Origin of the sequence: Bradyrhizobium sp. 191 (genome assembly GCF_023100985.1) — a bacterium.
Classification (GTDB): Bacteria; Pseudomonadota; Alphaproteobacteria; order Rhizobiales; family Xanthobacteraceae; genus Bradyrhizobium; species Bradyrhizobium diversitatis.
Genome location: NZ_CP064692.1, coordinates 840,444 through 1,301,816, shown reverse-complemented (window position 1 = coordinate 1,301,816; position 461,373 = coordinate 840,444). Strand labels below are relative to the sequence as shown.

394 protein-coding genes, 1 tRNA gene and 4 pseudogenes (2 of these 399 running past the window's edge) are annotated in these 461,373 nt (G+C 63.6%); 253 read left to right on the top strand and 146 right to left on the bottom strand.

Features of this window, described 5'->3' with window-relative positions:
• The 8 genes from IVB23_RS06065 to IVB23_RS06030 form a co-directional block, all read right to left on the bottom strand.
• Positions 1-1,654, bottom strand: the 5' portion of a protein-coding gene (locus tag IVB23_RS06065; RefSeq protein WP_197965522.1) for a flotillin family protein. It extends 1,259 nt beyond the left edge of the window; only the first 1,654 of its 2,913 coding nucleotides appear in the window; the start codon lies at positions 1,652-1,654; its stop codon lies beyond the left edge, outside the window.
• Between the two features lie 25 nt (positions 1,655-1,679).
• Complete coding sequence (locus IVB23_RS06060; protein ID WP_061882133.1) at positions 1,680-2,513, bottom strand: phosphoenolpyruvate hydrolase family protein; 834 nt, start codon at positions 2,511-2,513, stop codon at positions 1,680-1,682.
• A gap of 3 nt (positions 2,514-2,516) precedes the next feature.
• Positions 2,517-4,727, bottom strand: coding sequence for an ABC transporter permease (locus IVB23_RS06055; protein ID WP_061882134.1), 2,211 nt, complete (start codon positions 4,725-4,727; stop codon positions 2,517-2,519).
• Positions 4,720-5,502: an ABC transporter ATP-binding protein gene (locus IVB23_RS06050; RefSeq protein ID WP_061882135.1), complete on the bottom strand. Its 783-nt coding sequence runs from the start codon at positions 5,500-5,502 to the stop codon at positions 4,720-4,722. Before IVB23_RS06050 ends, IVB23_RS06055 begins: the two co-directional genes overlap by 8 nt.
• Positions 5,495-6,577, bottom strand: a complete 1,083-nt coding sequence (locus IVB23_RS06045) for a branched-chain amino acid ABC transporter permease (RefSeq protein WP_247802936.1) — start codon at positions 6,575-6,577, stop codon at positions 5,495-5,497. Before IVB23_RS06045 ends, IVB23_RS06050 begins: the two co-directional genes overlap by 8 nt.
• A gap of 1 nt (position 6,578) precedes the next feature.
• Complete coding sequence (locus IVB23_RS06040) at positions 6,579-7,589, bottom strand: branched-chain amino acid ABC transporter permease (RefSeq protein ID WP_061882137.1); 1,011 nt, start codon at positions 7,587-7,589, stop codon at positions 6,579-6,581.
• A gap of 457 nt (positions 7,590-8,046) precedes the next feature.
• Complete coding sequence (locus IVB23_RS06035; RefSeq protein WP_197965525.1) at positions 8,047-8,874, bottom strand: AraC family transcriptional regulator; 828 nt, start codon at positions 8,872-8,874, stop codon at positions 8,047-8,049.
• A gap of 124 nt (positions 8,875-8,998) precedes the next feature.
• Entirely contained in the window at positions 8,999-10,249 is a 1,251-nt protein-coding gene (locus IVB23_RS06030) for an ABC transporter substrate-binding protein (protein ID WP_247802935.1), read from the bottom strand.
• 47 nt (positions 10,250-10,296) lie between these two features.
• Here IVB23_RS06030 and IVB23_RS06025 point away from each other — a divergent pair, with 47 nt between their 5' ends.
• The gene (locus IVB23_RS06025; RefSeq protein ID WP_247802934.1) at positions 10,297-10,581 is read left to right on the top strand and encodes a hypothetical protein; all 285 of its coding nucleotides are present in this window, start codon (positions 10,297-10,299) and stop codon (positions 10,579-10,581) included.
• Positions 10,582-10,795: 214 nt separating this feature from the next.
• Here IVB23_RS06025 and IVB23_RS06020 read toward each other — a convergent pair whose 3' ends face one another.
• The 4 genes from IVB23_RS06020 to IVB23_RS06005 form a co-directional block, all read right to left on the bottom strand.
• Positions 10,796-12,235 (bottom strand): undecaprenyl-phosphate glucose phosphotransferase, encoded by a 1,440-nt coding sequence (locus IVB23_RS06020; RefSeq protein ID WP_197965527.1) that lies wholly within the window; start codon positions 12,233-12,235, stop codon positions 10,796-10,798.
• Positions 12,236-12,396: 161 nt separating this feature from the next.
• Positions 12,397-13,284 carry a hypothetical protein gene (locus tag IVB23_RS06015; RefSeq protein ID WP_197965528.1) on the bottom strand — a complete coding sequence of 296 codons (888 nt, stop codon included), beginning with the start codon at positions 13,282-13,284 and terminating at the stop codon, positions 12,397-12,399.
• Between the two features lie 192 nt (positions 13,285-13,476).
• Positions 13,477-14,496, bottom strand: a complete 1,020-nt coding sequence (locus IVB23_RS06010; RefSeq protein ID WP_247802933.1) for a hypothetical protein — start codon at positions 14,494-14,496, stop codon at positions 13,477-13,479.
• A complete protein-coding gene (locus IVB23_RS06005; protein WP_247802932.1) occupies positions 14,497-15,738 on the bottom strand; it encodes an O-antigen ligase family protein in 1,242 nt (413 codons plus the stop codon). It lies immediately after the preceding gene.
• Between the two features lie 118 nt (positions 15,739-15,856).
• Between IVB23_RS06005 and IVB23_RS06000 the strand changes: the two genes are divergently transcribed.
• The 3 genes from IVB23_RS06000 to IVB23_RS05990 all read left to right on the top strand — a co-directional run bounded on the left by IVB23_RS06000 (position 15,857) and on the right by IVB23_RS05990 (position 19,278).
• Positions 15,857-17,485: a hypothetical protein gene (locus IVB23_RS06000; protein ID WP_247802931.1), complete on the top strand. Its 1,629-nt coding sequence runs from the start codon at positions 15,857-15,859 to the stop codon at positions 17,483-17,485.
• Positions 17,486-17,563: 78 nt separating this feature from the next.
• The gene (locus tag IVB23_RS05995) at positions 17,564-18,481 is read left to right on the top strand and encodes a glycosyltransferase family 2 protein (RefSeq protein WP_061882144.1); all 918 of its coding nucleotides are present in this window, start codon (positions 17,564-17,566) and stop codon (positions 18,479-18,481) included.
• Positions 18,482-18,558: 77 nt separating this feature from the next.
• Entirely contained in the window at positions 18,559-19,278 is a 720-nt protein-coding gene (locus IVB23_RS05990) for an FkbM family methyltransferase (RefSeq protein ID WP_247802930.1), read from the top strand.
• 45 nt (positions 19,279-19,323) lie between these two features.
• Here the strand turns inward: IVB23_RS05990 and IVB23_RS05985 are convergent, their stop codons facing one another.
• The 4 genes from IVB23_RS05985 to IVB23_RS05970 all read right to left on the bottom strand — a co-directional run bounded on the left by IVB23_RS05985 (position 19,324) and on the right by IVB23_RS05970 (position 25,762).
• The gene (locus IVB23_RS05985) at positions 19,324-20,610 is read right to left on the bottom strand and encodes a polysaccharide biosynthesis protein (protein ID WP_247802929.1); all 1,287 of its coding nucleotides are present in this window, start codon (positions 20,608-20,610) and stop codon (positions 19,324-19,326) included.
• A gap of 223 nt (positions 20,611-20,833) precedes the next feature.
• On the bottom strand, positions 20,834-21,889 hold the full coding sequence (locus tag IVB23_RS05980; protein WP_247802928.1) for a glycosyltransferase family A protein: 1,056 nt from the start codon (positions 21,887-21,889) through the stop codon (positions 20,834-20,836).
• A 362-nt stretch (positions 21,890-22,251) separates the two neighbouring features.
• Positions 22,252-24,741, bottom strand: coding sequence for an Ig-like domain-containing protein (locus tag IVB23_RS05975; RefSeq protein ID WP_247802927.1), 2,490 nt, complete (start codon positions 24,739-24,741; stop codon positions 22,252-22,254).
• A gap of 700 nt (positions 24,742-25,441) precedes the next feature.
• Positions 25,442-25,762: a hypothetical protein gene (locus IVB23_RS05970; protein WP_247802926.1), complete on the bottom strand. Its 321-nt coding sequence runs from the start codon at positions 25,760-25,762 to the stop codon at positions 25,442-25,444.
• A 462-nt stretch (positions 25,763-26,224) separates the two neighbouring features.
• On the opposite strand from IVB23_RS05970, the gene rfbF reads away from it, so the two are divergent.
• The 4 genes from rfbF to IVB23_RS05950 all read left to right on the top strand — a co-directional run bounded on the left by rfbF (position 26,225) and on the right by IVB23_RS05950 (position 30,564).
• Entirely contained in the window at positions 26,225-27,067 is an 843-nt protein-coding gene (rfbF, locus tag IVB23_RS05965; protein ID WP_197965534.1) for a glucose-1-phosphate cytidylyltransferase, read from the top strand.
• Entirely contained in the window at positions 27,027-28,139 is a 1,113-nt protein-coding gene (locus tag IVB23_RS05960) for an SDR family oxidoreductase (protein ID WP_246515244.1), read from the top strand. Before rfbF ends, IVB23_RS05960 begins: the two co-directional genes overlap by 41 nt.
• 253 nt (positions 28,140-28,392) lie before the next feature.
• Positions 28,393-29,163 carry a response regulator transcription factor gene (locus IVB23_RS05955; RefSeq protein WP_061882153.1) on the top strand — a complete coding sequence of 257 codons (771 nt, stop codon included), beginning with the start codon at positions 28,393-28,395 and terminating at the stop codon, positions 29,161-29,163.
• Between the two features lie 735 nt (positions 29,164-29,898).
• Positions 29,899-30,564, top strand: a complete 666-nt coding sequence (locus IVB23_RS05950) for a helix-turn-helix domain-containing protein (RefSeq protein ID WP_197965536.1) — start codon at positions 29,899-29,901, stop codon at positions 30,562-30,564.
• 242 nt (positions 30,565-30,806) lie between these two features.
• Here the strand turns inward: IVB23_RS05950 and IVB23_RS05945 are convergent, their stop codons facing one another.
• Positions 30,807-32,216 carry a glutamate-1-semialdehyde 2,1-aminomutase gene (locus tag IVB23_RS05945; RefSeq protein WP_247802925.1) on the bottom strand — a complete coding sequence of 470 codons (1,410 nt, stop codon included), beginning with the start codon at positions 32,214-32,216 and terminating at the stop codon, positions 30,807-30,809.
• 360 nt (positions 32,217-32,576) lie between these two features.
• Here IVB23_RS05945 and IVB23_RS05940 point away from each other — a divergent pair, with 360 nt between their 5' ends.
• The 4 genes from IVB23_RS05940 (at position 32,577) to IVB23_RS05925 (ending at position 36,169) form a co-directional block, all read left to right on the top strand.
• Positions 32,577-32,759: a hypothetical protein gene (locus tag IVB23_RS05940; protein ID WP_061882154.1), complete on the top strand. Its 183-nt coding sequence runs from the start codon at positions 32,577-32,579 to the stop codon at positions 32,757-32,759.
• A gap of 24 nt (positions 32,760-32,783) precedes the next feature.
• Positions 32,784-33,365, top strand: a complete 582-nt coding sequence (gene rfbC / locus IVB23_RS05935; RefSeq protein WP_247802924.1) for a dTDP-4-dehydrorhamnose 3,5-epimerase — start codon at positions 32,784-32,786, stop codon at positions 33,363-33,365.
• Between the two features lie 233 nt (positions 33,366-33,598).
• Positions 33,599-34,771 carry a class I SAM-dependent methyltransferase gene (locus tag IVB23_RS05930; RefSeq protein WP_245312183.1) on the top strand — a complete coding sequence of 391 codons (1,173 nt, stop codon included), beginning with the start codon at positions 33,599-33,601 and terminating at the stop codon, positions 34,769-34,771.
• Positions 34,772-34,798: 27 nt separating this feature from the next.
• The gene (locus tag IVB23_RS05925; protein WP_247802923.1) at positions 34,799-36,169 is read left to right on the top strand and encodes a DUF4910 domain-containing protein; all 1,371 of its coding nucleotides are present in this window, start codon (positions 34,799-34,801) and stop codon (positions 36,167-36,169) included.
• A gap of 414 nt (positions 36,170-36,583) precedes the next feature.
• On the opposite strand, the gene IVB23_RS05920 is transcribed toward IVB23_RS05925, so the two are convergent.
• Positions 36,584-38,617, bottom strand: a complete 2,034-nt coding sequence (locus tag IVB23_RS05920) for an HlyD family type I secretion periplasmic adaptor subunit (protein WP_247802922.1) — start codon at positions 38,615-38,617, stop codon at positions 36,584-36,586.
• A 69-nt stretch (positions 38,618-38,686) separates the two neighbouring features.
• A complete protein-coding gene (locus IVB23_RS05915; RefSeq protein WP_061882157.1) occupies positions 38,687-40,828 on the bottom strand; it encodes a type I secretion system permease/ATPase in 2,142 nt (713 codons plus the stop codon).
• A 346-nt stretch (positions 40,829-41,174) separates the two neighbouring features.
• On the opposite strand from IVB23_RS05915, the gene IVB23_RS05910 reads away from it, so the two are divergent.
• The 4 genes from IVB23_RS05910 (at position 41,175) to IVB23_RS05895 (ending at position 46,050) form a co-directional block, all read left to right on the top strand.
• Complete coding sequence (locus tag IVB23_RS05910; RefSeq protein ID WP_247802921.1) at positions 41,175-42,530, top strand: glycosyltransferase family 4 protein; 1,356 nt, start codon at positions 41,175-41,177, stop codon at positions 42,528-42,530.
• A 1-nt stretch (position 42,531) separates the two neighbouring features.
• On the top strand, positions 42,532-43,665 hold the full coding sequence (locus IVB23_RS05905) for a radical SAM protein (RefSeq protein ID WP_061882159.1): 1,134 nt from the start codon (positions 42,532-42,534) through the stop codon (positions 43,663-43,665).
• Between the two features lie 17 nt (positions 43,666-43,682).
• Positions 43,683-44,891 carry a glycosyltransferase family 4 protein gene (locus IVB23_RS05900; RefSeq protein ID WP_247802920.1) on the top strand — a complete coding sequence of 403 codons (1,209 nt, stop codon included), beginning with the start codon at positions 43,683-43,685 and terminating at the stop codon, positions 44,889-44,891.
• Positions 44,892-45,282: 391 nt separating this feature from the next.
• A complete protein-coding gene (locus tag IVB23_RS05895; RefSeq protein WP_247802919.1) occupies positions 45,283-46,050 on the top strand; it encodes a hypothetical protein in 768 nt (255 codons plus the stop codon).
• Between the two features lie 39 nt (positions 46,051-46,089).
• Here IVB23_RS05895 and IVB23_RS05890 read toward each other — a convergent pair whose 3' ends face one another.
• Positions 46,090-46,317: a cold-shock protein gene (locus IVB23_RS05890; protein ID WP_247802918.1), complete on the bottom strand. Its 228-nt coding sequence runs from the start codon at positions 46,315-46,317 to the stop codon at positions 46,090-46,092.
• 1,319 nt (positions 46,318-47,636) lie between these two features.
• On the opposite strand from IVB23_RS05890, the gene IVB23_RS05885 reads away from it, so the two are divergent.
• The 8 genes from IVB23_RS05885 to IVB23_RS05850 all read left to right on the top strand — a co-directional run bounded on the left by IVB23_RS05885 (position 47,637) and on the right by IVB23_RS05850 (position 57,177).
• Positions 47,637-48,986 (top strand): extracellular solute-binding protein, encoded by a 1,350-nt coding sequence (locus IVB23_RS05885; protein ID WP_247802917.1) that lies wholly within the window; start codon positions 47,637-47,639, stop codon positions 48,984-48,986.
• Between the two features lie 82 nt (positions 48,987-49,068).
• The gene (locus IVB23_RS05880; protein ID WP_247802916.1) at positions 49,069-49,947 is read left to right on the top strand and encodes an ABC transporter permease; all 879 of its coding nucleotides are present in this window, start codon (positions 49,069-49,071) and stop codon (positions 49,945-49,947) included.
• Positions 49,944-50,849 carry an ABC transporter permease gene (locus IVB23_RS05875; RefSeq protein WP_061882164.1) on the top strand — a complete coding sequence of 302 codons (906 nt, stop codon included), beginning with the start codon at positions 49,944-49,946 and terminating at the stop codon, positions 50,847-50,849. The genes IVB23_RS05880 and IVB23_RS05875 overlap by 4 nt, the downstream gene beginning before the upstream one ends.
• A gap of 2 nt (positions 50,850-50,851) precedes the next feature.
• Entirely contained in the window at positions 50,852-51,958 is a 1,107-nt protein-coding gene (locus IVB23_RS05870; RefSeq protein ID WP_061882165.1) for an ABC transporter ATP-binding protein, read from the top strand.
• A 21-nt stretch (positions 51,959-51,979) separates the two neighbouring features.
• The gene (locus IVB23_RS05865) at positions 51,980-52,471 is read left to right on the top strand and encodes a (2Fe-2S)-binding protein (protein WP_197488783.1); all 492 of its coding nucleotides are present in this window, start codon (positions 51,980-51,982) and stop codon (positions 52,469-52,471) included.
• Positions 52,472-52,473: 2 nt separating this feature from the next.
• On the top strand, positions 52,474-54,861 hold the full coding sequence (locus IVB23_RS05860; RefSeq protein ID WP_061882166.1) for a xanthine dehydrogenase family protein molybdopterin-binding subunit: 2,388 nt from the start codon (positions 52,474-52,476) through the stop codon (positions 54,859-54,861).
• Between the two features lie 11 nt (positions 54,862-54,872).
• On the top strand, positions 54,873-55,670 hold the full coding sequence (locus IVB23_RS05855) for a xanthine dehydrogenase family protein subunit M (RefSeq protein WP_247802915.1): 798 nt from the start codon (positions 54,873-54,875) through the stop codon (positions 55,668-55,670).
• A gap of 16 nt (positions 55,671-55,686) precedes the next feature.
• Complete coding sequence (locus tag IVB23_RS05850) at positions 55,687-57,177, top strand: amidase (protein ID WP_247802914.1); 1,491 nt, start codon at positions 55,687-55,689, stop codon at positions 57,175-57,177.
• 165 nt (positions 57,178-57,342) lie between these two features.
• On the opposite strand, the gene IVB23_RS05845 is transcribed toward IVB23_RS05850, so the two are convergent.
• Both IVB23_RS05845 and IVB23_RS05840 read right to left on the bottom strand, forming a co-directional pair.
• Entirely contained in the window at positions 57,343-58,236 is an 894-nt protein-coding gene (locus tag IVB23_RS05845; RefSeq protein WP_247802913.1) for a LysR substrate-binding domain-containing protein, read from the bottom strand.
• A gap of 136 nt (positions 58,237-58,372) precedes the next feature.
• Positions 58,373-58,807, bottom strand: a complete 435-nt coding sequence (locus IVB23_RS05840) for a MarR family transcriptional regulator (RefSeq protein WP_247802912.1) — start codon at positions 58,805-58,807, stop codon at positions 58,373-58,375.
• 246 nt (positions 58,808-59,053) lie between these two features.
• Between IVB23_RS05840 and IVB23_RS05835 the strand changes: the two genes are divergently transcribed.
• The 24 genes from IVB23_RS05835 to fhuB all read left to right on the top strand — a co-directional run bounded on the left by IVB23_RS05835 (position 59,054) and on the right by fhuB (position 113,900).
• Positions 59,054-60,103, top strand: a complete 1,050-nt coding sequence (locus tag IVB23_RS05835) for a substrate-binding domain-containing protein (protein WP_247802911.1) — start codon at positions 59,054-59,056, stop codon at positions 60,101-60,103.
• A gap of 67 nt (positions 60,104-60,170) precedes the next feature.
• Positions 60,171-61,409, top strand: coding sequence for an ABC transporter substrate-binding protein (locus IVB23_RS05830; RefSeq protein ID WP_197965549.1), 1,239 nt, complete (start codon positions 60,171-60,173; stop codon positions 61,407-61,409).
• 62 nt (positions 61,410-61,471) lie between these two features.
• The gene (locus tag IVB23_RS05825) at positions 61,472-62,338 is read left to right on the top strand and encodes a branched-chain amino acid ABC transporter permease (RefSeq protein ID WP_247802910.1); all 867 of its coding nucleotides are present in this window, start codon (positions 61,472-61,474) and stop codon (positions 62,336-62,338) included.
• Positions 62,338-63,402: a branched-chain amino acid ABC transporter permease gene (locus IVB23_RS05820; RefSeq protein WP_247802909.1), complete on the top strand. Its 1,065-nt coding sequence runs from the start codon at positions 62,338-62,340 to the stop codon at positions 63,400-63,402. Before IVB23_RS05825 ends, IVB23_RS05820 begins: the two co-directional genes overlap by 1 nt.
• Before the next feature lie 2 nt (positions 63,403-63,404).
• Positions 63,405-64,133 carry an ATP-binding cassette domain-containing protein gene (locus IVB23_RS05815; RefSeq protein WP_061882174.1) on the top strand — a complete coding sequence of 243 codons (729 nt, stop codon included), beginning with the start codon at positions 63,405-63,407 and terminating at the stop codon, positions 64,131-64,133.
• Entirely contained in the window at positions 64,130-64,831 is a 702-nt protein-coding gene (locus tag IVB23_RS05810; protein WP_247802908.1) for an ATP-binding cassette domain-containing protein, read from the top strand. The genes IVB23_RS05815 and IVB23_RS05810 overlap by 4 nt, the downstream gene beginning before the upstream one ends.
• An 84-nt stretch (positions 64,832-64,915) precedes the next feature.
• A complete protein-coding gene (locus IVB23_RS05805; protein ID WP_247802907.1) occupies positions 64,916-66,430 on the top strand; it encodes an amidase in 1,515 nt (504 codons plus the stop codon).
• Complete coding sequence (locus IVB23_RS05800) at positions 66,430-66,732, top strand: antibiotic biosynthesis monooxygenase (protein ID WP_061882177.1); 303 nt, start codon at positions 66,430-66,432, stop codon at positions 66,730-66,732. The genes IVB23_RS05805 and IVB23_RS05800 overlap by 1 nt, the downstream gene beginning before the upstream one ends.
• A gap of 33 nt (positions 66,733-66,765) precedes the next feature.
• The gene (gene ureE / locus IVB23_RS05795; protein ID WP_061882178.1) at positions 66,766-67,218 is read left to right on the top strand and encodes an urease accessory protein UreE; all 453 of its coding nucleotides are present in this window, start codon (positions 66,766-66,768) and stop codon (positions 67,216-67,218) included.
• Positions 67,208-67,888 (top strand): urease accessory UreF family protein, encoded by a 681-nt coding sequence (locus IVB23_RS05790; protein ID WP_247802906.1) that lies wholly within the window; start codon positions 67,208-67,210, stop codon positions 67,886-67,888. The genes ureE and IVB23_RS05790 overlap by 11 nt, the downstream gene beginning before the upstream one ends.
• The gene (gene ureB / locus IVB23_RS05785; RefSeq protein WP_247802905.1) at positions 67,851-68,603 is read left to right on the top strand and encodes an urease subunit beta; all 753 of its coding nucleotides are present in this window, start codon (positions 67,851-67,853) and stop codon (positions 68,601-68,603) included. The genes IVB23_RS05790 and ureB overlap by 38 nt, the downstream gene beginning before the upstream one ends.
• 2 nt (positions 68,604-68,605) lie before the next feature.
• Entirely contained in the window at positions 68,606-70,312 is a 1,707-nt protein-coding gene (gene ureC / locus IVB23_RS05780; protein ID WP_247802904.1) for an urease subunit alpha, read from the top strand.
• Positions 70,309-70,959, top strand: a complete 651-nt coding sequence (gene ureG / locus IVB23_RS05775) for an urease accessory protein UreG (protein ID WP_247804776.1) — start codon at positions 70,309-70,311, stop codon at positions 70,957-70,959. The genes ureC and ureG overlap by 4 nt, the downstream gene beginning before the upstream one ends.
• A complete protein-coding gene (locus IVB23_RS05770) occupies positions 70,956-71,885 on the top strand; it encodes an urease accessory protein UreD (RefSeq protein WP_063816706.1) in 930 nt (309 codons plus the stop codon). Before ureG ends, IVB23_RS05770 begins: the two co-directional genes overlap by 4 nt.
• A gap of 538 nt (positions 71,886-72,423) precedes the next feature.
• Positions 72,424-74,799 (top strand): TonB-dependent receptor, encoded by a 2,376-nt coding sequence (locus IVB23_RS05765; protein WP_061882182.1) that lies wholly within the window; start codon positions 72,424-72,426, stop codon positions 74,797-74,799.
• Between the two features lie 355 nt (positions 74,800-75,154).
• Positions 75,155-75,382: an MbtH family protein gene (locus IVB23_RS05760; protein ID WP_061882183.1), complete on the top strand. Its 228-nt coding sequence runs from the start codon at positions 75,155-75,157 to the stop codon at positions 75,380-75,382.
• Positions 75,383-75,403: 21 nt separating this feature from the next.
• Positions 75,404-76,159 carry an alpha/beta fold hydrolase gene (locus tag IVB23_RS05755; RefSeq protein WP_082822200.1) on the top strand — a complete coding sequence of 252 codons (756 nt, stop codon included), beginning with the start codon at positions 75,404-75,406 and terminating at the stop codon, positions 76,157-76,159.
• Complete coding sequence (locus tag IVB23_RS05750; RefSeq protein WP_247802902.1) at positions 76,128-77,096, top strand: TauD/TfdA family dioxygenase; 969 nt, start codon at positions 76,128-76,130, stop codon at positions 77,094-77,096. The genes IVB23_RS05755 and IVB23_RS05750 overlap by 32 nt, the downstream gene beginning before the upstream one ends.
• A 57-nt stretch (positions 77,097-77,153) precedes the next feature.
• On the top strand, positions 77,154-86,900 hold the full coding sequence (locus IVB23_RS05745; protein ID WP_247802900.1) for a non-ribosomal peptide synthetase: 9,747 nt from the start codon (positions 77,154-77,156) through the stop codon (positions 86,898-86,900).
• Between the two features lie 2 nt (positions 86,901-86,902).
• Positions 86,903-93,472 (top strand): non-ribosomal peptide synthetase, encoded by a 6,570-nt coding sequence (locus IVB23_RS05740; RefSeq protein ID WP_247802898.1) that lies wholly within the window; start codon positions 86,903-86,905, stop codon positions 93,470-93,472.
• Positions 93,465-109,907: a non-ribosomal peptide synthase/polyketide synthase gene (locus tag IVB23_RS05735; RefSeq protein WP_247802896.1), complete on the top strand. Its 16,443-nt coding sequence runs from the start codon at positions 93,465-93,467 to the stop codon at positions 109,905-109,907. Before IVB23_RS05740 ends, IVB23_RS05735 begins: the two co-directional genes overlap by 8 nt.
• Before the next feature lie 4 nt (positions 109,908-109,911).
• Complete coding sequence (locus tag IVB23_RS05730; RefSeq protein ID WP_247802894.1) at positions 109,912-110,892, top strand: alpha/beta hydrolase; 981 nt, start codon at positions 109,912-109,914, stop codon at positions 110,890-110,892.
• A 178-nt stretch (positions 110,893-111,070) separates the two neighbouring features.
• The gene (locus IVB23_RS05725; RefSeq protein WP_247802892.1) at positions 111,071-111,907 is read left to right on the top strand and encodes an ABC transporter substrate-binding protein; all 837 of its coding nucleotides are present in this window, start codon (positions 111,071-111,073) and stop codon (positions 111,905-111,907) included.
• On the top strand, positions 111,894-113,900 hold the full coding sequence (gene fhuB, locus IVB23_RS05720; RefSeq protein WP_197488784.1) for a Fe(3+)-hydroxamate ABC transporter permease FhuB: 2,007 nt from the start codon (positions 111,894-111,896) through the stop codon (positions 113,898-113,900). Before IVB23_RS05725 ends, fhuB begins: the two co-directional genes overlap by 14 nt.
• A gap of 21 nt (positions 113,901-113,921) precedes the next feature.
• Here fhuB and IVB23_RS05715 read toward each other — a convergent pair whose 3' ends face one another.
• Both IVB23_RS05715 and IVB23_RS05710 read right to left on the bottom strand, forming a co-directional pair.
• On the bottom strand, positions 113,922-114,776 hold the full coding sequence (locus IVB23_RS05715) for an ATP-binding cassette domain-containing protein (RefSeq protein WP_247802890.1): 855 nt from the start codon (positions 114,774-114,776) through the stop codon (positions 113,922-113,924).
• Complete coding sequence (locus tag IVB23_RS05710) at positions 114,773-115,834, bottom strand: siderophore-interacting protein (protein ID WP_247802888.1); 1,062 nt, start codon at positions 115,832-115,834, stop codon at positions 114,773-114,775. The genes IVB23_RS05715 and IVB23_RS05710 overlap by 4 nt, the downstream gene beginning before the upstream one ends.
• A 25-nt stretch (positions 115,835-115,859) precedes the next feature.
• Here IVB23_RS05710 and IVB23_RS05705 point away from each other — a divergent pair, with 25 nt between their 5' ends.
• From IVB23_RS05705 to IVB23_RS05690, 4 genes are all read left to right on the top strand, one after another.
• Positions 115,860-117,836 carry a cyclic peptide export ABC transporter gene (locus IVB23_RS05705; RefSeq protein WP_346659136.1) on the top strand — a complete coding sequence of 659 codons (1,977 nt, stop codon included), beginning with the start codon at positions 115,860-115,862 and terminating at the stop codon, positions 117,834-117,836.
• 179 nt (positions 117,837-118,015) lie between these two features.
• Positions 118,016-119,077 (top strand): GNAT family N-acetyltransferase, encoded by a 1,062-nt coding sequence (locus tag IVB23_RS05700; RefSeq protein ID WP_247802886.1) that lies wholly within the window; start codon positions 118,016-118,018, stop codon positions 119,075-119,077.
• Positions 119,078-119,099: 22 nt separating this feature from the next.
• On the top strand, positions 119,100-120,398 hold the full coding sequence (locus tag IVB23_RS05695) for a lysine N(6)-hydroxylase/L-ornithine N(5)-oxygenase family protein (RefSeq protein WP_247802884.1): 1,299 nt from the start codon (positions 119,100-119,102) through the stop codon (positions 120,396-120,398).
• 355 nt (positions 120,399-120,753) lie between these two features.
• A complete protein-coding gene (locus IVB23_RS05690) occupies positions 120,754-121,128 on the top strand; it encodes a hypothetical protein (protein WP_063816713.1) in 375 nt (124 codons plus the stop codon).
• 118 nt (positions 121,129-121,246) lie between these two features.
• Here the strand turns inward: IVB23_RS05690 and IVB23_RS05685 are convergent.
• Positions 121,247-121,354 (bottom strand): annotated as a pseudogene (locus IVB23_RS05685) (aldehyde dehydrogenase family protein); the annotation flags it as partial.
• A 50-nt stretch (positions 121,355-121,404) separates the two neighbouring features.
• Here IVB23_RS05685 and IVB23_RS39420 point away from each other — a divergent pair.
• Positions 121,405-121,584: pseudogene (locus tag IVB23_RS39420) on the top strand (FAD-dependent oxidoreductase); the annotation flags it as partial.
• Between the two features lie 563 nt (positions 121,585-122,147).
• On the opposite strand, the gene IVB23_RS05675 reads toward IVB23_RS39420, so the two are convergent.
• The 6 genes from IVB23_RS05675 to IVB23_RS05650 all read right to left on the bottom strand — a co-directional run bounded on the left by IVB23_RS05675 (position 122,148) and on the right by IVB23_RS05650 (position 127,747).
• Positions 122,148-122,984: a transporter substrate-binding domain-containing protein gene (locus IVB23_RS05675; RefSeq protein ID WP_247802882.1), complete on the bottom strand. Its 837-nt coding sequence runs from the start codon at positions 122,982-122,984 to the stop codon at positions 122,148-122,150.
• Positions 122,985-123,055: 71 nt separating this feature from the next.
• Positions 123,056-123,538 (bottom strand): MaoC family dehydratase, encoded by a 483-nt coding sequence (locus IVB23_RS05670; RefSeq protein ID WP_247802879.1) that lies wholly within the window; start codon positions 123,536-123,538, stop codon positions 123,056-123,058.
• Between the two features lie 9 nt (positions 123,539-123,547).
• Positions 123,548-125,131, bottom strand: coding sequence for a CoA-transferase (locus IVB23_RS05665; protein ID WP_247802876.1), 1,584 nt, complete (start codon positions 125,129-125,131; stop codon positions 123,548-123,550).
• A 4-nt stretch (positions 125,132-125,135) separates the two neighbouring features.
• Positions 125,136-126,278 (bottom strand): acyl-CoA dehydrogenase family protein, encoded by a 1,143-nt coding sequence (locus IVB23_RS05660; protein WP_247802873.1) that lies wholly within the window; start codon positions 126,276-126,278, stop codon positions 125,136-125,138.
• An 11-nt stretch (positions 126,279-126,289) separates the two neighbouring features.
• Positions 126,290-126,658: a tautomerase family protein gene (locus tag IVB23_RS05655; RefSeq protein ID WP_061882201.1), complete on the bottom strand. Its 369-nt coding sequence runs from the start codon at positions 126,656-126,658 to the stop codon at positions 126,290-126,292.
• A gap of 3 nt (positions 126,659-126,661) precedes the next feature.
• Positions 126,662-127,747, bottom strand: a complete 1,086-nt coding sequence (locus IVB23_RS05650; protein ID WP_247802871.1) for a LacI family DNA-binding transcriptional regulator — start codon at positions 127,745-127,747, stop codon at positions 126,662-126,664.
• A 187-nt stretch (positions 127,748-127,934) separates the two neighbouring features.
• Here IVB23_RS05650 and dapA point away from each other — a divergent pair, with 187 nt between their 5' ends.
• Positions 127,935-128,843, top strand: a complete 909-nt coding sequence (gene dapA, locus IVB23_RS05645) for a 4-hydroxy-tetrahydrodipicolinate synthase (protein ID WP_247802869.1) — start codon at positions 127,935-127,937, stop codon at positions 128,841-128,843.
• A 5-nt stretch (positions 128,844-128,848) separates the two neighbouring features.
• On the opposite strand, the gene IVB23_RS05640 is transcribed toward dapA, so the two are convergent.
• Positions 128,849-129,751: a LysR family transcriptional regulator gene (locus tag IVB23_RS05640; protein WP_247802865.1), complete on the bottom strand. Its 903-nt coding sequence runs from the start codon at positions 129,749-129,751 to the stop codon at positions 128,849-128,851.
• A gap of 192 nt (positions 129,752-129,943) precedes the next feature.
• Between IVB23_RS05640 and IVB23_RS05635 the strand changes: the two genes are divergently transcribed.
• From IVB23_RS05635 to IVB23_RS05590, 10 genes are all read left to right on the top strand, one after another.
• Positions 129,944-131,134, top strand: a complete 1,191-nt coding sequence (locus IVB23_RS05635; protein ID WP_247802862.1) for a CoA transferase — start codon at positions 129,944-129,946, stop codon at positions 131,132-131,134.
• Positions 131,131-132,294 (top strand): acyl-CoA dehydrogenase family protein, encoded by a 1,164-nt coding sequence (locus IVB23_RS05630; RefSeq protein WP_247802860.1) that lies wholly within the window; start codon positions 131,131-131,133, stop codon positions 132,292-132,294. Before IVB23_RS05635 ends, IVB23_RS05630 begins: the two co-directional genes overlap by 4 nt.
• Positions 132,295-132,304: 10 nt before the next feature.
• Positions 132,305-132,712 carry a MaoC/PaaZ C-terminal domain-containing protein gene (locus IVB23_RS05625; protein WP_061882207.1) on the top strand — a complete coding sequence of 136 codons (408 nt, stop codon included), beginning with the start codon at positions 132,305-132,307 and terminating at the stop codon, positions 132,710-132,712.
• A 3-nt stretch (positions 132,713-132,715) separates the two neighbouring features.
• Positions 132,716-133,147 (top strand): MaoC/PaaZ C-terminal domain-containing protein, encoded by a 432-nt coding sequence (locus tag IVB23_RS05620; RefSeq protein ID WP_247802858.1) that lies wholly within the window; start codon positions 132,716-132,718, stop codon positions 133,145-133,147.
• On the top strand, positions 133,144-134,094 hold the full coding sequence (locus IVB23_RS05615; RefSeq protein WP_247802855.1) for a dihydrodipicolinate synthase family protein: 951 nt from the start codon (positions 133,144-133,146) through the stop codon (positions 134,092-134,094). The genes IVB23_RS05620 and IVB23_RS05615 overlap by 4 nt, the downstream gene beginning before the upstream one ends.
• A gap of 16 nt (positions 134,095-134,110) precedes the next feature.
• Positions 134,111-134,413: a DUF4286 family protein gene (locus IVB23_RS05610; RefSeq protein WP_245312173.1), complete on the top strand. Its 303-nt coding sequence runs from the start codon at positions 134,111-134,113 to the stop codon at positions 134,411-134,413.
• A 121-nt stretch (positions 134,414-134,534) separates the two neighbouring features.
• Entirely contained in the window at positions 134,535-135,371 is an 837-nt protein-coding gene (locus IVB23_RS05605; protein ID WP_061882211.1) for an ABC transporter substrate-binding protein, read from the top strand.
• Positions 135,372-135,390: 19 nt separating this feature from the next.
• The gene (locus IVB23_RS05600) at positions 135,391-136,122 is read left to right on the top strand and encodes an amino acid ABC transporter permease (RefSeq protein ID WP_061882212.1); all 732 of its coding nucleotides are present in this window, start codon (positions 135,391-135,393) and stop codon (positions 136,120-136,122) included.
• Complete coding sequence (locus tag IVB23_RS05595) at positions 136,119-136,910, top strand: amino acid ABC transporter ATP-binding protein (protein ID WP_061882213.1); 792 nt, start codon at positions 136,119-136,121, stop codon at positions 136,908-136,910. Before IVB23_RS05600 ends, IVB23_RS05595 begins: the two co-directional genes overlap by 4 nt.
• An 18-nt stretch (positions 136,911-136,928) precedes the next feature.
• Entirely contained in the window at positions 136,929-137,858 is a 930-nt protein-coding gene (locus tag IVB23_RS05590; RefSeq protein ID WP_061882319.1) for a dihydrodipicolinate synthase family protein, read from the top strand.
• Here IVB23_RS05590 and IVB23_RS05585 read toward each other — a convergent pair.
• The 6 genes from IVB23_RS05585 to IVB23_RS05560 are packed head-to-tail and all read right to left on the bottom strand — an operon-like array spanning position 137,855 to position 143,440.
• On the bottom strand, positions 137,855-139,159 hold the full coding sequence (locus tag IVB23_RS05585; protein WP_061882214.1) for an LLM class flavin-dependent oxidoreductase: 1,305 nt from the start codon (positions 139,157-139,159) through the stop codon (positions 137,855-137,857). The genes IVB23_RS05590 and IVB23_RS05585 overlap by 4 nt on opposite strands.
• A 16-nt stretch (positions 139,160-139,175) precedes the next feature.
• On the bottom strand, positions 139,176-139,934 hold the full coding sequence (locus IVB23_RS05580) for an ABC transporter permease subunit (protein ID WP_061882215.1): 759 nt from the start codon (positions 139,932-139,934) through the stop codon (positions 139,176-139,178).
• Complete coding sequence (locus IVB23_RS05575; RefSeq protein WP_197965583.1) at positions 139,931-140,746, bottom strand: ABC transporter permease; 816 nt, start codon at positions 140,744-140,746, stop codon at positions 139,931-139,933. The genes IVB23_RS05580 and IVB23_RS05575 overlap by 4 nt, the downstream gene beginning before the upstream one ends.
• Positions 140,743-141,759, bottom strand: coding sequence for an ABC transporter substrate-binding protein (locus IVB23_RS05570; protein WP_247802852.1), 1,017 nt, complete (start codon positions 141,757-141,759; stop codon positions 140,743-140,745). Before IVB23_RS05570 ends, IVB23_RS05575 begins: the two co-directional genes overlap by 4 nt.
• Before the next feature lie 23 nt (positions 141,760-141,782).
• Entirely contained in the window at positions 141,783-142,574 is a 792-nt protein-coding gene (locus IVB23_RS05565) for a class II aldolase/adducin family protein (RefSeq protein ID WP_247802851.1), read from the bottom strand.
• The gene (locus IVB23_RS05560; protein WP_247802850.1) at positions 142,571-143,440 is read right to left on the bottom strand and encodes an ABC transporter ATP-binding protein; all 870 of its coding nucleotides are present in this window, start codon (positions 143,438-143,440) and stop codon (positions 142,571-142,573) included. The genes IVB23_RS05565 and IVB23_RS05560 overlap by 4 nt, the downstream gene beginning before the upstream one ends.
• A 220-nt stretch (positions 143,441-143,660) precedes the next feature.
• Between IVB23_RS05560 and IVB23_RS05555 the strand changes: the two genes are divergently transcribed.
• From IVB23_RS05555 to IVB23_RS05530, 6 genes are all read left to right on the top strand, one after another.
• Entirely contained in the window at positions 143,661-144,374 is a 714-nt protein-coding gene (locus IVB23_RS05555; protein WP_247802848.1) for a GntR family transcriptional regulator, read from the top strand.
• Positions 144,375-144,440: 66 nt separating this feature from the next.
• Complete coding sequence (locus IVB23_RS05550; RefSeq protein ID WP_247802845.1) at positions 144,441-145,220, top strand: SDR family oxidoreductase; 780 nt, start codon at positions 144,441-144,443, stop codon at positions 145,218-145,220.
• A gap of 7 nt (positions 145,221-145,227) precedes the next feature.
• Positions 145,228-146,373, top strand: a complete 1,146-nt coding sequence (locus IVB23_RS05545; RefSeq protein ID WP_247802842.1) for a pyridoxal phosphate-dependent aminotransferase — start codon at positions 145,228-145,230, stop codon at positions 146,371-146,373.
• Between the two features lie 11 nt (positions 146,374-146,384).
• A complete protein-coding gene (locus tag IVB23_RS05540) occupies positions 146,385-147,266 on the top strand; it encodes an alpha/beta hydrolase (RefSeq protein ID WP_247802840.1) in 882 nt (293 codons plus the stop codon).
• A 3-nt stretch (positions 147,267-147,269) separates the two neighbouring features.
• Positions 147,270-148,523, top strand: coding sequence for a Zn-dependent hydrolase (locus tag IVB23_RS05535; RefSeq protein ID WP_247802837.1), 1,254 nt, complete (start codon positions 147,270-147,272; stop codon positions 148,521-148,523).
• A gap of 8 nt (positions 148,524-148,531) precedes the next feature.
• Entirely contained in the window at positions 148,532-149,062 is a 531-nt protein-coding gene (locus IVB23_RS05530; RefSeq protein WP_247802835.1) for a flavin reductase, read from the top strand.
• Between the two features lie 226 nt (positions 149,063-149,288).
• Here IVB23_RS05530 and IVB23_RS05525 read toward each other — a convergent pair whose 3' ends face one another.
• Positions 149,289-150,680 (bottom strand): FAD-binding oxidoreductase, encoded by a 1,392-nt coding sequence (locus tag IVB23_RS05525; RefSeq protein ID WP_247802832.1) that lies wholly within the window; start codon positions 150,678-150,680, stop codon positions 149,289-149,291.
• Positions 150,677-151,090 (bottom strand): nuclear transport factor 2 family protein, encoded by a 414-nt coding sequence (locus IVB23_RS05520; RefSeq protein WP_197965592.1) that lies wholly within the window; start codon positions 151,088-151,090, stop codon positions 150,677-150,679. Before IVB23_RS05520 ends, IVB23_RS05525 begins: the two co-directional genes overlap by 4 nt.
• Positions 151,091-151,296: 206 nt before the next feature.
• Between IVB23_RS05520 and IVB23_RS05515 the strand changes: the two genes are divergently transcribed.
• The gene (locus tag IVB23_RS05515; protein WP_245312174.1) at positions 151,297-152,091 is read left to right on the top strand and encodes a sulfite exporter TauE/SafE family protein; all 795 of its coding nucleotides are present in this window, start codon (positions 151,297-151,299) and stop codon (positions 152,089-152,091) included.
• On the opposite strand, the gene IVB23_RS05510 is transcribed toward IVB23_RS05515, so the two are convergent.
• On the bottom strand, positions 152,088-153,614 hold the full coding sequence (locus tag IVB23_RS05510) for a PLP-dependent aminotransferase family protein (protein WP_247802830.1): 1,527 nt from the start codon (positions 153,612-153,614) through the stop codon (positions 152,088-152,090). The two genes, IVB23_RS05515 and IVB23_RS05510, sit on opposite strands and share 4 nt — an antisense overlap.
• Before the next feature lie 175 nt (positions 153,615-153,789).
• Here IVB23_RS05510 and IVB23_RS05505 point away from each other — a divergent pair, with 175 nt between their 5' ends.
• The 7 genes from IVB23_RS05505 (at position 153,790) to IVB23_RS05475 (ending at position 162,008) form a co-directional block, all read left to right on the top strand.
• Positions 153,790-155,433: an amidohydrolase gene (locus tag IVB23_RS05505; protein ID WP_247802829.1), complete on the top strand. Its 1,644-nt coding sequence runs from the start codon at positions 153,790-153,792 to the stop codon at positions 155,431-155,433.
• Positions 155,430-156,377 (top strand): CobW family GTP-binding protein, encoded by a 948-nt coding sequence (locus IVB23_RS05500; RefSeq protein WP_247802826.1) that lies wholly within the window; start codon positions 155,430-155,432, stop codon positions 156,375-156,377. The genes IVB23_RS05505 and IVB23_RS05500 overlap by 4 nt, the downstream gene beginning before the upstream one ends.
• A gap of 70 nt (positions 156,378-156,447) precedes the next feature.
• Positions 156,448-158,043, top strand: coding sequence for an ABC transporter substrate-binding protein (locus IVB23_RS05495; protein ID WP_247802825.1), 1,596 nt, complete (start codon positions 156,448-156,450; stop codon positions 158,041-158,043).
• Between the two features lie 59 nt (positions 158,044-158,102).
• Positions 158,103-159,083 (top strand): ABC transporter permease, encoded by a 981-nt coding sequence (locus tag IVB23_RS05490; RefSeq protein ID WP_247802823.1) that lies wholly within the window; start codon positions 158,103-158,105, stop codon positions 159,081-159,083.
• Positions 159,080-159,985, top strand: a complete 906-nt coding sequence (locus IVB23_RS05485) for an ABC transporter permease (protein ID WP_247802820.1) — start codon at positions 159,080-159,082, stop codon at positions 159,983-159,985. Before IVB23_RS05490 ends, IVB23_RS05485 begins: the two co-directional genes overlap by 4 nt.
• On the top strand, positions 159,985-160,980 hold the full coding sequence (locus IVB23_RS05480; RefSeq protein WP_061882229.1) for an ABC transporter ATP-binding protein: 996 nt from the start codon (positions 159,985-159,987) through the stop codon (positions 160,978-160,980). Before IVB23_RS05485 ends, IVB23_RS05480 begins: the two co-directional genes overlap by 1 nt.
• On the top strand, positions 160,977-162,008 hold the full coding sequence (locus tag IVB23_RS05475; protein WP_247802818.1) for an ABC transporter ATP-binding protein: 1,032 nt from the start codon (positions 160,977-160,979) through the stop codon (positions 162,006-162,008). Before IVB23_RS05480 ends, IVB23_RS05475 begins: the two co-directional genes overlap by 4 nt.
• A gap of 745 nt (positions 162,009-162,753) precedes the next feature.
• On the opposite strand, the pseudogene IVB23_RS05470 reads toward IVB23_RS05475, so the two are convergent.
• Positions 162,754-163,182 (bottom strand): annotated as a pseudogene (locus IVB23_RS05470) (acyl-CoA synthetase); the annotation flags it as partial.
• A gap of 330 nt (positions 163,183-163,512) precedes the next feature.
• On the opposite strand from IVB23_RS05470, the gene IVB23_RS05465 reads away from it, so the two are divergent.
• Both IVB23_RS05465 and IVB23_RS05460 read left to right on the top strand, forming a co-directional pair.
• Positions 163,513-165,471: a primary-amine oxidase gene (locus IVB23_RS05465; RefSeq protein WP_247802816.1), complete on the top strand. Its 1,959-nt coding sequence runs from the start codon at positions 163,513-163,515 to the stop codon at positions 165,469-165,471.
• The gene (locus tag IVB23_RS05460) at positions 165,452-166,696 is read left to right on the top strand and encodes an MFS transporter (protein ID WP_247802813.1); all 1,245 of its coding nucleotides are present in this window, start codon (positions 165,452-165,454) and stop codon (positions 166,694-166,696) included. The genes IVB23_RS05465 and IVB23_RS05460 overlap by 20 nt, the downstream gene beginning before the upstream one ends.
• A 17-nt stretch (positions 166,697-166,713) precedes the next feature.
• On the opposite strand, the gene IVB23_RS05455 is transcribed toward IVB23_RS05460, so the two are convergent.
• Positions 166,714-167,751 (bottom strand): LuxR C-terminal-related transcriptional regulator, encoded by a 1,038-nt coding sequence (locus IVB23_RS05455; RefSeq protein ID WP_247802811.1) that lies wholly within the window; start codon positions 167,749-167,751, stop codon positions 166,714-166,716.
• Between the two features lie 608 nt (positions 167,752-168,359).
• Here IVB23_RS05455 and IVB23_RS05450 point away from each other — a divergent pair.
• The 16 genes from IVB23_RS05450 (at position 168,360) to IVB23_RS05375 (ending at position 187,422) form a co-directional block, all read left to right on the top strand.
• The gene (locus IVB23_RS05450) at positions 168,360-169,643 is read left to right on the top strand and encodes an ABC transporter substrate-binding protein (protein ID WP_247802810.1); all 1,284 of its coding nucleotides are present in this window, start codon (positions 168,360-168,362) and stop codon (positions 169,641-169,643) included.
• Positions 169,643-170,419: an ATP-binding cassette domain-containing protein gene (locus IVB23_RS05445; protein WP_247802808.1), complete on the top strand. Its 777-nt coding sequence runs from the start codon at positions 169,643-169,645 to the stop codon at positions 170,417-170,419. Before IVB23_RS05450 ends, IVB23_RS05445 begins: the two co-directional genes overlap by 1 nt.
• Positions 170,416-171,180, top strand: a complete 765-nt coding sequence (locus IVB23_RS05440; RefSeq protein WP_247802806.1) for an ATP-binding cassette domain-containing protein — start codon at positions 170,416-170,418, stop codon at positions 171,178-171,180. Before IVB23_RS05445 ends, IVB23_RS05440 begins: the two co-directional genes overlap by 4 nt.
• Positions 171,181-171,183: 3 nt before the next feature.
• Positions 171,184-172,065 (top strand): branched-chain amino acid ABC transporter permease, encoded by an 882-nt coding sequence (locus tag IVB23_RS05435; protein ID WP_247802803.1) that lies wholly within the window; start codon positions 171,184-171,186, stop codon positions 172,063-172,065.
• Between the two features lie 3 nt (positions 172,066-172,068).
• Positions 172,069-173,718, top strand: coding sequence for a branched-chain amino acid ABC transporter permease (locus IVB23_RS05430; protein ID WP_247802801.1), 1,650 nt, complete (start codon positions 172,069-172,071; stop codon positions 173,716-173,718).
• 25 nt (positions 173,719-173,743) lie between these two features.
• Entirely contained in the window at positions 173,744-176,122 is a 2,379-nt protein-coding gene (locus tag IVB23_RS05425; protein WP_247802800.1) for a LamG domain-containing protein, read from the top strand.
• A gap of 82 nt (positions 176,123-176,204) precedes the next feature.
• Positions 176,205-176,570 (top strand): hypothetical protein, encoded by a 366-nt coding sequence (locus IVB23_RS05420; protein ID WP_247802798.1) that lies wholly within the window; start codon positions 176,205-176,207, stop codon positions 176,568-176,570.
• A 167-nt stretch (positions 176,571-176,737) separates the two neighbouring features.
• Positions 176,738-179,077, top strand: coding sequence for a LamG domain-containing protein (locus IVB23_RS05415; RefSeq protein ID WP_247802795.1), 2,340 nt, complete (start codon positions 176,738-176,740; stop codon positions 179,075-179,077).
• Between the two features lie 1,084 nt (positions 179,078-180,161).
• Entirely contained in the window at positions 180,162-180,446 is a 285-nt protein-coding gene (locus IVB23_RS05410; protein WP_247802794.1) for a hypothetical protein, read from the top strand.
• A 315-nt stretch (positions 180,447-180,761) separates the two neighbouring features.
• On the top strand, positions 180,762-182,021 hold the full coding sequence (locus IVB23_RS05405) for an aromatic ring-hydroxylating dioxygenase subunit alpha (RefSeq protein ID WP_247802793.1): 1,260 nt from the start codon (positions 180,762-180,764) through the stop codon (positions 182,019-182,021).
• Positions 182,021-182,515 carry an aromatic-ring-hydroxylating dioxygenase subunit beta gene (locus tag IVB23_RS05400; protein ID WP_247802791.1) on the top strand — a complete coding sequence of 165 codons (495 nt, stop codon included), beginning with the start codon at positions 182,021-182,023 and terminating at the stop codon, positions 182,513-182,515. The genes IVB23_RS05405 and IVB23_RS05400 overlap by 1 nt, the downstream gene beginning before the upstream one ends.
• Positions 182,516-182,530: 15 nt before the next feature.
• Positions 182,531-183,325 (top strand): enoyl-CoA hydratase-related protein, encoded by a 795-nt coding sequence (locus tag IVB23_RS05395; RefSeq protein WP_247802790.1) that lies wholly within the window; start codon positions 182,531-182,533, stop codon positions 183,323-183,325.
• A gap of 3 nt (positions 183,326-183,328) precedes the next feature.
• Complete coding sequence (locus tag IVB23_RS05390) at positions 183,329-184,081, top strand: SDR family oxidoreductase (protein WP_247802788.1); 753 nt, start codon at positions 183,329-183,331, stop codon at positions 184,079-184,081.
• 1 nt (position 184,082) lies between these two features.
• The gene (locus IVB23_RS05385; RefSeq protein ID WP_247802787.1) at positions 184,083-185,018 is read left to right on the top strand and encodes an alpha/beta hydrolase; all 936 of its coding nucleotides are present in this window, start codon (positions 184,083-184,085) and stop codon (positions 185,016-185,018) included.
• Complete coding sequence (locus IVB23_RS05380; protein WP_247802785.1) at positions 185,015-186,208, top strand: acyl-CoA dehydrogenase family protein; 1,194 nt, start codon at positions 185,015-185,017, stop codon at positions 186,206-186,208. The genes IVB23_RS05385 and IVB23_RS05380 overlap by 4 nt, the downstream gene beginning before the upstream one ends.
• Before the next feature lie 29 nt (positions 186,209-186,237).
• A complete protein-coding gene (locus IVB23_RS05375) occupies positions 186,238-187,422 on the top strand; it encodes an enoyl-CoA hydratase-related protein (RefSeq protein WP_346659135.1) in 1,185 nt (394 codons plus the stop codon).
• A gap of 33 nt (positions 187,423-187,455) precedes the next feature.
• Here the strand turns inward: IVB23_RS05375 and IVB23_RS05370 are convergent, their stop codons facing one another.
• The 7 genes from IVB23_RS05370 to IVB23_RS05340 are packed head-to-tail and all read right to left on the bottom strand — an operon-like array spanning position 187,456 to position 195,471.
• Positions 187,456-188,601, bottom strand: a complete 1,146-nt coding sequence (locus IVB23_RS05370) for an ABC transporter substrate-binding protein (protein WP_247802784.1) — start codon at positions 188,599-188,601, stop codon at positions 187,456-187,458.
• A gap of 49 nt (positions 188,602-188,650) precedes the next feature.
• Entirely contained in the window at positions 188,651-189,697 is a 1,047-nt protein-coding gene (locus tag IVB23_RS05365) for a branched-chain amino acid ABC transporter permease (protein WP_247802783.1), read from the bottom strand.
• Positions 189,698-189,701: 4 nt separating this feature from the next.
• Positions 189,702-190,574, bottom strand: a complete 873-nt coding sequence (locus IVB23_RS05360; protein WP_247802781.1) for a branched-chain amino acid ABC transporter permease — start codon at positions 190,572-190,574, stop codon at positions 189,702-189,704.
• Positions 190,575-192,509, bottom strand: a complete 1,935-nt coding sequence (locus IVB23_RS05355) for an AMP-binding protein (protein ID WP_247802780.1) — start codon at positions 192,507-192,509, stop codon at positions 190,575-190,577.
• Positions 192,509-193,303 (bottom strand): ABC transporter ATP-binding protein, encoded by a 795-nt coding sequence (locus IVB23_RS05350; RefSeq protein ID WP_247802778.1) that lies wholly within the window; start codon positions 193,301-193,303, stop codon positions 192,509-192,511. The genes IVB23_RS05355 and IVB23_RS05350 overlap by 1 nt, the downstream gene beginning before the upstream one ends.
• Entirely contained in the window at positions 193,300-194,154 is an 855-nt protein-coding gene (locus IVB23_RS05345) for an ABC transporter ATP-binding protein (RefSeq protein ID WP_247802777.1), read from the bottom strand. Before IVB23_RS05345 ends, IVB23_RS05350 begins: the two co-directional genes overlap by 4 nt.
• A gap of 3 nt (positions 194,155-194,157) precedes the next feature.
• Positions 194,158-195,471 carry an FAD-dependent oxidoreductase gene (locus IVB23_RS05340; protein ID WP_247802774.1) on the bottom strand — a complete coding sequence of 438 codons (1,314 nt, stop codon included), beginning with the start codon at positions 195,469-195,471 and terminating at the stop codon, positions 194,158-194,160.
• 245 nt (positions 195,472-195,716) lie between these two features.
• Between IVB23_RS05340 and IVB23_RS05335 the strand changes: the two genes are divergently transcribed.
• The gene (locus IVB23_RS05335) at positions 195,717-196,355 is read left to right on the top strand and encodes a TetR/AcrR family transcriptional regulator (protein WP_247802772.1); all 639 of its coding nucleotides are present in this window, start codon (positions 195,717-195,719) and stop codon (positions 196,353-196,355) included.
• Between the two features lie 296 nt (positions 196,356-196,651).
• On the opposite strand, the gene IVB23_RS05330 is transcribed toward IVB23_RS05335, so the two are convergent.
• The 3 genes from IVB23_RS05330 to IVB23_RS05320 form a co-directional block, all read right to left on the bottom strand.
• Positions 196,652-197,206 carry a zinc-binding dehydrogenase gene (locus IVB23_RS05330; RefSeq protein WP_247802769.1) on the bottom strand — a complete coding sequence of 185 codons (555 nt, stop codon included), beginning with the start codon at positions 197,204-197,206 and terminating at the stop codon, positions 196,652-196,654.
• A gap of 2 nt (positions 197,207-197,208) precedes the next feature.
• On the bottom strand, positions 197,209-197,637 hold the full coding sequence (locus IVB23_RS05325; protein ID WP_247802767.1) for an alcohol dehydrogenase catalytic domain-containing protein: 429 nt from the start codon (positions 197,635-197,637) through the stop codon (positions 197,209-197,211).
• Between the two features lie 297 nt (positions 197,638-197,934).
• On the bottom strand, positions 197,935-199,074 hold the full coding sequence (locus tag IVB23_RS05320) for an acyl-CoA dehydrogenase family protein (protein ID WP_247802765.1): 1,140 nt from the start codon (positions 199,072-199,074) through the stop codon (positions 197,935-197,937).
• On the opposite strand from IVB23_RS05320, the gene IVB23_RS05315 reads away from it, so the two are divergent.
• The 5 genes from IVB23_RS05315 to IVB23_RS05295 all read left to right on the top strand — a co-directional run bounded on the left by IVB23_RS05315 (position 199,012) and on the right by IVB23_RS05295 (position 205,358).
• Positions 199,012-200,019 carry a GntR family transcriptional regulator gene (locus tag IVB23_RS05315; RefSeq protein WP_247802763.1) on the top strand — a complete coding sequence of 336 codons (1,008 nt, stop codon included), beginning with the start codon at positions 199,012-199,014 and terminating at the stop codon, positions 200,017-200,019. The genes IVB23_RS05320 and IVB23_RS05315 overlap by 63 nt on opposite strands.
• 6 nt (positions 200,020-200,025) lie before the next feature.
• Positions 200,026-200,886: an enoyl-CoA hydratase-related protein gene (locus tag IVB23_RS05310; protein ID WP_247802761.1), complete on the top strand. Its 861-nt coding sequence runs from the start codon at positions 200,026-200,028 to the stop codon at positions 200,884-200,886.
• Positions 200,887-200,895: 9 nt separating this feature from the next.
• Entirely contained in the window at positions 200,896-203,115 is a 2,220-nt protein-coding gene (locus IVB23_RS05305) for an acyl-CoA dehydrogenase (protein WP_247802758.1), read from the top strand.
• Positions 203,116-203,139: 24 nt separating this feature from the next.
• On the top strand, positions 203,140-204,324 hold the full coding sequence (locus IVB23_RS05300) for a CoA transferase (RefSeq protein WP_247802755.1): 1,185 nt from the start codon (positions 203,140-203,142) through the stop codon (positions 204,322-204,324).
• 65 nt (positions 204,325-204,389) lie between these two features.
• Positions 204,390-205,358: a tripartite tricarboxylate transporter substrate binding protein gene (locus IVB23_RS05295; protein ID WP_247802754.1), complete on the top strand. Its 969-nt coding sequence runs from the start codon at positions 204,390-204,392 to the stop codon at positions 205,356-205,358.
• Between the two features lie 9 nt (positions 205,359-205,367).
• On the opposite strand, the gene IVB23_RS05290 is transcribed toward IVB23_RS05295, so the two are convergent.
• Together IVB23_RS05290 and IVB23_RS05285 are read right to left on the bottom strand one after the other, a co-directional pair.
• Complete coding sequence (locus tag IVB23_RS05290) at positions 205,368-206,321, bottom strand: tripartite tricarboxylate transporter substrate binding protein (RefSeq protein WP_247802752.1); 954 nt, start codon at positions 206,319-206,321, stop codon at positions 205,368-205,370.
• Positions 206,322-206,449: 128 nt separating this feature from the next.
• Positions 206,450-206,938, bottom strand: coding sequence for a MarR family winged helix-turn-helix transcriptional regulator (locus IVB23_RS05285; RefSeq protein ID WP_247802750.1), 489 nt, complete (start codon positions 206,936-206,938; stop codon positions 206,450-206,452).
• 180 nt (positions 206,939-207,118) lie between these two features.
• Between IVB23_RS05285 and IVB23_RS05280 the strand changes: the two genes are divergently transcribed.
• The 6 genes from IVB23_RS05280 to IVB23_RS05255 are packed head-to-tail and all read left to right on the top strand — an operon-like array spanning position 207,119 to position 212,702.
• Positions 207,119-207,442, top strand: a complete 324-nt coding sequence (locus IVB23_RS05280) for a hypothetical protein (protein ID WP_247802748.1) — start codon at positions 207,119-207,121, stop codon at positions 207,440-207,442.
• 22 nt (positions 207,443-207,464) lie between these two features.
• Positions 207,465-208,784 carry a Rieske 2Fe-2S domain-containing protein gene (locus IVB23_RS05275; RefSeq protein ID WP_247802746.1) on the top strand — a complete coding sequence of 440 codons (1,320 nt, stop codon included), beginning with the start codon at positions 207,465-207,467 and terminating at the stop codon, positions 208,782-208,784.
• A 10-nt stretch (positions 208,785-208,794) separates the two neighbouring features.
• Positions 208,795-209,751 carry a PDR/VanB family oxidoreductase gene (locus tag IVB23_RS05270; RefSeq protein WP_247802744.1) on the top strand — a complete coding sequence of 319 codons (957 nt, stop codon included), beginning with the start codon at positions 208,795-208,797 and terminating at the stop codon, positions 209,749-209,751.
• Positions 209,752-209,788: 37 nt separating this feature from the next.
• Positions 209,789-211,057: a CoA transferase gene (locus IVB23_RS05265; RefSeq protein ID WP_247802743.1), complete on the top strand. Its 1,269-nt coding sequence runs from the start codon at positions 209,789-209,791 to the stop codon at positions 211,055-211,057.
• Complete coding sequence (locus IVB23_RS05260; protein WP_247802742.1) at positions 211,054-212,250, top strand: acetyl-CoA acetyltransferase; 1,197 nt, start codon at positions 211,054-211,056, stop codon at positions 212,248-212,250. Before IVB23_RS05265 ends, IVB23_RS05260 begins: the two co-directional genes overlap by 4 nt.
• On the top strand, positions 212,247-212,702 hold the full coding sequence (locus IVB23_RS05255) for a zinc ribbon domain-containing protein (protein ID WP_247802741.1): 456 nt from the start codon (positions 212,247-212,249) through the stop codon (positions 212,700-212,702). The genes IVB23_RS05260 and IVB23_RS05255 overlap by 4 nt, the downstream gene beginning before the upstream one ends.
• 26 nt (positions 212,703-212,728) lie before the next feature.
• Here the strand turns inward: IVB23_RS05255 and IVB23_RS05250 are convergent, their stop codons facing one another.
• The 4 genes from IVB23_RS05250 to IVB23_RS05235 form a co-directional block, all read right to left on the bottom strand.
• Positions 212,729-213,580, bottom strand: a complete 852-nt coding sequence (locus IVB23_RS05250; RefSeq protein ID WP_247802739.1) for a GntR family transcriptional regulator — start codon at positions 213,578-213,580, stop codon at positions 212,729-212,731.
• A gap of 71 nt (positions 213,581-213,651) precedes the next feature.
• Positions 213,652-214,419: an SDR family oxidoreductase gene (locus tag IVB23_RS05245; RefSeq protein ID WP_247802736.1), complete on the bottom strand. Its 768-nt coding sequence runs from the start codon at positions 214,417-214,419 to the stop codon at positions 213,652-213,654.
• Between the two features lie 19 nt (positions 214,420-214,438).
• On the bottom strand, positions 214,439-214,819 hold the full coding sequence (locus tag IVB23_RS05240) for an OB-fold domain-containing protein (protein WP_247802734.1): 381 nt from the start codon (positions 214,817-214,819) through the stop codon (positions 214,439-214,441).
• 5 nt (positions 214,820-214,824) lie between these two features.
• A complete protein-coding gene (locus tag IVB23_RS05235; protein ID WP_247802731.1) occupies positions 214,825-215,985 on the bottom strand; it encodes a thiolase domain-containing protein in 1,161 nt (386 codons plus the stop codon).
• Positions 215,986-216,082: 97 nt separating this feature from the next.
• Between IVB23_RS05235 and IVB23_RS05230 the strand changes: the two genes are divergently transcribed.
• From IVB23_RS05230 to IVB23_RS05220, 3 genes are read left to right on the top strand one after another with little or no spacing between them, the layout of a single operon-like run.
• Positions 216,083-217,597: an acyl-CoA synthetase gene (locus IVB23_RS05230; RefSeq protein ID WP_247802730.1), complete on the top strand. Its 1,515-nt coding sequence runs from the start codon at positions 216,083-216,085 to the stop codon at positions 217,595-217,597.
• Positions 217,598-217,626: 29 nt separating this feature from the next.
• Positions 217,627-218,565: a tripartite tricarboxylate transporter substrate binding protein gene (locus tag IVB23_RS05225; RefSeq protein ID WP_247802728.1), complete on the top strand. Its 939-nt coding sequence runs from the start codon at positions 217,627-217,629 to the stop codon at positions 218,563-218,565.
• A 9-nt stretch (positions 218,566-218,574) separates the two neighbouring features.
• A complete protein-coding gene (locus tag IVB23_RS05220; RefSeq protein ID WP_247802727.1) occupies positions 218,575-219,435 on the top strand; it encodes a MaoC/PaaZ C-terminal domain-containing protein in 861 nt (286 codons plus the stop codon).
• A 42-nt stretch (positions 219,436-219,477) separates the two neighbouring features.
• On the opposite strand, the gene IVB23_RS05215 is transcribed toward IVB23_RS05220, so the two are convergent.
• Entirely contained in the window at positions 219,478-220,125 is a 648-nt protein-coding gene (locus IVB23_RS05215) for a TetR/AcrR family transcriptional regulator (RefSeq protein WP_247802725.1), read from the bottom strand.
• Between the two features lie 278 nt (positions 220,126-220,403).
• Here IVB23_RS05215 and IVB23_RS05210 point away from each other — a divergent pair, with 278 nt between their 5' ends.
• Positions 220,404-221,834 (top strand): aldehyde dehydrogenase family protein, encoded by a 1,431-nt coding sequence (locus IVB23_RS05210; protein ID WP_247804770.1) that lies wholly within the window; start codon positions 220,404-220,406, stop codon positions 221,832-221,834.
• A 118-nt stretch (positions 221,835-221,952) separates the two neighbouring features.
• Here IVB23_RS05210 and IVB23_RS05205 read toward each other — a convergent pair whose 3' ends face one another.
• The gene (locus IVB23_RS05205) at positions 221,953-223,122 is read right to left on the bottom strand and encodes a saccharopine dehydrogenase NADP-binding domain-containing protein (protein WP_247802723.1); all 1,170 of its coding nucleotides are present in this window, start codon (positions 223,120-223,122) and stop codon (positions 221,953-221,955) included.
• A 144-nt stretch (positions 223,123-223,266) separates the two neighbouring features.
• Entirely contained in the window at positions 223,267-223,914 is a 648-nt protein-coding gene (locus IVB23_RS05200; protein WP_247802722.1) for an XRE family transcriptional regulator, read from the bottom strand.
• Between the two features lie 110 nt (positions 223,915-224,024).
• On the opposite strand from IVB23_RS05200, the gene IVB23_RS05195 reads away from it, so the two are divergent.
• From IVB23_RS05195 to IVB23_RS05185, 3 genes are read left to right on the top strand one after another with little or no spacing between them, the layout of a single operon-like run.
• The gene (locus IVB23_RS05195) at positions 224,025-226,058 is read left to right on the top strand and encodes a hydantoinase/oxoprolinase family protein (protein WP_247802720.1); all 2,034 of its coding nucleotides are present in this window, start codon (positions 224,025-224,027) and stop codon (positions 226,056-226,058) included.
• A 3-nt stretch (positions 226,059-226,061) separates the two neighbouring features.
• On the top strand, positions 226,062-227,720 hold the full coding sequence (locus tag IVB23_RS05190; protein ID WP_247802719.1) for a hydantoinase B/oxoprolinase family protein: 1,659 nt from the start codon (positions 226,062-226,064) through the stop codon (positions 227,718-227,720).
• A gap of 38 nt (positions 227,721-227,758) precedes the next feature.
• On the top strand, positions 227,759-228,967 hold the full coding sequence (locus IVB23_RS05185; protein ID WP_247802717.1) for an ABC transporter substrate-binding protein: 1,209 nt from the start codon (positions 227,759-227,761) through the stop codon (positions 228,965-228,967).
• Between the two features lie 1,083 nt (positions 228,968-230,050).
• Here IVB23_RS05185 and IVB23_RS05180 read toward each other — a convergent pair.
• The 3 genes from IVB23_RS05180 to IVB23_RS05170 all read right to left on the bottom strand — a co-directional run bounded on the left by IVB23_RS05180 (position 230,051) and on the right by IVB23_RS05170 (position 231,844).
• The gene (locus IVB23_RS05180) at positions 230,051-230,506 is read right to left on the bottom strand and encodes an acyl-CoA dehydrogenase family protein (RefSeq protein ID WP_247802715.1); all 456 of its coding nucleotides are present in this window, start codon (positions 230,504-230,506) and stop codon (positions 230,051-230,053) included.
• Between the two features lie 347 nt (positions 230,507-230,853).
• Positions 230,854-230,967, bottom strand: a complete 114-nt coding sequence (locus IVB23_RS05175) for a tyrosine-type recombinase/integrase (protein ID WP_247804768.1) — start codon at positions 230,965-230,967, stop codon at positions 230,854-230,856.
• Positions 230,968-231,016: 49 nt separating this feature from the next.
• Entirely contained in the window at positions 231,017-231,844 is an 828-nt protein-coding gene (locus IVB23_RS05170; protein ID WP_247802713.1) for a hypothetical protein, read from the bottom strand.
• 169 nt (positions 231,845-232,013) lie between these two features.
• Between IVB23_RS05170 and dusA the strand changes: the two genes are divergently transcribed.
• Positions 232,014-232,970 (top strand): tRNA dihydrouridine(20/20a) synthase DusA, encoded by a 957-nt coding sequence (gene dusA, locus IVB23_RS05165; protein WP_247804766.1) that lies wholly within the window; start codon positions 232,014-232,016, stop codon positions 232,968-232,970.
• 5 nt (positions 232,971-232,975) lie between these two features.
• Here the strand turns inward: dusA and IVB23_RS05160 are convergent, their stop codons facing one another.
• The 5 genes from IVB23_RS05160 to IVB23_RS05140 all read right to left on the bottom strand — a co-directional run bounded on the left by IVB23_RS05160 (position 232,976) and on the right by IVB23_RS05140 (position 238,064).
• Positions 232,976-233,530 carry a TIGR02281 family clan AA aspartic protease gene (locus tag IVB23_RS05160; protein WP_197969591.1) on the bottom strand — a complete coding sequence of 185 codons (555 nt, stop codon included), beginning with the start codon at positions 233,528-233,530 and terminating at the stop codon, positions 232,976-232,978.
• A 28-nt stretch (positions 233,531-233,558) separates the two neighbouring features.
• Complete coding sequence (locus tag IVB23_RS05155; protein ID WP_027571622.1) at positions 233,559-233,762, bottom strand: DUF1289 domain-containing protein; 204 nt, start codon at positions 233,760-233,762, stop codon at positions 233,559-233,561.
• A 44-nt stretch (positions 233,763-233,806) separates the two neighbouring features.
• The gene (locus tag IVB23_RS05150; protein WP_247802711.1) at positions 233,807-235,402 is read right to left on the bottom strand and encodes a HAMP domain-containing sensor histidine kinase; all 1,596 of its coding nucleotides are present in this window, start codon (positions 235,400-235,402) and stop codon (positions 233,807-233,809) included.
• A gap of 161 nt (positions 235,403-235,563) precedes the next feature.
• Entirely contained in the window at positions 235,564-236,937 is a 1,374-nt protein-coding gene (locus IVB23_RS05145) for a sodium:proton antiporter (protein WP_247804764.1), read from the bottom strand.
• A gap of 254 nt (positions 236,938-237,191) precedes the next feature.
• The gene (locus tag IVB23_RS05140) at positions 237,192-238,064 is read right to left on the bottom strand and encodes an NAD(P)-dependent oxidoreductase (RefSeq protein ID WP_061882291.1); all 873 of its coding nucleotides are present in this window, start codon (positions 238,062-238,064) and stop codon (positions 237,192-237,194) included.
• A gap of 184 nt (positions 238,065-238,248) precedes the next feature.
• Between IVB23_RS05140 and IVB23_RS05135 the strand changes: the two genes are divergently transcribed.
• The 5 genes from IVB23_RS05135 (at position 238,249) to IVB23_RS05115 (ending at position 243,090) form a co-directional block, all read left to right on the top strand.
• Positions 238,249-238,686, top strand: coding sequence for a VOC family protein (locus tag IVB23_RS05135; protein ID WP_028179674.1), 438 nt, complete (start codon positions 238,249-238,251; stop codon positions 238,684-238,686).
• A gap of 108 nt (positions 238,687-238,794) precedes the next feature.
• Positions 238,795-239,931: an Mrp/NBP35 family ATP-binding protein gene (locus IVB23_RS05130; RefSeq protein WP_061882292.1), complete on the top strand. Its 1,137-nt coding sequence runs from the start codon at positions 238,795-238,797 to the stop codon at positions 239,929-239,931.
• A 205-nt stretch (positions 239,932-240,136) separates the two neighbouring features.
• The gene (locus IVB23_RS05125; RefSeq protein ID WP_197969589.1) at positions 240,137-241,225 is read left to right on the top strand and encodes a TRAP transporter substrate-binding protein; all 1,089 of its coding nucleotides are present in this window, start codon (positions 240,137-240,139) and stop codon (positions 241,223-241,225) included.
• Between the two features lie 165 nt (positions 241,226-241,390).
• Entirely contained in the window at positions 241,391-242,479 is a 1,089-nt protein-coding gene (locus tag IVB23_RS05120) for a TRAP transporter substrate-binding protein (protein ID WP_061882294.1), read from the top strand.
• A gap of 260 nt (positions 242,480-242,739) precedes the next feature.
• The gene (locus IVB23_RS05115; RefSeq protein ID WP_061882295.1) at positions 242,740-243,090 is read left to right on the top strand and encodes a hypothetical protein; all 351 of its coding nucleotides are present in this window, start codon (positions 242,740-242,742) and stop codon (positions 243,088-243,090) included.
• A 170-nt stretch (positions 243,091-243,260) separates the two neighbouring features.
• Here the strand turns inward: IVB23_RS05115 and IVB23_RS05110 are convergent, their stop codons facing one another.
• Positions 243,261-244,814: a winged helix-turn-helix domain-containing tetratricopeptide repeat protein gene (locus tag IVB23_RS05110; protein ID WP_247802709.1), complete on the bottom strand. Its 1,554-nt coding sequence runs from the start codon at positions 244,812-244,814 to the stop codon at positions 243,261-243,263.
• A gap of 149 nt (positions 244,815-244,963) precedes the next feature.
• On the opposite strand from IVB23_RS05110, the gene IVB23_RS05105 reads away from it, so the two are divergent.
• From IVB23_RS05105 to IVB23_RS05090, 4 genes are all read left to right on the top strand, one after another.
• Complete coding sequence (locus tag IVB23_RS05105) at positions 244,964-245,701, top strand: hypothetical protein (protein ID WP_245312181.1); 738 nt, start codon at positions 244,964-244,966, stop codon at positions 245,699-245,701.
• 101 nt (positions 245,702-245,802) lie between these two features.
• Positions 245,803-246,153, top strand: a complete 351-nt coding sequence (locus tag IVB23_RS05100) for a hypothetical protein (protein WP_061882297.1) — start codon at positions 245,803-245,805, stop codon at positions 246,151-246,153.
• A gap of 172 nt (positions 246,154-246,325) precedes the next feature.
• A complete protein-coding gene (locus tag IVB23_RS05095; RefSeq protein ID WP_061882332.1) occupies positions 246,326-247,138 on the top strand; it encodes an aminoglycoside phosphotransferase family protein in 813 nt (270 codons plus the stop codon).
• A 342-nt stretch (positions 247,139-247,480) separates the two neighbouring features.
• Positions 247,481-247,867, top strand: coding sequence for a DUF5413 family protein (locus IVB23_RS05090; RefSeq protein ID WP_061882298.1), 387 nt, complete (start codon positions 247,481-247,483; stop codon positions 247,865-247,867).
• 357 nt (positions 247,868-248,224) lie between these two features.
• Here the strand turns inward: IVB23_RS05090 and IVB23_RS05085 are convergent, their stop codons facing one another.
• On the bottom strand, positions 248,225-248,434 hold the full coding sequence (locus IVB23_RS05085; protein WP_197965829.1) for a hypothetical protein: 210 nt from the start codon (positions 248,432-248,434) through the stop codon (positions 248,225-248,227).
• Positions 248,435-249,047: 613 nt separating this feature from the next.
• Here IVB23_RS05085 and IVB23_RS05080 point away from each other — a divergent pair.
• The 6 genes from IVB23_RS05080 (at position 249,048) to IVB23_RS05055 (ending at position 257,563) form a co-directional block, all read left to right on the top strand.
• The gene (locus tag IVB23_RS05080; RefSeq protein ID WP_061877740.1) at positions 249,048-250,274 is read left to right on the top strand and encodes a CHAT domain-containing protein; all 1,227 of its coding nucleotides are present in this window, start codon (positions 249,048-249,050) and stop codon (positions 250,272-250,274) included.
• Between the two features lie 13 nt (positions 250,275-250,287).
• Complete coding sequence (locus tag IVB23_RS05075) at positions 250,288-251,907, top strand: hypothetical protein (protein WP_247802707.1); 1,620 nt, start codon at positions 250,288-250,290, stop codon at positions 251,905-251,907.
• 85 nt (positions 251,908-251,992) lie between these two features.
• A complete protein-coding gene (locus tag IVB23_RS05070; RefSeq protein WP_247802705.1) occupies positions 251,993-255,334 on the top strand; it encodes a CHAT domain-containing protein in 3,342 nt (1,113 codons plus the stop codon).
• 12 nt (positions 255,335-255,346) lie between these two features.
• The gene (locus IVB23_RS05065) at positions 255,347-255,550 is read left to right on the top strand and encodes a hypothetical protein (RefSeq protein ID WP_247802703.1); all 204 of its coding nucleotides are present in this window, start codon (positions 255,347-255,349) and stop codon (positions 255,548-255,550) included.
• Positions 255,538-256,212 carry a response regulator transcription factor gene (locus IVB23_RS05060; RefSeq protein ID WP_247802702.1) on the top strand — a complete coding sequence of 225 codons (675 nt, stop codon included), beginning with the start codon at positions 255,538-255,540 and terminating at the stop codon, positions 256,210-256,212. Before IVB23_RS05065 ends, IVB23_RS05060 begins: the two co-directional genes overlap by 13 nt.
• A 1-nt stretch (position 256,213) precedes the next feature.
• The gene (locus IVB23_RS05055; protein WP_247802701.1) at positions 256,214-257,563 is read left to right on the top strand and encodes an ATP-binding protein; all 1,350 of its coding nucleotides are present in this window, start codon (positions 256,214-256,216) and stop codon (positions 257,561-257,563) included.
• Positions 257,564-257,605: 42 nt separating this feature from the next.
• Here the strand turns inward: IVB23_RS05055 and IVB23_RS05050 are convergent, their stop codons facing one another.
• The 5 genes from IVB23_RS05050 to IVB23_RS05030 form a co-directional block, all read right to left on the bottom strand.
• Entirely contained in the window at positions 257,606-259,261 is a 1,656-nt protein-coding gene (locus tag IVB23_RS05050) for a TRAP transporter large permease subunit (protein ID WP_061877735.1), read from the bottom strand.
• Positions 259,262-259,287: 26 nt separating this feature from the next.
• Positions 259,288-259,869 carry a TRAP transporter small permease subunit gene (locus tag IVB23_RS05045; protein ID WP_061877734.1) on the bottom strand — a complete coding sequence of 194 codons (582 nt, stop codon included), beginning with the start codon at positions 259,867-259,869 and terminating at the stop codon, positions 259,288-259,290.
• Between the two features lie 171 nt (positions 259,870-260,040).
• Positions 260,041-261,075, bottom strand: a complete 1,035-nt coding sequence (gene moaA, locus IVB23_RS05040) for a GTP 3',8-cyclase MoaA (protein ID WP_197965835.1) — start codon at positions 261,073-261,075, stop codon at positions 260,041-260,043.
• Between the two features lie 108 nt (positions 261,076-261,183).
• Positions 261,184-261,654 carry a hypothetical protein gene (locus tag IVB23_RS05035; protein ID WP_247802699.1) on the bottom strand — a complete coding sequence of 157 codons (471 nt, stop codon included), beginning with the start codon at positions 261,652-261,654 and terminating at the stop codon, positions 261,184-261,186.
• 139 nt (positions 261,655-261,793) lie between these two features.
• Complete coding sequence (locus IVB23_RS05030) at positions 261,794-262,501, bottom strand: HAD family hydrolase (RefSeq protein WP_247802698.1); 708 nt, start codon at positions 262,499-262,501, stop codon at positions 261,794-261,796.
• Between the two features lie 155 nt (positions 262,502-262,656).
• Between IVB23_RS05030 and rpiA the strand changes: the two genes are divergently transcribed.
• From rpiA to gor, 3 genes are read left to right on the top strand one after another with little or no spacing between them, the layout of a single operon-like run.
• Positions 262,657-263,376 (top strand): ribose-5-phosphate isomerase RpiA, encoded by a 720-nt coding sequence (gene rpiA / locus IVB23_RS05025; RefSeq protein ID WP_247802696.1) that lies wholly within the window; start codon positions 262,657-262,659, stop codon positions 263,374-263,376.
• Complete coding sequence (locus tag IVB23_RS05020) at positions 263,373-263,921, top strand: DUF2059 domain-containing protein (RefSeq protein ID WP_061877729.1); 549 nt, start codon at positions 263,373-263,375, stop codon at positions 263,919-263,921. The genes rpiA and IVB23_RS05020 overlap by 4 nt, the downstream gene beginning before the upstream one ends.
• 46 nt (positions 263,922-263,967) lie before the next feature.
• Positions 263,968-265,356 (top strand): glutathione-disulfide reductase, encoded by a 1,389-nt coding sequence (gor, locus tag IVB23_RS05015; protein WP_061877728.1) that lies wholly within the window; start codon positions 263,968-263,970, stop codon positions 265,354-265,356.
• A 160-nt stretch (positions 265,357-265,516) separates the two neighbouring features.
• Here the strand turns inward: gor and IVB23_RS05010 are convergent, their stop codons facing one another.
• The 4 genes from IVB23_RS05010 to IVB23_RS04995 form a co-directional block, all read right to left on the bottom strand.
• A complete protein-coding gene (locus IVB23_RS05010; protein WP_247802695.1) occupies positions 265,517-266,656 on the bottom strand; it encodes a glucuronate isomerase in 1,140 nt (379 codons plus the stop codon).
• A 351-nt stretch (positions 266,657-267,007) separates the two neighbouring features.
• Entirely contained in the window at positions 267,008-267,193 is a 186-nt protein-coding gene (locus IVB23_RS05005) for a hypothetical protein (RefSeq protein ID WP_247802693.1), read from the bottom strand.
• Between the two features lie 162 nt (positions 267,194-267,355).
• A complete protein-coding gene (locus tag IVB23_RS05000; RefSeq protein WP_247802692.1) occupies positions 267,356-267,943 on the bottom strand; it encodes a redoxin domain-containing protein in 588 nt (195 codons plus the stop codon).
• Between the two features lie 30 nt (positions 267,944-267,973).
• Positions 267,974-269,722, bottom strand: a complete 1,749-nt coding sequence (locus IVB23_RS04995; protein ID WP_247802690.1) for an MOSC and FAD-binding oxidoreductase domain-containing protein — start codon at positions 269,720-269,722, stop codon at positions 267,974-267,976.
• Positions 269,723-269,908: 186 nt separating this feature from the next.
• On the opposite strand from IVB23_RS04995, the gene IVB23_RS04990 reads away from it, so the two are divergent.
• The 5 genes from IVB23_RS04990 to IVB23_RS04970 all read left to right on the top strand — a co-directional run bounded on the left by IVB23_RS04990 (position 269,909) and on the right by IVB23_RS04970 (position 272,962).
• The gene (locus IVB23_RS04990) at positions 269,909-270,289 is read left to right on the top strand and encodes a nuclear transport factor 2 family protein (RefSeq protein ID WP_247802689.1); all 381 of its coding nucleotides are present in this window, start codon (positions 269,909-269,911) and stop codon (positions 270,287-270,289) included.
• A 583-nt stretch (positions 270,290-270,872) separates the two neighbouring features.
• Positions 270,873-271,346 (top strand): TerB family tellurite resistance protein, encoded by a 474-nt coding sequence (locus IVB23_RS04985; RefSeq protein WP_247802687.1) that lies wholly within the window; start codon positions 270,873-270,875, stop codon positions 271,344-271,346.
• A gap of 2 nt (positions 271,347-271,348) precedes the next feature.
• Positions 271,349-271,711: a hypothetical protein gene (locus IVB23_RS04980; protein WP_028181516.1), complete on the top strand. Its 363-nt coding sequence runs from the start codon at positions 271,349-271,351 to the stop codon at positions 271,709-271,711.
• Positions 271,708-272,346 carry a TerC family protein gene (locus tag IVB23_RS04975; RefSeq protein ID WP_061877726.1) on the top strand — a complete coding sequence of 213 codons (639 nt, stop codon included), beginning with the start codon at positions 271,708-271,710 and terminating at the stop codon, positions 272,344-272,346. Before IVB23_RS04980 ends, IVB23_RS04975 begins: the two co-directional genes overlap by 4 nt.
• Positions 272,347-272,377: 31 nt before the next feature.
• The gene (locus IVB23_RS04970; protein ID WP_247802686.1) at positions 272,378-272,962 is read left to right on the top strand and encodes a TIGR00645 family protein; all 585 of its coding nucleotides are present in this window, start codon (positions 272,378-272,380) and stop codon (positions 272,960-272,962) included.
• 232 nt (positions 272,963-273,194) lie between these two features.
• Here the strand turns inward: IVB23_RS04970 and IVB23_RS04965 are convergent, their stop codons facing one another.
• From IVB23_RS04965 to IVB23_RS04945, 5 genes are read right to left on the bottom strand one after another with little or no spacing between them, the layout of a single operon-like run.
• A complete protein-coding gene (locus IVB23_RS04965) occupies positions 273,195-274,472 on the bottom strand; it encodes an MFS transporter (RefSeq protein ID WP_247802685.1) in 1,278 nt (425 codons plus the stop codon).
• A 40-nt stretch (positions 274,473-274,512) separates the two neighbouring features.
• Positions 274,513-274,956, bottom strand: a complete 444-nt coding sequence (locus IVB23_RS04960) for a cupin domain-containing protein (RefSeq protein WP_247802683.1) — start codon at positions 274,954-274,956, stop codon at positions 274,513-274,515.
• Positions 274,957-274,977: 21 nt separating this feature from the next.
• Positions 274,978-275,778, bottom strand: a complete 801-nt coding sequence (locus tag IVB23_RS04955) for an alpha/beta hydrolase (protein WP_061877723.1) — start codon at positions 275,776-275,778, stop codon at positions 274,978-274,980.
• Between the two features lie 54 nt (positions 275,779-275,832).
• Entirely contained in the window at positions 275,833-276,381 is a 549-nt protein-coding gene (locus tag IVB23_RS04950) for an NAD(P)H-dependent oxidoreductase (RefSeq protein ID WP_247802682.1), read from the bottom strand.
• A gap of 17 nt (positions 276,382-276,398) precedes the next feature.
• On the bottom strand, positions 276,399-277,631 hold the full coding sequence (locus IVB23_RS04945) for an acyl-CoA dehydrogenase family protein (RefSeq protein WP_247802681.1): 1,233 nt from the start codon (positions 277,629-277,631) through the stop codon (positions 276,399-276,401).
• Between the two features lie 387 nt (positions 277,632-278,018).
• Here IVB23_RS04945 and IVB23_RS04940 point away from each other — a divergent pair, with 387 nt between their 5' ends.
• Both IVB23_RS04940 and IVB23_RS04935 read left to right on the top strand, forming a co-directional pair.
• Positions 278,019-278,783: a LuxR C-terminal-related transcriptional regulator gene (locus IVB23_RS04940; protein ID WP_247802679.1), complete on the top strand. Its 765-nt coding sequence runs from the start codon at positions 278,019-278,021 to the stop codon at positions 278,781-278,783.
• Between the two features lie 155 nt (positions 278,784-278,938).
• Positions 278,939-279,202 carry a hypothetical protein gene (locus IVB23_RS04935; protein WP_197965845.1) on the top strand — a complete coding sequence of 88 codons (264 nt, stop codon included), beginning with the start codon at positions 278,939-278,941 and terminating at the stop codon, positions 279,200-279,202.
• Positions 279,203-279,312: 110 nt separating this feature from the next.
• Here the strand turns inward: IVB23_RS04935 and IVB23_RS04930 are convergent.
• A pseudogene (locus IVB23_RS04930) lies at positions 279,313-279,402 on the bottom strand (alpha/beta hydrolase); the annotation flags it as partial.
• Between the two features lie 181 nt (positions 279,403-279,583).
• Between IVB23_RS04930 and IVB23_RS04925 the strand changes: the two are divergent.
• From IVB23_RS04925 to IVB23_RS04915, 3 genes are read left to right on the top strand one after another with little or no spacing between them, the layout of a single operon-like run.
• Complete coding sequence (locus tag IVB23_RS04925) at positions 279,584-280,972, top strand: 3-deoxy-7-phosphoheptulonate synthase class II (protein WP_247802677.1); 1,389 nt, start codon at positions 279,584-279,586, stop codon at positions 280,970-280,972.
• Positions 280,973-280,976: 4 nt separating this feature from the next.
• Positions 280,977-281,330 carry a diacylglycerol kinase gene (locus IVB23_RS04920; RefSeq protein WP_028179961.1) on the top strand — a complete coding sequence of 118 codons (354 nt, stop codon included), beginning with the start codon at positions 280,977-280,979 and terminating at the stop codon, positions 281,328-281,330.
• Between the two features lie 18 nt (positions 281,331-281,348).
• On the top strand, positions 281,349-283,106 hold the full coding sequence (locus tag IVB23_RS04915; RefSeq protein WP_247802675.1) for an NAD+ synthase: 1,758 nt from the start codon (positions 281,349-281,351) through the stop codon (positions 283,104-283,106).
• A 22-nt stretch (positions 283,107-283,128) separates the two neighbouring features.
• Here IVB23_RS04915 and IVB23_RS04910 read toward each other — a convergent pair whose 3' ends face one another.
• The 5 genes from IVB23_RS04910 to IVB23_RS04890 form a co-directional block, all read right to left on the bottom strand.
• A complete protein-coding gene (locus IVB23_RS04910; protein ID WP_197965847.1) occupies positions 283,129-283,515 on the bottom strand; it encodes a cytochrome C oxidase subunit IV family protein in 387 nt (128 codons plus the stop codon).
• A gap of 9 nt (positions 283,516-283,524) precedes the next feature.
• Complete coding sequence (locus IVB23_RS04905) at positions 283,525-284,247, bottom strand: heme-copper oxidase subunit III family protein (RefSeq protein ID WP_197965848.1); 723 nt, start codon at positions 284,245-284,247, stop codon at positions 283,525-283,527.
• A gap of 14 nt (positions 284,248-284,261) precedes the next feature.
• Positions 284,262-284,966: a cytochrome c oxidase subunit 3 gene (locus IVB23_RS04900; protein WP_061877715.1), complete on the bottom strand. Its 705-nt coding sequence runs from the start codon at positions 284,964-284,966 to the stop codon at positions 284,262-284,264.
• The gene (locus tag IVB23_RS04895) at positions 284,963-286,741 is read right to left on the bottom strand and encodes a cbb3-type cytochrome c oxidase subunit I (RefSeq protein ID WP_247802674.1); all 1,779 of its coding nucleotides are present in this window, start codon (positions 286,739-286,741) and stop codon (positions 284,963-284,965) included. The genes IVB23_RS04900 and IVB23_RS04895 overlap by 4 nt, the downstream gene beginning before the upstream one ends.
• Before the next feature lie 75 nt (positions 286,742-286,816).
• Positions 286,817-287,650 carry a cytochrome c oxidase subunit II gene (locus IVB23_RS04890; protein WP_061877713.1) on the bottom strand — a complete coding sequence of 278 codons (834 nt, stop codon included), beginning with the start codon at positions 287,648-287,650 and terminating at the stop codon, positions 286,817-286,819.
• Between the two features lie 538 nt (positions 287,651-288,188).
• Between IVB23_RS04890 and IVB23_RS04885 the strand changes: the two genes are divergently transcribed.
• Complete coding sequence (locus IVB23_RS04885; protein ID WP_061877712.1) at positions 288,189-289,094, top strand: DUF2189 domain-containing protein; 906 nt, start codon at positions 288,189-288,191, stop codon at positions 289,092-289,094.
• 52 nt (positions 289,095-289,146) lie between these two features.
• On the opposite strand, the gene IVB23_RS04880 is transcribed toward IVB23_RS04885, so the two are convergent.
• Entirely contained in the window at positions 289,147-290,337 is a 1,191-nt protein-coding gene (locus IVB23_RS04880; protein WP_247802671.1) for a DUF2865 domain-containing protein, read from the bottom strand.
• Between the two features lie 142 nt (positions 290,338-290,479).
• Entirely contained in the window at positions 290,480-290,785 is a 306-nt protein-coding gene (locus IVB23_RS04875) for a hypothetical protein (RefSeq protein WP_247802670.1), read from the bottom strand.
• A 290-nt stretch (positions 290,786-291,075) separates the two neighbouring features.
• Between IVB23_RS04875 and cysS the strand changes: the two genes are divergently transcribed.
• The 4 genes from cysS (at position 291,076) to IVB23_RS04855 (ending at position 295,395) form a co-directional block, all read left to right on the top strand.
• On the top strand, positions 291,076-292,524 hold the full coding sequence (cysS, locus tag IVB23_RS04870) for a cysteine--tRNA ligase (RefSeq protein WP_247802669.1): 1,449 nt from the start codon (positions 291,076-291,078) through the stop codon (positions 292,522-292,524).
• A gap of 115 nt (positions 292,525-292,639) precedes the next feature.
• Positions 292,640-293,131, top strand: a complete 492-nt coding sequence (locus IVB23_RS04865; RefSeq protein ID WP_061877748.1) for a GNAT family N-acetyltransferase — start codon at positions 292,640-292,642, stop codon at positions 293,129-293,131.
• Positions 293,132-293,309: 178 nt separating this feature from the next.
• The gene (gene cimA, locus IVB23_RS04860; protein WP_247802667.1) at positions 293,310-294,917 is read left to right on the top strand and encodes a citramalate synthase; all 1,608 of its coding nucleotides are present in this window, start codon (positions 293,310-293,312) and stop codon (positions 294,915-294,917) included.
• Between the two features lie 100 nt (positions 294,918-295,017).
• The gene (locus IVB23_RS04855) at positions 295,018-295,395 is read left to right on the top strand and encodes a VOC family protein (protein ID WP_247802666.1); all 378 of its coding nucleotides are present in this window, start codon (positions 295,018-295,020) and stop codon (positions 295,393-295,395) included.
• Positions 295,396-295,403: 8 nt separating this feature from the next.
• Here the strand turns inward: IVB23_RS04855 and IVB23_RS04850 are convergent, their stop codons facing one another.
• Complete coding sequence (locus IVB23_RS04850) at positions 295,404-296,009, bottom strand: TIGR00730 family Rossman fold protein (RefSeq protein WP_247802663.1); 606 nt, start codon at positions 296,007-296,009, stop codon at positions 295,404-295,406.
• 201 nt (positions 296,010-296,210) lie between these two features.
• Here IVB23_RS04850 and IVB23_RS04845 point away from each other — a divergent pair, with 201 nt between their 5' ends.
• The 4 genes from IVB23_RS04845 to IVB23_RS04830 all read left to right on the top strand — a co-directional run bounded on the left by IVB23_RS04845 (position 296,211) and on the right by IVB23_RS04830 (position 300,753).
• Positions 296,211-298,169 (top strand): ABC transporter ATP-binding protein/permease, encoded by a 1,959-nt coding sequence (locus IVB23_RS04845; RefSeq protein ID WP_247802661.1) that lies wholly within the window; start codon positions 296,211-296,213, stop codon positions 298,167-298,169.
• Positions 298,170-298,247: 78 nt separating this feature from the next.
• Positions 298,248-298,946 carry a phosphatidylserine decarboxylase gene (locus IVB23_RS04840; RefSeq protein WP_061877704.1) on the top strand — a complete coding sequence of 233 codons (699 nt, stop codon included), beginning with the start codon at positions 298,248-298,250 and terminating at the stop codon, positions 298,944-298,946.
• Positions 298,947-299,025: 79 nt separating this feature from the next.
• Positions 299,026-299,910, top strand: a complete 885-nt coding sequence (locus tag IVB23_RS04835) for a phosphatidylcholine/phosphatidylserine synthase (protein WP_247802660.1) — start codon at positions 299,026-299,028, stop codon at positions 299,908-299,910.
• A 123-nt stretch (positions 299,911-300,033) separates the two neighbouring features.
• A complete protein-coding gene (locus IVB23_RS04830; RefSeq protein WP_247802659.1) occupies positions 300,034-300,753 on the top strand; it encodes an RraA family protein in 720 nt (239 codons plus the stop codon).
• 16 nt (positions 300,754-300,769) lie between these two features.
• Here IVB23_RS04830 and IVB23_RS04825 read toward each other — a convergent pair whose 3' ends face one another.
• Complete coding sequence (locus tag IVB23_RS04825) at positions 300,770-301,060, bottom strand: hypothetical protein (RefSeq protein ID WP_028179974.1); 291 nt, start codon at positions 301,058-301,060, stop codon at positions 300,770-300,772.
• Here IVB23_RS04825 and IVB23_RS04820 point away from each other — a divergent pair.
• The 10 genes from IVB23_RS04820 to IVB23_RS04775 all read left to right on the top strand — a co-directional run bounded on the left by IVB23_RS04820 (position 301,059) and on the right by IVB23_RS04775 (position 310,617).
• Positions 301,059-301,256, top strand: coding sequence for a hypothetical protein (locus IVB23_RS04820; protein WP_247802658.1), 198 nt, complete (start codon positions 301,059-301,061; stop codon positions 301,254-301,256). The genes IVB23_RS04825 and IVB23_RS04820 overlap by 2 nt on opposite strands.
• A 106-nt stretch (positions 301,257-301,362) precedes the next feature.
• Positions 301,363-302,136, top strand: a complete 774-nt coding sequence (locus IVB23_RS04815) for a MotA/TolQ/ExbB proton channel family protein (RefSeq protein WP_061877700.1) — start codon at positions 301,363-301,365, stop codon at positions 302,134-302,136.
• Positions 302,137-302,159: 23 nt separating this feature from the next.
• Positions 302,160-302,990, top strand: coding sequence for a flagellar motor protein MotB (locus IVB23_RS04810; RefSeq protein ID WP_061877699.1), 831 nt, complete (start codon positions 302,160-302,162; stop codon positions 302,988-302,990).
• 174 nt (positions 302,991-303,164) lie between these two features.
• Positions 303,165-305,066 carry a potassium transporter Kup gene (locus IVB23_RS04805; protein WP_061877698.1) on the top strand — a complete coding sequence of 634 codons (1,902 nt, stop codon included), beginning with the start codon at positions 303,165-303,167 and terminating at the stop codon, positions 305,064-305,066.
• A 140-nt stretch (positions 305,067-305,206) separates the two neighbouring features.
• Positions 305,207-307,135 (top strand): potassium transporter Kup, encoded by a 1,929-nt coding sequence (locus IVB23_RS04800; protein WP_247802656.1) that lies wholly within the window; start codon positions 305,207-305,209, stop codon positions 307,133-307,135.
• Between the two features lie 157 nt (positions 307,136-307,292).
• The gene (locus IVB23_RS04795; RefSeq protein ID WP_061877747.1) at positions 307,293-307,619 is read left to right on the top strand and encodes a rhodanese-like domain-containing protein; all 327 of its coding nucleotides are present in this window, start codon (positions 307,293-307,295) and stop codon (positions 307,617-307,619) included.
• A gap of 21 nt (positions 307,620-307,640) precedes the next feature.
• Entirely contained in the window at positions 307,641-308,819 is a 1,179-nt protein-coding gene (locus IVB23_RS04790; protein WP_247804762.1) for an aminotransferase, read from the top strand.
• Between the two features lie 2 nt (positions 308,820-308,821).
• Complete coding sequence (locus IVB23_RS04785; protein WP_247802654.1) at positions 308,822-309,949, top strand: polyamine ABC transporter substrate-binding protein; 1,128 nt, start codon at positions 308,822-308,824, stop codon at positions 309,947-309,949.
• A 79-nt stretch (positions 309,950-310,028) separates the two neighbouring features.
• Entirely contained in the window at positions 310,029-310,259 is a 231-nt protein-coding gene (locus IVB23_RS04780) for a DUF433 domain-containing protein (protein WP_197965861.1), read from the top strand.
• 1 nt (position 310,260) lies between these two features.
• A complete protein-coding gene (locus IVB23_RS04775) occupies positions 310,261-310,617 on the top strand; it encodes a DUF5615 family PIN-like protein (RefSeq protein WP_247802653.1) in 357 nt (118 codons plus the stop codon).
• 7 nt (positions 310,618-310,624) lie between these two features.
• Here IVB23_RS04775 and IVB23_RS04770 read toward each other — a convergent pair whose 3' ends face one another.
• From IVB23_RS04770 to IVB23_RS04745, 6 genes are all read right to left on the bottom strand, one after another.
• Positions 310,625-311,557 carry a lipid A biosynthesis lauroyl acyltransferase gene (locus IVB23_RS04770; protein ID WP_197965863.1) on the bottom strand — a complete coding sequence of 311 codons (933 nt, stop codon included), beginning with the start codon at positions 311,555-311,557 and terminating at the stop codon, positions 310,625-310,627.
• Positions 311,558-311,565: 8 nt separating this feature from the next.
• Positions 311,566-312,843 carry a beta-ketoacyl-ACP synthase gene (locus IVB23_RS04765; protein ID WP_197965864.1) on the bottom strand — a complete coding sequence of 426 codons (1,278 nt, stop codon included), beginning with the start codon at positions 312,841-312,843 and terminating at the stop codon, positions 311,566-311,568.
• A gap of 21 nt (positions 312,844-312,864) precedes the next feature.
• On the bottom strand, positions 312,865-314,070 hold the full coding sequence (locus IVB23_RS04760) for a beta-ketoacyl-ACP synthase (protein WP_247802651.1): 1,206 nt from the start codon (positions 314,068-314,070) through the stop codon (positions 312,865-312,867).
• Entirely contained in the window at positions 314,067-314,537 is a 471-nt protein-coding gene (locus IVB23_RS04755; protein WP_061877689.1) for a 3-hydroxyacyl-ACP dehydratase FabZ family protein, read from the bottom strand. Before IVB23_RS04755 ends, IVB23_RS04760 begins: the two co-directional genes overlap by 4 nt.
• A 10-nt stretch (positions 314,538-314,547) precedes the next feature.
• Complete coding sequence (locus IVB23_RS04750) at positions 314,548-314,835, bottom strand: acyl carrier protein (RefSeq protein ID WP_007592476.1); 288 nt, start codon at positions 314,833-314,835, stop codon at positions 314,548-314,550.
• Between the two features lie 234 nt (positions 314,836-315,069).
• Entirely contained in the window at positions 315,070-315,411 is a 342-nt protein-coding gene (locus IVB23_RS04745; RefSeq protein WP_061877688.1) for a hypothetical protein, read from the bottom strand.
• 318 nt (positions 315,412-315,729) lie between these two features.
• Between IVB23_RS04745 and IVB23_RS04740 the strand changes: the two genes are divergently transcribed.
• The 3 genes from IVB23_RS04740 to IVB23_RS04730 all read left to right on the top strand — a co-directional run bounded on the left by IVB23_RS04740 (position 315,730) and on the right by IVB23_RS04730 (position 316,949).
• Positions 315,730-316,350, top strand: coding sequence for a ParB-like protein (locus tag IVB23_RS04740; protein ID WP_197965865.1), 621 nt, complete (start codon positions 315,730-315,732; stop codon positions 316,348-316,350).
• A 138-nt stretch (positions 316,351-316,488) separates the two neighbouring features.
• Positions 316,489-316,632, top strand: a complete 144-nt coding sequence (locus tag IVB23_RS04735) for a hypothetical protein (protein ID WP_165936396.1) — start codon at positions 316,489-316,491, stop codon at positions 316,630-316,632.
• A 149-nt stretch (positions 316,633-316,781) separates the two neighbouring features.
• Positions 316,782-316,949 carry a hypothetical protein gene (locus IVB23_RS04730; RefSeq protein ID WP_165936397.1) on the top strand — a complete coding sequence of 56 codons (168 nt, stop codon included), beginning with the start codon at positions 316,782-316,784 and terminating at the stop codon, positions 316,947-316,949.
• Between the two features lie 121 nt (positions 316,950-317,070).
• Here IVB23_RS04730 and IVB23_RS04725 read toward each other — a convergent pair whose 3' ends face one another.
• The 3 genes from IVB23_RS04725 to IVB23_RS04715 all read right to left on the bottom strand — a co-directional run bounded on the left by IVB23_RS04725 (position 317,071) and on the right by IVB23_RS04715 (position 320,038).
• Complete coding sequence (locus IVB23_RS04725; RefSeq protein ID WP_247802649.1) at positions 317,071-317,574, bottom strand: MgtC/SapB family protein; 504 nt, start codon at positions 317,572-317,574, stop codon at positions 317,071-317,073.
• Positions 317,575-317,584: 10 nt separating this feature from the next.
• A complete protein-coding gene (locus IVB23_RS04720; protein WP_247802648.1) occupies positions 317,585-318,163 on the bottom strand; it encodes a peroxidase-related enzyme in 579 nt (192 codons plus the stop codon).
• Between the two features lie 135 nt (positions 318,164-318,298).
• Positions 318,299-320,038 carry a DUF87 domain-containing protein gene (locus tag IVB23_RS04715; RefSeq protein WP_028178555.1) on the bottom strand — a complete coding sequence of 580 codons (1,740 nt, stop codon included), beginning with the start codon at positions 320,036-320,038 and terminating at the stop codon, positions 318,299-318,301.
• Positions 320,039-320,471: 433 nt separating this feature from the next.
• On the opposite strand from IVB23_RS04715, the gene IVB23_RS04710 reads away from it, so the two are divergent.
• Positions 320,472-321,440: a catechol 2,3-dioxygenase gene (locus tag IVB23_RS04710; RefSeq protein WP_247802646.1), complete on the top strand. Its 969-nt coding sequence runs from the start codon at positions 320,472-320,474 to the stop codon at positions 321,438-321,440.
• 150 nt (positions 321,441-321,590) lie between these two features.
• On the opposite strand, the gene IVB23_RS04705 is transcribed toward IVB23_RS04710, so the two are convergent.
• Together IVB23_RS04705 and IVB23_RS04700 are read right to left on the bottom strand one after the other, a co-directional pair.
• On the bottom strand, positions 321,591-325,121 hold the full coding sequence (locus tag IVB23_RS04705) for a molybdopterin cofactor-binding domain-containing protein (protein WP_247802644.1): 3,531 nt from the start codon (positions 325,119-325,121) through the stop codon (positions 321,591-321,593).
• Positions 325,121-325,603, bottom strand: coding sequence for a (2Fe-2S)-binding protein (locus IVB23_RS04700; RefSeq protein ID WP_061877682.1), 483 nt, complete (start codon positions 325,601-325,603; stop codon positions 325,121-325,123). The genes IVB23_RS04705 and IVB23_RS04700 overlap by 1 nt, the downstream gene beginning before the upstream one ends.
• A 240-nt stretch (positions 325,604-325,843) precedes the next feature.
• Between IVB23_RS04700 and IVB23_RS04695 the strand changes: the two genes are divergently transcribed.
• The 8 genes from IVB23_RS04695 to IVB23_RS04660 all read left to right on the top strand — a co-directional run bounded on the left by IVB23_RS04695 (position 325,844) and on the right by IVB23_RS04660 (position 334,176).
• Complete coding sequence (locus IVB23_RS04695) at positions 325,844-327,301, top strand: hypothetical protein (RefSeq protein ID WP_061877745.1); 1,458 nt, start codon at positions 325,844-325,846, stop codon at positions 327,299-327,301.
• Positions 327,298-328,194 carry a UPF0280 family protein gene (locus IVB23_RS04690; RefSeq protein ID WP_247802643.1) on the top strand — a complete coding sequence of 299 codons (897 nt, stop codon included), beginning with the start codon at positions 327,298-327,300 and terminating at the stop codon, positions 328,192-328,194. Before IVB23_RS04695 ends, IVB23_RS04690 begins: the two co-directional genes overlap by 4 nt.
• 26 nt (positions 328,195-328,220) lie before the next feature.
• Positions 328,221-328,805, top strand: a complete 585-nt coding sequence (locus IVB23_RS04685; RefSeq protein WP_061877681.1) for an amino acid synthesis family protein — start codon at positions 328,221-328,223, stop codon at positions 328,803-328,805.
• Between the two features lie 80 nt (positions 328,806-328,885).
• Positions 328,886-330,088 (top strand): ABC transporter substrate-binding protein, encoded by a 1,203-nt coding sequence (locus IVB23_RS04680; protein ID WP_247802641.1) that lies wholly within the window; start codon positions 328,886-328,888, stop codon positions 330,086-330,088.
• Positions 330,089-330,305: 217 nt separating this feature from the next.
• Positions 330,306-332,195 (top strand): ABC transporter permease, encoded by a 1,890-nt coding sequence (locus IVB23_RS04675; RefSeq protein WP_247802639.1) that lies wholly within the window; start codon positions 330,306-330,308, stop codon positions 332,193-332,195.
• Positions 332,192-332,983, top strand: a complete 792-nt coding sequence (locus IVB23_RS04670; protein ID WP_061877678.1) for an ABC transporter ATP-binding protein — start codon at positions 332,192-332,194, stop codon at positions 332,981-332,983. The genes IVB23_RS04675 and IVB23_RS04670 overlap by 4 nt, the downstream gene beginning before the upstream one ends.
• Positions 332,980-333,684, top strand: a complete 705-nt coding sequence (locus tag IVB23_RS04665) for an ABC transporter ATP-binding protein (protein WP_027571698.1) — start codon at positions 332,980-332,982, stop codon at positions 333,682-333,684. The genes IVB23_RS04670 and IVB23_RS04665 overlap by 4 nt, the downstream gene beginning before the upstream one ends.
• A gap of 24 nt (positions 333,685-333,708) precedes the next feature.
• Positions 333,709-334,176, top strand: coding sequence for a MarR family transcriptional regulator (locus tag IVB23_RS04660; protein WP_061877677.1), 468 nt, complete (start codon positions 333,709-333,711; stop codon positions 334,174-334,176).
• A 55-nt stretch (positions 334,177-334,231) separates the two neighbouring features.
• On the opposite strand, the gene IVB23_RS04655 is transcribed toward IVB23_RS04660, so the two are convergent.
• Positions 334,232-335,428 (bottom strand): amidohydrolase family protein, encoded by a 1,197-nt coding sequence (locus IVB23_RS04655; RefSeq protein ID WP_197965871.1) that lies wholly within the window; start codon positions 335,426-335,428, stop codon positions 334,232-334,234.
• Positions 335,429-335,584: 156 nt separating this feature from the next.
• On the opposite strand from IVB23_RS04655, the gene IVB23_RS04650 reads away from it, so the two are divergent.
• From IVB23_RS04650 to IVB23_RS04625, 6 genes are all read left to right on the top strand, one after another.
• Positions 335,585-336,358, top strand: a complete 774-nt coding sequence (locus IVB23_RS04650) for a ferredoxin--NADP reductase (protein ID WP_247802626.1) — start codon at positions 335,585-335,587, stop codon at positions 336,356-336,358.
• Positions 336,359-336,464: 106 nt separating this feature from the next.
• A complete protein-coding gene (locus IVB23_RS04645) occupies positions 336,465-336,788 on the top strand; it encodes a hypothetical protein (RefSeq protein WP_247802625.1) in 324 nt (107 codons plus the stop codon).
• A 92-nt stretch (positions 336,789-336,880) separates the two neighbouring features.
• Complete coding sequence (locus tag IVB23_RS04640; RefSeq protein WP_247802623.1) at positions 336,881-338,146, top strand: cytochrome P450; 1,266 nt, start codon at positions 336,881-336,883, stop codon at positions 338,144-338,146.
• A 136-nt stretch (positions 338,147-338,282) separates the two neighbouring features.
• Entirely contained in the window at positions 338,283-338,468 is a 186-nt protein-coding gene (locus IVB23_RS04635) for a hypothetical protein (RefSeq protein WP_061877672.1), read from the top strand.
• A 15-nt stretch (positions 338,469-338,483) separates the two neighbouring features.
• Positions 338,484-338,684: a hypothetical protein gene (locus IVB23_RS04630; RefSeq protein ID WP_247802621.1), complete on the top strand. Its 201-nt coding sequence runs from the start codon at positions 338,484-338,486 to the stop codon at positions 338,682-338,684.
• A gap of 148 nt (positions 338,685-338,832) precedes the next feature.
• A complete protein-coding gene (locus tag IVB23_RS04625) occupies positions 338,833-339,075 on the top strand; it encodes a hypothetical protein (RefSeq protein ID WP_061877670.1) in 243 nt (80 codons plus the stop codon).
• A gap of 33 nt (positions 339,076-339,108) precedes the next feature.
• Here the strand turns inward: IVB23_RS04625 and IVB23_RS04620 are convergent, their stop codons facing one another.
• Positions 339,109-340,359 (bottom strand): DUF763 domain-containing protein, encoded by a 1,251-nt coding sequence (locus IVB23_RS04620; RefSeq protein WP_247802619.1) that lies wholly within the window; start codon positions 340,357-340,359, stop codon positions 339,109-339,111.
• Positions 340,360-340,486: 127 nt separating this feature from the next.
• Here IVB23_RS04620 and IVB23_RS04615 point away from each other — a divergent pair, with 127 nt between their 5' ends.
• Positions 340,487-341,629 carry a mechanosensitive ion channel domain-containing protein gene (locus IVB23_RS04615; RefSeq protein WP_247802617.1) on the top strand — a complete coding sequence of 381 codons (1,143 nt, stop codon included), beginning with the start codon at positions 340,487-340,489 and terminating at the stop codon, positions 341,627-341,629.
• Positions 341,630-341,855: 226 nt separating this feature from the next.
• On the opposite strand, the gene IVB23_RS04610 is transcribed toward IVB23_RS04615, so the two are convergent.
• Positions 341,856-342,833 (bottom strand): tripartite tricarboxylate transporter substrate binding protein, encoded by a 978-nt coding sequence (locus IVB23_RS04610; protein WP_247802615.1) that lies wholly within the window; start codon positions 342,831-342,833, stop codon positions 341,856-341,858.
• A 117-nt stretch (positions 342,834-342,950) separates the two neighbouring features.
• On the opposite strand from IVB23_RS04610, the gene IVB23_RS04605 reads away from it, so the two are divergent.
• From IVB23_RS04605 to IVB23_RS04580, 6 genes are all read left to right on the top strand, one after another.
• Positions 342,951-343,661 carry a TetR/AcrR family transcriptional regulator gene (locus tag IVB23_RS04605; RefSeq protein WP_197965876.1) on the top strand — a complete coding sequence of 237 codons (711 nt, stop codon included), beginning with the start codon at positions 342,951-342,953 and terminating at the stop codon, positions 343,659-343,661.
• Between the two features lie 32 nt (positions 343,662-343,693).
• Positions 343,694-344,578 (top strand): amidohydrolase family protein, encoded by an 885-nt coding sequence (locus tag IVB23_RS04600; RefSeq protein ID WP_247802613.1) that lies wholly within the window; start codon positions 343,694-343,696, stop codon positions 344,576-344,578.
• Positions 344,579-344,629: 51 nt separating this feature from the next.
• Positions 344,630-345,343 (top strand): PIG-L deacetylase family protein, encoded by a 714-nt coding sequence (locus IVB23_RS04595; RefSeq protein ID WP_061877664.1) that lies wholly within the window; start codon positions 344,630-344,632, stop codon positions 345,341-345,343.
• Complete coding sequence (locus IVB23_RS04590) at positions 345,340-346,023, top strand: 4-carboxy-4-hydroxy-2-oxoadipate aldolase/oxaloacetate decarboxylase (protein WP_061877663.1); 684 nt, start codon at positions 345,340-345,342, stop codon at positions 346,021-346,023. The genes IVB23_RS04595 and IVB23_RS04590 overlap by 4 nt, the downstream gene beginning before the upstream one ends.
• Before the next feature lie 84 nt (positions 346,024-346,107).
• Positions 346,108-346,977 (top strand): hypothetical protein, encoded by an 870-nt coding sequence (locus IVB23_RS04585; protein ID WP_247802611.1) that lies wholly within the window; start codon positions 346,108-346,110, stop codon positions 346,975-346,977.
• Positions 346,977-347,900, top strand: a complete 924-nt coding sequence (locus IVB23_RS04580; RefSeq protein ID WP_247802610.1) for a DUF1932 domain-containing protein — start codon at positions 346,977-346,979, stop codon at positions 347,898-347,900. The genes IVB23_RS04585 and IVB23_RS04580 overlap by 1 nt, the downstream gene beginning before the upstream one ends.
• Positions 347,901-347,975: 75 nt before the next feature.
• Here the strand turns inward: IVB23_RS04580 and IVB23_RS04575 are convergent, their stop codons facing one another.
• Positions 347,976-349,217, bottom strand: a complete 1,242-nt coding sequence (locus IVB23_RS04575; protein WP_247802608.1) for an amidohydrolase family protein — start codon at positions 349,215-349,217, stop codon at positions 347,976-347,978.
• Positions 349,218-349,365: 148 nt separating this feature from the next.
• Here IVB23_RS04575 and IVB23_RS04570 point away from each other — a divergent pair, with 148 nt between their 5' ends.
• Positions 349,366-349,782, top strand: a complete 417-nt coding sequence (locus IVB23_RS04570; RefSeq protein ID WP_247802607.1) for a nuclear transport factor 2 family protein — start codon at positions 349,366-349,368, stop codon at positions 349,780-349,782.
• On the opposite strand, the gene IVB23_RS04565 is transcribed toward IVB23_RS04570, so the two are convergent.
• Positions 349,779-350,537, bottom strand: coding sequence for a GntR family transcriptional regulator (locus tag IVB23_RS04565; protein ID WP_247802606.1), 759 nt, complete (start codon positions 350,535-350,537; stop codon positions 349,779-349,781). The two genes, IVB23_RS04570 and IVB23_RS04565, sit on opposite strands and share 4 nt — an antisense overlap.
• 196 nt (positions 350,538-350,733) lie before the next feature.
• On the opposite strand from IVB23_RS04565, the gene IVB23_RS04560 reads away from it, so the two are divergent.
• The 5 genes from IVB23_RS04560 (at position 350,734) to IVB23_RS04540 (ending at position 355,928) form a co-directional block, all read left to right on the top strand.
• Positions 350,734-351,591, top strand: coding sequence for an ABC transporter ATP-binding protein (locus IVB23_RS04560; protein WP_247802604.1), 858 nt, complete (start codon positions 350,734-350,736; stop codon positions 351,589-351,591).
• Positions 351,591-352,367, top strand: a complete 777-nt coding sequence (locus tag IVB23_RS04555) for an ABC transporter permease (RefSeq protein WP_247802602.1) — start codon at positions 351,591-351,593, stop codon at positions 352,365-352,367. The genes IVB23_RS04560 and IVB23_RS04555 overlap by 1 nt, the downstream gene beginning before the upstream one ends.
• Before the next feature lie 39 nt (positions 352,368-352,406).
• Positions 352,407-353,432: an ABC transporter substrate-binding protein gene (locus IVB23_RS04550; protein ID WP_247802600.1), complete on the top strand. Its 1,026-nt coding sequence runs from the start codon at positions 352,407-352,409 to the stop codon at positions 353,430-353,432.
• Positions 353,433-353,448: 16 nt separating this feature from the next.
• A complete protein-coding gene (locus IVB23_RS04545) occupies positions 353,449-354,882 on the top strand; it encodes an amidohydrolase family protein (RefSeq protein WP_247802598.1) in 1,434 nt (477 codons plus the stop codon).
• Between the two features lie 137 nt (positions 354,883-355,019).
• The gene (locus IVB23_RS04540; protein WP_247802597.1) at positions 355,020-355,928 is read left to right on the top strand and encodes an amino acid ABC transporter substrate-binding protein; all 909 of its coding nucleotides are present in this window, start codon (positions 355,020-355,022) and stop codon (positions 355,926-355,928) included.
• A gap of 141 nt (positions 355,929-356,069) precedes the next feature.
• Here the strand turns inward: IVB23_RS04540 and IVB23_RS04535 are convergent, their stop codons facing one another.
• From IVB23_RS04535 to IVB23_RS04525, 3 genes are all read right to left on the bottom strand, one after another.
• Positions 356,070-357,368: an IS4 family transposase gene (locus IVB23_RS04535; RefSeq protein ID WP_247802595.1), complete on the bottom strand. Its 1,299-nt coding sequence runs from the start codon at positions 357,366-357,368 to the stop codon at positions 356,070-356,072.
• 203 nt (positions 357,369-357,571) lie between these two features.
• A complete protein-coding gene (locus tag IVB23_RS04530) occupies positions 357,572-358,783 on the bottom strand; it encodes an acyl-CoA dehydrogenase family protein (protein WP_247802594.1) in 1,212 nt (403 codons plus the stop codon).
• Positions 358,784-358,837: 54 nt separating this feature from the next.
• On the bottom strand, positions 358,838-360,463 hold the full coding sequence (locus IVB23_RS04525) for a long-chain fatty acid--CoA ligase (RefSeq protein ID WP_061877742.1): 1,626 nt from the start codon (positions 360,461-360,463) through the stop codon (positions 358,838-358,840).
• A gap of 179 nt (positions 360,464-360,642) precedes the next feature.
• Here IVB23_RS04525 and IVB23_RS04520 point away from each other — a divergent pair, with 179 nt between their 5' ends.
• The 6 genes from IVB23_RS04520 (at position 360,643) to IVB23_RS04495 (ending at position 365,631) form a co-directional block, all read left to right on the top strand.
• The gene (locus IVB23_RS04520) at positions 360,643-362,496 is read left to right on the top strand and encodes an NAD(P)/FAD-dependent oxidoreductase (RefSeq protein ID WP_247802592.1); all 1,854 of its coding nucleotides are present in this window, start codon (positions 360,643-360,645) and stop codon (positions 362,494-362,496) included.
• Between the two features lie 36 nt (positions 362,497-362,532).
• Positions 362,533-363,351, top strand: a complete 819-nt coding sequence (locus IVB23_RS04515; RefSeq protein ID WP_061877652.1) for a lytic murein transglycosylase — start codon at positions 362,533-362,535, stop codon at positions 363,349-363,351.
• A gap of 201 nt (positions 363,352-363,552) precedes the next feature.
• Positions 363,553-363,774, top strand: coding sequence for a hypothetical protein (locus tag IVB23_RS04510; protein WP_007592399.1), 222 nt, complete (start codon positions 363,553-363,555; stop codon positions 363,772-363,774).
• Between the two features lie 12 nt (positions 363,775-363,786).
• Complete coding sequence (locus IVB23_RS04505; protein WP_061877651.1) at positions 363,787-364,209, top strand: hypothetical protein; 423 nt, start codon at positions 363,787-363,789, stop codon at positions 364,207-364,209.
• A gap of 387 nt (positions 364,210-364,596) precedes the next feature.
• On the top strand, positions 364,597-365,043 hold the full coding sequence (locus tag IVB23_RS04500) for a MaoC family dehydratase (RefSeq protein ID WP_061877650.1): 447 nt from the start codon (positions 364,597-364,599) through the stop codon (positions 365,041-365,043).
• Between the two features lie 93 nt (positions 365,044-365,136).
• A complete protein-coding gene (locus IVB23_RS04495; protein ID WP_247802591.1) occupies positions 365,137-365,631 on the top strand; it encodes a hypothetical protein in 495 nt (164 codons plus the stop codon).
• Positions 365,632-365,682: 51 nt separating this feature from the next.
• On the opposite strand, the gene IVB23_RS04490 is transcribed toward IVB23_RS04495, so the two are convergent.
• Both IVB23_RS04490 and IVB23_RS04485 read right to left on the bottom strand, forming a co-directional pair.
• Positions 365,683-368,871 carry a multidrug efflux RND transporter permease subunit gene (locus IVB23_RS04490; RefSeq protein WP_197965889.1) on the bottom strand — a complete coding sequence of 1,063 codons (3,189 nt, stop codon included), beginning with the start codon at positions 368,869-368,871 and terminating at the stop codon, positions 365,683-365,685.
• Positions 368,872-369,035: 164 nt separating this feature from the next.
• A complete protein-coding gene (locus tag IVB23_RS04485) occupies positions 369,036-370,280 on the bottom strand; it encodes an efflux RND transporter periplasmic adaptor subunit (protein WP_247802589.1) in 1,245 nt (414 codons plus the stop codon).
• A gap of 200 nt (positions 370,281-370,480) precedes the next feature.
• Between IVB23_RS04485 and IVB23_RS04480 the strand changes: the two genes are divergently transcribed.
• A complete protein-coding gene (locus IVB23_RS04480; protein WP_247802587.1) occupies positions 370,481-371,086 on the top strand; it encodes a TetR/AcrR family transcriptional regulator in 606 nt (201 codons plus the stop codon).
• Between the two features lie 188 nt (positions 371,087-371,274).
• On the opposite strand, the gene IVB23_RS04475 is transcribed toward IVB23_RS04480, so the two are convergent.
• From IVB23_RS04475 to IVB23_RS04465, 3 genes are all read right to left on the bottom strand, one after another.
• A complete protein-coding gene (locus tag IVB23_RS04475) occupies positions 371,275-372,642 on the bottom strand; it encodes an MFS transporter (protein ID WP_197965892.1) in 1,368 nt (455 codons plus the stop codon).
• Positions 372,643-372,716: 74 nt separating this feature from the next.
• On the bottom strand, positions 372,717-374,246 hold the full coding sequence (locus tag IVB23_RS04470; RefSeq protein WP_247802585.1) for an aldehyde dehydrogenase: 1,530 nt from the start codon (positions 374,244-374,246) through the stop codon (positions 372,717-372,719).
• Positions 374,243-374,893 (bottom strand): GntR family transcriptional regulator, encoded by a 651-nt coding sequence (locus IVB23_RS04465; protein WP_247802583.1) that lies wholly within the window; start codon positions 374,891-374,893, stop codon positions 374,243-374,245. Before IVB23_RS04465 ends, IVB23_RS04470 begins: the two co-directional genes overlap by 4 nt.
• A 155-nt stretch (positions 374,894-375,048) precedes the next feature.
• On the opposite strand from IVB23_RS04465, the gene IVB23_RS04460 reads away from it, so the two are divergent.
• The 7 genes from IVB23_RS04460 to IVB23_RS04430 all read left to right on the top strand — a co-directional run bounded on the left by IVB23_RS04460 (position 375,049) and on the right by IVB23_RS04430 (position 381,612).
• Positions 375,049-375,822 (top strand): alpha/beta fold hydrolase, encoded by a 774-nt coding sequence (locus IVB23_RS04460; RefSeq protein WP_247802582.1) that lies wholly within the window; start codon positions 375,049-375,051, stop codon positions 375,820-375,822.
• 396 nt (positions 375,823-376,218) lie between these two features.
• Entirely contained in the window at positions 376,219-377,436 is a 1,218-nt protein-coding gene (locus tag IVB23_RS04455) for a multidrug effflux MFS transporter (RefSeq protein WP_247802580.1), read from the top strand.
• A gap of 14 nt (positions 377,437-377,450) precedes the next feature.
• On the top strand, positions 377,451-378,848 hold the full coding sequence (gene guaD, locus IVB23_RS04450) for a guanine deaminase (RefSeq protein WP_247802579.1): 1,398 nt from the start codon (positions 377,451-377,453) through the stop codon (positions 378,846-378,848).
• A 15-nt stretch (positions 378,849-378,863) separates the two neighbouring features.
• Positions 378,864-379,847: an antibiotic biosynthesis monooxygenase gene (locus IVB23_RS04445; protein WP_247802578.1), complete on the top strand. Its 984-nt coding sequence runs from the start codon at positions 378,864-378,866 to the stop codon at positions 379,845-379,847.
• Positions 379,848-379,895: 48 nt separating this feature from the next.
• On the top strand, positions 379,896-380,798 hold the full coding sequence (gene rnz / locus IVB23_RS04440; protein ID WP_247802577.1) for a ribonuclease Z: 903 nt from the start codon (positions 379,896-379,898) through the stop codon (positions 380,796-380,798).
• Positions 380,799-381,006: 208 nt separating this feature from the next.
• Positions 381,007-381,080 (top strand) — tRNA-Gln (locus tag IVB23_RS04435).
• Positions 381,081-381,249: 169 nt separating this feature from the next.
• On the top strand, positions 381,250-381,612 hold the full coding sequence (locus IVB23_RS04430; protein ID WP_197965899.1) for a DUF1428 family protein: 363 nt from the start codon (positions 381,250-381,252) through the stop codon (positions 381,610-381,612).
• Between the two features lie 10 nt (positions 381,613-381,622).
• Here the strand turns inward: IVB23_RS04430 and IVB23_RS04425 are convergent, their stop codons facing one another.
• The 3 genes from IVB23_RS04425 to IVB23_RS04415 all read right to left on the bottom strand — a co-directional run bounded on the left by IVB23_RS04425 (position 381,623) and on the right by IVB23_RS04415 (position 386,563).
• Entirely contained in the window at positions 381,623-382,189 is a 567-nt protein-coding gene (locus IVB23_RS04425; RefSeq protein ID WP_061876823.1) for an invasion associated locus B family protein, read from the bottom strand.
• Positions 382,190-382,253: 64 nt separating this feature from the next.
• Entirely contained in the window at positions 382,254-385,400 is a 3,147-nt protein-coding gene (locus IVB23_RS04420) for a multidrug efflux RND transporter permease subunit (RefSeq protein WP_247802576.1), read from the bottom strand.
• Positions 385,397-386,563, bottom strand: a complete 1,167-nt coding sequence (locus tag IVB23_RS04415; protein ID WP_247802574.1) for an efflux RND transporter periplasmic adaptor subunit — start codon at positions 386,561-386,563, stop codon at positions 385,397-385,399. The genes IVB23_RS04420 and IVB23_RS04415 overlap by 4 nt, the downstream gene beginning before the upstream one ends.
• 379 nt (positions 386,564-386,942) lie before the next feature.
• Here IVB23_RS04415 and IVB23_RS04410 point away from each other — a divergent pair, with 379 nt between their 5' ends.
• From IVB23_RS04410 to IVB23_RS04385, 6 genes are all read left to right on the top strand, one after another.
• Positions 386,943-387,182 carry a hypothetical protein gene (locus IVB23_RS04410; RefSeq protein ID WP_027571757.1) on the top strand — a complete coding sequence of 80 codons (240 nt, stop codon included), beginning with the start codon at positions 386,943-386,945 and terminating at the stop codon, positions 387,180-387,182.
• Between the two features lie 205 nt (positions 387,183-387,387).
• Positions 387,388-389,787 carry a TonB-dependent receptor gene (locus IVB23_RS04405; protein WP_247804760.1) on the top strand — a complete coding sequence of 800 codons (2,400 nt, stop codon included), beginning with the start codon at positions 387,388-387,390 and terminating at the stop codon, positions 389,785-389,787.
• Between the two features lie 2 nt (positions 389,788-389,789).
• On the top strand, positions 389,790-390,479 hold the full coding sequence (locus IVB23_RS04400; protein ID WP_061876819.1) for a Fe2+-dependent dioxygenase: 690 nt from the start codon (positions 389,790-389,792) through the stop codon (positions 390,477-390,479).
• Positions 390,476-391,441 (top strand): tonB-system energizer ExbB, encoded by a 966-nt coding sequence (exbB, locus tag IVB23_RS04395; RefSeq protein WP_247802573.1) that lies wholly within the window; start codon positions 390,476-390,478, stop codon positions 391,439-391,441. Before IVB23_RS04400 ends, exbB begins: the two co-directional genes overlap by 4 nt.
• Positions 391,442-391,444: 3 nt before the next feature.
• A complete protein-coding gene (gene exbD, locus IVB23_RS04390) occupies positions 391,445-391,903 on the top strand; it encodes a TonB system transport protein ExbD (RefSeq protein ID WP_061876817.1) in 459 nt (152 codons plus the stop codon).
• Between the two features lie 11 nt (positions 391,904-391,914).
• On the top strand, positions 391,915-392,727 hold the full coding sequence (locus IVB23_RS04385; RefSeq protein WP_197965902.1) for an energy transducer TonB: 813 nt from the start codon (positions 391,915-391,917) through the stop codon (positions 392,725-392,727).
• Here the strand turns inward: IVB23_RS04385 and IVB23_RS04380 are convergent.
• The 3 genes from IVB23_RS04380 to IVB23_RS04370 all read right to left on the bottom strand — a co-directional run bounded on the left by IVB23_RS04380 (position 392,715) and on the right by IVB23_RS04370 (position 394,818).
• A complete protein-coding gene (locus IVB23_RS04380) occupies positions 392,715-393,137 on the bottom strand; it encodes a hypothetical protein (protein WP_061876815.1) in 423 nt (140 codons plus the stop codon). The genes IVB23_RS04385 and IVB23_RS04380 overlap by 13 nt on opposite strands.
• Before the next feature lie 58 nt (positions 393,138-393,195).
• Positions 393,196-393,876 (bottom strand): site-2 protease family protein, encoded by a 681-nt coding sequence (locus IVB23_RS04375; protein WP_061876814.1) that lies wholly within the window; start codon positions 393,874-393,876, stop codon positions 393,196-393,198.
• 75 nt (positions 393,877-393,951) lie between these two features.
• On the bottom strand, positions 393,952-394,818 hold the full coding sequence (locus tag IVB23_RS04370) for a LysR family transcriptional regulator (protein ID WP_247802572.1): 867 nt from the start codon (positions 394,816-394,818) through the stop codon (positions 393,952-393,954).
• A gap of 86 nt (positions 394,819-394,904) precedes the next feature.
• Between IVB23_RS04370 and IVB23_RS04365 the strand changes: the two genes are divergently transcribed.
• A complete protein-coding gene (locus IVB23_RS04365; RefSeq protein ID WP_247802570.1) occupies positions 394,905-395,795 on the top strand; it encodes a DMT family transporter in 891 nt (296 codons plus the stop codon).
• Positions 395,796-395,800: 5 nt separating this feature from the next.
• On the opposite strand, the gene IVB23_RS04360 is transcribed toward IVB23_RS04365, so the two are convergent.
• The 5 genes from IVB23_RS04360 to IVB23_RS04340 form a co-directional block, all read right to left on the bottom strand.
• Positions 395,801-396,067, bottom strand: coding sequence for a hypothetical protein (locus IVB23_RS04360; protein WP_247802569.1), 267 nt, complete (start codon positions 396,065-396,067; stop codon positions 395,801-395,803).
• A 99-nt stretch (positions 396,068-396,166) separates the two neighbouring features.
• Positions 396,167-396,913, bottom strand: a complete 747-nt coding sequence (locus IVB23_RS04355; protein ID WP_247802567.1) for an SDR family NAD(P)-dependent oxidoreductase — start codon at positions 396,911-396,913, stop codon at positions 396,167-396,169.
• 18 nt (positions 396,914-396,931) lie between these two features.
• The gene (locus tag IVB23_RS04350; protein ID WP_247802565.1) at positions 396,932-397,663 is read right to left on the bottom strand and encodes an SDR family oxidoreductase; all 732 of its coding nucleotides are present in this window, start codon (positions 397,661-397,663) and stop codon (positions 396,932-396,934) included.
• A 132-nt stretch (positions 397,664-397,795) separates the two neighbouring features.
• Positions 397,796-399,625: an IlvD/Edd family dehydratase gene (locus IVB23_RS04345; protein WP_061876809.1), complete on the bottom strand. Its 1,830-nt coding sequence runs from the start codon at positions 399,623-399,625 to the stop codon at positions 397,796-397,798.
• A 124-nt stretch (positions 399,626-399,749) separates the two neighbouring features.
• On the bottom strand, positions 399,750-400,850 hold the full coding sequence (locus IVB23_RS04340; RefSeq protein WP_061876808.1) for a LacI family DNA-binding transcriptional regulator: 1,101 nt from the start codon (positions 400,848-400,850) through the stop codon (positions 399,750-399,752).
• A gap of 201 nt (positions 400,851-401,051) precedes the next feature.
• Here IVB23_RS04340 and ugpC point away from each other — a divergent pair, with 201 nt between their 5' ends.
• The 14 genes from ugpC (at position 401,052) to IVB23_RS04270 (ending at position 414,013) form a co-directional block, all read left to right on the top strand.
• Positions 401,052-402,119 (top strand): sn-glycerol-3-phosphate ABC transporter ATP-binding protein UgpC, encoded by a 1,068-nt coding sequence (gene ugpC / locus IVB23_RS04335; RefSeq protein ID WP_061876807.1) that lies wholly within the window; start codon positions 401,052-401,054, stop codon positions 402,117-402,119.
• 54 nt (positions 402,120-402,173) lie between these two features.
• Positions 402,174-403,493, top strand: coding sequence for an ABC transporter substrate-binding protein (locus IVB23_RS04330; RefSeq protein WP_247802563.1), 1,320 nt, complete (start codon positions 402,174-402,176; stop codon positions 403,491-403,493).
• A gap of 64 nt (positions 403,494-403,557) precedes the next feature.
• Positions 403,558-404,511: a sugar ABC transporter permease gene (locus IVB23_RS04325; protein WP_247802561.1), complete on the top strand. Its 954-nt coding sequence runs from the start codon at positions 403,558-403,560 to the stop codon at positions 404,509-404,511.
• Complete coding sequence (locus IVB23_RS04320) at positions 404,504-405,427, top strand: carbohydrate ABC transporter permease (protein WP_061876804.1); 924 nt, start codon at positions 404,504-404,506, stop codon at positions 405,425-405,427. Before IVB23_RS04325 ends, IVB23_RS04320 begins: the two co-directional genes overlap by 8 nt.
• A gap of 64 nt (positions 405,428-405,491) precedes the next feature.
• Positions 405,492-406,478: a D-erythronate dehydrogenase gene (gene denD, locus IVB23_RS04315; RefSeq protein WP_247802559.1), complete on the top strand. Its 987-nt coding sequence runs from the start codon at positions 405,492-405,494 to the stop codon at positions 406,476-406,478.
• Positions 406,479-406,504: 26 nt separating this feature from the next.
• Positions 406,505-407,473 (top strand): sugar kinase, encoded by a 969-nt coding sequence (locus IVB23_RS04310; protein ID WP_247802557.1) that lies wholly within the window; start codon positions 406,505-406,507, stop codon positions 407,471-407,473.
• Between the two features lie 25 nt (positions 407,474-407,498).
• Complete coding sequence (gene eda / locus IVB23_RS04305) at positions 407,499-408,149, top strand: bifunctional 4-hydroxy-2-oxoglutarate aldolase/2-dehydro-3-deoxy-phosphogluconate aldolase (RefSeq protein WP_061876801.1); 651 nt, start codon at positions 407,499-407,501, stop codon at positions 408,147-408,149.
• 59 nt (positions 408,150-408,208) lie between these two features.
• The gene (locus IVB23_RS04300) at positions 408,209-409,378 is read left to right on the top strand and encodes an acetyl-CoA acetyltransferase (protein WP_247802556.1); all 1,170 of its coding nucleotides are present in this window, start codon (positions 408,209-408,211) and stop codon (positions 409,376-409,378) included.
• A gap of 122 nt (positions 409,379-409,500) precedes the next feature.
• A complete protein-coding gene (locus tag IVB23_RS04295) occupies positions 409,501-409,707 on the top strand; it encodes a hypothetical protein (protein ID WP_061876799.1) in 207 nt (68 codons plus the stop codon).
• A 130-nt stretch (positions 409,708-409,837) separates the two neighbouring features.
• A complete protein-coding gene (locus tag IVB23_RS04290) occupies positions 409,838-411,037 on the top strand; it encodes a CoA transferase (RefSeq protein ID WP_247802555.1) in 1,200 nt (399 codons plus the stop codon).
• Between the two features lie 146 nt (positions 411,038-411,183).
• The gene (locus tag IVB23_RS04285) at positions 411,184-412,320 is read left to right on the top strand and encodes a thiolase family protein (RefSeq protein ID WP_247802553.1); all 1,137 of its coding nucleotides are present in this window, start codon (positions 411,184-411,186) and stop codon (positions 412,318-412,320) included.
• Complete coding sequence (locus IVB23_RS04280) at positions 412,317-412,676, top strand: OB-fold domain-containing protein (RefSeq protein ID WP_061876796.1); 360 nt, start codon at positions 412,317-412,319, stop codon at positions 412,674-412,676. Before IVB23_RS04285 ends, IVB23_RS04280 begins: the two co-directional genes overlap by 4 nt.
• Before the next feature lie 480 nt (positions 412,677-413,156).
• Positions 413,157-413,684 carry a carboxymuconolactone decarboxylase family protein gene (locus IVB23_RS04275; protein WP_197965910.1) on the top strand — a complete coding sequence of 176 codons (528 nt, stop codon included), beginning with the start codon at positions 413,157-413,159 and terminating at the stop codon, positions 413,682-413,684.
• A 26-nt stretch (positions 413,685-413,710) separates the two neighbouring features.
• Positions 413,711-414,013, top strand: coding sequence for a nucleoside triphosphate pyrophosphohydrolase family protein (locus tag IVB23_RS04270; protein WP_061876794.1), 303 nt, complete (start codon positions 413,711-413,713; stop codon positions 414,011-414,013).
• A gap of 151 nt (positions 414,014-414,164) precedes the next feature.
• Here IVB23_RS04270 and glsA read toward each other — a convergent pair whose 3' ends face one another.
• From glsA to IVB23_RS04250, 4 genes are all read right to left on the bottom strand, one after another.
• Positions 414,165-416,012, bottom strand: a complete 1,848-nt coding sequence (gene glsA / locus IVB23_RS04265) for a glutaminase A (RefSeq protein WP_197965911.1) — start codon at positions 416,010-416,012, stop codon at positions 414,165-414,167.
• A 21-nt stretch (positions 416,013-416,033) separates the two neighbouring features.
• Positions 416,034-418,109 carry a TRAP transporter permease gene (locus IVB23_RS04260; protein WP_247802551.1) on the bottom strand — a complete coding sequence of 692 codons (2,076 nt, stop codon included), beginning with the start codon at positions 418,107-418,109 and terminating at the stop codon, positions 416,034-416,036.
• Positions 418,110-418,341: 232 nt separating this feature from the next.
• Entirely contained in the window at positions 418,342-419,508 is a 1,167-nt protein-coding gene (locus IVB23_RS04255) for a TAXI family TRAP transporter solute-binding subunit (protein ID WP_247802549.1), read from the bottom strand.
• 166 nt (positions 419,509-419,674) lie between these two features.
• Positions 419,675-419,896 carry an acetyl-CoA carboxylase biotin carboxyl carrier protein subunit gene (locus tag IVB23_RS04250; protein ID WP_028181345.1) on the bottom strand — a complete coding sequence of 74 codons (222 nt, stop codon included), beginning with the start codon at positions 419,894-419,896 and terminating at the stop codon, positions 419,675-419,677.
• A gap of 95 nt (positions 419,897-419,991) precedes the next feature.
• Here IVB23_RS04250 and IVB23_RS04245 point away from each other — a divergent pair, with 95 nt between their 5' ends.
• The 7 genes from IVB23_RS04245 (at position 419,992) to IVB23_RS04215 (ending at position 428,424) form a co-directional block, all read left to right on the top strand.
• Positions 419,992-420,966 carry a helix-turn-helix domain-containing protein gene (locus tag IVB23_RS04245; RefSeq protein ID WP_061876790.1) on the top strand — a complete coding sequence of 325 codons (975 nt, stop codon included), beginning with the start codon at positions 419,992-419,994 and terminating at the stop codon, positions 420,964-420,966.
• A complete protein-coding gene (locus IVB23_RS04240; protein WP_061876789.1) occupies positions 420,896-422,455 on the top strand; it encodes a carboxyl transferase domain-containing protein in 1,560 nt (519 codons plus the stop codon). The genes IVB23_RS04245 and IVB23_RS04240 overlap by 71 nt, the downstream gene beginning before the upstream one ends.
• A gap of 251 nt (positions 422,456-422,706) precedes the next feature.
• A complete protein-coding gene (locus tag IVB23_RS04235; protein ID WP_247802547.1) occupies positions 422,707-424,404 on the top strand; it encodes a GMC oxidoreductase in 1,698 nt (565 codons plus the stop codon).
• 250 nt (positions 424,405-424,654) lie between these two features.
• Positions 424,655-425,248 (top strand): hypothetical protein, encoded by a 594-nt coding sequence (locus tag IVB23_RS04230; RefSeq protein ID WP_082821892.1) that lies wholly within the window; start codon positions 424,655-424,657, stop codon positions 425,246-425,248.
• A gap of 546 nt (positions 425,249-425,794) precedes the next feature.
• Positions 425,795-427,204: a pilus assembly protein TadG-related protein gene (locus tag IVB23_RS04225; RefSeq protein ID WP_247802545.1), complete on the top strand. Its 1,410-nt coding sequence runs from the start codon at positions 425,795-425,797 to the stop codon at positions 427,202-427,204.
• A 12-nt stretch (positions 427,205-427,216) separates the two neighbouring features.
• Entirely contained in the window at positions 427,217-427,774 is a 558-nt protein-coding gene (locus tag IVB23_RS04220; RefSeq protein ID WP_247802544.1) for a TadE/TadG family type IV pilus assembly protein, read from the top strand.
• Positions 427,771-428,424: a TadE/TadG family type IV pilus assembly protein gene (locus IVB23_RS04215; protein WP_197965972.1), complete on the top strand. Its 654-nt coding sequence runs from the start codon at positions 427,771-427,773 to the stop codon at positions 428,422-428,424. Before IVB23_RS04220 ends, IVB23_RS04215 begins: the two co-directional genes overlap by 4 nt.
• Positions 428,425-428,431: 7 nt before the next feature.
• Here IVB23_RS04215 and IVB23_RS04210 read toward each other — a convergent pair whose 3' ends face one another.
• Complete coding sequence (locus IVB23_RS04210; RefSeq protein ID WP_247802542.1) at positions 428,432-429,901, bottom strand: FAD-binding oxidoreductase; 1,470 nt, start codon at positions 429,899-429,901, stop codon at positions 428,432-428,434.
• A gap of 155 nt (positions 429,902-430,056) precedes the next feature.
• On the opposite strand from IVB23_RS04210, the gene IVB23_RS04205 reads away from it, so the two are divergent.
• Positions 430,057-430,551, top strand: coding sequence for a hypothetical protein (locus tag IVB23_RS04205; protein ID WP_247802540.1), 495 nt, complete (start codon positions 430,057-430,059; stop codon positions 430,549-430,551).
• Positions 430,552-430,683: 132 nt separating this feature from the next.
• Here the strand turns inward: IVB23_RS04205 and IVB23_RS04200 are convergent, their stop codons facing one another.
• The 3 genes from IVB23_RS04200 to IVB23_RS04190 form a co-directional block, all read right to left on the bottom strand.
• Positions 430,684-431,973 carry an MFS transporter gene (locus tag IVB23_RS04200; RefSeq protein WP_061876782.1) on the bottom strand — a complete coding sequence of 430 codons (1,290 nt, stop codon included), beginning with the start codon at positions 431,971-431,973 and terminating at the stop codon, positions 430,684-430,686.
• Positions 431,974-432,090: 117 nt separating this feature from the next.
• Entirely contained in the window at positions 432,091-433,287 is a 1,197-nt protein-coding gene (locus IVB23_RS04195) for an acetyl-CoA C-acyltransferase (RefSeq protein WP_247802539.1), read from the bottom strand.
• A gap of 263 nt (positions 433,288-433,550) precedes the next feature.
• Positions 433,551-434,321: an enoyl-CoA hydratase gene (locus IVB23_RS04190; RefSeq protein WP_247802538.1), complete on the bottom strand. Its 771-nt coding sequence runs from the start codon at positions 434,319-434,321 to the stop codon at positions 433,551-433,553.
• A gap of 157 nt (positions 434,322-434,478) precedes the next feature.
• Here IVB23_RS04190 and IVB23_RS04185 point away from each other — a divergent pair, with 157 nt between their 5' ends.
• Positions 434,479-435,006, top strand: coding sequence for a PaaI family thioesterase (locus IVB23_RS04185; RefSeq protein ID WP_061876779.1), 528 nt, complete (start codon positions 434,479-434,481; stop codon positions 435,004-435,006).
• Positions 435,007-435,075: 69 nt separating this feature from the next.
• Positions 435,076-435,696: a TetR/AcrR family transcriptional regulator gene (locus tag IVB23_RS04180; protein ID WP_247802536.1), complete on the top strand. Its 621-nt coding sequence runs from the start codon at positions 435,076-435,078 to the stop codon at positions 435,694-435,696.
• A gap of 112 nt (positions 435,697-435,808) precedes the next feature.
• On the opposite strand, the gene IVB23_RS04175 is transcribed toward IVB23_RS04180, so the two are convergent.
• On the bottom strand, positions 435,809-436,717 hold the full coding sequence (locus tag IVB23_RS04175) for a LysR family transcriptional regulator (protein WP_061876777.1): 909 nt from the start codon (positions 436,715-436,717) through the stop codon (positions 435,809-435,811).
• A 101-nt stretch (positions 436,718-436,818) separates the two neighbouring features.
• Between IVB23_RS04175 and IVB23_RS04170 the strand changes: the two genes are divergently transcribed.
• The 8 genes from IVB23_RS04170 to IVB23_RS04135 all read left to right on the top strand — a co-directional run bounded on the left by IVB23_RS04170 (position 436,819) and on the right by IVB23_RS04135 (position 446,471).
• On the top strand, positions 436,819-438,315 hold the full coding sequence (locus tag IVB23_RS04170; protein WP_061026429.1) for a CoA-acylating methylmalonate-semialdehyde dehydrogenase: 1,497 nt from the start codon (positions 436,819-436,821) through the stop codon (positions 438,313-438,315).
• A gap of 160 nt (positions 438,316-438,475) precedes the next feature.
• A complete protein-coding gene (locus IVB23_RS04165; RefSeq protein ID WP_197965921.1) occupies positions 438,476-439,621 on the top strand; it encodes an isobutyryl-CoA dehydrogenase in 1,146 nt (381 codons plus the stop codon).
• A complete protein-coding gene (locus IVB23_RS04160) occupies positions 439,618-440,682 on the top strand; it encodes an enoyl-CoA hydratase/isomerase family protein (RefSeq protein WP_247802535.1) in 1,065 nt (354 codons plus the stop codon). The genes IVB23_RS04165 and IVB23_RS04160 overlap by 4 nt, the downstream gene beginning before the upstream one ends.
• Positions 440,683-440,707: 25 nt before the next feature.
• Positions 440,708-441,598 carry a 3-hydroxyisobutyrate dehydrogenase gene (gene mmsB / locus IVB23_RS04155; RefSeq protein WP_061876773.1) on the top strand — a complete coding sequence of 297 codons (891 nt, stop codon included), beginning with the start codon at positions 440,708-440,710 and terminating at the stop codon, positions 441,596-441,598.
• Complete coding sequence (locus IVB23_RS04150; RefSeq protein ID WP_061876772.1) at positions 441,598-443,316, top strand: AMP-binding protein; 1,719 nt, start codon at positions 441,598-441,600, stop codon at positions 443,314-443,316. The genes mmsB and IVB23_RS04150 overlap by 1 nt, the downstream gene beginning before the upstream one ends.
• A 151-nt stretch (positions 443,317-443,467) precedes the next feature.
• Complete coding sequence (locus IVB23_RS04145; RefSeq protein ID WP_247802534.1) at positions 443,468-443,947, top strand: MaoC family dehydratase; 480 nt, start codon at positions 443,468-443,470, stop codon at positions 443,945-443,947.
• A 220-nt stretch (positions 443,948-444,167) separates the two neighbouring features.
• A complete protein-coding gene (locus tag IVB23_RS04140) occupies positions 444,168-445,085 on the top strand; it encodes an SDR family NAD(P)-dependent oxidoreductase (protein WP_247802533.1) in 918 nt (305 codons plus the stop codon).
• 207 nt (positions 445,086-445,292) lie between these two features.
• Complete coding sequence (locus IVB23_RS04135) at positions 445,293-446,471, top strand: TIGR03862 family flavoprotein (protein ID WP_247804758.1); 1,179 nt, start codon at positions 445,293-445,295, stop codon at positions 446,469-446,471.
• Between the two features lie 186 nt (positions 446,472-446,657).
• Here the strand turns inward: IVB23_RS04135 and IVB23_RS04130 are convergent, their stop codons facing one another.
• From IVB23_RS04130 to IVB23_RS04120, 3 genes are read right to left on the bottom strand one after another with little or no spacing between them, the layout of a single operon-like run.
• Positions 446,658-447,737 carry a D-TA family PLP-dependent enzyme gene (locus tag IVB23_RS04130; RefSeq protein ID WP_247802532.1) on the bottom strand — a complete coding sequence of 360 codons (1,080 nt, stop codon included), beginning with the start codon at positions 447,735-447,737 and terminating at the stop codon, positions 446,658-446,660.
• Between the two features lie 3 nt (positions 447,738-447,740).
• On the bottom strand, positions 447,741-449,552 hold the full coding sequence (locus IVB23_RS04125) for an ATP-binding cassette domain-containing protein (RefSeq protein ID WP_247804757.1): 1,812 nt from the start codon (positions 449,550-449,552) through the stop codon (positions 447,741-447,743).
• A gap of 2 nt (positions 449,553-449,554) precedes the next feature.
• Positions 449,555-450,046 carry a YaiI/YqxD family protein gene (locus IVB23_RS04120; RefSeq protein WP_247802531.1) on the bottom strand — a complete coding sequence of 164 codons (492 nt, stop codon included), beginning with the start codon at positions 450,044-450,046 and terminating at the stop codon, positions 449,555-449,557.
• 105 nt (positions 450,047-450,151) lie between these two features.
• Between IVB23_RS04120 and IVB23_RS04115 the strand changes: the two genes are divergently transcribed.
• Complete coding sequence (locus IVB23_RS04115) at positions 450,152-450,952, top strand: hypothetical protein (RefSeq protein WP_247802530.1); 801 nt, start codon at positions 450,152-450,154, stop codon at positions 450,950-450,952.
• Between the two features lie 166 nt (positions 450,953-451,118).
• Here IVB23_RS04115 and IVB23_RS04110 read toward each other — a convergent pair whose 3' ends face one another.
• The gene (locus IVB23_RS04110; protein WP_247802529.1) at positions 451,119-453,491 is read right to left on the bottom strand and encodes a xanthine dehydrogenase family protein molybdopterin-binding subunit; all 2,373 of its coding nucleotides are present in this window, start codon (positions 453,489-453,491) and stop codon (positions 451,119-451,121) included.
• Positions 453,492-453,700: 209 nt separating this feature from the next.
• Between IVB23_RS04110 and IVB23_RS04105 the strand changes: the two genes are divergently transcribed.
• A complete protein-coding gene (locus IVB23_RS04105) occupies positions 453,701-454,786 on the top strand; it encodes a Ppx/GppA phosphatase family protein (protein ID WP_247802528.1) in 1,086 nt (361 codons plus the stop codon).
• Between the two features lie 2 nt (positions 454,787-454,788).
• A complete protein-coding gene (locus IVB23_RS04100; protein WP_247802527.1) occupies positions 454,789-455,487 on the top strand; it encodes an RlmE family RNA methyltransferase in 699 nt (232 codons plus the stop codon).
• A 105-nt stretch (positions 455,488-455,592) separates the two neighbouring features.
• Here the strand turns inward: IVB23_RS04100 and IVB23_RS04095 are convergent, their stop codons facing one another.
• Positions 455,593-457,083, bottom strand: a complete 1,491-nt coding sequence (locus IVB23_RS04095) for an MFS transporter (protein WP_061876761.1) — start codon at positions 457,081-457,083, stop codon at positions 455,593-455,595.
• 510 nt (positions 457,084-457,593) lie between these two features.
• Between IVB23_RS04095 and guaB the strand changes: the two genes are divergently transcribed.
• The 3 genes from guaB to IVB23_RS04080 all read left to right on the top strand — a co-directional run bounded on the left by guaB (position 457,594) and on the right by IVB23_RS04080 (position 460,820).
• The gene (gene guaB, locus IVB23_RS04090; RefSeq protein ID WP_247802526.1) at positions 457,594-459,087 is read left to right on the top strand and encodes an IMP dehydrogenase; all 1,494 of its coding nucleotides are present in this window, start codon (positions 457,594-457,596) and stop codon (positions 459,085-459,087) included.
• A 263-nt stretch (positions 459,088-459,350) separates the two neighbouring features.
• A complete protein-coding gene (locus IVB23_RS04085) occupies positions 459,351-460,373 on the top strand; it encodes an NADP-dependent oxidoreductase (protein ID WP_247802525.1) in 1,023 nt (340 codons plus the stop codon).
• Between the two features lie 150 nt (positions 460,374-460,523).
• A complete protein-coding gene (locus IVB23_RS04080; RefSeq protein ID WP_247802524.1) occupies positions 460,524-460,820 on the top strand; it encodes a hypothetical protein in 297 nt (98 codons plus the stop codon).
• 14 nt (positions 460,821-460,834) lie between these two features.
• Here IVB23_RS04080 and IVB23_RS04075 read toward each other — a convergent pair whose 3' ends face one another.
• A protein-coding gene (locus tag IVB23_RS04075) for a metallophosphoesterase (protein WP_247802523.1) crosses the window boundary here: on the bottom strand, positions 460,835-461,373 show its 3' portion. Its footprint extends 304 nt past the window's final position; only the last 539 of its 843 coding nucleotides appear in the window; its start codon lies beyond the right edge, outside the window; it ends in the stop codon at positions 460,835-460,837.

The following is a 461,373-nucleotide window of genomic DNA, read 5'->3' as shown; positions in this document are numbered from 1 at the left end:
CCTGGGCGATGCGGGCCGCCTCGATCGCCTCGCGCGAGGCGATGTCGGCTTCCTCGACGGCGCGGTTGCGGGCGATCTCCAGCGAGCGCACGCGCTCCTCCTGCGCGATACGCGAGGCTTCCGTGGTCTCGCGCGCGGCAATGCCGGCGACGTCGAGCGCCTGGTTGCGCTCGATCTCCAGCTGCCGCGTGTTCTGCTCGGCGGCGATGCGTTCGGCGGCGAGCGTCCGCTCGCGGGCGATGCGGGCGGCCTCGACCGCGCGCTGGGCCTCGATCTCGGCCTCCTGGATGGTCCGCACTTGCTGGATCTCCAGGGCGCGGGTGCGCTCGTCGGAGGAGATGCGCTCGACATTGACGATCAGCGTCTGCGCGATGCGGGCCTTTTCAGTGGCCTCGCGGGCGGCGATCTCGGCCTCGTCCACGGCGCGGGTACGCTCGATCTCGCGGCGGCGCGTCTCTTCTTCGTTGGCGATGCGGGCGTCGGTGACGACGCGGTCCTGCTGGATGCGCGCTTTTTCGATCGCTTCGCGGGCCGCGATCTCGGCTTCCTCCACCGTGCGCATGCGCTCGATCTCGCGCTGGCGCACCTCGCGCTCGGAGGCAATGCGGGTGGTGTCGATCGAGCGCTGGTTGGCGATCCTCGTCTTCTCGATCTCCTCGCGCGCCAGCAGCTCCTTTTCCTCGATGGTGCGGGTCCGCTCGATCTCCCTCTGGCGGGTCTCGCGCTCGGAGGCGATGCGGGCTTCCGCAATCGCCTGGTCATTGGCGATGCGGGCGCGCTCGATCGCCTCGCGAGCGGAAATCTGCGCCTGTTCGGCCTCGGTTTCGCGCAGCGCCCGTTCGCGGGCAACCTCGGTGCGCTGGAGCGCGCGGCGCATCTCGATGTCGCGTTCCTGCTCCAGGCGCGCGGTCTCGCTCTCGCGCTCGATCTCCAGCGCCTGCCGCTCGGCCTCCAGATTGCGGGCGCGGATCTTGATCATCGAGTCCTGCTCGATGTCGTTGCGCAGCTTCCGCTTGGCCTCGATGTCCTGCATTAACTGGGTCAGACCTTCGGCGTCGAACCGGTTCGAGGGATTGAAGAATTCGAGATCGGTCTGGTCGAGATCGGTGATGGCGACCGATTCCAGTTCGAGGCCGTTCTGGGCAAGGGCTTCCGCCGCTTCGGTCTTGACGCGCGCGACATAGTCGCCGCGCCGCTCGTGCATCTCCTCCATGGTCATTTCGGAGGCGACCGAGCGAATCGCAGAGATGAACTTGCCGGCGAGCAGCGCATGAAGTTGCTCCGGCGCCATGGTGCGGCGGCCGAGCGTCGCCGCGGCGATCGAGACCGCTTCGCGGGTCGGCTGCACCCGGACGTAGAAGTCGGCCTCGATGTCGACCCGCATGCGGTCGCGGGTGATCACGGCATCCTGTCTGGAGCGGACGACCCCCATCGGCAACACGTTCATGTTGACCGGCGTGTAATCGTGGATGAATGGCAGCACGAAGGCGCCGCCATTGATCACCACGCGTTCGCCGAGGAAACCCGTCCGGACGAACGACGTCTCCTTGGAGGAGCGATGATAGAGCCAGTTCACGATGTAGACGCCAACCACGATCACGATGATCGCGACGATCAGCCAGAGGATCAATTCACCGACCAGATTGCCCGACATCCTTCCCTCCCTCGTCCTTTCGGCGTTACCGCGCGCCGATCGCCTTGAATTGACGTACCTGCTCCGTCAGCGCCCGCTCAACCGGCAGTCGCTCCATCGAGGAGGCGCCGTAGAAGCCATGGCAGTGGCGGGTGTTCTTCATAATGAAATCGGCGTCGGCGGGATCCGCGATCGGACCGCCATGCGCGAGTACCAGGATGTCTGGATTGACACTGAGCGCTGCGGAAGCCCAGGTGTCGATACGCGCGGGGCAGTCCCCGAGCTTTGGCGCGGTGTGCGCACCGATCGTGCCGCCGGTCGTCAGGCCCATGTGGCAGACGATGATGTCGGCGCCGGCGATCGCCATCGCGGCGGCTTCCTTCTCGCTGAACACGTAGGGCGTGGTCAGCATGTCCTTGTCGTGCGCCTTTGCGATCATGTCGATCTCGAGCGCATAGGACATGCCGGTCTCCTCGAGATTGGCGCGGAAGGTGCCGTCGATCAGCCCGACGGTCGGAAAGTTCTGGACGCCTGCGAAACCAAGCGCCTTCAGCTGGTCGAGGAAGACATCCATGTCGCGGAAGGGATCGGTGCCGTTGACGCCCGCCAGCACGGGGGTCTGGTCGACCACAGGGAGCACTTCGCAGGCCATCTCCAGCACGATGGCATTGGCGTCGCCGTAGGCCATCAGGCCAGCGAGCGAGCCGCGGCCGGCCATGCGATAGCGGCCGGAATTGTAGATGACGATGAGATCGACGCCGCCAGCTTCCTCGCATTTGGCCGACAGCCCGGTGCCAGCACCTCCACCAACGATCGGCACGCCGCGCCTCGCCATGTCGCGAAACTTCTTCAGGAGGGCTGCGCGTTCAAATCTGGCCATCGCTCACCTCGCTAGCCTCCGCCGCGCGCCGGTGCGGCCGAACAGGGTTCGGAACGCACTGACGATGGCGGCGGCGAAATCGGGATCGTTGATGTTCTTGGGCGTGCGAACGAGCTGGCGGTTGCCGGTCTGCCGCACGGTCCGCTCCAGCGTGCGAAACAGTGCGGCGTCGGCATCCGGATCCCAGAACGGCTGGCCGCGCGCGTCGAGGGCTGAGACGCCACCCTCGGGGAGGAAGAAACGCACAGGGCCGTCCATCTGGTTGAGCCGATCGGCGATCCAGCGGCCCATGCGCTCGTTCTCCTCGGCGGTCGTCCGCATCAGCGTCACTTGCGGATTGTGGACGTGGAACTTGCGGCCACGATAGCGTTCGGGAATGGTATCCGGCGCACCGAAATTGACCATGTCGAGTGCGCCGACCGAGCCCACATAGGGCAGGCGGCTGCGGATGATCGCCCCGAAGCGGTCATCGATCGCCGGAAACACGCCGCCCATCAAGAGATCGCAGATCTCGGTCGTGGTGAGGTCGATCACGCCGGCGAGCTGGCCGGACTCGACGAGCTTCTCCATCGAGCGTCCGCCGACGCCGGTGGCGTGGAACACCAGGCATTCGAAGTCGTCGCGTAGGTCGGCGGTGATCTTCTGCACGGCCGGCGTCGTCACGCCGAACATGGTGATGCCGATTGCGGGCAGCCCGCCGGCCTCGCGCGCCGTTGCGGCACGCGTGTCGAGCCGCGCCTTAACCATGCCGGCGAGCGCATGGGCCCCGTTGGCGAGCACCGCGCGCGAGATCGAGTTCAGCCCCTGCACGTCGGTGACCGAGTACATCATGGTGATATCGGCGGGGCCGACATAGGGCCCGACATCGCCTGATGCGACGGAGGAGATGATCAGCTTGGGCACGCCGATGGGCAGCGTGCGCATGCCCGGGGCGACCAGCGAGGCCGCGCCCGAGCCGCCGGCCGAGATCACGCCGGCGACATTGCCCTGGCGTCGCATCCAATTGGTAAATGCATCCGCCATCGCGGTGACGGCGGCACCACGGTCCGTGCCGAACACGGCGGAGCCGCCGCGACCGTGGTTCAGGGCGATCTCCTGCGCGGAGACATCGCAGGATGAATGCCTGCCACTGGTCGAGACGTCGACCAGCCGCGTGCGCAGGCCGCTTTCGGCGATGATGTCGCGGATGAAGCGCAGCTCCTGGCCCTTGGTGTCGAGCGTGCCGACGACCAGCACCACCGGTGGGCCCGAGGCTTGCGCCGCCGCCGGCTCGCGCTTGCGCCGCGCCGTCTCGTCGAGCCGTGCGACCTGGGTGGAGAGTGTCCGCGCCGCTGCCTCGATGCGAGCGATCGGCACCGGTTGCGACCATCGCGTCGGCAGCGTCGGGTTGGAAACGTAGATGCGGACCGGCCCGTCGCGGCGTGGTGCCGGCGCGGGCTTCGCCTCGGGGCCGGACGCGGGGATGTCGATATCGGGCTCGAGCTCGGCGTGAAGCCCGACGCCGAGCAGCCGCTGCTGCAGCTCGCGGTCGGCGGCAAGGCGCGCGGAGTCGATGATGCGGTTGATGCGGCCGTTGACCATGATCGCGACGTTGCGCGAGATCGCGGTGGCGACGCCGATGTTCTGCTCGATCACGAGCACGGCCATGTCGCCGTCGTCACCGAGCCGCAGCAACATCTCCTCGACTTGCGCGACGATGACGGGCGCGAGGCCTTCGGTCGGCTCGTCCATGATGAGCAGATGCGGATTGGTGAGCAGCGCGCGCGATATCGCCAGCATCTGCTGCTCGCCGCCGGAGAGCTGGCCGCCGCCATGGCCCTTGCGCTCGGCGAGGCGCGGGAATGTGTCGTAGATGCGCTCGACGGTCCAGACGCCCGGCCGCAGCCCGCCGGAGAGTCGCAAATGCTCGTCGACGCTGAGCGATCGCCAGAGCCGACGGCCCTGCGGCACGTAGCCGACGCCGAGCCGCGCGATCTGGGCCGGCGGCCGCCGGGTGACATCCTCGCCGCGGACGCGGATCGAGCCGCCGCTCACGCCGACGAGGCCCATGATCGCCTTGCACAGCGTGGTCTTGCCCATGCCGTTGCGGCCGACGACGGAGAACACGCCGCTCTCCAGCGTGAGGTCGACGCCTTGCAGCGCGTGGGAGTGGCCATAATAGACGTCGAGGCCGCGGACCTCGAGCGCGGCGCTGGAGCGGCGGGCCTCATTCATGGCCGCCTCCGAGATAGAGCTCCTGCACTTCAGGATCGGACTGGATCTCCTGCGGCAGGCCCTCCTTGAAGACGCGGCCGTTGTGCATCATCGTGACGCTCTCGACGACGCGCAGCGCCACGTCCATGTCGTGCTCGATGATGATGTAGCCGATATGCGCCGGCAGCGAGGTCAGGATCTCGATCAGCTCGGCGCGTTCGGTCGGCGACAGGCCCGCTGCCGGCTCATCGAACAGGACGAAGCGCGGCGCGCCGGCGAGCGCGAGCGCGATCTCGAGCTGGCGCTGCTGGCCGTGGGCGAGCTCGGCCACGCGCTGGTCCTTCACGGCGGATAGATGCACGGCCTGGACCAGATTATCGGCCGCATGCATCAGCGCATCGTTCTGTCCCGGTCGCAGGAACGAGAAGCGCCCGCGCGAGACCCCGCGGCAGGCGAGATAGACGTTGTCCTGCACGGTGAGGCCGGGGAACAGCGCGGAGATCTGGTAGGTCCGGCGCAGCCCGCGCCGGATGCGCTCATAGGGCGGGAAATGCGTGACGTCCTCGCCGAAGAAGCGGATGGTTCCGGACGAGGGCGGGAAGTCGCCGGTGATGCAGTTGAACAGCGTGGTCTTGCCGGCACCGTTGGAGCCGAGCACGGCGCGCCGCTCGCCGGGTCGTACGGTGATGGTGACGTCGGTCAGCGCCGCCAGCGCGCCGAACATGCGCGTCACGCCGCGCAGCTCCAGCGCTGCGCCGGCGCCGACGGCGGAGAGGCGCCGGGCAACGCTATCCATGGCTGCGCCTTCCACCGGTTGAGTCGGCGCCGCGACGCTGTCGCTGGCGCCAGCGCTGCCACAGGCCGATCACGCCGTCCGAGGACCAGAACACGATGGCGAGGAAGCCGAGCCCGATCAGGAGGCGGAAGCGGTTGCCGTCGAGGCCGAGCCGGACCAGGAAGTCGAGTGCGAAGGTGCGCAGCAGCACGAAGATCAGCGCGCCGATAAAAGGGCCGATCGGGCGCGTGATGCCGCCGACGACCGCGATGATCAGCACGTCGATGCAGGCGCCGACGCTGACCGAGCCCGGCGAGATCTGGCGGTAGTTCCAGACCTGGAGCACACCAGCGAGTGCGGCCACGAAGGAGGCAAACGCATAGGCTGCGACGCGGTGGGCGTTGACGTTGAAGCCGAGCGCGGCCATGCGCCTCGGATTGTCGCGCACGCCCTGGAGGGCCAAGCCGAAGGGCGCGCGCGAGAGGTATTCGACGGCGAAATAGCAGAGCGCGGCGACCGCGAGCACGATGTAATAGAAGGGGATGTCGGCGCGCCAGTTCACGCCCCAGAAGTGCGGCGTGGCCACGGTATTGATGCCGGTATGGCCGTTGAAGATCGCCCAGTTCTGGTTGGTGAAATAATAGAAGGCAGCGCCGATCGCGAGCGTGATCATGATGGTGTAGATGCCTTCGGTGCGCACCGCGAGCGCGCCGCCGAGCGTGCCGAAGGCGGTCGCCAGCGCCAGCGCCATCGGCACCGCGAGCCACCACGGCCAGCCCAGGCTGATATTGGCGTTGCCGCTGACGCCGAACACGGCGACCATATAGGCCGAGAAGCCCGCGATGGTGAGCTGCATCAGGCTGACCATGCCGCCGTACCCGGCGAGGAACATCAGGCTCAGCGCGATGGTGCCGAGGATCAAGGTGGAGGCGAAGATCTCGATCAGGAAGAAGCCGTTGGCGATCAGCGGCATGATCAGGAGAATGGCCGCGACGATCCAGGCGGCGGGATTGTTGACTTCCGGCCATGTCCGCGTCGGGCGTTGCGCCACGGCGGCGGGTCGAACGGCAATCTGAGCATCGTGGGCGAGCGACATCTCAGCGCCTCGCCAACAGGCCTTGCGGCCGGATCGCCAGCACCAGCACCATGATCAGGAAGGTCACGACGATGGCGTAGGTCGGGATGTAGACCGAGCCGAGCTGCTCGGCGAGCCCGATGATCAACGCGCCGAGTGCAGCGCCTGGGATCGAGCCCATGCCGCCGACGATCACGACGACGAGGGAGGCCAGCAGGAAGCGGATGTCCTCGCCTGGTGACAACGACTGGAAGGTGCCGCCGACCACGCCGGCAATGCCCGCAAGTCCTGCGCCAAAGGCGAAGACGGCGACGAAGACGAGCTGGATGCGCACGCCGGTCGCGGCGAGGATATCGCGGTCGTCGACGCCGGCGCGGACGATCATGCCGATCCGGGTGCGATTGAGCGCGAGCCACATCGCGACGCCGATGACCACGGACGCGGCGAAGATCACGAGCCGCACCGAGGGATATCTGAGATAGACCGGCTCGCCTGAGGATTTGATCGCCGTGACCAGCGGCAGCTCGACGGGACCGATCAGCCAGTTCGGGGTCTGGATCTGGTAAAAATCGCCGCCGCACGCCCAGAGCATGAGGTCGGCGAACACGATCGACAGCCCGATCGTCACCATGGTCTGCCTGAGATCCTGGCCCTCCATGCGGCGGAAGACGATGACCTGGAGCAGCACGCCGACGAGGGCAGTCAGGATGAAGGCGACGATGAAGCTGAGGATCCATGACCCCGTCGAGGAACTGATGGCGTAGCCGACATAGCCGCCGAACAGATAGAGCGAGCCGTGCGCGAGGTTGACGTTGCGCATCAGGCCGAAGATCAGCGTGAAGCCGCTGGCGACGAGGAAATAGAGGCCGCCGAGCGTGATGCCGTTGAACAGGGCGTTGAGAAAGACGCGTTTGCGGCCGATCGCCTGTTCGAGGCCCGGCGGCCAGACCGCGAAGATCAGCCAGAGCATGACGGCAACGGCAATGATCGAGATCAGCGCCCAGGCGGGATGGCGTTCGACAAAGCGGCTCATGCTGTCGCCTCGCTTCGCTTGCTGCAGGGCAATCGCACGTAAAATGCGGATTCTCCGCAGCCCATCCTTCGAGACGCCCGCTTTGGTGGGCTCCTCAGGATGAGGGCGGAGTATGCGGCAGCAGTTTCAACGAGGCCGATGCCGATGAGCCTCATCCTGAGGAGACAGCGGAGCGGTCGTCTCGAAGGACGAGGCGCTTGCTCAGGTCGTTCCAGGCAATCGTGTGTGATGGCGTTCGCGCGTGCGCAGAGAGGTCGCGCCGGAGGCGCCGGTTCACACCAACCCTCTCCCTGCAAGTGGGGCGAGGGGGCATGCAAGCCGTTGCCGGCTGCTGGCCCTGCCATGGACGAACGTCCTCCCTGGACTCAGCGATCCTCTTTCCGGGATCGCGTTGCCGGCATCCTAGCCAGGCGGCGAGGGCGGCGTTTGATCGTGAGTATCTTTTCGTGGCCCGCGATCAGGCGCGCAAAACCTTGGCTGCGCGACGATAATCGGTCGGGGCCATCCCGACATTGGCGGCGAAGAAGCGGGTGAAACCGCTTTGCGAGGAGAAGCCGAGGTCGAAGCCGATATCGGCGATCGGTGCCTCGCTCGCCACCAGCGCTTCGAGCGCCTGTTCCATGATCAGCGTATTGAGATAGAGGTTCGGGGTGACACCGGTCTGCACGCGGAACAGCCGGTAGAAATGCGGCCGCGACAGGCCGGATTCGCGCGCGATGGTGTCGAGCTCGATCTCGGCGCCGGGACTTTCCGACATCATCTTGATGCACTTGCGCACGCGAAAATCGGTGACGGAGCCGCTTGCGCGCGGATCGCGCGCGACCACGGCCTGCTGCCAGCTTTCGTCGTAGCAGATGTCGATCAGCCTCCTCAGCTCGGCATCGAGGCTGGAGAGCGATGGTGCGCCGCACACGAGCGCGGCGGTCCGCCTGATATGCTTGTCGAGTGCAGGAGTACGCCTGAACTGGGTGCGGCCGAAGCGCAGACGGTCGCTGCCCGAGGCATCGGGCGCAAACCATTCGGCGTTGACGTAGAGTACGAAAAAGATGGCGCCGCCATCGAGATCGGCCGGCAGGAAGTTGTGCGGCTCCCAGGGATTGACGGCGACGACGGACGATTCGGTGAGATCATAGTGCCCGTTGGAGACATCGATGCACGCCGGCATGCCGCCGACATGGAAGATCAGATGACCTTCACGATGGGCGTGGATATTGAAAGGGCGGTTCAACTGATAAACCGTCGCCCGGCCGAAGCGGCCGTGGAAGACGGCGAGCGCACGGCTCATGCCTTCCCCTCCCGGATGTTCTTGTCTTTTCAGCCAGCGTTCAACAACGCCGCCGAGATTGCAAGAGCGGAGAGCGACCGCGTCAGCAAGTCGCTCTCCGCTTGCACTGTGCAGGCGTGATGCGTCAGTATTTCTTACATTCCGGAACGGTGCGGCTCGGCAGCCCGATCTTGGAGAAGACGGCCGGATCGTAGCCGAGTGTCTGGTTCACGTTCGGAATCACCTTCACGACCTTGCTGAACAGCGCGCCCTTGCCGTCGTCGACGACCTCGGTGACGAAGTTGGTGCCAATCGCCTGGCGGTTGGAGTCGAGCTTGATCTTGCCGTTCGGCGCATCGAGCTCGATCTTCGCCAGCGCTTCCTTGAATTTAGCCTGGTTGTTGGAGAGATCACCGTTGACCTGACGCAGCGCGAGGATCAGCGCCATGGTTGAATCATAATAGTTGGTCGCCAGCAGCGAGGGGCTCGGGAAGCGCTTGTTGGGCGGGAAGGCGTCCTGATAGGCCTTCACGAACTTCTGCCAGCCCGGATCCTCCCAGGTATCGGCCTGGCCGCTCGCCGCAATGGTGCCGATGAGGGCGTTCTTGGCGTTGCCCTTGGACGACAGGATGGTCTGGTCGATCATGATGGAACCACCCATCAGATGCGCCTTGCCGCCGGCCTGCTGATACTGATTGAGGAAGTTGACGGCATCCGCGCCGCCGAGCCCGAGATAGATGGCGTCGACGTCGTCGGGCAGGGCGGCGATGACGGAGGCGAAGTCCTTCGTTCCCAGCGGCACCCATTGTCGGTTGGTGACTTGCCCGCCCATTCCGCAGAACTCGAGCACCAGCCCGAACACCTGGGTGTAGATGAAGGAATAGTCTTCGCCGACGGTTGCGATCTTGCGGTACTTCTTGTCCTCATAGGCGTATTTGCCGAGGCCGACCTGCCACTGGGCGCCGTCCATATTGTAGCGGAAGAAGTTCGGGGCAGGGTCGACATAGGTCGTTTCCTGCGCGCCGGAGGCCGCATTGATGAAGGTCAGCTCGGGATGGGTCTTGGCAAAGTTCTTCACCGCGATGCCCTCGTCGCCAGAGAGAGGCGACAGCAGGATCTGGACCTTGTCCTGCTCGATCAGCTTGCGCACAGCGCGCACGGCCGAGTCCGGCGTTGCGTCGGTCGAGGCGACGATGAATTCGAGTTCCTTATCGCCGATCTTCTTGCCCAGCACATTGAGTGCCGTCTGATGGCCGCGCATCCCATCCTCGCCAAGCACGGTGTAAGTGCCTTCGAGGGTTGCGGTCACGCCCACCTTGATCTTTTCCTGGGCGATTGCTGCGCCTGAAAGAAACAGGCTGCTCAACGTGAGCAGTCCCATGCTGCATTTCGACATGTGCTCCTCCCCTGTGTCGTCGTTTTGTTGCCGCGCCGACCTGCGCGATGCTCGTGGCTCTCGAAGGCCGCGGCTTTAGAGGGAAGCTAGCCGAAGTCGAATGCGGTGCACGCATCGGTGTCTCGTTCGGTTTGACTGGCAGTCTCATTTTTGAATGTTGCGGCGCAAGTCGTTTCGCGGTGCAGCAGGCGATCGCGCCGCAAAAATCCTGTCGCAGCCGACCTGAACAATCGCATCCGCCGATGATCGTGATGCAGATCCGCGACGGGACTGCCGAGCGCAACGCGTCGCGAACCAACCCGATCGACCCCTCACCACCGCCTGTCGCGTGACGGTACGTTGGCAACCCTGCGCCAAATTGGCGGGAAGGACCTGCGCCTGGTCATCTCCAGGAGAACGAACGACGCCGTGACCGCCCTGAAGATGAAAAACAAAGGCGAGAACGGGTAGCCGGCGCTGACTAGTGTATGCGGTCCGCCTCGGTTCCCAGCATTCGAGCGGGGCAGACATCGAGCTGGCGTAGGCGAGCCTACGATCACCAGTAGCTCAATAAACGTCCTGACCGGAGAGCGTTACTACGGTCCGGATCATGATGCGAATGTCCAACCAAATGCTCCAATTGGTGACATACCAGACGTCGTACTCAACGCGTTTCTTCATCAGCTCGATGGTCGGTGTCTCGCCGCGGAGACCGTTCACCTGAGCCCAGCCCGTAAGGCCCGGTTTGACGTGACGACGACAGGCATAGTTGCCAATCATCTGATCGTAGTAGTTGTCATGCGCAAGAGCGTGCGGCCGCGGACCCACCAGCGACATTTCTCCGCGCAGCACGTTCCACAGCTGAGGCAATTCGTCGATGCTGGTCTTGCGCAGGATCCGCCCGACCCGCGTAACCCGCGCATCCTGTTTGCTGGCCTGCTTGATCTCGGAGCCATTCTCCGACACCGTCATGCTGCGGAACTTCCAGATGTCAAATAACTCGCCGTTGAAGCCCCGGCGTGTCTGACGGAAAATGATGCTGCCTGGCGAATCGAGCCTGACCAGGAGTGCCGTCATGACGAGTAGAGGTGCGAGGCATAGAAGGCCGAGCGAGGCAAGACAGATATCGACGCTGCGCTTCAAGGCTCGTTCGCCGACCGAGAGAGGCGCTCTCTGGACTTCGATCACCACCGAGTCGCCTACGGGCGTGAACGGCCGCGACACAAGGTCGGCGATCTCAAGATCTGGCAGGAGGCGAACCGGATTTGGTACCTGGCGCAGAGATTGGCTGAGGCGCTGAAACAGCGCCAGATCGCGCCAATTGAAGGCCAGAAGGAATTCGTCGACGCCAGCTCCGCGCGAGTTTCGAATGATGGTGGCCAGCTCGCGCTCCATTGCTGCGTCGTCGGACTTCAACGTAGCGTCCAGAACGAAGTGGCGTACCACCTGAAAACCGTTCCTACGCAAATCCTTGAAGCGGACTGAGGTAAAGTCGAGCGGCTCTCCGCTTATCAACACGACCCTTCGTTTGACGGAGTGTCTTCGCGCGAAAGATGAGACCAGAGCGAATCGCCAGATCACGCGATGCGCGCCGAGACCAGCAAGGCCGATCACTGCGAACAGAACGATGGTGATACGGGACAGCTCGGCGGTCGATCTCAGTAGGAAAGCAGAGAATACAAGAATCGCAAGCGAGAGAAGCCAGACGGATGAGGCCTTCCGCAACTGCCAGTTCGTATTGGCCAGGTTGTGGTTATCGTAGCATCCCCTGAAAAAGGCGATCGCCACGAATGCGGTCGCCACAAGCAACGCGACGCCGACGGAAAGTTCTCGCTCGGCCAGTGTCGTCATGAACTTGCGGTGAACCAGGTTTGCGGCGACATAGCTGAGCAAAATGAGCAGGAAGTCGCCTGCCATAATGGCAAATTGAACCGGTCTCTGTAGTGAGACACCGCGTCGTACCAACATCGAAGATGAGGACTTCGAACCGTATGTGGTCAATGACATGAAATGCCTCATTCCAAAAGACGTCACGTGGCAATGCATTGGCTAAAGCAAGGGTGCGTTCAAAAGCCTGGATCGAGAGGTTACAGGTCCGATGATATCGGTGTAGCTCCTCGCGACATTTCGAAGACGGCAATCGCAAATATCAACTTTGCCTAGTGTACCTATCGCGGCGCCAAGGTCCGCAGACACGGCGAGGGTCCGGCCGCAGTGCGCCGCGTGCTGGTGGCTGTAACAGGGAGCGGAGACTCAGCCAGGGGTGGGGGTGGGTCTGCGACGAACTGCGCTGTGCTGCCCGAAAAGAAGTAGAGTGTTGACCAATCTGGGGAGAGCTCGACCCAGTTGCTGCTGCCGGCTGCTCGATTGTTAGCGCCGTTATGCGGCGAGTCCGAAGAACGCCACCAGTCGGCTCCAACGTTGGCAACCACTTTCATTTCGGGGTCGGTCGTCTTCATCTCTATCTGGACGTAGACAGAATCGACAGCTCCGGCGGCGAAGCCGCCGCGTCTCACGAGCCACATCAGGTCGTTGCGGCCGGGAGGGGGACTGTCAACAAGGGTAGTTCCATCCGTCCGAACTTCGATCTTCATCTCGACAGCAGCATTCTTGGGAGCCATTACGTCAAAATGGGCCCCGACGATCTCGTTCTCTGCCTGATCTTGTACCAGTATCCATTCCTTCGTGCTGCGAAGGCGCACATAGGTCTTTCCGTTGGCGACGAGGATCTTGCCGTCCTTGTTCGGTGTGGGCGCCCCAAACTTTGGAAATATTGATGCCATTCCTGTAACGGCAGTGAAGTCGGCGGGAGGTTCGCCGTTCTCGGGCTTTGAGGCACCGTTGCACCAGGAAGAAGTCTTGGGGACGCCTGCTGGATATGCCTGGCTGTAACCAATAGTGTTTTGCTCGATGACACTAGAGGCGAGACCGACGGAGGTGACGGCGTCCGGTCTCCCACTGGCCGCATCGGCATTCTTCGGAGAGACGGCCAGAATTCCAATGAGACCGAGTGGCAGGAGCCAGCCCGAGACGGATCGCTCGAGGGCGTAAATCATACGCGCAATAGCAGCGGGCGGCGAGCAGGACGGGATCAAATGGGAGGTACCAGACATAGACCGACCCATAACCAGTTAAGAGTCTTTTCATATCGTAGGCATTGGACGCGCGTCAGAGTTGACGAACGTCAAGAATGGGCACGCGATTTGGGAGGCCGATAGATCGGTGCACGCCTGGGCCCGTAGTGCTCGTCACGCCCGGTCTATACGTTTGCGACTCTGCAGGTTGCTCCAGCGGACCTTGGCCAGTGCTCCCATGGTCAGGGCGAAAGCCAAAAGGCAGTCGTTCGACAAGGCTTGGACTGCTGTGATTGGATAGGAAAGCATGGCGCGTGAACCGGAGTTGATCGGCTGAAGCCAGATCTCTTCCGTGAGTGGAGATTTGACGGTTCCGTTTGCGGTGGCGTGTTTCTGCTCTCTCGAGGTGGAGGCAGGTCCACCCGGTTCATTCGGGATGAAGTTCTCGCCGCTCCGCGTTGGTGTGGAAGGGCGTGCGGGCGGTGTCTCCCTCACCAAGTCGCGCAGCGGCGGAGCCGGGTTCGCGCGAAAGTCCTCAGCGCTCATGGAATAGAACCCGATCGTCTTCCACTGGGTCGATAGCTCGATCCAGTTACTGCCGCCCACGCCCGGATTATTGCTGTGATCCTCGAGATAGGGCGCTCGCGCGTCGCGCCACCAGTCGGCGCCGACCATGGCGACGAGACTTAGGTTCGGATCGGTAACCCTCATCTCCATCTGAACGTAGACGGCGTCCACAGTGTCGGCCGCGTAAGTTCCGCGCGCCTTGTACCAAAAATGGTTGTTGTAGCCAGCCGGAGGCACATCGAAGGCGATCGTCGCGCCGGCCAGAGGGGTAGCCTTCATGGGAATGGCGACATTGCCAGCGAAATCCGGGACGAAATGTCCCCCGGTCAACTGCGTTCCCGACTGGTCTTGGACTAACGTCCATTCGCCGGCTTGCTTCATGCGAACGTAGGTCTTGGCGTTGGCGACCTCGACCGTCGCGCTCGGATTTGAATACGACGGTGCTCCCACCTTCGGATAGACTTGTCCCCAGCCCTCAACCGCGGTGAAATCTTCGGGTGGCGACCACAGTCCGCCGTCATTCCATCCGTGATACCAATTGTAGCTTGACGGTACTCCTGCCGGAAAGCCTTCGCTGTTTCCGGGAGTGTTTTGCTTGATGAGTTCGGAGAGTGAGAACTCCATCAATTATGCTCTCTTGCTCGCGCCGGACGAGTTGCGTTCCAGCCATTTCGGAGACGTAAACCGGCCCGCGTAAGAAAAGAACAGCGCCATCGACGTGAAATTGTCGATGAGGTTTTCGGATAGAAAGTAGATGAGAAGCACTGTGTACATCGTCTTGGCAGCCCGATCCTTCAGTGAAAACACAATGCTGAAGACGAAGATGACGAAAACAATGCAATTCAGAAGTCCATACTCTGCCAAGACGCGCAAATAGTCATTGTGCGGCGGTAGCGGCAAGACGGTAAGGATGCCGGTCTGACTCGCACCATATCCGAACAATATTCCGCCGAGCCCCAGCGACGAGTATATCTGCCAGATGTTCGTCCAATGGCTGATGCGGAAGAACGCGGACATGTCCGTCGTTCCGGTCAAATCGATCAATTGCTTCGTCGTCATTCTGGCGACGGTGCTGGGGTCGAGGCTCCAGATGACTGAGATTGCGTTCAAGCCTGTCATCAGTCGATCGAGTGCGCCCACGGCGTAGGCGGCGACGCTGGCGCACGCCAACAGGATGATCACGACGAAGACTTGTGGTCGCAACGGAAAAAAGGACCAGAGGCCGATCGAGATGATGGTCGCCAGGGCGGGCCCGACACGGTTCATGATCGCGGCATTTACGAACTGGGCGATCAAGACCTTATTTCCGAACCAGGGGGAAAGGGCAAACAGTAGGGCCGAGAAGTAGAGCGCTGCCGTATTTGTGTTCGGAAAGTAGGAGAACACGTCGGGATATTCGATGCCGGTGTAGACTTGAGTCTGGCCGATCGCCTTGAACAGGAGCGGCAGTGCCGCAAGCACGTAGATGCAACGCTTCTCGGCTGGCCGTATCTGCTCGGCCATGCCGCGGCCGGCGACGTAGAACGAGTAGATTGAGACGAGCTTCAACCCATCGGACAGCTCAAAGGAGCCAAAGTTCACCAGGTAGCTGGCACCTGTGAAGATGCAGGCGAGCGCCAAGAGAAGATTGTAGAAATAGCTTCTCTCGCTGGCGATCAGCACGTGGCGCGCAGACCACAGGATCAGAAGCAGGCTCGTCGAATTGCTCAGGACGTTGAATATGGTCGATCCGGTGAAGTGATAGAGAAAGGTCAGGAAATTCAGGAACACGAGGCCAAAGCAGGTCACTACGAAGAAGCGACCGTGCATGGTCAGCGAACCGGAAGCGAGGTGCGGTGTACCCTGTCTTCCCAGAGCCAGATCGTTCACGGCAGGCGTACTCCGCGCTTCTGAAGGTTTCGGTTCCGCGGCGCCACTCCGGGCGGGAGCGACCTGCCGGGGACCGATCGGTCGGCCCAAGTTGTCGGGAATTGCCAAGGCTGAGTTGATGGTCGTCAATACCTGCCCGGACGCTTCGGTAGACCCTAAGCCGTCAAAAGAAGTGGAGCCGGCGGTGGAACGTAACGCGAGCAGTGTATTCGCCAGAGCATTCGGTCTGCTATGGCGGCGGCAATGGGTCATATATCTGTGCCTATTGCTGACGTCCGGCGCGGCCTTTCTCTACTACGCAGCCGTTGGAGACCGTTACGAGGCATACGTCTTGCTCCGGGCGGGGCAGGGGATCAAGGAACGATCTTCGAGCAACGCAGCCTCGCCATTCGGGGAAGGCGTTGACCTCCAAAGTCGAATGGAATCCCTGTCGCGCATCGCCAAGATCGATCTGGTCATCTTGGAGGCGGCGAAGAACGTCGGCTACGAGAGGCTATCGTCGGACGCAAATCCAACGCTTCTGGCCAGGTTCATGGCCTGGGGTAAGGAGATCGATCTTCGGGACGTGTTCGCTAGGGAATCCGCAGAACCGAAGGAGCGGGCGAAGCCTGTCGACGAGACCGAAGAAGATATCGAGCGTAACCAGGCGGGGATTCTCAGCTTGCGAGACCGCGTGAATGCGAAGCAGGAGGGGCGCTCCGATCTATTGAGGATAACGTTCCGTCACAAAAATCCGGTGGTCGCCGCGAGCTATCTGAACGAGCTCGCGAGCGCGTTGGTCACGGTGCAAAGCCTGGACGTGCAAATGCCAGGTGCACAGGAATTCTTCCAGCAACAAACGAAGCGGCTGGAGGAGGAGGCCGAGATCGCAGCCGCGGATCTGAAGCGCTTCTCCGTCGAAGCCTCAATCTATGCCGTCGATGACCAGCGGCAGCTGCTGCTCAAGCGCGCCAGTGATCTGTCTGCGCTGATTGCCACGACGCGAGGAGCGATCGAGGACAAGAAGGGACAGAAGCTGTCGGTCGCCGATCAGTTGGCGATATTGCGGCCTGTTGCCCAGAACAAGGCCGTGAGTCGGATGGTGACCACGCTCGGAGGGCAAGATAACCGTAAGAGTCTTGACCCGGTCGCCAAGCCGCCTGAGCATTTCGAGGAGCAGCCGCCGTTGCTCTTGATCAAGGTTTACCAGGACAACATGGCAACACTGATGAAGCTGAATGCCGAACTCAATGGGCAGACGGAGCTCCTGAATCAACTCGGCATGGAGCTCGAGAAGGTGAACGCGGAGCTGGCCTCGCTTTCCGCGAAGGAAGCGGAGTACGGAAGATTGAAACGAGTTCTCACAACCGCATCGTCTGCCGCCGCACAGTATGCAGCTCGTATTCTCGAGGAGCAGATAAGCTCCGAGGTCGCCAAGAAGAGCCAGCTCTCCAGCCTTAGAGTGGTGCAGAAGGCCATAACGCCAACAGCGCCGGTGTTTCCGCAAGTCTCGCATCTGATCGCGTTGGCGGCCGCTGGCGGAGTTCTGCTCGGCTTAGGTGCCATCTTCGGTCCCGCGCTTGCCAAGACCACCATGCATCCGGCGTCGAGCTCGGTCACCGGCGCCGAAGATCACGATCCTATCAAGAGCTTGTTGATGGCTGCCCAAAGAGGAGATGGCGTGAGGTCGCTACATGCTGCCGGGCGGGCCGACTACGAGGAAGGCGGTGTCGGGAGTGATGCACGATCATCCAGAGTGCCTCGCTAAGGAGGTGAGAACAGTGGTGTCATGCGTGCGTCATGTGAGGCGTCGGTAGCCGCCGCCGCTACCAAGGGCAATCCCGACATGAAGATATTCAGCATTTGTTGTGTTCGAGACGAGAACGACATTGTCGGCGAGACGCTGAAAGCGGCTCTCGAATGGAGTGATCGGATCTTCGTTTTCGACAACGGAAGCACCGATGGAACCTGGGAAACGCTTCAGGACCTCGCGAAGTGCTATCCCAAGATCGAGCTCGTTGGCCACGACGATCGCACGTTCACCGATGAACTCCGCGGAGAAATATTCGAGGCCCGACGGTACGTAGCGTCGCCGGGGGACTGGTGGTGCAGGCTCGATGCCGACGAGTTCTTCATCGATGACCCGGCACAGTTTCTTGGGAACGTGCCCCAAAGCTATGGCTTCGTCTTTTCGGCCTCAATGAACTTCTATTTTACGGATGTCGATTTGAGGAACTACGAGGAGAATCCGGCGGCGTGGCTCGCCCGTCCCGTGCACGAACGGCTCAGATACTATCAGAACAATTGGAGCGAGCCGCGTTTCGTTCGCCATAGAAGTGATCTGCGTTGGGGTGGACTGATCTGGCCGCACAACCGCGGACGGACATTGCCATCGCGGATACGTTTGAAGCATTTCCCATATCGGTCGCCGGCGCAGATATCCAAGCGACTGGCAATACGCCAACAGCAGCCGGGATTGTTCAAGCACGAGGCGAACCGAGCGCTCGCGAAGGGTACGCAGTCTGACTGGATAGATAAGGGCCCGATGCCCGTGCATGAGCTGGCCTCCTGGCGCGATCGTGTGAGGGAGGCCGCCGAATGTGACGTTGATCGGGGCGATGGAATGTTCCTCACGCGCGAGGACCTGATGCCTCCACTTCCATCGCCGGCCTTGGACCTGGTGAAGGTCGGCCTGCGGCGGACGGAGGTGGGGAGAGCAATGCTGTCAACGCTCGTGAGATGGCGTCGAAGTCAGTTCGGCTAGCGGTGAGCCATTTGGCCCACCGGCGCGCAAGATCAACGGCCCGGCCGAGTCGGGCTGAAATTGATAGGAGCGGAGAGATGATGGTGAAAGAGCGACTGAAATCGTTTGTGAGGTCAACAGGTTACGAAATTCGCCGTCATCACCCGAATTTGGCGGAGTTCCTCCAATCTCGTTCCGTGGGCCTTGTTCTGGATGTCGGCGCGAACGAAGGCCAGTTCGTGGACGATCTGAGATCGCAGGGATACACGGGGCGGATCGTCTCCTTCGAGCCCGTGCTTGACGTCTTCAAAAGGCTCGAGAAGAGGTGCGAGGCCGATCAGAAATGGGATTGCCGAAATATCGCATTGGGAGATGTCAATGGGGTCATCCAGATCAATGTGAGCAAGAACACGGCCATGAGTTCTATCGTCAACCAGACCGAGATCGGTCGGAACAGCATCTACGAATCCGAAGTAGTTCGCGTCGACAAGGTCCAGATCGCCACGCTCGATTCGATATTTAAGGAGTTTTCCGGAGAGCGTGTGTTCCTGAAGGTCGATACGCAGGGATTCGAGCAAAGCGTCCTGCGCGGTGGTGTCAACGCGCTTCATACCCTGCTTGGCGTTCAACTCGAATTGCCCCTGATCCATCTCTATGAGGATACCTGGAAGTTCGATGAAGCAGTCCGATTCATGCGGGAGGCTGGTTTCACGCTGAGCCAGTTGCGGCCGGTGACCTACTACTCCAGGGATCCCGCTTCGCTACTCGAGGTGGATTGCTTGTTTAGACGAACTGACTACGCCAATGGTTTTAGCTAAGACTAGTCGTCGCTGAACATTCTTGAGAGCGCTCTCGATCTGCAGCTAGGCGCCCACTCTGCGGGAATAGGCGTTCGAGCTCGGCAAGCCGAACAGCAACCAGTAGCGCCATAGTGCGATGATAAGCGATGTCAACAGGATTGCTGCTCCGGCGCCATGGAGCCCGGCGAGCGGCAGCAGCATCAATTGTGCTACCACTAGGATGCCTACCGAGGCCAGGTTCGTGACCGTCGTCAGACGGTCTAGATGCGCCGTGAACAGGCCCAAGGCGCCGAAATCGGCCATATAGCGCATCGCCAGCCCAGCTACGATCAACCAGAATGCCGACCACTGGGTGACGAGCCCGGGTTGAGCCACCCATGGCAGAAGAAGCTGGAAAGTAAATCCGATTACCGTGCTGAGCGCAGCAGTCGCGAGTGCGGTCGTCTGCAGGAAGCGCCAGGCCAGCAGGCGGTGCGCAGAGGGGCCGCTGGTCCGATAGGCGCTGATCAGCGATGGTCGTTGCTTTTGTTGTAGGACGAGGGCCAGGAATGTGGTTGCAGAATTGCCGACCGTCCAGAAGAGGAAGTAGATGCCGGCGACTTTCAAACCGAGGAACAGTGTGATCAGGTAGCGGTCGATATACTGGCTCGTGATAAAGCCGAGGTCGCTCAACAGCATGAGGAAGGATTTCTGAATCGCGTCGGTGATCACTCCAAGCCTGAACGGCCGAGAGAAGGATGCCAGCCATGGCCATGACCTGCTGAGGGCAACGAACAGCCCCACCGAAGCGACACCTCCCACCAACCAGAAGCCGAACAGATGCGAAAGCGATCTGAAGCTGGGGTCCCAGATAGCGAGCGGAATATAGATCAGAATCCAGGCCGCGCCGCGGATGAAGCCGATGGCGTTTGCCCAGACGTGGTGCTGCAGGCTGGAAAGGAGATAAAAAATGTCATTGCCAACGTGCTCGAACATGATCACGGCAACGACGAGGATCCAGAGAGGCGAAGTGCCGACGAGGACGGTGAAGAGCGTCGTGATCGTCAGAAGGACCGCGTACGCAAAGGCTACGAAGCCCCAATAGTGGCGCATGCTGTCGATCATTTCGCTGGTGGCGGCTGTTACGGCGTCGCGCATCAGCAGGTGGTTCATGCCAAGATTGACCACGATCGGAACGGCTGCGATCGCGCCGGCGGCGAGGCCATAAAGACCCAGCGACGACAGGTCGAGATAGCGGGCAATGAACAGGGCGAGACCGAATTTGCAGCCCATGACGCTCGCCCGCATGGCCATGACCATGAGATCGACGAGGAGGCGGCTGGGTGGGCCGGGCAGAGCTGGTGTGCTCATGATGCAGGCAGTGAATTAGGCATAACGTCACCATCGCCTTGATCTCGCGTTCGGACCGCTTGATCGGAAAACCAGTGAATCTTGGGTCAGCCTATGGGTGCAGGAGCCGGACGAATTTGAGGGCTATCAATAACGGTTCAAGCCGATAAATTGTGGCCGACCGTGTTGCACTTGGTATCGGAATCGTGTGCGGGGAAACCGACCATAGCTCGTGCCGTTGCCGTTAAGCGAGTCGTTCCGGGGTGCCGCGTCTCAGACGACGCAGGCGAGCGGCGAGAAGCGGCGGACAAAGGGCGACAACAGCGAAGCGAAGGACAGCTTGCACGCTCACACCGTGGAGATCGCGGCGGAAGTGCCAGGCCATGCTCAACATATCGAGCATGCTTGCTCCGTTCTTGCGAACGTCCGTCAGCGCGATCAGCCCGCGACGTGCGAAGCAACGCCAAGCCTGGAGCTGAATGGTCTTGCGGAGCTGTGTGTCCTGAACACAAGTCTCCGCAGTGTACGCTATCAAATCGGCTACCTTGCGTCCGTCGTGCAGAAGCCGTTCCACCCCCAATCGAGCCGTCTCGGAATCGTCGTGATAGGTGTAGGTTGCGCAGGCCTCGTTGACGAGACCGGCCTTGCCGAGAAGCAGCAGCGGCGCCCATGCAGCGACGTCGGCAGTGTGCGGCAGATCGAGCGGAATTCCGCCCCGTTCGCGCAGAAGGGCGGTGCGCATCACCACGCCGCACATATTGACGGTGATCTGGTCAGTGAGGAACGCATTCAGAATCGCGGTACCGTCCCGAATGCCGGTATCGAGAGTCCGGCTGACGCGCGGGGAGCGCGTTTGACCGAGTGAGGCCGCGTGTAGATTGCTTAGGGTAATGACGATCGGAAGTTGCGGGTGTTGGCGAATGAGTGTCACGCATCGCTCGAGCAGCGTCGGCATGATCCTGTCGTCATCGGATACGAAGACGACGTAGTCGCCTCGGGCATTCGCGAGACACGCATTCCAATTCGGGAGCAGGCCGATATTCGTTTCCTGGGTGATGACGCGCAATCGCGGGTCGCTAAACTCGCCCAAGATCTGTGCCGTATCGTCCGGCGAAGCGTTGTTCGAGACGAGAACCTCGAAATGAGGGTAGGTCTGCGCCAAGGCAGATGCGATGCATCCTCTCAACAGCGCCGCCCTGTTGTACGTAGGAATTGCAATCGTTACGTAGGGACAGTCAGTCTTTGCCGAAAGCGCGCTGTTCACGGCTCTGCTAGCAGAGCTCTCGGGCGGACACTCCATGATATTTCCCGAATGTGTCATGGATTTCGATTGTCAGTTCTGTCGTCGCGGCAATCGCCATGAGAGGCTCGACCCGGGATTCCTTGGTTTCCGATCGGAAGTGGACTTGCTGTAGTGCATGGCCGGCTCCTTCCATGTGCGATATCGTAAAGGGTCATGGACGGCGAACGGCAATATTCTGGGCGCGCCCGGCATCATCTAAGCTGAACCAGGCATGTCCGAGTTGACGGCTATCAATTCCGCGAGGCTGATCGTAGAGCGGCGGCTGCTGGCTGGAAGGCGCTCCTTCGAGCGCTCGCAACGCAAACCGCGGGGGCCGTAAATCGGCGCCCCGCGATTTGACTATAGCCTATGGCCAGGAACTAGTGTTGTGCCGGCAACGAGAGCGTCTGCGAGAGCAAAGTGGTCGTATCGGTTGCAAGGGGACCACTCGTCACCGCACCGGTCGTGATCGCATCGGTCGCGGTGTATTGGTTCATCAGCGCGACTGCCTGGCTTGCACTGCTCAGCATGGACGCCGAGGCAGGGTTTGCCTGCTTAGCAACCAGGGACACATTGTCATAGAGCGCACCGAGCCCGTCACCACCCTGGTTCGCAACCTCGCGGAATGTCAGGCGGTCTTGTCCGCCTGTCCCGGTCACCGTGAAATCATAGTTCTTCCAGTCGGCGTCTGGCGGAACTACCCCAACGACCGAGCCATTCCAGAGGACTTCGACCGAACATGTCGAGTCGGAGAACCCCGGCCGTGAGCGCGCGTCGAAGGAAAGCGCATATTGCTGACCGGCGACCGTTTTCACATCCTGGTAAAGTCCATCACGGGCTCCGAGATAGTCCAGTTCGCCGTAATTGCCGCCGTCACTTGCTGTCACGCCGTTCAGATTATTCCAGAGCTCGATGGTTCCGCCACTAATGGCGTGCCAGCCGGGAATGGCATCGAAGCCCGCCCAGCCGCCGGGCGCCAGTGATGATGACTCGAAAGACCCGTTCGTCAGGAGATTCTTATCCCCGATCTCCGGCAGCGGAGTGGTTGGCGCCGCTGTGGCGGCGGTGAGCTCGATATTGTCATAGAGGGCACCCAAACCATCGCTACCTTGGCTGGCCACTTCGCGGAAGGTCAGGCGATCGTTGCTGCCAGTGCCCACGACATTGAAGTCATAGTTGGTCCAGTTGCTGCCGGGTGGAACGGTCGCGATGACCGAGTCATTCCACAACACCTCGATCGAGCAGGTTGCACCGGTGAAACCGGGGCGCGAGCGTGCATCGAAGGACAGTTGATAAACCTGTCCCGCGACGGTCTTTACGTCCTGATAGAATCCATCCCGGGCACCGAGATAGTCGAGCTCGCCAAAATTACCGCCATCGCTCGCCCTGACTCCGTTGAGATTGTTCCAGAGCTCTATGGTGCCGCCGGAGATCGCGGTCCAGCCCGAAATCGACTTGTAAGCTCCCCAGCGGCCCTCACCGAGGGGCGACGAGTCCGTCGTCTCGAACGACCCGTTGACCAGCAGGTTCTTTCCGTTTGCCGGGGGTGAGATGAGGGGCTCACTCACCGTCACATTCAGGGCATTAGATTTCGTGCCGACGTTGCCCGCGGCATCGGTGGCCATCGCAGTAAACGCGTGGTTCCCGACGGCCAACTGGGCTGTCGTCAGGCTCCAGGCGCCGGCTGCGTTAGCTTGAGTTGTGCCCAAGACGGACGTTCCCTCAAGGACCTTGACCGTGCTGCCTGCTTCCGCTGTGCCCGTCAGCGTCAATTGGCTGACGTTGGTCACCTTGTCCCCGACGGTACCAGTATCCGGTGTGAATGCGGTGATGCTGGGTGCCACCGGCGCGAGCGTGTCAACCCGCATGGCGAGAGAGGCCGATTGTGGACTGACGTTGCCTGCAGCGTTTGTGGCGGTCGCGGTGAAGGTGTGGTTCCCATCTGCCAACTGGGCGGTGGTCAGGCTCCAGGTGCCACTCGCATTGGCCTTGGCCGTACCAATTACGGTCGAGCCCTCAAAGACCTTGATGGTGCTGCCCGCTTCTGCCGTTCCGCTCAGCGTCAATTGTTTGGCATTGGTGACCTGGTCTCCGACGGTACCCGCATCCGGCGTGATTGCGACGATCTTGGGCGATGCCGGTGCTACCGTGTCAGGAGCCTCTACTGGAGGCGGTTGAGTGGATCCAAGCAGAGGCGGAGGCAAGTTTGCCTGGAACGCCGCAGTGCTCATGGAATAGTAACCGATCGTCTTCCATTGCGTCGATAGCTCAACCCAGTTGCTGCCTCCGACACCTGGATTGTTGCTGTGGTCGTCAAGATACGGAGCTGACGCGTTGCGCCACCAGTCCACGCCAACCATACCCACCAGATTCGCGTTGGGGTCGGTCTGCCTCATGTCCATCTGGACGTAAACGCCGTCGACCGTACCAGCCGCATAAGTCCCACGCGCTCCGTACCAGAAATGATCGTTGTATCCGGTCGAAGGCGCATCAAAGCTCACCGCTCCGCTTGCCAGGGTTGTCACTTGCATCGGGTAACCTGAGTTACCGCTGAAATCAGTGACGAAATGTCCGCCTGCGATTCCAAGCTGTGACTGGTCCTGAACCAGCAACCACTGGCCGGTCTCCTTGATATGGACGTAGGTCTTTGCGTTCGCGACTTCGACGTTTGTATTTGGGGACGCAGGAGCCCCTTCTTCCGTATAGACTTGCGCCCAACCTTCGACCGCGGTGAAGTCGGCAGGCGGGGTCAATAGTCCATCAGGATTCCAACCCTTGTACCAATTGTAGCTGTGCGGAACACCGTCTGGATAACCCTCGCTCTGCCCAAGCGTGTTTTGTTTGATCAGCTCTGATAACGAAATCCCCATTTCACCTTTCCTAGTCGTTCGAATTTGTGATGTGCGATGACTGTGTTGTGCGGCATACGTTCGACGCCGACCGCGAAGGCGGACAGCCAGAACGCATGCTCGACCTCACGCCGCTCGCCTGCTGCTTCTGCTGATACTCGAGAATTGCAAGAGCTGGGGCCGGACGCCCTGCGGCCATCTCTTGCACCACCGAATCGGACTTACCGAATCACTTTGAGCCTTCCCCATAAGCATGAACCAAGCCAGAAAAAGTTCAACCGACCATGTCGCGGCCGAACTCTTCGCAGCTTCTGTGACTGCACTCATTTCGAGCAACTGGTCGTCAGAGAGACGACCTGCAAATGTATTCCGGCGCATTTCGCGATTTCACGCTTGCAACAGAATCTGTCGTCAATGTGATTGATTTGTTGCCGAATGGGGTGTCAGTGAGGCGCTCTTCTATCGTTGCCGTCATATGGCCGCCTTTGCCTCTCGAGGCAGCGGGAGCCGATGGACCGCAAGCTCTGCTATCGCGTGGAAATATCGGCCGTTCTTGTCTTTCGCGCACTGTGTGGGGGGGCGCACATTGAGCGCGTTGCGTCTAATTGTCCCGCCCCGGCGAGGCGCATGCCGCATCTGACATTTGAGACTTCGGGCATCGGAGTGCGGTGGCCAGAATCGGTGCGACGAGAGGTTGTCGCGTCCGCTACCATTGCGCTGCTCACCATTGAGAATCGTCAACTCGATCGGAAACGTTGGAGCCAAGTGAGAAGAATGGCCTCTCTTTGAACGGTAAATACGTAAGGTAGATGCCATGCGCAATCGGCCGCCGAGCGACAAGTCCGACATTGAAATTGAGCAGTCCGAGATACACCGTGAGATAGCTGACGAAGAGTGCGGCCAGATCCTCTCTGTTGCGGTTCGAGGCGAGCACGGAAGCAACGAAGTCGACAAAGCTGAGCAGAAGCAGCCGGTGCGAAAAAGCGATCCGGGTTCGATTGAGCAACAGCGCCACTCCGCACAGGAAGGCGAGAACCAGCATACGGAGTCCGCTGAGGGAAGAAAGCGGGGACGACAAGCCGGACAACGGGCTTCGGTACGCCATCATAGAACGATTGTTCGGCGGGCAGACAGCAGCTGACTGTCGCTGAGTGACAGAGGATGACGGCGACCGCCAATGAGACGCGCAGGGAGATCGAATCCTGCGGGTCGTCCCTTCGCCGCTTCCTACTTGTCACCAATCGATGTCGTCGCGTGCCCGCCAGGTTAGTAGGTGTTCGCCTCGAACTTCGAACATTGGCAACTCGGATCGGCAAGTTGACGAACGTCAGGTCGTCATGTGCGCGAACGCTTGTGATGACAAGGGGGACCGTATCGACCGGCGCCGCTTTGCCGAGTTGACGGTCATCAACTCGGTCGTGCCGCAGCCAAGTACGGTCCGGGCTACGCCATCCGAAGATGCATCCGCGCATGTTCGGTGGGGAACCCAGGATAGGAGATCCCTATGAAGGTTGTTATTCTCGCCGGTGGCTACGGTACGAGATTGAGCGAGCACACTTCGGTAGTCCCGAAGCCGCTGGTTGAAATCGGTGGTCGTCCGATCCTGTGGCATATCATGAAGCTGTATTCCCACCACGGCCTGAACGAGTTCGTCATTTGCTGTGGCTACAAGGGTACGGTGATCAAAGACTATTTCATGAGCTATTTGTCCCATCAGGGAGACTTCACGATCGACCTTCAGCGGAACCGCGTCGAAATGCATCGAAACGGATCGGAGCCCTGGCAGGTTACGCTGGTCGATACCGGAGAGAAGACGATGACCGGGGGACGCATCAAGCGAGTGCGCGAGCATCTGGGGAATTCGACCTTCTGCATGACATACGGCGATGGCGTCGGCGACGTCGATATCCGTGCGCTAATCAAATTCCACCATCAGCAGGGTGCCCTGGCGACCGTCACCGCGGTCCAGTTGCCCGGCCGCTTTGGCGCGATCAATCTCTCGTCTGACCGCCCCCGCGCGGCCGGCTTCCGCGAGAAGTCTGCGAGCGACGGTCAGGTCATCAACGGCGGGTTCTTCGTCGTCGAACCTCAGGCCCTCGATCTCATCGACGACGATAGCACGAGCTGGGAAAACGAGCCTCTTGCCCGTCTAACCGAGCAGGACCAACTCGCTGTCTACAGGCACCGCGGCTACTGGCAGAATATGGATACCCTGCGCGACAAGGCCATTCTGCAGGATCTCTGGGATAGCGGAGATCCACCCTGGTGCGTCTGGAATAAGGACGCCGTCGCCAACGGAAGCACCAATGTACAACACGCCGCAATCCCGGATCGGGCGATCCTTTGAGGAGATGAATCAAATGCGCGTTCTCTTCACTGGAGCTGACGGATATATCGGGGCGGTGCTCGGCCCGAGACTGCTTGATCAGGGTTACGATGCGATCGGGATCGACACGGGTCTCTACCGCCGCGGCTGGCTGTTCGATGACGGCAGGACTCGTCCAATGGTCATGTCGCGCGACACGCGGCAGCTGTCGCCGTCTGATTTGGAGGGCTTTGACGCCGTGGTTCACCTGGCGGAGCTCTCTAATGATCCGCTGGGGGAGAATGATCCTGCGATCACGATGGAGATCAACCATCGTGGCTCCGTCGAGTTTGCCCGCAAGTGCAAGCAGGCGGGCATCGGCCGATTCATCTATGCGTCCTCATGCAGCATCTATGGCGCGGCCGGCAGCGAGATGAAATCCGAGACGTCCTCTTGCGAACCTCAGACGGCCTATGCGCGATGCAAAGTGCTCGTCGAGCGCGATCTCGTCGAACTGACCGACTCCCGGTTCACGCCCGTGTTTCTACGTAACGCGACCGCGTTCGGAGCGTCTCCCCGACAGCGCTTCGATCTCGTCCTGAACAACCTTGCAGGGTGGGCGTTCACAACGGGGAAGATTCGCGTCATGAGCGACGGCACGCCCTGTCGCCCGTTGGTCCACATCGAGGACATCTGCCAGGCGATCCTGTGCGCTTTGAACGCACCGCGCGAGGCGGTTTGCGCCGAGGCGTTCAATGTCGGCGATGAAAGTCAGAACTATACGGTGCGAGAGATCGCGGAGATCGTGAACGACACTTTCACCGGCTGCGAACTTTCCTTTGGCCCGAGTGGCCCAGACAATCGCAGCTATCGGGTCTCCTTTGCGAAGATCAAGGCCCACATGCCGAGTTTCCGTTGCCAGTGGAATGCGCAACGTGGTGCACGACAGTTAAGGGGGGTATTCCAGCGCATCCAGCTGGACGAAGCCACCTTCAATGCCGCGCCATTTACGCGCCTGTCAGAGCTTCGCCACCTGCAGCACACCGAGCAGTTGGATCCTCACTTGCGATGGACGCCAATTCCCGAATTCCTTCCGGCGATTGCGCGCACTTAGTGTCCTCCGCGCCGAAAAGGTTCACTCATCTGCCGACGCCGATGGAACCATGTGGGGCCATCGGCGCGGCAACGTCTGTAAAGGATATTTATAATCAGTTGACTCTTTTCCAACAAATCATAATATTTTCCGCAATGCAGAAGGGAAGGAACGCCGAGCAGAGTATCGAAGTCATATTGCCGTTTCATTGGTTCAGACTGCCAACGATGTGAGAGTCCCGGGTAAGAGTACGGGATTGTTCGGAGATTGCGCAGTGGCTGTTATTCTGATTGTTGATCAGCATAGTGTTTATCGCAGTGGCCTCCGAGATGTGATCGAGGCCCGTTTTAAGAAGTCCCGTGTCGTAGACGCGTCACAGCTCGAGAATTGCGAGCTTGAGACAAGCATCGATTTGATCCTGATCGATCTAGGTAGTCTCAACCAACGTTCGCTCGCGGTCCTCTCGGAAATCGTCGACTTGAGACCCGCAACTCGTATCGCGGTGATGTCGGCTTCGAGCAGCCGCACGGATGTGTTGAAATGTCTTTCGGCCGGCTTTCACGGGTTCCTGCCCAAGCTTCAGGCGGATGAGGAATTGCTGTCGGCAGTCGGCGATCTGCTGTCTGGGCGCATTTATGTTCCGCGATGGTTGGCGGATGATGATGTGAGCCGACCAGAGCCGCCTCAGACCGTCAACTTCGATTTGGAAGCTCTGCGATTGACGCGCCGGCAACGCGAAATTCTTCCGCTGCTGGCTCAGGGAATGTCGAACAAAGAGATTGCGCGCGAGCTGAGCATCGCGGAAGGCACCAGCAAGATCCACACAGCGGCGCTCCTGCGCGCGCTCTGTGCGCGTAATCGGACGGAAGCGGCCTTTATCGCGGCGAAGTTGGTCGGTCCCAAGGACAGGCTGGCTCGTAAAATGACAAGCAAGAGGTTCTCGATGGACCAGGGCAATGGCTCAGGTCCTGGCTCAGAGTTCATCGTTGGCGATCGATGGGCGCAGTCCACGGACAGGTTTGCTTTTCGAAGACCAGCCGGGTGATCGGCGCATTCCCTGGCCTTTGCGTGCTCAGCAATAGAGTTGCGTTCGGCGGCGGCCTACTGGAGATGGGCCCATGGAGGCCGCGTCTTCGGTGATGGCGTAAAGCTCGGTGCAGCAAAGCCGTTTCCAACAGCCTGAGATCCCGTCGTTGCGGTTCGGCTGCGTTGTGGTGGACACTGGAGAGTCACCAGTAGGATCGGGTTGCCATGCGCCAGCGCAACCGAGGAGCCGCCGGTGATCCGCAGTATCATGCAGCTCCCCAAGCGTGCGGACGACGAGATCAGAACCTTGTCGTCCGGTCGAGGCGCGACTGGCTGCATCGGTGGATCGACGTCACATCGGTGAAAGGCGCTTCGCCAGGGATGCATCGTCAGGCCTGGCCAGCGTTGCCGCGCCACCTCCAGAGCATTGCGCCGGCGGCTGGCGACGAGGGTATTTGTAGAAACCTCGCGTGAGGCTCGTTCTCAAGTGTAACTCTTCCCAAAATCGACCCAGGGAAGGGCGCTATTGAGTTGGACAAAGGTGGCGCACGCGTGAGCACTTCTTCCGCGAAGTAGCACGAGCTTTTTGCGCTTTTGAATGCCGCATAGGCAGCGAATAGTTTTCCCGACTAAACGGACTAGGCCCATCGGACTATGTGGAACCCGTATAATCCTAACGCTTTAGCCTGAATATCCCTCGAATTTAGGACGTCTACACTTCAGGGTATTGGATTACGTGCTGAGGTGATTTCAAATGCTTACAGAATCCACTTTTCTCCAGAACGGAAAACCCCCTTCACACCTTCATGGATCGAACAAACTTCCCGATTTCCGACGCCCGTCTACGTCCTTCGTACCTCGCTGCAGAGCTCTTTTTTGGGAGGGAGAGGAAGAAGCTCAGAAGATCGAGATCGTCGAGGGCGTCGTACGGGCAGTCCGCCTTCTGGAGAACGGAAATCGTCAGATCCTCGCTTTCTACTGGCCCGGCGACGTCGTCATGCCGACCCATTCGACCCATCAGCAGTTCACTGCGGAAGCCGTGACAGATTGTCGCGTCATCCGATCAAGGACTTCTGGAGTTTGCCGGAGCGATGAGCCCTGTGGTGCCCACCAGGTCCTGGCAGATACCCTCACCTTGGTGATGACCATGAGCCAGAAGAATTGTGTGGCGCGCATCGCCTGGCTGTTGCTGCGCATTCGGCCACACTTGCCTGCAGACCCCAAGCGGCCTGGTGCACTCCGACTTCAGTTGCCCCGGGCCGATATCGCAGACCACGTTGGAACGTCGCTCGAAACGGTTTGTCGCACGCTGGCCGAGTTCAAGGCGAAGAAGGTCATCGACCTTCCAAATCGCAAGACGATCAAGTTCACCGATATCGAGGGGCTCGCGAGGATTTCCAACGGGCGAGCAGTTGACTAAGCGCGATGCGATCAGGATGAACCGTCATCGCGCTTTCGATTGTTGTTCAAGCATGATCTTTTCGGAAAACCGTTACGCACTTCTCTGGATCATGCTTTAGACCGATTCATGTCTCGAGCATCCCGCAGCGAACCGTTCCTCGTGTTCGTGGCGGGTGCTCCGGATGGCGGCGTGATCAGAGTTCGGCTACCCCGATACAACCCGCCGGGTGCCGGATTTTGCGCGTACCGGACTTTGATCGACTAGCTGGCTTTCGCTTTCCTTGGACCGCGAGCTTTCGTTCTCGGTGTTACGGCCGAAGTCGAATTGGCTCGTCGGCGGAACACCGGCGCCACCGGTCGGCCGATCAGATGGGTTTCCGGCCCGTCCTCCAACGCCTTCTGATATACGGTGAATGCGCCATCGATGGCCTCGATGGTTCGGTCGATATCATCGTCGGTGTGCGAATAGCTTGTGACCAGGGAGGGCGCCAGCACGCCACGGCGGATTGTCTCCTGCAGAAACAATGTGCGGAAGGTCTGTGACGGCACTCCGTCACGATCACAACAGGCATAGACCATATTGGACGTCCGGCCGGCGAGCCTGAAATGGCGGGCTAGTCCGCGGCGCTGCACCGAGCTTTCGATGCCGGCCTTCAGGCGACTTCCCTGGCGGTGTAACGTCTCGATGACCGGCTCGTCCCGATAGGTGTTCATGACCGCCAGGGCTGCCGCCAAAGCGTGCGTCTCGGCACCATGTGTCGTCGAAAGCAGGAAGACGCGATCGCGATCATGGTCGAGGCCGCCCAGCTCCATGATCTCGCGTCTGCCGAGCAGCGCAGAGATTGCGATGCCGTTGCCCATCGCCTTGCCGAAGGTCGATAGGTCGGCCTCAATTCCATGGTGACGTTGGGCGGAGCACTCCGGCCATCGAAAGCCCGTGATCATCTCGTCCAGGATCAAGAGAGCGCCGTTCCGATGACAGAGTTCACGCAGCCCGGCGAGATATCCCGGCGCCGGTGGAACCTCTTTTTCGGCTTCGAGGATCAGGGCTGCTACCCGACCCGGATGCTGCGCAAAGAGCGCCTCCGCCGAGGACAGGTCATTGTACCGAAATCCCTGTGTCAGCTGTGCCACGGCCTGGGGAATGCCGGCGTTCATCGGTGTCGTGCAGATCGCCCAGTCGTCGTAGGAGAAGAAGGGGTGATCGGAGCAAAGCGCTATCATGTCCCGACCCGTGTAGGCTCGGGCAAGCCGGATTGCAGCCGTCGTGGCCGTCGATCCGTCCTTGGTGAACTTCGCCATGTCGGCGCCCGGGACAAGCTCGATCAGGCGCTCCGCGCATTCGACCTCGAGTGCCGAAGGCCGTGTAAAGTTCGTGCCTCGGGACAGTTGCTCAACCGCGGCTTTCACGACAGCTGGAAAGCCATGGCCCAGCGACACCGCGCGCAGTCCCATTCCGTATTCGATAAACTCGTTGCCGTCGACGTCCCATACATGGCAGCCCGAGCCTCTCGAGATGAAGCCTGGCGCGAGGAGCGGGTACTGATCGTCGCCCTTCGCGTAGGTATGCGCTCCGCCTGGGATCGCAGCCCGCGCTCGAAGCCGCAGCTCTCCTGACCTTGCGAAGTTGTCCGGATTCTCTATGGAGAAAAAATGCGACCGAATGTTCATTATCAAATCCCTCTCAACGCGTGATTGATGAAGAATGCCGTTACGCGCCGCCCGCGTCGCATTTGAGAGGCAAGAAGGTTCCCGTATTTGAGGAATCTCAACTTCTGGTATCGGCGGAAGCAGGATTCCGGCAATCTTTCCGATTGCTGCAGGTGCGTTCGGGCGACGCACAAGGATACTCGACCTTTTGACGAGCGCCTGGCGGGACGGACGCATCCGGCCGAGGAGGGGCCTCACCCACTGCCCACAGCATCGTTTGGATGCCACCGTCGCATAGCGGGCCGTTATTGAGCTTCGTCAGATTTTCGGGCCCCGGTCTGGCTAAGGTGTCGTGAGGTCACGTCACGGATTGAGCGGGCAATGTCTGAATTCGATCAACTCAGGACCGCAAGCTATGCAACCCAGTTCAGGGCCACGAAAGCGGCGAGCCGGGCTCTCGATTGGCCCGTCCTCGGTATCGCGGTTGCGCTGGTCAGCGTCGTTGCGTGGGACCTGGCCCTGCTGTGGCTTGCCGTCAAACTTTGTTGGATCGTGTTCCTATAGCTGCCCAGCAGTCTCATTCATCGCATGATATTTTCCGAAACAATCCTCGCGGGCGCCTACACCGTGGAGATAGACAGGCATCAGGATAACCGAGGATACTTCGCTCGGGTGTTTTGCGCCGACACGTTCCTGGCGCACGGTCTCAAGCCTGCCGTCGCGCAGGCAAGTATCAGCTACAACGCAAAACGCGGTACCCTGCGGGGTCTGCATTTTCAGTATCCGCCCGCGGCGGAAAACAAGTACGTCCGATGCACCAAGGGGGCGGTGGCCGACGTGATCGTCGACCTGCGGCCGGAATCGCCGACCTACCTGCGACATGTCATCGTCAATCTCTCCGCGGACAATGGCCGCGGGCTCTACATACCGGAGCGTTTCGCACACGGCTTCATCACGCTCACTGACGATACGGAGTTGATCTACCTGATCAGCAACTACTACACGCCGGGCGCGGAGGGCGGGTTGCCGCATGATGATCCGTCGCTTGGGATATCCTGGCCGGCCGAGGTGCGCGTGCTCTCGGATCGTGACAAGGCGTGGAAGCCTCACAGCAACATCGCGGACGAGTTGAAGGGCCGCATGAACATCCCAGTCCACAAGAGGTCGTAGGGTGAGGACTCCACGTTCGCAAAAGCCAGACGTGACTTGACGGTCGTCAATTGCCCCGGCCCGACCAACGTTAACGTGTCGGTGACATCACGGATTGCCACGGCAGGAGCCATAGAATGCTGAAGGAAGTGACATCCACCCTCGACGTCAAGGCACCAACTGCGCATGCAACCGAGTCGAGCTGCTGTCGTTTCTGCAGTGCGCCCCTTGAACGTGTGTTTATCGATCTCGGAATGTCTCCGTTGGCAAATTCCTATCTTCGGAACGAGAAAGCCAAGCAGGACGAGCGTTTCTTTCCATTGCGGGCCTACGTCTGCGGCGAGTGCTTCCTTGTCCAGCTCGAGGAGTTCGAGGCGCCGGAGAATATCTTCGGAGACTATGCCTACTTCTCATCCTACAGCGATTCATGGCTGCAGCATGTCAAGTCCTACGTCACTCGGGTGATCGACAGGTTCGGTATCGGGGCGAACAGCAAGGTCGTCGAGATCGCAAGCAACGACGGCTACCTGCTGCAGTACTTTGTCGAGGCCGACGTGCCCGTTCTGGGCATCGAGCCGGCTCAGAACGTCGCTGCCGTGGCGCGCGCGAAGGGCATTCCGACGCGTGTGGAATTTTTCGGCGAACGCGCAGCCCGTACCTTGCGACGCGAGGGGCTGCGCGCTGATCTGTTGATTGGAAACAACGTCCTGGCTCACGTGCCGAACTTGAACGACTTCGTCAAAGGCATGAGCCTTCTTCTCGCTGATGCGGGGGTTATCACGATGGAATTCCCCCATCTGATGCGCCTGTTCGACGAGTGTCAGATCGACACCATCTATCACGAGCATTTTTCATACTTCTCGTTCATCGCCGTCGAGAAGATCTTTGCGGCACATGGCCTGACGCTGTTTGATGTCGAAGAGCTGCCGACCCACGGTGGTTCGTTGCGTATCTATGCTCAGCACGCCAACAAGGGATGGCATCCGATCTCCCACCGGGTCCTGGACCTCAGGCGTCGCGAAATCGACGCCGGATATGCCAATCTTGATCACTACGACGCGTTCGAGGAGCGCGCCTTGGAAACCAGGCAAAAGCTTCTGTCGTTCCTTGAAGAGGCAAAGCGACAGGGCAAGCGCGTCGTCGGGTATGGTGCCCCTGCCAAGGGCAACACTCTCTTGAACTACTGCGGCATTACCACGGATCTCATTGAGTATACGGTCGACCGGAACCCGCACAAGCAGGGGTCGTTACTGCCGGGATCTCACATTCCAATCTTCGAGCCTGAACGCATCAACGTGACGAAGCCGGACTACATACTCATTCTACCCTGGAACCTGAAGCGGGAGATCGTCAGCCAGCTTTCGTTCGCCCGGAGTTGGGGAGCTCAGTTCGTGGTGCCGATACCCGAGCCCAGGATCGTGGATTGAACCCATTGGATCCGAGGGAGAGGGCGCATGGATGATATCGCAAGGCATGCAGACCTCGCGGATCTCAGGGAGAGTGACGCAGCCGTCGACCTGTCGGCGGACAAGACCGGACGTGCACTCCACGAGTTCATTGCAGATATGTATCCCATCTCCCGCAGCATAACGGGAGAGGGGACCCGAAGAACGATCGATCTCATCCGGAATTATATCCCGCTGACCACCTGCGAAGTACCGTCCGGCCTGCAGGTATTTGATTGGACCGTTCCACCGGAGTGGAACGTGCGTGATGCATACGTCAAGAATAGCGCCGGCGAGCGCGTGATCGACTTCAAGAAGTCGAACCTGCACCTTCTTGGCTACAGCGTCCCGGTGAGGGCGCGCATGACGCTCGACCAGCTCAGGCCTCACCTCTACTCGGACCCGGACAAGCCGGACTGGGTCCCCTATCGGACAAGCTACTACCAGAAGACCTGGGGCTTCTGTCTTCCGCACAATCAACTATTGGCAATGCCCGACGGCGAATACGAGGTCTGTGTCGATGCGGATCTTGCCGCAGGCCATCTGACCTACGGGGATTTGAGATTGCTCGGCCGTACCTCGGACGAGGTGCTGATCTCCTGCCATATCTGCCATCCGTCGCTCTGCAATGACAACCTGTCCGGGATCGCAGTCGCAACCGCGCTGGCGCAGTACCTGCGGAGGATGGAGCTGAGGTATACGTATCGCTTCGTCTTCATCCCCGGCACGATCGGAGCGATCACCTGGTTGGCGCTCAACGAGGCCCATGTCGGGCGGGTGAAGCACGGATTTGTGCTGACCTGCGCCGGCGATTCCGGCGCGATGACCTACAAAAAGAGCCGTCGCGGCAACGCAGAGATTGATCGAGCCTGGTCCTACGTGCTTGAGCAGAGTGGCGAGCCGTACGAAATTCAGGAGTTCTCACCTTACGGCTACGACGAGCGGCAATATTGCTCGCCTGGCTTCAACCTGCCGGTTGGGACCGTGATGCGGACGCCCTTCGGTAGGTTCGCGGAGTATCACAGCTCTGCCGATAATCTGGATTTCGTTCGCCCTGCCGCGCTGTACGATACTCTGACGAAGGCGATAGCAGCGATCGATGTCATCGAGAACAACGCCTGCTTTCGGAATGAAAAGCCATTCTGCGAGCCCAAATTGGGCAATTATGGCCTCTACGGTGGATTGGGCGGGCTCGCGGCCGGAGACTTCCAGATGGCGCTGCTGTGGGTCCTGAACATGTCGGACGGCGATCATTCACTCCTCGACATCGCTGAACGATCCAAATTGCCCTGGGAAGTGATAAAGAAAGCGGCCGCCGCGCTGAGCCGGGCTGGTCTCATCAAGCAAGCCGAGCCGGATCTGCTGACAGCTAAAGCGTGACGGGATGCTTGATTGCTGCGTCGACAGCGGCGCACTCCCTCTCCCGCTTGCGCAAGCGGGCTGGGGAGAAGGTGTATCCCGAATGGACAGTCCCCGAGAGGAGCAAGCTCTCTCCCGGCGCACGGGACGAAGCTTCGCTTCGCTCGAACGCGCCGACCGCGAGCGGGCGAGGTGAACGGCCCGTGGCGATCCGATTGAACCTAAAGCCGCTTTAGTTTCGTCAGGGCGGGTGGTGTTTCGTCGCCGATGGAGGTCAAGACTGCTGAAGGGATGACGAGCTGATGGTGTCCGCTGGAAGTCGCTCGCCAGCAGGTCGAACTTGAGCATTCCCGGACCAGCGAGAGAAACTCGTGATCCAAAGGGCGGCGGTCATTGCCGGGTTGGCAGCGAGTGCGCTTTCATAGTGCTCAAACGCTACCGTTCCCGCAGGCTTTCCTGCTTGTACCGCATGATCGGTGACAAGAGATAGCTGATGACACTGCGCGATCCGGACTTGATCTCGATGGTGGCAGCCATGCCGGGAGAAAGGCTGACACGCTTGTTCTCGATGTTCATGTAACTGCGGTCGAGCGACACCCGCGCCGCGTAGACAAGCTCCTGTCCGATGGGTTCGCTGCTTGTTGTCCCGGCACCGAAAGACTTCGAGTTACCGTTCTCCGGTGGCTTGTTGCGCGGAATGGCATCCTGGGAGATGCTGAGGACCTTGCCATGCAGCAGTCCGTACCGGGTAAAATTGAAGGTATCGATCTTTATGGCGGCGTCCTGGCCCGCCTCGACGAAGCCGATATCCTGATTCGAGATCATAGCCTCGACTTCGAGATTGCTATCGGTTGGAACGATCATCATGATTGGTTGTGCCGGAGTGACCACACCCCCAACCGTGTGAACGGCGAGTTGCTGTACTATGCCGTCGATCGGTGCCGTCAAATTTTGCAGGCCGGTGTGCCGTTCGGCCTTGATGACGTCCTGGCTCAGGCCGGCAGCCTTCTGTTCCGCCTTTGCGAGCTCCTCGAACAATGCGCGTTCGTACTCGGCAATGGTTTTGTTGCGAGTCTCCACCAGGACCGCGATCGCGGCATCCGCTTCGCTGAAGCGGCTTTGCTGAACGAGTATTTCCTGCCGTTGGCCGACCAGCTCCTGGTACTCCGTCAAATACTGCAGCTTGGATCCGAGTTCCTTCTGGTACAGCTGCTCGCGTATCTCGACGCGCTGCTGGAGCGGGCCGATTGTCGCCTTCAGCTTGTCGATCGACGCCTTCGAAGTGGCTCGTTCAGCTTCCCTTTGCGAGATTTGGCGGTCAATCGCGGCAATCTTGGCGGCCTGCTCGGTGTTCTGGCTGACGAGAAAGCGACGATGCATCTCGGTCAGGGCAGGTGTGGTCGACGGTGGCGGGCTAAACGCAGAAGCTGGATCGGTCTTGTTCGACAGCAACGCCGTCAAACGGGCGGCGTCGAGCTGCGCACTCGTCAGGTCGCTCTTGAGGCGGTTCAGTTCTGCGGCCGTCATGGTCGCATCCAGATCGATCAAGCGCTCACCGGCTCTGACGGTTTGGCCATCCTGAACGTAGATTGCTCGCACAACGGCGGTCTCGAATGGCTGGATGGTCTTGGTTCGATCGCTCGGAATGATCTTGCCGGGAGCGATAGCGACAATGTCGATGGTGCCAAGGCTGGCCCAGAGCAAGGCGACGACGAAGCCGGCCGTGATGCTGATGACGATGGTACGTCCAACCGGCGAAGGAGGGCTCTCGACGATTTCGAGTGCTGCCGGGAGGAATGCGAGTGCTTCGCTCGGATGAGTCCCGCGAGAAGGCGTTAGCCCCGCGACGGCACGTCCGAGCTTGCGTGCGTGATCCGCGAATACAATGACGGCGCTCCCGCTGTTCGAGTTCTGGGGAGGCTCCGCCGGCGCGGCTGGCCGCTGCTTGAACATTGCTGGCGAGCGATCGGCAAGAGACGAAAGCATACCGGCCAGTCGTGCCCAGACGATCACGGAGCGTTGCTTTGAACGCCGGATGAACTCCAGGCAGTATCGCGAGAGGCGCAGGAGCCGAACGGTGAGGGCGCGTCGTTGTGCGACCGCGACCAGTCGCCCGTCCCAATTCGCCTCGAGATCGTGTCTGGAAATGATGGACGGCCTCTCGGCGCCAGATGTCATCACCACAGCCTCGTGGCCATGCACCCTTCCGAGCAAGAGAAAGCCTCCGCCGCGAATCGGCAGGATGCCGGGTAAGGTCGATGCCGACAGTCCATCCCAATCGGTCTGGACACAGCTTGCAGAAAGATCAAGCTCCCTCGCGTAAGCGAGCATCTCCGGGACATCGATAGGCGCATGATTGAAGCGCTGGCGAATATGGTCGAGGCTGCTGTCGACACCACGCAGTCGGAGCAGGAGGTCGAGCACAAACAACCCCGGATCGTCGAACGTTCTTGCGGTTGTCTGTTTCATGCGGCCTCGTCGATGCTGACGTGAGCTCGACCGTCTCGCCTGTTGGTATCGGCGCTCGCGAAATGCGGACTATGTAAGGTCATGGAAGCCCGACTGTAGGCGGTAAAGCTTTGAATAACGTCCTCCGCTCTTGACCAGCTGCTGATGAGGACCATCCTCGACCAGGCGGCCATCTTCAATCGTGATGATCCGGTCGGCCATTCGTAAGGCCGATAGCCGATGCGCGATGATAAGTACGGTGCGGCCCTGTACGATTTTTGCCATGTTCTGTTGAACGATGTGCTCACTCTCATAGTCGAGTGCGCTGGTCGCCTCGTCAAAGATCAGGATCCGGGGATCGGTCACGAGTGCGCGTGCGATCGCGATGCGCTGACGCTGTCCGCCCGACAGGCTGCTCCCGCGTTCGCCGACGACGGTGTCGTATCCGTTCGGCAGCTGTAGAATGAAATTGTGTGCACCGGCCATCGTGGCGGCTTCAATTACACGCTCGGTCGATGTCCCGGGATCTGCGAAAGCGATATTTTCCCTGATCGAACAGTTGAAGAGGACGCTGTCCTGGAGAACGACACCGATCTGTCGGCGTAACCAGGCGGGGTCGACCTGAGTCACGTCGATCCCGTCGACCAGAACCCGGCCTCGCTCCGGGATATACAGGCGCTGCACCAGTTTGGCCAAGGTGCTCTTTCCCGATCCCGAGGAGCCCACTATTCCAAGGACCTGCCTTGCCGGAATGTGCAGCTGCACGTCCCGAAGAATCTCCGGCCCATCGATGCGGTAGCGAAAGGTCACCTGTTCGAACGCAATGTCGCCTCGGATGGTACTCAGGGCCATTTTTCCGGGGCTGTAAACCGGTTCCGGCTCTGTATTCAGGATGTCGCCGAGGCGCGCGATCGAGAGCCTGGCTTGGTGAAAATCCTGCCAAGTCTGGGCCAATCGAAGGACCGGAGCGCTGATGCGACCGGAGATCAGATTGAAAGCAACCAGCTCGCCGACGGTAAGATCGCCGGCCATGACGAACCGGGCACCGAAATAGAGGATGGCCACGCTGACCAGCTTGTTCACGAGTTGGACCGATTGGCTGGATACGTTCGCCAGGCTGATGACACGAAAGCTCGCCGCGACGTACCCGGCCAGCTGTTGCTCCCAGCGGCGTTGCATCTGAGGCTCCACGGCCATCGCCTTGAGCGTTTCCATGGCGGTGACGCTCTCAACGAGAAACGCCTGGTTTTCCGCGCCCAGCTGAAATTTTTCGTCGAGCCGTCGCTGAAACAAAGGCGTCGCTCCGGCAGAAATCGCGACATAGACCGGAAGCGAGGCGAGAACGATCAAGGCTAGCGTCGGTGAGTAGAAGACCAGAACGGCAATGAAGACAACCGAAAAGGACAGGTCGATGATCAAGGTCAGAGCCGAGCTCGTCAGGAAATTGCGGATATTTTCGAGTTCCCTGACCCGCGCGACGGAGTCACCCACCCGCCGCGCCTGGAAGTAGCCGATCGGCAACGCCAACAGGTGACGGAACAGCCGAGCGCCGAGTTCGACATCGATGCGGTTGGTCGTATGAGAGAAAAGGTAGGTACGCAGAATCCCAAGGATCGTTTCGAACAACGCGGTCGCTAAGAGGCCGATCGCGAGTACGTCCAGCGTGCTCATGCTGCGATGCACGAGAACCTTGTCGATAACCACCTGGAAGAAGAGCGGTGATACGAGGGCAAACAGCTGAAGGCAGAACGATGCCGCAAGGACTTCGAGGAGCAATCGTCGGTATTTTCGAATTGCGCCGAGAAACCACGTTATGTCGAAACGCCGCGCAAGATCGGAAAGAGAAGCTCGACGCGTCATCAGAATGACCGCGCCGTCCCAGATGGCTTCGAGTTCCATCCGCGACATCATGACCGGTTGTGGGCGACCCGGCTCCAGCGCGATGACCCGCTCGTCGGTAGCCTTTCCGAAGATGAGAAATCTGTCCTCACGAAGGATGGCGAGCGCGGGCATCGGTAGACGGGTAAGCCTAGACCAATTGGTCCTGACGACGCGGGCCTTCAACCCAAGCTCCTTCGCACAGCGGAGAATCTCGGCGGCTCTGATAATAGTCCCGAATTGATGACGGATGCGCTCGGGATCCACGGCATGGCCGTTAAATCGGAGCATCATGACCAACGCGATCAACCCCTGATCGGGGGTTGCGTCAGTTGGCTCAAGGTGCTCGGGCATCCTCGCTCCGCATTGTATCGCGCAGTTGCGCTCCGGCAGTCACGGTGCAGTTCTCGCTGATTATGAAGATATGTCGTTCTGACGCTCGAGCGCGTCCTAGACGCAGCCGGTATCCGCAGAATTGGGCAGCATTCCGACTCGAAAAGGGCCATCTCCATCCTAGGCCACGCAGCGGTACCAAGTTGACGGCCGTCAATACCGGCGCATAGCGGCCGCCTATCATGCTGCCGATGGTTGTAGTTGCGACGAGATCAGCCTTGCACCGCCCGATCGAACACCATTCTGCAGGCGTTGGTGTCCACCTTGCAGCGCGGCCTGTTTCGATCTCCAGACGAGGACCGCGGCGATGACGGAGCCTTCGTTCGATCTCAGCGAAGATGTCGCTGTTTCGGTGGCGCGCTCAAGGCGGGGTCCGGTGACGGAAGTTCCGTCTCGGAGACGAGAGCGGCCTGCCGGATCGGATCGACGCGCTCTGAAAGTGCTGTTTGCGAACAAGTTCTTCTTTCGTAACGGCGGCTCCGAAGTCGTGATGTTCGACGAGATGGAGTTGATGCGCAGGCGGAATGTCGACGTCGTCGAGTTCTCCATGAATGACGATCGAAACATTCCATCACGCTTCCAATCGTATTTCGTTTCGCAGAAGTCGTATCGCGCATCATCCAGGCGCGAAAAGCTGAGATCGGCGCTGTCCTTCATTCATTCATCCGAAGCTGTCTCGCAGATCAGGCGCCTCATCCAAGATCAGAAGCCGGACGTACTGCACTGTCACAACATCTATCACCAACTGACCCCCTCGATCGTCACGGCGGCCGCGGATATGGGGGTTCCCGTCGTTCTCACACTTCACGACTACAAACCGGTGTGCCCCGTGTACACGCAGCTCAGCAACGGGCAGGTGTGTACGAGATGCGGGGACGGCGCGTTCGAGACGATTCTCGCGCGCCGCTGCGCCGACGGTTCTCTTGGGCGCAGCGCTCTGCTTTGGGCGGAGGCGCGCTATCACGCGCTGCTCGGAAGCTATCATCGCGTCGAAAAATTCATTGCGCCGAGCAGGTTCATGTATGAAGCCATCGTCCGCAGGTTCGGTGCGGCCAAGGTGGTTCATATTCCGAATGGAATAGATGCATCGCGTATCGATACGGCCGTCGGCGACGAGGAATACGCGCTGTATCTTGGTCGCCTGTCACCCGAGAAAGGCGTCGAGGATCTCCTTAAAGCCCATGCCGCAGCTCAGGGCGCCTGGCGGCTGGTGGTCGCCGGCACTGGACCGCTCCTTGATGAGTTTCGGCGGAAGTACCCGGCGGTGGAGTTCAGGGGGCACCTAACGGGCAGCGACCTTGAACGAACGATCAGCGAAGCCGGGGTGATCGTGGTGCCTTCGGTCTGGCACGAGAACAGCCCGCTCTCGATCCTCGAGGCGATGGCGCACGGTAAGCCGATCATTGCTTCGCGCATTGGCGGAATTCCCGAGATGGTCAGGGAAGGGACGACAGGTCTGCTGTTCGACCCTGGCAATGCGTCTCAACTCGCCGAAAAAGTCAGAGATCTTCTGCTCGATCGCAGCCGGCGCGAAGCGTTCGGTCGCAACGCACGGAGAATCGTCGAGGACGAGTACTCGCTCGAGGATCATGGCTCGGCATTGTTCTCGTTGTACGAGAATCTGATTGCAACAGCTGGCTTACATAGGAAAGTTGGATCATAAAATGGACCTTACCGTCATTTCCACGTTCCGCTGCAACTCCAAGTGTCAGATGTGCTACATCTGGCAGAATCCAACCGAGCCGAAGGAAGAGGTGTCGCTGGCCACGCTGTCGAAGCTTCCGTCCGGCTTCGACAATTTGAACGTGTCAGGTGGAGAGCCGACGCTTCGCAAGGACCTCGGAGAGATCATCGATCTTCTCTATCCGAAGGCAAGAGTGACGGAGATATCGTCGAACGGGCTGCATCCCGAGCGCCTGGTTCCGATCATCAAGAAGCACCCCAACATCAAGGTACGTTTCTCGCTCGAAGGTGATCAGGAGACGAGCGACAGAATTCGCGGCGAGAAGGACGGTTACTACACCAAGATCGCCGGGCTTCGTATGCTGCGCGAGGCAGGAGGCACCGACCTTGGCTTCGCCATGGTCATTCAGGACGAAAACGTCGATCAGCTCGTCAATGTCTACGAGTTCGCCCGCAAGGAGGGATTCGAGCTGGCGACGTCGACGCTCCACAATGCGTGGCAGTTCTACAAGAACGACAATTACTTCTACGACCGGAAGGCAGTCGCCCGGAAGGTCGAGGGGCTCATCTCGGCGATGCTGCGTAGTCCGAAGCCAAAGAACTGGTTTCGGGCCTACCTGAACCTTGGCCTGATCGAGAAGATCCTTGGTCATGATCGGCTGATCCCATGCAGCGCAGGCAAGGATTTCGCTTTTATCGACCCCTGGTCGGACGTCTGGGCCTGCAACGTTCGCTCGGATTTGCCGATGGGAAATCTTGCGCGGGAGTCATGGGACGAGATCATGAACAGCGAGACCGCTCAGCAGACACGCAAGAAGGTCGCGGGCTGTGAGCAGAACTGCTGGATGGTGACCACCGCGCGGACCGCGATGCGATCCAACCTGGTCCCTCAGCTTCCGAAGAGCGAGCCGCTGCTGTGGGTCCTCAAGAACAAGCTCAAGGTCTCGATGGGCAAGAGCATATGCTTTGATAGCTACATCAATTATTCCGACGTGCGCCCGTCGCCGCACGTCGAGCGAACGTCGTTCCTGAACAAGACTGTCAAGGCCCGGCTGGTCAAGGGCCGCGTGACGCCGGACGAGCATTACCCGTTGCGTACCTTTATGAACAATTAGATTGGAAGGAAGTCCAGATGAGCAGGCGTGAGATCTACATGTTCGGCTTCCGTGGCTTCCCTCAAATTCAGGGTGGTATCGAGACACACGCAGAGAATCTCGCACCAAGGGTGGTGGAGCTCGGCAGACGGGTTACCGTCTGCATGCGGTCGCCCTATGTTGCGTCGGATGTTCCCAAGGTGTGGAGGGGCGTGCGGGTCCTGCGGCTGTGGACTCTGAGCAACAAGTACCTCGAGACTCTGCTCCATTCCGTGGTCTGCGCCATTGTTGCAATGGTGCGGCGCCCGGCACTGGTCCATATCCATGGCATAGGTCCTGCAATCGTGACGCCATTGCTTCGTGCCGTCGGCCTGCGGGTCGTCGTCACGCATCATGGCGAGGACTACAACAGAGAGAAATGGGGCTGGGCGGCGCGCACGGTGCTGAGGACCGGCGAGGCGCTCGGAATGCGCTACGCCAGCAAGCGCATCGCGGTCAGCCGCAGCATCGGCGAGCTTGTCATGTCCAAATATGGCAAACCTTGCGAGGTGGTGCCGAATGGCGTGGTATTCTCGGACATGCCACAGCAAAGCGAGAAGGTGGTCGAGCTGGGATTGGAGCCGGGACGATACGTATTGACGGTCGGCCGGCTCGTTCCCGAGAAGCGACAGCTCGATCTGTTGCGCGCATTCCTGGCGACCGCGCTGCCGGGATGGAAGCTCGCCATAGTTGGAAAGATCGACCATCGGAACGAGTACGCGGATCAGCTGGCTAGAGAAGCGGAAGGCCACCAGAACGTCGTCATGGCCGGGTTCCAGACCGGCGACGGCTTGCGACAACTCTACGCCCACGCCGCGCTGTTCGTCCTGCCGTCGTCGCATGAGGGGCTGCCGATCGTGCTGCTCGAAGCGCTCAGCTATGGATTGCCAGTGCTGGTAAGTGATATCGCACCCAACCTGGAGGTGGTCGCTGATCCCGAGCACATCTTCCATGTCGGTGATTGCGAGGAATTGGGTGCGAAGCTGCAGGCGCTGACGAAGACGCGTCCGAGCGCAGCCGAGCGCGAAACCGTACGCCGCGAGAGCGCCGTGCGGTACGATTGGTCCGATATCGCATTGCGCACGCTGGAGATCTACGATGACCTGCTCGGCCGCAAGCGGCAGCAGGGCAATCTGTCGCGCGCTGGCTGGGCCAGCAGCAGCGCAAGGTCGCGACAATCGGTATACGGCAGGCCCGCCAACAATTGAGCTCCCGCCAGCGGCCTCTCCGGCAAAGTCTGGCAGCATACTGGTGCGCGCCTTGCGTGATCCGGCTGACGTGACGCCGCGCCCGGGCTGGCGGCGCAGAGGATTGTGGCGGCTGCTCGGAGCCTGATTTCAGGCCGGGCGGCCTCGTTCTCATTGCTGAGATCCCGGCTTTTTGTTGTCGTCCCCAACTTTTGGCGATAGCGCCGGTCGCGATCGATGCGCCGGCGTCCAAAGTCCGCTGCCCGCGATCGAAATCCTGGCGAGCCACCAGGTCTGCGACCGGATCCGATCGCTCGACCGGTCCCCGGCACGAGCTGGATTTCTTCCATTGCCCAAATAATAGACATAGATTGGGGCTTCCGAAAGCCGTTGGACCCTGAGAGGCTCCGCGTTGGGGATTCGCAGGCCCGATGATGCTGGCCAGGTGTCGAAGCGCCGGGCGTTGCTGGAATATGTGAAAATGAACAGGGTGGATGGGCTAACGCCCGGTGAGATTGACGAACGGATCGTTTCGATCATCGAACTGGCCGGTGAAGAGCTGATGCGCCAGTCCGATCCGTCGTTCGAATTCGTGCCCGAGCGGATGAGAAGGGGGATATTGACCGTTCATCAGCGCCTGAAAGCGGAGCTTGCAGCGCTCATCAATCTGCGGACCGTATATGGCGATCTGATCGTTTGTCGCGTTGTTGCCGGCGACTATCCCTGGATCCACAACCAGTTGTCGCCGTATCAACATTTGAGGCTCGCGTGGCTTCAGCTCACGCAGCTGAGCAGCATGTTCGATCGTTCCTGGACCGAGCTTGATCGCCTTCACAACGAAACGTTAGAGTTGCTTTCTATCGACGTCGAAAGGGACGTTGCTGATGGCTCGCCTCAAGCGGTTGAGCGGAGCGCGCGGGCAGATCGCTGGTTCGAAGTCATGCCGCAACCTGGAGCGTCAGCGTCGGCGACCATGAGGATTGCAAGCGAGTTGTCGACTGACGTAGTCGTTGCGGAGTATTGCGACGCTGCGCGGCGCGATCTCTTGGAACAGATCGACGCGACCATACGAATCGTTGGTTCCAGCATTGCTTGTTTCTTGTCGCGCCACGGGGCCGAGCTGGTAGACCTCATTGATCGTTACAACGACATGATCGAGAACATCCAGCCCCGAAAGTGACACGAAGAGCTCGAACTTGAGATAGTACGAAAGCTCCATTCATCCGTCAGATTTGGCTTCATGGGCTCCGACCCGCAGGCGACTGGCAGTTACCCTGTCCGCGATGGAAACGAGTTCGTAGCTCACTCTTTGCCCTTCGATGAGCGTTGGCAGCCCAGCTTCTTCGACTGCGGACATATGAACGAATATGTCCTTGCCTCCGCCGTCGGGCCTTATGAAGCCGTAGCCCTTGAACTTGTTGAACCAGACTACGAATCCGTTAGCCATACGTCGAGCCTAGACCTCTGCTTGCGTCAACCGCTGCTACGCCTTGGTCGGGGGAGGGGTTGAGCTTCGTTCATCCAGATTGAGCCGGTGCTGCAAAATGCCGCGCACAACCGGAACTCTGCGTTGAAATCTCGTTTCCTCACATTCTCAATATGCGGAGTCCTGCCGTGCGAATATCCCGCGTTGATGCGCAGCGCGCCTTCTGGCTTGCCTACGCTGTAGGCGCAAGCGCCTCAATACATTGCGTCGGCCGATGAACCCAGAGGGCTACCCCGCATCTCGCTCTGGATGCAAACTCATTGAAAATTGATTGCGTTCCAATAGGTCAGGTAAATTCAAAAGAGAATATGGGGGCCTCTCAGCACACCTCACCGGGGCAACTGGCGGGGCGAGGGCGGTCCGCAAGTGTGCGCGTGAAAGAAGACGTCAGTCAGTGCCGGACATTGAGACAGAAATCAGCTCATGAGATGAAGAGATCGGAGCGGGAGCTTCAGCCTGCTGGCAATTTTTCTCACCGCTTGTGGCGTTCGTCCAAGTCGTCGCGAAACAGCGTGCAAGCTCTTCCCTTCCAAAATGAGCAACCGTACCTGCTCGATCTCGTGATGGCTCCATGGCGGAGCAAGCTTCTGCTTGTTGGTCTGCAGGGACGACACTGTCTCGCTCCTTTTCAGGCGGTTGAGAGGGCGTCTGCCGAAGGGGCAGCGCAGCAGATCTAGGTTGCGCAACTCCTCGCGGCTGCGTTTGCTGTTTGCTCCGGCTGCCCAGGACGTGCTCTCGCACGATCCCCGATGCTCCCGGACTGCCTTGCACGAAGGAAGCTATCGGAACAAGGCAGTGCGGAATCTGATCACCGTCAAGTTGCAGGATGACCGCCGGCGTCGATGGCCTCCCCACCTTGTTCCACGTGCGATGATGGCGCTGCGAGGGCAATGTCGACTTCACGATGGGCGAGAGCGGCAGGCGTCGACGGTGCAGACGAATTCGTATCGACGCATCTTGCGCTGCTCGCCGCGAGTGCGCTCGCCTTCAAGTAGATGAATCCGGTGGTGGCGACGATCACTCGCGCGCTGAAGGACCTGGATGGTCCCGCGAGATGACAGCCGAACGGGCTCGACGCGGTATAGCGGCCTGCCGCCTTCGTAAGCTGCGTGCTGGAATGAAATGCAGAGAGTTGAGCCATTAGGCGCGCTTATGTCGCGAATATTTACTTCCAATTTTACTTCGCGAAATCCCGTCAATAGCCTCAAGCGCAATTGATCACATCCGCAGGGATCGCTGAAGATCGTTGCGGTCGCTCATCGTAACCAACGAGGGTTGCCATGCTTGACAGGAACAAGGGGAATGTTGGTGCCAACCAGGCCGAAGCGGAGCCGGCGGAAGTAAGAAAACTGAGCCGCCGCAGGCTGTTGAAGAGTGCTGCAGCGGTCGCAGGTGCGGCCGTCGGCTCGGACGCGATCCGCGGCTTCCCGACCATCTGGGCGCAGGAGATCAAGGACATCGAGCTCCGCCACGTCGGCGTCTCCTATTCGGTGGTGAAGGCGGTCGGCGACCAGGCCGCCAAGGATCTCGGCTTCAAGGTGACGATGCAGAACCTCGATACCTCCGCCGCCATCAACCGCTTCATTAGCCAGCCTAATACGGTCGACATCGCCGACCTCGAGGGCTGGCAGGCCAAGCTCGCGGCCAAGCGCGGCGTGATCCAGGGCATTCAGGTCAAGAAGATCAAGGAGTTCGACAACATCCTGCCGATCTTCACCAAGGGCGAGATCGATGGCCACAAGATCCCGCGCCAGGGCATCTCGCCCTATGAGGCCATGTACATCGCCAAGCCCGATTCCACCGATCTGCACGACGGCGTCACCGAGTGGGCGACCTTCCTGCCGCAAGTCTACAATGCCGATTCCATCGGCTATCGTCCCGATCTCGTCGGCCACGAGGTGACCGAGTGGAAGGACCTGATCGATCCCAAGTTCAAGGGCAAGGCCGCGATCCTCGACGTGCCCGCGATCGGCATCATGGACGCCGCGCTCTGCTTCGAAAGTGCCGGCCTGATCAAGTACGGCAACAAGGGCAACATGACCAAGGAGGAGATCGACTTCACCTGCAACAAGCTGATCGAGCTGAAGAAGCAGGGCCAGTTCCGTGCGACCTGGACCACCTTCGACCAGTCGGTGCAGCTCATGGCTGCGGGGGAAGTGGTCATCCAGTCGATGTGGTCGCCGGCGGTGGCCGCCGTCCGCGTCAAGGAAATTCCCTGCGTCTACGCGCCGGTCAACGTCAAGAACGGCAAGGAAGGCTATCGGGGCTGGTGCAACGGCATGGGCCTGATGAAGCATCTCTCCGGCAAGAAGCTCGATGCGGCCTATGAATATCTCAACTGGTACCTGTCGGGTTGGCAGGGCGGCTTCGTCGCGCGCTACGGCTATTACAGCCCGGTGCCCTCGACCGCGAAGAAATTCCTGACACCGGCCGAATGGGCGTTCTGGTACGAGGGGCAGCCGGCGCCGGAGGTGGTCAACGATCCCTACGGCGTGCCGATGGAGAAGGCCGGCACCAAGCGTGACGGCGGCTCGTTCCTCGATCGCGTCAAGAACATCTCTTGCTGGAACACGCTGATGGACGAGGCGGCGTACATGAACAAGCGCTGGAATGACTTCAAGGTGGCCTGAAACCTGCTTTCCCTGACCTGAAGCGATGCACCGGCGCCGTCACGCGCCGGTGCGAGAAGACCGACTCGAGGCGTTTGCCGCTATGCAGTCCAGTCAAACTCCGCCACGCGCAAATCTCGCCGGCTGGCTCTATGTCGCGCCGCTGGTCCTGGTGCTCATGCCGTTCTTCGTGGCGCCGATTCTGGTGGTGCTGGCGGCGAGCTTCTTCGCCACCGACGGCTTTGGCGGGCTGACGCCGGGCTTCACGCTGGCAAGCTACGTCGAGGTCCTGCATTCGGCGCTGACGCTGAAGCTGTATCTGGCGACGATCAAGTTCACGGTCCTGACCTGGATCTTCACGTTGGTCATCGGCTTCTTCGTCGCTTACTTCCTGGTGTTCCACGTCCGCAACCAGCTGCTCGCGATCGGCCTATTTCTCTTGTGCACAGTGCCGTTCTGGACCTCGAACATCATTCGGATGATTTCCTGGATTCCGCTCCTGGGCAAGGAAGGCCTGATCAACCAGGCGCTGCTTGGAATGGGCGTGATCCGTCAGCCGCTGGAAGTGCTGCTGTTCTCCGATCTCGCGGTGGTGATCGCCTATGTCCATCAGCTCACGATCTTCATGATCGTGCCGATCTTCAATTCCATGGCGCGGATCGACAAGAAGCTGATCGAGGCCGCGATCGACGCCGGCGCCAGCCGCTTCGACATCATGCGCTTGGTCGTGGTGCCGATGTCCAGGAGCGGCATCGCGCTCGGCACCATCTTCGTGGTCTCGATCGTGATGGGCGACTTCTTCGTGGTCAAGGTGATGTCCGGCGGCGGATCGGCGTCGGTGGTCAGCGCCTTCTACGAGGACGTCGGCGTGCTGCAATATCCGACCGCGGCGGCCAGTGCCGTGCTGCTGACGCTCGTGCTGGTTGCGATCGTCTCGCTGATCCTCCGCACCGTGGATATCCGGCAGGAGATCACGCGATGAGCGCGGTTCTCGCCGACATGCCAAAGTCCGACGTGTCGAAGACGGTCGCGCCCGCGACGACCAAGGCGATCGCGCCGAGCAAGGGCGGCCGGCCCTGGACGTTCTACGTGCTGGCGACGCTGTTTGCCTTCTATGTCATCGCGCTCTACGGCCCGATGTTCTGCATCTACATCCTGTCGTTCCAGGACATCCGTGGCGGACTTGTGTTTCCGATGAAGGGTCATTCGCTGCACTGGTTCGTCGATCTTTTCACGCAGGTGCGGACCGGCGACGTCATGGGGTCTTTCGACCGCTCGATCAAGCTTGCGGTCATCGTCACCATCATCACTGTGGTGGTGTCCTTCCTCGCCGGCCTCGGCTTTCGCAAGCGATTTCGCGGCGACACCTTTGTCTTCTACATGATGATCGGCAGCCTGGTCGCGCCCGGCCTCGTGCTCGGTCTCGGGACGGGACTTTTGTTCCAGGCGCTCGGGCTGAATGCGAGCTGGTACACGTCGGCACTGGGCGCGCAGCTGTCCTGGACGTTGCCGTTCGGCGTGCTCGTGATGTTCGCGGTGATGTCGCGCTTCAACCACGTCTGGGAGGAGGCGGCGTACGATCTCGGCGCCAGCCGTTGGCAGTCGATCCGGATGGTGATGATCCCGGTGCTGGCGCCCGGTCTCGTCGCGGTTGCGCTGTTCGGCTTCACGCTGTCCTACGACGAGTTTGCGCGCAGCCTGCAGACGGCAGGCTCGCTGAACACGCTGCCGCTGGAAATCTGGAGCATGACGCTGAACGTCACCTCGCCCTCGCTCTACGCGCTCGGCACGGTGACCACCATCGTCTCCTTCGTCGTCATCGGTGCGAGCCTCGGCACCATCGTGCTGATCCAGAAAAGGCGCGGCAGCGCGACAAAGGGTTAGGAATGAAGAGCGATCGCGGCGATATCGAACTGGCGGGCGTCTGCAAGAGCTTTGACGGCGCGACCTACGTGGTCGATGGCGTCAATCTGAAGATCGAGGACGGCGCCTATTGCTGCTTCATCGGCCCGTCCGGTTGTGGCAAGACCACGATCCTGCGCATGATCGCAGGCCATGACGACCCGACCGCCGGCGAGATCGTGATCGGCGGCCAGAACGTCGTCGGTCTTGCGCCGGTACAACGGCGCACCGCGATGATGTTTCAGTCTTACGCGCTGTTCCCGCATCTGACCGTGCGGGAGAACATCGCCTTTGCGCTTCGCGTGCGCGGCCAGTCCAAGTCCGATCGGCTGCGCGCGGCGGATGCCATGATTGAGAAGGTCAGGCTGACGCAATTTGCCGACCGCTTGCCGGCCCAGCTTTCCGGCGGCCAGCAGCAGCGTGTGGCGTTGGCGCGGGCCGCGATCACCGAGCCGCGCGTGCTGCTGCTCGACGAGCCGCTGTCCGCGCTCGACGAGCAGCTCCGCGTCCAGATGCGCCAGGAGCTGCGGCGGATGCAGCAGGAGCTCGGCATCACCTTCATCCACGTCACCCATACCCAGCTCGAGGCGATTGCGCTGGCCGACCTCGTCGTCGTGATGGAGCAGGGCAAGATCAAGCAGGCGGGCCCGGCGCGCGACGTCTACGCGCATCCGCACGATCGCTATGTCGCCGAGTTCATGGGCGGTCAGAACGTGTTGTCGGGCCGCGTCGAGAAGGTCAACGGCGCGAGCTTCACGCTCGCGCAGGCAGCGCCTGATGGCATCGAGGTGCCGCTGCGGCCACGCTCGGCCGTCAGCGTCGGCGACAAGGTCGATATAGCGGTGCGCCGCGACGACGTCGCGCTGGTCCGGCCCGGCAGAGACTTGCCTCCGGGTTGCACAACCTCGCTGCCGAGCCGCGTGCTCGCGATCGAATACCAGGGCTATTTCGTCAAGGTCATGCTCGACACGGTGCCGGACGACGAGTTCGTCGCCTACGTGCCGGAAAAGACCTTCTTCGCAGATCCCTTCGCCGTAGGCGATGTCGTGATGGCCACATGGGCCGCCGGCAGCGCGTTGCCACTCGCCTGAAGACCCGTCGCGCACAGGAGCATGACCGTGCAGATATCCTTTACACTCAACGGCCGCCCCACCACCGTGGATGTCGAACCGGCGACCCTCGTCGCCGAGCTGCTGCGCGAGCAGCTCAACCTGACCGGCACCCATATCGGCTGTGACACCAGCCAATGTGGCGCCTGCGTGGTGCATCTCGACGGCCTGCCGGTGAAGAGCTGCACGCTGCTGGCGCCCGCGCTCGATGGCGCGACGCTGCTGACCATCGAAGGCCTGCAAGGCGCGCCGGGCTCGAACCTGATGCATCCGATGCAGGAGGCGTTTCGCGAGCATCACGGCCTGCAATGCGGCTTCTGTACGCCGGGCATGCTGATGACGGCGGTAGCGCTGGCTGCCGAGAAGCCCGATTTGACCGAGGCCGACGTCCGTCACGGCCTCGAAGGCAACATCTGCCGCTGCACCGGCTATCAGAACATCGTGGTTTCCGTGATGGCCGGCGCCGCCGCCATGAACGCCGCCAAGGGAGAGTGACCATGGGCAATGTGATCGGCATTGGCGCCGCGCCGAAGCGGAAAGAGGACCAGCGCTTTCTCACTGGCCGCGGCAATTACGTCTCCGACATCAAGCGCCCCGGCATGGCCGCAGGCGTGTTCGTGCGCTCGCCGCACGGGCATGCGGTGCTGCGTGGCATCGACAAGAGCGCGGCGCTGGCTGCGCCCGGGGTCATCGCCGTGCTGACCGGCGAGGACGTCAAGGCCGATGGGCTCGGCTCGTTGCCCTGCGGTTGGGGCATCTCGGATGCCAAGGGCGTTCCGATGAAGGAGCCGCCGTTCCCGATGCTGGCGCAGGGCAAGGTGCGCTTCGTCGGCGACATGGTGGCCTTCGTCGTCGCCGAGACGCCGGAGCAAGCGAATGTCGGGGCCGAGCTGTTGAAGATCGACTACGAGGTGTTGCCCTCAGTGGTCGGCCTGCTGGAAGCTGTCAGGCCGAATGCGCCGCAGCTTTTCGACGATGTTCCGAACAACATCTGTTGCGACTGGGAGCTCGGCGACAAGGCCGCGGTCGAGACCGCGTTCAGGAAGGCTGCGCATGTTGCCAAGCTCAGCCTGGTCAATAACCGCCTGATCGGCAACCCCATGGAACCGCGCGCGGCGATCGCCGAATACGAGCCGGGCACCGATCGCTTCACGCTGTGGACCACGAGCCAGTTCCCGCACGTCGTGCGCTTCCTGATGGGCGCCTTGGTGCTGAACATCCCGCAGCACAAGCTGCGGGTGGTGGCGCCCGATGTCGGCGGCGGGTTCGGTGTCAAGCAGTTCCACTACGGCGAGGAGGCCGTGATCACCTGGGCTGCGAAGCGCGTCAGGCGGCCGGTGAAATGGGTGGCGAGCCGCTCGGAGGGCTATGTTTCCGACCGTCACGGCCGCGACCATGTCACGGAGGCCGAGCTCGCGCTCGACGAGACCGGAAAATTCCTCGCATTCCGCGTCAACACGCTTGCCAATATGGGCGGCTATCTCTCGACCTTCGGGCCCAACATCCCGACCAATCTCTATGGGCCGCTTCTTGGCGGCGTCTACACCACGCCCGCGATCTACTGCAACGTGAAGGTGGTCTTCACCAACACGGTCCCTGTGGACGCCTATCGCGGCGCGGGACGGCCAGAGGCGACGTTCGTGCTGGAACGCATCGTCGATGTCGCAGCCAGCGAGATGGGGATCGACCGTGTCGAGATCCGCCGCCGCAACATGATCCCGAAGGAGGCCTATCCCTACCAGACGCCGGTATTGGTGCAGTACGATTCCGGCGATCCCATGGGCTGCCTCGACGGCGCGCTGGTTGCCGCCGACGTCAAGAATTTCGGCATCCGCAAGGCGGCTTCGGCCAGCAAGGGCAAGTTCCGCGGACTCGGTTACTCGACTTATGTCGAGGCCTGCGGCCTTGCGCCGTCGCGCTTCGCAGGGAGGCTCGGCGCGCGCGGCGGCCTCTACGAGAGCGCCACGGTGCGCGTGCATCCGACCGGCCAGGTCACGGTCATGATCGGCACCCACAATCACGGCCAGGGGCACGAGACGACCTTCGCGCAGATCGTCTCGGAGAAGCTCGGCGTCGCCTTCGAGAATGTCGACATCGTGTTCGGCGACACCGATCGGGTGCAGTTCGGCATGGGCACCTATGGCTCGCGCTCCCTCGTGGTCGGCGGCGCCGCGTTGTCGAAGGCGACCGACAAGGTGATCGCCAAGGGCAAGAAGATCGCGTCCCATCTGCTCGAGGCGGCCGAGGTCGATATCCAGTTCGAGGCAGGAAAGTTCTCGGTGGCGGGCACGGACCGCAGCAAGACCTTCGAGGAGATCGCCGGCGCGGCCTATGTGCCGCACAATTATCCGCTGGAAGTGCTGGAGCCGGGGCTGGAGGAGCAGGCCTACTACGATCCCGTCAACTTCACCTATCCCGGCGGCTGCCACATCGCCGAGGTCGAGGTCGATCCGGAGACGGGGACGGTGACGCTGGTCAACTATACCGCGGTGGACGACGTCGGCACGGTGATCAATCCGATGATCGTCGAGGGGCAGTTGCACGGCGGCATCGTGCAGGGCGTCGGCCAGGCGCTGTTCGAGAACGCCGTCTATGACGAAGGATCAGGGCAATTGCTGTCAGGCTCGCTGATGGACTACTGCATGCCGCGCGCCGATCATCTGCCGATGATGAAGGTGGAGACCCATTCCACCCTGTGCACGCATACGCCGATGGGCGTGAAGGGTTGCGGTGAGGTCGGCACCATCGGATCGCCGGCGGCGGTCATCAACGCGGTCGTCGACGCGCTCTCGCATCTCGGCGTCACCCATGTCGACATGCCGGCCACGCCGAACCGGATCTGGCGCCTATTGCAGAACGCGTCGCTGCCGGTCGCCGCGGAATAGGGAGGACAACAATGAAGCCGTTTGCCTATCACCAGCCTGACCAGATTCCCGATGCGGCCAAGCTTCTGACCTCGATCGAGGACAGCAAACTCGTTGCCGGCGGCATGACGCTGATTCCGACGCTGAAGCAGCGGCTGGCCAATCCGCCTGCGCTGGTCGATCTGTCGAAGCTCGGGTCGCTGAAGGGCATCACCGATGGCGGCGCGACGATCACGATTGGCGCAATGACTCCGCATGCGGTGGTCGCCGCCTCCAAGCTGGTCCAGACGAAAATCCCGGGGCTCGCCGCGCTGGCCTCGATGATAGGCGATCCCGCGGTGCGCAGCCGCGGCACCATCGGCGGCTCGGTCGCCAACAACGATCCCGCGGCTGACTATCCCGCCGGCGTGCTCGGACTCGGCGCCACCATCATCACCAGCGCGCGCGAGATCGCGGCCGACAAGTTCTTCCTCGGCCTCTTCGAAACCGCGCTCGGGCCCGGCGAGATCATCACGGCGATCCGTTTTCCGATGCCGTTGAAGGCCGGCTACACCAAGTTCAAGGCGCCGGCCTCCCGCTATGCGCTGGTCGGCGTGTTCGTCGCCAAATTCGCCGAAGGTGTCCGCGTCGCCGTGACCGGCGCCGGTCCAGGCGTTTTTCGCGTGCCGCCGATGGAGGCCGCGCTGTCGTCCAATTTCGATCCCTCGGCCATCGCGGCGATCAAGATCGATACGGACGGTCTGACCTCCGACATTCATGCCGAAGCCGATTACCGGGCGCATCTCGTCACGGTCATGGCCAAGCGCGCCGTCGACGCGGCGCTCAGCTAATTCTTTGGGATTGATGATGACTGATGGTTCCGGCCGAACGGCCTTCCCGCCGGCGCCGACTGGCCTTGGTGCGCTCTCTGTTGCCGAGATCGTGGCCGGCTACCGGCGCAAGGCGTTCACCCCGCGCGATGTGGTCGACGACACCATTGCTGCGCTTCAGGCGACGAACGAGGCCTGCAATGCGGTGGTGACGCCGATGTACGAGCAGGCGAGGGCCGAGGCCGACCGGCTCACCAGGGAGATGAGTGCGGGCGAGGCCAAGGGGCCACTTGCCGGCGTGCCAGTTACGATCAAGGATCTCGTCTTCGTCGCGGACGTGCCGGCCTATGCCGGCTCGCCGATGAACAAGGCGTTCGTGCCCAACGTCGATGCCGCCGTGGTCTCGGCGCTGAAGGCGTCCGGCGCGATCATCACCTGCAAGACCACCACCTGCGAGTCCGGCTACAAATTGACGGCCGACAGCCCGGTCACCGGCACGACGCGGAATCCCTGGAATCCCGGCCGCACCAGCGGCGGGTCGAGCGGCGGCGCAGCAGCCGGTGTTGCCGCCGGCTGCGGGCCGATCGCGATCGGCACCGATGGCGTCGGCTCGATCCGCGTGCCGTCGTCCTTCTGTGGCGTGTTCGGACTGAAGCCAACCTTCGGCCTGGTGCCGCGCTCGCCGGGCTTCTCGCCGCCGTCCTGGGCTTCGCTCGCCCATACCGGGCCGATCACGCGCACCGTCGCGGATGCCGCGCTCACCTTGGAGATCATCGCTGCTTACGATCTGCGCGACCCCGCGAGCCTGCCGGTGTCGCCACGCCGCTTCGACACCAACGCGGCGCCGTTGAACGGCATTCGCATCGGCGCCAGCGCCGATCTCGGCTACGCCGCTGTCAGCCCCGATGTGCGGGCCGCGTTCAGCAAAGCGCTGGCCGTTCTCGACGGCTGCGGCGCGCAGATCACCCTGGACGGCCCTGGCCTCGATCCCGGCATTTTGGAGCACACGCTGAAGCCGATCGCCTTCACCGAGCAGGCGGCGGCGGTGGCGACCAGGACCGCTGCCGATCTCGCAAGCTCGGAGGCTGACTATCGTGATGTCGTCACGGCCGGCCGGCGTTTCAGCGGCACGGACTACATCGAGGCCGGCTACCGCCGAGGCCAGGCACGCAATGCGTTCGTAAAGCTGTTCGAGCGTGTCGATGCGCTGGTGACGCCGACGGTCGCGGTGACCGCGTTCGAGGCCGGGCGGATCGGTGTCGATACGATCGACGGCCGCGAGGTCGACCCGCATCTCGGCTGGTCGCCCTTCACCTGGCCGATCAACCTTGCCGGCCTGCCGGCGGCGACGCTGCCCTGCGGTTTCGACCGCGACGGCCTGCCGGTCGGTCTCCAGATCGTCGCGCCCTGGCTCGACGAACCCACGATCTTCCGCATCGCGGCCACCTTCGAGCAGGCGCAACCCTGGGCCAAGTTCTGGCCGCCGCTGGTTTTACGTGAATCGGACCGAGCACGTACCAAGGCGTGACGGGCGATGGTGGGATCCTGCTGCTGTTTTGCCCGACATGTCAAACCACGCTGCCGCCAGGGCATGTCCGCGTAAGTCCTTGATCCGACTAGCTCCGTCTACTGTGCATGGGGTTGTTTTCCCACTTTTTGTGGGAGAGCGCGGGACGGGCGCAATCTTGTCGTCTCAGGACAGCTCGATCCCCCTGCCGCTGAGCTCTTCGTCCAGGCGCAGATAGTGCGCGAGGTAGTCGTGCAGGGCGGTTGCTGCTTTCGAGGTCGCGCCGCTCGACTTGTAGAGCAGCAGTTCGATCTTCGGCAGCGGTGGAAGGCCTTCGTTCGGCCCGATCTCGCGCATCGCCGGCACCAGCGCGCTGCGCCCGAGCACGGTAACCGCCATGCCTGCGAAGGCCGCGGCCTGAAGGCCGCCGACGCTTTCGCTGACACAGGCGATGCGCCAGCGCAGGTTTGCGCGTTCCAGCGTATCGATGGCGTAGTCGCGATAGATGTTGCCCGGCGGCAATAGCGCGAGCGGGATCGGACGTTCCTGATGCGCGGCGGATTGTTCGCCGGTCATCCAAACCAGTTGCTCTCGGCGAACCACCTGGCCGCCGGTGAAATCGTTCATGCGGGTGACGAGCGCGATGTCGACATCGCCGCGCTTGACGAGGCCGACCAGCGGCGTCGAAAGCGCGCAGTTGAGCTCCACCTGCACGCGCGGAAAGGATTTCCGGAACACGCTGAGGATCTGCGGCAGCATGAACGCGGCGTAGAGATCGGGCGTGCCGAGCACGACCTGGCCCTCGATCTCCTGTGACGCCAGCTGCGAAATCAGCTCGTCATGCAACCTCAGGATGGATTTGGCGTAGGTGAGGACGGTGGTGCCGTCGTCGGTCAGCGTCAACCTGCGGCCGCCATGCTCGAACAGCTGCTTGCCGGTCAGCTCCTCCAGCCGCTGCAATTGGAGGGTGATCGCAGGCTGGGTGCGGCCAAGCCGTCGCGCGGTCTCGGTGATGCTGCCGGTTTCGACCACCGAGATCAGCGACCGGAGCATGCGGATGTCGAGACTGATGAGATTCATGCGGCGTCCATGTCGCCCAGAATTTATGCAAGTTCCGTGCTACCTCTCGCGAGCTCGTCGATGACTGTCTTGTCGGAGTGCGCCGGCGTACTAAGTAGCCCGCGGGCGAAGGCCATCAATCGTGGATCAGTGATTCTTATCCGCGAACCGGGTATGAATGCGCGGAGGCACGGTCGCTAAGCAACTCCGAGAGCAGGCCCGTCAGGACTGTGGCATCTGATGCGCCCAGCCTGTTCAAAAGGTTCTGTTGAATGGATTTGATGATTGGGCCGATGTCCTTGAATTGCTCCGCCCCTCGCTGCGAGAGGAAAATCAGGACCCTGCGCCGGTCATGTGGATCGGGAGCGCGATAGACCTGCGCCGACTCGACCATTCTGTCGATGATCTTTGTGAGCGTTGGACCGTCGACCAAGAGGCGGGTTGCCAGATCGCCCATCGGCAGCCCGTTTCCTTCGGTCAGCGCCTCGAGCACGCGGTACTGGTGAAGGGATAGGCTTCGTGGCTTGAGCTTCGCTTCCAGCATCTGCTCAAGCCGGCGATTCACACCTCGGATGAGTTCGGGGAGGTCCACGTTGCACCCTTAGCGAATTATTTGATATTTCAATATTTGCATTGGAACGTAATGAGGAGCAAGCGAAAAGCAGGTTTGCGCGCGACTGCCTAGGGAAGGGGCGAATGCATCGGCTGGCGCCGTGAAAAAGGGCATGTTCCCTTCAGGATCGAGTGTTCTCGTCGTCAAACGGGCCGTAGCGGCACAGGATTGCCGTTGGCACGATTCGTGAGTGTTCTGTGCACGGAAAGTGCGGAGACACCATCGTTGCGTAGCGTCCGGATATGTCTGCTCATCCCGCAGAGCGGCGCTGCGGGGCTTTGGGCCCCGTCAGCCGAGGCGTGCGGACGCTTGGCCGTCGACGAGATTAACGCCATGTCCGGTGTCCTGCGCTGTCCCGTCGAATTGCACGTCGTGAACGCCGGAGAAACCGGCTCGAGTGCGGGATGGGCCGCGCGCGATGCAATTGACATCGATCGTGTCGACGGCATCGTCGGAATGTTGCCGAGCTTCGCGCGCGATTTCGTGGCGCGCGCGGCCCGTGGTCGCGTTCCGTTTATATATACGCCGCAGTTCGAAGGCCGCTCATCGACGCTGGACGTCATGGCGACCGGTGAGACCGCAGAAGAGCTGCTTTCTCCCGCGATTCAATGGCTTTCGGAGACGAGGCGTGCGCGCCGATATTTTCTTTGCGGCAATGACTACGTATGGCCTCGCTCATCCCTTCAGATTGCGCGCAGATTGATTGCCCGCTTCGGCGGCACGGTGACGGGTGAATACTATCTGCCGGTCGGCCAGCACGACTTCGACGAGGTGCTGGACCGGATCAAGGCAACGCGCTCGGACGTCGTTCTTCCGTATTTCCTGGGCTCTGATTGCATCGCATTCAATCGCGCCTTCTGTGCGGCCGGGTTGAGTTCGCGCACGCTGCGGTTTTCCTCGGCGATCGACGAGACCGTGGCATACGGCCTCAACGCAGATGAAACCGAGAACCTCTACGCCGCTTCGAGTTACTACGGGTCGATCCGCTCACGTAACAATGGCGCGTTTCTGGAGCGTTATCATACGGCGTTCGGCGATAGTCCGCCTCCCGTGAATGCCTTTGGTGAGTCCTGCTACGAAGGCATTTACTCGCTCGCGTCCCTGATCGAGGAGGCCGCCAGTCTCGACGCGCGCAAGTTGACGCGCCTGTACGGAAGGACGTTCCAGCGACGCACGGCACGAGGCGACCTGGCGCAATCGGTGGTCGGCGGCCGCCATCCGATCTATCTGGCTCAGCTCGATGGGTACGATTTCTCCATCATCGCGCGGCGATAAAAGAGCTTGCCTTTTCAAATATTGTATTAATAATATTTTCCATCTCAAAGATTGATGGGGACAATTTATGACTTTCTCCCGCCGTCGCTTCCTGCAGCGCTCAGCAATTGCAACGACGACGTTGATTGCTGCACCTGCAGTCTTCCGCTCCGGCGCCTTTGGCGCCGAGAACCCGATCGTCGTCGGCAGCCTTCATGACCAGTCTGGTCCGATCGCAGCGTCCGGCACGCCCATGGTCTACGCGCTCCAGCTTGCCGTGGATGAGATCAATGCCGGCGGCGGATTGTTGGGGCGGCCGCTGAAGGTCATCCACTACGACACGCAGTCGAACATTCAGATGTACTCGCAATTCGCGCAGCAACTTGCGGTGAAAGACAAGGTGGATGTCGTTCATGGCGGCATCACTTCGGCCTCGCGCGAGGCGGTGCGTCCGACCTTCGATCGCTTCAAGGTGCTGTACTTCTACAACGTCCTCTACGAGGGAGGTGTCTGCGATCGTAACACCTTCTGCACCGGTACCACGCCCGCGCAGACCGTGGAAAAGCTGGTGCCGAGCGCGATGAAGAAGGCCGGCAAGAAGGCCTACATCATTGCCGCCGACTATAATTACGGTCAGATCACCGCGAAGTGGATGACGAAGTACGTCAAGGACAATGGCGGCGAGGTGCTGGCGACCGACTTCTTCCCGCTCGACGTCACCAATTTCGGTACGACGATCTCGAAGATTCAGGCGGCAAAGCCCGACCTCATCCTGTCGGCACTGGTCGGCGGCAATCATACGGCCTTCTACCGGCAATGGACCTCGGCCGGCATGAAGGGTAAGATTCCGATCGCGTCGACCACTTTCGGTCTCGTCAACGAGCCGACCACACTCGATGCGGCTGAAAGCGATTCCATTCTCGGCGCCTACGGCTATTTCGAGGAGCTTACCACTCCGGCCTCGAAGAGCTTCGTCGAGAAGATCAAGAAGGCCCATCCCGACTCACCCTATGTCAGCGAGCTGGCTGCCTGCACCTATGAGGGTGTCATGCTCTGGGCTGCCGGCGTGAAGAAGGCCGCCAGCATCGATCGCATGAAGGTGATTGCCGCGCTGGAGGACGGGATCGCTTTCGATGGCCCGAGCGGCAAGGTTGCGTTGGACAAGCCGACCCATCACACGACCCGCAATGCGTTTCTCGCGGAGGTGAAGGACCGCAAATGGTCGGTGCTGGAGAGTTACTCCGACGTCAAGCCGGCCGATACTGCCAGTGTCTGCGATCTCGTCAAGAATCCGAACGACACCAAGCAGTACATCATCAATCTTTGATGTTAGCCGGGCCTCGCCACCGGCGGGGCCCGTGACTTCGAGGGGACCGAAAGAATCCAAGAATGGCGATCTACCTCATCGTCGCGCTCGACGTCCTGAATGGGATATCGTCGCTGTTCCTGTTGTGCCTCGGACTGGCGATCATCTTCGGCATGATGAAGATCATCAATCTAGCCCATGGCGAGTTCATCATGCTCGGCGCGTATGCGACTGTCATATCGGCCAATGCAGGCGTGAATATCTGGATCGCGATGCTGGTCGTTGCTCCGCTCTTCGTCGGTCTCGTCGGTCTGGTCATCGAGCGGTGCCTTATTCGCTTTCTCTACGGTCGCCTCGTCGATTCGATGCTCGCGACCTGGGGGTTAAGCCTTCTCATCATCGGGATCGTCACTACGATCTACGGCAACACGCAGCAGGGCGTGCCGACCCCTCTCGGCGGCTTCTCCATCGGTTCGTATCAGTCGAGCTATTACACGCTGTTCCTGGCCGGAATGGCGGTGGTCATGATGGCCGTGGTCTACGTCGTGATGAGCTACACCCGCTTCGGCCTGATCGCCCGCGCAACGATGCAGAACCCGGCGATGGCGGCCACGCTGGGCGTCAATCCGGCGCGGGTCTACATGAGCACGTTCGCGGTCGGAGCGGCCATCACAGGTCTCGCCGGAGGCCTGCTGGCTCCGGTTTCGGGCATCACGCCCGGCATGGGCGGCGCCTACGTCGCCAAGGCCTTCATGACGGTCGTCGGGGGAGGCGCCGCCATTCTGTCGGGGACGATGTCGGCGGCGAGCCTGTTCGGTGCTGTCAATCAGGTCGGCGCCTTCTTCACCACGCCGGTCTATGGCGAGGTCCTGGTGTTCACGGCGGCGATCGTGCTGATCCGCCTGCTGCCGCAGGGAATTTCCGGCCGCTTCTTCAAGGGGAATCTGTAATGACCATCCGCTTTCGCCTTGTGGCCCAGGCGGTTGCCGTCCTCATCGCGATCATCGCGATCGTGCTGATCCCGAGCGTCATCGAGCTGTTCGCAATGATGCAGTTGACGTTGTTCGCGGCAATGGCGGTGCTGGCGCTCAGCCTCGCCTTCATCTGGGGCTTTGGCGGCATCCTGTCCTTCGGACAGACGGCTTTCTTCGGCCTCGGCGGCTATGCCTACGCGATATCAGCGATCAATTTTCAGGATTCCACGCCCTCGATCCTGCTCGCCATTATCATTCCCGCGTTGTTCGCCGCGATCCTCGGCTATTTCATCTTCTTCGGCCGTATCTCCGACGTCTATCTCGGTGTGATCACGCTCACCGTGACTCTGATCCTGTTCAACTGCGTCAACTCGACCTCGGGCGACGAGTACAGGATTGGCAAGGCATTGCTCGGCGGCTTCAATGGCATTCCGGCGGTGCCGACCTTCAACGTTCCATTCTATCCGGACCAAATCCTGTCGCCCGAACAATCCTGGTGGGTGACGGGTGGGACCTTGCTCGGGATATTCCTGCTGCTGCGGCTGCTGCTGTCCCTTCCGGCTGGACGTGTCATCGTGGCGGTGCGCGAGAACGAGGTACGTGCCTCGCTGCTCGGTTACGACCCGCGGAAAGTCAAGCTGCTCACTTTCGTTCTGAGCGGCGCGATTGCGGGCCTTGCCGGTGCGCTCTACGTGAACTGGGGCGCGTTCGTCGGGCCGACCATCTTCAGCCTCTCGTTGTCGGCGGAGATCATCATCTGGATCACGGTGGGCGGGTTGGGCACTTTGCTGGGTCCCATTGTTGGCTGCGTGCTCATCGAATACATCGTCGCCTATATCGGCTCGCAGCAGGCTCTGAACTCCAACCTCGTGCTGGGCGCCGTGCTTGTCGTCTTCGTGCTGCTGCTTCCGAAGGGACTCGTGCCGACGGCGCGCGACCTGCTGATGCGGCTCGTGCCCGCACCGAAACCGAAGGCGCAACTCGCAGACGAGCAGTTACCGCCGTCGGTGGCGGCGTCCCACATGGCCGGAGCCGAATGACCATGGCGGACCTCGTACCCCTCCTCAAGGCTGAGCACCTCACGATGCGTTTTGGCGGTGTCGTCGCCAATGACGACATCACCTTCACATTGGAAGAGATGGAGCTGCGCTGCCTGATCGGGCCCAATGGCGCGGGCAAGAGCACTTTCTTCAAGACGCTGACTGGACAGCTTGTGCCGACGTCGGGTGCGATTGCGTTTCGCGGTCAGCCGATCGCCGGCAAGCTGTCGCACGAGATCGCCCGCATGGGAATCGGCATCAAGACCCAGGTGCCGAACGTCTTCAACGGCCTCTCGGTGCGAGAGAACATCTGGCTCGCCGTTCGGCGGAAAGCGACGCCGCGCGCCCAGGGGCCCGCGGTCGATGCGGTATTGCAGATGATCCGGTTGACGGATCATGCCGATCGCATCGTGGCGACGCTGTCACACGGCCAACGACAATGGGTCGAAATCGGCATGGTGCTTGCGGCTGAGCCGGAATTGATCCTGCTCGATGAGCCGGCCGCCGGGATGACCGACGAGGAGACACTGCACACGGCCGCCATCATCCGCGAGATCAACCAGACCCGCGCCATCATCGTCGTCGAGCACGACATGGAGTTCATCAAGCAGATCGCAAAGAAGGTGACGGTCTTTCATCAGGGGCGCGTGTTGGTCGAAGACACCGTGGACAAGGTCTTGGCGGATCAGCGCGTGCGCGACGTCTATCTCGGCAAGAAGGTGGCGGCATGAGCGCGCTTCTCGAGGTCCGGGATCTACGATCGGGCTACGGCCGTATCCCAATCCTGTTTGGTCTCGACATGACGGTTCAGGATGGCGAGTATCTCGGTATTCTCGGCCACAACGGCATGGGCAAGACCACGACGCTGCGTGCGCTGATGGGGCATTTGCCAACGACGGGGGGCACCGTCACGTTCGCCGGCAAGCCGATCACCCATCTCAAGCCGCACGAGCGGTCGAGGCTTGGCATTGGGCTTGTGCCGCAAGGACGAGAGATATTTCCCGACCTGAGCGTCCTTGAGAACCTGCGAATGGGCCTGGCGGCGGCGCCGAAGGAGGATCGATCGGTCATCGACGCGGTGCTTCAGGACTTTCCGCGCCTGGTGCGACTGCTCGACCGACGCGGTGGGGCCCTGTCGGGCGGTGAACAGCAATTGCTGGCATTGGCGCGCTGTCTCTGCACGAAGCCCCGACTGATCCTCCTGGACGAGCCGACCGAGGGTATCCAGCCATCGATCATCGAAGAGATCGTCGAGACGCTGCTCGCACTGAAGAAGCAGTGGAACATGTCGCTGATCGTCGTCGAGCAGAACCTCGACTTCATCACCTCACTGTCGGACCGGATTCTCAATATCCAGAAGGGGCGCATCACCGGAGAGCTCGACCGCGAGAACCTTCTGGCTCGGGACGGCGCGATGCATCCAAACTAAGTTCAATCTCCGGCGCGGCTGCGCCGGTCGTTACGATCGCTGGTTCTCTTGCTGCCGGCTTGTCCTCAGAAGAAAGGATGACTCATGTCTATCAAACGCCCGACTGCCGAAGACGTTGCCGAGCTCGCCGCGAGCCTGCACATGAACATGACCGTCGAAGAAGCCGGAAGCTATCTTGCCCTCATGGGCGGGATGTTCGACGCCTACGACGTCATCGACGAATTGCCGAACCCGCTGCCGCCGGTCAAATATCCGCGCATGCCGGGCTCCAAGCCGATGCCGAAGGACAACAAGTATGGCGCGTGGGCGATCAAGACCGAGGTCAAGGGCGCAGCCACCGGCAAGCTCGGGGGTCGTACCATCGTGCTGAAGGACAACGTCGCCTTGGCCGGCGTCCCCATGATGAACGGCTCGACCACGCTCGAGGGCTTTATTCCCGCCGCCGACGCAACGATCGTGACCCGCATACTCGATGCCGGCGGCACCATCGTCGGCAAGGCCGTGTGCGAGCATTTCTGCCTGTCCGGCGGCAGCCACACCTCCAATCCTGCACCGGTTCACAATCCCCTCAAGATGGGGTATTCGGCCGGTGGCTCCTCGTCGGGAAGTGCCGCGCTGGTCGCAGCCGGCGAGGTCGACATGGCGATCGGCGGCGATCAAGGCGGCTCGATCCGGATCCCGGCATCCTATTGCGGCATCTACGGCATGAAGGCGACGCACGGGCTCGTGCCGTATACGGGCGTGATGCCGATCGAATCGACCATCGACCACACCGGCCCGATGACGGCCAACGTCGCCGACAACGCGCTGTTGCTGGAGGTGCTGGCCGGCGCCGACGGGCTAGATCCGCGCCAATATGCGCCGAAGGTCACGAGCTACACCGAGATGCTCCGCAAGGGCGTCAAGGGCATGAAGATCGGCATCCTCAAGGAGGGATTTGCCGTTGCGAACATGCAGGAAGGCGTTGCGTCCAAGGTGAAGGCCGGCGCAGAGCGGTTCGCGAAGCTCGGCGCCAGCGTGTCGGAAGTTTCGATTCCTGAACATCTTCATGCACTCGCGGCCTGGAACCCGATCACGCTGGAAGGATTCCTGGTCCAGATGATGATCGGCAACGGCATGGGCTTCAACTGGAAGGGCCTCTATGACGTGGGCCTGCTCGACGCCCATTCGGGTTGGCGTAGCCGTGCCGACGACCTGTCGGAAACGCTCAAGCTCACAATGCTGGTCGGGCAGTGGGGCGTCAGCCACTATCGCGGTCGTTACTATGCCAAGTCACGCAACATCGCGATCGCTGCCAAGGCGGCCTATGATGCGGTATTCGGCTCTTACGATCTGCTGCTGATGCCGACCTTGCCCTGTGTCGCCACGCCGATCCCGGCCAAGGATGCGCCGCTCGCCGAGATTGTCCAGCGTGCCTTTGAAATGACGGCCACGACCAGTCCGTTCGACGTAACCGGCCATCCCGCGATGACCATTCCCTGCGGCCTGTCGGACGGCCTTCCGGTCGGCCTGATGCTGATCGCCAAGGACTATAACGAGGCGACCATCTACCAGGCGGCGAGCGCCTTCGAAGCCGACGGTGATTGGAAGAAATTCTGATGATCACCATCACCGCCGTCATCAGGGCAAAGTCCGGGCATGAGACCACGATGCGTGACGCGTTGATGGCCGTCGCCGAAAATGTCGCGGCCAACGAGCCTGATACGATCGGATTCTTCATCTCGCAGAGCGAGGAGGACCCGTGTGTGTTCACGACGTATGAGCGATTTGCCGACAAGGCCGCGATGGATCGCCACAACAGCTCGGCGGTCGTCGCGACCTTCTTCGGAATTGCCAAGCCCATCCTGGATGGCGAGGTCACTTTGGTGACCTCAAGGGAGGTGTCGGCAACGATGCGCTGAGCCGGGTCCATTTGCAGTTCGCGGGAGGGTATCGTGACGTTACGGCTTCACGGCATCATCGGACGATCCGACGACGCGGCCTATGCAGGCCGTCTCCATCACGTCGAACATCATGGCGGGATCGAACTCCTGTTCGTGCCGCCGTCCGATGTCGGCCGCAAGCGCTTTCGCTTGACGACCGATCGCGGAACCGATTGCGCCGTCAGCCTGGACCGGGACGAGGACCTGGTCGACGGGGCATTGCTGTTTCTCGCACATGATCGCGCCATCATCGTCCGCTTCGGTGAGCAGGAATGCTGGCGATTGAAACCCGTCAACCAGGCTGCCGCGCTGAAGCTCGGCTGGAATGCCGGAAATCTGCATTGGCGGGTCCGTTTCGAGGGCGATCTCCTTGTTGTCCTGCTGGATGGGCCGCTCGACGCTTATCGGGCACGGATCAGGCCGCTGCTCGACGCGGGCGAGATCGTGGAGAGCGATGCTGTTTGACAGATTGCAGACGCTGGCCTTGTTGCAGCTCGGGGACAGTGCTTACCCGGCCGGCGGCTTTGCATTCTCCTGGGGGCTGGAAGGCCTTGCTGCGGACGGCATGCTTGCCAATCGCAGCGAACTCGATCGGATCATCGCGGACCAGCTCGAGCGGCGCTGGGCAAGCATGGACCGTGTTTTGCTGCGCCAGGCATTTCGGGCAGAGGATTGTGTGGTCATTGCGCGCGTGGATCGCCTGGCCGAGGCGGCAACGCCTTCGGCCGAAATGCGGGAAGGGTCGCGCCGCGCGGGCAGGGCGCTACTCGGGGTATGGTTCAAGCTCGATGGACCGCTATCGGTCGCCTACCGTGGCCTGGTGGCGTCGGACACGAGGCTAGGCCATCTGGCCGTTGTGCAGGCCGTCGTCGGCCGGGACGCGGGGCTCAGCCTGGAGGCAGCAGAACTGGTCTCGGGCTGGACGCTCGTGACCGGCCTTGTCAGCGCAGCCGTAAGGCTCGGGATCATCGGCCACATCGAGGCGCAGCGCAGCCAGGACGCCGCACGCATGTTGCTGGCGCGACTGCTCGAGGAAACCCCGCCGACCGATGCGCTGCCTGCGAGCTTTACGCCGTTCATCGACATCGCGGTTTCGCGTGGACCGCTGCGACATGTCCGCATGTTCACGACTTGAGAGAGGATGCTCTTCCATGATGAACCTTTCACCGACCGAGATGGATCGCCTCGTCATCTTCAATGCCGCGCAAATGGCGCGCCGCAATCGGTCGCTTGGAATCCGGCTGAGCCATCCGGAGGCGGTCGCCTACATCACAGACGAGGTCATGACCGCGGCGCGCCGTAACCTGCCTTACGCAGAGATCCGCGACATGGCAGGCCGATTGTTGACATGGGACGATGTCGAGCCTGGCGTCGGGCAGATGATTCCGATGCTCTATATCGAATGCATGTTCGCGGAAGGGACCAAGGTGATGGCGCTTTTCGAACCGGTCGGTCCCAGTGACACATCGGTCGTGGACGATATCGTGCCCGGTGAGATCATCCCGGGTGACGGAGACATTGAGAGCTTCGCAACCTTGGCTGCGATCACCATCGATGTCACGAATACCGGCGACCGTGACGTTCAGGTTCGCAGCCACACCCATTTCTTCGAGGTCAATCGCGCCTTGCTCTTCGATCGCGCGGCGGCCTGGGGCAGGAAAGTCGACCGCCCCGCAGGGGCCGGTATCCGTTTCGAGCCGGGGGTCACCAAGTCCGTGCGGCTGGTCCCGATCTCGGGTGATCGCGTCGTGCATGGGCAGGCGGGGCTCGTCAACGGTTCGTTGGATGCGCCGTCGGCGAGGGATGTTGCGCTTCAGCGGGCTCGCGCCCGCGGCTATCTGGGAGCCTGACCATGGCCACACTGTCACGCAGGGCCTACGGCGAACTCTACGGGCCCACCAAGGGCGACCTCGTGCGACTGGCCGACACCAGTCTGCTCGCCGAGATCGAGCACGACTACACCACCTACGGGCACGAACTGCTGGTTGGTGCGGGAAAGAACCTGCGCGATGGTGAAGGCGTCAACGCCTACAGGACTGCCTCGCACAAGGCCCTTGACGTTGTCATCAAAAACGCCACCATCGTCGACGCAGTTGCCGGCATCGTGAAGGCCGACATCGGCATCCGTGACGGGCGCATCGTTGGCATCGGCAAGGCCGGCAATCCCGACGTGATGCCTGACGTGCATCCCGACATGGTCGTGGGTCACACGACGGCGCCGATTGCTGGCGGTCCTTTCATCGTCACCGCCGGCGCCATTGAGTCGCACGCGCACCTGATCTCGCCCGAGCAATCCGACCATGCGCTTTCCGGCGGGACGACCACCCTGGTCGGGAACGGATCAGGACCGGTTTTTGACGTCGGCAGCGGGGCCGCTTCGACCTTCGCGCGCTTCCTGCAGGCGATCGAATTCTCCCCGCTCAATTTTGCCTTGTTCGGACGTGCGGGGTCCAACCCCGAGGCGATCGAGGAAGCGGTTGCGGCCGGCGGCATGTCCGTGAAGATTCACGAGGATTTCGGCGCCGCCCCCGCGGTGATTGACCAGAGCCTCATTGCGGCAGATCGCAATGATTTCGCGGTTCACCTCCACACCGACTCGATCAACGAATACGGTTTTTGCGAGGATACGATGGCGGCCGTCGAGGGGCGCACCATCCATATGTATCACGTGGAGGGCGCCGGCGGCGGGCACGCCCCGGACCTGCTCAAGGTCGTGTCGTGGGACAACGTTATTCCCTCGTCGACCAATCCGACCAATCCTTACACGTCCTACGGCATGGAAGAGGGCGTGCCGATGACGATGATCTGTCATCAGCTCAATTACAATGCGCCCGAGGACGTGACGTTCGGCGAGGCGCGGGTGCGCGCCCAGTCGATGGCGGCGGAAGACTTTCTGCACGACATGGGGGCGATCTCGATATTCGGCACGGATACGCAAGGCATGGGGCGCCTGGCCGAGAACGTCGCGAAGTGCTGGCAGCTCGCGAGCGTCATGAAGGACCGGATCGGCCGCCTGCCCGAGGAAAGGACGGCACGTGCGGACAATGAGCGCATCAAGCGCTACATTGCCAAGCTGACCATCAATCCCGCCATTGCGGTGGGCATCGATCACCTCGTCGGCTCGATCGAGCCCGGCAAGATGGCCGATCTCGTTCTCTGGCCCCGCGCTTCCTTCGGCATCAAGCCCTATATGGTGATCAAGAACGGTTTTGTCGTCTGGGCAGCCATGGGCGACGGCAACGGTAGCCTCGGTCTGTCGGAACCGATGATCCAGAAGCGGATGTGGGGGGCGCTCGGTGCCGCACCGCAAAGGCTGGGCGTCAACTTCATGTCGAAGCTCGCCATGGATGCCGATGTGACCCGCAAGCTCGGCCTTGAGCGCGCCCCCGTCCAGATCAAGAATGTACGGAAGTTGCGGAAGGCAGACATGTTGCGCAACACCGCGACACCGCATGTCGAGGTCGACCCGCAAACGTTCGAGGTTCGGGCTGACGGAAAGCTTCTGATGTGCCCGCCGGCGACGAAGGTGCCGTTGGCAAGACGGTATATGCTCCGATGAGCCGGCTCTCGCTCAACAATGGATTGGCGCAGCCACGGATCGCGGCCGCACGGGTTGGAATCGGAGGACCGGTCGGTTCAGGCAAGACTGCATTGGTGGAATGCCTGATTCCGGCACTCACGGCGCGGGGCATCGATATCGCCGTCATCACCAACGATCTCGTCACGGCCGAGGACGCCGAGCGGATCAGGCGTTCCGGGCTGATCGATCCGGCACGGGTGTCGGCGGTCGAGGCGGGCGCGTGTCCGCACACCGTCATTCGCGAGGATCCCACACTCAACATTGAAGCCGCGGATGAGCTCGAACGCCGTTTCCCGGGAGTCGAGCTGATCCTGCTCGAAAGTGGTGGTGACAATCTCGCCTCGACGTTCTCGCGCGATCTGACGGACTTTTGGATGTTCGTGATCGATGTCGCCGGAGGCGACGATATTCCGCGCAAGCGCGGTCCGGGTGTCATTCGCGCCGATCTTCTCGTCATCAACAAGGTCGATCTTGCGCCTCACGTTGGCGTAAATTTGGAGTGCATGCATCGAGACGCATTGAACGTCCGAGGAGATCGCCCGGTACTGCTCACCAATTGTCGCCGCGGTGACGGTATCGAATCGATCGTCGGTCTCCTCGAGCGCGAAGTGTTGTTCAAGACATGAACAATGCAACGGCGAGCGACGCAGCGCGGCTCGACCTTAGCTTCGTTCGGCGTGCCAACCGTACTGTGATCGACCGACGGAACTTCGCTTGGCCATTCGTGTTGACGCGCAGCTTTCACGTCGATCCGGACCGGCCGGATCGGCTCAGTGTGATTGTGCAGACGGCAAGCGGGGCGATTCACGGAGAGGACTGCCTTGCCCAACGCCTCGTGCTAGGTCCCGGGACGGCCGTTTGCCTGACCACTCAGGGCGCGACGTCGGTTCATCGCGCCGACCCCGCCGCGCGCGCTGTCGAGACGGTGGAGCTTGATGTCGCGAGCAAGGCCAGTCTCGAATACCTGCCGGAGCCTCGCATCCTGTTTCCCGAGGCGGCATTGTCGCAGACGATCGAGCTTGACTGCGCGCCCGACGCCTATGCGCTGATCGTCGATGCATTCACGATGCACGACCCCTGTGGCGGAGCGCGCTACTTCCGCGAGCTGGAGTCGACGTTCTGCCTGCGAAGATCGGGTGGCGAGCCGCTGCTGATGGAGCGGACGCGTCTATCTCGCCCAGACCGAAGCCTCTTTCATGGCTACGGGGCCTTCGGATCGGCATTCATTGTGCTGCCCCCTGCACATGATCTGGGAAAGCTGCAAGGGAAGTTGGCAGCAGCGCTAGAGCGAATCAAAGGGCTCTATGGCGCAGTGAGCGCGTCCCCGGCACAGGCTGGGCTCTCGATCCGTCTCGCCGCCCTGGACCTAAGATATATCCGTCAAGCGTTTGAGAAGATCAGACTAATCTACCGCGAAACGCTCTCGGAATGGATTGACGGAATTCGTTCTGAGAACTTGTCCATCACCGAGACAGATGCAGGTCACGATGCGAGGCTTGAAGAGCCGGCGTCAGTATCGCACCGGAGCGCGGCGAGCTGTGAGCGACGCTGAGAACAGCGACCGACGCGATGATGGAGCGAGCCCATCTGGAAGCAGAAGCCTTGATTCGGGATGTGGTTTCCGATCAGGGGTGAAAGTGGACATCGCCTATGGCGACGTGTTCGATCATTGCGCAAATGATGTCCGTACCGCTTGCCCATCTTGGAAGCGCACAAGAGTTGGAAAGAGGTGCGACATCCTGCGCATGGCCCTCCACTGCGCGGGTCTGAGGACTTCGAGTGTCTTGATGCGCGATCCAAGGCGGCAAAGGTCTTTCTGGGAACGGGCGATACGCAACCTGCTCGGAACGGTCGGAAATCCGAGACGGAGCAACGGAGTCTCGCCGAGATGCTGCATGCGGACCAAGATTAGAACGGTTTGAAAATAGAAACATTCAAAGATTGAGCGGCGTCATTCGAGGTCGGCAACGATCGTCCAATCGCGACGGCTTGTCGTGCAACCTTAGATAACTTCTAGTTCTCCATCCCTTCTCGGAGCACCCGCGTATGTTAGGAAGCGCGGGGACCTGTAGTGGAATTGGGGTGCAGGAATGACGCGTGAACTCTCGGCCAGGAAAATTGTGCGTACGCTCTCGCTTGGAGCGGTGAGCTATCTCGCGCTGTCGCTGGAATCGTCGGGTGACCTTCAGCAAGCGTTTGCGCAAACGAACCTGCCGCCGGTGACCGTCGATGCACCCAAGCCGAGAGCACGACAGTCGGTTCAAAGATCCCAGTCGACGCGTGCATCGCGGGGACAGAGATCCGTCGCCGCGGCGGCTCCGCGCCAGGCCGCGCCCGTTCCCTATGTCGTACCGTCGACCGGCACGATCGGCACCGTCCCGCCGGCCTATGCAGGCGGCCAGGTCGCGACCGGCGGCAGTCTCGGTCTTCTCGGCAATCGCGGTGTGATGAACACGCCGTTCAATCAGACAAGCTACACGGCAGAGCTGATACAGAACCAGCAGGCACGTACGATCCGTGACGTTCTCGCCAACGATCCCTCCGTCAGGGTCATTCAAGCGGCGGGCGGTGGTGCGGATAGTCTCTTCATTCGCGGCTTCTACTATGACAGCGGCGACTATGGGCTGAATGGTCTGTACGGAATCGCTCCATATTATTCCACGGGAGCTAATTTCGTTGAGCGCGTCGAGGTGCTGAAGGGGCCGAGCGCGCTGCTCAACGGCATGACGGCCGGCGGCACCGGTGTCGCGAGCGGCGGTGCGGTCGGCGGCAGCGTCAATCTGATTACCAAGCATGCGCCCGACGTCGACATTACGCAGCTCACGGCAACCTACGTTTCAAGATCGCAGTTTGGTGAAAACATCGATGTCAGCCGTCGCTACGGTGAACACAAGGAGTGGGGTGTTCGGCTCAACAGCACCTACTCGAACGGCAGCACGCCCTGGAATCGTCAAACCGACGAGTTCGGTAACGTGGTTCTGGGCGTAGATTATCGGGGGGAGCGTGTGCGCGCGGCAGTCGATGTCGGCTACCAAGCCGACAATCTGAATCCGCCGCTGCGCTTCTTCAATGTCCCGACCACGACGACGTCCATTCCTTCACCACCGAAGGCCGGGCTGAACTTCCAGGTCCCGTGGGCCTACTATGCCCCGACCGACTTTTTCACGACCGCCAGAGGCGAAGTGGATGTCACCGATTGGTTAACCGCGTATGGGGCGTTCGGCTATCACGACAGCAACATTAACTACGCCTATCCATCGCCCAACATCTCCAACGCCGCGGCGGGTGCCTTGACGTCTCCGCCTGGCGTCTCCCAGTTGGGAGGTTTGTGGTCGCGGCCCTTTAGTGGCAAGGAAACGTTCGAGACGCTCGCGGGTGAGGCTGGTGTTCGGGCCACGGTGAATACGGGTCCCGTTAACCATGCAGTGAATGTCAACTACTCAGTCAACGATCGGACATACAATCAGAAAATCTTGACGCGCTCGAACAATGCTCTTGCGGATCTGATTTTCTGGAACCTGTATACTGAGCCGACAAACATAGCGAAACCCAACTTCTCGGCGGTTTCTGCCAACCAGACGACGGGTGTTTCCCTGTCAAGCGTTGGCGTGTCCGACACGATGTCGATCCTCGACAAGCGCGTTCAGCTTACGCTTGGCGTTCGCCGTCAGACGGCCGGAACCGAAGTGACGAACTTCCTAACACCAGCATCGAGCCGGCCGGAACAAGACACCTCCGTCTGGAGTCCCGCATACGCCGTTCTCGTCAAGCCGGTGGAAAACGTCGCGCTCTATGCGAACTACATCGAAGGCCTGCAGACCCCCGTTGTGGTCAGCGGCGCCTTTACAAACGTTGGAACCGTGTTTCCGCCGGCGCAGACGAAGCAGGCTGAGGTGGGCATGAAGATCGACGCAGGTCGATTCACGACGACGTTGAGCGTATTCGACATCAGTCAACCGAGCATCATTTCGGTGGGGGCGGGCGTTACCGCGACCCAGCAACTCAACGGAAGGCAGCGCAATCGGGGTGCGGAGCTCAACGTGTTCGGCGAGATCACTCCCGACATCCGTGTTCTCGGCGGCGTCGCCCTGATTGATGGTGTGCAGGAGAAAACGCAGGGCGGAATCAACGACGGAAAGAGTGCGGTCGGCGTGCCCGTGGTCAACGTCAATATGGGCGCGGAATGGGATACACCGTTCGTGCGGGGTCTTACGCTCACGGGCAGGGTAATCTATACGGGCTCGCAATACGTCAACGTCACGAATACGCTGACGTTGCCCGAATGGACGCGTGTCGACATCGGGGCGCGCTACACCTTTACGTCCCCCTGGAACGGAAAGCCGATCGTCGTGCGCGCCAATATCGAGAACGTCGGCAACAAGGCCTACTGGGCCTCGGCATATAGCGGGGTTATCACGCTTGGTGCGCCTCGGACCTATCTGGTGTCTACCACGTTCAATTTCTGAATTGCTGTCTTGGAGTCGGAATTCATGCCGCCGCGGACGATCCGCGGCGGCATTGTTTCGACACAACCAGCGCAATTGATGACAATGCGATGAAGGATCGCCCGCGACAGAACGCGCGATCATGCCGCATCCGAAAAGTTCCTGCTTGTCCAGTTAGAATTGCAGCAAACTGCGACGTGTCCTGAAATCTCGGTATTTTCCCGCGCGTTGGCGCGCAAGCGCGGAGGTTGCATTGTGTCCGTGCGTCGCCAGTTTTGAGGTCTTAAAAAAAGTCGCGTCGATATTGTTTTGACCATCGTCTGCTTCTGACCTAGTCAAACGTCTCTACTTTCGCTTGCTGAAAGGGGATCGCGCCATGATGGTGTTCGACAGAGACGACGTCACCTTCACCGTCGTCATCAATCACGAAGAGCAATACTCCATCTGGCCGACGTTCAAGACGATTCCGGCGGGCTGGAAGGCGGTGGGGAAGACCGGCAGCAAAAAGGAATGCCTCGACCACATTGAGCAGGTGTGGACCGACATGCGCCCGCTCAGCCTGCGCAAGTTCATGGACGACGCAACGCCTCAACGGTCGGCGTAGTCGGCGGAGCCTGGTCTTCCGATGCGGCTTCTTTGTCTGCCTTATTCCGGCGGCAGCGCCATGTTCTACGCGCGGTGGCGCAGGCTGCTGCCATCGTGGATCGACGTGAGGCCGGTGGAGTGGCCCGGGCGCGGCGCGCGCATGGATGAACCTTTGGCTACCGATCCGCATGTATTGGCCGCGAAGCTCGCTAGCGAGCTCGGCGGCCAGCTCGACGGGCCTTACGCGTTGTTCGGGCACAGCCTCGGTGCCGTGATCGCATTCGAGCTCGCGCACGGCCTGCTCGATCGCGGCGCGGCGGCGCCGGCCGTTCTCTTCGCCTCGGGTGCGGAAGCGCCTGCGGTTCGGGACGGCAGCAGGTGGCGCGAGCCGCTGAGCGACGATGCGCTGATGCAGGAGCTGCGCAATCTGCAGGGCACGCCCGATGAGGCGCTGTCGAACGCAGAGCTGATGCGATCTGCGTTGCCGGTGCTCCGCGCCGATTTCCTGATGTGCGGGGCCTATGTCTATCGACCGCGTCGTGCCTTGCCGTGCCCCGTGCACGTCTTTGCCGGAGCGGACGACGAGACCGACCGCGAAGCGCTCGAGACCTGGCGGCGGGAGACCTCCGCGTCATTCACGCTCGATGTGCTGCCCGGCCATCACTTCTTCATTCACACGCAGCAGGCCGAGTTGATCGAGCGGATCGGTGCGGCGCTGGCCCGGCGATCGGGGCGATCGATTGATCTGCATCGGAGCGAGGATCATGAGCACGTTCTCCGTCCAGCCACTCATTGAGGGCAGAACGCTTCCTCTGCTGCTCAAGGCCGGTGAGGCCGGGCAGCCGCTCGGCAAAGCACTTCCCATGCTGCGCGAGACGATCGACATGCACCTGATCGAAACTGGCGGCATTGTGTTCCGCGATTTCTCACTCGATGGCCCCGATGCGTTTCAGGCGTTCGCGGCCGATTTTGGTCACCCGCTGCTCACATACGAGTTCGGATCGACGCCGCGTTCGCAGGTGACCTCCGGGGTCTACACCTCCACGGAATACCCGCCGCACCAGCATATTCCGCTGCACAACGAGCAGGCCTATACCCGCGATTGGCCGATGAAGATCTGGTTCTATTGCATGCAACCGGCGCTGGAGGGCGGGGAGACGCCGATCGCCGACAGCCGAGCCATCTATCGAGACATGCCGCCAGCCATTCGCGAACGGTTTGCCGACAAGGGCGTGATGTATGTGCGGAACTACGGCAACGGCCTCGATGTCGGTTGGCAACAGGTGTTCGGCACGGACTCCAGATCGGAGGTGGAGGCTTACTGCGCTCGCCACGACATAGAATGCGAATGGAAGGAGGATGGCGAGCTCCGTACGCGCCAGATCTGTCAGGGGACGGCGCAGCATCCCGTTACGGGTGAATGGGTCTGGTTCAACCAGGCACATTTGTTCCACGTCTCCAATCTCGAGCCTGAGGTCCGCGAGAGTCTGCTCGATGTGGTCGATGACGAAGCCGATCTGCCACGCAACGTCTTCTACGGCGATGGTTCGGCCATCGACGATGAGACGCTGTCATCGGTCCGGGCCGTTCTCGAGAAGCACAAGATCAGCTTTCCCTGGCAAGCCGGCGACGTCGTGATGCTTGACAACATGCTCACCGCGCATGCGCGTGCGCCATTCAAGGGACCACGCAAGGTGATTGTCGCCATGGCCGAGGCCCATCGGCAGGGGTGATCGGCGGCAATCGTCGGTGGTGATTTCCGGCTCGCGGCCGGACAGGGATTCGAGAACATGGACAGAGCCAACCTCGTCGAACGCTTGCGGGAGCACGCCACCCTGCGACCGGAGAAGGTGGCGTTGCGGTTCCTGGAAGGCGACGACGTCGCCGATGAGCTGACGTTTGCCGCGCTCGATGGTCGGATCAGGGCGCTTGCGGCGTGGTTGCAGCAGATGGGTGGTGCAGGCGAGCGGGCGGTCATCCTGCTTCCGAGCGGGATCAACTATGCCGTGGCGTTCTATGCCTGCCTGTATGCGGGCGTGATCGCCGTTCCGGCCTATCCGCCGGAGGGTGGCCCGCAGCGCTATGCAGGACGTCTCGATGGCATCCTGCGGGATGCGGCGCCGCGCTTCATATTGGGCGAGACGGCCGTGCATGATCTCATCGAAGCAACGCTGCCCGCATTGGGCGACGTGCACATCGTCAGGGTGGATACCATCCCCTCCGAACTCGCAGCGGACTGGCGCGAGACAAGGCCCGCGGCCGATGCGATCGCGTTCCTCCAGTATACGTCGGGGTCGACCTCACGGCCAAAGGGGGTTTGTGTCTCCCATGGCAATCTGGTTGCCAACGAGCGAGCCATTGAAGCGGTTGCCGGTGGCGCGCCGGGCGACGTTTTTGTGAGCTGGCTGCCCCTTTATCACGATATGGGATTGATCGGCGGGCTCCTGAACCCACTGTTCACCGGGTTTACCGGCGTCCTGATGTCACCGCGGAACTTCCTGGAGCGGCCGCGCCGTTGGCTCGAGGCGATCGATCGTCACGGCGGCACGTTGAGTGGCGGTCCCGACTTCGCGTACTCGCTCTGCGCCGACCGCATCTCGGATGAGACCATCAGTCGGCTGGACCTAAGCCGGTGGAGATTCGCGTTCTCGGGGTCGGAGTTTGTCCGCCGGACCACCCTCGAGAAGTTCGGTGACCGGTTCGCGCGGGCTGGCTTCAATCGACGGGCGTTGACCGCTTGCTATGGCCTCGCCGAAGCGACGCTGCTGGTCACGGCCGGCGACATCACCGCTGACACCATTAGCTATACGCTCGACACCGCGGAGCTCGCCGCAGGTCGTATCGCAAGCGCCGGCACAGGCACCGATCTCGTGGCGTGCGGTCGAACCGCCGCAGGCCACGACACACGCATCATGCGTGTTGACGGATCGGCCGTGGCCGAGGCGAACGAGGTGGGTGAGATCTGGGTCGCGGGTCCCAGCGTAGCGCTCGGTTACTGGAATAATCCCGAGGCCACCCACCAGGCCTTCGTCGAGCGTGACGACGCGCGCTGGCTGCGGACCGGCGACATCGGCTTCATTCGCGATGGCGCGCTGGTCGTGGCCGGGCGCCTCAAGGACCTGCTGATCGTTCGCGGACAGAACGTCTATCCGACGGACGTCGAGCAGGCGATCGAAGCCGATGTCGAGACTGTCCGCAGCGGGCGGGTTGCCGTCTTTCCGGTCGAAATGGACGGGCGTGAAGCCATCGGCGTGGCGGCGGAGTTCAGCCGCGCCGTGCTCAGGCTCAGCGATCCGGAAGCGCTCGCACACGCGATCGGCGAAGCGGTCCTCCGGCAGGCGCAGGAATATCCGGCCGTGGTCGCTCTGCTGAACCCGCAAGCGATGCCGCTGACCACGAGCGGCAAGCTGCAACGCTCGGCCTGCGCCGCACGCCTCGCCGACAATACGCTCGACAGCTTCATGGTGTTCGAAAGGGGGCGTCGCCGCGGCGGCGCATCCTTGACGAAGCCCACGACCGATACCGAACGCGCCGTCGCCTCGATCTGGTGCGATGCGCTTGGCGTCGCGGCAGTGCATCGCGAGGACGATTTCTTCGTGCTTGGCGGAAATTCGATCGCAGCCGGCCAGGTTGCCGCGGCGATCCGCGACCGCCTAAGCGTGGAGGTCGAGCTGCGCACCTTCTTCGACGCGCCGACGCTCGCGGCCTTCGCCGGCCGGATCGATGCCCTGGTGGGTGCTGGTGCCGGCCGGACGCTGCCGCCGATCCCGTGGGCCGCCGCGGCCGATCGTGCGATGCTGTCGCACGCGCAGGAGCGGCTCTGGTTCCTCTGGAACATGGACCCGGCCGGGACCGCCTACACCGTGGCAAGTACAATCCGTCTGAAGGGGCGGCTCGATCATGCCGTCCTGTCGCGCGCGCTCGGCGAGATCGTCCGCCGTCACGAGATATTGCGCACCACGTTCAGAGCCAGCGACGGCCGCGGAACGCAGCTCATCCACGATGTCATGAGCATCGGCATTCGGGACGAGGATCTTCGTTCCCATTCTGTAGGGGAACGCGCCGAGCGCGCGGAGAACCTCAAGCGATCGGAGCTCGCCAAGCCGTTCGATCTCGTGAACGGTCCGCTGTTGCGCGCGGTGTTGCTTCGGCTCGCGGACGATGCGCACGAGCTGCTGTTGCTCGCCCATCATATCATCGTCGATGGCAGGTCGCTCGACGTGCTGCTCGACGAACTGGCCGCGCTCTATCGCAGCGGTATTGGTCAGGGCGGTGGCGCGCCGCCGATTCCGGCGATTCAATACGCCGACTTTGCGGCTTGGCAGCGAAACTGGCTCTCGGCAGGCGAGGCCGAGCGGCAGCTCGCGTATTGGCGCGCGAAGCTCGGCGATGTTCATCCCGCCCTGGCGTTACCGCATGATCGGCCGCGCCCGGCCGTCCAGAGCCATGCCGGCGAGACGATCGGTCTTATCATCGACGACGCGCTTGCATCCCGCCTCCGGGGGATCGCTGTCAAGCAGCGCGTCAGCGTCTTCATGCTACTGCTCGGCGCATATCAGGTACTGCTCCATCGCTACACTGGACAGAGTGATCTGCGCGTCGGTGTGCCGATCGCAGGACGCCGGCACAGGCAGCTCGATGGCTTGATCGGATGTTTCGTCAATACGCTGGTGCTGCGGGCTGAGATTGCGGGCGACGCGAGCTTCCCGAGCCTGCTGCAGCAGGTCAGGGAATCGGTGGTCGAGGCACTGTCGCACCAGGACCTTCCTTTCGAAATGCTCGTTGAAGCGCTCAGGCCGGAACGCAGCGGGAGCAACAATCCGCTGTTCCAGGCAAAGTTCAACTACATGACTGCGCCGGGCGGGTTTGCCGGCATCGAAGGGCTCACTGCCGAAATCGACATCGCCGATCTCGCGGGTTCGCATTTCGATCTCGCGCTCGACGTCATCGATAGCGCCGGCGGCATGAAGGTGATGTTTAACTACGCCACCGATCTGTTCGATCGTCCGACCATCGGGCGGCTGGCGGCGCAGTTCGGCTCGAACCTACGCCAGATTGCCGACAATGCCGGGCGGCGGATATCGGACTTTGCCATTGACGATGGGCACCGGCAGGCCGTTCCAAGTGAGACCGCCGCATTCGGCTTCACCGATGTCCTCAGCCTTCACCGTGCGGCGACCGCAGATCGATCAACCGCCACGGCCATCCGATGCGGCCGGGAGCGATTGAGCTTTGCGGAACTCGAGCGCAGGTCGAACCGTATCGCGCAGGTGCTCAGCGCCAGGGGCTTGGCGCGGGAGACGCTGGTCGCGCTGTGGATCGAGCGCTCGCCGGCTTTTGTCGTCGCCTTGCTCGGTGTGCTCAAGGCCGGCTGCGCTTACGTCCCGTTGGACCCGAAATGGCCGATGGAGCGCGTCCGCCGCATCCTGGCGGACGGTGGCATCGACATCTTGCTGGCGGCGGGTGAGAGACTCGAGGATGCGCGTGGGCTCGATTGCCTGGTGCTCGATGCAGAAGCCGAAGCCGCGCGCGGGGAGGTCCCGAGCCTGCCGGTCGACACGATCATTCGTCCGGAGCAGACCGCCTATGTCATCTATACATCGGGATCGACCGGCGCGCCGAAGGGCGTCAGCATCTCGCATGGCGCCTTGGCCAATTACGTTCAGGCCCTGCTGCTACGCCTGAAGCCGCGTCCGTCAGCGAACATGGCGATGGTGTCGACGGTGGCGGCCGATCTCGGCCATACCGTCCTGTTCGGCGCGCTGGCGTCCGGCGGGACGCTGCATCTGCTGTCTCCAGACGCCGTGATCGACGCGGATGCGTTCGCGCAAGCGATGCGCGAAGGCGAGGTCGACATTCTCAAGATCGTGCCGAGCCATCTGCGAGGGCTGTTGAAGGCCTCGCGGTCGGCCGATCTTCTGCCCCGCGAGGCGCTCATTCTGGGCGGAGAGTCTTGCGACCGGGCGCTGCTGGACGAAGTCCGTCGCTTGCGTCCGGAATGCCGGATTCTCAATCACTACGGGCCTACGGAAACGACCGTCGGTGCGATAACGCATGAATGCGCGGCCGAGCGCGAGAGCAACGCGGTTCCGATCGGTCTGCCTCTTGCCAATCTGAGCGCCCATGTCCTGGATGACGCGCTGAACGAAGTACCGATCGGCGTTACCGGCGAACTCTATATCGGCGGCGCCGGCTTGGCGCGCGGCTATCGCGGCGCGGCCGGACTGACTGCGGAACGTTTCGTCCCGGATCCGTTCGGGGCAGGAGGCGAGCGCCTCTATCGAACCGGGGACCGTGTCCGCTGCGATGGCGCGGGCCGGCTGATATTCCTGGGCCGCACCGATGATCAGATCAAGTTGCGTGGCTATCGTATCGAGCTTGGAGAGATAGGGCGCGTCATCAGGACACTGCCGGGCATCGATGATGCGGTGGTGCTTCCGCGCGCGATCGGGGCGAATGCCGATCGCAAGGAGCTGGTTGCCTATTGTGTACCATCGCGCGATGCCAGTCCGCGGGCAGATACGATCAAGCAACAGCTTCTTGCGATCGTGCCGGACTATATGGTGCCGTCACACGTCGTCATGCTGGCGCGATTGCCGCTGACGCCCAATGGAAAGGTCGATCGTCGCGCCTTGCCCGAACCGGCGGACGACGGGGTGTACGCCGGCCATGCCGCACCCGCGGGAGATATTGAAGTCGCGATCGCGGAGGTATGGTGCGAGGTGCTAGGTCGTGAGCGTGTGGGCCGCAATGACAATTTCTTCGAGCTCGGTGGCGATTCCATCCTCAGCCTGCAGATCATCGCCCGCCTGCGCAAGCGCGGCATCCGGCTGACGCCGAAGCAGATTTTCAGCCAGCAGACGATTGCCGGATTGGCGACCGTCGCCGTCATATCGACGGGGACGAGCGCGAAGAAAGAGAAGCCGGATGCGAAGACGTCTGCCGGCGGCAATGCCGATCCCGGCATGCGTCATCTGATGCCGATCCAGATGCGTTTCTTCGACGAGGATATCGGCAACCGGGATCACTGGAATCAGGCGGTTCTGCTGCTGCCACACATGCAGATCGATTGGGACGTGCTGCGGCGTGCGCTCACTGCCATCGTAGAGCATCACGATGCGCTGCGTCTGCGGTTCAGGCAGGTGGATGGCGTCTGGCGGGGGGAGCAGGGGCCGCCGCCGGCGTCCACCGAACTATTGTGGATTCACCCGCACGTCGGCGGCCCGACGGAGATCGCCGGGCTCGCCCGCGCCGCGCAGGAGAGCCTCTCACCGTCTTCGGGATCGCTGCTGCGCGCGGTCGGCATGAACCTCGCGGACGGCAGTCAACGACTGCTGCTTGCGATTCATCATCTCGTCGTCGACGGCGTGTCCTGGCGCATCCTGCTCGAAGACCTCGCGTCGGCCTATGACCAGCTGCAGCATGGCGGTCCCGTCACGCTGCCCCCGAAGAGCGAGTCTTACGGCTCGTGGAGCGAGCGGCTGCGTGCCTATGCGGCGACCGCGGAGCTCGCGGCCGAACTGCCCTATTGGCTTGATTGCGGTGCCGGTGCGCACTTGCCATGTGACGACGACCATGGCGGCATCGATCGCGTCGGTGACGGCGACGAAGTGTCATTGGTGTTCGATGCCGAGTTGACGGCGCGGCTGCTCGAACAGGCGCCCGCCGCCTATCGGACCCAGGTCAACGACCTGTTGCTGGCCGGTCTCGCGCGAGCGGTGTCGCGCTGGAGCCAGCACGACGAGGTGGTGGTAGAGCTCGAGGGCCACGGCCGCGAGGATATTTTTCCTGGCGCGGATATATCCCGTACCGTCGGCTGGTTTACGACGGCATTTCCGGTGCGGCTGAGAGATGCCGGCCTCGACGAGGCGTCACTGATCAAGGAGGTGAAGGAGAGGCTGCGCGCGATTCCAAATCGCGGGCTCGGTCATGGCGTGCTGCGATATCTCGGTTCCGAGCAGCAACGTCATGCCCTCGCGCAACTGGCGGAGCCGCAGATCGTCTTCAATTACCTGGGCCGGTTTGACGCGAGCGTTGGCGCCGCACATCGCTTCTCCTTTGCACCCGAGAGCGCGGGTCCTTCGCGCAGCACCGCGGCGCCCATGCGCGGATGGCTGAACATCAATGCCCTCGTGCGCGAGGGCCGGCTTGAAGTGTCTTTCAGCTACGGACGCAAGCGCTACCGGCACGACAGGATCGAGCGACTGGCGGCGCATTATCAAGATGCGTTGCGCGAACTGATCGCGCACTGCTGCAACGGAGCGGTCGGCCTCACGCCATCGGACGTTCCATTGTCCGGACTCGCACAGGCCGACCTCGATCGGCTAGCCACGACCTTGAACCTTCGCGATGTCGAGGACATCTATCCGCTCTCGCCGATGCAGCAGGGCATGTTGTTCCATACGCTGCGTGACGATGCCAACGACTCCTATGTGAACCAGCTCGGCATCGAGCTGTTCGGTGTCGATGCCGGCAAGCTGCGGGCTGCGTGGCAGGCGATCAGCGACCGGCATGCCGCCTTGCGGACCGGGTTTGTCTGGCAGAACCTGTCAGGCGCGTCGCAACAGGTGGTGCATCGCCATGTGACCGTACCGTTCGTCGAGGAGGACTGCCGCGACAGCCCACCTGCGGAGCTGGATGCAGCGCTCGCCGAGATATCCCGACACGACCGGGAGAAGGGCTTTGACATTCTGCAGCCGCCGCTCCAGCGCATTCGCCTGATACGGCTCGACGAGAACCGTCACTGGCTGATCTGGACCCATCATCACATCTTCGTCGACGGTTGGAGCTCGGCCCGGCTGGTTGCGGAGGTGTTGCAGCAGGCGAGCGGTGAACCGCTGCCGGCCGTGCAGGGCAGCTATCGTGACTACATTGCATGGCAAAGGAGCCGCGATCACGAAAGCTCCGAGAGATTCTGGCGCGAGGTGCTGGCGGGGCTCGCAACGCCGACGCTGCTCGCGAGTACGCTGGTGGCCACCAAGACCTCCCGCGCCGAAGGCCACGCCAGCATCGGCCTTGCCGTGGATGCGGCGCTGACCGAACGGCTGAAGTCGTTCGCGAAACACGAACGGGTGACGCTCAATACGCTCATACAGGGCGCGTGGGCACAGTTGCTGCGCAGACATTCGGGGCAGTCCGCCGTCTGCTTCGGTGTGACCATCTCGGGTCGTCCAACCGAATTGCCCGGCTCGGAGGAGATGGTGGGCCTCTTCATCAACACGCTGCCCATCGTCGACGCGCCGAACCCAGAGGCGATCGTCGGCGATTGGCTGCGCACCTTGCAGGAACAGAACCTGGCGCTGCGCGAGCACGGCTGGACGCCGCTCTACGAGGTTCAGCGTCTCGCCGGCCATGCCGGCCAGCCGCTGTTCGACAGCATTCTGGTGTTTGAGAATTATCCGATCGACCAGGGACTGCTGCGGGGCGGCGAGGGCGGCCCTCGGATTGGTCGTGTGGCGCATGTGACGCCGACGAACTATGCGCTGGCGGTGGCGGTGTTTGCCGTAGGCGACAGGCTGAATATCGAGTTCAATTATGACGCGCGGCAATTCGACGAGGCGGATATCCTGCGTCTTCGCGACATTCTGCAAGATCTGCTGGTGCGGATCGTGGCGAACGCGGAGCGCGTGCTCGGTGACCTCCGATCGGCGTCTGATGAAGACGCTCGACGAATTCTCGATTGGAGCGGCGCAGCGCAGCTGACCTCGGTACCTTCCTGTGCCGACGTCGTGACGCATATCGAAGTGCAGGCCGCGCAAGCGCCGTCCGCGGTGGCCATCGTCTGGGGCGACCAGCGCATCGCCTATGGCGAGCTGAACGGGCGTGCCAACGCGCTTGCGCGGCGGCTTCGCCTCTGGAACGTCGGTCCGGATCGGCTGGTCGGCATTGCGCTGACCCGAAGCCCGGACATGATTGTTGCGCTGCTCGCGATTCTGAAGGCCGGCGGCGCTTACTTGCCGCTCGATCCGGATTATCCGTCCGACCGGCTTGCCTACATGTTGCGTGACAGCGGCACGACGTTGGTTCTGACGCAAGGCATGCTGCTAGAGCCCCTCGCGCCGGTGCTGCGCGAAGCCGGAGTCGAAGCGCTCTGCATTGATGAGCCATTGCCATCCATTGACAGCGACAGCGGCAATCTCGACATCGAAGTCCATCCCGAGAGCCTGGCCTATGTCATCTACACCTCGGGATCGACCGGAATGCCGAAAGGGGTAGCTGTCGCGCGCGGACCGCTTGCGATGCATTGCGAAGCAATCGGCCGGCTGTACCGGATGACCTCCCGCGACCGCGAGTTCCAGACGGCGTCGATCAGTTTCGATATCGCCCATGAGCGCTGGCTGGTGCCGCTGATGACGGGTGGGTCGCTGGTCCTGCCCTCGAAGCCCGGCCTCTTGGTCGACGGCCTCGTCGGCGAGCTCGCGCGCCATGCGGTGACCTCGATCTTTCTTCCGCCGGCCTATGCGGATCAATTGAGCGCGGCGTTGCGGCAGGAGGGGCGAAAGCTCGCGATCAGGGCCTGTATCGTTGGCGGCGAGGCCTGGTCGGATATCGGGATCAAGGCCTTGCGTGGTGCTGCCGATGTCGACCTTCTGGTCAACGCCTATGGTCCGACCGAGACAGTGATCGCCCCGACCGCATGGATCGTCGACGACACGACGTTGAAGCCTGGTCAGCCCGCACCGATCGGACGGCCAGTCGGCGTGAGATCGGCGCACATCCTCGATTCCGATCTCAACATCGTTCCCGTTGGCGTAGCCGGCGAGCTGTTCATCGGCGGGGCGGGCCTGGCTCGTGGCTATCTGAACCGGGGTGCATTGACCGCAGAGCGGTTCGTCCCCGATCCGTTCGGGGGTAGCGGCATGCGCCTCTATCGCACCGGCGATCTCGCGCGCTGGCGCGACGATGGCGTGATCGAATATGTCGGCCGTGCCGACCAGCAGGTGAAGATCCGCGGCTTCCGCATCGAGCTCGGGGAAATCGAGGCGCGCCTGCTCGAGCAGCGCGGCGTGCGTGCGGCGGCCGTGGTGGCCGGCGAGGGCAGGACCGGACGCCAGTTGTTTGCCTATGCCAGCGGTGACCCCACGCTCGATGGTCGCGATTTACGTGATGCATTGTCCGCCATTCTGCCGGATTACATGGTGCCGTCGACGGTCACGGTGCTGGAGCAACTGCCGCTCACCCCGAATGGGAAGATCGATCGACGGGCGCTGCCCGCGGCGGGCGAGGATGCACTGACGCGCCACCCCTATGAAGAGCCCGAGGATGAGATCGAGTTCGCACTGGCCAGGATCTGGGCGGAGTTGCTCGATGTCGACCGGATCGGACGTAACGATCACTTCTTCGAGCTTGGCGGGCATTCCTTGCTCGCAGTGCGGGTGCTCAGCCGCGTCTCGCAGGAGATCGGCATATCGATCGCGGTCTCGGATCTATTCGCTCATCCCGATCTGGCATCGTTTGCGCGGGTCGTGTCGATCAGGCTGATCGAACAGGAATTCGACGTCGAAGAGCTCCGGGAATTGGTTGGGGCGGAGCGGTGAGCATGACCGACACGGCAAAGCCGAGCTTGCGAGAGATGGATCCGGCTCAGATGAGGAGGCTGGTCTCGCTGGCCCGGGAACGCGGCCGAAATGCCGACAGGGGCGGCGCAAACGCGATTCCCGTGGTGGCGCGTGGCGGCTCACTGGAGATGTCCTTTGCGCAGCAACGGCTTTGGCTGCTGGCACAACTCGACGGTACCAATTCCAGCTATCACATTCGAGGAGCATTGCGGCTCTCCGGCGAGCTCGATGTCGATGCGTTGCGTCGGAGCATCGACCGGTTGTTCGCGCGGCATGAGGCACTGCGTAGCGTCTTTCGCGTGATCGACGAACAGCCGCGCGTGGTGCTGCTGCCCGCCGATGAACGTGTCCCGCTGCTTGAACAGGATCTGCGCGGCCGGGACGATTGCGAGCAGGAGCTCGCGCGCCTCTGTCGCGAGGAGGCTGCGACGCCGTTCGATCTCGCCAAAGGACCATTGATCCGCGGTCGGTTGATCCGAACGGCGGAGAGGGAATATCTCTTCCTGCTCACCCAGCATCACATCGTCTCCGACGGCTGGTCGATCGGCGTGCTCGTGCGTGAGCTGGGTGCCCTCTATCGGGCTTTCGTCGCCGGAAAAGACGATCCCTTGCCGCCATTGGCGATCCAGTATCCGGACTATGCTGCTTGGCAGCGACAATGGCTGACGGGCGAGCGATCGCAGCGGCAGGTAGATTATTGGCGTCAGGCGCTCGCGGATGCTCCTGCCGTGCTCGAATTGCCGACGGATCGCCCGCGTCCGCCGGTCAGGACCCTTACCGGGGCGTCCTTGCCGATCGAGATCGATGCGGAGCTCGCATCCGGCATCCGGCGACGGAGCCAGTCCCATCGCGCCAGCCCGTTCATGATCGTGCTGGCGGCTTGGGCGGTTGTGCTGTCGAGGCTTTCCGGGCAGACGGATATCGTCATCGGAACGCCGACGGCCAATCGAAACAGGCCCGAGATCGAGGGCCTGATCGGATTTTTCGTCAACATGCTGGCTGTCCGCATCGATCTTTCGGCCGAGCCCAGCGTCGCCGAACTGCTCCGTCGCGTGCGTACTGCCGCGCTTGCTGCGCAGGATCATCAGGATCTGCCATTCGAGCAGGTCGTCGAAATCACCCAGCCGCTGCGGGGACGGGAGCATACGCCGGTCTTTCAGGTCGCGTTCGCCTGGCAGAGCAACGAGATGGGGACTCTCGAGCTGTCGGGGCTCAAGGCCGAGACCGCCGATATCCCGCTCCAACAGGTCAGGTTCGATCTGGAGCTTGATCTGGGCGAGTTGGGCGGACGTATCGTCGGTTCCCTGAACTATGCGACTGCGTTGTTCGACGAAGCGACGATCAGGCGCCACCGAGACTATTTGCTGTCCTTCCTGCGTGCGATGGTTGCGGATGCGGACCAAGCGGTCGATCGCATCGATATCATTGGTGCCGCGGAGCGTGGACGCGTTCTCGACATATGGAATGAGACCACCGCGCCATTTCCCTCGGAAAGCTGCATTCATGAATTGTTTGCGGAGCAAGTGAGAAGGACGCCGGAGGCCGTCGCCCTGGTGTATGATGACGTCCGCTTGAGCTATGGTGAGCTCGATGCCAAAGCGGGCCAGCTTGCGCGGCACCTGATGGCCTTAGGCGTGGTGCCGGATCAGCCAGTCGCAATCTGCCTGCCGCGCGGCATCGCCATGGTCGTGAGCCTGTTGGCCGTGCTGAAGGCGGGCGGGGCCTATCTGCCGCTCGATCCCGCCTATCCAGCAGAGCGGCTGCGTGAGATCGTCGACGATGCCGAGCCGCGCGTGCTGATAGCCGACGAGGAGGGAAGGGCGATATTCCCGGATGGGGCCTTTGAGATCGTCGATCCCGAGGCGAATGCCTCCGCCGTCACAACGCAGGCGCCATGCGATCCGGGTGGCCTTGTCGAAGGACTGACGTCGCGTAGCGTCGCCTACATCATCTACACCTCCGGCTCGACTGGCCGGCCGAAAGGGGTGATGGTCGAGCATCGCGGCCTGGTGAATCTGGCGTTGGCGCAACGGGCACTGTTCGAGGTCAGTACGCGCAGCCGCATCGTGCAGTTTGCCTCGTTCAGCTTCGATGCTAGCATCTGGGAAATCGTCATGGCGCTGTGCTCGGGCGCCTCGTTGTTTCTGGCTGGCCCGCTCGAGCATCAGGACACCTCGGAATTGTTCGGCTATCTCACGGACAACGCGATCACGCATGCGACCCTGCCGCCGGCGATGCTGCACGGGCGCACCGATCTCGACCGCTTGGCCTCGCTGCGGGTTCTTGTTCTTGCCGGTGAATTGCCCAAGACCGAGCTGATCAAGGGATTACCTCCTGGCATCGCCGTCTTCAATGGTTACGGGCCGACGGAAGCAACGGTCTGCGCCACGAGCTGGTTGCGGCCACCGAGTTTTGATGGTGATGCAGCCCCGATCGGTCGTCCGCTGCCGAATGCGCGGATCTATCTTCTGGACCGGTTTGGGGCGCCCGTTCCACTCGGCGCGGTGGGTGAAATTTACATTGGTGGAATCGGTGTTGCGCGCGGCTATCTCAATCGCGCTGACCTGACGGCCGAACGCTTCTTGCGCGATCCCTTCCACGGCGATCCGGATGCGCGCATGTATCGCACCGGTGATCTCGGGCGTTATCTGCCGGACGGCAATGTCGCGTTTGTTGGTCGCAATGATCAGCAGGTCAAGATCCGCGGCTTTCGCGTCGAGCTCGGCGAGATCGAGTTTCGGCTCAACGAGCACGCCGACGTGGCCGATTCCGTCGTGCTGCCTCAGCGTGATCGTGGCGGCGACATGCGGCTGATTGCCTATGTGGCCGCGCGTCGCGGTAACCGCGCGGGGCTCGACGCCGGTGAATTTGCCGGCGCGATGCGCGATCACCTGCGTACGTGCTTGCCGGATTACATGTTGCCGTCAGCCTTCGTGCGCCTCGATGCACTGCCGCTCACGCCAAATGGCAAGGTCGACCGCAAGGCGCTGCCCGCGCCGGAGGACGATGCGTTTGCGCGGCGCCGTTTCGAACCGCCGCGGGGCGATGTTGAGCAGATCGTCGCGAATATTTGGGCCGAGCTCCTGGGCGTCGATCGCGTGGGACGCGGCGACCACTTCTTCGAACTCGGCGGCCACTCGCTGCTCGCCGTCCGCATGCTGGAGCGGTTGCTGCGGCACGGGCTGAGAGCGGACGCGCGCGCGCTGTTCGCAAAGCCGATGCTGGCAGACTTTGCTGCCGGTCTCGGGGGCGACGGAGCCGTCGACGTTCCCGTCAACCGGATTACCCGGCAGACGAAGGCGATCACGCCCGAATTGTTGCCGCTGATCGCGTTGACGCAATCCGACATCGACAGCATCGTGGCCGGCGTTCCCGGCGGCGTTGCCAACATCCAGGACATCTACGGCCTGTCGCCGCTTCAGGATGGTATCCTCTTTCACCATCTGCTGTCGAAAGAGGGCGATCCATATCTGCTAGTCGGCCGGATGGCATTTGCAAGCCGCGACCTGCTCGATCGTTATCTCGACGCTGTCCGCAAGGTAGTCGACCGCCACGACATTCTGCGAACGTCCATCGTGTGGAACGGCTTGTCCACGCCGGCACAGGTGGTTTGGCGGCAGGCTCCGCTGGTTGTCAGCGAGGTCGTGCTGGATGGCGAAGGTCCCGCGGTTGAGCAGCTCGTGCGACGATTCGACCCGCGTCTCCATCGGATCGATCTCGGTCAGCCACCGCTGCTGCGATTTGCAATTGCCGCCGATCCCGAGGGCGGGCGCTGGCTGCTCTTGGTGCTGCTGCACCACTTGATCGGCGACCACTCCACGCTGGAGGTGATGCACGACGAGGTCGGGAAGATCTTGTCGGGACGGAGTCACGAGTTGCCGCGGCCATATCCGTTCCGCAATCTGGCGGCGCAGTCACGCGGCTCGGTGGCGACCGCGGAGCACGGGCGTTTCTTCCGCGGCATGCTCGCCGACATCGATGAGCCGACCGCGCCATTTGGACTTGAGCAGGTGCACGAGGACGGCGGTGGCGTTGCGGAAGCCCGGCGGATGCTGCCCGAACAGCTGAGCGCAAGGCTTCGTGCTCAGGCGCGGCGGCTGGGTGTCAGCCTGGCCAGCCTTTGTCATCTCGCCTGGGGGCAGGTGGTGGCACGAACCACCGGGCGCGAGCGCGTCGTGTTCGGGACGGTCCTGTTCGGTCGCATGCAGGCCGGCGCCGGCGGCGATCGCACCATGGGCCTTTTCATCAACACATTGCCGCTGCGGCTCGATCTCGATGATAGGGCGGTCGAGGATAGTGTTCGTGATGCACATGATCGGCTGACCGAGCTGATGGGGCACGAGCACGCCTCGCTGGCGCTCGCGCAAAGATGTAGCGGAGTCGCGGCGCCAGCGCCCCTGTTCAGCTCGATCCTGAACTATCGACACAACGCAATGCCGGCCGATTTGGCCGGCGATAGGGACGGCGCCGGAATCGAATGGCTTGGTGGCGAGGAGCGCACGAATTATCCCTTGATGCTGGCTGTCGAGGACTATGGTCAGGCGCTCGGGCTGACGGCTCAGATCGTCCGTCCGCTCTCGCCTGACCGCATCTGCGCCTTGATGCAGCAGGCGCTCGATCGATTGGCCGAGGCACTGGAACGCTCGCCGCGCGCGCCGGTCCGAGAGCTCGACATTCTGCCTGCAGAGGAGCGTCGGCTCTTGCTGGAGGCGTGGAATCGGAGTCGAGCGCATTATCCGCTAGACCAGTCGTTCGTCGCACAATTCGAGGCGCAGGTCCGGACGTTGCCGGAAGCGATCGCGCTGGTGTTCGGCGAGACGGAGCTGAGTTACGCCGCGCTGAATGCGCGTGCCAACCGGCTGGCGCGGCGATTGCGCGATCGCGGCGTCGGGACCGACGTGGTGGTCGGGCTGGCGCTCGACCGGGGCGTCGAGATGCTGGTCGCGCTGCTCGCCGTGTTGAAGGCCGGTGGGGCCTATCTGCCGCTCGATCCGGACTATCCGTCGGAGCGGTTGGCGCACATGCTGCGCGACAGCGGCGCGGCGCTGGTGCTGACGCAGACGGACTTGCACGATCAGTTCGCCGCCGTGCTGGCGGAGACCGGTGCCGAGGCCTGGCTGCTCGACGGGCAGGACGGCGGGGCCGGAGATGCCGGCAATCTCGATGTCGTAGTTCACGGCGAGAGCCTTGCCTATGTGATCTACACCTCGGGCTCGACCGGCCTGCCCAAGGGGGTGATGGTCCGCCACGACGCCGTGACGAACTTTCTGGCGACCATGGCGGAGCAGCCCGGCATGACGGCGAGCGACCGGGTATTGGGACTGACCTCACTGTCCTTCGACATCGCGGTCCTGGAGCTGTGGCTGCCGCTGACGATCGGCGCCTGCGTGGTGCTGGCCGATCGTGCGGCGGCGCATGATCCTGCGCGGCTCAAGGCGATCGTGGAGCGACACGGCGTGTCCCTGATCCAGGCCACGCCGTCGACCTGGCGGATGCTGCTCGATCATGACGGTCCTGCGCTGCCGGCGAACTGCCGGGTGCTGTGCGGCGGCGAGGCGCTGCCGCCGGATCTGGCGCGGCGGCTGGTGGCCCAGGCCGGCGAGGTCTGGAACCTGTACGGCCCGACCGAGACCACGGTGTGGTCGGCGCGCCATCGGCTCGATGCGGCGGACGATCGTCCGCTGCTGGGCGGCCCGATCGGCAACACCACGCTGCACATTCTCGACGGTGATCTCAACCTGGCGCCGGTCGGCGTTGCCGGCGAGCTCTACATCGGGGGCGCCGGGCTGGCCCGCGGCTATTGGCGGCGCGGCGGCCTGACGGCGGAGCGCTTCACCCCCGACCCGTTCGGCCCACCCGGCGCACGGCTGTATCGCACCGGCGACGTGGCGCGGTGGCGGTCCGACGGCGTGCTCGACTATGTCGGCCGTGCCGACCACCAGGTGAAGATCCGCGGCTTCCGCATCGAACTCGGCGAGATCGAGGCGCGGCTACAGGCACAGCAGGGCGTGCGCGCGGCCGTGGTGGTGGCGCGCGAGGCCGGCGCCGGCCGCCAGCTGGTCGGCTATGTCAGCGGCGAGGCACTGGACGGAGCCGCCCTCAAGACGGCCTTGTCCTCGGTGTTGCCGGACTACATGGTTCCGGCGCGGATCGTGGTGCTGGAGCGCCTGCCGCTTACGCCGAACGGCAAGATCGATCGCAAGGCGCTGCCGGCACCGGATCAGCTCGCATCTTCCGCCGAGCACGTCGCGCCGCGCACGCCGGCCGAGGCAGCGCTGGCTGCGATCTGGGCCGATCTGCTGCGCCAGCCCAACATCGGTGTCACCGACAATTTCTTCGAGCTCGGAGGGGATTCCCTGATCGCCGTTCAGCTCGTCAGCCGCATCAAGCGTGATCTCGGCTACGACCTGCCGCTCAACCGTCTGTTCGAAATGACGACTGTTGAAGCCATGGCGGCTGCGTTGGGCCTGGAGGACGAAACCGCCAAGCGGGGCGACGACATCGCCGCGATGCTCGACATGTTGAAGGAAGTCGAACTGTCCGATGAGTGACACGGCAACCACGCAAAAGCAGCAGCTGCGCGACATTTCACAGCGCCTGATGCGCCTCGATGCCGGCAAGCAGCACGCGTTCCTCTCTCAGCTTGCGGCGAAGGGCGTCAACCTCGCCATGCTGCCGATCGTGCGCCAGGAACGCAAGCGGGCTCCATTGTCCTTTGCGCAATCGCGTCTCTGGTTCCTGTGGCGGATGGATCCGGGCAGCGCCGCTTACAACATCTCGGCGACGGTGCGCGTGCGCGGCAAGCTGCAACCAGGCGTGCTGCAGCAGGCGTTCGATGCGCTCGTCGCCCGCCACACCGCACTTCGCACGGTGTTTCGGCAGGAAGGCGAGATCGCCGAGCAATGCATATGCGACCCGCGGCCCGTCGTAATGCGGCAGGTGTCGCTCGACGGCGATGACCGCGAGGGGCAGGCGCGTTCGCTGGCGCGGCGAGAAGCTTCGCTGCCGTTCGATCTCGAAGCCGGCCCGCTTATGCGTGCGGCATTGCTGACGTTGGACGAGAGCGACCATTTCCTCGTCGTCAGTCTGCACCATATCGTCACCGACGGCTGGTCGATGGGCGTGCTGGTCGACGAATTCTGGAAGCTGTACGCGGCATTCGCACACGGTGAAACGCCCGCTCTACCGGAGCCGGAGATCGATTGTGCCGACTATGCCGAATGGCAGCGGCTCTGGATGAGTGCGGTCGACGGCACGCGGCAGGCCGATTACTGGACCAGGCGTCTTGCCGATTCGGCCGTGCTCCAGCTGCCGATCGACCGGGCGCGACCGGCGGTCCCCGATCTTGCGGGAGCAGCACGGCACATTCCGCTCGATCCGGTATTGGCCGATGGCTTGCGCGCTCTGGCGTGGCGACGCCGTACGACACTGTTTGTTGTCATGCTGGCGAGCTTCAAGCTGCTGTTCTATCGCTACACCGGCCAGTCCGATATCAACATCGGTGTACCCGTCGCCAACAGGCACCGCGACGAAACGCGCGGCGTGATCGGCTTGTTCGTCAACACCCTGGTGATTCGTACGCAGATCGACGGCCGCGCGGCGATTGCCGACTTCATCGGGGCGGTCCACTCGGCCACGGTAGAGGCACAGGAGAACCAGGACCTTCCGTTCGAGCGGCTGCTCGAGATCCTCCAGCCAACGCGCAGCCTGAGCCAGAATCCGCTCTTTCAGGTCCTCTACAATCACCAGCACCGTCGGGCGTCGGGCAATCCACCGGATCGGACCGGCCTTCAGATCGAAAAGATCGACGCCGACGTTGACACGGTCAAGTTCGATCTCGCGCTCGATACCGAAGAGGGGCCGTCGGGCGAAATCCGCGCGATCTTCACCTACGCGAAGGCACTGTTCGAGACCTCCACGATCGAGCGCCTTGCCACGCATTGGACCACGATACTGAAGGCGATGGCTGCCGACGACATGCAATCGATCGCCGAAGTGGCGCTGCTTTCCGAACAGGAAATGGAGAGGCTGCGCCAGTGGAACGATGGGGTTGATGGAACGACCGGTACGCCGTTCATGCCGGTTCACCGGATTGTCGCACGGCTGGCGACCGAGACGCCCGATGCGCCAGCGCTGGTCTTCGGCGAGGATGAAATCACCTATGCCGAGCTCAACCGGCGTGCTAATCGCCTCGCGCACCACCTGATGCGCCTGGGCGTCGGGCGCTCCGACCTCGTCGGCATCTCGGCGCGACGCTCACCACATCTCGTCGTGGCCCTGCTCGCAATCTTGAAGACGGGGGCCGCCTATCTGCCGCTCGATCCCGAGCATCCAGCGAGGCGGCAGGTCGGCACCATGCGCGATGCCGGCGCGCGTATCGTGCTGATCGACGCGGATGGTTCGGCGCTCACGCCGTCGCCGCCCGGCATCGAGGTCGTTCACCTCGGTGGGATCGACCTCGCGGGGGAAAGCGAAAGCGATCCGGAGATTGCGCTGGCTGCGACCAGCCTTGCCTATGTGATCTACACCTCGGGCTCCACCGGTATCCCGAAAGGCGTCGCGGTCGAGCACGGCCCGTTCGCGATGCATTGTGAGGTGACGGCCCGGCTCTACGACATGGACCGGCACTCGCGCGAGCTGCACTTCCTGTCCTTCACCTTCGATGGAGCACATGAGCGGCTTTGGACCGCACTGACCTGCGGCGCCGCACTGGTGATGCGCGACGCAGATTTGTGGTCGGCCGAGCAAACCCTCGATGTCCTGCACCGGCAACGTGTCACCAATGCCGGTTTCCCGCCCGCCTATCTACAACAGCTCGCCGAATTCGCGATGTGGCGTGGCGATCCACCACCGGTGGAACTCTACTCGTTCGGCGGCGAGGCGATGCCCAAGGCCGGATTCGATAAGGTCAAGCACGCGCTCAAGCCGCGCACGTTAATCAACGGTTATGGCCCAACCGAAACCGTGGTGACGCCGCTGGTCTGGAAAGTCGATGCCAGCGAGGAGATTGACGGCAATTACGCGCCGATCGGTCGTCCGGTGGGGCGCCGCTCAGCCTATATTCTGGACAATGATCTCAATATCGTGCCGGTCGGCGTGATCGGCGAGCTGTTCATCGGCGGCGAGGGACTGGCGCGCGGCTACTGGCGGCGTGCCGAGCTGACGGCTGAACGCTTCGTCCCAGATCCGTTCGGTACGCCGGGCGCACGGCTTTATCGCACCGGAGATTTGGCGCGGTGGCGCGCCGACGGTGTGATCGAATATGTCGGCCGTTCCGACCACCAGGTGAAGATCCGCGGCTTCAGGATCGAGCTCGGCGAGATCGAAGCATGGCTGATGCGGCAAGCCGGGGTGCAGTCGGCTGTCGTCGTTGCCCGCGAAGCCGGCGTCAGCCGTCAGTTGGTCGGCTATGTCGCGGGCGATGGACCGTTCGACGAGGCGGCGATGCGCGCGGCACTTGCGGACGAGCTGCCTGACTACATGGTGCCTTCCCGCATTATGCGGCTCGAACGGCTGCCGCTCACCGCCCACGGCAAGGTCGATCGCGACGCTCTGCCGGCGCCAGAGATGCTCCCGGCGACCGCCGCATACGCGGCGCCGCGCTCGACGGCCGAGACGGTGCTCGCTGCGATCTGGGCTGAGCTGCTCGGCCAGCCCCTCATCGGTGTCGAAGACAATTTCTTCGAGCTCGGCGGCGATTCCATCATCTCGTTGCAACTGGTCGGCCGCGCCCGCCAGGCGGGGCTGCTGATCGAGCCGCGTGATGTCTTCCGACACCAGACCTTGCAGGATCTGGCGCGCGTCGCGCGGCGTGAAAGCAAGGCGGAAGATGTCGTCGTCGAAGGCGATATCGAGGGCCGCGAGCATCCGCTGCTACCGATCCAGCTGCGGTTCTTCGGCGAGGATGCAGGGGACCGCCACCACTGGAACCAGGCTGTCCTGTTGAGACCGAAGTCGCGGCTCGATTGGCTATTTGTCGAGCGCACGGTCGGCGCTCTCGTCGCTCATCACGCGGCCTTGCGCCTACGCTTCGAGAACATGGGTGGCACCTGGCGTGCGATCTATGGCGCAACGCCGCCAATGTCGGAGCTGCTGTGGATTCGCAACGACATCCGCGACGCTGCCGCAGTCACAAAAGTCGCCTCTGAAGCCCAGGCCAGCCTCTCGCTGGCCGGACCGTTGTTGCGCGTGGTCGGTATGGACCTCGCGGACGGCAGCCAGCGACTTCTGGTGGTGGTGCATCACCTCGTCATCGATGGCGTGTCATGGCGCGTGCTGCTCGAGGATTTTGCGGCTGCGTACGATCAGCTTCGGCAAGGCGTGGCCTCGGTCGCGCTGGCGAGGAGCGAGCTTTATGCATCTTGGGGTGCGCGGTTGCACGCCTATGCCACGATCGACGAGCTGGTCGCCGAGTTCGGCTATTGGCTTGATCGAGGAGCGCATGCCGCGGTTCCCTGCGACGATGATCATGGCGGTGTCGACCGGGTTGCGGACGGTGAGGAAGTCCTGCTGACGTTCGACGCAGAACTGACGACGCGGCTCCTGAAGGAGGCGCCATCCGCCTATCGCACCCAGGTCAATGATCTCCTGCTGGCGGCGCTTGCGCGGGCAGTCTCGCGCTGGGGCGCGATTGATGATGTTGTCGTCGAGCTCGAAGGGCACGGCCGGGAGGACATCTTCGCAGGCATGGACGTGTCCCGCACCATTGGCTGGTTCACCACAGCGTTTCCGGTGCGCTTGCGGACCGGATCGGGTGACGACGCTGCGCTGATAAAGTCGGTCAAGGAGGAGCTTCGCGCCGTTCCCAACCGCGGGCTGGGCTATGGCGTCCTGCGCCATCTCGGCACGAAGGCGCAGCGCAGCGCGCTTGAGGCATTGCCTGAGCCGCGCATCGTCTTCAACTATCTCGGCCAGTTCGATTCGAGCATGGGAGAGAACGCGCCATTCCGCCTTGCGCCCGAGAGCTCCGGGCCGATGCGCAGCGATAGCGCACCGCTTGGCCGCTGGGTCAGCATCAACGGCCAGGTCGGTGAAGGACAATTGCGCCTGTCGTTCAGCTATGGCCGCAGGCGCTATCGGAGGCCGACGATCGAACGTCTCGCAGAGCATTATGCTGCGGCCTTACGCGAACTCGTCGCGCATTGCACGGGTGGCGCGCGCGGCGTGACGCCGTCGGACTTCCCGTTGTCGGACTTGAGCCAGGCTGATCTCGACGTGCTGGTCGCAACGATCGACTGTCGAGAGGTCGAGGACATCTATCCGCTGTCGCCGATGCAGCAGGGCATGCTGTTCCACGCCCTGCGTGACGGCGAAAGTGGCAATTACGTCAACCAGATCGGCCTGGAGATCCGGGGCCTCGATTCCAGCAGGCTGCGCGCAGCCTGGCACGAGGTCAGCTTACGGCATGCGGTGTTGCGAACTGGATTTGCGTGGCGTGAGCTGTCGGGGGCGGCACAGCAGGTGGTCTATCGCTCTGCGGATTTGCCGTTCGAGGAGGAGGACTGGCGCACGCAGGCGGCCGCCCTGGACGATGAAGAGCTCCGGGCCGCGTTGGCGCGCGCCGCGCAGGCAGAGCGCGCCAGAGCATTCGACTTGTCGCAGGCGCCGCTGCAGCGGGTGCGGCTGATCAGGCTTGACGAGACACGCCACTGGCTGATCTGGACACATCACCATATCCTGCTCGACGGCTGGAGCGCGGCGCGTCTGATGGCCGAGATCTTGCAGCACGAGCGCGGCGAGCGGCTGCCTGCTGTGCGGGGCCGCTACCGCGACTATATCCAGTGGCTGCAGAAGCAGGACCGCGAGTCGTCGTCATCGTTCTGGCGCACCGCGCTGGCAGAATTGGATGAGCCCAGTGTCCTCGCGGCCACGCTGGGAGGACCTGCAATCAAGGGCGCTTCCGGCCATGGCTCGCTGGATCTACTTCTCACGACGGAGCTGACGGCAAGCTTGCAAGCGTTCGCGAGGCGCGAGCGCGTCACGCTGAACACGTTGGTGCAAGGCGCGTGGGCGCAGCTGCTGCGTCGTCACACCGGCCAGCGCGCGGTCTGTTTCGGCGCGACGGTCTCCGGCCGACCCGCCGAGATCAGTGGCGTCGAGGACATGGTCGGCCTGTTCATCAACACGCTGCCCATCGTCGATCAGGCCAACCCGCAAGAGGAGGTGGGGGCGTGGCTACGCGAGCTCCAGGCGCGCAACATGGATCTGCGCGATTACGGCTGGATGCCGCTTTATGAAATTCAACGTCTTGCCGGGCGCTCCGGGCGAGCGCTGTTCGACAATATCCTCGTGTTCGAGAACTACCCGATCGATCAGGTGCTGCGAGACGAGAGCGAGAGCGGCAGCCGGTTCAGCCGGGTCGAGCAGGTCTCGATCACCAATTATGCGTTGACGGTGGCGGTGTTCGCCAAGTCCGACGGCATCAATCTGGGCTTTCGCTACGACCGCAGCCGCTTTGACGACGATCAGATAAGGCATCTGCAAGCCTCGCTGTCGCAGCTGCTGGTCAGGATCGTGGAGGACGGGTCTCGTCCGCTTGGCGTGCTCGAGAGCCTCGATGCCAACGAGACCCAGAAGGTGCTCGGTTGGAGCGGCTGCGTTGAGCGGGCTCCGAAGCCTGGTGAGAGTATCGTCGCGCAGATTGAAGCACGGGCCGAGGCCTCGCCGTCGTCGGTCGCGTTGGTTTTCGGCGACCGCGAGATCAGTTATGGCGCGCTGAATGCGCGCGCCAATCGCCTGGCGTGGCGGCTGCGAGATCATGGGATCGGCCGCGACCGGCCCGTCGGCTTGGCGCTCGAGCGAAGCATCGAGCTGGTCGTCGGCGTCCTGGCCGTTCTGAAGGCCGGCGGCGCCTATCTGCCGCTCGATCCAGACTATCCATCCGATCGCCTTCTTCACATGCTGCGTGACAGCGGAACAACGTTGGTGCTGACCCAGGAGCGGCTCTTGACGCATCTGGCGCCTGTGATCGCGGATGCGAATGCCGAATCCTGGACCATCGTTGGAGAGGACGAAGCTCGCATCGACGACTGCGCTGGCAATCCCGATGCAGCACTCCATCCGGACAGTCTGGCCTATCTGATGTACACGTCGGGATCGACCGGCGTGCCGAAGGGCGTGGCCTGTTCTCATCGCGCGCTTGCAGCGCGGCTTGGCTGGATGCAGGCGGAGTATCGCGTCGATGCCGGCGAGACCTTCCTGCACAAGACGCCATTCAGCTTCGATGTCTCGGTCTGGGAAATCCTGTGGCCGCTTGCGGCCGGCGCGCGGCTTGCGATCGCGGCTCCGGGGGCGCATCGCGAGCCGCGGCGCCTCGTGGAGGCCGTCATCGCCCATGACGTGACGACGCTGCATTTCGTGCCTCAGATGCTCGAGCATTTCGTGGCCGAGCCCGACGCAGCGCGCTGCACCTCGCTCAAGCGCCTGTTCGCGGGCGGCGAAGCGCTGTCGCTCGACCTGATGACGCGCGTGCTCGCGACGTTCCCCGGCGTCCGGTTCGACAATCGCTACGGTCCGACTGAAGCCTCGATCAACGCGACCTACTGGACCTGTCGTGATGAGGGCGCGGCGCGCGTGCCGATCGGACGGCCCATTCCCGGCGTGACGATCCGTATCCTCGACACTGATCTGAACCTGGTGCCGGCGGGCGTGACCGGCGAGCTGTTCATAGGCGGGGCGGGTTTGGCGCGGGGCTATTGGCGGCGCGCAAGCCTGACGGCGGAGCGGTTCATTCCCGATCCCTTCGGCGAAGCGGGCGAGCGGCTCTATCGGTCGGGCGATCTGGCGCGCTGGCGGGCCGATGGTGCGATCGACTATGTCGGGCGTGCGGATCACCAGATCAAGATACGTGGCTTCCGCATCGAGCTCGGTGAGATCGAGGCGCGGCTGCTCGAACAGCCCGGCGTCCGCTCCGCGATTGTGGTGGCGCGAGAGATCGGCGCCGGCCGCCAACTGGTCGGCTACGTCGCCGGCACGGGTGAACTGGAAGAGGCCGGGCTGCGGACGGCGCTGTCGGCCGTCCTGCCTGATTACATGGTGCCGCCGAGAATTGCGGTGCTGGAGCGGCTGCCCTTGATGCCGAGCGGCAAGGTGGATCGCCATGCGCTGCCGGCGCTCGACATGGTTCATGGGAATGCGGAGCACCAGGCGCCACGCACGCCGGCCGAGATCGCCTTTGCGGCGATCTGGGCCGAGCTGCTCGGCCAGCCAGCCGTCAGCCTCCGCGACAATTTCTTCGAGCTCGGCGGCGATTCCATTATCTCGCTCCAGATGGTGAGCCGCGCCCGGCGCGCCGGCTACCTGATCGAACCACGCGACGTGTTTCGGCATCAGACGCTGGAGGCGCTCGCGCTCGCGGCGCGGATCGAGCAGCCAGCGGAGACGCTCGCCGATCAAGGGCCGGTCACCGGCCCGCATCCGCTCTTGCCGATTCAGTCCCGCTTCTTTGCGGAGGACATGGAAAATCGGGATCATTGGAACCAGGCGGTGCTGCTGCGGCCGAGAGACCGTCTCGACTGGGACGTAATGCGGCGTGCACTCAGCGCCGTGGTCGATCATCACGACGCGCTGCGCCTCCGCTTCGAAGAGAGACAAGAAGGCTGGCGTGCCGAGCACGGTGTTCCCCAAGCCGCGGACGGACTGCTCTGGGTCCGGCACGCGGCCGACCGCGATGCTGTGACTGCGCTGGCATCGTCGGCGCAGGCAAGCCTGTCGATCTCCAGCGGAGTGCTGTTGCGAGCGGTCGGCATCTATGTCGCCGATGGCAGCCAGCGTTTTCTGATCGTGATCCACCATCTGCTGGTCGACGGCGTATCATGGCGAATTCTGCTGGAGGACATCGCCTCTGCGTACACCCAGCTTGCGCAAGGTGATGCCACGTTCGCGCTTCCGCCTAAGACCCACGCTTACGCGCTGTGGGGACAGCGCTTGCGAGCCTACGCAGCATCGCCTCAATTGGCGAGCGAACTATCCTATTGGACCGGCCGCGATGCGGGTGCGGACATTCCTTGCGACGACGATCATGACGGCGTCGACCGCATTGCAGATGCCGATGAGGTCCTGCTGACGTTCGAAAGCGAATGGACGCGGCGGCTGCTCGCGGAAGCTCCGCCGGCTTATCGCACGCAGGTCAATGATCTCCTTCTCGCTGGCCTTGCACGCGCCGTTTGGCGGTGGTGCGGACAGGACGACGTCCTCGTCGAGCTGGAAGGTCATGGCCGCGAGCACCTGTCCGGCGATCTCGACCTCTCGCGCACGGTCGGCTGGTTCACGACAGCTTTTCCGGTGCGATTGGCCGGTGGTTCGCAAGAGTCCTCGCTGTTGATCAAGTCGGTGAAGGAGGAGCTTCGTGGCATTCCCGGCCGCGGGCTCGGCTACGGCGTGTTGCGCTATCTCGGCTCGGAGGAGCAACGCACGGCGCTGTCGCATGTTGCCGAGCCGAAGATTGCCTTCAACTATTTGGGCCAGATCGACGGCGGCGACGCTGAAGCGGTGCTGTTCGCGATGGCGGCGGAAAGTGCTGGTCCATCCCGCGACGCATTGAGCCCGCTGAGACGCTGGCTGAGTGTGAACGGCACGGTCCGCGATGGCCGGCTACGGCTGTCGTTCGGCTTCGGCCGCAAGCGCTATCGGCGCGAGACGGTCAAGCGATTGGCCGCGTTGTACGAGGCTGCATTGCATGAGCTGGTCGAACACTGTACCGGTGGCGCCTGCGGCCTGACGCCATCCGACGTGCCATTGTCGGGACTTGCTCAGGCCGAGATCGACGGACTCGCGCTCGATTGGCGTGACATCGAGGACATCTATCCATTGTCGCCGATGCAGCAGGGCATGTTGTTCCATGCGATGCATGACGGCGAGAGGGGGCTCTACGTCAATCAGGTCGCGGCGGAGATCCGCGGCCTGGATACCGGAAAACTGCGTCGCGCCTGGCAGGCAGCCAGCGATCGTCATGCGGTGCTGCGGACCGGATTCGTTTGGCGTGACCTGTCCGGAGCGCCGCAACAGGTCGTTTATCGTCGCGCCGATGTGCCCTTTGTTGAAGACGACTGGCGCGAGCGAATTGAAGGGTGGGACCAGACACGGTTGGACGCGGCGCTCGTCGACGTCTCGCGGCAGGAGCAGGCCGCGGGGTTCGACTTGTCGCGACCGCCCTTGCAGCGCGTCCGGCTGATCCGGCTCGGCGAAGACCGGCATTGGCTGATCTGGACGCATCATCACATCCTGCTCGACGGGTGGAGCTCGGCGCGGCTGATCGCCGAGGTGATGCAGCATAACGTCGAGGGACGTCTCCCGGCGTTGCAGCATCGTTACCGCGACTACATCGCGTGGCTGAAGGGCCGTGACAGCGACGCACCGGCAAGGTTCTGGCGCGATGCGACGGCCGGGCTGGACGAGCCAAGTTTCCTGAGTGAAAGCCTAGCCGAACGCACAGAACCGCAGTCGCCGGACCACGGCTCGCTTGCGCTGGAGCTGGATCCCGCGTTGACTGGACGGTTGCTGGAATTTGCGGTGCGCGAGCGGATCACGATGAATACGCTGGTGCAGGCGGCATGGGCGCAGTTGCTGCGACAGCATACCGGGCAGAGGACGGTTTGCTTCGGTGTCACGGTGTCGGGCAGGCCGCCTGAGCTTGCCGGCGCTGAAGAAATGGTCGGCCTGTTCATCAACACGTTGCCGGTCATCGACGGCGTCAGCCCGCAGCAGGCCGTCGGCGCATGGCTCCGCGAATTGCAGGATCGCAATCTGGCCTTGCGCGAATTCGGCGCGACGCCGCTCTATGAGATCCAGCGGCTGGCAGGGCGCCCGGGACGGCCGCTGTTCGACAGCATCCTGGTGTTCGAGAATTACCCGGTCGACCGCGCGCTGATCGGGCAGAACCGGCAGATCCAGGTCGGCGAAACCCGGATCGTCGAGACCAGCAATTATCCTTTGTTCGCCAGCATCGGCGTCGATGAGCGCCTGCGTCTCGTCTTCAATTATCAGCGCAAATATTTCGACGAGGCCCGAATCGCACGGCTGCAGCGAACCTTTGTGCGGCTGATCGAGGCGCTGAGCATGGATGCCGATCGATCGGTTGGCATGATCGCGGCCCGCGATCCCGCGGATGACGTCCTGCTTGCACGGGCGAACGATACGCGCCGGGATGAACCGCGCGAGGGGATCATTGCGCAGTTCGAGGCACAGGTCCGGACGTTGCCGGAGGCGATCGCGCTGGTGTTTGGCGAGACGGAGCTGAGTTACGCCGCGCTGAATGCGCGTGCCAACCGGCTGGCGCGGCGATTGCGCGATCGCGGCGTCGGGACCGACGTGGTGGTCGGGCTGGCGCTCGACCGGGGCGTCGAGATGCTGGTCGCGCTGCTCGCCGTGTTGAAGGCAGGTGGGGCCTATCTGCCGCTCGATCCGGATTACCCGCCGGAGCGGCTGGCGCACATGCTGCGCGACAGCGGTGCGGCGCTGGTGCTGACGCAGACGGACTTGCACGAACAGTTCGCCGCCGTGCTGGCGGAGACCGGTGCCGAGGCCTGGCTGCTCGACGGGCAGGACGGCGGGGCCGGAGATGCCGGCAATCTCGATGTCGCCGTTCACGGCGAGAGCCTAGCCTATGTGATCTACACCTCGGGCTCGACCGGCCTGCCCAAGGGCGTGATGGTCCGCCACGATGCCGTGACGAACTTTCTGGCGACCATGGCGGAGCAGCCCGGCATGACCGCGAGCGAGCGGATACTGGGACTGACCTCACTGTCCTTCGATATCGCGGTCCTGGAGCTGTGGCTGCCGCTGACGATCGGCGCCTGCGTGGTGCTGGCCGATCGTGCGGCCGCGCATGATCCTGCGCGGCTCAAGGCGATCGTGGAGCGACACGGCGTGTCCCTGATCCAGGCCACGCCGTCGACCTGGCGGATGCTGCTCGATCATGACGGTCCTGCGCTGCCGGCGAACTGCCGGGTGCTGTGCGGCGGCGAGGCGCTGCCGCCGGATCTGGCGCGGCGGCTGGTGGAGCAGGCCGGCGAGGTCTGGAACCTGTACGGCCCGACCGAGACCACGGTGTGGTCGGCGCGCCATCGGCTCGATGCGATGGACGATCGTCCGCTGCTGGGCGGCCCGATCGGCAACACCACGCTGCACATTCTCGACGGTGATCTCAATCTGGCGCCGGTCGGCGTTGCCGGCGAACTCTACATCGGTGGCGTCGGGCTGGCGCGCGGCTATTGGCGACGCGGCGCGCTGACGGCCGAGCGCTTCATCCCCGACCCGTTCGGTCCGCCGGGCGCGCGGCTGTACCGGACCGGCGACGTGGCGCGGTGGCGCTCCGACGGCGTACTCGACTATGTCGGTCGCGCCGACCACCAGGTGAAGATCCGCGGCTTCCGCATCGAGCTTGGCGAGATCGAGGCGCGGCTGCAGGCGCAGCAGGGCGTCCGCGCGGCCGTGGTGGTGGCGCGCGAGGCCGGCGCCGGCCGCCAGCTGGTTGGCTATGTCAGTGGCGACGCACTGGACGGAGCCGCTCTCAAGACGGCCTTGTCCTCGGTGTTGCCGGATTACATGGTCCCGGCGCGGATCGTGGTGCTGGAGCGCCTGCCGCTGACGCCGAACGGCAAGATCGATCGCAAGGCGCTGCCGGCACCGGATCAGCTCGCATCTTCCGCCGAGCACGTCGCGCCGCGCACGCCGGCCGAGGCAGCGCTGGCTGCGATCTGGGCCGATCTGCTGCGCCAGCCCGACATCGGTGTCACCGACAATTTCTTCGAGCTCGGCGGCGATTCCATCATCTCGCTGCAAATGGTGAGCCGTGCGCGCCGCGAAGGCGTGCGGATCGAGCCACGCGACGTGTTCCGGCATCAGACCATCGAGGCGCTGATTGCGTCGTGCCGCGATGTCGGTCCCGGCAAAGGCGCCGCGGCATCGGAGCGCGGCTCGCTTGCGGGGCTCTCGGTCGAGCAGCTCGAACGGCTCGGTCTCCACTGGGACCGCATCGAGGACGTCTATCCGCTGTCGCCGATGCAGCAGGGCATGCTGTTTCACAGCTTGCGCGACGCCGGCAGCGGCGTCTATGTCAACCAGGTCAGCGTCGAGATCCGAGGCCTCGATCCGGAACGGCTCGGCAGAGCGTGGCGCGAGGTCAGCGCGCGCCATCAGATGCTTCGGACCGGATTCCTGTGGCGGGAGCTCTCCGGCTCTCCCCTGCAAGTCGTCTATCGCGATGCCATCGCTCCGTTCGAGCAGGACGACTGGCGTGGGCAGGCGGTCAGTGATGAACGGATTGCGGCTGCCCTTGCCGATGAGCGCGCCGCCGAGTTCGATCTCCAGGCGCCGCCGCTCCAGCGGGTGCGGCTGCTCCGGCTCCAGGACGACCTGTATCGGTTGATCTGGACCTATCATCACATCCTGATGGATGGGTGGAGCTCGGCGAGGTTCGTCGGAGACGTCCTGGAATGTTATTACGGCGGGACCCCCGCCGCGAATGCGACGCGCTACCGCGACTACATCGACTGGCTGCTGGCTCAGGATACAAAGGCAGCCGAAACGTTCTGGCGCGAGCAGCTCAAGAGCTTCGACCAGCCGACGCAGCTCGCCGACGCCTTCGGCCCGCGCCGCCATCAGGCATCCGGCCACGAACGCTGTTACACGCGTCTCGGAGAGGCCGCGACCGCGGAGCTGAAGGCGTTCGCGCGGCGCGAACGGATCACGCTGAACACCGTCGTCCAGGGCGTGTGGGCACTGCTGCTGCAACGCTATACGGGCCAGAACTCCGTGACGTTCGGCGTAACCGTGGCCGGTCGTCCGGCCAGTCTCGACGGATCGCAGCAGATGCTCGGGCTCTTCATCAATACGCTGCCCGTGATCGAAACGCTTGCGCCCGCCAGCACCATCGGAGAATGGCTGCGCGCGCTCCAGGACCGAAACTCGGCGATCCGGGACTACGAGCACACGCCGCTCTACGACATCCAGGGCTGGGCCGGCCGCGCCGGCCAGACGATGTTCGACAGCATCATCGTCTTCGAGAACTATCCGATCGAACGCAGCATGCATCGCAGCGACGGCGCTCTACAATTCAGCGGTCTGAAGAATGTCGACGTGACGAACTATCCGATGGATCTGTCGGTGCTCGTCGAAGATACGCTGCAGGTCGAATACACCTATATGCCGAGCCATTTCACGGCCGGACAGGCGGCGCAGATCAAGGCGCAGTTCGAGCATTTGCTAACGGCTCTGACTCGGGACGCAATGGCTCTGCTCGGCAACCTTGATCCTGTCACGGAGATCGACTCCGCACTGGCAGATCGCTGCAATCGGAGTGCCGCGGCGAGTGCTCCGCTGTCGCTGGTGCATGAGGCGATCAGCAGTCACGCGCAGCGTCATCCGGAGCGGACGGCGTTGACCATAGGCAGCACGGTGCTCTCGTTCGGGGACCTCGAACGCAGGGCCAACCGCCTCGCCCATCATCTGATCGCCCGCGGGCTCAAACCCGAGCAACGCATCGGCGTGGTCGTCGAGCGAACCGAATCCACGATGATCGCACTGCTGGCTGTCCTCAAGGCCGGCGGAGCTTACGTTCCGATCGATCCCGAGCTGCCATCGGAGCGGCGTGCGTTCGTCATGCGTGATGCGGAGATCGCGTTCCTGTTGACGGCACAGCTCAGCATCGAGGACAGCCAGGATGGCGTCGAACGGATCTCGCTGTCCACGTTCGATTTCGGCACAGGGCCCGACCATCCGCCGCAACGTGACCTTTATCCTGAAAACCTTGCCTATCTGATCTATACCTCGGGCTCGACGGGGACACCAAAGGGTGTCGCCGTCGCCCATGGGCCGCTGGCGATGCACTGTCACGTCACGGGCGGTCTCTACGAGATCGACGAAAGCTCGTGCGAGCTGCATTTCCTATCGCTGGCCTTCGATGGCGCTCATGAGCGCTGGCTGACGGTTCTGTCGCACGGCGCGCGGCTGCTGATGCGTGACGCCGAGTTGTGGACGCCGGAGCAGACGGTCGAAAACCTGCATGCCCATTGCGTCAGCCATATCGGATTGCCGCCGGCCTACCTCCAGCAGGTCGCGGAATGCGTCGAGCGGAACGGCAACCCGCCGCCGGTCAAGCTCTATTCGTTCGGCGGCGAGGCAATGCCGAAGGCTGGGTTCGACAAGGTCAGGCGCGTTCTCAAGCCCCGTATCCTGATCAATGGCTACGGCCCGACCGAAACCGTGGTCACGCCGCTGGTCTGGAAGGTCGACGGGGCGGGTGAATGCGACACGCCCTATGCGCCGATCGGCGTTCCGGTCGGTGACCGCCGCGCTTACATTCTCGATGGCGCACTCGACATCATTCCTGCGGGTGTTGCCGGCGAACTCTATTTGGGCGGCTTCGGGCTGGCGCGCGGCTATCACGCTAGGGCTGGCATGACCGCGGAGCGCTTCGTGCCTGACCCGTTCTCGACGGTGCCGGGCGCCCGGCTGTACCGCACCGGCGATCTGGCGCGATGGCGCGATGACGGGACCGTCGAATATCTCGGGCGCAGCGATGATCAGGTCAAGGTCAACGGCTTCCGGATCGAGCTCGGAGAGATCCAGACCTCGCTGCTGCGCTACGACGCGATCGCGCAGGCGGCGGTGGTGGCAGTTCCAAACGCGGCCGGAAACCAGCTCATCGCCTATGTCGCGCCGAAGGTGGCACGCGACGCCGCGCCAGGTGCGGCCGAGGCGCTGGTCGAGCTCTTGACCGACTTCCTGAGGCGGATCCTGCCGGCCTATATGGTGCCGGCTCGCATCATGGTGCTGGAGCGGCTGCCGACATTGTCGAGCGGCAAGATCGACCGTCGTGCGTTGCCGGCTCCCGATGCGTCGATACGCAGCTTCGTTGCGCCGCAGGGCCCGGCAGAGACAGCGATGGCCGACCTGTGGTCGGACATTCTGCAAGTGCCGCAGGTCGGCGTCACCGACAATTTCTTCGAACTCGGCGGCAATTCGATCCTGTGTCTCAAGGTCGTGGCGCGGCTCCGCCAGGACAAGGCGTTCGGGATCGAGATCAAGCTGCGCGATCTGCTTCAGAAGCCGACGATCCGTGCGTTGCTCGCCGGCAGCGCTTCTACGGGCTCTGCCGTCGCTGCGGCACCGTCGGCGCTGCTGCCGCTGAATGCCGCGGTTTGCGGCGTGAACCCGGTATTCTCTGTGCATGGCGGCTTTGGCACCGTCTTCGACTATGGGCCGCTGGCGCGCCGCCTGGAAGGGCACCGGCAGGTGATCGGGCTGCAATCGAGAATGCTGGTTGATCCCTCGTGGACCGACGCCTCCCTCGAAGCCATGGCCGTGGACTACGCGGCTGAGATCCGGCGTATGCAGCCGCGCGGTCCCTACAGCCTGGTCGGCTGGTCCTTGGGAGGACTGCTGGTCGGCCTCGTCGCGGTCGAGCTCGAACGCGGCGGTGAGCGCGTCGATCGTCTTGCGCTGGTCGACAGCTTCGTGCCGCGACAGCCGGACGGATCGAGCGCGCAGGAGGCGATTGCCCACTGGACCGACGATCTCGCCGGATTGCTATCGGCGGTTCTTCCGAACGCTGCGGCCTCTCGCATCAAGGCGCAGGTCGAGGCAGCGAAACGTGCTGATCTGCCGGAGACGCCGGAGCACATTCGCGACCTCGTTGCTTTTGTTGTGGAGCAGGGCAGGAGCGTGAGAGCGGACGACGCCTCGCTCGGCGCGGATGATCTGTCCGCTGCGTTCGCAGTCGGTCGGCATCTCAACAGGCTGGCGCAGAACGCAGCGCTGCCGCGGGGCCTCGAAGCCACGCCGCTCTGCTGGTGGACCTCGGCCCGTCTGGCACAGCGTGATCGGTTGGAATTGCAGTTGCCGAAGGCGGTTGATCGCGGCTTCGTCGGCGACAACCATTTCACGATCCTGAGGGATGCCGGCCTGCTCGATGAGATCTGCGGTCTGCTCGTGCCGGCGGCGGCGTCGACGATCGCGCGAGATACGGTCCCGGAGCCGGCGGAGTAGGCCCTTGAGTCTTGATCCAGATATCGCAGCATTGCTCGAGATGGTGCAGGCCGGCACCGAAAGCGGCGCGCGAACTCCGTTTCCGCAATTGACCGCCGCGCAGGCGCGAGCCGATTTCGATGCGTCCTCACCGCTGCTTGATGTCGATCCGCCGGCGTCGGCCTACGAGCGGGGTTTGTCGCTGCCGGCTCGGGATGGCGCGACGATCGAGGCGCGGCTCTATGCGAGCGCGCAGCCGAGCGAGCGTACCCCCAGTCCGGTTCTTCTTTACATGCACGGCGGCGGCTTCGTCGTCGGCAGCCTCGATTCGCATCAGCCATTGTGCCGCGGCCTCGCCATGGACAGCGGTGCGGCGGTGCTCTCGGTCGGCTACAGGCTCGCGCCGGAGCACAAGTTTCCGACGGCCTTCGAGGATGCAGTCGATGCGTTGGCCTGGATCGGTCGGGAAGGCCGCGCGATCGGGCTCGATCCGCACCGCATTGCCGTCGGCGGCGACAGTGCCGGCGGAACGCTTGCCGCCGCGCTCGCGATCGAAGCGAGGACAAAGACGGGCCTTCCGCAGCCGGTGCTCCAGGTTCTCGCTTATCCCGGTCTCAGCTCCCGACAAACCTCCGCATCCTACGAGCGCTACGGTACCGGCCATCTCCTGGAGCGTAGCACTGTCGATTGGTTCTTCCGGCAATATCTCCGCGATGAGTCGGATCGCGACGATTGGCGTTTCGCGCCGCTCGCAGCGGATGATTTGTCGGGCCTCGCTCCCGCTTGCATCGTCCTCGCCGAGTTCGATCCCTTGGTGGACGAGGGGCGCAATTATGCGGCGCGGTTAGCCGCGGCCGGCGTTCCCGTCGATCTGCACGTTTATCCCGGCATGATCCATGAATTCCTGCGCATGGGGAATATCGTGGCCGATGCCTTGCAGGCGAGGGCCACCATCGGGCGGGCGCTCGCCAAGGCCTTTCTCGCCGCTGGCGAAAAGGCGGCCTGATATGGCAATGCGGCGTGAACGAGAGTATGTCATGATCATCATCTCTCGCGGCCCCTCTGCGAGAGGCGCCTGAACGGATCCCATGAGCACGTCTATTCCAGACCATAGGCTGTCCCGCCGTGCGCTCCTCGGCGCGGGCGCGGCGATCGGAGGCACGGCCCTTGCGGGTAGATGGCCCATGGCGTTTGCTCAAACCGCCGGATCGCAATCCGGCCTCCGGGTCGCTGCGCTCGGCTGGGCCTGTGCCCAGACGATACTGGCGCTTGGTGTCGTGCCGCTGGTGATTCCGGAGATCGAGCGCTATGGCCGGCTGGTCGTCGAGCCGGCTGTCCCGTCCGCCGTTCAGGAGATCGGTCTGCGTTCGGAGCCAAATCTCGAACTGCTGCAGAGCTTCGCGCCCGACATCATCATCATCGATCCCAGCATTGCGGCCGCCATACCGCGGCTCAAGCTGATCGCGCCGGTCGAGACGTTCACGATCTTCAGACCCGGCGGGCATCCTCTCGACACGGCGCGTCGTTCGACGCTGGAGCTTGCCAAACGCCTCGAGGTGCAGTCGGCGTGCGAAGCCTATTTCGCCCGTTTCGACGTCGCCATGGCCGGCTATCGTGAGCGGCTCCGGGGTCGCAGCGGCAAGCCGCTCTATCTCGTCAGCGAGATCGCGCGCAACCGCGCGCTCGTGTTCGGTCCGAACAGCCTCTATCAGGAGGTGCTCGATCAGTGCGGATTGAGGAATGCCTGGACCGGACAGAGCGGCCCATGGGGCTATACCAGTGTTGGGCTCGAAGTGCTCGCCGCGGTTCCGGACGCGCGGCTGGTCTTGATGACCTCGCGGGTCACGGATGTCGAGGCGCTGCTGAAGGCGAGCCCTGTGCTTCACACCCTGCCGTCACTTCGATCGCACCGGCTGACGGTCCTGGGTAATCAGTTCTTCTATGGCGGCGTGCCGGCGGCCGAACGTTTTGCCCGCCTTCTCGCCGAACGTCTGCCGCGGGAAAGCCATGAGCAAGGTTGAGGCACTGCCGGCCCGGTCCGGCCTGGAGATGCATCCGGCGGTGCTGATCGGCTTGCTGCTGGCAGCCGCGGCCGCGCTGACTTGGCGCAACCTGTCCGGATATCTGCCCGCCGGCGCCTGGCTGCCGGTGTTGTGGCGGCCTGAGGTCACCGATCCCCAGCAGATGCTCGTGCACTACACCGTGTTTCCGCGCATTGCGGTGGCGTTGCTGGCCGGCGCGGCCCTCGGTCTTGCCGGCACGGTCTCTCAGCAGGTGTTGCGCAATCCGCTTGCGGAGCCGAGCACCATCGGCGTCCTGAACGGCGCCTATCTTGCGCTGGCCGTGACGACCCTATGGGCGCCGTCGCTGCTCGCCTTCGGCCGCGAGTGGATTGCGCTGTGCGGCGGGTTCGCTGCGTTCCTGTGTGTGTTCGGGCTGACCTGGAAGCGTGCGCTGTCGCCCGTCGTCCTGGTGCTCGCCGGATTGATCGTCAGTTATTACTGCGCCGTGACCACCCAGGCGCTGGTACTGCTCAACCACGAATATCTGATCGGGCTGTTCATCTGGGGGGCGGGCTTCCTCAATCAGCAGGACTGGAGCAACGTGACGTTCCTGGCGCCGCGGCTCCTGATATCGGTCGTCCTGATCGCGGTGATGGTTCGTCCGCTGACCCTGCTCGGTTTCGACGACGAGACCGCGCGCAATCTGGGCCTTGGATTGACGCGAGCGCGGATCTTCGCGCTCGTCATTGCGATCGCGCTCAGCGCTTCGGTCGTCAGCGTGGTCGGCGTCATGGGATTCGTCGGCTTGTCCGCGCCGGCCATCGTCATGCTGTCGGGCGCGCGTCGCTTTCGCGACCGGCTGATCTGGGCGCCTCTTTGCGGCGCCCTGCTGCTGTGGCTGACGGATCAGCTCGTGCTGTTGATTCCGCCCGGCTATCGCGAAATGCCGGCCGGCGCGGTGACGGCCCTGATCGGCGCGCCGATGTTGCTCCTGCTGCTGCCGCGGCTGCGGGCTACCATGCCGATGGGAAATCTGACGCCATCCGCTCCGCAGCGTCTCGATCACCCCTGGCGCGTGATCCTGTTCGCTCTTGTCTTGCTGCTGCTCGTGGTCTGGATCGCACTCGCGCTGGGGGTCGGCTCGGACGGCTGGCACTGGAGCGGTCCGTCCGGCTTGCAGGAGTTCTGGCCGTGGCGCGGGCCGCGCATGGTGTCGGCGCTGGCCGCGGGCGCGACGCTGGCGGTCGCCGGCACGCTGCTGCAGCGGATGACCGGAAACCCGATGGCCGCGCCGGAGGTCATGGGCATCAGCTATGGCGCGGCGATGGGCGTGATCGTTCTGCTCTATCTCTTTCCCCCGCACACGCGGCTGGCGCAGATTGCGGCAGCTGGCATCGGCGCCTTCATCGTGCTGGCGCTAGTGTTGCTGTTCAGCCGGCGGTCCGAGTTCAGTCCGGAGCGCGTGCTCCTGGCCGGGGTCGCCATGAGCGCGGCGTTCGGCGCGATCATCGCCATGGCGCTGGCGACGGGCGATCCGCGGATCGGTACGCTGCTGTCATTGCTGACCGGGTCGCTTTACCAGATCGGTCCGGCCGAGGCCGCGGTCCTCGCTGCGGCGGCGCTCGTTCTGCTGATCATGGTGCCGCTGCTGTCGCGCTGGCTCGACATCCTGCCGCTCGGAGCGACGGCCGCGCGTTCGGTCGGCATCTCGCTGGCGAGAAGCCGCATCATCATCATGCTGCTCACGGCATTGTTGACCGCGACGGCGACGCTGATGGTGGGCCTTCTGAGTCTGGTTGGATTCATTGCTCCGCACATGGCGCGGATGATGGGCGCGCAGCGCGCGTTGCATCAGGCGGCGCTGGCCGCGTTGATCGGGGCGATCCTGATGGTCACGGCAGATTGGGCCGGACGCATGGTGATCTTTCCGTTCCAGATGCCCGCCGGTATCTTCGCCATGATGCTCGCCGGACCCTACCTCATCTGGCTGCTGCGGCCGCAGCGGCGATGACTGCGGCCCAAGCGATGCCGCTTACCGCGCGAAGCTGATGAGATGGCCGTGATCCGGCGACGGCATCACGCCCATCGGGATGCCGTAGATGGTTTCGAGCTCGGCGGGCGTCATGATCTCTTCCGGCCTGCCGCGGGCAATCAGCTTCCCGGAGTGGAGCGCGATGATCTCGTCGCAGAAGCGGGCGGCCATGTTGACGTCGTGAAGCACGACGACCACGCCGAGATTGCGCTCGCGGGCGAGCTGCCTGACCAGCGACAGCACCTCGATCTGATGGGCGATGTCCAGCGCCGAGGTCGGCTCGTCGAGCAACAGGCACTCGGCATCCTGCGCCACCAGCATGCCGATCCAGGCCCGCTGGCGCTCGCCGCCGGACAACGTATCGACCAGGCGGTCCGCAAATGGCTCGATATGGGTCAACGCCATGGCGCTTTCGACCTTCTTGCGGTCGATCTCGCTGAACCGGCCGAGCGCGCCGTGCCAGGGATAGCGGCCGAGTGCGACCAGCTCCTTGACCAGCATGCCGGCGGCGGGCGGCGTCTGCTGCGGCAGGTAGGCGACCTTGCGGGCATAGTCCCGATCGCTCCAGGCGCGCAGTGCGCGGCCTTCGAAAAGAATCGTTCCTGACGTGCTCGGCTGCTGGCGCGACAACAATTTCAGCAAGGTTGACTTGCCGGAGCCGTTATGCCCGATCAGTCCGACGACGCTGCGCGCGGGAAGGGACAAGGTGAGCGGTTCGAGCAGCGCGCGCCCAGCCACCGCGAAGCCGACCTGGTCGAGCTCGAACAACGAGGTGGGTACATTTTGTAAGGCCTGCGTGGTGCTGGTCGGCGCGGCGAGCGTGCTTTTGTCCGTCTGCGCGTTTTGGAAAGTCATGGTTGGCGCAGGCTCCAATAGGCGACGGCCAGATGCTGATCGCGGGAGAGCCTTCGCTCGTCGCGCAAATGGTTTCGCAGGGTCTTCAGCGCCTGCGCCTCACACGCGACCCAGGCGAAGACATCGCCATGGTCGGGCCATTGCACGGCCTTGACGGCGTCGACCAGGAGCTGCGTCGTTCCGGCGGGACGGCCCGCGCGATGCAGCCAGCGGATCGCTACGCCGCTCGGCGCGACCAGCGGAACTTCCTCGCTTCGATCGGCAACCTCGATGAAGGCCTCACCCGTTGCCGTTGCCGGCAGCGTCTCGAGAATTCGCGCGATGGCGGGGAGGGCGGTTTCGTCGCCCACGAGAAGCAACCAGCGTGCCGGACGAATGCCGCGGCCGAGCGGACCGGCCATGCCGCAGACTGCGCCGGCCTTTGCGTTGACGGCGAAGGCCGAGCCCGGTCCGGCATGATCATGAATCACGAAATCGATATCGATCTCGCGGGTCTGCAAGTCGATGCGGCGGATTGTGTAGTAGCGGGTCACGGGCCTGCGGTCGGGCTCCGGCCAAAGGATACGTCCGTCCGGCGCCGGCCACGGCCATTCTGGCTTGGCGAGGCCTTCGGGCGGGAAGTACAGCCGCACGTGCAACTCGTCGTCGTTCACGAAACGGGCGATGTCTTCGCCGGTGAAGGTCAGCCGCCGCATGTGCGGCGTCAGGGTGATCGCGGCCTTCAGCCGCACCTCGCGGAAGTTGGCCAGCGTGCCGCCGTTGGACTCATGACCCGACCAAACGATGGTCGGGGCGATGTCGCCCGCGAATTCGATCACATGCGAGGCGACGACCGCGCGCAGCATCTCCAGATTGCCCTTGTCGTCGGCCTCGACGCGGATCTTGAGCACTTCGGCCTCGACGGCGAGGGAACTGGTTCCAAACGGCAATGTCGCCACCATGAGGCCGCCGCGGTCCTCGAAAGCGATGTCATGCTCGGCCAGATGATCGATCATCCGCGCAGCGAGGCCGGCGGCATCGGGAAGCACGATGCGGGTTTCGGAGATAAGCGGGTCCAAAGTCATTCTCCATCGGGCCTGTCCGATGCTGGCCTTCAAGTGCTTCGATGTCCGGATGTCGCAGCCCGGCACGGCGCCGGATCAAAATCCTGCTCGCTCGCCGGCTGCGCTGCAAAAGCGGTACTACCCGCATCATATTAAAGGCATCGGGGATCCCAAATTAGAATCCATCGAAAGAGCCGACGAAATAAGCGCTGGAAGAGCGGTGCTGCCATCATGTATTCGCATCACATCGGCACGGCTTGTTCTGATCGTGACGGACCGTATAGGCTCGCTTCAGGTCTTCTCCAGCGCGGCTCTCATCATGAACTCACGAAGCGGCCTGATGGCGCAGATTCTGCACCTCCTGCGGCCTTACTGGCCGCTCGTGCTCGGCGGCATCGTTCTGGGTCTGGTTGGCGGCGCCAGCGTCGCGGCGTTGCTCGCGGTCGTCAATCACGGGCTCTATGCCACGCAGGCCGACGTCATCACGCTGCTGCTGGCGTTTGCCGGCCTGTGCCTCCTGATTCTGATCGGGTCCATCGGCGCCGATGTCAGCGCCAACTATGTCGGACAGCGGATCATCGCCGAGCTTCGCAAGTCGCTGGCCGCCAAAATCCTGGCCGCGCCCATCGATCAGCTCGAAATCTACCGGACCCATCGCCTGATCCCGGTCCTCACGCAGGACGTCGACACGATCAGCGATTTCGCGTTCTTCTTTTCGTCCTTTTTCGTCTCGCTCGTGATCGCGCTCGGCTGCATGGTTTACCTGGCGGTGCTGTCGTGGCCGTTGTTCCTGATCACGGGAGCCGTCATCGTTCTGGGGTCGCTGGCGCATGGCTATGCAAGAACCAGAGGCGTCCACGGCTTCAACGTGGCGCGCGATGCGGAGGATCAGCTGCACAAGCAGTATCGCGCGATCGCCGAGGGCGCCAAGGAGCTGCGTCTCAATCGCGTCCGCCGTTGGCGCGTCTATGCGGAGCAACTTCAGCAGACCGTCGACCGGATCAGCTCGGTGCAGATCAGGTCGATCAATCTGTTCGTGACGGCGCGGGCGTTCGGCACGATGCTGTTTTTTGTCGTGATCGGCGTGGCGCTGACCTTGCGTCCGTTCCTTTGGCCCGACAGCCCTGCCGCAGTGTCCAGTGGCTTCGTGCTGGTCCTGCTCTACATGCGCGGACCCATTGATCAGGTCATCGGTATCCTGCCGGCGCTTGGCCGCGCCCAGGTCGCGATGCGGCGCATTGCGGAACTCTCGGAGCAGTTCTCGACCCCCGAGCATAATCTTCTGGCCACTGCTCCCGCTCCGCCGGGCAAGACGACGATCGAATCGATCGAGCTCCGTGGCGTAACCTATGCCTTTCGTGCCGTGCCGGGCAGTGCCCCCTTCGTCCTTGGGCCGGTTGATCTGGTTGTCCGGCAGGGAGAAATCGTTTTCATCGTGGGGCAGAATGGAAGCGGAAAGACGACTCTCATCAAGCTGTTGCTGGGTCTATACGCTCCTCATGGCGGCATCGTGCTTCGCGACGGCTCGCCCGTCCTGACGGAGACGCGGGACGATTACCGCCAGCTCTTCACGACCATTTTCTCCGACTACTATCTGTTCGAGGATCTCATACGCGGAGAGGGCGTGGTTCCCGATGTCGCGGAGCGCTACCTCCGGAGGTTGGAGGTCGCGCACAAGGTCTCCGTCGAGAACGGCGTGTTCACGACGACGGACCTGTCGACCGGACAGCGCAAGCGATTGGCCCTGATGAATGCGTGGCTGGAGGAAAGACCCGTTCTCGTGTTCGACGAGTGGGCCGCGGATCAGGATCCGGCCTTCCGGCACATCTTCTACACGGAGCTGCTCCCGGATCTGAAGCGTCTCGGAAAGACCATCATCGTGATTTCACACGATGATCGCTATTTCGGGATTGCGGATCATCTGGTGCGGCTGCGCGACGGCAAGATCGTCGCAAGTGAGGCAAGGGTCAGCAACGTCGCTGGGGCTTCTGCAGTTCCAACCGATGCGCCGCTTTAGACATATTGTAGCGAGCCGCTGGTGCTATTTGTCGCACGCAAACGACAGGATGCGATCCCGTTTTGCGACAGGCCGTCAGATTTGTAGAGAATCTAATCTGCGTGTGCGCGCATTCCTTGTCAGCCTGTAGGCGAGTGATCTACACCACGCGTCAGCGATGATCGAGATGCGAGGGCCGGATGAACAAGGCTTCGGATTCCGGGACCGGACCTCGTGCGTTCCCGGTCGGCCCATATTCCGCTCAGACCGTTTTCCAGGAGGGCGATCGCCTTCGCGTCGTCGCTGCCGATGTGACCGCATTGGACCTGCGTCTGCGCGAGCGCGTCGATCACGTCGAGATCCTGAATGCCTCGGACGACCGCGAGGTTGCGGCACGGGCGGTGTCGGCGTCCGCCGAGGCGCTGTTTGCCTGGCGACCTGGCGGCGATCGGCTCGTTCTGGACTTCGCTGGAAGAGCGCCGCTTGCACGAGAGCTGACGGAGAGTGGTCTCGCCATCATGTCCGAGGGGCAGCTGGTGCTGCTGCCCGAACTAGTCATGCAGCGGCGGGACAACTGGCTGGTCAACCCCGGGCGACCGCCATTGCCGCAACTCCACGTCATGACGGACGGCAAGCGCCACCCGCGCCGCGCCGCCAAGCCGACGGGAAAGGTGTACGGCCGTTTCATTCCCTGGCTGTCGGAGGTCATCTCGTTTCGCGTGGCCGATCTCGAGAATGATCTCCATTTGTTGCATCGCTGGATGAATGACCCCCGCGTCGATGCGTTCTGGAACGAGGCGGGCGATCTCGACAGGCATCGGCGATATCTGGCCGGTAACCTGGCTGATCCCCATATGCTGCCGTTGATCGGCTGCTTCGGTGATGAGCCGTTTGGCTATTTCGAACTTTACTGGGCCAAGGAAAATCGCATCGCGCCGTTCTATGATGCCGATGACTATGACCGGGGATGGCACGTGGTCGTGGGCGAGGACGCTTTTCGCGGCGGTCGTTATATCAGCGCGTGGCTGCCGTCACTGATGCACTACATGTTCCTTGACGATTGCCGTACGCAGCGGATCGTCGGGGAGCCGGCGGCGGCGCACTCCCAGCAGCTTCGCAATCTCGAGCGCTCGGGGTTCGCGAAGATCAAGAATTTCGACTTTCCCCATAAGCGCGCGACCCTGGTGGTGTTGTTACGCGAGCGCTTCTTCGGCGATCGGCTCTGGCTTCCGGCAGCCGCCGGCCCGGCGGTCCCATCCTAGAGCTCGAGCGGAGCGCAGCTTCATGTCTCATCAACTTGCGGTCGAGCACGACGTCATCGGCGTTGGATTCGGGCCCTCCAACCTCGCGCTTGCGATCGCATTGGACGAATGCGCGAAGCGGTCTCGGCAAAAATGCACGCCGCTGTTCGTGGAGAAGCAGCCGCACTTCACCTGGCATGGCGGCATGCTGCTTCCAGGCAGCGACATGCAGATATCGTTTCTCAAGGATCTTGTCTCCTTGCGCGATCCGACCAGCCCCTTCACCTTTGTGAACTATCTGCACAAGCGCGGCCGCTTGCTGGAGTTCATCAACTGCCGGACGTTCCATCCGAGCCGGGTCGAGTTCAATGATTACCTGCAGTGGGTGGCGAGCCATTTCAAGTCGCAGGCCGCTTACGGCGAGACCATCGTCGCCGTCGAGCCGGTGACGGCCGGGCAGACGGTGACGTCGTTGCGGGTGCATTCGCGCTCGCTCGCCGGCGGAGAGACCGTGCGGCTGGCGCGAAATCTCGTGGTCGCGGTAGGAGGCCAGCCCTATGTTCCGCAGGTGTTTGCCAAGGCTGCCGACGATCGCAGGCTGCTGCATTCCAGCCGCTATCTCGACCTGATCGAGCGCGTTGTCCCGCGCGGCCGGGCCGTGCGCGTGGCCGTCGTCGGTGGCGGGCAGAGCGCGACGGAGGTAACGGTCGATCTTCATGGCCGATGTCCCGAAGCGCACATCGATCTGATCTTCCGCGGCCACGCTCTCAAGCCGTCCGACAGCAGTCCCTTCGTCAATGAGATCTTCAACCCGGACTATACGGACTTCGTCTACGCGCAGCCTGCCGAGCGGCGGGATGCGATCGTCCGCAACTTCCGGAACACCAACTATGCCGTCGTCGATTCCGACCTGCTGGACCAGCTGTATTGGCTGCTCTACCAGCAGCGCGTCGGTGGCGACGCAAGGGTCGTGTTGCGTCCCCGCAGCGAGATTACCAATGTGGATGCGGGACCGGACGGCATCGAGATCGGCGTGATCGACAAGTTCCGCGGCGAAAACCGTCGTTCGACTTACGACGTGGTCGTTCTGGCGACGGGATACGACAGGGATACGCCGCACGGGTTTCTCGAACCGATCCGCCGCTACATTCGCGATGCGGCGCTGGATCGCAACTACCGGCTCGTGACCAGCCCGGCGTTCCGGCCGCAGATTCACCTCCAGGGCTATTCGGAGTCCTCCCACGGCCTGAGCGATACGCTGCTTTCGGTTCTTGCCGTGCGTTCCCAGGAGATTGCGGAGTCACTGCTTTCGACCATATCGCGCCGGGAGCTCATTGCTTAGCTCGCGGTGATGAACACGCCAATTGCTGTGCCGGACCAGGCGAATCCGGCACGGCAAGCACGGGCGGCGGGGATCCCGCATCGACGATTAATGGTGCGGTGAGACCGCAAAACCTGCGTCTGCGGCCCTGAGGGTTGCTTCTGGCATGGCTCAAGCTGAGGTCGCGGCCCAATTCGCGATGTCCGCAGGACGCAATCTGGCGTGTTCCGATAATTGACTTGGAACGGCGTCGATCTAGAACTTGTCTAATCGATATCAACCAGGGGGTGTGCACCGGGGACAACGCCGAACGGCTCTGCTAGAGATGTTCTTAGAACGATCTTTGGAATGTTTGTAGGTTCGGGTGGAACTGACCGTGAGGAAAGCCTTCGCTCTCAAGCAAAGCCAGAGTCATTTGCCGGAGCGGATCGCAGTCATACTGGTCTACAGCCCACTTGCGGCGTTGATCGGCAGGGAGCCGTCGACGCGCATGAACTATCTCCTCGAAATTGCGTCGCTCCATACCAGGGCCGAACTCCTTGCACAGCCGGGGCTGGGACGCACGGGCGTACGCCGGATCGAGAAGTGGATGGCCTTTCACGGGCATCGCGTGCGCGACGTCAACGAGAGTCTCGATAGCGTGATCTGCCGTTTTGCGTTCCAACGCTCTTCCGTGCGGAAGGGTAGTCGTCGTTGTCTCTCCTCGGTAACCACCTTGGTACAAGAGCGATCGCGCGAAGCAGCTCAGTAAAATCGCTGGATATCCCGATCGACGAGAGGCGGGAGGCCGGCCGGAAATGCGATGATGTCTGCAGTGACGTGTTCACGGCGATTTCCGTTCAATCGAAGTCGAACTTGACGCCCTGGGCGAGCGGATTGCCGACGGAGATGGAGGCATAGACCTTCTTCAGCCGCGGCACGAAGCTGTCATAGAGGTGCTCGTGAACGAAGAGGCGTCGCAGCGTTGTGCAAACGCGCCTCGGACAACCCGACCCGCGGGCGGACGCAAAAGAGGACGTCGGAGCCGATGCTAGGCAACGCCAGATCCCGCGGTCTCTGGGAATTGACCGCACCACCGGCGCCTGACATCGCCGGACTGAACGGCTCGATCAAGGTCGACACGGCCATCGTCGGCGGCGGATATACTGGTCTGTCGGCCGCGCTCCATCTCGCTGAGGCGGGTGCCAATGTCGCGCTGCTCGAGTCGGTGGATACCAGCAGGCGGGAAATCCTCGGCGATGCAGGCAAGGTCACAACGATACGCAACGCTTTGCGCAATGTGTTCAACGGTTTATGGTGGAAAAATCAACGAAAGCAGAGGTTGCGAAAGGTGGCGCTTTTCCGTAGCGCCCATGATGGATTGGAACGAGAGTTAAGCTATTCAAATACTTAGAGGGTGGTGTGTGCACGACGTGTGCACCGAGAGAGCAAGAAAAATCTTTCGACAGCCAACGAGGAGCAAGCCTTCTGAAGCGGACGGGGTCGGCCTTCAGTGGTGCGAGTGCAAGGCAGAGTTTTCGAGGATGACCGCAGACTAGTGCGAGTGCTGACGAGCAACCTCAGTTCTCGAAGATGAAAATTGTCACTCAATTGCCACTTAATCGCATGGTCGTGCTGATCGATCCGAGATCAAATCGTTCCTAGGGTATTGGCTGGTCGCGTTCCCCGCGACCAACGAGTATAGCGGGCGGATGCTGTTCTCCCATCAACGGCAGTTGTTGATAGGGTCGATCTTATATGCGCGGCCACACATGAGGCAGCGCAAGCTTGTTAATTGGTCGGCCCGTCGCCGCGAATGGCGAACGTCGTGGCCTTCAGTTTGGTCATGCCGAACTTGTCGAACAGCTTGTCATAGGTGCCGTCGGCGCGGATCGCAGTGAGGGCATCGGCGGCGGCCTGCGCGAGCTGCTTGTCGCGAAAGGCAAACGTAATGTCTGTGCCGGCGATGTCGCGGACCCAGATCTTTGCGATGCCCTTCTGCTCGAGCGAGTTGGCGGTCTCGTTGATGTTGAGCGCGGCCTCGAGCTGCCCGGCGCGCAGTGCCGCAGAGGTGGCGGTGACGGTGGTGAAGGTGCGCAGCTCGATCGGCTTGAGGCCCTTGGCCTCCGTCGCGATGCTGAACTCGCGCGCTTTGCGCTCGGTGTAGGTCGCCGATTCCACGCCGACGACGCGGCCGGCGAGATCCTCGAACTTTTCGAGCTTCAGGCTGGAGGAGGGATCGGTGTAGATGCTGATCGCCTGCTGCGCATAAGGCACGAGGTAGAGCATCTTCGAGCGCTCCTCGGTCCAGAACAGGCCGGTGTTGATGGCATCGAACCGCCCCGAGCGCAGCGCCGGGATCATCGGCGGGAAGTCCATGCGCAGGAACACCGCCTCGACGCAGATGCGCTTGGCGATCTCGCGGGCGAGCTCGACGTTGAGGCCCTGTAGTTCGCCCTTGTCGTCGACGAATTGCTGCGGCGGCAGCGTCGGGTTGATCGACATCTGCCATTTCGGCGCCTCGATCAGGCTCGACGCCGGAACCTTCGGCGTGCAGGTCTGGGCACCGGCGGCCTGCGTCAGGCCGGCCAGAAGAACGAGGGCGGAGAAGATTTTGGGAAATCGCATCTGAATACTCCGATCAAATCGTGGATGGCAGAGGAGCCGTTCTCCGGTCCGAAGTCTTCTTCATTGTCTCGTCATGTGGCCGCCACAGCATCGGCTTGCCGGGTCAGGATCAGCGAGATGTGGCGCGCCGCGGTCACCACCTCGTCGCGCTGGTTGAGGAGGTCGAGCGTCTCGACGACGATGCCGCGCGCGGGGTTTTTGGTCGGCCGCTTCTCGACGAATCGGAAGCGCACCCGCAAGCTATCGCCAGCGACGATGGGACCCCTGAATTTGACCTCGTCCCAGCCTAGCGAGGCGACCGAGGTCTCCTCGTACAGCTTCAGTTCCGACTTCAGCCCTTCCATCAGGGACAGGCCGAACAGGCCATGGCCAATCACCGCGGGAAAGCCGCGGGAGCGCGCATAGGCGCCATCGACATGGAGCGGATGATGATCGCGCGTGACGTCGGCGAAGACTGCGATGTCGGCCTCCGTCACGGTGTGCACGGCGGTCTCGAACTCCGCGCCGAGCGCGATGTCCTCGTAGCGGAGATTGATCGGGGCGCTCGTGTCCATGCTGATCCCTCAGGCAACCTTGCGCGGCCGCGCGGGGAGGGCCTTGAAACTCTGCGCGATTCCCATCGGGCCGGAGCGGAAGATGCGTGGGTCCATGTCTTTCAGTTGCGGGCTGATGCGTGGGCGAAAGCCCATATGGGCGAGGATGTCCTGCTCCAGCCGCACGCCGGGCGCGATCTCGGTCAGCGTCACGTGGCCGCTCTCCAGCTCGAACACGGCGCGCTCGGTGATGTAGCTGACATGCTGGCCGCGCTGCGCGGCGAGGGAAGCGCTGAAGCTGATCTGGCCGACTTGTGGGACAAACTTGTGGAAAGCGCCGTCGCGCCGGATCGCGAGGCGGCCGTTCTCGACACCGATGTCGAACTTGCCGCCGGTCATGGTGCCGCTGAAGATCAGCCGCTTGGCATTCTGGGTGATGTCGATGAAGCCGCCGGAGCCGTCGCGGCGCTCGCCGAAGCGCGTGACGTTGACGTTGCCCGCCTCGTCCACCTCGGCGAAGGAGAGGAAGGCGCAGGAGAGGCCGCCGCCGTCATAGAAGTCGAACTGATAGGCCTGGTCGAGAATGACGCGCGGATTGATCGCAGTGCCGAATTCGCGGGCATGACCCGGCACGCCGCCAACCACGCCGGATTCCACCGTCAGCGTGATCAGGTCGGAGATGCCTTCCTCGGCCGCGACATTGGGGATCATTGCGGAGATGCCGACGCCGAGATTGACGACGTCGCGCGGGAGCAATTCGAAGGCGGCGCGGCGGGCGATCACCCGCCGCTCGGTGAGCGGATCGGGCGTGATCATCGCCTCTGGAACCCGCGTCTCGCCGCAGCGCGCGGGGTCATAGGCGGTGCCGTAAGTCTGCATCTGCTCGGGCTCGAGCACGACATGGTCGATCAGGAAGCCGGGGATCTTGACCATCTGCGGATGAATCGAGCCGCGCTTCACGATGCGCTTAACCTGGCAGATCACGGTGCCGCCGGCATTGTGCACGGCCTGCGCGATCGACAGATCCTCGCGCGTCGTGCCCTCGTGCTCCATGCTGATATAGCCGTCCTCGTCGGCCGAGGTCCCGCGGATGATGGCGACGTCGGGCGGGGCGGGGACGCGGTACAGCAGCCAGGACTGGCCGTGTAGCTCGAGCAGGTCGACCAGCGGCGCGGTGGTGCGCTTGTTCATGCGCCCGCCATCCTGGCGCGGGTCCATGTAGGTGTTGAGGCCGACATGGGTGAGCACGCCCGGATGCTTCGCGGCCATGGCACGGCAGAGCTGGCTCATCACGCCTTGCGGGAAATTATAGGCGTCGATCAGCTCGTCGCGGACGAGGCGCATGAACGGCACCTGGAGCCCGAAGTTGCCGCCGATCACGCGCGCGATCAGGCCTTCATGGGCGAGATGGCAGAGGCCCTTCTCGGTCACGGCGCCGACGCCGGTGATGTTGATCAGCGTCAGATTGTGCGGGCCGTGACCGCCGAGGAAACGCTGCTCCAGTGCGTCGAGAATGGCTTCGGCAGCGCCGGTGCCGCCATTGCCGCCGACGATCAGCGTGTCAGAGTCGCGGATGAGACCGGCGGCCTCTGCCGCAGTGATGATGCTCAGCATGCCCTCACGCGGCCTCCTTCTCGACCTGGCGGGCGATGATCAGCCGCTGGATCTGGTTGGTGCCCTCGTAGATCTGGGCGAGGCGGACGTCGCGGAAGATGCGCTCGATCCGATACTCGCGCGAATAGCCGTTGCCGCCGTGGATCTGCAGCGCGTTGGAGACGTGTTTCATCGCCATGTCGGTGGTGAACAGCTTTGCCTGCGCCGCCTCCTTGGCGATCGGCTCGCCGGCATCGTGCAGACGCGCGGCATGGTGGATCAGCAGGCGCGCGGCGGCGATGTCGGTCGACATGTCCGCGAGCATGAACTGCACCGCCTGGAAGCCGATGATGGCCTGGCCGAACTGCTTGCGGTCCCTGGCATAGGCGGTCGCGTCCTCGAACGCAGCCTGCGCCATGCCGAGCGCCATCGAGGCCATCATCAGCCGGCTGAAGTTGAAGTTTCTCATGGCCATCTTGAAGGCCTGGTTCTCCGGTCCCATCACGCTGTCGGCTGGCAGGCGCACGTCGGAGAAGGTGATCTGGCAGTCGTCGAGGCCGTGCATGCCGAGCAGCTCCTCGTTCTTGCCGCGCGTGATGCCTGGCAGGGCGCCGTCGACGAGAAGACAGGAGATGGCGCGATGGCCCGCATCTGCGCCGGTGCGCGCGAACACCATGATGTGATCGGCGACGCCGCCGAGCGTCACCCAGGCCTTGGTGCCGTTGAGCCGCCAGCCATTGCCTTCGCGCACCGCGTCGGTGCGGATGCTAGCTACGTCGGAGCCGTGGTCCGGCTCGGAGACGGCGGTCGCGGGAATGATGTCGCCGCTCAGAATCTGCGGGATCAGCGCCTTGTGCGCCTCGGTGCCGTGATGATCGAAGAACAGCACGGCCTCGACCGGGATCGCAAAGGCGTTGGCGACCGCGCCGGAGCAGCGCGCCAGCTCCTCCATGGCGATGCAGGCCGCGACCGCATCGAGACCGGCGCCGCCGGCGCCTTCGCGCAGGCAGATGCCAAACAGGCCGAGATCGGCCATGCCCTTGTAGAGCGCGCGGTCGAAGCGGTCCTCGCGATCGATCGCCGCGGCGCGCGGCAGGATTTCTGCCTCCGCGAAGCGGCGGGCGGTCCCGCGCAGGGCCTTCTGGTCTTGACTATAGAAGCGGTCCATGGCGTGCTCCGTCAGTCGCTGGCGAGCTTGGAATCGTGGGAGACTTCGCTGCGGTCGCGATCGCAGAAATACACCGCGACGTCGTCGCCCGACACGCCATAGGCGCTGCACACGCCACGGGTCAGCGCGATGGCGGCGGCGCGGCGCTCGGCCTCGCTGCGGCGGAAGGCGTGGACCTTGAGCAGGATGCGCTGGCCGGTGGCCTCCGCGCCAAACCTGCCGGCATGGGCGTAGTCGTCCGGCGCAATGTTCGGGAAATAGAGTGTGACCGTGTCGGCCGTGACACCGAACGCCGACATCAGGCCGTCCGTCACCGAGCGCGCCAGAGCGGCCTTGCGCTGGACCGGAGCTTGCGGGGCGAGCACTTCGACATAGGGCATCGATCAGACCTTCGCGGACTTGGCAGCAGATGATTTGGATGAAGACGATTTGGACTTGCCGGATTTCGCAGGAGCCGTGGCGTCGAAGTGGCGGCAGGAGTCGCGCTTGATCAGCCGGGCGCCGACGCGATATTCGCGGACACCGTCATTGCCATTACCCTTGGCGTCCATGCGATGCAGCAGTCGGTCGACGGCGAGATTGGCAAGATCCCGCGCGCCATTGTCGACGATGCTGATGGCCGGACGATGCCATTCGAACCACGGCATGTCCTCATAACAGAGCAGCGAGAGATCATCGGGAATGGTGATGTTCCGTTCCGCCGTGACGCGCAACACGCCGAGCGTCGCCTCGTGATTAGCAACGAAGATCGCGCTCGGCGGGCGGGGGAGGTCGAGGAGCTTGCGGCAGCAGGTCACGCCGGTCTCGGGCACGTAGTGGCCGGCATGAATCAACGTGTCGTCCCTTGCGATGCCGGCTTCGCGTAGCGCGCGGACATAGCCGGACAAGCGTTCGCGGCCCGACGTGGTGTGCTGACGGCCGACGATCAGTCCGATGCGCTTGTGCCCGAGCTCGATCAGATGACGCGTACCCAGATAAGCGCCTTGCGGATCGTCCGCGAGCACGGTCTCGAGATCGGTCGCGTCATCGCGCCGCACCAGGCAGACGATCGGTATGTCCTTCGCCAGCGCCTTGAGCTGCGCGCCGTTCTTGCCGGTTGGGACCACGATCAGCCCGTCGATGCGGTGGTCGACCAGCGTGGTGAGGGTGTCGCTCTCCTGCTGCGGATCGTCGCCGCCGATGCACAGAAGCATCTGATAACCCAGCGCCTTCAGGCGCGCCTGCACCACTTCGGCCATTACCTGGAACGAGGCGTTGGTGAGATTGTGGACGAGGAGCGCCACGAGGCGCGACTGTCCGGTCTTGAGGCCCCGCGCGATCGGGTTCGGCCGGTAGCCGAGCTCGCGCGCGATGAGCAACAGGCGCTGCTGCGTGCGTTCGCTGGTCAGGCCGGTTCCCGTCAGCGCCCGGGACGCAGTGCTGACTGAAACACGGGCCGCTTGTGCCACATCTTTGAGCGTGACGCTCATCAAACCCACCGATACACTGCAAACGATTGCAGAAACGCTAAGAGCATATCCTGCGCGGATCAAGTTCAAAAAATGGATGGTGTTGCCCAATGCTGAGCCATTTATGCAAACGATTGCGTAATCATTGCGGATATTCCGCAGGCAGCGCCCGCCGTCTGAATTCACCCGAGCGCCCGGCAGTACCTCGATGAAGACGTTTCGCGGCACCTACACCGTCATGATCACCCCGTTCACGGCGGGGGGCGAGGTCGATGTTGCGGCCTTGCGCGCCTTCGTCGACTGGCAGATCGCGCAGGGCATTCACGGGCTAATCCCGCTCGGCTCGACCGGCGAGTTCCTGTCCATGGACGATGACGAGAAGGCGCTGGTTGCCGAGGTCGTCATTCGCCAGGCCGCGGGCCGCGTGCCGGTGCTGATCGGTACCGGCGCGGAGGATACGCGCGAGGTCGTGCGTCTCAGCCGCCGTGCCGAAAAACTGGGCGCGGACGGCGTCATGATAATTCCGCCGTTCTATTCGACGCCGACCGACGACGAGCTGGTGCATCACTACAAAACGGTGGCCGAAGCGATCGCGCTGCCGATCATGGTCTACAACAATCCCGCGACCGCCAATGTCGATCTCAAGCCGCCACTTGTGGCGCGCATCGCCGAGATCGACAACTGCCTCTATATCAAGGAGTCGACGCTGGAGGTGACGCGCGTGCGCGACATCATCCGCCTCTGCGGCGACAGGATGACGGTGTTCGGCGGCATCCTCGGCTTCGAATCCTTCGTCGAGGGCGCGCAGGGCTGGGTGGCCGTGGCCTCCAACGTGGTTCCGGCGGAGATGGCCCGCATCTTCAGCCTCGTCGCCGACCACGGCGCGATCAAGGACGCGCGCGAGCTCTATCTCAAATACCTGCCGGTGATCGAGTTCGTCGGCGGCCAGGCCTACGTCGCCGGCAGCAAGGCGCTGCTCAGTCATATGGGCTTTGCAGCCGGCCATCCGCGCCCGCCGCGACTGCCACTTCCCGCAGCACAGGATGCTGCCGCGCTGGCGTTGGTCGGGCGCTTCGGTCTGACCTGGCCGGATGCATCAAAGCGGGCGAGCGCATGAAGGCCTCACTGCCGCGCCACTGCAATCCGGGCCGCGATCTCCTCGCGCGCGTGCCTGATCAGGGATTGCGTCAGCCGTTGCTGCATGCGGCCGGCCGGCACGACGGCAGATACGGTGACCTCGGTCTTCGGTTTGAACGGTATGCTCCTGAGGCGGCTATAGCGCGTCGAGGACGCCGTCAGCTCGTCCATGATGGTCACCCCGAGCCCTTCTTCGACGAAATGTCCGGCGACATTCATGAAGCGCACCTCAATGGCGGGAGCGAAGTTGACGGCGCTGCGGCGAAACGCCTCCTGGATCAGGCTGCTGATGCGGCTCGAGGTGCGGGCGTTGATCAGAGGCATATCGCGCAGATCGGTCGGACTGACGAAGCTCAATTGCGTCAGCGGGCTATCAGCCGGGCAGGCACAGACCATGTCGAGCTGGGCCAGCGGCAAATAGTCCAGCGTCGGACGCGGATGCGGCTCCATGGCGAAGCCGACATCGACGACACCGGTCTCGACATATTCCAGGAGGTCGTCGAGCCGCTGCGTCTCAAGCGAAATTTCGACGCCGCAATGGTCGCGGCTGAAGCGAGCGACAACTTGCGGCAGCAGCGATTCCGACAATTCGGATGTCGCGATGATCCGCATCCGTCCCTTGCGGCCGGCGCGCAGATGCGCGGCCGTCTGGCTGATCAGGTCCTGCATCAGGAACAGCGGCTCGGCCTCCGCGAGCAGGATCTGCGCCTCCTGCGTCGGGATCATGCGCTTGCTGACGCGGTCGAACAGCAGGAAGCCGAGCGTGGTCTCCGCGTGCTTGATGGCGTTGCTGACCGCCGGCTGCGACATGCCGAGATCCTTCGCCGCCGCGACCGTGGATCGCGTGCGCATCACGGCACGCAGGATTTCAAGCTGTCGAAGATTCATCGGGATGGTCCGGTCACAGGTGAGCGACGACAGTGTGCATCATAGATTTTGGTTATCAACCTCGCCCGGAAAATAATTGATGGCGATGTTGTCGATCATCGAAGTGTCAGCCTACGCTTCATGCGAAGACATCGCGCGATGGACGAAGCATTCTCAAATGCGAAAGCCTGAGCGCCAGCATGGTGTGAACGCATGAACCTGCTCGACGGCGTCAAGATCCTCAGCTTCAATCATTACCTCGCGGGGCCGCTTGCCGCGCAGACGCTCGCTGATCTCGGCGCCGACGTCATCGCGGTCGAGCCGATCGAGGGTGCGTTTCAGCGCAACTGGGCGGTCGCCAACCACTTTGTCGCAGGCGATAGCGTCAATCATCTGGCCACGGGGCGCAACAAGCGCAGCCTCGCCGTCGATCTCAAGCATCCCGACGGCGTCGCCGCGGTGAAGAGGCTGGTCGCGACCGCCGATGTCGTCATGGAGAATTTCCGGCCGGGCACCATGGCCAAGCTCGGTCTCGGCTACGACACGCTGAAGGCAATCAACCCCGCCCTGATCTATGCGGTCGCGACCGGCTTCGGTTCAGAGGGGCCATACAAGGATCGCCCCGGCCAGGATCTGCTGCTCCAGGCGATGTCCGGCCTTGCGATGCGGACCGGGCGGGCGGACGGCGAGCCGACGGCGGTCGGCGCTGTCATCGTCGATCAGCACGCCGCCTCACTCTACGCCATGAGCATTCTCGCGGCGCTGTTCGCGCGGATCAAGACCGGGAAGGGCCAACTCGTCGAGGTCAATCTCTATCAGGCCGCCCTTGATCTCCAGGTCGAGCCGCTGACGGCGTGGCTGAATGGCGCGCCATCGCCGACCTCGCGCGGTCCGGCCGGTATCGCGGCGTGGTTCAGCCCCGGGCCTTACGGCGTCCACGCCACGGCGGACGGTCATATGGCGATCTCCATGGCTACGCCGAGCGCGCTCGCGGTCGCGCTTGAGAGCGAAGAGCTGCAGCAATTCGCCGACACCGACAGCTTCTCGAAGCGCGAGGAGATCACGCGGATCGTTGCTATCAGGCTGAAGCAGAAGTCGACGTCCGACTGGCTGCCTTCGCTTGAAGCCGCGCGGGTCTGGCATGCGCCGGTGCAGGATTATCGCGATCTCGAGTCCGATCCTCAGCTTAAACATCTGGGCGTGTTCAAGAGCGCCGAGAGCGCAGGTGGCGCGCCAATCCGGATGGTCGCCCATCCCGCGCGCTATGACGGGCAGACGCCGGAGGTACGGCTGGTGCCGCAGCGGCTGGGCGCGCAGACGCGCGAGGTGCTCGGCGAGATCGGCTATGGCGCTGCCGACATTGACGCGATGATCGCCGGCAAGGCCGTGGGAGTGGCGCGATGATCGATTTTTCCCTCCCCGAGGAGACGCGCCTCCTGGTCGACACCGTCCGCCGTTTCGTCGAGACGGAGGTGCAGCCGCTCGAAGACGTCGTCGAGCAGACCGCCAAAGTGCCGGCCGATGTGCTGGCGGTCACCAAGGCCAAGGCGCAGAAGCTCGGCCTTTACGCCATGAACATGCCGGCGGATGTCGGCGGCGGCGGGCTGTCCTGCGTCGAGCATTGCCTGGTCGAAGAAGAGTTCGGTAAGACCTCCGACGCGCTGATCCGTCGCGTGTTCGGCCAAGTCTATCCGATGCTGATGGCCTGCAAGGGCGATCAGGTCGAGCGTTATCTGCTGCCGACGGTGAAGGGGGACAAGATCTGCGCCATGGCAATCACCGAGCCGGGCGCCGGCTCCGACGCCGCGTCAATCAGCACGACCGCACATCTCGATGGCGACGAATGGGTGCTCAACGGCACCAAACACTTCATCAGCGACGGCGACATCGCCGACTACATCATCCTGATGGCGCTGACTGACAGGGACAAGCGCGCCCGCGGCGGCATCACGCTGTTCCTGGTCGACCGCGACACGCCCGGCTTCAAGGTCGCGCGCACCCAGCCGATGATGGGCCATCGGGGTTATGGCCATGCCGAGCTGAGCTTCGAGGATTGCCGCATCCCGAAGACGGCCGTGCTTGGCGAGGTCGGCGGCGGCTTCAAGCTGATCATGCAGAGCGTGCTCCAGATCCGGCTTGCCCATATCGGCGCGCGCGCCGTCGGCATGGCGCAGCGCGCGCTGGAGATGATGCGCAGGCACGCCGGCGAACGGCGCCAGTTCGGCCAGCTGATCGGCGATTTCCAGATGGTGCAGAAGCTGATCGCCGATTCCGCCACCGAGATCTTCGGCGTCAAGATGATGGTGATGAATGCCGCCTGGGACATCGATCAGGGCAAGGATGCGCGCGACAAGGTCTCGATGATCAAGGTCGCGGCGTCCGAGATGCAGGGCCGCGTGGTCGACCGTGCCATCCAGGTGTTCGGCGGCATGGGCTTCAGCAAGGACCTGCCGCTGGAGCGGATGTATCGCGACGCCCGCGTCACCCGGATCTATGACGGCACCTCCGAAATCCACCGCATGCTGGTCGCGCGCAGCACCATCAAGAACGGCTTGCAGCTCTAGGAAACGATCGATGTCCCACGCACCTCTCAAGCCCGGCGCCGCCTTCGCCTTCCGCAAGACCATGACTGTGGCCGAGCAGGCGATGTTCACCGGCATCAGCGGTAATCTCGGCGGTCTCTATGTTGATGCCGTCCGCGCCAAAAAGGCCGGCGCGTCGAACATGGTCGCCTTCGAGCTTGCCGTTGGCGGTCTCGCCACCACCTGCCTGAGCCAGCTCGGTGGTCCCACGCGGCGGATCGGCAGCATCGCGCTGAATTTTGCCGCGCCCGTGATCGTTGGCGAGTCCGTCGAAGCCAAAGCTGAGATCGTCTCGGTTGCAGGGGAGGAGGCGGTCTGCCGGGTCACCTGCACGCTGTCGCCCTCCGGCGCAACGGTGGTGGACGGCACCGCAACGCTGGTTCCCTTCACGAAGGGCTGAGCCATGTACGAGCCAAAGTCCTTCGACGATCTCAAGGTCAACGACAGGGTCAGCCTGAGCAAGACCATCACCGAGGCCGATGGTGCGCTCTACATCGCCGCGACCGGTGATTTCGGCCCCGTCCATGTCGACGAGGTCTATGCCGGCGCGACGCGCTTCGGCCGTAGGCTGGCGCCAGGGATCATGGTCGCCGGCCTCTGCACGAGCATCCTCACCTCTGAGCTGGTCGGCACGATCGGCGTCTCCGTGGAGGACCGGTTCTGGTTCACAGGTCCCGTGTTCTACGGCGACACGCTCACCTTCGATGTCTGGATCGCCGAGCAGCACGATGAGACCCGCACGATCATCTGGGAGGCGAGCGTACGCAACGAGGGCGGCCTTGAAGTGCTGAAGGCGCGGGCGAGCCTGAAATTCCCACGGCGGAAACCGTCATGAGCAAGCCGACGAAGAAACCGGATCTGCGTGGCGTCACGGTGGCGACCGTGCTGCCGTTCAGGAACGACAGCTCGATCGACTGGGACGGCTATGCCCGCGTGCTGGATTATTGCGCGTGCCCTGATGGCATCGCGGCGGTGTTTGTCAATGGTCACGCGGGCGAGGGCGGATCGCTTTCGGACGACGAACGTCAGGCCGTGATCGAGCGAACGCGCCGGCAGATCGGCGCCAAGCCGCTGCTTTCAGGCATCATCGCGCATTCGACGGCGGAAGCGATCCACCAGGCCCAGCTCGCGGAAGCGGCCGGCGCCGATTGCGCCGTGTTGTTCCCGCCTGCGCCGCTAGGCGGCGGCGCTTCGGCGACCTCACGCGCGCCACTGGCTTTCGTGCAAGCGCTCAGCTCCGCGATCGGAATTCCGGTCTCGATCTTCCAGTATCCGCTGGCGTCCGGGTTTGGCTATTCGCCGGAGACGCTGGCGAAGATCGCAGCGCTCGAAAGCGTCATCGCCATCAAGGAGGGCAGCGACACCATGCTGGCCTATGACGAGAACCGGCGAGCGGTGAAGCAGGCGGATCCATCTGTCGCGATCCTGCCGTCGAACTTCAACTGGTTCCTGCCGCAGCTCGCCGTCGGCGGCGACGGCATTCTCTCCGGCCTTGTCAGCCTCGCGCCGCATCTGTTCGCAGCGCTCTGGCAGGCCTCGCTCGCCGACGACCTCAAGACGATGCGCGCCGTCAATGAGCGGCTCTATCCGATCGTCCGCGCCATCTACGGACCCGCCCCGATCATGGACATGCACACCCGCATGAAGGTCGGGCTGAAGGCGCTCGGCCTGATCCGCAATGCCGATCCGCGGCCGCCGCTGCTGCCGGTTCTGCCAGCGCTGTGCGATGCCATTGCAACCACCGTCGGCGCGGCGCGCGCGGCCGGCGACATCCGCACTTAGCATGAGGGGCGAGCCGATGCCGGACGACGCCTTCATCCACATCGTGCGGGTCGACATCGATCCAGAGCACGAGGCTGCGTTCAACGCCTGGTACGAGCAGAGGCATTTTCCGGATCTGCTCGCCTGTCCCGGCTGGTTGTCGGCAAAGCGCTTCGTCTCGGTCGGCGACGGGCCGAAATACGCCGCCATGTACGAGGTTGCAGGACGCTGGGCGTTCGAAACGCCGGAGTTTTTGAAAGTGAAGGGATTCGGCCAGTTCGAATCCCTGGTGAAGAATTTCATGCGCATCCAGCTCAGGCCGATGTCGGGAACGGCTTGAGCAGGTCGAAGACGATGCTGCCGGCCGTGTCACGAGATCCGTCCGGCCGCATCCAACAAGCATCGAGGGGAATCCCGGGCGAGGAACTGCATCGGTCATTGGCGTCTTACTGGAGGTATCCATGGTCTCGACACTGTTTCGCTTGGGTGCGGCTGCCGCACTCGTTCTCGCATCCACGGCGGTGCATGCCGCCTGTACGCCCGCAATCACCGATGGCAATCTGATTGCGCCCGGCAAATTGCAGCTCTCCATCAACCCGACCAATCCGCCGCAGCAATTCGTCGACAAGGACGGTCAGCTGCAAGGCCTCAATGTCGAGCTCGCCGCCGAGCTCGGCAAGCGGTTGTGTCTTCCGGTCGAACTCGTCCGGATGGATTTTCCGGCCATGATTCCCGCCTTGGGCGCAGCGCGCATCGATGGCGTGAATACCGGCATGTTCTGGACCGAGGAGCGCTCCAAGCTGATGTACATGGTGCCGTATGCCATTCAGGCCATTTCGGTCGTGGTGGCTCCCGACAGCGGCACAAAAATTGCTACCGAAAACGATCTGATCGGAAAATCATCCGCCGTCGAGGTCAGCAGCTACCAGATGAACTGGCTCAAGAAGCTCAGCGATGCCAGCGTAGCGAAAAGCGGAGCGGCCGTCGAGATGCGGACGTTCCCGACTGCGACCAACGTCGTCAGCGCGCTGCTTGCGGGCCAGGTTGACAATGCGCTGCTGGTCGACAGCGTGGCACGCGATCTCGTCGGCCGCGGTCGTGTGAAGGAAGTCCTGAGCGGGCTCGGCACGGCCAGGACCACGCTTGGCTTCCGCAACAAGACGGTCGCCGATACCGTCGTCAAGGCGCTCAACGCGATGCGCTCCGACGGCAGCTACCAAGCCCTGTTCGACAAGTTCGGCCTGACCAGTATGCCGGCCGACCAGCCGCTTGCGATCGCCGGCCCCGGTCCGGCCTGATACCCACGGAGACGAGCCGATGAGCCATTTCAGTCCGACGGCCGCCGTCAGCTACTTCTTCAACTACTTCCTGATGAAGGGAGTGCTCGTCACCATCGGCTTGACGGTGGCGGCGGTCGTCGGCGGATTGATCCTCGGCATGGGCATCGCATTGTTGCGCATGTCGTCCAATCCGGTGCTCGCGGGCGCCGCACGCTTCTACATCTGGTTCTTCCGCGGCACCCCGCTCCTGATCCAGCTGGTGGTGATCTACAGCGGCTTGCCGCAGCTGGGGATCAAGTTCAGCGTGATCACCTGCGCGCTCGTCGGCTTGATCCTCAACGAGGCCGCCTATCTCGCCGAGATCGTGCGCAGCGGCTTCATGGCGGTGTCGGCGGGCCAGCGCGAGGCCGCCTGGGCGCTCAGCCTGTCGCCCTGGGTCACGTTCCGCCGTGTGACCCTGCCGCAGGCGTTCCGGCTGATGATCCCGCCGCTCGGCAACTCCATCAACTCGCTGTTGAAGGCAACCTCGCTCGCTTCCGTGATCTCGGTTGAGGAGCTGATGCGCCGCAGCGACATGCTGATGCAGGAGCATTTCCAGATCCTAGAGGTCTATGCGGCTGCGACGGCGTATTACCTGATCCTCACCTCTGTCTGGGATGCGGTTCAACGCCGGCTCGAGAAGCATTTCGGTCGATCGAGTGCCGCGAAAACCAGGCGGGTCGCAGCGAGCGCGCCGGTTGCGCAGGCGAGTGTGGAGGCCCGTGCATGAGCGAGAGATCGATGGCTAGGGCCGAAGGTGCAACAGTGCAGCCGCAGCTCCGTGGGGTGCCTGCGGTCCGCATGGAGGCGGTCTACAAGCACTATGGCGACTTCACCGCGTTGAACGAGGTCGATCTCAAGGTCGCCAAGGGCGAGAAGATCGTGGTCTGCGGTCCCTCGGGCTCGGGCAAGTCGACGCTCATCCGCTGCATCAACCACATCGAGAAGCATGATGAGGGCCTGATCTACGTCAACGGCGTCGAGCTCGACCATCAGCGCAAGAACATCGACGCCGTCAGGCGCGACACCGGCATGGTGTTCCAGAGCTTTAATCTGTTTCCGCACATGACGGTGCTGGAGAATTGTACCCTGGCGCCGATGACCGCGAACGGGATGAGCGAGGCCGAGGCCAAGGATCTCGCGATGCATTTCCTGACCAAGGTCCGGATTCCGGACCAGGCGGCGAAATTTCCCGGGCAACTCTCCGGCGGTCAGCAGCAGCGCGTCGCGATCGCGCGGGCGCTGTGCATGCGGCCAAAGATCATGCTGTTCGACGAGCCGACCTCCGCACTCGATCCCGAGATGGTCAAGGAGGTGCTGGAGACCATGAAGAAGCTCGCCGAGGAGGGCATGACCATGCTGTGCGTGACGCATGAGATGGGCTTTGCCCGCGAGGTCGCCGACCGCATCGTGTTCATGAACGAGGGCAAAGTGGTCGAGCAGGCCGCGCCGGAGGAATTCTTCAAGCATCCGAAGTCGGAGCGGGCGCGAACGTTCCTCGACCAGATCATTCATTAGCTGGCGATGTCGGCCACGATGCGGACATTCAGCGATCGCCTGCGCGGCATTCACGCCGCCACCATCCTGCCGATGACGCAAGAGTTCGAGGTCGACGAGGCGCAGCTCGCAGCCCATGTCATCTCGGTTTCGTCCACGCCCGGCATCAATGGGCTCCTCGTCAACGGTCACGCCGGCGAGAATTTCGTGCTGTCGCTGGCCGAGAAGCGGCGCGTGGTGGAGCTGGCACGTCGGCACGCACCGAAGGACTGCCTGATCGTCTCCGGGGTCAACCATGAATCGAGCCTGGAGGCCGCGCGCGAGGCGGCTGCGCTGGAACAGGCCGGCGCAGACGGGCTGCTGGTGTTTCCTCCCAACAGCTGGGCGCTCGGCCATGCCGATGATTGCGTGATCGAACATCACCGCCACATCCGCGATGCCACGACGGTACCCTTGATGCTTTACGCTGCGCCCGTCGGCGCGGGGGCGATGGCCTACGCGCCGCCGCTGCTGACGCGGCTTGCCGCCGATCCTCGCTTCGTTGCGGTGAAGGAGGGCAGCTGGGAGGTCGCAGCCTACGAACAGAATCTCAGGCTGATCCGGAAACTGCGACCGGACTTCGTCGTGCTCGGCTCGGGCGATGAGCATCTGATGACGAGCTATATCGTGGGCTCGGCCGGCAGCCAGGCCAGTCTCGCCTGCGTCGTGCCGGAGCTTGTGGTCGGCCTCTGGACTGCCGCCGAGGCCGGCGATTGGGAGCGGGCGCGCGCCGCGCATGAGAAGCTGTATCCTCTGGCGGTCGCGATCTATCGTGAGGCGCCCGGAGGGCGGGCGACCGTGCGGCTCAAGGCGTGCCTGAAATTGCTCGGACGCCTGTCATGCGATGCGGCGCGGCCGCCGCAGCCGCCAGCGACACGCGACGAGTTGCAGGCACTCGAGCAGGCACTGCGAACTGCCGGCGTGCTCTAAGCCGCGAAGAACGGATTGGCCGGCCGCGCGAGGCCGAGATGATCGCGCAATGTCGTCCCCTCATAGTCGCTGCGGAACAGCCCGCGCTCCTGCAGGATCGGCACGACGAGCTGGACGAAATCTTCGAACCCTTCGTGGAAATAGGGCGGCATGACGTTGAAGCCGTCGGCGGCATGCTCCTCGAACCAAAGCTGGAGCGTGTCCGCGATGCGCTCGGCCGAACCGCACAGCACCCAATGGCCGCGAGCGGCGGCGGTGAGATTGTAGAGGTCGCGCAGCGTCATGTTCTCGCGGCGGCCCTTGGCGAGCATGACGCTGGCAAAGCTGTGATAGCTGTCCGACGGCGCGATGTCGGGGATCGGCCCGTCGAGATCGTAGGCCGACATGTCGCGGCCGAAGCGGTCCGAGAGGATGGCGAGTGCGTTGCTTCCGCTGACGAAGCCCTGGAGCACGTTGAGCTTCTCGAACGCTTCCTTGTCGGTGCGGCCGACCACGGGCATCACGCCGGGCAGCACCGTGACGTCCTCCGGCCTGCGCCCGAACGACGGCAGACGCGTCTTCAGCGAGGCGTAGCCGGTCTTGGCTTCCTCGATATCCTGCACCACCGAGAACACGATGTCGGCAGTGCGCGCGGCAAGCGCTTGCCCGGCCTCGGAGCCGCCGGCCTGGAGCACGACGGGGCGGCCTTGCGGGCTGCGACCGATGTTGAGCGGGCCCTTGACCTTGAAGAACGCGCCGTCATGGTCGATCGGGCGAAGCTTCGCCGGGTCGATGTAGACGCCGCTGGCGCGGTCCGCGACGATGGCGTCATCCGCCCAGCCGTCCCACAGGCCCTTGACCACGTCGAGGAACTCACCGGCCATCTCGTAGCGGCGGGCGTGGTCGGGATGGGTGGTGCCGAAATTCGCCGCGGTCGCCGGATTGGCCGTTGTCACAGCGTTCCATGCGGCGCGCCCCTTTGAGATGTGATCCAGCGAAGCAAACACGCGTGCGACCGAGAAGGGATCGCTGTAGGTGGTGGAGACGGTGGCGCCGAGCCCGATATGGCTGGTCGAGGTCGATAGCGCCGCCAGCATCGTCAGTGGCTCGAGCCGCAGCGTGTAGGAGGGATGGGCGGCGGCGTCGGCATAGAGATTGTCGCCCATGAAGATTAGGTCGAACTTGCCGCGCTCGGCGGTGCGGCCGATCTCCTGGATTGCCGCAAAGTCCTGAAAGCTGTCGACTGCACCGGGATAACGCCAGCCCGCGACATGGCTGCCGGTGCCGAGGATGAACAGGCCGAGATGCATCTGTCGTTTCATGGTGTGTTTCCTGGCGTCATGTCCAGAACAGGATCTTGCGTTCGAGGAAACCGATCAGGCCGAAGAAGGCGAGGCTCGCCGCGGATGCGACGAAGATCGCCGACCAGACCTGGACGAAGTCGATCTGGAGCACGGCCTGATAGATCACCCAGCCGAGGCCGCCATGCGCGCCGAGCATTTCGGTGACGATCGCCACGATCACGCTGCGCACCGTGGAGACGCGCATGCCGGCGAGCAGCAGCGGCAGGGCGGTCGGCAGCCGCAGGCGCCACAGCACGCCAAAGCGGCCCGCGCCAAAACTCTTCATGAGATCGACGGCGCGGCGATCGACACGGTCGAGCCCGGCCAGCATCGACAGCAGAATGGTGAAGCTCACCGCCATCGCCACCATCACGATCTTCGAGCTGACGCCGATGCCGAACCAGAGCAGGATCAGCGGCGAATAGCCGACCACCGGCACCGAATTGATCGCAGTTGCAAGCGGCAGGATTGCACTGCGAAGTGCCGGCACCAGCGCGATGGCAACGGCAAGGCCGATGCCGATCAGGCAGCCGAGCCCATAGCCGACGAGCGCTTCGAGCAACGTGTAGCCAGCGGCGTCGATGAGAATGGCGCGCTTGGACCACAGGCCGACGAGGATGTCGCTGACGGCGGGGAGAACATAGGCTGGCAGATGCAGTCCGCGCGCCAGGCCTTCCCAGCATGCGATCAGGAGGACGGCGCCGAGAATGCCGCGCTGGACGGCGAGCGAGGGAGAGGCGAGCGCACGGCTCATTGCTCGGCGCTCCAGAACACGAGCCGCTGCTCCACCGCGGCGACCACCGCATAGAAGCCTGTGCCGAGTAGGGCCGCGGCGAGCAGCGCGCCCCAGATCGCCACGACATTCTCGGTGAACATGGCCTGGAGCAGCAGCACCCCGAGCCCGGTGGTGTCGCCGAACCATTCGCCGACGATGGCGCCGACGAGGCTCAGTGACGCAGCGAGTCGCAGCGCCACGAAGATCTGCGGCAGTGCGGTCGGCAGCTGCAGGCGCAGTAGCAACTGGCGATTGGAAGCGCCGAAGCTGCGCATCAGGGCGACCTGCTTGGGATCGACGGTCTCGAGACCGAGCAGCGTATTAACGGTCACCGGAAAGAAGGTCAGGTAGAATGCGATGATCGCCTTGGCGAGCAGCGTGTTGCCGAACCACAGCACCACCAGCGCGCCGAAGGCGATGACCGGAATGGTCTGCGACACCACGAAGATCGGAAAGATCATTTCGCGCAGCGCGCGGACGCGGAAGAACACGATGCCCATGAGCACGCCGAAGGCGCCGCCGGACGCAAAGCCAATCAGCGTCTCCGCCAACGTGCGCAGGAAACCGTCGACATAGGCCCGAGGCGTCGCCGCCATCGCCAGCAGGATGGTGCTGAGACGCGGCAGGTAATAGGGCCTGATACCGAACAGCATCACCGCGCCTTCCCAGATCACCGCCGCAATGGCGAGGCCGAGCAGGAGCCGGACCAGCTTGCGCAGCGAATCCGGCATCGTGATCGACCGCGTCGCGGCGGCGGCCTCACTGAGTGATGTCGCGGCAGGGCCGCTCACGGCAGCCGATCCGCCACGGGGACGCTCTGGATGAAGCTGGCATCATAGGCGGCGGCAAGATCCAGCGGCTTGGAGATCACGCCATATTTCAGGAAGAAGTCGTGGGCGGTCTTGACCGCGTCGGCGTCGATCCAGAACATGCCGTTCTTGGCGGCCGCGCCTGCGGTCATCAGGCGCTTAACCTCCGTGAGCATGAACTCCTGCTGCGTCCGATCGAGCGTCGGGGCGGCGGCCATCACGGTATCGACGGCACCCTTGGGATCGGAGAATGCGTCCTTCCACCCCTTGAGCGAAGCGCGCAGGAACGCCTTGACCAGCTCCGGCTTCTCCTTGGCGGTCGCCTCGGCCACGATCAGCGTGTCGCGGGGGAAGGTGATGCCGTAATCCTCGGCGACGAAGGTCTTCAGGCTGTCCTTCGGCATGCGCGACTGGATGGTGTAGAACTCGTTGTAGTAGGTCGCCGTGATGACGTCGACGCTGCCATCGACGAACGGCGTCACCGAAACCTGCTGCGGCTGGATCTTCAGCTCGTCCGGTTTGATGCCTTCCTTGGCCAGCATGCCGTTGAGCACATGGTTGGCGCCGGTGAACCAGGTGGTGACGGTCTTGCCCTTGAAATCCTGGATCGTCTTCACCGGCCCGTCCCTGCGGGTGACGAAGATGAAGGGCGTGATCTGGTGCGACACGCCGATGCAGACGATCGGCAATCCCTTGTCGCGGGCCGCGAACACGCTATCGGTACCGCCGGACAAACCAAATGTGTCGGCGCCGGTTGCGACCAGGTTCTCGGTCAGCAGGTTGGGCCCGCCGGGATTGATGGTGAGGTCGATGCCCTCGGCCTTGTAGTAGCCCTTGGCCGCCGCGACGTAGAAGCCGGCGAATTGCGCCTGCGGCAGCCATTTCAACCGTAGGCTTGCCTTCTGCAACTCTGCGGCGGGCGCAGCCGTGACAAGGGAGCCGGTCGCCAGTGCGATGGCGGAGAGGACGGAGAGGGCGTGGCGACGGCTCAACATGGTCATACTCCAGGCGGTGAAAATCAATTGCGATAGGATGGATCGGTGCGGTCAAGCTGGCGCATCAGCGCCGGCCATTCGCGTTCGCCGGGCACGAGGATGTCGCCCTGCAATTCCCAGAACTGGCGGGCGGCCTTCTCGCAGACATCGTGCGGCGGCATTACGAGCTTGGCCCCGGCTGCGGCCGCCGCCTGCATCTGGAGCTGGATCCGTGCGGCGCGCTCGAAATAATAGAGCAGCATGAAGGCCTCGCCCGGCGTGCGGCCGACGGTCAGGATGCCGTGGTTGCGCATCAGCATCACCTTGTGCGGACCGAGATCGCGAACCAGGCGGACCTGCTCGTCGAGGTCGATGGCGACGCCTTCGTAGTCGTGGAAGGCCTGGCGGTCGTAGAAGCGCATCGCGAACTGGCTGAGCGGCAACAGGCCGTTCTCCTGTCCTGAAACCGCGACGCTCGCGTCGGAATGGGTGTGCAGCACGCAGGCCGCATCGTGATTCGAGGTGTGGATCGCAGCATGGATGACAAAGGCGGCGACGTTGACGGCCTGCGGGGTGTCGTCCAGCTTGTTTCCCTTGGTGTCAATTTTCACCAGGCTCGACGCCGTGATCTCGTCGAACAACAGGCCGTAGGGATTGATCAGGAATTGATCGTCATGGCCGGGCACACGCATGGAGATGTGATTGTAGATCAAATCGTCCATGCCGAGCTTGGCGACCATGCGATAGCAGGCGGCGAGCTTGATCCGTGCATCCCATTCGGCCGGATCGATCCCGCGCGGTGCGGCTTGCGGTTCTTTCGCTGGCATCGCGTTCACTGCGACTTCTCCTGCGCGATGGAGGATTGAAACGACTTCATGCTTTCCTCCTCGATCGCATCGAGCAGCGTGCGCTTCAGGCGCACGAATTCGGGGGAGGTGACGATCTCGGGCCGGCGCGGGCGGGGCAGGTCGACGATTTGTTCGAGCTTCACCGAGCCGGGACGCGCCGTCATGACCAGCACGCGGTCGCCGAGGAAGATCGCCTCGTCGACGTCGTGGGTGATGAAGAGAATGGTGCGTCGGTATTTCTGCCAGACGTCGAGCAACCAGCGCTGCATCATTGCCCGCGTCAGCGCATCGAGCGCGCCGAACGGTTCGTCCAGCAGCATCAGGTCGCGCTCGAACAGGAAGGTGCGCATCAGGGCGACGCGCTGGCGCATGCCGCCGGACAGTTGATTGGGGTACTGCTTCTCGAAGCCGGCCAGCCCGAACTCGGGCAGCATCTTCAGCGCCTTGGCACGCGCCTGCTCGCGCGGCATGCCCTCGACCTCGAGTGCGAGGATGGCGTTGTCGACGACATTGCGCCAGGGAAACAGCAAATCGCGCTGCGGCATGAAGGAGACGCGGCCGAGCAGATCGGCGGCATGGCAGCTCTTGCCCTCGAAGCGCAGAATGCCGCCGGCATCGGGCTCCTCAAGCCCGGCAACGATATTGAAAAGGGTGCTCTTGCCGCAGCCGCTCGGGCCGACGACGGTGACGAACTCGCCGGGGGCGACGTTCGCCTGAAGTCCTGAGAGTGCCGCGACGGAGCCGAAGGTCTTGTTGATCGCGCGCAGCTCGAGCAGCGGCTCAGGCTTCGGGTGAGCCTGCGGGGCTTCAATGGTCGGTCCGGGATCGGGGAGGCGGGCGGCCTGCACCAGCATGTCCTTGTATAATGGCGGCGGTCATTCGCATACGAAAGCGGACCGCGTCGAAATCTCTTAGCAACTCGTGTGCCAGTGCCATTTCCGAGCAAATCAGGCATAAGACTTGCGAGATCGACGATGGATAGGTCGGAGACACGGGCATCTCCGACCGAAAGTAGGTCGTTTCGTTAGGTGAGAGTGCCATGATGTATACGTTATTTGACGTCGGAGAAACATAATGGCGGATATTGGTGCACATGGCGGAGGCAAGCGCGTCAAAAATGGGCACGAAACCCTTGCCGTGAGCCCGGGCGTGACGCTCGCCGAGAGCCTGCGCCAGAAGCTCGAAGGGGCGATCGCGGCAGGCCACCTCGAACCGGGCAGCCGGCTCGACGAGCAGGAGATCGCCCAGCGTTTTGGCGTCTCGCGCACGCCGGTGCGGGAGGCGTTCCGCCTGATGGCCGCCAACAATCTGGTCGAGCTGCGCGGCCGGCAGGGCGCGACCGTCCGAAGCATCAAGGCGCAGGCGCTGATCGAGATGTTCCAGGTGATGGCCGAGCTCGAAGGGCTTTGTGCAAGGCTCGCCGCCCGGCGCGTCTCGCAGGCTTGGGGAGCTGAAATAGGTAAGATTCACCAGCGACTTGTGGCGGCGGGCGAAACCGGGGACATCGACGTCTTCTACGACATCAACCAGGAATTCCACGAAGCGATCTACGAGGCCTCGCGCAACACGTTCCTCGCGGATCAAACCCGCAAGCTGCGCAACCAAGTGGCCGCCTATCGCCGCCGGGTGACGCGGATGCCGAACCGGATCGCCGACACCGTCAGGGAGCACGAGGCGATCATGCAGGCGATCCTTGCCCACGATCCCGAGCGGGCGCACAACGCGATGCGCGACCACGTCAACTTGCTCGGCGACAACCTCCTGGACTTTCTAGCCGCCTTCGAATGACCTTCGGCCTCTTGGTATGCAAATTGCTAGACTTTGTATATCTAGCTTGCATCCTGGAGACCCGGAGTGGACCTGAAGCTGACGAACAAGACCGCCCTGATCACCGGCGCGTCGAAAGGAATTGGACTGGCGGTGGCCGAGCTCTTCGCGGCGGAGGGGTGTCATCTGCATCTCGCCGCCCGCAACGGCGAGGCGATGCTGGAGGCCAAGAAGCAGCTCGAAGCCCGCCATGGCGTGAAGATCACGATCCATGCGCTGGACCTGTCGAGCACGGCGGCCATGGAGAAGCTCGCAGCCGAGGCCGGCGATATCGACATCCTCGTCAACAACGCCGGCGACATCCCGGCCGGCTCGCTGGAAATTCTCGACGACGCCGCCTGGCGGCGCGGCTTCGACCTCAAGGTGTTCGGCTACATCACGCTGTCGCGCCTCTATTATCCGCGCATGAAGGGCAAGGACGGTGTCATCATCAACATCATCGGCAATTCCGGTGAGAACTGGGACGCGAGCTATATCGCAGGCTCGACCGGCAATGCGGCGCTGATGTCCTTTACCAAGGCGCTCGGCGGCCGCAGCCTCGACCACGGCGTGCGCGTCGTCGCGGTCAATCCGGGTCCGGTGGCCACCGACCGCATGCTCAAGATCATGAAGCGCAAGGCGATCGACATGCTCGGCGACGAAGGCCGCTGGGAGGAGCTGTTCGACAAATATCCCGGCAAGCGCCCGGCCACCTCGGAAGAAGTCGCTGATCTCGTCGCTTTCCTGTCTTCGCCGCGGTCCGGCTACATCACCGGCACCGTGGTGACGATCGACGGCGGCATCGCCGCGCGCGGCTCGGTGATCTGAGGCGTCGATGTCGGGGTCTCAATCCACAGCGCTCGTCCGCAACCGCTACTTCGACGAGCTTGCGGCGACGCCCGGGCTCTCTTGGCTCGGCCAGAACACCAATCACGTCGAGAGCCATCCCGCCGTGCGCGAGGCGATGCTGCGCTCGATCGAGGCCGGCGAGTTCAATGCCTATGCGCCGCCACTCGGCTTCGAGGCGCTGCGCGCGGCGATCGTCGCCGATCTCGGCACGCCGGGCGCAGAAGCGCTGGTGACCGAGGGCGGAGTCAATGCGCTGGCGATGATCTGCCGTGCACGCTGCAAGCCTGGTACCACGCTGGTTACGACCGACCCGACCTGGAAATGGCCGTGCCTGTTCGCGCGCCAGCAGGGCGCCGAGGTGATCGAGATTCCGATCTACGATCCCGCCTGCAACTACCGCCTGACGCCCGAGGCGTTGAAGGCGAATGTCGATGAGCGCACCGCGATCATCTATCTCGTCGATCCCAACAATCCGCTCGGCATTCGCTACACCCGCGAGGAGATCGAGAGCTTTGCGGCGATCGCGCGCGATTGCGGAGCGCTTCTGGTGCACGACTGCACCTATCGCGATTTTGCCGACGGCCACACGCCTGCGCTTCATGTGGCTCCGAAAGGCTCCGTGGTCTCGACCAGCTTCTCGAAATGGCTCGGGCTTGCAGGCCTGCGGATCGGGGCGCTTGTCGCCGCGCCGGACCTGTTCGAAGAGCTGGCGCAGACCTCCACCAGCGTTCTCGGCGCCAGTGTCATCGCCCAGCGCGCGGCGCAGGCTGGCTTGTCGGTCAAGGCCGAATGGATGAGGAAGGTTCGCAGCATTGACCGCTCCAACAAGGCGATGATCGAGGAGGCGGCGGCCGCAATCGAAGGGCTCGCGCTGCCGATCATGCCCTCGCACGGGAACTTCCTGGTGCTCGAAACCATCGCGGCGGGCATCCGTCCGGAGGCGCTGGTCGAATGCTATCGCCGCCAGGGCATCATGATCCGCCAAGGTACCTATCACACCCAGCGCTTCGGCGACCGCTTCGTGAAGATCAGCACTTCGGTACCGCAGGCGTGGGTCGAGAAACTCTGCACGCTGTTGCCGGAAATGGTTGCGCAGGCTCGCACGCTCAACGACCTGCCGCCGCAATTCTAGGGACGATGCCGATGACGATGATCACAGCGAAAGACGGCGTGAAGCTCCACGTGGAAGAAACGGGAGAAGGCACGCCGATCCTCTTCATCCACGAGTTCGGCGGCAATCACCAGAGCTGGGAGCCGCAGCTGCGCTATTTCAGCAGGCGCTATCGCTGCGTCAGCTACGCCGCGCGCGGCTATCCGCCGTCGGATGTGCCTGACAGCGTGGAGGCCTATTCGCAGGCGATCGCGGCGGACGATGCGGTCGCTGTGCTCGATGCGCTCGGAATCGACAAGGCGCACATCGTCGGCCTTTCCATGGGCGGGTTCTGCACGGTGCATTTCGGCTTGCGTACGCCGGAGCGTGCGCTGTCGCTCACGGTGGCTGGTGCCGGTTATGGCTGCGAGAAAGAGTTCGAGGAATATTTTCGCGGCGTCTCGCTCGAAGTCGCCGACAATTTCGAGAAGCAGGGCGCCAGGGAATTCGCTAAGATCTATGCGCTCGGCGCGAGCCGGGTGCAGTTCCAGAACAAGGATCCGCGGGGCTGGCAGGAATTCGCCGATCGCCTCGCCACCCATTCCGATCGCGGCGCCGCCAACACCATGCGCGGCGTCCAGGCGCGCCGGCCATCCTTCTACGATCTCGAAGACGGCTTGAAAAAGATGATGGTGCCGACGCTGGTCGTCGTCGGCGACGAGGACGACCACTGTCTCCAGCCCGGCATCTTCCTGAAGAAGACCATTCCCGCCTGCGGCCTCTCGGTCTTCCCCAAGACCGGCCACACGCTCAATCTCGAAGAGCCTGCGGCATTCAATGCGCTCCTCGCCGAGTTTATCGCCCAGGTCGAGGCCGGAGGCTGGCTGCCGCGCGATCCGCGCGCGCTGCCGGGCCAGATCATGCGCACGAAGTAGTCGATGACGAGCCAGCCCCTGATCGACGCCGATCGGCTCTGGACCCGCTTGATGGCACTCGCCGAGATCGGCGCGACGCCGGCCGGCGGGGTCAACCGCCAGGCATTGGGCGATGGCGAGATCGCGGCCTGGCGCCGCGTCATCGACTGGGCCGGCGAGGCGGGCTTGACGCCGTCGACGGATGCCGCGGCAAACCTGTTCCTGACGCTGGCTGGCCGCGATCGCACTGCGCCGCCGCTTCTCCTTGGCAGTCATCTCGATAGCCAACCCACTGGCGGCAAGTTCGATGGCGCGGCTGGTGTGATGGCGGCGTTGGAGGCGGTCGTCTCGCTCGCCGGGCAAGGCGAGAAGCCCATGCGCGACCTCATCGTCGTCGCCTGGATGAACGAAGAAGGCTCGCGCTTCGCGCCGGGCATGATGGGCTCGGAGGCCTTTACCGGCGAGCGCGGCTTGGACGCGATCCGCGCCGCGCGCGATGCGGACGGCATCAGCGTCGGCGAGGCGCTCGACCGGCTTCACGCGGCGTTTCCCGATCTGCCGCATCGGTCGCTCGGCTTCGCGGTCGGCGCCTATCTCGAATTGCACATCGAGCAGGGACCAGTGCTGGAAGCGGCCGACTGCACCATCGGTGTCGTCAGCGGCATCCAGGGCAAGAAGACCTTTCAGGTGGTGGTTGAGGGGAGCGAAGGACACGCCGGCACGCTGGCGCAGTCGGAGAGGCGGGATGCGCTCGCGGCCTTTGCGCGGATGGCGTCGGCGCTCCATGCCGAGATCGGCACCATCGATGCCGATATCAAGTTCACCATCGGACGGGTCGCTGTCGTGCCGAACGCGCCGTCGGTGGTGGCATCGCGCGTCAGCTTTAGCATCGATCTGCGTCACCCTGACAATGCCGTGCTCGACGCGGCCGGCGCGCGCATCAAAACTCTTTGCCAGGAGACCGCCCCGCCGTGCTCGGTTACGGTGACGCCGCTCGTGGATGCGCCGTCTAACGTGTTCGATCCGCGCCTGCGCGCGAGCATCGCGAAGGCCGCGCGTGAGCAGGGGCATTCCGCCATGGCGATCCTCTCCGCCGCCGGTCACGATGCCCGTCATCTCGCAAAAGTCTGTCCGGCTGCGATGATCTTCATCCCGTGCCGCGACGGCGCCAGCCATGTCGAGCACGAATGGGCCGAGCCCGATCATGTCGCGGCCGGCGCCGCCGTGTTGGCACAGGTGCTGTGCGAGCTCGCTTTCGCGCCTGCCATCGAGGGGTGAGAACATCGATGCAGGACGTGGCTCCCCGGGACTACCGTGACGCGATGGCCTGTCTTGGTGCCGCCGTCAGCATCGTCACGACGGATGGTGGCGCGGGCCGCACCGGATTTACGGCCTCCGCGATCTGCAGCGTCACTGACGATCCGCCGACGCTGCTGGTCTGCATCAACCGCGGCTCCTCGGCCTATGCCGGTGTGACGCGCAACAAGGTGGTGTGCATCAACGTGCTCTCGGCGCGGCACGAACAACTGTCCCGTCTGTTCGGCGGCAAGGTGCCAGCGGAGGAACGGTTTGCTGCAGCAGCGTGGTCCACACTCGCAACCGGCGCGCCGGTGCTGGCCGACTGTGCTGCGGCGTTCGACTGCCGGATTGCGGATGTCGTCAATGTCGGCACCCACGATGTGCTGTTCTGCCGCGTCGTCGCGCTGCAAAGATCCGGCTGCACCGACAATCTGATCTATTTTGGCCGTGCCTATCACACGGTCGGGATGACCGATCCCGCCGAGGCTGGACCCGATTCCACTTCTGGCCCATCCTGAGGGATGCCCGTGGCCATCGCTGGCCGTTCCAACAGCCTGCTCCGTGTCTTTCGAGCCGGCCGCAGTTCCTGTGCTCACGCGAGCGAGAGTTCAAATATTTCAGTCGCTTGCGAGGGCGCGTGTGCACCGGGAGATCAAAAGCACGGCGGATTGAGTTCGCACCAGGCTTCTCGCCGGCTCCCTGTAGAGATTGCAGCTAGCCAGCAGCTGTGAAGGATGCCGGCAATCAGCGGGCTTCATCGCGCAGATGATACCAATGATAGAGCATGCGCTGACCGAGACGGCGGAATGGCGCGAAGGGATGCGTCGGGAGCGGGGAGGTGAAGATTGGCAGCTCTTGGCCTTTGAATGTTTTGCCCGCGAGCATCTGGGCCATGCGGCGGCCCGCTTGCGCAGAATAGGACACGCCGTTGCCGCCATAGCCGAGTGCATAGACCAGCTTCTGCTTTGCGTCGGGTCGGAAGATGCGGGGCATCATGTCATGGCTGACGTCGACCCAGCCCCACCAGGAGTAGTCGATTTCGATCCCTTCGAGCGGCGGGAATTTGCGGTGAAGGCCCCCGATCAGGAGCTGAAGATGGCGGTCGTGGGCCGCGTCCGCGCCGGTGATCGCGCTACGGCTGCCGATCTGGAGACGATTGTCCGGCAGCAGGCGGTAGTAGAAGCGAAGCGTGCGGGTGTCCGTGATCACCTGCCTGGTGCGGAACCCGGTCGCATCGATCTCGGCCTGTGTCAGCGGCCGTGTCACCAGCGAATTGGAGAGGATCGGCATGCAGCGGCCGCCGAGCTCCGGCGTCAGGCCGAGCGATGTGTAGGCGCCGGTCGCGATCCCTACCGCGGCCGCGCGCACCGTCCCGCCCGGTGTGCGCAGAAGATATGCGCCGTCATGCCGTTCGATCCGCTGCACCGGGCTCGCGGTATGTACGCGCACGCCGAGATCTCGTGCCATGCGCAGGTAGCCGAACGCGAGCCTGGCCGGATGGACCCCGGTTCCGAGCGGCTCGTGGACCGCGCCGACGGCCTCGGCTTCGTCGACGAAATCACGGCGCAGCTCATCATGTGACACGACGCGCGTCGCATAGCCGAACAGCTCGTTGAGGACCTTCGATTCGGCTGCGATCTTGTCGAGGTTGCGCCGGCGATGGGCAATATAGAGGTGTCCGCCGCGCTGCGGCTCGCAGTCGACCGGGCTCGCGCGAACGAGCTCTTCAAAGGTCTCGAAACCTTCGGTGATCTCGGCGTGCATGCGCCTGGCGGTATCGAGACCCCAGCGCTTGATCCATTGCGAGCGCGTCAGGCGGCCTGAGGCATTCTGCGCCTGGCCGCCATTCCGGGTACTACAGCCCCAGGCGACGCGATTGGCCTCGAGCACGACGGCCTTGATGCCGTATTCGCGCGCAAGGAAGATCGCGCAGGCGAGCCCGGTATAGCCCGAGCCGATGATTGCGACGTCGGCAACCGTGTCGTTCGTGATCGGGCCGTCGTCCGGCGGAGGTGTGCCGGCCGTGGCGATCCAGTAGGTCGGGGCATATTGCCGATTGCGGCCGGGACCACTGGAAACCAGCGGGTCATAGTGCGGATCATAGGCCGCCGCTGGCGGCGCAGCGTGCACGTTCATCGCGCGTCGCTCCGCTGCGCGGCCGGCTGCGCCGGCCTGTCCTTGCGGAAGGCGCTCTTGGTGCAGATCCTCTCGCCGCGGAATCCGAAGAGATCGCAGCCCTCGACCTCGATGCGCGCACCGTCCGGCGAGGTGGCGCGAAAAATCCATTCGGAGACGGCGCGGTCGCCGAACACAGTGTGCCGCGTGCACTCCCAGCTCACATCGGGCATGCCGGTCCAGGTTGCCTCGAAAGCGGCCCGAACCGCGCTCGCGCCGGCCAGCCGTCGGCCGCAGATGTCGGGACCCGCGGCCGTGTCGAACACGATGTCCTCGGTCATGCACGCCATTACGCCCGCGCCGTCGTGCCGGTTGAAGGCGGCGAACAGGGTTTCGAGCAGCTCTTGCCTGATGGTATTGATGTTGCGCATGCCGGTATCCTCGCGCGCCACTACAGCCTGATGGAGCATCTGGACATGCCACGCGGTGAGGAGGTGGCCGTAGAACCAGACTGCACGGGCTCTACGGCCAGACTGGCATGGCGAGGCGGAGGCAGCTGGCACTTCCGCAGCGAAGTTCCGGCCTGTTGATATCCGGCGATGGCCGCCAATCTCCCCTCTCTCGCCCTGCATCGACGATGACGATGCCAGAGGCCGTGGTCGCGATCCGCGATATCGCCGCAATGGCGCTCCCGACGCCTGCCGTGATGCTGGCCGCCGCGATGTCGATCCTGGCGGCGGCTCTGGTGCGCGGCTTCACCGGTTTCGGCTTCGCGCTGACGGCGGTGCCGCTGCTGGGGCTGTTCATGCCGCCGATGCAATCGGTTCCGGTCGCGGTGTGTCTTCAGCTCATCATCGGTCTCGGCGATCTTCCGCGCGCCTCGCGCGTCTGCCATTGGCCGTCGCTGCGCTGGCTCGTCATCGGCGGCGTGATCGGCTCGCCGCTCGGCGCGCTCATTCTGCGCGTGGCGTCCGCGCCGGCCGCACGCATCATGATCGCGATGATCACGGCTGGTGCGGTTGTGGCGCTCAATGCCGGCTTCCGGCTCGCGGTGGCTCCATCGCGCAGCGTCACGGCATTGGTCGGCATGAGCGCGGGCCTGTTCAACGGCCTGGCGGCGATGCCGGGGCCGCCGGTCATCATCTATTACAGCGCTGGTCCCTTCGGCCGCGTCGCGGCGCGCGCTTCGATGATGGTGTTCTTCCTGGTCTCGTCCATTGCCGCGCTCATCAGCATTGCCATGCTGGGGCTGTTGAATCAGAGCACGGTGGTGCTGACTGCGCTTGGCGTTCCGGTCATGTTGTTCGGAACCTGGCTCGGCGATCTCGGCTTTCACCGTGGCAGCGACAGGCTGCATCGCCGCGTATCGATCGCCAGCCTTGCCGTGGTGGCGCTTGGCAGCGCCATCAAGGGCGTGAGCGACCTGTTCTAACCCTGTCGCGCGAACACTTCGCCGAGCTTTGCCATGCCGGCGGCGATCCGGTCGGTCCGGATCGACGAGAAGCCGAGCCGGAAGCAACGCCGTGTCGCGTCGGGGCTCATCGAAAACACGTCGCCGGGCTCGATCACGACACCTTCGGCGCGCGCGGCTTCCGAGAGCCTTGCGCTGTCGGTTCCGGCAGGGCAGGAGATCCAATAGCTCGTGCTGCCGGATCCGCGGGCCCAGCGGCATGCCGGCAGCGTCTGTGGCAGCAATTCGTCGACCAGCCTGGCGCGCTCCAGCAGCACGCGGCCGACTTGTTGCAGGTGCGAGCGGTAATGGCCGAGGCCGATGAACAGCGCGGCGACGCGCTGGTTGTTGAGAGGCGGGTGCCGCAGCATCAGCCGCCGCAATGCCCGCAGCTCGCGGACCACGGGCGCCGGCGCAACGACGTAGCCGAGCCGCAACCCCGGCGCCAGGGCTTTCGAGAGGCTGCCGACGTAGAGGACGGTCTGGTCCTGGTCGAGGCTCATCAGCGGCGGCAGCGCATCGCCTTCCGGGATCAGCTCGCTTTCATAGTCGTCCTCGATCAGGACGATGTCGCGGTCCCGCGCCGCCCGCAGAATTTCGTCTCGACGCGCACGCGACATCGCAGCCGTGGTTGGGCATTGATGACTGGCGGTGACATAGGCAAGCGAGCAGCGCGCGAAGTCGTCGTCGGGCACCAGTCCGTCGTCATCGACCCGCAGCGGAACGACGTCCGACGTCATCATGCCGAAGATGTTGCGGGCGTCTGGATATCCCGGGTCTTCCATGCCGATGGTCGTCGTCGGCCGCACGAACAGCTTGGCGATCAAATAGAGGGCATGCTGCGCTCCGATCGTGATCATGATCTCGTCGGCGCGCGCGCGAATGCCGCGGCGCGGCAGCACCTGCCGCTGCAATTGCTCGATCAGCGCGGGATCGTCACCGTCGATCATGTCGCGCGCCCAGTTGTTGATCTCGGGCACGCTGAGCGCGGCGCGCGCGCTCTCGCGCCAATCGTTGGTGGGAAACAGACTCGGGTCGAACTGGCCGAAGATAAAGGGGTAGGGGTAGGTCTGCCAGTCGAGCGGCTTGACGATGTTGCGGAACGCCGAAGGCTGGAGCGCGAAGCGCTCGGTCCAGCGCCGGCTGTAAGCTTCGGTCGCAGGCAGTTTGGCCTCGCCAATCTGCTTGGGCAGGCCGGCGACGAAATAGCCGCTGCGTTCGCGCGAGACCAGGAAGTTCTGGTCGACGAGCTGCTCATAAGCGATGACGATGGTATTGCGCGAGACCTTGAGGAGCGCGGCAAGATCTCGGCTGGACGGCATGCGCACGCCGAGAGGCAGCCGGCCGTCCTCGATGGCCGTTACGATCATCCGGCGGATCTGGAGCTGCAGGAAACTGCCGCCCCGATCCAGGCCCTGGAACAGCGATCCCCAGAACAGGACATCGTTTGGTGGGGCGGCGGGTGCCGTTGCTTCGGATTGCCGCAGGAGTACAAATTTTCCCATCGGGGCTTGTCCAGGGTGGTCGCGTAAACACAAAAAGCAAAGCAAAAACCGCGCCATACCGGCGAAAATGGCGCGCTGCCGTGCATGGGCTGGCTCCATTTGTGCATGGCATCTGGCGCTGGTCTAGGCCCACGCGAGGTCCCAGGGTCGATCGCGTGACATCTGGGAGTTCAATGTGAGCGCGGAGACGGTCGTCTACTCAGCCCGCAAGATCGTGACGATGAATCCGTCGCGACCGCTCGCGACCCATGTCGCGGTGCGCGATGGCCGCATCGTTGCGGTCGGCAATGCTGCGGAGATTGCACCATTCGCCGGCGGAGCGATCGACGACCGCTTCCGCGACAAGGTGCTGCTGCCCGGGTTCGTCGAGGGCCACAGCCACATTATGGAGGGCATGATGTGGTCGCTGCCCTATGTCGGGGCGTTTGATCGTCGCTCGCCGGAAGGCAAGGTCGTATCGGGCGTACGTGACATCGACGCGATAGTCGCCCGGCTGCAGGAGGCCGAATCCAGAATCGGCGATCCCGACGCAACGCTGTTTGCCTGGGGCTTCGATCCGCTGCATATCGGCGGACGCATGCTGACCCGCCGGGATCTCGATCGCGTCTCGACCACGCGGCCGATCATGGTGATCCATGCGAGCTTCCATATCAGCAATGTCAACACGCTGGTGCTGGAGCGCGCCGAATTGTTGCACGCGATCGAGATTTCCGGCGTCGTCGCCGGCGAGGACGGTCTGGCCAGCGGAGAGCTGCAGGGTATCGCCGCTCGGTTTCGCGTCTTCCGCGTGCTCGGCAATCCGTTGTCCTCCGGCATCACGATGCACGACGTCGATCGCTATGCCGCGTCCGCCTGCGTGCAGGGCGTGACCACGATCACCGATCTGCACAATGATCTCACGGATCCGACGATCGAGCTCTACGCGGCGGCCACCCGTTCGCCCGAGTTTGGTGTGCGGTTGGTGCCTGCATTGGCATCGGCCTCGCATACGCCCGAGCAGGCGATCTCGAAGATCGCGACATTACGGGAGAACGGCAACGACCGCCTGCACTACGGTATCGTCAAGCTGGTCGTGGACGGCTCAATCCAGGGCTTCACCGCCCGACTACGATGGCCCGGCTATCACAACGGTGCCCCCAACGGACTTTGGTACATCGCGCCCGAGGAGCTGCCACGGCTGGTCGACCTCTATCACAAGGCGGGCATTCAGCTTCACATCCACACCAATGGAGATGAGGCCACGGAGCTGGCGCTCGATGCCATCGAGAAGGCGCTGGCCGCGACGCCCCGCGCGGATCACCGCCACACCCTGCAGCATTGCCAGATGGCGGATGCCGCGCAATTCCGGCGCATGAAGGCGCTCGGCGTCTGCGTCAATCTGTTCGCCAACCACCTGTTCTACTGGGGTGACTCCCACCACGATCTGACAATGGGGCCGGAGCGCGCCGGGAGACTGGATGCAACCGGTACCGCTCTGCGCAGCGGCGTTCCGTTCGCGATCCATTCGGACGCACCGGTCACGCCGCTTTCGCCGCTGTTTACCGCCTGGTGCGCGGTCAATCGGGTCTCGTCGTCAGGCCGCAAGCTCGGGACCGAGACGGAAGCTCTCGGCGTCGAGCAGGCCCTCGCTGCGATCACGATCGGCGCCGCCTACACACTGAAGCTCGATCACCTGATTGGTAGCATCGAGTGCGGCAAATTTGCGGACTTCGCCGTCCTGGATGACGATCCGCTCGCGGTCGCTCCCGCTGGGCTGAAGGACGTGCCCGTGTGGGGCACGGTCGTCGGCGGCCATGTCAGGAAAGCTCCGCGCGCATGATCCGGTCCGCGCCCATCCCGGTCACGGTGATTGGAGGCTTTCTCGGCGCCGGAAAGACGACGCTGCTCAATCGGCTGCTGGCGAACGGTCGTTCGCGCTGCGCGGTGCTGGTGAACGATTTCGGCGAGATCAATATCGATGCGGCCCTCATCGAGAGCCACGACGGCACCACGATGTCGCTGACCAATGGTTGCGTCTGCTGCAGCATCGGTTCAGGCTTTCTGGACACGCTCGGCGGCCTGCTTGACGAAAGCGGGCGTTTCGAGCGCATCGTGATCGAGGCGAGTGGGGTCGGCGATCCCTGGCGCATCGCCGAGATCGCGCTGGTCGAGCCGGCGCTGCGGCTCGATGGCGTGGTCGTGCTCGCCGATGCAAGCCGGATCGCGGCCCTGATCAAGGATCGCCAGGTCGGCGAGACGGTCCGCAACCAGTTCACAAAGTGCGATGTGGCGCTGCTCAGCAAGCGCGATCTGGTAACCGATAAGCAGATGGAGGCGGCGCGCAGTGCGATCCGCGCGGTGCGACAGGACATCCAGATCGAGATCCTCCCGGATGGGGTGCAGGACACCGTTGTGTTCGGCCGACGTGAGGCGCCGCGGTTTCGCGCCGTTTCCGTCGATGAGGACGTCGATCACGAAGGCGAGTTCAGGCGCTGGACCTATCGGCGCGCCGGCAGCTTCGACCGCGATCTGTTGGCCGCGGCGGTGAACGCGTTGCCGCCGCAACTGCTGCGATTGAAGGGCGTCTGCCGGATCGGCGACCAAGCACGGCCGCAGGTGTTCCAGATGGTGTCGCGGACCTGGTCGCTGGCGCAGCCCGAGCGCGACGCCGGGCAGGGCGCGGACGCGATCGTGCTGGTGGGCGTCGGGACCGTTGATCTCCCGGCAGATCATGAACTGGACGCCATTCTCGATCGTGCACTGGCCGTATCGGCCGCTGCATGACGACGAGCGGATATCGATCGATGCACGACCTCGACTTGCCGACGATCAAATCGAACAGGGGGATAGAGCCATGTTGATCAGACGGACATTCGTACTGGGAGCCCTTGGTCTCGTTGCGGCCGCCGCTGCGTCACCTGCTGCGCGAGCCCAAGCGGCGGGCAGCAATACGCTCGTTGTGGCCACCACCCAGGTGCCACGCCACTTCAACGGCGCGGTGCAGTCGGGCATGGCGACGGCCATGCCGACGGCGCAGATCTTCGCGAGCCCGCTGCGCTATGACGAGAACTGGAAGCCGCAGCCCTATCTGGCCCAGTCCTGGGAGGTCGCGCCCGACGGGCTGTCGGTGACCCTGCATCTCGTCAAGAATGCCGTGTTCCACGACGGCAAACCCGTGACATCGGAGGATGTCGCCTTCTCGATCATGGCGATCAAGGCCAACCATCCGTTCCAGACCATGCTGGCGGCGGTGGAAAAGGTCGACACGCCGGATCCGGCAACAGCGATCATTCGGCTGTCACACCCCAGCCCCTCGCTGCTGCTGGCGATGTCCCCGGCGCTGATGCCTATCCTGCCGAAACACATCTACGGTGACGGTCAGGATCTGAAGACGCATCCTGCCAATCTCAAGCCGATCGGCTCCGGGCCCTTCAAGCTGATCGAATACAAGCAGGGCGAATACTACACGCTGGAGAAGTTCGACAAGTTCTTCATGCCCGGCCGCCCCAAGCTCGACAAGATCGTGGTTCGGCTGGTTTCGGATGGGAATGCCGCCCTGGTCTCGATGGAGCGGGGCGACGTCCAGGCCCTGCCGTTCGTCGCAGGCGTTCGCGATATCGACCGCCTGCAGAAGGCGCCGAACATCGTCGTGACCGACAAGGGCTTTGCCGGTATCGGTCCGCTCAACTGGCTCGCCTTCAACACCAGGAAGAAGCCGCTCGACGACGTCCGCGTTCGTCAGGCTATCGCGTACGCGGCCAATCGCGACTTCATCGTCTCCAAACTGATGGGCGGCAAGGCTGCTCCCGCATTCGGGCCGATCGCGCCGGATTCACCGCTCGCCGAGGCGAACGTCGAGCCCTACAAGGTCGACTATGCCAAGTCGGCGGCGCTGCTGGACTCCGCGGGCTATCCGAAGGGGGCCGATGGTTCGCGCTTCGCACTCACCATCGACTATATTCCCGGCGGCGACGAGCAGCAGCGCAACGTTGCCGAATATCTCCGCTCGCAGATGAAGCGGGTCGGCATCAATCTCGAGGTGCGGGCGGCGCCCGACTTTCCGACCTGGGCGCAGCGCGTTTCGAACTTCGATTTCGATCTGACCATGGACACCGTCTACAACTGGGGCGATCCCGTCATCGGGGTCAACCGGACCTATCTGTCTTCCAACATCCGCAAGGGCATCATCTGGTCCAACACCCAGCAATACAGCAATCCAAAGGTCGATGAACTGCTGCAGGCGGCAGCAGTGGAGACCTCGCCGGAGAAGCGAAAGGCGCTCTATTCCGAGTTCCAGAAGATCGTGGTTCAGGATGCGCCGATCTACTACATCAACGTGTCGCCATACTACAACGCGTTCAGCAAGGGGCTCGGAGGCCTTCCCTCCACGATCTGGGGCATGATGTCTCCGCTGGACGAGATGTACTGGGAGACTCCGCCCAAGACTTAACCAGGACCTGATGACGTCACCGCGACCACGATCGAGACTGTGAGGAGTCCTCCGACATCATGGCTTTGGCCATCCACCTAACAAGGCAGATTGCCAATGCCGCCGCGCTTCTGCTGGCAGTGCTGGTGCTGAACTTCTGCCTGATCCACCTCGCGCCCGGCGATCCCGTTCAGGTGATCGCCGGTGAGATGGGGGGCGCCTCGGCTGACGTCGTTGCGGCGCTCAGGACCAAATACGGGCTCGACCACAGCCTGATGGAGCAGCTTGCGATCTATCTTCGGAACGTCGTGACGGGCGACTTCGGCTACTCCTACTATTTCAACGCGCCGGTGCTCGGCCTGGTTCTTCAGCGGCTGCCTGCGACGCTCTATCTTACGTCCTGTGCGCTGGTCAGTGCGCTCGTGATCGGCACCTTTCTCGGTGTCGTCAGCGCACGTCGTCCGAATGGTCTGTTCAGCCACACCGTGACCGTGTTCTCCTTGGCCGGCTATGCCGCGCCGATCTTCTGGACCGGATTGATGTTGCTGCTCCTGTTCGGATCGGTGTGGCCGATCCTGCCGGTCGTCGGCATGTCCGATGTCGTGCATCGCAAGCAGGGCCTGAACTATGTACTCGATGTCGCGCAGCATCTCCTGCTGCCGTCGCTGACATTGGCACTGGTCTTCATCGCCCAATACAGTCGGCTCGCGCGGGTCAACATGATCGACGCGCTGTCGGCCGACTACGTCCGGACCGCGCGGGCCAAGGGCCTGCCGGAGTGGGTCGTGATCGGCAAGCATGCGCTGCGCAACACGCTGATCCCGACCGTCACAGTCGTCGGCCACCAGTTCGGCAATCTGTTTGCCGGCGCGGTGCTGGTCGAGACGGTGTTCAGCTGGCCCGGCATGGGCCGGCTGGTGTTCGATTCGATCCTGCGCCGCGATTATCCGACCCTTATGGCCGTGCTGTTCTTCTCTGCATTGATGGTCATGGCCGCAAACATCCTGACTGACATTGTTTACCGGCTGATCGACCCGCGCATCCGGATGGGGCAACGATGACGACCCTGGAAGCACCAACTTTGACCATCGTTTCGGCCATCGACATGCGGGCCAGGCGCGCGACGTCGCCAGCTGGCATCGCAATGCGGCAGTTCCTGAAGAGTCCGTCCGGCGTCGTCGGCCTCTGTCTGCTCGCACTGATCATCGTCGGGACCCTGGTCGGCCCGCATCTCTACCGGGTCGATCCGCTCGATCTGGTTGGCGCGCCGTTCATGCCACCCGATTCGGATGCATGGCTCGGCACGGATTATCTCGGCCGCGACGTATTGGCGGGGCTGATTTACGGCGGACGCGCGACCCTGGCGGTCGGCGCCGTCGCCGCCCTGATCACGATCGCCATCGGTCTGTTGATTGGCTCCTTGAGCGGCTTCTTTGGCGGCGTGGTGGATGTGGTGTTGGTGAAGATTACCGAGTTCTTCCAAATCCTGCCGCCGCTGCTGTTCGCAATGGTCCTGGTGACCTTGTTCGGGTCGAAGCTGTCGACGATTACGGTGGCGATCGGTGCGGTGAGCTGGACGTCGGCCGCGCGGCTGACGCGGGCTGAGTTCATGCGACTTCGCGATCTCGATTTCGTCAAAGCGTCGCGCGCGGCCGGCGCCAGCGACCGTCATCTGATGCTGCGAGTATTGTTGCCGAACGCGCTGCCCGCGGTGATCGTGTCGGCCACGCTGGCGATCGGTGTCGCAATCCTGTTCGAAGGCGGCTTGAGCTTCCTGGGACTTGGCGATCCCAACGTGATGAGCTGGGGACTGATGCTTGGACAGAACCGGAACTACATCCTCGATGCATGGTGGGCCGTCATATTTCCGGGGATGGCGATCTTCCTTGCAGTCCTTGCCATCAGTCTGGTCGGCGACGGCCTCAATGACGCGATCAATCCGCGTCTCAGGCGGAGGTCGTGATGGTCGCGCTGCTCGAGGTCGACCAGCTCAACGTCAGCATGCGCAGCGAAGCCGGCCGCCTCGTGCCGGTGATCGAGAACCTGTCGTTCGCCGTCGCGCCGGCGCAGACGCTCGCCCTCGTCGGCGAGTCCGGTTGCGGCAAGAGCATGACCGCGCTCGCCCTGATGGGCCTGCTGCCGGAGGATTTCGTCATCACCAGCGGCCGCATCCTGCTGGAGGGCAGGGATATCCTTTCGCTGCCGGCGAGGGACATGCGTGCGCTGCGCGGCAGCGCGATGTCCATGATTTTCCAGGAACCGATGACCGCGCTCAACCCGCTGTTCACGGTCGGCGACCAGATTGGCGAGGTGCTGCGCTGGCATCGGGGGCTCGGCGGCGCCGCGGCGCGCGAACAGGTTCTCGCGCTGCTCCGTGCGGTGCAGATTCCGGCGCCGGAACGGCGCATCGACGCCTATCCGCATCAGCTTTCCGGCGGCATGCGTCAGCGCGTCATGATCGCGATGGCGCTTGCCGGTAAGCCAAAGCTCCTGATCGCGGACGAGCCGACCACGGCGCTCGACGTCACCGTGCAGGCGCAGATCTTCGATCTCCTCGCGCAGCTGCAACGCGAGACCGGGACGGCCATCCTGCTCATCACCCACGATCTCGGCGCCGTCGGCGAACTCGCTAACGAGATACTCGTGCTTTATGCCGGCCGCTGCATCGAGGCCGGGGCATCAGCGGGGATCGTGGCGCAGCCACGTCATCCCTATACGCGAGGACTGCTGCGCTGCGTGGCGCATCTCCAACTCGGACAGGCACCGAAATCCTGGACCGACCTCGGCGAGATCCCCGGGATGGTGCCGCCGCTCGGTGCGCGCGGGGCCGAATGCGCGTTTCTGGCCCGATGTGCCAAGGCGGCTGATGTCTGCCGGTCGAACCCGCAGCCGATACTCGAGCCGATTGCGGCTGGTCACGCCGTATCGTGCTGGTGCAAGGCGGCAGTCGCGGCATGACGACGTTTGAGGCAGCACAAATCCACGACGCATCGGACGTTTTGCTCGACGTCAACGACCTCGTGGTTCATTTCCCGGCCGGCCGCCGATCGGGTAAGCCGTCTTTTGTTCACGCGGTCGACGGCGTCAGCTTTCGTGTGCGGCGCGGCACGACGTTCGGCATTGTCGGCGAGAGCGGCTCCGGGAAGTCGACCACCGCCCAGGCGGTGATGCGGCTGGTCCCTGTCACGTCAGGTCAGGTCGTGTTCGGAAACAGGAATATTGCCGAACTCTCGGGCGAGCCGCTGCGTGCCGTGCGCCGTCACCTCCAGATCGTGTTTCAGGATCCATTCTCGGCACTCAATCCGCGCCGCCGCGCCGGCGACCAGATCCGCGAGCCGTTGGATTTGCTCGGCATCGGAAGCCGCAGCGACCGCGACGAGCGGGTGCGCAAGCTTCTGGCGGAAGTCGGCCTGCCGCCGCAGGCCGCGGACCTGTTTCCGCATCAGTTCTCAGGCGGTCAGCGTCAGCGGCTTTGCATCGCGCGCGCGCTTGCGCCCGAGCCGGATCTCATCGTCTGCGACGAGGCCGTGTCTGCGCTCGACGTCGCGATCCAGGCGCAGATCCTCAATCTGCTGAAGCGGTTGCAGCGCGAGCGCAATCTCACCTACATCTTCATCTCGCACGACCTTGCTGTGATCCAGCAATTCTGCGACGAGGTCGCCGTGATGTATCTGGGCAAGATCGTCGAGCAGGCGTCGGCTGCCGAAATCTTCCGCGCACCGCATCATCCGTATACCTGGTCGCTGCTCGCCGCGGCCGCTCCTCCGGGACCGATGCGTGATGAGCTCAAGCGGCGCTATCTCGTCAAGGGCGATCCGCCGAGTCCGGTCGACCCGTTGCCCGGCTGCCGCTTTGTCGAGCGCTGCCCATCGGCCGTCGAGGTCTGTCGGCAGCGATTGCCGACGTTGGATGTCGTCGCACCGTGCCACTATGTCGGGTGCCACCGAAGTGCTGAACTGGCGCCTCCGACGTTCGATTCGCGGTAGTCGCTTCCGTCGCGACCATTTTTCGCAAACGTTTTGGCATCTCACCCGATCGCCTGCGTTGATGGCAAGTGGCACATGGTCGGCAGTTTGGGGGGGCTCCTAATCCTTGATCGAAAGCGAGAATCCGGCGAGCGAAAAGCCTGCCCCTAAATTGGCGGCACTAAATTTATCGCGGCACACCAAATCGCATTCCATGAGTTGCAGTGGTGAGACCCGTGACACACTTGTGGTACACCAAAAACGGTGCGGAATCCGGACCAGCAACTAAGTCCTTGAATCTGTAGCGGAAAAATTCAGCCGGTTTTCGTTGCGTTGGACCGACAGGACGGCTAAGCGTCTGATATGAGATGTAAATTTTCCGTCGCCCCGATGATGGATTGGAGCGAGAGTTCAAATCTTTCAACTAGTTAAGAGTCCGCGTGTGCACAACGTGTGCACCGAGAGATCAAGAAAAATCTTACGGCAGCCAAATGTGAGCAGGCGATCTGAAGTGGCTCATCGTGAGGGCGGATCGCTGTACACGAAAGAGATTTCGGAGAACATGTGAGAGATGGACGGCAAGTTGCCGTGCTTGCTTCACGTGTTACGGCTCTTATTCAGCCCCCGAATCTCTGCACCGAGTGCCCTTCCTCGCGTGTTCTGAAATCGATCAACGCTAGGTGGTCGCTCGCGGGAGGAGTCTTTTGAGAAGAAAGTCGTTGACCGACGATCTTCTCGTGGTCGACCTGAACGAATATCCGGCCAGTCAACTGCTTGCGTGCGGCCCAAGCAGAGAGATTGCCGTTGTGGACCTGAGTTGACGACGCAGCATGAATTTCTGGATCTTCCCCGTCGATGTCTTCGGGAGCGGGCCGAACACCACGGCTTTCGGCGTCTTGAACCCCGAGATGTGTTCGCGACAGAACGCGATGATGTCGTTGTCCGTGACGCTGGCGCCGTCCTTGAGCTCTATGACGGCGCACGGGACTTCACCCCATCTGGAATCGGGCTTTGCCACAACTGCGGCCAGCAACACGGCGGGATGCTTGTAGAGCACATCCTCTGCTTCGACGGATGAGATATTCTCACCGCCCGAGATAATGATGTCTTTCGAGCGATCCTTGATGATAATGTAGCCGTCTTCATCGATCACACCGAGGTCGCCGGTGTGGAACCAGCCGCCGGCAAAGGCATCTGTGGTCCCATTCGCGCATTCCGTCACTCTGTGCGTGAAACCCCCTAGCTCTCTGCAATTTTCGACGGGCGAATTATCAAATCGGTCAACTGACGTATTGTCGAGTGGCGATGCCCGGAAGAAAGTCGGCCATCTGTCAGCGAGCAAACCCGACCAGGCGTTCGTCCGATGAGTAACGATCCATCGAGGCGTGATCTGCGTTTAGACTGCCTGGCGGCTGTCGTGGGTCACCAGCACCGCGGTGGTACGGCTCAAAATGGATGCACGCGTGCGCGCGCATTCCGTCGCTGCGCTCGTCTGCGCCCAGTCGCCTATGCAAGGAGCTAACCTATGGACACTGTCACTGCCTCGTCGTCCTGCACGTGCGTCCCGGACGCGCCGAACGCGGATGCCGTGAAGCATCCTCTCGATCCCTTGACGGCTGCCGAAATCGGCGCGGTGGTTCGGATCGTTCGCAATGATCCACAGTACGGTGCCGAGTTTCTCTTTGAGACGGTCGAACTTCTCGAGCCTGAGAAATCACTCGTGCGTCAGTATAAGCCGGGTGATTCCATAAAAAGAGCGGCGCGGGTCAATCTGTTCAAGGTCAGGGAGAACGGCATCTGGCGCCTGACGGTTTCGCTTGCGGAAGGGAAAGTTCTCACGTCGAAATATGTGCGAACGGCCAAGCCGATGATCCAGCTTGAGCAGTTTACGGCCATCGAAGACGCTGTTCGCGCGGCTCCCGAGTTCATTGCAGCCTGCAGGAGGCGCGGCATCGAGGACATGTCTCTTGTCTGCATCGATCCGTGGTCGGCGGGCAATTTCGACATTCCGGGTGAGGATGGCAGATATCTCGCGCACGTCTTCGCCTGGCTGCGTCTGCGGGAGAACGACAACCTCTATGCGCACCCAATCGGCGGCCTGAACGCTGTGGTCGACATCAAGACCTACGAGATCATCCGAGTCGACGACCACGAGATCATCCCGATTCCCAGGGCCGAGGTGAACTACGAGGCGGAGTTTATCAAGGATCCACGAGTTCCCTACAAGCCACTCGACATCGTTCAACCCGAGGGTGTCTCGTTCAGGCTCGACGGCCGCCGGCTGGCGTGGGATCGCTGGTCGGTGCTCGTCGGTTTCAATTCGCGCGAAGGTCTAACCTTGCATGACATCAGCTACGACGGGCGGCCGATCGCGCACCGCGCGTCGCTGGTGGAAATGGTCGTGCCGTACGGCACCACAGACAAAGGGCATTTCCGGAAGAATGTTTTCGACATCGGCGAGTATGGTATCGGCAAGCTCGCCAATTCGCTGAAGCTCGGCTGCGACTGCCTCGGTGCCATCGCCTATCTCGACGCACATCTCGCGACGATGGATGGCAACGTGGTTACCATCGAAAACGCTATCTGCATCCATGAGGAGGACGCCGGCTTGCTGTGGAAGCATTGGGACTTCCGCTCCAACAATGTCGAGTCGAGGCGAGCCCGCAGGCTGGTCATCTCCTGTATCGCGACGGTCGCCAACTACGAATACGGCCTATTCTGGTACTTCCACTCCGATGGCTCGATCCAGTTCGAGCTCAAGGCAACCGGCATCATCAACACCGCCGCGTGTCATCCGGGACGGCCGGGCAAATACGGCAAGGAAGTCGCGCCCGGCGTCGTGGGGCACATTCACCAGCACATCTTCTGCGCGCGGTTGGACATGAACGTCGACGGCGATCAGAACAGCGTCGTCGAGCTCAATACGCATGCCGATCCGTGGGGGCCGGACAATGCCTATGGCAACGGCTTCTACGAGAAGGAGACGGTTCTGAAGACCGAGCTGGGCGGTTGTCGCCAGGCGAACCCGGCGACGCATCGGGCCTGGAAGGTTATCAATCCCGGCCGCAAGAATTGGGTCGGCACACCGACAGGCTACAAGCTCGAGGCAAGTCATCCGGTGACGCCTTTCATTCATCCCGAGTCGCCGTCGGGCAAGCGGTCGAGCTTCATCAAGAACCAGCTCTGGGTCACCGCCTTCGATCCCGAACAGCGCTATCCGGCTGGCGAACACATGAACCACTCGGATGGAACGGGAGGTGTCTCCGATTTCGTCAGAAGCAACCGAAGCATCGAGAACACCGATATCGTGCTCTGGCACGTCTTCGGCCTTCACCACCAGGTCCGTCCCGAGGACTTTCCCGTTCAGCCCTGCATCTTCACCGGCTTCAAGCTGATGCCGAGCGGCTTCTTCGACCGCAATCCCGGCATCGACCTGGCCCCCGACAGGAACGCCGCAAGCTGTCATGCGCAGCCCGCCGAATAGGGCACCGCTCGCCGCCGCACGGCTCCTGCTCTTCGGACGGGAGGCGTGCGCAGCGTCGGGGGCCTCTGTGGCTGTCGCTCTAGCGATCTTTGTGAGCTCGGCCGCGCGCGTTCTCCCCGCGCTGCTCGCCATCCCGGTCCAGCAGGATCTGGGATGGCAAACCTCCGACGTCGTCTGGCCGATTACGCTCGGCATTGCCGTCTCTGCATTCACGTCGCCGCTTGCGGCGCATGGCCTCGTGCGATGGGGCGTTCGATCACCGCTGTTCACGAGCCTGGTTCTCCTCGCGATTTCGCTTGCGTCGACGACGCGCGCGACATCGCCCTGGCATCTTGCCCTCGCTTGGGGAGTTGGCGTCGGCTTCAGCGGATCCTTGGGTGCATCTGTTCTAGGCGCCATGGTTGGCAGTCGTGGAAACGCGGCGCATTGCGGTACGCGCTTTGGCCTCGTGATGTCGATGCAGATCCTCGGATCGATGGCGGGGCTGCTACTCGCATCCCGTGCGGTAGAGGCGCCCGAGTGGCGCACCGTCTTCCATGCCGCCGCAATCGTCGTACTGGCAACGGCCTTCGCGGCATTCCTGCTTGTCCCCGCATCCAGGCAGGGAGCCGAACCGCATCGGTCAGCATCCAGCCGGCACGCGCTTTCGGAGGGGAGGAGTTGGCGGTTCTGGGCGCTGGCTGCGATCTTCTGCATCTGCGGCGCATCGACATCCGGCTTGATCGACGGCCAGATCGGTATCCTCTGCATGAGCGCGGGTCTCAGCCTCTCGTCGAGCGCCGACGTGATGACCATCGTCTTGCTCGGCGGCGCGATCGGAAGTGTGGCGAGCGGGTATCTCGCGGACCGCTATCCCGCACGAATGCTGCTGGCCGTCTACTTTGTCGGCCGCGCGTTGGTCCTGCTTTGGCTGCCGCTCACCGGACTCAGCCTTGTCGGGCTGGCGCGATTCGGCGCGCTCTATGGCCTCGATGCGGCGCTGACGTTTCCTGCGCTCGTGAGGTTGATGTCCGCAAATCTCGGCAGTCGCGGCATCGGCACGGCGATGGGCTGGATGATGGCGGCGCACGTGGCGGGAGCCACTATCGCTTCCGCCGGCGTCGGGGCCCTCGGCCTCGCAGTCTACGCGGTCGGCTTTGCATGCGTCGGCCTCGCCTGCCTCGTGGCGGCCGGGCTCGCGATGCTGCTGAAGGGAGCGTCCGCGCGAGAGGGGCTATCCGGTTGATGCGATCGCGGAAGCGGTCAATCGCCTCCGAGTTTGCGGGACCGCCGCGATGGGCTCTCCGCCAGCAGCAGTCCTTCGGAGACCGCCAAGGCGGCGAGCCTTGTGCGGGAGTCGCAGCTCATCTTGGCGAGGATGTGTTCGATATGCGTGGAGACCGTACGGGGCGATACGAAGAGCTGCTCGGCGATGTTGGGATTTGAAGCGCCGCTGGTCACGAGGTGCAGGATTTGAATCTCGCGGAGCGAGAGATTATACGGCCGGCGAATGCATTCCTCCGTGATCAGGAGGATGTTTCCCCGGCAGGGCGTGATCGTGACCTGATGGCAGCGGCCGGCCTCGTCGGGCCAGATGAAGCGTTGCGGCTTCGAGGATTTTGCCTTTTCCAACACGAGCCGGCGAAGCTCTCCGCCTTCGCCGAGGTGCGGCCCCGGACTGCGGTTGGGCAGATGGAATGCGAAACCGTTCGGCGAGACGGCGAGGGCGTATGAGCCAGGCGCCAGCTCATCGGCCAGAAGCTGTGGTGCCCTGAGCTGATCGCAGATGTTGAGCAAGATCGGACGGAAGCGCTCCGTCATCTCGCGGCGCTCGTCGGTGGCGTGCGCCTCCCGGGACCAGCTCATATGGATGGCCCCAACGTAGCGGCCATCCGAGACGCGCAGGCACATCGTCGAACCTTCGCTGAATCCATCCGGCATCAGGTATTCCTGGGCGGTGAATGTATCCGGCAGATGGAGATTCCAGTCACGCCGGTAGTCTCGCCAGCGCAGTGAATGCGTGTCCTTCTCGCGCGCGATGGCGTAAGCCGGGCAGGCGGCAGGGAATCCGTCGAGCACATAGGCCATCGTTCTGTCCGTATATCCGTCGTCGGCCAGAGAGCGGTGGGTTCGGGATATCGGGTCCATCGCCACCAGGGCGATTGCCTCGCTCCGCACGAACTCGCGTAACAGACGGGTGACCTGGGTCGCTTGATCGATGATCTGATCATTCAGGGCTGCCGCCGGCGTATCGAGCCGTACCGTTGCCGACATCGCATGGTCGATCGCTGCCAATTTCACGGTGAGCCTCCAGCTCGTGAAAGAACTTGCCGACGGTTCGTGATCGAATTCTTCTTCTTGGCCGCTGACGATCGGTCAGCTCGGCCGATTGCGACCTCAGAGCAAGGACCGCGCCAACCAACGCGAGCTACCACATCAACACGGTGGAATCTCACTCCGCTGATCCGATCGTCTGGATCGAAAGCAGGCACCGGGCTGAAAACTGCAATTGCATGTTAGAAGCGGCCGTTCCTTTAGTCAAAGGAGTGTCACACTTGGTTTTCGTTCAGGGCCAGCATTCCTGCCGCAAGCGGACCCGCAGCGCCCTCAATTGATGAAATTCTGGGCTCGGCTTGCTGCGCAACTTGCCACCCCGACCCTGTCTGTCCCCGCGGCGTCGCTCCGGCTCCCCTCCAGATTCAACGCCAAAATCGGTCAGCTGACGTATTGCTGAAAATCGGCAGAAAACCGAGGCTTTGGTCCAGGCGGTTCGATCGCATCGATGCGATCGCAGCCGCTGTCACGCGACGGTTGGCTGACAGCGCCGTCTTAGCCCAACAGGAAATCCGGCCCGGTCTCGGTCGCGATGCCGAGGACTCGTGCGCTCGATTGCAGGAGAGGTTGCTCAGATGGTTTCCCAAATCACCAGACGCTCAGTGACCGCGGGCATCGGCGCGACCGTCGCCGCACCTTTTGTTGGACGGACGGCATTTGCCGCGCAGCCGATCCTTCTCGGCGTTCCCTACTGCCAGACCGCCGCTGCCGGCGTTGCGGATCATCAGGACTTTCTGAACGGCACGACGCTCGCGATGGAGGAAATCAATGCCGCTGGCGGCATCCTCGGCAGGCCGTTGAAGCTGTTCACGACGGACATGAATGTTCTGTCACCGGAATCCTCCAAGCAGGCGCTCGCCGCCTGCGTGGACGCCAAGGTCGATGCGATCTCCTTCGCATTCACGCTTGTCCCGCTTCCGGCGATGGACGCCACCGTGAAGTACAAATGTCCGTACATCAACGGCAACGCGCAACGCGCCGGCACGTCTGCCGTCAAGGAGCACCCGGACAAGTACGGCCACATCTTCCAGTTCTGTCCGTCGGAAGTGAACTACGGATGGAGCTACGCTCTCTGGCTGGAGGACGAGGAGCGGCGGGGCGTCTGGAAGCCGAAGAACCGCAAGGTTCACATCATCCAGGAGCAGATCGGCTACTGCCAGACCATCTCGCGAGCCGCGCAGGAAGCGATCAAGCGGCGCGGGAAGTTCGAGGTCGCGCGGATCACGGACATCCAATATCCGGTGCAGGACTGGGCGCCGGTCATCCGCGAGATGAAGGAAGTCGATGCCGCCGCGATCATGGTGGATCATTGGGTGGCCGCCGAATACGCCGCCTTTTGCAAGCAATTCGTGGCGAGCCCGGTGCGCAACTCGCTGGTCTATCTCCAGTACGGCCCGTCCCAGCCGGAGTTCCTCGAGCTTGCCGGATCGGCCGCTAACGGCTTCGTCTGGGGCACGACCATGGGCATTTACGGCGACGAGAGAGGTCTCGCCTACAGGCAGAAGTACAAGAAGCGCTTTCCGGGCATAGCCGGGCTCGCCTACACCGGTATTGCGTACGACCAGACCTACTACCTGAAGAAGGCCTGGGAAGCCGTCGGCGATCCTCGCAAGTTCGGCGAAGTCTGCAACTGGATCCGCGCCAATCCTCAGCGCGGCGTCTGCGGCTACGTCGACATGGGTAATCCCTACCAGGAGGCGCTCCACTTTCCCGACAATGGCGGCGACGAACTGCAGGCACACAAGCTCGAGGCCGGCGTCGCGCAACTCTATGTCCAGGTCCAAGGTGGTGAGCACAAGATCGTCTATCCCGATCCGGTCTCGGAAATGAAGCTGATCTCTGCGCCGTGGTGGAGCTGATGCTCAGGCAACTCTCCTCCAGCGAAAAGGTCGAACAGGGCGGCAAGCCCGTCCTGTTTTCCTGCAGCGGCATTTCGCTCGAGCTTGGCGGCCGCGAAATTCTCCGCGACATCAACCTGCACGTCCATGCCGGGGAAGTGCTGGGCATCATCGGCCCGAACGGTGCGGGCAAGACCAGCCTGTTCGAGATCCTGTCCGGACGGATGCGTCCCAAGAGCGGCGCGGTCCTGTTCAAGGGTGAGAACGTCACCGCATTGCCGCTCTATTCCCGGTCGCGGCTGGGGATCGGCCGCACATTCCAGACCCCGGTTGTCCCTGACGAGCTGACCGTCGGCGAAACATTCAAGGCGGCGCGCCAGGCCTACCATCCGTTTCTCACCAGGTTCGACGCGGAATATGGTGCCGACCTCGTCGGCCTGAAGGTCAGCGACGACACACCTGCAACGCAGCTCGAAACCTTCAACCGGCGCAAATTGTTGCTGGCGTGCCTGTTGATGCGTCGGCCGTCGCTGTTGCTGCTGGACGAGCCGGCGGCGGGCCTGATCAATTCGGAAGTCGACGAGATCGACACCCTGCTGCGCATTCTCGCCAAGGAGATGAACATCGCGATCCTGATCGTCGAGCACCGCATCGAGCTCCTTGGGACGATTTCCGACCGCATTCTGGTCATGGATGCAGGGGAGGTCATCTCCGAGGGACTGATGGAGGACGTGATGGCCGATCCGAAGGTTCACGCGGCCTATTTCGAGGATTTCAGCGAAGAGGGCGACGCATGAACATCGCCGTGAACAACGCGTCCGGCGGTCCGGTGCGTCGGCCCCAGCGCGAGATCCTGAACGTCAAGGGGCTGTCCGCCGGCTATGGGCCGGTCCGCGTCATCCATGATCTCGATCTTGTCGTTCAATGTGGTGAGCGAATCGGAATCGTCGGCCTGAACGGTCACGGCAAGTCGACATTGTTCTACGCGATTGCGGGGCTCACCGGCTGGCAGCGCGGCTCGATCAAGCTGAATGGCAAGGAGGTCGGTCGCACGCGTAGCCAGGGGCCGGGCCGTTACACCCACGAGATTGTGCGCGCAGGCTTGGCGCTGATACCCCAGGGTGACGAGATATTCCATGGCCTGACCGTCGAGGAGCACCTCGATTCCGGAGCCTATACAGCGGTGGCCTGGCGCGATCGCGCGGCGCGCAAGCGCCGCATCCTGGAGATATTTCCCCCGTTGCGGAAGCTGATGGAGGTGCCCGTGGGGCGCCTGTCGGGCGGCGAACGGCGCATGGTGTCGATCGGCCGGGGCCTGATGACCGATGCCTCGCTCTTTCTCGTCGACGAGCCGTCGCTCGGGCTGGCGCCCAAGATCGGCAAGAGCGTGATCAATGCACTGATGGACGTCAAGCTCGGGGATGCCGCCATGATCATCGCGGAGCAGAACGTCGCCTTGCTCGAGGGACGCGTCGATCGCGTCATCGGCATGCATGTCGGCAAGCTCAAGGGCGAGGCCTCTGCGGCCCTCGCGTTGAACGTTCATCGAAAGGGCTAGGACGTGGATATTTGGTTCGTCGTCAGCAACACGATCATCCTTGCCTGCATCTATGGCACGCTCGCGATCGGCATTTCGATCACTTGGTCAAGCCTCGGTCTATTGAACCTGTCCTACGGTTTCATCTTCGCGTTCGCGGGCTACGGTGCTTGGCTGTTTTCCCAGCATCTCTCCACCTGGGGACCCGCAGTGCTGGCCGCCGGAATCCTCTCCGGCGCGCTCGGGGGCGTGATCATCTGCGCGCTTGGCTTTATACCGATCCACGACAAGCCGAACTTTACCATCCGCGGCCTGATCGCGACGCTCGCGATCAATCTGATCGGCACGCAATTCCTGCTCTGGTGGTTCGGTCCGCGCTCGAAGAGCCTGCCGGAGATCTTCGGCAACTGGTCGGTATCGCTGCCCGGCGTGGTCTTCACGGCTGATAAAGTTGGCAACGTGGTCACGTCCGTCCTAATGCTGGCGATCGTTCTCAGGTGGATGCAGTCGAGCCGCCGCGGCCTCGAGATCCGCGCCATGATGATGAATCCCCATGCGGCCTCCATCGTCGGCATCGGCGTGCGACGGACCTCCTTCTACGTCATGGGTATCACGGGCGGATTGGCGGGTCTCGCTGCCGTCCTGCTCTCCCAGACCTACTACATCTCGCCCTTTGGTGGACTGATGCCAATGATCAAGGGCGTCAGCATTGCGCTCTGCGGCGGACTCGGCAGCGTGCGCGGCGCCGTCATCGCGGCGATCGTGCTCGGCCTGAACGAGGCGCTGACAGGCATGTTGATCGGTGGCCGCTACGTCCTCATCACTCAGTTCGTCGTGATTATCGTCATCCTCTTGGTCCGTCCGCGCGGCATCGCCGGACTGCTCGACAAGGCGCGGGAGGCCTGAGCAATGTCCGGTGATAGCGGCATGAAATGGCGCAATCCACTCTTCGTCTGGGGTGGCAGGAGCGACGTGGAAGAACTTCCGACCATTCCGTTCCGAAGCCATCAGGAGGTCTGGGAAAGAGCCCGTCAATCGAAGACGAAGCTGAACCCGGTCGGACGCCTGCGCTACTATTACAAGTGGCCGGGCCATGGCGGAAGGATGTGGAATCGTCTTCGCTACTGGCCGACGCGCCGCCGGGTGCTGCGCCTGCGCGGGGAGTACAATCCCAAGACCTTGCGCGCGGAGAAGACGATTGTCGACAAGCGGCCGATCTGGTGGCTACTGGGGCTTCTTGCGCTGGCGATTGCGCCCCTGTCCACGCCAGGTGATCTGCAGAATACGCTGCTGACGGCGGGAGCCACGTTCGGCATCTATTCCGCCATCAGCCTGTGCTGGATGCTCATCATGGGCACCGCGGGTGTCTTCTCGCTCGCCACCTATGCAGTGGTCGGTACGGCCGCCTTTGTTACGGCACTGCTCGCGGTCAACTACGCGCTGCCCTGGTGGCTGTTGCCGCCCATCGGTGCGCTCGTCGGGCTGGTCTTCGGCGGGATCATCGCGCTGCCGGCCACGCGGTTGGATGGCTTCTACTACGCGCTTCTCACGCTCGGGCTCAATGAGCTCTGCCGGGTCTACTTCGTCACATCGAAGGAATTCGGGTCCGCCAACGGCGGCTTGTATGGCGCAGCGACCTATGTGCCGGAAGACTGGTCGCAGTTGGGTCAGCTGCTTCTGGCGTATTACGCCTGCTTCGGCCTGATGCTGCTCGCGTTGCTGCTCTACCGGTTCGTCAACGGCCGCAGGCTTGGCCGAATCCTTCGCATGGCGCCGGAAAAGCGCGAGGCTTTCGCCGAGGCGACCGGAGTGAACTTCCGCCAGGCGCGGATCTGGGTGTTCCTCATCTCCTCGACGGCGCTGGGCTTCATTGGCGGATTCTACACCTCGAATTTCGGCGGCGTGGCGTTCTCGATCTTCAACTTCGACACCGTCCTGCTCGGCCTCGCCATGCTGGTGATCGGGGGCGTGGGACGTGCGGAAGGCGCGGTGGTCGGCACCCTCATCGTCGTGTTCTTCGATCAGGTGCTGAACACATTGGGGCCTGCGCGCTTCATCATCATCGGCCTCATCATGCTGCTGGTCGTTCTTTACCTGCGCAACGGGCTTTTCGGGATCAAGGCGCAGTTCCGCGCCTGGCGCGACAAGAAGAAGAGCGAGCGGAGGTCGACGCGGGCGGAGAAGGGCGGCGAGATGTTGCCCGAGGAGGCGACCGAGACCGACGACAAGAGCGTCGTCTATCAGCGGCGCCACGACAAGATGACCCGCGACCATCTCAAGACGCTGGTGTCGCCGGAGCTCATCGAGGAGCATCGCCATTCCCTCAATGGACAGCACAGCGAGGCGCTCGAGCGGCTGTTGATCTACTTCCGCACCCGTCCGCAAGTGGAGAAGTACGCCATCATGGCCGTGGAACGCTTCGAGGGGTACCGCATCGTGGCGCTGTCCGGCCATCGCGGCGTAGCACCGCGCGTGGTCGAGGACAGGATCTACTCGACCCCGGACGAGGCTTGCCACGGCGTCTTCATGCGGCGCGTTCAGGACTTGCTGGAGTCCTGAACCGTTTGAATTCACGAGTTGAGCTGTGCCCAGCGTGCTCGGCGGACATTCGATTGACCATGATCAAAGGGAGTTGGTGGTGACACCGGTCAGGCTATTTGGCTACACGGACAGGATCTCGGTCAAGCCGGGCGAAGCTATCCGGTTTCACGTCAGTGCAGAGGGAACGGATACCGCCGAGGCGCAGCTGGTGCGCTTGATCCACGGCGACGAAAGCCCCGCCGGGCCCGGCTTCGTCGAGGAAGAGGTGGCATGCGACGCGAACGGCGCATGGCGAGTCGAACGGCAGTTCACGCAGGTCGGATCGTTCCTCGAGGTCGATGATCGCGAGGGCTGGCTGGCCTTCAAGGGCAGCTTCTCTCTGTTCGCTTTCATCCACCCGACCTGGCCCGCAACCGGAAAGCGTCAAACCATCATCGGCCGGTGGGACGGCGACCTCAAGCAAGGATATGGGATCGGCCTTGACGAGAACGGTCGTCTGCAGTTCTGGATCGGACGCGGCGGAGAGGCGGTCGAGTGCCTGACAACCGATGCGCCGCTGCAGGTGCAGATGTGGTATTTCGTGGCCGCAACCTTCGATGCCGAAACGCGGCGGGCGACCTTGTATCAGGTTGGCGTTGGCAACAGGTATAACGGCCTGCTGGGCAAGGTTGCGCTGCTCGATTATGATTGCCACGGCACCACGAGCTTCCAGACCGGGCCCGCCAATCCCTCTACGACTCCGTTCCTGATGGCAGGGTCGTGCGGCCGCGATGCGCAGCGGCGTGCATGCGTGTCGGAGCTCTATTGGGGCAAGATCGACCGGTGCGGCGCATTTGATCAGGCTCTAGGGCCGGCCGAGCTCGACGCCATCCGGAGCGGGCTTGTCCCCGCGATGGAAAGCCTGGTCGCGTTCTGGGACACGAGTGCAGGATACACCGATCGCGGCATCGGCGATCTCGTGGTCGACGTCGGGCGGCATAAGCTGAATGCCCGAGGATACAACCGGCCGGTTCGCGCCCAGACCGGCTGGAACTGGCGTGGCTTCACCGATTGCTTCCGGCTGGCGCCGCACGAGTTCGGGGGCATCGAGTTTCATGCCGACGCGCTAACGGATTGCAATTGGGAGACGACCAGGGTCGTTACCCTGCCGCGGGAGCTCAAGAGTGGCTGCTATGCCATGCGGCTGCGTTCCGGTAGCGGTGATCGCTTCAGCGAGGAGCACGTTGTTTTTTTCGTGCGGCCGGAAAAACCGCGGGCGCGCATCGCATTCCTATTTCCGACGTTGACCTATCTTGCCTTTGCGAACGAGCGCTTGAGCTTCGATCATCCGGAACGCGAAGCATTGACCGGTCAGCCGGCCGTGCTGTCCGACATCGATATCGAGATGCACAAGCGAGCAGATTTCGGGCTGTCGACTTACGATACGCACGCCGACGGCAGTGGAGTTTGCTACAGCTCCTATCATCGTCCAATCATGAACATGCGGCCGAGATACAGGACGCCGAGCCTTGACGTTGCCTCGGGACTGGCTGCGGATCTCTCGATCGTCGCATGGCTCGACCAGAGCGGCTTCGAATACGAGGTCCTGACCGACGAAGACCTGCATCGCGATGGATCGGCGGCATTGTCGCCGTACGCCTGCGTTATCAGTGGTGCGCGGCCTGAATACTACACAGAGCGCATGCTGGACGCGACCGAGGACTATATCGCCGACGGCGGCCGCTACATCTATGCGGGCGGCAACGGATTCAATGCCACGGCAGGCGTTCGCGACGGCGAACCGTGGATCGTGGAGTGTCGCCGTCGTGATGACGGGTACAAGCCGTGGATATCGCGCTACGGCGAGCACTACATGGCTACGGACGGGATGCGCGGCGGGCCGTGGAAAGTGCTCGGACGGGCGACCCAGAAGCTGGTCGGGATCGGCCTGAGTAGCTCGGGCGGTGGACGAAGCGAACCATACCGGCGGATGCCGGACAGCTATCACCGCACCGTGTCCTGGATCACCAAAGGTGTCGATGGCGAGATCATCGGCGACTTTGGCCTTGCGAACAACGGCGCGGCGGGGCTCGCTCTCGATTACTACGACCGTGCCCTTGGCACACCGCCGCACACCAGGGTCATCGCATCGTCGGGTGGGCACACCGACAGCTACGTCGTGAACCAGCAGCTCGTTCTTTATTCCTATCTCGGCCTCTATGGGTCGTATGACTGGCGCGTTCATGCCGACATGACCTACTTCACGGCGCCGCAAGGGGGAGCGGTGTTCGCGTGCGGCTCGGTCGCGTTCGCGCAATCCCTGCCGGTCAACAATTTCAGAAACAGCTCGTCCCGCGTGCTGGCCAATGTCGTCGAGGCGTTCGTCAGGACGGGCAGGTTGCCCGGACTTGCCTGGGTCAATGAGGAAAAGCAGTGGGCTTGAAACATTCGTCGCGGGAGGCCGTGCCGGTACGCCCGGCCGGGACGGTTCACGACAGACATTTGCACAAGCAGGGGAGTTGAGCATGCTGCCTCTCGAATACGACAGGTCTCAGGACCGCGACATCATCGTCCGGGATCGCTTCGACGACTTCCGGCGCGAGTTCCTGCGAACGCTTGTGACGCCCGAGGTGATCGATGAGCACCGGCGGTCGCCGCTCGGCCAGCACAGCGAGCGGCTGGAGCGACTGCTAATCTATTTCCGTCAGCGACCATTGGACGAAAGATATGCGGTCAGGGTCGTCAAGCCGTTCCGCACGTATCAGGTGGTCAGGCTGTCGGGGCATCGGGGCGTTCCCCCGCGTGTAATTGATGAGGCCGTCTACGCGTCAGCGAACGACGCCTGTCATGGCCTGTTCCTGCGCTGCATCCGCGACCTTCTCGAAACCTAAGGCATGATCCGGAGAAGTGCGCAGCGGTTTTCCGAACGGATCATGCTTGAACAACAACCTGAAGCGCGATGACGATTCATCCTGATCGCATCGCGCTTTGGAGCTAGCTGCAACACGCTGGCTGGGGCAGGCGCCTCGCCCAGCTTCTCGATTGGAAACTCCGCACCATGGCGCAGATCAAGATATTCGGCTACGCAGACAAGATCTCGGTGAAGCCCGGCGATACCATTCAGTTCCACATCAGTGCCGACGGCACCTCCACCGCTGAAGCCCATCTCGTGCGCTTGATCCACGGGGATGAGCATCCGCTCGGTCCGGGATTGATCGAGGAGGAGATCGATTGCGTCGCCAACGGCACCTGGGGGGTCGAGAAGCAATTCACGCAGGTCGGATCCTTCCTCGGGGTCGCCGATCCCGGCCGCAAGCTCGCGCTGGATGGCAGCATCACGCTTTGTGCGTTCATTTGGCCGACATGGCCGGATGTCGGACATCGTCAATGTCTGCTCGGCCGCTGGGACAATGACAGGAATCACGGTTACGGCCTCGGAATCAATCCGAGCGGCAGGCTGGAGTTCTGGGTCGGGAGTGGGAATGAGGTCGATTATCTGCAGGCGGAGCTGCCGTTGCAGAAACAGGCCTGGTATTTCGTTGCGGCCACCTTCGATGCCCGAAGCGGTCGTGCCACCCTCTACCAGGAAGGGGTCGTCAACCGTTACAACAGCTTGCTCGGCAAGGTCGCGCCGGTCGAATATCGCTCGCATGTGTCGGAGGTGTTTCGGTTCCGGCAGAACAACCTGGCCGATACGCCCTTCCTCGTGGCCGGCTCACGCGACTGGCACGCGCTCCGCGGCCACTTCGTGTCGCAGCTCTACTGTGGGAAGATCGATCGCTGCGGCGTGTTCGATCGGCCCTTGACCCGCGAGGAGCTCGACGCGATCCGCTCGGGCGGTCAGCCTCCGTCATACGGCATGGTGGCATATTGGGACACCACGAAGGGTTACACCGATCATGGCATCGGCGATGTCGTGGTCGACATCGGACCAAACCGTCTCGACGCCAACGGCTACAACAGGCCGGTGCGCGCGCAGACCGGCTACAACTGGAACGGCCGCAACGACTGCTTCCGTCTCGCCCCGCATGAATACGGCGGCGTCGAATTCCACGCCGATGCGATGATCGACAGCAACTGGAAGGTCACCAAGGCGCTGCAGCTGCCTGCAACCCTGCGCAGCGGCGCCTACGCGATCAGGCTGCGCGGTGGCGACGGCAAGGGCATGGCTGAGGAATACATCGTCTTCTTCGTGCGGCCGCGCGTGCCGACAGGGCGTATTGCCCTCCTGTTTTCGACTGCGACCTATCTCGCCTATGCCAACGAGCGCTTCGCAACCGACGGCCACATCGTGCAGCCGATGGCCGGTCAGCCGCCGACGATCTCCGAGGTCGACATCGAAATCTACGAAAACCCGGAATTCGGCGGAGGCTGCTACGACTCGCACGCGGATGGCGCCGGCATCTGCTACTCGAGCTACCATCGCCCGATGGTGAACATGCGGCCGAAATATCGGATCTCGGCGTTCGACCTGCCCTGGAATTTTCCAGCGGATCTCTCGATCCTGGCCTGGCTCGAGCACAAGGGATACGACTACGACATTTTGACCGATGAGGATGTTCATCTGGAGGGTGTCGCCGCAATGGCCCCCTATGCGTGCATCCTGAATTCCAGCCATCCGGAATATCACTCCGTGCGGATGCTCGATGCGCATGAGGATTACATCGCCGGTGGCGGACGCTTCATATGCATGGGCGCCAACAGCTTCTGCTGCAATGTGGCGTTTCGCGACGACGAGCCATGGATCATGGAATGTCGCAAGACCGGTGGACACTGGATAGCCTGGGCGGCACGACCGGGCGAGTACTATCTCGCCACGACGGGGCAAATGGGCGGAATCTGGACCGGCTTCCAGCGCTGGGGGCAGAAGCTGGTCGGCAACACGTTTGCCGGCGAAGGCTTTGCCCATAGCCAGCCCTATCGGCGGATGCCGGACAGCTATGATCCCGCGCTGGCTTGGATCACCGAGGGGATCGAGGGGGAGCTTATCGGCGATTTCGGCCTCGGCAACGGTGGAGCGGCCGGCATCGAGATAGACTGCTACAAGCTGGGGTTCGGCACGCCGCCCAACACCAAGATCATTGCATCCTCGGGTGGTCATCCGGACAACTACATCGCCCACGACGAGGAGGGGACCCACGCGCATCAGGGTTTCAGTGGGACGCACAACTATATCCTGCGGGCCGACATGGTGTATTTCGAGGGGCCGAACAACGGCGCGGTTTTTGCTACCGGATCCATCGCATTCGGCAGTGCCCTGCCGATCAACGGATTCGAGAACAACGTCTCGCAGCTTCTGGGTAACGTGGTGGATGCGTTCGTCAAGCCGGGGCCGTTGCCTAGCTCGGTAAGCAAGTCCGGAACGAAGGCAACGGGCGGCAAGCGTCTTGCCGTCTAGTCGGCATGGGCAAACTAGATATCATTGGCTGGATTTAGCTCAAACTTGCCCATGATGGATTGGAGCGAGAGTTCAGTAATTCCAGCCAGTTAGATGGCCGCCTGTGCACGACGTGTGCACCGGTAGATCAAGAAAAATCCATCATTAGCAAGCTTTGGCAATCGGCCTTGTGGCAATGATGGGGCTCGGGAAGCTAGTTTCGTGCGATTAGGACTGACGTGCGGATGTCTTCGCCGGGTGCCCGTCGATGTGGCAGCCTCAATGAGCGTCTGATGAATTGCTCAAACCAGAGCGGGCCGATGACCACAAACTTGGAGACGCCATTGAGTGCGCGCATGGCATGCTCGCGGCAACGCAGGGGGTTGCCGCCAGACGGGAAATGCACCGCAAACAAGTTGAGTGTCTTCCCGTCAGGCAACTGAAAAGGAGCTTCTGTGATGTCGCGCGTTGCGCGGCAGTCATCTTTGTCGTTTCTGAAGTCGATCTTGTGCGCGCGAGGCGTACCGGCCAGAGGCAATTGGAGAGGATGCCAACATCAATCCCACGGTCGAGATCGACAACGGTGGAATTCAGTTCAACTTCGACGGTGTATCCGAGGCCGGACAGAAACTCGGTGTTCAGTCTTGTGAGGATCGCCGGGTTTTCGAGTTCGGGAAGAATGATGATGTCGGGTTGGGGCTGAACTACTCGGATCCTCGAGTTCCTCGCTGCAGTCTTGAGCAGCGGGCCGGTTGCATTCCTCGGCGACATGTTGTGGATCACAAGTCCTGTTTGGGTGCGATTAATAGCCCATTTTCTGGATCATCATGAAATCGACATCGGCAGAATTGGGATCAACGAAGCAGACCCTGAGGAGTGGGACTTCATTAACGCCGAGTTTGCTACGAGATCGGAACTCGGAAAATGAACTCATGACGAACCAACGTCACGCACGCGCAGCAGTGCTCGAAGGATCCTGCGACAGCTCTGACAACTGTCGCCTATAGGCGTCGTGCGCGCGACGTGTGCAGAGACCAGAGAAAGAACTTGCGAGAGCTGGCGTCAGTTGTCCTTTCTGAGGTGTGCTGGATAGTGGTGAGTTGAGATGGCGGCCGCGGAGGTGCGGGCTTCAACCATCATGAAGGCCCTGGACGAGCAGCGCGTTCACGTGGCGCCGCACTGTCGAGCGCGGCGTTCCGGATGCTCGGCACGGCGATCCGCCAAACCAGCAGCCGCGTTCAGTTGCGGCGAGCCGGTCGCGAACTACCAACTCGTTCAGGCGATGATCGCCGACTGCCCGACCGAGATTTTCAAGTCGATGATCCTCGATCCTGCGCGCAAGCGCAACCGCGCCTCCGGAGGGGATCCTGCTGGAGTCGCGCGACAATAGCGTAAGCTATCCGGCCTGTGTCTTCGCCGATGACAACATGGAACGGTAGCGGGCCGGCAACTCAGCCTTCGAGTTTCGGTTGCCGCGGACACGGCAACCCCGAACCTTTGCGCGCCGAACGGCTCTCCGCGAGCGGCTTCTGCTCCGGCTGCCGGCAGCGGCGTTTGAACCCCCGGCGCTGGTCGACGGCACTGGTAGTTGGATCCTACCGCCGGGGGCAACGGCGTCGAACCACGCATTCGGGCTTGCCGGACGGTGGTAGCTTTGCTAATAGTTAAACGGTCAGTCGGATTATTATTCGGACGAGGCCAGACGATGAACGTCGTGCGACGGATGGCGCAATGGAACGAGCTGATCCACCCCGATCGGGTCCATGGCTCGCTCTACACCGACCGTTCCATCTTCGAGGCGGAGCTGCAGAACATCTGGTACCGGACCTGGGTCTATGTCGGCCACGAGAGTGAGGTTCCGAACGCCAACGACTACGTCGTCAAGTCGATCGGCCCGCAATCCGTGATCATGACGCGCGGCGAGCACGGCAAGGTCAACCTGCTGCTCAACCGCTGTTCCCATCGCGGCAATCAGGTCTGCTCCTATGAGCGCGGCAATGCGCGGTCCTTCACCTGTCCGTTCCACTCATGGACGTTCGCCAATGACGGTCGCCTGGTCGGCTATGCCTTCCCCGACGGCTACGAGGGACAGGACAGGGCCGAGCTCTCGCTCGGTCGAGTGACGCGCGTCGAATCCTACCGCGGGTTCGTGTTCGGCTCCTTCGCCGCCGATGGGCCAACGCTGAAGGAGCATCTCGGAGGGGCCGCCGAGACCATCGACCGGCTGGCGCGCGCCTCGCCGGAGGGCGAGGTCGAGATCACGGCGGGCTTCCTCAAGCATCGCGTGAAGGCGAACTGGAAGTTCATCCTGGAGAACGAGTGTGACGGGTACCACCCGGCCTTCGTTCACACCTCGATCTTCGGCGTCGCCGACAGCATGATCGGCAAGCTCTATGGCGGGACCTCGACTGCGTTGACCCGCGACTACGGCAACGGCCACACGGAGATCGACCTGCGGCCCGAGTTTCGCAAGCGCGATCTGCCGATGAGCTGGTTCGGCACCAGCGAGGAGCGCTTGCCCGACTACGCGGCGCGCATGAAGGCGGCTTATGGCGATACGTCCGCGCGCGAGATCATGATCGACGGCACGCCGCATGTGATGATCTTCCCGAACCTGTTCATTGCCGAAATCCAGATGTTCGTCATTCAGCCGCTCGGTGTCGACGACAGCGTGCAGCACGTCACGGCGCTCCAGTTCAAGGGGGCGCCTGATCTCAACCGCCGCCTGCGCCAGCAGACCATGGGCTCCGTCGGCCCGGCCGGCTTCCTGCTTGCCGACGATTCCGAGATGTACGAGCGCTGCCATCGCGGCGTGCTGGCGCGCAATCCGGAATGGGTCTTTCTCGGCCGCGGCGAAAAGCGCGAGCGCCGGGACGAGCTCGGCTTCAAGGTCGGCCACGTCACCGACGAAGTGCCGTCGCGCGGCATCTGGGCCCACTATCGCAAACTGATGGAGACCGCCTGATGCTGTCGCGCGAGAGCAGCGCCACGCTGATGAGCGCCGTGACCGCTTTCCTGAATCGCGAGGCGCGCTTGCAGGACGAGCATCAGTACGAAGCCTGGGAAAGGCTCTGGACCGATGACGGCGTCTACTGGGTGCCGGCCAACGGCGCCAATATCGATCCGGAGCGGGAGATGTCCATCATCTACGACAACCGCTCGCGGATAGCCCTGCGCGTGCGCCAGCTCATGACAGGCAAGCATTTCACCCAGACGCCGCAATCGAACCTGCGCCGGCTCGTCTCCAACATCGAGCTGATGGACGAGCAGCAGGGCGGCGACATCGTGGTCGCCAGCAACAGCCTGATCTTCGAATCGAGCTTGCGCGACGACACGCTGTGGGCCGCCCGCAACGAGTATCGACTGCGCCGTGTCGATGGCGATCTGCGCATGGCTTACAAGAAGGTGGTGCTCGTCAACAACGACAAGGCGATCTACACGCTGTCATTCCTAGTCTAGGAGAGGTCTCGCGCCATGATCGATAGGGGACCTGTTCTGCTCGACATCGACAAGGGCATCGCGCATCTGCGTCTCAACCGGCCCGATGCCGCGAACGGGATGAGCGTCGAGCTTCTCGGCGCGCTCTGCGATGCCATCATGGCGTGTCACGGCCACCCCGATCTGCGCGTGGTGCTGCTGAGCGGCGAGGGCGCGAACTTCTGCGCCGGTGGCGACGTGCGTGCCTTTGCATCCAAGGGCGAGAAATTGCCGGACTATATCCGCCAGGCGACGGCCTATCTGCAGAACGCGGTCACCGGCTTGTTGCGGCTCGAAGCGCCCGTCATCGCCTCGGTGCATGGCTTTGCGGCGGGGGGCGGCGGGTTCGGCCTCGTCTGCGCCTCCGACATCGTCATCGCCGCCGAGTCGGCCAGGTTCCTTGCGGGGGCGACGCGGGTGGCGATGGCGCCGGATGCGGGCGTGTCCGTCACGCTGTCCCGCCTGGTGGGCCTGCGGCGCGCGATGTCGATTCTCCTCACCAATCCGGTGATCCCGGCGTCCGAGGCGCTGCACATGGGAATCGTCACCAAGGTCGTTCCTGACGGCGAACTCACGGAGGCCTCGCTGGCGCTGGCGCGCGAGCTCGCCGCCGGCGCACCGAAGGCGCTTGCCGCGACCAAGCGCCTGGTCTGGGCCGGCACCGGGACCAGCATCGAGCAATGCCTGTCGGAGGAGGCGCGTACGGTTTCAGAGCTGTCGGGCATGGCCGACGCGCGCGAGGGCCTTGCAGCCGTCATCGAGCGGCGCAAGCCCGTCTTCACGGGACGCTGAGGCGTGGTGGACAGCCTGCCATTTGGACGTCTGGACGGCCGGCGCGCCTTCGTGTCGGGCGGCGCGCGGGGCATTGGCGCTGCGATTGCGAAGAGCTTCGTCGACGCTGGCGCCAACGTCGTGATTGCCGACCTCGATATGACCCAGGCTTCCGAGATCGGGCGGCAGATCCGCGCCATGGCGGTTCGCCTCGACGTCAGCGATGCGGGCGCGGTGCAGGCGGCGATGGCGCAGCACGGGCCGTTCGACATCCTCGTCAACAATGCCGGGATCGACCAGCACGCCTTCTTCACCGAGACCACGCCGCAGGACTGGGCGAAGCTGATCGCGGTCAATCTTACGTCCGTCCTGGCTTGCACCCACGCCGTCCTGCCGGCAATGCAGGCTGCGAGGTACGGCCGCATCATCAACATCACATCCGAGGCCGCCCGGCTCGGCTCCAAGGGTGGGGCGGTTTACTCAGCCGCCAAGGGCGGGGTCGTCGCCTTCACCAGGAGCATGGCGCGAGAGAACGCGCGCTACGGCATCACGGCGAATGCGATTGCGCCCGGCCCGATCCGCACGCCAATGCTGGAGCAGGCGGTCGCCCGCGGTGGCGACAAGATCTTTCGCGCGATGACCGACGCGACCTTACTGGGGCGGCTCGGCGAGCCGGATGAGGTTGCAGCAGCCGCGTTGTTCCTCGCCTCCGACCAGGCCGCTTATATCACGGGTGAGACGCTCGGCGTGTCCGGCGGCATGGGGATCGGCGGCTGAGATGAAGGATGCGGCCAGCGATATTGCGGTGACCCCCGTGGATCGTGCGGTCGAGCGGCTGCAGTCGATCTACCGCAAATGGACGCGCGATACGGGCGTCGAGCAGATGCGCCACGATTGGGATGAAGCGTTCGCGGGTTGCTCCGTGCCGGTGACCTGGCGTCAGGTCTCCGCCGGCGGTGTCGAGGGCGAGTGGATCCTGCCTCCCGCCGCGCCGCAGGAGAAAGCCATTCTCTATCTCCATGGCGGCGGCTTCCGTATCGGGTCGATTGCCTCGCACCGCGATCTGATCGCGCGCATCGGTCATGCCTGTGGCTGCCGCGTCCTGGCGATCAACTACCGCTTGGCGCCCGAGCATCGCTTTCCAGCCGCGCTGGACGATGCGCTGGCCGCCTGTCGATACGTGTTCGACCAGGGTTTGCAGCCGGCTGACATCGCGCTCGCGGGAGATTCGGCCGGCGGCAATCTGGTGCTGGGCGCCATGCTGGCGTTGCGCGATCGCGGCGAGACCCTGCCGGCTGCCGCCGTGCTGATGTCGCCATGGACCGACCTCGCCGCGACAGGTGCGAGCTACGAAAGCCGCGCGACGGGCGACCCCATCCATCAGCGTGCGATGATCCTTGCGCTTGCGAAGAACTATCTGGGCCGGGATGGCGATCCGCGTCATCCGCTGGCCTCGCCGCTCTATGCCGATCTGTCCGGCTTGCCGCCGCTTCTGATCCAGGTCGGCGACCGCGAGACGGTGCGCGACGATTCGACCGAGCTCGCCGCCAGAGCCAGGGCTGCCGCCGTCAACGTCGAGCTGCAGGTCTTCGATGGCATGATCCACGTGTTCCAGATGTTCCCGGAAATCCCGCAGGCCGGCGAAGCGATCGCGGCGCTGGCAAAATTCCTGCGCGGACATCTTCACATTGACGATGGGAGGGCGGCACAATGAACGTCATGACCTCAGGTTCCTGCCAGCCTGTCGAAGCCGAATTCCAATTCTCGGAGCAGCCCAATCTGCCCGAGGAGCTTCGCATGCTGCGCGAGCAGGTACGCCGCTTCGTCGAGAGGGAGGTGGTGCCGCATGGCGACGGCTGGGAGCGCGACGGCAAGATCCCGCGCGAGATCTTTCGCCGCATGGGCGCGCTCGGATTCCTCGGCATGCGCCATGCGCCGGAGTATGGCGGCACCGACATGGGGCCGCTGGCCTCGATGGTGTTCGCCGAGGAGCTGGGGCGCTCGAGTTTCGGCGGGTTTACGTCGTCGACCCTGGTGCACACCGACATGTCGGCGGTGCACATCTCGCTGCGCGGCACGCCGGAGCAGAAGCAGAAATATTTGCCGGCGATCATCCGCGGCGAGACCATCTGCTCGATCGCAGTGACCGAGCCAGACGCCGGCTCCGACGTTGCGGGCCTGAAGACCCGGGCAACCCGCGATGGCGACGGCTGGCTGATCAACGGCTCCAAGATGTTCATCACCAACGCGGTCTACGGCGATATCCTGATCGTCGCGGCCCGTACCGATCCGCATGCCAAGGGCAGCCGCGGTCTTTCGCTGTTCGTCGTCGAGCGCAATCTGCCCGGCATCGCCGTGACCAAGCTCGACAAGCATGGCTGGCTCTGCTCGGACACCGCCGAAATCGCATTCCATGACGTCCGTGTGCCGGCCAATGCCCTGCTCGGAGAGGAGAACAAGGGCTTCTACGGCATCATGGAGACGTTCCAGAATGAGCGCATCTGCATCGGCGGCATCTGCGCCGGGGAATCCGCCAAGGCGATCGAGCTGACGGCAAACTACGTGAAGACACGGCAGGCGTTCGGCGGACCGCTCTGGAACCAGCAGGCCGTGCGTCTGAAGCTCGCCCAGCTCGCGGCCAAGGCCGCAGCCGCGCGCCAGCTTGCCTATCACGCCGCCGAACTCGCCGCGGCTGGGCAGCCCTGTTTGCGCGAAGTGTCGATGGTCAAGGCGCTGTCGCCCGAGGTGCTGCACGAAGTCGTGCACGGCTGTCTGCAGTTGCACGGCGGCAGCGGCTTCATGCGCGGCACGCCGATCGAGCGCATGGTCCGGGACGCGAGGGTCCTGACCATCGGCGGCGGCGCCACCGAGGTCATGCTGGAAGAAGTCGCGAAGCGGATGTAGCCGGACCCTTCTGGACTGGGAGCACGAGCATGCAGAACACGCGTTCCGACACCGCGCGGGCGCTCTACGCGGCACTGGCGGCCGGAAACAGGGAGCAGCTCGAGATGCTGCTCCATCCGGATTTCGTCGGCGAGATCGCCGAGGGGATGCCCTTCGGCATTGGCGGCCGGCACGAGGGCTCCTCCGCGATGCGCCGCAACGGGTGGGGAGCGATCGCCCGGCGCTTTGCCGCACGTGCAGAGCCGGAGCGCTTTCTCGAGGTCGGAGAGGCGTGCCTGCTCGTGACCGGCCGGTATCGTGGCGAGGGCAGGCATGGAGGAACCTCTCTCGACGCCTCCTTTGCGCACCTCATCACGTTCGAGGGGGAGCGTATCACGCGCCTCGAGCAATATACCGATACGGCCCGCTGGCATCATGCCGCAAGCCCCTTCAAGACCGTCGTCCTCGATATCGCAGACGGTGTCGCAACGCTTCGGCTAAATCGTCCCGACAAGGGCAATGCCATCAACGAAGAGATGGCCGCGGATCTCGAAGAAGCTTCCGTGCGAATTGCCGAGGCCCCGGCCTTGCGCGCCGTCCTGATTGCGGGAAGCGGATCGAACTTCACCATGGGAGGCGATGTCCATCTCTTCGCCGGCACGCCGTCGCCCGAGCTGCCGGGCAAGCTTCGCCGCATGATCGACGGTTACCATCGCGCCATCGATCGCCTGACCAGCATCGATGCACCGGTCGTTGCGGCGGTGCGCGGCGCGGCGGCCGGCGGCGGATTGGGCCTTCTTTACATTGCAGACATCGTGGTCGCATCCACCGACGCGCGCTTTGCGCTCGGATATGGCGCGCTGGGTCTGACGTCCGATGGCGGCAACACTTGGTTCCTGCCGCGGTTGGTCGGAATGCGGCGGGCGCAGGAACTGTTCCTGCTGAATCGCCGCCTGTCGGCGCAAGAAGCCCTGGAATTCGGCCTGGTCTCTCGCCTCGTGCCGGACGATGCCTTGGAAGCGGAAGCGATTGCCGTAGCCCGCGAACTGGCGGCGGGGCCGACGAGGGCCTTCGGCGCCATGCGGCGCATGCTACGGCAGTCATTTGAAACGAGCCTCGGCACTCAACTCGAAGCCGAAATGCAATCCATCGTCAGCGCGAGCCAGTCCGACGATGCGCGCGAGGGCATCGCCGCCTTTGCGGCCAGGCGTCGGCCCGTCTTTAGAGGCGGATGACCGGGCGCCGCCCCGGCCATCCGCCTGACGTCGTTACTTCACGGGCTTGAAGCTGACCGTCGCCGTGTCGGCCTGCATAATCTGCAGCCTCTGGTTCGAGAAGCGGACGCCGGGTCCGAAGCTGATCGGAGCCATCACGCCGGTCTCGACATTTTTGGTCTTCTCCAGCTCGCTGATCGTGCAGGCCCAGGTCGGCTGCTTGCCGCAACGCTCGATCGCCGCAATCAAGACCTTGGCCGCGGCATAGCCGCTCATCGTGTAGCGATTGATCCCCTTGAACTCGGCTTCCGACACGAGCGGCTTTGCCTTCTCGAGGAACGCCTTGCCGGCTTCGCCGGCAAAAGGCTCGACATAGTCCACCGCGAAGATGCCATCGCCGGCCGGTCCCATCAGCTTGAGCACCGGCTCGACGCGACCGGGCCAGAAGATGCCGGTCACCGGCTTGACGTTGAGCTTTTCGAGTTCCTTCATCATCGCGATATTCTCAGCGATGATACCGCCGGCCAGAAAGACTTCGGCGCCGGATTCCTTCAGTTGGAGCATGTCGGACGAGAAATCCTGCTGGCCCTTCTTGTAATTGCCGCTGTAGACGACGTTCAGCTTCTTCGACTTGACCACGGAATCGAAGCCGTCGCGCACTGTGATGCCGTAGTCGTCGTCCTGCGTGATGAGACCCCATTTCTTGCCGGGGTTCTTTTCTGCGAGGTAGTTGACGAGATGGATGATTCCTTCCTCGTAGGATTGACCGACCACGAACACGTTCTTGCGCGGCGGCTCCCACAGCAGCTTGACCGGTGCGACGTCGATCACCGTCGGGATGCCTGCCTTCTCCAGCACGGGCATCACGGCGATCGACTGGCCGGAGCCGGACATGCCGAGCATGGCAAAGACCTTGTCGACCTCAATCAGCTTCTTGGCGCCCTGGATGGTGCGCGCGGTGACGTAGCCGTCGTCCTCCAGCACGTACTTGATCTTGCGGCCGTTGATGCCGCCGGCATTGTTGGCTTCCGCAACCGCGATCTTGTGGCCGATCGAGGCAGCGACGCCAAGGAGCGCCGGTGGACCGGTGAGCGGTTCGACGTCGCCGATCAGGATCTCCGTGTCGGTGATACCAGGATCGGCGGCCAGCGCGCTGCCGCCGGCGAGCAGGGTTGCTGCGAGCAGCAGGGACGCAGTCATTGGATGATTTCTCATGTCTCTGTCCTCCCTCCAAAATTGGTCTTTGTTTTCAGTACCGCAGCGGCCAGTTCACCCAGGCGCGGCGGATGTCGTGCCAGGCACCGACCAGGCCGCGCGGCTGAAACCGAAGGAACAGGATGATGACGAGGCCATAGAGCATGCTCTTCAGCTCCTGCGCACCGGTCGTAAACACCGCGTCGAGCTGCGCGCTGAACAAGCTGAAGACGAGGCGCGTCGCCTCGGGAAGCAGCACGATCAGAACGGTCCCGAGCACGGCGCCGAGCGCGGAGCCGAGGCCGCCGACGATCAGGATCGCCAGAGCCTCGATCGACAGCAGGAACGGAAAGCCCTCGACGCTGACGAAGGAGAGATAGATGCCGTAAAGCGCGCCGGCGAGGCCGGTGATGAAGGCCGACGTGACGAAGGCGAGCAGCTTGTAGGCATGCAGGTTGATGCCCATGACGCGGGCCGCCGTGTCGTTGTCGCGGATGGCGACAAATGCCCGGCCGACCCGACTGCGGCGAATGTTGAGCGTGGCAAGCAGGGTCAGCGTGGCGACGCCAAGGCAAAGGTAGGTGAAGGCCGCGTCGCTGTCGAAGCTGGTGCCGAGAATCTCCGGCCGCTGCACGGAGATGCCGCGGGCGCCGTTGGTGAGCCAGCGCATCTCCAGGATCACCGTGTTGATGATGAACGAGAACGCAAGCGTCGTGATGGCGAGGTAGAGGCCCTTCAGGCGCAGCGACGGCGCACCGACTATAAGGCTCGCCAGCGCCGGCACGAGTCCCGCGCCGAGGAAGCCGACCAGCGGCGGCATACTATATTTCGACACCAGGATGGCGTACGCATAGGCGCCGGTAACGAGGAAGCCGACGTGGCCAAGCGAGATCAATCCGGTGTAGCCGGTCAGGATGTTGAGGCCGAGCGCGCCGATGACTGTGATCAGGATGATCATCAGGAACGACAGCGCGTAGGCGTTCAGTACGCAGGGCGCAGCGATCAGCGCCAGCATTAGCACCGCCGACCACAGCCAGACCGGGGGTGAATCGATCAGTGCGACAAGTTCGCCATAGGTCTGCTTGTAGTCGCCGGTGCGCATCGTCCTAGACCCTCTCGATGTCGCGTTCGCCGAACATGCCGAACGGCCGGATCATCAGCACGACGATGATCATCGCGAAGCCGGCGATCTCCTTCATGCCGGAGCCGAGATAGCCGCCGGCGAGATTCTCGGTGATGCCGATGAGAAGGCCGCCGAGGCCGGAGCCGAGCACGGCATCGAGCCCGCCGAGGATGGTGGCCGGAAACGCCTTCAGCCCGAGTTGGAACATGGCCGGCGACAGATCGTAGGAAAGGGCGAAGAACACCCCGCCGATCCCGGCGATGACCGAAGAGGCCGCCCAGGCCAGCGCATGGACGCGGGTGGCGCTGATGCCCATCAGCAACGCGGTCCGGTCGTCGGCCGCAACGGCGCGCATCGCGACCCCCATCTTGCTGTAGCGGAAGAACGCCCAGATCGCCGCGAGCAGCGACAGCAGCGTCGCGATGACGGCGATCTGGCCGGTGCGGACGCCAATTCCGCCCAGGCGGACGATGTCGCGTCCCATGCCGACGTCGAGGCCATGCGGATAGGCGTCCCAGACGAAGTTGATCGCCGAGCGCAGGATCACCGCGAGCCCAATGGTCACCATTACGGTCGCGAATACCGGCTCGCCCAGCATCGGCCGCATCACGACGCGCTCGATGACCAGGCCGAGCAGGATCGCGGCGAGGATGGCGCCGAACGCGACCACGACGACGTTTCCGCTGACGGTGGTCGAGATGGTCCAGGCGATATAGGCCGTGATCATGGTCATCTCGCCCTGCGCGAAATTGACCAGCCCGGTCGATTTGTAGATGACCGCAAAGCCCATCGCGATCAGGCCGTAGATCGCGCCGATCGCAAGTCCGGAGATCAGAAGCTGCAGGAGATACTGCATTCAGCCCTCCACGGGATAGATGATGGCGAGCTCGCGCGCGAACTTCTTCTCGATCATGGCGCGGCGTACTTTCTGCGTGGCAGTCAGCTCGCCGTCGTCGTGGTCGAGCTCCTTTTCCAGGATCGCGAACCGTCTGACGTTCTCGACCCGGGCAAAGCGCTTGTTGGTCTCGTTGACGATGCGCCCGACCAGCTCGTGCACCTCGGCGAGCTGCGACAGCGACTTGTAGTTTGTATAGGCCAGCGCCCGGTCGCGCGCCCAGCGGCCGACATTGTCGTAGTCGACCTGGATGATGGCGCCGAGATACTTCCTGGCCTCGCCGACCACGATCGCTTCCTTGACGAATTCGGAATCCTTCAGCGCGTTCTCGATCTCGGAGGGCGCGATGTTCTTGCCGCCGGCGGTGATGATGATGGCCTTCTTGCGGTCGACCACGGCGATCTCGCCATCGTCGAGCACCTCGACGATGTCGCCGGTGCGCAGCCAGCCGCCGGCCTCGAGGGAGGCCGTCGAGGCCTTTTCGTCGAGGAAGTAGCCCTTGAAGACACCGGGACTGCGCAGCAGGATCTCGCCGTCGTCGTCGAGCTTCCATTCCGTCCCGGGAAGGGGCAGGCCGCAGCCGCCGATCCGGTGGTGGCTTGCCGACTGGACGAAGGCGACGCCGCCGCTTTCGGTGAGCCCATAGCCCTGCGAGACCGGGCGGCCGATGATGTCGAAGAAGCGCAGGGTCTCGGGCGAGATCGACGCGCCCGCGCAAAGCCGATGGCGGCTATGGGCGAAGCCGAGGTGACGCTGCAGATTCCGGAACATCAGGAGATAGAGCAGGCCATAAGCCGCCCAGTCGACAAGGCTTTCCTTGCCGGCCTGCCGGCGGTCGGAAAGCGTGCGTCCCCAGGCGAGGCAGGCCCTGGTCAGGCCTTGCCGCAGCTTGCCGCTTTCGCCGAGCCGGAACAGAAAGCCCTGTTGCAGCTTCTCGTAGATGCGCGGCACGCCGACGAAGAAGGTCGGCGCGATCTCGCGGATATTGGTGGCGACGGTGTCGATCGATTCGGCAAAGCTCACCGTGCCGCCGAGCACCAGATGCGTCACCATGCCGTAGCAGCGCTCTGCGACGTGGCACAGCGGCAGGTAGCTGACGGCCTCGAACGGCTTGTCCGCAATGCCGACGGCTTCTGCGTAGGTGAAGGCGGCGTAGACCAGATTGCGATGCGTCAGCATCGCGCCCTTGGGGGGGCCGGTCGTGCCGGAGGTGTAGACCAGGATGCAGACGTCGTCGGGCGAACCTTGCGAGATCAGTCGGTCGAGTGTCGCGTTCGAGTCCGGCGTCTCGCGTGCATGGGCAAGGCCGCGCTGGCACAGGGTCTCGAACGACATCAGCGCCGGCTGGCGATAATGCCGCAGGCCCTTCATGTCGATGCAGACGATGGCCTCGACATTGGGAAGTCCGCCATTGTTGGCCATGGCGTCCAGCACTTTGTCGGTCTGCTCCTGGTCGCCGGTGACGACGACACGGGCGCCGGAATGCTTGACGATATATTGCAGCTCGACCCAGGGATTGGTCGGATAGATGCCGACCGTCACGGCCCCGATCATCTGCGCGCCCAGATCGGCGTAAAACCATTCCGGGGTATTCTCGCCGGCGATGGCGACGCGGTCTCCCGCTTTGATGCCGAGCGACAGCAGGCCCAGCGCCACCGCACGCGCCGTTTCGTGATAGTGGCGCCAGGAGTAGGGATTCCAGATACCGTAATCCTTTTCGCGCAAGGCCCGCGCCTCGCCATGCATGGCGGCGCGCTGTCGTAGCATTTGCGGAATGGTGATGGCGCCATCCCGCAGCGAGGCGTGGAAGGTCGCCGCGTCGCTCGCGGGCGCGCTGCGGGGGGCTATGGCCTGGAGCGGCGGCAGCGTGGAGCGGAGGCTGTCGAGTGTCGACATCACGATCCCACCTGTGCAATTGCGCCGGAACGTTTGCCGCCGAGATAGGCTTCGGCGACGGCCGGGTGGTGCCTGATCTCGTCGGGCGTGCCTTCGGCAATCTTGCGGCCAAAATTGAGCACGTGGACGCGATCGGAGATGTCCATGACGATCCGCATCTCATGCTCGATCATCAATACGGTGATGCCGAGCTCGTCCCTGATGTCGAGGACGAAACGAGCGATGTCCTCCGTCTCCTCCTGGTTCATGCCCGAGACCATCTCGTCGAGCAGCAGGATCTTGGGCTCCGAGGCGAGCGCGCGTGCAAGCTCGACGCGCTTCTGCTGGCCATAGGACAGTGTCCCGACGACCGCGTCCCTGACATGCTCGATCTCGAGGAACTCGATGATGTGCTCGACCCGTTGCCGCGCCGCAATCTCCTCGCGGCGCGTGCGGCCGAAGAAGACCACGGCATCGATCACGTTGGAACGCAGGTGGGTGTGGCGGCCGGTCAGGATGTTCTCGACCACCGTGCCGTGTTTGAACAGAGCGAGGTTCTGGAAGGTGCGGCCGATCCCGGCGGCAGCAAACTTCCAGGGCGAGATGGTCGAAACATCGACGCCTTCGAATACGATGCGCCCGCCGCTCGGCCGCAGCACGCCGGAGATCATGTTGAACAGGCTGGTCTTGCCGGCGCCGTTCGGGCCGATCACGCTGCAGATCTCGCCGGGCGCGACCGTGAGGCTGACGTCGGCAATGGCCTGGAGGCCGCCGAAACGCTTGCTGAGGTTTTCGACGGTGAGAAGCGCGGTCACGACAGCCACCGCTTGCGCCGCTTGTAGTGCTTGACCTCGCGCAGGCTCTTGCGGCCGGCTGAGGAGACGCCGAGGTAGAATTCCTGGACGTCCTCGTTGGCTGTGAGCTTGCTGGCAGTGCCGTCGAGCACGACGCGCCCCGTTTCGAGGATGTAGCCGTAGTCGGCGAGGTCGAGCGCTCGCTGCGCGTTCTGCTCGACCAGAAGCACCGTCATCTTCAATTCGTCGCGCAGGCGGGCGATCACCTCGTAGATGCGGTCGATGATCAAAGGCGCGAGTCCCAGCGACGGCTCGTCAAGCGCGAGCAGAACAGGATCGGTCATGAGCGCGCGGCCGATCGCCAGCATCTGCTGTTCCCCGCCGGACATGTAGCCGGCGATCTGGTCGCGCCGTTCGTGGAGTCGCGGGAACAGCGACAACACCTTGTCGCGACGCTCGCGCGCCTCCGCAGCGGTCCTCGTGTAGCCTCCCATCTGGAGATTTTCGTCGATCGTCAGCGCAGCGAAGACGCGACGGCCCTCGGGCACCTGCACGATTCCGCGGCGTACCAGCTCGTCGGGGGCGAGCTGATGCACGTCCTCGCCGCGGAAGCGGATGCTGCCGTTCTCGATCACGCCTTCCTCGGTGTAAAGGATGCCGGACATCGCCTTCAGCAGCGTCGACTTGCCGGCGCCGTTGGAGCCGAGCAGGGCGACGATGCCGCCTTCGGGCACCGCAATCGAGACGTCGCGAATGGCTTCGATTGCGTTGTCGTAGACGACGCGAACGTTGCGGAATTCGAGCAGGCCATCCGGTGCGGACATCGCGCGCGGCGCCGGAGAGGAGGTTGGAGTGCGGATCGTGGTCGGCATCGATCAGATCCGGCTCGCCTGGGCCGCGGGCGGCCGCGCAGCGAGTATCGCATCGGTCACGATCTTCGCCGTTTCGGCGCAGGCCTGCGTGCCGCCATTGCCGTATTGCTTCACCGCATCGCCGACGCACCAAAGGCCCGCGATGCCGGTCTCGCGCGGCAGGTCGTAGCCGGCGCAGCTCCGTTGCGCCGGCCAGTCGTCGCGCATCACGCGGATGGACAGAATCCTGGCCTGATCGAAATTGTTGAACTGTTCGCGTAGATCCGCTAGCGCAAGCGCAATTTCGGCTTCGGAGTCGAATTCGCCGAGTGCAGGAACCGGCACGGCATAGGCGACATAGAGATGCCAGCCGGGCGGCGCGAGCTCGGGGCAGGTCGCGGAGAGGTTCGCCATGTTGCAGAGACGGCGTGTCTTGCCGAACGTCACGATGCCGGGGTGGTTCAGCAGCGGCTCGCGGCTCGCGACGTTGATGACGATGTTGGCAGCCGGGCGGAGGTCGTCCCTGACCCTCGTGACATAGTCGGCGGGGAAGGCGGCTTCGCCGGCAAGCGCGACGGTGGCCTTCGGGCCGGCATTGCTGACCACAAGATCGGTGTCGATCCGCGTCGGCCTGCCGTCCCGGAGCAGGGTCACGCCGCTCACCTGTCCGTTCGCCGTGTGGATCCGGGTCGCCGGTGTGCCGAGCCAGACCTCGCCATTGCGCCTCACCGCCGTCGCAAGGCTGTTCCAGACGCCGACCGTTCCCTCCGGGCAGAAGCCGAACTTCTTGAAGGCGCCCTTGCTGGTGAAATAGGTGAGGAAGGCACGGGCCGGCAGCTCGGCGGCGTTGCAGGCGAAGATCGCCGCGCAGAGATTGCGGAAGAGAGCATGCACCGTGGCGTTGCTGGTGTAGCCCTTCAGCCAGTCCTCGGTGGATTGCCGGCCGTCGGGCAGATTGCCGGAGCGGGCGTCGGCGAATTTCTCGAGGATGCGCGAGGCCTGCTTGGTCAATTGCCCGAGCAGGAGCGACCAGCCGCCGCGGCCGACGTCGATCAGCTTGCCGTCGATGAAGAAGGAGCTTGCCGGCTCCGGCGCGCGAATGTCGAGGGGGACGCCGACGGTGCGAAACGTCTCCTCGAACACGCCGCCGAACTCGATCGCGATCGCACCGATATTGACCTTGAAGCCGTCGATCTCCTCGGTGGAGGCGCGGCCGCCCAGCCTGTCGTGATCGTCGACCAGGACCGTGTAGAGCCCGGCATGCGCCAGCCGCGCCGCAGCGCACAGGCCGCCGGCGCCGGCACCGATCACGACAGCATCGACCTTCCGACTGTCCACGCACAACCTCCCTGATGCCGCCGGGTTGGTCCCGCGTGCCTGAACTGCTTGCCTGACGAGATAGGAGGATATTATAATCCGACCGGCCGTTCAAATTATTTTTTGATCTGGATCAAATTTTCGCACGCCGAGCTCGCGGTTCTGGTGGACTTGTGTGCGTAGGCTGAGCGAGATGGCCGAAGCGGTTGTATAGAGGAGCGGGAGTCGCCGGATTCGGCGGCGTTCGTTTTGAGCGAGAGAGGCCGATGGCGCGGACGCGCTCCGAGAACTATGACGATATCCACCGCGGCATCATCGTGGCGGCCCGCGGCCTGTTCGCCGAATACGGCTATATGCGCGCCTCGATCGCCGATCTCGCCGAGGCATGCAAGCTGTCCCGCGGCGCGCTGTATCACTACTTCGAGTCGAAGGAAGCGATTCTATTCGCAATCCTGGACGAGCACGTGCGCCAGATGATTGCGGACGTCGAGCACGCGATCGCGAAACATGCCGCGACGACCGACCAGTTCCGGGCGGCGATCCGCGCCATCGTTGACCTCAATGCGCGGTCGCCGCAGGAACAACGCCTGATCCTCAACGATCTGACGTTCCTGTCCGAGGACGATCAACAGACGATCAAATCTCTCGAGCGCCGGATCGTCGACCTGGTTTCCGGCCTGCTGCTCCAGCTCGACAATCATGGGAAGATCGTCAAGCGGACGCGGAAGGTTTACGCCATGATGCTCTTTGGCACACTGAACTTCAGCCACACCTGGTACGATCCCAGAGGAGGGATCGGGCCGGCCGAGTTTGCGGACATGATCGTGGATCAATTCCTGTACGGGATCGCGTCTCCCGTCGTGTCACGGCACCCCGCGACGTCCACTCGCTCTGCCAAGTCCTAGCTGATCCGCCAACGCCACAATGGTCGAGGTTGAGCAAGCGGGGTGATTTTCAGGTCTTCACCTTTCTCTGCTTCTCCAGCTGAGATATCGATTGCTGGAGCTAGCTCAACTTGCGCACGATGGATTGGAGTACCGCCTTGAGCACGGCCGCGCCGCATTGAACCGATATATGACGCGGCAAATGAACTGATGAAGAACCTTGTTGGCCGTCATGTTGGAATTGATGCTGCAGGACGGGTGCGAACGGGCTTGACGTTAGCCGATCGTCAGGCCCCGAAGGCCTGGCAAAGCTGCGCTCAGAACTTGTTCGGACCAATTGCGAGGACCGTCTTTCCCAGGCCCTTTCCAGAGATTGCATAGTTCGGGACGTCGAGAAAGGACGTCAGCGGGAAGGACTTGCCGACGGGAGGTGTAAGCCGATTCTGCTCGACCCAATCGAGCAATTCGAGCAGGAGCGCTCTGGCGTGGTCCTGCTCATAGAGCAGGAACTGCCGCACATCGACCCCGATCAGTGCGGCGCCTTTCATGAGTGACAAATTGACCGGCAGGGTCGGAATCGGGTCGCCAACGAATCCGGCCACGAGATGACGACCGCCCCAGGCCAGAGATCGGAACGCCAGCTCGAACAGTGGGCCGCAGACCGGGTCAAAGATGACGTTTGGTCCCTTGCCTTCAGTGAGAGATCTCAGGCGATCACGCCATCCATCCTTTTCGGAGTCCAACGTCCGCTCGGCACCGAGGCCGCGAGCGAATTCACGCTTTTCCTCGGAAGAGGCAACCGCGACGACTTCGCCGCCGAGAAGGCGCGCAACCTGCACCGCGGCGGCACCGAGCCCGCCGGCCGCGCCCATTATCACGACCTGCTCTCGTTGGCGCAACGAAGCACGGTCTTCAAGGCATGGAGCGCAGTCAAATAGTTGATCCGAAAGCCGGCTGCCTGCTCGAACGTCATCCGATCGGGAATCTTGTACGCTGAAGCGGCATCCGCGAGTGCGTACTCCGCAAAGCCTCCCGCGGCTGTTGCCATGACACGGTCGCCGACACTGTGGGCCGTGACGCCATCGCCTGCCGCTTCGATCCAGCCAGAAATCTCTTGGCCGGGAATATGAGGTAGCTTAGGTTTCACCTGGTATCGACCAAGAGCAACCAACGAATCGACGTAGCCCACGCCGCAAGCGGCGACCCTGATCAATACCTCGCCTGGCCCGGGTCGCGGGACCTCCACTTCGACGATGCGATAGCGATCTAATCTATCGAGCATCTCGGCTTGGACGATCTTCATGCCGCTGAACCTTTCTTTTCCACCCGCGCTATCCCTCAACAATCATCGGAGCACGAAATCAAGCATGGCAGGGGGTGGGAGATTCCCCTAGTCTCGCTTGGCCGCCGCCGATCGATGCGAGCCCCAGCGTCGTCAGGGCGCCTCGAATGAGCACGTCCGGGCCGAAATCAAGCTTTTCGTCATCCTATCGGCGCGGAAGCAAAAGAAGTCACGCCGCGGACATTTTTTGCCCAAGCAGTCTAGATCTTTCAGATCGCCGGTCACTCCATCACGTATCAGCAAGCCGATGTCACGTCCTTATCGCAGGAGCTCACGTGCGATGACGACCCGCTGGATTTGGTTCGTGCCCTCAAAGATCTGAGTGAGCTTTGCATCACGCATCATGCGCTCGACGGGATAATCCATGGTGTAGCCGTATCCCCCGAAGATCTGCACCGCATCCGTGGTCACCTTCATGGCCATGTCGCTAGCCACACACTTGGCCATGCTGGCAAGAACATTCAGGCGCTTCCAGTCACTCGTATCGCCGGCCCGTGCACATTCATATACCAGCGCGCGCGCCGCCTCGATCTGCATGGCCATGTCGGCGAGCATGAACTGCAGGCCTTGGAATTCCGAGATCGACTTCTTGAACTGCTTGCGCTCTTTCGCGTAGGCGACGCTGGCGTCGAGTGCGCCCTGAGCCAGTCCGACAGATTGAGCTCCAATCGTCGGCCGATTGAGATCGAGGGCGCGCATCGAGGCTCGAAAGCCCTTGCCTTCTTCCCCCACCAGATTTTCCAGCGGTACGCGCACCTTATCGAAGAAGATCGGAGTGTTCGGCGCGCCCCGGAATCCCATCTTGCGCTCGTGACGTCCAAAGGAGATGCCCGCCATCTTCTTCGGCTCGACAATAAAGGCGCTTATGCCATCGGAGCCTGGACTGTCGCTAGTCCGTGCCATCACCACGATGTAGTCGGCGACCACTCCGTAACTGCACCACTGCTTGCGGCCGTCGAGGATGTAGGAATCACCGTCTTTCCGGGCACGTGTTGCGATTGCGGTGACGTCTGAGCCGGCCTGCGGCTCGGAGATGGCAATTGCGGTGACGACGCCGCCCTTGGCGATGATCGGTAGGTATTTCTTTCGTTGTTCCTCCGAACCGAAGTGGAGGAGCGGCATGATGAACATCGTGTTCAGGCAGGCGATCGAAGCACAGGCCGGCGATATCCTCGAGATCTCCTCGCGCGCGATGCAGGCCATGGTGAGATTGCCATTCGGGCCGCCATATTGCTCCGGCACCCAGAGCTGCATCAGCCCCATCTCGCCGAATAGCTTCACGAGCTCGGTCGGAAAGCGGTCGGTCTCGTCGATTTCCGCGGCGATCGGCGCCACATGCTTCTCGGCGATTTTACGGACGGTGTCGCGGAAGGCGATCTGTTCCTCGGAAAAGCTCATGTGCCCTCGCAGCCGAAATTTTCGAGTGAAAGCCAAAAAAGGGCTTCCATTGAATGGGTGATCCATTTAGTAATTCACTACATGACCACCAAGTCAACCCCCCGCGCCGGCGCGCAATCCCGCAATGTTTCGTCCGGCAGGCGCCCGGCCGATCAGCGGGCGACGCCAAGTCCTGCCCCGGCCCCCGGGTTCCGGCCGATCCATACGAGGCGGGCGTTCGAGGAAATCTGCGAACGAATTCGCGAGCAGCTGGCGCTCGGGCTGCTGAAGCCCGGCGACAAGCTGCCTCCGGAGCGCGAGCTGGCCCAGCAGCTCGGTGTGAGTCGCAATGTCCTCAGGGAAGCGTTGCGCAGCCTCGAGATGGCTGGCGTGCTTCGATTGCTGAAAGGCGTCAAAGGCGGTGCCTTCATCCAGGAGGGCGACACCGGCCGCATGAACGACGTGATGCGGGACATGCTGAGTCTCGGCACGATTTCGGTCCGGGAATTGTCAGAGGCGCGTGTCCACGTGCTCGACCTCGTCGTCGGTCTTGCGTGCGACCATGCGCGCCGGTCCGATCTGGACGCGATGGAGGCCAACATCCGGCGAACCGAGCTTGCAACCAAGGAAGGGCGACTGCTCGACCGGGTCGAGTGCTCCCGCGAATTCTACAAGCTGCTGGCGGCTTCGACCAGAAACAAGGTCATTGCAATGATCATGGATTCGGTGACTGAGATTCACATGCGTTTCGTTTACGCCAAGGTGGCCTCGAGCGGCGTTGCGATGACCCGGCTGGCTGAGCGGCGGCGTCAATTGCTCTCTGCCATAGCGGAGCGAAACACCTCGTCGGCGCGCCGCCTGATGCGCGCGCATCTCGAAGCTGTCCAGCGAATGCTCGAGCAGGACCCCGGCGCGATGTCGCTGCATGTCGCGCTTGCCGAGGTCCGGCCGGGCATGCGGCGTTAGTTGGGCTTGGAAGCCGACGGCCTGCGCTCGAACAACGACAAAAACGGGAGGAATGAAGTGTCGAACTACGCGAAGTATGAATGCCTCAAGGTCGAAGTGTCGGAGAAGGTGGCGACGGTGACCTTGAACCGGCCGCAGTCGCGCAATGCGATCAATCAGAAGCTGATCCGCGAGCTGCGGACGATCTGGGACGACCTCGCCGATGACCATGCCGTCAGCGTCGTGGTGCTGACCGGCGCCGGTGATTTTTTCAGCGTTGGCGGCGATGTCAAAGCGATGTCGGAGCGTCCGGGCGGGGACGTCCTTGAAGAAGGCGAAGTGCATGATCCCATGATCAGCCGGCGCGGGGTTACCCGGCAACTCGAGCTCGACAAGCCCATTATCGCTGCGATCAATGGCGATGCCATTGGGCTCGCTGCGACCCATGCGCTGCTCTGCGATATCACGGTCATGTCCGAGGATGCGCGCATCGGCGACACACACGTCTCGCGCGTTGGCCTGGTTGCCGGAGACGGTGGCACCGTGATCTGGCCATTGCTGGTCGGCATCAACAAGGCCAAGGAGTTCTTGATCCGCGGCACGTTGCTCAAGGGCAGGGAAGCTGAACGGATTGGCTTGGTCAATCATGTGGTTCCTCGTGCTGACGTGCTGGGCAAGGCGCGGGAAATCGCCATTGAACTGGCGAACGGCCCGGCCTGGGCGATCCGCTGGACCAAGCTGTCGATCAACCAGATCGTGAAGGATCGCGTGAACATGTTGCTCGAGGCGTCAATGGCGCTCGAACAGGTCACGTTCGAGACAGCGGACCACAAGGAGGCAACCATGTCCTTCAAGGAGAAGCGCAAGCCGAGGTTCGGTCAGGCGTAGGCTCTCGTGATGGCCTCCGGCATCGAAAGCGACGACGTTGAGGGTATGCTTCGCGCATCCTTGCGCGGGCTTCTCGCAACTCATTGGCGCGCCGATCGCCTGAAGGATGGCGCGTCGCCGGACGCGATCACCGAGATCTGGGACAAGCTGGCCCAGCAGGGTGTCGCGGTTCTGGGCGCCGATCCGGAGGAGGGCGGTCTTCGCGAGATCCTGGCGGTGATGGAAGAGCTCGGCCGCGCGGCGTGTCCAGCTCCGATGTGGTCTGCCGTGCTGGCCAACCTCGTGCTGCCGGATGCATCCTCCGATGGAGCCGAACTGCGAAAGGCGCTTCACGCTGGCGCGGCGCGCATTGTCTTCTCCTTCGGTGCGTTCGATCCCGATCCCGGTATCGGTTCGATCACGCTTGATGGCGAGACGGCAGCGGGATTTCTCCGGTTCGTCGAAGCCGCGGGAAGCGCGACCCACCTGCTCACGCCGGTTGATGAGGCGCAGCTCGTGCTCGTCGACCTTCGGGCTCCCGGCGTCGATCGTATACCTACGCGCGCGATGGGGGCGTGGGGCAATTGGGAGCTGAAGCTCGATGCGGCGCCGGCAAGACTTGTTCCTGCTGCCGACATCAGCCTGAGCGACCTACGATCGATCGCGCGTCTGATGCTACTGGCGCGCGCCCATGGTGCCGCGCGTCGGGCGTTCGAGCTGGCAGTAGCCTATGCCGGGGAACGGCAGCAGTTCGGTCAACCAATCGGGCGATTTCAGGCGATTCAACACAAGCTCGCCAACTGCCTCATCGACCTCGAAGGTGCGCGTCTCGTTCTGCACCACGCGGCAAAGCTGCGGGACGAGGGCGATCTCGACTGGCCGTATTTCTCCGATTGCGCCATGGCGTTCGCGGGCCCTGCTTTGCGACGCGTTTCGCTGGAGACGCAGCACACATTCGGCGCCATCGGCTACGCCGAAGAACACGAAGCACCACTGCATTTCAAGCGCGTCCATCTGGACACCGTAGCGTTTGGTGGCGCCGTCCATGCCAAACGAAGCCTCGCCGCCCGTCTCTTCGACAATGGCGGCGCGGGGATGCCGCAATATGACCTCGGCTGCGCGGGCAACGAACTGCGCGATCAGGTCAAGCGGTGGTTTGCGCAAAACTGGGCGGACAGCAGAAAAGCCGCCTTCGACGCCAAGCCGTTCGCAAAGCGCGAGTTCGACGCTGAATTTGCCGCCGATATGGGCAGCACCGGCTGGATCGGCCTCGGCTGGCCGGAGGAGTTCGGCGGCCAGGCGCGTTCGCCGCTCGAGCAAATCGCCTTCATGGAGACCATGGAGCAGAACGAGGCTCCGCGCATTGGCGCCTCGATCCAGGCCAACGCCTTGATGATGTTCGGAACGTCCGAGCAACAGAAGAAATATCTGCCGGAAATTCTGCGCGGCGAGGCCATGCATGGGATGGGTTACAGCGAGCCGCAGGCAGGATCCGACCTTGCGGCACTGCGGACCAGCGCAGTCCGCGACGGCGACCATTGGGTCATCAACGGTCAGAAGATCTGGACCACCACCTGGTGGGGAAAATACATGTTCCTGGCGGCGCGAACCGACAAGAGCGCCAAGCCCCATGCCGGCATCAGCATGTTCATCGTGCCGATGACCACACCCGGGATCACGATCCGGCCGGCCACCACCATGTACGATGGAACGTTCGGCAACATCTTCTACGACGATGTTCGCGTGCCTCTGGAGAACCTCGTCGGCGCTGAAAACGAGGGCTGGAAAGTCCTAACCGGGGCGCTCGCTTTCGAGCGGGGGCTGGTCGGCGGCGGCATCGTGCTGAAAGTCGCGCATGCCTTTGAACGACTGCGCCAGCACGTCATGGCCCGGCAGGAATTGAGCGAGGATCCGGTCATCCGGGACCGCATGGCGACGTTCGCGTCCGAAATCGAGATCGGGCGCCAATTGATGATGCATTGCGCTGACCTTGCCGCGGGCGGCGTCACTCCGCCGGAGTATGGTGCGATCAGCAAGGTCTTTTCCAGTGAACTAATGGAACGATTCGGCGAGGCCGCACTCGACATGCTCGGCGTGCGCGCCACGCTGTCCGAACAGATGCCCGGTGCCATCGACAACGGCCGGTTCGAGCAAAACCTGCGTCATTCCCTGATGTGGGTGATCAGCATCGGAACGAACGAAATTCAGCGCAGCCTGATTGCGCAGCGTGCGCTTGGCTTACCTCGATAGGAACGGATGATGCAGGGACAATCGTTGAAGCCACCACTTGAGGGCATCCGCGTGCTGGACTTCTCGATCATGATCGCCGGACCCTATTGCGCCCGGCTGCTGGCAGATGTCGGCGCCGAAGTGATCAAGATCGAGCCGCCGGAAGGCGAGGAGATGCGTCTGCGCGCGCCCCTTCGCGACGGCCAAAGCGCCTATTTCGGTCAGCTCAACGCTGGCAAGAAGAGCATCGCACTGGACCTCAAATCGCCCGAGGCGATCAAGCTCGTGCATCGGATGGTCGAAAGTACGGATATTCTGGTCGAGAATTTCCGGCCCGGTGTGATGGAGCGCCTGGGTCTCGGCTATGAGGCGCTTCGCAATATCAATCCGCGTTTGATCTATTGCTCGATATCCGGCTACGGCCAGACCGGTCCGCAGTCGGAACGACCGGCCTATGCGATGATCGTTCAAGCCGAGAGCGGTTTCGACCGCGCGCTGATGCGATACGCGGGTGATCGCGACCGGCCGGCGGCCGGAGCAGTGTTCGTTGCCGACATTCTCGGCGGCGTTTTCGGCTTCTCGGCGATTCAAACGGCGATGGTGCAACGGGAGCGTACGGGAGCAGGGCAGCACGTCGATGTCGTTCTGATGGACTGCATGCTGAACCTCATGGTGTATGAGCTGCAGGAAGCGCAATTCTCGGCGCCGGTGGCACGGCCGACCTATGGCCCCGTGCGCGCCAAGGACGGCGACGTCCTGATCGCGCCGGTCTCGGCGCGCAATTTTGCGGCGCTTCGCGACCTGACGCGCCTGCCGGAGCTTTCGTCCGACCCTCGTTTCACTTCGGTCGCAGCGCGTGGCGCGAACTGGAGCGCGATGATGCAGGTCGTCGAGCGGTGGACCATGCAGCACACGGTGGATGAGTGCCTGGCAGCGCTCGATCGCGCCGGCATTCCGAGCGCCCGCTTTCGCGACCCCGCGGAAACGCTGGATGATGCGGATTTGTCCGCCCGTGGCGTCTTCGCGCCGATCGCCGATGTCGCAGGCGAGTTCAAGGGCGTCAACGCGCCGTGGCGGATGTCGGGCGCGCGGACTGGAATCGGCCACGACATCCCCGCCATCGGCGAACACCGGGACGAGATTCTCGCGCGCGTGCTCGGCCTGTCCGAAAACGACCTCGAGCAGGCCGCTGCAGCCGGCGCATTTGGAAAGGGTGGAGCGTCACCGTGATTTGATGCTGCCAGCCGCGAATTTTCTACCGCAAGATAATCAAAAAATATCGTGGGAGGATCGACATGAAGAGGCTACGCGTTCTGGCTTTCATATTCGGAGCGGCGATGCTCGTCGCGCCCGCCGCTGCGGACAATTATCCATCGCGTCCGATCCGGCTCATCGTGCCATATCCCGCCGGCGGTTCGACCGACATCATGGCGCGTGCTCTGCAGGAACCGATGACAAAAATCCTCGGCCAGCCGATTGTCATCGACAATCGCGGCGGTGCGGCCGGCACGACCGGCTCCAACGAAGCGGCTCGATCGGATGCCGACGGATACACGCTTCTATTTGCCAACAATGGCCCGATCTCGATCGCGCCGTTGCTGCAGAAGGGCATCGATTTCGATCCGCTAAAGAGCTTTGCGCCGGTGTCGCTGGTTTCCACAGCGCCGCTGGTTCTGGTGGCAAGCGAAAAGGTGCCGGTGAACGACGTCGCCGGGCTGCTTGCCTATGCCAAGGTGCAGAGCAAGCCGTTACTGTACGCGTCTGCCGGACCCGGCTCGCTCGGGCATCTGAGCACCGAGCGCTTCCTTAATCAGGCAGGTCTGCAAATGGTCCACGTCCCATACCGGGGCCAGGCGCCAACGACGCTTGCGATCTTTGCCGGCGAGGTCGACATTCTTCTCACCACCACTTCCGATACGCTGAACGAGCACATCCTCTCCGGCAAGGTGAAACTGCTCGGGGTTTCCTCGCCCGGTCCATCGCCGGTTGCTCCCGGGGCGGCATCCATCGGCAGTGCCTTGAAGGGCTATTCGGTCGAAACGTGGTTCGGCATTCTGGCGCCTGCCGGCACTCCGCCGGATGTCGTTGCCAAGCTCAACGCTGCGCTTGGTACGGTCCTGGCGATGCCGCAAATGCGGGATCGCTTTCTCTCCTATGGCGTCGAGGCCAAGGCCAGCACGCCTGCCGAACTGCACGCCCTGATCGCCGCAGAAATCCCGTCCTGGCGCAAGGTGATCGAGGAACGCAACGTCAAGACCGAATAGCGGACGGTGCTAATCGAGTGTGATATTGGCCTCCTTCACCACCTTCGCCCATTTGTCGACATCGCCGCGGATGGTGGCCGCAAAAGCATCCGGCGTTGAGCTCTTCGGTTCGACGCCCAGCTTCTTGAGGGCCTCTTGCACGGACGGCGTCGCGACCGCGCGCGTGACTGCGTCGTTGAGCCTGGCCACGATCTCTGGCGGGGTGCCGGCAGGCGCGAGGATGCCAAACCACACCACGACCTGAAATCCAGGAAGCGCCTCGTTGATGGTCGGCGTGTCCGGAAACAGCGGCGAGCGCTCCGCCGTGCTGATGCCGAGCGACTTCAGCATGCCGGCCTGGACCTGACCCATGCCTTCGAGCGGCGTGATGAAGTAGACTGAAACCTGGCCCGCCAGAGTATCGTTGGTTGCCGGTGCGCCCCCACGATAAGGAACATGCTGCATTTCAATGCCGGCCTGACGGCGAAACAGCTCTGCCGTGACATGCGAGGCCGATCCTTGCCCGACCGACGCATAGGTGAGGGCGTTAGGATCTTTCTTGCCGCGCGCGATGAGATCGGTGACGCTGCTGATCCCGGTCGACGGCGCCGTCACCAGCAGGAACGGCACGTCGACGACCTTCGAGATCGGCACGAAATCGCGGACGGGATCGTAGGCGAGCTTCTTGTAGAGGCTCGCGTTCAACGCGTTCGGCCCGAGATTGCCGAATACGATCGTGTATCCGTCCGGCGTTGCCCGAGCCGCTTCTGTCGTGCCGATGATGCCTCCGGCACCCGACTTGTTGTCGATGATGACCGGCTTGCCAAGGATTTCGGTGAGGGGTTGCAGGATCGCCCGCGCGAGGATGTCGGTGGAGCCGCCCGCCGGATAGGGCACGATCATCCGGATCGCACGCTCCGGATACCCCTCGGCCAGACAAGGGACCGCGAACAGGCATGACAGCAGCAGAACCAGTGCGCGCATCAGCGCCTCCCCTCGACGGGCGCTCTATGGCGCCTCGGAAATATATGTAGTACGTATACGTATCGTATCGGCCGAGGGATTACAACAGCCTTGTCCGCCAAGCGGCGGTCTGGCCGCGGCTGCGGGACTCAGGCGCCGGGCTCGGGAGGGGGAGACTTCGCGATCGCCAGCATGCAACGCAGGAAATGCGCGCGGTCGTCGTGGCTCAAGGGAGCAAGCATGAGATCTTGCAGCCGGGCCGCGGCCGGAACCACGGCCATCAGGGCGCTGGTGCCCTTGGCCGTGATCTGGACCTGGATGGAACGGCGATCGGCGGGATGGTTCTTCTTGGAGATCAGCCTGCGTGCGGTCATCCGCTTCAGCATTTCGCTGAGCGTATTCCGGTCGCAACTGATGCGTTCTGCAAGGGCCGATGCGGTCATCGGCCCCTCCTGCAGCAGCGCCATCAGCACGCCGAACTGGCGGGGCGTGATGTCGGATTGTCGCGTGACGCTCTGGTAGAGCCCGTCATATTTGGCCTCGAGCAGGCGCAGCAGAAATCCGATGCCGCTTTCCAGTCTCCACTGATGTGCCAGCGCGGCAACCGGATCTCCCGCTTCGTCCTTTTTGACCGACATGACGCCTAGTTCCCACCTGCTCCAATGCAACAAGCGGTTAGCAGCTTGGCCGTCGCCTCTCAACCGGCGGTGAAGGGTGTCGCCCCGGCGGCATCCGGACGGTTGCCAGGGTCATGGCGATATGATACGTATACGTATTAAATGGTCGCTCCTAGAATAGAGCCCCAGGGAGGCCCGGCGTTGGATCTGCGCGCTCTGTTGTCGATTCCGTATCTGCTCGAGGCGGAGGCTGTCGAGACCGAGCCCGGAGAATGGCTCGTCCGTTGCGCTTATCCGGAGCTTCCCGGCTGCGCCGCAGAAGGCGTCGTCGTTGAAGACGTGCTGAAGGATCTGGAGCGTCAGCGGATCGAAATGATCGTCAGGCTGGTCGAGGCCGGAAAGCTGCCGCCGATTCCGCGACGGCCGCTGGCTTCATCCGACCCGTTATGGACCGCGCGCGATCTCGGATTGTCCGATCGGGTCACAGCCTTGCTGGACGCGAGAACGACCCAAAAACGAACCTGACAAAAACGATCGAGGAGAAATCATGCTCTCGCACGAGGACAACGAGCGGCTGGTAAGAGTTGGCAAGGGCACTCCGCTGGGGGAGTTGTTCCGGCTCTACTGGATTCCGTTTCTGCCGTCCGCCGATCTGGCGCGCGATGGACAGCCGAAGCGCGTCCGACTGCTTGGCGAGGATCTGGTGGCCTTCCGCGACACCGAGGGCCGCGTTGGTCTGGTCGACCAGGCCTGTCCGCACCGGGGCGCGCCGATGGTCTTCGCCCGCAATGAGGATTGCGGCCTGCGCTGCGTCTATCACGGCTGGAAGTTCGACGTCACGGGCGCGGTGATGGACATGCCGGCCGAACCGGTCCGCAGCCGGCTCAAGGAGCGGGTGCGCATCAAGGCCTATGCCTGCCGCGAGCGCAACGGAATGATCTGGGCCTATCTCGGGCCGGATCAGGCCGCGCCTCCGCCGCTGCCGAATGTCGAGTGGAATCTTGTCCCCGAGGAGCAGGTTCACATCTCGGTGCGGGTTCAGGAGTGCAACTGGCTGCAGGCCGTCGAGGGCGAGATCGATTCCGCGCACGCACCCTTGCTTCACGGCCGTCTCGATGCGCAGGGCACCACCAGCGCCTGGATCCAAAAGCGCGACCTCCGCCCGACCTTCGAATGCGTCAAGCAGGATTTCGGCATGAGCATTGCCGCCCGCCGGAACTACGACGCCAATACGCTCTACTGGCGCGTCAATCAGTTCATGCTGCCGTTCTACACGCTGGTTCCGCCGCTATCGCCGTTTCCCGATCTGAGCGGCCATGCCTGGGTGCCGATCGACGACGAGAACACGCTCTGCATCATGTTCTCCTATCATCCCTCGCAGCCGCTGCTGGCCAAGACGCGCGAGGTTTTCGCGGAAGGGCACAAGGGCCGGGAGAGCGGCCACGCCAGCCGCCACGCGCTGGTCAAGCAGCCGGTGACGGTGCCGTACGCCGACTATTGGACGAAGTACAATCCGCAGAACGGATATCAGTTCGACTACGAAGCCCAGCGGACGACATGGTTCTCCGGTCTCCCCGGTCTTTGGGTCCAGGACGGAGCGTGCCAGAGCGGGGTATCGCCGGTCGCCGACCGCACCAAGGAGAATTTGTGTTCCAGCGATACCGGCATCGCGATGACCAGGCGGTTCATTCTGGAAGCACTCGGCGCCTATCGCGACCACGGCATCAGGCCGAAGGGCGTCACCGATCCGGACGTGTTCATGGTCCGTGCGGTGTCCTTGCGGCTGCCGCCCGAGGACTCCTGGATCGATTCCGGCGCGCCTTTCATGCGGGCGAAGCTCGGGGCGGATTTCGGCTACGAGCTTTGAGCGCTAGGACATGGCCGGCGACCTGCAGGAACTGCGAGTGAAGCGCATCAGCTATGAGGCCGAGAGCATCAACTCCTATGAGCTGGTGCCCCCCGCAGGAGGCGACCTCGCACCCTTCACCGCCGGCAGCCACATCGATCTGCATCTGAACTACGGCATGATCCGCAGCTATTCGCTCGTCAACGATCAGAGCGAACGGAATCGCTACGTCATCGCCGTCAACAGGGATGCTGCCGGGCGCGGCGGCTCGAGCTTCGTCCACGACAGCTTCAAGGCGGGCGATATCGTTACGGTCTCCATGCCGCGAAACAATTTTGCGCTGCGTGAGGATGCGGAGTCGTCGCTGCTGATCGCGGGCGGCATCGGCATCACACCGCTGCTGTCGATGATCCGGCGCCTGCAAGCGCTGAGGCGACCGTGGAAACTGTCCTATGCGGCAAGGACGCGGCGGGCTGCGGCATTTCTCGGCGAGCTCGGTACCATCGACCCGGCCGCACAGTTCCATGTCCACTTTGACGACGAACATGGCGGGCGGCCCCTCGATCTTGCCGCCATTGTCGGAAATGCGCCGGCCAGCGCGCATCTCTATTGCTGCGGCCCGGTGCCGATGCTGGAAGCCTTCGAGAAGGCCACCGCGGGCCGTCCGGCGGAGCATGTCCACGTCGAGTACTTCCAGGCCAAGCAGGCGCCGGCCGTCGACAGCGGATTCGAGGTCAGGCTGGCGCGCAGCAATCGCACGATCGCGGTCGAGCCGGGCAAGACCATTCTGAATGCCGTTCTCGATGCCGGCGTCATGGCGAACTACTCCTGTTCGGAAGGCGTTTGCGGGACCTGCGAAACGCGGGTGATCGAGGGAATCCCCGATCACCGCGACCTGTTCCTGAGTCCGGAAGAGCAGGCAGCGAACAAGACCATCATGATCTGCTGTTCGGGATCGAAGTCCGGCACGCTTGTGCTCGATCTTTGACCGGATCATCTCGGAACAAAACCATATGGGTGGAAAGATGCTGGATCGGATCGAAGCGGAGTTTCCGGAGCACACGCCCCGAACAACTGATGCGCCCAAGGCGCTTGCCGGAATCAGGGTCGTGGACTTCTCGCATTTCATTGCAGGGCCGTTCGCGACGATGATCCTGGCCGATATGGGCGCCGAGGTGATCAAGGTTGAGGCCCCTGTGCGTGGCGACGACCTGCGGCGCTACCCGCCAGTCGATGCCAGGCTGAACTATGGTGCGCCGTTCCTGTGGACCAATCGCAACAAGCGAAGCGTGGCGATTGATCTGAAGTCGCCCGAGGGCGTCGAGGTCGCACGGGATCTGATCCGCACGGCGGACGTCGTGGTCGAGAATTTTTCAACCGGGGTCATGGAGCGCTTCGGTCTTGGTTACGAGAGTTGTCGTCAGATCGCGCCAGCGATCATCTATTGTTCGGTCTCGGCCTACGGCCGGGAGGGACCGTTCTCGGACCGGCTCGGCTTCGATCCCATTGCCCAGGTCGAGAGTGGGTTTGTATCCATGAACGGCTACGCGGACCGCGAAGGCGTGCGCGCGCTGTCGCCGGTCATGGACATCAGCACGGCGATGATGGCTAGCAATGCCGTCCTTGGCGCGCTTGTCGCACGCGAACGCACCGGCACGGGGCAGGCCATCGAGGTATCGCTGTTCGACACGGCCGTTCTGATGACCGGCTATGCGTCGGTGCAGCAGTTGTTCACCGGAACGGATCCGCAGCGCCACGGCAACACCAGTCCGGACACCTGTCCCTCGGGGGTCTTTCAGGCCACCGATTCCACCTTCTACATCAACTGCGGCAACGACAAGATTTTCCAGCGCCTGATGTCCCAGGTGCTCGATCGTCCCGATCTTGCAACGTCAGATCTCTACACGACAGGAGCCGATCGCATTCGCCGGCGCGATGAACTGTTTGCGATCCTCGGCGAGGCGTTCGCGCAGCATCCCTGGTCGCACTGGCAGTCGAAGATGCGCGCTGCGGCTGTGCCCTGCGGTAAGGTCCGGACCGTCGGTGAGGCGATCCGCTCCCCGGAAGCGCGTGACCGCGGCATCGTAACGCGGATTCCTCACGATGAAGTGGGGTGGATACCGAACGTCAGCCTGCCGATCCGCTATTCGCAAACGCCGGTCGTCGACCCCGTCGCCGCTCCTGCCGTCGGCCAGCATACCGAGCAGGTGCTTCGCGATCTGCTTGGCTATGATGAAGCCCGCCTCGCGCGGTTGGCCGAGGCAGGCGCCTTTGGTGCCGCGGTCAAGGCATGACTGCGCGGGCAACAGGCAAGCGCACGCTGCGGGGCCGCGTTGCCGTGGTCGGGATCGGCGAGACGGATTACTATCGTCACGGCGCATCGCCCGACCCCGAATTCAAGCTGGCCCTCAAGGCGATCCTGGCAGCCTGCAACGATGCCGGGCTCGACCCGCGCGAGATCGACGGGTTTTCGTCGTATAGTGACGACCGCAGCGATGCGGCGCGCCTGGCGGCAGCGCTCGGGGTACGCCGGCTGACCACGACCACGATGCAATGGGGCGGGGGAGGCGGGGGCTGCTGCGCGGCGGTGGCCAACGCCGCTGCTTCGATCGTTGCTGGCCTCGCCGATTGCGTCGTGGTGTTCCGCTCGCTGGCGCAAGGGCAGTACGGACGCTTTGGACAGGCCGGTGGTATCGGCACCATCTCCGGCGAGAGGGCCTATCTGATGCCGTACGGCGTGCTGGCGCCGCCGCAGCGCTTTGCCATGCGCGTGCGGCGCTACATGCATGAGCATGGCGTGCGGCAGGAAGCCATGCAGGCGATTGCGCTGGCCTCGTACCATCATGCGCAGTCGAACTCCCGCGCGGTCATGTTCGGCAAGCCGCTCGACCCCGAAAAGTACAACGCCTCGCGCTGGATTACCGAGCCGTTTCATCTTTTCGATTGCTGCATGGAGAATGATGGCGCCGCGGCGATCATCCTGGTACCCGAGGAGCGCGCCGGCGATTTCCGCAACAAGCCCGCCTACGTTCTCGGGGCTGCCACTGGCGCCGGATATCGCAGCGGAGCGATGCCGCATAATTCGCCGCAATATGCCAGCGCCAGTTTCGAAGCGCTCGCGCCCGCGCTTTACCGGATGGCCGGGATCGGACCCGCCGACGTCGACGTCGTTCAAAGCTACGAGAACTTTACCGGCGGCGTGGTGATGGCACTGGCCGAGCATGGCTTCTTCAAGCCCGAGGAGGCGAACGATTTTCTTGTGCTCGACAATCTGATAGCGCCCTCCGGGCGGCTTCCGCTGAATACCAGCGGCGGGAATCTCGCCGAATGCTACATGCACGGCTTCGAGCTGGTGATCGAGGCAGTGCGCCAGATCCGCGGCCAGTCGGTCAACCAGGTCAAACGCAACGACGTGGCGATGGTGATCGGCGGGCCGATGGTGACGCCGGCCAGCAACCTTCTGCTCGGCTCCGGAGCAACGCTATGAGCGATACTCCGCGCGCGGCCTATCTTCCCGAGGGGCTGCCGATTCCGGTCCCCGAAAACGATGGATTGTCGGCACCGTATTGGGCGGGGTTGCAGCAGAACCGCCTCCTGGTGCAGCGCTGTCCGCACTGCACGACGTGGCAGTTCGGGCCGGAGTGGCTTTGCCACCACTGCCATTCGTTCGACGTCGAATGGACCGAGGTCGAGCCGCGCGGACGCATCTTCAGTTGGGAGCGCGTCTGGAGTCCTTCCCATGACGCATTGCGTGGGCGTGGACCTTACCTTGCTGTCCTGGTGGAGCTGCCGCATGCCGGACATGTGCGCATGGTGGGGAATCTCCTCGGCGATCCCCTGCAAACCATCGCCATCGGTACTGATGTCCAGGGCGTATTCGAGCATCACCATGACTCCATGCCACGATATTCATTGCTGCATTGGCAAACCACCGGATAGAGGCGGTGAGGTGAGGCCGACTGATGTCAGGCCGGCGCGCGCGAGCGACGGCTGGCGTCGCCGCGCAGCCTGACTTTCTCGGTATTCAGCAGGTGCTCGTTCAGTTTGGTGAGATAGCTGCGCATCGTCTCACAAGCGCCCTTGGTATCCTTGACCTTGATCTGTTCAATCAGCCGCAGGCGAGAGGCGATCACCGGGTCATGGGCGGGCGGTCCGGCGATCAGGACAAAGCGGCGGATCACGGATGCCATGGCTTCCAGAATTGCCGACATTACCTGGTTGCCGGTCGAGTTTGCCAGCAACGTGCTGAACTCGACGGCCTTCAAGGTCCGTTCCTCGTAACGGCCCTGCCTCGTCAACTCGACGGTCTCGGCCACATTCCTGCTCAGCCGTTCGATGTCCGCGGGCTTGGCGCGCTCGCATGCGGCTCGTACCACGGCGTCCATTACCATGAGCCTCGCCTCGAGCAACGTCGCCAGCGACACATGACCGAAGTCGAGCATGTCACGGAACGTACGGGTGACCTGCCCGGCGCCGCTCCGGGTGATGAAGGCGCCACCCCGGCTTCCCTTTCGCATCTCGACGATGCCGGCGATCTCGAGGCTGCGGATGGCTTCGCGCAACGCGGTACGGCTGACATCGAGCATCTCGGACAATTCGCGCTCGGACGGCAGCCGGTCTCCGGCCTTTAGTTCGCCGCTGACGAGCTTGTCGCGGATCGCATCGCAGATCTCCTCGAAGATCCGCCGAGTCTTGATGGGACGGAAGGGCTTTCCGGCAGATCGGCTTTCCCTGTGATCACCAGCCGATGGCGCCGGCGCGCCGTCCGCTCTCTTGCGACCGGTACGCGGCTCTGGCCTGGATCGTTGTTGCGGCATGAGTCGTCCCTGGGGTTATCAGGTCTTCATCACCCCGCACCCGCCTCTTTGCAAGAGCTTCCGCTGGCCGATCAGATAGATATGTGGAAACCGCCGTTGACCGCGATGTGCTGGCCGGTGATGTAGGAGGCGGCGTCCGAAAGCAGGAAACACACCGGCTGCACCACTTCCTCGGGCTGGGCCCAGCGCCCCATCGGAATGCGGGCCAGTATCCCCTCGCGGAACTTATCGCCACGAATGGTTTCGGTCATGGGTGTCTCGACCACGCCGAAGCAGACCGAATTGGTCCGGACCCCGAACTTCGACCACTCTTTGGCCGAGGTCATCGTCATCCCCAGCATGCCGCTCTTGGCGGCGGCATAGTTGATCTGGCCCATCGCGCCGGCACGCCCTGCGTCGGACGAGATATTGACGATTGAGCCGACGTTGGTCTCTCCGCCCTTTGCGCGTTGCAGCATGCTGCGTCCCACCGCCTGGGTCCACAGGAACGCCCCGGTCAGATGCACCTCGATGACCGCGTTCCACTGCGCAAGCGTCATCTTCTCCGACATCGCCGGCCGGGTGATGCCGGCATTGTTGACGAGGCCGTGGATCGCACCGAACCGCTCGATGATCTTCTCGACCGCATCCGTTGCGAACGCCTCGTCCGTCACGCTGCCGGTGATGGTCATAAGTTGGCGGTCGGACGTGTCGTAGGTCGACAACGTGTCGCGATTGAGGTCGATGGCAACCGCGTTGGCGCCGAGTTCTCGCGCCAGGTTGATCGTGGCTCGGCCGATGCCCTGGCCCGCACCGGTAACGACGACAGTCTTGCCTTCCAGGGAAACGATGTTGCGCATGGCTTTGCGTCCTCAAGCTTCAGATCAGAGTGAACATCGGCGCGAGTGTGCCGTCAGCGTCCGGGCGAACGACCAGGCGGACGGCTGCGCCATTGGACAGGGCACTCGCCGGACTGTCGACTATTGATGTCATCAGCGTCGGGCCCTCGTCGAGCGTGACATAGGCAAGAACAGGCAGGTCCTTGGCCGCGCGCAGCACGCTGTAGGCGTAGATCGTTCCGGTGCCGCGGCTTTCCAGCCATTCGGTCGCGTCCGAAAAGCAGAACGGGCAGCCCGCGCGCGGATAGAAATGCGGCTGCCGGCAGTGCGTACACGTCTTGATCAGCAGCTTCCCGTCGCGAAGCGCCTCGAAATAGGGCTGGATCTCGGGATTTGCGGATGGTGCAGGGGTTTGCGACACGGGGATTACTGCCTTTCCAGAATGACGGTGGCGCTGCCATGGCGCGTTCCGAGCGAGCCACCGGTGCCATGAGCCAGGGCCAGCGCGCAGTTGGGTACCTGCACGGCCGGGTGGGCCTCGCCGCGCAACTGACGGACAGCCTCGAGCACTTTTGTCATGCCGCCCCGATTGCCGGGATGGTTGTTGCAAAGGCCGCCGCCGTCGGTGTTGAAGGGCAGCTTGCCATGTCCCGAGATCAGATTTCCGTCGGCCACGAAGCGGCCGCCCTGGCCCTTGGCACAGAAGCCGAGATCCTCCAGTGTCATCAGCACCGTGATGGTGAAGCTGTCGTAGATCGAGGCGTATTGGATATCTGATGGACGGACGCCGGCCTCTTCAAATGCGCGCGGTCCCGACCAGACGGCGCCGCTGTAGGTAAGATCGATCTTGCCACCGGCGGAATGCTTGATCGCCTCGCCGGCCCCGCGAATGCTGACGACCGGCCTTTTGAGGCTTCGCGCGACTTCCGGGGCGACGAGAACGATGGCGCCGCCGCCGTCGCTGATCACGCAGCAGTCGAGGCGATGCAGGGGATCTGCCACCATCGGAGAATTCAGCACGTCCTCGACCGTCACGACGTTCCGCAGCATGGCGTGTGGATTGTGCTGAGCATGATGGGATGCCGCGACTTTGATCCAGGCGAGTTGTTCCGATGTGGTCCCGAACTCGTGCATGTGACGATTGGCGGCTGCGCCGTACATCGTGGCGATCACGGGATTGAAGGGCGCCTCGAACGGCGCGTCCGCCGTGGCGCCCGGCGCCGGACGGACCTGGCTTTGGCCGGCGGCTCGGGGCCGGCCTGCCAAGGTGATCAGCGCGACGCTGCATTTTCCGAGCGCGATTGCGGCCGCCGCATGGCCGACCGCCAGAACATAGGCGGAGCCGCCGGTATCCGTCGAATCGACATGACGCGGCTTGAGGTTGAGGTACTCGACCATGTTCATCGGACCCAGCCCGGGCGCATCGCCGGCGCAGAAATAGCCGTCCACGTCGTCCTTGCTGAGGCCTGCGTCGACAAGCGCGCCGCGCGCGACTTCGGCGTGGATCTGGGCGAGCGACAGCCCGTCGGCCTTGCGTGTCGGGTGCTCGTAGATACCGGCGATGCAGGCCTTGCCCCGAATGCTCAAAGGTATCTCCATCTCAATTGGTCTATTGATATAATGGTCAGTCCATTATATTGATGCCAAAGTCAAGTTGGGCAAAAGACCCGCGGACGGAGGAAATGTGAGCGACGAAACCGCGACCATCATCGTCGGTGAACGCACCCGCTCGAAGTCCGAGCTGCTGGCGCGCGGCCGCCGGGCCGCCACCGGACTTGCGAGGCTCGGCGTTCGCGAGAACGACGCCGTAGCGCTGCTGCTGCGAAACGATTTTGCCTTCCTCGAAGCGACCCATGCCGCGAATGCCATCGGCGCCTATGCGGTGCCGTTGAACTGGCACGCGAGCCCCGACGAAATCACCTATATGCTGGGAGATGCGAAGCCGAAGGTGCTGGTCGTGCACGCCGACTTGCTCGCCCCGGTGCGCCGGATCATTCCGGCAGCATGCGAGGTCCTTGTCGTGTCGAGCGCAGATGCTGGCAATCCCGTCGCTGTGCAGGACGGCGATCAGGATTGGGACCGCTGGCTGGATGCACAGCCGGAATGGGACAGGCCGCCGCTGCCGCCACGCTCGTCGTGGATCTACACCTCTGGAACGACGGGCCGGCCCAAGGGCGTCCGTCGCGAACCGGCAACGCCTCAACAGGCCGCGGCGATGCGCGATCTGTTCCGTGTCGTCTATGGCTGCCGCGAAGGAATGCGCTCATATGTCGGCGGACCGCTCTATCACGCCTCGCCCAACGCCTTCGCGAGGCAAGGCCTGGCGCTGGCCGAAACGCTTGTGCTGTCATCGCGCTTCGATCCTGAAGAACTGCTCCGGCAGATCGACCGCCACCGTTTGACGACGCTGGTGATGGTGCCGACGTTCTTTGTGCGGCTGCTCAAGCTCCCGGAAGAGGTGCGGCGCAAATACGACGTGTCCTCGCTCGAACTGGTGCTGCACACGGGCGCGCCGTGTCCGCCGGATGTCAAGCGGGCGATGATCGCCTGGTGGGGACCGGTTCTCGTCGAGACCTACGGCGGCTCCGAGACCGGCGTCGCCACGATCTGCACCTCACACGACTGGCTCTCCCGACCCGGAACCGTGGGGCGTGTCGCTCCCGGCGGCACGATCAAGATATTCGACGAGCAGGGCCGCGAATTGCCGCCGGGCGTCAGCGGCGAGATCTACGCACGCTCGCCGGCCTATCCGGATTTCAACTATCACGGCCGCGATGATGATCGCCGTTCCGTGGAAATCGACGGCCTCATCACCTGCGGCGATGTCGGCTACCTCGACGCCGACGGCTATCTGTTCCTCAACGACCGCAAGCGGGACATGATCATCTCGGGCGGGGTGAACATCTATCCCGCCGAAATCGAAGCGGCGCTTCAAAGCTGCCCGGGCGTCCAGGACTGTGCCGTTTTCGGCATTCCCGATGACGAGTTCGGCGAGCGCATCTATGCGGCCGTTCAACGCGACGCGGGCGCGGTGCTGACCGCAGACGATGTCAGGAATTTCGTCCGCGAACGCCTGGCGGCATTCAAGGTGCCGCGCGAGGTGGTCTTCCACGAGACGTTGCCGCGCGAAGAGAGCGGCAAGATCTTCAAGCGAAAGCTGCGCGAGCCGTTCTGGGCCGGACGATCAACACGAATCTGAGAGGGACCATGCTTACGCGACGTTCACTCATGAGAAGCGCCGCCGGCATTGCAGCACTTGCCGCGACGCCCGTGCTGGCACAATCGCCCTGGCCCAGCCGGCTGTTGAAGATCGTCGTGCCGCTGCCGCCAGGCGGCGTGATGGACGGTCTTACGCGCGTCGTGGCCGACCGGTTGGCGCAGCGCCTGGGCCAGTCCGTGATCGTGGAAAACAAGCCGGGTGCCAACGGCATGATCGCTGCGAGCGCGGTCGCGGGGGCGGACCCCGACGGCTACACCATCCTCTCCACCATGAGTTCGATTGTCCAGAACGTATCGCTGCACAAGTCGCCGAGCTACAAGATGTCGGACCTGTTGCCGTTGGCGCCGCTCGGCCGCCTGCCGATCGCGTTCATCGTGCCAAAGACGCTCGGCGTAACCACGTTGCGGGACTTCGTCGAGAAGGCCCGCAGCAGCCCCAAACCCCTGAGTTACGGAACTTACGGCCTTGGTTCGAGCGCGCATATCATCGGCGAAGTTCTGATGAAGAACACCGGCATCAAATTGCTCCAGGTGCCGTATCGCGGCGAGGCGCCGGCGCTGACCGCGATCCTTGCCGGCGACGTGGACAGTGCCTTCGTATCGGTCGGTGGTGCCGTGGCTCAAAGGGAGAACACGCTAACGCTGGCGATCGCCAATCCGGCGCGTATGAAGCGCTATGCCGATATACCCACCTTTGACGAAGCAGGATTCCCCGTGCTCGGCCTGACCGGGTTTAGCGGCTTCTTCGCGCCGGCGGCCGTGCCCAAGCCCGTTGCCGATCGGCTGAACAAGGAATTGAGGGAAATCGTCGCGCTTCCCGATGTGAATTCCAAGCTGCTTGATCTCGGGTTCGAGGATATGAGCGACATCGCCGATTTTCCGGGCTTTGTCGACGATGAGGTCAAGCGATGGGCCGCCGTGATCCACGAATTCAATATCAGCATCTAGGATATCCCGGTGGCGATCAACCTCGAGGCGCTTAAGGCGCTGGAGATCACCGACATGCGGTTCGCGTATGGTGAGCGCGAGACGATGTTGTACGCGCTCAGCATCGGCATGGGACGCGATCCGCTCGACCTGCGCGAACTGCCGTTCGTCTACGAAGGCGAAGCGCTGCAGGCCGTTCCCACGATGGCGGTGGTGCTCGCATCGACCGGCATAATTCGCAAGACCGGCGTCGACTTCACCAAAATTCTGCATGGCGAGCAACGGCTCACCCTGCATCGTCGGCTACCGGCCGCAGGCGAAGTGCTGGCGAACTCACGCGTCGCGGCTGTCTATGACAAAGGCGCCGGCAAGGGTGCCGTGTTGTTGCTCGAAACGACCGCGCGATCGGTGGCAGACAATGCGCCGCTGTTTACGTTCGTCATGACGATCATGGCGCGCGGTGATGGGGGATTCGGCGGACCTCAAGGCTCGGGCCCCGAGCCGCATCAGTTGCCGGGGAGGCGGCCGGACCAGACCGACATGTTCGAGACGCGCCCGGAGGCGGCGCTGCTCTATCGGTTGAACGGCGATCGCAATCCGCTCCACGCTGATCCGGGGGTGGCCGGCCGCGCGGGCTTTGCGCGACCGATTCTTCACGGGCTTGCGACTTACGGCATCGCCTGCCGAGCCGTGCTGCGGACGGTCTGCGACCGTGACGCAGGACGGGTCAAGTCGTTCGATGCGCGCTTCTCCGCGCCGGTCTATCCAGGCGATCGCATCGTGACCGACATGTGGATCGACGGCGACGTCGTGTCGTTCAGATGCCACGTCCCCGATCGCGATGTGATCGTCCTCAACAACGGGCGATGTCTCTTGAGAGCCGGATCATGATCTTCGCCCGACCTCCGTCGGCATAGGTCCTGAAATGATGCCTCAAAGACCTCGTGTTGCCTTCTTCCGAGATTGTCCCGTCCCGGTTTGACGAGCTCTTGTCCAATTCTCGACCAAGTGGTGCATATGCACGTTGGCAAGCTTGAGCATATCGCCCGGGGTCAGTGTGTCGTTCGCACAGTATTCCCTGAAGTTGTAGGAGCTGAGGGCGTAGACCATCTCCACGGCGACGGATGTGGGCACCGCAAGATCTCCGGCGTTGTGAAACTTCAAAATGGCCCGGCGAATGAAACGCAGGAAGACCGATCGGTTGGCGGCGAACCCATCGCTTCCGGACTTATGGGACCGCAATTCGGCTGCAAGCACCTCCCTCCATAAGGTCTTGTCGGCGCTCGTTATGACGTTGCCGATGTCGGCGTGGATCAGGCGCGCCAAAGTCTCGGCCAGCGTGGCCGAAGGGACTTCCAACACCGCTTCGTAGGAGGGTATCAGGGCCGTGCGGTCTCTCTGGAGGAATTCGATCAGGAGACGCTGCTTGGTGGCGAAGTAATTGTAGACAGACTTGGGAGACACGTCAGCGGCTCTCGCGATGTCCTCCATTTTGGTGCTCTCATAGCCGATCGTCCGAAACAGCTCGGCTGCAGCGTCGAGGAGGTCCGCTTTCCTTCGGTCTTTCTTGCTTTCGTTCATCGATATTCGTTCGCCGATGGGGGTGGGCTGCCCGGGGCATGACCCGATCACAGACTAACCGATTGACAATAGTAGAGTGAGCTATAAATTTACATTTGACTATAAAAATGGAGTCTGGATCGTGGCCTGGCGGATTTGCGGAGACTATCCGGATCGGGCCGATCGCTGGCCTTGGAAGCTGTGCCGGCCGGGCGAGCAAACCCCCTGGCTGAGCAATCCTCGATGACGAGCACGATCTTCATCGGAACGAATGGCGTCCGTCTGGTGACGGCGTCACGATTGACGTCATTGACCCGGCCAAGGAGGAGTGCATCGACCACCTTTCTGCCGGCACAGCGGAGGACGTCGATCTTGCAGTCGATTGTGCGCGCCGAGCGTTCGAGGGCGAGTGGAGAACCTCGAGCGGTGCCGAGCGCGCGAATCTGCTTCACGCGATCGCCAAGGGCATTTTACGCCGACGCGACGAGTTGGCGCGATTGGAAGTGATCGACAATGGCAAACCGTTAGCGGAAGCGCTGTGGGACATCGACGATGCCGCAGGCTGCTTCACTTTCTACGCTGATCTGGCCCAGGAGTTCGATGCCGCACAGGACGAGACGATCGCACTTCCGGACGAAAGGTTCGAAAGCTCTGTCAGACGCGAGCCCGTCGGTGTCGCAGCCCAGATCATTCCGTGGAACTATCCATTGCTGATGGCTGCCTGGAAGGTTGCGCCGGCCATCGCTGCGGGTTGCACCATGGTGCTGAAGCCTTCCGAGTTGACATCGCTGACCAGTCTGAAACTGGCCGAGATCGCGGTTGACGCCGGACTGCCTGCGGGGGTTCTCAACCTTGTCACCGGCCTTGGTGCCGTGGCGGGGGAGCGCTTGGCGCACCATCCAGGCGTCGACAAGATCGCCTTCACCGGCTCGGTCCCGACCGGCACGAAAATCTTCATGGCTGCCGCGCAGGATATCAAGAACGTCAGCCTCGAACTCGGTGGTAAATCGCCGTTCATCGTGTTCGACGACGCCGACATCGAGGCTGCCGTCGAATGGATCATGCTCGGAATCTTCTGGAATCAGGGCCAAGTCTGTAGTGCGACATCTCGCCTGATCGTACAAGAGGGCATCGCGGATCGATTGCTGAAGCGGCTGGTCGAGCGCGCACGAAGCATTCCGATCGGAAGCGGGCTTGATCCCAGCACCAAGCTCGGTCCGCTCGTCAGCCGAGGACAATACGAGAGAGTCCGCCAGTTCGTCGCCCAAGGCGTCGAGTCGGGCGCTCGACTTCTCACGGGCGGGAAGAGGCCGGTCGATGTTGCACGCGGCTACTTCATCGAGCCGACAATATTTACAGATGTTCCCTTGAATTCGACGATCTGGCGCGACGAGATTTTTGGTCCGGTGCTTGTGGTGCAAAAGTTTTCCGACGAGCAGCAAGCGCTGAGGCTTGCGAACGACAGCCGTTTTGGCCTTGCGGCCGCCGTGATGTCGGAAGACGAAACGAGATGCCAGCGTGTGGCCAGAGCCTTTCGCGCCGGCATCGTATGGATCAACTGCTCGCAGCCGACATTTTCCCAGGCGCCGTGGGGCGGATACAAGCAAAGCGGGATCGGCCGTGAGCTGGGACGATGGGGGCTCGGCAATTACCTCGAGGTGAAACAGGTCACCCGGTTCAAGCGCGGCCACACCTGGGATTGGTACGGCGACAAAGCGCACCCGTCGTGAGGGAAGACGCGCGGCGGCCTTGGCACGGGGGGCGGCCGCAACGTCACGGCGCGGCGCTACCGGCTGCCGCTGCGAGCCGGATCGGAGCGATGCTCTCGAGGACCAATGAGGTCTGCCGTTACGCGACAGGCTCGACGTCGATGTTTTCGTGCACTTCGAAGTGACGCCGCTGCAATTCGTGCAGAAAGGAGGGAACATCAAAGTACTCTTCAGGGCCCCAGACGCCGGCTTTCCCCGCTTTCGACAGCAGCAATTGCACACCGATGGAAAGGCCCATGGACGTGCCGGCATCAATATAACCGTCGAACGAAGGATGCGGATGGCCGATTACTGCGAAATTGAGCGTAGTCTTCTTTCCTTTGCTGGTGCCATGACCGATCGCCAGATGGATTTCGTGGCTCTGCTGGGAGGGAATGCGATCCCGATTGGTGGCGATGTTGCGCGCCATCACCGCCTCGAGGAACTCGGCCGGCGTTATCCTTGCATTGCCGACTTCGATGGGTTGATCGAAGGCGCCGAACCCGGCCTTCACCAATCCCGTCCAGGCTTCGTGCTCGCGGTGCGGCAAATGCAGCTTCCAAGTGAATTCGCGAATGCCCTTCTCCCGGATACCTTCCGCGAAAGGTACGGTGAGTGGCTCAGAGTGCTGGGTGTACATGAACTCGGTGCGGCCCCACGGCGCGGGCAGGAGAAGTGTTTCCTTGCCGGACTGCGGCGTGACCTCCCGCAGCGACCCGTCGAGGAATTGCATCGAGGGGTTGGCATATTCGCCGAGAATGGTGGAGACGCTGTAAGGTGGCACGAGAACCGGGTTTTCCTCTCCGACCAAGGTCGCGGCCCAATAGAGATTGATGCGATCAATCGTGTCCAGCCGCTCAGCCACGGCCTTGCAGATCATGTTGGAGACGCCGGGATCGGCTCCGAGACCCAACACGGCGGTAACGCCGGCCGCCTTCCAGGCGTCGTGTTGCTTCTTCTGTTGCACCGTGAAGACGCCCATTCCGCCGTAGTCGACATAAGTGCGCCGGGCCTGCAGGCACGCTTCGAAGATCGCCATCTGATGGCCCGCGAAGGTTGGAACTGCGTTGATGCAGAGATCGTGCTCTCGCAGCAGCGCTGCCAGCTTCCGGGAATCCTGGACATTGAGCTCGACGCCCCTGAGCCGTTGATCCCCGAGTTCGGCAACGAGCTTGTTTGCGCGCTCGGCCGCGAAGTCAGCCACCGTGATCAGGTCGATCGCTTGGGACGAGTAGGGTGCGACGAGATCCCGCACCGTGCCGCTCGCCATGGCGCCGGCGCCACCCAGAACTAGAATTTTCGCCATCGGTTTCCCCTTCGCTTCGCGGCAGGCGGCTCAGTATCGAATTTTCAATTATAGTGAAATTATCAGCCCTGCCGGTGGCAATGCAAAGTCTTTTTTTCGGTTAGCGGATCAATAGATCGGCGGCGTGATGACCCAGTGGATGTAAGTCATCGTGGCGCCGGAGTTGACGTAGCGGTGGGGCGTTTCCGAATTGAAGCTGAAGGTGTCCCCGGGATTGAGCAAATATCGCTGAGGGCCGAGGAACAGCTCGAGCTGGCCATCGATGATGATCCCGAACTCATGTCCTATGTGGCTGTCGAATTCCGTTCCTGACATGCCCCCGGGAAGGAGGTAGGCCACGAAAGCCTGGATGGGAGTCCCTTCAGCGGGCGTCATGATTTCCATGTGCATGCCGATGCTTTCGAGATTCAGCACACGTCTCATGTCCTTTCGGGTGATGTTGCGGCTCTCGCCCGCATCTTCGGCGTCCGTCTTTGCGAACAGGGAGCTCACCGACACGTCCACGGCATCGGCGATCTGCCTCAGGGATCGCATGGAGGGTGTGGTCAGACCTCGTTCGATCTGGCTGATCAATCCTATCGACAGTCCGGTGGCATCAGCGACCTCCTGAAGGCTCAGATCTTTGTTCTTCCTGGCCTCGCGCAGAAGGTCGGCAAGCGCGGGGTTGCGGGCCGCGTTGCTCTTTGGGCTGCGACGTTTGGTGCCTGCCTGCGGGCTCGTCACCGAGCTGCCGGGTTTTCGGTCACTTCGCTTCATTTTCACTCTTGCTAAAAATTCAATCTTCTGTCGTACTTGATGGCGAGGGCAAGTTCCAGGCGGAATTGTCTCTCTTTGGCTGTCCACCAGTGAAGTGCGGATTTGCAGTGATGATCAAGATGGCGATCGAGGTCGGGGGTACCTTTACCGATCAAATTTGGATTGAAGGCGATCATGTCCGTTCGCATAAGCTGCCTTCGACCCCCCATGACGCGTCGATCGGTGTGATCGATGGTCTTTCACAGTCCCTTGGCGCTGAGCTTCCCAAGCTGACGCACCTGTTTCACGGATCCACCGTGGCCACCAACGCGGTCATCGAGCGGAAGGGATGCCGCGCGGCGTTCCTGGCGACCCGCGGTTTCCGCGATCTTTTGGTCTTGCAGCGACAGCTTCGTCCGAACGTCTACGCTATTGCCTGCGAGAAACCGGAGCCGTTGATACCGCTCAAGCGCTCCGTCGAAGTGACCGAGCGCATGGATGTCTCTGGGCAAGCCGTTCTCTCTCTCGACGAAGACGAATTGTGTCGGACGATCGACCAGTTGATCCAAAAGGAAAAGCCCGAAGCGCTTGCGGTCTGCCTGCTGCACTCCTATCGGAATCCCGAGCACGAGCAGACGGTGCGAAGGGTCGTGAACAAACGCTATCCGGATCTGCCCGTGGTGCTGTCGTCGGACGTGCTGCCGACTTTCCGCGAATACGAGCGGGCGTCGACGACGGTGATGGCAGCCTATCTGGTGCCGCTGGTCGGTCGTTACCTGCGCCGCCTTGAGGGGCATCTCCGCGATCGCGCGCCCGGAAGTGCTCTGTTCGTGATGCAATCGTCCGGCGGTGTGCTCCCGAGCTCCGGATCGCATGGCCGGGGCGTGGAGATGCTCAATTCGGGGCCTGCCGCCGGAGTGATCGGGGCGACGCGGATGGCGGGCGTCATTGGTGATCGCAACGTCATTACGCTGGACGTCGGCGGAACGAGCGCGGACATCTGCCTCATTGCGAACGGGATACCCGGCATTACCGCCGAGACGGAAATGGACGGGCTGCCGGTCGGTCTGCCCAGCGTCGACATTGCGAACATCGGCGCGGGCGGGGGCAGCATCGGCTGGATCGACGAAGGCGGAATGCTGCAGGTCGGACCCCGCTCGGCGGGCGCAAGGCCGGGGCCTGCCTGTTACGGACACGGCGGCAGCGCTCCGGCCCTGACCGACGCGCTGGTGCGCCTTGGATGGATCCGGCCGCACCGTTTTCTCGGCGGCAGGATGACGTTACATCCGGAAAAATCAGACCAGGCGCTGAAGACGCTTGCTGAGCCACTCGGCCAGAACATCGACGAAATGGCCCAGGCGATGGTCGACATTAGCACTGCGCATATCAGCCAGGGGATTCGCCTCGTTTCGGTTCAGCGCGGCCACGATCCGAGGGATTATTCACTCTACGGCTACGGAGGCATGGGGCCGATGATCAGCGCGCTCTCTGCCTCCGACCTCAAGATAGGCCGCGTCGTGATCCCGCCTTATCCGGGCTTGTTCTCCGCGCTGGGTCTTCTCGTTGCCGACGTCAAGCGAATCTATCGGGAGACCCGTTTCCTGCCCGTGGATGCCGAAAGCTCTCGTACGATCGCAAGCGCATTCCACCTGATGAAGCGCGAGCCGGAATCGGAGTTCGTCAAATACGGCTATGCGGCATCCGAAATCGTCTACGAACATGCCCTCGAAATGCGTTACGCGGGGCAGGGCTTCGAGCTATTGACGACGATCGACCTTAATCGTCTGGATCGCGAAGGCGTCAGTTACCTTCGTGAAGTATTCGGTGCCGCTCACCAGGCCCGCTACGGCTCGACCTCCCGCGCCGCACCGATCGAAATCGTGACATTCCGTCTGACTGCGCACGTGCCGACGCCCTCAACGGTGCTGAACTCGTTGACCCGGATGAGCGAAAAGAAGCGCGAGGCAGAAATCGAGGAGGGACAGATCACCTTCGGAGGCGGAAAAATCTCCTGTCGGTTCGCCTGGCGCAGCAGTTTGGCTTCGGGCGCGGTTCTCAAGGGCGCCGCAGTTATCGAGGAGCCGACAGCAACGACGTTCGTCCCGCCGGGATGGATCGTCACCGTCGACAAGACCGGCGCGCTTATTCTCACTCCGGAATCCTAGGTCATGGGCACGAATCTCAATCAAGCGACCTTCAACATCATCAGCCACGGTCTGCACGGCATGGCGCAGGAAATGGGCGAGAAGCTCGTGCGCTCGGCCTATTCGACCATTATCCGCGAGGCGAGAGACTGTTCGACGTCCTTTCTCGATCGCAATGGCCGCATCATCGCCCAGGCGCAGTTCTGCCCGATCCACATGAACTCCTTCGGCAAGGTGTTCGAGGCGTTTGCTGCGAAGTTCGATCTCTCGACCATCAAGCCCAACGAGGGTTTGATCACGAACGATCCTTACCACGGTGCCCAGCACCTCAACGACATCGTGCTGTTCACGCCTGTCTTCTATCGTGGCAAGCTGCTTGCCTTCAGCGCATCGCTTGGTCACCATATCGATGTCGGCGGCGGAGCGGCAGGACCAAACGCCAGCGCTACCGACGTGTTCTCGGAAGGGCTGCGTATCCCGCTCTGCCGCTTCGACGTGGATCGCGATCTCGGCGACGGCCTTCTGGAACAGTTCATCAGAATCAACGTCCGTCCGCCGGACGACGTCATGGGCGATGTCTATGCCCAGCTGGCCGCCAATCGGACCGGTCAGGCTCGCTTCATAGAGATGCTCGATCGGTTCGGCGAGGAAACGGTTCTGGCTGCGGCGCGCGATCTCCAGGATTATTCCGAGCGGCTCGCCCGCGATGCCGTGCGCGCAATTCCCGACGGGGTCTATCGCGCTGAAGATTTTGTCGACGACAACGGATTCACAGCGGATCCATTACGGGTTGCCGTCAAAATTACCATCGATGGCGACGAGATCGAAATCGATTTCGAGGGCAGCTCGCCGCAGACGAAGGGAATGATCAATTCACCGCACGCGTCGACGGTATCGGCGGCCTATGGAGCAATTGCGATCTTGCTGGGCGGAGGGCGCATTCCGGTGAATGACGGTCTCTATCGGCCGATCCGTTCCGTGAAAGTACCTTATGGATCGTTTCTCAATCCCAGCCGGCCCCTGGCAGTGAGGGCGCGCAACAACGCCTGCCATCGGGTCTACAATTCGATCATGCTCGCGATGTCTGAGGTGGTTCCGAACCAGGTGCTGACATCCGGTCATGACACGACGAACGCGATCGGCATGGGTCATATGGGCTCCGACCGATACCGGGTCTACATGGAGGTGGTCGGAGGAGGGTGGGGCGCCTCGGCCGGCTCGGATGGCGCGGACGTCGTCGACGGCTACGTGGGAAATTGCTCGAACGTCCCCGTCGAGTCGCTCGAAGCCGATTACCCCTTCATGCGTGTGGAGGAGTACGCGCTGCGCCGTGGCTCGGCCGGTGCGGGAAAACATCGCGGCGGCCTGGGTGCGCGACGCGTGTATCGCATCATGGACGATGGCGTCACGTTCAATTCCTACTCCGACCGCTTCAAGATACGTCCATGGGGTTTGTTCGGCGGCAAGCCCGGCGCGAATTCCCGCTTCGTGGTCGAACGCGATGGCGAACAAATTAACCTTCCATCAAAAGGCAATACGGAACTCCGACGCGGCGATCGTCTCGTGATCGAGACCGCCGGCGGAGGCGGATACGGCGACCCGCGGGATCGCGACCCCAAGCTTGTTCGGGACGATCTCGAACAAGCTCTGGTCACGGCGGACGATCGTAGCATCGTCCAATGAGTTGACGGCCCGTTTTCACCAATGATGAGGCATCACCTATGATTATTCGTTATTGTATCGGTATGAGCGTTGCGGCCTTGCTCGGACTTTTCACGGTCGTCCCCTGCGAAGCAAAGATCGAGAAGGATGTCGTCAAGATCGGGATCCTGAACGACATGAGCGGGCCCTATGCCGATCTGGGTGGTGCGGGCTCGGTGATTGCTGCCCAGATGGCCGTCGACGATCTCGGCGGGGCCATCAACGGTGTCCCCGTGAAGATCATTTCCGCCGACCACCAAAACAAGGCCGACGTCGGATCGGCTACGGCTCGTCGTTGGTTCGATGTCGATGGTGTCGATGCCATCGCCGATGTGCCGGTCTCGTCGGTCGCGTTGGCCGTGCAAGAGATTGGACGACGGGCTCGTCGCATCACGCTGATGCAGGGATCGACCTCGGATCTCACCGGGAAGGCTTGCTCTCCGTATAGCACGGCATGGCAGGACGACACCTATTCCTATTCGAAAGCCTCCGCACAAAACACCGTAAAGAATGGAGGCAAGACCTGGTTCTTCGTGGAAGCCGACTATGCGTTCGGCCATGCGTTGGAACGGGACGTCACGGCATTCATCACCGAAGCAGGCGGATCGGTGCTGGGAACGGCGCGACATCCTGTTAATACTGCCGACCTAAGCTCCTTCCTTCTGCAAGCCCAGAGCTCCAAGGCACAAGTCATCGGACTTCTGAACGGCGGGGCCGATTTGATCAACTCGATCAAGCAAGCCAAGGAGTTTGGCATCTCCGATAGCAGGCAGAAGTTGGTTGGATTTCTTGTATACCTGACGGACGTCCACAGTCTGGGCCTGGACGCTACAAACGGTTTGCTGCTTTCCGAAGGCTTCTATTGGGATCAGAACGACGTCGCCAGGACCTGGTCGAAGCGCTATTTCGAAAAGACCAAGCGAATGCCGACGAAGGAACAAGCTTCTGTCTATGCCTCCATCACGCACTATCTGAAAGCGGTGAAGAGCGCTGACTCCATAGATGCGGACGTGGTCGCGGCGGAGATGCGAAAGGCGCCGGTCGACTATTTCGGGAACGCCGGCTCGATTCGCGTCGACGGCCGGGTTCTCTATCCCATAACGTTGTACCAGGTGAAATCCCGTAGCGAATCGAAGGGAGCCTGGGACTACTACAAAGCGGTCGGAAATGTAGAGGCAGATCGCGCGTTTCGTCCGCTCAACGAAGGCGGCTGCTACTTGGTCAAGTGAGTCAGAATACGGACGTCGCCGCTCCTTTGAAGGCAATTGGACATGCATCCGCTCTGGCAACCACCGGATTCCGATCTGCCAGCTCTCACCGAGTGCGGCATGCGCGTTCTGGCTGCAGTCGGACTTGCTGTGAACCTCGGAGCAGTGCTTTCGACTTGGCTGGCGAGCTAGCCGGAACCGCAGTGCAGTTCGCTGCGGCATCGTCCGCATGTATCTGTTGCAATGATTCCATAGGGACGACACGGTCTCGCATCGAGCGTCGTGGTGCTCCAGAAACGCCAGAAGAATTCGAAACTCACGACGTTGTCATGCAAGGGACAGAGACCTGGCTGGCACTTGATGGCCACAAGCTGATCACACTTTGGCCGAAAGGGCCGCTTTAAAGCGGACAACGCCGTCGCTCTCGTCGCCGCTGCTCCTGCGGGCATTGGGCTTGCAGGGATTCCGAAGGAACTTATCATCGGGCATCTCGAGTCCGGCGCGTTGGTCCCTGTGATGAAGCAGTATCCGCCCCCAACCTTGGGCATCTACGTGGTGCGGCCGGCCATCATCCAGCCCGAAAGGTGCGGGTGCTGACTGAAATGATGGTTGAATGCTGCGAGGACCTCTGCCAGGGAATCATGCTGCGCGAAGCTCAACGGCCACGGTAACAAGCGAACAAACACCTGTTTCGTATTTGGACAAACTGCGACACAGAACGGCAGCAAACGACACTACTGTGACCTTTGCCCGAAAGCCACCATCAAGTCCTAACGGATCTGCCACTTAGCAGGCGCAAGGAGGCTGGATGAGCATCGAAAGCAGCGCGTCACCTTCAAGAACGATCGCCGAGCGATCGTCGTCCTCTTCCGCTCACCAGCTCATTTTCCGAGCAGGCAGGTCATCCGGCCGTGGTCATCGTTGGTCCTGGCAGCACGGAAGGAACAGGCGGGTGCCCCCTACGCCCTCGGGAGGCGAAGTCGAGGAAGGTTCGGCTGGTCGGGACCAGGGCCGCGTTTGGCTAACTGAGCAGCTCACGCGCGATGACGACCCGCTGGATTTGGTTCGTGCCCTCGCAGATCTGGGTTAGCTTCGCGTCGCGCATCATACGCTCGACGGGGTATCCAGGGTGTAGCCATAGCCCCCCAATATCTGCACCGCGTCCGTTGTGACCTTCATGGCCATATCGCTGCCCACACACTTGGCCATGCTGGCAAGAACATTCAGGCGCTTCCGGTCACCGGCGTCGCCGGCGCGCGCACACTCGTAGACCAGAGCACGTGCGGCCTCGATTTGCATCGCCATGCCCGCGAGGATGAACTGGACGCCTTGGGATTCCGAGATCGATTTCTTGAACTGCTTGCATTCCGTCGCGTAGGCGACGCCGGCGTCGAGCGCGCCCTGGGCCAGTCCGACGGACTGTGCTCCGATGGTCGGCCGATTGAGATCGAGGGCGCGCATCGAGGCTCGAAAGCCCTTGCCTTCTTCCCCAACCAGATTTCGCTCGGCACGCGCACATTGTCGAAGAAGATCGGGGTATTCGGCGCCCCGGAAACCCATTTTGCGCTCGTGACGTTTCGGTTCGGAGGAACAGCGGAAGAAATGAGGTGTGGTGCCTCAGGGGCATTCCGAGTGCCGTGCCGCCAGTCGACAGTCAGCTCGAACATCATTCCGACAAGAGCGAATTCTGTAGTGATCCCAATAAGCTAAAAGGCTGCGAATTGTCGGAATGCCTTTTGAGAGCGCAACAGAAATTCGAAGACTTCCAATCTGAGTATCTTTGGATCCCATCAGATCGATTAGAGAGATGCCTACGCCAACATCTTGATAAAATCTTCCATTGATGGCTGCTGGGCGTACTGCAGCTTGAGAAGATCTTCAACTTTAAGATTGGTATAGCGCTGGAGCTACCGCCAGTCTTTGTGGCCAGTGACCAGTGCCACCTTTTCGATTGGAAGTCCCGCTTCGAACAGACGGCTCGTTCCTTCGTGACGTAGATCGTGGAAATGCAGATCTTCGATCTTGAGTTCATCGCACGCCCGCGTGAATGCCGCACTTACAGATCTATGGTTATGCGGAAAGACTCGCCCATAGCCTCAAGTCACAATTCGCTGCTGGAGCACGACCTCCCATGCATCGTAGCCCGTTAGGTTGAGAAGGCACTTTCTGGTCATTCCCATCCTTATTCCTGGGGTCCTTTCTGTCCTGAATGATCACCAGCCGCTCTTTCATATCAACCAGCGACCACTCGGGTTTGCAGATCTCTTCCTGGCGCAACGTCGTTGCAACGTCAAATCTGACGATCCGCCCCATCGGGATGAACTGCCGAGGGTTCGTCTCAAAGTATTCAATTAGCTCGTCGAGCTCGTCTTGCGTGGGCCGTCGGTCACGCTCCTTGCTCTTTCCGATCAAATTGAGGTGGCTTAACGCGACGCGCGCAAGGCGGGCTTCCTCGGCTGAAACCTCGATGCCGTGCACGGCGGCGGCATGCGTTATGATTGTGCGGATGAAAGACAAATCGATCGCCAACGTTGCGGGGCCAGCACCCTGCTTGGCGCGCTTTCTTCCGAACTCGATCAACCGCTCTCGATTGAGCGCGGTCAGCTTTACACTGCCGAGCTCAGTTTTCAGCGAGGTCATCACGGCAGCTTTTGATCGGCGAGGGGGCTTTCCAACTTCGCGCATGTCTTCGTCGTGCAGGTCGATCAGGTCGCCAAAAGTGCGAATGTTCCGGACCACGCGTGGCTTGGACGATCCGTTGCGGTCGATATTGCGCTCCATCTCGAGCGCCCATTCTTCTCCGTCCTTGCGTCGCCGGAACGTCTCGGCCACATAACGGGTCTTGCGGCGGACTTGGACGCGCCAGTTTCCAGATGCCAATTGAGTGAAGGTCGCCACGCGTGTGCACTCCGGCTTTCGTGTGCACTATGTGTGCACCGAGAGGTCAAAACGGGTACAAACGTGTGCAATTTCGGCTAGTTTGGAGTGCACACGTTGTTCTTTCATCCCATTGAGAGTGTAGGGTAAATCGTTGGAATCACAAGACTATCGCTTTTCCGTCGCCCCGATGATGGATTGGACGGACCGGCATTGCCGGGTGTTCCATCGTCATCTGTCGCGGCGGGCGTTGCTTTATACGGAGATGCTCACCACCGGCGCCGTCATTCATGGCGATCGGCAGCGGCTGCTCGGGTTCGATCGTTGTGAGCATCCGGTGGCGCTTCAGCTCGGCGGCTCAGATCCGCGCGAGCTGGCCGAGGCTGCGCGGATCGGCGAGGCGTTCGGCTATGACGAGATCAACCTCAATGTCGGCTGTCCGTCCGATCGCGTGAAGGATGGCCGCTTCGGCGCCTGCCTCATGGCAGAGCCGGAGCTGGTGGCGAGGTGCGTCGAGGCGATGAAGCGCACCGTCGCAATTCCCGTCACAGTGAAGTGCCGCATCGGCATCGATGAGCAGGACCCGGAAGTCGCGCTCGATGCGCTTGCACATTCGGTGGTCGCCTCCGGCTGCGATGCGCTGATCGTGCATGCCCGCAAGGCTTGGCTCAACGGGTTGTCTCCGAAGGAGAATCGAAACGTTCCCCCGCTCGATTATGACCGCGTCTATCGCCTCAAACACGCAATGCCTGGTGTGACTGTCATCATCAACGGCGGCATTGCTGGCATCGAAGACGCGAAAGCACATCTCGAACACGTCGACGGCGTGATGCTTGGCCGCGCCGCCTATCAGGAGCCGTGGCGGCTGCTCTCCGTGGATCGGGAGATCTTCGGCGAAGCGGCGCCGCATGCGACCATGCAGGATGCGATCGAGGCGATGATGCCCTACATCGAGCAGCAGCTGGTGCGCGGAACGCGACTGCATGCAATCACGCGGCATTTCGTCGGCGCATTCCATGCCGTGCCGGGCGCGCGAGCCTTCCGCCGTCATCTGGCCGAGCAAGGGGTGAAGCCGGGCGCTGGTCTCGAAGTGCTGCGCGATGCGATCGCGCACGTCGCTGCGCGCGCGCCGGCAGAGGCGGCGTAAGTCAGCTAGTCGACGGCCGTGCGCGAGCGGCGATGACTGCGCTGGAGTTCCGGATAGCCGGTGAGCATCAGCTTGTCGGCGCGCACGCCCCAGCTTTCAAGGCGGTCGAGGAAGCTCATGCCGAGCAGGTTGGTCTTCATCTGGCCGCGCTGCACGACGAGGGCCGGCACCGACTTCTCCACGAGATGGCCGACGGCGAGACGGTCAAGCGTGAGCCGCGCCGCTTTGGTGTGGCCGCCCACGGTCTCCAGGTCGACGTCGTATTCGAGCATCTCGAGCGGCAGTCCGATTGCTTTCGCGGTTTCCCAGGTCAGCACCACCGATGTCGCGCCGGTATCGATCACCATCGGCGCGGTGACGCCATTGATCTTCGCACGCAGCGTGAATTCGCCGCCCTGGCCGCGCGGGACCTGTACGGCCGGCGCAGGGGAGGGGGTCTGTCCGCGGAAGATGTGCGAGACCTTGTGGCTGGCCCGCGCGATTTGGTCGGGGTCGCCATAGGCGACCACCGCACCTGCCGTGCCGGCGAGCATGACCAGAACGAGCAGGAAGCGGATCATCGCGCGCCTCCGACGGCCCACGGGCGGCTCAGATGCGTTTCGGCGATCCCGCGATCGGCGCAAGTCCAGCTTCCGTCATGCGCGCCGGCAAGAGGGCCATGATCGCTAGCCGGTCTGCGCTTTCCATGGCATGCCAGCGTGCGATCTCGGGCAAGGTCCGGCCGCACCCGAAGCACAGCTTGGTCTTGGGATCGATCATGCAGACGGCGACGCACGGTGTTTCTTTGCTCATTCGGACATTGTGAGGGATCGTCGGACATCTCTGCAAGCATCTCGTTAAGAGCCCGTGCCCGCACTCATGATCGGCTTGTGGCGCGGCCGGCGTTTCTCGTCGGGCAGGCCGGAACTCTCCGGCTGGAGCGGCGGAGAATCATCCGACAGCGGGGCGAGCGCGCTCATCACACGCTCCGGCGGGAAGGTGACGATCACCTCGGTGCCGATGCGCAGCTTCGATTTCAGCGTGAACGTGCCGCCATGCAGGTCGATCAGATTCTTGGCGATCGGCAGGCCGAGGCCGGCGCCCTGTTCAGCCGACTTGATCGAATTAGAGCCCTGGCCGAACGAGGCCAGCACGACTGGAATCTCGTCCTCGGGGATGCCGGAGCCGGTATCCTTCACCGAGAGATACTGTCCGCCCGAGGCGGTCCATCCCGCCTTGAGCCAGATCTCGCCGCCCTGCGGGGTGAACTTGATCGAGTTGGAGAGCAGATTGAGCACCACCTGCCGGATCGCGCGCTCGTCGGCCCAGAGCCGCGGCATGGCCTGCTCGAACACCTCGTGGATGGTGATGCCGCGGCTCGAGGCACGCAGCTTCATCAAATGATGGCAGTCGGCGACGATGCCGACCAGCGACACCGCTTCCTCGTTGAGTTCGTAGCGGCCGGCCTCGATCCGCGACAGATCGAGGATCTCGTTGATGAGGTTGAGCAGGTGCACGCCGGAATTATGGATGTCGGCGGAATATTCCTTATAGACGGCGACCTGATGCGCGCCGAAGATCTCGCTCTTCATCACCTCGGAGAAGCCGAGGATGGCATTCAGCGGCGTGCGCAACTCGTGGCTCATCTGCGCGAGGAAGCGCGACTTGGCGACGTTGGCGGCTTCGGCACGGTGGCGCGCCTCGTCCGAGATCGCCTTGGCCTGTTCCAGCTCGCCGATCAGCGCGTCCTTTTCTGCGCGCGCTTCCAGCGTGGCGAAGGTCGAGGAGTGGAGGCGGTGCGCCAGGAGGACGAAATAGCCTTCGGCGGCAAGCGCCAGCGCGGCCAGGATGTAGTTGTCCAGTGAACCGGTCACTGCGAAGCTCAGCGCCATCGCGACCGCGACCGGCGCCGTGGCGGCAAGGGCTGCGATCGGCAGGTTGGCGGCGAGCATGCTCGATACTGCGATCACCAGCAGCATCAGGAACATCATCAGCGTTTCCGTGACCATGTCGAGCACGGGATGGATCAGGATCGCCATCCAGCACAGGCCATAGAGCAGGTCGAGCACGACGAAGCGCGTCCGCCACGCGCGCGTCGCCGCGGGCGAGGCGGGCTCGGTCAGGAAGCGCCGGCAACTGCGGATCATGGCGCCGTGGATGCAGAGCATGCCGACGGTCCAGGCCGCGGCCGGGACCGGCTGCATCCACAGCCCGAACAGCACGCCGGTGGCCACCACCAGCAGCATCACGACATAGGAGGCGGACAGCCGCGTCTGGGCGTATTGCCGCAGCATCTCGGCGTCGAAAGCCGGCCGGGTTCCACTGGTCGACGTTAACTTGTCCCGCGCCTCGCGCACCCGCTGCGCCGCAGCCCTTCGGCTGCTCGCCGATGGCGCGCTCACCGGCTCGGCCGGCAGCTGCACAACCTCGGGCTTTTCAGCGGGGTTACTCATCAAACAACACAATTCCTGCCCACGCCGGGCGCGGGACTTCTGCGTTGTCTATCTCTGGCAAGAAATCCTTAAGAGCTGACTTAAGGAGCTAAAGAATTACGTTAACCCGGCGTTAATCCAATACCCGGTTCCGACCTCGGCTCGCGGAACCCGCAGCCCCTTCAGCTGAAGAAAACGAGCGTGACCAACGCGAACACAGGCAGCAGCAGGACGGAGGTCCAGGCCATGTACCCGAAGAAGCCCGGCATTGCCACGCCGCCCGCTCGCGCGATCGCGTAAACCATGAAGTTGGGCGCGTTACCGATGTAAGAGTTCGCGCCCATGAACACCGCACCTGCGGAGATCGCGGCCAGGGTCATTGCGCCATTCGTCATCAGATGCTTGGCATCGCCTCCAGCAAGCTCAAAGAAAACCAGATAGGTCGGCGCGTTGTCGAGAAAGGATGAGAGCAAGCCGGTCAACCAGAAATAGGCGGCATTGTTCGGCGTGCCGTCGACGTTGGTGACCATGTTCACGACGGAGGCAAACGCGCCGGATTTGCCGGCGTTGAGGATCGCAAGCACGGGAATGATGGTGATGAAGATGGCGGCGAACAGCTTGGCCACTTCGATCATGGGGCCCCAAGAGAAACCGTTCGCGTCGTGGTCCTCCTTCGGCGTGACGGCAAGAGATGCAAACACGACGCCGATCATTACGGCATCGCGCAGAAGATTCTGCAGCTGGAGGTGCGTGCCGAGAACCTCAAATCCGCCGAGGTCGAGCTTGGCGCTCAAGAGGATCGCAGCAATGATGACTCCCATCAGAGCGAAGTTGAGGCCGCCGCTGATCCGCAAGGGATTGTCCGGAGTTGGGTCCGGTTTGACGCGGCCTTCCTTGCGATAAAGATAAGTATCGATGCAAAAGAACAGGGCGAGCAGAATCCAGGCCACGAACGTGGTCTGGGGGAACAGGTGCGTCGTCGTCCAGAAGAAGTCCACGCCGCGCAGGAACCCCAGGAACAACGGCGGATCTCCCAGCGGGGAGAGCGAGCCGCCGATGTTGGACACCAGAAAGATGAAGAAGATGACGACGTGCGCGTTGTGCCGCCGGTCGTCATTGGCGCGGAGGACCGGCCGGATCATGACCATCGAGGCGCCGGTCGTGCCGATGATGCTCGCAATCAGGGTGCCCAGAGCGAGCAGCAGCGTATTCAGAACCGGGGAGCCGTGAAGATTGCCGCGCACCACGATTCCGCCGGCCACGGTGAACAGAGCGAGGAGCAGCAGAATGAAGGGGATGTATTCGAGCAGCGCGGTATGGACGAGTGCCTGGATGGTTGGAAGCGGGCCATACCAGACGGCAAGCGGCAGGACGATCAGGGCGGCCCACATCGCAGCAATCTTGCCCTGGTGGTGCTCCCAGAAGTGAGGCGCTGCGAGTGGAAATATCGCGATCGACAGCAGCATGCCGGCGAAGGGGAGCGCCCATTGCGGCCGAATGCTCGCCCCGTCGAGCGATGCGGCGAGCGCCTGCGACGGTGATGCAAGCAGGATCAGGAGCGCGACCGGGAGGAGGCGAACCGTGAGGCGGGATACCTGCTGCCAGGCACCACCCGCGGCGATTCCGGGCCGAAGCTTCGGCGCGACGCCGGCGCAGGCAACGACGAGGATGGCGGCGATCACGCTAAGCAAGGCTCCCCCAGAAGTTTATGAATATTTCGGTTCGCGCGTTTTGAACGTCGTCGCGGCCGGGGTCGCGGCGACGTTCGATGTTGCACGGCCCTGGACGTGGACGAGGCCGCCGCAGAGCCTCAGCGTTGCAGGCGTGCGAGCAGGCTCGACGTATCCCAGCGCTTGCCGCCCATCTTCTCGACCTCGGAATAGAACTGGTCGACCAGCGCGGTGACAGGCAGGTTGGCGCCGTTGCGGCGGGCTTCAGCGATCGCGATCGAGAGGTCCTTGCGCATCCATTCGACCGCGAAGCCGAAATCGTACTTGTCCTCGTTCATGGTCTTGTAGCGGTTCTCCATCTGCCAGGATTGCGCGGCCCCTTTCGAGATGGTCTCGATCACTGCGGCGACGTCGAGGCCGCTCTTTTTGGCGAAGTGGATACCCTCGGAGAGACCCTGCACCAGACCGGCGATGCAGATCTGGTTGACCATCTTTGTCAGCTGGCCGGAGCCGGCGGGCCCGAGCAGTTTGCACATCCGCGCATAGGCGCCTGTGATGATCGGCTCGGCGCCGGCATAGGCGTCCTGCGCGCCGCCGCACATCACCGTCAGCACGCCATTCTCGGCGCCGGCCTGGCCGCCGGAGACCGGCGCGTCGACGAATTTGAAGCCGGCCTTGGTGGCGGCCGCGTCCAGCTCACGCGCGACCTCGGCGGAGGCGGTGGTGTGGTCGACGAAGGTCGCGCCCTTCTTGATGCCGGCGAACGCGCCGTCGGGGCCGATCGTGACCGCGCGCAGGTCATTGTCGTTGCCGACGCAGCACATCACGAAATCCTGACCCTCGGCGGCCGCCTTCGGCGTCGGTGCGGTCTTGCCGCCGAACTTGTCCGCCCATTCCTTCGCCTTGGCCGCGGTGCGGTTGTAGACGGTGACCTCATGGCCCCCTTTTTTCACGAGGTGTCCGGCCATGGGGAAGCCCATCACGCCGAGACCGAGGAAAGCGACTTTAGCCATCTGTGGTACCTTGTCCGTAGTTTGGGTTTTACGGTTCTTGCCAGGCGAGGGGCGCCTGGGTTCCGCGATGAGGGCGGATTGGAGGCGCACCATAAACCCTTGAGGCCGGAGGGCAACGGCTTCGTTTGGCGGCCCCCTGTGCTAGGATGGCGGACCCAAGAACTTCAAAAAAGGGAGCGAGAGCATGGGCGGCGTGAGCGTTGGCGTCCTCGATCATTTCAACATCCGGACCCGGAATCTGGCCGAGACCGTCCGCTTCTACGCGGACGTGCTGGGCCTGGAAAAAGGCGCACGGCCGAATTTCGCCTTCCCGGGCGCCTGGATGTACAGCGAGGGTAAACCGGTGGTGCACCTCGTCGACATTTCTGCGACCGCCGAGCCACAAAAGCCTGATTCCGGCGTTGTCCACCACGTCGCCTTCGTCAGTCGCGGCTTTGACGGCATGAAGCAGCGGCTGGCGTCCAAGGGGATGAAGTTCGAGGCCCGCCAGGTGCCCGGCGGCGATCTCTGGCAGATTTTCGTCCACGACCCCAATGGGGTCATGATCGAGCTGAATTACGAGGCCGCCAGCGAGCAGGGGGCTGCGCCCGTGGAAAAGGCTGACGATATCGGCAGGCAGTAGCCTTTTGGGCGTTTCCGCTCTAATGGGGCATCCTAAAGCCTTGAGCATGATCTCATCGGAAGACCGCTCCACATTTATCCGGATCATGCTCCGTTCAGGAGATGCGCTTTGAGCGTGACGCAGCAACAGGTTCTCGACAGTCTCGCCAAGGTCAAGTCGCCCCGCGGGGTCGCGCTCACCCATGCCAATGTGCTGAGCGCGATCAGCGCGTCCGACGGCAAGGTGTTCTTCTCGATCAATGTGGATGCCGCCGAGGCAAGGGCCTGGGAATCCGTCCGGGCCGAAGCGGAGGCCGCGGTGCGCGCTATTCCCGGCGTCACCACCGTCATGGTGGCGCTGACCGCCGAGCGCAAGCCGGGCTCCGCGCCGCCGCCACCCCCGCAGCCGAGCCGCGGCGCGCCCGGCGTGCAGCCGGCCCATGCCCACAAGCCGCCGCAGGGCGGTGGGTCGCCGATGGCGCGGCAATCGGAAATCCCGGGCGTTGCCGCCGTGATTGCGGTCGCCTCCGGCAAGGGCGGCGTCGGCAAGTCGACCACAGCGCTCAACCTGGCGCTGGGCCTGCGCGACCTCGGCCTCAAGGTCGGGCTGCTCGATGCCGACATCTATGGCCCGTCGGTGCCGCGCCTGACAGGCCTGCGCGACAAGCCGGAGCTGAACGGCGAGCGCAAGATGATTCCGCTTCGGCGTTTCGGCCTCGCCATCATGTCGATCGGCTTCCTGGTCGAGGAGGAGACCGCGATGATCTGGCGTGGGCCGATGGTGATGTCGGCGGTGACGCAGATGCTGCGCGACGTCGAATGGGGCAAGCTCGACGTGCTGGTCGTCGACATGCCGCCGGGCACCGGCGATGCCCAGCTCACGCTGGCGCAGAACGTGCCGCTCAAGGGCGCGGTGATCGTCTCGACTCCGCAGGACCTGTCCCTGATCGACGCGCGGCGGGGGCTTGCCATGTTCAAGAAGGTCAACGTGCCCGTCCTCGGCATCGTCGAGAATATGAGCTACTTCCAGTGCCCGCATTGCGGGACCAAGTCGGACATTTTCGGCCATGGCGGGGCGCGGCATGAGGCCGAGAAGCTCGGGGTGCCGTTTCTCGGCGAGATCCCCCTGCACATGGCAATTCGCGCCACCTCGGACGCCGGTAATCCCGTGGTCGACAGCGAGCCGGACGGTCCTCATGCGGCGATCTACCGCGCCATCGCAGGGCAGGTCCGGGACCAGCTCAAGGGCGTCATTGCGGCGGCCTGACCGGCCGCCGCGGCAAGGTCCGGGGACATGCGACTTTCGTAGAGCCCCGTCATGCCATTGTCGCGTTCCGAAACCGGGCTGGCCGTGTTAAAGGCGCACGGCAGTCAAGCCCCTTCGGTTCGACGCGACTATCCACGCGTCGCCGGAATGAGCGGCGGCATAAGAGAAGTTAAGGGGAAACGCCCCAGCAAGGAGAGACCTGAATATGAAGCGTCGTGATTTTCTCAAAGTGTCGGCAGCAGGCGCGGCGGCGACCGCAGTGGCCTCGCCGGCGATCGCACAGTCCTCGCCCGAGGTGAAGTGGCGCCTGACTTCGAGCTTCCCGAAGTCGCTCGACACCATCTACGGCGGCGCCGAGCAGGTGGCGAAGTACGTCGCCGAGATGACTGACAACAAGTTCCAGATCCAGGTGTTCGCCGGCGGCGAAATCGTGCCCGGCCTCCAGGCGCTCGATGCGACCTCCAGCGGCACGGTCGAAATGTGCCACACCGTCTCCTACTACTACGTCGGCAAGGACCCCACCTTTGCGATCTTCGCCTCGGTGCCGTTCGGCCTCAACGCGCGCCAGCAGAATTCCTGGCTCTATCAGGGCGGCGGCAACGAGCTCGCCAACGAGTTCTTCAAGAAGTCGAACGTGATCGGCTTCCCCTGCGGCAACACCGGCGCGCAGATGGGCGGCTGGTTCCGCAAGGAGATCAAGACCGTCGCCGACCTCTCCGGCCTCAAGATGCGCATCGGCGGCATCGCCGGCCAGGTGTTTCAGAAGGTCGGCGTGGTGCCGCAGCAACTCGCCGGCGGCGACATCTATCCGGCGCTGGAGAAGGGCACCATCGACGCGGCCGAGTGGGTCGGCCCCTACGATGACGAGAAGCTCGGCTTCGCCAAGGTTGCCAAGTACTACTACTATCCGGGCTTCTGGGAAGGCGGTCCGACCGTCCATGCCTTCGCCAACCTGGAAAAGTTCAATGCGCTGCCGAAGAGCTACCAGGCGATCCTCACCAACGCGACCGCCCATGCCAACACCTGGATGGCTGCGCGCTACGACATGCAGAACCCGGCCGCGCTGAAGCGCCTGGTCGCCGGCGGCACCCAGCTTCGCCCGTTCACCAACGAAGTGCTGGAAGCCTGCCTCAAGTCCACCAACGAGCTGTGGGCTGAGATCTCGGCCAAGAACGCCGACTTCAAGAAGTCGATCGACGCCATGCAGGCCTACCGCTCCGACGAATATCTCTGGTGGCAGGTCGCCGAATATACCTACGACAGCTTCATGATCCGTTCGCGCACACGCGGCTGATCTGCGGCTTAAGTCGTAAGACGGATGGCCCGGCCTCGCTCGCGAGGCCGGGCTTTTTCTTTGCCGCAGTGCGATCACGATGGCATTCGGCCGCGGCTTGCGCCATGCTGGCGGCAAGCCTCGACAAGAAGGCCCGCAATCACTGGTACATCAGGGCAGGAAATCATGAAGAGAAGAGACTTCATCAAGGTCACAGGACTTGGTGCGGCCGGCGCCGCCACGCTCGCGGCTCCCGCGATCGCGCAGTCGATGCCGGAAATCAAATGGCGCATGCCGACGAGCTGGCCGAAATCGCTCGACACGCTGTTTGGCGGCGCCGAGATGATGTGCAAGATGGTCGCGGAAGCGACCGACAACAAATTCCAGATCCAGATCTTCGCGGCCGGCGAGATCGTGCCGGGCCTCCAGGTGCTCGACGCCGTGCAGAATGGCACCTGCGAAATCGGCCACACGGCGTCCTACTATTATTTCGGCAAGGACCCGACCTTCACCTTCGGCTCGGCCGTGCCGTTCGGTCCCAACATGCGCATCAACCAGGCCTGGTACATGCTGGGCGGCGGCCGCGACGTGCTCAACGAATTCTACAAGAGCTACAACGTCGTCTCGCTGCTCGCGGGCAACACCGGCTGCCAGATGGGTGGCTGGTTCAGGAAAGAGGTCAACACGCCCGACGATCTCAAGGGCATGAAGTTCCGCATCGGCGGCTTCACCGGCCGTGTGCTCCAGAAGCTCGGCGTGGTGCCGCAGCAGCTCGCCGGCGGCGATATCTATCCAGCGCTGGAGAAGGGCACCATCGATGCCGCCGAATGGGTCGGCCCCTATGACGACGAGAAGCTCGGCTTCTACAAGATCGCGCCGCACTACTACTATCCCGGCTGGTGGGAAGGCGGACCGATGCTGATGGCCTTCGTCAACCTCGACAAGTGGAACGCGCTGCCGAAATATTACCAGAGCGTGCTGGAGCAGGCCGGCCATTACGCCAACAACTACATGATGGCACGCTACGACAACGCCAATCCGCTGGCGCTGAAGAAGCTGCTCGCGGGCGGCACCAAGCTGCATGCCTTCTCGCCGTCGATCATGGATGCCTGCTACAAGGCCGCCAAGGAGCTGCACGCCGAAGTCGCTGCGACCAACCCCAATTTCAAGAAGGTGCACGACTCGCTCGCCAAGTTCACGAGCGACGGCTACGCATGGTTCCAGGTCGCCGAGGTCGGCTACGACATCTTCATGGCGCGGCGCTCGCAGAGCTGATCGCGCTATCCGTCGCAGACAGCGCCCCGGAGCGAAGGCTCCGGGGCGTCGTCGTTGCGGCGTTCCGAGGGGCGTCCGGATCAAAACATGAAAAACAACCCCATGCACAGTAGGCGGGTATAGGTTTTTCAATGACTTGGCGGCGCGACGCGAGTTTATGCGGAATTACCGAATTCACTTGATGCGTCGGGCAAAACAGTGGTAGAAGCACATGATCGAATAATCCGAATTGCAGCCGGGTGGCGGGCCCTCGGAATCCGATGAGCTTCGATGCCGATCAAGTTCAAAGCGCATTGCGCAAGGCATGGTCGCTGGCGACGGCCAGCCGATGGACCGCGAGCAATCCCGCGGCCGGCCAATGCAACGTCACTGCGCTGCTCGTTCACGACCTCTTCGGCGGTGACTTGCTGAAGACGCCTCTGCCGGCCGGCGACCATTTCTACAATCGGATCGAGGGCCGGAGGTACGACTTCACGGCGAGCCAGTTCGATCAGCCGATCGGCTACATGGATATAGCTGCAAGTCGCGCCGACGCGGAGTTGGAAGCAACAAGCGACCAACTGGCCGAACTGAGAACAGCCTTTCAAGAGTGCTGTGTCAGGCCAGACTAGGGCGTGTACTCATAAATCAGGTGTTTGGTTTGGGCGCTCCAGATGTCCGCTCACCCCTGAACAACGGTACAAAAGCGGGAGGTCGCCGCAGGTCGCGGATGGGCCAGCTTCGGACTCATGCGCCGCAAAAGAGTGCCGCTCTCGATCACCAACTTGAGGACATTGGAGAGCTACTCGGGTAATCGCGCTTTGCGGAAACCCTCAATCATCAGCTTCGCATTGATTGATAGCCGGCTCCGAGCGATCCACGCTGATATTGTAAATGCCGGGTCTATTTCAAGCATACCAGCTGCCGCCATACGTGATTCCGCTTCTTGTCCGAGATGAGCGAAAGCGGATGCGAGGCAGCGATATGATCCTGGATAGGAAGGATTCTGGCGCAGGGCTTTCTTCCCTGCAACGATGGCCTCGTCAAATCGACGAAGCTCAATTAAGGCAAAGCCCATCCCAGTTAACGTTGTGAATCGTTGCGAATCCAGCGGGCTTATTCGCGCGGCGCACTCGAAGCTCCGGATTGCTTCTTCAGGCAGTCCCGCAATTTTATAGACCCAGCCTCTGCGGTTCCACGAGTAATATGAACTTGGATTGAGTGCGACCGCCCGATCGGCCATCTCAATCTCAGCATCATCATCGCCGACCGTAAGTGAGGAGATCAATGCGGCAGTGGCCACCGTCCCTGCATCATCATAATCGAGGTTCAATGCCAGGTGTATAAGCCGAAGAGCTTCGTTGCGTTCGAATTGCTGGTCGACCGCGTAGCTCCTCAGCGCGTTTTCCATATGACAGTCAGCTGCCAATGCTGCAGCAGCAGCGAACCTGGGGTCGAGCTCTAAAGCGCGCAGCACCAATCGGAGTGCCTCGGCCAAACTTTCGCGGGTCGATCGGACGGCTTGCTGTATTGCCCGGAGATATAGATCGTACGCGGTGAGGTCTTCCGCTCGCCGCCGCGTTGCCCTCGCAATCTCGCTTTGAAACAATTTTGGCTGAATAGCTGCCAAGATGGCGGCTGTGACTGCGTCCTGCAGTGCGAAAACGTCTGACAGATCACGCTCGAACCTATCCGCCCAAATGAGCGCGCCCGTTGCCGCTTCAATCAACTGACCAGTGATGCGAACTTTCCCCGACGCCTTGCGCACCGCCCCCTGAAGGACATAGCGCACGCCAAGCTTGCACCCAACCTCCCTGATCTCGACGGCTTTGCCTTTGAAGGTGAAGCTCGAATTGCGAGCGATCACGAACAACCATTTGAACCGCGAGAGCGCGGTAATGATCTCGTCAACCATCCCGTCCGCGAAGTATTCCTGCTCCGGATCGCCAGACATGTTCTCAAACGGCAGGACGGCGATGGAGGGCTTGTCAGGGAGTGGAAGGGCGCCCTCGGGCGCGTCGGCGGGATTTGAGTGCGCGGCTTCTCGCGCCTCCCACACCTGTCCGACGAATCGAAATCCCTTCCGCGGGAACGTCTTGATCAGGCGCTGCTCAACTCCGGAATCGCCGAGGGCGCAACGGGCGGCATTCAGACGCGTCGTCAGTGCGACATCGGACACGATGCGTCCATTCCAAATAGCTTTAATGAGATCGTCCTTGCTGACAACTCGCTCCCTGTTGCGGATCAGGTAATCAAGCAGATCAAAGACCTGGGGCGCTGCTGGAACGATCTCGCCCCCGCGAAGCAGCTCGCGCCGATCGGTGTGCAACACGTACTCCTCAAAAAGATAGCGCAACTGCCGCCCTCCGCCTTTTCTCGGTCCCTGGAGCATGCCACGCCGCTCCGCAACGCGGAACAGAAGAGAATAAGCCGCCGATAAGGAAAATGTAAGCCGTTCGTAAAGCGCATCGCCCCGAGCTTCGGCTATTTGGGCACGGAGAATCCGTGGCGGAGGCGACGATGAGTGCTACCTGCGACTCCGGCAGATTGCGACAGGTTTTGGCATGGGCAAAACGGAGTGTTCGGCTGCTTGCCTGCAGTGCGCTCGTGGCCGCCTGCACCGACGCTGCTAAAGCTCAATGCTCGGCTCAGAACGTCCTACGCAATCACCTGGCGTTGAAGGAGGCTGCGCCGGTCCCCCGCGCCTCGGCTTTCTTCAGTTCCGCCGCCGACGTGCCTGCGTGGAAGAGGATTACTATCGGGACATTTACGGATTGGGCGGCCCTTCGGGACGCCATGGCTGCACTGCGCTGCGGTGTTGGGAGCTCCGCTGACGAGATCATCGCGCGGCCGGCCTTTACGCTCAACAGCCAAAAAACCGAAATCGAGCTTGTTGCTGTATCCCCAGCTGAACTTGGCTTTGAGGGTAAAGCAGCAGCGCTCGAGAAAATCTATGCGCGCGCGCAACTGCTTGGCCTTCGTCTTGCGCCGGCCGAAGTCGCACCGCAGCTAAGGCTTCAGTACCTCGACCAGCCGATCGGCGAGTTTCTTATCGTGGCCATGGAGCCGATCAAGACATGGGCCGGTGAACCGGTCATCCTAACGGTAGCCAATGGTGGAGCGGGCCTCATTCTGGTCGGTCAGCACGGTGACGGCAAATTGGAAGTGCCGGTAATTTCTCGGTTTGTATTTGTTCGGCCCGGTGCATTCAGCCTTGCTGAACCTGCCGGGCTCGCTCGATAGCTGCGTAAAACCGTTCTTGTCGCGTTTCTGATCTCAGCAAGGCGAGGGAGCGAGACAGCAGAAGGTTGTATGGCGCACTTGCAACATAGTGAGAGGAAGCAATGTTCGCGAAAGTATTTGCAGCGCTGATGCTCTTCCTGATCGCAAGGGCGACACCAGTACTCGCACGTGATGATGGGCGCTACGCCAATTCGCCGTTGAAACCTTGGTTCGAAAGCCTGCAAAGCGAGTTTGGGAAGTGCTGTACGAATGCCGACGGATACATAGTCCTTGACCCGGATTGGGATTCGGATCGCGGGCGTTATCGCGTCCGCATCGAAGGCGAATGGGTCCTGGTTCCCGACGGCGCGGTCGTAACGGAGCCAAACCTCGCCGGACCGGCTATGGTGTGGAAGCACTACATCGATGGCCATCCGCGCGTCCGCTGCTTCCTGCCCGGAAGTATGATCTGAGAACGAAGCGACCAATCACGCGTCGTTTTTTCGCTGACGGGTCACAACCGGACTTGGCGCCATTTGGCGGCCTTTGCAGGCTGAAAAGCAATCATCATGCCGGCGGCCCCGCGACGGGAGAGATCCTGTTGTCTCGGCCCTGGTGTTTCCTTTGCACGGCGGGAAAATGAACATGCAGGGATCGCTGGGGGAAAAGATCGGTGAAGGCGCCTTCTCCGAGGCCTACGTCTGGGCGCCCGGTCAGGTCGTAAAGCTGTTCAAGGCCGGGGTCTCGAATCAGCTCGGCCGGCACGAGCTGCGCATGATCCGCGCCGTGCGCGCGGCCGGCCTCCCGGTGCCGGAGGTGTTCGGCGAGGTCAAATTGGACGGGCGCTTCGGCATCGTGCTGGAGCACCTCGACGGACCGACTCTATGGCATCTCTCGCGGACGGGGGCGGTGACGTTCGAACAGGCGGGCGCGGTCGTCGCGGCTCTTGCCATGTCTGTTCACAAGACGCCACCGCCGGCGGAGATCCTCTCCATGCGTTGCTATATGGAGAACGAGTTGCGACTCGACGAAGGAAAGATTCCGAAGCACATCGCTACCGATGTCCTCGCGCTAATCGATCGCCTGCCGCCCGGTCACGGGCTTTGCCATTGCGACCTCAGCCCCGGCAACGTAATCATGACGGCGGAAGGCGCAAAGCTCGTCGACTGGTCTTTCGCGATGCGCGGGCCAGCCGCCCTCGACCTCGGGTTCTTGCATGTCATCCTGTCCGAGCTTGCCCCGGAAATCGCCGACAATCCGGAGCGTCCGCGCTTGACCGACGGGGCGGCGCAATCCGAATATGCACGGCTGTCCGGCATATCTCTCGCAGGGCTAACGGCGGCAATGGAGCCGTATCTGCCTATTGTCCGCACCTTTGTTGTCCTTGGCAACGTGGTGCCTTCCTTGCGGGAGCTGCTGATCCACCGCATCGAAGCGGGACTGCGCTTGCGAGACTGAACCGACTTGGTCGCGCGCGCGAGCCGAAGCCGTCTGTCGAAGCGAGACGTCAGTGTCCCCTTTGGGTCAGAATCGGCGGTCTGGAGCCTTGCAAGCCACGTCCGGTCTGCATTCGACAGCCGACGCTTGGACGAGCGTCGCCGCTATAAAGCTTCAGGCCATGAGCGGACGTGCGGTCGGTGTTTGTTGCTGGAATGAGAGCGCCTCAGCTCGAGGAAAACGGCGACCTTGTCATGCTTCATTGTCAATGTTCATTGTCTCCTATCCATCGGAGTGGAAAGCCCCTGCAGGATTCTCTCATGACATAGACTGCGAACGCCTGTTGCAGTACTGGCTCAGGGTATGAAGCGCTTCTCCATTTTCTTGATAGTCGGTCCTATCTTGGGATACGTCGTCACGTTGATCATGTCCGATGGATTGAAGGGCATCGGTGTGATCTTCGGTGTTGGGTTCCTCTTCTTTTTGCCATTTGCTTTCATATTCGGCTTGGTCCCCGCGTTTATTGCAGCGCTGGCCGATCTAGTGCTTGAACGCAGCGGCGTCATGTCTGTTCGGCGGTGGTTTACAACGGGTGTGATCGGATACCTCGCAACGTACATTTTGCTTCTTAACAACTATTTTGCAGCGCACCCGCTCTCTTTTAACTACGGGATGGGTCTTACTGGAGCAGTCGCGGCCGTGGCGTGCTCGTGGCTCTCAGAATGGTCAAAGAAAAGCGAAACTGCGTGAACGTCATCGGCAGTGTTCATTATCTCCTATCCGAGTAGAAAGGCCCCGCGGGATTTCGTCGGAGGAGTTAGATTCGATTTCATGATCGAGCGGGGACCGGCCGCCTGATGTACGCGAAGGGTCATCAGCAGTGATGCTCTAACCGATCAGAAGATTTCCGCTCGGCTCTCAAGAGCCGACTCGCTCTTATGAGGACCGCCCTGGCCGAACTGAGAACAGCCTTTCAGGAGCACTTATCAGGCCAGACTAAAGCGCGATGAGATTTGGATGAATCGTCATCGCATGATCTTTCCGGAAAACCGCTGCGCACTTTTCCGGATCATGCTTTAGCGGCAGCCGAGGTTGGTCTAGCCGCCGTCAGCGAACGACGCCGGCCGCGTCTTTCGTGCTTGGCATGAGCCAATCGAGTCCGAGCAGACCGGCCTCGAGGATAGCGACGGCGACAATGCCGCCGAGCCAGCCGAAAAAGATGATGGAAAAGGTGCCGAGCAGGATCGCGCAAAAGACGTCGGCGAGCACCTTGCAGATGCGGAAGTCTTGGTCTTGGCCAGAAGCGAAGTAAGGCATCGGGCTCCTCCCAGGCACTGATCCTCAGTCCTGGATTCAACCACATGCAAAAGCGTATGTTCCGCGGGTCAATTCTTCGGCTGGCCGAAATCGAGTGGCGGTGGCAGCTCGATGCCCGGGATCTCGATCTTGATCTTGTCCAGGTCCACTTTCGTGGGCGCGCCGAGCAGCCCAGCCACCGCTATCGGGAATGCAATGACAACTGCCCTGTCGGTGCTGCGCCGGCAGATGGAGCCGCTGCCGGTCCTTCACAGTGATCACCAAAGCGAGAGGTGTGAAGCGGTTCACAGTCAGGTCGAGAGAAATTCGCTAGAAATTTCCGGGAAGCTAGCGAGCTTTCCTTGATTGCGCCGACCGATGCCGTGCGGTGCGCCGCTGCGAGCAGGCAGCGCAGGCCAAGACGAAAGCCCGCCCGAACTCGGCGTGTGCGTCCTTGCCGGCAGAAAGCCGGCTGCCAAAATTTCGGGTTGCGGCCTGCACCGCTTCTCAGTTGCGGAGTGCGGGAATGCCGCGGCACGACGCCCGCCATATGCCGTATGGGCCTTGCTGGCCGCCAGGGACTTTCTTGCAAGGCGCCTTTTTGCGCTGACGGTGCGCGGCTGAGGATTGCGTCGTGGCGAAAGTCGTTTTCAATCTGACCATTGAAGATTGTGGCGAAGACCATTGCCGCATCGTTGCGGAATACAATTCGTCGAGCCGCGAGATCGAGGTCGAGAAGCTCAAGCCGAGTTTTCGCCAGAACCTGAGACCGCTGCAGGAAGCGATTCTCCAGAGCCCTGCCGCGCGCAGCGCCGAGGCCGCGCTACGCCCGCGAAGCCCGGATGCGGCCGCGGCAAATGGCGGCAATGAAGCAAGACCCGCCATCCGTGATGCCGCCGGAGCTCTGGCTTTGGGATCGGACGAGCGAATTGTCCAGGAAATCGGTTCGCAACTCTTCGACTTCATCTTTCAGCGAAAGATCCTCGAACTCTATCAGGAATGTTTCCAGGCGGCGCGAAGAGACGACGAGCCGTTCCTGATCCGCTTGCGAGTCAGCGATCCCGCGCTCGCCTACGTGCCCTGGGAAACGATGTACGACAAGAAGCACCGCTTCTATGTGACGACATCCCAGAGCACACCGTTCACGCGGGCTGTCGACGACTATGGCGAAGAACGTCGGATGAGCGCGGCAAGGCCGATACGGGTGTTGGGCATGGCGGCGAGGGTCAAGGTTCTGAACGGATTCCCCCTGGATGAGATCGAGGTCGACGCCGAGCAGGTCGCGATCAAGAGGGCGCTGAACGAACTGAACGACGGCAAGAGACTGAAGCTATCCTGGATTCCTTCGGCAAAGGCGCGCGATCTCAACCGTCGTTTCCTGAGGGGAGATGATGGCAAACGGTGGGATCTGTTTCACTTCATCGGTCACGGCGGACACGATCCGGATCGGCAGATGGGCTTCATCGTGGTGCAGGAAGAGGGCGGATCGAGCGGGACTCGGCTGTACGCCGATACGTTGAGAGTGTTCCTCACCCAGCCCGGCCAAACGCCGAGCCTCGTCGTGCTGAACTCCTGCAGCGGAGCGCAATCCGACGGTTCCCTGTTCTCGAGCACCGCTGCCGAGCTCATTCAGGGCGGCGTCCCTGCGGTGATCGCCATGCAGTTCGAGATCAGCGACAACATGGGGCTCGCGTTCGCCGATACGTTCTACACTTATCTCGCCGACAACGTCTCGATTCAGGCCGCCCTGGCGCATACGAGGGCCGAATTGAAGGCGCGCCACTTCGCCGAATGGATTTCTCCGGTTCTCTACATGCGCGGCCTCGATGGTGAAATCTTCGTGGACCGGGCTGGACCCTAGCGGATGTTCATCAATGTACGGCTTTGACCCGTCCATCGTTGCTCTCGGCCTTGGTGCGATCGCGATCTGCATCGTCAGCGCGATCGACTTTCACGCTCCCTTCGAAACCGTGGAGATCCGCTATGCCGTGATGCGCGACCGCTACTATTTCGCGGTCCTCGCCTACGTCACGATCGCCGTGGTCTTCTATGTGTTCATGGTCAGCCAAATCCGCTGGCTGACCAATCAGCTCTATCCCGGACGGGACGCCGGCCTGCTCGTTGCCGTACCGGCGACGATCGCATTCATGGTGCTGGCGCCGCACCTGCCGGTTCTATCCCGGGTGATCGGACTGCTGAGAACCATGATGCAGACGCTGGCGCGTTACCCGCAGGCCGTGGAGACCGTCATCGTGGCCATCGCGCGTTCGCCCATCCGGGTGACGGAGCGGGCAAAGCCGGAGTTGCAGCGCGAGCTCGAAGGATATGGCGTTCCCGCGAGGCTGATCGAGAAGGCGCTCAAGCAGGATGACGAAGTGCTCGCCGTCGGCGCGACGGCCATGATCATGCAGGTTGCTTCGCTTCACACCAGCTTCGTCGATCTGCGCGGCAACCCGCGCTTCGAGAAGTTCTTCCGCGCGCGGAAAGCCGCTTTTGACGAGCTGGAGCGGCAGTATCGGCGCATGCTGCGACGGTCGGCGCGGGCGCTCCTGCTGACGGAAGACATCATGGTGTCGGATGTCGACGCGCGGGAGCTGGTGCTCGAGATCTCCGATTTCATTGCGGAAGAGTGTGAGGATTTGCGGGTCGCGTACCAGCGTCGTCTGGCCGAGGCGACCTTGTCGGTCGTCGACAGGCGCGATTCCCGGACGGAGCTGATATCCAGCTTCGGGTATCAGACCGTTCTGCCCCAGCCATTGCCGTTTGCACCCCTGGTGACGATCTTCGTCCTCGACTTCGCGGTCTCTGTCGCGCCGCTGTTCTTCCTCGATCTGCCGAAGAAGTTTGCGGTTGGTTCGCTGGCCGGAGGCCTCTCGTCCCTTGCGCACGCGGTCGCGCTGACGATCTCGATCTTCTTTGCAATCTATCCGAAGGCCGCGACGAATTTCGCGCGCCCCTCGCTATACGCGTTGCCCTGGAGCTCCTACGTGGTCTTCGGGGCGTGCTCGTATCTGGCGGGCAACTTCATACTATGGTTGACTTACAACACGATTCCGATCGCTGAAGGCTGGCTGGCGAAGAATCATCCGTTTGCGGCGAGTTCGCTGTTCTCCCTGATCTTCCTGGTCAACACGCTGGTCCTGAGCATTCTTCTCGACGTGCGGCTGAGGGCGGATCGGCTGGATTATCACGAGGCGAGACTGAAGGACGGCGCGGCCCATGCGGTGGTCATGGCATCGCTGATGTTCAGCCTTCTCGTCAGCTTCGTATTGGTGACCAGAGCCTTTGGTCTGGAAATGCCGAGCATCCCGTTGTCGTGGTACGCCGGCATCGTCGCGTCCTTCGGAATTCTCGGCTTCGTGGTCGGATATCTCGTGCCCTCGACGGCGGAAGCCTACATCGAATCCAACAAGATGATCCGGAAGTCGTCGGCGCTCGATGGCAATCTGCTCGGTTGGGCCGCGCCTGCGTCGCAGTCGACTGTCAAGCCTTGACCTCGCGCTGTCGGAGCGGCGCGCGACGTGCGCCCGCGGCATGTGAAGGACGTAACGAAGAACGCATCTGCACAGGGGGAAGGACATGGCTGCAATCGAGATAGCAAACGGGATCGTGGTTCAAAGTCCCGACGATGTCGAGGTCAGGTTGGTTCAGGACAACGCTTCCCGCCGGGGATTGCGCCGAGCCTCCACCAGCCAGATGAGGGGCGCCGATGATCTCAAGAGGGCGCTGTCGGCGTCCGACTTCACGATCGCGGCCGAAGTTGAAATGGCGCCAACGCGCCCAGGTACGCGCGCCCTGCGACGGAACGCGCAGACGCCGACGCAGATCGAGGTCGAGGTCGGCCCGTCCGAACGGGCGATGGTGCTGATCGAAGGGGCAGGCGGCGTCTATGCCTGGAGCTACCCGCAGCAGGTTACCCGTCCATCGCGGCAACGCGGCGGTCGACAGGTTCTGGTGTTCCCGCTGACGGCGGAAACCAGCGGCACCCGTGGAATCTCCACGGCACGCGGCAAGCGTGGCCCGGTTCTCGACTGGGTCTCCGACAAGCTGATCGATCCGGTCCGCGCCTATGTGCTGAAGTTCGTCGCCAGAACGGCCGTCGATGCGGCGACCGACTATATCGAGGGAGACCGGGAGGAGGGGATCGTGATGATGACCGGGCTCGATCCGGCGGCATGGACCCCGTCGCGATCGGAGCGGCCGCGCTTGCCGCAAGGTCGCCCGCTCAAGATCCTGCTCATGGTGCACGGCACGTTCTCGTCGACCGCGGGTGGCTTCGCGCAGCTTGCCGGTTCCGAGAGCGGAAAGGCTTTTCTTTCGAGAGCCGACCAGTACTACGACGCCGTGCTCGGCTTCGACCACAAGACCCTGACCGCAACGCCCGGCCAGAATGCGGCCGCTCTTGTTGCGGCGTTGCAGGAACTGGGAATTCCGGAAAGGTCGTCGATCGACGCGGTCGTCCACAGCCGCGGCGGACTTGTCTATCGCGTGGTGGAAAACCGGCTTGCGGAGCAACGACCGGACATCCGGCTCGGCAAGGCCATCTTTGTCGGCTGCACGAACGCCGGAACGCATCTTGCCGAGCCCGAGAACTGGGCGGCGATGATCGATCTCTACACCAACGGGATCATGGCCGGCGTCCGTGCGGTTTCGTACCTGGCGGGCGGGGCTGCGTTGAGCCCCATCGTGGCGCAAGGGATCAAGACCGTCGGTCGCTTCGTCCAGGCGTTTTCGGAAGTCGCCATCGACGAGCAAAGAGTGCCCGGACTTGCCGCGATGCGGCCCACGAGCGATCTCGTCAGGCAGTTGAACGGGGCGGCCGGTCCTCTCGACAGGCTCGCGACCTATTATGCGATCACTTCGAATTTCGTCGCGCAGGTCGAACCCAGCAAGGGGGTGACGAAGGAGTTCGCCGAGTTCATTGCCGATCGCGTGACAAATCGCCTGTTCCAGCTCGACAACGATCTGGTGGTGGATACCTTGTCGATGACCTCGTTCGGGACCCGCGGCTCGCGCCTCGCCAGCGACGCGACCTTTGCCTTCGGCAATACGGACGACGTCTTTCACACCACTTACTTTGCGACGGATGTCGTTCCGTTGAAATTGAGTGAATGGCTGGGGGTTGGCGCAGCTCGCCTCGGCGAGCAATTTGACCTGCAGCGGACAGGATCGCGCCGGGCGACGCGGAGAGCGGCGTCTCCCTCCGAACACTCGCTGGAAGCTGTTTTGCTCTCGCCCCATCTGGAGAGCCTCGAAGCCGACTCGATGTCGGACACAACGACGCTGCGACGAGTGCCAACACGTGCGGCTCCTGCGGCTGCATCGCCCGTGCCGAGCCAGGCGTCCGTCGCAGCCGAGATGGTGCCCTTGGCACCTTCTCCTGATCCAAGAACCGCCGTCTGCTATTTTGCGGCAGAGATCGAGTCTCATCCGCCGCCCAGGAAGCCGGTCCCGCTGTTTGTCACGGTTTCGCGCGAGAGGATCCAGGCTGCGGAAACACAAACGTCCAGCGCCTCGGATACCCCGGTCAACATCGATGCGTCCCGCGCCATCGTTGTCGAAGTCATCGCGCGCAGGAACTGCCGGGTCCTCGGCGAATCCAGCGCAGAGATCGACACGCCGCGGGAACGACGGGCGGAGGCCCTGCGGTTCGTCGTGGAAGGTACCGCAGAGGGCGCAGCGGACATCCTCGTCGAAGCGCGGCAGGGCCCGCGCATTCTTGCCTCCTTCACCTTGGCTCCCGTATTCGTCGATGCAGACAGCAAGACCTTGCGCCGGAGCCAGGTCGGGCTGGCCATGGCGGCGCGCCCGAACGAGCCGGCGGTACTGAGGATCTACGAGATCGTGGAGAGCGGCAAGGTGACGCTGCGCTTCGACCTTGCCTGCGTCGATCCCAATATCGCAGTTTCGGAATCGCGCACCCTTCCCGGCGGTTTCTCCCGCGACGTCTACGTTGCGGAGATCTTCAAGGGCATCGAGACGTCCTGGCTCGCGACCAACCGGTTGTATGACCAGTTCCTGTTGCGCCTGCAGGCAAACGGAATTGTCATGGCGAACGAGTTGTTGCCGGACAAGGTCCGCGAGGCGTTGTGGACCCATCGCGAGGCGATCCGCGCGATCCAGGTCATCTCGGAGGAGCCGTTCATTCCCTGGGAGCTGCTTTACATCAATGATCGGAAGTCCGGGCAGGCCGGCAAGGGCTTCCTCGCCGAATGGGGGCTGGTCCGCTGGCTGCACAGCACGCCATGGCCCGGTCCCAAACTTGCGATGCGCAGCGATCGCGTCAACTACGTGATCCCGGCCTATCTCGATCCCGCCCTGCGGCTCGAAGGCGCTGGTGCCGAACGCGAGATGCTGGCCAAGCTGTTCGGCAAACCCCGCGAGGTCCCGGCCGACAGCATCTCGGTGACGGGCTTCCTCCAGCACAATGCAAGGGAGTGCGACGTTCTGCACTTTGCCTGCCACGGCGAAGTGGCGCAGCGGGCGGTCATGACGGCCGACCTGTTGATGACGGGGTCCACGGTGGACGGCAGCTTTGCGCAGGATTCGCTATCGGCGGATCAGGTCAAGGCTTTTGCCCGCTTCGCGGAAAGCGGACCGAGACCAACCATTTTCATTAATGCCTGCCAGACCGGGCGCTCGGGACGCGGTATCGGCGGAGGTGTCGCCGGTTTTGTCGATGCATTCCTGCGGCCGTATTCCGAACTCGGCGCGGGCGCGCTGGTCGGAGCGCTCTGGTCGGTGGACGACAAGCTCGCCTACAGTTTTGCCGAGGCGTTCTATCGCTCGCTCAAGGACGGAAACGTGCTGGTGGAAGCCGTCCGAACGGCGCGCGAGGCAGCCAAAAGCCGGAGGGAACTGACCTGGCTTGCCTATTCCGTGTACGGCAATCCGTTTGCGCGCGTCGAAGGCGACGCTTAGATCGAGCCGGGAGTGGTCGATCCAGCGGCCGGATGCCGGCCCGCCGTTCCAGGCGTCGTGAGGGCGGGTTCGATCGGCTTACACGAGCCTGACATCGGGGCGCTCGGCTCACCGCGCATTTTTTCGCTGGCCCAGCCGTCCGGAATGCTGGAAAAGAGCGGCGAAGATTTCGGCGCGAGCCGTGCGGTGACACCGGAATATCGATGCGCCTTCTGATCGTAGAGGACAATGCCGAGCTGTCGCGGCTCGTTGCTGGCGGGCTGGCCGCGGCCGGCTATGAGAGCGACATCGTCGGCAGCGCGGCCGAGGCGCGCGAGGCGGTGAGCAGCGTCAGCTATGCCGCGATGATCCTCGACCTCGGACTGCCCGACGACGACGGCCTGTCAATGCTGCGCGAGTTGCGCCGGCAGATGGAGCCGCTGCCGGTCCTGGTGCTGACAGCCCGCGGCGGCTTGCAGGACCGCGTGACCGGCCTGCGCAGCGGCGCCGACGACTATCTCGCAAAGCCGTTTGCGATGGAGGAGCTGGTGGCGCGGCTGGAGGCCATCCTGCGCCGGCCCGGCCAGCTGCTCGGCCGCTCGCTCAGCCTCGCCAACCTCGTCTATGACACCGAGAGCCGGCAGATCTTCATCGACGACCAGCCGCGCATCATCTCCGCGCGCGAGAGCTCGGTGCTCGAGATCCTGCTGCGCCGGCAGGGGCGGGTGGTGCCGAAGAAGAACGTCGAGGACCACATCTTTGGGCTCGAAGGCGAAGTCGCCTCCAACGCGGTAGAAGTCTATGTCTCGCGGCTGCGCAAGCAGCTGGCTGAACACGGCGCCAGGGTTGTGATCCATACCATCCGCGGCGTCGGCTACCTCATGACCGAGGAGAAATAGCGTGCCCGAGGTGGGGCATGCCAGATCGCTCACGTTCAAATCGCTGATCTCGCGCATCGTGTTCCTGCACATCGTCGCGGTCGCGGTGGTCGCGATCTTCCTGCCGCTGGTGCTGTTCTGGCTGCTCAATTCCGAGATCGCGCAGCTGCATCGCGATGCCATGCGCGCGCAGGCCGAGGTGCTGGCGGGGCACATCGTCACGCAGCCGGATGGCACGTTGAGCTTCAACCTCCCCGACAGCCTGAAGGGCCTCTATTCGGACGCTTACGGCCGCTACCAGTTCGACATCCGCGATGCCGACGGCCGGCTGCTGTTCTCCTCACACCGTCGCTCAGCCGCTGCGGCGCAATCACGTTTCCCGGAAACCATCTCCGGTGCGGGCGTCACCCGGCATATTGGCGGCAAGACGGTGCGCATCCAGGTCGCCGAGGACCTCGCGCACCGCGACGTCATCACCGACGACATCGTCTCGAACTTCTTCCGGCGGGTGGGTTGGATCACCATTCCGATCCTTCTGGTGCTGCTTGCCACCGACATCATCATCTTCCGCCGCGCGATTGCGCCGCTGTGGAGGGCCTCGGAGGAGGCCAGCAATATCGGTCCGGCGCGTACCGATATCCGCCTGCCGACGGCGCAGATCCCGCGCGAGATCATGCCGCTGGTCACCGCCGTGAACCAGGCGCTCGATCGCCTCGAGGGCGGCTTTCGCGTGCAGCGGCAGTTCACAGCGGACGCCGCGCATCAGCTGCGCACGCCGCTCGCGATCCTGCGCACCCGGATCGAGACGCTCGACGACCGCGCGGCACGGCAGGCGCTGCTTGCCGACATCGAGGCCATGAGCCGCCTCGTCGCGCAGTTGCTGGAGATCGCCGAGCTCGACACATTGGTGCTCGATCCCGGGGAGACCGCGGATGTGCGCGCGGTCTGCGCCGAGGTGGTCGGTTCGATCGCCCCGTTCGCGATCGCGCAGCACAAGGACATCGCTCTGAAGGGGACCGACGCGCCGGTCAGGATCCACGGTAACTCAGAGATGCTTCAGCGTGCGATCTTCAACCTCGCCGAAAACGCCATCAAATTCACCGCGAAGGACACCTGCGTCGAGGTCGAGGTGCGCGACGACGGTTCGGTGCGCGTGCGCGATTGCGGCCCGGGCATCGCGGAAGCCGAGCGCGAGCTGATCTTCCAGCGCTTCTGGCGCGCCGACCGCAGGCGCAGCGACGGCGCAGGCCTGGGACTCTCGATCGTGCGCGCGGTGGCGGACGACCACGCGGCCACGGTTGCGGTGGCAAACCTCCCCGGCGGCGGCGCGGAGTTCACGCTGCGGTTTCGGCCGGCGGAGAAGGCGGCGTGATCATCCTCCAGGGAAGGGGAAGAGGCGGCCCGCCATCCTTTGCTACTTCTGCGGCGGGCCGAGATCCAGCGGCGGCAGCTCGATTTGCGGTACCTCGATCTTGATCGTGTTGGGATCGATGTTCGACTGTACGCCCTTGTAGTGCATCACCATCGCGGGGAAGGCGATGACGAGACCGACCATGATGATCTGGATGACGACGAATGGGACCGCGCCCCAATAGATCTGGCCCGTGGTGACAGGGTCCATCCGCTTGCCGGTGAGGCGATCGGTGTATCGCTCCTTCGGCGCGACCGATCGCAGATAGAACAGCGCGAAGCCGAACGGCGGATGCATGAACGAGGTTTGCATGTTGACGCCGAGAATGACGCCGAACCAGATCAGGTCGATGCCGAGGTGCTCGGCGGCAGGTCCGAGCAGCGGGATCACGATGAAGGCCAGCTCGAAGAAGTCGAGGAAGAAGGCCAGCACGAAGACAAGCGCGTTGACGAAGATCAGGAAGCCGACCTGGCCGCCGGGCAGGGAGGTCAAGAGATGCTCGACCCAGACGTGGCCGTTGACGCCGTAGAATGTCAGCGAGAACACGCGGGCGCCGACCAGGATGAACACGACGAACGCCGACAGCTTGGCGGTCGATTCCGTGGCTTGCCGGATCAGGTCCCAGCTCAGCCGCCGCTTCGCGGCGCCGAGGAGGAGGGCGCCGGCGGCACCCATCGCGCCGCCCTCGGTCGGAGTCGCGATACCGATGAAGATCGTGCCCAGCACCAGGAAGATCAGGAACAGCGGCGGCACCATGACGAAGGTGGTCTGCTGCGCCATCTTCGAGAGGAAACGGAAACCGGTCAGCTTGTCGATCAGCCAGTTCACCACGGCGACAGCGAACGCGAAGACGATACCGTAGAACATGCTGAGCACGACGTAATCGGCGCCATGCGTCTCGGAATTGCGCATCATGAACCATCCGAACACGCAGCTCGCGAGGAACAGCATGCCGAGCGAGACCAGACCGCGGCCGCCGTCATCCTCGCGGAAGCCGATGGCCTCCTTCGGCAGGCCCGGCGCGGCCTTCGGGAAGATCATGCTGACCAGGAAGGCGTAGAGGGCGTAGAGGCCGGCGAGCACGAGGCCCGGAATGAAGGCGCCTTCGTACATGTCGCCGACCGACTTGCCGAGCTGGTCGGCCATGACGATCAGGACGAGCGAGGGCGGAATGATCTGGGCCAGCGTGCCGGATGCGGCGATGACGCCGGATGCCACGCGGCGGTCGTAGCCGTAGCGCAGCATGATCGGCAGCGAGATCAGACCCATCGAGATCACGGACGCCGCGACTACGCCCGTCGTCGCCGCGAGCAGCGCGCCGACGAAGATCACCGCATAGGCAAGGCCGCCGCGGATGGTACCGAACAATTGGCCGATGGTGTCGAGCAGGTCCTCGGCCATGCCCGAGCGCTCCAGCACCAGTCCCATGAAGGTGAAGAACGGGATGGCGAGCAGCGTATCGTTGTTCATCACGCCGTAGACCCGCTCCGGGAGGGCCTGGAGGAAGTCGGGATGGAACTGGCCGAGCTCGACGCCAATGACGGCGAAGAACAGGCCGACGGCGCCGAGCGAGAATGCCGCGGGATAGCCGAGCAGCAGCACGACGACCAGCGACACGAACATGATGGGCGCCATATTGGCGATGATGAATGCGGTCATGATTTCCCCTAAACCGTCGCCAACCGCTACTTCTTCTCGATCGCTTCGACGAGATGCTCGACTTCCGCCTCGAGCGCCGACACCTGGGATTCATGCGGATCGGGGATCAGCCCGCGCATGACCGCAATTCGCTTGATCAGTTCGGAGATGCCTTGGACGAGGAGGAAAGCGAACCCGATCATGATCAGGGATTTGGTCGGCCATTGCGGCAGCCCGCCGGCATTGCCGGACTGCTCGCTGATGTGGAAGGAGCGCTGGAAGAACGGCACTCCGGTGATGATCATCACGATGCACAGCGGAATGAGGAAGAACAGGTGACCGACCACGTCGATCACGTTGCGAGCCTTCTTCGGCAGCGCGTTGTTCACGATGTCGATGCGAATGTGCTCGTTGTCGAGCAGCGTCCAGGGCGAGCAGAGCAGGAAGACGATGCTGAACAGCACCCATTGCAGCTCGAGCCATGAATTCGAGGACGTATCGAACGTCTTGCGGATGATTGCATTGACCGCCGAGATGATCACGGCGAGCACGATCAGCCACGCGAGACGTTTGCCCGTCCAGCGTGTGAACGCGTCGATCCCCTGGCTCAACTTAAGGAGCGCTTGCAACGATAGGTCCTCCCCCGATTTCACCCCAGCCGTCTTGATTACGCCGACGCGGCGCGCGGCTTGTCTCGCCGCAACGGCTTGAGGCAGCAGGCACCAAACCAGCGGGCGTGCCGGCAGTCAATTGGAAGTTTGTTGGTAGTTAAGGGGAATAAGGCCCGTAATCCGACGGTATCAGCCGCCGGTGACGCTCATGTGCCTGGACACGCTGGGGCGGTCGTGGCGGCGGTCGATGATGAAATCGTGCCCCTTGGGCTTCAGCCCGATGGCGCGGTCGATCGCATCCGCAAGCAGCAGGTCATCGCTCGATGCACGCAGAGGTTTGCGCAGATCGGAGGCGTCCTCGTGGCCGAGGCAGGTGTGCAGCGTCCCCGTGCAGGTGATGCGCACCCGGTTGCAGGATTCGCAGAAATTATGGGTCATCGGCGTGATGAAGCCGAGCTTGCCGCCGGTTTCGGCGACGCTGACATAGCGGGCCGGACCGCCGGTGCTCTCTAGCAGATCCGTCAGCGTGAATTGCTGGGCGAGGCGCGCGCGCACCAGCGATAGCGGCAGATACTGGTCGATCCGTCCCGATCCGATCTCGCCCATCGGCATGACCTCGATCAGCGTCAGGCCCATGCCCTTGCCGTGGGCCCAGCGCATCAGTTCGGGCAGTTCGTCCTCGTTGAGGTTCTTCAGGGCGACGGCGTTGATCTTCACCGCAAGCCCTGCGGCGCGCGCGGCCTCGATCCCCTCGAGCACCTTGTCGATCTCGCCCCAGCGCGTGATCTCGCGAAACTTCCTGGGGTCGAGCGTGTCGAGGGAGACGTTGATGCGGCGGACGCCGCAATCGGCGAGCTCGCGCGCGTGCTTTGCAAGCTGGGTGCCGTTGGTGGTCAGCGTCAGCTCGTTCAGTGCGCCGGTCGAAAGATGCCGCGACAGCGAGCGCACCAGCGTCATCACGTTGCGGCGGACCAGCGGCTCGCCGCCGGTGAGCCGCAGCTTCTTCACGCCCTTGGCGATGAAGGCCGTGCAGAGCCGGTCGAGTTCCTCCAGCGTCAGGAGGTCCGCCTTGGGCAGGAACGTCATGTCTTCCGACATGCAGTAGAAGCAGCGCAGATCGCAGCGGTCGGTGACCGAGACACGCAGATAGCTGATGGTCCGCCCGAACGGATCGGTCATCGCGCCCGACAGCGCGGCACGGGGGCTCGCAGAAAGTCCGTTCATACCAAATGCCTTGTCACTTACGGCGACGGGCGCACCTTTGCTTCAGCGGTGCCGAGAAAGCAATCTAAGCATCGGACGCGGCTAGGACAATCCGGTGCTACAGGCAGATCAGCGCTTGTCCGCATTCGGATCGGGGAACGGCGAGGCCGCCGCGGGCGCCGCATCGGCCGGTGCTGCGGCAGGCGCGGCTGGTTTGGGCTTTTTCGGCCGGTGCGGCTTGCGGACCGGTTTCGACGGCACCGCCGGCTGGAGTTCCGCAAACACCGGATTCGGATCGGTGGTGACGGAGGCGGGTGTGGTGAAATCGCCGGGATTCTTGACCAGGTTCACCGGGACGCTCGCCGGCTGATACTTGGGCAGGGCGAAAGCGACCGTGAAAGGCGCATCGGGCGCGGGAACCGAGACCGAGCAGGGGGTTTTGCAGGCCTGACCGAGTGAGGTGGTGGCGTCAGCACCGGCCGGATTGGATTCGAGCCTGACCTGGACGGTCGGCGGCGCCGATTTGAACATGTCCCAAGACATCGAGGAGCAGCCACCCAAGCTCGCCCCTGCTAACGCAATCGCGATGACACGACGCATGAACCATCCACTTCCTATTGCGACAAACCGCCACATCCCCGGGGCGACCTTAGGAGTGTCGTTTGGGGCAGGCAATTGGCGCGCTGTGCATAGGTAGTTGATGGTTAACGCAGGGCGTCGCGAGAATAATCTAGTTGTATCAGCCGGTTGCGACCGGTGAAGCCGTCATCAGGCTGATGGCGGCCGCCGGCAGATCGCGCATGTGATGGATCAGCCGGTCCGGCTTCAATTCGGCGATCGGCACGTCGGTGTAGCCGAAGCTGACCCCGATCACGGGCACTCCGGCGCGCCGGGCGACCCCGACGTCGGTGCCGGCATCGCCGACCATGATGCTGGCCTTCACGTCTCCGCCGGCCCGGGCCACGGTCTCGCGGAAAATGGTCGGATCGGGCTTCTGGACACCAAAAGTGTCCGCCCCGCAGATCGCCGCGAAACGGCGGCTGAGGTCGAGCTGGTCGAGCAGCCGCTTCGACAGCCATTCCAGCTTGTTGGTGCAGACCGCGAGGCGATGGCCTCGCGCCGCGAACTGGTCGAGTGCGGCCTCGAGCCCCTCAAAGGGGCGGGATTCGACCGCGATATGGTCGGCGTAATAGGCAATGAAATCCGCGGTCATCCGGTCCATGTCTTTGGGAGTGACGGTGCGGCCCTCGGCCTCCAGCCCGCGCTCGATCAGCTTGCGGGCGCCGGCGCCGATCATGTTGCGGGCGGAGGCCATCGGCACGGGCGGCAGGCCTTCGCGGTCGAGCACGTAGTTCAGCGCGGTGATCAGGTCGGGCGCCGTATCCACAAGCGTGCCGTCGAGATCGAAGACGATGGTGTGAGGGCAAGTCTCTTTGAAGGAGGTCATGGTCCAAGCGCTACCGGCCCGGTCGCATCCGCGCAAGGGGCGGGCCCATAAGATCACCTTATAGGCCTGTTCCCGCGAGGAAAACGAGGCTACATAGGCCGCCGAAAGCGGCCGCGATCGGCGGCTCATCCTCCGAATCCAGGGCGGGCGCACACGTGAACATGGACCAGTTGAAGCGGCAGGCTGCTGCGCGCGCCCTCGAGGAGGTGCGCGACGGCATGCAGCTCGGGCTCGGCACCGGCTCGACGGCCAAACATTTCGTCGAGCTGCTCGGCGAGCGCGTCGCCGCCGGGCTCAAGGTGATCGGCGTACCGACCTCCGAAGCCACGCGCGCTGATGCGGAACGTTGCGGCGTGCCGCTGACGACATTGGATGAGATCGACCATCTCGACATCACCGTTGACGGCGCCGACGAGATCGATCCCGACCTCAATCTGATCAAGGGCGGCGGCGGTGCGCTGCTGCGCGAGAAGATCGTGGCGGCCGCCTCGGATCGCATGATCGTGATTGCGGACGACACCAAATGGGTGCCGACGCTCGGCAAGTTTCCGCTGCCGGTCGAGGTTATCCCGTTCGGGCTCGGAGCGACGCGCCGCGCGATCGAAAAGGCATTTGCCGAATGCGGCGTTTCCGGGCAAATGGCGGTCCGCAAGGACAAGGGCGGCCACGTTTTCGTCACCGATGGCGGCCACTGGATCGTCGATGCCCAGCTCGGAAGTATTGTGAATCCCCCCGGTCTCGCCAAGGCGTTGAGCGCCATCCCCGGGGTGGTCGAGCACGGTTTGTTCATCGGCTTGGCCAGCTCGGCCGTTCTGGCGGGCGGCGAAGGTATTCGCGTGATTGAACGGCGCAAGCCGAAAGGAGACCAGGAATGAAGGACGTGTTGAAATTCTTGCCGGCCGCGACTCTCGCTGTGGGACTGGCCCTGTCGGCCGCCCCGGCCATGGCGCAGCAGCCGGCGCCAGCCCCCAAGGCCGCCGCGGCACCGGCTCAGCCGAAATCCTCGCCGGCGGCTATCGCAGCGGCGAAGGAGATCCTGCAGATCAAGAACGCCACGGCGATGTATCAGGGCGCCGTGCCCGGCCTCGTCGAGAAGACCAAGATCGCGCTGACGCAGCAGAACCTCAACTACCAGAAGGACCTCAACGAGGTCGCGCCGATCGTGGCCCAGCAGCTCGCCGGCCGCCAGAACGAGATCGGCGAAGGCATGGCCCAGATCTATGCCAGCGAGTTCACCGAGCAGGAGCTGAAGGATCTCGTCACCTTCTACAAGTCGCCGCTGGGCAAGAAGCTGATCGAGGCCGAGCCGCGCGCCATCGGGCTCAGCATGGCCTTCATGAACTCCTGGGCCCAGAACTTCGCCGACACCGTGATGGGCGCCTTCCGCGCCGAGATGCGCAAGCGTGGCAAGGAGATCTGATCGATCCTATTTGATCAGAGATTGTTGAAAGAGGTCGGAGTGGACCATGGCTGAATTCGACGTCGACCTCTTCGTCATCGGTGGTGGTTCGGGCGGCGTGCGTGCCGCCCGGATCGCAGCCGCGCACGGCGCCCGCGTGATGATCGCGGAAGAGTATCGCATGGGCGGCACCTGCGTGATCCGCGGCTGCGTGCCGAAGAAGCTGTTCGTGATCGGCTCGCATTTTCGTCAGGACATCGAGGACGCCGCGGGTTTCGGCTGGACCGTTCCGCCGGCCGGCTTCGACTGGCCGACGCTGATCGCCAACAAGGACAAGGAGATCGCGCGGCTGGAGGCGGCCTATACGACGAACGTCGAGAAGTCGGGCGCGCAGATCGTCAAGAGCCGCGCGGTGATCGAGGACAAGCACACCGTCCGCCTGCTTGAGAACGACAGGAAGATCACCGCAAAATACATCCTGATCGCTACCGGCGGCGCGCCCAACCATGGCGCCGCGATTCCCGGCATCGAGCACGTGATCTCCTCCAACGAGGCGTTCCACCTGAAGGAGCTGCCGAAGCGGATCGTGATCCAGGGCGGCGGCTACATCGCGCTGGAATTCGCCGGCATCTTCGCCGGCTTCGGCTCCGACGTCACCGTGATCTATCGCGGCGACAACATCCTTCGCGGTTTTGACGAGGATGTCCGGACCCATGTCCGCGGCGAGATGGAGAAGCAGGGCATCACCATTCTCACCGGCTGCACGGTGACCAAGGTCGATCGCCATGGCGAGAGCTTCACCACCCATCTGTCGAACGGATCGAGCATCGGCTCCGACCAGGTGATGTTCGCCATCGGCCGCCATCCCAACGTCGCCAATCTCGGGCTGGAGAAGGCCGGCGTCGCCATCAACCCGAACAATGGCGGCATCGCCGTCGACCATTTCTCCAGGAGCTCGGTCGACAGCATCTATGCGATCGGCGACGTCACCCACCGCTTCAACCTGACGCCGGTCGCGATCCGCGAGGGCCATGCCTTCGCCGACACCGTGTTCGGCAAGCGCGAGGTTAGGGTCGATCACGCCAACATCCCGACCGCCGTGTTCTCGCAGCCGGAGGTCGGCACGGTTGGCTTGACGGAAACCGAGGCGCGCGCGCAATTCAACCACGTCGACATCTACAAGACGACGTTCCGGCCCATCAAGGCGACGATGTCGGGCCGCGATACCCGCGTGCTGATGAAGCTCGTCGTCGATGGCGCGACTGATCGCGTGCTCGGCTGCCACATCGTCGGCGATGCCGCCGCCGAGATCACGCAAGCCGTCGCGATCGCGGTGAAGATGAAGGCGACCAAAGCGGATTTCGACGCGACCATCGCGCTGCATCCGACCGCGGCCGAAGAGCTCGTCACGATGCGCACCCCGACCGCACGCCACGTGCGTCAGGCGGCGGAGTAGGGGGAGGTTGCCGGACGAGCCGGGCCTGCATGGTTCGAGACGCCCGCTGTGGCGGGCTCCTCACCATGAGGGTCTAAGATTTCGCCACAAAACACGACCTCATCCTGAGGGCCCGCCGCAGGCGGGCGTCTCGAAGGATGGCCGCAAACGAGATATGCGCCTACCCGTACAGATACCCGACCGGCTTGCCTTCGGTGCGCAGGGGGCGGACGTCCTTGTGGGTGATGATCTGACCGGCGAGGCCGTCGATCTCGTCACGCTGCGTCGGCGTCCAGCTGCGCAGCTCGTTCATGCCCTTGAGCAGGCCGAGCCGCAGCACCTGGGTGTTTTCGCCGACAGCCGTGAGGCTGACGGAATCCCTGCCCGCCGTCACCACGTCGCCGGCTGACAGCTCGAAGCTCTCGCCGGTCTTTCTCTTGAACTCGGCCGTGCCGCGAATGACGCGATAGATCACCACCTCACCCTTCGCAAAACAGGTCGCGTCCGCCGCGGCAGACGTGCTCTTCGGCAAGAGTGCGTGGCCACGCGGGTCGGTCGCGATGATGTGGCCCGTGACGAGATGCCCGCTCGGAATCTCGATGCCGATATCGCGCACGTAAACCGGCATCGCCGATCTGACAGAACCGTCGGTGAGCGGCTTGAACAGTGCGTCGAGCGCCAGGGGATCCTGAAGCCAGAAGCCGGCATCGGCCGGGCGGTCATGCAGCGGATGGCTCCAGGCCACGCGCGGCGTTTCGTCCTCATTGATCTGATCCGGGCCGACAACGGTCGGATTCGGAAACGTCGTGGGATCGGTGATGAAGGCTTCGAGGAATTTGCCGGAATAGCCCATCGAGATCGGATCGGGCACCACCGTCTGCGGCGTCTTCAAATTCTCTTCGGTCGACAGGCCCGACCAGGTGTAGAACAGCTGGCGATGCACGATCGCGCTTTGCAGCATCACCGCGCCCGGGCCGACATTGTACCAGCGTCCGTCATAGTCGAAGGTGAACGCGCCAGAAGTGACCAGCACGAGCTGAAAGCCGCCCGGCGGAAGATGAAGATGGAAATCGGTGGGCCCGGTGTCGGGCCGGTAGATCGGCAGATTGGTCGCGACCTCGTGCAGCAGGAAGGTCTCGTTGTTGGCGTGAAAGCCTTCATTGGCGCGGTTGTAGAGGGCCTGCGGCCGGTACGTCGCCTCGAATTTCGCATCCCGGTCGCGATCGATCGCCACGAAGTCCTGGTCGTTGAGACGCAGCCGCGCGCCGTTCGGATGGGTAAGACCGGTGAATTTGAGATCTCCGGCAGCATGCACGTTCATGGCATTCTCCGATCTGGGGCCGTCCATCCCGGAGCTGGGCGCACGCAACTTTCCGCTCTCTATCGTGGGCGGGCAGGGAATTGGGCCAAAGGCTGTCTTGCGAATTTCGGGCCATTCGGCGGGCGGTGCGCGCGCAGGCTCGCCGTCCGCGGGCGGCGCGCCAGAAAAGCGAGATTGCACTGAAGGTTAGACAGCGGGTTCGCCAACCTGCCTGACCTCTCCGCGCAGGTCCGCAAGTTCGGTGGAGCGACCTGTCTTGTCTAATTTGTCGGCAGGTCCTGCAGGCGCATGCAGCCGTGCAGCTCGCGGCGACAACAGGCAAATGCCCGGCGGCTCAGTGTCTCAAGCCGTTCATTCGAACGACTGACGGACGCTCCGCTCGGGCTTGCCGAACGGGCTATCCGCCCACTTCGCCATGTCCAGAGCGCGGGCGTCGAGGCCTTCGCACCAGAGACAGCTCGGTTCCACGCGGCCTTTGGCCGTCAGAATCGGGACGAGGGCATGGCCGCAGCCGGTGCAGGATGTGATGCGGTTCATACGCTCCTCCGCGATCGTCGAATTCAGGAATGGCATTTTCGTTGCCGAAGCTTGCGCGGGCGCTATGACGGCAGGGAAGCGCTGCGCTCGACGGATGCGCTGGTCCCGGAGGAGGTATTCCTCCTGGGTGCGAACGAATAGTCCGCGCCCTTGCGCATCCGGTCAGCCGAGAGTCTCGACGTAAGCCTTGCCGTAGGGATAGAAATGTTCCTTGCGGCCCTGGTCCCAGAGCGCTTTGAGTCCGGGCGCGGTGATGTCCCAATCCGGCCGGCACTTCATACTGACCGCCCTGAGGTCCTGGCGCAGTTCTTCGACTGTCGGACGTCCGAAGAACCAGTAACCGTTATAGATCTTGTGAATGACGAGGCGGGGCTCCAGCACGACGACATGCGGGATCATCGGATTGTGGACGGGATCGGTGTATTCGGCGATGTCGAGGTCCTTCTGTACGATCCGCCGCGGGTCGGAGAGGAAGGGCCAGTGCGCGCCCGCGCCGCTGCGATATTCATTGGTCTGGGTGATATTGTCGGTGGTGATCGTGACCAGCCGGCAATAGCCGACCTCCATTTCCCGATGGAGCTGAACGAGCCCTTCGGTCTGGCGGCGATCCTTCGGGCAGAATCCACCTCGGCCGAGGACGACGATCATGGGATCGTCTCCCTGCAACTCGGAGAGCTTGCGGTGCTTGGCGGTGTGGTCGCTGAGCTCATAATCCGGGAAGGTCGCTCCCGGCACCATGTCAGTCCGCATCGAACCCTCCCGTGTTCATCGCTGATTACCCTACAGATCGATCACGATATCGCCTTGCGGGCGCGAGCAGCAGATCAGAATATTTCCGTCCGCCGGCGGATCAAGCGGATCTGGCCCGTAGCTGACCTCTCCGGCCACGAGCCCGCTCTCGCAATTGTGGCAAACCCCCGTCCGGCATGACCAGCGCACGGGGACGTCGCACGCCTCGGCGAGCTCGAGTAAGCTCGCATAGGATGGCCCCCAGCAGACATTGAGACCGCTGCGGGCGAACGACACCATCGGGCCCGGGCCTGATGCTCCGGCTGGCCTGTGCGCGGGTATCTTCGACCCGGCAGCGATACCCGGTGTCAGCGAAGGCTTGCCGCCGAACAGCTCGGTGTGGATGCGATCGGGTGCAACGCCCAATGCGGCGAGGCCGGCCGCGAGATCGCTCATGAAAGCCGCCGGTCCGCAGAGATAGAAATCGCCCTCGGACGGCACGTCGAGCATCTGGAGCAGGCGCTGATCCACATGGCCTGAGCTGTCGAAGTCGATCCCTCGACGGTCAGCCGGATCTGGTGCGCTGAAGCAGACATGGCTGTGATGGTGAGCCAGCCCGGCAAGCAGCGCGCGCGCCTCGGCGGCGAAGGGATGTTCGCGGCCGTTGCGTGTGCCGTGCAGCCACCAGACCTCGCGCCTCGTGCCTTGCGCGGCAAGCGTGTGCAGCATCGCGAGCACCGGCGTCACGCCGATGCCAGCGCTGAGCAGGACGACGGTCCCCGTATCCGGCCGCAGCGTAAAACTGCCGCGTGGCGCGCCAAGCTGCACGACGTCGCCGGTTTGAAGTTCATCGGCGATATAGCTGCTCGCTGCACCATGCGCTTCCCGCTTGACGCTGATGCGATAGGCCGCGGACTCGGTGTGGCTGGACAGCGAATAGCTGCGCGTTATCGCAGATGATCCTAGTCGCACGACGACGAATTGGCCGGGCAGGGCGGTGGCCACGGGCTGCCCATCCGCGGGTTCGAGGATCAGCGACGTCACGTTGCTGCTCTCGGCGATCTTGTGTGAGACGCGAAACGGGCGGAAGCCGCGCCAGGCCGGAGGAGGGCTCGCCGCCGGGCCGAGCCCGGCGTTACCTGCCGTATCGTCCTTGCTTTGCTGTTCGAGGAGAGCTTCGAAGGAACGACGCCAGCCGAGGCTCAGCGCCGGAATTTTCAGCGCGCGCTCCAGGCGCCCGGGCGGATGAGGAGGCAAGTAAAGCAGTGCGTTGATTTCGAACACGCTCATACTTTCAGGGCCGCTGCCGACTTGCGTGATCTCGTCGCCGACCTCGACGTCACCTTCCTCGATCACACGAAAATAGAAGCCGGGCCGGCCGTGCCTCACAAGCAGTGCGGGCATGTCAGGTTCGTCCATGCGAATGCCGAGCCGGTAACAGGTGACGCGCGGCTGCGTGACTTCGAACAGGGCCGAGCCGATCCTGTAGCGATCGCCGATGCAAACCTCGGTGTCAGCGAGGCCTTCGACGGTGAAGTTCTCGCCGAATTGACCATGGACGAGGTTCGATCGGCCTAGATGGCCCTGCCAATAGCGATAGGACTCGTCCTGGTAGACGAAGACGGCGCGATGCTCGCCGCCGTGACCCGCCGTGTCGCCCTGGCCGTCGCCGTCGATGTTGAGCCGGCGAGCCCTGCGCGGGCCTGTGACGGGAGTCTTCCAGATACCGGTATGGACGGTCCTGCCTTGCCAGGCGATGTCGCGCGGCAAGCCGACATTGAGTGAGAGCAGACGAGCCATGGACCTTCCTCGGCCAAAACCACCGTGCCTGCGCAATTTGGCGAATTCCAGATTGCGACGCCCCTCAATCTGCACCCAGATCGTGGTTTTGGCCCGTTAGGGGTTGTTAGACGTTGCGAGAGTGCCTTGTCTGCGGCCGTCCGCGCGCCGATCTGAAGGGCTGAGACGAGAAACGGGAGAGGCGCAATGGATGATCAAGCGACGCTGGCAGCGCTCAGGCGCCATTGGGACGCCTCGGATGCGAACGATTTCGAAGCCGAGCACGATATCTATCGCGGGGACGCCGTGCTCGACTATCCGCAGTCGGGAGAGCGGATCCGCGGCCGCAGCAATATCCAGGAAAGCCGGACGGTGCAGCCGAACAAGAAGCGCTTCACGGTTCGGCGGATCATCGGCGGCGGTGATCTCTGGGTGAGCGAGTTCGTGCTGAGCTATGACGGGGTGCCGTCCTACGTCGTCAGCATCATGGAATTTCGCGACGGCCTCGTGGCACACGAAACGCAATATTTCGGCGACCGGTTCGAACCCGGACCGTCCCGTGCGCATCTCGTTGAGCGGGTGGGGTAGGTTGGGCGGCAGGGCTATCGCATATGGAGCGCTCGATGCGGGCGGCATCGGTCGGCTCCCTCTCCCGCGCGGGTTCCGCGCGGGGGAGGGATGGGGTGGGGCCTGTCTCCGCATTGGGATTGTTGAGAGCGGTGAGAACCCTCACCCGCCGCGCGCGGGGCGGACGATTCGCATCGCTTGGGGCGCGTCGGCCTCTCCCGCAAGCCAAGCGGGAGAGGTGGAGCAAGCCCACGGTCCTCGTGAAAATCCACATGCGATAGCCGTGGGGTTGGCCGGTGGCTGTCGCGACGATGTGCGTGGTTGGCACACCATTGCGTAAGCCCGGCAACACGGAACCGATGCGGCGGCTGGTCGCAGTCATGTTGGCTTGATTCCGACAGAGCTGCCTTTATCTCTGGGCAGAACAAGAATCCGGGCCCCTCTGGCGAGGACGCCGACCATGTCGGTAAACCTCGCGATGTCGGATGACCTGTCCCGCGCGAATGCGATGGATCGGCCGATCGTCGGGCCTTTGTTCGTTCTCTCCGACTATTCGTCCCGATCGCAGCTCCGTGCGGCCATTTCGCAAGTTAAGGGAGCTACGATGTCTGACGCCAGAACTTCAAGTCCGATGGAAATCGAGATCACGGAGCCGTCGAGCCTGAACGAACAGGCGGCGGTCGCGTTGGTGATCGTGGGCGCGCTGGTTGCGGTTGCCGACCGGCGCGTCTCGCCGGTCGAGCGCGACGAGGTGATCTGTTTCATCAGGGACCGCAAGCTGGCGCCGCACATTTCGGACGAACGGCTCTATGCGATGTTCGATGAACTCGCCGAACGGCTCGAGGAGCCGGATTTTGCAAACGTCGTGATCGACACGCTGCGGCCGGTTTCGAATCTGCCGCTCTCGTCCCATTTGATCGAGCTGTCGGAGCGCGTTGCTGCCGCAGATGAGGACGTCCATCCCCACGAAGTCCAGGCGATCAAGTTGTTGCGCTTGCTGACGCTGGTGCTGCCGCGCGCGAAGCCGGTCGTGCCCAGTGCAGCGGACGCCACGCTCCAGGCCGCCCCGAAGGAGTAAGCATGAGCACAGTTTCGGACGAGCGCACCACCGAAGCCGTGGGCACCACCGGCGAGATCGCCGGTGGAGACCCGCGGCTGGCCAAGCTCGTCGACCGCCTGCCGGGGCGCATGGGCGACACCTTCACCTATCTGCTCAAGCCGTCCAGCCGCTGGGTCAGGATCCCCTCGGGCACGCTGCTGGTCGCCGGCGGCGTGCTCTCCTTCCTGCCGCTGCTCGGCGTCTGGATGCTGCCGCTCGGCCTCGCGCTGCTCGCCGAGGACGTGCCGGCGCTGCGCTCCTCCCGTTCGAAGGTCTTCGACTGGATCGAGCGCCGCAAGCCGCATTGGCTCGATCCGTCGACATCGAAGAATGATCAAACATGACTGAATTCATTACCGCCGAGGCGCTGGCCGCGCTGTTTCAGGTCGTCCTGATCGATCTCGTCCTCGCCGGCGACAACGCCGTCGTCATCGGCCTCGCCGCGGCGGGCCTGCCGGCCGGACAGCGCCGCCGCGCCATCATCGTCGGCATCGCCGCCGCCACCGTGCTGCGCATCGCCTTCGCCGGCGTTGCGACCCAGCTCCTGCAGGTCATCGGGCTGCTGCTCGCCGGCGGCGTGCTGCTGCTCTGGGTCTGCTGGAAGATGTGGCGGGAGCTGCGCGAGCAGGCCACGCATTCGGAGCAGCTCGCGTTCAGCCATGGCGGCGGCGCGGATGCCGCGCCGGCACAGCGAAAGACCTTCGGCCAGGCGGCGGTGCAGATCGTCGCCGCCGACGTCTCGATGTCGCTCGACAATGTGCTCGCGGTCGCGGGTGCCGCGCGCGAGCATCCCTACATCCTCGCCTTCGGCCTGTTGCTGTCCGTCGCGATGATGGGTGTCGCCGCCGATCTGCTCGGCCGCGTGCTCCAGAAGCAGCGCTGGGTCGCCTATGTCGGCCTCGCCATCATCATTTACGTCGCTTTCGAGATGATCTATCGGGGCTCGCTCGAGCTCGCGCCTGTCATCGCGAGTCTCTGAGGCGCATGCTGCTTGCAACCCGGAGTGATCAATGACGTCTGAACCCAAAGCACCTTCGGCGCCGGCCGCGCCACTGCCGCCGGTCGGCCTGCTTCCGAAGCTGATCTTCGGCTCGCGCTGGCTCCAATTGCCGCTCTATGTCGGCCTCATCGTCGCCCAGGCCGTCTATGTGCTGTTGTTCCTGAAGGAGCTCTGGCATCTGGTCGCGCACTCGTTCGACGCCAGCGAGCAGCAGATCATGCTGGTCGTGCTCGGGCTGATCGATGTGGTCATGATCTCGAACCTGCTGATCATGGTGATCGTTGGCGGCTACGAGACCTTCGTTTCACGGCTGAACCTGACCGGCCATCCCGACGAGCCGGAATGGCTCGGTCACGTCAATGCCAGCGTGCTCAAGATCAAGCTCGCGATGGCGATCATCGGCATTTCCTCGATCTCGCTGCTCAGGACCTTCATCGAGGCCGGCAATCTCGGCACGACGCGGAGCAATTTCACCGAGACCGGCGTGATGTGGCAGGTGCTGATTCACATGACCTTCATCGTTTCGGCGATCGGCATCGCCTGGGTCGACCGTCTCAGCGAGAGCGGCCATCGCAAGGAGGCCGAGCACGGTTGAGCCTTGCGAATGGGGCCGCGCCTTGAGGCGGCGGCCCCGCCACCGTATCGGCGGAGCCTCGCCGAACGTCGTCCTGTAGCTCCTCGCGAGGGATCACAAGCTGCCGATGAGCAGGTGATGTTTGCTTTGAACGACCATCCAGGCCTCTGACGGGAGGTGGCCGGCGTCCGTTCATGGTTTCTGTCCGCAGAGCTCGCGGGATGCCGTTGCCTCCGCTCTCTAGAGAGCGTATTCATTCCGCTGGACTGCCGACGACCGCTCCCTGCCTGACGTCCTCGCGGGCGAGGATCAGCAGAAGGCCGACGATGATCAACTCGACCACCGCGAAGGCCACGAAAGCCCCGGTGAACGCGCCGGAAGAGGCGTTGACGATGGCTCCCATCATCCAGGGCGCCACGAAAGCCGACAAGATGCCGAACACCTCCGCATAGCCGATCGCCGCCGGTGCGAGCGCGTCGGAGTATTTTTCGCTGAGCAGCGCGAAGATCGCGCCGCCGCCGAGCAGCGCGACGCCGCTGAGGGCTGCGAACAGCACCAGCACACCGAACGGCATCGGCGTAACGACGCTCCAGAGGAACATCAGGGCGGTCAGGAAGGCGAGCCCCGCGGTGAGCTTGATCATGAACGGCTTGCCGAGCCGGTCGGACATGTAGCCGCCGATCACCAGGAACAGGACCTGCGAGAGCCCCATCACGGTGCCGATCACAGCGCCGGCTTCCGGCGGCATGTGCTGCACGGCGATAAAGGCGGGCACCACCCAGGTCGCCGTGCCGGCGATTGCGAAGGTACAGGCCACGATGCCGAAGCCACCGACTGCGATCCATTTCGAGCGGAAGATTTCGCCAAGCGGCAGGTGCTTCTGAGGCGTCTCGTTCCCCCAGGTGAAGTCGACGATGCCGATCTCGCTCGGGCTATTGCGAACGACGAGCGCGTTAATCGCAGCGACGATCAGGGTGCCGATCGCCAGTACCGCGAAGAAGGTCCGCCATCCGGTCGCAATAGTCAGGGGAATGCCGAGTGCGAAATCCATGGTGATGGCGAGGCTGTAGGCCGCAAGGATGATTCCGACTACCGACCCGCGCCGGCTCTGCGGAAACCAGCCGAAGATCAGCTTCATGTTGCCGATGAAAATGCCGGCATCGAAAAAGCCGATCAGGAGCCGCAGCAGCACAAGCTGGGTGTAGGTCTGGACGAACACCTGAAGCATCATCCCGAGACCGGTGCCGGCAAGTCCGATCAGCAGCATGTTGCGCGCCGTCATCGAGCGGCTCACCGGTGACCACACCATCATCCCGATGCCATAGGTCAGTGCGAAGATGCCCTGCGCCAGACCGGCCTCGGCGGGATTGAGTTTCAGGCTCTCTGAGACGAAAGGCAGCACGGCCGCGAAGGCGTACCAGTCGGCCGCGAGGAATATCTCGCAGAAGATGGCGAGTGCCAGCATGCACTTTTGCCAGACGGCAATCCGTCGGCGATCGCTCTCGGAAATGGTGGTCCAGTTGATCGTCATGATCGATCCTCGCGGTTTGAGCTGTCGGCGGAGACGAGCATCAGGCCGGGGGCGGCAGGAAATTGACCTCGTGCTCGGCGGCACGCCGAACGACTTCCTGCGGATCGGGCAGGTTGTGGATGCGCTCGAACAGTTCCCTGAGCGATCGCGTCGGCGCAACCCAGAACAGGCTGGTCGCGGTTTCGCCGGACTTGTTGAAGATGCCGTGGGGAATGCCTTTGGGCATGCGCACGAGGTCCCCGGCGGTCGCCACCAGGTCCTTCCCATCAAGCCAGAGATCGTAACGGCCGCTCAGTACGTAGACGAATTCGTCCTGGGTCGGATGAACGTGCGGCGGCACGAAGGTGCCGTCGGGAAACACGGCATGCCAAGCCATCGACGCCTCGGAGTGCTGCTTCAGCGTGTACGTCTGGCCCAGAATGCTCCAGACGACGTTGCCAAAGCCGTCTTTGGCGGGGGTTACGCCCGGAGGCATCTCGATCATGGTGGTGTCCTTCTGTCTGAGCTACTCGGCGAGAAAATCGGTGACGTGATGTGCGGCGGAGGGTGTTTCCTCGAACACCAGATGTCCCGTGTCCGGCACCAGCGTCACGCGCGCGTGGGGCAGCCCGGCCTTCCAGGCTCCGGCCTGCGCCGTTGGGCGCAGGCGATCCGCGGCGCCCCACAAGACCAGCGTCGGCATCGTGATCCGGTGCAGCCAGTGCGCGAGCTTTGGATTGCCCTGCGGATCGCTGCGGATCAGCTCGGCGAAGCCCGTCACCTCGCGCCCGAGGCGGGCGTCGAACGCAGGATCTGGCGCCTTGGGAAAGTAACGCAGCGCGTTTGACGGATCGTGCGCGAGATAGGCCGGCAAATCCTGTGGCGCGATCTCGAACAAGCCGGGGGCCGGCGCGCTCGCAACCACGAGGCCGGCGGGCGCGACCAGCACCAGCTTGCGGACGCGATGCGGCTGGCGGATGGCGAACTCGGCGGCGAGCCACCCGCCGAGCGAAAATCCGGCAAGATCGAACGTCGCCAATCCCAGCTTGTCGAGCAAGTCCGTGGTCTGGAGGACATGATCCTCGATCGTATCGATCCAGACCGCATCGCCGGAGTCGCCGAAACCGGCCTGATAGGGAATGATGACGGTGTGCCGCTTCGCCCAGTCGCGTGCCATCTCAAAGCCGGTAAAGGTTCCGGTCCCGTGCAGGAACACCAGCGGGGGGCCGCTTCCGATGGTGTGAACGACGGTGCGCACGCCGTTGATGTCGTATTCCGCGCGAGCAAAGCCGGTGAGGTCGGGCGACGGTTTGACGGTCTCAAGCATGATGGATGTCTCCGGTTGAAGGCAGCCTGTCTGGGCGCCGCAGCGGAAGAGGGGTCATGCGGCCTTGACCCGGCGGTCGCCGACAAGCGCTGCAAATTGTTCCACGGCGTTGGCGAGGCGAGCGGCAATCATCGGCGCCAACGCGGCGCCCGGCGCCAGTTCGTCGCTGCTCGCATAGATCGCGGTCGACACCGTGCAGGCCTCGAAGAACCCGAACAACGGACGGAGCTGATGCTCGACCACCAGCGAGTGGCGCAGCCCGCCGCCGACCGCTGTCAGCAGCACCGGGCGATTGCGCAGCACGCCGGGCTCGATCAGGTCAAAGACATGCTTGAACAGGCCGGGATATGAGCCCTGGAACACCGGGCAACCGATCACCAGGCCATCGGCATGCTCGATCGCCTCGACGAGGTCGCGCGCGCGCTCGTCGAGCCCGTTGCGGGTAAACGCGGCGATGCCCTGGCCGGCATCGACGAGGTCGAGGATGTCGGTCTTGAGCGCGTGTTGCGCCAGGAGATCGGCCGCAACGGCTTCAACAAGCACGCGCGACTTTGCCGGGCGCCAGCTGCTGCCGCAGAAGCCAACGATGCGGGATCTGTTCACGCCGACCTCCTGCGCGCTCAGCCGGTCACCCCGAACACCGTCCATTGCGCGCCGGGCCCGGGAAGGCCGAGCAGCGCACGGCCGCATTCCTCGACGATCTGGTCGGCCATCAGGATGTGCTGGGTGCCTGAGTGGATGTCGCGATAGAAGCGCTGCATCGGTGTGTTGTGCAGCGAGGCACCTCGGGCTGCCCGGTGCGCGAACGTCGAGACGTCGGACAGGACGTCGTGGATGTGGCGCAGCGACAGCTTGATCATTGTCATTTGCGCCAGCGAGGGACTTTCGCCGCCGGCGCAGGTCTCGGAGACCTCCTTCCAGGTTTCGTGCACCAGCGCACGTGCCGCGCGAAAACGAGCCTCGGCCTGCGCGAACTGGAACTTGAAGCTGGCGCTCTCGCACGACTTGCCGAAGGGATCTTGGCGCGAGACGATGACCTTCACGAGTTCGTCGAGCATGCGGCGGCCGACCCCGACTGCCCAGCTCGAGTGCGACCAGGCGCTATAGCCCGCGAGCCCCAGCGCGCCCTGCACGCCGCCGCGACGTGGCGCGCCGATGTCGAAATCGTAGGTCATGTGTGTCGGCACGAACAGCTCGTCGCCCTCGCTGAGCGTGTAGTCGAAGCTTCCGGTGGCGCGCAGGCCGAGCACGTCCCAATTGCCCATCAGCTTGATGGTCGCCCGCGGATGGTGGGTGACGACGATCTTGGGCTGTCCGTTGGGACCGAACACCATGTCCTTGCCGGAGGCGTCGGTGACGAAGCAGCCGGAATGCACCCATTCGGCGTGCTGGATGCCGCTGCCATAGGCCCAGTTGCCGCGGATCATGTAGCCGCCATCGACCGGACGGGCGAAGCCCCGCGGGACGCCGTTGCCGGCGATGGTGATGTCGGCGCCTTTTGCGAAGACCTTCTTGATGCCCTCGTCCTCGACGTAGATCGCGAGCGTCGTGCCTTCCATGTTGTTGCCGATCGCACACCATCCGGCGGACGCATGCGTGTAGGCAAGGCGCTCGATCACGGTCATGGCGTCGTAGGGCAGAAGTTCGGCGCCACCGACCTCGCGGGGAAACAGCATCGTGTAGATACCGGCCTTGCGAAGCGCGGCGACGACATCGTCGGTGAGATAGCCCTGCGCCTCGGCCTCGGCCGCGCGGGACTCGACCAGTGGCAGCACGGCGTCAAGGCGCGCGTGGAACTCGGCCACTGATGGCGTCGTGGAGGGCTTGGCGGCGCGTTGCATGGAAAGGCTCATGGTCGGTATCTCCACGTCAAGCTGTAGCTCCGCCGTGCGATCGGCGGGGAGGATCGGGACCGGCGGGGGACGGCGTCCGTCGGCAAAGCTTCGCCGTCGCGTGCCAAGGCTGTTGGTGCGCGGGTGAGCAGGCAGTTCGCGTTGGTGACGTGACCCCGTCGGAACCGCGTGATGTCGTCACGCGATCACGATGGCCGAATGCTAGGGATGAAGTGGGCAGACCGGCAATCCCCCATCATGGGGGGATCGCCGTTGCTGCTGTGCCGTAAAGCTGAGCCGGAGAAGCACGGTTCTGCCGCTTCTTTTCGCTTGACCGGAGAACGGGCGAAGAAGAAATTTTAAGCCTATAACAAATCCCAATGGGCGCACGTCGCGCGAGGAGTGGCGGTGAGGGCCAGGCAGGAGCAGTTGGACGGTCTGCCCGAGGGCCGGCTGGCGGATCGTTTGATGTCGATCGCCGAGAGCCGTTCGGTGCGTGCGCTTGGCGTGGCCTGTTGCTCAGCAATCACCGAACTCACGGGATCGCCGACTGTCGGCCTCTATCTGCTCGACGGGCTCGAGCCTGCCCTGGTCTACAGCCGCTACGTCGCCGACGGCCTGCTCGACAATTACAAGGCCGGCTTCTGGAAGCACGACCCGGTGCTCGACTGCATCATGACCCGCGGCTGCGCGGTCGACGGCGAAACCGTGATCGGCCCGCAGCATTGGCGACATAGCCCGACCTTCGAGATGCTGCATGAATGGGGCTTCGCCTACAATATGGGCGGGCCACTGTGGTGTGGCGAGAAGATCATCGGCGTGCTCTTCACTGCGACGACGGAGACGGGCGCACCCTATACGCCGCGCGCACGACTGCGCATGGAGATGCTATGCCGCGCCGGCTCGCTGGCGCTGACCAACATGATGAATGCGGGCGAGATTGAAACCCACCGTAGCCCGAGCCGTCCGGCCGGGACGTTGTCGGCATCGCTGCCGCCGCGTTCGGCTGATGTCGCCATCAGGGTTTGCCGCGGCCAGACCAACAAGGAGATTGCCCGCGAAATGGGAATATCCGACCAGACCGTGAAGGAGCACGTCGCCAATCTCTGCCGCCGGTTCGGCGTGCACAATCGGACCGAACTTGCGGCCTGCCTTCTGAGCGCGCGGCAGTAAAGCCGCCGACTGCAGCGGGCGTTCGGCCTCCGGATCGATAAAATTGTCTGCTATCCGTTCAGCGGCGGCAAACCCAGCGGACAAGAACCGCGCAGCCTTAAACTTCGATTTTGGAACCGATCTGCATCCTGCCCGCAAAAGGGCAGGGCATCGGCATGTCAATTCTCAGGGAGATCATCGCAGCGGTCGCGGGAGTCTACGCGCTCCTGTTCGTCTGCGACGTATTGTTCGGCGTCGGCGAGACGCGTTTCGACGACGCATATTACCGCGCCAGCTTCTACGCGCCGCGGCCGATGGAATTCCGCTTCGCCGGTGACACGCCGCCGGCGGTGCGCGTCAGCGACGCCTTCGCACAGTTCGCGCCGGGCGAAGCCAAGCCGACCAGGCGCTACTCGTCTCTGACGACGATCATCCGATGACGCGGCCTCATTCTACCTGAATCCATTCAGCGACGCCGCGCCACACAGAAGGCGCGGGCTCGAGACCCATTCGGCCCATTGCAGGAAGACGCCCTGGGGCAGATCCTCGCCGGCAGGAACAGGGTGCCGGTCAGCGCATAGCCGTCGGTCGCGGGGAAGCTGATCTCGTCGATGAAAACGTCGTCCAGTGCCGCGTTCATGGGCGGTTTGTGTCCTGCCGGCTTCTTGCCGGCGCCAAACAAATGCGAATTCGGCTATGGCCCGCAAGGGTTTGCGGTACGAAATGGATTTACAACTGGCGGCCGGAAGCCAGCCTGTGTATAAGGCGGCCCTCGCAACCCCTAGATCAGGTTGTGCTTTTTGCTTCACGGAGAGATTGCGATGTCCGAGCGGTGGACGCCCGAGTCCTGGCGCAGCAAGCCGGTGCTACAGGTGCCCGACTATCCCGACGCCAAGGCATTGGCCGACGTCGAGGCGCAGCTTGCGACCTTTCCGCCGCTGGTGTTCGCCGGAGAGGCGCGCAATCTGAAGAAGGCCCTGGGGCGCGTGGCGGCCGGCGACGCCTTCCTGCTCCAGGGCGGCGACTGTGCCGAAAGCTTCGCCGAGCACGGCGCCAACAACATCCGCGACTTCTTCCGCGTGCTGCTGCAGATGGCGGTGGTGCTGACCTATGCCGGCGCCGTCCCCGTGGTGAAGGTCGGCCGCATTGCCGGCCAATTCGCAAAGCCGCGGTCATCGCCGACCGAGAAGGTGAACGGCGTCGAGCTGCCGAGCTATCGCGGCGACATCGTCAACGACATCGCGTTCACCAGGGAAGCGCGCGTGCCGGATCCGCAGCGCCAGCTGATGGCCTATCGGCAGTCGGCGGCGACGCTGAACCTGCTCCGCGCCTTCGCCACCGGCGGCTTCGCCAATCTCGGCAGCGTGCATCAATGGATGCTCGGCTTCCTCAAGGACTCGCCGCAGTCCCGCCGCTACAAGGAATTGGCCGACCGCATCTCGGACGCGCTCAACTTCATGCGCGCCTGCGGCCTCGATCTCGAAAGCCATCCCGAGCTGCGTGCCACCGATTTCTACACCAGTCACGAGGCGCTGCTGCTCGGCTACGAGCAGGCCATGACCCGCGTCGATTCCACGACCGGCGACTGGTACGCGACGTCGGGCCACATGATCTGGATCGGCGACCGCACCCGTCAGCTCGATCATGGTCATGTCGAGTATTTCCGCGGCATCAAGAACCCGATCGGGCTCAAATGCGGTCCCTCGCTGAAGGCCGACGAGCTCTTGAAGCTGATCGACGTGCTCAATCCCGACAACGAGCCGGGCCGGTTGACGCTGATCGGCCGCTTCGGCTCGGACAAGATCGGCGAGCACCTGCCGAACATGATCCGCGCCGCGAAGCGCGAGGGCCGGGTCGTGGTCTGGTCGTGCGACCCTATGCACGGCAACACCATCACCTCCACGTCGGGCTACAAGACGCGGCCGTTCGACCGCATCCTGTCCGAGGTGAAGTCGTTCTTCGCGATCCACGCGGCCGAAGGCACCCACGCCGGCGGCGTGCATCTGGAGATGACCGGCCAGAACGTCACCGAGTGTCTCGGCGGCGCCCGCGCGATCACGGACGAGGACCTCAACGACCGCTACCACACGGTCTGCGATCCCCGTCTCAATGCCGAGCAATCCATCGACATGGCTTTCCTGGTCGCGGAGCTCCTCAAGCAGGAGCGCGCCGGCAAGGCGCAGCCGATTCCGGCCGCAGCGGGGCTCTGAAACCTTGCTGCGGATCTGGAAGGCCACGATCAATTCCCGGAACGGTCTGGCCTTTGCGTTCCGATCGGAGCAGGCCGTCCGCGAGGAGATCTTTGCGCTCCTGCTGTCGGTGCCGCTCGCCTGGTTCATCGGCGCGACCGCGATGCGCGCGGTCGAGCTGGTGTGTTCCGTCGCCTTCGTTCTGGTGGTCGAGCTGCTCAACACCGCGATAGAGAAGCTCGCCGATCGGCTGACGATGGACCACGACAAGCAGATCGGGCGCGTCAAGGACATGGGCTCGGCCGCGGTCGGCGTTGCGTTGCTGATGGCCGGCGCGTTCTGGATCATCGCCATCATCGAGCGGCTGGGGTTCCTCTAGCCTGGGAATGGGAGCGCCATGACCGAACGTCTCAATGAATTCGCGGTCACGCTCGCCCAGCTCAACCCGACCCTGGGCGACATCGAGGGCAATGCCGCCAAGGCGCGTGCCGCGCGCGCGCAGGCCAAGTCCGATGGCGCCGATCTCGTGCTGTTTCCGGAATTGTTCATCGCCGGCTATCCGCCGGAAGACCTGGTGCAGAAGCCGGCGTTCCAGGCCGCCTGCCGCGCCGCGATCGAGAGCCTCGCGCGCGAGACCGCGGACGGTGGCCCGGCCATGCTGGTCGGCACGCCCTGGGTCGAGGAGGGCAGGCTCTACAATGCCTGCGCGCTGCTCGACGGCGGCCGCATCGCGAGCTTGCGCTTCAAGTGCAACCTGCCGAATTACGGCGTGTTCGACGAGAAGCGGCTGTTTTCGCGCGGACCTGCCGCCGGTCCCGTCACCGTGCGCGGCGTGCGCATCGGCGTGCCGATCTGCGAGGACATCTGGCTGGAGGAGTCCGAGGATTACGAGAACGTGGTCGAGACGCTGGCGGAGACCGGCGCCGAGATCATCCTCGTGCCGAACGGCTCGCCCTATGCCCGGGACAAGAACGACGTGCGCCTGTCGGTTGCGGTCGCGCGCGTGACCGAGAGCGGCCTCCCGTTGGTCTACCTGAATCAGGTCTGCGGCCAGGACGAGCTGGTATTCGACGGCGCCTCCTTCGCGCTCAACGGCGATCTCTCGCTTGCGGCGCAACTGCCGGCGTTCGAGGAGAGCGTCGTCACGCTGCGCTTTACCCGTAACGGCGACGACTGGCGCTGCACGGGCCCGATCGCCGAACTGCCCGAGAGCGACAAGGCCGACTACGCGGCCTGCGTGCTGGGCTTGCGCGACTATGTCACCAAGAACGGCTTTCCCGGCGTGCTGCTCGGGATTTCCGGCGGCATCGATTCCGCCCTGTGCGCGGCCATCGCGGTCGACGCGCTCGGTGCCGATCAGGTGCATGGCGTGATGCTGCCTTATCGCTACACGGCAGCACACTCGATCGCCGATGCCGGCGAACTCGCCGGCCATCTCGGCATCCGCTACGAGGTTTTGCCGATCGCCGAGGCTGTGAACGGCTTCGAGACCATCCTGTCCGGCATCTTCAAGAACCTGCCGCCCGACATCACCGAGGAAAACCTCCAGGCCCGCACCCGCGGCACGCTGCTGATGGCGATCTCCAACAAGACCGGGCTGATGGTGGTGACGACGGGCAACAAGTCGGAGATGTCGGTCGGCTATGCCACGCTCTATGGCGACATGAATGGCGGCTTCAACCCGATCAAGGACATCTACAAGACGCAGGTGTTTCGGCTGGCAAGCTTGCGCAACAGCTGGAAGCCGGAAGGCGCGCTCGGCCCTGCGGGCGAGGTCATTCCGCCCGACATCATCACGCGCCCGCCGACCGCGGAGCTGCGCGAGAACCAGACCGACCAGGATTCGCTGCCGCCCTATGACGTGCTCGACGCCATTCTGGAGCGCCTGGTCGAGCGCGAGCAGCCGCTGGATCAGATCATCGCCGCCGGCTTCGACCGCGAGATCGTCACCCGCATCGACCATCTGCTCAATGTCGCCGAATACAAGCGCCGCCAGGCTGCGCCCGGCGTGAAGGTGACGGCGAGGAACTTCGGCCGCGACCGCCGCTATCCCATCACCAACCGGTTTCGCGACAAGGGCGAGGGGGTGTCCGCGCCTGACGAGACGCTGGTGTCGCGCAGCAGCAAGGCGTCGATCGACGCGTTCGAGGGCTGAACAGCCCGAGCGACGGCGTGTGCTATGACGGGGTTGCGAAAAACAGCACCCGCAGCAAGTGCGTGTATTCGGATTCGAGCACCATGATCGATACGAATACCAGTACCGCGATCGGCGGCAGCAGGATGGCATAGGCCAAGGCCAACCGCTCCCAGGCCATGTGCATGAAGACGGCGACGATCAGCCCGGCCTTCAACATCATGAACAGCAGGATCAGCGACCATCTCAGATAGCCATGCAGGCCAAAGTAGTCGACGAGGTAGGAGAACGTGCTGAGGACGAATAACCAGCCCCAGACCACGAGGTAGAGCTTGATCGGGTGCTGTTGCCCCTTGGCGTGAACGGCTCCCGTTGCGACTGCCCCTGGGGCGTGGAGCTGTCCTTCCATGTGTACCGCCGCGTTTGTCATGCGTCGACCTCACCAAAGATAGAAGAATGCGAAGATGAACACCCAGACGAGATCGACGAAGTGCCAGTACAGGCCCGTGATCTCGACGATCTCGTAATACCCCTTGCGGCTCGTGAAGAAGCCGCGCCTCTCGACGTCGAAGTCGCCGCGAAGGACCTTTCGCGCGATGGCGATCAGGAAGATCACACCGAACGTCACATGGGTGCCGTGGAAGCCGGTGATCATGAAGAAGCTCGCACCAAACTGCGGGGCGCCCCATGGATTGCCCCAGGGCCGGACGCCCTCCATGATCAGCTTGGTCCATTCGAAGGCCTGCATTCCGACGAAGGTCGCGCCGAAGGCTGCAGTGACCAGCATCAGGATTGCGGTTCTCACGCGATCGCGGCGGTAGCCGAAATTGACGGCCATCGCCATCGTACCGCTGCTGCTGATCAGCACGAAGGTCATGATGGCGATCAGGATCAGGGGGATGTGGTTGCCCGCGATATTGAGGGCGAAGACTTCGCTGGGATTGGGCCACGGCACGGTCGTCGACATGCGCGCGGTCATGTAGGAGAGCAGGAAGCAACTGAAGATGAAGGTGTCGCTGAGGAGGAAGATCCACATCATGGCCTTGCCCCAGGACACGTTCTTGAAGGCGCGCTGATCGGACGCCCAATCGGCGGCGATGCCGCGCCAGCCTTCAAGCCGCGCAGGCGATTGCCCCGGATTTGTCAGCACGGTCTCAGCCATCTGGTCTCGCCTCCCTAGCTCAGCAATTGGCGGCAGATGTCGACGAAATCGTCGGTCCAGCCGGTGAGAAGACCGAGTAGGACAAGCCAGACCAACAGCAGGAAGTGCCAGTAGATGGCGCACAGCTCCACGCTCAAGCGCATGTCGGTGATCTCGGCGCCGCGCCACATCTTGGCCGAGGTTCGGCCCAAGGCCACCAGACCGCCCGTCAGATGCAGCCCGTGTACCGCGGTCAACAGGTAGAAGAAGGAATTCGCCGGATTGGACGCCACGAAATATCCGGCAGCCCCGAGCCGTTGCCAGGCCAGGAGCTGCCCGGCGAGGAAGATCACGGCAGATGCTCCGCCCGCGAGCAGACCGATCATGACGCCTTCAGTATCGTGTCGGCGCGCGGCCACATACGACCATTGCAGCGCGACACTGCTCAGGACCAGGACGCCCGTGTTGACCCACAGCAGCCGCGGCACCGGCAGCGGCCGCCAGTCCACCACGCTCATGCGCATCGAGTAGGCGCTGATGAAGAGGACGAACAATGCGCTCGCGACGGCGAGAAACACGCCAAGTCCGACCTTCGCAGCCGGCCAGGTCATGGCATCGCCGCCAGGGAAGTCACCGGCCGGGCCTTCCTCCAGCCAGGGCTTGGCGGTCAGGCGCTGCTGCGACAGCCACCATCCGGCGATCACCGCAAGGACAGCCAGGAACAGGATGATGGCGCTCACAAAGCAGCTCCCTGAACGAGCTGAGTCGCGCGCGGCGGCTGGTTCTGCGGAATGAAGTCCTCCGCGGCGCCGGGTACACTGTAATCGTAGGCCCAGCGGTACACGACAGGGAGCTCCTTGCCCCAGTTGCCGTGCCCTGGGGGCGTCTCCGGCGTCTGCCACTCCAGCGTCGTCGCCCGCCACGGATTGCCGCCGGAGGCCTCACCTTTGAACAGGCTCCAGACAAGGTTGAACAGGAACACCATCTGGCTGAAGCCGACGGTCAAGGCCACTACGGAGATGAAGGCGTTGAGCGAATGGGCCGAGGACGGGATGAACGTCGCATCCCCGAGTTCGAAATACCGGCGCGGGACCCCGAGCAGTCCAAGATAGTGCATGGGGAAGAAGATCAGGTAGGCGCCGAGGAAGGTGACCCAGAAATGAAACTTGCCCATGGCGTCGTTCAGCATCCGCCCCGTGACCTTCGGGTACCAATGATAGATCGCGCCGAGCACGACCATGATCGGCGCCACGCCCATCACCATGTGGAAATGTGCGACCACGAACATGGTATCCGAGAGGGGCACGTCAACGACAACGTTGCCGAGGAAGAGGCCGGTGAGCCCGCCGTTCACGAAGGTGATGATGAAGCCGAGGGCGAACAGCATCGGCACCGTGAGGTGAATGTCGCCGCGCCACAGGGTCAGCACCCAGTTGTAGACCTTGATCGCGGTGGGGATCGCGATGATGAGCGTCGTGGTGGCGAAGAAGTAGCCGAATTGCGGGAACATGCCGCTCACATACATGTGGTGCGCCCACACGATGAAGCTGAGCGCGCCGATGGCCACGATCGCCCAGACCATCATGCGATAACCAAAGATGTTCTTGCGCGCATGCGTGCTGATCAGATCGGAGACGATGCCGAAGGCGGGCAGGGCGACGATGTAGACTTCGGGATGGCCGAAGAACCAGAACAGGTGCTGGAAGAGCAGCGGGCTGCCGCCGCCATATTTCGAAAGCGTGCCCATCTCGACGAGGGCGGGCATGAAGAAGCTGGTTCCCAAGAGACGGTCGAGCAGCAGCATGACCGAGGCAACGAACAGCGCAGGGAAGGCCAAGAGCGCCATGACGGTCGCCGTGAAAATGCCCCACACCGTCAGGGGCAGGCGCATCAACGTCATGCCGCGGGTGCGCGCCTGCAGCACCGTGACCACGTAATTCAGCCCGCCCATGGTGAAGCCGATGATGAACAGGATCAGCGACGCCATCATGAGGATGATGCCCCAATCCTGCCCGGGCGTTCCGGAGAGGATTGCTTGCGGCGGGTACAGCGTCCAACCGGCGCCGGTGGGGCCGCCGGGCACGAAGAATGTCGAGGCAAGCACCAGGACTGCGAGCAGGTAGACCCAGTAGCTCAGCATGTTCACATAAGGGAAGACCATGTCCCGGGCGCCGACCATCAGCGGGATCAGGTAGTTGCCGAAGCCGCCCAGGAACAATGCGGTGAGCAGGTAAATCACCATGATCATGCCGTGCATGGTGATGAACTGGAGGTACTGGTTGGCATCGATGAAAGAGAACGTGCCGGGGAATCCCAGTTGCAGCCGCATCAGCCACGACAGCACCAGGGCCACCAGCCCGATGGCCGTGGCCGTCAGCGAATACTGAATGGCGATCACCTTGGCGTCCTGGGAGAACACATACCGTGTCCACCAGCTCCGCGGATGATAGAGCTCGACGTCAGGTACTTCGGCAGGCGGGATGCCGGGGATCCCTTCATATGGAATATCGACCATAGAAACCTCCTCGGTCGTTTCCATCGGGGTGAGGCGCTGGCCTCTTGCGCCCGATCTATCTTCGGCGGCAGCTTGCTACTTGCTGCCGGATTGGTACGTCGTCTTCACGACGGCATTTGCCGGCGATAATTCTGCGAACGTTTTCTGTTGCTCCAGCCAAGCGTGATATTCGCGCTCTTCGTCGACGATGACCTTGGCCCGCATCTGATAGTGAGCAGTGCCACAAAGCTCCGCACAGAGAACATCGAACGTTCCGGTTCGGATCGGCGTCATCCAGAAATAGGTCACCATGCCTGGAACCATGTCCATCTTGGCCCGGAATTCGGGCACGTAGAAATCGTGCAGGACATCAACCGAGCGGAGGAGAACCTTGACCGGCTTTCCCACTTGAAGGTGCAGGTCGGCGTTCTCGATCACGACATCGTCCTGCGCGTGCCGGTCGTCGCGATTGAGCCCCATCGGATTGTCGGAGGCGATGTTGCGGACATCGGACGTGCCCAACTGCCCATCCTTGCCCGGAAGGCGGAAACTCCATTGCCATTGCTGGCCCATGACCTCGACCTCGGTGGCATCCGCAGGCACCGTCACGAACTGGTGCCAGACCACGAGCCCAGGCGCCAGCATGGCCGCGACGCCGACGCCGGTCCCGACACTCAACCACCACTCGAGCTTTTTGTTTTCCGGATTGTAGTCGGCCCGTCTTCCCTCTCTGTGGTGAAAGCGGAAGACGCAGTAAGCCATGAAGGCGATCACGGCGACGAAAACAAAGCCCGTGATCCAGAACGTGATGTTGATGGTGTGGTCGATATAGGCCCAGTTCGTGGCGATCGGCGTCCACCACCACGGGCTGTAGATGTGAAACAGCACCGAGCCGATCGCGACCAGAAGCAGTATCAGCGCGACAGCCATCCTGATCCATCCTTGCCATCGAAGGCTACGGATACGAATCCAGGGCGGAGCTCATGTCTGTCGCGATGGCTGGCCTTTCTTGGCATTCATGCCATCGCCGGCCTTCTTGCCTCGCCCATTCCACTGGTCGCGAAATCAAGAGAACGTCGCGACCACCAATCTCATCGGAGCTAAGGGCGTCTACATCTAAAATGATACCAGCCTAATCCGGCGTCAATAGAGCATATCGGCGTGCCGACCTGGCGAGAGCGTTGCCGTCGCCCGGCAAGTCGCCAAAGCATCAGGTGCGCTCTTCAGTGTCCTGGGTGATGCAACGCACAAATCAGGCGCATAATTCACCCAACCGTGAGTGCAGCCGTGCTCCGTGCGCGCTAAGCTGCCCAGGCAGGTCGCGACGGGTTCCGTCCGGCCAGGCTCGTTTGCTGAACCTGGGTTGCCGTACTCGACCCATCGCGTTTCCTGCTCGTCAGGCGGACACGCGTGGCTGAAGAGCGCGTGTTGTCGAAAACCGCGATTTTCAGCACGGGAGGGTCCGCTCATGGCCACTCTGTACTCCCACGACATCAGGCGGCACGTATTCGGCGAAGCGGCCTCCTATCCCATTCGCAAGATCAGATTGTCCGACCTGACCGAGGTCCTGCGCCTGGGTTGGGAGGATTTCCAGGCGATGCCGAGTCACGCGATCGTCGTGTGCCTGATCTATCCCGTTCTCGGTCTCGTCCTGTTCAGGATGGTTCTCGGCTATTCGGTGCTGCCGCTACTGTTTCCGCTGGCCGCCGGCTTTGCCTTGATCGGTCCTTTTGCCGCGATCGGTCTCTACGAACTTAGCCGTCGTCGCGAGCGCGGCGAGGAGGTCGAAGCATGGGATGCGATCAAGGTGCTGCGCGCACCGTCGTTCGGCGCCATGGTAGAACTCGGCGTGCTCCTGCTGGTCCTGTTCGGGGCCTGGATCGGTGTCGCGAACGCGATCTATGTCGCGATCTTCGGTCACGCTGCGGCCGCAAGCATTCCCGACTTCGCAACGCGCGTGCTGACGACGCCGGAAGGCTGGTCGCTCATCATCGTCGGTTGCGGTGTCGGCTTCCTGTTTGCGGTTGTGGCATTGTGCGTCAGCGTCGTGTCATTTCCGTTGATGCTCGACCGCCATGCGACTGCGATCGACGCGATCCGCACGTCGCTCCGAGCGGTGGCGGCGAATCCGGTCGCGATGGCCGGATGGGGCCTCATCGTGGCGGCGTTGCTCGTCATCGGCTCGCTGCCGCTCTTCGTCGGTCTCGCCGTCGTTCTGCCAGTGCTCGGTCATGCCACCTGGCACCTCTATCGGCGGGTGGTCGAGCCCAATCCGAACCCACCGGACGCACCGCCGCCGGCCCCGAAGGGAAGGCGCTACGCAGCAGACTTTCCGGCCAATCTCTTCCCGTGGAGCCGCGAGGGCGAGCCGTAACGGCGGAGCGGCCGCGCTGCGACGCCTGCGCGGCGCATGAGAGAGTGACGGCCTACTTCTGCTGCTGCGGCAGGAAGGTCGGGCCGACCGAGCGGATCGGCCTGTTCTCTGAACTCGACGCAGGCGCGCCGGTATCCGCGGGCGGCGCCGCAGCCGGCGCATTCGCCGTCGTCGGCGCGGGAGCTGTGCCCTTCTTCGCGTTCGCAGGCGTGCCCTTGTTGAGCCGCTGCTGCTGCATCTTCCTGGCGCTCTCCTCGGTGACGATGATGTCGCCCTGCTGCTCGGCGGCGGCCTTGTCGTCGGCCGATTTCAGCGCATCCGCCCAGGTCTGGCCCGCCGCCTTGCAGGAGCAGGACGGGTTGAACTCGCTGCGGAATTTGAAGGCGGTCGGCAGCGCGGTGTAGGGCTGGCCGCCGATGGAGACCGCCGAGTTCATGTCTTCACCGGGATTGCGATGGGTGTAGAGCACGGCTTCGGCAGCCGGGCACAGCGCCTTGCAGGTCTTCTCGTCGTCGGGGAAGCGCGCCGGCACCGTCGCAAACGAGATCGGGAAATAGGCGCCGTCGCAGGTGCGCACGCACACGGTGCGGTAGGTGCCGGATTGCGGCCCGAGATCGGAGGGCGGCACGGCTTGCGGATTGTTCGGGTTGTTGCCTCCGCCGAACAGATTGGTCAGGAAGTTGCCGCCGCCTTGTGACTGCGCGGCATTGGCATATTGCGGGCCGCAATTGTTCTGCGCCAGCGCCATCAGCACCGAGCGGCGCTGGTTGTCGCGCTCCGGGCTGGAGCCGCCGGGACCGCCGCGCAGCCGCTCGAGATTGACGGTGATCTGGTCCAGATTGGCGCGCATCTGCTGGATCTGGGTGTTGACCGGGCCGCATTGCGCCGACTGGCCGTTGAACAGCGAGAAGAAGCCGGAGGAATCGCAGCCCATGCGCTTGGCCTGCATGGTGACGCGGTCGAGCTCGGCCTGCTGCTTGGCCTGGGAGTCCTGATAGCGGCGGATCTGCTCTTCGCGCGCCGGGTCACCGCCGCCGCCACGATCGAGCGCGGCGAGCTGGCCTTCCAGGCGCACGCACATCGGGTTCGGTCCGAGCCCGTTCTGGCCGGGCTGAGGCGGCGGCCCGGGCGGTCCGGCCTGCGCGAAAGCGCCGGTGGCGAGCACGACCGCGCTCAGGAGCACGGTGCAGGCAAGGGAGAAGCGGGCACGGGGCAGCGACAACAATTCAGGCATATCCGCCATTCTAGCGAGGTCACGGCCCAATATGACGTTCCAAGTGACTTTCGGGGCCGAAGCGCGCCCTCCAATAGCCGCTTCCCGCGGCATCGTCACGTCGTTTCAAGGGCCAATGATTGAGCCTAAGGTCCGCCAGCTCCGACCGAATTCAGCGCTGGCAGGTGATTGCGACATATTCGTCGCAACGGCCATGAGAGCAGTTTGCGCCGGTTTTGGGGACAGAGCCGGTAATTTCGTCGGGATCGACCCGGCGATAGCTCGATGCCTTTGCAAAATCTCGTGACTGGCAATAGGTGCGCGCGAGGGAGGTGCCGCAGGTCTCGCCCTTGGCCAGGCACTGGCCGCTGCCATAGCCATCCGCCTGATTGGCGATGATGAAGACGCGGGTCTCGGCGAACGCGCTGGACGCCGCAAGGATCGAGGCGCTGAAAATGAGCGCGAGTAAAGATCGCATGAAAATACCGGGGCAAAAAAAGAAGGAACCGCCGGTTCCAGAATGGCCTCAAATGGTTAGGGGATCGTGAACCATCAAGGCGAGCCGCGCCCTTTGCGGAGATAAAACGGCGTTTTCGCGGTTCTCTTGACGTGGGGCCGCCTCATAGCCCATATATCGCCCCATGAACGGTCTCCTCGCCATCTGCGCCATTTGCCGCGAGATTACGAGCTAGCGATTCGCTGGCTGGAGCCGTCTTTTCTCAAACACATTGAGAGCCTTGGACGCCCGGCCGAGAGGGATGGGGTGTCATGGAATTGCGTCTTTACGATACGCTGAGCCGGGAAAAGCGCACCTTTGTGCCGCTCGATGCGGACAACGTCCGCATGTATGTCTGCGGACCGACCGTCTATGACTTCGCCCATATCGGCAACGCGCGGCCGGTGATCGTGTTCGACGTACTGTTTCGGCTGCTCCGCCACCTCTACGGCGAAGCGCATGTCAAATATGTCCGCAACATCACCGACGTCGACGACAAGATCAACGACCGTGCCGCGCGGGATTTCCCCGGCCTGCCGCTGAACGAGGCGATCCGCAAGGTCACCGAGCAGACCGGCAAGCAGTTTCACGCCGATGTCGATGCGCTGGGTTGCTTGCGGCCGACCGTCGAGCCGCGTGCGACCGAGCATATCGGCGAGATGCGCGAGATCATCGAGCGGCTGGTCGCCGGTGGCTTTGCCTACGTCGCCGAGGACCATGTGCTGTTTTCGCCGCAGGCGATGAACGCCGCCAACTCGGTGCTGCCGCGTTACGGCGCGCTGTCCAACCGCTCGCTGGACGAGATGATCGCCGGCGCCCGCGTCGATGTCGCGCCTTACAAGAAGGACAACACCGACTTCGTGTTGTGGAAACCGTCCAAGCCCGGCGAGCCCTCATGGCCGTCGCCGGCCGGCATTGCCGCGCAGGGACGGCCGGGCTGGCATATCGAGTGCTCGGCCATGGCCTGGAAGCATCTCGGCGAGCATTTCGACATTCATGGCGGTGGCATCGATCTCGTGTTTCCGCACCACGAGAACGAGGTGGCGCAGACCTGCTGCGCCTTCCACCGCGAGCGCATGGCGAACACCTGGATGCACAACGGCTTCCTGCAGGTCGAGGGTGAGAAGATGTCGAAGAGCCTCGGCAACTTCATCACCATCCATGAGCTGCTAGATACTACCAGATTTGGCAATAACAAATGGCATGGCTATGTCCTTCGGCTTGCAATGCTGATGACGCACTATCGGCAGCCGATTGACTGGACGGTCAATCGGCTGGTCGATGCTCGACGCATTTTGAAAGACTGGATAGATGTTGCGATGGGCTATGATGATGGCGACCCTAGTCTTCCATATCAGCTAATCGAAGCACTTGCAGATGATTTGAACTCTGCTGGCGCAATCGCGGTCCTACATACCCTTCATCGTGAAGCGCGAGATAACCCCATAGCTGCGCGTCACCTAAACGTCGCTCTTCGATTTTTGGGTATTTGGAATGGCGAGAGCACTGATGAAATCTACAGCTACGGATTCGATGTAGGCGGAGGGCCGAGCGAGGCGGATATTCTTCCTCTCATAGAGGCGCGAGCGGCTGCTCGCGTGCGAAAGGATTTCAAGGAGTCTGACCGCATTCGCGATGAACTCTTTGCCATGGGTGTTGTGCTGAAGGACGGCAAGGACAGCGAAGGAAAGCCGATTACCGCCTGGGAGATCGCGCGATGAAGCGGCCCGACACGCCTTTCCCGCGGCACTGGCTCTATTACATCGCGCTGAAGATCGCGCTGCTCGCCGGCGCCGTGGCGCTGGTGCTCAAGCTCTATGGGATGTGGTGAAGACGATGGGACAGAGTTTGCCAAAGCCCGCCCTGCGGCCCTTCCTGCCTGACGACGTGCCGGTGCTCGCCGCAATCTTCGCTGCCAGCATCGAGGAATTGACCGGCGACGACTATAGCGAGGCGCAGCAGGAAGCCTGGATGGAGGCGGCCGAAGACGAAGAGTTCGGCAAGCGGCTTGCAGCCGACCTGACGCTGATCGCGACGCTCGAGGGCTCGCCGGTCGGCTTCGCCTCGCTGCGCGGCAACGATCACATTCGCATGCTCTATGTCCATCCGGCGGTGGCCGGGCAGGGCATCGCGACCATGTTGATCGACGCGCTGGAGAAGCTCGCAGGCAGCCGCGGCGCCAAGAGCCTCTCGGTCGATGCCAGCGACAACGCGCAGGGCTTCTTTGCCAAGCGCGGCTACACCGCCCAGCAGCGCAACAGCGTCACCATCAACGACGAATGGCTCGCCAACACCACCATGAAGAAGACGCTCGGAGCGGTGCAATGAGCACGGAGCTTGTTCACCAAGCGCGAGCCTCTCTCCACTCCCTCCCCCCTTGTGGGGGAGGGTTGGGGAGGGGGGTAGCCTCGCGCTCAGACCGCCCGTGTGGCACCCCCCTCCCGGCGTCACTGCGTGACACCGACCTCCCCCACAAGGGGAGAGGTAACAAGAACGGACGCTCGCGATGAATTCGGTCAAGAAAGAGCGCCTCTATCTGTTCGACACCACGCTGCGCGACGGCGCGCAGACCAACGGCGTCGACTTCACTCTGGCCGACAAGCAGGTCATCGCGGCGATGCTCGACGATCTCGGCATTGATTATGTCGAGGGCGGCTATCCCGGCGCCAATCCGCTCGACAGCGAATTCTTCGCGACCAGGCCGAAGCTCAATCATGCGCGGTTCACCGCGTTCGGCATGACGCGCCGAGCCGGGCGGTCGGCCTCGAACGATCCGGGCGTCGCCGGGCTGCTGGAGGCAAAGGCGGACGCGATCTGTTTCGTGGCAAAATCCTCGGCCTATCAGGTGCGCGTCGCGCTGGAGACGACGAAGGAGGAGAACCTCGCCTCGATCCGCGACAGCGTCGCTGCCGCGAAGGCCGCTGGCCGTGAGGTGATGCTCGACTGCGAACACTTCTTCGACGGCTACAAGGAAGACCCGAGCTTCGCGCTGGCCTGCGCCAAGGCGGCCTATGAGGCCGGCGCGCGCTGGGTGGTGCTGTGCGACACCAACGGCGGCACCATGCCGAACGAAATCGAAACCATCGTCACCGAGGTGACGAAGCACATTCCCGGCGATCATGTCGGCATCCACGCCCATAACGACACCGAGCAGGCGGTGGCCAATTCGCTGGCCGCGGTGCGCGCCGGCGCGCGGCAGATCCAGGGCACGCTGAACGGTCTCGGCGAGCGCTGCGGCAATGCCAATCTCTGCTCGCTGATCCCGACGCTGAAATTAAAGAAGGAGTTTTCCGACGCCTTCGAGATCGGCGTCACCGCGGAGAAGCTCGCCACGCTCGTCAAGGTCTCGCGCACGCTCGACGACATGCTCAACCGCGTGCCGAACCGGCATGCTCCTTACGTCGGCGAGAGCGCCTTCGTCACCAAGACCGGCATCCATGCCTCCGCCGTGCTGAAGGATCCGCAGACCTACGAGCATGTGTTGCCGGAGCTGGTCGGCAACCACCGCAAGGTGCTGGTGTCCGATCAGGCCGGCCGCTCCAATGTCATCGCCGAGCTCGACCGCGCCGGCATCCCTTACGAGAAGAGCGATCCAAAGCTGACGCGCCTCGTCGAGGAGTTGAAGGCGCGCGAGGCGGCGGGCTACGCCTACGAGTCCGCCAATGCTTCGTTCGAGCTTCTGGCGCGCCGCACGCTCGGCAAGGTGCCGCATTATTTCGAGGTCGAGCAGTTCGACGTCAATGTCGAGCAGCGCTACAACGCGCTGGGGGAACGCGTCACGGTGGCGCTCGCGGTGGTCAAGGTCGACGTCGCCGGCGAGCACCTGATCTCGGCGGCGGAGGGCAACGGTCCCGTCAATGCGCTCGACGTCGCCCTGCGCAAGGACCTCGGCAAGTACCAGAAGTACATCGAGGGCCTGACGCTGATCGACTATCGGGTCCGTATCCTCAACGGCGGCACTGGCGCGGTCACGCGCGTCCTGATCGAGAGCGAGGACGAGAACGGCGACCGCTGGACCACGGTCGGCGTCTCCCCGAACATCATCGACGCCTCGTTTCAGGCGTTGATGGATTCGGTGATCTACAAGCTCGTGAAATCGGGTGCGCCGGCGTAGCTAGAAGGAGTCATTCCGGGGCGGTCCGCAGGACCGAACCCGGAATCTCGAGATTCCGGGTTCACGCTTCGCATGCCCCGGAATGACTGAGGGAGGCCACATGATCGACCACGTCTCCGTCGGCGTCAGCGATCTCGATCGCGCCGCCAAATTCTACGAAGCCGCGCTCGCATCGCTCGGCCTCATGCGCCTCGTCACGCGGCCGCGGACGGTCGGGTTCGGCAAGGCCTATCCGGAGTTCTGGATCAACTTGCGCGAGGCGATGCCGCACGTAGCTCCGGAGAGCGGCGTGCACATCTGCCTGCGGGCGAGAACCACGGCCGAGGTCGATGCGTTTCACGCAGCTGCGCTGTCCGCTGGCGGTGGCTCCGACGGCGCGCCCGACATCCGACCGCACGACCGCGTGCGCTATTACGCAGCCTTCGTCACCGATCCCGATGGCAACCGGATCGAGGCGGTGATGTTTCCGCAGGAATAGAATGCGGCCTACAGGCGCCGGGCCACATCGGGCGCGAGATCGCGCTGGTCGTCGGGAATCTGCGCCGCCGCGGCGCGCAGCCGTGGGATGATCTCCTCGACCTTGTCCGCCTTCAGGATATCGACAGTGAGGCCCGCGCGGATGAACTCGGTCTGCCGCATGTGGGCCACCAGGGAGAACAGCGGCTCCCAGAAACCATCGACATTGGCGAGCAGCACGGGCTTGGCGTGGCGGCCGAGCTGCTGCCAGGTCAGCTGCTCCACCAGCTCCTCCAGCGTGCCGAGCCCGCCGGGCAGGGCCACGAAGGCGTCGGAGCGCTCGAACATCAGCCGCTTGCGCTCGTGCATGTCGGGCGTGACGACCATCTCCTGCACGCGCGTCAGCGCATTCTCGCGCATCCGGAGGAAGTCGGGAATGATGCCGGTGACCATGCCGCCGTGATCCAGCACGGAGGTTGCTACCGCCCCCATCAGGCCGAGCGAGCCGCCGCCATAAACGAGGTGGATCTTGCTTTCCGCCAGCGCTCTGCCGAGCGCCTTCGCCGCTTCAATGAAGTTGGGATTTGTTCCAGGGCCGGAGCCGCAATAGACACAGACGGTTTTGATCGTGCTCATTGGTGCCATGATGCATTGCAGCGAACAGGCGTCAAGCCCAATCGGTGATTCGATACTCCCGGAAATCTACCGGTAAATGACGATAAACAATCAAAGATTCGCCATCTGGCGGGGTGCGCGGGCATCGGGAAGGCTCTATATGACGGACGAAAATCGTTAATCGCAGTTTCGCCCGCATCCGGTGGGCTTTCAGGTTTCTTGATGGACCAACCTCAATCGCTCGACGGCGCCGACGTTCCTGATCCTCCCGGCGGAGGACCACTGGAGCGGGCCACGCTGATGGGCACGCTGGCGCATCTGTGGCCCTATATCTGGCCGGGCGATCGCGCAGATCTGAAGATGCGGGTGGTCTGGTCGCTGGTGCTGCTGCTCGCCGCCAAGCTGATCACGCTGGCCGTGCCGTTCAGCTTCAAATGGGCGACGGATGCGCTGACCGGCGCCAATACCGCGCCGGTGCAGGCCGACAACTGGCATCTCTGGGTGATCGCCTCGCCGCTGTTGCTCACGGCGAGCTACGGCGTGATGCGCATCCTGATGGCGGTGCTGACGCAATGGCGCGACGGTATCTTCGCCCGCGTCGCCATGCACGCGGTGCGCAAGCTTGCGACCCTCACCTTCATTCACATGCACGAGCTGTCGCTGCGCTTTCACCTCGAGCGCAAGACCGGTGGCCTGACGCGCGTGCTCGAGCGCGGCCGCGAGGGCATCGAGGTCATCGTGCGCATGGTGATCCTGCAGCTGATCCCGACAATCGTCGAGGTCTCGCTGCTGATGGCGGTGCTGCTCTGGCAGTTCGACTGGCGTTACGTGGTCGCGACCCTGATCACGGTCACGCTCTACATGTACTACACCTACATCGCGACCGAGTGGCGGATCGGCATCCGTCGCAAGATGAACGATTCCGACACCGAGGCGAACACCAAGGCGATCGACTCGCTGCTCAACTACGAGACCGTCAAATATTTCAGCGCCGAAGCGCGCGAGGCGCAGCGCTACGACAAATCGGTGGAGCGCTACGAGGAGGCGAGCGTCCGCACCTATACGTCGCTCGCGGTGCTCAACACCGGCCAGGCCGTGATCTTCACGCTGGGCCTGACCGCGACCATGCTGATGTGCGCGATCGGCGTGCGCAACGGCACCAACACCGTCGGCGATTTCGTGCTGGTCAACGCCATGATGATCCAGCTCTACCAGCCCCTGAACTTCATGGGCATGGTCTATCGCGAGATCAAGCAGGCGATCATCGACATCGAGAAGATGTTCAATGTGCTGGGCCGCGAGGCCGAGATCAAGGATGCGCCTGGCGCGAAGCCGCTGGTCATCTCCGCCGGCATCGTGCGCTTCGAGGACGTGCGCTTTGCCTATGAGCCGTCGCGCCCGATCCTGAAGGGCATCAGCTTCGAGGTGCCGGCCGGCAAGACCGTCGCCATCGTCGGCCCGTCGGGAGCAGGCAAGTCGACCATCTCGCGGCTGCTGTTCCGCCTGTATGACGTCTCCGGCGGCAAGATCCTGATCGACGGCCAGGACATCCGCGACGTCACGCAGGCGAGCTTGCGTGCATCGATCGGCATGGTGCCGCAGGACACCGTGCTGTTCAACGACACCATCCGCTACAACATCCGCTACGGCCGCTGGGATGCGAGCGATACCGAGGTCGAGGAGGCGGCGCGGCTGGCGCAGATCGACCACTTCATCCGCTTGGCGCCGAAGGGGTACGACACCCAGGTCGGCGAGCGCGGCCTGAAGCTGTCGGGCGGCGAGAAGCAGCGCGTCGCGATCGCGCGTACGATTCTCAAGGCGCCGCCGATCCTGGTGCTGGACGAGGCAACCTCGGCGCTCGACACCCACACCGAGCACGAGATCCAGGGTGCGCTCGATCGCGTGGCGAAGAACCGTACCTCGCTGGTGATCGCGCACCGGCTTTCGACCATCGTCGGGGCCGACGAGATCATCGTGCTGGACAAGGGTCGCATCGCCGAGCGCGGCACCCACGCCAAACTGCTCGCGCAGGGCGGCCTCTATGCCAGCATGTGGAACAGGCAGCGCGAGGCCGAGGCGGCACGCGAGAAACTGGCCAAGATGGCCGATACCGGCGCGGCGCCCAACCGGGAGCCGCCGCCGGTCAATGACATCCTGACGACGCCTGCGGCGGTCGACTGACCTTGTCTCCGGTCCCAACTCTGGCCTAAACAAGCGCGCGCGACGACCCGTGCCATTAACCCCGAGCGGCAGATAGCGATGTCCATTCTCGATTCGATCCAGCGCCAGATCCCGCCGATCCACAAGGAGGGCTATCCCTTCATCGGCGGCTTCGCGCTGGCAAGCCTGGTCCTGTTCTGGCTGTGGTCGCCGCTGGGGTGGATCGGCACGATCCTGACCGTCTGGTGCGCGCTGTTCTTCCGCGACCCCGTCCGCGTGACACCCGTGCGTGACGGGCTGGTTGTGTCGCCCGCCGACGGCCGCGTCTCGATGATCACCATGGCGCTGCCTCCGGCCGAACTCGGGCTCGGCGACCGGCCGCTGCCGCGCATCTCGGTGTTCATGAGTGTGTTCAACTGCCACGTGAACCGCGCGCCCGTGGCGGGCAGGGTGGATCGCATCGCCTATCGGCCCGGCCTCTTCATCAATGCCGAGCTCGACAAGGCGAGCGAGGACAATGAACGCAACTCGCTGGTCATCACGACGCCGACGGCGCGGATCGGCGTGGTCCAGATCGCCGGCCTCGTCGCCAAGCGCATCGTCTGCTTCGTCAAGGAAGGGCAGGCGATCGGTGCCGGCGAGCGCTTCGGCCTGATCCGCTTCGGCTCCCGCCTCGACGTCTATTTGCCCGTGGGCACCAAGGCGCTGGTCTCCGAAGGGCAGACCGCGATCGCCGGAGAGACGATCCTGGCCGACCTTGCCGGCGACGACCCGAGCCGCGCCTACCGCGCCAATTGACCAATAGTCGTGCTTGTGGGCCTTCCGCCGCGATGGCGGAGGGGGGCGCGGCTTGCTATATCTCGCCTCGAGGTGAGCAATGACGCCCTATGACTTGAGAGATCCCGATGTGCGCCGCCGGCGGTTTCGACCGATCCCCGTGCGGATGCTGGTGCCCAACGTCATCACGCTGCTGGCGATCTGCGCCGGCCTCACCTCGATCCGGCTATCGATCGAGGGGCGGATGACGCTCGCCGTCTACGCCATCGTGTTCGCGGCCGCGCTCGACGGCATCGACGGCCGCATCGCGCGCATGATCAAGGGCCAGTCCAAGTTCGGCGCCGAGCTCGACAGCCTCGCCGATTTCGTCAATTTCGGGGTGGCGCCCGGCCTGATGCTGTACTTCTGGCAGCTGCACGAGCTCGGCAATGCCGGCTGGATCGCCGCCATGGTATTCGCGATCTCCGGCGGCCTGCGGCTGGCGCGCTTCAACGCCACCATGGATGATCCGAACAAGCCCGCCTTCGCGGCCAACTTCTTCACCGGCGTGCCGGCGCCCGCCGGCGCCATCACGGTGCTGCTGCCGATCTACGTCGCGTTCCTCGAGCTCGGCCGGATCCCTGCGGCGGTGACGGCCGCCTATACGCTTCTGATCGCGTTTCTGATGGTGTCGCGCCTGCCGGTGTTCTCCGGCAAGACCAAGCGCATGCGTGTGCCGCCGGAACTGGTGCTGCCGGCGTTCGTCGCCGTGATCGTCTTCATCGCGCTCTTGATCGCCTATCCCTGGCACGTGCTGTCGATCGGCACGGTGCTCTATCTGCTCTGCCTGCCGCTCGGTTACAAATCCTATCGCGACCAGGCGCGCGCGATGGCAGCCACTGCGCCTGCGGTTGGTGAGGTTACGTCGCCGCCCTCGGCGCCCACGCTGGCGAATTTGTCAGAGCCGCCGCCGCAGGATGACGACCGGCCCGGACGTCTGCACTGAGCGCTCCTCGCGGATATCTGCCATGAGGCCTGCCCGAGTTGGGTCGAGGCCCGATCTCGGCTATATCGCCCTTGAGCCGGCGGCATCGCGCCATCAACCGCCGCCAATCTGGGAGAAAACGCCGTGACCAATTCCGCGACCGGGCCGCTGCCCGCTTCCGTCCTCGAGGCGCTGGGCCGCTACGACACGCCGACGATTTGCAATGCCATGGAGATCGTGGCGCCCGAGCGGCGGCTGATCGGCTACACGACCAAGCAACTGGTCTGCCCGTTTCCCGACCTGCCTCCGATCGTCGGCTATGCCCGCACGGTCGCGATCCGCTCGGTGCTGAAATCATCGCTCCCGGCCGAGGAACAGTCCAGGCGCCGCATCGATTATTACGAATATGTCGGCACCGGCCATGGCCCGCGCATCTCGGTGATCCAGGACATCGACGGCCCCGATGTCGGCTACGGCGCATTCTGGGGCGAGGTGCAGAGCAACGTGCACAAGGCGCTCGGCTGCCTTGGCGTCATCACCGACGGCTCGATCCGCGATATCCCGCAATGGGCCCCGGGCTTCCAGGCGCTGGCCGGCTCGGTCGGCCCGTCGCACGCCTGGGTGCATGCGGAAAGCTTTGGCGGCGAAGTGCGCGTCGCCGGCATGACCGTGAAGTCCGACGATCTCATCCATGCCGACCGGCACGGCGCCATCGTGATCCCGCTCGACGTCGCCGCAAAGCTGCCGGAAGCCGCCGAACTGTGCGGCCGCCGCGAGACGCCGATCCTGGAGATCGCCCGCAGCCCCGACTTCTCGCTGGAGAAGCTGAAGGCCGCGCTGAAGCGCTCGGCGGAGATTCACTAGACGGTAATCGAATGACCTACGGCCGCGATGGCCGTGGGTCGCCTTGTTCCGTCAGAAACAGGACCGCCTGATCCGGCTCGCCGAACACTGCGGCGGCGCATCCGATCAGGGTGAAGCCGCCGGCAAGGTCCCATAGCGTGATACCCTCCGCATTGTCCGGGAGGTGAATCAAGCGCGCCGCCATCACCGCGAAGGCGGCCTCGGCAAAGAGCACGAGGCTGAAAGCCGGCAGGACGAGTTCCGGCTCCAGCAGGTGGAGCGCCAGCACCGCGGGCAGCGCGGTGAGAAGACCGAACAACGTCAACATGGCGATGGCTCCCGCGATCGAGCATGCCGCGCCAGTATCAGACACCAATCGATCCCTGGTCACGATGTGGCGGAGGGCCGCAGCCGACGTGACGGCGTGGCGCGCCCCGCCAATGGTTAGCGAAGTGTTGAAGTTCCTGTCGCCGGACGTCAATCGCAGCGGGCGCTACGGCATGCAGCACACTGTCCAGACTTAACCTTTACGCGACTTTAAGGGCGGGCCTCTAGGGTTTCCGATGTGGTTCGGGTCGGGCCGCACCAGCGGCCAGGACGGCCGTTGTCGCGTACGCGTTGGAGTCGATAATGGATATCGCAACACTTGTCGGCCTGGCCGCGGGCGCCACTGTTGTGTCGACGCTGATCTTGATGGGCGGCAGCTTCGGGATGTTTTACGACATCCACGCCGTGATCGTCATCTTCGGCGGTTCGTTCGCCGCAACGATGATCCGCTTTCCATTGTCCGCGATGATCCATGGCGTGCCGCTCGGCGCGAAGTTTGCTTTCACCCTGAGCCGCCTTTCGGCTCACGACCTCGTCGACGAACTCGCCCGCATCGCGGAAATCGCTCGCAAGCAGGGGCCGGTCGGGCTGGAAAAGGTCGAGACCGACGAGCCGTTCCTCGCCAAGGGCATCCGCTATGTCGCCGACGGCTACGACCTCGATTTCATTCGCGACAATCTGGAGCGCGACCGCGACAATTTCCTGATGCACCTCGACGAAGGCAGCAAGATCTACCGCGCCGTCGGCGACTGCGCCCCGGCGTTCGGCATGATCGGCACGCTGCTCGGCATGGTGCAGATGTTCTCCAACATGTCGGATCCGTCCAAGCTCGGTCCGTTCATGGCCACCGCACTGCTGGCGACGCTGTATGGCGCGGTTGTCGCCAACCTGATCTGTTTGCCGATCGCCGACAAGCTGCATGGCAAGCTGCTCGACGAAGAAACGAACCGCACCTTGATCATCGACGGCATCCTGATGATCCGCGATTCCAAGAGCCCGACGCTCGTGCGCGAAATGCTGCTGGCCTATCTGCCAGAGAAGCATCGTCACACCGAGGGAGAGCCGGTGCCGGCGTAAGGCCGCGCGCCGGGATTTGAGAGATGGCCAAGAAGAAGCGCGGCAATGCTCACGGCGGCGGTCACGGCTGGTTCGTGACCTTCGCCGACCTGATGGCGTTGCTGCTGGCATTTTTCGTGATGCTAGTTGCGTTCTCCACGCAGGACGCCAACAAGCTGAAGATCGTCGCGGGCTCGATGCGCGAGGCGTTCGGCGTTCAGAGCGAAGCGCGCTACTCCGGCATCGTCGAATCCGACGGCCTGCCGACCCGTCCGCGACTGAAAAATGTCGACCATATCCAGCCCGAGGACGCCTCCAACACGCCGACGCCGGACCAGGAAGACCGCGACAAGACGTCGGGCGCGAAGATCAAGGTCGACCGCAATTTCGCGCTGGCCGCGGCCTCGCTGCGCCAGGCGTTGCAGGACATGCCGGAATTGACCGAGATGTCCAAGCACATCATGTTCGAGGAGACCAAGCAGGGCCTCAACCTGGAGATCGTCGACCAGGACGGCCGCTCGATGTTCGCCGACGGCTCCAAGGTGCCCTATGACCGTACCCGCCGCCTGGTCGAGAAGCTTGCGATTCCGCTCAAGGCCACGCCGCTGCGCGTTTCCATCGCCGGCCACACCGCGGCAGGATTTGTACCGACCCGCAGCGACTATGGCGCCTTCGATCTGTCGGCCGACCGCGCCAACGCCGTGCGCCAGATCCTCGAGCGCGAAGGCCTGCCGCCGTCGCATATCTTCGCCGTCTCGGGCAAGGCGGATACCCAGCCGCTATTTCCGGACGATCCCTCGCTCGCGGCCAACCGTCGGGTGACCATCACCCTGATGCGCGAGGATCCGCCGCTGCCGCCGAATCTGAAACCGTAACCCCCCTTGCGCTACCATTCTACCTGAGGCATGTCGTCGCGCTGGCGATGAACGTTGCCACGGCGTCACAGCTTCTGTCGCGGCGCCTGCTATGGTGCCGGGCCGATTGACAGGCGCGACGGAAGCGTCAATAGGCGCCGGATCGAATTCAGGGACGAAGCGTTTCTCACCCCCATGACGGCGAGCATCACATCGACCGAGACCCAGGACGGGCAGCCGGTCACATCAGGCTTTTGGGCCCTTACGCTCGGGAGCATCGGCGTCGTCTTCGGGGATATCGGCACCTCGCCGCTTTACGCATTCCACGAGGCCGTCAAGGGCGCGGCCCACGGCGAGCCGGTCTCGCGGGTCATCGTGCTGGGCGTGCTCTCGCTGATCCTGTGGGCGCTGCTGATCGTCGTCACCGCCAAATACGTCCTGCTGCTTTTGCGCGCCGACAACAACGGGGAGGGCGGCACGCTATCGCTGATGGCCCTCGGCCAGCGCGCGCTCGGGCGGCGAAGCTGGGTCCTGCTCGCGCTCGGTGTGGTCGGCGCCTCCATGTTCATCGGCGATTCCATGATCACGCCGGCGATCTCGGTCCTCTCGGCGGTCCAGGGCCTCAAGCTCGCGACCCCCGCGCTCGAGCACTATGTCGTGCCGCTCACCGTCCTCATTCTGGTGCTGCTGTTCGCTGTCCAGAGCAAGGGAACCGCATTGGTCGCCTCGGCCTTCGGGCCGGTGATGGTGGTCTGGTTCACCGTCATCGCCGTGATGGGGGCTGTCCACATCGCTGACGATCCGTCGGTGCTGGCTGCGATCAATCCCTATTACGCGGTTCAGTTCGTGCTGTCGCACGGCGTGATCGGCCTCGTGACGCTGGGCGCCGTGTTCCTAGCCGTGACGGGCGGAGAGGCGCTCTATGCCGATCTCGGCCATTTCGGCCGCAAGCCGATCCAGTCGGCCTGGATGTTCTTCGTGCTGCCCGCGCTGCTGATCAACTATTTCGGGCAGGGTGCGCTGGTGCTGTCCGATCCCAGCGCGATCGAACACTCCTTCTATCGCATGGTGCCCGAGAGCCTGGTGCTGCCGCTGGTCGGACTTGCGACTGCCGCAACCGTGATTGCGAGCCAGGCGGTGATTACCGGCGCCTATTCGCTGGTCTACCAGGCCGTACAACTCGGGCTGCTGCCGCGTTTCGAGGTGCGTTACACCTCCGAATCGCACGCGGGCCAGATCTATCTGCCGCGCGTGAACCGCCTGCTGCTGATCGGCGTCATGCTGCTGGTGCTTTTGTTCCACACCCCCAGCAATCTGGCCTCGGCCTACGGCATTGCGGTCTCCACCACCATGGTCGCTGACGGCATCATGGGCTTCGTCGTGATCTGGAAGTTGTGGAACTGGCGCGCGGCGACGGCCGCGGCCGTGATCGTCCCCTTCGTCATCGTCGATTTGAGCTTCTTCAGCGCCAACCTCCTCAAGCTGCTCGAAGGCGCCTGGGTGCCGCTGCTGTTCGGCGTCGTCATGGCAGGGACGATCTGGACCTGGCGCAAGGGCTCCGCAATTCTGATCCAGAAGACGCGACGGATCGAGGTGCCGCTGGACGACCTGATCCGCAGCCTGGAGAAGCGGCCGCCGCATATCGTCAAGGGCACGGCGGTGTTCCTCACCAGCGATCCCGCCTTCGTACCGACCGCGCTGCTGCACAATCTCAAGCACAACAAGGTGCTGCACGAGCACAACGTGATCCTGACCATCGAGACCGCGCATACGCCGCGGGTCGATCTGTCGGAGCGGTTCAGGATGGAGAAGATCAGCGACAAGTTCTCCAAGGTCCGTCTGCGCTTCGGCTATATGGAGCAGCCGAACGTGCCGAAGGCGCTCGCCATCGCGCGCAAACAGGGCTGGCAGTTCGACATCATGTCGACGTCGTTCTTCGTGTCGCGGAGATCGCTGAAGGCCTCGGCGCAATCGGGCATGCCGCTGTGGCAGGACCATTTGTTCATCGCGCTCAGCCGGTCCGCCAATGACGCCACCGACTATTTCCAGATTCCCACCGGGCGGGTGGTTGAAGTCGGAACCCAAGTCACCATCTAACCGCAAATATGCGAGCCATGCAGATTTGCATGACTAGGGCCCGAAAACGGGCTAGGCTATGCCGACAGCGCAGGACTATAAGCCGCGCGCTCCTCCGCCGTTGTGCAGTGAAGCATTTTTAGAGGCCACTGGGCTCTCCCATGACAAACGACGCAGCGATTACCGCCCCGGAAACGGCGGCGGTCAATGGGCATGGTGAGGCCCACACCACCGCCGGTTTCGGTGCGCTGACGCTCGGCAGCATCGGCGTCGTCTATGGCGATATCGGCACCAGCCCGCTCTACGCGTTCCGCGAGGCGGTGACGGCGGCTTCCGGGCACGACGGCCTGCCGACGGCTGCGGCCGTGCTCGGCGTGCTCTCCCTGATCCTGTGGGCGCTCATCATCGTGGTGACGCTCAAATATGTCGTGATCCTGCTCCGCGCCGACAACAACGGCGAGGGCGGCACGCTGGCGCTGATGGCGCTGGCCCAGCGTGCGGTGGGCGCCGGCAGCACGACCATCGTGCTGCTAGGCATCATTTCCGGAGCCTTGTTCTACGGCGACGCCGTGATCACGCCGGCGCTCTCGGTGCTGTCGGCGATCGAGGGCATGAAGGACGTCACCCTGAAGTTCGAGCCTTACATCGTTCCGCTGACCGTGGTGATCCTGGTCGCTCTGTTCGCCGTGCAATCCCGCGGCACCGCCCGCGTTGCCGCCTTCTTCGGTCCGATCATGTGCGTCTGGTTCGCAGTCCTCGCTGCGGCGGCGATTCATCCGATCATCGAGCAGCCGCAGGTGCTATACGCGCTGAACCCGCTCTATGCCGTGTCCTTTATGCTCCACCACGGCCTGATCGGCTTCGTGACGCTGGGCGCGGTGTTCCTGGCCGTCACCGGCGCCGAGGCGCTCTATGCCGACCTCGGCCATTTCGGCAAGCGGCCGATTCAGACCGCCTGGCTGTCCATCGTGCTGCCGTCGCTGGCGCTGAACTATCTGGGGCAGGGGGCGCTGGTGCTCGCCGATCCCGGCGCGATCGTCAGCCCGTTCTTCCAGCTCTTTCCTCAAGGTTTTGTCCGCGGCTGCATGGTCGTGCTCGCGACCATGGCGACCGTGATCGCAAGCCAAGCGGTCATCACCGGCGCCTATTCGCTGACGCGGCAGGCGATCCAACTTGGCCTGCTGCCGCGCTTTGAAATTCGCCATACGTCGGAAGCCCATTCCGGCCAGATCTTCATCCCACGCATCAACCAGTTGCTGCTGGTCGCGGTGGTGCTGCTGGTGCTCATGTTCCGCTCCTCCAGTGCCCTGGCCTCGGCCTACGGCATCTCGGTCACCGGCACCATGGTGGTCACGGCCATGATGGGCTTTGTCGTGATCTGGAAGGTCTGGCGGTGGTCGCCATTCGCCGCCGCTGCTCTCATTGCGCCATTCCTGTTCCTCGACCTGACCTTCCTCTCCGCCAACCTGCTCAAGGTCGTCGAGGGCGGCTGGGTGCCGCTGGCGCTCGGCGCGCTCATGATCATCCTGATGTACACGTGGCGGCGCGGCAGCCGGCTCTTGTTCGAGAAGTCGCGCAAGCTCGAGTTCCCGCTCGCCGAGCTCGTCGCCATGCTGGAGAAGCGGCCGCCCCAGCGCGTGCCGGGAACCGCGGTATTCCTCACCTCGGACCCAATCAGCGCGCCGACCGCGCTGATGCATAGCCTGAAGCACTACAAGGTGCTGCACGAGAAGAACGTCATTCTCACCATCGAGACCGCGCAGACCCCGCGCATCGATCCGTCCGAGCGGGTCAGGCTGGAGCAGATCTCACCGACCTTCTCCAAGGTGACGCTGAAGTTCGGCTTCATGGAATCGCCCAACGTGCCGAAGGCGCTGGCGATCGCCCGCAAGCTGGGCTGGCAGTTCGACATCATGTCGACCTCGTTCTTCCTGTCGCGCCGGGCGTTGAAGCCCGCCGTCCATTCCGGCATGCCGCGGTGGCAGGACCGGCTGTTCATCTCGCTCAGCCGCTCCGCCAACGACGCCACCGACTATTTCCAGATCCCGTCCGGCCGCGTGGTCGAGGTTGGCACGCAGGTGACCATCTAGGGCGGGGATTCGAAGCGGATCTTCAAGCCGCTGCGATTTAGCTTTAACTTGCGCCGTGCGGCTCAAGCCTTTGTAGCGCTTGATTTTCGTCTCCCGAGAGGCGAGGTTGCCGCCGGCCGGGTCGCCCCGGCATGCGCCTGCGACGTTGGAGGATGATGTGGCGAATCAAGTACAGGATCTGACCCCGGACGAGGTTTCCAAGGGCATCGCGGAAGGGCGCTATCTGCTCGTCGACGTTCGCGAACCGAACGAGGTTCAAGCCGAGGCTTACCCTTACGGCGTCGTGGTTCCGCTCTCGACCTTCGATCCCAAGGCGATTCCCGATCCCGCCGGCAAGGAGGTCGTGTTCGCCTGCCGCTCGGGAAAACGCTCCGTGACGGCCTCGCTGGCGGCGCAGGCGGCGGGCCTTCCTTACGACAAGCATCTGGCCGGCGGCATGCTGGGCTGGAAGGCGGCGGGGCTCCCCAGCAAGGTCGGTGGCTGATCGGCCCCAATGTCTAACAAGATGTCCAAAAGCTCGTCCCTGAACAAGGTCTTTGCCGACCTTCCCGTCACCATCTTCGAGGCGATGTCGCAGGCGGCCCGCGACAACAATGCCATCAATCTCGGGCAGGGCTTTCCCGACGATCCCGGCCCCGAGGACATCCGCCGCGCCGCGGCCGAGGCCTCGCTGAACGGCTACAACCAGTACCCGTCGATGATGGGCCTGCCGGAGCTGCGCCAGGCAATCGCGACCCATTATGGCCACTGGCACGGCCTCACGCTCGATCCGATGAGCGAAGTGATGGTGACCTCCGGCGGCACCGAGGCGCTGACCTCGGCGATCCTGGCGGTGGTCCAGCCCGGCGACGAGGTGGTCTGCTTCCAGCCGGTCTACGATTCCTATTTGCCCATCATCCGCCAGGCGGGCGGCATTCCGCGCCTGGTCCGTCTCGAGCCGCCGCACTGGCGGCTGAATGAGGACATGCTGAAAAGCGTCTTCAATTCAAAGACCAAGGCGGTGCTGTTCAACAATCCCTTGAATCCTAGCGCGGTGGTCTATCCGCGCGAGGACCTCGAGCTGCTCGCGCGCTACTGCCAGGAGTTCGACGTCATCGCGATCTGCGACGAGGTCTGGGAGCACGTCACCTTCGACGAGCACAAGCACATCCCGCTCATCACCATCCCCGGCATGCGCGAGCGCACCATCAAGGTCGGCTCGGCCGGCAAGATCTTCTCGCTGACGGGCTGGAAGATCGGCTTCGTCTGCGCCGCACCGCCCTTGCTGCGCGTCGCCGCCAAGGTGCACCAGTTCCTGACCTTCACCACCGCGCCGAACCTGCAGGCCGCCGTCGCCTACGGCCTCGGCAAGTCCGACGACTATTTCCTGTCGATGCGCAAGGATCTGACGCGGAGCAGGGACCGCCTGACCAGGGGGCTGGAGAGCCTCGGCTTCCCTGTGCTGAAGTCACAAGGCACCTACTTCCTCACCGTCGACCTGTCACCGCTCGGGCTGAACGAGAGTGACACGGAATTCTGCTGGCGCATCGTGAAAGACTACAAGGTGGCGGCGATCCCGGTCTCGGCCTTCTACGAGCAGGACCCCGTAACCTCGGTGGTGCGCTTCTGCTTCGCCAAGAAGGACCAGACCCTCGACACCGCGCTGGAGCGGCTGTCGGACGCGGTGCGCGGGCGCAAGAGGTAGCGATGTCGAACGTCGGCCGCTCGAGGCTTTGCTTTTCCTGGCTTTGCCTTGGTTTTGCATTCGCCGCAGCGCTGACGTTGCTCATCGTCCCGGCAAGGGCCGAGGAGCGTGTCGTCAACTTCTACAACTGGTCCAACTACATGGCGCCGGGTGTCCTGGAGGCCTTCACCAGGGAGACCGGCATCAAGGTGGTCTACGACACCTTCGATGCCAACGAGACGCTGGAGACGCGCCTGATGGCCGGCAAGTCCGGCTATGACGTCGTGGTCCCCACCGCCTATTTCCTGCAGCGACAGATCAAGGCCAACATCTTCCAGAAACTCGACAAGTCGAGGCTGCCGAACCTTAGCAATGCCTGGCCGGTGGTGACGCAGCGTCTCGGCATCTACGATCCAGGCAACGTCTACGCCGCCAACTACATGTGGGGCACGACGGGCATCGGCTACAACATCGCCAAGGTGAAGCAGATCCTCGGGGCTGACGCGAAGATCGACAGCTGGGACATCGTCTTCAAGCCGGAGAACCTGGCAAAGTTCAAAGATTGCGGCGTGCACATGCTCGACTCCGCCGACGACATCTTTCCGGCGGCGCTGAACTATCTCGGGCTCGATCCGAACTCGACCAAGCAGGCCGACCTCGAGAAGGCCGCCGAGGCCGTCGCGAAGGTTCGCCCGTCGGTGCGCAAGTTCCACTCGTCCGAATATCTCAGCGCGCTCGCGACCGGCGAGATCTGCTTCGTGGTCGGCTGGTCCGGCGACATCATGCAGGCCCGCGCCCGCGCGGCCGAAGCCAAGAATGGCATCGAGATCGGCTATGCCATTCCGAAGGAGGGTGCGCAGATGTTCTTCGACAATCTCGCGATCCCCGCGGATGCCAAGAACGTCAAGGAAGCCTACGAGCTGATCAACTACCTCTATCGCCCCGACGTTGCCGCCAAGAACTCGGACTTCCTGTCCTACGCGAGCGGCAATCTCGCCAGCCAGAAGCTGGTCGATCCAAAAATCCTGGGCGACAAGAACATCTATCCGGACGAGGCGACGCTCGCAAAGCTGTTCGTCATCACGGCGCGCGAGCCGGCGACACAGCGGATCATCAACCGGCTCTGGACCAGGGTGAAGACGGGACGGTAAAGGCAGTTAGGTTCCAAATTCGCTGTCCCGCGCGAATTGGTGTACTATCTGCCTCAGCTGACAGACTAGGCCTTGAGCAATGACAGATCACCCTCGCATTTCGCTCGCACCTGATGTCCTCGCCGGCAAGCCCGTGATTCGCGGGACCCGCATTGCGGTCGAGTTCATCATCGGATTGATGGCAGACGGTTGGAGCGAAGCCGATATTTTGGCGAACTATCCGGGCATTTCCCGCGAGGACATTCTCGCGTGCTTGGCCTACGCACGCGACTCACTGAGCGTCGAACGGGTTCACCCGACCGCGGCTTGAGATGCGTTTTCTCGCGGACGAGAATTTTCCCGGCTCCGCCGTCGATGTACTTCGTGCATCAGGTCGCGACGTCATCTGGATCCGAGCTTCGGCTCCTGGTAGCAGCGATCGAGAAGTGTTGGCGCGAACGTCGCACGAACAACGGATCCTGCTCACCTTTGATAAGGACTTTGGGGAGTTGGCCAAAGCGTCATCGCTGCCGACCGCATGCGGTATCGTATTGTTACGCATTCCTCCGCCGGCACCCGGGCGGATTGGCAAAGTGCTCGCCGACCTGATCTTGGCCCGTGACGATTGGGCGGGCCATTTTTCTGTGATCGAGCCTGGCCGAGTCCGAATGCGGCCGCTGAGCAAATAGCGCCAGCCTACCGCCACCTTCGGTGCAGCCACAGCCACTGCTCCGGATGCTCGCGCACCCAGCCTTCCACCACGCTCGTGATCGCCTGCGTGGTACCCTGGATGTCGATCTTGCCATCGGCATCGCGCACCGGCTTGACCTCTTCGGTCAGCTCGCCGCGGAAGCGGCCGTCGGGCAGGCGGATGATGCGGACGCCATGGATCGGGCATTCGATCTGGCGCAAGAGCCGCGCCAGCATCGGGTTGGCGCGAGTCTTGCGGCCGAAGAAGGTGACTTCGACGCCGCCGGTCAGATACTGGTCGATCAGCATCGCGACGTGCTTGCCATCCTTCAGCGCCTGCGCGAGCCGCAGCGGCGCGTCGCGGCCGGCCGGGATCAGCGTGCCCATGTTGACCTGGCGCATCTCCTGGATGATGCGGTCGGCCGAGGCGATGTTCGGGCGGCGATAGAGAATCGCGGTATCCAGGCCATGCGCGACCGCGGCGAGCGCCGGCAATTCCCAGTTCGCAAGGTGAGCGGCGAAGATCAGCGCCGGCTTGCCATCGTCGCGGATCTGGTCGAACAGCTCGATGCTGCGCGGGGAAATCTCCATTCGACTCTTCTCCGGGCCATCGCGATCGTAGTCCCAGACGTGGTCGATATGGGCGAACTCGGCGCCGACGCGGCCGAGATTGTCCCAGACGCCCATCAGGATCCGGTCGATCTCCTCCGGCGATTTCTCCGGAAAGGCGGCGGTGAGGTTGGCGCGGCCGATGCGGTGCTCGCGCAGGCGCGGGCCGATCAGCTTGACGGCGCGCGCGAAGAAGTCCGAGGTCTTGGCCGGATCGAAATAGCGCGTGGTGCGCAGCATCGCGACCGTCGCCGCGCCGATCAGGCTTCCGCCGAGCGATTTGGCAGCCTCCCGCGCGCGGGCCTTCGTGCTCGCAGGAAGCAGCGCCATGCGTCCGGTCAGAACGGTTCGCGGGTCAGGATCAGCGAGGCGTTCTGACCGCCGAAGCCGAACGAATTCGACATCACCGCGGTCACGCGGGCGTCGCGCGCCTTGTTGCCGACGACGTTGAACAGGATTGCGGGATCAGGAATGTCGTAGTTGATGGTCGGCGGAATGCGCTGATGCTCGAGCGTCAGCAGCGAGAAGATCGCCTCCACCCCGCCGGCGGCCGAGATGGTGTGGCCGACCATCGACTTGTTGGAGGTGACCGGAATCTTCTGCGCGAGCTCGCCGAACACCGCCGATGTCGTGTTGAACTCCATCTTGTCGTTTTCGGGTGTCGAGGTGCCGTGCGCGTTGATGTGGTCGATCTGGTCCGGCGTCATGCCGGCATCGGCCAGCGTCTTGTTCATGCAGCCGATGATCGGCTTGCCGTCGGGCGAGGAGCGGGTGCGATGGAAGGAATCGGTGAGCTCGCCGCAGCCGGCAATCACGCCGAGGATCTTCGCGCCGCGCGCAGTCGCCGCCTCGTAGCTTTCGAGCACCAGTGCGCCGGCGCCTTCGGCCATCACAAAACCATCGCGGTTCTTGGAGAAGGGACGGGAGGCTGCTTGCGGCGGATCGTTCTGGGTCGACAGCGCCGACAGCAGCGAGAAGCGCACCAGCGCTTCCGGGTTCACGGTGCCGTCGGTCGCGACGCACAGCGCGGCATCGGTCTCGCCGCGGCGGATCGCCTCGACGCCGAGCTGGATCGAGGTCGCACCCGAGGCGCAGGCCGTGGACAGCGAGATCGGCGACCCCTTGGTGCCGAACGTCTCGGCGAGAGATGCGGCGACCGAGCCGAACATGAAGCGATGATGGTAGGCGCTGTACTTGCCGCCGCCGGAAATGCGCAGCAGATCGTCATAGTTGATGTCGAGCTGGCCGACGGCGCGCCCCAGTTCGCGACGCTGCGGCCATTCCACCTCGACCGGCGCAACGGCAAGAAAGAGGGGGCCGGGGAAATCGGCCTTGGCGCCGATGCCGGCCTGCTCCAGCGCTTCCTGCGTCGCGATCTCGGCCATCCGTTCGGACAGGGCGGTGGACGAGAACGGATCGACGCTGACGAAATCGACCGTGCCCGCCATCGTGGTCTTCAGGCCGTCGATCGGAAAACGCGTGATGGTGCGGATACCGGATTCGCCGGCGACGAGCTTCGCCCAATTATCGGCCTTGCCGGCACCGAGCGACGTCAAGATGCCCATGCCGGTGACGACGACGACGGGGCGCCCGAATTTGTCGCGTGCTGCAGTCATGTCGATCCCCGCTTGAGCTAACTAAACTGCCTCGACCAGCGCCATGCCTTCGCCGCGCCAGTGTCCAGCTCCCACCACCACAATCTGGGTGGGCGCCCCCTGCATTTCAATCTCGGTGCCGGTCGAATCGTTCGGCGGGAACAGTGCACCACGCGAGATCGACAGCGCAGCGAGCGCAATTCCGAGCGGGAATTGCGTCTCCATGGCGTGGCCGAACACCGTGCCGGTCGAGCGCACCGGAAAGTCGGCATGGCCCTTCAGGAAGCCGTGCTCTTCCGAGGTCGCGGGCTCGGCACCGGTCGCTCCGGTGATGATGGCGCCCTTACCCTCGCGCCTCGGCAGCTTGGCCCACAGCTTTTCCAGCGTCGCGGCCATGTCGCCGGGTCGCTTGCGTTTGGCGAGGTCCGCGACGACGCTCGACAATTTCGCGAACGGCTTTGCGCCGCGCGCTTGCGCATGCGTCTTCGATTCCAGCACCAGGAAGGCGCCGGCCGAGCCGAGCGCGAAGCCGGCGTGATTCTTGCGCGCCCATACGGGAGCGAACTTGTCCTTGAGGTTGAAGTCGCCGAATTCGTAGAGGACCAACAGGTCCTTGCGTTCGCCATTGTGCGAGCCGCCGACCAGCGCGATGTCACTTTCGCCCGAGGCGATGCGCGCAAGCGCAATGCGGGCGGCATCGGCGCCGGCGACCTCTTCGCCCATGAAGGTGCGCGAAGTGCCCCCCAGGCCGTGCACGATGGCGATGTTGCCGGCGAGCAGGTTGGAGAGCTGGGCCAAAAACAGCGTCGGCCTGAGATCGCTCATCAAGCGCTCGTTGAGGAAGCCGGGCGCGTTGGCGCCCTTGGCCTCGGCCGTCAGCACGCCGCTGTCGACGTTGAGATCGCGCTCTCCGCCGCCGGCGGCGACGACCATGTCGATCTTCGACAGAATGTCCTTGTTGCCCTTGATGCCGGCGGAATCGAGCGCAAGACCGGCGGCGTATGTGCCGATGCGCTGCCAGGCTTCCATCTGGCGCTGATCGCCCTTCTTCGGGATCTGGCTGTCGAAGGCAACTGGCATCAGCGGATGTACGATGTAGGGCGCGAAGCCCTTCTCGTCGACATTGATTCGCTTCTCCTGAAGCGCGGCCCAGTTGGCGTCCAGACCCTCGCCGAGCGAGGTCGCAAGGCCAATGCCGGTGATCCAGACTTCGGTCTGGCCGGGCTTCGAAGCGGGAGTGTCAGTCATGGCGATACGGCCTGTTGCGGAAAGCCGACACGCTCGGCGACTTTCGCCATGTATCCGCGCATATCCGCATTGGGGAAGGGGATCAGCGTGAAGGTGAGCGCCGAATTGGCGCGCAGCTTGCCGCCGACTCTGATCTTGGCTTCGGTCATCGCATAGCCGGAGCCTTCATGGGTGAGGCGCGCTTCGATGCTCATGAGATCGCCGGGGAAGACCGAGCCGCGGACCTTGGCCTCCTTCACGGCGGCCAGGATCGGCATACGCTCGAACCTAAATACGCCGAGCTGAAGCCAGCCCGAGGCCTGCGCCATCGATTCGATCAGGAGCACGCCGGGCATCAAGGGATAGCCCGGGAAGTGCCCCTCGAAGATGGTGCTCTCCTTCGGGACCTGCGCTTCGACGACGATCGTCTTCTCGTCGACCTTGAGGTCGACGATGCGGTCGATCATGTGGAAGTATTCGAGTTGCATGACTGCGCCCTTAGGCGCTCGCGCCCTTGGCCGCAACCAGTTCGTCGATGCGGGCGCACAGGTTCTTCAGCACGAAATATTGCTCGGTGGTCGCCTTGCCGTCGTTGACCTCCTGAGTCCACTTCTCCAGCGGCAGCTTGATGCCGAACTGCTTGTCGATCGCGAACGCGATGTCCAGAAAATCGAGGCTGTCGATGCCGAGGTCATCGATGGCGTGGCTATCGGGCGTGATCGTGTCGCGCGGGATGTCGCAGGTTTCAGCGATGATCGTGGCGACCTGATCGAATGTGGAAGACATCACTAAGCCTTTGATATATTGCGGGTATTTGTCAGGTTGTCCAGAGTGGCACGGTGGGTGGGCATCGCGCCCCGAATGACGCCCTCAAACCCCCCTCTGGCCGGGTCGAAAGCCCGTATATCGGAGCCCCGCCCCGAGTTCAATGGAGCCGGGCAGGCCAAGGGGATCGCAAAGGGACAGGCTTGGGATGGCCACCGGGGCCCTTCCGCCGGACGGCCAGCGGCGGGCCGGTCCCTAAATATGCGGCGTCGTGATCTTGACGCAGTCGCGGCGACCCATCAGCACGCAATCCTGGGTCCGGCGCAGGTCGGCGATGCTGACCGCGAGCCAGATCCCGATCGCGGTCAGCGCGATGGTGAAGGCCAGCGCCGCGATGTTGGCAAGCATGCGCTGGCGGAAATTGTCGGGTTCGGCGCGGGGCCGCTCGTAGCGCGACAGGTCCAGCCGTTCGGGAGCGACGCGCAACGGTTGTACGGTGCCGTTGCCGCGCTGGGCCGCCGTGGGAGGCGAGGTGCGCGGCCTGAACTGGAGCACCCGGTGCTCGTCATCCGAGCTTATGGGCCGCTGGTTGTTCATGGGGCGGGGATCACTCCGAAGCGCCGATTTAGATAGCATACGTGGCGCGCGCGTTGCAGAAAATCTTCTCAATGCTCGCGGGCATTTGTGCATTTGCACTATTTGTACATGGGCCGGTGTGGAGCCCACCGGGAACCGGCCGTCGTGGTGGTGGCGCGGGTTGCGCCGCAACGACAGGGATCGCGACCTCCACGGAGTTCGTCCCTTCGTCCCGCCAGTACCGACTTGTGATCTCGGCGTCCTTTCCGAACGCATTTTGTCGCCGCGGGGCCCATGGCATAGTCGCGGGAAGCCGGACCATCCGAGGACCTATCGATCATGACCAATACGCGCGAGCCGCGAGTGCATCCTGTCCCGATCCTGTCGCTCCGGCCGACGCAGATGACGGTCGGCATGCGCGAGGTCAGGGAGAAGCGCAAGCGCTGGCGCGAGCACGACGAGAAGAAGCAGGCTGATCTGCTCGGCAAGCACATGATCCCCGTCGTCTACGGCCCCGATTCGCGCTACTACGTGATCGATCATCATCATCTCGGCCGAGCGCTGCACGATGAAGGCGTCAAGGAGGTGTTGGTGACCATCGTCGGCGACCTCAGGATGGTCGAGCGCAAGGCATTCTGGGGCGTCATGGACAACAAGCGCTGGGCCTATCCCTACGACGCCAAGGGCGAGCGGAGATCGTTCCGCGACCTGCCGAAATCGGTTGCCGACCTCGAGGACGATCCGTTTCGCAGCCTTGCCGGCGAGTTGCGCCGCATGGGCGGCTTTGCCAAAGACACCACGCCGTTCTCGGAATTTCTGTGGGCTGATTTCCTGCGCCGACAGGTCTCGCGCAAGTTGGTGGAGTCCGATTTCGACAGGGCGATCGAGAAGGCGATGGCCGCAGCCAGAAGCAAGAATGCCATCTATCTGCCCGGCTGGTGCGGTCCGGCGGATGATTAGGGCCGTGGCGCCACCGGCACCACCAGCCGCACCACATCACGGTCGCTTGAGCGAAATCACTTTCCCGTCTCCATGAAGCGGTCCTGAAACAGGGCCACCCCACATCTTTGAGGTATCGAGCTTACACAGGAGGCCGGAATGCGCCGTCTGGTTCTTGCCATTGCCTTGCTCGCCGTCGCCTCAGCAGGGATTTCGGCATCGTTTGCCGCAGTTCACCACGCCAAGACATTGACATTTGCCGATCGTTTTGCGCCGGCGCTCGAGCTGATGACAAAACGCTAGCGGCTTGGCGGCCCGGACACGCTTGATCTTCCGCAAATTTGCGGCGGCGGCCGGCGGCTATGGTCCGCCTGCATGATTGCCGAAGCAGCATGGCGTCCCGATATCGAGGGCGAGGTGGGCTCCAGGTCATGCTGACTGGAGGCATGGCCATGAGCATCATCTTTCGCATCCTCTTCGTCATCGCCGGCGCGGTCACCGCGCTGTTCGTTGCGCGCGATGCCCTGAACTTCACGATCATCCAGACCTTCGTTGCGATTCTGCTCGTGACCGCCATTCTGGGCGCTGGAAGTCTCTGGAGCCTGCGGCGGAAGACGTGAGCGAGACAGAATGCGGCAGCAGGCGATCGGGTTGCGGCAGATGCAGTGCTCGCCAGGCTCCTTCGATCCGATGGAGCCTTGCACGCGCTCGCCTCCGAGGCGATTGCGCGGCGTATGATCACTAGCCGCTATTGCGGGGACCCGCGGGCGGCGTGGTCTCCGGCCGGTGCGGATCCTCTCTACCGCCGAGGGCGCGATGCAGCCAGCGCTCGATGCAGCGGCCGATCGTGAGCAGCACGAAGGCGACAGCGAGCGCGAGCAGGACGATCTTCCATTGTCCGACGCCGCAGGCAATGCCGAGACAGGCGGCGAGAAAGGTGCAGGCCGCGCTGGTCAGGCCCCGCACGCGAAAGCGGTCGCTCTCGTGGACGATGACCCCGGCACCGAGAAAGCCGATGCCGGTCAGGATGCCCTGGATCACACGGCTCGTCGCATCGGTCATCCTGCCGGGCTCGGCGAACTGGACTGCGAGCAGCACGACGGTTGCGGTGGAGAGCCCGACGATGCCGAGCGTCTTCAGCCCGATCGGCTTGCCGTGCAGGTCGCGGTTGAGGCCGATCGCGCCGCCGGCGAGCGTCGCCGCGCCGAGGCGAAGCAGGATTTCGGGCCAGTCCAGCTCGGTCATGTCTTGCCCGTCACGTCTTCGGCAGTCGTCCCATCAGGTAGAACTCCTCGTTCGGGCGCATGCCGGTGAAATTCGCCAGCCGGTTCGACAATGCGAAGAAGGCGGCGATCGCGGCGATGTCCCAGATGTCGTCGTCGCTGAAGCCGTGCGGTTGGAGCGTGGCGAAATCGTCCTCGGAAATCCGCTGCGCGTCAGTCGAGACCTTCATCGCGAAGTCGAGCATCGCCTTCTGCCGCGGGCTGATGTCGGCCTTGCGGTAATTCACCGCGACCTGATCGGCAATCAGCGGGTTCTTGGCTCGGATGCGCAGGATCGCACCGTGGGCGATCACGCAATATTGGCACTGGTTCGCCGCCGAAGTCGCCACCACGATCATCTCGCGCTCGGCCTTGGTGAGGCCGCCGTCCTTCTCCATCAGCGCGTCGTGATAGGCGAAGAAGGCGCGGAACTCGTCGGGACGATAAGCCAGCGTCAGGAACACGTTCGGCACGAAGCCGCTCTTCTCCTGCACGGCAAGGAGGCGCGTACGGATGTCCTCGGGCAGCGTTTCGAGGGCGGGTGCGGGGAAGCGTTGCGTGGCTTTTGTCATGGGCATGGTTCCGGCTTGGGGCGGGAACCATAGTCGATGCCGGCGAGACGCTCCAGAGGCGTCGCAAGGTCTCGTGCCCCGGACGCGGCGCAGCAGCGTTGCACGCTGCGGCGCGTCCGGGACACGAGAGATGCGCTACCGCAGCGGCTTCTTCAACAGCGAGAAGCGGTCCGGATCGAGGCCCATCGATGGTTGCAGCATCGGGGCTTCGACGCTGGACATCGTCTTCGCCGGCGGCGCCGAGAACACGGGGTCGTTGGGCACGTCGCGCTGCGAGGTGGCGCCGCGCCAGCGTTCGAGCACTGCGCTGACGAAATGCATGTCGTGACCGGAGGTGACCGACGGCACGCTCGAGATGGTGGCCTCGCCGCGCGGCAATTGGTGCGGGGGCACTTCCTTGAAGCGCAGGCGCGTCGGCAATGCCACGCCTTCACCGAACGCCAGCACTTCACGCGTGCCGAGCGAGGGGACGAAGGAGAGCAGGTTCGCGGCGGCGTCCGAGACCGCGGCGCGCAGCAGCGCCTGGTCGCGGTCGTTGGCGAGACGCATCGTGAACAGCGTGTTGCACTGGGAGATGATGGTGGCGTCGAGCTCGGCGGGGCGCTGGGTGATGAGGCCGAGATAGACGCCGTATTTACGACCCTCCTTGGCGATGCGCGACACCGCCTTGCGGGTCGGCCCGAAGCCGACGTTGCGGTCGGCGGAGGCATAGCGATGCGCTTCCTCGCAGACGAACAGCAGCGGCGAGACGCCGTCGCTCCACAGGCCGAAGTCGAAGGCCATGCGGCACAGCACCGAGACGACAGAATCGATCACTTCGGCCGGGAAGCCGGCGAGCTGCATCACCGTCATCGGCTTGCCGTTGGCCGGCAGGCGGAACAGATGGCTGATCACTTCGGCCATGGTGTCGCCGCCGACATTGGCGTTGTCGAACATGAAGGCGTAGCGCGGGTCGTTGCGCACGGCCTCGATGCGCGAGATCAGCTTGTGATAGATGATACGCGAGGAGCGGTTCTCGAGCTTGCCCATGCGCTCGTCGATCAGCGACAGCAGGTCGACCAGGCGATAGGGCACCGGCGTGTCGACCGTGTAGCCGATCTGCTTGGGGTCGATGCGCTTGAGGCCGATGCGGTCGGCGTTCTGGTACTGGGTGTAGACGCCCTTGGCCAGCGGGATCACCTCGGCGAGGATGTCGAGCTCCTCGGGCACGCCGGCGCGGCCGCCGAACAGCACGTCGACAATTTCCTCGAAGTTGAACAGCCAGAACGGCAGTTTCAGGTTCCGCGGGTTGAGCACCAGCGCGCGGTCGCCGAAGCAGCGGCCATATTCGTTGTGCACGTCGAGCAGGAAGATGCGCAGGTTCGGCCGCGCCTTCAGGATCTCATTGAGCAGGAGCGAGACGCCGGTCGATTTGCCGACGCCGGTCGAGCCCAGCACCGCAAAATGCTTGGACAGCATTTCCTCGACATCGACATAGGCGACGACGGAGCGATCCTGCTGGAGGAAGCCCACATTGATCTGGTCCGACCCAGTCGGCGCGTAGATCGTGCGCAGCTCCTGGCTGGTGATCAGGTCGACGGCATCGCCGATGGTCGGATAGTTAGTGACGCCGCGCTGGAATTTGGCCTTGTCCGCGGCGTTGAGGATCTCGCCGAGCAGGTCGACCGAGGCGATGGCGATGTAGCCGTCGGAGCTCGACAGATTCTCGCAGGAGACCTCGGTGATCATCGCAACGATGACGGAGCTGGCGCAGCGAATGCTGACGAAACGGCCGACGGTCGCCCGAACCTCCGAGATCGGCATCTGGCTTGCCGCCAATAGCCCGACCCGGGCGAGCGATCCGCGAACCGAAATCACGCGTCCAAAGGATGTCACGATGAATGAACCCGGCAAGAGCTAAGGGATTTGCTTCGGACTATGCGCGGCCGTCGCTGGACAAAGGGTTAAACGCCGGGCGCGCCTGCTCCGTTAAATCAGCGGTAATTCGGCCAACAGGTTTGGTCCTGATGCATACTTGTGGGCGGAATCGCCGGGAAACTGCTGTTTTTCCGGGCCAATGCGTCAGGTCAGCCTTAAGGAAGACTTTACCATCCAGGCGGGCGATCGCCGGTTTGGAAGGCCCGCCGGTCCCGGCCGGGCCGTCATTTGCAAGGGCGCTGCGGCTTGATTTGTTGACGGGACCTAATCATTTGTACATTAGTACAAATGAAATCGCTGCCACCGGCGCCATGCGGGGCGCGCGTCGTTGTGCCCCGCGCTCAATCGCGCCGTCCGGTCCGGCGGAACGTAGCGACCCTGGGAGGAAGTCATGCAGCCCGAACCAATCCTCGATCTCGCCCATCTCGGCCACATGGAGCTGCTGACGCCGAAGCCCGACGAGAGCCTGAAATTCTTCGTCGATGTCATGGGCATGACCATCAGCGGACGACAAGGCGAGTCGGCCTACTTGCGCGGCTGGGATGATTACGAGCGCTATTCGCTCAAGCTGACGGCGTCGAAGACCTCGGGCATGGGCCACATGGCGCTGCGGGCGCGCAGCCAGCAGGCGCTGGAGCGCCGGGTCGCGGCGCTGAAAGGATCCGGCTTCGACATCGGCTGGATCGACGGCGACATGGGGCAGGGGCCGACCTTCCGCTGCCGCGATCCCGATGGCCACATCGTCGAGCTCTATTACGAGACCGAATGGTATCAGGCGCCGCCGGAGCTCAAGCCGGCGCTGAAGAACCAGGCGCAGCGCTTTCCGGCCCGCGGCGTCAATGTCCGCCGTCTCGACCATCTCAACTGCCTCGCCGTCGACATCAAGGCCAACCGCGAGTTCTTCGAGACCTATCTCGGCTGCCGTCTCACCGAGCAGATCGTGCTCAATGACGGCCGGGAAGCGGCGATGTGGCTGACGATGTCGAACAAGAGCTACGACTTCGCCTATTCGCTCGACCATTCCGGCGTGCCGGGCCGCTTCCACCACGTCACCTATGCGCTCGACAGCCGCGAGGAGATTCTGCGCGCCGCCGACATCTTCCTCGAGAACGGCGTGCACATCGAGACCGGCCCGCACAAGCACGCGATCCAGCAGACTTTCTTCCTCTATGTCTACGAGCCCGGCGGCAACCGCGTCGAGGTCGCCAATGCCGGCGCGCGCCTCATTCTCGCGCCCGATTGGAAGCCGATCGTGTGGACCGAGGAGGAGCGCAAGAAGGGCCAGGCCTGGGGATTGAAGACGATCGAGTCGTTCCACACCCATGGCACGCCGCCGGTGGAGATGAAGAAGCACGGCTAGAGTCGCACATCCGACGTGTCATTCAGCGTCATTCCGGGGCCCGAGCGTAGCGAGGGAGCCCGGAATCCATAACCACCAGCCGGGGTTATGGATTCTCAGATGCGCAATTGCGCATCATAGCTCGCCGCTTCGCGTCGCCCAGGAATGACATCAGGGGTTGAAGCTGCGCACCCGCGCGATCGTCTCGCGCAGGTTGGTCCACGCCGGCTTGTCGGGTGCGAACTGCCTGCGCAGGAACGTGACGAGCTCCTCGACCTGCGCATCGCTCATGCTGTTCCTGAACGCCGGCATGTAGCCGAGATCGCTTGTGACCGGTTCGGCGATGCCGTGCAGGATCACCTGCACGAGATTGTCCGCGGTCGCGCTGTGCAGGTTGCTGTTAAGCGCGAGCGAAGGCCGGCTGCCGAACAGCGGCAGGCCGCCGACCTCGTGGCAGACGGCGCAGGCGCCCAGGTACAACCGCGCGCCGGTGGAAGAGGCAACGGTGACCTGCGTTGCGCTCTCGAGCTTTGCCGCGAGTGCTTCCTCTGCCTGCCGGTCGGTCGCGGCGTCGTTGAACGAGTTGAGATAGACCGCCATCGCACGGATGTCCTGGTCGGGCAGGGCCTTGAGGTCTCGGACGATCGGCGCCATCGGTCCGGCGGCGACGCCGTGATAGCGCGAATGGCCGGTGCGCAAATAGGCGTAGAGCTCATCCTCGTTCCACGGGATCGGCGCGTGCGAGATCGAGGTCAGCGCCGGTGCTTCCCACCCCTCGGCGAAACCGCCGGCGAGATAGGCATTGCGCTGCTCGACGCCGAGCGCGTTGCGCGGCGAATGGCAGCCGCTGCAATGGCCGAGCCCCTCGACCAGATAGGCGCCGCGATTCCAAAGCTCGGACTTGGCGGGATCGGGCTTGAACTCTCGGCTCTCATGGAACAGCGCATTCCAGCCTGCGAGCAGCGGACGGAGATTGAACGGGAAGGCGAGCGCATTCGCCGGCGGCGTCGCGCGCACCGCGGGCTGCGCCATCAGATAGGCGTAGAGCGCCTGCATGTCGGCGTCGCTGGTCTTGGCGAAATGCGTGTAGGGAAAGGCCGGATAGAGCTGCCGTCCGTCGCGATGCAGTCCGTCACGCATGGCGCGTTCGAAGGCTGGATAGGACCAGGCGCCGATGCCGGTCTCGACGTCGGGCGTGATGTTGGTCGCGTAGATCGTGCCGAACGGCGTTTCAAGCGCGCGGCCGCCGGCGTTGAGCGCGCCGCCGGTCGAGGTGTGGCACTCCGCGCAATTGCCGAGCGCCGCGAGCTGCTCTCCGCGCGCGATCGTCGCCGCGGAATAGACCGACGCGTCGGGGCGCGCGATGGGTGCAATCGCGCGGCCCGGCAGCAGCGCCGCGCCGACGCCGATTGCAGCAGTGCAGAGAGCTGCAATGGTCGCGAAGACGCCGGCGCGCTTTGCGAACGGGTTTTGCCAGATGCGGGCCGGCGGCGACGCCGCGGGAGCGGGCAGGGCCTGTGGTGTCGCCGGTGTATCGCCGTGCAGCCCTTTCAGGATGCGTTCAGGCGTGAATGGCGGCTCGCGAAAGCGCACGCCGGTGGCATCGAAGATCGCATTCGCGATCGCCGCCGCGCTCGGCACCGAGGCGGATTCGCCGACGCCGAGCGGTGGTTGATCCTGACGCGGCAGCATCAACACGTCGATCTTGGGCACGTCCGGGAACGGGATGATGGGATAGGCGCCCCATTCCCGCGCCGCCACCGCGCCGCGTTCGAACGACACTTCCTCCATCAGCGCGCGGCTGGTGGACTGGATGACGTTGCCATGGATCTGGTGGCGCACGCCGTCCGGATTGATCATCAGGCCGGAGTCCTGGCCCGCGACAACGCGCGTGACGCTGACATCGCCGGTCGCCTTGTTCACCGCGACGTCGGCGACCCAGGCCGACCACGCCGCGCCATAGCCGGGAAACTTGCTGTGGACATAAAGCGCGTAGGCAAAGCCGCGCCCGTGCACGACCTCGCCGTCTTTCTCTTCGCGGACGGGCCGCGGCGTCCAGCCCGCGCGTTCGGCCACTGCATTGACGAGATCGACGGCGCGCTGGTCTTTCAAATAGCGCAGGCGGTATTCGATCGGGTCAACGCCGGCCTCGGTCGCGGCTTCGTCGATATAGGATTCATGCGCAAAGGTGTTCGGCAGTGCCGAGACGCCGCGGAACCATGAGGCGCGCACGATCGGGGGCATATCGTGGGCAACGACGCGCATGTGGTCGTAGTCGTAGGGCGGGATCGCGGTGCGGTCGCCCATCTGAAGTACGGCGGGATCGGGCGAGATGCGGCCGGTCAGCAGCAGCGCCAGAGTTGGCGCGGCGTTCGAGGGATAGCGCGTGGCGAGATCGTAACCGGCAATGCCGCCGTCGGCATCGAGCCCGCCGTTGACGTCGACGAGCTGCGCGGTGCCTTTGGGCTCCCAGGCGTGCTCCTGCTCGCGTGTCAATTGCACGCGCACGGGCCGGCCGACCGCGCGCGACAGCAGCAGCGCGTCGGCGGTGACGTCGTCGGCGCAGTTGCGGCCGTAGCAGCCTGCGGCTTCGAGCCGGATCAGGTCGATCTCGCTCTCGGGACGTTCGATCAGGAGCGCAAGATCGCTGCGCAGCACGTGCGGGTTCTGAGTGCCCGACCAGATGCGGATATTGCCGTCCCTGTAGTCGGCGACGGCACAGGACGGGCCGATCGAGGCGTGCATCTGATACGGCCACACGTAAGTGCGCTGCATCGGCCTGGCCGCGCCCGATATCGCCGCATCGACGTCGCCCTTGTCGATCAACGTGCGCGGCGTCGACGGATTGGCGCGCAGCGCGGTTTCGACGTCGGCAAGGTCGGTGAGGGTTGGTGTCGGTTTCCAGCTCACCTCGAGCTGCTCTGCCGCGCGGATCGCATTCTCCTCGCGCTCGGCGACAACGCCGACGAAATCGCCGATGTGCACCACCGCGATCAGGCCGGGAATGTCGCGTACCGAGGATTCATCGACCGCGAGCAGGCTGGTGCCGACGAACGGTCCGGCATCGACGCCGGCATAGGGCGGCCGCACCACGCGGCCATGCAGCATGCCGGGCACGCGGATGTCGTGCACGAAAGTCAGCTCGCCCGTGGCCTTGGCGGGCAGATCCACGCGCGGCGTCGACTGGCCGACGATCGTGTAGTCGCCGACGGGTTTGACCGCGACATCGTCGGCAAGCTCGAGCCGGATCTCTTCGCTGCCGATCAGCTCGCCATAGCTGACGCTGCGGTTGTCGTGTCCGCGCACGAGGCCGTCCTCGATCCGTAACTCGGAGGCCGGCAGCTCCAGCCGCTCGGCCGCGCGCGCGATCAGGAAGTGCCTCGCCTGCGCCGCGGCCTTGCGCAGGGGCACGGCGGTGATCTGGATGGTTTCGCTGGCGATCGTCGCGCCCTGGTTCGGCACCACCGACGTGTCGCCGAGCACGACCACGACGCGCGCAAAGGAGACGTCGAGCTCTTCGGCGACGATCTGGCCCAGGGCGGTGCGGATGCCGGTGCCGAGATCGACATGGCCGTTATAGGCCGTGACCGCCCCGTCCGCGGTGATGCGAACGAAGGTCTCGGATGTGACCTCGTCCACGGTGCGGGCGACGATGAGCGAGCCCGATGGCCGCTCAGCTCCGTTCGAAACAGGGGAGGCCATCAGTCCGCGGCCTCGGCGAGCTGGCCGGATGCCCGCATCACCGCGCGCAGGATCTCGACGTGGGTGCCGCAGCGGCAGAGATTGTAGCGCAGCGCCGCCAGCGCCTCCTGTTCGGTCGGCCGCGGATTGACCGCGAGCAGCGCCTTGGTGGTCATGATCATGCCGTTGAGGCAATAGCCGCATTGTGCGGCCTGCTCGTCGATGAAGGCCTGTTGCACCACATCGGGCTTGTCGCGGGTGCCGAGGCCTTCGAGCGTCACGATGTCGCGGCCGGCGCAGCCGCTCACGGGAATCACGCAGGAGCGCGCCGCCGCGCCGTCGATCAGGACAGTACAGGTGCCGCATTCACCCAAGCCGCAACCGTATTTCGGGCCGTTCAGCGCGAGCTCGTTGCGAAGCACATAGAGCAGCGGCGTGTCCGGCGCCGCCGTGACTTCGTGGATCCTGCCGTTCACGGTGAGGCGGATCGGTGTCTTCGTCATCCTCGTTCCCAAGCGCGCGTAACTCTACCGTGGCGAACGATACCGTTTGTACACAAACGTGCAAGCGGTGCATCCCGCACTGCAGCGTGGTTGCCTTCTTTGTGGACAGAGCTGATAGGCAAATGAGGTTTTATGCGGCAGCCGCATCTTTTGCGCTGCACCGCCGCTTGACAGCGCCAGGGGACCGCGCGCAACATTGTTCGTGTACGAATGATAACCGCAGTGGCCGCCGGCTCCGACATGGTGATTGAAACGACGAGCGCCGTCATCGACAAGATCCGCTGCGATGCTTGTCCGGTGATGTGCTACATCAAGCCGGGCGCAGCTGGTGCCTGCGACCGCTACGCCAATCACGACGGCAAGCTCGTCCGTGTCGATCCGCATGTGATCCTGGAGCGCACCGTTTCTCATGGCGGCAAGCTCGTTCCCTTCAGTCGCACTGAGGACTGGGACGGCAAGATCGTCCATGAACCCTCGACTTTCGTGACCGCGATCGGCGCGGGCACGACCTATCCCGACTACAAGCCGGCGCCGTTCATCGTCTCCGCGGAGGTCGACGGCGTCGACATGGTGACCGTCGTCACCGAGGGCATCTTCTCCTATTGCGGGATCAAGGTGAAGATCGACACCGATCGCTATCTTGGTCCGGAGACCGCGACGGTGCGCGCGCAGGGCGAGGCGGTTGGCCACGTCACGACCAGCGAATATGGCTCGCAGATGCTGTCGCTCGGCGGCGTGCATCATCTCACCGGTGGCTCCAAGAAGGAGGGCCGCGTCACCTGCGACACGCTGATGGATCTCGCCAATTGCAAGGCGGTCGAGCTCACCATTGACGGTGGCGCCACCGTGGTGGTGCAGGCCGGGCAGCCGCCGATCGTCAACGGCATGAAAGAAGTGCGCATGCGCGTCGGCTGCGGCTCGGCGACGATCGGCATGTTCGCCAAGCAATGGCACGGCAAGGTCGACGAGGTCGTCGTTGTCGACGACCACATCACCGGCGTGCTCTCGGAGCATCAGGCTGGCAAGCTGCTCGACATCGCCGACACCGGCATCAAGATGAAGGGGCGGCGCTCGACGCCGGGCCGCTATTTCCAGGTCGCCGATCCCGGCACGGGCTGGGGTGGCACCAACATCTCCGATCCGCTGGCGATCCTGGGGCCGTTCGATCCCAAGGAAGCGAAGCCCGGTTTGACCATGCTGATGGTCTCCACCACGGGCGAGCATTCGTCGTATTACGTGCTCGACGAAGCCTTGAAGCCGATCGAGACCGAGATGCCGGCCGAGTTGAGATTCTCGGTCGAGCGTATCCAGGAAAACTGCGAGCCCGCGCTGTGCACCGTGCTGTTCATGGCCGGGGCCGGCGGCTCCTTGCGCGCGGGCGTCACCGACAATCCGGTGCGGCTGACGCGTTCGGTGAAGGATGCGCTGACGCGCGTCACCAGCGGCGGCGCGCCGGTCTATGTCTGGCCCGGCGGCGGCATCACCTACATGGTCGACGTGACGCAGATGCCGTCAGGCGCGTTCGGTTATGTGCCGACGCCGGCGCTGGTCGCGCCGATCGAGTTCACGATGAAGCTGTCGGACTATGCCGCGCTCGGCGGCCACATGGATTACGTGAAGCCGCTCTCCGAGGTGCAGAACGGCGACGATGTCCGCCAGCTGCCCTGGCAGAATCCGATTCCGGGGCCGCGGGCATGACCAGGCTCCCGCAAATCGCATTGCTGTCTGATGGCCGGCGGCTGCATTTGCAGGATGGACCGATTGATCTGATCGTGGAGGCGAGGGGGCGTGCGGACGAGGTGCGCGCGGCCTATGAGGCTGCGGCGCGCCGGTTCACCGGGCTTCTCGACGAGCTGTGCGCGGAATTGACTGAACTGCGTGCGGATGCTGCGACGCGGACTTCGCTGACCGGCGCTGTCGCGCGTCGTATGCACGCCGCTGTCGCGCCCTATGCCGCCGATTGCTTCATCACGCCGATGGCGGCTGTTGCCGGCAGCGTGGCCGAGGAGATTCTGGGGGCGATGCTGCGCGCTGCGGCGCTCGATCGGGCTTACGTCAACAATGGTGGCGACATCGCGCTTCATCTCGAAGCGGACACGCATTTTTCTGTCGGCCTGATGGATCGGCCCGACCACGGCGGCGTGATACGGACGATGAGGATCGATGCGAATGACCAGACGCGGGGCGTCGCGACCAGCGGACGCCACGGCCGCAGCTTTTCGCTCGGCGTCGCCGATGCCGTGACGGTGCTGGCGGCGACCGCAGCGCAGGCCGATGCGGCGGCGACGGTGATCGCGAATGCCGTCGATCTGCCCGGGCATCCCGCCATCGTCCGGAAGCCTGCGAACGAGCTTCAACCCGACAGCGATCTGGGCGCGCGCCTCGTCACCCGCGATGTCGGCGAGCTGTCTCACGATGAGATCGCCGCCGCGCTCGAATCTGGCGCGGAACGTGCACGGCAATTGTTCGACCGCGGACTGATCGAGGGTGCCGTGTTGCAGCTTTGTGGTGATATGCTTGTCATCGGACCGAAAGATATTGAACGGCAAGAAGCGCGCCCGCGTCAGCTGGAGAACGCGGTTCATGCCTGAACAGGGAAGAGCCTGAGGACACAATCATGAGCGCGATCATTCGCAAGATCGTCACCGTCGTCGAAGAGACGCAGATGGAGATGGGCCGGCAGGTGTCGCCGCCGACCCGGCGTGCGGCTGCGATTGCCGTCATCGAGAATCCGTTCGCCGGAAAATATGTCGAGGATCTTTCGCCGCTGATCGCGATCGGCGAGGAGCTGGGTGAGCTCTTGTCGAAGCGTGCGGTGGCCGCGCTCGGCATCGATGGCGCCAAGGCGCAGAGCTACGGCAAGGCCGCCGCCGTCGGCGAGAACGGCGAGCTTGAGCATGCCGCCGCCATCCTCCACCCCAAGATGGGCGCGCCGGTGCGCAAGGTGCTGGGCAAGGGCGCAGCTCTGATCCCCTCCTCGAAGAAGCGTAGCGGGCCGGGCACGACGCTGGACATTCCGCTCGGGCACAAGGATGCTGCCTTCGTACGCAGTCACTTCGACGGCATGGAAGTGCAGGTCAACGACGCGCCGCGCGCCAACGAGATCATGGTCGCGGTCGCCGTCACCGACAGCGGCCGTCCGCTGCCGCGCGTCGGCGGGCTGACAGTCGCGGAGATCAAGGGCGAAGACGGTCTGAGATAGGGTTTGAACCGGGGAGGCGGGCACAGCTTCCCCGACACGATTACGCTGAAGACGTAGAGAGTTCAAAACTGGAGGTTGGGATGCAAGCGAGAAACTATTTTGTGGGCGCGGCCTTCGCGCTTCTGGCGGGCGGCATGGCTCATTCGGCCCTGGCGCAGGACATCAAGATCGGCGAGATCAACAGCTACTCGCTGCTGCCGGCCTTCACCGAGCCCTATCGCAAGGGCTGGCAGCTTGCGGTCGAGGAGATCAACGCGGCCGGCGGCATCAACGGCAAGAAGCTCGTCGTCATTTCCAAGGATGATGGCGGCAAGCCGGCCGACGCGCAGACCGCGGCCAACGAGCTCGTCTCGAGCGAGGGCGTTGCGATGCTCGCAGGCACGTTCCTGTCGAACATCGGCCTTGCGGTCTCTGACTTCGCCAACCAGAAGAAGGTGTTCTTCCTCGCGGCCGAGCCGCTCACGGACGCCATCACCTGGTCCAAGGGCAACAAATACACTTTCCGCCTGCGTCCCTCCAACTACATGCAGGCGGCGATGCTGGTGGAAGCCGCCAGCAAGCTGCCCGCAAAGCGCTGGGCCACGATCGCGCCGAACTACGAATACGGCCAGTCGGCGGTCGCCGTGTTCAAGAAGCTGATGTCGGAGAAGCGTCCGGATATCCAGTGGGTCGACGAGCAGTGGCCGCCGCAGGGCAAGATCGACGCAGGTCCCGTGGTGCAGGCGGTTGCCGCCGCCAATCCCGAAGCGATCCTCAACGTCACCTTCGGCGCCGATCTCGTGAAGCTCGTGCGCGAAGGCAACACCCGCGGCCTGTTCAAGGGGCGCGAAGTCGTCTCGTTCCTCACGGGCGAGCCCGAATATCTCGATCCGCTCAAGGACGAGACGCCGGAGGGCTGGATCGTCACCGGCTATCCCTGGTACTCGATCAAGACGCCCGAGCATGACGCGTTCCTCAAGGCCTACCAGGCCAAGTACAACGACTATCCGCGTCTCGGTTCGATCGTCGGCTACCAGACCATCAAGTCGGCCGCCGCCATTCTCGCGAAGGCCGGCTCGACCGATCCGGAGAAGCTGATTGCCGCGGCGGAAGGGCTGTCCATGCCGTCGCCATTCGGCGAGATCACCTTCCGCAAGATCGACCACCAATCGACGCTCGGTGCCTATGTCGGCAAGACCGCGCTCAAGGACGGCAAGGGCGTGATGGTGGATTCTTCGTACAAAAAGGGCGCGGACTATCTCCCGAGCGATGCCGAAGTCGCGAAGCTGCGCCCGAAGGATTGATGTCCTTCTCCCTCTCCCCGCTTGCGGGGAGAGGGTTGGGGTGAGGGGGAGCCTCCGCGAGGGAGGTGACAGACGTACTCTCGGAGACTCCCCCTCACCCGAATTGCACCGGACGATGCTCCGCATCGCCGAGCGCAATTCGACCTCTCCCCGCAAGCGGGGAGAGGTGAACCAAGCCTCGCATGCCGCGGCATGCCACACCTAACCCGGACCGCCGATGGCCTTTTATGTCGTACAGTTTCTGACCGGTCTCGCCAGCGCAGCGTCGCTGTTCCTGGTGGCCTCGGGCCTGTCGATCATCTTCGGCGTGACCCGAATCGTGAATTTCGCGCATGGCGCCTTCTACATGATCGGCGCCTACATCGCCTTCACGCTCACCGAGCGGCTTTCCGGTGCGTTCGGGTTCTGGGGCAGCATCGTGCTGGCCGCGCTGGCCGTGGCGATGATCGGCGTGATCGTCGAGATGGTGCTGCTCCGCCGCATCTATCACGCGCCCGAACTGTTCCAGCTGCTCGCGACCTTCGGCCTGACCTTGATGGTCGAGGACCTCGTGGTCCTGATCTGGGGGCCCGACGATCTCGTCGGCCGCCGCGCGCCGGGCTTCAGGGGTGCCATCGATTTCTTCGGCCAGAACATTCCGAGCTATGATCTGTTTCTGATCGTGCTGGGACCCGTCGTGCTCGGCATTCTCTGGCTGCTGTTCCAGCGCACGCGATGGGGCGTGCTGGTGCGCGCGGCGACGCAGGACCGCGACATGGTCGCTGCGCTCGGCGTCAACCAGAAATGGCTGTTCACGTCGGTGTTCGCGGTCGGCGTCTTCCTCGCAGCCCTCGGCGGCGCGCTTCAGATCCCGCGCGATGCCGTGCATCACGCCATGGATCTGCGCATCATCGTCGAGGTGTTCGTCGTGGTCGTGATCGGCGGCCTCGGCAGCATCGTCGGTGCCTTCGTCGCGGCCGTGCTGGTCTCGGAGCTGAATGCCTTCGGCATCCTGATCTTCCCGAAGATCTCCATCATTCTGGTTTTCCTGGTGATGGCGGTGGTGCTGATCGTGCGGCCCTGGGGCCTGTTCGGCAAGCCGGAGGCGGCCGCGCGCAAGACGCCTGGCCTCACCGTCAATCCCTGGCGGCCGCTGACGTCGAACGAACGGCTGGCGGCGCTTGCGGCGCTCGTCGTCGCAGCGATGCTGCCGCTGTTCGCGGGCAATTATCTGCTCACCGTGGGCTCGGAGATCGCAATCTTCGTGATCTTCGCTGTCAGCCTGCACTTCCTGATGTCGGTCGGCGGCCTCGCGTCCTTCGGCCATGCCGCCTATTTCGGGCTCGGCGCCTATGGCATCGCCTTCCTCGCCAAGATGGCGGGGCTGCCGATGATCGTGTGTCTGTTGCTCGGCCCGCTGCTCGGCTGCATGGGCGCCGCCGTGTTCGGCTTCTTCGCGGTGCAGCTCTCCGGCGTTTATTTTGCGATGCTGACGCTCGCCTTCGCGCAGATCGTCTGGTCGATCGCATTCCAGTGGGTGAGCGTAACCGGCGGCGACAACGGCATATTGGGGATCTGGCCGGAAAAATGGGCGGCCAGTCCGTCGCATTTCTATTGGCTCTCGCTCGGCGTCGCCGCGCTGGTGACGATCGCCCTGCGCGTGATGGTGTTCTCCCCGTTCGGCTACGCGCTGCGCGCCACCCGCGATTCGCTGTTGCGCAGTGAGGCTGTCGGCATCAATGCCAAGCGCATCCAGTGGACGGCGTTCGTGATTGCAGGCACGACCGCCGGCATCGGCGGCGCGCTGTTCGCCTACCTCAAGGGCAGCGTCTTCCCCGACAATCTCGGCATCTCGCTGTCGGTCGACGCACTCGTCATGGTGCTGCTCGGCGGTGTCGAGACGGTGTCCGGCGCCGTGATCGGCGCCATCGTCTACAAGGCGTTGAACATCTGGCTGGTCAGCCAGACCGATCTGTCGAAGCTCGTGCTCGGCGGCTTCATCATGCTGATCGTCGTCGTCTTCCCCAAGGGCATCGTCGGCATGCTCGAGATGCTGGCGCAGCGCCGTCGGAAGTCCTCGCCGCCGGGCTCTCCCTTGCTTGCCAAGCCGATCGAGTCTGCCGAATGAGCGTTGCACCCCCACTTCTCGCGGTTGAAGGGCTGACCAAGTCCTATGGCGGCATCCATGCGGTGCGCGGCGTCTCGTTCTCGCTGCGCGCGGGCGAGATCCTGGCGCTGATCGGCCCGAACGGCGCCGGCAAGAGCACCTGCTTCGACATGCTCAACGGCCAGAACAAGCCTGATAGCGGCCATGTCCGCCTGCTCGGCGAAGAGATCACGGGCAGGAAGCCGCGTGAGGTCTGGCGGCTCGGCGTCGGGCGCACGTTCCAGATCACCGCGACCTTCGCCACCATGACCGTGCGTGAGAACGTTCAGGTCGCGCTGATTTCGCATGAGAAGCAGCTCTACAACCTCTGGGGGTCGGCGCCGAAGTTCGACCGCGGCGAGGCCGGCCGTCTGCTCGAGCTGGTCGGCATGGGCGGTTACGCGGACCGTCCCTGCGGCGAACTCGCCTATGGCGATCTCAAGCGGCTCGAGCTTGCGGTCGCGCTCGCCAACCAGCCGAAGCTGCTGTTGATGGACGAGCCGACGGCCGGCATGGCGCCGCGCGAGCGCGTCGATCTGATGCGGCTGACCGCGAGCATCGCGCGGGAGAAGTCGATCGGCGTGCTTTTCACCGAGCACGACATGGACGTGGTGTTCGAGCATGCCGACCGCATCATCGTGCTCAACCGCGGGACCTTGATCGCCGAGGGCTCGCCGGCGGAGGTGCGCGGAAATCCGCAGGTGCAGGCAGTCTATCTCGGCGAGGGCCTCGTCTACGATGCCCGCCACCGCGAGGGAACATCGGCATGAAGCTCACGGTGCAAGACCTCAACAGCCATTATGGTCCGGCGCATATCCTGTTCGACATCGGCTTCGAGGTCGGCGAGGGCGAGGTGGTGGCACTGCTGGGACGCAACGGCGCCGGCAAGTCGACCACGTTCCGCTCGATCGTCGGCCTCGTCGCGCAGCGCTCCGGCCGCATCATGTTCGAGGGCAAGGATGTCTCGGCGAAGCCGACGCACGAGATCGTGCGCGAGGGGCTCGGCTACGTTCCGGAGGAGCGGCGCATCTTCACTGACCTGACAGTCGAGGAGAACCTGGAAGTCGGCCGCCAGCCGAAGCGCCCGAACGCGCCGCACTGGACGCGCGAGAAACTGTTCGCGCTGTTTCCAAATCTGGGTGAGATGAAGAACCGTCCCGGCGGCCGCATGAGCGGCGGCGAGCAGCAGATGCTGACCATCGCGCGCACGCTGATGGGCAATCCCTCGCTGGTGCTGCTCGACGAGCCTTCGGAGGGCCTGTCGCCGAAGATCGTGGAGCAGATGGTCGATGCCATCCTGACCATGAAGAAGGAAGGCGTCAGCATCGTCGTCTCCGAGCAGAACCTGCATTTCGCGCGGCTGATTTCGGATCGCGCCTACATCATCGAGCGCGGCCGGATCTGCTTCGGCGGCACCATGGCCGAGCTCGACGCGCGTCCTGATATCCGCGACGCGCATCTGTCGTTGTGAGGCAAGTGGAAGGGCTGCGAACGGATGGCGAGAAGCGTTGCGGCAAAGAAGAGCGTCAAACCGGCCAAAGTGTTTAACAGGCCGCCTTACGTGCTCGACGAGCAGGTCGGCTTCATCCTGCGGCAGGTCTGGCAGCGCCACAGCTCGATCTTCGCCCGCGACATCGGCACCAATCTGACGCCGACACAATGGGCGGCATTGTCGAAACTGGCCGAGACCGGGCCGTGCTCGCAGAACCAGCTCGGGCGGCTGACGGCGATGGACGTCGCCACCATCAAGGGCGTGATTGATCGTCTCACCGCGCGCGGCCTGACCGAGACCAGCCAGGATCCCAACGATGGGCGGCGGCTCCTGGTCAGCCTGACGCGTGCAGGTCAGCAGCTTGCGGAGAAGCTGGCCCCCAATGCGCTTGCGATCACGCGCGAGACGCTGGCGCCGCTCGACGCGAGGGAGCGCGAGACGCTGATGGCGCTGTTGAACAAGCTGCGGTGAATGTCTCTCATTCCGGGGCGGGCTCACGCGCGTCCCGGAATGACGGCAAATCCCGTCACTTCGCCACCACCTCCGGCACCTTTCCCGCCGGCGGGGTGTTGCGGCTGCGTTGCGTTCGCACGATGCCGTCGATGATGGTCATGCCGATGCCGGGGAGGTCGCCGAGCTGGACGCTCTCCAGGATGTTCTTGCCGGGCGAGTGCTGCGCCTTGTCCATGATGACGAAATCGGCGGAACGGCCGACCTCGATCAGGCCGCAGTCGAGCTGGCGCATCCGCGCGGTGTTGCCTGTGGCGAGACAGAACGCAATCTCGGCCGGCAGATCGCCGAGCGAGGACAGCATCGAGACCATGCGCAAAATGCCGAGCGGCTGCACGCCGGAGCCGGCGGGCGCGTCGGTGCCGAGGATGACGCGGTGCAGATCGCCCATCTCGCGCGCGGTGCGCAGCGTGAACAGGGCAGAGCGCTCGTTGCCGTTGTGCACGAGCTCGAGGCCGCGCTTGCAGCCCTCGCAGATGCAGCGGATCTGGTCATCGGGCAGGGCGGTGTGGCCGCCATTGATATGGCCGACCACATCGGTGTCGGCCTCAAGCACCACGTCCTTGTCGATCAGACCGGAGCCGGGGATCGACGGGCCGCCGGTGTGGATCGTGCTCTGGATGCCGTATTTGCGGGCCCAGCCGACCATCTTGCGTGCTGTCGGGCCGTCCTTGACGCCGCCGAGGCCGACTTCGCCGAGCAGCTTGACGCCGTTGGCAGCCATCTCCTTGAAATCCTCCTCGACCATCTCGCATTCGATCACCGGCGCGCCGGCGTGAACCTTCACGCCGCCGGGACGCAAGGTCCAGAACGCGCGCTGGGCAAACACTGCCATGGCCTTGAGGCCGACCACGTCGCGGGGGCGGCCGGGCATGTGCACTTCGCCCGCGGAGATCATGGTGGTGACGCCGCCGTGGAGGTAGCTGTCGATCCAGTTGATCTGGTTCTGGCGCGGCGTCCAGTCGCCCGCGACAGGGTGGACGTGGCTGTCGATCAGGCCCGGCGCCACCGTGGTGCCCTGGGCATCGACGATGGTGGTCGCGCCCTCGGTGTTGACGTCCTTGAAGCGGCCGATCGCGGTGATCTTGCCGTTCTCGGCGACGATGGTGTCGCCGTCCAGGATCGGCTTTTCCAAAGCGCCGGACAGGATCAGGCCGATATTCCGGATCACGAGCTTCGACGGTCCGGTGGCCTGGGGGGCGTCATGCGCCATGGAAGGGCTCCTCATTCCTAACTGCAACGCTTCCGATCTTGGGCAGCCTTGACCGCGGGATCAAGCCGGATTATTCATTAGTATACGAATGAGCGTGTACAAACGACGCATAGCTGCCGGCCTCGGAACCGCAATTGACGCGACAGGGAAGGTGAGATGAGCAATTTCAATCAGGAAAGCGTTTTGAGCGTCCACCACTGGACCGATACGCTGTTCTCCTTCAAGACCACCCGCAGCCCGACCTTCCGCTTCCGCAACGGCGAATTCACCATGATCGGGCTCAAGGTCGGCGAGAAGCCGCTGCTGCGGGCCTACAGTGTCGCCAGCGCCAACTACGAGGACACGCTGGAGTTCTTCTCGATCAAGGTCCCGGACGGCCCGCTGACCTCGCGGCTCCAGCATTTGAAGGAAGGCGACGAGATCATCGTCAGCCGCAAGGCCACCGGCACGCTGGTGATCGACAATCTGGAAGAGGGGCGCAACCTCTACCTCATCGGCACCGGCACCGGGCTTGCGCCGTTCCTGAGCGTGATCAAGGATCCCGAAACCTATGAGCGGTTCGAGAAGGTGGTGCTGCTGCACGGCTGCCGCCACGTCAAGGAGCTCGCCTATGGCGAGATGATCACCGAGCATCTGCCGAAGGACGAACTGCTCGGCGAATACATTCGCAATCAGCTGATCTACTACCCGACCGTGACCCGCGATCCCTTCCGCAACCGTGGCCGCATCACCGACCTCATCACGTCAGGCAAGCTGTTCACCGATATCGGCCTGCCGGTGCTGGAAGCCGCGCATGACCGCGTCATGATCTGCGGCAGCCCGGCTCTGGTGGCGGACACCCGCGCGCTCCTGGGCGAACGCGGCTTCGCCGAGGGCAATCACGGCGAGCCGGCCCAGTTCGTGGTCGAAAAGGCGTTCGCCGAGCGGTAATCCCGCAATTCCTGCGCGATAAGACCGTATTTTCGCCGCGTGGGGCCCGTTGCGGCGCCGATTCGGCGCTTGATACTATGTGGGAGCGAATCAGCGGAGTTCCCACATGGTTGCGGACAGCGACAGCAACATCGCCTGGCACCGGGTTCAGTTGAAGAAGAACCGCGCCGAGCTGAAGGCGCTGGAGACCGCGCGCTTCACGATGGGCGAGATCGCCTCATCGAAGCGGGATGGCCAGACCCAAAAGTCGATCGCGGAACTCAAGCGCAAGATCGCACAGTCGGAGCGGGTGATCGCCGATCACGACAAGCGCACGCGCCGTCCGCTCGCAACCGACCTGCAGAGCCTCAGCAATGGCAGCTGGAGCCATTGGGACGCCTACACCCAGCAGCGCAAGACCGGCCAGCGTTCGCCGCCGGGGCGCGGATAGACGCCTCTCGTTGACGATCGACGAGGCGACCCTTGCGCGGGCCGCGCCGCGCACCATCTGGGTGAAACGCCAGCAATCAGTCCGGTGATCCCATGACTGTGCGCCTCGATTTTACCAGCGAGGTTTTTTTCCGCGATCCGCCCAAGGCCATCGCGACGTTGCGCATGTCCGGCCCGGTGGTTGCGACGCGATTCCCGATCGTCGGCGATGTCTGGATCACCACGACCCTTGATGCGACAGCGCAGGTGCTGAAGGATGGCGCGACCTTCACGCTGCGCAAGGAGGACGGCGACGTCGCGGGTCTGCGCTGGTGGATGCCGAGATACGTCAGGACCATCGCCAACAACATGCTGACGATGGACGAGCCGGATCACACCCGGCTGCGCAGCATCGTGGACGAGGCGTTTCGCCGCCGCGCGATCGTTGCGATGGAGCCGCGCATCCGTGCCATCGCCGACACGCTTGCGGACGAACTGTTCGCAGCGGGAAGCCCGGCCGATCTCGTCCAGTGTTACGCGCGCATCGTGCCGCTCGCGGTGATCTCGGAACTCCTGGGTCTGCCGCCGGCCGATCGCCCGAAGTTCATCGCCTGGGCCAATGAGATGTCCTCGCTGACGAATGTCGTCAGCTTCTTCCGCTTGCTGTTCGCCTTCCGCAAGATGCGAGTCTACCTCGAACGGCAGTTGCAGACCGCACGCGTGCAAGGCGGCGAGGGCCTGATTGCCGAACTGGTCCAGGTCGAGCGCGAAGGCGGTCAGATCACGCCGGGCGAGATGGTCTCGATGGTGTTTCTGCTGCTCGCGGCGGGATCCGAGACGACCACTCATCTCATTAGCGGCTCGGCGTATGAGCTTCTCAGGAATCCCGGTTTGCGTGACTGGCTGGAACAGGACTGGAGCCGCGTCGGGCTTGCGGTGGAGGAGTTCCTGCGCTTCGTGTCGCCGGTGCAATTCTCCAAGCCTCGCTATGTGCGCCGCGACGTCGAGGTCGAAGGCGTGCGCTTGAAGAAGGGCGACCGCGTCATGGTGATGCTTGCCGCTGCGAACATGGATCCGGCGGTGCACGATCGTCCCGAGCGCCTCGATCTCGAGCGCAAGCCGAACCGCCATATTTCATTCGGCACGGGAATCCACTTCTGCCTCGGCCATCAGCTCGCGCGCATCGAGGCAGCCTGCGCGCTGGAAGCGCTGTTCGTGCGATGGCCCAAACTCGGTCTAGCTGTCGATCCCGCCGAGGTCCATTGGCGCAGACGGCCGGGCTTGCGCGCGATCGCGAAACTTCCCGTCACGGCTGAGAGCCGTGGAACACCGGGGCGGGCAGGAGCGAGCCCTGAGCGTTCCCTCACCGCGGCGAGCTGAGATCAGCGTCCGTTCGGAAAATCTTTGCCGCGCGTGATCGGTCAGGAACGGTGTGCCGCTGGACCTGTTGTCTCTTGGACGCGCGGATCCTTGGCCGTGCAGGTCTCGGATCGACGTCCTAACGGGAGACAAGATCATGACCAGCAGGATGCCACCTGTTCCGCCGGACAATCAGAGCCGCAAGGGAACTGGCGACAGCAAGCAAACGTCCGCCGATCAGGCGCCACATGGCCAGCAACGTGCGCAAAATCCGGACCAGCAGGGACAGCAGGGCAACATCAAGCAGAACACGACCAATCAAGGCTACCAGCAAGATCGTTGAGGAGGGCGACATCCCATGTCGACATCCACCAAGACCCTGAACAGCATCCGTCAGGGTGGACCCGGCGCATCGCACGAGAACGCGAAGGCGCCGCTGGAAATCAAGAAGCCACCGGCGGATAACCCGCAGCGCAGCCACAGCCGGATTTCCGGCGGCGGTGGAGAGCACGATTCCCATCACAGGCATGACGAGGCCGGAAAGGGCGGAGGCAGGTGACTGGAGGCAGGTGACTCATGAGCAGCAGGCAACCCAAACTGTACGCGCCGAGCGAGAAGGACATGCGTGAAAATCCCCTGATCGGTGGATCGAAGGGGCCACCGTGAAGCACTAAGTCTTCGGAAGATCACTGCAACAGGAGAGACAAATGCCGAGTGGGCATGGCAGCAAGACGCATTTCAGATCGGGCATGCACGGCAAGGGCGACGGCACCGGCGGACTGACCGACGTTCCCAAGGACATGATCGGCGACAACATGGTGCTGTCCAACCGTGACAAGAAACAGCATTCGGACATTCGTGGCATGGACGGCAAGTCCATCCAGACTGAACAATATCAGGACCACGCAGCCAACCGGCTTGAGGAGGAGCCGGAGACCGACGAGACCTGAGATCGTTCCTCCCGCCAACTTGCGGACCGGTGTTCAGCCGGTCCGTTTTCGTGTGGGCGCAAGATCGCGCTCCCAGCCGAACACCGATCGGCCATCGAGATCCGGGGAGGCCGCACGCTCAGTGGCGATGAAAGCCTCAACCGAAGGGCCGCGAGCGGTCCGCTCCAGCCGCCGCGCCTGGTCGTCCAGACGCTTGATCGCATGCATCTCTTCCTCGCGTCCGAGCTTCGCGTTCTGGATCGCGCCCTTCAGCACCCGGATGGTCTCGTCATAGACCTTGATCGGAACGGGGTAGGGATGTCGGTCCTTGCCGCCATGGGCGAGCGAGAAACGCGCGGGATCCCTGAAGCGATAGGGTGCGCCGTGCACGACCTCTGCGACCATCGCGAGCGACCGCACGGTGCGCGCGCCGACGCCCGGCGTGAGCAGCAGCTCCGAGAAATCGACCGGGCCCCGCTCGGCTGCGGCAGCCAGCGTGCCGTGCAGGCGGCGCGCGAACACGTCCTTGGGACGGACGTCGTGATGGGAGGGCATGATCAGATGCGGCAGCGTGCCTTGTGCCGGCGTGGACTCGGTCCCGATGAGCCGTTCGAATTCGGAGACGATGCGATCGGGGCCGAGATCGCAGAGCAATTCGAGCTGCGCCGCCCGAGAGATGTCGGCGCGATGATCGGTGAGATTGACGATCTCCCCCTGCTGCGGCCCGTCGATCGCGCTGTGCGGCGCATCGACAAAGCTCTTCAGCGCCTCGGAATGCCAGTGATAGCGTCGCGCCTGCCGCTTGTCGCCGTTCATGCCCTGCTGCACCACCGTCCATTTGCCGTCGGCCGTCACGAAGAAGCCGTGCAGGTAAAGGTCGAAACCGTCCTGGACCGCGGCGCTGTCGACCTTGGCCACCAGGCGGCTGGCGCGGGTCAGTCTGGGGCCGTCGAATCCGACGCGGTCGCCGAGCTGCAGCAGCTCGTCCGGCGTCTTGCGCGAATGCTGGCCCCTGCCGCCACAGACATAAATTCCGAGCTCGTCCTGAAGCGGTCCGAGCCCGCGCTTCAGCGCGCCGATCACGGAGGTGGTGATGCCGGAAGAGTGCCAGTCCATCCCCATCACGGCGCCGAACGACTGGAACCAGAACGGATGCGACAGCCGTTGGAGGAACGCATCGCGGCCGTAATGATGCACGATCGCCTGGGTGACGATCGCTCCCAGCGACGACATGCGACTTGCCAGCCACGGCGGAACCCGTCCGGTGTGAAGAGGGAGATCGGCGCTGCCGGTTCGTCGAGTCATGCGGTTCAATCTAGTGCAATTCGGCGACGGTTGCACCAGCGGGATGCTGCGTTGCACTGAACGGGGGAGCCAAGCCGGCCGGGAAGGCGTTGAGCGCGCTGGTGCGCATGCAAAGACGGGGACGGCGATGAATTGGCAGGCTCTCATGGCCGACATCGACGGGATGTTCGGCTGGATACCCTCATGGTTCATTGGCCTCAGCCTCGTTGCCGGCGCGATCCTGCTCGCCTTGTTGGTCTATCGGGTCGCCATATGGCTGCTTGGCCGCGCATTCGGCACCCGCTTTCCCCTTCTGAGCGTGTTCATCGATCGGACCGCTGGCCCCGCCCAACTCGCTCTCTGTCTCGCCGCCGTCGCACTGGTGCTGCCGCTCGCTCCGCTGGATGACGCGATCCGCACGCCGCTGATGCGGCTGTTCGTCGTGGCCTTCATCGCGCTGATCGGCTGGATCTCGATCCGGATCGTCGACATGAGTGCTGCGCGCTATCTCCAGAATTTTCGCGATGTCACCGAGAATTTCGTCGCACGCAAGCATGTCACGCAAGTGCGCGTGTTCAAGCGCGTCACCGATACCATCATCGTCGTCATCACGATCTCTGCCGCGCTGATGACGTTCGATTCGGTCCGGCAATACGGCGTCAGCCTGTTCGCCTCCGCGGGCGCGGCCGGTATCATCGTCGGTCTCGCCGCCCGCCCGCTGCTGAGCAACCTGATCGCGGGTTTGCAGATCGCGATCACCCAGCCGATCCGCATCGAGGACGCCGTGATCATCGAGAACGAATGGGGCTGGGTGGAAGACATCGCCTCGACCTATGTCGTGATCCGGCTGTGGGACTGGCGCCGCATGGTGGTGCCGCTGTCCTATTTCATCGAAAAGCCGTTTCAGAACTGGACGCGCGACACCGCATCCCTCATCGGCGTGATCGCGGTCCATGTCGACTATCGTGCCGACGTCCAACGCATCAGGAGCTGGCTGGAGCAGGCGGTGAAGCAGTCAAAGCTGTGGGACGGCGAGGTGGTCAATCTCCAGGTGATCGATGCCGACGCGCGCACCATCGAGCTTCGGGCGCTGGTCAGCGCCAGGAATGCACCGCAGTCGTGGGACCTCCGCTGCGAGATCAGGGAGAAGCTCCTGGCCTTCATCCGGGACGAGATGCCGGAGGCGCTGCCGCGCGAACGCGCGATCCTGATCCCGTCTGGCGACGATGATGCTGATTTCGTGCGGCGCGTCACGCCGCCGGAGAAGATGCGGGCAGGCGGGCGCAATTGACTCCGCGATCAGCCGGCGCCGACCACGGCTGGCCGGCTGGCCGATCCGCGGGCCGACACCGAATGCGGACCCATTCGCGTTCTGCCTTGCGCGTCCTGCCTTGGCGAAGCGGCTTGCTGTCCGGCGCCAGTAGCCTTGCTTCGCCGTCAGCACGGGCAGGCGCCGTCAGCGAAGCAATGACCGCAGATGCAAGCAATGCGGTGCGCGATGCACCCGGAAGGGCGCTTTACTGCGCGCGGATGTTGGCGGCCTTCAGCACCGGCTCCCATTTGGTCGCCTCGGCGTGCATGTAGGCGTCGAACTCCTTGGCAGAGGAGCCGACCGGCGCTGCGCCGATCTTGCTGAGCGTCGATAGCACGCCGGGATCCTGCAGCGCGGCCTTCAGATCGGTTTCGAGCTTGGACACGATCTCCGGCGGCATGTTTGCCGGTCCAAGGACGCCCCACCAGACAGAGACGTCGTACCCGGGCACGCCGGCCTCGGCGATGGTCGGAACATCCGGCAGCGCCTTCGCGCGTTCGGCGGAGGTCACCGCCAGCGCGCGCACGGGGCCGCCCTCGAGCTGGCCGATCGCTTCGGCAAGCGGATTGATGCTGAGCGGAATCTCGCCGGCGATCACGGCCGTCAGCGCCGGCGCGCCGCCCTTGTAGGGGATCGCGACGATCCTGGTGCCGGACATGTATTTCAGCAGCTCGCCTGCGAGATGCGCCGAGGTGCCGTTGCCGGACATGCCGTAGGAGAGCTTGTCCGGCTCCTTCCTGGCGGCGGCGAGGAGATCGCCGAGCGTCTTGTAAGGGCTGTCTTTGGCCACCACGATCGCGAGCGGGGACGAAGCGACTTCGGTGATCGGGGTGAAATCCTTGAACGTGTCGTAGGGCACGCTTGGATAGATGAACTGGTTGAGCGGATGGCCGCTCGCGACCAGGATCAGCGTGTAACCGTCAGGCGCGGACTTGGTCAGCGTTTGCGAGGCGACGATGCCGCCCGCGCCGGGACGATTGTCGATCACGGGCTGCTGCCCCCAGGTCTTCGCCAGCGCCTGGCCCAACGTGCGCGCAAGCACGTCGACTGCTCCGCCCGCTGCATAGGGCACCAGGATGTGGACCGGCTTGCTCGGATAGCTGTCGGCTTGAGCTGCACCCGCTGCCAGCAGCCATATGGCGCCCAGCAGCAGGCGGCCGATCTTCTTGTTCAAATCCAACATATTCCCAGCACTCCATAGGCGGCGTTCGCATTCCAGCGGCGCTCTTTCCAGGCCGACTGTACCCTGCCATCGTTTTTGTTGACGAGACCTGATCTTTTGTACGATAGTACAAATCACATGATACGCAAGCCCACCAGCAGGGAAACAGCCCGCAAGCCGAACATGCGCGAGGCGATCCTCGCCGCGGCCGAGGAGCTGTTCGCCACCAACGGCTTCAATGCCGTCTCGGTGCGAGATATCGCGCATGCCGCCGGGGCCAATCCGGGCAGCGTGACATATCATTTCAGGACCAAGGACGGGTTGCTGCTGGAGATCTACCGGCGCCATTGCGGGCCGATGAACCTGCGCCGTTCCGAGCTACTTGCCGCCGCCAGGCGTGTGCGCGATCTGCAGGACCGGCTGGAGGCGATCGTGCGCGCCTATGTGGTGCCGGCCTTCACCTCGGGCAGCGATCTCGCGGGCGGCGGCGCGCGCTTCACGCGGCTGCGCGCGGTGATGTCGGCGGAGGGCAACGAGGTCGCGCGAAAGATCATCGCACAGACCTTCGACGACACCAGCCACGCCTTCATCGATGCGATCCATGAGAGCCTGCCGCACATTCCGCGTACGGACATCGTCTGGCGCAGCCACTTTCTGCTCGGTGCGCTCTATTATTCGCTGGTGACGCCGGAGCGCGTTTCGCGCCTGTCGCGCGGCGAGGCCGACGGCAGCGATGCCGCAGGGGCCATCGAGCAATTGGTGCAGGCCACGGTCGCCGCATTCCAGGCACCCGCGCTCGATCAAGCCGCGCCGGCGCGGCGGCGGCCGGTCGTCAGCAGCAAGTCTTGAAGCAAGCGGTCCCGCTTCGGCGGGCTCACCTGATGACGATGATGTACACGCCGACCATTCCGCCGCCAGATCCGAACACGCGCACGCCGAAATTCAAGCTGCCGAAGCTGTCCTGCGACGCGCATTGCCACATCTTCGGGCCCGGTGCGAAATATCCTTACGCGCCGGATCGCTCCTACACGCCGCCTGACGCGCCGCTGGAGGATTTTCGCGCGCTGCACGCCAAGCTCGGCGTCGAGCGCGCCGTCATCGTCAATGCCAGCGTGCACGGCACCGACAACACGGTCGCGCTGGATGCCATCGCGCAGAGCGGCGGCGCCTACCGTGCCGTCGCCAATATCGACGATACCATCACCGAACGCGGGCTCCGCGTGCTGCATGACGGCGGCTTCCGCGGCTGCCGCTTCAATTTCGTTCGCCATCTCGGCGGCGTGCCGGACAGACGTGTGTTCGACCGCATCGTCGCGATGGTCACGCCGCTCGGCTGGCACATCGATCTGCACTTCGATGCGATCGACCTGCCGGAATATGCCGACATGCTGACAAAGCTGCCGCTGATCTACACCATCGACCATATGGGGCGGGTGAAGGCTGCCGACGGACTCGATCAGCTGCCGTTCAGGATCCTGATCGAGCTGATGCAGCGCGATGAGAAGTGCTGGGTCAAGATCTGCGGCTCGGAGCGGGTGTCCTCGGCCGGTCCGCCGTTCACGGATGCGGTGCCGTTTGCGCGAAAGATCGTCGAGACCGCGCCGGATCGCGTCATCTGGGGCACGGACTGGCCGCATCCCAACGTCAAGGTGATGCCGAATGATGGCGATCTCGTCGATCTGATCCCGCTGTTCGCGCCGGAGCCGGAGTTTCAGGAGAAGATTCTGGTCGACAATCCCGCGCGCCTGTTTGGCTTCGACCAATGAAGGGGCTCCGATCAATATGTTGCCTACAAGCGAAAGAAGGGAGTTCGTCCCATGAAGACAGGTCTCGTGATCACCGCCCATCCCGGCGATTTCGTCTGGCGCGCCGGCGGCGCCATCGCGCTGCATGCGAAGAAGGGCTATCGCATGAAGATCGTCTGCCTGTCGTTCGGCGAGCGCGGCGAGAGCCAGTTCGCCTGGAAGGAGAAAGGCGCGACGCTGGAATCGGTCAAGGCCGGCCGCAAGGACGAGGCGGAGCGGGCCGCAAAGCTGTTGGGTGCCGAGATCGAGTTCTTCGACTGCGGTGATTATCCGCTCAAGCTCACCGAGGTACATTTCGACCGCATGGTCGACATCTACCGCGAGCTCAATCCGAGCTTCGTGCTGACGCACGCGCTGGAAGATCCCTATAATTTCGACCATCCGAATGCGGCGCATTTCGCGCAGGAGACGCGCGTGGTCGCGCAGGCGATGGGCCACAAGCCCGGCGCGCAGTACAAATATTCTGCGCCGCCGGTGTTCCTGTTCGAGCCGCACCAGCCGGAGCAGTGCAACTACAAGCCGGACCTCCTCCTCAAGATCGACGAGGTCTGGAAGGAGAAGTACGAGGCGTTCCAGATCCTCGCCGCGCAGAAGCATCTCTGGGGCTACTACGAGCGCGTCGCGCTCAACCGCGGCATCCAGGGCAGCCGCAACACCGGCGTGCCCATGACCTATGGCGAGGCCTATCAGCGCCTGTTTCCGACCGTCGCCGAGGAATTGGCATGAAGCCGGTCGTCGTTTGCAACATCAAGCGCGCCGATCCCGCCGGGATGGCAGAATACGGTGTCTCAACCGTGCACGAGGCCTATGGCCGCATCGGCCTGATGAAGCCTTACTTGCGTCCGGTCTGGGCGGGTGCGTCGATCGCCGGACCGGCGGTGACGGTGCTGGCGCAGCCCGGCGACAACTGGATGATCCATGTCGCGGTCGAGCAATGCAGGAAGGGCGACGTCCTCGTCGTCGGCTGCACCACCGACAATACCGACGGCATGTTCGGCGAGCTGCTTGCGACGTCGCTGCAGGCGCGCGGCGTCCAGGGATTGATCATCGACGCCGGATGCCGCGACGTCAAAGCGCTGCACGAGATGCGCTTTCCGGTGTGGTCACGCGCGGTCTCCGCCAAGGGCACGGTGAAGGCCACGCTCGGCTCGGTCAATGTCCCCGTGGTTTGCGCCGGCGTCAATGTCGACCCCGGCGACATCGTCGTGGCCGATGACGACGGCGTGGTGGTGGTGCCGAAGCGCTATGCGGCCGAGGTGGCCGAAAGGGCGAAGAAGCGCAACGCGGACGAGGGCGGCAAGCGCAAGCGGCTTGCCTCCGGCGAGCTCGGTCTCGACATGTACGGGATGCGCGAGGCGCTGACGAAGGCCGGACTGGTGTACGTCGACAATCCCGAGGACGTCTGAGCGGCAATATTGTTTGAGCATGATCTTTCCGGAAAACCGCTGCGCACTTTTTCGGATCATGCTCTAGAGAAGCGGAGCGGGCGGATGGATCGTCTCAAGCTGAAAGCCGTTCTCGGCAGCCACCCTCATGTCCAGGCGGTGAAGAGCGGCGCGCTTCGTTCCGACCTGTTCGATCTCGACTTCATCGAGTACACACCGACCAACACGGCGTTCAAGCCGATGGTGCGCGAGCAGGCCTTCGACGTCTGCGAGATGGCGATCGTCACCTACCTGATGGCGAAGGCGCACGGCAAGCCGCTGGTATTGCTGCCGGCGACCATGCTCGGACGCTTCCAGCATGCCTACGCGCTCTATAATCCTGAAAGGGGGACGCTCGGGCCGACCGATCTCGAAGGCAAGCGTGTCGGCATCCGCTCCTTCACGACCACGACGGGCGCCTGGATCAGGGGCATCCTCGCCAACGACTATGGCGTCGATCTCGACAGGATCCGCTGGGTGACCTTCGAGGATCCGCACGTGTCCGAATATGTCGACACCACCGAGCGCGCGCCGAAGGACAAGAAGATTCTCCAGATGCTGATCGACAGCGAGCTCGATGCCGTGCTCGGCGAAACCTCTGATCATCCCAAGCTGAAGCCGCTGTTCCCTGATCCCGCCGCCGAGGCCGCCAAGTGGTACGCCCGTCGCGGCGTCGTGCCGGTCAACCATCTCGTGGTCGTGACCGAGCAGCTTGCCGGATCGCGGCCCGACGTGGTCGCGGGCCTCTATGATCTGCTCAAGCGGAGCAAGCAACAGGCAGGGCCCGCGGCAACGCCCGACCTCGTTCCGTTCGGGATCGAAGCGAACAGGAAGCCGCTCGAGCTGATCATCGACTATGCATTCCAGCAGGCGCTGATTCCGCGCCGCTATGCGGTCGAGGATCTCTTCTACGAGACGATACGAGGATTGAACTGATGGCAGGTGATCCCAGGCGCTGGCAGATCGGACTGGTCGGCTATGGCGAGGTTGGCAGGATTCTGGCCGAGGATTTGCGTCAGCAGGACCTCAGGGTCTCCGCCTATGACATCAAGCTCGGTGGCGAGCAGGGTGCGCCGCTGGAGGAGCATGCGGCGAGATTCGGCGTGGTACTCGCAGCGTCTCACGCCGAGCTGACCGCGAAATGCGATTTCATTGTCTCCGCGGTCACTGCCAGCCAGGCCGTTCCGGTCGCAAAGGCCTGCGCGGCGGCGATCAATCAGGGCACCTGGTTTCTCGATTTCAATTCGGCTTCTCCGGGTGCCAAGCAGCGCGCCGCCGCGCTGATCGACGGCGCTGCCGCGCGCTATGTCGAGGGCGCGGTGATGACCTCGGTGCCGCCCTATCGCATCAAGGTGCCGCTGTTGCTCGGCGGGCCCGGCGCGAGGGAGCTGGAGCCACTGCTGAACGCGATCGGCTTCGCCGCGAAGGTTGCGAGCGACAGGCTCGGCGTATCCTCTGCGGTGAAGATGTGCCGCAGCATCATGATCAAGGGCCTGGAGGCCATGGTCATCGAGAGCTTCACCACCGCGCGCGCCTATGGTGTCGAGGATGCGGTGCTGGCCTCGCTCGCGGAAACTTTTCCCGGCATCGATTGGGAGAAGCAGGGCGCCTATGTCTTCCAGCGCGTGATCGAGCACGGCCGTCGCCGCGCCGAGGAGGTGCGTGAGGTCGCTGAAACCGTGCGCGAGGCGGGTTTGACGCCATGGTCCGCGCAAGGCACTGCCGAACGGCAGGCCTGGGTGGCTGATCTCGCCGATGAGGGGCTGTTCGGTCCCAGGAGCACGGAAGACTTCGCCCGCAGCGCGGATTGGCGGACCGAGGCTGACCGGATCCTCGCGAAGATCAACCGCACCAAGTAATCAGCTCAAGACCGCGCCGCCGGTCTGAAAACTCTCCGCGTGCAGCATCGCGGAATGTCCGGGATATGACCGCTCTCAGCTCTTGGGAGTGAACAGGGTAGGCCGCTGCCGCGCAAATGTCTGCCGGCCACCCTTGAAGCCTATCAGGACATCGGGCAACTCGGCGATAGCGAAGCGGCTGTCTTGCGTATCGAGCACGATCAGATCGGCGGGATTGCCGACCTCGATGCCGTAGTCGGCGAGGTTCATCAGCCGGGCCGGCAGCTCGGTCACGAGGTCCAGGCAGGTGTCGAAGTCGCTGACCGAGGCGTGCGCGACATTGGCGTAGAAGTTCGCCATCCGCAGCAGCGAGGCATCGCCGAACGGTGTGAAGGGGTTGAGCACGTTGTTGGTCGCGACCGAGCAGAGCACGCCATCGTCGGCAAGCTTGTGGGCGAGGGTCAGCCCACGCGGCGCGTTGTGCGTGGCCTCGCGCCCCATCAGATAGAGATCGGTCGCGGGCAGGACGGTGACGGCAACGCCGGATTTCGCCAGTTGCGCGGTGGCGGCCTTCATCCGGTCCGGCGGCAACGCCGACAGCTTTGTCGCATGGCCGATCGCGACGCGTCCGCCGTAGTTGCGCTGCTCGGTCTGGCGGCAGACCTCGTCGAGGTGCCACCAGGAGGGGTCGAGGTCGAAATCGAGATGAAGGTCGACATCGACGTCGAATTCCTGGGCTAGATCGAAGATGCGCGCGAGATGGGCGTTCGGGTCGGTGTCCATGTAGGGACAGCCGCCGATGGCCTCGCCGCCTTCGCGCAGCGCCTGGATCAGCAACTCCTCGGCTCCGGGATCGTTGGTGAGGCCTTCCTGCGGGAAGACGCAGAGCTCGAGGTCGACCGCCCAGGCGTAATCGCGCTTCAGCGCCTTGACCGCCTCGAAGCCGCGGAGGCCGATGCGGGGGTCGATCTCGACATGCGTGCGCATCCGCGTCGTGCCGTTGACGATGGCGCGTTCAAGCACCTTTGCGCCACGTGCGTAGACGTCCTCGATCGTGAAATCCTTCTTCATCGCGGCGACGGCGCGGATCGCCTCCGAGACGCTGCCGTGATCGTGGCCGCAGCGGCCAAGCAGGCAGGCCTTGTCGAGATGGATGTGGGTGTCGACGAAGCCGGGCAGGGCGAGGCGGCCACCGAGATCGACCTCGGCGGCCTCGCAGGCCAGCTTGGGCGCGATCACGGCGATACGACCGTCCTTCACGCCGATATCGACGGGTGCGGCGGAAGAGCGCAACAGCGCGTTGCGGAAGATCAGGTCCAAGGCGGCTTGGGTGGTCATGGCGTTGGATTCAGCTATGGCAGCCTAGCGGAAGCCGTGGGAGCGGGCAGCTCCAGATTGTGTGCAGTGCTCGGTTCAGATTGTCCAAAAAATGTGCATGCACTTTGAAGCCCGGATTGTAAAATGGCGACATCCGGAGAACCCCGCGATGTCTACTCCCGCAAAAGCCGAAAGCCCGATGACTGACGCCGAGATTGTCGAAGCCTATCTCACCGCTTCGATGATACCGGATCCCGATGCTGCGGCGGCCTATATGAAGCCGGGCACGGTGATCACGTTCACCGGCGGGCGCGCGTTCGATCATCCGCGCGGGCCGACCGGCTTCAACGCCAGGCGCTATCGCTGGGTGAAGAAAAAGATGGACCGGTTCGACGTCTGCCCGGGCGCGGACGAGACCGTCGTCTACAGCGTCGGCACGCTCTACGGCGAATGGATGGACGGCACGCCGTTCGAGGGCAACCGCTATGTCGATCGCTTCGTCGTGAGGGGCGGGCAGATCGTGAAGATGGACGTGTGGAACGACAGCGCCGAGCGCATTCTCGTTCAGCGCGGGATCGAGGCCTAACTCCGTCGAGCCAGCTTCGGCAGCTTGATCACCCGACTGCTCGTCACCTCGTCCGCATAGGGTGCGAGGATGTCGAGCAGATCGCGGCCGCGCTGCGGAGTGGGAGCAACCAGCGCACGATTGGCCACGGAATCCAGGTGATGGTGCATCAGCTCCATCACCTTGGCCGCGTCGCCCTTGGCGAGCGCGGCGATGATGGCGCGGTGCTCGTTGATGGCACATTCGCTGGAATGCGGCCGGCTGTAGAGCGACAGCGTCAGGCAGCAGCGATAGGCGACCTCGCTGACATAGCGCACCAGGATCGGGCTGTTCGTCATGTGGGCGAGCAGGATGTGGAATTCGGTGGCGAGGCGAATCGAGACGGCGTCCGTGCCGCCGCGCACGCGGTCCTCGGCATCGACATGGGCGTTCAGCTCGGCGATCTGCGCCTTCGTCAGCTTGCCCGCAAGCTGGCGCACGACGAGCCGTTCGAGCTCGATGCGGATGTCGAAGGCATCGCGCGCCTCCTGCCAGCTCGGCGTCGCCACCACCGCGATCCGGTTGCGGCGCAGCTCGACCAGGCCCTCCGCGGCGAGCTGGCCCAGCGCATGGCGGGCAATGGTGCGGCTGACGCCGAAGCGTTCACCGAGCGCATCCTCCGGCAGCTTGGCGCCAGGCTCCAGCGCCTGTTCGATGATCGCGCGCCTGAGCGCGCGGCAGATCACGCTGACCTTGTCCGACGATTCAGAAGTCTTGCTGCTCGCGCGCGCCGCCATCGGCGAATCCTTGGGATGGGTCGAAACCTCTCTGTAGCACAGTCTCGCTGCGATCCGGCGCTCCAATTGCATGCAGTTTGATGTCCAGATTGCCTAAATCGACTCCGGCCGTTCGCCGAGGGCATCTGGCAAATCATTGATTTTGCGGGGACGGCAGGCTGGCACCTAGCTTGCATGCACTTTGGCTGTGATGCGCATGCAACCCAACGCCCAGTTTGACGGCCAGCCCGTTCCCGAAGGCGCCGCCGCCACGGCCATCGAACTGTCCGAGGCCTCCGTGACCTTCGGGCGCGGCGACCGCGCCGTGCCCGCCCTGTCGACGACCACCTTGAAGATCGCCGACGGGGAGTTTGTCGCACTGGTCGGCCCGTCAGGATGCGGCAAATCGACCATTCTGCGTCTGGTCAGCGGCCTGGTGCAGCCGACCAGCGGCGTCGTCATCGTCGGCGGCCGCGAAGTCGCGGCGCGCGCGATGCGGGTCGGCATGGCCTTCCAGAACCCGACCATGCTGCCGTGGATGACGATCGAGCGGAACATCATGCTGCCGCTGAAGATCGTCGAGCCGTTCCGCTCGAATTTCCGGAAGCTGCGCAAGTCCGAATTCCGTGACAAGGCCAACGCGCTGCTGGAGCAGGTCGGCCTCAAGGGCTTTGGCAGCAATTACCCCTGGCAGCTCTCCGGCGGCATGCTCCAGCGTGCCAATCTGTGCCGCGCCCTGATCCACGAACCGCGCATGCTGCTGCTGGATGAGCCGTTCGGCGCGCTCGACCAGTTCACCCGCGAAGAACTCTGGGCGATCCTGCAGAACCTCTGGATGACGCACAAGCCGACTGTGCTGCTGGTCACCCACGATCTGCGCGAGGCCGGCTTTCTCGCCAGCCGCATCTGCGTGATGAGCGCGCGCCCCGGCCGCATCCTCGACGACAGCCGCGTCGAGTTTGCGCGCCCGCGCACCGTCGCCATGACCTTTGAGCCGGAATTCGTCGCGCTGAACCAGAAGCTGCGGACCTTCATCGAGGATGCGCGCAGCGCCGCTGAGCAGGGGACAGGCTGATGTTCGGGATCGATATCAGGCAGAAAGCGTGGTCGGCGGGGCTGATCGTGTTGTTCTTCGTCGCCTGGGAGCTGTTCTGCCTGATGACCGGCATGTCGGATCTGGTGCTGCCGCGGCCCTCGCAGGTGTTCTTGACGTTGTACCAGCGCTTCCCGGTGCTGTGGCCGCACATCGTGCAGACGCTCGCGACCACCATGTTCGGCTTCGTGCTTGGCGTCGCGCTCGGGGTCGCCCTCGGCGCCATCATCGGCGTGTCGAAGACGGCCTACGACACCTGCTATCCGCTGCTCATCGGCTTCTCTTCCATCCCCAAGGTCGCGGTGGTGCCGATCTTCGTGCTGTGGTTCGGCTCCGGCACGGTGCCGGCGGTGCTGACCGCGCTGTCGATCTGCTTCTTTCCAATCGTCGTGAATATCGCCACGGGCCTTGCGACCACCGAGCCCGAGCTCGAGGACGTGCTGAAGGCGCTCGGCGCGAGCAAGCTCGACATCCTCTGGAACGTCGGCCTGCCCAGGACCATGCCCTTCTTCTTCGCTTCGCTGAAGGTCGCGATCTCGTACGCTTTCGTCGGCGCGGTGCTGTCGGAGACCGTCGCCTCCAACCGCGGCATCGGCAACGTCATGATGACCGCGTCCTCCAATTTCAACGTGCCGCTGGTCTTTGCCGGCCTGTTCGTGCTCGCCGCGCTTGGCGTCGCACTCTACGTCGTGTTCTCGCTGATCGAAGGGCGGGTCACCGGCTGGGCCACGCGCAAGAACGACGTGATCGCAACCTGATTTTCCAACTGTCACGCAACGAAGCTTGAGGAGGTCTCGATGTTGAGAAACGTAACTGCCGCGCTGCTGGGATTGGCCCTGTCCACGGGGGCCGCGATGGCGCAGGAGACCACGATCAAGTTCACGCTGGGTTGGAAAACCCAGGGCAGCGATGCCGCGTTCTTCTACGCCAAGGACAACGGTTTCTTCAAAGAGGAGGGGCTCAACGTCGTCATCGACCAGGGCGAGGGCTCCGGTGCCACCGTCACGCGCGTGATGTCTGGCGCCTATGACGCGGGCTTCGGCGACGTCAATGCCATCATCCAGAATGCCTCGAGCAAGCCGCAGGAGGCGCCCGTCATGGTCTACATGATGTGGAACCAGCCGCCGTTCGCGATCGTCACCAAGAAGACCAGCGGCATCAACACCATCAAGGATTTCGAAGGCCACACGCTCGGCGGCGCGCAGGGCACGCCGACGACGCGCCTCCTGCCGGTGTTCACGCGCAAGAACGGTCTTGACGGCGAGAAGATCAAGATCTCCAACATGGCGCCGAACCTGCAGGAGCCGATGCTGATCAAGGGCGACATCGATGCCGCCCTCGTCTTCAATATCACCAGCTATTTCAACCTGGTGCTCAACCGCCAGGATCCGGACAAGGACTTCAAATGGTTCTCGTTCGGTGAGTACGGCCTCGATCTCTACTCCAACGGCGTGATGGTCTCCCGCAAGCTGATCGCCTCGAACCCGAAGGCCGTCGCGGGCCTGGTGCGCGCCATCAACAAGGGCGCGATCGCGGTCGCCAAGGACCAGAACGCCGGCATGAAGGCTGCGACGAACTACGACAACCTCATCAACGCCGACGTCGAGAAGCGCCGCCTGCAATATTCCTTCGAGAAGCTGATCGTCTCGCCGGAGATGAAGGAGATCGGCATCGGCGACATCAAGGACGACCGCATGACCCGCGCCATCGGCATCGTGGTCGAGGGCTATCAGCTCGCCCGGACGCCGACGCCGGCGGAGGTGTTCTCGCGCGAGTTCCTGCCGCCCCGCGCGGAGCGGGAGCTGGTGTATACGGCCAACTGATCCCGGAGCGACGGCCATGGCCACGGAGATTTCGGCAACGAGCCTGTTCCGTGGCCCTGACCTCGGTGTCAGCGACAATGTCGTGCTGCGGCACGATGACGGCGTCATCACCGATATCGCGGAAGGAGCGGGGCCGGGGCCACGTTCCTTCGTCATCCCGGCCTTCGTCAACGCCCATGACCACGCCCGTGCCGCCGCGTCGTCCTTCGGCGCGGTCGGCATGCCCCTGGAAAGCTGGATCCTGCGCACCGCACTGGGCACGCCTGTTGATCCCTATCTGACCGCGGCCTCTGCGTTGGCGCGTTCCGCCCGGGCCGGCTGCGCGGCGATGATGGTGCACTACACGCGCCCGAGCGGGACGATGCCCCTGGTCGACGAGGCGAAAGCCATTGCGAAGGCTGCGTCCGACGTCGGCATCCGCATCGCGTTTGCGATGGCCGTGCGTGACCAGAATCCGATCGTCTACGGTGATGCCGAGCCGGTGCTCTCGGGTCTCTCCAGCGATGCTCGCAAGACCGTCGAGGAGCTGTTCGTCCGCGCGCCGATGTCGCCAAAGGCGTATATTGAACTCACGGAGGCCATTGCCGCGGCCATCGCCGGTCCGATGGTGGACGTGCAGCTCGGGCCGGCCGGCGTGCAATGGTGCTCGAAGCCGCTGCTGGAAGCGGTGGCGGAGAATTCGGCGCGGACCGGCCGGCGCATTCACATGCATCTGCTTGAGACCGTGTACCAGCGCGCCTGGGCCGATCAGAATTTTCCGGACATGGTGCGCTGGCTTCGCGACGTTGGCTTCCTCTCCGAGCGGCTGACGTTGGCGCACTGCATCCATGCCCGCCCGGATGAGCTTGAGATGATCGCGGCCTCCGGCGCGCGCATCGTCACCAATTTCAGCTCGAACATGCATCTGCGCTCTGGCCTCGCCCCGATCGCCGCCGCGCACAGATGCGGCTGCGCCATCGCCGTCGGCGTGGACGGCCTGGCGCTGGACGAGGACGACGACATCCTGCGCGAGATGCGGCTGGTGCAGATGGCCCATGGCGGCCTCGGCTTCAGGCAGACGTGGACGCCGGCCGAGATGTTCTCGCTCGCCATCCGCAACGGGCGCCGCGCCACCGGCGCGCCCGGGAGCGGCGAACTGGGTACCGGAAGCCCCGCCGACTACGTCGTGATCGATCTCGACCGGCTCGATCGCGACCGGATCATGCCGGTCGACCCCATGGCGCTGCTGTTCGCGCGCGGCAATGCGTCCCTGGTGAAGGAGGTCGTCGTCGCCGGCAAGACCATCGTCAGGGACGGGGGCTGTACCGGAGTCGATCTGCCGACCATCGAGCGGGAGTTGCGGGACATATACCGCGCCAATGTCGGCAAGCTCGCGAACTTCCAGCGGATGTGGCCGCCCCTGGCGGAGCGGTTGAGCGGCTGGTTCGAACAGCAGCTGACGTGTCAGTGAAACGGCTCCCGTTCGCCCAGTATTGAAAAGTGCGATAGCTGGTAGTCGCTGCCCCGTCTGGCGGGCGCTGCATGCGTCGGTTATCACCTCCGCGATTCCGTCGCGACAAGGTCGACGACCCCATTGAGGAGCAGCCGATGCGTCTACCCGTTCTTTTCCTGGCCCTGAGTAGTCTCGCCGGCGCAGCGTCAGCGGAAGACCTCTCGGGCACGCTCCAGAAGATCAAGGACACCAGGAAGATCACGCTGGGCTACCAGGAGGCCTCGGTCCCGTTCAGTTATCTGGACGGCAACCAGAAGCCGGTCGGCTTTGCCATGGACATCTGCCTCAGGATCGTCGAGGCCGTGAAGAAGCAGCTCGGCATGCCCGACATCGCCGTCGACACGCTCGCCGTGACCTCGTCGAACCGGATCCCCTTGATGGTCAACGGCACGCTCGATCTGCATTGCTCGGCGACCACCAACAATGCCGACCGTCAGAAGCAGGTCGCCTTCACCAACACGCATTTCCTCAGCGCGACGCGGTTCGCGGCCAAGAAGGCGGCGAACATCAAGACCATCGACGATCTCAAGGGCAAGGCGGTCACGGCGGTGGCGGGATCGGTCAACCTGACGCAGCTTGCCAAGGTCAACACCGAGCGCAATCTCGGCATCAATGTGATGCCGGCCAAGGACCAGGCCGAAGCCTTCCTGTTGCTGGAAACCGACCGCGCCCAGGCCTACGCGCTCGACGACGTGCAACTCGCCGTCGCCATCGCGCGGTCGAAGGAGCCGCAAGCTTACATGATCAGCGAGGAGGCGTTCTCGAAACCGGAGCCGTACGGCATCATGCTGCGGCGGGAGGACGCGCCATTCAAGGCGCTCGCCGACCGCGCAACAGCGGAGCTCTATGCCAGCCCGGAGATCGAGGTGCTCTACAAGAAGTGGCTGCAATCGCCAACCCCGCCGAACGGCCTCAACTACAACGTCCCGCTGTCGCCGGCCTTGCGCAACGCCTTCAAGAAGCCAAGCTCGAGCGCCGATCCTGATGTGTATGTGGTGAACTGATCGGGCTGCGAGTGATTGCGCCCTCTCCCCTTGTGGGAGAGGGCAGCTCCGCTGCTCGACACGCATTCAGTCGGGTGAGGGGTCTGTCTCCGTGGATGCAAACCCCTCATCCGGCGCTTCGCGCCACCTTCTCCCACAAGGCTAAGGCGTGCACATATCTCGGAGCCTCCAACCGGCTGACATTTGCTTGAAGCGGTGCCATCCTCTGCGCATAGTGATGGGACCTGGTGGCCGCTCCGAGGCGTAGCCGGTCCATCCTCCGAGGCGAGCGATGATCCATGCGAGCCATGCGACAGAGTGCTTGGAGTGAGGGTTCTTTTGCTTGACAGTCCTGCCTTCGAGCTGGACCTGCAAGATTTCGAGGATCGGCAGTTGGTCCGGAGGCACCACGTCGGTGGCGGGGCGGTCGACCGTGCCATCACGGGCGAGGACGAGCTGCATGATCTTGGTAGCTGCCGTCATCGCGATGGCAGCGAGCTTGAACAATGCCTCAGCCGCCTCGACTTGGCTGCTCTCGATGTCGAGGCCTTGGCTTTTACTGGTGCGGAACAACTGCTCGATGTGCCAGCGCTGACGGTACCAATCAACGATCTGCAGCGCCTGCTTCACGGTCGTCACCGTATGAGTGGTGAGAAGGCGCCAGTGGATCGACTCCCCGATAACGGGATCCAGTTCCTTCACTTCAACCAAGCGCAACGTCAATTGACGCGCAGCTTTCCGGTCGCTGCAGTTGGCCGGGCGCTTGATGGTCACCCCGCCAAAGCGCAGTGCGATCTTGGCCGTTCGTGCCGCACGGCCGGGCTGTGCCCGAACCTCCAAGTCGAAGCTATGCTGGACCGGCCAACTTTCGGCAATATCAAACAGCTTTCCGCCGCCCACCAGGGCGCGATCGCGACAGGCACGTGTAAGCAAATGGGTCCGTGCGTCAGGAATCCGGTCAAATTCCTCGTAAATGTCGCTCTCACGGTCGCCAACCACCGTGACCATCGCCGCAGCAGCAAGCGCACTCTTGGCGTCGGCCGCGCTCTTTATCCAACGATAGGACTCCTTCTCTTCGATTGGCTGGCTCTGGTAATCGGGCGACGCAGGCCCCTGGCGCGTCCAAATCTGCATCCCAGCGAGCCCGAGCAAGGCTCCGCTCCCGGCGTCAACGGCCAACACCGGATGCACAAACAGGCCTGGGTCAATCCCGTTCCCGGAAGGGCCAAGGCCGCGGACCCGGCCCGCATGCCTCGCGTAGTTCAGTTCCGTCGTGTCCTGGATCGCAAGCACATGCAGGCCTGCACACTGCTTCGACAGCACCTCTGCGCCATGCCCGACGATCTCGTCCACCGTTACGCTCGGATTGTTCAGCCACCGGCTGAAGCCGACCCATTCGGCGCGGCCATCGGCCGCTGCTCGCAGATTCATCGTCACGCGTTCGACGGCGCGCCGCAACAACAGCGCCCCCTTTTGGCCAGTCGAACGTCTCCAAAACGGCCGACCGACCAATCCATTCCTGCCTTCAATGCGGTTATCCTTCTTAACCGCATTACAAAGAATCAGACTCGATTCACTTAAGGCAAGAAAATTCTGTGCACGCCTTAGCCCACAAGGGGAGAAGGAAGTGCGGCACCGCCGTCGTCGTGCGGACCGCGCGCCGCTCAAGCATTCGAATACTTCTTCAGCTCGAACCGTGCGATCTGGTTCCGGTGAACCTCGTCCGACCCGTCGGCAAGCCGCAGCAGCCGCGCGGTCGCATAGGCCTGGGTCAAACCGAAATCGTTCGAGGTCCCGCCGCCGCCATGGGCCTGAATTGCCCAGTCGATGATCTGGCAGGCCATGTTGGGCACGGCGACCTTGATCATGGCGATCTCGGCCTTCGCCACCTTGTTGCCGACCGTGTCCATCGCGTGGGCGGCATTCAGCGTCAGCAGCCGGGCCTGCTCGATCATGATGCGGGATTCCGCGATTCGCTCCTGCGTCACCGTCTGCTCCGAGACCGGCTTGCCGAAGGCGACCCGGCTGCGCACGCGGCGGCACATCTTCTCCAGCGTGCGCTCGGCCAGGCCGATCAGGCGCATGCAGTGATGAATGCGGCCGGGCCCGAGGCGGCCCTGTGCGATCTCGAAACCGCGGCCCTCGCCGAGCAGCATGTTCTCCTTGGGCACGCGCACATTGGTGAACACCACTTCGGAGGCGCGGTCGGGCACGCCGTAGAAGCCGAATACGGGCAGGGGACGCTTCACCTCGATTCCGCGCGTGTCCATCGGCACCAAAATCATCGACTGCTGCTTGTGGCGGTCAGGATTGTCGGGATCGGTCTTGCCCATGAAGATGCAGATCTTGCAGCGCGGGTCGGTCGCATTCGTCGTGTACCATTTGCGACCGTTGATGACGTAGTGGTCGCCATCGCGCACGATCGAGCTCTCGATGTTGGTCGCATCGGATGATGCGACCGCCGGCTCGGTCATGGCGAAGCAGGAGCGGATCTCGCCTGCGAGCAGCGGCTTCAGCCAGCGCTCCTTGTCCTTCTCGGTGCCGTAGCGCTCCAGCACCTCCATGTTGCCGGTGTCGGGCGCCGAGCAGTTGAACACCTCGGGCGCGAGGTGCGAGCGCCCCATCACCTCGCAGAGCGGGGCATATTCGAGATTGGAAAGACCCGCGCCGTGGCCGGACTCCGGCAGGAACAGATTCCAGAGCCCCTCGGCGCGCGCCAGCGGCTTCAATTCCTCGACGACGGGATAGACCTTCCACGGCCCGAGCTCCTCGGCCTCGCGATAGAAGCGCTCCTCGTTCGGATAGATGTGCCGGTCCATGAAGCTTTCGAGCTTGCGCTTGAGCTCGACGACTTTGGGTGACATCGGGTAGAGCATCGTTCGTCTCCTGGATCGAGGGCGGCGCGGACTTTCGCGCAATGATGCGTCGCTTCACGCGACGCGGTACTCCCTGAACTTCTCGCGCAGCGCCGACTTCAGCACCTTGCCGGTGCCGGTCATCGGGAATTCGTCCAGGAATTCCACCGCGTCCGGCATCCACCAGCTCGCGATCTTTGGGCGCATGTGGTCGAGCAGCGTCTTGCCGTCGACGGTCGCGCCCTTCTTGCGGACGACGAGGAGCAGGGGACGCTCCTGCCATTTCTCGTGCGCGATCGCGACCACGGCGGCTTGCAGCACGTCGGGGTGAGACAAGGCGATGTCCTCGAGCTGAATCGAGGAGATCCACTCGCCGCCGGACTTGATCACGTCCTTGGAGCGGTCGGTCAACGTGACGTGACCCTGCGAGTCGATCACCGCCATGTCGCCGGTGATCAGCCAGCCGTCGCGATCGAGGCCTTCCTCCAACTTCATGTAACCGGATGCGACCCAGGGGCCACGCGCGCGCAAATGACCGACGGTCTTGCCGTCGCGCGGCAGCTCGTTGCCGGTGTCGTCGACGATGCGCAATGCGGTGCCGAAACAGGCGCGCCCCGAGACTTGGCGCCGGTCGAATTTCTCCGTCTCGCTGAGGTGCTCCGAGCCGGGCCGCAAGCCCGGCATCGAGCAGCCCAGGGCCTCGGTCATGCCCCAGGCCTGGATATAGTCGATGCCATAATCGCGCTTCAGCTTCTCGACCATCGCGCGCGGCGGCGCCGAGCCGGACGACAACGTTGCGCGCAGCGTGGAGAATTTGTTGCCGGTGCGGCCGAGCCAGTCGAGCAGGATCAGCCAGAAGCTCGGCACGCCCGCCGAGAGCGTCACCTTCTCGCCTTCGAGCAATTCATAGAGCTTGTCGGGCTCGTAGTTGCGGCCGGGCAGCACCAGCTTCGAGCCGGTATAGGGCGCCGTGAACGGCATGTTCCAGGCATTGCCGTGGAAGAGGGGCGCCATCGGCATCATCACCTCGCGCACGCCCTCGACATGGCCCGGCAGGAAGTCGAAATTGCAGCAGGTCATGGTCTGCAGGATCGCGGCGCGGTGCGAGTAGATCACGCCCTTCGGATTGCCGGTCGTGCCCGAGGTGTAGCAGATGGTCGAGGCGGACTTCTCGTCGAATTCCGGCCAGGCGAAGCCGGCCTCGTTCTCGCGTCCCAGAAGTTCTTCGTAACAATGGACGTTCGCAAGCGTCGTCTCGGGCATGCGCTCGCGCGAGGACATCACGACATAGGCCTCGATCGTCTTGAGCTGCGGCGCGATCGCCTCGACGAGCGGCAGCGTGGCACGGTCGATGAACAACAGTCGGTCTTCGGCATGATTGATGATGTAGACGAGCTGTTCGGGAAACAGCCGTGGATTCACTGTATGCAGCACGTAGTTCATGCCCGGCGCGGCGTAGAACATTTCGAAATGGCGATGGGTGTTCCAGGCCAGCGTGCCGACGCGGTCGCCGGGATTCATGCCGAGCCGCTTGAGCGCCAGCGCCATGCGCTTGATGCGGGGATGGGCGTCCGCATAGGTGTAGCGATGGATGTCGCCTTCGATCTCGCGCGCGACGATCTCCGCTTCGCCGTGATAGTCGGCTGCGTATTGGATCAGGCCGCTGATCAGAAGCGGCATGTCCATCATCAATCCCTGCATGGTTTCCTCCAGATCGCCGCGTCGTTGCATGGCGCAGGCTTGTGATTTTGCGCGCGAGGTTAGCGGAACGCCACGCGGCGTTCACGCGAAAAACGGCGAGCATGATTGCATGCGGCACTTTTTCAGAGCTAACGTGAGGTGAGCTGCCGGCGAAGCAGCGTTCGCGGTGGAGGAGATGAATGTCAGCGGAAAGACACAAGACCGGCACAACCGGCGCATCTACGGTCGATGTTTCCGCGCTCCGTGCCCGCTACCGCGACGAGCGCGACCGTCGTCTGCGCGCCGAGGGCAAGGCGCAGTATGTAGAGGTCACGGGCGAATTCGGTCGCTATCTCGACGACCCCTGGGCCGATCCCGGATTTGCGCGCGCCGCCGTCAGCGAAGCGACTGAAGTGCTCATCGTCGGTGGCGGCTTCGGCGGTCTGTTGTGTGGTGCGCGGTTGCGCGATGCCGGCATCGAGGATTTTCGTATCGTGGAAAAGGCCGCCGACTTCGGCGGCACCTGGTACTGGAATCGTTATCCCGGCGCCGCCTGCGATACCGAGAGCTACATCTATCTGCCGCTTCTGGAAGAGACCGGCTACATGCCGGTGCGCAAATACGCACGCGCTCCCGAGATCTACGAGCATTCGCGCCGCATCGGCCGTCATTTCGGGCTCTATGAGCGCGCGCTGTTTCAGACCGTCATCTCGCGGATGGCTTGGCAAGAGCAGGAAGCGCGCTGGCTGGTCGAGACCGATCGGGGCGATCGCATCCGCGCGCGCTTCGTCATTCTGGCAGGCGGTCCGCTGAGCCGCCCGAAGCTGCCGAGCATTCCCGGCATCGAGACGTTTAAGGGCCACAGCTTTCATACCAGCCGCTGGGATTACGGCTACACCGGCGGCGATGCGGACGGTGGCCTGGCCAGTCTCGCCGGCAAGCGCGTCGGCATCATCGGCACGGGCGCCACCGCCGTGCAATGTGTGCCGCATCTCGGCCGTTCCGCGAAGGAGCTCTATGTGTTCCAGCGCACGCCGTCTGCGATCGGCGTTCGCGATGACCGTCCGACGGATCAGGCCTGGGCGCAGAGCCTCAAGCCAGGCTGGCAGCGCGAACGCATGGACAATTTTACGGCCGTGATTTCAGGCGAGCCGTTCGAACAGGATCTGGTGCAGGACGGCTGGACCGGCCTGCTCGGCGAGATCCTGCTGGCGCCGCGTCGTCAGCCCCAGCCGGTGACCTCGATGGACGAGGCGCTGAAGGTGATCGAGCAGGCCGATTACCGCAAGATGGAGGAGATCCGCGCCCGCGTCGACGCGGTGGTCGAGGACGAGGCGACCGCGGCTGCGCTCAAGCCCTGGTACAAGGCATTCTGCAAGCGGCCGTGCTTCCACGACGAATATCTCGATACCTTCAATCGCCCCAACGTGCATCTCGTCGACACCAAAGGGCAGGGCGTCGAGCGCATCACGGAGAATGCCGTCGTCGTCGACGGCAAGGCCTATGAGCTCGACTGCCTGATCTATGCCAGCGGCTTTGAGGTCGGCACCGACTACGCGCGCCGCATGGGCTTCGAGGTGTATGGCCGCGACGGCATGAGCCTGTCCGAGCGGTGGCGTGACGGCGTCAAGACGCTGCACGGCTTCTACAGCCGCGGTTTCCCGAACTGCTTCCTGATCGTCACGGTGCAGGCCGGACAGAGCGCCAATTTCCCGCACATTATCGACCAGCAATCGCAGCACATCGCCTATGTCATCAAGGAGGCCCGAGACCGTAAGGCGCGCACCCTGGAGCCGACGCTTGCCGCCGAGAACGCCTGGGTCGACGAGGTCGTCAGGGCCGCACTCGGCCGGCAGACCTATCTCGCCGAATGCACGCCGGGCTACTACAACAACGAAGGCGTGTTTGATCCGATCGCGGCAAGAAACAGCCAATATTGGCGCGGGCCGATGGCATTCCTGCGGCTGCTCGACAAATGGCGCAAGGAGGGCGATCTGGAAGGCCTCGAATTGTCCTATGATCCGGCCATGGAGTCGGCGCGTTCCACCGGTTAAGATGGCGCGGCCGAGCGGTACAGGACGGAGATTGGTATGATCAGGGGCAGGGTTGTTGCGGGAGCGGTTTTTGGCGCAATGACGCTGCTCGGTTGCCTGGCCTCCCCGGCTGAGGCTGCGCAATGCGGCAGCTCGCCGGCGGGTTTCGAGGCCTGGAAACGCGAATTCAGCGCGGAGGCGCAGGGCAAGGGCGTCGGCCCCACCGCACTCTCGGCCCTGATGCAGACGAACTATGCCAGCGCCACCATCGCGGCCGACCGCGGCCAGCGCAGCTTCTCGCTGACGCTCGATCAGTTCCTCGCCAAGCGCGGCGCCACCACCATCGTTGCCAAGGGACGGCAGCTCAAGCAGTCGCATGCCGCCTTGTTCGCCTCGATCGAGCAGCGCTATGGCGTCCCGCCCGGACCCCTGATCGCGATCTGGGGCATGGAGACCGGCTTCGGCAGCCAGCGCGGCAATCAGAACATGCTGTCGTCGATCGCGACGCTTGCCTATGACTGCCGGCGGCCCGAATTCTTCACCGACCAGCTCTATGCTGCCTTGAAGCTGATCGACCGCGGTACGCTGTCGGGATCAACCCGCGGCTCCATGCATGGCGAGGTCGGTCAGACCCAGTTCATGCCCAAGAGCATTCTGGCCTACGGCACCGGCAACCTCGAAGTTGCCGCCAATGCGCTGAGTTCGACGGCGAATTTCCTCAAGGCCCATGGCTGGCGCGCGGGAGCCGGGTACCAGCCCGGCGAGCCGAATTTTGCCGCGATCGAGGCTTGGAATGCTGCAGGCGTCTATCAGAAGGCAATCGCGCTGATGGGCCGGCAGATCGACGAGGGCGGAGGCGCCGCCGCTTCGCGCTGAAGCATGATCCGGAGGAGTATGCAGCGGTTTTCCGAAAAGATCATGCTTAAACAAGAGCCTAGAACGCGATGACAATCTCGTCTCGTCTTGGGCTGCTCAGCAAGGAGTGATGCGCCGGCGCGAGAAAGTTGTTGCCAACTGGAACTGACGGCACGACGTTTGCTTTGATCGAGTTCAGGGCTGGGCATGAGGAGACTCAACATGGCTACCCAGATCGTGATGGACCAAACTGGCGATACGCGCCACGAGTTTGATCCTGGCAATGCCGAGGCGCTGGCGCGAGCCGAACGGCGCTTTCGGGAGCTGACCGGAGCCGGCTTCACCGCCGCTCTTCGAACCGGGCCCGGCGAAGTTACCCGGATCCGATCGTTCGACCCGACCGCGCAGGAAACGTTGTTCTATCCCCGCCTGGTCGGCGGTTGATCTGAGCTGCCCATGATCGCGGCAGTTTGGCTCCGCGCGCCGGCGCGTGCGCGTCTGCATGCGCTGCGTGAACTCTACCGCCGCTTCTTCGGCGAGAACACGCCGGATGCGCGCGGTCGCCGGCTGCTGGCCGAATGGCTGTCGCCGGCGCAGCGCGTTCAGTTCGAGCAGCACCGGTATTTCGACGTCGTCGGCTGCGATACCGGCAGAACCTATCGCATCCACTACGGCACGGCCGCCAATGTGCACGAGATCGACGGCGACGGGCGCGCCACGATGGGTTGGTGCTTCGTTCCGTCAGGCTTCCTGGTGCCAGGCGACGTGATGCTGGCGCAGAAGATCGCGCTCGAGACGGACGAGAGGGGAGCGCTGGCGCTCGCCAACCGGTTTCCGCCGGCCACGCATTCCGAGCATTTCTACCGCCGGCCCTTCTAGCGCCGGGAAGGCCGAGGCGTCAGTAATGCGTGGAGCGGTAGGCGTCCAGCGCATGCGCCGCGAAGACGCCGACGCTGCAAAGGGCGAGCAGGGCTGAGATCAACTCGATCATAGTTCGTCCTCCCGTAGCGGCTGGGCGACGAGGTTCTGGCAGCAGGAGTATTCGTAGATCAGGTCGAGGATGAATTGCATGGTGGCCGTCCCTGTACTTATTTTGACAACCACTTAACCGGCGATCTGTTTCAGGCGTGTTTCGTCGCATCGGGAAAGGGGTTTCGCGCGGAACCCGGCGCTGGTTTACGCGGTGCGAGCCCGCTATATCCCGTCATTGCCCAAGCCCTTTAGGCAGCCTCTCCGAGGCGGCGCATCATACTGCGGGGCAAAATCATGGCGCAGGTCGAGTGGTTCGACGATCTCACCGTCGGAATGCGGTTCAAGTCCCCCGAAGTTGTGGTCACCGAGGCCGACATCAAGCGCTTTGCCGCCGAGTTCGATCCGCAGCCGATGCATCTCGATCACGAGGCCGCCAAGACGACCCTGTTCAAGGGGCTTGCCGCCTCAGGATGGCACACCGCCGCGATCGCCATGAACCTCGCAATCCAGACCCGCCCGTTCGGCCCGCATCCGCTCATTGGCGCCGGTGTCGACGGCCTGCGCTGGACGATGCCGGTGCGCCCCGACGACCGGCTGCATCTGGTCGGCGAAGTCATGAGCCTGACGCCGTCCAAGTCGAAGCCGCAGGGCATAGCGCTGGTGAAATGGACCATGTTCAACCAGAACGGCGAGGAGGTTTACACCTTTACTCCGATCGCGATCGTGCCGCGGCAGGGGTAGGGCACAGCCGCGTTCTGTGCGGGCGACTGAAATCCTTGCGAGCCGCCGACAGAGGTGATCATCTCAGCACGGGGCAGCGTGCTGGAGGCCGATATGAGTCGATTCAGTCGCGGCGCTGCATTGCTTGCAGGCATCTTGAGCGCCGGCCCCTCCCTTGCGCAACAATCCAAAGTCGGCGACTGGACCATCGAGAGGCGCGCGCAGGACACGCATTGCAATGCGAGCCGCGGCTACAAGGACAAGGATGACGAGAACCGCGACTACGTCATCGTGATCACCTATTCCGAGCAGGCGATCGTGATCGTGATGATCTACGATGGCTGGGAATGGGATAGGTCCGGCGAGGTCCTCCGGGCCGACCTCGGCACCGATGACGCCGACATCATGAAGAAGGCCAAGTGGGAGGTCATGGACAAGACCACCGTGCGCGGCATCTTCGCCTACGACCAATCGATCATGGATCGGCTCGCGAAGGCCAAGCGCCTTACGCTCGATTTCGAGGACGACGACGACAGCATCGAGATGCAGATCCCGCGTGCCGGCGAGGCGCTGGCGGCGCTGAAATTCTGCGAAGAGAATCGGAAATAATCGATCCGATCTTGGTGGTCCCGCCGGGGGCGTGCCGCGGCGGGACGCGGTTCACTCGGCAGGTCCATGGACCGGCGCCGCACTGATGTCGCTGCCATGATGAATCAGCGGCTTCATGCCGGTGACGGTTCTGAGCAGCACGTAGAACACCGGCGTCAGGAACAGGCCGAACACTGTGACGCCGATCATGCCGGAGAATACGGCAACGCCCATGGCTCGCCGCATTTCCGAGCCGGCGCCGGTCGAGAGCACCAGCGGCAGGACGCCCATGATGAACGCCATCGACGTCATCAGGATCGGACGCAGCCTTAAGCGGCTCGCCTCGATCGCGGCCCGGATCGGCGTGCGGCCTGCGAATTCGAGCTCCCGCGCGAATTCGACGATCAGGATCGCGTTCTTGGCGGAGAGGCCGACCAGCACGATGAGGCCGATCTGGGTGAAGACGTTGTTGTCGCCCTTGGAGATCCAGACGCCGAACATCGCTGCCAGGAGGCCCATCGGCACGATCATGATGATCGAGAGCGGCAGGGTCAGGCTCTCATAGAGCGCGGCCAGCACCAGGAACACCAACAGGATCGCCAGCGGGAAGACCCAGATGCCGGAATTGCCGGCGATGAACTCCTGATAGGTCAGGTCGGTCCATTCGAAGGCAAAGCCCGGCGGCAGCACCTCTGCGGCGATCCGCGTCGCCGCCTCCTGCGCCTGGCCCGATGAAAAGCCGGGCGCGGCCGCCGCGTTGATGTCCGAGGACAGGAAGCCGTTGTAGCGGATCGCGCGCTCCGGACCCGCGCTCTGGCGGATCGTGAGCAGCGCGGACAACGGCACCATGTCGCCCGAGGACGAGCGCACCTTCAACTGCCTGATGTCGTCGGCGCGGGCGCGGAACGGCGCGTCGGCTTGAACCCGAACGGAATAGGTGCGGCCGAACTTGTTGAAGTCGTTGACGTAATAGGAGCCCAGGTAGATCTGGAGCGTGTTGAACACCTCCGTCACGGGCACGCCAAGCTGAAGCGCCTTGGTGCGGTCGATGTCGGCGAACAGCTGGGGCACGTTGACCTGGAAGCTCGAGAACACGCCGGCGATCTCCGGTGCCTTCTGCATTGCAGCCATGAATGCGTTCGTCGCTTCGTTCAAGGCGTCATAGCCGAGACCGGCGCGGTCCTCGATCTGCAGCTTGAAGCCGCCGATGGTGCCGAGGCCGTTGACCGGCGGCGGCGGGAACATGGCGATGAAGGCTTCCTGGATGCCCGCGTACTTCTTGTTCAGCTCGGCCGCGATGGCGGGACCGCTGAGCGAGGGATCCTTGCGTTCGTCGAATGGCTTCAGCGTCGAGAACACGATGCCGGCGTTGGACGAGTTGGTGAAGCCGGAGATCGACAGGCCCGGGAATGCCACCGAGCTCTCGACGCCGGGCTGGGTCAGCGCGATGTCGCTCATCTTGCGGATGACTTCTTCCGTCCGGTCGAGCGTCGCGCCATCGGGCAGGCGGGCGAAGCCGACCAGGTACTGCTTGTCCTGCCCCGGCACGAAGCCGCTCGGCACCTGCTGGAACAAGAGGGCAGTGATGCCGACGAGGACCACGTAGAGGCCCATCACGGCGGCCTTGCCCGAGATCACCTTGCCAACGCTGCCGCTGTAGTTCTCGGAGGAGCGCGTGAAGGCCTTGTTGAAGCCGCGGAAGAACCAGCCGAGGCTCTTTTCCATGACCAGCGTCAGCTTGTCCTTCGGCTCGTTGTGGCCCTTGAGCAGCAGCGCCGACAGCGCCGGCGACAGCGTCAGCGAGTTGACGGCCGAGATCACGGTCGAGATCGCGATCGTCAGCGCGAACTGCTTGTAGAACTGCCCGGTGAGGCCGGAGATGAAGGCCAGCGGCACGAACACTGCGATCAGCACCATGGCGATCGCGATGATCGGACCCGACACCTCGCGCATCGCCTGGTACGTGGCATCGCGCGGCGACAGGCCGGCCTCGATGTTGCGCTCGACATTCTCGACCACGACGATGGCGTCGTCGACGACGATGCCGATCGCGAGCACCAGGCCGAACAGGCTGAGCGCGTTGATGGAGAAGCCGAACACGTGCATCACCGCGAACGTGCCGACGATCGACACCGGCACGGCCAGGAGCGGGATGATCGAGGCGCGCCAGGTCTGGAGGAACAGGATCACCACCAGAACGACAAGGGCGATGGCCTCCAGCAGCGTGTGGATGACGGCTTCAATCGAGGAACGCACGAACTGGGTGGGGTCGTAGACGATCTGGTAGGACACGCCCTCGGGCATGTTCTTCTTGATCTCGGCCATGGTGGCGCGAACGTTGTCGGAAATCTGCAGCGCGTTGGAGCCGGGCGCCTGGAAGATCGGGATCGCCACCGCCTGCTTGTTGTCGAGCAGCGAGCGCAGGCCGTATTCGGAGGCGCCAAGCTCGACGCGCGCGACGTCGCGCAAGCGTACGACCTCGCCGCGTGCGCCGGTTTTGACCACGATGTCGCCGAACTGCTCCTCATTCGCGAGCCGGCCTTCCGCATTGATCGACAATTGCAGGTCGATCCCCTTGACGTTCGGGGAGGAGCCGACCACGCCGGCGGCGGCCTCGACGTTCTGCGCCTGGATCGCGCGCACGATGTCGCTCGCGGTCAGGCCGTGCTCGGCGGCCTTCTGCGGATCGACCCAGACCCGCATCGAATAGTCGCCGGCACCATAAAGTTGCACGTCGCCGACGCCGTCGATCCGCGCGAGGCGGTCCTTGACGTTGAGCACGGCGTAGTTGCGCAAGTAAGTCATGTCGTACCGGCCGTTCGGCGACAGCAGGTGCACGACCATGGTGAGGTCGGGCGACGACTTCTTGGTGATGATGCCGAGCTGGCGCACCACGGACGGCAGGCGCGGCTCGGCCTGCTGCACGCGGTTCTGCACCAGCTGCGTCGCCTTGTCGGGATCGGTGCCGAGCCGGAACGTCACCGTCAGCGTCATCGCGCCGTCGGTGGTCGCCTGGCTCGACATGTAGAGCATGTTCTCGACGCCGTTGATCTGCTCCTCGATCGGGGTTGCCACCGTCTCCGCGATCACCTTGGGATTGGCGCCGGGATAGGTCGCGCGCACCACGACCGAGGGCGGCACCACGTCCGGGTATTCCGAGATCGGCATCGCGAACAGCGAGATCAGGCCGGCGAGGAAGATCAGCACCGACAGCACGCCGGCGAAGATCGGACGGTCGATGAAAAACTTCGAGAGATTCATTGGTTTTGCCCCTGGGCATATCTTCCCGAACTCCGACCGTTTCACCGTCATTCCGGGGCGCGCGCATCGCGCGCGAACCCGGAATCCAGAAGTGAGAAGATCGGAGTATCTAAATCTCGAGATCCCAGGTTCGCGCTACGCGCGCCCCGGAATGACGAAGAGTGTTAGCGTTGCACCACGTCCTGGTTGCTGTGGTTGGAGGCCGCTTGCTGCCCGCGCGCACCCATTGCGGCGATCTCCGTCTTGAGCAGGGCACCGGGACGCACACGCTGTAGTCCGTTCACGACGATGCGCTCGCCGGACTTCAGACCCGAGGTGACGATACGAAGCCCATCGACGGTGCCGCCGAGCGTGACTGGCCGGTAGACGGCGCGGTTGTCGTCGCCGACCGCCATCACGAACTTCTTGTCCTGGTCGGTGCCGATCGCGCGCTCGTCGATCATCACCAGTGCCTGCTGCTTCGGCTGGCCCATGCGCACGCGGGCGAACTGGCCGGGGATGAGGCGCCCGTCCTCGTTGCGGAATACCGCGCGGACACGGATGGTGCCGCTCTGGCCGTTGACCTGGTTATCGATGAGCTGGATGTGGCCCTTCGCGGACAGGCCGCCCGACGTGGTCATCTCGACCGGGATCTGGTCGAGCTCGCCGCGCCTGCCGGAGGCATCTGCGATCGAGTTCAGCGCGCGCAGCACGACCTCTTCATCCGCATCGAACGAGGCGTAGATCGGATTGATCGAGACCAGCGAGGTCAAGACCGGGGACGCGGTGCCGGCGGCGACGAGATTGCCGACGGTGACCTCGATCTTGCCGACGCGGCCGTCCACGGGAGCGCGCACCTCGGTGTAGTCGAGATTGAGCTTTGCGGTCTGGAGCGTCGCCTCGGCCGCCTTCACATTGGCGATGGCTTCGCGGTTGGCGTTGTCGCGCTGGTCATAGTCGCGGCGCGTCACCACGGCGTTGCCGACGAGCTGCGCACCGCGTTCGAGCTCGCTCTGGGTGAAGACGACGCGCGCTTTCGCAGCTTCGAGCTGGGCCGCGGCCTTGTCGACCTCGGCCGCATAAGGGGCGGGATCTATCTTGAACAGCACGTCGCCGGCCTTCACCAGCGCCCCTTCGGTGAAGTTCGCCGACAGGATCGCACCCGCAACGCGCGGACGGAGTTCGACGCGGTGGATGGCCTCCAGCCGGCCGGAGAAGTCGTCCCACAGCACGGTCTGCCGTGGCTCGATCATCGCGACGGTGACGGAAACGGCTTGTTCGGCCGCGGCGGCCGGTGCCGTCGCTTGCGCCGCGTGAAAATAGCGGCCGGTCGCAATCGAGCCGGCCGCGGCGAGGGCGCCCACGATGGCGACGCCGCCCAGAAGGCGGCGGAAACGGCCGGTGCGGGAAGTGTTTTGGGAGGGGGGCATTTGCGCGCTCCAGATATGTAGTGTTCACTACAGATGTGGAGCTGGATACCGCAGTGCAAGATACTTATGTACCATTCACTAAGAAAATTGTAGCGGCATACCGCAAGAATTGGAAGGCCCTGGGAAAGTAGAATTAGAACAAATAGTTAGGAATCGACGTTAAGCCTTCTGCAGAACGCGAATTCCGAGGAGACAGGCACATGGGCATGGGACGCCCCCGCGAATTCGACGCCGAAATGGCGTTGGACCAGGCGATGGAAGTGTTTTGGCGCCATGGCTATGAGGGCGCGACGATTGCCCAGCTCACCGAGGCCATGGGCATCAACCCGCCCAGTCTCTACGCCTGCTTCGGCAACAAGGAGGGCCTGCTGAAGGCCGCGCTCGACCGCTACACCAAGCTGCGCAACATCTGGATGGAGGAGGTGGTGGCAGCGCCCACCGCCCGCGCCGTCGCCGAGCGGATGTTGATGGGCATCGCCGACAAGCAGACCGATCCTGCCAATCCGCCCGGTTGTCTGCTGGTACAAGGCGGCATCGCCTGCGGCAGCGGTTCCGAGAACGTCCCTTTCGAATTGGCCGCGCGCCGCGCCCAGAACGAGGACCAGCTCCGCGACCGTTTCATTCGCGCCAAGGCCGAAGGCGATCTCAAGCCAACCTCCGATCCCGCCGCGCTTGCGCGTTATGTCTCCGCGGTGTCGGTCGGCATGGGCGTGATGGCGTCCTCGGGCGCGGACCGCGAAGCGCTGCGGCAGGTCGCTGATGTCGCCGTCCAGGCGGTGGAAGCGCAATCGGCCGACAAGACGTAGCTATCTCGCAGATCTGCCCATCGGTCGGGGTGGCAAGCTGCCTGCGCCCCAGTCCTTCGCGACGCACGCCTACGGAGGGCCCTGAGGATGAGGTGGCGTTATGTAGCCAGATGTCAGACCCTCATGGTGAGGAGCCCGCCGCAAGCGGGCGTCTCGAACCATGTAGGCCGCGCTCGTCCGAAGGCCTCTCAGGACGCTTCCTTGAGGACCGGCGCCGGAGTCTCCTCCGCCTTCAGCTCCTCGAGACTGCGATGTCGGGGCTCGATGCCGAGTACCCAGACCGTGACGATCTGCACCACGAGCAAGCCGATCATCAGGGCCATGACGCCTGCCATGCCGCGCGATTCGAACAGCGACACGACCAGGAACGGCGTGACGATCGTGGCGCCGCGCCCCAGCGTATTGACGATGCCTGACGCACGCAGCCGGACCTCGGTCGGAAACAGCTCTGGAACGTAGATGCCGAACAGGAGCGCGACCAGGACATAAATCGGCACCGTCAGTGCGAAGCCCACGGCCGGCAGCAGGATCGGATCCGAAATCATCGGATAGAGCATGCCCAGCGCCACCGAGATCAGCGACGCGCCGATGATCGTTGGCTTGCGGCCCCAGCGGTCGGCGGTCAATGCGCCGATGGCCGCGCCGATCGGCGCGCCGAGCGCCATCAGCAGCGAATAGCCGAACGATGTCGCGACCGACAGGCCCTGCTTGACGAAGAACACGGGCAGCCAGGTCACGAAGCCATAGAGCAGGGTGTTGATCGTGATCAGGCAGACGGCGCCGACGATCATCCGCGACAGCAAGGGCGCAGTGAACAACGTGCCGAGATCGGGAGCGACCGGAGCGGGTGTCGTGGGCGCTGGAGCAGGCAAGGGCTGTCCTTGCGCCGCTTCCTTCTCGATCGCCTGCATCAACGCTTCCGCCTCGGCGGTGCGTCCCACGGCTTCGAGCCAGCGCGGGGATTCCGGCAGCGACTTGCGCATGTACCAGACGACGAGCGCGCCGATGCCGCCGAGCACGAACATCGAGCGCCAGCCGAACTGCGGAACGAGCACGGATGCGATCAAAAGTGCCGCTGGCAGGCCCGTCACGACGCATACGGCGGTGAGGCCGAGCCATTTGCCGCGGGTGCGGGCGGGCACGAACTCCGTCATCGTCGAATAGCCGACGACGTTCTCGGCTCCGAGGCCGACGCCCATCACGAAGCGGCAGGCGATCAGGAAGGCCATATTCGGTGCGAATGCCGCGGCAAGGGAAGCGATGCCGAAAAGGAGCAAATTGAACTGATAGGTGAAGCGGCGTCCATGGCGATCGCCGAGGAAGCCGGTGCCGAACGACCCCAGCATCATGCCGACGAACGTCGCGGAGATGAAGGCCGCGTTCTGAGCGAGCGTCGAAAAGCCTGATTTCAGCGTGACGCTGAGCACCGTCCCGGCAATGTAGATGTCGAAACCGTCGAAGAACATTCCGATGCCGATCAGCAGCATGATGCGGCGGTGGAATGGCCCGATCGGCAGCCGATCGAGACGGCTGCCCGCGTTTACCGATGTCGACATTGACGCTCTCCCTTGACTGTCATTCTGGTTGATGCGGCCCGCCTTCTATGGGCGGTCGGCCGGGTGAAGATCTGCTAGTTCAGCCGCTTCTGATTGGCCGTGTCGCGATACCAGTCGAACGGCTGCTCGTGGGTCGCGACCATCACGCTCTTGGTGTTGAAATGGTCGTTGAAGCTTTCGGCGCCGCATTCGCGGCCGATGCCGGAATCGTCGACGCCGCCCCAGGGCGAGGCCGGGTCGAGGCGGTGATGATCGTTGATCCAGACGATGCCGGCCTTGACCGCGGCGGCGACACGGTGAGCGCGGGCGACGTCGCGGGTACGGATCGCTGCGGCGAGGCCGAACGGCGAGTCGTTGGCGAGCCGGAGCGCATCGGCCTCGTCCTTGAACGGTGTCACCGAGGTGAAGGGACCGAACACTTCCTCCTGGAAGATGCGCATGTCGGATTTGACGTCGGCGAAGACCGTCGGCTCCACGAAATATCCGTTGTCATGGCCCGGCACCTTGGCGGCAACACCGCCGGTGACGAGACGCGCGCCGTCGGCGTGACCATAGCCTGCATAGGCGAGAACGCGGTCGCGCTGCTTGGCCGAGATCACGGGGCCCATCTGGGTGCTGGGATCGAAGGGATCGCCGACGCGGATCGTGCGGGTCTTGGCCTGCAGCTTCTCCACGAACTCGTCGTAGATCGAGGCCTGGACGATGTGGCGCGAGGCGCAGACGCAGGTCTGTCCGGCGCCGATGAATGCGCCGAAGGCGGCATAGTTGACGGCGCGGTCGACGTCGAAATCGTCGAACACCATCACCGGCGTCTTGCCGCCAAGCTCCATAGTCTGATGCGCGAACACCTTTGCGGCCGCGCTGCCGGCGATGCGGCCGGCCTCCGTGCCGCCGGTCAGGACCAGCTTGTTGATGTCGCCATGCTCGGCCAGCATCTTGCCGGCGCTCGGGCCGAGGCCGAGCACGATATTGAAGACGCCGGGCGGCAGGCCCGCTTCCGTGAAGATCTGTGCGAGCTTCAAGGTCGTGAGCGGCGTGTATTCGGACGGCTTCACCACGGTGACGCACCCGGTCGCCAGCACCACGGCGAGCGACTTGCACAGGATCATCAGGGGGTGATTGAACGGGGTGCAATTGGCGACGATGCCGATGGGGGTACGGAGCGTGTAGTTCAGATAGGCGCCTTCGACGGGGATCACGGAGTCACGGCGCGACAAAGCGAGGCCGGCGAAGTAGCGGAAGAAATCGGGCAGGCGGGAGAGCTGGGCGCGGGTCTCGTTGACCGGGCGGCCATTGTTGAGGGTTTCCAGCCGGTACAGGCTGTCGAGATTGGCCTCGAACGCATCGGCGAGCTTGTTGACCAGTCTGGCCCTGGCGCGCGTGTCCATGCCGCCCCAGGCCTTGCCGTCGAACGCGGCGCGCGCGCTTTTCATGGCGCGGTTGATATCCTCAGCGGTTGAATTGGGAATGCGGGCAATGACATCGCCGGTCGCGGGATTGCGGACGTCCAGCATCGCGCCGTCTCCGGCTTCGACTTCCCGTCCATCGATGAAATTGCCGTGGGTTTCGACGTCGATCGACGCGGGTTTCGAGGGAACGTTCATGATGACCTCTCTTCGACGATGACGGCGTTGCGCTTGAGCGCCGGCAGAACGCGTTTTTCGGTGTCCCCGATGTGGGCCTTGATGATGCGCGCCGCGGTGCGCGTTTCGCGCTGCTGCATGGCGTCGATCAGTGCGACGTGCTCTGCGACGAGCTTTGCGGGGTCGTGGCCCTTCAGGTTGGAAATGCTGACGCGGACCAGCCGGTCGGCCTGGCCGATCAGGTCGCACAGCGCCGTCGCCATGCGGCGATTGCCGGAGGCATGGGCCAGCGCAGTGTGGAAGCCGCGATTGTAGGCGATGAAGTCTTCGTGGCTGCCCGAGAACCGGCGAAATTCGTCGAGCGATTTCAAAACGCTGTCCGGAGCGCTCTCGATCGCTTCAGCAACGCAGGCCGGCTCCAGTGCGAGTCGGAAGCGCAGGAGGTCGCGGGCATCGGAGAGCGAGATCGGCGTCACTCGGTAGCCCTGGCGCGGCTGCACCGTCACGAGGTGCTCGCGCTGGAGCCGCAGAAGCGCATCTCGAACAGGCTGCCGGCTCACCGAATAGCGTTCGGCCAGATCCTGCTCTCGCATTTCATCGCCCGGCGCAAAGCGACAGGCTAAAATATCAGATCGAAGAAGATCGTAGATATTCTCGCGTAAAAGCATGGAAATTGGTGTCTCCTGCTGGCTAATATCCTACTCGTGATATTTCACGTCAAGTGCCGAATGCTTGAATTCCCTGTCAATTGATTTATCAATCGGAGCTTCCAGGGCACGCGAGAGGGCGTGATCCGATCGATGCAGTTTGGGACAGGCCGGACATGGACAGGCTTCTTGCCAATGAGACCGTCAACGCCGCGCAGGCGGGCGAGGGGCCGCCGCTGTTTCTTTTCCATTCGCTGCTGTCGGACCGGGCCAGCTTCGATGCGGTCGTGCCGGAGCTTGCGGGATCGTTTCAGACCATCGTGCCGGAGTTGCCCGGGTTCGGCCGTTCACGCACGGTCGAGGGCGGGCTTGCTGCTGTCGCGGACCGGATGGCAGAGGCTGTGCGGGATGCCGCGGGCGGCGCGCCGTCGATCGTGCTCGGCAATGGCTATGGCGGCTTCGTCGCCCTGCAGATGGCGATCCGGCATCCGAAGATCGTCAGCCGGCTTGTTCTCGCTGATTGCGGCGCGGCCTTTTCGGAGCCCGGACGCGAGGCATTTCGCAACATGGCGAAGGTGTCCCGGGCAAAGGGGCTGGAGGCCATCACTGACGTCGCGATGCGGCGCCTGTTCGCGCCCGAGTTTCAGGAACGGCACCCCGACCTGATGCAGGATCGTCGCGCCGCATTCTTACGGACCGATCCCGATGTGTTTCGCAGCGCATGTGAGGCGTTGGCTAGCCTCGATCTCCGCGCCGAGCTTGCCGCGGTGAAAGTTCCGGTCCTCGTTCTGGTCGGCGAGCACGACGAAGCAACGCCTCCGCCGATGTCGCACGAGCTGGCCGCTGGATTGCCGCACGCTGAGCTCAAGATCATTCCAGGATGCGCGCACGTGCCGCAGCTTCAATCGCCGCGGCAGTTTCTCGGAGCTATCGAGGGATTCTTGCTCTGATCTTCGCCCGGCCAGAGCCGGTCGCGTATCGGAAACAGCAATGCCTTCCGAGCGGTTAATGGCGTCGGTGCAACGACGAACTCGAAATTGGCGATGTTGTCATTCTGCGCCTGTTTTGCCCGACGAGTCAAACCTTCGTGCCGACAGGGCAAGAGTCGCGGCGGACGAAATTCTTCAGTGATTTCTACTTTGCATGGGGTTGTTTTCGCGTTTTTTGTCGGCGTGCTCCGCGGCCACAGCATCAGCTGTCAGATTCCGTATCGCGACGGGACCTCCTAAGAGTTTTTATACACAGTTCTGGCACGCTCCGCGCGTCAAGATCCGCAACCTGCATCGTCGCCTCTCATTGCGCGCACGAAAAGACGGGGACCTGCGGGCATCGAGGGGGCGTGAGCGATGACTGCACTTGCTTCGGACACCGGCCGCGCGAAGGGCGGGATCGTGCCGATCCTGCTGTGCGTCGTGCCGTTCAGCCAGATTCCGCTCGATGCCTATACGCCCGGCCTGCCGCAGATGGTGGTGGATATCGCCGCCGACGCGGCGTCGATGCAGAACACCGTCACCGCCTACATGCTCGGCATGAGCCTTGCCCTGGTGCCGGTCGGCATCGCCTCCGACACGCTCGGCCGCCGCAACGTCCTGCTCGCAGGGCTGTCGGTGCTGATCGCGATGAGCATCGCCTGCGCGCTGGCCACCAGCGCCTCGCTGCTGCTTGGCTTGCGCTTCCTGCAAGGCATCGGCGGCTGCACCTGCCTCGTTGTCGCCTATGCGGTCGCCGCCGATTGCTTCCGCGGGCGCGAGCTCACTGCGATCTCGGGTCTGCTTGGAGCCGCATGGGGATTGGCGCCCGTGCTTGCACCGGCAGCCGGCGGCTTCATCGTCGAGCTGACGTCGTGGCGCGGTGTCTTCGTGGTCATTGCGATCGCCGCGGCGATCGTTGCCACGATCGTCGTATTCCTTCTGCCTGAAACGTTGCCAGCGGAACGGCGTGCGCCGTTCGATCCGCGCCGCACTGCCGGTATCTTGCGCGAGGCGCTCGTTCGTCGGGGCTTCCTGGCTTTCGTGCTGGTCTTCGCCGCTGCCGCCAGCGCGCAACTGGCATTCGGCGTCGTCGCGCCGTTCTTCTACCAGACTGGCCTCGGCTATTCGGCGGCCATCTACGGCCTCGTCGCGCTCGGCCTTGGCGGCGTCAATCTCGCCGGCGAACTGGGTTGCGCGCACTTCGCGCGCTTCATGCCGGCCCGCGTGATGGGCTTCGGCGCCTTCGCGCTATTCCTCGCCGGCGCCGCCGTCCTGACCGTAACAGGCATGACGCTGGGCCTCGATTTTGCGTCGATCACGATCGGCGGCGCGCTGGTGCTCGGCGGCTGCGGCGTGCTGTGCCCGATGATGTACGGCATGGCGCTCGGCCTGTTCGAAAGCGACCACGGCCTGATCGGCGGCCTGATCAGCGCGCTCTGCTATCTCGCGGTGAGCGGCGCCATGGCGATCGCGGCGGTGCTGCCTGAAGCAACGCAGGCGCCGCTCGGATGGCTGTATCTCGGCCTCTGCGCCGTCGCCGGAACGTTGCTCGCGATCTCGCTGCCATCGGCGCGCCACTCGACACAGACTTAAGGGAGGAACCAATCATGACCACCGTTGCCATTCGCGGCACGTTCTTCGACTTCGTCGACGATCCCTGGAAGCACGTCGGCGACGAGCAGGCCGCGGCGCGCTTTCACCAGGATGGCCTCATGGTCGTCACCGACGGCGTGATCAAGGCGTTCGGCCCTTATGACAAGATTGCCGCCGCCCATCCGGGCGTGGAGATCACCCACATCAAGGACCGCATCATCGTTCCGGGCTTCATCGACGGTCACATCCATCTGCCGCAGACCCGCGTGTTGGGGGCCTATGGCGAGCAGTTGCTGCCGTGGCTCCAGAAGTGGGTCTATCCGGAAGAGCTCAAATACCGGGATCGCAACTACGCGCGCGAGGGCGTCAAGCGCTTCCTCGACGCGCTGCTCGCCTCCGGCACCACCACCTGCCAGGCCTTTACCAGCTCCTCGCCGGTCTCGACCGAAGAGCTGTTCGAGGAAGCGGCCCGCCGCAACATGCGCGTCATCGCGGGCCTCACCGGCATCGACCGCAACGCGCCAGCCGATTTCATCGATACTCCTGACAATTTCTATCGCGACAGCAAGCGGCTGATCGCGCAGTACCACAACAAGGGCCGCAACCTCTACGCCATCACGCCGCGCTTTGCCTTCGGTGCCTCGCCGGAATTGCTGAGAGCGTGTCAGCGCCTCAAGCACGAACACCCGGACTGCTGGGTCAACACCCACATCTCCGAGAACCCGGCCGAATGCAGCGGCGTGCTGGTCGAGCATCCGGACTGCCAGGACTATCTCGGCGTCTACGAGAAGTTCGACCTGGTCGGTCCAAAGTTCTCCGGCGGCCACGGCGTCTATCTCTCCAACAACGAATTCCGCCGCATGTCGAAGAAGGGCGCCGCGGTGGTGTTCTGCCCGTGCTCGAACCTGTTCCTCGGCAGCGGCCTGTTCCGGCTCGGCCGCGCCACCGATCCCGAACATCGCGTGAAGATGTCGTTCGGCACCGACGTCGGCGGCGGCAACCGCTTCTCGATGATCTCCGTGCTCGACGACGCCTACAAGGTCGGCATGTGCAACAACACGCTGCTCGACGGCAGCATCGATCCCACGCGGAAGGACCTTGCCGAGGCCGAGCGGAACAAGCTCTCGCCCTATCGCGGCTTCTGGTCGATCACGCTCGGCGGCGCCGAAGGTCTCTACATCGACGACAAGCTCGGCAATTTCGAGCCCGGCAAGGAAGCTGATTTCGTCGCCCTCGATCCGAACGGCGGACAGGCCGCGCAAGCGTGGCATCAGTCGCTGATCGCCGATGGCGGGAGCCCGCGCACGATGGACGAGGCCGCGAGCATGCTGTTTGCCGTCATGATGGTCGGCGACGATCGCTGCGTCGACGAGACCTGGGTGATGGGCAAGCGTCTCTACAAGAAGAGCTGAAGCGGACGGCTGCCAATGAGCGCAACTCCTGACGCGGCTGGCCAGCCGGTCGCACTCGTCATCCAACGCCGCATTGCCGACGATGGCTTTGCTGCGTTCGCACGCTGGAACGGCGAGGTCGGCGAGGTGCTCGAGGCTTGGCCCGGCTTTCTCGGCCAGGAGGTGGTGCCGCCGCGACCGCCAGCGCATGTGGACTGGGTGACGATACTGCGTTTCTCCAGCCCCTCCGCAGCACGCGCCTGGCTCCAGAGCGATGTGCGGGCACGACTCATCGCGGAAGTGCAGCGCTTCTTCGTCGGTTCGGAGGACGTCCATATCCTGCCCGACACCGGCGTTCAGCGTGACAGCGCGGTCTCGGCCGTCATCTCCTTCAAAGTCCCTGATGGGCTCGAGGATGCGTTCCTGAAATGGCAGCAGCGCATCCAGGCGGCGGAGGCCGAGTTCAAGGGTTTCCTGCGCCACAAGATCGAGCGGCCGATTCCGGGCCTGCACGACGAATGGATCATCATCCTGTCGTTCGACTCTGATGCCAATCTCAATGCGTGGCTCGACTCGCCGTTGCGGCAGACCCTGCTGAAGGAGGGCGAACGCTTCAATGCCGGCATGAACGTGAAGCGGGCGAGCTACGGATTCAATTTCTGGTTCCCGGCCGGCAAGACGCCGGCTCCCGAGCAAGGGCCGGGCTTCATCTGGAAGAGCAACCTGATCGTCCTGCTGGTGCTCTATCCCGTGGTCTATCTCTGGGGCTACTTCATCAGCCGGCCGCTGATCGACAGTCATGGCGTGCCGGTCTGGCTATCGCTGTTCGTCGGCAATCTCGTCAGCACCCAGTTGCTCGGCTGGTGGCTGGTGCCCGCCGCCTTCAGGGCGCTCGACTGGTGGGTGAGGCCGACGGCGACGATCAGTCGCCAGATCGCGGGCTACGCACTGCTTGCGGCGCTCTACGTCGCGTCGATGGCCCTGTACGCGCTGCTGCTCGCGTGGCATTGGGGACGGTGAGGCCGGCCGGACGGGCGGCCTCAACCACCTTCTGGGCTCGTGACGACCATGTTCGCCCTGACATTTCTCGGGACCTCCGCCAGCGTTCCCTCGACCGAGCGCAACCATCCCGCGCTCCTCGTGGAGGCCGCAGGCAAGCGTGTCCTGGTCGATTGCGGCGAGGGCACGCAGCGCCAGTTGTTGCGCAGCGGCGCCGGCTTTCGGCGGCTCGACCGCATGTTGCTGACGCACGCGCATCTCGATCACATGCTCGGCATCCCCGGCCTGTTCTCGACGCTGGGCTTGCGGCAGACCTCCGACGTGATGACAATTCACGGCGGGGAAGGAACGCTCGACATCGTCATCCGAATGCTCGCAGGCCTGTGGGGCGCGGGCAGGGCGCCGATCCCGGTCGAGTTCGCGCCGCTGACCGAAGGACGGGTCATCGATGCCGGTGATTTCACCATCGACTGTTTTCCGGTCCGCCACCGCGACACCGACAGTTTTGGTTTCGTCTTCCAAAGCCCCGCGCGCCGTCGTCTTCGGCCTGATCGGCTCATGGCGCTTGGTGTCCCCGACGGTCCCTTGCGCGGCGAATTGGCCGCGGGGCGCCCGGTCGTGCTTGCCGACCGAACCGTCGACCCGGAAGACGTCCTGGGCCCGCCGAGCGGCGGCAGGAAACTCGTCGTGATCGGCGACACCGAGACCACCGAGGGGCTGTCGCAATACGTTGCCGACGCCGACGTGCTGGTGATCGAGGCGACGTTTCTCGATCGCGACGCGCCGATCGCGCGGAACTACGGCCATCTCACCGCGGCGGAAGCGGGTTCCTTGGCTGTCACGAACAACGTCGGACAACTCGTGCTGACGCATCTGTCGGGACGCTACGAAGACGAGGAGATACTCGCCGAGGCGGCAAGGATCTTCCCGAACACTCGGATCGCCGCAGACTTCGATCGCATCGTCGTCTAGTCAACCCATGGCGAGGCCGGGACTGTCCGAAAGAGCAGCAACGTTTCTCGGGCGTGAACGCAGTAAGAACATGCGACGATGTTCACAGAAGGACTGGACCGCAAACGCTGGCGCGGCTATATGACCGGCCTGCGAGCCGCTGATTTGCGGAACTTTCAGTCAGTCTTGCAGAACTCCGAAGAAAGCTTAGCAATTTCAAGCGCTTCGGTGGGGAATGGTGTAACGGTAGCACAACAGACTCTGACTCTGTTTGTCTTGGTTCGAATCCAGGTTCCCCAGCCAGTTCCTGGCCCTCTTCCCATGTGAAGTTCCCTGTCCTCCCGACCAGGATTTGCCCAGTTGATCGGCCGCGTCGCGCTCGCGACGCTTTGCCTCACTCGCATTCGTATTTCCGGGTCGGATCGCCGCGCGCAGTATCGTCCTTGGGCCGTACAACCCAAGGAGATCCCTAATGCCCTATGTCGATGGTTTCGTTCTCGCCGTGCCGAAGGACAATCTCGAGGCCTACAAGGCGATGGCGGCGACCGCCTGTGCGATCTGGATGGAGCACGGCGCGCTCGATTATGTCGAATGCATCGGCGACGACGTTCCCTATGGGGAGCTCACCTCGTTTCCGCGCGCGGTGATGGCGAAGGAAGACGAGGTCGTGGTGTTCGCCTGGATCGTCTACCGGGACCGGGAGAGCCGCGATGCCATCAACAAGAAGGTGATGGCGGATCCCCGGCTGAAAATGGAGGGCATGCCGTTCGACGGCAAGCGCATGATCTATGGCGGCTTCACGACGCTGCTCCGGGCGAGCGACGTCGTGACGTGAGGCGGAGCGGCTACTTGATCTTGTCGTAAGCGGCCGAGAAATCGCCCAGCGGCATCGGGATCGCGATCGTCTCCTTGGCCATGTTCTGGAAGGTGACCTTCAGCTGCTTGCCTGACCGCAAGGCGGCGAGCAGGTCCGGCGCGATCGGGGTCGAGGCGTAGCAGCCGCGGTTCTCGCAGGTCTGGATCTGGAGATCGACCGTCTTGCCCTCGTCGACCTGGAGTTTGGCACCGATGGGAAGGTTGAGGCCAAGCGGCAATTGCAGCAGCGCTACCGGCGTGCGGGTGTCGGGCGCGATGCGGATGTTGATCAGGAGGACGGTCTGGCCGGTCTTGGTCAGTACCGCGTTCTGCTCCATCGCGCATTCGAGTGGCGCATCGCGGCTGGCGCTGGTGCAGCGGACGATCCAGCCGGACTGCCCGGGAGTGCCGTCCGCCTGTGATTGCGTCGGGGCAGGCGCAGGCTGTGTGGCCGGGGCAGGGGGCGCGGTGTTTCTCTTGGCGCCCTGCTGGGCATGCGCAGCGCCAATTGACAAGACGGCTGCGGCAAGGGCGACAAGTCTGGATTGCATGAGCATGGCGAAACTGCGCTGGCGTGAAACAGGCGCCTCGCTGTAGCGTCGCCGAAGCCGCAGCGCAAGCTTACTCGGCGGCTTCCTTGACGCTGCCGTGCTCGGGGGCCTCGTCGCCTTCGCCATCGCCCGAACGGCCCCAGGTGGCGAACCAGTTGTTGAGCTTGTCGAGATAGAGATAAACCACGGGCGTGGTGAACAGCGTCAGCGCCTGGCTGACGATCAGGCCGCCGACCATGGCGTAGCCGAGCGGCTGACGGATCTCGGCGCCGGTGCCGTGACCGAGCATCAAGGGCACGCCGCCCAGAAGCGCGGCCATCGTCGTCATCATGATCGGGCGGAAACGCAACAACGCGGCCTGGCGGATCGATTCCTCCGGCGTCTTGTGCTCGTCGCGCTCGGCGGCGATCGCGAAATCGACCATCATGATGCCGTTCTTCTTCACGATGCCGATCAGCAGGATGATGCCGATCAGCGCGATCAGGCTGAAGTCGAAACCCGCCGCCATCAGGATTGCGAGCGCGCCGACGCCGGCCGAGGGCAGCGTCGACAGGATCGTGATCGGGTGGATGTAGCTCTCGTAGAGAATGCCGAGGATCAGGTAGACCACGACTAGGGCGGCGAGGATCAAGAGCGGCACGGTGCCGAGCGACTGCTGGAACGCCTGCGCGGTGCCCTGGAAGCTGGAGTTCAGCGTCGGCGGTGCGCCGAGATCGGCCATTGCCCGCTGCACCGCCTCCGTGGCCTGGCCGAGCGCCACGCCTTGCGCCAGGTTGAAGCTGATCGTGATCGATGGGAACTGGCCTTGATGGCTGATCGAGAGCGGACGGACCGGGTCGGTAGTCCAGGTTGCGAAGGTCGACAGCGGCACCTGGTCGCCGGTCAGCGGCGATTTCAGGTAGAGCTTGTTCAAGCTGTCGAGATTGCCCTGCATCTCCGGCAGGATTTCCAGAATGACCTTGTAGGTGTTGAGCTGGGTGAAATACTGCGTGACCTGCCGCTGTCCGAAGGCGTCATACAGCGTGTCGTCGATCAGCTGCGGCTGGATGCCGTAGCGGGCGGCGGTGTCGCGGTTGATCTTGAGCTGCACCGTTGTGCCCTGCGTCTGCTGGTCGGTCGCGACGTCGCGCAGCTGCGGCAGGGTCTGCATTTTGGCGAGGATCTTGGGCGCCCATTCGTTGAGCTCGTCAAGATTGGCGTCCTGCAGCGTGAATTCGAACTGCGTGCGCGTCGGCCGGCCGCCGAGCCGGACGTCCTGGGCCGCCTGCATGTAAAGCCGGGCGCCCTCGACCTTGTCGAACTGCGGACGCAGCCGCGCGATGATCTGCTGAGCAGAGGCCTCGCGCTGATCGCGAGGTTTCAGCGTGATGAACAGGTTGCCGTTGTTGCCGGCGCGGCCGCTGCCGCCGATCGACATGGCAACGCTGGCAACGTCGGGATCGGCCATGATGATCTTGCCGAGCTCCTCCTGGCGCCGGGTCATCTCCTTGAACGAAATGTCCTGCGAGGCTTCCGAGGTGGCGGTGATCAGGCCGACGTCCTGCTGCGGGAAGAAGCCCTTCGGGATCAGGACGAACAGGTAGATCGACAGTCCGAGCGTGACGAAGAAAATTGCAAGCGTGGTGCGCCGCCAGGCGAGGGCGTGATCGAGCACATATTCGTAGCCGCGCAGCATCGCGTCGAAGGCGCGCTCGCTCCATTGATAGAAGCGGCCGTGCTGAACCTCGCCATGGGCGCGCAGGAAGCGCGAGGCCATCATCGGCGTCAGGGTCAGCGACACGAACATCGAAACGAAGATGGTCATCGCCAGCACCACGGCGAATTCGCGGAACAGGCGCCCGATGATGCCGCCCATCAGCAGCAGCGGGATCAGCACCGCGACCAGCGAGATGCTGATCGAGACGATGGTGAAGCCGATTTCCTTGGAGCCCTTGAAGGCGGCCTCCATCGGCGAGTCGCCTTCCTCGATGTAGCGGGTGATGTTCTCGAGCATCACGATGGCGTCGTCGACCACGAAACCGACCGCAATGGTGAGTGCCATCAGCGACAGATTGTCGAGCGAATAGCCGACCGGCCACATCAGGGCGCACGCGCCCAGCAGCGCCAATGGCACCGTGACGGTAGGAATGACCGTCGCCCAGAAGCTGCGCAGGAAAATGAAGATCACCATGACCACGAGTGCGATGGTCAGCAGCAGCGTGAATTGGACGTCCTCGACCGCGGCGCGGATGGTGGTGGTTCTGTCGCTGATGAGCTCGATCTTGATCGCGGGCGGGATCGCTGCCACGAGGCGGGGCAGGGTCGCCTTGATCCGGTCCACGGTCTCGATGACGTTGGCGCCGGGCTGCTTGAAGATCACCAGGAAGACGCCGCGCTTGCCATTGGCCCAGGCCGCCTGCTTGGCGTCTTCGGCGGCGCTGACCGCTCGGCCGATGTCGCGAATCCGCAACGGACCCCCGTTGCGATAGGCGATGATGACGTCATTCCAGTCCTTCGACTGGGTGAGCTGGTCGTTGGCGTAGATCGTATAGGCGCGTTTTTCGCCGTCGATATTGCCCTTGGGGCTGTCCACCGTGGTGATCGCAATCTGGCTGCGCACGTCCTCCAGCGACAGGCCCTTGGCGACGAGCTTCGCCGGGTCGACCTGGATGCGGATCGAAGGTTTCTGCTGGCCGCCGATGAAGACCTGGGCGACGCCCGACAGCTGGCTGATCTGCTGAGCAAGCTGGGCGTCGACCGCGTCGCTGACGCTGGTCAGCGGCAGCGTCTCTGATGTCGCCGACAATAGCAGGATCGGCGCGTCGGCCGGGTTGACCTTGCGGTAGGTCGGGGGCGAGGGCAGGTTTTTGGGCAACTGCCCGCTGGCAGCGTTGATGGCGCCCTGGACGTCATTCGCGGCGCCGTCGATGTTGCGATTGAGGTCGAACTGGATGGTGATCGACGCCGTGCCCAGATAGCTCGTCGAGGTCATCTGCGCGATGCCGGGGATCTGGGCGAACTGCCGCTCCAGCGGCTGCGCGACCGAGGAGGCCATCGTCTCGGGGCTGCCGCCGGGCAGGTTGGCGGTGATCTGGATGGTCGGAAAGTCCACCTGCGGCAGCGGCGCAACCGGAAGCAGCGGATAGGCGACGAGACCGACGAAGAGGATCCCCGCCATCAGCAGCGAGGTGCCGATGGGATAACGGATGAAAGGTGCCGAAATCCCGCCTTCGGTCATTCCTGTCGTACCTTGCTCTGGGCCCGATCGGAGCTTGCCACTGCCGTCGACACGAGGCTTCCGGGCTGGACCTTGAACTGGCCGCCGACGATCACCTGCTGGCCCGGGCTCAAGCCTTCCTCGATGACCGAACGTCCGTCGATGCCATAGCTGACCTTGACCTTGTGAACCTCGGCCTTGTTGTCCTGATTGACCGTATAGGCGTAGAGGCCGTTGGTAGAATGCTGGACCGCATCATCAGGAACCACGGTCGCATCCTTGAGCGTCCGCACCAGGAGCCGCGTCGAAACCGACTGGCCCGGCCACAGCGCGTGGTCCTTGTTGTCGAACACCGCCTTGAGACGGATCGTTCCGCTGGTCGTGTCGACCTGGTTGTTGATGACCGCGAGCTTGCCCTCGGCCAGCGTCTTCTTGCCGTCGGTCGTGAAGGCAATCACCTTCAGCGCGCCGGCCTTCTGGCCTTCGGTGATATAGGGGAGCTGGTCTTCCGGAGCGGTGAAGATCACGGCGATCGGTTCGACCTGCGAGATCATGACGATGCCCGTCTGGGTCGAGGCGTTGACGATGTTGCCGATGTCGACCTGGCGGAGCCCTGCGACACCGGTGATCGGTGCCTTGATCTGCGTGTAGTCGAGCTGGGTCTGGGCGTTGGCGATCGCGGCTTCGTCGGCGGCGATCTGGGCGGTGAGCTGCGCGACGGTGGAGCGCTGGGTATCCACCCGCTGTGTTGTTGCGAATTCGCCAAGCTTCACGGCGCGCTGGAGCTCCAGATTGGCGTTGGCGAGGTTTGCCTCGTCCTGCGCCTTCTTGGCCTTGGCCTGGTCAAGCGCGGCTTGGTAGGGCCGGGGATCGATCGAGACCAGAAGGTCGCCCTGCTGGACGATCTGGCCCTCCTTGAACTCGAGCCTGATGATCTGGCCGTCGACCCGGCTGCGGACCTGGACGGTGTTGAAGCCCTGGACCGTGCCGAGACCGGTCAGGTAGACCGGGAAGTCGGCCTTCTGGACCGGCGCGACGCTGACGGGAATAGCGGACGGGCGGGGCGACGCCTTCTGTGCTGTCTGGGCCTGTCCGGCCGAGCCAAATCTCTGCCATCCATAGTAACCTGCGGAGGCCACGGCCGCGATGATCAAAATCCAGAGGATCGGCCGGGACTTTTTCATATCGTCTCGTGTCGGCTCTCGTGCCCTACGCTTACGAAATATGGGGCCAATCATACGGTTCCAGCGCGCTTGTATAATACACGCCAAGTTCCAGTGTAAACAGCACTATCAGTTCGGAAACCTAAACAATTGGAAAGCTTTGCACGCCCTGGGCAGTGCTCTGGCGCCGCGCTGTGCAGGGCTGCATTTTTGCGGGCGCGACCGATCGGCGTGCCCCCTCTTGCGCAGCACCGATAGCGGTGTGCTCAGGCCGAATGGCGCTGCGCTGAGTCCTGGTTCGGATCAGTCACGAGAACGGTTCTAAATCGCGCGGAGGCCGTTTCGGTTGTCAGGGATTTCGGCATCGTTCATATCGGCGCCGCCACGAATGGAGCGCAGGATGGACGAGCTGAACGGCAAGCTGATCGCGTGTCAGATTTTGATCACGGGATTGATCGCGCGTGTCGCCAACGAGCAGCGCGATCCCTTGCGCTTCCTCACCGACTTTCGCGACGAGATCAAAGCCGTCGTGAACGGCGTCAACATCGCCGGCATGGACAGCACCGATCGCGTGCGCGCGGTCGCGCAGAAGACGGTCGACGAATTGTTCTCGCTGATGAAGCCGCCGAGTAGCGACTGAGAGCGAACGTCTTTCTGCGTTGTCTTTAGAACGAGTCCAATCTCGATCTTAGAACGATTTCAAACTGTAGTTTAGAATCGCTTTGATCTGGATTGATTCAAGGGTTCTCGCGGGCGGCTCGCATTGACCCGCTATTTTGTGGCCGATACCAACAGCCATCGTTCGTCGAAGTGAATGAGCGAACAGGAATATGGGGCGTTTGGTAATGGGGCAGGTGGTCGCACCGAAGTCGTTGCGTTCGGTCGCAGCATTCGATTTGATGGATGAGAGGTTCGCGGGCGTTTCCGGCAAAAAAGTTTCGGCGGTCGCGAGCTTGATCGCGGTGGCGTCGGTGTCGGGCGGCGCGCAGGCGCAGCAGTCGAACCTGCCGCCGGTGACGGTCGATGCTCCGGTCGAGCGGCCGCGTCCGGCTGCCTCGAAGCCTTCACCCGAGCAGGTCCGTGCCCGCAACGCGCTTCGCCGCGCCGCGCAGCGGCAGCAAGCGCCGCAGACGGCTCCCGTCACGCCGTCAGGCCCCGCCGACGCCAATCCCTATGCCGATCCCGCGGCGCCCTACAAGGTCGATCACGTGCAGGCCTCGGGCAAGTTTCCCGAGAAGATGTTGAACACGCCGAAGAGCATTACGGTGCTCAGCAAGGAAGTGCTCGAGGACAAGAACGCCACGACGCTGAAGGAGATCGGACGCTCAACGGCGGGCGTGACGCTCGGCTCGGGCGAGGGCGGCAACGCGTTCGGCGACCGCTTCTTCATCCGCGGCTTCGACGCGCGCAACGACGTCTTCATCGACGGCATCCGCGATCCCGCGGTCTCGATCCGCGAGAACTTCTTCACCGAGCAGATCGAGATTCTGCGCGGCCCGGCATCCTCCTATGCCGGCCGGGGCACCGCCGGCGGCGCCATCAACATCGTCACCAAGCAGGCCGGCGACGTCAACTTCAAGCGGATGGATAGCGAGTTCGGAACCGACATGACCAAGCGTGTCACGCTCGACGTGAACCAGGTCATCGATCCGACCTTCTCGGTGCGCACGGGCGGCCTGTTCCAGGACGCCAACATCGCCGGACGCAACTACGTCACCGACAATCGCTGGGGCAGCTTCATTTCGACCAAGTACACCCCGACCAACGACATCAAGATCACGACGAACTACGTCCATACCGATCTCAGCGGCTATCCCGATTTCGGCGTGCCCTATTACAAGCAGGGCAACGTGCCGGTGACCTCGGCGGGCATTCCGCGCGAGAACTGGTACGGCTTCCTCAACCGCGACTTCCAGACCGCGCGGCAGGATTTCGGCACCGGCACCATCGAGTACAAGGTCAACGAGGCCATCACCCTGACCAGCAAGGTGCGCGGCGAGCACTCGCTGCTCAACTACATCGGCACGCTGCCGCAAAACCCGAACACGACCAGCCCCAATCCGCTGCTCTGGACCACGACGGCGAGCGCGCAGAGCCGCTACCAGAACGTCGACGTATGGGCCAACCAGAACGAGGCCACCTTCAAGCTCGACACCGGCGGGGTCAAGCACACGGCGGTGTTCGGCGTCGAATATTCGAACGAGAACATCTCGATCGACCGCTATGCCGGTCTCGCGTCAGAACTGTCCGGCTCCGCTTTCACGAGCAGCGGTGCCGTCCAGAACGTCAATCTGTACTCCCCGCAATACACCAATATTCCCTTCGGTACGCCGTCCCTGCTTGGAAATCCGACCCGCTATGGCGTCAACACCAGCAGCGTGTACGTCATGGACACCGCGAACTGGCAGGACACCATCATCGTCAACGGCGGCGTGCGCTACGACGGCTACAGCCAGAGTGCCTCGAATAATAGCCCGAACTATGTGAAGCAGAATTCCGATCTGGTGAACTACAACGTCGGTGTGGTCTACAAGCCGATGTCGATCGGTAGCGTCTATGCAGCCTATGCGACATCGGCCAATCCGTTCGGGTCGGAGCTGGATGCGACCGGCACCGAATACGGCGGCGTTCCCCCCAACTCGACCATCCTGCTCGGGCCCGAGCGCAACAAGGCGATCGAACTCGGCACCAAATGGGAGCTTGCGGATCGCCACTTGCTGGTGACCGGTGCGCTGTTCCAGACCACCAAGGACAACGCGCGCGAGACCGTCAACAACCTGCTCACATCGGGTGCTGCCTACAGGATCCAAGGCATCGACATCGAGGCGGAGGGCAAGATCACCGACCGCTGGAGCATCTTCGGCGGCCTGGTGCTGATGCAGTCGAAGGTCACGCAGAGCGGCGTTGCTTCGAATATCGGGCTGCAACTCGCCAACATCGCCCACCAGTCGTTCAGCATGCTCACCAAGTACAAGTTCGATGGCGGTTGGGAACTCGGCGGGCAGGCGGTGTACCGTTCGAAGGTCTATGGCGGCACGTTCGCGGCCAACACCAACGAGCTGCCGAGCTATTGGCGTTTCGATGCGTTCGTCGAGAAGAAGATCGACCAGAACTGGACCATGAAGCTCTACGCGCAGAACCTCACCAACAAGCTCTATTACGACTCGTTCTATCGCAGCAACGTTCCGTTCGTGGCGGTCGCGCCGGGACGGGCATTCTACGTCGTGACGACAGCGAAGTTCTGATCATGTTGACCTGCCTGCCTGGCGTTCTCAGCAAGGATGATGTGGCGGATTTCCGCCGCATCATGGACGTCAGCGACTGGGAGGACGGCCGCTCCACCGCCGGCGCGCAGTCAGCGATGGTCAAGCGCAACGAGCAATTGCCGCCGGATAGCGAGGTCGCGCGCAAGCTCGGCAACCGCATCATCTCGGCGCTGACCTCGAACCCGCGCTTTATTGCGGCGGCGATCCCGCTGCAAATCTTCCCGCCGCTGTTCAACCGCTATGCGGCGAGCAGCGGCCATCATTTCGGCCTGCACGTCGACAATGCGATCCGCGGCGACCGCCTGACGGGCCTTCGCATCCGCACGGACCTGTCGGTCACGCTGTTCCTCGCCGAGCCGGAAGACTATGACGGTGGCGAACTTGTGATCGAGGACACCTATGGTTCGCACGAGGTCAAGTTGCCAGCCGGGGACTGCGTGCTCTATCCCTCGACCAGCCTCCATCTGGTCACCCCCGTGACCAGGGGAACGCGGGTTGCGTCTTTCTTCTGGCTTCAGAGCATGATACGGGACGATCAAGCTCGGAGCATGATCTTTGACCTCGACACCGCGATACAGGCGCTGGTGGAACGGCTCGGGCGTGACGATCCCGAAACGGTCAAATTGACGGGTATCTATCACAACCTCATTCGCTACTGGGCCGAAGTATGAAGACTATGTCCTTCCAAGCAAGCCTTGCCACAGCTTTGATGCTGGCGGCCACCTGGCTCGCATCCCCCGTTTCTGCCCAGACACAAAGCCCCCCGGCACCGGCGCAATCGGTGGCTCAGCCAGCCCCGGCCGGCCCGACCCCGATGGCGCCAGGAGCCTCCGCGCCCGCAACCCAGGAGCCTTCGGTTTCGACGCCAGCCGCTCCCACGGCGCCTCTCGCGGCCACCGTTTCGACGACCGCAAAGCCCGATGCGGCCGCCGTCGCGCCGGCCATGAAGGAATTGTCGCCCTGGGTGATGTTCATGTCGGCGGACGTTATCGTGAAGGCGGTGATGATCGGGCTCGCCTTCGCCTCGCTGATGACCTGGACCGTCTTCATTGCCAAGTCGATCGAGCTGTCGGTCGCATCTACCAAGCTCCGGTCGGCGCTGAAGAAGATTGCGGAGGCGCGCTCGCTCGCCGAAGCGCAGATGGCCCTCGGCACCAAGCAGGGCATCCTGCCGTCCTTCCTGACGGCAGCGCTGCGTGAGGCGCGGATGTCGGCCGGCTTGTCCAGCGATGCCGGCATCAAGGAGCGCGCGGCTTCCAGCTTTTCCGAGATCGTGCGCGCGGAACAGCGGCGCATCCGGATCGGCATGGGCGTGCTTGCGACCATCGGCTCGACCTCGCCTTTCGTGGGCCTGTTCGGCACGGTCTGGGGCATCATGAACAGCTTCATCGGAATCTCGAAGTCGCAGACCACGAACCTCGCCGTAGTCGCGCCCGGCATTGCCGAAGCGCTGCTCGCCACTGCGATCGGCCTCGTCGCCGCCATTCCCGCCGTCATCATCTACAATCATTTTTCGCGCGTGACGAAGGGCTATCTCGAGCTCGTCAGCCGCGCCTCGGGCGCGGCGGGACGGCTGCTCTCGCGCGATCTCGACCGCAGCCACGGCAGCGTGCATTCGCGCGCAGCGGAGTGAACCATGGGTGTTTCGCTCGCAGACAACGACGGCGAAGACGACGATTTCTCGGAGACGCATGACATCAACGTCACGCCGTTCATCGACGTCATCCTGGTGCTGCTGATCATCTTCATGGTCGCGGCGCCGCTCTCCACGGTCGACCTGCCGATCGATCTGCCGACGTCGAGCGCGACGCCGCAGAAGAAGCCGGACAAGCCGACTTACCTCAGCATCAAGCCCGATCTGACGCTCGCGATCGGAGAGAACCCGGTTCACCGGGCCGAGTTGATCGGGACCCTCGACGGCCTGTCCGACATGAGCAAGGATAAGTATGTGTTCCTGCGCGCCGATCGTTCGGTGCCGTATGGCGAATTAATGGGAGTTATGGAGCTCTTGCGCTCAGGCGGCTATACACGGGTGAAACTGGTCGCGCTGGAAGGCGCGCCGGGGGCGCCTGCTCCAGGCGCCGCTCAGCCCTAAGAAGACGCACAATGTCGGACGAAGTCAGGCCATCCCGGAAGCTCTGGATCCTCGCGGCGGTCGCGGCGCTCGCGCTCCATCTGGGTGGTGCTGCGCTCGCGCTGGCGCATCTGCGGGCCGACGACGACGGCGACGGCCTGGGTGCCAACGGTGCAGAGTTCGCCGTCGAGATGGCATCGCCCAAGGCGCCCGAGACCGATCTGCCGCCCGGACCCGACAGCGAAGCGATGCAGGAACAGCAGGCGCTCCCCGAGCAGAAGGCCGAGACCAAGGAGACTGAGCTTCCAAAGGATCAGTCTCAGGAGGTCGAGGATCCCGACCGCGTCGTGACCGAGAACAACGCGAAGAAGCCGACGGAGGACGATCCGAAGATTCAGGCGGTCGAGACTCCCGCCGCCGAAGCCTCGCCGAAATCGGTTGCCACCGCGCGGCAGACGCTCGAGGAGGATGCGCGCGAGGCCGAGAAGGCACTGGCGCCCGTCATCGGTATCGGCAAGGACATCCTGAAGCTGACGGCCGATTGGAACCGCAAGATCAGCGCGCATCTGGCGCTGCACAAGGTCAATCCGGACGGCAAAGTGCCCAATAACCAGAAGGTCAAGGTGAGCTTCGCGATCAACCGGAAGGGCAACGTGCTGTCGGTGGATGTCGTGGAATCGTCGGGGGATGGAGCCTACGATGCGGCGGCGGTGTCGATCGTCCGCAAGTCCGATCCCATCCCGCAGCCGCCCGCCGGACTGACCGAAGACCGGTTCGAACGTACGGTCGACATCATCTTCACTCCGCCGGACGCGAAGAAGAAAAAGACGGCTCAGCGCCAGTAGAGCCGGATCCCAACATAGACCACGACCAGGCACACAAAGATCAGCGCTACCGGGAGCGGCCGTTTCTGGCTTCCAGCGAACGCCGCCGCTCCGAAGGAGGCGGCCTTCTTCGGTTTCGGCGCCGGCCGGCGGAAAGCGGTAACATTATCCGCCGCTGGTTCAGACGGACGGGGGCGGACGTCGGGTGGCGATCCGGCGCCGCCCATCTCGACATAATAGGCCCTGTAGATCGCGCCGATGGTGGCTTCGCTGGCCTCGTTCTCGCTCATCTGCGTCAGCAGGTTCCTGTAGCTGGCGAGAAACTCCTGGGCCTCAGGTGGCAGCGCGGACGCCCCGTTGAGCTTGGCCATCATGTTCCAGGTGGCAAAATCAGCGCGGGCGCGGGTGTCGGCGCGTCGCGCGATCAGCATATCGGCAGCTTTGACCAAGTCGGCCTCTGGCCCTTCGGCGTAGGAGTGTTCTGTTCAACTAAACGTTGCCGGTGAGGAACAGAACAGCCTGAATCACATAACCGGTCAACGTTCGCAGTATTGCTGAAATAACATCAAGATTTAGACCGAACTGCGAACCCGCAAGCGGCAGCAGGATCAACAGGCCGATCAGGATCAGCATACCGAACGGCTCGAGCCGGGACAGCGGCGCGGCGAGGGGGCGGGGCAGCAGCCCGACCGCAACGCGTCCGCCATCGAGTGGCGGTATCGGCATCATGTTGAACACGGCCAGGATCGCGTTGATCACGAGGGCATTCTTGAGGTTGTCGGCAACCCATTTCGCCGAGCTCGCGGGTACCAGGGGGAGGGCATGGAAGGCGAGGGCCGCGGCCAGCGCCAGCAGGATGTTGGTGACGGGCCCAGCCAGCGCCACCCAGACCATGTCGAGCCTGGGGTTGTTCAGCTTGCGGAAGTTCACCGGCACCGGCTTGGCATAGCCGAACAGGAATGGCGAATGCGCGAATAGCAACATCGCGGGCAGGATCAGGGTGCCGAACGGATCGATATGCCGAAGCGGATTGAAGCTGACGCGGCCGAGCTGCGAGGCCGTGTTGTCCCCGAGCCGGTCCGCGACGAAGGCGTGCGCGGCCTCATGAAAGGTAATCGCGAGCACCAGCGGCAGCACCCAGACGGAAAGATCATAGAAGGAGATGTTCACGGCTCGTCCGTTCCGGTTCGCATGCGCGCTTTGCAAAGCAGGCCGTATAGGGCCACAACCCTTTACGATCTACTGTTATATGGCGCCCAATTGCGAAATTGCCCGCTGCAGATGATCCGCCAGCAGTGCCACCGGACGCGACAGGTTGCGCGCGCGGTGGAGGCGGATGTCCGCCGCCGGCAGCGGCGGCAGGCCGTCGCGTTCGGACAGAACGCGCAGGCGAGGGGGCAGGGTGCTAGCCTTCACGACCGTGATCGCGAGACCCTCTGCCGCGATCGCTTCCACCGCTGCAAGCGTCCGGCTGACGAAGGCGAGCCGCCACGGACGGCCGGCGGCATCGAGGGCCTCAGTGGCCCACTGCCGGAACAGGCAGCCCGGCGGGTAGAGTGCGACGGGCAGCGTGGGGCGCTGTGGCCCGGCTGAGTAGGACGCGGCTGCGGCCCAGACTGCCTGCTCGCGTCTCAGCAGTTCGCCATTGCCGCTTCCTTCCGGATGCATGGCGATGACGAGGTCATAGTCTTCGCCGAGCCGGGCCAGCATCGTCGCCGTCAGCCCCGTCTCGATCTCGACCCGGATCTCCGGACGACCTCTGGCAAAATGCGCCAGCAATGGCGGAATGACGATCGTGCCGTAATCGTCCATCACGCCGAGGCGGACCACGGCATCGGGTTTGCTCGGGCGGAGCGCATCGACCGCCTCTGCATTGAGGTCGAGAAGCCGTCTTGCATAGACGAGCAGCTCGTGACCGGCCGCGCTCAGCGCCACGCCCGACCTTGTGCGGTGAAACAGCCTGACGTTAAGCCGCTCTTCGAGGCGCCTGATCTGGACGCTCACCGCCGATTGGGTGCGGTTGAGGATCGCGGCCGCGCGCGTGAACGACCGATGATCGGCGACGGCGAGGAAGGCCCTCAGAAGGTCGGGGTCGAGATCGGACGCGGTCATGACGAAAACTTATCCTGGCATGACGGAAATTCCATTCCCCGTTTCGGCGCGTCTCCTATGCTGACCGAAAGCCATCGGGAGGAATCGTGGGCGAGGTTCTCGGCGTTCTTGCCGCCGTGTTGTCGAGCGCGCTGGGCGGGACGTCCATCGGTGCCACGCGCTATCTCGTGGGGAGCATCGATCCGCTCGCGATCGGCTCGTTCCGGTTCGGCATCGGCTTTCTCCTGTTGCTGCCGCTGGCGCTGCTGCGCGGCGATCGCTGGCCGAAGCGAGGGGATTGGGGTGCCGCCGTCGCGCTCGGCATCCTGTTCTTTGCGCTGTTTCCGATCCTGTTCAACGCGTCGCTGATCTTCACGACCGCAGCGCGCGGCGCGCTGGCTCTGTCGACGCTTCCCTTGCTGTCGCTCGTGATCGGGGCTGCGCTCGGCGCCGAAGCCCTGACCTGGCGCAAATCGGTCGGTGTCGTGATCGCGACCCTTGGCGTTGCTGTGGCGCTTCTGTCCGACCTGACCTCAGCCCCGTCGGGCGCCTGGCGCGGCGATCTCCTGATGATGGCGGCTGCACTGTGCATGGCGCTCTACGGCATCTGGTCGAAGCCGCTGATCCGGCGTTCCAGTCCGATCGCCTTTACGACCATGAGCATGGCGGCCGGCGCGGCCTCCCTCGTCCTGCTCTCGTCCATCCGCGGCAGTTTTGCGCCCGTCGCGGGCTTCGGGCTGCCACAGTGGCTGGGCGCCCTCTATCTGGGTGCCTTCGGCGCAGCGCTGACCTTCTATCTCTGGGCCTTCGCGCTGGAGCGGACGACGCCGACGCGCGTCGCGATCTCGGTGACGGTCAATCCGGTCACGGCATCGCTGGTCGGGGCCTGGCTGCTGAACGAGCCGCTGCGCTGGAATTTAGCGGCCGGCATCGTCGCGGTGTTTGCCGGGATCTGGGTCGCGACGACCGCGGGCAAAGGCAGCGATAAGCAAGCCTGAGGTCTTCATGAAGCTGATCGCTGAGGCTCCTCAATCGACCGCAGCGTGATCGACTTGATGCCATAGTGCATGTGACTGTAGCGCTTGACGTACTCCCAAGCGCTTTGCCTCGCTCCTATCAGACCCGTGAAGCGGAAATTGAGAGGACGACCACCGATCTTCACCAGCCAATACCAGTCCTCCTGCTCGACGGTGATAGGAGCCTGCTCTGGCGCCTCGACGGCGGGACGCAGGAACCACTTGTCGTCCTTGGCTTCCCAATAGAACTCCATCAGGCTCTCCTCATCGCAGTGGAAGATGCGGACGTTGAGTCCTCCGCCTCGAACCGCACGCGCCGCACAGGCATCCGCCTTCCCGAATCATGGCGCTCCTCAATAGGTCGCGCGTCCGCCAGAGATGTCGAACACCGCGCCGGTCGAGAACGCGCAATCCTCGGATGCGAGCCAGGCCACCATCGCGGCGAGCTCTTCCACCAGCACGAACCGTCCCTTCGGAATCTTCGACAGCATGAAGTCGATATGCTGCTGCGTCATCTGGTCGAAGATCGCGGTCTTCGCCGCTGCCGGCGTCACCGCGTTGACGAGGATGTCGTGGCCGGCGAGCTCTTTGCCGAGCGATTTCGTCAGCGCGATCAGTCCGGCCTTGGACGCCGAATAATGCGCCGCGTTCGGATTGCCTTCCTTGCCGGCGATCGAGGCGATGTTCACGATGCGCCCGTATTTCTGCTTGAGCATAATGGGCACGATGGCCTTGCAGACGATGAAGGGACCGTCGAGGTTGATGCGCAGCACCTTGCGCCATTCCTCGAGGTCGGTCTCCCAGACCGGCTTGTTGATTCCGGCAATGCCAGCATTGTTGACGAGAATGTCGATCCTGCCGAAGGCGGCCAGCGTGGCATCGCGCGCCTGCTCGACGGCCGCGGTGTCGGTGACGTCGACCTTGAAGACTTTCGTTTCGCCGCCAATCTCTTTTGCCGTCTTCTCGGCGAGTGCAGCGTCGAAATCCCAGATCGCGACCTTGGCGCCGGAGGCGACGAAGCGTTCGGTGATGGCGCGGCCAAAGCCCTGCGCGCCGCCCGTGACGATGGCGATGCGGCCGTTGAGATCGATCTTGTTCATGAGATCTGCTCCCGAGCGTCAGAGCATGTATCCGCCGTCGACGACCAGATCGACGCCGGTGGTGAAGGCGCTCTCGTCGCTGCCGAGATAGACCGCCATGGATGCGATCTCCTCGGCGGTGCCGAGCCGGCCCATCTTCTGGCGGGAGATGAACATCTCCTTGCCCTGCGGTCCTTGCGCGGCGGCGCGGTCGAGCATCGAAGGGGTCTCGACGGTACCGGGGCAGATCGAGTTGCAGCGGATGCCCTTGGTGATGAAGTCGAGCGCGACCGCGCGCGACAGCAGCGACACTGCCGCCTTCGACGAGCTGTAGACATAGCGATTGGCCGGCGGCCGCAAGGCCGCGCAGGACGAGATGTTGACGATGCTGCCACCGCCGCCCGCGATCATGTCGGGCAGGAACGCCTTGATGGTCCGGTGCATCGATTTGACGTTGAGGTCGAACGAAAAGTCGAAATCCTCTTCCGAGCATTCCAGGATGGTGCCGTGGTGCACGAAGCCCGCCGCGTTGAGCAGAATGTCGATCTTGCCGACGCGCTTGGCAAAGGCGTTGACGTCGGCGGTGTTGCGGACGTCGAGCCTGGCGACCTCGGCGATGCCTCCCTTGGTCAGGCTCGCGATTCCGGCCTCGTTGATGTCGGTGGCGATCACGGTTGCGCCTTCGCGCGCGAATGCGATGGCGCATGCGCGCCCGATGCCTGCCGCAGCAGCCGTGATGACGGCGCGCTTGCCCTTGAGGCGGTCTGCCATGTTGTTCTCCTTTGAATTGTCTCTCGTCATTCCGGGGCGCGACGCAGTCGCGAGCCCGGAATCCATAACCACGATCGGGAATATGGATTCCGGGTCTGCGCCTTACGGCGCATCCCGGAATGACAATCTTTCCTAGTGGTTATCCCGCGCCACGCCAAACGTGCCGGCGACGTTCTGATAACGCGTGGCAAGCTCCATGCAGGCACCCGTCGACTGCTGGCCGACGGTGTTGCGGTAGATCTCCTGCCAGGGCGTCTGGTTCGGCGGATGCTTGAAGCCGCCATTGGCCCTGAGCTCGGCGTGGCGCTTCTTCAACTCCTCGTCCGAGATCATGATGTTGGCGCTGCCCTTGTTGAGGTCGATACGCACCTTGTCTCCGGTCTTCAGGATCGCAAGACCGCCATTGGCGGCGGCTTCCGGCGAAGCATTGAGGATGGAGGGCGAGCCCGAGGTGCCGGACTGGCGGCCATCGCCGATGCAGGGCAGGGACAGGATGCCGCGTTTGATCAATGCTGCCGGCGGCTGCATGTTCACGACCTCGGCGCCGCCGGGGTAGCCGATCGGACCGGTGCCACGGATGAACAGCACGCAGCGCTCGTCGATGTCGAGCGAGGGATCGTCGATCCGCTCGTGGTAATCCTCCGGCCCTTCGAACACGATGGCGCGGCCTTCGAAGGCATTGAGGTCCTTCGGATTGCTGAGATAGCGGTCGCGGAATTCCTTGGAGATCACCGACGTCTTCATGATCGCGGAATCGAACAGATTGCCCTTCAGCACCAGGAAGCCGGCATCCTTCACCAGCGGCTTGTCGTAAGCCCAGATCACGTCGTTGTCGGGCGCCGGCGCATCCTTGCAGTTCTCGCCGATGCCGCGGCCGTTGACCGTAACTGCATCCTCATGGATGCGCTTGTGCTTCATCAACTCGCGCACCACCGCCGGCACGCCGCCGGCGCGGTGGAATTCCTCGCCGAGATAGAAGCCGGCCGGCTGCATGTTGACGAGCAGGGGCACGTCGTGGCCGACTTTCTGCCAGTCCTCGATCGAGAGCTCGACGCCGATGTGGCGGGCCAGGGCGTTGATGTGGATCGGCGCGTTGGTCGAGCCGCCGATGGCCGAGTTGATCACGATGCAGTTTTCGAACGCCTTGCGGGTCAGGATGTCCGAGGGCTTCAGGTCTTCCCAGACCATCTCGACGATGCGTTTTCCGGTCTCGTAGGCGATCTGGCCGCGCTCGCGATAGGGGGCGGGGATCGCCGCACAGCCCGGCAGCGAGAAGCCGAGCGCTTCGGCAAGCCCGTTCATGGTCGAGGCGGTGCCCATCGTGTTGCAATGGCCGACCGAGGGCGCCGAGGAGGCCACGATCTCCATGAACTCTTCATAGTCGATCTCGCCGGCCGCGAGCCGCTCGCGCGATTTCCATACGATGGTGCCGGAGCCGGTGCGCTCGCCATTGTGCCAGCCGTTCAGCATCGGTCCGCCCGACAGCACGATCGCGGGCAGGTTCACGGTGGCCGCCGCCATCATGCAGGCCGGCGTGGTCTTGTCGCAGCCGGTGGTGAGCACGACGCCGTCGAGCGGATAGCCGTAAAGGACCTCGACCAGGCCGAGATAGGCGAGGTTGCGGTCGAGCGCCGCGGTCGGGCGCTTGCCGGTTTCCTGGATCGGGTGGGTCGGGAATTCCATCGCGATGCCGCCGGCTTCGCGGATGCCCTCGCGGACGCGATGGGCGAGCTCGATGTGGTGGCGGTTGCAGGGAGAGAGATCGTTGCCGGTCTGGGCGATGCCGATGATCGGCTTGCCCGACTGCAACTCGGCACGGGTAAGGCCGTAGTTCAGGTACCGCTCCATGTAGAGCGCGGTCATGCCCGGATTGTGCGGGTTGTTGAACCATTCCTGCGAGCGAAGGTGGCGGCGAGAACCGTTGCTGCCGGCGGCATGCCCATTGGTTGGTTTCTTTGTCATTGGTTTCTCCTGCAATGCAAACGCGCTGGCGTCCGTCTCATGGTGTCGGCATGTGCGATGCCCAACGGCGCGAGCGATGATCTGCCTTCCCGGCTGGCGGGTCGTTTCCTCACGAGTCCGAATACTAGTCGTGGCTACTTGGTAACGCTATCATTTTGTTCACCGCGCCCGCGCCGGAAACGACTGGCCTGCTGTCCGAACGTCGTGCCAACGAGCTTTGACGCTCGATCACCTTGAAGCCGAGATCGAGCACCGGCTGCTCCGGGCGCCGCCCTTCGATCGCGTTGATCAGCATGGTGGCGGCCGTCTTTCCCATCTCGTAGCGGTTGGTGCGGATGCTGGTGAGGGTGGGGACGGCGGAGGCCATGAATTCGAGGTCGTTGAAGCCGACGATCGCGATCTGCCCGGGGACTGCGATCTCCCGGCGCCGGCATTCGAACAGCACGCCGAGCGCGAGGTCGTCATTGGCGCAGAACACCGCATCGATGTCGGGCTCCCGCGCCAGGAGATCGGTGAACAGAGCTCCGCCGAGCGTCACCGAAGTCGGCGTGGCCGTCGTGACGACGAGGCGCTGCTCGAACAATCCGGCGTCCTCCATGGCCGAGACATATCCGTCCAGCCGCCGCTGCACCCGCGGGTCCATGCGCGCACCGACGAAGCCGATCCTGCGGTGACCTTGCTCGAACAGGTGCGCAACCGCCGCGCGGGCTGCATCATAGTGCGAAAAGCCGATCATCATGTCGACCGGATCCGGTCCGATCTCCATGATCTGCACGATCGGGCAGTCCGCGGCCTCCAGCATCGCGCGGGACTCGGCGGTCTGGTCGATGCCGGTGACGATCAGCCCGGCCGGCTTCTGCGCCAGAAACAGGCGCAGCAACTTCTCTTCCTGGAGAATGCTGTAGCGCGTGTTGGACAACTGGATCGAGTAACGGCTGCCCTCTGACGCGTCATAGATGCCGCGCAGCACGTCCGAGAACACGTTATTGGTGAGGGAGGGGATCAATACACCGATGACTTCGGTGCGTTGCGAGGCCAGTGCGCGTGCGGCAAGGTTGGGCACATAGCCGAGCTCCTTGGCGGCGCTCTCGACCCGCGTCCGCTTGGCGACCGACAGGGCCTCCGGATTGCGGAAGAAGCGGGACGCGGTAATCGGGCTGACGCCGGCGAGCTCGGCGACTTCGGCCAGCCGGATTTTGCCTGACTTGGTGCGTTTTCGACCCATTTGCTGCTCTTAACACAGTCAGTCCTGCAAACAAAGGAACGTTGACAGCGCTACCAGCAACGACTAACCAAAGACAAATTGCCAAAACCGCACAAACTACCGACAATGTCGCCCGCTAAGATCGGGCTTCGTTCGGTGAAGTCTGAAAAACAAGACGGTCGCGGCGCGAGAGGCGTCGTGGACTTTCGAGGAGGGAGCTAGATGTCGTCTGTGCAAATCCGCGACGTGCGGAAATCGTTCGGCAATTTTGAAGTCCTGCACGGCGTGACGATTCCGATCGAGGATGGCCAGTTCGTCGTCCTGGTTGGCCCCTCCGGCTGCGGCAAGTCGACGCTTTTGCGCATGCTCGCCGGTCTCGAGAACATCACCTCCGGCACGATCTCGATCGGCGACCGCGTCGTCAACAATGTCCAGCCCAAGGAGCGGGACATTGCGATGGTGTTCCAGAACTACGCGCTCTATCCGCACATGACGGTGGCCGAGAACATGGGCTTCTCGCTGAAGCTGCGCAATGCCGGCTCGGACGAGATCAACAAGCGCGTCAAGCGCGCCGCCGAGATCCTCGCGCTGTCGCCGCTGCTCGACCGCTACCCGCGCCAGCTTTCCGGCGGCCAGCGCCAGCGCGTCGCCATGGGCCGCGCCATCGTGCGCGATCCGCAGGTCTTCCTGTTCGACGAGCCGCTGTCGAACCTGGATGCCAAGCTGCGCGTCGCGATGCGCACCGAGATCAAGGAGCTGCACCAGCGGCTGAAGACCACGACCGTCTACGTCACCCACGACCAGATCGAGGCGATGACCATGGCCGACAAGATCGTCGTCATGCATGACGGCATCGTCGAGCAGATGGGCACGCCGCTAGAGCTCTACGACAAGCCCGACAACCAGTTCGTCGCCGGCTTCATCGGCTCGCCCGCGATGAACTTCCTCAAGGGTCATGTTCGCGTCAACGGCGTTGCCACCTTCGAAGGACCGAACGGCGTCAAGCTGCCGCTCAAGACCGCACCGGCGGGCTCGGACGGCCGGCCCGCAGTCTACGGCGTGCGGCCGGAGCACTTCACCATCGCCGATGACGGCGCCGAGGCAGAGATCATCGTGGTCGAGCCGACCGGCTCGGAGACGCAAGTGTTCGCCAAGGTCGGCGGCGAGCAGGTCGTCGCGGTCTTCCGCGAGCGTCACCAGTTCAACCCGGGCGACAAGGTGCGGCTGAAGCCCGACCCGTCACTGGTTCATCTGTTCGACGATGCGACAGGCAAACGCATGAACGCCTAGGGCATCAGACCACGAAGCATAAGACGACAAAAAAAGCATCACAGGGAGGACAACATGCAAGACTTTACCCGCCGGACTCTGCTTCAGGGCGGAACGGCATTGGCTGCGACCGGCATGCTGACCGGGCCGGCGCTGTTCGACTTCGCCAGGGCCTGGGCGCAGAGCGCGCCCTGGAAGGCCGAGCCCGGCGCCAAGCTGACGGTGATGCGCTGGAAGCGCTTCGTGCCGGCCGAGGACGATGCGTTCAACGCGATGGTGGCTGCGTTCAAGGCTGCCACCGGCACCGAGATGAACGTGTTCAGCGAATCCTTCGAGGACGTGCAGCCGAAGGCCTCGGTTGCGGCCAATACCGGCTCCGGGCTCGATCTCGCCTGGGGCCTGCACACGCTGCCGCAGCTCTTCCCCACCAAAGTGCTGAAGATGAACGACGTCGCCGATTATCTCGGCAAGAAATATGGCGGCTGGACCGATGCGGCCGCCAAGACCTGCAAGCTGGGCAACGACTGGCTCGGCATTCCCGTCGCGACCAACGGCGGCTACATGAACTACCGCAAGTCGGCGCTCGACAAGGCTGGCTTCAAGGAATTCCCGAAGGATTTCCCCGGCTTCCTCGAAATGTGCAAGGCCCTGAAGGCCAACAATACGCCGGCCGGCTTCGCGCTCGGGCATGCATCGGGCGACGGCAATTCGTGGCTGCACTGGGTGCTGTGGGGGCACGGCGCCTACACGGTCGACCAGAACGACAAGATCATCATCAATTCGCCGGAGACGGCGAAGGCGCTGGAGTACTGCAAGGCGCTGTACGAGAGCTTCATCCCGGGCACGGCGTCGTGGAACGACTCCTCCAACAACAAGGCATTCCTCGCCGGAGAGCTCTATTGCACGGCGAACGGCATCTCGATCTACGTGGCCGCCAAAACCGACGCGAGCAAGAAGGAGCTTGCCGCCGACACCTATCACGCGCTCTGGCCGGTCGGTCCGATAGGCAAGCCGACCGAACTGCAGCTGGCGCTTCCGATCCTCGCCTTCAACTTCACCAAATATCCGAACGCGGCGAAGGCCTTCGTCGCCTTCATGCTGGAGAAGGAGAATTACGAGAAGTGGCTGGATGGCGCGCAGGGCTACCTGACCCAGACCTTGAACGCCTATGAGACGGCGCCGATCTGGACGGCGGATCCCAAGAACACCGTGTTCTCGCAGGCCTCCAAGCGCACGCTGCCGGCGTCCGGTATCGGCACGGTCGGCGAGAAGGCGGCGACCGCAATCGCCGATTTCATCGTCGTCGACATGTTCGCCAACTACTGCACCGGCGCCAAGGATACGAAGGGCGCGATGGCGGATGCCGAGCGCCAGCTGAAGCGCATCTATCGCTGACGGTCACGGAGCGGGCGGACCTCCGGCCGCCCGCTCTTCAACATTTCGATCAGGGATATCGGGCATGGCTGATGTCGCAATTCCCCGGGCCAAGCCTCAGATGAGCGAGGCGAACGCCTGGACCCAGCTCAAATACAATCGCAACTGGCTCGGCTTCTGGTTCATGGTGCCGGCCATGGCGTTCCTGATCTTCTTCCTGGCCTATCCGCTCGGGCTCGGCATCTGGCTGTCGTTCACCGACACGCGCATCGGCAGGGTCGGGCAGTTCATCGCCACCGAGAACTACGAGTGGCTCTGGGACGACTCCATCTTCTGGCTGTCGGTGTTCAATACGCTGCTCTACACCTTCGTCGCCAGTGCCTTCAAATTCGCGATCGGACTCTATCTCGCGCTGCTGCTCAACGAGCACATGCCCTTCAAGGCGATGCTGCGCGCGATGGTGCTCATCCCCTTCATCGTTCCGACCGTGCTCTCGGCACTCGCCTTCTGGTGGATCTTCGACTCGCAATTCTCGATCATCTCCTGGTCGCTGAAACACCTCGGCCTGATCAGCCAGAACATCAACTTCCTCGGCGACACCACCTGGGCGCGGATTTGCGTGATCTTCGCCAATGTCTGGCGCGGCGTGCCGTTCGTCGCGATCACGCTGCTCGCGGGCCTGCAGACCGTCTCGCCCTCGCTTTATGAGGCGGCAACGCTCGACGGCGCCACGCGGTGGCAGAATTTCCGCTACATCACCTATCCGCTGCTGACGCCGATCATCGCCGTCGTGATGACGTTTTCAGTGCTCTTCACCTTCACCGACTTCCAGCTGATCTGGGCGATGACGCGTGGCGGCCCGGTCAACGCAACCCACCTGATGGCCACGCTGTCCTATCAGCGGGCGATCATCGCCGGGCAGCTCGGCGAGGGCGCGGCGATCTCCAGCGCCATGATCCCGTTCCTGCTCGCTGCGATCATGGTCTCCTGGTTCGGCCTGCAGCGCCGCAAGTGGCAGCAGGGAGAGAGCAATGACTGATCTTCCTGCCTCGAAAGTCGATCTCAAGTCGGTCATATCGGCGCCGTCGCGCGTCGACAACAGCGAGGGCATGAGCTACCTGCAGTCGGTGCCGCGCAGGCTCGTGACGCTCTATCTGCCGCTCACGATCATCGTCGTGGTCCTGCTGTTCCCGTTCTACTGGATGGCGCTGACCTCGGTGAAGCCGGACGAGCAGTTGCTCGATCTCGACAAGTACAACCCGTTCTGGACCTGGAATCCGACGTTCAAGCACTTCCACAAGCTGCTGTTCGAGAGCTACTATCCGCACTGGCTCTGGAACACGATGTACGTGGCGATCTGCGCCACGGTGCTCTCGATCGTCGCATCGGTGTTCGCGGCCTACGCCATCGTGCGGTTGCGCTACAAGGGCGCCAATCTCGTCGGGGGGCTGATCTTCCTCGCCTATCTCGTACCGCCGTCGATCCTGTTCATTCCGCTCGCCACTGTCGTGTACCAGTACGGCCTCTTCGACTCGCCGCTGGCGCTGATCCTGACCTATCCGACGATCCTGATCCCGTTCTCGACCTGGCTGTTGATGGGCTATTTCAAGACCATCCCCTTCGAGCTCGAGGAGTGCGCCCTGATCGACGGGGCGAGCCGCTGGCAGATCCTGGTCAAGATCGTGGTGCCGCTCGCGATTCCCGGCCTGATCTCGGCCTTCATCTTCTGCTTCACGCTATGCTGGAACGAGTTCATCTATGCGTTGACCTTCCTGCAGTCGACCAGCAACAAGACGGTGCCGGTCGCGATCGTCAACGAGTTCGTGGACGGCGACATCTACCGCTGGGGGTCGCTGATGGCCGGAGCCCTGGCCGGTTCGCTGCCGCTCGTGATCCTTTACGCCTTCTTCGTGGAGCATTATGTGTCGGCGATGACCGGCGCCGTGAAGGAATGATCGCGGGGCTTGCCGAGGGCGCATCAGGAGCGGTGCGCTCCTGCCAATAAGAAGGAGTAGGCTCTTGCACATTCTGGTTCTGGGCGCCGCCGGCATGGTCGGCCGCAAACTCTGTGAACGGCTGCTCGGCGACGGCCGGCTCGGCAAGAGCGACATCACGAAATTGACCATGCATGACGTGGTCGAGCCCAAGAAGCCGGAGAAGGCCGGTTTCCCGGTCGAGACCGTGTCGGGCGATTTCGCCGTGCCGGGCGCGGCCGAGAAGCTCATCGCCGGCCGCCCCGACGTGATCTTCCATCTCGCCGCGATCGTCTCGGGCGAAGCCGAGCTCGACTTCGACAAGGGCTACCGGATCAATCTCGACGGCACGCGGATGCTGCTCGATGCGATCAGACTCGTCGGCGGCGGCTACAAGCCGCGCGTCGTCTTCACGTCCTCGATCGCGGTGTTCGGCGCCCCGTTCCCGGATGCGATCGGCGATGAGTTCTTCCACACCCCGCTGCTCAGCTACGGCACCCAGAAGGCGATCGGCGAACTCCTGCTCGCCGATTATTCGCGCCGCGGCTTCCTCGACGGCATCGGCATCCGCCTGCCGACCATCTGCATCCGCCCCGGCCTGCCCAACAAGGCGGCATCGGGCTTCTTCTCCAACATCCTGCGCGAGCCGCTCGCCGGCAAGGAAGCGGTCCTCCCCGTGTCCGAGGACGTCCGCCACTGGCACGCCACGCCGCGCTCGGCCGTCGGCTTCCTGTTGCACGCCGGCACCATGGACCTCGCCACCGTCGGCCCGCGCCGCAACCTGACCATGCCGGGCTTGTCGGCAACGGTCGGCGAGCAGATCGCGGCCTTGAAGCGCGTCGCCGGCGAGAAGGTTGCCGCCCGCATCAAGCGCGAGCCGGATCCTTTCATCGTCGGCATCGTCGGCGGCTGGCCGCGCAATTTCGACCCGAAGCGTGCGCGCGAGCTCGGCTTCACCACGGCCGAGAAGACTTTCGACGATATCATCCGCATTCACATCGAAGACGAGCTCGGCGGCAATTTCGTCGCCTGAGACCTCTGACTGAGCGGGCCCTAGTGATGGCGAGCGTTGCCTGCATCGGCGAATGCATGGTCGAGCTCAGGCAGGCGCAAGGAGGTGCGTCCGCCGGGCAGGGGGGCGGCCTGTACTCACGCGGCTTCGGCGGTGATACCCTCAACACCGCCGTCTATCTGGCGCGACTCGACGTCAAGGTCGACTATCTCACCGCGCTCGGCGATGACGGTCTCAGCGATGAGATGATCGCGGCCTGGAACGCGGAGGGCGTCGGCACGCGGCGTGTCGTGCGGCTGGTGGGCAAGCTGCCCGGCCTCTACATGATCCAGCTGGATGCGAAGGGCGAGCGGCAGTTCTTCCACTGGCGTGACAGCGCGGCGGCGCGGCAGCTGATGAGCCTGCCGGAAACGGACGAGATCCTCAATTCGCTGATGAGCTACGACATCGTCTATCTCTCCGCGATCACGCTCTCGATCTACGATGCGCCCGGGTGCGAGCGCCTGTTCGCCGCGATCAAGCGCGCCCGCCTGCTCGGCACCCGCTTCGTGTTCGACACCAACTTTCGCGCACGCGGCTGGCCGGATCGCGATGTCGCCCGCGAGGTCTTTGCCGCAGCCTTCGCGATCGCCGACATCGTGCTGACCTCGACCGAGGACCTGCTCGCGCTCTATCCCGGCGAGAGTCACGACCAGCTGATGGCGCGCCTCCCGAGCCCGGAGCTGGTGTTCCGGCTCGCCGAGCCCGTCAGCCTGCTGCGCTTTCCCGGCGGGACCAGCGAGGTTCGCGCCGAACCCATGACGAAACCGGTCGTCGACACCACCGCCGCCGGCGACAGCTTCGCCGCGGCCTATATCGCGGCGCGCCTCGCCGGTTCCGATCCGGTCGAGGCGGCCCAGGCCGGACATCGCCTCGCCAGCCTCGTGATCTGCTATCCCGGCGCCATCATTCCGGGCTATGCCATGCCCCCGAAGAAGCGGCACCGGCCGGCGGCCTCTCGCCAGGCCAGCAAGTGAAAAGCGACCAAATGAATCGAGTCCTATGACCACGTCCGCCCAACAGAACCACCTCGTCGCGCTGTTCAAGGCGGCGACCGTCATTCCCGTCCTCACCATCGAGCGTATCCAGGATGCGGTGCCGCTGGCACGTGCGCTGGTTGCCGGCGGCGTCCGCACGCTGGAGGTGACCCTGCGCACCCCCGTCGCGATCGAAGCCGCGAGGGCGATGATGGCCGAGGTGCCCGAGGCGGTCGTCGGCATCGGCACGATTCTCAATCCGGCCGACTTCACCCGCGTCGAGAAGCTCGGTGTCGCGTTCGGCATCAGCCCGGGCCTGACGCCCGATCTGCTGAAGGCAGCAACCGACAGCTCCTTGCCGTTCGCGCCGGGCATTGCCACGGCCTCCGAACTGATGATGGCGCTGTCCTACGGCTTCGACGTCGCAAAGTTCTTCCCGGCCGAGCAGGCCGGCGGCATCAAGGGCCTGCGCGCCCTCGGCGGGCCGTTCCCGAACGTGCGGTTCTGCCCCACCGGTGGCGTCGGCGAGGCCAATGCGGCGAACTGGCTGGCGGAGCCCAACGTGGTCGCGGTCGGCGGCTCCTGGCTATGCCCAATGGCGGAGATCCGGGCCGGGAACTGGGCCGGCATAACTGCCATCTGCCAGCGCACCGTCCAGGCCCTGAAAGCCGCGTGAAGTCTTGCCATCTCTGGGCTAAGACTTAGCTCAGGAAGAGATCCCAGGGAGAGAACATCATGACCGCCAGCATCGTCGGATGGGCGCATACGCCGTTCGGCAAGTTCGACACCGAAACCGTCGAAAGCCTCGTCACCCGCGTGGCCAACGAAGCGCTGGCGGACGCCGGCATTTCGGCCGGCGACGTCGACGAGATCGTGCTCGGCCATTTCAACGCCGGCTTCTCCCCTCAGGATTTTACCGCCTCGCTGGTGCTCCAGGCTGACCCGAAGCTCCGCTTCAAGCCGGCGACCCGCGTCGAGAACGCCTGCGCCACCGGCTCCGCCGCCGTTCACCAGGGCCTGCGCGCGATTGCCGCAGGGGCTGCCAAGATCGTCCTGGTCGTCGGCGTCGAGCAGATGACGCGCACCCCTAGCGCCGAGATCGGCAAGAACCTGCTCAAGGCGTCCTACCTGCCCGAGGACGGCGACACCGTCGGCGGCTTCGCCGGCGTGTTCGGCAAGATCGCCAGCTCCTATTTCCAGAAATATGGCGACCAGTCCGATGCGCTGGCGCTGATCGCGGCCAAGAACCACAAGAACGGCGTCGCCAATCCCTTCGCCCAGATGCGCAAGGACTTTGGCTTCGACTTCTGCCGCGCCGAGAGCGAGAAGAACCCTTACGTCGCAGGCCCCTTGAAGCGCACCGATTGCTCGCTGGTCTCCGATGGCGCCGCCGCGCTGGTGCTGGCCGATGCCGAGACCGCCAAGGGCATGACCAAGGCGATCGGCTTCCGCGCCACCGCGCACGCCCAGGACTTCCTGCCGATGAGCAAGCGCGACATCCTCCAGTTCGAGGGCTGCACGGTCGCCTGGCAGCGCGCCCTGGAAAAGGCCGGCGTGACGCTGTCCGATCTCTCCTTCGTCGAGACCCATGACTGCTTCACGGTCGCCGAGCTGATCGAGTACGAAGCGATGGGCCTGACGCCGAAGGGGCAGGGCGCCCGCGCCATCAAGGAAGGCTGGACGCTCAAGGACGGCAAGCTGCCGGTCAATCCCTCCGGCGGCCTGAAAGCCAAGGGCCATCCGATCGGCGCTACCGGCGTCTCGATGCATGTGATGACCGCGATGCAGCTCGCAGGGCAGGCCCCCGAGGGCATGCAGCTCAAGAACGCCAAGCTCGGCGGCATCTTCAACATGGGCGGTGCGGCTGTCGCCAACTACGTCTCCATCCTGGAGCCGCTGAAGTAGGCTCTCGTAGGTGGGCAAAGGCGCGTAAGCGCCGTGCCCACCTTTTCCTTGCGTTAGATCATGGTGGGCCCGCTTCGCTTGGCCCACCCTACGGCTCCTGATTGATTGGCGAGACGCGCATCATGAGCAACGACTACGAAGACTCTCTCTCCCTCGACGCACTCAACGACCGCATCGCGATCCTCGAGGACAATATCCGCCAGCTCATCGAGCAGGCAGCTGCCGCCTCGGGCGAGCAGAACGAGTCGCGCATCGCCGACCGGATCAGCCAGCAGAACGAAGAGCTCGACCGGCTCCTGAAGATCCGGGAATCCCGCCAGAAGAAATAGCGGCCGATATCGCCGCCGCGCTGCGCATGCCGCCATACGCCGCCCGCCCTTGCGCGAGCGGCGGCGCTGCCGTTAGCTGGACCGAATTCGCGGGCCGCGTCTTGAGCCTCGCGCATTTCGGGAGCAAACGATGGGGCCGCTGAAGGGCATCAAGGTCATCGACATGACCACCGTGTTGATGGGTCCTTATGCGACCCAGATGCTCGGCGACTACGGGGCTGACGTCATCAAGGTGGAGTCGCTGGACGGCGACGTCACCCGCCTGATCGGCCCGATGCGACACGCCGGCATGGGCCCGGTGTTCCTCAACACCAACCGCAGCAAGCGCTCGATCTGCCTCGATCTGAAAAAGCCCTCGGGGCGCGAGGCCGTGCTGCGGCTGCTCAAGGACGCCGACGTGCTCGTCTACAACGTCCGTCCGCAGGCCATGGCGCGGCTTCAGCTCGGTTACGATGTCGTTTCCGCCATCAACCCGCGCCTCGTCTATGCCGGCGTGTTCGGTTTCGGTCAGGACGGGCCCTACGCCGCAAAACCGGCCTATGACGATCTGATCCAGGGTGCCACCGCGCTGCCGGCGCTGATGGCGCAGACCGGCGACGGCGTGCCGCGCTACGTGCCGAATGCGCTGGTCGACCGCATCGTCGGCCTCACCGCCGTCGGGGCGATCTGCGCCAGCCTCGTGCACCGCGACCGCACCGGCCGCGGCCAGCGCGTCGACATCCCGATGTTCGAGACCATGGCCGGCTTCGTCATGGGCGATCACATGGGCGGGCTCACCTTCGAGCCGCCGCTCGACAAGGGCGGCTATGCCCGCCACCTCTCGCGCGACCGCAGGCCCTACAAGACCTCGGACGGCTATCTCAGCGTCATCGTCTACAACGACAAGCAGTGGGAGAATTTCTTCAAGGCCACCGGGCGCGACGATCTGCGCGCCGATCCCAAATTCGCGACTTTCGCCGGCCGCGCCGCCAACATCGATGTGGTCTACGCCGAGCTTGCGCGCGTCTTCGAGACGCGCACCACGGCCGAGTGGATCGACCTGCTCACCAGGGCCGACGTGCCGGTCATGCCGATGCACGACCTCGCCTCGATCCTGCACGACGAGCATCTGGAGGCGACCGGCTTTTTCCCCGTGGTCACTCACCCGACCGAAGGTCCGATTCGCAGCATGAAGGTGACGGCGACCTGGTCCGAGACCGAGGCCGAGCCGGTGCGCCTGGCGCCGCGGCTCAATGAGCACGGCGCGGAGATTTTGCGCGAGATCGGCTACTCCCAGGACGAGATCGCCGCCATGGTCCGCGATGGCGTCACGCGCGCGGCTCCGGAGTAGGAGGAGGTGATGGCCCATACTCTCTCATCCGTCATTCCGGGGCGCGCCGTTAGGCGCGAGCTCGGAATCCATACTCCCGATGGTGATTATGGATCCCGAGCTCGCGCCTTCGTCGCGCCCCGGAATGACAGAGGAGAAAGCCCGCCATGAGCTTCATCACCGGCGTCGGCCTCACGCCGTTCGGCAAGCACGAAGGCTCGTCCTCGCTCGACCTGATGAGCAAGGCCGCCCAAGCCGCGCTCGACGATGCCGGGCTGAACCGCTCGGACATCGACGGCATCCTCTGCGGCTACTCCACCGTCTCGCCGCACATCATGCTCGCCACCGTGTTTGCCGAGCATTTCGGGATTCGTCCGTCTTACGCCCATGCGGTGCAGGTCGGTGGCGCCACGGGACTCGCGATGACGATGCTCGCGCATCAACTCGTCGACGCCGGCGTCGTGCGCCACGTGCTCGTCGTCGCCGGCGAGAACCGCCTTACCGGACAGAGCCGCGATGCCTCGATCCAGGCGTTGGCGCAGGTCGGCCATCCCGACTACGAGGTGCCGCTCGGCCCGGCCATTCCCGCCTATTACGGCCTCGTCGCCAACCGCTACATGCACGAATACGGCGTGACCGAACAGGACCTCGCCGAGTTCGCGGTGCTGATGCGCAAGCACGCCTGCACCCATCCCGGCGCGCAATTCCACGATCCCATCACGGTCGCCGACGTCATGGCCTCTAAGCCGGTGGCGATGCCGCTCAAGCTGCTCGATTGCTGCCCGGTCTCCGACGGCGGCGCGGCGTTCGTCGTCAGCCGAGAGAGAACCGGGGAAGCGGGCGTGCGCATCCGCGGCTGCGCCCAGGCCCACACGCATCAGCATGTCACGGCAGCGCCCGCCCTCGGCGAACTCGGCGCCGAGATCTCTATCGCGCGAGCAAAGGCGGCCACGGGTCTCGCGATCTCCGACGTGTGCTATGCCGCGATCTACGACAGCTTTACGATCACGCTTGCGATGCTGCTGGAAGATCTGGGTCTTGCCGGCCGCGGCGAAGCGGCCGCGCGCGTCCGCGCCGGCCATTTCGGCCGCGACGGTGCCATGCCGCTCAACACCCATGGCGGTCTGCTCAGCTACGGCCATTGCGGCGTCGGCGGCGCCATGGCGCATCTGGTCGAGGCGCATTTGCAGATGACGGGCCGGGCGACGAATCGGCAGGTGCGCGATGCCTCGATCGCGCTGCTGCACGGCGACGGCGGCGTGCTGTCGTCTCACGTCAGCATGTTTCTGGAGCGGGTCAGATGAGCGAGCGTCTCGCGGACTGGACCAAGGGCGAAGAGGCGATCACGTTTCAGGCCTGTGACGCGTGCGGCCATGTGCAGTATTTCCACCGCGCCTTCTGCGCGGCCTGCGGCGCACCTGATCCGCGCGAGCAGCGTGCCAGCGGCAAGGGCAGGGTCTACGCGACCTCATTGGTCTGCCGCGCGGCAACACCCGAGACGCGCGCCCACGTGCCCTACAACATCCTGCTGGTCGATTGCGCCGAGGGGTTTCGCATGATGGCGCACGGCGCGAACGATCTCGCCATCGGCGATTCGGTCGTCGCGAGCTTCAAGCCCTTTGCGGGAAAGCTCGTGCCGTTCTTCACGAAGAGGGCCTAGCGGGATTCGTCATTCGGGGGCGGTCATGGGACCGAGCCTGGAACGGGTATTCTGGGCCTGGCCTGTGCGAGGGCCACCCCGGAATGACGAAAACGCTAAAACTCGAACTAACGCCCGTAGAACAAGATGCTGGCGATGACGAGCATCGCCGTCACCGCCAGCATATGCGCGAGCGCTCCCGAGGCCGCCCCCTTGGTGGCTTCCTTCATGCCGTTCTCTCCCTAGACTTGGGCATGACTCATCGTTGCGCGGTTAGCGCACATGATGGCCAATTGTTTTTACTCGGAACACCCCTTGCGAGTATCCGCCGCGATTTGTCCCCACGCGGCGAATATCGACAGTGTCAGGGTCGATCAGCAATGCGGCGGCAATTTGACTCGATGATGTTGCTCCTGCGTCCGCCCGCGAATAGAGTCTTCGGGAACTTTCGCCGGTGGCGACAAGAAGCATCAAAAGCTCAGGGAAAACTTCAGGAAAATCATGGCCCGCATCCCGTACAGCGACCCGTCCAAGGCATCCGACCGCACCCGCGAAATCCTCGACAAGAACCGTCATGCCAACATCTTTCGGATGATGGCGCATTCGCCGAGTTACTTTGAGCAATATTGCCGCCTCGGTGGCGCTATCAGGCACAAGGGCGAGCTCGATCCCATCGTGCGCGAGCTCGCGATCACCCGCACCGGCATCTTGTGCGAGGCGCCGTACGAGATCGTCGCGCACAAGCGCATCGGCAAGAACGTCGGCGTCACCGACGAGCAGAACGAGGCGCTCGAGAACTGGCAGGCGGCGTCCTGCTTCGATGAGGTGGAGCGCGCCGCGCTCGCCTTTACCGACGAGGTCGTGAAGCTGAAGAAGCCGACGGACGCGACGTTCAAGGCGATCGCGTCGAAGCTGACGCCGGCCGCTCTGGTCGAATTGCAGCTCTCGGTCGGCTTCTACATCATGACTTCGAAATTCCTGGAGACCTTCGAGATCGACCTCCAGCCGGTCACGGAAGTGGTGGGCTAATCAGACAGAAGCGGCGAGGGAAGTCGATGACGATCGATGAATATGCGGCTTGGGCCGCTGGCGTTGCCAAAGTCGACGAGCATCCGTCCAACGAGCGGTTGTCCTATCTCGGTCTTGGCCTTGCCGGTGAATCCGGCGAGGTCGCCGACCACATCAAGAAGCTCCTGCGCGACGATTGGCTCGACAAGGCGGGTCTCGTCGAAGAGCTCGGCGATGTCGTCTATTACTGGGCCTGCCTGTGCGCCGCCACCGGCCAGCAGCCATCCGCGCTGCTCGATGCCAGTGCTGCCAAGATCAAGCGACGCATCAGCGAAGCTGCGAGCCGCTGAGCAAACGGCGTCGGCTGAGGCACCGACAGTTTCCACAGCGTCATGGGCCGGGCTTGTCCCGGCCATCCACGCCTTGCCACGCAGCACGGAGAACGTGGATGCCCGGGACAAGCCCGGGCATGACGATCTCATGGGAATGAATGCCTACCGCTCACGTCGACGTCAGAATATCCACCTTCGCGTTGGCGACGATCAGGCGGTCGGCCAGCAGCTGGGCGAGGTTGCGCATGATGCATTCGCTGGCGCGTGGATGCTGCTTGCGGAAGCGTTCGAAATCCTTCAGCGACACTTCGCATGCGGTTGCCGCCATGTCGGCTGACACGTCGGCAGAACGCGTTGCCTCCAGCAGTGCCATCTCGCCGAATGCCATGCCGGCGGTGAGCGTCGCCAGCCGTATGCCGTCTGGCAAGGTGACGTGCACCGCGCCGCTGCGCAGGAAATACAGGGCATCCGCAGGATCGCCGGTCGTGAGAATCTTCGCGCCGGACTGATAGGTCCTGACGGTGCAGAGCGAAGCGAGATCCGTCAGCTCTTCCTCGCTCAGCCCCGCCAGCAGGGGCTGCTCGGCAAGCTCGGTGGTCTCGTGAAAATCGATCGAGCCGCCGTAGCGATAGACGATCTGGTCTTCGGCCCATTCGATCGCGGTATCGAGCAGAAAGAAGTCGCGCACGTTCTTCAACTCGGCGGTCCATTCGCGCAACGTGTTCCATTCCTTGGAGGCGCGCCGGACGCCTGACAAGACCACCGTGACATTCAGCGCAGCCAGTTCCTCGAACGCTTCTGCGACCAGCCGCGCGCCGGCACGCGTGGTCGAGGTCACGCGGTGCAGATCGAAGATCACGAATTGCGGCCGCGGCCGGCCGGCGAGGCGCCGCGAGACGTAATCGACGGCCGACAGCGACAGCGTGCCGACCAGCTCGATGATCCGCACCTCCTGTTCGTGTGCCGCCAGGATCTCGCGCTCCTGCGGGCGGCGCACGCGGCGCGACGGGCTCTTGCCGATGTCGTAATCGGCGATGACGGCATTGCGCGCGTCGTCGCTGCGGTTGAGCATGTGCAGATCGTAATGTGAGGACAGCGCCTCGCAGACCTTGATGCCGCGCACGCTGTTGCCGTGCTTGTCGAGGCGCGGTGAATAGCTGCCGAGACCGAGACGCGCGGGGAGGGCGGCCAAAATGCCGCCGCCGACGCCGCTCTTGGCAGGAATGCCGATGCGGTAGATCCACTCGCCCGCATAGTCGTACATGCCCGACGACGTCATCACCGAGAGCGTGCGCGAGATCGCGTAAGCGCTGAGCACCTGCTCGCCCGTGACGGGATTGATGCCGCGATTGGCGAGCGTCGCCGCCATCACCGCGATGTCGCGCGCGGTGACCAGCACGGCGCATTGGCGGAAATAGACGTCGAGGACACCGGCGACATTGTCCGAGATGACCGCATTGGTCTTCAGCAGATAGCCGATGGCGCGGTTGCGGTCGCCGGTCTGACTTTCGGAAGCATAGACGGCCTCGTCGAGCGCGAGGTCGCGTCCGGCAAAGCGGCTGAGCGCAGTGCGAATCTGCTCGAAGGCCTCCACGCCCTTGCTGTCGTAGATCAGCCCGGTGCAGGCGATCGCGCCGGCATTGACCATCGGGTTGAACGGATGGTTCTCGGAATTGAGCCGGATCGAGTTGAAGGGATCGCCCGATGGCTCCACGCCGATCGCGCTCTCGACCCTGCCGGCGCCGAGCAGGTCCAGCGCCAGTGCGAACACGAAGGGCTTCGACATCGACTGGATGGTGAAGGGTACCCGGCTGTCGCCCACTTCATAGACATGGCCGTCCAGTGTGGCGAGGCTGATGCCAAAATAGGCAGGGTCGGCCTTGCCGAGTTCAGGAATGTAGTCGGCGACATGGCCCGAGGTCTCGGCGGAGAATTCGCTGAGGCAATTGTCCAGGAACCGCAGCAAAGGCGGTTTCGAGCGGGTCCAGGCGGAGGCGGCGGACAGGTGCGGCTTCATCGCCGCACTTGTGCAACGCAATTAAGGCACGCGCAACCCGTCCGGCATCACAGGCTGGCGTCGGACCAGAAGAAGCGCGATCAAGATCGTCGGCAGCAAGATCGCAAGGCCCAGCAAGGTCACCTGCATCTGTGACAGCGGCATGATCCCGCCGCCGGGGGTCGCCACCACGAAACCGCCGATCACGAGCAGCACGCGAATGGGCCATTCCAGCGCGCCGGCACCGCGGAGATCGCCGACGAAGGGCTGGTAGCCCTGGATGCCGCCGCAGATGAACAGCGTGCCGAAGGCGGCGAGCCCCATCAGGCCGAGGCCGGCGAGATAGGGGCTCGGCCCTTGCAACACCAGGGCCGGATTGAGCACGAAGAAGAACGGCAGGAAATAGATGATGCTGCCGACCCACATCGATTCCCACCCGGTCTTCATCGCCGGCGAGCCGGCGATGCCCGCGGCCGCGAACGAGGCGATCGCGACCGGCGGCGTGATCGACGACAGCATGCCCCAGTAGAAGATGAACATGTGCACCGCCATGCGGTTGAGCCCGAGCTTCTCCAGCGCGGGCGCGACCAGGATGGCCAGGAAGATGTAGCAGGCCGTCGTCGTCAGCCCGAGCCCGAGAATGAGGCTGGTGAGCGCGCACATGCCGAGCAGCAGGAAGGCGTTGTCGCCGGCGATGTGCAGGAGGTCGTTGGCGAGGCTCGAGACGACGCCGGTCATCGAGAATGCGCCGATCAGCAGGCCGCAGCCGGCGAGGATGCCGACGAGCTCCACGAAGGTGCGTCCGTTCACCTCGAGGAATTTGCCGATCGTCGCCAACGTCCAGCGCGTGTCCTTGGAGAAGAACTGGTTGAGGACCAGCAGCAGCGCGGTGGCGTAGAACGGCGCGTGACTCTCGCGCTTGAAGTAAAGCAGCATCACGATCAAAAGCGCGATGACGAAGACGTAGTACCAGCCGTCCTTGATCGTATCCATGATCCGCGGCAGCTCGGCGCGCGGGATGCCTTTCAGCTTGTGGCGGGCCGCATAGGCGTCGACCTGCATGAACAGGCCGATGTAATAGAGCACCGCCGGAATGATCGCGGCGATTGCGACGTCAGCGTAGCTGACATTGAGGAACTGCGCGATCACGAAGGCGGTGGCGCCCATCACCGGCGGCGCCAGCACCGCGCCGGTCGAGGCGCAGGCCTCGATCGCGGCAGCATAGGAGGCGCGGAAGCCGCTTTTCTTCATGACGGGGATGGTCATGGTGCCGGCGGTCAGCACGTTGGAGATGATCGAGCCCGACATCATGCCGAGCAGGCCGCTGGCAAAGATGCAGACTTTCGCCGCGCCGCCACGGAAGGTGCCGCACAGCGCGAAGGCGAGGTTGATGAAGAATTTTCCGGCCCCGGTCATCATCAGCGCGGTGCCGAATACGAGGAAGCCGATGACGGTGTCGGCAAAGGCCTGGATGGGAATTCCGAGCAGGCTTTCGCCCGACAGCACGTGATAGGCGGTCGCCTGTTCCAGCGTCGATTGAGTGCCGCGGAACGGGCCGAGCCAGCCGGCTTCGGCGAACAGCGGATAGACCGTGAAGGGCAAAACGCTCAGCAGCAGGCTCCAGCCGCCGGTGCGGCGCAGCGCCTCCATTAGCATTCCCCACATCACGAGGCCGGCGGCGATCACGCCCGTCGGCGCGCCGCCGAATTCCCAGCCGGCCTCCGCCGCCTTGCGCACGTTCGACATCAGCATGAGCGCTGCCGCGAAGGTCGCGACAAAAAGGACGAGGTCGTACCAGGGAATGCGATCGAGCGACGCACGCGACGTTCCCGGAAAGATCAGGAAGGTGAAGGGCAGCATCAAGGCGATCAGGAGATAGAAATACTCCGTGTTGAGCTGGGTGTAGCCGATGAAGAAGCGCAGCGAGAATTGCTGATTGATGCAGAGCAGGATCGTCGCCGCGGTCGCGACGACCAGCGCCCAGCGCCAGGCACCGCGAAGTGTGCGCACGCGCGTGACCTCCGCCTCCTGCATGTTGGCGGCGGCGCCATGCGGATCGTCGAACACGACCCGCTTGGTCTCGTCTTGCGGGGCGGTGGTGGTGGAGGAAGACATCATTGATCCCGCGCGTGGGCTACTGTGCAGATCAGGCGAACGACAGTTGTTTGAATCGCTCGCGCCGCGGGCGACGAAACCTCTCCCGCTTGCGGGAGAGGTCGCCGCGAAGCGGCGGGTGAGGGTTCTCTACTCTGGGGGAGTCCCACCGTGGAGACACCCTCTCCCCAACCCTCTCCCGCAAGCGGGAGAGGGGGCGCACCGCGGTCCGGCAACCGACAATCCCATTGTGCGACTATTCCTCGAACCCGTTCGGCATGTTGGCCTTGGCGAGCGCTGTCGCGCGGGCCTTCATCCAGCCGTCGAGAAACGCCTTGTCCTCCGACGCTGGATTGGACTTGCCGTAATCGGCCCACGCGGCTGCCAGCACCTCCTGCCGCTTGATCAGCTGGTTGTTGTGCGCCTCCTGCGCATCGCTCCATTGCCCGGCTTCCTTCAGCGCCTTCACCGCGCCGGGATGCACCGGCACCACCCAGTTCTTGGTCTGGCGGTCGGCGGCGAGACCGCCGGCGCCGGGCGCGGAGTCCTTGTAAGCGTCGTAGTTCACGATCATCGCCTTGGTCACTGCGTAGACCTGATCGGCCGGTTGCGAGGCGTAGGCGACGAAGATCGGATAGGGATAGTTGCCGAGCTCGACCGGTTTCTCCGGCGAGATGCCGGCGCCGCAGGTCGCAAGCTGCGGAAAGAAGAACGAGCCGACCTTCTGCATGCGCGCCCAGCCCTCCTTGTCGTTGGCGGGCAGGGGCGGCCAGATCAGGCCGCGCGGCGAGGTCTCCGCCTCCTTGGCAGGGCCGGTGATGGTGGTGCCGAAGGCGGCATCGACGTCGTTGTTGATGAGGCCCTTCCACATCGCGCCGTAGCTGGCGAACTCGACGGCCTTGACGTCCTTCTGCGTCAGCCCGGCGAAGGCGAGCACCGCGAGCGAGTTCTGGTTCAGCGCTGGCGAGCCGACCACGAAGCCGACGCGCTTGCCCTTGAGGTCCTTCAGCTCCTTCACGCCGGTGTCGGCGGCGACGCCGAGCGAGGCGCAGTTGCAGTCGACGGTCGAGAGCAGGGTCTGCAGCGGTTGCGGCCCCCATTCCTTCGAGCCGAACTCGAACACACCTTCCTGCGCGAAGTAGGTGCCCGATCCCATCGCCGATGAGGCCGCGCGCTTGGCGCGCAGCGGCGCGAGGCGGGCGACATCGTTGCCTGCGGGAAGCACGCGCACATCGGTGCCGTACTTGTCCTTCATCATCTTGCCGACGCCGACCGCGATGTTGAAGCCGGCGGTTCCGGTGTCATAGGCCGTGAAGGTCAATGTCGCCGGCAGCTTGATGTCTTCGGCGAACGAATAGCGTGTAGACGCAAAAGAAATGCCCACCACCAAGGCAGGCGCGAGCACGAGCAGCCCACGAAGCATGTTTCCCTCCAATGATCCTCGCTTGCTTGTGAGGATTTTCTTTCTTTGTTTGAAACAACGTTTTGTTTGCAACAGATCATGTCACCGCGATCAAGCGATGGCAACGCCGTACCGAGCATTCGGGAATGAGCCTGACAGATTGTCACGGAAACCGCGAAGAATACAGTCAGTTCGCGACGATCGCGATCGCCTGTCCCTCGGCAACGACGTCGTCGAGCTTCACCAGAAGCGATGTGATTGTGCCGCTCGCGGGCGAGGGCACCGGAATTTCCATCTTCATTGCTTCGACAACTACAACGTCATCGCCATCCGCGACGGTTCCTCCAACTTGCACGGGAGTTGCGCAGACGCGTCCCGCGATCTCCGTGACGATCTTAATTTCTGGCATGCCATCGCCTTTTTGTTGTCGTCGCAAAATGCCTGAGGTAGCGTCGTCTGCAAGTGGAATTTAATTCCGCACAGCGGAACATAACGGTAGGGATCATGGGACGACGTTCGGAGCGGTTGAGTAGGCAAGGTGCGCTCGCTGGCGATGCCGGTGAGGGTGATGTCATCCAGGTGGTCTCGCGCGCGTTCGACGTGTTGCGATGCTTCGAGGGCCACGAGGCGAGGCTCGGCAATCTCGAGATTTCGAACCGCTGCGGTCTGCCGCGCTCGACGGTGTCGCGGCTCACGCACACGCTGACCCGCATGGGCCAGCTCGTCTATCTGCCGCGCGATCAGAAATATCGCATCGGCCCGAGCGCGGTGGCGATGAGTGCCTCGATGATGAAGGGTGCACAGCTGCGCAGCATGATCCGGCAGCGGCTGCAGGAAGTGGCCGAGCAATTGCCGGGCACCGTCGGCTTCGTCGTCCCCGATCGCTTCCATCTCGTCTATCTCCAGTTCGCGCGCTCGCCCTCTGCACTCGGCTTACACGAGGGCACCGGCAGCCGCATCGCGATGGCCTCGACCGCAGCAGGCGCGGCCTACACGGCGGCACTATCGCCGGAAGTCGGCGATGCCTTCATCGCTGAGATGGAGCGCGAAGCGCCCGAGGCGGCGAAGATGCTCAAGCCTCGCATCGAGGCCAACAGGCAGTCGTTGCGCGAGCGTGGCTATGTCGTGGCCTGCGGCCTCTGGAGCCCGCACATCAACGGCCTCGCGGTACCGATCTGGTCGCCGCAATACCAGACCTTCGTCGTCATCACGATCGGCCTCTTGGCCGCGATGTATGACGAACAGCGTCTGCATGCCGAAGTCGCCCCGCTGATGCTGCAGCTTGGCCGCTCGCTCGGCAGCCTGATGGAAGGCGCGGAGGGCGACGCCTTCAGCAACCGTATCTCGCGTAAACCGGTCGCCATGGCCGTGCACAACAATAACAAGCCGATCAATTCGGAGGGAGTGAATGAACTGGAAGCCGGAACTCGACGAGCTCGCCCGGCGCGAAGCCTTCGCGCGGGAGATGGGCGGCGTTGACAAGGTCAAGCGACAGCATGACCAGGGCCGGCTGACTGTTCGGGAGCGTATCGACAAGCTGATCGACAAAGGCAGCTTTCACGAGATCGGTGCCGTCTCCGGCATCGGTGAGTACGATTCCAGCGGCGAGCTGCAGAAACTGACGCCGGCCAACTGCGTGTTCGGCCGCGGGCGCGTCGACGGCCGCACCGTCGTCGTGGTCGGCGACGATTTCACGGTGCGCGGCGGCTCGGCCGATGCATCGATCTCCGCCAAGCCGCTGATGGCGGAGGAGATGGCGCACGATTTCCGTCTGCCCATCGTCCGCATCATCGAGGGCTCCGGCGGCGGTGGCTCGGTCAAGACCATCGAGACCAAGGGGGCGGCGAACCTGCCCGGCGGCATCGGCGGCACGCGCTGGTATCGTTTCACGACGGAAAATCTGTCGCGCGTGCCTGTGGTCGCACTCGGCCTCGGCTCGGTGGCGGGCCTGGGTGCGGCGCGTCTTGCCGCCAGCCACTATTCCATCATGACCCGGAAGTCCGCGATGTTCGTCGCCGGGCCGCCGGTGGTGAAGGCGCTGGGGCAGGATCTGACGAAGGAGGAGCTCGGCGGCGCTGACATTCAGACCCGCGCCGGCGCGGTCGATCACGCCGTCGACACCGAGGAGGAGGCCTTTGCCTGCGCGCGGCGTTTCCTCTCCTATCTGCCGTCATCGGTCTACGAGCTGCCGCCGACATTGCCCTGCACCGACGATCCGGAGCGCGGCGACGAGGCGCTGATGAATGCGGTGCCGCGCAACCGCAAGCAGGTCTACAAGATGCGACCGATCATCGAGTCCGTCGTCGACAGGGGCTCGTTCTTCGAGGTTGCCAGGAATTTCGGCAAGCCGATCATTGTCGGCCTCGCTCGGCTCGAGGGCAGGGCGGTGCTCCTGCTGGCCAGCGACAGCTTTCATTATGGCGGCTCCTGGACCGCGGATGCCTGCCAGAAAGTGGTGCGCTGGGTCGACTTTGCCGAAACCTTCCATCTGCCGGTCGTCTATCTCATGGATTGCCCCGGCTTCATGATCGGTCTCGATGCCGAGAAGGCGGCCACCATCCGCCACGGCGTGCGCGCCATGGCCGCGGTCAACCAGACCACGGTGCCCTGGTGCACCGTGATCCTGCGCAACGCCTTCGGCGTCGCCGGCGTCGTGCATCAACCCGCCGACCGCTTCTCGATCCGCTATGCCTGGCCGTCGGCCTATTGGGGCTCGCTCCCGCTCGAAGGCGGCATCGAAGCCGCCTACCGTGCCGACATCGATGCGGCGGAAGACAAGGCGGGCAAGCTGAAGGAGATCGAGGAGCGCCTCAACAGGCTGCGCTCGCCGTTCCGCTCGGCCGAGAAATTCTGGGTCGAGGAGATCATCGATCCCAGGAAGACGCGGTCGCTGCTGTGCGAGTTCGCCCGGCTGGCGGAGCCCTTGCGCAAGCCGGGGCCGCCGGAGAACTTTTCGATCCGGCCGTAGCATCCTCGTGCCAGGACATGATGCTCGTGCCCCGGACGCAGCGCGCCGCTCCTTCAGCGGTGCGCTGCAGAGCCGGGGACCATCTCAACGCGAACTCGGAGCCTCCTGGGTCCCGGCTCAGCGCCGCAACGCTTGAAGCGTTGCAGCGCGTCCGGGACACGAGGCGCGGCACCGACAGCATCTAAGACACTTCCACGACAAAACAATAACGAGCTAAGCTCCGCCAACAAGAACAACAGGAAACGCCAATCGTGTACGACTTCATCATCGTGGGCGGCGGCTCGGCGGGGTCCGTGCTGGCCCACCGGCTCTCCGCTAGAAGCGCCAACAAGGTCCTGCTGTGCGAGGCCGGGCAGGACACACCACCGGGCAATGAACCGGCCGAGATCAGGGACAGCTATCCCGGCACGGCCTATTTCGATCCCCGCTTTCACTGGACCGAGCTCAAGGTCACGACGCAGGTCGTCAGTCACAACAATCCAAACGAATCGCGTCCCCCCTTACGCAAATACGAACAGGCGCGCGTGCTGGGCGGCGGCTCGTCGATCAACGGGCAGATGGCCAATCGCGGCGCGCCGACCGATTACGATGAATGGGAGGCGCGGGGCGCCGAGGGGTGGTCGTGGGCCGATGTGCTGCCCTTCTTCAAGAAGGTCGAGCGCGATCTCGACTTCGACGGACCGTATCACGGCAAGGACGGCCGGATTCCGGTGCGCCGCATCCCGCAGGAGCATTGGACGCGGCACTCGCAGGCCTTCGCGCAAGCCTTCCAGCAGGCCGGGCATCAATTCGTGCCCGACCAGAATGGCGAGTTCGTCGACGGCTATTTTCCGGTGACGCATTCCAACCAGGCCGAGCAGCGCGTCTCGGCCGCGATGGGCTATCTCGACCGCGACACCCGCAAACGTACCAACCTCACGATCTCCACCAACACGCAAGTCAAAGAGCTGCTGTTCGAAGGCACGCGCTGCGTCGGCGTGAAGGCGACGGTTGACGGACGCGAGCAGGAATTCCGCGGACGCGAGATCATTCTCTCCAGCGGCGCGATCCATTCGCCGGCGCATCTGCTCCGCGCGGGTATCGGACCGGTCGGCGACCTCAAGGACATGGGCATTCCTGTGCTGATGGGCTTGCCGGGCGTCGGCCAGCGCCTGATGGATCATCCCTCGATCTCGCTGTCGTCCTTTGTCCGCCGCGGCGCCCGCATGAACGGGCACACCCGGCGCCACATGCAGCTCGGCCTGCGCTACTCGTCCGGGCTGCCTGATGTGCCGAAGGGTGACATGTTCGTCGTGGTCATCAGCAAATCGGCCTGGCACGCCGTCGGCGCACAGATCGGCTCGCTCCTGACCTTCGTCAACAAGACCTATTCCGAGACCGGACAGGTCAAGCTCGCCTCGCGCGATCCCTCGGCAGAGCCGATCGTCGAGTTCAACCTGCTGTCCGACCGGCGCGACCTCGATCGCCTGATGAGCGGCTTCCGCAAGATGGCGGCGGTGCAGATGAGCGACGTCGTCAGGAAGGTGACGGACAAGCCGTTCCCTGCCGCCTATACCGACCGCGTCCGCAAGATCGGCGTGGTCAACACCAGGAACAGAATCCTCACCACGATCGCCGCAGCCTTGATGGACGGGCCGGCTGCGCTGCGTCACTACATGATCGACAATTTCGTGGTCGAGGGCTTCACCTTCGACCAGGTGATGAACGACGACGAGGCGCTGGAAGCCTTCGTGCGCAAGGCGACGATCGGCGTGTGGCACGCCTCCTGCTCGTGCCGCATGGGCCGGGCCGACGATCCCATGGCGGTGGTCGACAGTCAGGGCCGCGTCAAGGGCATCCAGGGCCTGCGCGTCGTCGACGCCTCGATCTTCCCGGTGGTGCCGTGCGCCAATACCAACTTCCCGGTCCTGATGTCGGCGGAGAAGATCGCGGCCGCGATGATGCAGTGAGCGGCAGCGAGGTCTGCCCTCGCAACGCTCCAAATGCGAATCTGACTTGATTGCATGCCGCAGGCTTGACGCGCTGAGCGGGCATTCGTGCGCCGCGAGTTAATCATCTCGGTCGCTACGTGTAGGCTATGACGATTGCCGGCCGTGTCGCGTAATGCAGTCGGTTTTCAGCCGGCCTTTAGTCCCATTTCAGCCAAACTGTATTTGTTTCTCATGATCCGGGGCAGGGTTTCTCATTTGGAGTCCTGCAATGTTCAAGCAAGTATTTTCTGCGTGCCTCTTCATTGTCCTTGGTTCTGTCGCATCGGAAGCACGGCCTTATCGCTTTCATCAAGCTCCTGAATGCAATGTCACCATGCCCTGCGACTTCTCGTATTCGCAGACGCGACGCGAGCGGACTTCGCGATCCTTGTCAGCTTCCAGATCTTCACCGGTTTCCAGGTCCTCGCTGCAAGCCTACCGCTCGACGCAACTGACGGTAACTGATGCGGGGGGCACCGCCACGTCGGCGACCGTCTCCGGTGTCTCCAGCGCTCGCATTGTCGGTGGCCGTCCGGCCGGTTGTCCTTCGTCCTTCTGCGGCTGTGGCGCTGCGCTGCGCGTGTTTGGCCGGATTGTGCCGGAATTGAATCTTGCGGCCAACTGGCTGCGCTTTCCGCGGACATCACCCGCACCAGGAATGGTTGCTGCACGACGAGGACACGTTTTCGTCCTGGAGCAGCACCTCGGGGGCGACGTCTGGATGGCCTATGACGCCAACTCGGGCGGGCGCGCGACGCGAATCCACGCACGTTCATTGCGGGGGTATACGATCGTCAATCCCCGTGGCGGTTCGGTGGCTTGAGGACAGCTAACGCCACGCTCGACAAGACCACGGACGGGTCGCAACATCTTTGCGACCCTCCCACGCTGGACCAATTGTTGGCGCCGGGCCGAGCACCCTTGCCGGGATTCATGATGTTCTCTCGGATCGAGCGCCCGCTTGATGGTGCGCATTCTTGGCCCGGAAAGCCCGGCAATCAGGGCGTTTTTTGCAGTTCATGGGGGCGTTTTCGGGGGTCTTGTTTGAGCCGCCGTCCGCGCCAGGCGCGCCTGACGCGCTCTTCGTCTGCCGGTGCACGTCGTGTACCCGCCGGCACCTTGCGCATGATTCCGTTAACCGTCGATCTCTGCGATCGCGTTTAAGCGACGTTAATGATGCTTTCTCAATACGATATATCGCACTTTGTTGCGGTCCATGTTTGTCGATCGCCCGTAAGTCTTGATTAAGAAGGCCAAAAGCATATTGCAGCCTGCGATGTGGGGGTGATCGCAGCAATGCTGCGGCCTCTCCCATCACGAGATTTCAGGGAAGTTTTTTGCCGTAACGACGGCAATCAGGATGTAGGTCATGCTCCGCCGCGCAGTGCTCCGTTTCGGGAGTGATCGGAAGGCCAACGTCGCCATCATCTTCGCACTCACGATGGTTCCGATCATCTTTCTTTTGGGCATGACGCTCGACTACACATTGGCTTTGCGTAAGCGCGAGCAGTTGAACGCCGCCGCCGACGCCGCCGCGATCGCAGCCGTGCGGCCGGCGATGCTGGTGCAGAGTGACACGGCCGTGGTCAAGGCGACCGCGGAAGCCGTTTTCGCGGCGAAGGCGAATCTTCCCGGCCTGTCTTCGGTCCCGACGCCGACGGTCACCGTCACTGATACCGGTCTCGCTCGCACGATCACGGTGTCCTACACCGCGCAGTCCATCAATAATTTCCCCGGTGTTCTCGGCAAGCAGACCTGGCAGGTCAACGGATCCGCCACGGCGCGGGCGTCCAGCGCGCCCAACATGAATTTCTATCTGCTGATGGATGACTCGCCGTCCATGGGGATCGGCGCGACCGCGAGCGACATCAGCAATCTCATCAAGTACACCGCCTCCGCGTATCAGTCGGCAACGGCCTCGCAAAATTGCGGCTTCGCTTGTCATCAGACCGATATCGCCCACGACGGCGGGAAATACGATAACCTCACGATCGCGCGAAACAGAAGTATCACTTTACGGATTGATCTGGTGACAAATGCCGTCAATCAGTTGCTCAATTCATGGTCGAACTGCCCGCAGTCCGGCATCTCGGGGGGCGTCATGCAGTGCATGGCGGCGCTGAACAACACCACCTACAAGGCGGCGCTCTACACGTTCGACTTGAGTTTGAACACACTGGCCACGCTGACCACCCCGACCCTCGCCGGAACCAAGGTTTCCAGCATCTCGCTGATGCCAGTCGCCTACCAGAACTGCGTTGTTGTGAAGACCAACTGTAAGACCGACAATGGCACGAACATCGCAGGCGCGCTCAAGAGCCTCAACGACGTCATGCCCACGCCCGGGCTTGGGAGCAACGCGGCGGGAGATACGCCGCAGCAAGTGGTATTCCTCGTCACCGACGGCGTCGAAGACAAGATCTCCACGACCTGCCCCAACGCGAGCTTCGCCTCCAACAATCGATGCCAGCAGCCGCTCGACACGACGATGTGCACGACCATCAAGAACCGCGGCATCAAGATCGCCGTCCTCTACACGGAGTATCTACAGCTCATCGCCGATCCCAATACCGGCATCCAGAAAACCAATGACTGGTATATGGATTGGATTCACAAGTATAACCAGCCTACTTCCTCAACCGGCAAGATCGCGCAAAACCTCCAGGCGTGTGCCTCGCCCGGTTTCTATGCCCATGTTCAAACAGGCGGCGATATCTCCGCGGCGCTGACGGACCTGTTCATCAAGGTCGCGTCCAGCACAGCCAGCCTCGTGCAGTAGAGAAGTAGAGCCATGACCGGCCCCGCTGCAACGACCAAGAGACGCCGCAATCGCTGCACGGCTTTCGCGCGGGACAAGAGGGGCGCGACGGCCGTGGAATTCGCGCTGGTCGCTGCGCCGTTCCTCGCCCTCATCATCGCGCTGATCCAGACGTTCCTCGTTTTCTTCGCCCAGCAGACGCTCGAAACCATCGTGCGCCAGTCGGCGCGCCTCGTCATGACCGGACAGGTTCAATCCGCACAGATGACGCAGGCGGCTTTCAAGCAGAAGGTCTGCGAGCAGATCGTGATCCTGTTCAATTGCAGCGGTATCATGATCGATATGCAGGTGGCGACCTCGTGGACGTCGGCGAACACGGGAATGCCGACCCTGACCTTCGACGGATCGGGCAAGGTCACCAATTCCTGGCAGTACGATCCCGGCGATGCCGGCGATATCGTCGTGCTCCGCGTCATGTATGTCTGGCCGGTCGTGCTCGGGCCGCTCGGCTTCAACCTCTCGAACCTCAGCAACGGCAACCGGCTGATCATGTCGTCCGCCGCGTTCCAGAACGAGCCAGGAGCCCCCTGATGATCTCCCTGTCATCTCGCGCCCGGCACCTGCTGGCCGATGACCGCGCTGTCGCCGCGACGGAGTTCGCCATGGTGGTGCCGTTCATGCTGGTGCTCTATGTCGGCGGCGTCGAGCTCGCTACCGGCCTTTCGATGAACGTCAAGGTCAGCGCGACCGCACACAGTGTCGCCGACATGGTCACGCAGAACACGGCCGTCACCTCGTCTCAGATGGACGGCATTCTCGCGGCTGCGAGCGCCATCATGGCTCCCTATCCGACCAAGAGCGGCAGCACGTCCTTGATGACGATCACCGTCTCGGGCGTGTCGACCGACAGCAACGGCAATGCGACGGTGCAATGGAGCACGTCGACCAGCTCGACGGGCGCGAGAAAGCAGGGTGACCCGATGACCTTGTCGAAGTTCACGGGGCCGAGCGGCACCACCAATGCCAACATCTCGCTCGTCCTGAGCGAGGTGACCTATGACTATGCGCCCAACCTCGGCTTCACCATCGCCGGCACCGTGAAGCTGTCCGACAACTACTATCTGTTCCCGCGCTGCTCGACCAACAGCCCGGCCACATCGAGCTTCCCCTACTACGACGTGAAGTATCCGGCGACCAAGACCTGCACCTGCGTCGAGCATTTGCAGAAGAAGACCTGTTGAGCGACAGTCAAAGCCGCAGCACCTTGCCGGGGGTCATGATGTTCTGCGGATCGAGCGCGCGCTTGATAGTGCGCATGATGTCGAGCTCGGTCTTCGACCGGTAGTGACTGAGCTCGTCGAGCTTGTCGATGCCGATGCCGTGCTCCGCCGAGATCGATCCGCCCATCGAAGTGATGAGGTCGTTCACGGCCCGCGTGATGGCGCCCTTGTATTGGGTCAGTGTCTGCTGATCCATGCCGGCCGGCCCCATGAACGAGAAATGCAGATTGCCGTCGCCGATGTGTCCCAGGGGGTAGGGGCGGATGGTCGGGAGGATGTCGATCACGGCCTTGGTCCCCTTGTCGATGAAGTCCGGTATCCTGGAGATCGCCACCGACACGTCGTAGCTCAGCCCTGGACCCTCGGCCCGGGAGGCCTCGGCCACACCCTCCCGGATCCGCCACATGTTGCGCGACTGGCCGACCGTGTGAGCGATCGCGGCATCGAGCACGCGGCCGGCCTCGAACTGGTCGGCAAGGAACTGCTCCAGCTTCTCGGACATGCCCTCGGTCCCATCCCGGCGTGGGCGCGCAGACGACCATTCGAGCAGGAGATACCATGGCGTGTCCGCCTTGAGCGGATCCTGGGTGCCGGGAATGTGGCGCAGCACCATATCGATAGCGGCGCGGCTCATCAGCTCGCAGGAGCCGACATTGTCCTCGGAGGCGCTATGGGCTTCGGACAGGATCTCCAGCGCCGCGCGTGGATCCCGGATCGCCAGCCACGCGGTGCTGACGTCCTTCGGCGCCGGCCACAGCTTGAGCACGGCCTTGGTGATGATGCCCAGCGTGCCTTCGGCGCCCATGAACAGGTGCTTGAGGTCGTAACCCGTATTGTCCTTCTTGAGCGCACGCAATCCATCCCAGACGTCGCCGTTGGGCAGGACGACTTCGAGCCCCAGCACGAGATTGCGGGCGTTGCCGTAGCGCAGCACCTGCACGCCGCCGGCGTTGGTTGAGAGATTGCCGCCGATCATGCACGAGCCCTGGGCGCCGAGGCTGAGCGGCAGGAACCTGTCGTGCTTGCTGGCGGTCTCCTGCAGCGTCTGCAGCACGCAGCCCGCCTCGACCGTCATCGAATAGCCGACGGGATCGACATCCAGCACGCGATTCATGCGGCCGAGCGACAGCACAATGCCGGTGTGTGCCGGCCAGGGCGTGGCCCCACCCATCAAGCCGGTGTTGCCGCCCTGCGGCACGATCGCGATGCCGTGCGCGTGGCAAAGCCGGACCACTTTCGACACTTCCTCGGTGCTGCCGGGACGAACGACGGCGCCGGCCCCGCCGACCAGCAACCCACGCCAATCCGTCACGAACGGCTGCTTGCCATGCTCGTCCTCGATAAATCCCTTCTCGCCGACGATCGCGCGCAACGCATCGCGCATCTCGGCGGTCACAGGAGTGGTCGGGATGATGGGTGCGGACGACGGAGCCGGCATTTTGTTTCCCCTTGGGTACATCTTGGCGTGTACTCGATGTGCCGATCCCGGCAACGTTCAGACAATCTTTGCAACATTTCTAAACAGCTTCGTCAACATCCCGCGGCTGTTCGGGCGTAGGACGCGCCCAGACTTTACAAATCAGGATCGGCAGAATGATATTGAGGTTTCCGGCGGCGCGCTTGGGCATCGGCGCGGCCTGCCTCGTGCTTATCGGCATCAGCCCGTTGTGCGCAGAGCCGGTGTTCGACAGCCTGGCCGGCGCATGGTCGGGGATCGGTACGATGAAGCCGTCGGATGGTCCGCGTGAGAAGGTCCGCTGCAAAGTGGCATACAACGTCACCAGGCCGGGACGGTCGTTGACACTCGATCTGCGCTGCGCAAGCGATGCCTACAAGATGGTCCTGTCCGCGAACATCGAGCAGAGCGGGACGGAGCTTTCCGGCAACTGGTTCGAGAGCGAATATCGACAGGGCGGCAAGGTCTACGGCACGAACAAGGACGGCCTGATCGAGGCGCGAATCGAGGGAAACACGGTGGCCGCGCTGGTGACGATCCAGACCAAGAGCAATCATCAATCCTTCCTGATGGAGGCGCCGGGGTCCTGGATGTCGGAGGTCGCGATCGAATTGAACAAGGATTCGAAGTGACGCCGATCCTCGTGCCGTCACTTCCATGCACGGCCATCGCTCTCCGCCTCGGCGCGCCCGGTGCTCAAGGGGTAGCCGGCTCGAGCGGATTGGTGACGCCGCCGTACTCGGCGTCACCAGCACGATCGGATACTACGCCATCGCGGGCTGCGGCTTGGGCTGCCGCGACAGCGCCAGCACGATCAGCGCGGCGAACACGCAGAGCGCGCCGGCAATGAAGAACGCAGGCAGGTAGCTTTCATAGACCGTGCGCGACAGGCCGGCGCCGAAGGCGGCGGCGCCGGCGCCGAGCTGATGGCCGGCAAAGATCCAGCCGAACACCAGATTGGCGCGCTCCGGTCCGAATTTCTGCGCGGTGATCCGCACGGTCGGCGGCACTGTGGCGATCCAGTCGAGACCATAGAACATTGCGAAGACGGAGAGGCCGTAGAACGAGAAGTCGCTGAAGGGCAGGAAGATCAGCGAGAGCCCGCGCAGGCCGTAATACCAGAACAGGAGCCAGCGATTGTCGTAGCGGTCCGACAGCCAGCCCGACATGATAGTGCCGAAGAAGTCGAAGATGCCCATCGCAGCCAAGAGGCTCGCCGCCTGAACCTGCGGGATGCCGAAATCGAGGCACATCGGGATCAGGTGCACCTGGACGAGGCCGTTGGTCGAAGCGCCGCAGACGAAGAAGGTTGCGAACAGGATCCAGAAGGCCGTCGATTTCGAGGCATCGCGCAACGTGCCGAGCGCAACGCCGGTGATCGTGCCGTGGCTGACCGGCGGGGCGGGCAAGGGCTCGGTACCTTCATCGCCGAACGGGCGCAGGCCGACGTCGCTCGGCCGGTCGCGCATCACCAGCAGCACGGCGACCGCGGACACGCCGAGCGCGATGCAGACGAAGCCGAGTGCGAGCCGCCAGCCGTAATGGTCGGTGAGGCTCGCTAGCAGCGGCAGGAACACGAGCTGGCCGGTGGCGACGCTCGCGGTCATGATGCCGACGACGAGGCCGCGTCTTGCTGCGAACCAGCGCGTGGCAATCGTCGCGCCGAGCACCAGGGCGGTCATGCCCGTGCCGATCCCGATCACCACGCCCCACAGCGCGATGAGCTGCCAGACCTCGGTCATGCCCAGCGAGAGCACGAGCGCCGAGACCACGATCAACTGCGCGAGCAGCGTCACGTTGCGCAGGCCGTAGCGGTTGAGCAGGGCCGCCGCAAACGGCGCCATCAGCCCGAACAGGATGAAGCGGATCGACAGTGCGGAGGAGATCTCCGCCGTGCTCCAGCCGAACTCCTTCTGCAGCGGCACGATGAACACGCCGGGGGCGCCGACCGTGCCGGCGCTGATCAGCGCGGCGAGGAAGGTCACGCCGACCATCACCCAGCCATAGTGAATGTTGCGGCGGGAAAGCGCTGCCGCGAGCCAGTTCGAGATCATTGGGCCTCAATCTTGGTTTGCGAGCTCCGGGAGACCCGCGTCATCGTTACATTCTGGCACAGGCGAGGGAAGTCTGAAATGGCAGACTTCCCTTGATTTCGGCCATTGCGCGGACGGCTAGTGCGCCGGCCGCTCCACCGCGATGGCCGTGGCCTCGCCGCCGCCGATGCAGAGCGCGGCGATGCCGCGCCTGAGGTTCTGCGCCTCGAGCGCATGCAGCAGCGTCACGATTAGCCGCGCGCCGGTAGCGCCGATCGGATGTCCGAGCGCGCAGGCGCCGCCGTTGACGTTGAGCTTTTCGCGGGGAATGCCGAGATCGCGCTGCGCCGCCATCGCCACCACGGCGAACGCCTCGTTGATCTCGAACAGGTCGACATCGGAGGCAGCCCAGCCGACCTTGTCGAGCAGCTTGCGGATCGCCGGGATCGGCGCCGTGGTGAACCATTGCGGCTCCTGGCTGTGGGTGGCGTGGCCCTTGATCTCGGCGAGAACAGGCAGGCCGCCCCGGTCGGCCAGCGAGCGCTTCGTCAGTACGAGCGCAGCGGCGCCGTCGGCATTGGCGGAGGAGGCCGCCGGCGTGATGGTGCCGTTGGCGCGGAACGCTGGCTTCAGGCCCGGGATCTTCGCGGGGTCGACTTTCAGCGGGTGTTCGTCATTGGCGATGATCCGCGGACCTGCTTTCTCCGTCAGCGTGATCGGCGCGATCTCGGCCTTGAACGCGCCGTCTTCGACGGCCTTGCGCGCGCGGCTGAGCGTTTCCATCGCATAGGCATCCTGGTCCTTGCGGGTGAACTGATAGGCTTCCGCCGTGGCCTCGCCGAAATCGCCCATGGAGCGGCCGGTCTCGTAGGCGTCCTCGAGCCCGTCCATCATCATGTGGTCGATGATGCGGTCGTGGCCGGCGCGATAGCCGCCGCGGGCCTTCGCGAGCAGGTAGGGCGCATTGCTCATGCTCTCCATGCCGCCGGAGACGACGATCTCGGCCGAGCCGGCGCGGATGATGTCGTGCGCCAGCATGGTCGCCTTCATGCCGGAGCCGCAGACCTTGTTCACCGTGGTGGCGCCGGTGGCATCGGGCAGACCCGCGCCACGCGCCGCCTGGCGCGCCGGCGCCTGGCCTTGTCCGGCCGGCAGCACGCAGCCCATGAAGACCTCGTCGACCTTCTCGGGGGTGAGCTTGCCGCGTTCCAGGGCCGCCCCGATCACGTGCGATCCGAGCTTGTGGGCGGCCAGCGGCGACAATTCGCCCATGAAGCGGCCGAGCGGGGTGCGGGCGGCGGAGACGATGACGACGGGATCGGCGGCTTCGGCCATGACGGAACTCCCTGCAATGACGGGTAGGATTATGGTCATCATATGATGCGACGCAAAAAATGCAACCGCGCCAGGGATGAGAAAATGTCGTGGCTCAGATGAGATTTGGTTGTTCGAGTGGAGGAGGTGCTGCCCACAGCACGCTGTCATCACCCGCGAAGGCGAGTGATCCCAGTATTCCAGAGGCTGTGCGGCTAGAACCGAGAAGCCGCGGCGTACTGGATGCCCCGCCTTCGCGGGGCATGACACCGTCTTTGGTGCGCCTACCGCTTCCGGTTCACAAATGCCTGCATGAGCCGCGTCGGCTCGTCTGTCAGGAACGACTCGCCGAACACCTTGACGCTCAGGTTCACCGACTCCGTCAGCGGCAGTTCTTCCCATTGCCGCAACAGTGCCTTCTGCGATCGCAGCGCCTCGGGGCCGCATTCGAGCAGTGCCTTCACGGTGTGCTCGATCACGGCATCGAGCTCGCCTTCCGGCGCGACCTTGTCGATCAGTCCCCAGGCCAGCGCGGTCGGAGCATCGATGTTCTCCGCCGTCATCACCAGCCAGCGCGCGCGGGCCCAGCCGATCAGGCGCGGCAAGAGAGCGGCATGGATCACCGAGGGGATACCGACGCGCACCTCCGGCATGCCGAAATGCGCATCATGCGCGGCAACGCGGAAGTCGCAGGCCGCCGCCACTTCGAGCCCGCCGCCGAGGCACCAGCCGGGCATCCGTGCGATCACCGGGGCAGGGAATTGGCGCACCGCCTCGCAGAGATCGCGCAGGCGGCTGATGAAGGCTTCGGCGGATTTTGGGTCGAGCTTGGCCATCTCCTTGATGTCTGCGCCGCCGATCATGCTCTTCTCGCTCTGGCCGCGCAGCACCACGACCCGAATGCTGCGGTCGGAGGCGAGCTGCTGGAGGCCTTCGCGCACGGCCTCGGTGACGGGCGAACCGAGAATGTTGAGCGGGCCGGCGTTGCAGATCGCGACATGAACGACGCCGCGCGCGTCGCGCGTCACGCCGCAGTGGTTGTTGAGCATTTCCATCGGGGCATCTCGAAGGTTTCGTGGACGCGTGCGAGGCGCACTGGTCGGGATCACTTCCGGGCCGAAACGGCCGGCTTGTCAAGCGGGGCCCATGAGACCGAGTTGCCAGCGCGAAGTCCGTGGCATAGTATGACACATATCATTTAATGAGGTGGCCATGACCGACATCGATCAAATCGCCCTGTTTTCGCCGGCGCAGCGGCGGGAGCGCGTGGTGGACTGGCAGGTGCCGGCGCCGGTCGCGAAAGCGGCGATGGGCCTGTCCGGCATGGACGCCATGCTCGGCATTCGCGACGGCCGGCTGCCGCCGCCGCCTTTTGCGAAGCTGATCGGGTTCATCATGGCCGTTGTCGAGCCGGGCCGGATCGTCATGGAACTGGAGCCGCGCGAAGATCTCGAAAATACCATCGGCCTCCTGCACGGCGCGACCGCAGCGGCGCTGCTCGATACGGCCATGGGATGTGCGATTTCGACCCGGCTCGAGGCCGGGCAAAGCTCGGTGACCCTCGATCTGAAGCTGACCTATCTGCGCCCGCTGTCGGTTCGTTCCGGGTTGATCTCCGCCGAAGGCAAGGTGATCAAGCTGGGACGCCAGACCAGCTACACCGAGGGCTTTGTCCGCGACGGAAAGGGGGCCCTGGCGGTCCATGCAACTGCAACCTTTTCCATGATCGGCGTAACTTAACGTGAATTAATGCACCGATCGCGGCATTTGCGTGCTATGAGATGACTCTCGACATCCAATGAGATCCGCATGCGCTATTCCCCGGAACACAAGCAGGAAACCCACGACCGCATCGTGAAGAAGGCCTCCGTGCGGCTGCGCGAGAAGGGTGCCCATGGTATCGGCGTCGCCGATCTCATGAAGGAGGCGGGCCTGACTCATGGCGGCTTCTACGCGCATTTCGATTCCCGCGAGGCGCTGGTGATCGAGGCCTTTGGCTATGCCATGGACCGCTCGATGGAGTACTGGCGCAAGCTCACCGGCGAGGCCGCTCCTGAAAAGCGCCTGGCGCTGGTCGCGGAGAGCTATCTGTCCACGCTGCATCGCGACAATCCCGGCCATGGCTGCTCGATCCCGGCGCTTGGCGCCGAGATCGCCCGCGAGAGCCCGAAGACACGCAAGGCCTTTGCCGGCAAGCTCGACCAGATGATCGAGATGATGACCGACTATATCCCGAACATGCCACGCAAGGCCGCGCGCAAGCAGGCGATCGCGACGCTGGCGACGTTGGCCGGCACCATGCTGCTGGCGCGCATCGCCGGATCGAACGAATTGTCGGACGAGGTGCTGAAGGCAGGCCGGGATAGCGCGCTCGATGGCGTGAAGCGCCAGCCGAAGGTGCCTGCGGGGAAGAAGGTGAAGCAGAGTTAGGCCGACCTCGGCAGCCGTAGGGTAGGCAAAGGCGTTCTTGCGCCGTGCCACCATCTGTCCACTCGCGCGACTGATATGGTGGGCACGCTTCGCTCACCCTGCGGAAACGGCGCTACCGTCCCGCAAACAACGACCGCTCGCGCTCGACGATCTCGCTGATGTAGTCCGCCACCGCCCTGATCCGCGCGAGGTCCTTGCTGTCGGCGTGCATCAGCATCCAGAATGTCCGCATGATCGATATGTCGTCCGGCAGCACTGCGACGAGCTGCGGATGATCGCTCGCCATGAAATGCGGCAGCACCGCAATGCCGAAGCCCGAGAGCGTAGCATTGAGCTGGGCGATCAGATTGGCGCTGCGAAAACGCGCGGAAATCCGCGGCGACACCTGGGGCAGATAGTCGAGCTCCGGCGTGAACAGCAACTCCTCGATGTAGCCGACGAAGCGGTGCTGCGGCAGGTCTTGCCGTGACGAGATCCTGGGAAAGCGGTCGAGATAGGCTGGCGAGGCATAGAGCCCTAGGCGGTAGTCGAGCAGCTTGCGGCCGACGATGCGGCCTTCCTTCGGCATGGTCAGGCTGATGGCGATATCAGCCTCGCGCTTGGAGAGACTGAACAGCCGCGCGGTTGCCACAAGTTGCAGATCGAGATCGGGGTAGCGGTCAGCAAAGGGCGCGAGTCGCGGCGCCAGGAAGGCGGTACCGAACCCGTCGGGTGCCCCGATCCGCACGGTGCCGGTCAGCCGTGCCACCGAGCCGCCGACCTGCTCCTGGTTGGCGACGATGGTCGATTCCATCGCTTCCGCACTGTCGGCGACGCGCTGGCCTGCCTCGGTGAGGAGATAGCCGGTCTTGCGCCGGTCGAACAGCTTGGCGGAAAGGTGCTTTTCCAGCCGATCGACGCGGCGGATCACCGTGGCATGGTCGACGCCGAGCTGTTTTGCCGCAGCCGAAACCGAGCCGCCCCGCACGATGGCCAGCACGAAGCGAAAGTCGTCCCAGTCGATAGCGCCTTGATCCAGCATTTTCGCACATCTATGGTGCATTATCTCAGACTTGAATCCTATAAAATGCAGGTCGATAGGATTTGTCAAAGCGACCACGCTCGGCCTAAGGAGATCATCCCATGCGTTCAATCGGACATTTCATCGGTGGCAAGGAGGTCAAGGGGACCTCGGGCCGCACTGCCGACGTCTTCGAGCCGATGACCGGTGACGTCCAGGCCAAGGTCGCGCTGGCCTCCAAGGCCGAAGTCCGCGCCGCCGTCGAGAACGCGCGCGCAGCACAGCCCGAATGGGCCGCAACCAATCCGCAGCGCCGCGCCCGCGTGATGATGAAATTCGTGGAGCTGGTCCAGCGCGATTACGACAAGCTCGCCGAATTGCTCGCGCGCGAGCACGGCAAGACCGTGCCGGACGCCAAGGGCGACATCCAGCGCGGCCTCGAGGTCGCGGAATTCGCCTGCGGCATTCCGCATCTGATGAAGGGCGAGTACACGGAAGGGGCGGGCCCCGGCATCGACATCTATTCGATGCGCCAGCCGCTCGGCGTCGTCGCGGGCATCACGCCGTTCAATTTCCCGGCGATGATCCCGATGTGGAAGTTCGCCCCGGCGATCGCCTGCGGCAACGCGTTCATCCTCAAGCCGTCGGAGCGCGACCCCGGCGTGCCGATGCTGCTCGCCGAGCTCATGATGGAAGCGGGTCTGCCGGCCGGCATCCTCAACGTCGTCAACGGGGACAAGGAGGCGGTCGACGCCATCCTCGACGATCCCGACATCAAGGCCATCGGCTTCGTCGGCTCGACTCCGATCGCGCAGTACATCTACGAGCGCGCCGCGCAGACCGGCAAGCGTTGCCAGTGCTTCGGCGGCGCCAAGAACCACGCCATCATCATGCCCGACGCCGACATGGACCAGGCTGTCGACGCGCTGATCGGCGCAGGCTACGGCTCGGCCGGCGAACGCTGCATGGCGGTCTCGGTCGCGGTGCCCGTCGGCAAGTCGACCGCCGACCGCCTGATGGAGAAGCTGATCCCGCGCGTCGAGTCGCTCAAGATCGGCACCTCGATCGATCCGTCGGCCGATTACGGTCCGCTGGTCACGCGCGAGGCGGTCGAAAAGGTCAAAGGCTACATCGACATCGGCATCAAGGAAGGCGCGACGCTCGCCGTGGACGGCCGCGGCTTCAAGATGCAGGGCTATGAGAACGGCTTCTATCTCGGCGGTTCGCTGTTCGATAACGTCACCAAGGACATGCGGATCTACAAGGAAGAGATCTTCGGCCCCGTGCTCTCGGTGGTGCGCGCGCACGATTACAAGGAAGCGCTGGCGCTGCCGTCGGATCATGACTACGGCAACGGCGTTGCCATCTTCACCCGCGACGGCGACGCCGCGCGCGACTTCGCAGCCAAGGTCAACGTCGGTATGGTCGGCATCAACGTGCCGATCCCGGTTCCGATCGCCTATTACACCTTCGGCGGCTGGAAGAAGTCGGGCTTCGGCGATCTCAACCAGCACGGCCCGGACTCGATCCGCTTCTACACCAAGACCAAGACGGTGACCTCGCGTTGGCCGTCCGGCGTCAAGGAAGGCGCGGAGTTCTCGATCCCGCTGATGAAGTAAGGCTGTAGCCCAGCCCGTCATTGCGAGGAGCGTAGCGACGAAGCAATCCAGAGTCTTTCCGCGGAGGCAGCCTGGATTGCTTCGCGGAGCCTGTCATCGGGCCGCGCTTCGCGCGGACCCGGTGGCTCGCAATGACGATGGGGCAAGAGGGTAGGCGGCAATGCAGTTCGCTCTGAACGAGGATCAGATCGCGGTTCGCGACATGGCGCTTGCGTTTGCGGCCGAGAAGATCGCGCCGCATGCGCTGCGCTGGGACGAGGAGAAGCATTTTCCCGTCGACGTGATGCGCGAGGCCGCGACGCTCGGCATGGGCGGCATCTACATCCGCGACGATGTCGGCGGCTCAGCGATGACCCGCTTCGACGCGGCGCTGATCTTCGAGGCGCTGGCGACGGGCTGCCCGACCACCTCCGCCTTCATCTCCATCCACAACATGGCGAGCTGGATGATCGATGCCTTCGGCAGCGACACCCAGCGCCATCAATGGCTGCCGAAGCTCTGCACCATGGAACTGATCGCCAGCTACTGCCTGACCGAGCCGGGCGCCGGCTCGGATGCGGCAGCGCTGCGCACCCGTGCGGTGCGCGACGGCGATCATTACGTCCTCAACGGCCAGAAGCAGTTCATCTCCGGCGCCGGCGGCACCGACGTTCTGGTCGCGATGGTCCGCACCGGCGGTGATGGCCCCGGCGGCATCTCGACCCTCGTCATCGACGGCAAGACGCCGGGCGTCTCCTTTGGCGCCAACGAGCGCAAGATGGGCTGGAATGCACAGCCGACCCGCGCCGTCATGTTCGAAAACGCCCGCGTGCCCGTCGCCAATCGGCTCAGCGAGGAGGGCGTCGGCTTCAAGATCGCGATGGCTGGTCTCGACGGCGGCCGCCTCAACATCACGGCGTGTTCTCTTGGTGGTGCCCAAACTGCGCTCGACAAGGCACGCGCCTACATGAAGGAGCGCAAGGCGTTCGGGAAGCGTCTCGACGAATTCCAGGCCCTGCAATTCCGCCTCGCCGACATGGCAATCGAGCTCGAGGCCGCGCGCACCTTCCTGTGGCGTGCCGCGGCAGCGCTGGACCGCAAGGACCCCGACGCCACCATGCTGTGCGCGATGGCCAAGCGTTTCGGCACCGATGTCGGCTTCGAGGTCGCCAACCACGCGCTGCAGCTTCACGGCGGCTACGGTTACCTCAGCGAATATGGCATCGAGAAGATCGTGCGCGACTTGCGCGTGCATCAGATCCTCGAAGGCACCAATGAAATCATGCGGCTCATCGTGGCGCGCAAACTGATCGAGGGCGCACGATGAGCGGAGTGGAAGCGGGCGATCTCGTCGCCCGTGTCGAGGGCGCGGCCGGCATCATCAGGCTCAACCGTCCGAAGGCCATCAATGCCGTGACGCTGGAGATGTTTCGCGACATCGAGAAGGCGCTCGACCGCTTCGAGGCCGATCCCGCCGTCGCCGTGATCGTGCTGGAAGGTGCCGGCGAGCGCGGCCTCTGCGCCGGCGGCGACATCCGCACGCTCTGGGAAAGCTCGAAGGTCAAGGGCGACCTCGGCAAGATCCTGTGGCGCGAGGAATACATCCTCAATGCCCGGATCAAGAAGTTTCCAAAGCCTTATGTCGCCTTCATGGACGGCATCGTCATGGGCGGCGGCGTCGGCCTTTCCGCGCATGCCAGTCACCGCGTCGTCACCGATCGCACCAAGCTCGCCATGCCGGAAGTCGGTCTCGGCTTCTTCCCCGACGTCGGCGGCACCTATCTGCTGTCGCATTCACCGGGCGAGATCGGCACCTATTTCGGGCTGACCGGCCAGACCATGAACGGGCCGGACGCGATCCACGCCAAGTTCGCCGATTGGGTCGTGGCCGCTTCGAGGCTGCCAGAGCTGCGCGAGGCGCTGACGAAGCTGCGCCTTGGTGCGACCGCCGCCGATATCGCCAAGCTCATCGGCGGCTTTGCCACCGGCGAGACCGCGGGGCCGGTCGCCGCCAGGGAGCCCGTCATCGATGCGTTGTTTGGCTTCGACCGCATGGAGGACATTTTCGCTGCGCTGAAGCGCGATGGTTCCGAGTTCGCGCTGGCCACGCTGAAGACGCTGAATGAAAAATCGCCGCGCGGCATGGTGGTGACGCTCAAATTGCTGCGGCTTGCGCGCGGATCGAGCTTGGAAGAGTGCCTGGTGCGTGAATACCGCGCTGCGCTGGAAGTGTTTCGGAGCGATGATTTTCGCGAGGGCGTGCGCGCGGCCGTGATCGACAAGGACCGCAACCCGACCTGGTCGCCGCCGCGGATCGAGGATGTGACGCCGGAGATGCTTGCGCCGTATCTCGCCGAGATCGGCACTGATGAGCTGAAGTTCAACTAACAACGCGACAGCGGAGGAAACGACAATGGCCACGATCGCATTCATCGGTCTCGGCAACATGGGCGGCCCGATGGCCGCCAATCTGGTCAAGGCCGGCCACAAGGTGGTGGCGTTCGACCTCGTCGAGGCCTCCCGCAATCAGGCCAGGACCGACGGCGCTGGCATTGCCGACAGCGCGCCCGCCGCGGTGAAGGGCGCTGATGTCGTCGTCACCATGCTCCCCGCGGGCAAGCACGTGCTCGGCGTCTGGAACGAGGTCGTTCCAGCCATGACCAAGGGCGCGCTGATCATCGATAGCTCCACCATCGACGTCGAAAGCGCGCGGCAGGCTCATGCGCTGGCCGCCAAGCACGGCGTGCTCTCGGTCGACGCGCCGGTCTCCGGCGGCACCGGCGGCGCCAAGGGGGCGACGCTCACCTTCATGTGCGGCGGCGAGGAGAATGCATTCGCGGCGGCAAAGCCCGTGCTGGAGAACATGGGCAAGAAGATCGTGCATTGTGGCGGCGCCGGCGCCGGCCAGGCGGCCAAGATCTGCAACAATATGATCCTCGGCATCTCAATGATCGCGGTGAGCGAGGCCTTCGCGCTCGGCGAGAAGCTCGGGCTCTCGCACCAGGCGCTGTTCGACGTCGCCTCGACCTCATCCGGCCAGTGCTGGTCGCTGACGACCTATTGCCCGGTGCCGGGCCCGGTGCCGACCTCGCCGGCGAACAACGACTACAAGCCGGGCTTTGCTTCTGCGCTGATGGTGAAGGATCTGACGCTGGCGCAGGACGCCGCGAAGGCTGCGGGCGCGGCGACGCCGCTCGGCAAGCATGCGCAGGAGATCTATCAGTCTTTCGACGCAGCCGGCCAGGGCGGGGTGGATTTTTCCGGAATTATCAAGCACGTTAGGAGTCTGGCCGGGAAAGCTTGATGACGACATTCCAGGAAGCGCGCGCGTTTCTGCTAAAGCACCGCACGGAATACGAGGCGGCGGTCAAAGGATTCCGCTGGCCTGATCCGGTTCCCTTCAACTGGGCGCTCGACTGGTTCGACGCCGAGCTGGCGGCGAGTGCGGACAGCAAGGACCGCCCTGCGCTCTGGATTGTCGATGCCGCACAGGACAAGCAGACAAAACTGTCCTTCGCGGCGCTCTCGAAGCGCTCGAACCAGGTCGCCAACTTCCTCCGCGCGCAGGGCCTTGAGCGCGGCGACCACCTTTTGCTGCTGCTCGGCAATGTGGTTCCGTTGTGGGAGACGATGCTGGCGGCGATCAAGCTCGGCGTCGTCGTGATTCCCGCGACGACGCTGCTCACCGCTGACGAACTGCGCGACCGGCTCGATCGCGGCAAGGCGAAGGCGGTGGTGGCCGCCGAGGATCAGGTCGCAAAGTTCGCGAGCCTTGGCACCGAGAATGTCGTTCGCATCGTGGTCGGCGCGGCTGCCAACGGCTGGCTCGCCTATGACGAGGCGGCCAGAATGCCGGAGGACTTCACGCCGGATGGCCCGACCAACGCCGACGACCCGATGCTGCTCTATTTCACCTCGGGCACGACGGCAAAACCAAAGCTGGTCCGGCACAGTCAGCGCAGCTATCCGGTCGGCCATCTCTCGACGATGTACTGGATCGGGCTGAAGCCCGGAGACATTCACCTCAACATCTCCTCGCCCGGCTGGGCCAAGCATGCCTGGAGCTGTTTCTTCGCGCCGTGGAACGCCGGCGCGACCGTATTCGTGGTCAACCAGCCGCGCTTCGATGCCAAGGCGCTGCTCGCCACCATCGGCCGCTGCGGCGTCACCACGCTGTGTGCGCCGCCGACGGTATGGCGGCTGTTCATCCAGGAGAACCTTGCATCGTTCAAGGTGGCCTTGCGCGAGGTCTGCGGAGCCGGCGAACCGCTGAACCCTGAAGTGATCGATCAGGTGCGGGCGGCCTGGGGACTTACCATCCGTGACGGATACGGGCAGACCGAAACCACGGCGCTCGCCGGCAACTCGCCGGGCCAGAAGATCAAGGTCGGCTCGATGGGCCGGCCGCTGCCGGGTTATCGCGTCCAGATCAGCGACGCCGATGGGAACCCGGCCAAGGAAGGCGAGGTCACGCTGGTGCTCGGGACTGAGCGCCCGGCCGGCCTGATGCAGGGCTATCAAAGCGACGACGGCAAACTGTCCGGCGCCGAAGGCGAGCTCTATCGCAGCGGCGATGTCGTGTTCGAAGACGACGAGGGCTATCTCACCTTCGTCGGCCGCTCCGACGACGTGTTCAAGTCGTCGGATTACCGCATCAGTCCGTTCGAGCTCGAGAGCGTGCTGCTCGAGCACGAGCTGGTCGCGGAAGCCGCGGTGGTGCCGAGTCCGGATCCGATCCGGCTCGCCATTCCCAAGGCCTTCGTGCTGCTGACATCGGGCGCGGAGCGTTCACCCGAGACCGCGTTCTCCATCTTCAAACATCTCCACGCGCGCCTCGCACCATTCAAGCGCATTCGGCGTCTCGAAATCGTCACCGAGCTGCCGAAGACGATCTCTGGAAAAATCCGTCGCGTCCAGCTACGACGGCTGGAACGCGACAATGATCACGACGATCCGCTGCGTGGCCGGGAATTCCGCGAGGAGGAGTTTCCGGAGCTGGCAAAGACACGCGGCGAAACTTAGTGAGATTTCGTCATTCCGGGGCGCGCGAAGCGCGAGCCATGATGCGCAATTGCGCATCTGAGAATCCATTTCGCAACAGGCTCTGCGGCGCGATGGATTCCGGGCTCGATGCTCCGCATCGCCCCGGAATGACGGCACCAGGAGTGACCAAATGAACGAAGTCTGGAAGAAGCCGCCGATTACGCTTCAGGCCTATCAGGCCATGGTCGGCAAGGAGATCGGCATGTCCTCGTGGCACCTGATCGACCAGCCCCGCATCGACACCTATGCCGACGTGATCGAGGATCACCAGTTTATCCATGTCGATCCGGAACGCGCGAAGAAAGAGACCGCGTTCGGCAGCACCATCGCGCACGGTTTCCTGACGATGTCGCTGATGTCGATCATGTCCTACGAGGTGATGCCGGTGATCGCGGGCACCACGATGGGCGTGAACTACGGCTTCGACAAGCTGCGCTTCATCTCGCCGGTCCGCTCGGGCAAGCGCGTCCGCGGCCGTTTCGTGCTGGCGGAAGCGAAGCTCCGCAAGCCCAACGAGTTGCAGTCCCGCACCAACGTCACGGTCGAGATCGAAGGCGAGGACAAGCCCGCGCTGGTCGCGGATTGGCTCGGGTTGATCTATTTCGCCTGATGCCGCGTGTCGTTGCCGGGCTTGACCCGGCAACCCAACGCTGGTCAAAAGCTGACCAAAGTCGGGGCGTCCCCTCTCCCCTTGTGGGGGAGGCTGCCTCACGAAGCGAGGCGGGTGAGGGGTCTCTCTCCGCGAACTCATCTGCCGAGAGAGACCCCTCATCCGGCGCTTCGCGCCACCTTCTCCCACAAGGGGAGAAGGGAAGAACAGGACGTAATCCATGGCAATCAGGTTCGACGGACGCGTCGCCATCGTCACCGGCGCGGGCAATGGTCTTGGCAAGGCGCACGCGCTGGGATTGGCCAGCCGCGGCGCCAAGGTCGTCGTCAACGATTTCGGCGGCGCGCGTGACGGCACCGGCGGCTCGCTGTCGCCGGCCGAATCCGTGGTCGAGGAGATCCGCAAGGCCGGCGGCACCGCGATGGCCGACGGCGCTGATGTCTCGAACTTCGAGCAGGTCACCGCCATGGTCGAGCGTGCCACCAAGGAATGGGGCAGTGTCGACCTCTTGTGCGCCAATGCCGGCATCCTGCGCGACAAGTCGTTCGGCAAGATGGAAGCCGCCGATTTCCAGAAGGTGCTCGACGTGCATCTCGTCGGCACCTTTTATTGCTGCAAGGCGGCCTGGGCCGGCATGCGCGACCGCAATTACGGCCGCATCGTGCTGACCACCTCGTCCTCCGGCCTCTATGGCAATTTCGGCCAGGCCAATTACGGTGCGGCGAAGTCCGGCATGGTGGGCCTGATGAACGTGCTCGCCGAGGAAGGCCGCAAGAACAACATCCGCGTCAACATCATCTCGCCCACGGCAGCGACCCGCATGACCGAAGAGCTGCTGCCGCCGCAGGCGCTGCAACTGATGAAGCCGAACGCGATCACGCCGGCGGTCGAGTACATGCTCAGCGAGGACGCGCCGACCCGCACCATCATGGGTGCCGGGGCCGGCTCCTTCGCCGTGATCAAGATTCTGGAGAGCGAAGGCATCAACCTGCCGGAGTCCGAATGGACGCCGGACGCGGTTGCTGCGCATTTCGCAGAGATCAGCGACATGTCGAAGGCAAGGGCGCTGCAGGGCGCGTTCGAGCAGACGCAGAAATACGTGGCGCAGGCCGCGGCGCGGGCGGGGATCAAGCTTTAGGAGCGGGCATCGCCGCACTCTCAGCCGTCATGGCCGGGCTTGACCCGGCCATCCACGTCTTTGTCACCACCAGCATCGCACTCGTGGATGCCCGGGACAAGCCCGGGCATGACGACCTTTGGTTTGACACGCGGCTCAGCCTAAGCTCCCGCCATGACTCCACCCGACACCCACATCGCCGTCATCGGCGCCGGTCCCGCCGGGCTGATGGCGGCGGAAGTGCTGACGCAGGGCGGCGCGCGCGTCACCGTCTTTGACGCGATGCCGTCAGCGGGGCGCAAATTCCTGATGGCGGGTCGCGGCGGGCTCAACCTCACCCACAGCGAGCCGCTGCCGCAGTTCATGGCGCGCTATCGCGAGGCGGCACCGAAGCTGGAGGCGGCGGTCGAGGCGTTCCCGCCCGACGCGCTGCGCGCCTGGAGCGAGGCGCTGGGCGAGCCGACCTTCGTCGGCACCAGCGGGCGGGTGTTTCCGAAAGCGTTCAAGGCCTCGCCCTTGCTGCGCGCCTGGTTGCGGCGGCTCGATGCCGCCGGCGTGCGGTTTGCGTTTCGTCATCGCTGGATTGGCTGGGACGAGCACGGCCGGTTGCTGTTTCGCACCGGCGCCGGCCAACGCTCGATCGAGGCCGGGGCAGTGGTGCTCGCCCTTGGCGGCGCAAGCTGGCCGCGGCTCGGATCGGACGGCGGCTGGGTCGATCTTCTCGCCGCAAGGGGCATTGCCGTCGCGAAGCTCCGGCCGGCCAATTCCGGCTTCATGGTCGCATGGTCGGAAGTGTTCCGCGAGCGTTTCGAGGGCCAGCCGCTCAAGGGCGTGGCGCTGACGATTGGTGCGCACACGGTGCGCGGCGAAGCGATGATGACGCGCAGCGGCATTGAAGGCGGTGCGATCTACGCGCTCTCGGCCGAACTGCGCGAGGCGGTGCTGGATCTCGGGCACGCGCGGCTGATGATCGCGCTGCGGCCGGACCTTGCCGTCGCCGACCTGACAACGCGCCTGTCGGGCACGCGCGGCAAGCAATCGCTGGCTAACTTCCTGCGCAAGGCGGCGCAATTGTCGCCGGTCGGTATCGGCCTGATGCAGGAGGCGGCCATCGCCTCCGGCCGGCTGCTGGCGTCGTTTTCGCCGGCCGAGCTGGCGCATCTGATCAATGCCATTCCGGTTCAGCTCACCGGCACAGCCCCGATCGAGCGGGCGATCTCGACCGCGGGCGGGATTGCCTTCGATGAGCTCGACCAGCATTTCATGCTTCGCAAATTGCCGGGCGTGTTCGCCGCCGGCGAGATGCTGGACTGGGAAGCGCCGACCGGCGGCTACCTGCTGCAGGCCTCATTCGCGACAGGGCTTGCTGCGGGCAGGGGCGTGCTGGAATGGCTGAAGCGTTCGTAGAACGCCGCCGCCCTTCGAGGGCCGCTGAAGAAGCGGCCACCTCAGGGTGACGGCTACGAAAGAGCGTTAGCTTGCGCTGGCTTAGTCTAGAGAGAGCGTCATCCTGAGGTGCGAGCGGCGCGATGCAAGGCATCGCGCTGGGAGCCTCGAAGGATGCGCGGGCGCTCGACGCCAGCGACTGTGCCCCTACCGCAGCTTCCCCCGTGCCGCGACCGGCAGCGTGCCGATGATCTCCTCGCCGCGCACCATCACCACTTCGTCCATCATGTTGACGACGACGCAGACATGGTTCGGCACGATGCGGACGACGTCGCCGACATTCGGCCGCGTGTTGCTGCGGGAGAGGTCGAGGAAGCCGTGCTCCTCGGCGAATTTCGCGATCTTGGCCTCGGGATGCTCCAGGATCAGGCCGTGGCCGTCGAGGCCGCCGGTGTCCGTGGTCAGCGTCTTCGAGCCGGCGTCGAGGATGCCGCGCTCGGGCGCGGCGCGGCTCACCACGGTCGAATAGATGTGCAGCGCGCAATCGTCCCAGGTCGCCGAGCCTGCGGCGACCTGCATGCGATCGTTGTAGATATAGGTGCCGAAGCGATGCTCGGTGCCGCCCTTGAGCTTGCCGATATTGACGAGATTCGGCGTGCCGCCGGTCGAGACGATCTTGGCATCGAGCCCGTGCGCGCGCACGCCGGCCAGCGCCTCGTCGTAGAATCTCTGCGCATCCGCCCAGCCGGTCTCGGTCGGATACAGCATGAAGCCGGCGAACTCGAGTCCCTTGGAGGCTGCGATCTCACGCGCCAGTGCAATCGCCTCGGCCGGCGTCTCGACGCCGGCGCGCTTGCGCCCCGTGTCGCATTCGACCACGACCGAGAGGGGCCGGCCCGACGCCGCAGCCGCCTTGGGCAGGCCGGCGACGACGGTCGAATTGTCGGCGGCCACCGTCATGTTGGCCTTCGCCTGCAGCGCGCCGAGGCGGGCCATCTTCTCTTCGCCGAGCAGATTGTAGCTGATCAGGATGTCGTCGATGCCGGCATTGGCCATGATCTCGGCTTCGCCGAGCTTCTGGCAGGTGATGCCCTTGGCGCCGGCCGCGACCTGTATCCTGGCGATGGTCGGGTTCTTGTGCGTCTTGATGTGGGGGCGGTTGGCGATGCCGGCGTCGTCGCAGGCTTTCTGGATGCGCGCGATGTTGCGCTCGACCCTGTCCATGTCGATCACGGCGCAGGGTGTGCCGTATTCGCGGGCGATCTTGGCGGCGAGGGATGTGGTCATGATTCAGGCCTGTTCTATCTCTTCGCGGAGCATTTCGAGTTCGAGCCAGCGCTCTTCGGCGGCGGACAGTTCGTCATGCGCCTTGGCGATCGCGGCGGAGGTGTCGTCGAATGTCTTGCGATCCCTGGTGTAGAGATTGGGATCGTCGAGTACGCGCTGCAATTTCGCAATATCTGCCTGCAGCGTCTCCATCTTCTTCGGCAGCGTTTCCAGCGCGTGCTTCTCGTTGAAGCTCAGCTTCCGCTTCGGCGCCGAAGCTGGAGCAGCGGAGCGTTCCTCTTTCTTCTCCGCCGGAGCTTGCGCCTTCGCCGTCTCACGCTTCAGGTCGGCGCCGCGCTGCGCCAGCATGTCGCTGTAGCCGCCGGCATATTCGATCCACTTGCCGTTGCCCTCGGGCGCGATCACGGAGGTGACGACGCGGTCGAGAAAATCGCGGTCGTGGCTGATCAGGATCACAGTGCCCTCGTAGTCGCCCAGCATCTCCTCGAGCACGTCGAGCGTCTCGAGATCGAGATCGTTGGTCGGCTCGTCCAGCACCAGCAGGTTCGACGGCTTTGCCAGTGCGCGCGCCAGCATCAAGCGGCCGCGCTCGCCGCCGGAGAGCACTTCAAGCGGCGTGCCGCGCTGCTCCTGCGCGAACAGGAAGTCCTTCATGTAGCCGACGACGTGCTTCGGCTTGCCGCCCACGATGACGTGGTCGCCGCGGCCACCGGTCAGCGCTTCCGCCAGCGTCGACTTGGGATCGAGACTTTCGCGGTGCTGGTCGAGCGTCGCCATCTCCAGATTGGCACCTAACCGCACCGTGCCGGAATCAGGCTGCATGCCGCCGGTGAGCAGGTTGACCAGCGTGGTCTTGCCGGCGCCGTTCGGGCCGATGATGCCGAGACGGTCGCCGCGCTGGATGCGGGTGGAGAAATTTTCGACGATCTTGCGCTCGCCATAGGCCTTGGTGATGCCCTTGGCCTCGATCACCAGCTTGCCGGATTGCTCGGCTTCAGCGGCTGCGAGATTGGCACTGCCGGCGGTGCCGCGATAATTGCGGCGCTGATCGCGTAGCGCATGCAGATTGGCGAGCCGCTTGACGTTGCGCTTGCGCCGTCCGGAGACGCCGTGGCGAAGCCAGTGCTCCTCGTCGACGATCTTGCGGTCGAGCTTGTGCTGGTCGCGCTCTTCTTCCGCCAGCACCTCGTCGCGCCAGGTCTCGAACGAGGCAAAGCCGCGATCGATCTGCTTGATCCTGCCGCGGTCGAGCCAGGCGGTCGAGCGCGACAGATTGGTGAGGAAGCGGCGGTCGTGGCTGATGATCACCAGCGCGCTGCGGCGGCTGTCGAGCTCCTTTTCCAGCCACTCGATGGTGGAGAGATCGAGATGGTTGGTCGGCTCGTCCAGCAGCAGGATGTCGGGCGAGGGCGCCAGCACAAAGGCCAGCGCCGCGCGGCGGGCTTCGCCGCCGGAGAGATTGTGCGGGTCCTCGTCGCCCGTCAGGCCGAGCTGCTCCAGCAGATAGCGCGCCTGGTGCTGGTCGTCGCCGGCCGCGAGCCCGGACTCGACATAGGCAAGCGTGGTCTTGTGGTCGCCGAAATCCGGCTCCTGCGGCAGGTAGCGCACGGTGGCGCCGGGCTGCACGAAGCGCGTGCCGCCATCGGGCTCGACGAGGCCGGCGGCGATCTTGAGCAGCGTCGACTTGCCGGAGCCGTTGCGGCCGATCAGGCAAACGCGTTCACCCGGCGCGACATTGAGCTCGACACCGCTCAGGAGCGGCGTGCCGCCAAAGGTCAGCCTGATGTCTTTCAATTGGATCAGCGGTGGCGCCATCATCAGCCCCGACTGGTGGCGGCCGCATCAGCGCGGCGGCGCTGGATCCGGCGCAGCGTCTGGTCGAGCGCCGAGAGGAAGGCGGAGCGGTCGCGCGGCGCAAACGATCGCGGGCCGCCGGTGACTTCGCCGGCCGAGCGCAGGTCGGTCATGAGATTGCGCACCGCCAGCGTCATCCCGATCGATTCCTCGGTGAACGGCTTGCCGTTCGGCGCGATCACGTCGGCGCCCGCCTTGACGCACCGGCTCGCCAGCGGAATGTCCGACGTCACGACGACGTCGCCGGGCCTGGCACGCTCCGCGATCCAGTCGTCCGCGGCGTCCATGCCGGTGCCCGCGGCGATGCGCTCGATCAAGGGGGCCTGCGGGACGCGAATGAAATTGCCGGCAACGACGCTCACGGGCACGCCGTGCCGGAGCGCGACACGGTAGATCTCGTCCTTCACCGGACAGGCGTCGGCGTCGACATAGATGCGGGTGGGGGTGTCAGTCATTCGCCGCGTGGTACCCCATTCGGGCCCTAAAGGCGAGGGGATTGACCCCGGTTCCTCAGGCCGTACGATTGCTCCTGAACAACAAGAAAACAGGGAAGATGCCCCATGCCGAACCGGCTCGAAACCTACCGCGTCGAGGCCCACAACACCGCCAAACAGTCCGAAAACAAGATGCACGACGACAACGTGGCGCGCCGCTTCGGTTTTTCCGGCGGGCTGGTCCCCGGCGTCGACGTCTTCGCCTACATGATGCACGTGCCGATCGCGCGCTGGGGGCGCGATTTCCTCTCCCGTGGGCTGGTCGAGGCCCGCTTCATCAAGCCGGTCTATGACGGCGAGACCGCCGACGTCGACGCCACCGAGCACAACGGCCTGCTGACCATCGAGGTGTTCAGCCGCACCGAGCTGTGTGCGACCGGGACGGCCTCGCTGCCGGCGGCGGTGCCGGCGGTGTCGTTGAGCGACTATGTGGAGGTGCCTGCCGTGGCCGAGCGCAAGCCGGTCAGTCCCGCGACGTTCGAGCTGGGCAAGTGGCTGGGCACGACGCCCCGACGCTGGGCCGGGCAGGACGCCAATGATTATCTCGCCGACATCAGGGAGACCGACCCGATCTTCACGCGCGAGGATCTCGGCCATCCCGGACTGATCCAGCGCGTGATGAACCGCGTCCTCGTCGACAACACCATTCTGGGGCCCTGGATTCACGTCGGCAGCCGTATGCAGCTGCTGTCCGCCGCACGCGCCGGCGACGAGATCGCTGCGCGAGCCAGGGTGATCGCAAACTACGAAAAGAAGGGCCACCGCTTGGTCGAATTCGACGCGCTCGTCGTCGCCAACGGCACGACGCCGCTCGCGCACTGCCAGCACACCGCGATCTACCAGCCGCGCGAGCAGGCGGCGGCGTAGGCTCTTCACCTCGCCCCGCTTGCGGGGAGAGGTCGGCGCGAAGCGCCGGGTGAGGGGGAGTCTCCGCAAGGACGGTGAGAGGTTGGATTCGCGGAGAGTCCCCCTCACCCGAAGCCTCGCTGCGCTCCGGCTTCGACCTCTCCCCGCAAGCGAGGTGAACACACAACTACGCCGCCTTGGCCTGCGCCTCCTGGATCGCGCGCCACACGCGCTCCGGGGTCAGCGGCATGTCGATGTGCTTGATGCCGTACTCGGAGAGAGCATCGATCACCGCATTCACCACCGTGGACAGGCTGCCGGCGCAGCCGGCTTCGCCGCAGCCCTTGCTGCCGAGCGGGTTGGTGGTGGCGGGCACCGGGTGGTCGCCGACCGCCATGTTCGGCACGTCCTCGGCGCGGGGCAGGGCGTAGTCCATCAGCGAGCCCGTGATCGGCTGGCCGCTCTCGTCGTAGCGGACGTGCTCCATCAGCGCCTGGCCGATGCCCTGGACGACGCCGCCATGGAGCTGGCCCGCGACCAGCATCGGGTTGATCACCGTGCCGAAATCGTTCACCGCGCTGTAGCGCACGATCTGCACCACACCGGTGTCGGGATCGATCTCGACCTCGGCGACGTGGCAGCCGTTCGGGAACGCCGAGGCCACCGGCTCGCTGGTGTGGTCGACGTCGAGGCTGTCAGGCACACCCTCGGGCACCTTGCCGTCATGCAGCTTCTTGGCGAGCTCCATGATGTCGATGCTGCGATCGGTGCCGGCGATCGTGAAGCTGCCACCTTCGAACTCGATGTCGGCCTCGGACGCTTCCAGCATATGTGCGGCGGCGCGCTTGCCCTTCTCGATGACGAGCTTTGCGGCCCCCACGATGGCCTGGCCGCTCGCGGTGATCGAGCGCGAGCCGCCGGTGCCGTTGCCGGTGTGGACGATGTCGCTGTCGCCCTGCACGAGCTTCACGCTCTCGAAGGGGACGCCGAGCTGCTCGCACAGCACCTGCGCGAACGGCGTGGCATGGCCCTGGCCGTAATCGAGCGTGCCGGTGATGAGCTGCACAGTGCCATCAGGGTCGAACACGATCTTGCCGAGCTCGGGGCTCGGCGGCGCAGTGACCTCGAGATAGGAGCCGACCGCGATGCCGCGCAGCTTGCCGGCCTTCTTGCTCTCCTTCTTGCGCTTGGCGAAATTCTCGTGGTCGGAGATTTCGAGCGCCTTGTTGAACACGGCCTGGAAGTCGCCGCTGTCATAGGTGACGCCGGAGGAGGCCGGGAACGGAATCTGGTTCGGCTTGATGAAGTTGCGCCTGCGCAAGGTCAGCCGGTTGATGCCCATCTCGTCGGCGGCGCGGTCGATCAGCCGCTCCATGTAGTAGTTCGCCTCGGGCCGGCCGGCGCCGCGATAGGCGCCCATCAACGTGGTGTTGGTCAGCACCGTCTTGATGTCGACCGCCATCAGCGGCGTGCGATAGACGCTGGAGAAATTCTTGCCGGTGTTGAGCGAGAGCGGCCCCGGCGCGACGCCGGTGATGTAGGCACCGAGATTGCCGTAACCGGAAAGCTTTGCCGCGAGGAAATGCCCCTCGGCATCGAGCGCCAGCTCGGCATGGATCTTCTGCGCGCGGCCATGGCTGTCGGAGAGGAAGCTGGTGGAGCGCTCGTCGAGCCACTTCACCGGACGTCCCAGCGCCTTGGCCGCATACAGGATGCACATGTATTCGGGATAGTTGATGTTCTTCATGCCGAAGGAACCGCCGACATTGGCGGTCAGGATGCGCACCTTGTCATTCGGCACGTTGAGGTTCTTGGCGAGATTGGCGCGGTTGCCGGCGACACCCTGCGTCGGCACCTGAAGCGTGTAGCGCTCGGTCTTCTTGTCGTAGGAGGCAAGGCCGACACGCGGCTCCATCGAGACCACGGCGACGCGGGTGTTCTCAATGTCGATTTTGGTGACATGGGCGGCGCTGGCAAAGGCCGCGTTGACCTTGTCCATGTCGCCATAATGGTAGTCGAGCGCGACGTTATCAGGGATGTGGTCGTAAAGCTGCGGCGCGCCGGGCTTGGCGGCCTCCTCGGGATCGGTCACCGCCGGCAGCGGCTCGATGTCGAGCTCGACCGCCTCGGCGGCGTCGCGCGCCTGCGCCAGCGTCTCCGCCACCACGAAGGCGACGGGATCGCCGACGAAGCGGACCTTGTCGGTCGCGAGCGGCTGGCGGTTGGTCTGGAGCAGGGGCGAGCCGTCACGGCTCTTCAGCGGCAGGCCGCAGGTGAAGGGGCCGTAACCGGCAGCATCGAGGTCCTTGCCGGTCCACACCCCCAGCACGCCCGGCATCGCCTTGGCGGCATCAAGGCCGATGCCGCGGATGATGCCATGGGCATGGGTCGAGCGGACGATCACGGCATAGGCCTGGCCGGGCAGGTTGAAATCGTCGGTGTAGCGGCCCTTGCCGCGCACCAGCGTGTCGTCCTCCTTGCGGCGGACCGGTTGCCCGACGCCATATTTTTGCAGTGCAATAGCGTTCTCGAGCGTGGACGATTTGGTGTGTTCTTGCATGGAATTGACCTGAAAAGCCGGCATTTGCGCATTTTCGCGGCAGCGGGAGACCGGACTCTCCTCAGATAACCCACCACCCCGTTCACGACAACGCACGAATGGGCATGGTCCCATGTGATGCGTTGTTGCGCAGGCCTGCCGCGCTGCTAATGTTTCAGGCGAAAAATCAATTCCAGACCGGCCCGACCGGCCGCGGAAAGACAATTTGTATGAATGACCACACGCGGCTCCGCGACGGCCATGTAAGCCAACATGGGCCGCACGGCGAGCTGGAGCGGTCGATGGCGGCGGTGGCGTTGGCCGCCGATTCGGCCATTGGCGTGCAAGGGCCGGGAACCGGCGTCTATGCGGCGCTGGACCTCGGCACCAACAATTGCAGGCTGCTGATCGCCTGTCCGACCCAGGACGGCTTTCGCGTGGTCGATTCCTTCTCACGCATCATCCGGCTCGGCGAGGGCGTCTCCGCGACCGGGTGCATCAGCGAGGCCGCGATCGAGCGCGCCATCGCGGCGCTCAGCATTTGCCGCGACAAGATCAATCTGCGGAAGGCGCGGCGGCTGCGGCTGATCGCGACCGAAGCCTGCCGTGCGGCCTCGAACGCGGAAGGGTTCCGCAGCCGCGTTGCGGCCGAGACCGGCATCGAGCTCGAGGTGATCGACCGCGAGACCGAGGCCTCTCTCGCCGTGCTCGGCTGTTCGCCGCTGGTCGACCCCAGAGGACGCGGCGCGATTCTGTTCGACATCGGCGGCGGCTCGACCGAGCTGGTGCGGATCGAGCGCGACCCGGAAAACCCGGAGCCGCGCATCAAGGCCTGGATGTCGATCCCGTACGGTGTGGTCACGCTCGCCGAGCAGTTCGGCGGCCGCGACGTGACGCCCGGGATCTATGCCGCGATGGAGCAGGAGGTCGCAAACCATGTCGCCCCGTTCGCGGAGGAGTACGGCCGCGATCTCGCCGACATGCACCTGCTCGGCACGTCCGGCACGGTGACGACGCTGGCCGGCATCCATCTCAACCTCGCGCGCTACGACCGCCGCCGTATCGACAGCATCTGGATGAACGATGCCGATATCACCGCGACCATCAGCAGGCTGCTCGGCATGAGCTACGAGGAGCGCGCGAACAACAGCTGCATCAGCGTCGAGCGCGCCGATCTCGTGCTGGCGGGCTGCGCCATTCTCGACGCTATCCGCCGCGCCTTTCCGCTGCCGCGCCTGCGTGTCGCCGACCGTGGCTTGCGCGAGGGCATGCTGGTCGAGATGATGCGCGAGGACGGCGCGCTCAGGAGCTGGTGAGTATGGCCAAGGACACCACCGGCCGCTTGCACGTTCAGGTCAAGACCAAGGTCAAGACCGGCGGCAAGCGCAAACTGTCGTCGAAGCTGTGGCTGGAGCGGCAGCTCAACGATCCCTATGTCGCCAAGGCCAAGGCGGCGGGCTATCGCTCGCGCGCCGCGTTCAAGCTGCTGGAGATGGACGATAAGTTCCGGCTTCTGAAGCTTGGCATGGCCGTGGTCGATCTCGGCGCGGCTCCCGGCGGCTGGAGCCAGATCGCAGCCAAGCGCGTCGGATCGACGGAAGGCAAGGGCAAGGTCGTCGCGATCGATCTGTTGGAGATGCCGGAGATTCCCGGCGTCGATTTCGCGCAGCTCGACTTCATGGATAATGACGCCCCCGAAAAGCTCACCGCGATGCTGGGCGGCAAGGCGGACGTCGTGATGTCCGACATGGCCGCCAACACCACCGGCCACCGCAAGACCGACCAGCTCCGCATCGTCGGCCTGGTCGAGACGGCCGCTGCGTTTGCCTGCGACGTGCTCAAGCCCGGCGGCACGTTCCTCGCGAAGACGTTCCAGAGCGGCGCCGACGCCGAGCTGCTCGCCCAGCTCAAGCGCGACTTTGCCATCGTGCGCCATGTGAAGCCCGCCGCGAGCCGGCAGGATTCCTCGGAGCGCTACGTGCTCGCGTCGGGATTTCGCGGGGGGACACAGCAGTAGCCACATCATCCGTCATTGCGAGGAGCGTAGCGACGAAGCAATCCAGGCTGTTGCCGCGGAGGCACTCTGGATTGCTTCGCTGCGCTCGCAATGACGAGCGAGAAACTACCCCAGCCGTTGGTCCCGCACGTCCTGCGTATCCTCGCTCGCCGCCTTGACGGCAGCCTTCTCCGCGCCCTTGCCGGCGCCCTTGCGGCTCGCGATCTCCGCCGCCTTGCGGCCGGAGATCTCGTGGCCGGCATCCGCGGGCATCTGCCAGAAGAACCAGCTCGACGCCGCAGAGGTCAGCGCTACAACGACGAAGGCCGGCGCGAACACGGTGGCATTGAGCTCGCTGACATGGTGCAGCCACATCGTGGTTTCCACGCTCGCCGCGCCGACGGCGACGCCGGCCGAGACCGCGAGCTGCTGGTTGACGCTGACGAGGGTGGTAGCACGGCTCATCTGCGCGGTCTCGACCTCGGCATAGGCGACCGTGTTGATCGCGGTGAACTCGAGCGAGCGGAAGAAGCCGCCGACCACCAGGATGACCATGATGATCAGCAGCGGCGTCGATACCGTGAACAGCGCGCAGACGCCAAGGAAGAACGCGCTGACGATCGCGTTCACAGTCATCAGATTGCGGAAGCCGAAGGTGCGGATGATGCGGGCGGCCAGTGTCTTCATGCCCATCGCGCCGAGCGAGGAGGCGAAGGTGACGAGGCCGGAATGGAACGGGGTTAGCCCGAAGCCGATTTGCATCAAGAGCGGCAGCAGGAACGGCAGCGCGCCGATGCCGAGGCGGAACAGGAAGCCGCCGAACACGGCCGCGCGCAGTGTCGGCAGCTTCAGAAGTGAGAAATCCAGCACCGGCGATCCCGTGCGCCGGGCATGCATGACGTAGAGCGTCATCGAGATCGCGCCGCCCGCGACCAGCGCGGCAACGGTGCTCCACGGCAGCAGATTGAGGCCGGCAACCGACAGGCCGAAGGCGATGCCTGCGAGCCCCAGCCCAGCGAGCACCATGCCGTAGAGATCGAACGGCTCGCGTTCCTCGCTCTTGATCGGGTCGATGAAGCGCAGCGCCATGAAGATGCCGAGCAGCCCGATCGGGATGTTGATCAGGAAGATCCAGTGCCAGGACGCGTAGGTGGTGATGAACCCACCGAGCGGCGGGCCGATCACGGGGCCTATGAGGGCAGGGACCGTCACCCAGGCCATGGCATTGACCAGCGCACTCTTGTCGACCGAGCGCAGCAGCACGAGGCGCCCGACCGGCGTCATCATCGCGCCGCCCATGCCTTGCAGGATGCGTGCGAAGACGAAGTCGGTGACCGAGGTCGAGAGCGCGCAGCCGACCGAGCCGACCATGAACACCCCGACCGCGATCGCGAACACCATGCGTGCGCCGAACCGGTCGGCGGTCCAGCCGCTCGCTGGAATGAACACCGCCAGCGACAGCAGATAGGAGGTGATCGCGAGCTTCAGCGTCAGCGGGCTGGTGCCGATGTCGGCCGCGATCGCCGGCAGCGAGGTGGCGATCACCGTCGAGTCCATGTTCTCCATGAAGAGAGCAGTGGCCACGATCAGCGGGATGACGCGTTGCTTGTCGACCATGACGGATTGGTAATGAAATCGGAAGGAAGGGCGGAGCTGCGGCTTATCATTGCCACCAGGCGGAGACCATTGTGGATCGGCGCATGGCACCTAAGTCCCGCGTAACAACGGTGTGACCCTGCGTCTCCGTCATTTCGGGGCGTCGCTTCTCGCTCCGCCGTCATTCCGGGGCGCGCCCCGTGGCGCGAGCTATGGTGCGCAATTGCGCACCCGAGAATCCATCGGACCGTAAGATCCGCTGCGAGATGGATTCCGGGTTCGCGACTTCGTCGCGCCCCGGAATCACGGCGGAGGGGGCGGCGTACCGACCCCGCCCAGCTGAATCGGCCAAAAAACCCCTGTGCATGGCTGGCCGGCGGCCCGAATTGCTTTGATTCGTCACGCGGCCGTGCTATCGACCCGCGTCAACCCCACCGATGGGCTCCGATTCTCCGGCGATGCCGCAAGGCACGCCGAGGGCGGCGCTCATCCATAAGCATTTGCGGCAGGGCCGCAGGAAGGAGTTGGCAGATGGCCACGGTGCAACTTCAAGGCATCCGCGAAGCCCTTACGTTCGACGACGTGCTGTTGAAGCCGGGCCTGTCCGACGTCATGCCGGGCGAGGTCGACATCCGTTCCCGCGTCACCCGCGCCATTCCGCTCAATATTCCGATCATGGCCTCCGCCATGGACACGGTCACTGAGGCCCGCATGGCGATCGCCATGGCGCAGGCCGGCGGCCTTGGCGTCATCCACCGCAATTTCGATCCCGAAGGGCAGGCCGCCCAGGTGCGGCAGGTCAAACGCTACGAGTCCGGCATGGTGGTGAACCCGCTCACCATCAGCCCCGACGCCACGCTCGATGACGCGCTGAAGCTGATGAGCGATCACGGCATCTCCGGCATTCCCGTCGTCACCGGCGCGGGCAAGTCCACGCCCGGCAAGCTGGTCGGCATTCTCACCAACCGTGACGTGCGGTTTGCGACCAATCGCCAGCAAAAAATCTCCGAGCTGATGACGCACGAAAACCTCGTCACGGTCCGTGAGAATGTCAGCCAGGACGAGGCCCGGCGGATGCTGCACCAGCACCGCATCGAGAAGCTGCTCGTCGTCGACGAGCAATATCGCTGCGTCGGTCTCATCACCGTGAAGGACATGGAGAAGGCGGTCGCCCATCCGCTCGCCTGCAAGGACGCGCAAGGGCGCCTGCGCGTCGCCGCGGCTACCACCGTCGGCGACACCGGCTTCGAGCGCACCGAGCGCCTGATCGATGCCGGCGTCGACCTCGTCGTCGTCGACACCGCGCATGGCCATTCCCGTCACGTGCTGCACGCGGTGAACCGCATCAAGCGTCTGTCCAACTCGGTGCAGGTCGTCGCCGGCAACGTCGCCACCACCGAAGGCGCGCAGGCGCTGATCGACGCGGGCGCGGATTGCATCAAGGTCGGCATCGGCCCGGGCTCGATCTGCACCACCCGCATCGTCGCCGGCGTCGGCGTTCCCCAGCTCACCGCGATCATGGATGCGGTGGAAGCGGCGAAGAAGTCCGACATCCCGGTCATCGCCGACGGCGGCATCAAATATTCCGGCGACCTTGCGAAGGCGCTCGCGGCCGGTGCCGACATCGCCATGGTCGGCTCGCTGCTCGCCGGCACCGACGAGACGCCCGGAGAAGTGTTCTTGTGGCAGGGCCGTTCCTACAAGGCCTATCGCGGCATGGGCTCGGTCGGCGCGATGGCGCGCGGATCGGCCGACCGCTATTTCCAGCAGGATATCAAGGACACGCTCAAGCTCGTGCCTGAAGGAATCGAGGGCCAGGTGCCCTACAAGGGCGCGGTCGGCCACGTCATGCACCAGCTCGCCGGCGGCCTGCGCGCTGCGATGGGCTATGTCGGCGCACGCGACATGAAGGAGCTGCACGACAAGGCCCAGTTCGTCCGCATCACCGGCGCGGGCTTGCGCGAAAGCCACGTCCACGACGTGACGATCACGCGCGAGAGCCCGAACTATCCGGGCGGGGGTTAGTTCTACTCTCACCTTTGACGCCGCGCTCGTGCCCCGGACGCAGCGCTTCCTCAGCGGTGCGCTGCAGAGCCGGGGCCCATCGCGAGGCTTGGTCGCGTTTCGCGATCTGGGTCCCGGCTCTGCGCAGCAGCGCAAGAGCGCTGCAGCGCGTCCGGGACAGGAGGGATGCGCGTGACGAAACGCCATCAAACTCCATCGCTTTTATATTGACGCGCTTCTCTCCCTCCGCTTCGCTCGCGCCGACAAGCAATCCGGAGGAAGCCATGGTCCAAGCCAAACGCATCGTTCTCGCCGCGCGTCCCGTCGGCGAACCCAAGCCGTCTGATTTTCGCCTGGAGGAATTTGCCGTTCCGACGCCCGGACCGAGCGAAGTCCTGTTGCGCACGATCTGGCTGTCGCTCGATCCCTATATGCGCGGGCGCATGAGCGAGGGGCCGTCCTACGCTGCACCGGTGCCAATCGGCGGGGTGATGGAAGGTGAGGCGGTCAGCGAGGTTGCGGCCTCCAACAATCCCGATTTCGCGGTCGGCGACATCGTGCGCATCCGCTCCGGTTGGCAGACGCATGCGATCTCGAACGGCAAGGGCCTGATCAAGGTCGATCCCAAGCTCGGGCCGATCTCGACCTCGATCGGCGTGCTCGGCATGCCCGGCATGACGGCCTACACGGGCCTGCTCGACATCGGCAAGCCGCAACCCGGCGAGACCGTCGTCGTTGCCGGTGCTTCCGGCGCGGTCGGCTCGGCCGTCGGCCAGATCGCCAAGATCAAGGGCGCACGCGCGGTCGGCATCGCCGGCGGCAAGGACAAGTGCGACTATGTGGTGAAGGAGCTCGGCTTCGACGAGTGTCTCGATCACCGCGAAACCGATTTTCCGGCCAAGCTGAAGTTCGCCTGCCCGAAGGGCATCGACGTCTATTTCGAGAATGTCGGCGGCGCCGTGTTCGAGGCGGTGTTCCCGCTGCTCAATCCGTTCGCGCGCGTGCCGGTCTGTGGCCTGATCGCCCATTACAACGACACCGAGGCCAAGCCGCCGAAATGGGCCGGCGCAATGATGCGCAACATCCTCACCAAGCGGCTGACCTTCCGCGGCTTCATCGTCTCCGACTTTGCTGCCCGCCATGGCGACTTCCTTCGCGACATGTCGACTTGGGTCCGCGAGGGCAAGGTCAAGTACAAGGAGTTCGTGACCGAGGGCCTGGAGAGCGCGCCGGCTGCCTTCATGGGCCTCCTGAAGGGCGCCAATTTCGGCAAGCAGCTGGTGCGGGTCGGGCCGGACAAGGCCTGAGCCGCCGCTTCCCGCCCCGGAAGGGCCGGGAATGGTTAAGAAAGAGTCACCGATCGGCCACACCTGCTCGCAAAAACCGCCGGTGGGCGCGCCGGTCGATTGACGGGCCGGCGAAGGCATTGAATCATCGCGCATATTTCAGGTGTTGCGATGTTAGAGATTGGTATTTTCTGCGTCATTGTGCTGGCCGCCGCCTATTGGGCGACCATGTTCGTCATGGGCCGTCGCGACGACGTCATCCATGGCAAGTTCGTCCACGTCGACGAGGAGGGCGATTTCACGCAGGCCGCGATGCCGGTGCCGCCTCCATTCCCGAAGCGTCCGGTCAAGGTTGCGCAAGCTCCAGGGCATCCGCCCGCCAATGATCTGGCGGCCAAACCAGTGAACAGCGAGGCTCTGCAATCCCTGCTCGCAGCGATCCAGCAGGATCTCAAGAGCGTCGCCTGAGAACCGGTCGCGAGCTAATGCTCGCCGCCCATCTGGACGAGCAGCTCCTCGATGTCGACGTCCACCTGGCCCGCCGCGCGGACGTGACGAACCTCGAGACTGTCGGGCTGGAAGCGGTATTCGACGAGCCCGACTTCCTTGATCGCGATCCGGTCCTGGCGCTGATCGTTGATGACGAAACCGGCCGACGGCGCCCAGACGTGGCGGGTGCGGCGCCAGGTGAAGTCGCGGCGCTGGTGCACATGACCGCTGGCGACGAGACGCAGGTCGATAGTCCCGAACATCTCGATCAGCCGCGCCCGCGCCGGCTGCGGCACATAGCGGATCGAGGTCTCCGGCGTCTCGGGGTCGTCAGGCAGGTTGAGAAACAGCGGCTTGTGCAGGAACAGCGCGGCCGGCCTGCCGTTCGCGCGCGATAGCTCGGAGGCGAGCCAGTCGAACTGCTCGGCCTCGAAGGCGAGTCCCGAATTCATCACCAGCGAGTTGAGGCCGATGAAGCGCCAGCCCGCGGCGTCGAACGACCAATGGTCTTCGCCGATGATGTCGCAGAACT

Coding starts and splice junctions, on each gene's coding strand:
- IVB23_RS06060 (WP_061882133.1), bottom strand. CDS start 2,513: ATGGCCAGATTTGAACGCGCAGCCCTCCTGAAGAAGTTTCGCGACATG.
- IVB23_RS06055 (WP_061882134.1), bottom strand. CDS start 4,727: ATGAATGAGGCCCGCCGCTCCAGCGCCGCGCTCGAGGTCCGCGGCCTC.
- IVB23_RS06050 (WP_061882135.1), bottom strand. CDS start 5,502: ATGGATAGCGTTGCCCGGCGCCTCTCCGCCGTCGGCGCCGGCGCAGCG.
- IVB23_RS06045 (WP_247802936.1), bottom strand. CDS start 6,577: ATGTCGCTCGCCCACGATGCTCAGATTGCCGTTCGACCCGCCGCCGTG.
- IVB23_RS06040 (WP_061882137.1), bottom strand. CDS start 7,589: ATGAGCCGCTTTGTCGAACGCCATCCCGCCTGGGCGCTGATCTCGATC.
- IVB23_RS06035 (WP_197965525.1), bottom strand. CDS start 8,874: ATGAGCCGTGCGCTCGCCGTCTTCCACGGCCGCTTCGGCCGGGCGACG.
- IVB23_RS06030 (WP_247802935.1), bottom strand. CDS start 10,249: ATGTCGAAATGCAGCATGGGACTGCTCACGTTGAGCAGCCTGTTTCTT.
- IVB23_RS06025 (WP_247802934.1), top strand. CDS start 10,297: ATGCTCGTGGCTCTCGAAGGCCGCGGCTTTAGAGGGAAGCTAGCCGAA.
- IVB23_RS06020 (WP_197965527.1), bottom strand. CDS start 12,235: ATGTCATTGACCACATACGGTTCGAAGTCCTCATCTTCGATGTTGGTA.
- IVB23_RS06015 (WP_197965528.1), bottom strand. CDS start 13,284: ATGATTTACGCCCTCGAGCGATCCGTCTCGGGCTGGCTCCTGCCACTC.
- IVB23_RS06000 (WP_247802931.1), top strand. CDS start 15,857: ATGGTCGTCAATACCTGCCCGGACGCTTCGGTAGACCCTAAGCCGTCA.
- IVB23_RS05995 (WP_061882144.1), top strand. CDS start 17,564: ATGAAGATATTCAGCATTTGTTGTGTTCGAGACGAGAACGACATTGTC.
- IVB23_RS05990 (WP_247802930.1), top strand. CDS start 18,559: ATGATGGTGAAAGAGCGACTGAAATCGTTTGTGAGGTCAACAGGTTAC.
- IVB23_RS05985 (WP_247802929.1), bottom strand. CDS start 20,610: ATGAGCACACCAGCTCTGCCCGGCCCACCCAGCCGCCTCCTCGTCGAT.
- IVB23_RS05980 (WP_247802928.1), bottom strand. CDS start 21,889: ATGGAGTGTCCGCCCGAGAGCTCTGCTAGCAGAGCCGTGAACAGCGCG.
- IVB23_RS05975 (WP_247802927.1), bottom strand. CDS start 24,741: ATGGGGATTTCGTTATCAGAGCTGATCAAACAAAACACGCTTGGGCAG.
- IVB23_RS05970 (WP_247802926.1), bottom strand. CDS start 25,762: ATGCTGGTTCTCGCCTTCCTGTGCGGAGTGGCGCTGTTGCTCAATCGA.
- rfbF (WP_197965534.1), top strand. CDS start 26,225: ATGAAGGTTGTTATTCTCGCCGGTGGCTACGGTACGAGATTGAGCGAG.
- IVB23_RS05960 (WP_246515244.1), top strand. CDS start 27,027: ATGTACAACACGCCGCAATCCCGGATCGGGCGATCCTTTGAGGAGATG.
- IVB23_RS05950 (WP_197965536.1), top strand. CDS start 29,899: ATGCTTACAGAATCCACTTTTCTCCAGAACGGAAAACCCCCTTCACAC.
- IVB23_RS05945 (WP_247802925.1), bottom strand. CDS start 32,216: ATGAACATTCGGTCGCATTTTTTCTCCATAGAGAATCCGGACAACTTC.
- IVB23_RS05940 (WP_061882154.1), top strand. CDS start 32,577: ATGTCTGAATTCGATCAACTCAGGACCGCAAGCTATGCAACCCAGTTC.
- rfbC (WP_247802924.1), top strand. CDS start 32,784: ATGATATTTTCCGAAACAATCCTCGCGGGCGCCTACACCGTGGAGATA.
- IVB23_RS05930 (WP_245312183.1), top strand. CDS start 33,599: ATGTCTCCGTTGGCAAATTCCTATCTTCGGAACGAGAAAGCCAAGCAG.
- IVB23_RS05925 (WP_247802923.1), top strand. CDS start 34,799: ATGGATGATATCGCAAGGCATGCAGACCTCGCGGATCTCAGGGAGAGT.
- IVB23_RS05920 (WP_247802922.1), bottom strand. CDS start 38,617: ATGAAACAGACAACCGCAAGAACGTTCGACGATCCGGGGTTGTTTGTG.
- IVB23_RS05915 (WP_061882157.1), bottom strand. CDS start 40,828: ATGCCCGAGCACCTTGAGCCAACTGACGCAACCCCCGATCAGGGGTTG.
- IVB23_RS05910 (WP_247802921.1), top strand. CDS start 41,175: ATGACGGAGCCTTCGTTCGATCTCAGCGAAGATGTCGCTGTTTCGGTG.
- IVB23_RS05905 (WP_061882159.1), top strand. CDS start 42,532: ATGGACCTTACCGTCATTTCCACGTTCCGCTGCAACTCCAAGTGTCAG.
- IVB23_RS05900 (WP_247802920.1), top strand. CDS start 43,683: ATGAGCAGGCGTGAGATCTACATGTTCGGCTTCCGTGGCTTCCCTCAA.
- IVB23_RS05890 (WP_247802918.1), bottom strand. CDS start 46,317: ATGGCTAACGGATTCGTAGTCTGGTTCAACAAGTTCAAGGGCTACGGC.
- IVB23_RS05885 (WP_247802917.1), top strand. CDS start 47,637: ATGCTTGACAGGAACAAGGGGAATGTTGGTGCCAACCAGGCCGAAGCG.
- IVB23_RS05880 (WP_247802916.1), top strand. CDS start 49,069: ATGCAGTCCAGTCAAACTCCGCCACGCGCAAATCTCGCCGGCTGGCTC.
- IVB23_RS05875 (WP_061882164.1), top strand. CDS start 49,944: ATGAGCGCGGTTCTCGCCGACATGCCAAAGTCCGACGTGTCGAAGACG.
- IVB23_RS05870 (WP_061882165.1), top strand. CDS start 50,852: ATGAAGAGCGATCGCGGCGATATCGAACTGGCGGGCGTCTGCAAGAGC.
- IVB23_RS05865 (WP_197488783.1), top strand. CDS start 51,980: ATGACCGTGCAGATATCCTTTACACTCAACGGCCGCCCCACCACCGTG.
- IVB23_RS05860 (WP_061882166.1), top strand. CDS start 52,474: ATGGGCAATGTGATCGGCATTGGCGCCGCGCCGAAGCGGAAAGAGGAC.
- IVB23_RS05855 (WP_247802915.1), top strand. CDS start 54,873: ATGAAGCCGTTTGCCTATCACCAGCCTGACCAGATTCCCGATGCGGCC.
- IVB23_RS05850 (WP_247802914.1), top strand. CDS start 55,687: ATGACTGATGGTTCCGGCCGAACGGCCTTCCCGCCGGCGCCGACTGGC.
- IVB23_RS05845 (WP_247802913.1), bottom strand. CDS start 58,236: ATGAATCTCATCAGTCTCGACATCCGCATGCTCCGGTCGCTGATCTCG.
- IVB23_RS05830 (WP_197965549.1), top strand. CDS start 60,171: ATGACTTTCTCCCGCCGTCGCTTCCTGCAGCGCTCAGCAATTGCAACG.
- IVB23_RS05825 (WP_247802910.1), top strand. CDS start 61,472: ATGGCGATCTACCTCATCGTCGCGCTCGACGTCCTGAATGGGATATCG.
- IVB23_RS05820 (WP_247802909.1), top strand. CDS start 62,338: ATGACCATCCGCTTTCGCCTTGTGGCCCAGGCGGTTGCCGTCCTCATC.
- IVB23_RS05815 (WP_061882174.1), top strand. CDS start 63,405: ATGGCGGACCTCGTACCCCTCCTCAAGGCTGAGCACCTCACGATGCGT.
- IVB23_RS05810 (WP_247802908.1), top strand. CDS start 64,130: ATGAGCGCGCTTCTCGAGGTCCGGGATCTACGATCGGGCTACGGCCGT.
- IVB23_RS05805 (WP_247802907.1), top strand. CDS start 64,916: ATGTCTATCAAACGCCCGACTGCCGAAGACGTTGCCGAGCTCGCCGCG.
- IVB23_RS05800 (WP_061882177.1), top strand. CDS start 66,430: ATGATCACCATCACCGCCGTCATCAGGGCAAAGTCCGGGCATGAGACC.
- IVB23_RS05790 (WP_247802906.1), top strand. CDS start 67,208: ATGCTGTTTGACAGATTGCAGACGCTGGCCTTGTTGCAGCTCGGGGAC.
- ureC (WP_247802904.1), top strand. CDS start 68,606: ATGGCCACACTGTCACGCAGGGCCTACGGCGAACTCTACGGGCCCACC.
- ureG (WP_247804776.1), top strand. CDS start 70,309: ATGAGCCGGCTCTCGCTCAACAATGGATTGGCGCAGCCACGGATCGCG.
- IVB23_RS05770 (WP_063816706.1), top strand. CDS start 70,956: ATGAACAATGCAACGGCGAGCGACGCAGCGCGGCTCGACCTTAGCTTC.
- IVB23_RS05765 (WP_061882182.1), top strand. CDS start 72,424: ATGACGCGTGAACTCTCGGCCAGGAAAATTGTGCGTACGCTCTCGCTT.
- IVB23_RS05760 (WP_061882183.1), top strand. CDS start 75,155: ATGATGGTGTTCGACAGAGACGACGTCACCTTCACCGTCGTCATCAAT.
- IVB23_RS05755 (WP_082822200.1), top strand. CDS start 75,404: ATGCGGCTTCTTTGTCTGCCTTATTCCGGCGGCAGCGCCATGTTCTAC.
- IVB23_RS05750 (WP_247802902.1), top strand. CDS start 76,128: ATGAGCACGTTCTCCGTCCAGCCACTCATTGAGGGCAGAACGCTTCCT.
- IVB23_RS05745 (WP_247802900.1), top strand. CDS start 77,154: ATGGACAGAGCCAACCTCGTCGAACGCTTGCGGGAGCACGCCACCCTG.
- IVB23_RS05740 (WP_247802898.1), top strand. CDS start 86,903: ATGACCGACACGGCAAAGCCGAGCTTGCGAGAGATGGATCCGGCTCAG.
- IVB23_RS05735 (WP_247802896.1), top strand. CDS start 93,465: ATGAGTGACACGGCAACCACGCAAAAGCAGCAGCTGCGCGACATTTCA.
- IVB23_RS05725 (WP_247802892.1), top strand. CDS start 111,071: ATGGCGTTTGCTCAAACCGCCGGATCGCAATCCGGCCTCCGGGTCGCT.
- fhuB (WP_197488784.1), top strand. CDS start 111,894: ATGAGCAAGGTTGAGGCACTGCCGGCCCGGTCCGGCCTGGAGATGCAT.
- IVB23_RS05715 (WP_247802890.1), bottom strand. CDS start 114,776: ATGACTTTCCAAAACGCGCAGACGGACAAAAGCACGCTCGCCGCGCCG.
- IVB23_RS05705 (WP_346659136.1), top strand. CDS start 115,860: ATGCTGGCCTTCAAGTGCTTCGATGTCCGGATGTCGCAGCCCGGCACG.
- IVB23_RS05700 (WP_247802886.1), top strand. CDS start 118,016: ATGAACAAGGCTTCGGATTCCGGGACCGGACCTCGTGCGTTCCCGGTC.
- IVB23_RS05695 (WP_247802884.1), top strand. CDS start 119,100: ATGTCTCATCAACTTGCGGTCGAGCACGACGTCATCGGCGTTGGATTC.
- IVB23_RS05675 (WP_247802882.1), bottom strand. CDS start 122,984: ATGCGATTTCCCAAAATCTTCTCCGCCCTCGTTCTTCTGGCCGGCCTG.
- IVB23_RS05670 (WP_247802879.1), bottom strand. CDS start 123,538: ATGGACACGAGCGCCCCGATCAATCTCCGCTACGAGGACATCGCGCTC.
- IVB23_RS05665 (WP_247802876.1), bottom strand. CDS start 125,131: ATGCTGAGCATCATCACTGCGGCAGAGGCCGCCGGTCTCATCCGCGAC.
- IVB23_RS05660 (WP_247802873.1), bottom strand. CDS start 126,278: ATGGACCGCTTCTATAGTCAAGACCAGAAGGCCCTGCGCGGGACCGCC.
- IVB23_RS05655 (WP_061882201.1), bottom strand. CDS start 126,658: ATGCCCTATGTCGAAGTGCTCGCCCCGCAAGCTCCGGTCCAGCGCAAG.
- IVB23_RS05650 (WP_247802871.1), bottom strand. CDS start 127,747: ATGAGCGTCACGCTCAAAGATGTGGCACAAGCGGCCCGTGTTTCAGTC.
- dapA (WP_247802869.1), top strand. CDS start 127,935: ATGAAGACGTTTCGCGGCACCTACACCGTCATGATCACCCCGTTCACG.
- IVB23_RS05640 (WP_247802865.1), bottom strand. CDS start 129,751: ATGAATCTTCGACAGCTTGAAATCCTGCGTGCCGTGATGCGCACGCGA.
- IVB23_RS05635 (WP_247802862.1), top strand. CDS start 129,944: ATGAACCTGCTCGACGGCGTCAAGATCCTCAGCTTCAATCATTACCTC.
- IVB23_RS05630 (WP_247802860.1), top strand. CDS start 131,131: ATGATCGATTTTTCCCTCCCCGAGGAGACGCGCCTCCTGGTCGACACC.
- IVB23_RS05625 (WP_061882207.1), top strand. CDS start 132,305: ATGTCCCACGCACCTCTCAAGCCCGGCGCCGCCTTCGCCTTCCGCAAG.
- IVB23_RS05620 (WP_247802858.1), top strand. CDS start 132,716: ATGTACGAGCCAAAGTCCTTCGACGATCTCAAGGTCAACGACAGGGTC.
- IVB23_RS05615 (WP_247802855.1), top strand. CDS start 133,144: ATGAGCAAGCCGACGAAGAAACCGGATCTGCGTGGCGTCACGGTGGCG.
- IVB23_RS05610 (WP_245312173.1), top strand. CDS start 134,111: ATGCCGGACGACGCCTTCATCCACATCGTGCGGGTCGACATCGATCCA.
- IVB23_RS05605 (WP_061882211.1), top strand. CDS start 134,535: ATGGTCTCGACACTGTTTCGCTTGGGTGCGGCTGCCGCACTCGTTCTC.
- IVB23_RS05600 (WP_061882212.1), top strand. CDS start 135,391: ATGAGCCATTTCAGTCCGACGGCCGCCGTCAGCTACTTCTTCAACTAC.
- IVB23_RS05595 (WP_061882213.1), top strand. CDS start 136,119: ATGAGCGAGAGATCGATGGCTAGGGCCGAAGGTGCAACAGTGCAGCCG.
- IVB23_RS05590 (WP_061882319.1), top strand. CDS start 136,929: ATGCGGACATTCAGCGATCGCCTGCGCGGCATTCACGCCGCCACCATC.
- IVB23_RS05585 (WP_061882214.1), bottom strand. CDS start 139,159: ATGAAACGACAGATGCATCTCGGCCTGTTCATCCTCGGCACCGGCAGC.
- IVB23_RS05580 (WP_061882215.1), bottom strand. CDS start 139,934: ATGAGCCGTGCGCTCGCCTCTCCCTCGCTCGCCGTCCAGCGCGGCATT.
- IVB23_RS05570 (WP_247802852.1), bottom strand. CDS start 141,759: ATGTTGAGCCGTCGCCACGCCCTCTCCGTCCTCTCCGCCATCGCACTG.
- IVB23_RS05560 (WP_247802850.1), bottom strand. CDS start 143,440: ATGCTGGTGCAGGCCGCCCGCCTCCCCGATCCCGGACCGACCATTGAA.
- IVB23_RS05555 (WP_247802848.1), top strand. CDS start 143,661: ATGGCGGATATTGGTGCACATGGCGGAGGCAAGCGCGTCAAAAATGGG.
- IVB23_RS05545 (WP_247802842.1), top strand. CDS start 145,228: ATGTCGGGGTCTCAATCCACAGCGCTCGTCCGCAACCGCTACTTCGAC.
- IVB23_RS05540 (WP_247802840.1), top strand. CDS start 146,385: ATGACGATGATCACAGCGAAAGACGGCGTGAAGCTCCACGTGGAAGAA.
- IVB23_RS05535 (WP_247802837.1), top strand. CDS start 147,270: ATGACGAGCCAGCCCCTGATCGACGCCGATCGGCTCTGGACCCGCTTG.
- IVB23_RS05530 (WP_247802835.1), top strand. CDS start 148,532: ATGCAGGACGTGGCTCCCCGGGACTACCGTGACGCGATGGCCTGTCTT.
- IVB23_RS05525 (WP_247802832.1), bottom strand. CDS start 150,680: ATGAACGTGCACGCTGCGCCGCCAGCGGCGGCCTATGATCCGCACTAT.
- IVB23_RS05520 (WP_197965592.1), bottom strand. CDS start 151,090: ATGCGCAACATCAATACCATCAGGCAAGAGCTGCTCGAAACCCTGTTC.
- IVB23_RS05515 (WP_245312174.1), top strand. CDS start 151,297: ATGACGATGCCAGAGGCCGTGGTCGCGATCCGCGATATCGCCGCAATG.
- IVB23_RS05510 (WP_247802830.1), bottom strand. CDS start 153,614: ATGGGAAAATTTGTACTCCTGCGGCAATCCGAAGCAACGGCACCCGCC.
- IVB23_RS05500 (WP_247802826.1), top strand. CDS start 155,430: ATGATCCGGTCCGCGCCCATCCCGGTCACGGTGATTGGAGGCTTTCTC.
- IVB23_RS05495 (WP_247802825.1), top strand. CDS start 156,448: ATGTTGATCAGACGGACATTCGTACTGGGAGCCCTTGGTCTCGTTGCG.
- IVB23_RS05490 (WP_247802823.1), top strand. CDS start 158,103: ATGGCTTTGGCCATCCACCTAACAAGGCAGATTGCCAATGCCGCCGCG.
- IVB23_RS05485 (WP_247802820.1), top strand. CDS start 159,080: ATGACGACCCTGGAAGCACCAACTTTGACCATCGTTTCGGCCATCGAC.
- IVB23_RS05480 (WP_061882229.1), top strand. CDS start 159,985: ATGGTCGCGCTGCTCGAGGTCGACCAGCTCAACGTCAGCATGCGCAGC.
- IVB23_RS05475 (WP_247802818.1), top strand. CDS start 160,977: ATGACGACGTTTGAGGCAGCACAAATCCACGACGCATCGGACGTTTTG.
- IVB23_RS05465 (WP_247802816.1), top strand. CDS start 163,513: ATGGACACTGTCACTGCCTCGTCGTCCTGCACGTGCGTCCCGGACGCG.
- IVB23_RS05460 (WP_247802813.1), top strand. CDS start 165,452: ATGCGCAGCCCGCCGAATAGGGCACCGCTCGCCGCCGCACGGCTCCTG.
- IVB23_RS05450 (WP_247802810.1), top strand. CDS start 168,360: ATGGTTTCCCAAATCACCAGACGCTCAGTGACCGCGGGCATCGGCGCG.
- IVB23_RS05445 (WP_247802808.1), top strand. CDS start 169,643: ATGCTCAGGCAACTCTCCTCCAGCGAAAAGGTCGAACAGGGCGGCAAG.
- IVB23_RS05440 (WP_247802806.1), top strand. CDS start 170,416: ATGAACATCGCCGTGAACAACGCGTCCGGCGGTCCGGTGCGTCGGCCC.
- IVB23_RS05430 (WP_247802801.1), top strand. CDS start 172,069: ATGTCCGGTGATAGCGGCATGAAATGGCGCAATCCACTCTTCGTCTGG.
- IVB23_RS05420 (WP_247802798.1), top strand. CDS start 176,205: ATGCTGCCTCTCGAATACGACAGGTCTCAGGACCGCGACATCATCGTC.
- IVB23_RS05415 (WP_247802795.1), top strand. CDS start 176,738: ATGGCGCAGATCAAGATATTCGGCTACGCAGACAAGATCTCGGTGAAG.
- IVB23_RS05410 (WP_247802794.1), top strand. CDS start 180,162: ATGGCGGCCGCGGAGGTGCGGGCTTCAACCATCATGAAGGCCCTGGAC.
- IVB23_RS05405 (WP_247802793.1), top strand. CDS start 180,762: ATGAACGTCGTGCGACGGATGGCGCAATGGAACGAGCTGATCCACCCC.
- IVB23_RS05400 (WP_247802791.1), top strand. CDS start 182,021: ATGCTGTCGCGCGAGAGCAGCGCCACGCTGATGAGCGCCGTGACCGCT.
- IVB23_RS05395 (WP_247802790.1), top strand. CDS start 182,531: ATGATCGATAGGGGACCTGTTCTGCTCGACATCGACAAGGGCATCGCG.
- IVB23_RS05385 (WP_247802787.1), top strand. CDS start 184,083: ATGAAGGATGCGGCCAGCGATATTGCGGTGACCCCCGTGGATCGTGCG.
- IVB23_RS05380 (WP_247802785.1), top strand. CDS start 185,015: ATGAACGTCATGACCTCAGGTTCCTGCCAGCCTGTCGAAGCCGAATTC.
- IVB23_RS05375 (WP_346659135.1), top strand. CDS start 186,238: ATGCAGAACACGCGTTCCGACACCGCGCGGGCGCTCTACGCGGCACTG.
- IVB23_RS05370 (WP_247802784.1), bottom strand. CDS start 188,601: ATGACTGCGTCCCTGCTGCTCGCAGCAACCCTGCTCGCCGGCGGCAGC.
- IVB23_RS05365 (WP_247802783.1), bottom strand. CDS start 189,697: ATGCGCACCGGCGACTACAAGCAGACCTATGGCGAACTTGTCGCACTG.
- IVB23_RS05360 (WP_247802781.1), bottom strand. CDS start 190,574: ATGCAGTATCTCCTGCAGCTTCTGATCTCCGGACTTGCGATCGGCGCG.
- IVB23_RS05355 (WP_247802780.1), bottom strand. CDS start 192,509: ATGTCGACACTCGACAGCCTCCGCTCCACGCTGCCGCCGCTCCAGGCC.
- IVB23_RS05345 (WP_247802777.1), bottom strand. CDS start 194,154: ATGCCGACCACGATCCGCACTCCAACCTCCTCTCCGGCGCCGCGCGCG.
- IVB23_RS05335 (WP_247802772.1), top strand. CDS start 195,717: ATGGCGCGGACGCGCTCCGAGAACTATGACGATATCCACCGCGGCATC.
- IVB23_RS05330 (WP_247802769.1), bottom strand. CDS start 197,206: ATGGGCGCGGCCGGCGGGCTCGGTGCCGCCGCGGTGCAGGTTGCGCGC.
- IVB23_RS05325 (WP_247802767.1), bottom strand. CDS start 197,637: ATGAAGATCGTCCAAGCCGAGATGCTCGATAGATTAGATCGCTATCGC.
- IVB23_RS05315 (WP_247802763.1), top strand. CDS start 199,012: ATGCTTCTCGGCGATTTTACGGACGGTGTCGCGGAAGGCGATCTGTTC.
- IVB23_RS05320 (WP_247802765.1), bottom strand. CDS start 199,074: ATGAGCTTTTCCGAGGAACAGATCGCCTTCCGCGACACCGTCCGTAAA.
- IVB23_RS05305 (WP_247802758.1), top strand. CDS start 200,896: ATGGCCTCCGGCATCGAAAGCGACGACGTTGAGGGTATGCTTCGCGCA.
- IVB23_RS05295 (WP_247802754.1), top strand. CDS start 204,390: ATGAAGAGGCTACGCGTTCTGGCTTTCATATTCGGAGCGGCGATGCTC.
- IVB23_RS05290 (WP_247802752.1), bottom strand. CDS start 206,321: ATGCGCGCACTGGTTCTGCTGCTGTCATGCCTGTTCGCGGTCCCTTGT.
- IVB23_RS05285 (WP_247802750.1), bottom strand. CDS start 206,938: ATGTCGGTCAAAAAGGACGAAGCGGGAGATCCGGTTGCCGCGCTGGCA.
- IVB23_RS05275 (WP_247802746.1), top strand. CDS start 207,465: ATGCTCTCGCACGAGGACAACGAGCGGCTGGTAAGAGTTGGCAAGGGC.
- IVB23_RS05270 (WP_247802744.1), top strand. CDS start 208,795: ATGGCCGGCGACCTGCAGGAACTGCGAGTGAAGCGCATCAGCTATGAG.
- IVB23_RS05265 (WP_247802743.1), top strand. CDS start 209,789: ATGCTGGATCGGATCGAAGCGGAGTTTCCGGAGCACACGCCCCGAACA.
- IVB23_RS05260 (WP_247802742.1), top strand. CDS start 211,054: ATGACTGCGCGGGCAACAGGCAAGCGCACGCTGCGGGGCCGCGTTGCC.
- IVB23_RS05255 (WP_247802741.1), top strand. CDS start 212,247: ATGAGCGATACTCCGCGCGCGGCCTATCTTCCCGAGGGGCTGCCGATT.
- IVB23_RS05250 (WP_247802739.1), bottom strand. CDS start 213,580: ATGCCGCAACAACGATCCAGGCCAGAGCCGCGTACCGGTCGCAAGAGA.
- IVB23_RS05245 (WP_247802736.1), bottom strand. CDS start 214,419: ATGCGCAACATCGTTTCCCTGGAAGGCAAGACTGTCGTCGTTACCGGT.
- IVB23_RS05225 (WP_247802728.1), top strand. CDS start 217,627: ATGAGAAGCGCCGCCGGCATTGCAGCACTTGCCGCGACGCCCGTGCTG.
- IVB23_RS05215 (WP_247802725.1), bottom strand. CDS start 220,125: ATGAACGAAAGCAAGAAAGACCGAAGGAAAGCGGACCTCCTCGACGCT.
- IVB23_RS05205 (WP_247802723.1), bottom strand. CDS start 223,122: ATGGCGAGCGGCACGGTGCGGGATCTCGTCGCACCCTACTCGTCCCAA.
- IVB23_RS05200 (WP_247802722.1), bottom strand. CDS start 223,914: ATGAAGCGAAGTGACCGAAAACCCGGCAGCTCGGTGACGAGCCCGCAG.
- IVB23_RS05195 (WP_247802720.1), top strand. CDS start 224,025: ATGATCAAGATGGCGATCGAGGTCGGGGGTACCTTTACCGATCAAATT.
- IVB23_RS05190 (WP_247802719.1), top strand. CDS start 226,062: ATGGGCACGAATCTCAATCAAGCGACCTTCAACATCATCAGCCACGGT.
- IVB23_RS05185 (WP_247802717.1), top strand. CDS start 227,759: ATGATTATTCGTTATTGTATCGGTATGAGCGTTGCGGCCTTGCTCGGA.
- IVB23_RS05180 (WP_247802715.1), bottom strand. CDS start 230,506: ATGGGTTTCCGGGGCGCCGAATACCCCGATCTTCTTCGACAATGTGCG.
- dusA (WP_247804766.1), top strand. CDS start 232,014: ATGATGGATTGGACGGACCGGCATTGCCGGGTGTTCCATCGTCATCTG.
- IVB23_RS05160 (WP_197969591.1), bottom strand. CDS start 233,530: ATGATCCGCTTCCTGCTCGTTCTGGTCATGCTCGCCGGCACGGCAGGT.
- IVB23_RS05155 (WP_027571622.1), bottom strand. CDS start 233,762: ATGAGCAAAGAAACACCGTGCGTCGCCGTCTGCATGATCGATCCCAAG.
- IVB23_RS05150 (WP_247802711.1), bottom strand. CDS start 235,402: ATGAGTAACCCCGCTGAAAAGCCCGAGGTTGTGCAGCTGCCGGCCGAG.
- IVB23_RS05140 (WP_061882291.1), bottom strand. CDS start 238,064: ATGGCTAAAGTCGCTTTCCTCGGTCTCGGCGTGATGGGCTTCCCCATG.
- IVB23_RS05135 (WP_028179674.1), top strand. CDS start 238,249: ATGGGCGGCGTGAGCGTTGGCGTCCTCGATCATTTCAACATCCGGACC.
- IVB23_RS05125 (WP_197969589.1), top strand. CDS start 240,137: ATGAAGCGTCGTGATTTTCTCAAAGTGTCGGCAGCAGGCGCGGCGGCG.
- IVB23_RS05120 (WP_061882294.1), top strand. CDS start 241,391: ATGAAGAGAAGAGACTTCATCAAGGTCACAGGACTTGGTGCGGCCGGC.
- IVB23_RS05115 (WP_061882295.1), top strand. CDS start 242,740: ATGAGCTTCGATGCCGATCAAGTTCAAAGCGCATTGCGCAAGGCATGG.
- IVB23_RS05100 (WP_061882297.1), top strand. CDS start 245,803: ATGTTCGCGAAAGTATTTGCAGCGCTGATGCTCTTCCTGATCGCAAGG.
- IVB23_RS05095 (WP_061882332.1), top strand. CDS start 246,326: ATGCAGGGATCGCTGGGGGAAAAGATCGGTGAAGGCGCCTTCTCCGAG.
- IVB23_RS05090 (WP_061882298.1), top strand. CDS start 247,481: ATGAAGCGCTTCTCCATTTTCTTGATAGTCGGTCCTATCTTGGGATAC.
- IVB23_RS05085 (WP_197965829.1), bottom strand. CDS start 248,434: ATGCCTTACTTCGCTTCTGGCCAAGACCAAGACTTCCGCATCTGCAAG.
- IVB23_RS05075 (WP_247802707.1), top strand. CDS start 250,288: ATGTACGGCTTTGACCCGTCCATCGTTGCTCTCGGCCTTGGTGCGATC.
- IVB23_RS05070 (WP_247802705.1), top strand. CDS start 251,993: ATGGCTGCAATCGAGATAGCAAACGGGATCGTGGTTCAAAGTCCCGAC.
- IVB23_RS05060 (WP_247802702.1), top strand. CDS start 255,538: ATGCGCCTTCTGATCGTAGAGGACAATGCCGAGCTGTCGCGGCTCGTT.
- IVB23_RS05050 (WP_061877735.1), bottom strand. CDS start 259,261: ATGACCGCATTCATCATCGCCAATATGGCGCCCATCATGTTCGTGTCG.
- moaA (WP_197965835.1), bottom strand. CDS start 261,075: ATGAACGGACTTTCTGCGAGCCCCCGTGCCGCGCTGTCGGGCGCGATG.
- IVB23_RS05035 (WP_247802699.1), bottom strand. CDS start 261,654: ATGCGTCGTGTCATCGCGATTGCGTTAGCAGGGGCGAGCTTGGGTGGC.
- IVB23_RS05030 (WP_247802698.1), bottom strand. CDS start 262,501: ATGACCTCCTTCAAAGAGACTTGCCCTCACACCATCGTCTTCGATCTC.
- IVB23_RS05020 (WP_061877729.1), top strand. CDS start 263,373: ATGAAGGACGTGTTGAAATTCTTGCCGGCCGCGACTCTCGCTGTGGGA.
- gor (WP_061877728.1), top strand. CDS start 263,968: ATGGCTGAATTCGACGTCGACCTCTTCGTCATCGGTGGTGGTTCGGGC.
- IVB23_RS05010 (WP_247802695.1), bottom strand. CDS start 266,656: ATGAACGTGCATGCTGCCGGAGATCTCAAATTCACCGGTCTTACCCAT.
- IVB23_RS05005 (WP_247802693.1), bottom strand. CDS start 267,193: ATGAACCGCATCACATCCTGCACCGGCTGCGGCCATGCCCTCGTCCCG.
- IVB23_RS05000 (WP_247802692.1), bottom strand. CDS start 267,943: ATGCGGACTGACATGGTGCCGGGAGCGACCTTCCCGGATTATGAGCTC.
- IVB23_RS04995 (WP_247802690.1), bottom strand. CDS start 269,722: ATGGCTCGTCTGCTCTCACTCAATGTCGGCTTGCCGCGCGACATCGCC.
- IVB23_RS04990 (WP_247802689.1), top strand. CDS start 269,909: ATGGATGATCAAGCGACGCTGGCAGCGCTCAGGCGCCATTGGGACGCC.
- IVB23_RS04985 (WP_247802687.1), top strand. CDS start 270,873: ATGTCTGACGCCAGAACTTCAAGTCCGATGGAAATCGAGATCACGGAG.
- IVB23_RS04980 (WP_028181516.1), top strand. CDS start 271,349: ATGAGCACAGTTTCGGACGAGCGCACCACCGAAGCCGTGGGCACCACC.
- IVB23_RS04975 (WP_061877726.1), top strand. CDS start 271,708: ATGACTGAATTCATTACCGCCGAGGCGCTGGCCGCGCTGTTTCAGGTC.
- IVB23_RS04970 (WP_247802686.1), top strand. CDS start 272,378: ATGACGTCTGAACCCAAAGCACCTTCGGCGCCGGCCGCGCCACTGCCG.
- IVB23_RS04965 (WP_247802685.1), bottom strand. CDS start 274,472: ATGACGATCAACTGGACCACCATTTCCGAGAGCGATCGCCGACGGATT.
- IVB23_RS04960 (WP_247802683.1), bottom strand. CDS start 274,956: ATGATCGAGATGCCTCCGGGCGTAACCCCCGCCAAAGACGGCTTTGGC.
- IVB23_RS04955 (WP_061877723.1), bottom strand. CDS start 275,778: ATGCTTGAGACCGTCAAACCGTCGCCCGACCTCACCGGCTTTGCTCGC.
- IVB23_RS04945 (WP_247802681.1), bottom strand. CDS start 277,631: ATGAGCCTTTCCATGCAACGCGCCGCCAAGCCCTCCACGACGCCATCA.
- IVB23_RS04935 (WP_197965845.1), top strand. CDS start 278,939: ATGTCAATTCTCAGGGAGATCATCGCAGCGGTCGCGGGAGTCTACGCG.
- IVB23_RS04925 (WP_247802677.1), top strand. CDS start 279,584: ATGTCCGAGCGGTGGACGCCCGAGTCCTGGCGCAGCAAGCCGGTGCTA.
- IVB23_RS04915 (WP_247802675.1), top strand. CDS start 281,349: ATGACCGAACGTCTCAATGAATTCGCGGTCACGCTCGCCCAGCTCAAC.
- IVB23_RS04910 (WP_197965847.1), bottom strand. CDS start 283,515: ATGACAAACGCGGCGGTACACATGGAAGGACAGCTCCACGCCCCAGGG.
- IVB23_RS04905 (WP_197965848.1), bottom strand. CDS start 284,247: ATGGCTGAGACCGTGCTGACAAATCCGGGGCAATCGCCTGCGCGGCTT.
- IVB23_RS04895 (WP_247802674.1), bottom strand. CDS start 286,741: ATGGTCGATATTCCATATGAAGGGATCCCCGGCATCCCGCCTGCCGAA.
- IVB23_RS04890 (WP_061877713.1), bottom strand. CDS start 287,650: ATGGCTGTCGCGCTGATACTGCTTCTGGTCGCGATCGGCTCGGTGCTG.
- IVB23_RS04885 (WP_061877712.1), top strand. CDS start 288,189: ATGGCCACTCTGTACTCCCACGACATCAGGCGGCACGTATTCGGCGAA.
- IVB23_RS04880 (WP_247802671.1), bottom strand. CDS start 290,337: ATGGCGGATATGCCTGAATTGTTGTCGCTGCCCCGTGCCCGCTTCTCC.
- IVB23_RS04875 (WP_247802670.1), bottom strand. CDS start 290,785: ATGCGATCTTTACTCGCGCTCATTTTCAGCGCCTCGATCCTTGCGGCG.
- cysS (WP_247802669.1), top strand. CDS start 291,076: ATGGAATTGCGTCTTTACGATACGCTGAGCCGGGAAAAGCGCACCTTT.
- IVB23_RS04865 (WP_061877748.1), top strand. CDS start 292,640: ATGGGACAGAGTTTGCCAAAGCCCGCCCTGCGGCCCTTCCTGCCTGAC.
- cimA (WP_247802667.1), top strand. CDS start 293,310: ATGAATTCGGTCAAGAAAGAGCGCCTCTATCTGTTCGACACCACGCTG.
- IVB23_RS04855 (WP_247802666.1), top strand. CDS start 295,018: ATGATCGACCACGTCTCCGTCGGCGTCAGCGATCTCGATCGCGCCGCC.
- IVB23_RS04850 (WP_247802663.1), bottom strand. CDS start 296,009: ATGAGCACGATCAAAACCGTCTGTGTCTATTGCGGCTCCGGCCCTGGA.
- IVB23_RS04845 (WP_247802661.1), top strand. CDS start 296,211: ATGGACCAACCTCAATCGCTCGACGGCGCCGACGTTCCTGATCCTCCC.
- IVB23_RS04840 (WP_061877704.1), top strand. CDS start 298,248: ATGTCCATTCTCGATTCGATCCAGCGCCAGATCCCGCCGATCCACAAG.
- IVB23_RS04835 (WP_247802660.1), top strand. CDS start 299,026: ATGACGCCCTATGACTTGAGAGATCCCGATGTGCGCCGCCGGCGGTTT.
- IVB23_RS04820 (WP_247802658.1), top strand. CDS start 301,059: ATGGCGATGGCTCCCGCGATCGAGCATGCCGCGCCAGTATCAGACACC.
- IVB23_RS04825 (WP_028179974.1), bottom strand. CDS start 301,060: ATGTTGACGTTGTTCGGTCTTCTCACCGCGCTGCCCGCGGTGCTGGCG.
- IVB23_RS04815 (WP_061877700.1), top strand. CDS start 301,363: ATGGATATCGCAACACTTGTCGGCCTGGCCGCGGGCGCCACTGTTGTG.
- IVB23_RS04810 (WP_061877699.1), top strand. CDS start 302,160: ATGGCCAAGAAGAAGCGCGGCAATGCTCACGGCGGCGGTCACGGCTGG.
- IVB23_RS04805 (WP_061877698.1), top strand. CDS start 303,165: ATGACGGCGAGCATCACATCGACCGAGACCCAGGACGGGCAGCCGGTC.
- IVB23_RS04800 (WP_247802656.1), top strand. CDS start 305,207: ATGACAAACGACGCAGCGATTACCGCCCCGGAAACGGCGGCGGTCAAT.
- IVB23_RS04790 (WP_247804762.1), top strand. CDS start 307,641: ATGTCCAAAAGCTCGTCCCTGAACAAGGTCTTTGCCGACCTTCCCGTC.
- IVB23_RS04785 (WP_247802654.1), top strand. CDS start 308,822: ATGTCGAACGTCGGCCGCTCGAGGCTTTGCTTTTCCTGGCTTTGCCTT.
- IVB23_RS04780 (WP_197965861.1), top strand. CDS start 310,029: ATGACAGATCACCCTCGCATTTCGCTCGCACCTGATGTCCTCGCCGGC.
- IVB23_RS04775 (WP_247802653.1), top strand. CDS start 310,261: ATGCGTTTTCTCGCGGACGAGAATTTTCCCGGCTCCGCCGTCGATGTA.
- IVB23_RS04770 (WP_197965863.1), bottom strand. CDS start 311,557: ATGGCGCTGCTTCCTGCGAGCACGAAGGCCCGCGCGCGGGAGGCTGCC.
- IVB23_RS04765 (WP_197965864.1), bottom strand. CDS start 312,843: ATGACTGCAGCACGCGACAAATTCGGGCGCCCCGTCGTCGTCGTCACC.
- IVB23_RS04760 (WP_247802651.1), bottom strand. CDS start 314,070: ATGACTGACACTCCCGCTTCGAAGCCCGGCCAGACCGAAGTCTGGATC.
- IVB23_RS04755 (WP_061877689.1), bottom strand. CDS start 314,537: ATGCAACTCGAATACTTCCACATGATCGACCGCATCGTCGACCTCAAG.
- IVB23_RS04750 (WP_007592476.1), bottom strand. CDS start 314,835: ATGTCTTCCACATTCGATCAGGTCGCCACGATCATCGCTGAAACCTGC.
- IVB23_RS04745 (WP_061877688.1), bottom strand. CDS start 315,411: ATGAACAACCAGCGGCCCATAAGCTCGGATGACGAGCACCGGGTGCTC.
- IVB23_RS04740 (WP_197965865.1), top strand. CDS start 315,730: ATGACCAATACGCGCGAGCCGCGAGTGCATCCTGTCCCGATCCTGTCG.
- IVB23_RS04735 (WP_165936396.1), top strand. CDS start 316,489: ATGCGCCGTCTGGTTCTTGCCATTGCCTTGCTCGCCGTCGCCTCAGCA.
- IVB23_RS04730 (WP_165936397.1), top strand. CDS start 316,782: ATGAGCATCATCTTTCGCATCCTCTTCGTCATCGCCGGCGCGGTCACC.
- IVB23_RS04725 (WP_247802649.1), bottom strand. CDS start 317,574: ATGACCGAGCTGGACTGGCCCGAAATCCTGCTTCGCCTCGGCGCGGCG.
- IVB23_RS04720 (WP_247802648.1), bottom strand. CDS start 318,163: ATGACAAAAGCCACGCAACGCTTCCCCGCACCCGCCCTCGAAACGCTG.
- IVB23_RS04710 (WP_247802646.1), top strand. CDS start 320,472: ATGCAGCCCGAACCAATCCTCGATCTCGCCCATCTCGGCCACATGGAG.
- IVB23_RS04705 (WP_247802644.1), bottom strand. CDS start 325,121: ATGGCCTCCCCTGTTTCGAACGGAGCTGAGCGGCCATCGGGCTCGCTC.
- IVB23_RS04700 (WP_061877682.1), bottom strand. CDS start 325,603: ATGACGAAGACACCGATCCGCCTCACCGTGAACGGCAGGATCCACGAA.
- IVB23_RS04695 (WP_061877745.1), top strand. CDS start 325,844: ATGGTGATTGAAACGACGAGCGCCGTCATCGACAAGATCCGCTGCGAT.
- IVB23_RS04690 (WP_247802643.1), top strand. CDS start 327,298: ATGACCAGGCTCCCGCAAATCGCATTGCTGTCTGATGGCCGGCGGCTG.
- IVB23_RS04685 (WP_061877681.1), top strand. CDS start 328,221: ATGAGCGCGATCATTCGCAAGATCGTCACCGTCGTCGAAGAGACGCAG.
- IVB23_RS04680 (WP_247802641.1), top strand. CDS start 328,886: ATGCAAGCGAGAAACTATTTTGTGGGCGCGGCCTTCGCGCTTCTGGCG.
- IVB23_RS04675 (WP_247802639.1), top strand. CDS start 330,306: ATGGCCTTTTATGTCGTACAGTTTCTGACCGGTCTCGCCAGCGCAGCG.
- IVB23_RS04670 (WP_061877678.1), top strand. CDS start 332,192: ATGAGCGTTGCACCCCCACTTCTCGCGGTTGAAGGGCTGACCAAGTCC.
- IVB23_RS04665 (WP_027571698.1), top strand. CDS start 332,980: ATGAAGCTCACGGTGCAAGACCTCAACAGCCATTATGGTCCGGCGCAT.
- IVB23_RS04660 (WP_061877677.1), top strand. CDS start 333,709: ATGGCGAGAAGCGTTGCGGCAAAGAAGAGCGTCAAACCGGCCAAAGTG.
- IVB23_RS04655 (WP_197965871.1), bottom strand. CDS start 335,428: ATGGCGCATGACGCCCCCCAGGCCACCGGACCGTCGAAGCTCGTGATC.
- IVB23_RS04650 (WP_247802626.1), top strand. CDS start 335,585: ATGAGCAATTTCAATCAGGAAAGCGTTTTGAGCGTCCACCACTGGACC.
- IVB23_RS04645 (WP_247802625.1), top strand. CDS start 336,465: ATGGTTGCGGACAGCGACAGCAACATCGCCTGGCACCGGGTTCAGTTG.
- IVB23_RS04640 (WP_247802623.1), top strand. CDS start 336,881: ATGACTGTGCGCCTCGATTTTACCAGCGAGGTTTTTTTCCGCGATCCG.
- IVB23_RS04635 (WP_061877672.1), top strand. CDS start 338,283: ATGACCAGCAGGATGCCACCTGTTCCGCCGGACAATCAGAGCCGCAAG.
- IVB23_RS04630 (WP_247802621.1), top strand. CDS start 338,484: ATGTCGACATCCACCAAGACCCTGAACAGCATCCGTCAGGGTGGACCC.
- IVB23_RS04625 (WP_061877670.1), top strand. CDS start 338,833: ATGCCGAGTGGGCATGGCAGCAAGACGCATTTCAGATCGGGCATGCAC.
- IVB23_RS04620 (WP_247802619.1), bottom strand. CDS start 340,359: ATGACTCGACGAACCGGCAGCGCCGATCTCCCTCTTCACACCGGACGG.
- IVB23_RS04615 (WP_247802617.1), top strand. CDS start 340,487: ATGAATTGGCAGGCTCTCATGGCCGACATCGACGGGATGTTCGGCTGG.
- IVB23_RS04610 (WP_247802615.1), bottom strand. CDS start 342,833: ATGTTGGATTTGAACAAGAAGATCGGCCGCCTGCTGCTGGGCGCCATA.
- IVB23_RS04605 (WP_197965876.1), top strand. CDS start 342,951: ATGATACGCAAGCCCACCAGCAGGGAAACAGCCCGCAAGCCGAACATG.
- IVB23_RS04600 (WP_247802613.1), top strand. CDS start 343,694: ATGACGATGATGTACACGCCGACCATTCCGCCGCCAGATCCGAACACG.
- IVB23_RS04595 (WP_061877664.1), top strand. CDS start 344,630: ATGAAGACAGGTCTCGTGATCACCGCCCATCCCGGCGATTTCGTCTGG.
- IVB23_RS04590 (WP_061877663.1), top strand. CDS start 345,340: ATGAAGCCGGTCGTCGTTTGCAACATCAAGCGCGCCGATCCCGCCGGG.
- IVB23_RS04585 (WP_247802611.1), top strand. CDS start 346,108: ATGGATCGTCTCAAGCTGAAAGCCGTTCTCGGCAGCCACCCTCATGTC.
- IVB23_RS04580 (WP_247802610.1), top strand. CDS start 346,977: ATGGCAGGTGATCCCAGGCGCTGGCAGATCGGACTGGTCGGCTATGGC.
- IVB23_RS04575 (WP_247802608.1), bottom strand. CDS start 349,217: ATGACCACCCAAGCCGCCTTGGACCTGATCTTCCGCAACGCGCTGTTG.
- IVB23_RS04570 (WP_247802607.1), top strand. CDS start 349,366: ATGTCTACTCCCGCAAAAGCCGAAAGCCCGATGACTGACGCCGAGATT.
- IVB23_RS04565 (WP_247802606.1), bottom strand. CDS start 350,537: ATGGCGGCGCGCGCGAGCAGCAAGACTTCTGAATCGTCGGACAAGGTC.
- IVB23_RS04560 (WP_247802604.1), top strand. CDS start 350,734: ATGCAACCCAACGCCCAGTTTGACGGCCAGCCCGTTCCCGAAGGCGCC.
- IVB23_RS04555 (WP_247802602.1), top strand. CDS start 351,591: ATGTTCGGGATCGATATCAGGCAGAAAGCGTGGTCGGCGGGGCTGATC.
- IVB23_RS04550 (WP_247802600.1), top strand. CDS start 352,407: ATGTTGAGAAACGTAACTGCCGCGCTGCTGGGATTGGCCCTGTCCACG.
- IVB23_RS04545 (WP_247802598.1), top strand. CDS start 353,449: ATGGCCACGGAGATTTCGGCAACGAGCCTGTTCCGTGGCCCTGACCTC.
- IVB23_RS04540 (WP_247802597.1), top strand. CDS start 355,020: ATGCGTCTACCCGTTCTTTTCCTGGCCCTGAGTAGTCTCGCCGGCGCA.
- IVB23_RS04530 (WP_247802594.1), bottom strand. CDS start 358,783: ATGCTCTACCCGATGTCACCCAAAGTCGTCGAGCTCAAGCGCAAGCTC.
- IVB23_RS04525 (WP_061877742.1), bottom strand. CDS start 360,463: ATGCAGGGATTGATGATGGACATGCCGCTTCTGATCAGCGGCCTGATC.
- IVB23_RS04520 (WP_247802592.1), top strand. CDS start 360,643: ATGTCAGCGGAAAGACACAAGACCGGCACAACCGGCGCATCTACGGTC.
- IVB23_RS04515 (WP_061877652.1), top strand. CDS start 362,533: ATGATCAGGGGCAGGGTTGTTGCGGGAGCGGTTTTTGGCGCAATGACG.
- IVB23_RS04510 (WP_007592399.1), top strand. CDS start 363,553: ATGGCTACCCAGATCGTGATGGACCAAACTGGCGATACGCGCCACGAG.
- IVB23_RS04505 (WP_061877651.1), top strand. CDS start 363,787: ATGATCGCGGCAGTTTGGCTCCGCGCGCCGGCGCGTGCGCGTCTGCAT.
- IVB23_RS04500 (WP_061877650.1), top strand. CDS start 364,597: ATGGCGCAGGTCGAGTGGTTCGACGATCTCACCGTCGGAATGCGGTTC.
- IVB23_RS04495 (WP_247802591.1), top strand. CDS start 365,137: ATGAGTCGATTCAGTCGCGGCGCTGCATTGCTTGCAGGCATCTTGAGC.
- IVB23_RS04490 (WP_197965889.1), bottom strand. CDS start 368,871: ATGAATCTCTCGAAGTTTTTCATCGACCGTCCGATCTTCGCCGGCGTG.
- IVB23_RS04485 (WP_247802589.1), bottom strand. CDS start 370,280: ATGCCCCCCTCCCAAAACACTTCCCGCACCGGCCGTTTCCGCCGCCTT.
- IVB23_RS04480 (WP_247802587.1), top strand. CDS start 370,481: ATGGGCATGGGACGCCCCCGCGAATTCGACGCCGAAATGGCGTTGGAC.
- IVB23_RS04475 (WP_197965892.1), bottom strand. CDS start 372,642: ATGTCGACATCGGTAAACGCGGGCAGCCGTCTCGATCGGCTGCCGATC.
- IVB23_RS04470 (WP_247802585.1), bottom strand. CDS start 374,246: ATGAACGTTCCCTCGAAACCCGCGTCGATCGACGTCGAAACCCACGGC.
- IVB23_RS04465 (WP_247802583.1), bottom strand. CDS start 374,893: ATGCTTTTACGCGAGAATATCTACGATCTTCTTCGATCTGATATTTTA.
- IVB23_RS04460 (WP_247802582.1), top strand. CDS start 375,049: ATGGACAGGCTTCTTGCCAATGAGACCGTCAACGCCGCGCAGGCGGGC.
- IVB23_RS04455 (WP_247802580.1), top strand. CDS start 376,219: ATGACTGCACTTGCTTCGGACACCGGCCGCGCGAAGGGCGGGATCGTG.
- guaD (WP_247802579.1), top strand. CDS start 377,451: ATGACCACCGTTGCCATTCGCGGCACGTTCTTCGACTTCGTCGACGAT.
- IVB23_RS04445 (WP_247802578.1), top strand. CDS start 378,864: ATGAGCGCAACTCCTGACGCGGCTGGCCAGCCGGTCGCACTCGTCATC.
- rnz (WP_247802577.1), top strand. CDS start 379,896: ATGTTCGCCCTGACATTTCTCGGGACCTCCGCCAGCGTTCCCTCGACC.
- IVB23_RS04430 (WP_197965899.1), top strand. CDS start 381,250: ATGCCCTATGTCGATGGTTTCGTTCTCGCCGTGCCGAAGGACAATCTC.
- IVB23_RS04425 (WP_061876823.1), bottom strand. CDS start 382,189: ATGCTCATGCAATCCAGACTTGTCGCCCTTGCCGCAGCCGTCTTGTCA.
- IVB23_RS04420 (WP_247802576.1), bottom strand. CDS start 385,400: ATGACCGAAGGCGGGATTTCGGCACCTTTCATCCGTTATCCCATCGGC.
- IVB23_RS04415 (WP_247802574.1), bottom strand. CDS start 386,563: ATGAAAAAGTCCCGGCCGATCCTCTGGATTTTGATCATCGCGGCCGTG.
- IVB23_RS04410 (WP_027571757.1), top strand. CDS start 386,943: ATGGACGAGCTGAACGGCAAGCTGATCGCGTGTCAGATTTTGATCACG.
- IVB23_RS04405 (WP_247804760.1), top strand. CDS start 387,388: ATGGGGCAGGTGGTCGCACCGAAGTCGTTGCGTTCGGTCGCAGCATTC.
- IVB23_RS04400 (WP_061876819.1), top strand. CDS start 389,790: ATGTTGACCTGCCTGCCTGGCGTTCTCAGCAAGGATGATGTGGCGGAT.
- exbB (WP_247802573.1), top strand. CDS start 390,476: ATGAAGACTATGTCCTTCCAAGCAAGCCTTGCCACAGCTTTGATGCTG.
- exbD (WP_061876817.1), top strand. CDS start 391,445: ATGGGTGTTTCGCTCGCAGACAACGACGGCGAAGACGACGATTTCTCG.
- IVB23_RS04385 (WP_197965902.1), top strand. CDS start 391,915: ATGTCGGACGAAGTCAGGCCATCCCGGAAGCTCTGGATCCTCGCGGCG.
- IVB23_RS04380 (WP_061876815.1), bottom strand. CDS start 393,137: ATGCTGATCGCGCGACGCGCCGACACCCGCGCCCGCGCTGATTTTGCC.
- IVB23_RS04370 (WP_247802572.1), bottom strand. CDS start 394,818: ATGACCGCGTCCGATCTCGACCCCGACCTTCTGAGGGCCTTCCTCGCC.
- IVB23_RS04360 (WP_247802569.1), bottom strand. CDS start 396,067: ATGGAGTTCTATTGGGAAGCCAAGGACGACAAGTGGTTCCTGCGTCCC.
- IVB23_RS04355 (WP_247802567.1), bottom strand. CDS start 396,913: ATGAACAAGATCGATCTCAACGGCCGCATCGCCATCGTCACGGGCGGC.
- IVB23_RS04350 (WP_247802565.1), bottom strand. CDS start 397,663: ATGGCAGACCGCCTCAAGGGCAAGCGCGCCGTCATCACGGCTGCTGCG.
- IVB23_RS04345 (WP_061876809.1), bottom strand. CDS start 399,625: ATGACAAAGAAACCAACCAATGGGCATGCCGCCGGCAGCAACGGTTCT.
- IVB23_RS04340 (WP_061876808.1), bottom strand. CDS start 400,850: ATGGGTCGAAAACGCACCAAGTCAGGCAAAATCCGGCTGGCCGAAGTC.
- ugpC (WP_061876807.1), top strand. CDS start 401,052: ATGTCGTCTGTGCAAATCCGCGACGTGCGGAAATCGTTCGGCAATTTT.
- IVB23_RS04330 (WP_247802563.1), top strand. CDS start 402,174: ATGCAAGACTTTACCCGCCGGACTCTGCTTCAGGGCGGAACGGCATTG.
- IVB23_RS04325 (WP_247802561.1), top strand. CDS start 403,558: ATGGCTGATGTCGCAATTCCCCGGGCCAAGCCTCAGATGAGCGAGGCG.
- IVB23_RS04320 (WP_061876804.1), top strand. CDS start 404,504: ATGACTGATCTTCCTGCCTCGAAAGTCGATCTCAAGTCGGTCATATCG.
- IVB23_RS04310 (WP_247802557.1), top strand. CDS start 406,505: ATGGCGAGCGTTGCCTGCATCGGCGAATGCATGGTCGAGCTCAGGCAG.
- eda (WP_061876801.1), top strand. CDS start 407,499: ATGACCACGTCCGCCCAACAGAACCACCTCGTCGCGCTGTTCAAGGCG.
- IVB23_RS04300 (WP_247802556.1), top strand. CDS start 408,209: ATGACCGCCAGCATCGTCGGATGGGCGCATACGCCGTTCGGCAAGTTC.
- IVB23_RS04295 (WP_061876799.1), top strand. CDS start 409,501: ATGAGCAACGACTACGAAGACTCTCTCTCCCTCGACGCACTCAACGAC.
- IVB23_RS04290 (WP_247802555.1), top strand. CDS start 409,838: ATGGGGCCGCTGAAGGGCATCAAGGTCATCGACATGACCACCGTGTTG.
- IVB23_RS04285 (WP_247802553.1), top strand. CDS start 411,184: ATGAGCTTCATCACCGGCGTCGGCCTCACGCCGTTCGGCAAGCACGAA.
- IVB23_RS04280 (WP_061876796.1), top strand. CDS start 412,317: ATGAGCGAGCGTCTCGCGGACTGGACCAAGGGCGAAGAGGCGATCACG.
- IVB23_RS04275 (WP_197965910.1), top strand. CDS start 413,157: ATGGCCCGCATCCCGTACAGCGACCCGTCCAAGGCATCCGACCGCACC.
- IVB23_RS04270 (WP_061876794.1), top strand. CDS start 413,711: ATGACGATCGATGAATATGCGGCTTGGGCCGCTGGCGTTGCCAAAGTC.
- glsA (WP_197965911.1), bottom strand. CDS start 416,012: ATGAAGCCGCACCTGTCCGCCGCCTCCGCCTGGACCCGCTCGAAACCG.
- IVB23_RS04260 (WP_247802551.1), bottom strand. CDS start 418,109: ATGATGTCTTCCTCCACCACCACCGCCCCGCAAGACGAGACCAAGCGG.
- IVB23_RS04255 (WP_247802549.1), bottom strand. CDS start 419,508: ATGCTTCGTGGGCTGCTCGTGCTCGCGCCTGCCTTGGTGGTGGGCATT.
- IVB23_RS04250 (WP_028181345.1), bottom strand. CDS start 419,896: ATGCCAGAAATTAAGATCGTCACGGAGATCGCGGGACGCGTCTGCGCA.
- IVB23_RS04245 (WP_061876790.1), top strand. CDS start 419,992: ATGGGACGACGTTCGGAGCGGTTGAGTAGGCAAGGTGCGCTCGCTGGC.
- IVB23_RS04240 (WP_061876789.1), top strand. CDS start 420,896: ATGAACTGGAAGCCGGAACTCGACGAGCTCGCCCGGCGCGAAGCCTTC.
- IVB23_RS04230 (WP_082821892.1), top strand. CDS start 424,655: ATGTTCAAGCAAGTATTTTCTGCGTGCCTCTTCATTGTCCTTGGTTCT.
- IVB23_RS04225 (WP_247802545.1), top strand. CDS start 425,795: ATGCTCCGCCGCGCAGTGCTCCGTTTCGGGAGTGATCGGAAGGCCAAC.
- IVB23_RS04220 (WP_247802544.1), top strand. CDS start 427,217: ATGACCGGCCCCGCTGCAACGACCAAGAGACGCCGCAATCGCTGCACG.
- IVB23_RS04210 (WP_247802542.1), bottom strand. CDS start 429,901: ATGCCGGCTCCGTCGTCCGCACCCATCATCCCGACCACTCCTGTGACC.
- IVB23_RS04205 (WP_247802540.1), top strand. CDS start 430,057: ATGATATTGAGGTTTCCGGCGGCGCGCTTGGGCATCGGCGCGGCCTGC.
- IVB23_RS04200 (WP_061876782.1), bottom strand. CDS start 431,973: ATGATCTCGAACTGGCTCGCGGCAGCGCTTTCCCGCCGCAACATTCAC.
- IVB23_RS04195 (WP_247802539.1), bottom strand. CDS start 433,287: ATGGCCGAAGCCGCCGATCCCGTCGTCATCGTCTCCGCCGCCCGCACC.
- IVB23_RS04190 (WP_247802538.1), bottom strand. CDS start 434,321: ATGGAAATGCTCAACAACCACTGCGGCGTGACGCGCGACGCGCGCGGC.
- IVB23_RS04185 (WP_061876779.1), top strand. CDS start 434,479: ATGACCGACATCGATCAAATCGCCCTGTTTTCGCCGGCGCAGCGGCGG.
- IVB23_RS04180 (WP_247802536.1), top strand. CDS start 435,076: ATGCGCTATTCCCCGGAACACAAGCAGGAAACCCACGACCGCATCGTG.
- IVB23_RS04175 (WP_061876777.1), bottom strand. CDS start 436,717: ATGCTGGATCAAGGCGCTATCGACTGGGACGACTTTCGCTTCGTGCTG.
- IVB23_RS04170 (WP_061026429.1), top strand. CDS start 436,819: ATGCGTTCAATCGGACATTTCATCGGTGGCAAGGAGGTCAAGGGGACC.
- IVB23_RS04165 (WP_197965921.1), top strand. CDS start 438,476: ATGCAGTTCGCTCTGAACGAGGATCAGATCGCGGTTCGCGACATGGCG.
- IVB23_RS04160 (WP_247802535.1), top strand. CDS start 439,618: ATGAGCGGAGTGGAAGCGGGCGATCTCGTCGCCCGTGTCGAGGGCGCG.
- mmsB (WP_061876773.1), top strand. CDS start 440,708: ATGGCCACGATCGCATTCATCGGTCTCGGCAACATGGGCGGCCCGATG.
- IVB23_RS04150 (WP_061876772.1), top strand. CDS start 441,598: ATGACGACATTCCAGGAAGCGCGCGCGTTTCTGCTAAAGCACCGCACG.
- IVB23_RS04145 (WP_247802534.1), top strand. CDS start 443,468: ATGAACGAAGTCTGGAAGAAGCCGCCGATTACGCTTCAGGCCTATCAG.
- IVB23_RS04140 (WP_247802533.1), top strand. CDS start 444,168: ATGGCAATCAGGTTCGACGGACGCGTCGCCATCGTCACCGGCGCGGGC.
- IVB23_RS04135 (WP_247804758.1), top strand. CDS start 445,293: ATGGCGGCGGAAGTGCTGACGCAGGGCGGCGCGCGCGTCACCGTCTTT.
- IVB23_RS04130 (WP_247802532.1), bottom strand. CDS start 447,737: ATGACCACATCCCTCGCCGCCAAGATCGCCCGCGAATACGGCACACCC.
- IVB23_RS04125 (WP_247804757.1), bottom strand. CDS start 449,552: ATGGCGCCACCGCTGATCCAATTGAAAGACATCAGGCTGACCTTTGGC.
- IVB23_RS04120 (WP_247802531.1), bottom strand. CDS start 450,046: ATGACTGACACCCCCACCCGCATCTATGTCGACGCCGACGCCTGTCCG.
- IVB23_RS04115 (WP_247802530.1), top strand. CDS start 450,152: ATGCCGAACCGGCTCGAAACCTACCGCGTCGAGGCCCACAACACCGCC.
- IVB23_RS04110 (WP_247802529.1), bottom strand. CDS start 453,491: ATGCAAGAACACACCAAATCGTCCACGCTCGAGAACGCTATTGCACTG.
- IVB23_RS04105 (WP_247802528.1), top strand. CDS start 453,701: ATGAATGACCACACGCGGCTCCGCGACGGCCATGTAAGCCAACATGGG.
- IVB23_RS04100 (WP_247802527.1), top strand. CDS start 454,789: ATGGCCAAGGACACCACCGGCCGCTTGCACGTTCAGGTCAAGACCAAG.
- IVB23_RS04095 (WP_061876761.1), bottom strand. CDS start 457,083: ATGGTCGACAAGCAACGCGTCATCCCGCTGATCGTGGCCACTGCTCTC.
- guaB (WP_247802526.1), top strand. CDS start 457,594: ATGGCCACGGTGCAACTTCAAGGCATCCGCGAAGCCCTTACGTTCGAC.
- IVB23_RS04085 (WP_247802525.1), top strand. CDS start 459,351: ATGGTCCAAGCCAAACGCATCGTTCTCGCCGCGCGTCCCGTCGGCGAA.
- IVB23_RS04080 (WP_247802524.1), top strand. CDS start 460,524: ATGTTAGAGATTGGTATTTTCTGCGTCATTGTGCTGGCCGCCGCCTAT.